Source organism: Bacillus sp. FSL K6-1006, from assembly GCF_038593175.1.
Classification (GTDB): Bacteria; Bacillota; Bacilli; order Bacillales; family Bacillaceae; genus Bacillus; species Bacillus safensis.
Genome location: NZ_CP151970.1, coordinates 343698 through 805070 on the forward strand (window position 1 = coordinate 343698; position 461373 = coordinate 805070).

Sequence of the window (461373 nt, forward strand, 5' to 3'; positions counted from 1 at the left end):
AATTGGTTGTCATCGAAAAGCTCTTTCCATTCTGATAACGAGCTTTCCCGCACATGAGAAGGGTCTCTCAGTCTATTTAAGTGATTAATAAATGAATCCTGTGCAGGGTTTTCAGGTGCATAATGATCGACGAGCAGAAATTGGCCGCCTTTTTTTAAGACTCGGCTGATTTCAGACATGGCTGCCGGAAGGTTTGGAAAGTGGTGAGCAGCAAATCGGCACGTCACTAAATCAAATGATTCATCAGAGAAGGGCAATGCTTCTGCGGCTGCCTGCTCAAAAGTAATGTGGTTCAGGCGGCGTTCTTCCGCAAGTGCTGCTGCAATCTCGATCATTTTTTTTGTGACATCAATGCCGACCCCTTTAGAGATAACGTCTGAAAAGGAAAAAACGGTATGTCCTGCCGCACAGCCAATATCAAGTAAATGCTCATGTCCCTTCGCATTTGCAGTTGTTTTCATCCATTCCAGCTCTTCTCCGGCCGCAAATATAGGTGAATCTCGATAGTTCTCGGCATTTTGTGAAAATTGGTTCTCGGTTTTAGCATATGGATTCATTTCTTTTCCCCCTTTGTGGTCTCTTTATCGTAGAATTCCTTCTGTTATTTGTCTAAGACATAAAAGATATGACATGGATAGTTAAAACCTATGAGGTGATGAAAGTGGATATACGAATGATGGAATATGTCATGGAAGTGTACCGGCAGCAAAGCTTTACAAAAGCAGCGGATCAACTTCATATTGCACAGCCTTCTTTAAGCCAGCAAATGAAGAAGCTGGAAGAGGAATTAGACACACCGCTATTTATTCGAAAGTATGGACAAGTAACGCCCACACCTCAAGGGAGACGATTCATTAAAAGGGCTGAGAATATTTTGAAGGAAAGAGATGATTTGCTGCGTGAAATGGGAGAGGCAGCTTATGAAATCGGGAAAGAGCTGAACATTGGAGCGCCAGCAGTGACTGGGGGCTATGTCTTGCCCGGTTTATTAAAAACTTTTTGTCAAACGTATCCTCATGTTCACGTTCAACTGATAGAAGAGTCTCCTCGTGAGCTCGAAAAACGTCTATTGGCTGGAAAACTGGATTTGGCTATTTTATCTATGCCTGTCGAGCATGAATCATTGAAAACGAAACAAATGCTGACAGAGCCGCTCCTTCTTGCAGTTCCGCAAGCTGCTCAGTCATGGTTATCAGAGGAATTGAACGAGATTATCAAGCAAGCAGGGCAAAAAGAGTCCGGTCACGAAATCGTTCCCTTTCAGCTTCTTGAAGGTACCCCATTTATTATGCTGAAAGAGGGATACGGTTTTCGGCAAGTGGTCATGGAGCTGTGCCGTCATCACGGTTTTCAGCCAAAAGCGGCTTTTGAAACAAGTCATATTCAAACAGCACAGGCATTGGTCAAAAACGAACTAGGGGTGACCGTTGTGCCGAAAATGGTGGCACAAGAGGATAGGAACGGGGTCATTTATTTACACATTGATTCATGCCCCACCCGCACACTTGTGTTTGCATATGTGGAAGAAAGGTATTTAACGAAAGCCGCTCAAGCCTTCATGGCCCTTTATCAGAATGAAGGGAAGGCTTAAACAAACGTTTAATTAAACGCAAAAAGCAGGGGAGCACCCTGCTTTAAGATTGGTGACAAAGGGCTAAAATGATCTTGATTTTAGCCCTTTGTCTTCTTTTCAGCGTGATAGAAAACCTTTGAAGTCTAGGAAGGGCGAGCACCGGAGCGGAGCGAATTTGACATTCGTGAGCACCGGAGCGCAGACCTGACACCGAATGCGAGGGTTTGTCTACACGCTGAAAGCAGGGGAGCACCCTGCTTTTTAATATAAATCCAGACGCTGATCCGTCATAACCGGAATTTGCTGTCTGACTTCATCCACTAGCTGAAGATCAATTTCCGCATAATAAATATCTTCGTCATCGTTTGTTTCAAGCAGGATACGACCGAGTGGATCAATTACCATAGAGTGTCCAGGGAATTCCGTGTCTCTGCTTGTGCCTGTTCTGTTAACAGCAATCATAAATGACTGGTTTTCAATCGCTCTTGCGATGAGCAGGCTGCGCCAATGGTCCACTCTTGCTGACGGCCATTGTGCCGTATTGACGAGCACCTTCGCTCCTTTGTTCACAAGTGTTCTGGAAAGCTGCGGGAAGCGGAGATCATAGCAAATCATCGCACCAATCGTTACACCTTCACCATAGTCAAATAAACCAAGCTGATCACCAGCGGTTAAATAGTTATGCTCATCCATTAAGCGGAATAAATGAATTTTATCATAATCTAACAAAAGCTCCCCTTGGCGGTTAAAGACATACATCGTGTTGGTGATATTTTCATCTTCTGTCCGCTTATTTAATACACTGCCTGCGATGAGATACACTTGATGCTTGCGGGCAAAGGAGGAAAAGAGCTGTTTTGTGCGTTCACCGTTTACATCCGCAAGCTGATCGGCTTGTTCAAGGGCGTAGCCGGTATTCCACATTTCGGGTAAAATGATCAAATCAGGCTGCTCGCGAACCGCTTCTTCTAAAAACACTGCTGCTTTTTTAAAATTCACTTCTGGTTCTCCAATTTGTACGTCCATTTGGACAAGGGCGATTTTCATACGAGTTCCTCCTTTATTTGCTATATGTCATGTGAAAATCATGAATGTATGTAATGGTTTATTTTAGTCTTCAAGGTCAGTTTCTTTATCATAAAGGTTTCCATCATCTTTGCCAATAGAAATGTCAGAAGGTTTTGTTAAATGGCTTTCTCACTCAAGAAATCGGTGTTATGATACATATAATGAATAAAACAAAGGGGGATACTCGGATATGCAATTGTACGATTTACCACTTGAAGAGCTAAAAAAATATAAACCAAAGAAAACAGCACGCCCTGATTTCTCAGATTTTTGGAAGAAATCACTCGAAGAACTGCGCCAAGTGGAGGCAAAGCCAATACTTGAACCTTATGACTATCCAGTGAAAGGCGTCAAGGTGTACCACCTGACGTATCAAAGCTTTGGACATTCTAAAATTGAAGGCTTTTATGCTGTACCTGATCAAACTGGCCCGCATCCAGCGCTCGTTCGTTTTCATGGCTATAATGCCAGCTATGACGGCGGCATTCACGACATCGTCAACTGGGCGCTCCACGGCTATGCCACATTTGGTATGCTCGTCCGCGGTCAAGGCGGCAGTGAAGATCAGACAGTGACACCAGGCGGTCACGCTTTGGGGTGGATGACAAAAGGCATTTTATCAAAAGAGACCTACTATTATCGCGGTGTTTATTTAGATGCGGTTCGTGCACTCGAAGTCATTCAGTCTTTCCCGGAAGTGGATGAACACCGGATCGGCGTGATTGGTGGGAGCCAGGGAGGCGCATTAGCGGTTGCAGCTGCAGCCCTTTCAAACATTCCGAAGGTCGTCGTGGCAGATTATCCTTACTTATCAAACTTCGAGCGTGCAGTGGACGTTGCATTGGAGCAGCCTTATTTAGAAATCAATTCATACTTTCGAAGAAACACTGATCCGAAAGTGGAGGAAAAGGCATTTGAGACATTAAGTTATTTTGATTTAATCAATTTAGCTGGATGGGTGAAACAGCCAACATTGATGGCGATCGGTCTGATTGACAAAATAACCCCGCCATCTACTGTGTTTGCGGCATACAACCATTTAGAAACAGATAAAGACCTTAAGGTATACCGCTATTTTGGACACGAGTTTATCCCGGCTTTTCAAACAGAGAAGCTCTCCTTCTTACAAAAGCATTTACTCAAATAAAAGAACAAAGAGGCCGCTCTAGGAGGGCCTCTTTTTTAATAACTCGTATTCTGTCTCGTTTTTTCATCAGGCACTAATGCTGTGATAATAAGGGCAAGAGCTGTGATGATATGAAGGATGAATCCAAGTATCTGAATCCAGGCGAGGCAGGATGTGATAATCCCAATGATGCTGCCAATCATTGGTCCTTGGTCTCGCTTCGATAAGACGAGTGTGATAATATGCAGAATAAGCATGACCATGAGCGGTGAATAGCCATTGCTAATAATAAATAGTCCTCCGATGACAGGGATGGCAAGACAGGCTTCAAAAATTCCGGTGATCCATTTCATGATGCGAGATATAGACATGAGATCCAACTCCTTTTTCATATATGTCTTATTCGTATTTTACCAAAACGTGAAGAAGTCATGCAGATTTCTATAGAAAGAGTTGATGGATGATGAGAGAGAGAATCAAGGAAGAGCTGAAAATCATCGAAGAAACGTATGACGTGAAAATTTGCCTCGCGGTCGAATCAGGCAGCAGAGCATGGGGATTCCCCTCGACTGATAGTGATTACGATGTTCGTTTTTTATATGTTCCTCGAAAAGAATGGTATTGGGCAATGGAAGAGCACCGAGATGTCATTGAACGCCCGATTGATGACGTGCTTGATATCAGCGGCTGGGAGCTTAGAAAGGCACTTCGCTTATTTAATAAATCGAATCCGTCCATCATGGAATGGCTGTCTTCTGACATCATCTATGCTGAATCCTTCTCTTTGGCAAAGCAGCTAAGAGAATTAAAGGATCGAGCGTTTTATCCCTCAGCATTGATGTATCATTACCTCAATATGGCGAAGCGGAATGAAAGCCGGCATTTACGAGGAGAGCAGGTGCGAATCAAGAAGTATTTCTATGTGCTTCGTCCGCTGCTTGCCTGTCAGTGGATTGAACGCTACCGGACGGTTCCGCCGATGGACTTTCATGAACTGCTCGAGGAACTAGTGGAGGAAGGTCCGCTTTTAGCGGAAATCCATGAGCTGCTCAAACGTAAAATGGACGGCGAAGAAATGGATGTAGAGAACCGCCTCGCTGATGTCCATCCATTTATCGACAAAGAGATCGCGCGATTTGATGAATTGGTGAAAAGCTACAATCAGCCGAAAGACAACCTGATGCAAGAATTAAATGAGCTGCTGCAGTCTACCCTTGATGAGGTGTGGGCGTAAGCAGGGAAGAGCCAGCCGGATCGCGGCAGGCTCTTTTTTATCTCTTATTGTGATAAAACCACAAAAAAAGTCAGAATTTTTGTCATCTTCAAATATTGTAGCGGACAGCTTATGAGCTTTACAATAAAGACATAGCTTACAAAGAGTGGGAGGTGCCCTTTATGGAGTCGGTCACAAGAAATTTCTTCTTGTTTTTGTCAAAGAGCAGTCTCTTGAACCATATTGCTCGTAATTGGGGAAGTGCTGTTGCATCTAAGAAAATCATCGGAGGGAAGGACTTTGAGAGTGCCATCCCTGTCATCAAACGATTAAATGACCAAGGAATGGCCGTGACAGTTGATCACCTTGGTGAGTTTGTCACAAAGGCAGAGATTGCAAATGAACGGACGACTGAGTGTATTCAAACCATTCAGCGGATTGCAGAGGCGGGACTCAATTCCCACGTGTCACTCAAAATGACATCACTTGGCCTGGATATTGACGACGACCTTGTGTATCGCAATATGAAACGTATTTTAGATACGGCAGAGAAGCACCGTATCATGGTGACAATCGATATGGAGGATGAACAGCGCTGTCAAAAAACGCTGGACATTTTTAAAGAGATGAAATCTCAATATGAGTATGTCAGTACGGTCTTGCAGGCGTATTTGTACAGAACAGAAAAGGATCTTGATGACCTAAATAAGCTGAAGCCATTTTTAAGACTTGTAAAGGGTGCCTATAAGGAATCTGCCGAAGTGGCGTATCCAAACAAAAAAGACGTCGATCAGAATTATCAAAAGCTGATCGAAAAGCAATTGCTCTCAGGAAACTATACAGCCATTGCGACACATGACGATCGAATGATTGAGTTCACGAAAAATATTGTGAAAAAACACAATATACAGACAAGTCAGTTCGAATTTCAAATGCTGTACGGCATGAGATCAGAAACGCAGCAGGCACTTGTGAAAGAAGGCTATCAAATGAGAGTCTATACTCCGTATGGACGAGAGTGGTATGGCTACTACATGAGACGTCTTGCAGAACGGCCGGCAAACATTGCCTTTGCTCTAAAAGGGATGACGAGAAAATAATTTGAAACGGGAGCGTGACAAACATGACAACACCTTACAAACATGAACCATTCACGGATTTTAGCCAGGAAGAAAACCGCAAAGCGTTTGAACAAGCATTAGCTAAAGTAACAGAATCACTTGGTCAAACCTATCCGCTCGTGATTAATGGAGAAAGAATCGAAACGAAAGACAAGATTGTTTCGATCAATCCAGCGAAAAAGGATGAAGTGGTTGGAACCGTATCAAAGGCGGGCAAGGAAGAGGCAGAACAAGCGGTTCAAGCAGCAGCGAAAGCATTCGAAACATGGCGCTACACGTCTCCAGAAGAAAGAGCTGGCGTATTATTCAGAGCTGCGGCAAGCATTCGCCGTAAAAAGCATGAGTATTCAGCCCTTCTTGTCAAAGAAGCAGGTAAGCCTTGGAATGAAGCGGATGCAGATACAGCAGAAGCGATTGACTTCCTAGAATATTATGCCCGTCAAATGCTGGAGCTGGCGAAAGGCAAACCAGTGAACAGCCGCGAAGGCGAACGCAATCAATATGTATACACACCAACTGGCGTGACGCTCGTGATTCCGCCGTGGAACTTCTTGTTTGCGATCATGGCAGGAACAACAGTAGCCCCAATCGTCACTGGGAATACAGTTGTTTTAAAACCAGCGAGTGCGACGCCTGTCATTGCAGCCCGTTTTGTGGAGGAGCTTGAGCAAGCCGGTCTTCCAAAGGGTGTTGTCAACTTTGTACCAGGAAGCGGAGCAGAGGTCGGGGATTACTTAGTAGATCATCCGAAAACAAGCCTGATTACATTCACTGGATCAAGAGAAGTAGGGACACGTATCTTTGAACGCGCGGCAAAAGTGCAGCCAGGCCAGCAGCATTTAAAACGTGTCATTGCTGAAATGGGCGGTAAGGATACAGTGGTTGTTGATGAGGATGCAGATGTTGAATTAGCGGCTAATGCCATTTTCACATCAGCCTTCGGGTTTTCAGGTCAGAAATGTTCAGCTGGATCTCGGGCTGTCGTTCACGAGAAGCTGTATGACCAAGTGGTTGAGCGAGTGAAGGAAATCACAGAAACGAAAACAACAGCCAATCCACTTTCTGCGGATGTTTACATGGGACCTGTCATTGATCAAGCGTCCTTTGACAAGATCACGGATTATATCGAGGTTGGCAAACAGGAAGGCCGCTTAGTCACTGGCGGAACGAGTGATGATTCGGAAGGATACTTTATCCACCCGACCATTTTTGCAGATCTTGAGCCAACTTCCCGTTTAATGCAAGAAGAAATTTTTGGACCAGTCTTGGCTTTCTCGAAAGTCTCTAGCTTTGATGAGGCACTTGAGGTAGCCAACAACACAGAATACGGTTTAACAGGTGCTGTCATTACGAATAATCGTGATCACATCAACCGTGCGAAGCAGGAGTTCCATGTAGGGAACCTTTACTTTAACCGTAACTGCACAGGTGCCATCGTTGGTTACCACCCATTCGGCGGCTTCAAAATGTCAGGAACGGATTCAAAAGCAGGCGGTCCAGATTACCTAGCTCTGCACATGCAGGCAAAAACGATTAGTGAAATGTTTTAATATGGAAAAAGCATGAACCTGCACTGATGGGTTCATGCTTTTTTTTGCCTGCCTGCGACTTGTTTCTATACAAATCTGACTGGAAAGAAGTATGATAAATGTATCACTTAATCAGGGAGCAATCGGGATGGAAGAGATATTAGAAAAGCTTCATACATTTTTTGATGTCGATAAATTAATTGCATTTATTAGCGGATATTTAAAAAAACCAGTCATTTTAGAAAGCACAGAGTGTCAGCTCCTTGCTTATAATTCTTACAGCATTCAGCAGTTTGACCCAGTCAATCAGCAAACGATTTTCTCCAAGGAATGTCCGGGATCTGTGGTCGATTGGTTAAAGAAAACAGGGGTAATTGAGCGGCTTCACAAGGAGTCAAAGCCTTTTTATGTGAGCGGCCATGACGAGCTCGGATTTAATCGGCGGGTGGCTGTGAGCGCCAAGCATAAACAAGAGGTAGTAGGCTTTATTTGGGTGCAGGACATTGAGGACTCCCTCTCTCAGGAGGAGCTGCAATTTTTACACGAAGCTTCCTTTCAGGTTGGAAAAGTGATTTATAAGAATAAGAAACAGCTTGAGAAAAAGGAAGGCAAGATTGAAGAGTTTTTCAAAAAGGTCATGGATGATCATTTTTATACAGAAGAAGAGCTGAAATGGGAGGCTGAGAACTTAAGCATTCCACTGCCAGCCGTATTTACCGTCATGGTCGTGCACGCTGCCGATAACAAAAGTGAGACGGCAGAAGATGTGAAGGATGTCATTCGAACGTATTTGCAGCTAGAGGATAAGGTGAATCACGTCTATTCGGTTCAAGCAGATATTGTCGTTATATTAGGCAGCCTGTCAGACCGGCACTCACCGAAAGCGACTGCGGCTGATGTCATCGCACATCTGCAATCAAAAACGCATGTACATCCTTCCCCTTTGTATATCGGGATGGGAAGAGAGTATCGTGATGTCATGAAAATGAGTACAAGTCGATTTGAAGCGATAGAGGTCGTCAAGGCAGTAAAAATTGTCGGAGGACAAGAACTGATTCCATATGATTATGAGAATTTAGGGGTCTTCCGGTTTTTAGATTCCATTTACAGCCATCAAAAAAAGAAAAACGACTTCAATCCAGATTTGTTACGCTTGAAGGAAAAAGACCGCGAGAGTCAAACCTCGTTTTTAAAAACGCTGGAAGTCTACTTATTGAATAACTGCAAACTAAAGCCAGCAGCGGAGCAGTTGTTTATTCATCAAAATACATTAAACTATCGAATGAAACAAATTTTTGACATGACCTCGATCGACTTAAGTCATTTTAGCCAGCGGTGTGAGTTATTTATTGAATTGATGCTGATGAAAAAAGATCAATAATGATGATGGAATCCGCAGGTGCACGGGATCACCTGCGGATTTTCATGTGACATGCGAAAATGGCATACAACGGATGCATTTCGTTGTATGATAGATAAAGATTTTATGAGAAAAGTGAAAGGGGGGCCACTTTTGGGATCAGTCACCTTAGCCATTTTGATTTTCATCATGACCCTCGTCCTTGTCATTTGGCAGCCAGGACGTGTCACCATAGGATGGTCAGCATGTGGAGGCGCCATTCTTGCACTTGCCTTTGGTGTCGTTCATCTGGGCGATGTGTGGGAAGTCACGCAAATTGTATGGAACGCTACCTTTGCCTTTATTGGCATTATTATCATATCGTTAATTTTAGATGAGATTGGCTTTTTTGAATGGGCTGCACTGCATATGGCAAAAGCCGCAAGAGGCAACGGTGTCCGCATGTTTATTTATTTAACATTGCTAGGCGCTGTTGTGGCTGCTTTTTTTGCCAACGATGGAGCGGCACTGATTTTGACCCCAATCGTTTTATCTGTGGTGAGAGCGTTGAAGCTGGATGAGCGCATGGTGCTTCCTTTTGTGATGGCAAGCGGCTTTATTGCAGATACAACTTCTTTGCCATTTGTCATTAGTAACCTGGTCAATATCGTATCAGCCGACTATTTTCATATTGGTTTTCTAGAATATACAGCGAATATGTTCGTGCCAAACCTTGTGTCGCTTGGAGCGAGCATGCTGGTTCTGTATGTGTTTTACCGAAAGCTTATTCCAAAAACCTACGATCTGTCTCAGGCAAAGGAACCGGCATCAGCTATTCGAGATATCCGTATGTTCCGTTTGTCTTGGTATGTGCTCGGCTGTCTGCTTGTTGGTTATTTTGCGGGGGAGCTGATCGGTATTCCAGTGTCCATCATCGTAGGCGGGATTGCCCTTGCTTTCTTGTGGCTGGCGAGAAGAAGTCCGCAAGTGGCGACAAAGCGAGTGATCAAAGAAGCGCCGTGGTCCATTGTGTTTTTCTCGATCGGCATGTATGTCGTCGTATATGGACTGAAAAATGTCGGTCTTACAGAAATATTGGCGGCATGGATCCAGCAAGGGGCTTCACATGGCTTGCTTGCAGGAACGATGTTTATGGGCGTGCTTGCCGCAGTGCTGTCCTCTGTGATGAACAATCTGCCGACCGTTTTAATTGATGCGATTGCGATTGGACATACAGATACAGCAGGTGTCATGAGAGACGGACTGATTTATGCCAATGTCATCGGCTCCAACCTTGGACCGAAAATGACCCCAATTGGCTCATTGGCGACATTGCTGTGGCTTCATGTCTTAAAGAAAAAAGGCGTCCATATCTCTTGGGGAGCGTACATGAAAGCCGGAATCATCCTGACCATTCCAACCTTGATTCTCACTTTACTCGGGTTATATGTATGGTTATGGCTCATTCATTAATTATCGTGTAGACAAACCCTCGCATTCGCCCGCAGGTCTGCGCTCCGGTGCTTAGGGCTGCAAAGGTTTTCTATCACGCTGAAAAAGAGCAGATCCATGAGATCTGCTCTTTTTTTGCTACAGATATTTCGCATAGCGTTTTTCTAAAAAGTCCTGAAGCAATGAGACGACACTGCAAATGCCCCAGTAAATGAGTGCGACCAAAATATACATGGTCATATAATCGAATTCTCGTCCGCCTACAATTTTTGCTTGCTGGAAGAGCTCTGGTACAGTAATCATTGCTGCCAGTGAGGAAGCTTTGATTAAATCGAGCATGACATTGGTCAATGGCGGCAGGGCGATGCGGACGGATTGGGGCAAAATGACACCACGCATCGTTTGCCAATAGCTGAGACCTAATGATTTAGCGGCTTCCACCTGTCCACTTGGAACAGAGGAGAGGGCTGCCCGGTTAATTTCTGCAATATAGGCAGCACTATTAAAGCTGAACCCAATAATGGCGGCAGTGACCGCTGTGAACTCTATGCCGATATAGGGGAACCCAAAATAGAGAATAAACAAAATCACAAGAATGGGCACGCCTCGCATGAATGAGATATACAGCCGTGCAGGCAGCCGAAGAATCCAAGAATTCGCCATTCTGGCAAGAGCGATAAAAAAGCCAAGAATGGTACCAAAAAACATGCTCACAAAGGAAATGAGCAGCGTCAGCCAGATGCCTTTCATAACAAACGGAAATGACGCCTTTGCCAGTGCAGGATTAAATATATATTCTAAATGAATATCTCCCACGATTGCGGCTCCTTATTTGGAAATGTCGACATCTTCGACATCAGCATCAATTTTCTTAGAGACGTCTGCATGATTAAAGAATTTCTCAGAAATCTTTTTCATTGTTCCGTCTTTTTTCATGTCGCCTAATACACGATTCAATTCTTTTTGAAGCTCTTTGTTGTCCTTCTTCATAACAAAACCTTGTTCATTCGGCATGTACTTCAAGTCAGGGTGAATCGTAATATTTAATTTAGGAAATGCAGCAAGAGCCAGTGTCTGCAAGTAATAATCATTTAGAATGACATCAGTACGGCCGTTTGCAACATCCTTTAAGTATTGCTCGTTTGTCGCATTATCATAAATGACTTCCTTTGCACCGTACTTACGAGCGACATCCATGTAAATCGTTGTGGCAGCCCCTGCTGCTTTCTTTCCTTTTAAATCTTTTAAAGTTTTAATGCCAGATAAATCATTTTTCCGTACGATAGCCGTTCCGTAGGAATATTTATAAGGGGTAGAAAAGGCAAACTTGTCTTTTCTGTCATCTGTGATGTCGATATCATTTGCAGCAGCATCCACTTGACCAGAATTAATGGCGCTCAGCATCCCATCATAGCCCATTTCTTTAAATTCCACTTTCACATCAAGACGTTTAAACGCTTCTTTGACGACTTCTACTTCATAGCCAGTTAATTGATCCTTGCCATTAGAAGTATCATGATAAGAAGTTGGATAAAGGGTGCCTGAAGTTGCAACCACGATTTTCCCTTTCTTTTTAATCTCATCCCACTTTGTGTCCCCGGATTGAGATGAGCCTGATTGACTGCAAGCAGACATGATAAGGATGAAAGCAGATACAACAAGCATGATCCATATAGGTTTTTTATGATAAAAACGACTCATTTAAGAATCCTCCTCTATTTTTTATACAAAACAAAACATAGCACGCTTTTTCTGTAAGGACAACGTTTTCAGAAGAAAAGTGAAAAAGTAAGAATATTATAAGCAATTTGCGTGTTGATATAATGTATAAAAAAGGAAAGTGAGCGCAAAATAAAGGCGAATAAAGGAGGGAACAACAATGATGAAAAAAATAAGTAGTTTGATCATCTTGTCGATGATGCTGTTATTTGGTTTTCATATAGAAACGGCTCATGGAGAAACACCTCAAATGGAAAAGCGCCCGGTGACACATCAAGTGAAATTAACAGCAGAACAACAAAAACAAATTGAAATCCTTGAGCAGCAAATTCTTTCTAAGCGAAAAGAAGTCATTGAGAAATATGTACAGTACGGCGTGTTAACAAAGGAACAAGGCACGCACATCACGAAACGAATGGATGAGCATTACACTCATTTGAAAAAGAACGGATTTGTTCCATTGCTGAAAAAACCACAGCACCATCGCCCATGATAATGATGAAACCGGCAGCGAAGTGCCGGTTTTTTATTGTTGATCAGAAGGTGAGACTTTCCCCATCTTGAGGGACAGAAATGGCTTGATCTGCATGATGCTCTTGAATGTAAGCCTCTAAAGCAGCTCTTGTTAACAAGCAATGATTCACAGCTTCAAGATGACAGACGACAATTTGAGCTTTTGGCTGAGAACGGTGAACGTCTAGAATCTCTTCCTTGGTCATTGTAATCGGATCGCCTTCTAAAAATTGAGCAGCCCCGCTATTGACCACAATGACGTCTGGCTTGCATGTATTCACAACCTCTTTCGGTTCATCACACCAAACGGTATCACCTGCAATATAAAGGGTAGGTTCATCAGGGTGAGAGAAAACAAAACCGCTCACCTGACCCATCCGCTTCGCCGTTTCTCCCGTCCCATGCTGTCCGCCTGTACGTTTAATATGAACGCCGCAAATGTCCATTTCATCTTCAATGCATGTGACATGCTGAAATCCAGCTTCTTCAACTTCTTTTCGATCCTTCTCCGATTGAGTATAAATTGGCCCATCTTGAGCTAATTTTCTTTTGGCCTCGTCGTCAAAGTGGTCCACATGTAAATGAGTGAGTAAGACAGCATCTGGGTGTAACAGACTGTCTAAATCTATATTTACAGGAAGCTCCACAATAGGATTGTTCAAATGTTGATTGGCTGTATGAGGGAACGGTGGATATGTTCCTTTTGCTGCTAAAAAGGGATCGATTAAAAAAGTTGAATGACCATAGTGAAGGTATAAAGTAGCATTGCGAATGAGTGTAATTTTCATAAAAAGGCCTCCTTTTTTTCTCATTAAGTTTACAGTATATTAAAAGAGTTCTATGTGACATAGGATCATGAAAGTCTTTCATCGGAAGGGCTTGATTTTTGAAAGAGGTGAGCCAATGCTAGACCAAACAGATATGAATATTTTAAAAGAACTATCAAAGAACAGCCGATTAACGATGAAAGCTCTAGGTGAAAAAGTTCATTTAACCGGCCAAGCTGTTGCAAATCGGGTGTTAAAGCTAGAAGAAGAAGGCGTGATTGAAGCATATACCATTTCAATTGATTGGCAGACACAAAAGACGATTCAAACCTTTTTGCAGCTGTATACCCGTAATCATCATCATGAACCACTTCTGTCGTTTCTTTATAAAAGGGAAGAAATCAAGAATTTGTACAAAATAAGTGGTGAAGGCTGTTATATGGCTGAAGGACATTTCTCCAGTCATGATGAACTTGATCAGTTTTTAACGGAGCTGACGAATTACGCAAATTACAAACTGTCTATTGCGGTTAAACGTCTCATTCATCAGTAATAGAAGAGACGCAGGAGGAAAAGGAACGATGCAAAAATTAATCGAAAATCAAGCTGAGCCGATGACAAAGGAAAGAATCAAAGCAGACTTGGTTCAACTTGGTGTGAAAAAGGGCATGATTTTATGTGTTCACTCATCTTTATCATCAATCGGCTGGGTAAACGGAGGCGCTGTAGCCGTCATACAAGCATTGATGGAAACCTTAACAGAAGAGGGGACACTGATTATGCCGGCACAAACGTTAGAGCTTTCTGATCCCGCCGATTGGATCGATCCGCCTGTTCCTTACTCATGGTGGAAATCGATCAAAGAAACAATGCCTGCATTTGACCCAGCTTACACGACGCCATCAGCAATGGGAAAGGTGGCAGAAACATTTTGGAAATACCCAGGTGTGGCGAGAAGCAATCATCCCAATTTTTCATTCACAGCCTGGGGGAAAAGAAAACATGAAATTCTGAAACACCATGCGCTTTCCTTTGGATTAGGAGAGCATTCGCCTCTTGGCCGCATGTATGATCTTCATGCTCAAGTGCTGCTGCTTGGTGCATCATTTGAGAGCATGACAGCTTTTCATCTAGCTGAATACCGAATTCCTCAGCAGGACCTCATGACAAGAGGAGCCCCTCTTTTAGAGAATGGATGGAGGGTATGGAAAGAGTACCAAGATATCATCACAAGAGAAGAACTATTTGAACAGATTGGCCGTGATTTTCTGCAATCAGGAGGCATCCATCAGCACAATCAAGTTGGACTTGCCAGTTCATATTTACTGCCCATGAGAGAATCGGTAGACTATGCGGAAAAGTGGCTTGATCTATACGATCAGTCGTAATCTACACTGTTTGGAAATTTACATAATAAACGTCTTGATCAGGCTGCTGTGAGGTGTAGCAGGTAAGCTGATAGTCTCCTTTTGGAATGGAGAAAGACAGCACTCTGGCCATGACGCTTGTGATATAAACTTGATCATTTGTAAGCGTAAAGGGAACTGTTATAGCTCTATCAACCGAGACTTGGGGCTCATCGCTATTTAATGTCACAATAATAGACGCCTTTCCATTATTGATTCCTTCAAAGGAAACTCCTTGATCTCCTGTTGCAAATCCTTGAAGAATGTCCTCATCTGTCCAATCAATAACAGGTGGTGTTTCGCTTCCGGTGTATACCGTGATTTGGTGGTAGGAGATAGATAGGGAATAGGCTTGATTTAAGTGATTCATATAAAAAACTCCTTTATTTAAGAATTTTTGTTGGAACGTGAATGGTTGAAAGAGTGATTCTTGAGGAGAATGTTAGGCAGCAAGACGATTGTCGCCGTCTTGCGCTATTTGTTGTGGGATCTAGATGTGAAATTGCGAGACCATTGTTTTTAAATCTCCTGCTAAATGGGCAAGCGCTTCTGATGAAGCTGTTACTTCTTCCATTGCAGCAAATTGCTCTTCTGTTAAACCGGCTACTTGCTGTGAATGTTCACTCGTTCGTTTCACGCCTTCTGTAATAGACGCAAAAGACTGTTTCGCATCGTTTGTATAAGCTGCGATTTTTTGTGATGCACTTGATAAATGTTTAATGCCATTCGCCATTTCTCTCATCGACTGCTGGATATCATGAAATGATTCCTCTGTATGAGAGATAAGTACAGCCCCTTGAGCCGCTTCCTCTCTTACTCGTTTGATGGCATTCGTCGAATGAGTCATCTCTTTTTGTATTTCAGAAATGAGATGGGAAATCATGTTTGATGATGCTTGAGATTCTTCTGCGAGCTTTCTCACTTCGTCTGCGACAACAGCAAATCCTTTTCCGTGCTCACCTGCCCGTGCTGCTTCAATTGCTGCATTAAGAGCTAGCAGGTTTGTCTGGCTGGCGATATCTGTAATGACTTTGGAAATATGATCGATTTCAGCTGAACGTGTTTCCAATGCTTGAATCGCTGTACCATTTTCTTCAATTGATTTGGCAATAGACGTCATTTGTGAATGAACTTCACCGATATTGTGTACACCTTTTTGGGCCACTTCTTGTGCGGAGTGACTTCTTGAAGCCATTTGTCCTGCATTTTCAGTGATGTTTGCCAGCTCGTTTGATACTTGAATCATTTTGTGCTCACTAGCTGTCATTTGAGCGGACTGTTCTTCTGAAGATTGTGCCACTTCTTGAATCGTATAGGTGATTTTTTCTGATGCTGCACTCGTTTCTTCTGCGCTAGCTGACAGCTGCTCAGAGGATGTGGCCACTAATTCAGACGTGTTCATGACATTTAGAATGGTTTGATTTAGTTTTTCACGCATCTTATTGAAATGGCCAGCCAGATCAGACAATTCATCACCAGCAGTATCCGTCACATTGATGGTTAAATCACCTTCGCCTGCACTCTTAATGGCAGAAGCCATATGCTTGAGACGTGCCTGAATCCGCTTAGTGAAAATAGAAATAATGATGACCGAAACGATCAGACTTAACAAAAGGACGATGACAAATTGTATATAGAATGACTGAAGCATTTGTGAAATCATGCTTTGATTGGCGCCAGTATAAAAAATACCAATTGTTTCGCCTGCTTCATTTTTGATCGGCATATAAGCCGTTTGATAGTCTTTCCCGGTAACATTTGCTGTGCCGTAATAGTTTTCCCCTTTATCTAAAACAGTGGTCTTCACTTCAGGAGAGACTTCTGTACCTACAGCTCGTTTCCCGTTTAACATGACATTCGTAGCAACGCGGGTATTTCCTTGAAAAATCGTGATGGTATCACCGGTATATTCGGCTAATTGGTCAACTAATGTGTCATGATCATTGATTTGCGTATTTCCTTTGAATAGCTTATCCTCTTTAATCTGCCACGAGCCTTCTACTTTTTCATTCAGGTAGGCGTAGCCTAGTTTTAAATCACCTTTTGCTTTTTCAGTTGCCATTTGCTTGATGTTTTCTGTCATCTCGCGATTCACCACATAACCAACAACTGCGGAAAAGATGATGAGGACACTTAAAAAGATCAGCAAAATTTTGGCACCGAGCCTCAGTTTTCCCTTTTTCTTCATGCTTTTTAACTCCTTTAGGTATAAGGTAGGGTATCCCTCCTTAAGGATTATCGGCATGAAAAAAGTGTTTAAAATACCTGCATGCAGTCATGTGAAAATTTTTTTAATATAGAAAAGGGAAAGGCTGCTAATCGATGATAAATTGGATTCTTGTGCCGTCTGGATCATCCGATAATTGATGACTTACCCACGAGCCTGCGCCTCTATTATCAGAAGGGCGTACATATTTGACAGAAGCTCCTGTGCCTCCTTCTTTGCACATCGCCATTGGCCATTCGTCACGATCATACCCGCGCTTTGTTGGAACGCCATGTAATGATCGATCCCTCTGCTCATCACTATGTTTACGGTCAATTGTACAAATGGACGAATGACCTTCATCAATGGCTTCTTCTATGTGCTTGGCTGTTTCGGGATAGCGGTCTGATGGAAAATGAATCGTTTTGTCATAAGATGAATTCGCTGTCTCTTGTTTCCCTTGCTCCAGCTGGATATAGCCTGTTGCTACACCAATAACAATCAATAAGAGCAAGAGAATCATTTTAAGAAGTTTCATAGATGCTGGCTCTCTTTCTTGTTTGCGTATTTTGTAAACAGAAGTATAGCAGAATTACTTACCAATTTCCCCTGGTTTTGAAAAAACGCCTTTTAAAATTCAAAAAACAGATTTTACAAGATTTCATGCTTTTCATTTTTGTAGAAATTCATAAAAATTTTAATTTTGTAGATCATAAAACGAATATGCTCATTCAAAATGGCTTTATCACTGCTTTTTGAGCTAATTTCAAGAATTTAACACACAGAAATTTCAAAAAAATAAAATTGACTAGACCGATCTGCTTTAATAATATGGAGTCAAATATCAAAAAATGTCGTAATTTATCAAAATATGATTCTAATTACATTGTAGGAGGGAAGTACAAATGGCGGATGTCTCATACCGGCTCGGAATAGACATAGGCGGAACATTTACTGATTTATCGTTGATAAATGAAGCAACAGGGGAGCTGACTGAACTCAAGACACCCACAGTGACTGATGACCCAGCCCAAGGAATTATCAATGGGTTAAATCTTCTAAAAAAAAGAGGTGTTGATTTATCCAACATTCAATACCTCGTTCACGGAATGACAATCGGTCTTAATACATTATTGCAGCGAAAAGGAGCAGATTTAGCCCTTTTTGTGACAGAAGGATTTCAAGATATATTGTCACTTCAACGTTTACGACTACCCATTCCTTATGACTTCAATTCTCGTTTGCCAGAACCATTGATACCTCGGAAGCATGTATATCCAATCTCTGAAAGGTTGATACACGATGGTACGATCAAAAAACCTCTCCATCTGCAGCAGTTAGATGATGCAGTCCAGCATGCTATATCTAAAAAGCTAGCAGGTATCGTCATTTCTTTTTTACATAGTTATCAAAACCCAGTTCATGAATTACAGGCAAAAGCCTATATCAATCATCATTATCCACAGTTAGAAGTCCTTACCTCATCTGAATTATGGCCTCAAATGAGGGAATACGAGCGTACAGTGATGTCTGTTGTTAATTTGTACATTCAACCAAAGGTGAAACAGTATTTGCAAACACTGAAAAGTCGTTTGAAGGAAGAAGGTGTACCAATTTCTCCATACATTACACAATCAAATGGTGGTTTAATGGATGCAGAAAGTGCGGCAACCTCGCCTGTGAAGACTCTCTTTTCTGGTCCGGCAGCCGGTGTCATCGGTGCGGCTAGAATTGCAGCATCATCTAGTGAACCCAACCTGATCACTTTTGATGTTGGGGGGACGAGTGCAGATATCTCGATTATTCAAAATGGAAAGCCTACAATGGCGCAATCGAATCAGCTTTCAGGCTTCCCAATTATTCTTCCATCTGTTGCGATGTATTCAATAGGAGCAGGAGGAGGTTCGGTAGCATGGATTGATCAGGGCGGACTTCTAAAAGCGGGGCCAGAATCAGTTGGCTCAAACCCGGGACCAGCTTCGTATGGAAAGGGAGAAAAAGCAGCTTTAACTGATGCGTTTCTCATATGCGGTTACCTCAACCAAGAACGTTTTGTCGGAGGACATTTACAATTACAGTTGTCTGCGGCGAAAAAGGCTTTTCAGCCAATTGCTGATCAGCTCAACAAAACGGTTGAAGAAGCGGCTGACCAGCTCATTCAAGTAGCCGTAGCCAATATGTACACAGAATTGAGCAATGTGATGGAGCAGCAAGGGTTTGACCCTAGAGATTTTAGTTTGCTGGCGTTTGGCGGAGCAGGGCCGGTTGTGGCGAATTTCCTTGCGAGAGAAATTCATGCGAAAAATGTGGTTGTTCCTCCAAGTCCGGGTACATTATGTGCGTTAGGTGCTCTGACTGCTGACTTTATTCATGATGCGGTGCTGTCGAAGAAAATATGCTTACAAGACTATTCGATCAACCAACTAAAACAAGATTATGAGAAGCTGTCGCGAAAAGCGACTGATTGGGTCAGCCAGCAAAACATTCAGCATATCAATCAAACATCCATTCTATTATTAGCAGACGCACGTTATCAGGGACAGGCATTTGAGATTGAACTGCCATTATCGATTGATTGGCTAAAGCAGGAACAAAATATCCACCAACTCATTGAAGCCTTTCACAAATTGCATCAGCGTCAATATGGTCATAGGGATGATCAGGCAAAAATCGAATTTACTCATTTACGCGTTCGAGTCATAGGCGAGACGCCTCCGCTGCCTTTTTCACCTGTTGATGAAAGCAGCGGACAGTCTTTGAAACCATATGAATATAGACGAATTTTTATTGAAGAAAAAGAATACGAAGCATCGGTTTATAACCGGGATACTCTGTCAGTAGGTTCTATTGTAAATGGGCCTGCCGTTATTGAGCAGGATGATACAACAACATTAATTTTGCCAAACTGGGCAGGCAGCATTGATCCATCAGGTAACTTAGTGATTTCAAAGGAGGCGGCTTTACATGAGAACTGACCCAGCAAAGCTTGAGATGATGCGCAGTTATTTTAATGCGATTGCATCAGGTATGGGGCATGTCATTGAACGGACGTCATTTACGACCTTCGTCAAAGAATCTGCTGACTTTGCGACAGCATTAGCCACGCCTTCTGGAGATTTCTTTGTTTATCCGAAGACAGTGGGTGTGACGATCTTTTTAGGGCTGAGTCTAAAAAAAGCGATTGAAGAAAGCGGGCCGATGCAGCCAGGAGACATTATCATCACTAATGATCCTTATACGACAGACGGTTTGGCGACTCACCTTCCAGATGTCCATATCATTAAGCCGATTTTTGTAGATGGTGAAATCGTAAGCTATGCTTGGTCTTTTGTTCATGTCAGTGATGTGGGTGGGCTTGTGCCTTCGAGTATTTCACCGACAGCAACGGATGTTCATCAAGAAGGATTAAGAATTCCGCCAGTGAAAATTTATGAAGGCGGGAAAGAGAATCAGGTCGTACGTACCTTTTTAAGAGCGAACAGCCGCGCTAGTCATCTAAATGATGGTGATATTAATGCGATGATTGCAGCAGTTAATACAGCAGATATTCGGTTAAAAGAAATGATTGGGAAATTTGGAAAATACGAAGTGAAACAAGGAATGATAGACTTGCTGAAGCAAGCCGAGGATCGTGCTGGAAAGGTCATTGAAGCTATACCGGATGGGACGAGTGAATTTGCTGATTATTTAGATGATGATATGATCTCAGACGTCCCTATTCGGTTGAAAATCAAGCTAACGATCAAAGGGAAACGGCTGACGCTCGATTTTTCTGAGTGTGATCCGCAAGTAAAAACAGCCTTTAACCTCGTTACCAATGGTCAGAAGCATTCCTTTCTTTATCAAGGATTGATTAATTACATCATTAGTAAGGATCCTTTTATACCGATTAATGGTGGAATAACGTATCCAATTGACGTGATCTCTCCTAAAGGAACGCTGGTGCATCCAGAATACCCGGCTTCTGTCGGGATTCGTCATTCGATTACGATGAGGCTGTACAATGTCGTGCTAGGCGCCATTGGTAAGCTGTTACCTGAAGCGGTGCCGGCAGCAGGTGCAGGTCAATCTGCCATTGTGGTTCTCTCAGTACCTGATGATCAAACGGGTGGCAGGAAAATGTCCGTTGTCGAACCATTAGGCGGAGGCGGCGGTGCTCAAAATGGTACTGATGGAGTGGACGGTATTGATCATTCGTCAGGCTTTTTGAAGAATACCCCAATTGAGAGTTTGGAACAGCATATTGATATTCATGTTCACCGATATGAACTTCTGCCGAATACAGGTGGAGCTGGTGAAAATCGAGGCGGACATGCGATTGGTTTGGAATTTGAAATGATGAAGCCTGAATCAATGGTGACAGCACGAGGAATGGAACGGATGAAGTTTCAGCCTTGGGGATTAATGGGCGGCCGAGCAGGATCGGTTGGTGAGGTCAAGCTGACCACGGCTAATGGTGAGAAACAAGACCAGTCCAAAATAGATGTTCTGCGACTTGAAAAAGGCGATATCGTTCAATTGATTTCACCAAGTGGAGGCGGCTGGGGGAATCCATTTGCCCGAAAGAAAGAAAAAGTCCTTCAGGAAGTGGAAGCAGGTCTATTAAGTGAAGAGAGAGCGCTGCAGCAATATGGTGTGAAAGTATATTTAGACCAAAATAAATGGAAGATTGATGAGGAGCAGACGAGCAGGGTGCGAGAAAAGGTTGATGTTTCTGCATCTACTGACGTGTGGGATTTCGGAGAACAAAGAGCAGCTTATGAGAAAGTATGGACGGACGAAGCCAGCAGTGAGCTGGCCGTTCAGCTTCGTTCCTATCCGGCTAACGAACGTACGCACTATAAACATGCAGTTCATCAACATTTCAGTCATAGAAATGAGCCGTTAACAAAGGAAGATATTACTCAAGCACTTTGTCAATTGAATGGACAAAAAGGGGGAAATAAATCATGAATAGAAGATTAATTGCTATTTTTGCAGGTATCCTATCAATCGTTGTACTGCTGGCCGCTTGTGGTGGAAATGGAAAGGATCAAGGCAAACAGCAGCAGACTGTGATTGTTGGCGTATATGGAGGCGATTGGGAAAAGAATATCAAACCAATCCTCGAAAAGTTTGAAAAAGATACAGGAATTAAAGTGCAAACCGTCTCTGGGGCGGATTCTGAATGGTTTACAAAATTAAAAGCGTCAAATGGAAAAAATCCACCATATGACTTACTAATCTTACAGCCCGATACGATTCAAAGAGGTATCGCAGCAAACGTTCTTGCGCCTATCGATGAAGATCAAGCGCCGAACGTCAAAAAACTTTACCGTTCTGTCCAAAAGAAGCTTACTGTGAATGGAAAACAATATGCAGCAGGCTTTAGTATGGGGCAGCTTGGAATTGCTTATAGAAAAGACCTCGTCAAGCAGGAACCAAACAGCTGGACTGACCTATGGAGCAGTCAGCTGAAAGGGAAGGTAGCCATTTCATCTCCGACTTATTCAGCCGGTTTGCAATTTTTCTCTGCACTTGTTCATGCGCAAGGGGGGACAGAATCAAATCCTAAGGATATTGATAAAGCATTTAAAAGTCTCGCGCAGTTAAAAGGTCATGTAGCTGCTTTTCCAGATAACCCAGGATCGATTCAAACTTTGTTAGAACGTGGGGATGTCGCGGCTGTTCCATATTGGGACGGGCGAGTATTTGCACTTGAAGAAGAAGGAATGGATATTGGTTTCTCATATCCGAAAGAAGGCGCTGTTGCAGCTGTTGCGAGCTGGGCTTTAACGAAGGGAAATCAGCACGAAGAAGCGGCGTACAAACTATTAAACTACTTGAGCGGAAAAGAAGCTCAGGAGGCATTCTCGGAAAAATCTTATTATGGCATGTCGAATTCTGATGTGAAATACAATGACAAGATTAAGGGGAAAGTGAAAGTTGGAGAAAATTATTACAGCAAGCTGACTTGGGTAGATTATGAAACAGCGACCTCTGAGCTTGGCAATTGGACAAATCGATGGAACGAAGTATTAGGCGGAGGAAAATAGGTGATCGCATGAGTGGAATTCATTTAGAACACATCAGTCAGCACTTCGGTGAGCAAATTGCTCTCAACGATGTCAGTCTTACGGTGAATGAGGGAGAGTTTTTCTCCCTTCTTGGTCCTAGCGGCTGCGGAAAATCAACGTTATTAAACATCATTGGCGGTTTTTTAGAACCAACAAAAGGTGTCGTCTATATTGGTGATCAGGATGTGACAGCTTTGCCGCCTTACCAAAGAAAAACAGGTATGGTCTTTCAAAGCTATGCACTTTTTCCGCATCTGACTGTATTTGATAATGTGGCGTACGGGCTAAAGGTTCAAAAGAAAAAGAAGGCGGAAATCAAAGAGAAGGTGATGGAAAGCTTGTCTCTTGTTCAATTAGAGGCATTTGCGAAACGGATGCCCCACCAATTAAGCGGTGGTCAGCAGCAGCGGGTAGCGATTGCAAGAGCGCTGGCGATTCAGCCGTCTGTTCTCCTTCTTGATGAACCGCTCAGCAACCTAGATGCCAAACTAAGAAAAAACATGCAGACAGAGCTGCGAAATATTCAAAGGAATGTCGGGATTACAACCATTCTTGTGACACATGATCAAGAGGAAGCCTTAAGCCTTTCTGATCGGGTTGGAATTTTAGGAGAGGGAAGAATTCAGCAGATTGGGACGCCTTTAGAGGTGTACCGCCAGCCAAACAATCGATTTGTAGCTGAATTCATCGGACAGGTGAACATCTTTGAGGCCGTGTACAATGCAGCTGATACGGCATTTACAGTTCCGCATGTAACCCATTCAAACGGTCAGCACCTTCAGCTGCAGGCTGCGGCACATCAAGAGAAGAGGGAAAAGCAACTGCTTATGCTGCGTCCTGAAAGAATCAGCATCTCTTCTGAGCGGGAGGAAGTAAAGCCGAACCATGTATCAGGCGTGCTGTCAGATGTGAGTTATATTGGGCATTCATTACGTTTGGTTGTGGGGCTTGATCATGGTGAAATTATTGTCCATGCTTCTGATGCGGCATTTCCCGAGCTGCCTGAAGTTGGAGAAACCGTCCATATCCATTGGCAGCCTGAAGATATCGTTTTCTTAGATTCGAAGGTGCATACGTGATGCGAATCAAGAAAAAGAATCAACGATTTCATTGGTTTATGCTGCTGCCAGCCTGTTTGTTTCTTGTAGTATTTTTACTAGCTCCTCTGGTGATGATGCTCGTTCTCAGTTTTCGCGATGTCGATTCGATGATGAATACATTACAAACGTATAGCTTTTCTCAATATATTCATGTGTTCACGACAGATGCATATGTAAAGGCGATTGGAAGTACTGTGTGGGTGGCTTTGCAGACAACGGTGATTTCTTTATTGATGGCATACCCCGCAGCATACGTGCTCGTCAAAGCACCTAATCCGCGTCTGCGGGCATTTTTCTATATCCTACTTGTGTCGCCGCTTTTGACAAGTGTTGTGATTCGGACATTTGCATGGATTGTTCTTCTTTCGCAAAATGGTCTGATCAATGGCATGTTACTAGATTTACATGTAATTGAGAAGCCGCTCTCGATGCTGTGGAATATGAATGCGGTCATTATTGCCTATGTCCAAGTCATGCTGCCATTTGCAGTACTGCCGATCGCAACAAGCTTAACCGATATGGATCGTCACTTAAGACCGGCTTCTATGAGTCTTGGAGCTGGCCGGATTCGAACCTTTTTTCATGTCACCTTACCACTGACCATTCCAGGCATGGTGACTGGCGCAATCATCGTCTTCTCACTGGCAGCAGGAAGTTATATCACCCCGCTGTTAGTCGGCGGACGGATGCAGCCGCTGCTGCCGCTGTCAATTTATCAGCAGGTCATGCAGGTGTATAATCTGCCTCTTGCTGCAGCTATGTCCTTTACATTATTGGTTTGTGTGCTTGTGGTAGTCAGTCTATTAAGCTATTTATTGAAGCGTTGGGAGGCGAGGATGCATGCGTAAAAAGTCAATAGGTGACCGCTTGCTTTCCATCCTGATTTGGACTGCTGGGTCATTGGTTTATCTTTTTTTAACCATACCTGTTCTTGTGATCGTCCTATCTGCTTTTAGTCCAAATGCCTTTCCTGAATTTCCACCGACTTCGTTCTCTGTTCGCTGGTTTCATGAGGTCGTGTCAAATCCAGAATGGATGGAATCTCTTCGGATCAGTGTGATTCTGCTGTTCATCGTGACGCCTCTCACGGTTCTTTTAGGGACAATGGCTTCGTATGCTTTAGCAAGGCTTTCCTTTAAGGGAAAGGAGGCTGTCCAAGCTTTCATTCTGTCACCTCTCATGATTCCTCAGGTGGTGTTAGGGATTGCGATGCTTTACTTGTTTACGGCTATGGGCTTTACAGGGTCTTTGTGGGCGCTCGTCATTGGTCACGTCATCATTGGTTTTCCCTATGTGGTTCGAACGGTAGGCGTGAGTGTTTCGAATTTAGATCCGCGGCTTGAGCTGGCTTCAATGAATCTTGGCGCAGGACCCATTCGCACGTTTTTTCGAGTCACATTGCCTTTGATTAAGCCGGGAATCATTGCAGGAGGGGTGTTTTCAGCTGTGACGTCATTTGGGGAAATATCGATCAGTTTGTTCGTTTCCTCTCCTCAAACCATTACAATCCCCGTCAGGACCTTTAATTACATTGAGCAGACCTTTGATCCGAGTGTCAATGCGATATCTGTCATATTTATTATCATTTCTATCATTGCGCTGCTCATTATTGAGAAAACGATTGGTCTGTCTAAGGTGATGTAAATATAATGAAGAAACAAGGAGTTGTCATTTGAAATGACAGCTCTTTTTTTGTTGTTTTTACAGTAAAAAAAATTCATTTTTTTAGGGAATATAGTTCTTAAGATTTAAGAATTTGCGGGGAACGCAAGGAGACCTCTATCCTACATTTTCGGTCATATTTTCAAAATTTAAGGGAAAATATGAAATTTTTGCGGTATTTAGTCGATTATTTTCGGTTGAACGCAACTATTATTAGTTATTTTCGGTAAATATCGTCAATTATCATGGGATCCCTTCGGTATGACGCATGAATCTTTACACCCATTTTTCGGTGAAAAAAACAATATTTTCATATAAAGTGGACGTAAATAGAAAATATCTAAAAGAAAAGAAGAAAAAGGCAAATCTATGGAAACATAGAGACGCAAAGCCATGTCCTAAGGTAAATGATTCTTTTTTTGCTAAGGTCGGCAGGCTACCGAATGAAAATGGGAGTCCCTCCGTTTTATTCGGGGTGGGCTCCTTTTCTGTTAAACCGTCTATTTTAATGAAATAGACTTGGTTCTTTTGATATAGAGGGTGCAGGGTGAAATTGGTGGAGAAAACATAGAAGAGGCGGAGGATGAGAATGAATACAGTTTATTACCCCTTAACACATGCGCAAAAGCGAGTATTCTACACGGAAAGATTTTATCCAGGTACAAGTATTTCTAATTTGGGTGGATTCGCCAGGTTGAGATCAGCATCTGGTCTCGATCCTTCTTTGGTCGTCGATGTGCTTCAAGCGTACATTCGACAAACTGACTCTCTTCGGCTGAGGCTCGTGTATCGAGATGAAGAGGAGGAGCCTGTTCAATATATCAAACCTTATGAAAAACAGCTGATTCGCATGGAAAAGGGCTGGAGTGAAGAGGAGGTAAGGGCTTGGGCAAACGAGCAGATTCGTGAGCCAATGCCATTGATTGACAGCCCCTTGATTGAATTTACGGTGTTTCAAATCAGTGATCAAGAGTGCTGGCTGTTCTGTAAAGCACATCATATTGTCGCGGATGGTATTTCCATCATTTTAATGGGAAATCGCATTATTGACTTATATCATGACATGCTGCAAGGAGTAGACATCTTGCCAGTTGAGGAGATTTCCTTCGTTGATCACATCATGAGTGAGCAGACCTATGAATCTTCTAAACGTTTTCAAAAAGACCAAGCTTTTTGGAATGAGCAATTTGCTCATATTCCAGACTTCGCATCGTTAAAACCGCATAAGGGATACGAGATGAGTTTACATGCGGAGCGATTTTCAGGGGATGTTCCAGATTCTTTAAAAGAGAAGCTTCGTGTCTTTTGTGAAGAGCAGAAAGTCAGCATGCTTTCAATGTTTATGTCCACTGTCTATATTTACTTACATCGTTTTAGCGGTATGGAAGATGTCGTTCTTGGAACCTTTATGGGCAACCGGACGAATGCCAAAGAAAAAAAGATGATTGGGATGTTTGTATCCACGATTCCAATGCGTGCATCTGTTCAAGGGTCGCAATCGTTTCTTGATTTCGTAAAGCAGGTCATGGCGGATCAAATGAAGATATTACGTCACCAAAAGTACCCTTACAATCTGCTCATGAATGATTTGCGGGAAAGAGAAGGGTTTACAGGACGCCTTTTTGATATTTCTTTAGAGTATCAGGTGATGCAGTGGCAGAAAAAAGAGAATCTGTCGTTCATTACTGAACCGATTTTTAGCGGGAGCGGAATGAATGATATTTCAATACATGTGAAAGACCGCTGGGATACTGATACATTGACCATTGATTTGGATTACCGTACAGATGTATTCACAGAAGAAGAAATGAGTAAGATGTTTGATCGATTCTTGATATTACTAGAAGCGGCCGTCTCTCAGCCTGATCAGCTGATCGGGACACTGCCTTTACTTTCAGCAGGAGAACAAAAGGAGCTGCTGCAATTATCTGAAGGAGAATCGTTTGAAAGGCCAGCAGCAAAACCGGTTCATCACCTGTTTGATGAGACAGCCAACAAATATGCAGACCGGACAGCCGTTGTAGCAGAAAATGGAACAATTACTTATGGAGAGCTGCAACAACAGGCAGAAAAGCTGGCTCGTTTTTTACAAATGAAAGGTATCTCACGTGATGTGCCTGTTGCTGTTTTGATGGAGCGGAAGACAGATGCCATGGTAGCAGTCTTCGGCATACTAAAGGCTGGCGGGGCATATGTACCAATTGATCCGGCATTACCTGAGGAGCGCATTCAATTTATTGTGGAGGATTCAGGTGCTTCTATTGTGTTAACAGATGAATCTTTCATTCAAGAGTACCCAGCCCTCTCGGAAAAATTAATCGTGCAGCAGCAAATATTATTAGATGGTGGACAGCTGCCTGAGCTCGTAGAACAGACGGCGCCGGAGGATTTAGCCTACATGATTTATACATCCGGTACGACTGGAAAGCCGAAGGGCGTCATGATTGAGCATCTTCAGCTACATCATTTGGTCCATGCTTTGCATCATGAGATGTATCAAGGGACGAATGAGCTACAAATGGCGCTTCTAGCCCCATTCCATTTCGATGCATCGGTCAAACAAATCTTTGCTGCCCTTTTATTTGGACATACGCTTCATATCATCCCGCGAGAAACGACGAGAAATGGCATGCAGCTAGCGGCTTATTACAGAAAACATCAAATTGAAGCGGCAGATGGAACACCGGCGCATGTGCAGCTTTTACTTGCTGCGGATTTGGACGGGCTGTCATTGATGCACATGCTGATTGGGGGAGAAGCGCTGCCTGCGAAAGCAGCACGTTCACTCATCGAAGCAGTTCGTATGAGTCAGCCTGATTTTACTCTGTGGAATGTGTATGGTCCAACTGAGACGTGTGTGGATGCGGCGGTGCATCGTCTAGCTCTCAGTGAGCTGAGCGAATCAACTGAACAGCGCTATGTGTCGATTGGAAAACCGCTTGGTCATCATCGTATTTATATTTTAAATGAACATGATCAATTACAGCTGCATGGGGCAGCTGGAGAACTGTGCATTGCCGGTATAGGTGTTGGGCGAGGCTATGTGAATCAGCCTGAATTGACGGAGAAGGTATTCACGGCAGACCCGTTTTCTCCGCATGAGCGGATGTATCGAACAGGGGATCTAGTCAGATGGCTTCCAGATGGCACGATTGATTATCTTGGCAGAATGGACGATCAAGTGAAAATAAGGGGTTACCGCATAGAAACAGGCGAGATAGAAGCGGTAATGGAGCAGGTAGATGGAGTTGATAAGGCTGTCGTGCTAGTGGTTGATGAAGCGGATGGGGAAAAGGCGTTAAGTGCTTACTATCAAGCTCGTCAAAAAGGTGTGTCTGTTGACATGCTGCAAGCGGCTATCAAACATCAGCTTCCAGCTTACATGATGCCGCTTTATTTCAAAGAACTCGATGCTTTTCCACTCACAGTCAGCGGCAAAGTCGACCGTCGTGCACTTGCTGCGTTAAAAGGTGATAGAGCGGTTCATGCTGTTTATACGGCACCTAGAAACGATATAGAAACGAAGCTTGTTCATTTGTGGGAAGACATTCTTGATCAAGAGAAGATCGGTGTATATGATTCTTTCTTCGATCGAGGCGGGCATTCGCTCAAAGCGATGACCGTACTTACACAGGTTCAGCGAGACTTGCAAGTGGAGGTGCCGCTGTCCGTTTTATTTGAACAGCAGACGATTGCTGCTTTGGCTGCTTATATTGAGCAGGCAGAAAAGTCTTCTGAAACGGTGATACCAAAAGCGCCGGCTGCTGATCATTATCCATTGTCGCCTCCACAGCAGCGCGTCTACATGGTGAGTCAATTGGAGCAAAGCACTGCATATCATATGCCTGCTGTTGTGAGGTTAAAAGGAACTCTGCAGCTCGAGAAGCTGACTGAAGCCTTTGACAGGATGATCTCACGTCACGATATGCTGCGTACTTCTTTTCATACGATAAAAGGTGTTCCTCGTCAGCGGATAGCATCATCAGTGTCCTTTCAAATAGAACAGCTGACAGGCGGTACGATGGAAGAAAACATGCAGCAATTTGTCAGACCTTTTGATCTTGAGTGTGCGCCGCTTCTTCGAATTGGTTTGCAGTCATTGCAAGATCAGGAGCATTTGCTCTTTTTCGATATGCATCATTTGATTTCAGATGGTCTTTCGATCGATTTAATGCTGCGTGAGCTGTCAGATGCTTACGAGGGCTTGGTTAAAGCACCATTGAAGCTTCAATATCAAGATTATGCTGTTTGGCAGCAGCACCAAGGCTTTCAAAAAGAAGAGGCATTTTGGCTGCAAGAATTTTCGGGCGATATTCCGGCTTTACAGCTGCTGACCGATTATCAGCGTCCAGCTGTCCAGTCTTTCGCAGGGGATCGTGTCATCAAAGAAATAGATGAAGTGTTAAAGAATCAATTACAGGAGCTTGCAGCAAACCATCACACGACACTGTATACGGTCTTGCTTTCTGCTTACTATACATTGCTTGCGAAATATACGGGTCAAAAGGAATTCGTGGTCGGAACACCGGCTTCAGGGCGTGTGCATACAGATTTGAATGACATGATCGGTATGTTTGTCCAGACACTTGCTTTGCGGTCGGAGGTAGATCCGAATGGAACCATGTCTCAGTTGATTGAGCAAGTAAAGGAAAAGACGATGCAGGCATTTGAGCATCAGCAATATCCATTTGAACGGCTGCTTGAAAAGCTGAATGTGCCAAGAGATTTTAGCCGTCATCCATTGTTTGACACCGTCTTTACACTCGCGCCGGATCATGGAGCAGCTCAGCATATTGGAGACATGCTGGTCGAGGTTGAAGAAACCAATTTCCATATTGCGAAATTTGATTTAACACTGCAAGCGATGGAGTCCGATCAAGGTTTATCCTTTGTACTTGATTACAGTACGGCTCTATTTAAACGAAGTACGGCAGAGCAGATGATGAAACATTATATTTATCTGCTGGAGCAGATGGTTCAAGCGCCGCAGGAAGCTATTCAATCCTATCGATTACTGTCTGAACAAGAAGCAGAAGCTCAGTTAAATAGGTGGAATCCGATACCTTCGCCTTATCCAGCAGAAGAAACCATTGTGACGCAGTTTGAAAAACAGGTGCAGCAGCATGGTCATCAGCCTGCATTGCAATGTGAAGATGTGGTTCTTTCTTATCAAGAGCTGAATGACCGAGTGAATCAGCTGGCTCATTATTTGCGTGAAAATGGTTTTGAAAAAGGGATGAAAGCGGCCTTATTCTTTGAACGATCCAATGAAATGGTGCTCTCTGTTCTGGCTGTGCTTAAGGCGGGCGGTGTCTATGTACCAATTGACCCCGATTTCCCTGATGAGCGCGTGAAGCACTTTTTAACAGACAGCGGTGCACAATTCTTACTGACACATCAAGTGCTGCGCCAACGTTCGGTGCTCACTGCATTTGAGGGAACCATCATAGAAACAGAAGATCAAGCGATTACTCAGCAGTCAGACAGCCCTATAGATGTTCATATTTCACCTGAGGACTTAGCGAATTTGACCTATACATCTGGTACAACCGGTAAGCCTAAAGGAAATATGGTGACACACCGGAACATTTTGAGAACGGTGAAGCAATCGAATTATCTCACCATTCTTCATGAAGACACGGTGATGAGCCTCTCAAACTATGTATTTGATGCCTTTATGTTTGATGTGTTTGGTGCATTATTAAACGGAGCGAAACTCATTGTTCTGCCAAAGGATCATATTTTAAACATGAATGAGCTTTCTGGAGCGATTGAGAAGGAAAAAGTCAGTATTTTAATGATCACGACAGCTCTTTTTCACTTACTCATCGATATGAAAAAAGACAGCCTGAAAAACGTAAGAAAAGTGCTGTTTGGCGGAGAACGTGCTTCTGTGCCTCATGTAGTGACTGCACTTGAGACAGTTGGGAAAGACAAGCTTGTTCATATGTACGGACCTTCTGAGAGCACAATTTTCACCACATATTATCCTGTGAATCATATTGAGAAGCAGGCGTTATCCATCCCAATCGGAAAGCCAGTGAGTCAAACGGCTGTTTATATTGTAGATGAGTTTGGACATGTTCAGCCGCCGGGCGTGGCGGGAGAGCTATGTGTCGCTGGTGATGGACTGGTGAAAGGATATTATAAGCAGCCAGAACTAACAAGCGAAAAGTTTGTCAACAATCCTTTCCGCCCTGAAGAAACCATGTATAAAACGGGCGATCTTGCACGCTGGCTGCCGAATGGAGATATTGAATTCATTGGACGGATCGATCATCAAGTGAAGATTCGCGGACAGCGTATCGAGCTTGGGGAAATTGAACACCAGCTGCTGCAGCATCCTCAGGTGAAGGAAGCTGTCGTCATTGCTGCTCCGAATGACACGTTATGTGCGTATTTCACAGCAGAAGGATCTGTCTCATTAACTGATTTGCGCGAGCAAGCAGGACGTGAACTGCCTGTATATATGATGCCGGCATTTTTCATGCCATTAGACGAGCTTCCTTTGACGAATAATGGCAAGGTCGATAGGCGGGCGCTGCCGGCACCTAATCTCAGTGAGCAGGGGGCAAATGAATACACCTCTCCTCAAACAGAAACAGAGCGTCTGCTGGCGAACATTTGGGAGGAAGTTCTTGAAGTGCCGCGAATCGGCAGGCACGATCATTTCTTTGAATGCGGGGGCCATTCGCTGCGCGGCATGAAAATGCTGAATAGGCTGTATGAAGAGATGCAGGTGGAGCTCTCTTTGAAGTCTTTATTTGAATCCCCGACATTAGAAGCGTTCGCCCTTGCAGTTGATCAAGCGGATCAAACGGAGATCAAGCGAGTAGAAGTTGCCAAAGAGGCGGCCTATTATCCAGTGACATCTGCTCAGAAAAGACTGTTTGTTTTGGAGAAAATGACTGATGCGGAGCAAAGCTATCATATGCCGGCTGCCTTAAAGCTAGAAGGCGCCTTTGATGAAAAACGATTTGAAAAGGCAATTGATCAGCTAGTCCAACGTCATGAAGCTTTCCGAACGAGCTTTGATTTTGTTGAGAATGAACCTGTTCAACGTATTGAAACAAATGTCTCTATAGACATTGAAAAAATTGAACAGAACGGCCGAGACATACAGGAATTAATGAATGACTTTATCAGGCCATTTGATGTAGAAAAAGCGCCTTTACTCAGAATAGGGCTAGTTTCCGTTTCCGTAAATGTCCATTATTTACTGATTGATATGCATCATATCATTTCAGATGGTGCGTCTGTTGGCATTTTAATTGAGGAGCTATCAGCCTTGTATCGGGGAGACAAACTAGAGGAATTACCTGTTCAATATAAGGATTATGCAGTTTGGTCAAAAAGTGAGGCATCTGCTGCGCAAAAAGCAGCTGAAGAGGCATTCTGGCTGGATCAATTAGAAGGGGAACTGCCTGTACTGGCACTGCCGGAAGACCTGCCAAGGCCAAAAGTGCAAACATTCGCAGGAGATCGTGTCTCATTTACAATCGAAGGTTCGCTTAAAGCGAAATTGGACGAACTCGTTAGAGCGCTCAACAGTACGACCTATACAGTCCTGCTTGCTAGCTACAGTATTCTTTTAAGCAAGCTTTCAAGACAAGAGGATATCATCATTGGTTCTCCGGTTGTTGGCAGAACCCATCCTGATATTCAATCTGTGATCGGCATGTTTGTGAACACGCTGGCACTTAGAACAAGACCAGCAGGACATCAGACAGCTGCTGAATTTGCGTCAAATGTTCATCAGCTTGTGTTAGAGGCAAACGAGCATCAGCTGTACCCATTTGAAGAATTGGTAGATCAGGTGCAAACGGTTCGAGATACAAGCCGCCATCCAATTTTTGACGTGGTATTCTCAATGGAAAATGCGGATATTCGTGATTTATCAATGGATGGGCTTCACATTGTTCCACAGCCATTCGAAGAGAAGATCGCCAAATTTGATTTGACCTTAACTGGAAACGAATCCGCAGATCAAATTGAGCTCGTGTTTGATTTTAATTGTTCTATCTTTCAAAAGACGTCAATTGAAAAGTGGAAAGAATATTTCCTTCATTTGCTGGAACAAATGGTGTCAGCACCAGATCAATCGTTAGATCAAATGCGATTATTGTCACCACAGCAGCAGCAAAAACAGCTGAACGAATGGTCAGGTCCTGTTCTAGACGTCCCGTCAGATCAAACCGTTCATGCCTTGATTGAGGCTAAGGCACAAGAAGCACCGCACCAAAAAGCAGTGGTCTTCTGCGGAACGAGCTGGACGTATGATGAGCTGAACCATCGGGCGAATACAGTCGCTTCAAGACTCATCGCAAACGGCACAAAACCAGGAGACCGCGTCGGCATTCTCACCCGTCCGTCCCTTGATATGACGGCAGCTGTTCTTGGCGTTCTCAAGGCAGGTGCGGCATTCGTTCCAATTGATGCAGACTATCCAGCGCAGCGTATTGCCTACATGCTGGAAGACTGCGGGGCAGAGGTACTTCTAATGCAAAAAGGACTTACTGCACCACCTTCCTTTACAGGTCATGTGTTGTTCATAGAAGATGCGGTAGAAGGAGAAGCTCACGAGATTCAGGTTCATATCAAACCAACGGATCTCGCTTATATGATTTACACGTCTGGGACGACAGGACAGCCGAAGGGTGTCATGGTTGAGCACCAGTCCCTTGTGAATCTTGCATTTTGGCACAATGATGCGTTCCAAGTGACGAAAGACGATCGAACTGCGAAATATGCCGGCTTTGGCTTTGACGCCTCCATTTGGGAGATGTTCCCGACGTGGATCGCCGGCGCAGAGCTGCACATTATCGACGAAGCGATTCGCCTTGATATGATCAAGCTCAATGCGTATTTCAATAAGGAAGACATCACCATTGCCTTCCTGCCGACCCAGCTATGCGAGCAGTTTATGTCAATGGACAACCATTCTCTGCGTTATTTACTAACAGGCGGAGATAAGCTGAAACAGGTAAAGCCAGTTTCATACAAACTAGTGAATAACTACGGTCCGACTGAAAATACAGTCGTAGCGACAAGCGGAGTCATCAATCCAGATCAAGGCACGATTCCGATTGGAACAGCCATTGCCAATACACGTTTCTACATCATGGGTTCTTTATACGACCTGTCGCCGCCAGGCGTACCCGGTGAGCTCGTCATTGCAGGAAAAGGGCTAGCTAGAGGCTACTGGAATCTTCCAGAGGAAACAGACAAACGATTTGTCCCAGATCCATTTTATCCAGGCGAGCGCATGTATCGCACAGGGGATTTAGTGAAATGGACAGAGGATGGCGAGCTGATCTATCTCGGCAGAATAGACCATCAGGTCAACATTCGGGGCTTCCGGATTGAACTGTCAGAAATTGAAGCGCAGCTCCTGACGCTGGATTCGGTCAAAGAAGCCGTCGTGACAACGGTCAAAGATGCGGGTGATCAGGACGCCCTTGCCGCTTACGTAATCACGAAGAACGATACAGATACAGAGAACTTAAAAGAAAGCCTAAAACGCACGTTACCAGAATACATGGTGCCATCATGGATCATAAAACTAGATCAATTTCCAATGACGGCCAATGGAAAAGTCGATCTCAAAGCATTGCCAGCACCTGATATCGAAGCGAACCAAACGGTATACGAAGCACCAAGAGATGAAGTGGAAACGCTGCTTTGCGGCATTTGGGAAGATGTCCTTGGCGTCAGCCAAGTCGGCATCCACGATCACTTCTTCTTCCTTGGCGGAGATTCGATTAAAGGCATCCAAATGGCAAGCAGACTCACGCAAGCAGGCTGGAAGCTCGATATGAAACTTCTATTCCAGTACCCAACGATTGCGGAGCTTCGCCCATATATTGAAGAAGCCGATCTTCTCACAGCCGACCAATCACCTGTCGAAGGAGAAGTCATTTTAACACCGATTCAACGCTGGTTCTTTGAACGAAACTTTACGAATCAGCACCATTGGAACCAATCGATGATGCTTCATGCGCCAAATGGTTTAAATGAGAAAAACGTTCAGCAAGTACTGGAACAGCTCATGATTCATCATGATGCCTTGCGAATGGTGTATCCGCTCGAAGAAGGGCGCGTCATCCAGCGTCATCGAGGAATCGAGGAAAATAATGTGGCAATTGATGTGGTGGAAGTAACAGGAGAGCTGTCGCAGCAAATCCAGCAGGTAGAAAAGCTGGCAAATGAAGTGCAGGCGAGTATATCGCTAGCAGACGGGCCTTTAGTGAGACCTGCCATTTTCCGAACGGATCAAGGGGATCATTTATTGCTGGCTGTACACCATCTTGTCATTGATGGTGTGTCATGGCGCATTTTCCTTGAAGATTTCATGGCTCTTTATGAACAGTCGAAGCGCGAGGAAACTCTTACCCTTCCTGAAAAAACACACTCCTTCCAAGAATATGCCCAGAAGCTGACTGAATACGCTGTGTCAGATGAGCTGCTATCGGAAAGAGATTATTGGAAAAAGGTGCTTGCGCATTCCGTTCCTCCACTTCAAAAGGATCATGTCACGGAGGATCAACGAATGCTTCATACACAGACCATTCGTTTTACATTGTCTGAAGAGGAAACACGCAGTCTGTTGACGGATGTACATGAAGCCTATCAAACAGAAATCAATGATATTTTGCTGACGGCATTAGGGTTGTCCATGAAAGAGTGGACAGGTGAAGACAGGCACTTTATTCATCTTGAAGGACACGGGAGAGAGGACATCCTCCCTGCGGTCAATGTATCACGGACCATCGGATGGTTTACTAGTATGTATCCTGTGTTATTGGATATGTCGCATGCAGACGATCTTTCTTATCAGATCAAGTATTTAAAAGAGGAACTCAGACACATTCCGAACAAGGGCATCGGCTATGGCGTTTTAAAATACTTAACACCTGACAAGATGAAGGACGATATCGATTTTCAAGTCACACCAGATATCAGCTTTAACTATCTTGGTCAGTTTGATGAACAGATCGGCGGCGGTGAATTGAGGCGTTCTCCATGGCATGCAGGACAATCGCTGAGCCCTGAATCTGAGAAACCTCATGCGCTGGATATTGTTGGTTTCGTAGAACAAGCAATGCTCCATGTGACGATTTCCTATCATCACCTTGAATTCGAAGAACGTACGATCGAACAGTTCAAGGAACTCTTAGAAAAGAATGTGAAGGCACTGATCTCACATTGTCTATCACAGGATGAGAGTCAGATCACACCTAGTGATGTGGGGGATGAGGATCTCACCATGGACGAACTTGAAAAGCTAATGGATCTATTTTAAGCAAAAATGAAGAGGTGGACTTATGAGCAAGCAGAAAATTCAAAAGGTATATCCTTTAACACCAATGCAAGAGGGCATGCTGTATCATGCCATGCTAGACCCTAATTCCTCCTCTTATTTCACACAGCTTGAGCTTGGAATAAGCGGAGATTTTGATCTCGATCTTTTTGAAAAGAGTCTCAATGAACTCGTACGGACATATGACATTCTGCGTACAGCCTTTGTCTATCAGCAATTACAAAAGCCTCGTCAGGTTGTACTGGCTGAACGTCATTTAAATGTGTATAGAGAAGATCTATCTCATCTGAATCATCAAGAGCAGAAAAAGGTATTGGATCAATATAAAAAGCAAGTGAGAAAGCAAGGATTTCACTTAACGAATGATCTGTTGTTGAAAGTCGCTGTTTTTCAATTAAATGAAACAAACTGGCACCTGATTTGGAGCAACCATCACATTATTATGGATGGTTGGTCCATGGGTGTGTTGATGAAAAAACTGTTTCATTACTATGAATCTTATCGGAACGGCCGAACGCCGGATCGCTCACAAGGTAAGCCTTATGCGGACTATATCCAGTGGCTTGGAAAGCAAAACAAACAAGAAGCGGAAGACTATTGGAAGGAGCGGCTGGATGGTGCTGTTCAGCACCAAGGGCTGCTGCAGCAAAAAGAAGCGAACGGACAATATGATCATCGGGAATGGACGTTTACATGGGACGCTCAAACGGTACAAGCCATTCAAGATGCGGCAAGACAATGCCAAGTGACAGCACCGAACCTTTTTCAGGCTGTCTGGTCCGTTCTTTTAGGCACCTATCATGCAGCAGATGATGTCACATTTGGAACAGTCGTATCAGGCAGACCTCCAAGTGTGTCTGGGATTGAGCGGATGGCAGGGCTGTTTATCAATACGATACCTGTTCGGGTGACATTGGATCAGGAGCAGACCTTTAAACAGCTGTTTCAAACGGTTCAGCAGCATGCATTGGAAGCGGAAAACTATGATTTTATGCCGCTTTATGACATTCAGCAGAAAACAGCTGCTGGAGGAAAGCTCTTTGATCATTTGGTTGGATTTGAAAACTATCCTTTAGATCAAGAGCTGTCTGGTGACACCATGTCTGCACGTCTCGGTTTTGCCATTGATGTAAAGGACGGATTTGAACAAACGAATTTCGATCTCAATGTCCTTGTCTATCCTGGTGAAACGTGGACATTGACATTCAAATACAATGCGATGGCTTTTGAAGAAAAGGTCATTGAAAACATATCCAAACATCTGAGCAACCTCATGAAGCAAATCATTCACAATCCTGACGTACGTCTTCATGAAGTGACATGTATTACAGAAGAAGAAAAGCAGCAAATTGAAGCATGGAACCAGACGGAGCGAGATTATCCGAAGCATCTGTCCATTCCTGAGCTGCTCGATGAACGTATCAAGGCGCAGCCTGACCATCCGGCATTAGTCGAAGGCGAGCGAACATTCACATACGAAGAGCTTGGACAGGAAATCCGTCGTTTAGCCAGCAGTCTTGTTAAAAAAGGCGTTCAGCCGGGGGATGCTGTGGCGGTATATATGAACCGGTCAGCAGATGCGGTGATCTCTATTTTGGCCATTTTACATGCAGGGGCTGCTTATGTACCGATTGATCCTGCTCAGCCTGAGGAGAGAATCCGTTGGATGCTTGAAGACAGCGGTGTATCCATTTTGCTCTATGCTGACAGCCAGCCGCCAGTTGATGAAAGCATCAAAGCTGTTTGTGTGACCGGCTTGTCTCATCACTCACAAGCGGAGTTATCAGTCGAGACGTCTCCATCTCAATTGGCATATATCATGTTCACATCGGGATCAACTGGACGGCCAAAAGGAGTTCAAATTGAGCATCAGCATATTGTGAGGTTAGCATGCTCTCAGGAAAAAATAGGCTTGAACACGTCGGATCGTATGGCGCATACAGGAGCTGTCAGCTTTGATGCGATTACACTTGAAATCTTCACTACGCTTCTGAATGGGGCGACGCTTTATCCTGTTGACCGTGATACTTTATTGGATATTCACCGGTTCGAACAATTTATCCAAACACATCAGATCACAGCGCTCTTTTTAACGACTGGTTTATTTAATCAGCTCGCTCAGCAGCGGCCGCAAATGTTCAAAGGGTTAAAAACATTATTCACCGGTGGTGATGTGATCAATGTAAAAAGTGCGGAGCTTGTGAAAAAGCAGCATCCGTCAATTACCTTGCTGAATGTCTATGGCCCAACTGAAAATACAACCATCTCCACCATTTACGAAGTAAGAGGAGATGAAGCGGGCCCGATCCCAATTGGTCAGCCGATCAATCATACGTCAGCTTATATTTTAGATGACTATCAAAGACTTCAGCCAATTGGAGCCCCAGGAGAGCTGTATGTGGGCGGGGATGGTGTTTCAAGAGGGTACATCAAACGTCCAGATTTGACTGATCAAGTATTCATGGCAGATCCTTTTAAGCCGTCAGGACGGATGTATCGAACGGGGGACTTGGCTAGATATGGTGCAGATGGTCAGATTGAATTCCTCGGCCGTGCCGATGATCAGGTGAAAATTCGTGGCTTCCGTATTGAGCTTGGTGAAATTGAATCAGTGCTTCACCAAGAAGCGGGGATAGATGAAGCAGTTGTACTTGTTCAGCAGCTTTCTTCAGATGAAAAGGAAATCATCGCTTACTTCACAGGGTCACTGACAGAAGAAGAGGTACGAGATGTATTCAATCAAAAACTGCCAGCTTATATGGTGCCGCACCATGTGATGAAGCTGGATACCTTTGCACTGACATCGAACGGGAAGGTAGATCGAAAAGCTTTACCTAAGCCTGACGAAGTGCATCGCGAGGAAATCAAAATCATTCTGCCTGAGACTGAGACAGAAAAGGCACTCGCTGACATTTGGGAGGAGCTTCTTGGGAAAACGGTTGGGGTAGACGAGCATTTCTTTATGGCTGGCGGGCACTCGCTTAAAGCGATGATGATGTCTGCAAAGGTTCAAGAAGTGCTTCAAAAGGAAGTGCCGATTCAAGTGATTTTCGAGAAGCCGACGATTCGCTCATTAGCGGCTTACATCGATCAGGATGGTCAAGAAGAAGCCGGACATCCTATTTTGCCAGCAGAGCAGGCGGACGAATATCCGGTATCACCAGCTCAGCGCCGTTTATATATTTTGCAGACACTTGAACCTGACAGCACGAATTATCATATTCCGATCGTCTTAACGCTTGAAGGAACACTCGAATATCAGCGGCTCAAATCAGCATTTAATCAGTTAATCCAAACACATGAAATCTTAAGAACGAGCTTTCATATGAACGGGGAAGACATTGTCCAAAGGGTGCATGAATGGACTGAATTTGACCTTCCTGTTCATCACATCAAGGAAGAAGAGGCGGAGGCATTTCTTACTGAACGTCAATTGCCATTTGATTTAACAGCAGCACCCCTTTTGCGAGCTCAGCTGCTGAAGGTCAGTGAGAACCGTCATCTTCTCGTCTTGGAAGCACATCATCTCATTACAGATGGCAGCTCCATGAAGACATTCATTCAAGATTTGGCGAAGGCCTACGATGGAGAAGCTCTTGCTGAACGAGTCCTTCATTATAAAGATTACGCTGTCTGGCAGCTAAGTGAAGAAGAAACGGAGAAACAGAAGGAGCATGAAGCGTATTGGCTGAAGCAATTTGAAGGAGATTTACCGGTTTTAGAGCTGCCAACTGATTATCCGCGTCCAGCGGAACGTGATTTTACTGGAGAACGATTCATGTTTGGCTGTGATCAAGCAACGACTCAGCGCATTCATGAACTGCTTCAGAAAACCGATACGACCATGTATATGTTCTTGTTATCTGCCTTTCAAGTGCTTCTTGCCTCCTATAGCGGGCAGGAAGATATCATTGTGGGTTCGCCTGTTGCTGGACGGACACACCCTGATATCCAGGACATGCCGGGGATGTTTATCAACACCATTGCGATGCGCGGAAAACCAGAACAAACCAAAACATTTTTACAGCTGCTTGAAGAAATAAAAGAAACAAGTGTTGACGCTTTTGCACATCAAAGCTATCCGCTCGAAGAGTTAATTGCACATCTTCCATTAGACCGTGATACAACTCGGAGCCCGCTTTTTAGCGTGTCATTTAACATGCAGAACATGGAGGTACCGGCGCTAAAGCTCGGCGATCTGCACATTTCGCCTTATGCCATTCAGCATCACTCGGTCAAATTTGATCTATCTTTAGAAGCATTTGAACGCGAGGGAGCATTAAAGCTGAGCTTTGACTATGCAGCGGCGTTATTTAAAGAAGAGACCGTCCGCCGGTTCGGAACTCACTTCCTGGCAATTATTCGTGAGGCGGTTCGTCATCCAGAGGAACAGATCGGCTTGCTCCATATACTAGATCAGCATGAACAAATAGAACGTTTGGAGAAAAAAGGCGAAGGGCAAACGAATCGTCATGAGCCATTCCATGTCCAATTTTCACGTCAGGCGAAGGAAACACCGGATGCTATCGCCGTCATGGATGATCAAAGAAAACTCACCTACCGCGAGCTTGAGGATATGTCATATGCACTTAGCTGTGAGCTTAAAAAACGAGGCGTCGAGAAGGAACAAACTGTGGCACTGATCCTTGACCGCTCTGTCTATGTCATCGTCTCCATGCTTGGTGTGATGAAAGCAGGAGGAGCGTTTGTTCCGATTGATCCGGCCTTTCCGGCTGAACGAATCCGCTACACATTAGAGGATTCAGGTGCACAAGTCATCGTGACAAATGAGTCTCTATCAGATTCCTATCAAAATCATAAGTCGATTCAAGTGGTGCAGGTTGAACAAGCAGTGCATCAAAGCCATCCACTAGAATTGCCGGAAGTGTCGGTTGATCAGCTCGCTTATGTCATTTACACATCTGGGACAACGGGGAAGCCGAAGGGTGTACAGCTCACGCATCGTAATCTATCACACTATGTCAGCTGGCTGATAAATGAGGTGACATTGCAGGAATGTGATCGGACGGCACTGCTTTCTTCTTATGCATATGATCTTGGTTACACAAGCACTTTCCCTGTTTTAAAAGCAGGGGGGACACTCTATGTTCCTCGTGAAGACGTGTATACAGACCCTGTACGTCTGATGCGGTTGATTGATGAACAAGAGCTGACTTATATCAAAATGACACCATCCTTATTTCATATGATGGCAGATTCTAAGGAACATTCATTTAATGCTTTACGCCTGGTGGTACTTGGAGGAGAACCAATGATCCCTGAGGATGTTGAAACATTTATGATGCAGCATCCATGCGTGGCAGTCATGAACCATTACGGTCCGACTGAGACAACCATTGGTACAGTGACCAAACTGATCACAACGCAAGAGCTGGACGCTTTGAAGGAACGATCTTTGATTGGACAGCCAATTGCTCACACAAGAGCGCTCGTATGCAATCAGCAGCATCGGCTTGTCCCTTATGGCGCGCCGGGAGAGCTTTATATATCTGGAGAAGGCGTGTCGAGAGGATATTTGAATCAGCTTGAATTAACAGCAGAACGTTTTCTTGAAAATCCATATGATCCTCAAGAGAGAATGTATCGCACAGGGGATTTGGTCAGACAGCATGCAAATGGAGATATTGAGTTTCTTGGACGAGTCGACGATCAAGTGAAAATCCGCGGCTATCGCATTGAGAAACAGGAAATTGAGCATGCCGCACGTGCTCTGGCATCTATTCAAGAAGTCTATGTCAAAGTCCTGCACCTGTCCCGTTTACCGGAGCTTGCACTCTATTACACAGCGCTTGAACACATTGGAACACTGACGTTTAGAGAAAATCTTGCGGAGACACTGCCGGATTATATGATTCCAACGTACTTTGTGAAAGTCGATCACATTCCACTCACCCAAAACGGAAAGGTGGATGCGAAGTCTCTGCCGCTTCCGCATGAGGTGCATATGAACCGTACGGCGCATGCGGCACCAGAAACGGAACTTGAGCAGATGCTGTGTGACATTTGGTCAGAAGTTCTTGGGGTTGAACAAATAGGTGTTCTTGACCATTTCTTTGAATTGGGAGGTCATTCCCTCAAGGGCATGGTGCTCATTTCGAAGGTGCAAGCGAAGCTGAACAAGCATGTGCCGCTCAAAGTCCTTTTTGAAAAGCCAACCATACGGGCAATGGCAGCCTACTTGGAAGAAACAGATTCTTCGGTGGTGACATCCATTCAGCCAGCGGAAAAGCAAGATTTCTATCCCGTCTCTTCTGCTCAAAAACGGATGTATGTCCTGCAGCAGCTGCATCCAGAAGCAGTCACTTATCATATGCCAGCCGTGTTAATGATGGAAGGTAGCCTTGATGTGAAGCAGCTGGAAGCAGCGCTTCAAGCCTTGATCGACAGACATGAATCACTCCGGACAGCCTTTGTAGAAATTGACGGCGTACCCGTTCAAAAAGTCTATCGCCAAGTGCCGTTTACATTAGAAGCTGTTGAAATAGAGGGCGATCAGGAGCAGTCTGTCGTCGAGTCATTCATTACACCATTCTCATTACATCAAGCACCATTAATGAGGGCAAAAGTGGCGAAACTTTCTGATGAGAAATATGTATTCATGATGGATATGCACCATATCATTGCAGATGGTGTCACACGCAGTCTGCTCATTCAAGAACTCGCAGAGCTGTATGAGAAAAAGACGTTACCGCCAGTTCAGCTGCATTACAAGGATTTTGCGGTATGGCAGCAGGAAGAAAAGCAGCAGGCGCTGCTTAAGAAACAGCGGCAGTATTGGCTGGAGCAATATGCACAGCCGCCGGAAGACTTAGCACTGCCCCTTGATTTTCCGCGTCCTCAAGTTCAGTCATTTGAAGGAGGGCGAGTCGATAGATGGTTGTCTGCTGAAAAGGTGCAGTCCATCAAAACGCTCATGGCGGAAAAAGGTGTGAGCTTGAACATGGTGATGCAAACGGCATTTGCCATTTTCCTTTCCAAGTTAACTGGGCAGACAGATATCGTCATAGGCGCAGTGACCGCAGGACGTACGCATGCTTCAATCGAGCGGGTTCCAGGCATGTTTGTCAATACACTGGCTCTTCGAAACGAAGTGCAGCCAGAAGAAACGACAGCGCAGCTGCTTGAAAAAATGAAAGATCGCAGCCTGTCAGCCTATGAACATCAAGAATTCCCGTTTGAGGAATTGGTGGCTCAGTTAGATCTTCCGAAAGACACGAGCCGCAATCCATTGTTTAGTGTCATGCTGACAACAGATGACCGTGACCTAACGTTACCGGATTTGAATGGACTCAAGCTGTCGCAAAAGCAGCAAGATACCGTTCATGCAAAATTTGATATAACGCTTGGTGTATTTGAAGAAAATGACCAAGTGGGCTTGCGCTTTGAGTATGCGGCGGCCCTGTTTAAAAAGAGCACCATTCAGCGCTGGAGCATGTATATTGAAAAAATCATAGACGATATGCTGGCTAAGCTGAATCAGCCAATTTCAGCGCTATCTCTCATAACTGAAGAAGAAAAACGAGAGCTGATCAATGAATGGTCAGGACCAGACCTCAACGTTCCGTTAGATCAAACCGTTCATACCTTGATTGAGGCTAAGGCACAAGAAGCACCGCACCAAAAAGCAGTGGTCTTCTGCGGAACGAGCTGGACGTATAAAGAGCTGAACAGCCGGGCGAATGTAGTCGCTTCAAGACTTATCGCAAACGGCACAAAACCAGGCGACCGCGTCGGCATTCTCACCCGCCCTTCTCTTGACATGACAGCCGCTGTCCTTGGCGTCCTCAAGGCAGGTGCGGCATTTGTTCCGATTGATGCAGATTATCCAGCGCAGCGCATTGCGTACATGCTGGAAGACTGCGGTGCAGAGGTACTTCTGATGCAAAAAGGGCTCACTGCACCATCTTCATTTACAGGTCATGTGTTGTTCATAGAAGATGCGGTAGAAGGAGAAGCTCACGAGATTCAGGTTCATATCAAACCAACGGATCTCGCTTATATGATTTACACCTCTGGGACGACGGGACAGCCGAAGGGTGTCATGGTTGAGCACCAGTCCCTTATGAATCTTGCATTTTGGCACAATGATGCGTTCCAAGTGACGAAAGACGATCGAACTGCGAAATATGCCGGCTTTGGCTTTGACGCCTCCATTTGGGAGATGTTCCCGACGTGGATCGCCGGCGCAGAGCTGCACATTATCGTCGAAGCGATTCGCCTCGATATGATCAAGCTCAATGCTTATTTCAATGAAAAAGGCATCACCATTGCCTTCCTGCCGACCCAGCTATGCGAGCAGTTTATGTCAATGGACAACCATTCTCTGCGTTATTTACTAACAGGCGGAGATAAGCTGAAACAGGTAAAGCCTGTTCCATACAAACTCGTGAATAACTATGGTCCGACTGAAAATACAGTCGTAGCGACAAGCGGAATGATCGATCCAGAAAAAGGCACGATTCCGATAGGAACAGCCATTGCCAATACACGTTTTTACATCATGGGTTCTTTATACGACCTGTCGCCGCCAGGCGTACCTGGTGAGCTCGTCATTGCAGGAAAAGGACTGGCAAGAGGCTACTGGAATCTTCCAGAGGAAACAGACAAACGATTTGTCCCAGATCCATTTTATCCAGGCGAGCGCATGTACCGCACAGGCGATTTAGTGAAATGGACAGAGGATGGTGAGCTGATCTATCTCGGCAGAATAGACCATCAGGTCAATATCCGCGGCTTCCGGATTGAACTGTCAGAAATTGAAGCGCAGCTCCTGACGCTGGATTCGGTCAAAGAAGCCGTCGTGACAACGGTCAAAGATGCGGGTGATCACGACGCCCTTGCCGCTTACGTAATCACGAAGAACGATACAGATACAGAGAACTTTAAAGAAAGCCTAAAACGCACGTTACCAGAATACATGGTGCCATCATGGATCATAAAACTAGATCAATTTCCAATGACGGCCAATGGAAAAGTCGATCTCAAAGCATTGCCAGCACCTGATATCGAAGCGAATCAAACGGTATACGAAGCACCAAGAGACGAAGTGGAAACCCTGCTTTGCGGCATTTGGGAAGATGTCCTTGGCGTCAGCCAAGTCGGCATCCACGATCACTTCTTCTTCCTTGGTGGAGATTCCATTAAAGGCATCCAAATGGCAAGCAGACTCACGCAAGCGGGCTGGAAGCTCGATATGAAACTTCTATTCCAGTACCCAACGATTGCGGAGCTGCGCCCATATATCGAGGAAGCCGATCTTCTCACAGCCGACCAATCACCTGTCGAAGGAGAAGTCATTTTAACACCGATTCAACGCTGGTTCTTTGAACGAGCATTCAGCGATCAGCACCATTGGAATCTCTCGATGATGCTTCATGCACCAAATGGATTTGACCTTTCCATTACAGAACAAGTCATGAAAAAACTGCTTTCACATCATGATGCACTGCGTATGGTATACAAGCAGGATCATGGCGGCATCCTGCAATACAACCAGCGGGAGCTCACGGAACCGCTGGAGATTATTTCTCATGATGTCTCAAAAGAGCACGACGTGAAAAAAGCTGTTTCCACATATGCCAATGAGTATCAGCGTCAGCTGAACCTCGAAACAGGTCCGTTAATGAAAGTGATTTGTTTCCATGCAGAAGATGGCGATCATTTACTCATCGTGACACACCATTTAGTCATTGACGGTGTCTCATGCCGGATTTTACTAGAGGACTTTATGTCTCTATATCAGCAGGCAGCTCAGGGACAAAAGCTTGTCCTGCCGCTGAAAACTCATTCCTTTAAAGAATGGGCAGAGGCCATTGAACGTTATGCACAGTCACAGCCTTTAAAAAGTCAGCAGGAGTATTGGGCAGAAATTGAAAGCAAACCATTAACCGCATTACCTGTTGATCATAAAGTGACAAAAAGAAAAGTTGCCGAAACCAAATCAGTTCAAATGCAGCTGACAGAAACAGAAACTGAGCGTCTTTTGACCGATATTCATCTGCCGTACACAACGGAAATGAACGATATTCTTTTATGTGCTCTCGGTCTTGCTGTTCAAGAGTGGACAGGTGAGTCCCATGTACATGTGCAGCTTGAAGGTCATGGTAGAGAGGATATTTTATCAGGGCTGGATGTCTCTCGCACAATTGGCTGGTTTACGAGTATGTATCCAGTTGTTCTTGAAGCGAAGCCGGATCAGACCATAGCTGATGCTATTAAAGGAACGAAAGAAATGCTGCGGCGTGTGCCAAATAAAGGAATCGGCTATGGGATCTTAAAATACATGACAGCCGCTGAACCGTCAGGGCAGCACGTACATCCTGAAATCAGCTTGAACTATCTTGGACAGATTGATCAGGAAGTGACGACAGAACTCTTTGGGCCGTCGACTTATGATATGGGACGACAAGCAAGCCCTGATTCGGAAGCTGTTTATAAGCTGAACCTTAGTGGTCTTGTTCAACAAAATCGATTCATTTTATCTTGTTCCTATTGTGCAAGTGAATATGAAGAACAGACGATACAGCAGTTCATGGCATTGTTGAAGGGGAAAATTCAATCCATCATCACTCATTGCTTAGCGCAGCAAGAACGGGAATTTACGCCAAGTGACTTCTCTGCGGCTGACCTTGAAATGGATGAAATGGACGACATTTTTGACATGCTTGAGGAGAAATTGACTTAACAACACGAGATGAATCATAAAAAAGGAAGGGAGGATGAAATAGATGAGTCAATTTAAAAGGGATCAAGTTCAAGACATGTATTATCTGTCACCGATGCAAGAAGGAATGCTGTTTCATACCCTCCATCATCAAGAAAAGGGCTTTTATGTAGAGCAAATGGATATGAACGTTAAGGGCACACTGCGTTATGACTTACTTGAGAAAAGCATGAATATCATCGTGGAGCGGTACGATATTTTTCGTACCGTGTTTCTCCACGAAAAAGTAAAGCGCCCTGTCCAAGTTGTACTAAAAGAACGTCCTTTTACACTTGATGTTGTGGACTTGCAAGATCTTTCTGAAGACGAACAGCTTGAACGTATAGATAAATTCAAACAACAGGATCAGCTGAGAGGATTTGACCTCTCGAAGGATTCTCTCATGCGGGCGTCTGTTTTCCAAACGGGCCCTGCCAGCTATCGCTGGATATGGAGCTATCATCATATCCTTCTGGATGGCTGGTGCTTTGGACTTGTGGTGCAGGAGTTATTTGCGATTTATCATGCACTTTTACATGACATCCCTTACAAGTTAGCGCCGGTCAAACCATATAAAGAATATATAAAGTGGCTGGAAAAACAAGATAAGCAAGCATCACTTCAATATTGGCAGCAATCATTAGCGGGGTTTGATGGACAATCGACCTTTAAAGAGCAGCGGAAACAGACGAATGAACATGAATTAGGCGAAATTGAATGGTCCATGAGCAAAGAAGAAACGGCCGCTTTATCAGAGTTAGCGCTGCAGCAAAATGCGACGTTAAGCAGTGCGCTTCAATCAGTCTGGTCGGTTCTGCTGAGCAGGTATCAGCGGTCAAATGATGTGCTGTTTGGAACAGTTGTGTCAGGACGTCCGGCAGATTTGGCTGGCGTTGACAGGATGGTTGGGTTGTTCATCAATGTCATCCCAAGAAGAATTCAGCTGACAGATCACATGACATTTCGTGCGCTCCTGTCAGAAACACAGCAGCAGTCTCTTGCAGCCGAGCCGCACCAATATATTCCGATTTATGATATTCAAGCAAAGACAGGTCAGCAGCAGCTCATTGATCATATTGTTGTGTTTGAAAATGTTCCAGCCGCAAAGAAGGACGAGCAAGAGGCACGGTTAGGGTTCACGGTGGAGGACATGAATGTCTATGAAAAATCAAACTATGATCTCAATCTGCTCGCATCGCCTGGAGAAGAATTACTATTGAAGCTTGCCTTTAACCAAAGAGCGTTTGATCCTCAATTTGTTCATAAGTTAAAGGAACAGCTCAGCCTATTGATCAATGAGGCGGTCAAGCATCCCGATCAATCGGTTCATACACTCCCACTCGTCACAAAACAGGAAAAACAGCTGATTCTTGAGGAATGGAATGCACCTGAGCTTGAGCATGACCAGCTGTATTTATCGAAATGGTTTGAGCATAATGTCCGCAAACAGCCAAATGCAGTGGCGCTATCAGCAGAAGAGCAGACGATGACATATGCCGAGCTGAATGAACAGGCCAATCGATTGGCAAGGCATTTGCAAAAAAATGGAGCCGAACATCAAACGGTCATCGCCATTTTAGCCGATCGAACGCCTGATCTCATTGTCAGTCTGCTTGCTGTTTTAAAAGCAGGCGCAGCCTATGTGCCAATCGATCCTGATTATCCAGAAAGCCGCATTCAATACATGCTTAAAGACAGCGGAGTAACGCATCTTCTGACTCACTCATCCTTTATTGGTCAGGCGAAGGGACTCGCGTTTGATGGCACGTATCTGTTTGCAGATGATCAGGAGATTTCACTAATGAGCTCAGAGAATCTGCCGCTGGAAGCAGGTTTACACGATACGGCATATATCATGTATACATCAGGCACAACAGGTCAGCCAAAAGGCATCATGACCACCCATTCCAATATTGCCCGGGTGGTCAAAAATACGAACTACTTAACCATTTCAGAAACAGATACACTGCTGTCGCTATCCAACAGCGTATTTGATGGCTTTACCTTTGATGTATATGGTGCGCTTTTAAACGGAGCAAAGCTTGTCCTGCCGAAAAAAGACACCATTTTAGATATGCACGAACTGACGGAGCTGATTAAAAGAGAAAGCATTTCTGTCATGTTTGTTCCAACTGCTTTATTTAATCTTCTTATTGATGAAGAAACTGATTGGATGCGCAGTGTGCGCAAGGTGCTGTTCGGAGGGGAACGTGCATCTGTACAGCATGTGAGAAAAGCCTTTGATGTCATGGGGAAAGGCAGACTAATCAATGTCTACGGCCCAACTGAATCAACGGTTTTCGCCACCTATTATCCTGTAGATGAAGCTCCGCCGATCGAAGCTTATTCTATTCCAATCGGAAAGCCGATTAACCAAACGGGTGCTTATATATTGAGCCAGCAAGGACAGCTTCAGCCGATTGGAATGGTCGGAGAACTTTGTCTCAGCGGCAAAGGACTTGCGAAGGGCTATTTGAACCGTCCTGATCTGACAAAAGAAGCCTTTATCACACATCCGTTTGCTGCGGGAGAAAGGCTGTATCGCACGGGTGATTTGGCTTATTTTCGAGCAGACGGTCTGATTGAGTATGCAGGCAGAGTGGACGATCAGGTGAAAATTCGCGGACACCGAATTGAGCTGACAGAAATTGAAGCCCACCTTCTCATGCATCCAGGCGTAAAGCAAGCTGCCCTTATAACGGATCAGCATGGCTCGTCGCAGCATACAAGACTGCTCGCCTATATGACGTGTGAGGATGAGTGGAAGGACAAAGTGGATGTGATCAAGTCAGGGCTGAAGGAGAAACTTCCGGCATACATGCAGCCTCATGAGCTGATCAGACTTGAGAAAATGCCGCTGACACCAAATGGAAAAGTTGATAAACGTCAGCTGCCAAAGCCAGAGGCGCCTCAAGGAAACCGCCATGTGAAGCTTCCGGCCAATGAGGTAGAACAAAAGCTGCTTGTCATGTGGCGTGAAGTGCTTGAACGAGATGATATCAGTACAGATGACCATTTCTTTGAGATTGGCGGACATTCTTTAAAAGCGATGTCGCTTTTATCAAAGGTGTCGAAGGAATTCGATGTTCAGGTGCCTATTCACTTGCTGTTTGAGACGCCGACAATTGAAGCCATCAGCCGTTATATTCAACAGCAGGATCATGAAGCTGCCGGCTATCTTGTATTCAATGAATCTCAAACTTCAACAGTCTTTGCTCTTCCGCCATTACCTGGCTATGGCTTTATCTATCAGGAAGCCGCCAAAACGCTTGATAGCGTTCGTTTGATTGCCTTTGACTTTATTGAAGCTGATCACCGCATGATGCAATACGTTCAGCATATTCAGCACCTTCAGCCTGAAGGGCCGCTGACTTTGATGGGCTACTCTGGCGGGTGCTATCTGGCCTTTGAGCTCGTTCAATCGCTTGAACAAGCAGGACGGACGGTGGAAAAGGTCATTATGATCGATTCCTATAAGAAAATTGGTGAAAGTGATTTAGAAGGACGATCCATTGATGACGATATCGCAGCGATTGTCCATCAATCGAAGCAAAGTGAACTTGCCCAAGAAGAGCTCGTTCAAGAAGCGCTTGCTCAAAAAACGCGGGCCTATTATGAAACATTTGTTAAGGGGGTGAATCAAGGAAAGATACAAGCAGATATTGATTTCATCCAATCAGAAGAGCAAATTGAGATTCCAGACTGGATGGATCATTGGGAAGAGGCGACGACCGGTGCTTATCGCTATTATCAAGGCTACGGTGAGCACGCTGACATGTTCAAAAACAAAGAATGTGCAGCCCAAAATGCCCAGCTGATCAAAAAAATAGTTAATCAAAAAAATAGAGAAGCCGTTTTGTAAACTTTAGATCAGGCAGGGGTGCATATTGGCAGCCCTGCCTGTCAAAAAAGGAAAGGAACTCATATGAAACCATCAATTATGAACGAATCAAATGTACATGAAACAATGGATACGATTTTACAAGATGTACAGAGAACCATTTTACAAACCAACGAAATCGAACGCTTCGCTGTTTTTTCTCGTGAAAAAACCATTCGACCGCGGCCATATCACCTCTCTCATTTATTTCTCGACAATCACATGGAGCAGGAGGCCGCAGCTGAATCGATACAGACGCAAACGGCTTCCCCTGCTTTAGCGGACATGCCGCCCGCCCTTTCCTATGGAGGGGATCTAGATGTTAACGCAGGAGCCCAAACCTTACAGGACGCCTTAACAGAGGCGGCAAAAACGACAAATGGTCTGACTTATATCGTCAATAGTGAGAATGAACTCACGCAATCCTACGCGCAGTTAAAGGAGGACGCTGAGCGGGTTCTGACAGGTTTGAGGGCATTAGGACTTGAACCGGGTGATCCTGTGTTCTTTCAGTTTTCATCCAATCATGCGATGGTAACAGCCTTTTGGGCGTGTGTGTTAGGCGGATTTGTTCCAACACTAGTGTCCGCTGCACCGACCTATCGGGAAATGAATGCCTCCGTGAAGAAACTTCATCATGCGTGGCACCTGCTGGAGCATCCGCTCATTTTAACAGATGACTCGCTGATTGATGAGGTGCAAGGCTTAGCTTTATTGTGGCATACAGACAAGTTACGTGTTGCAGCCGTTGAGCCGATGCTTTCTTTAGAAAGAGATATAGAAGCTTATCCCGCGTCACCGGATGATTCAGTCTTTTTTATCTTAACGTCTGGAAGTACAGGGATGCCCAAATGCGTAGAACATTCTCATCGAAGCGTGCTGGCGAATGTCAAAGGAACAGTGGCAGCCAATGGGTTTACACAAGAGGATGTGTCGTTAGACTGGATGCCTTTAGATCATATTGGCGGTATTGTGATGTTTCACCTAGTCAATGTGTACACGGGCTGTGAGCAGGTTCGGGCAAGAACAGATGATTTTATCGCTCAGCCGCTGCGCTGGCTTGACTGGATGGACCGCTACCGTGCAACGAAAACATGGGCGCCTAACTTCGCATTTGCGATGATCAATGATTATGAGAAAGACATTTCGTCAGGATCTTGGGATCTTTCTGCTATGACTTGTATGATCAATGGGGCAGAAGCGGTCGTACCGAAGACGATTCACCGATTTTTACACTTGCTGGCTCCGCACGGCTTAAAGGGAGACGTCATTAGACCGGCATTCGGCATGTCTGAAATCTCTTCAGCCGTTGTCTTCTCTTTTGCGATAGAGCGGGGAGATGAAAACAGCGGGGTTCTAACCTTTGAGGAAACATCACTCACAGAGCAGCTAAGACCAGCGGAGGCACGTGAGACAGGAACCGTCAGCTTTACAGAGCTGGGAAGACCGATTCCGGGTATCACGATTCGTATCGTGAATCATCAGCATGAGCTTCTTCCCGAAGATCATATTGGCAGTGTGCAAATTAAAGGGCCGACGACAATGAAGGGCTATTACAAGAATGACGAAGCGAATCAAGAAGTCTTTCAAACAGACGGCTGGTTTCACACGGGGGATTTAGGTTTTCTGCACGAAGGAAGGCTGACATTAACCGGAAGAGAAAAAGACATGATCATCATCAACGGGAAAAATTATCACAACTATGAAATAGAAGTCATTGCAGAGGAAGTACCCGGCGTCGAAACGAGCTTTGTAGCGGCCTGTTCCGCCCGGATGGAAGCATCTGCATCCGACGAGCTGATTCTCTTTTTTACACCGAAGCTGTATGAACCTTCTTATATCATGAGGGCAAGTCAGGATATTAAATCCCATATTGCGACAAAAATGGGGCTGTCTGCATCGCGCGTGATTCCTGTCCAGAAGCATGCCTTTCCGAAAACAAGCTCTGGAAAAATAGAAAGGGCACAGCTTAAGAAGCGATGGCAGGAAGGCGAATTTGATGAAATCATCAAGGAGCTGGACATTAGACTTGAAAATGAACACACCTTGCCTGATTGGAGTTTACAAAAGGAGTGGACACCTGCTCCGCTTCATGAAGCTGAAAAACAAACAGCAGGGAACATGGTGATCTTTGCAGACACATTAGGGCTGGCAGATCAATTAAAATCCCTTTCAAGCAATGAACAAACGTATATTACGGTTGAACCGGGTCAAGCATTCACACAACTCACACATACACACTTCATCATCCACCCGAATCGGCCGTCTGACTACGAACAACTCTTTGAGACACTCCGTTCGTATGGCGTTTCGGTGAAACAAATCATTCACCTTTGGAACTACACAACTCAAGAAGACACACTTCATGCAGCGTTGGCAAAAGAAGCACAGAAAACTGGCAGCATGAGTGCCTTATATGTAACAAAAGCGATCGCTGCCTATGAGGAGCCGGTAGAGATCACCTTTGTCTCTGCTCATGCGATGAACTTGCCGGAAGATCAAACACATGATGTGGAGAAAGCAACGACAGCAGGACTGATGACAGCTGTTCAGCATGAATGGCCGTTTATCAAGGTGCGATGCCTTGATTTTTCTCTGACAGAACCGGATGCTGACCGTTCTCATGCATCATCGATCATGACAGAGCTTACACATGACACAAGCCATCATATCGCTGCTTATCGCGAAGGTGTTCGTTATACTCCTCTTTTAACACCGCTTCATCTAGAAAAAGAACAAAGGGTGAAGAAACCGCCATTTGAATCTTCCGGGCTTTATGTGATGACAGGAGGGCTTGGCGGCATTGGACGAATGCTGAGTGAGCACCTGCTGACATCCTATCAAGCGCATCTTGTGCTGGTTGGAAGAAAGGCGCGAGAGGCTTTATCTGCGGAGCAGCATGACGTATTGATTTCACTTGAGAATCTAGCGGAAAAGCGCGGCGGCACAGTTCTTTATGAAAAAGTAGACATTACTGACGCAAAAGCCATTGAAACCCTGATCTCAAGAGAGGAGACGGCTTTAGGCAAAAGGCTGCATGGCGTTATTCATTTCGCTGGCATCATTCAAGAAGAGCTGCTTCGTGACATGACGTCTGTTTCATTACATGCGATGTACGAAGCGAAGGTATATGGCACGATTTCGCTTCATGAAGCAGCATCTAAACGGCACAATGTCTTATTCCTTTCCAGCTCGTCAGCTCGAACGTTAAAGGGCGGGATGACCGTTGGCGCTTATTGCGCAGCCAATGAGTTCGTTGAACAATTTGCTCATTATCAGAGGCTGACATCTACTGTAAAGCCGTATTGCTTTAGCTTTAGCATGTGGGATGAGACCGGAATGAGTGAAGGCTCAATGATCAAAGGCATGCTAAAAGAAAGAGGTTATCTCCCGATTCCAAAACGGGCGGGCATTCAAACAATGCTGGCATGCTTGATGACAGATGCTCCTCTCATTTATATCGGGCTGGATCGGTCGAAGCAGGAAATTCAAGAGATGATACAAGGGGAAATACAAACAGAGCAGGCCGTATATGTCTTTTTCAAAACCGATCAAACAAAGGCTTTTGAAGAAAGGCTGTATCAATCCATTTATACGTGTATACAGTCTCGTCTCTCTGGTGAATGTTCCGTCCATCTATATCCTGAAGAATACTGGAAAGAAACAGAGGATGGGATGCCGGACGAAGTGTATTTCAATAAATTAATAGAGGAAAGTGGACATGATTCAGAGGACAGAGCACCTCAAACTAAGACGGAGAAACTTTTGGCACATATTTGGTCCGAACTGCTTGATGTCTCAAACATCAGCTGTGGTGATCATTTCTTTTTACTCGGAGGTCATTCGCTCAAGGCAACGCAAATGCTGTCTGCTGTTAGACAGAAAACGGGATTTGACGTGCCGCTCGCTGTTCTTTTTGAGCATACGAGACTTGGAGAGTTAGCCGACTGGATTGATTCACATGCCAAAGCCGATGAAGCGATTCCGATACGGAAAATAGAAAAGGGTCAGGAGCTTCCGATGTCCTATGCTCAGCAAAGACAGTGGTTTCTCTATCAATTACAGCCTGATCTGCCATTATACAATAATACGATTTCCTTTCGGATGAATGGACCTTTAGATGTGAAGGTGCTTCAGCGCAGCCTGCAGCAAATGGTGCAAAGGCATGAATCACTCAGAACATCCTTTGCAATGAACGGCGATGAACCGGTACAGATCATACATGAGCATATGACTCTTCCAGCGCTTGAGGTTGTCGATATATCAGATCTTTCATCACAGGAAGAAAAAGAACAAAAAGCGGCTGAGTGGGCGAAAAAAGAAGCGGGCACACCTTTCCGCTTAGAGCATGATGCACTTTTTCGCGCGAAACTAATTCGGCTGTCAGACACAGATCATTTGCTGCTGATGTCCATTCACCACATCGTATCAGATGGCTGGTCGATTGGCATTGCCGCAAAGGAGCTGTCCGAGTGGTATACAGCGATGATCGAAGGGAGGGAGCCTGATCTCTCACCGCTGCCGATTCAATATGCAGATTACGCACTTTGGCAGAAGGAGTATTTGACGGGAGAAACGCTTCAGAAGCAGCTTTCCTATTGGAAGGAGCAATTTGCGGTACCTGTGGAAGAGTTGATGTTGCCGTATGACTACACGCGTCCGGCCGTTCAATCCTATAGGGGAAAAACGAAAAAATACCGCTTGTCGAAGCCGCTGTCTGACCAGTTGGCTGCTCTTTCTCAGAAAACAGACAGCACCCTTTATATGACATTACTTTCGGCTTTCTCTACTTTGCTGCATCGATTGTCTTCACAGGATGAGTTTGTCATTGGATCCGTCATTGCCGGGAGAAATCGGACGGAGATGGAGCAGCTCATCGGATTTTTCGTGAATACACTGGCACTTCGGATTGATCATAGCGGCAATCCAGCTTTCACAGAGCTATTAGAGCGAGTGAAGGAAACAACAATGGGCGCCTATGCGCATCAGGATGTGCCGTTTGAGATGGTGGTAGATGAGCTGAATATTGTACGTGAGGCTGGCAAGCAGCCGCTGTTTCAGGTCATGTTTGTTCTGCAAAACCTGCCCCTTGAAGCTTCTCCGATGGGTGAGGCGACATCCGTTTTAGCCATTGAAGATAATGATACGGCCAAATTCGATCTATCCCTGTTTGTTTTTGAAGGAGCGGAGGGTCTTCAAGTAAAACTGGAGTATGATGCAGACTTATTTTCTGACGACACGATGGAACGGTTCCTTCGTTACTACGAGCAGCTGCTTGCGTGTATTTGTGAAAATCCAGCACAGCCAATCAGACAAATGAATTACCTGCCAGAGAAAGAGAGGGATCAGCTGCTCTATGAATGGAGCGGCAACACAGAACAACCAGTAGGCCCGCTTCTCATCACAGAACGGTTTGAAGCGCAGGTGAAAAAGACACCTCATGCGATCGCCCTCGAATCTGGGGAAAAACAGTGGACGTATCAGGAGTTACAAGAGAAAGTCGATCGGCTTGCTGCTTATCTGCAGCAGCGAGGAGTGAAGCCGCATGAACCAGTAGGGCTTCTAATTGACAGGTCGCCTGAAATGATTTTTGGGGTGCTGGCGATTGTGAAAGCAGGCGGGGCCTACGTCCCAATTGATCCTGAATATCCAGATGCACGCATTGATTATATGCTGAGGGATACAGGTATTCAGTTGTTACTGACAAAAAATGAATGGCTGAAACAAGTCTCAATCAGTCAAACCGAGCTCATTTGTCTTGATCAGGGGTATGAAGAGTTTTTATCAGAGGCAGAACTCAAGTCTGCTGCTTTAAAACCTGATGGACTCGCTTATATCAATTACACATCAGGATCAACCGGTCAGCCAAAAGGAGTTTTAATTCCGCATCAAGCGGTCATCCGGCTTGTATGTGAAACAGATTATGTCACCCTTAATGAACAAACGCGTATTTTGCAAATCGCGAGCTTCTCCTTTGATGCCTTTACGTATGAAATATGGGGAGCCCTGCTCAACGGCGGAAGGCTGATACTGACCGATCGAAATACGATCTTATCAATGGATACACTGGCTGACACGCTGACATCTTACAAGATCACAACAGGATTTCTGACAGTACCGCTGTTTAACCGATTAACAGAGGAACATCCAGAAGCTTTATCTGGATTCGATGCCTTATTGGTCGGTGGTGATGCTTTGTCAGCTGCTCATATCCGTAAAGCGCTGCCGTATTTACCTGAAGGCCTATTAAACGGCTATGGACCAACTGAGAATACGACGTTCTCCTGTGTGCATCACATTCGGGCAGTGGATGAGGGGCAGACTTCGGTTCCTATCGGTCAGCCAATTGCGTATTCACAGGCCTATGTACTAGACGACCAGCTGCAGCCGGTTCCGCAAGGTGTCATTGGAGAGATCTACGTAGGCGGTACAGGGCTTGCACTCGGATACCTTGGAGATAAAGAAAAAACATCGCAATCATTTATCCCGCATCCTTTCCAAGAAGGAGCGCGTTTATATAAAACAGGCGATATGGGCCGCTGGCTGCCAAACGGCCTCATCGACTGCCTTGGAAGAATCGATCATCAAGTAAAAATTCGCGGACACCGCGTCGAATGCGGAGAAATTGAAGCCGCCATGCTGCGCTTTGAAGACATCATAGAATGTGCGGTCATTCCGCATCAGCATGAGAGTGGTCACAAGCGATTGATCGGTTATTTTGTCCAAAAGGGCAGCATGACCACGCAAGACATTCGTTATCAATTAAAAGAAATACTGCCAGATTATATGGTGCCAAGCCTATTAATAGAGCTGGAGGAACTCCCGCTCACGGCAAATGGCAAGGTAGACCAAAAACGTCTCCCGCCGCCAGAGTGGAGACAGGAAGAAGTGGACATACCGGCTGACAGGGCACTCAGTGAGGAAGAACGCTTACTGGAAAAAGTGTGGACTCAGCTGCTCGGTACGCCTTCGATTGGCGTACATGATAACTACTTTGAGCTTGGCGGGGATTCGATTATTGTCATACAAATGGTGGCGCGCTTAGCACAGGAAGGCTACGTCATTCAGCCGAGAGATGTATTTGAAAAACAGACGATTTCACAGCTGGCACTCGCTATGAAAAGGTCAGATGCTGCTGCGTCCTATGATCAATCGCCTGTCACAGGAGATGTTCGTCTGCTTCCAATCCAATCATGGTTCTTTGAGCAATCAATGACAAACCAAGATTATTGGAATTTATCAGCGCATATGGAATTCAAGCAATCTATACAGCTAAAGCAGCTGACACAGGTTCTCTCAAAAATTGTCGATCATCACGATATGCTGAGAGCGATGTATACAAAAACAGCAGATGGATCATGGATTCAAACCATTCGTGCGCCTGGCATCACCCCTTGTGTCACCTTCTTTGATTTGACGAGTGTTTCTCATGAGGAAGCGCTGGAACAAATCCGCATGGAGACCGCCGCTTGTCAAGAAACGTTGTCATTAGAGCGGGGAGAAGTAATCAAAGCCATTCTTTTTCACACAAGTGATGGTACGTCTGAACTCTTTATCGCTGCCCATCATCTTGTGATGGATGGAATCTCATGGCGCATCATACAGGAAGACCTATTAAATGGACTGAAGCAGCTTGCGGCAGGGCAGGAAATCGCGCTTGCAAAGAAAACTGCGTCCTATCAGCAGTGGGCAGATGCTCTTTATGAATACGCACAAACCGATCAATTAAAAGAGCAGGTTCCTTTTTGGCAAAAGATCACGAGCCAAGAGGAAGAGGGTTCTCCTTTTCAAACCCCTGCACTTTTCAATATAGAAGAACATGCAGAGATCCTGTCTATTCAATTGACGAAGAATCAAACAGATATTTTACTAAGGCAGGCATCACAAGCGTACCGAACAGAGGTAAACGATTTACTCTTATCAGGACTCACGCAAGCCGTTGGAAAGCCGCTGCTCATCACGTTAGAAGGGCACGGACGCGAGGATTTATTTGAACAGATGGATTTGTCACGAACAGTCGGATGGTTTACAAGCTCTTATCCTATTTTTATTCCTTTTATTCAAACCGATATTGAGAGACAAATCAAAGATGTCAAAGAAACCTTAAGAGCTGTGCCGCAAAAGGGAATCGGCTATGGCTTGCTTCAATACATGACAGCATCTCGTTTACTCAAAAAGGCAGCGCCGCAGATGAGCTTTAATTATCTTGGACAGTTAGATCAAATAGACGGTGAAGCATATCTTTATTTAGCAGATGAACGAAATGGACTTGTACATGATCCAAAAGCAGAAAGACAGCATTTGATCGATGTGTACGGATATGTTGTGAACGGTCAGCTTCAGATGAATTTTATGATCCATCGTGAACTGCTTCAGTATGAAGAGGTGCGCCTGTTACCTGAACGGTTCAAAGAAAAAATGGAGGATATTCTGACGCATTGTGTAGAGACAAAAGGCGGCTTTACGCCATCTGATTTTCCAATGGTTCAGCTGACGCAAAAGCAAATCGATGAGCTTCCAGATGGTGTAGTGGATGTGTATCCACTATCTCCAATGCAGCAAGGGATGCTGTTTCATGCATTATTAGATCAAGCGTCACAGGCGTATTTTGGTCAAGTGCATATGACACTCGAAGGCTTAACGGACGGCGCAGCCTATGAAAAGGCCTGGAATCTGCTAGTAGAGCGTCATTCGATTTTGCGGACAACATTTGCTTGGGAAGGGCTAAAGGAGCCTGTTCAGTTGATTCAATTAGAAGGAAGTATTCAGCTCACTCAGCACGATGTGCGCCACCTGAGTGAAACGGATCAGAAGGAAGCCATTCAGCAATATTTGCAAACAGATCGGTCAAAGGATTTCAAACTAGAAGATACGGATGAACCGCTGATTCGTATTGCTTTATTCCATCGTGATGAAAACACATGCACGTTTGTTTTTAGCTTTCATCATATTTTAATTGATGGCTGGAGCTTGTTCAGTTTTATTGAAGAATCCTTTTCTTTGTATCGCTCTCTTGTGGATGAACGGGAGATGGATCTTCCTGCTTTACGTCCATATAAAGATTTTATCGAGTGGCTGCAAAAGCAGGATCAAGAGAAGGCGCTAGAGTTCTGGAAAGGTTATATGTCAGGAGTAGAGGAGGCTACACCGCTTCCAGGAGACGGCGGGCATGCTTCGGATCAAGAAGCAGGTGTTGATCAGCTAAGTATCAAACTAACGCCCGAGATGCAGCAGAAACTCGAAGAGATGACAGGCACGCAGAAGGTGACAATGAGCACCCTGATTCAGACAGCATGGGGGCTGCTTTTGCATCTTCATTCAGGATCTGAGGATGTCGTGTTCGGAGTGACAGTATCAGGACGGCCGGCGGATTTACCACAGGTTGAAAGCATGACAGGGCTCTTTATAAACACATTGCCGCTCCGTTTGCCGATCACGCCAGAGTGGAGCATTTCCAAGCTGCTGGCACATACACAGGACACAGTTTTTCAGATGCGGGAATTCGAATATACCGTACTGCCGGATATTCAGCAGCTGACCCACATTCCGAATGGAGATTCATTGTTTAACAGCATTGTCGTGTTTGAAAACTATCCGATTGAATCTATTGAGCCATACGGCGTACGCATTTTAGACATTGCGAGTCATGAAGAAACGAACTATGACCTGACCCTTGTGGCAGTTCCGGGAGAGAGGCTGGAGCTGCGGGTCACATACCGCTTCAATCAATATACAGAAAAGCAAATACAATCGCTGATGCAGCAGCTGATCCACACACTTGAAGCCATGACAGAACAAATGGAGACACCCCTCTCTTCCTTCACGATCGTCACGAATGAAGAAAAAGAGCGGATGATCACCGATTGGGCGAAAAATGCACAAGTCAGCGTGCTGTACCCAGATCAAGAAGAGGTCTATTCAGGTGTGCATGATCCTTCCTGTGAAACGGAAATATATGTCCTGAGCGAAGCGCATCAGCTCATGCCGGTAGGATTTCCTGGAGATATTTTTATCGGTGCAAAGGACATCAAAGCACTTTGCGGGGAGCTTGCCGATTGGATGGAGACGCATAAAATTCCGCATCCATTCAAACATCAAACTGGTGAATACCTCTATCCGACAGGGGATGTCGGCGTTTGGACTGAAGAAAACAAGATTCAGATTTTGGATTGGATGTAGGAGGAGAAGAAACGATGTTAGTGAGTAGACGAAAAGGACATGCAGCAAATCATATCGTCAGAATCAACGGAAAACGAATGGATCTCAAAGCATTAGAGCAAGTCATGATGCTTCATTTTCCGCTAAAGGAATGTGCAATCATTCCGAAGAAAAATCAAGAAGGCAGTCTATCGCTTGTGCTATTTGCACAGGCGAAGGACCCTTCGCTGACAAGAGAGGATCTGAAGAAAGGTCCGCTTCATCCTCATGAAGTGCCAGCCGCTCTCGTCTTATTACCTTCTTTGCCAAAGACAGAAAGTGGAGCAGTCGACAAAGAGGCACTGCTTTCAATTGAAATCATAGATCAAGAGGAATTAAGAAAGATAGAAGAGCGCACCAAAGCTATAGATGGTGTAGAGGAAGCGGCTGCTTTCATTGAAAGTCAGCCAGAAAAACGAACGCCCTATCACTTAGATGATCTGTTTCCTGATCGACAGCGTACCCAAGGGAATGTACCGCTTTCGAAAAGTGAAGCGAGCGAAACAAAACCATCATCTGTCCATGAGAAGCCGCCCGCACTTGTGTATGGCGGAGATGTGATCAAAAAACCAGGCACACCTGTCACACTGACAGAGGTGCTGATTCGATCAGCCTTTATGTCACCAGACCGCGGGGTGACCTATATGAAAGAAGACGGGCGTACGTTGACCCAAACCTATCCTGAATTACTAACAAGCGCTGAACGGGTTCTGTCCGGTTTAAGGGCAGCAGGACTGACAAACGGCGATCAAGTGTTACTTCAATTGAAAGATCATCAAGATTTTATCACGGTATTCTGGGGCTGTATTCTCGGAGGAATCATTCCGACCCCGGTCTCTGTGCCTCCTGTTTATGATGAAATGAATCAAGGTGTGAATAAGCTGAAGGGCGTGTTTCAGCTGCAAAATGAACCTTTCATTATTACGAATGAAGCAAGTGCTGAGGACATTGCTGGGCTGCGTGAGACATTTGAAGCAAAGGTCATGCCTATCTTAACAATTGAAGCATTGCTGGCGTATGAACCAGATGAACAGCATTATGAGCCGGAGCCGGATGAGCCTGTGCTGCAGCTCCTGTCTTCAGGAAGTACGGGTGTTCCAAAGTGTATCCGTCATCATCATCAAAGCATTTTATCTAGAATTATGGCTTTTGAGCAGGTAAACGGCTTTACACATGAGGATGTGTCGCTTAACTGGATGCCGCTTGATCATGTTGGTGGAATTGTCATGTTTCATGTACATGACGTCTACCTTGGCTGCCAGCAGATTAGTCCATCCATCGATCAATTTATCGAGCGGCCGATGGTGTGGCTGGATTGGGTAGAAACATACGGTGTCACAAGAACATGGGCCCCAAACTTTGCTTTTGCCATGATGAATGAATATGAGGACGACATTCGTAAGGGGAGCTGGGACCTGTCTACTCTGACTTATATCATGAATGCAGCCGAAGCGGTTGTCCCGAAAGTCACGCAGCGCTTCATGCATATCATGAGTCAGCACGGATTAAGCCGTCATGCGATGGTACCTGCTTACGGCATGTCAGAAACATCCTCAGCCATTGTTCAGTCAAAGAAATTTATGCGGAACAGTGAACAGGATGGACAGCTGACGATCGATCAGACCTCGTTAACAAGTGAGATCGAATATGTGACGCACGATCATCCGAACAAGATGACGTTTACAGAAGTCGGCACGCCGATTCCTTCTGTATGGATTCGAATCGTAGATGAGCATCACGAAGTGCTGCCAGAAGATCAGGTTGGGCGCTTGCAAGTGAAGAGTCCAACAATTATGATGGGTTACTATCAAAATGAAGAAGCCAACCAAGAAGTTTTTGCGGAAAACGGCTGGTTTCACACAGGGGATTTAGGTTTTATTCATGAAGGGCGTCTCGTTCTGACAGGTCGAGAAAAAGACATCATTGTTATCAACGGCGCTAACTATTTGAATTACGAAATTGAAGCGGTTGTTGAAGAGGTGGACGGGGTTGAAGTCACCTTTGCCGCTGCGTACGGCATTTATAATCCCGAATCAAGCAATGACACGCTTGCCGTCTTTTTTGTCTCACAAAGGGATTCAATAGAGGAACAAATCACGATAATTCAACAGATGAGAGAGGCCATCATTCGAAAAATCGGAATAGAGCCTGATCACATCATTCCGGTGAAAAAAGACCAATTTCCAAAAACGGAGAGTGGGAAAATCCAGCGTGCCCAGTTAGGCGCAGCACTAAAAGATGGAGCATTCCGTGACATTGAACAGGCACTGGATCTTGCTTCTGAAAATGAACAAACACTCCCAGACTGGTTTTTCAAACGCATTTGGGCTAAGGAGCATATCGGTCCAACTCAGCCTTTTGCTGACCATGTTCTCGTTTTTGAGGATGAAAAAGGACTTTATCAATCGCTTTACGCACAATTTGAGCAAAAGAAACAGCCATATATTTCTGTGAGAAAAGGGCATGAATTTTTGCGTCTGTCCAAAGGGATGTACCAGATAAATCCGAGAATCAAGGGGGATTACGTCAGGCTCGTTGCCGCACTTGAAGCAGATGAACTAAAGACCGGGCGCATGCTCCATCTGTGGAATGTGTCAGACAAAGAAGACATCGTTGATCCTGTGCAGTTCAAAGAGCTGCATGCCAGCACGGGTCAATCCATTTTGTACTTGTATCAAGCATTGCGACAAGCAAATAAAGAGCCCATCCGTCTTGTCGTTGTGACAAAAGGCGGTCAATTTGTGAAGCCTGGAGACGATCTTCATGTGGAGAAAACGCCGCTTGTAGGCCTGCTAAAAACCATTCCGCAAGAATGGGAAGGAGCAGAGGTGTCTCATCTTGATATTGAAGCGGAGAATGTAGAACAGGATGCCAAGCATATTGCGGAAGAATTGTCTGCGATTCATATAAAAGCAGAGGTTTCTTACCGAAATGGGGACAGATTCGTACCAAAGCTGGAAAAAGTCAATATGATCGAAGCGCCTCAAACAGAAGGATTTTTAGAATATGAAGGTCTTTATTTATTGACTGGAGGACTTGGCGGAATTGGGTTTGAGCTGTCTAAGCAGATGCTCCAATTTGGCTTAAAGCTCGTATTGATTGGACGGACATCTCTGGAAGACAGCTTGGAAAAGAAAGAAGCCTTCTCGCAGCTAAAAGATGTTGGTGACGTCATTTATATCCAAGCAGATGTGACCAACTTACGTGACGTCGAACAGGCGATTTATCAAGCAGAAAAGCATTTTGGACAATCGATCCGGGGTGTGCTGCATTTGGCCGGTGCTGGTAATGTGTCTGAGCATTTTCAGCAGGCGGACAAGTATACACTGGCTCATACGTCAGAAGAGGATTTCACAAAAGAAATGTCAGGGAAAGCAGACGGGGCATGGGTCCTGCAGGAAGCCTTTAAGTATGATCCGACAGTACCGTTTGTCTTTTTTGGATCGGTCAATGGCTTTTTTGGCGGTACAACATTTGGGGCATACTCTGCGGCCAACAGCTTTTTAGATGGACTCGCGCACGCTCTCACCTTTCAAGAAGGAAGACGAGCAATCTCTTTGAACTTCAGTATGTGGGATAATCTCGGTTTGTCTAAGGGGCATACCGGAGCAGCTCTCACCGTTCGCAAGGGATTTCAATTGATTGGAAAGAAACAAGGTCTCCATTCATTATGTTTAGGTGTCCGGCTCAATGAAGCGCATCTATTTATTGGTCTGGACGGAGCAAACCCAGACATCGCCGGGTATCTTCAGCCAGCTCCAATACCGGTCTTTGAGAAAAAGCTTTTTTACACCGTTCAGCCTGGCAAAGAAGTGCATGTTGAAGAGATCACGAGCGCCGCAGCAGGCAAATGGGACATTCAGCAAGTACAGGAAATACCGAAAAAACAAGATGGCTTTATTGATCATGAAGCCCTCAAACTGAATCATCACAAAAATGGACAAAGTCTTGAAAAGCAATTACCAGAAACGAAGACAGAGCAGGTTCTTGCCGCCATATGGCAGGACATTTTAGATGTAGACCGCGTGTACAAAGAGGATCAATTCTTCGACCTTGGCGGACATTCACTAAAAGCGACTCAAACCATTTCCCGGATCAATCATGAATTTTCAATGAAGGCGCCTTTAAAAATATTATTTGAAAGCAAACATCTGGCACATCTGGCGCAAATGGTTGATGACATCAAAGGGGCGCCAGCCGTTCAGGAGGCTGAAATTCCAAAGCTTGAAAAGCAAACAAGCTATGAATTGTCTCATGCCCAGAAGCGTATTTGGTTCTTATCCACATTAGAAAAGAGCCATCATTACAATATATTAGGTGCTTGGAAGCTGACAGGACCATTACACATTCAAGCATTAACAAAAGCGATTGGTCTTTTAACAAAACGGCATGAAGCACTTCGGGCAGTATTTAAATCACTTGGCGGCAAGCCGGTTCAACTCATTCGTGAAGACCTTCCGCCATCTGTGACAGTGGCCAATTTCTCGTTATTTAATGAAAAAACAAGAGCGAGAAGACTCAAGCAGCTCATTCAGCAAGAGGCAGAACGTGTCTATGATTTAGAAAGAGGGCCTCTTGCGCAGTGGACGATAGTAGATATGGGCAAGGAGGAGTATTATCTCCTTTGCGCGCAGCACCACATCATTTCAGATGCATGGTCACTCAGCCTGCTCATTCAGGAATTAGAAGTGGCATATGACGCACTGCTTGCAGATGAAACGCCGCAGCTCCCAGCCTTAGAAATCGAATGGACAGACTATGTACATTGGGAGAATGAACAATTAAAGCATCATCAAAAAGACCAAACCTATTGGCTCAATACGTTACAAGGTGAACTTCCAGTGCTGGAGCTGCCGTTTGACCGTCCTCGTCCGCCGGTTCAAACATTTAACGGTGCTACAGAGCAAATTGTACTGGATGAACCGCTTATCCGACGCTTGCAGGCTTTGTCCAAAAAGCAGGGCACGACCTTGTTCATGACGATGCTGTCCGCGTACTACGTCCTGCTTCACAAGCTGTCCGGACAGACGGATATCATCATTGGATCGCCTATCGCGGGCCGGGATGCCAAGCAATCAGAGAAGCTTGTTGGGATGTTTGTGAATACACTTGCGCTGAGACAGGACGTCTCAACAGCAGAGACGTTCGCTGATCTCTTGGAAAACGTGAAAGAGATGACGTTAAAAGCCTTTGAACATCAGCATTATCCATTTGACAAGCTTGTCGATGACCTTTCGTTAGATCGAGATTTAAGCCGGTCACCTATTTTTCAGGCGGCTATGGGGTATGTCACCGATTCGCTCGATGTAAACCTTAAAGGGCTGACAAGTGAACATGTGATGGTCCATCATACAGTATCTAAATTTGATCTCACCCTTCATATATTTGAACAGGAAGAGCAGCTGTCGATTCATGTGGAATACAATACGGATTTATTTGATCAAGAGACCATTCATCGTTATATGAACTATTATCTCCATGTGCTAGATGGCATGACGGCACAGCCTGAGCGTACATTTGCTGATTATTGCTTAATGGACAAAGTGGAACAGGCGGCCATGATTCTAGGAAAAAATCAAACAGATACGCCATATCCAAAGCGGACGCTTCAAGAATTGTTTGAAGAACAGGTGAAGCGTGATCCTTATCGTATTGCCTTGTCCTATATGGATGAACACATGACGTATGAAGCCTTGGATAAGAAGGCGACAAAGCTTGCTGCTTACTTGCAGTCAAAAGGAATTGGACCAGGCTCCTTTGTACCGATGCTATTTGATCGCTCCTTTGACATGATTGTGTCGGTCCTAGGAATCGTCAAATCTGGTGCTGCGTATGTTCCGATGTCACCTGAATATCCAGATGCACGCATCCGTCTCATCGTTCGTGATACGCAGAGCGATGTGATCATCACCCAGTCTCATCTTGCAGATCGTCTAGTAGACTTTACAGGTACAAAGATTGACATGGACAAGCCAATACCAGAAACAAATGCAGTGTATCAAAGAGAAGCATCCATCATAGGTGAAGACCAGATCGCCTATGTCAATTACACATCAGGCTCAACAGGTACACCAAAAGGCGTGATGCTCCCTCATGCAGGAGTTATCCGCTTAGTGAGAGAAACAAACTATATCAAGCTCGGTCCAGATGACAAAATGCTACAGCTATCAAACTATGCTTTTGATGCCTTTACATTTGAATTATGGGGAATGCTGCTGAATGGCGGTCAGCTGATTCTGCTCCCAAAATATGCAGCACTGAATATGGAAGAATTAACGCAATTCATCAAAACGTATCAAGTGACAGCCAACTGTCTGCCAACCGCATTATTTAATCGACTGGTGGAGCACGATCCAAAAAGTGTGGCAGGCTACCGCACATTACTCGTTGGCGGGGAAGCCATGTCTAGTGAGCATGCACGAAAAGCATTGCCGCATATGGAAGGTGTGCTCGTCAATGCTTACGGTCCAACAGAAAACACGACCTTAGCCACAACACATCAAGTCACACACGTGCCAGCAGGCGCAAAATCGGTTCCAATTGGTGTGCCGGTGTCGAACTCAACTGTTGTCATACTAGACGAAGCGCTCAATCCAGTACCAGCAGGCGTCAAAGGAGAAATTTATATCGGCGGAACCGGCCTTGCGAAAGGCTACCTTCATGATCCAGAGCAGACAAAGGAGCGGTTTATTGACAATCCTTTTCCTGAACTAAAGGGAGACAAGCTGTATCGTTCAGGCGACCTTGGTACATGGCGGTCAGATGGCACCATTGAATATCTCGGCCGAAAAGATCACCTGGTGAAAATTAGAGGCTACCGAATTGAATGCGGAGAAATTGAGACAGCCCTGCTCAAGCATCCACAAGTCAAAGAATGTACAGTCATCGCCAAAACGTATGGCAGCTCAAAACGGCTGGCGGCCTACCTTGTGACAGATGGAGAAAATCCTGTCCCGGGCTGGAAAGCCTTTTTGCAGGAAAGCCTGCCAGGCTATATGATTCCAAGTTACTTTGTCGTACTGGATGAAATGCCGGTGACAACGAACGGAAAGGTTGATCAAAAAGCATTGCCAGAGCCAACAGAAACAATGTCCCTTTCCCATGATGACGACAAACCTGTCACCGAAACGCAGGAGCGGATTGTCGCCGCTTTCAAGGAAGTGCTTGGTGTGAAGCAAGTGGGTATGCATGATTCCTTCTTTGATCTGGGCGGCGATTCCATTATGAGTATTCAGGCTGTGGCCAAATTAAAAGAAAAAGGTGTTCGTGTTGATCCAAAATGGATTTTCATGCACCCGGCGCCTGCGCAATTAGCCGCACATTTGGACGCAGTGCCAGAAGCCGCTGAGAACGTCGAAAGGTCTCCGAAGGACTACGTGATCGAGCTGAAAAAAGGCGATCCAGCCGAACCGAGAATATTCTTTGCACCGCCTGCTGGTGGAACGGTGATGGGCTATATTGATGTTGCTAAGCTCATGACACATCAAGGCGCTGTGTACGCCTTGCAGTCTCCTGGCCTATATGAGGATGAAGAGCCGCAATTCCTCCATTATACGGAGCTTGTGACCCTTTTTATTGAAGCTATTGAGACGTTCTACCGTCCGGGCATTGACTATCTCGCAGGCCATTCAATGGGCGGGCATCTTGCCTACGGAATGAATCAGCGGCTCTGCCATGCAGGGAAAGCACCGAAAGGACTCATCATTTTAGATACGGTGCCAGTGCTAAGAGATGAGGCAGATCAAGCACTTCATGCCGATATGAACGAAGAAGAAGTGAAAATGCTCGCGCTTGTCCTTGGAATGGGGAATCTGGTCGGCATTCAGCCAGAAGCTTTACAAGGATTGACCTTCCAAGAAGTGAAGCAGAAAATTCTCAAAGAGGCAGAAAAGGATGAAGTTGTTCATCAATTCATGAATGATCAATATTTAGATAAATATTTGCAAATGCAAACGCATAATACGATCATGTCACAAGCCATTGAATTAGAAAAAGAACCATTCCCTGTGCCATTTTATATTGTCCAAAGCAGTGATCACGCAAGCGATTTCCAGAAGAAGTTCGAAGACTGGGAGGCTTATACGAAAGAGTCGTGCTCGTATTACCACATCAAAGGCGACCATGTCACCATGATGAAAAGACCGCAGGCAGATGAACTGGCACGGATTCTTCAAACGATTATAAAGGGGTAAAGACGTATGAATCAGTTATTGAAAACCTTTGAAAAAAAATCAGATCTCATTCAGCTTATTTGTTTTCCTTTTGCCGGCGGATATTCCGCCTCATACCGTCCGCTCTTTGAACAGCTAAAAGACGTGGCCGAAATCACAGCAGCAGAGCCCCCAGGGCACGGCACCAATCTCATGCCGCTTGAATCAAGCATTGACCGGCTGGCAGAGCTGTACAAAGAAGGACTCACGAACAAATTGAACCGCCCATTTATTCTGTTCGGACATTCAATGGGTGGGCTTGTGGTATACAGACTAACCCAGCTGCTAGAAAAGGAAGGAATTTATCCTGCAGCAGTGGTGATCTCAGCCATTCAGCCTCCGCAAACAAAACGGCAGATGCTGACGCATTTATCCAACGAAGCATTTGTACAGCATATTGCCGAAATGGGCGGGATTCCAAAGGAATTACTAGAGAACAAACCAATGATGGATTACTTTACACCGTCCTTACGTGCAGACTACCGGGCACTGGAAACCTTCCAGCACACAGATCAATCGATCATCGACACACCTGTTTATTTATTCAATGGGAAGCAAGATGAGAAATGCATGAAGGATGCCAGCGGCTGGCTAAAATGGGCAAAAACCATCGAGCGCACTAATTTCGATGGAGGCCACATGTATATCAACACACACCTTGAGCAATTTGCAGAAGAGATGAGACATGTCATTGAGCTTACAGCCAAGCAGCAATTGATCAACAATTAAGAAAAAACGACCCATCAATAGGGTCGTTTTTTACTGAGGAATCATACTTGAAAACGCTGATATGGCTAATGAAAATAAGAATAATAAAACGAAAGGAATGAAAAATTTATAGCTTCTATTTTCTTGATTTTTTACGTAAGAATAGCACCACACACTAAATGATACTATGACGAAAATATTGATGTTCCATAAAAATGGAAGTGTAATCGTTCGTTCAGCATTAGATACTTTTAGTAGGTATAAAATAATAACAATCAAGTTGCCTAGCAAAATGTAATAGTAAGCTAATATCCCTTTTTTAAAAATATTTTTATAGGAATCTTTTATTCCGAAAATGATAAAACTTAAAAAAATGACTAATGAAAAAAATAAAACCTCAACCATTGGCTTGAATATTTCTCCAATCACAGCAAGTGAAATACCTATCCACTTACTAACTTCAATTACATCTTGATTCCCATCAAGTTGTAGTTCCAGTAGGTTTTTGTTTATTTCATCCATTTTTATTATAGAAAGGATGAAAGCTATTATACCAGAAAGCATACATACTAATAAAATGTGTTTTTTCATAATAGCACCCTTTAACAATATCAAATTTTTATAAAATAAAATTCAATCATCGAAGCAATAAATAATAAGAAAACGCCGGTTATAAGCTGACTAGCATAGATTTTCCCTTTTGTTTTAAATGAAATTTTGTTTTTAGATATGATATATCCTATAATCTGTCTTGATATATCAAAAGAGACAAAATAAAAAAGGAACAAACCGACAATCTCCATCGGAGCGTGGAAAATAATATAGTATAATGCTATATCAATTCCATATATATAGGTATACGATATAAAAAATGCACCTAGGAAAAAACCATTTAGAAAAATAATCATGCTAGATAACAACCCTAAACTAACTATTCCAGATATTAATATTAGGAGTGACACAAAAAGGTTATTAAAAAAAATTTCTTGATAGCTATGAATCTCGATGTTGTTTTTAAATTCTATACTATCTATAAATGTTGAAGCAAAAATACTTAAACTAAAACCTCCTAAAAATAGTATGATAAAAACTGAAAAATTTTTAAGATAATTTTTCAAAAAATTTCTTTTCGAGTTGATCTTCATGAAAAGTCACTCCTGAAGATTTTTTTTCTGAGTGAATAATACTACCATTATCAATAAAAAGGATTTCATCACATAAGTCTGCAGCAAATTGAATGATATGTGTGGAGAGCAAAATGATTTTGTTGGCATCTCTGAAATTTCTTAAATGTTTTTTCATGTCAGCCATGTTTGTAGGATCAAGACCTGTAAATGGCTCATCTAATAAAATAATGTTTGGATGATGTAATATTGTTAAAATAAAAGACATTCTTTGTCTCATGCCTCTTGAAAGAGCAGAGGAACGGCGGTGAATTTGCTCTTCTAATCCATATTTGCTCAATAAATCCTTGATTTGTCCATTTTCTAAAGGTTCTTCTACAAGCATAGATTGATATTTTACAAGTTCAAAACAGGTTAAGTTTTCAAATAGAGTTGGATCGTCTTCCATATATCCGACAGAAGAAAAATTTTGCTTTTTATGATTTATTAATATTTGACCTTCATCAGGATTTATTAATCCAGCTACCATTTCTAAAATAGTCGTTTTTCCAGCACCATTTTTACCTAATAGTCCGATTATTCTACCCTCTTGGAAATGCATCTCAGGGATCATAACTTTAAAGTTAGACTCTTTGTATTCTTTAATTAGACCATGAATTGATAACATACAATCCCTCACTCAAATAATGTTTTAAATGATTTGTAGTTTTTATTGATTGTTCTATCCCAAAATTTAATCATTAAAAATAAAATGAGGAATGAACAAGCAGCCATAACAGAATTTGTTAAAATGAGATATACTGTGCTGTATGAGGAAATCACTGATAAAGCTAGAATGAAACCATAACAAATATTTAAAGTCAATTTACTAAGAGAACTTGGAACTTGATAAACAAATTCCCAATTAAAATAAGGAAATACAACAGTAGAACCGACAGTACAAATACTGACGAGAATGCAAGTGTTTATTAAAGTAATCATCACGTAAAAAGGCTGATCTAGTTTTAATACAAAACTTGAAAAAATGATATATAAAATACAAAAAAACAAGTGTAATATAATAGATAAAATAATCTTATTTTTAATTTTATTTTTCACTAAGTTAGGTAGATTCTGTTTCAAAGGAAGAATGGGGCCATCAATATCAAAAGAGACATATGGTTGTATGGCATTCGATATAATAATCATTGGAAAAATTACACTAAAAATAAATAAAAAATCATTTTCTATATTCAATGTTTCAAGTTGATTTGTATTAACACCATAAAGAATGAGACCAAATAACCCCCCAGATAATGTTAATATAAATAATAATACTGACCATTGAATAGGAGGATTTCTCAAGAGAAGTGTAATTTCATAAAACAAGATATGATTAAACTCTCTAGATGTTCTTTTTCGTTTTTCTTGTAATTCTTTTTGGGAATTAAAAATTGGTACATTACAAACATTTTTCTTCCAATTCATCAATAACAATAAACTAATGAATGTGAAGATTAAAATAAAATATATTGAATAACTAGATAAAGAATTTGTTAATAAATTGAATCTAAATACAGTGAATACCCATAGAGCAATGAGGCCTGTAGTTATATAACCAATGCTCGATGAAATTGAGAAAAACTTTGGATTAGAAAGTAGCAACAAGACGTGTAATCTAAGTAAGTAACCAAAAATAAAAGAAGTGGCGGCCAGAGCTGCTATTGTAAAAGATCCCTCGTACCCATTTATAATTAAATTTGCTAAGTAAGACCCTAAAATGAAAAATAATACACCCACAATAGTGCTGAAAAACTTACTCATATCTTTGCCGAAAATATATTGATCTAGATGAACTTTTAAAATAGCCATCTGTTTTTTATCAGAGGAGAAAAGTATTCTCATCAAACTCTTATCAATATTAACTGTAAACATAAATATAAACAGCGATAAATAAATTATTGATAAATCCTTAACGAAAAAAGGAGTTAATATACCTAGTAATAGTGGTGTTATTATGTATAAAAAAGCAAAAAATACAAAAATGAGAGCATTTTTTCGATGATGTCTTCTTAAATCATTGATTAACAAGATTTTTGTATATGTTAAATATTTATGCATTTACAACACTTCCATTTTAAAGGTGTATAGAGAAGGCTGTTACACCTTCTCTATTAAATCTTTTTTAGAAAGAAATAGCGTATTTCACTCCGTATTTTCTAGCATAACTAATGACCAGAGAAGCAATAGCACCAAGTCCAAAAGTACCTAAGACAGCAGCAACAGCACCCACTGTACCTGCAGCATTTAGAATTGCACTAACAGAAGTTATAGCCCAGCCAGGTATTTGAGGATAGTTTGCTACTAGATTTGCAAAAGGTGTAACTGGTTCAAGAGTCAATAAAATCATAGTTGTCAAAGTTAGAGTGAAAATAAGACTCAAGCCTACAATTGCAAAAAATCTATTTTTTAAACTCAATTCCATAATGAACACCCCCTCCCTTGCTTATATGCCCATATTATACAAAAAAAGGATATTTAATAAATGGGTTTTTTATACTGTATTTTATTTCTCTGTAACGAAAGATTTAGTAGTTAATATGATATTTAATTTGGACGAAAAAAGAAGCTTTTTAGGATTATACAAAACAATCAACAATTAATAAGACAATAAGAAAAGCGGCCCTCTTTAATGAGGCCGCTTTTACTTATGAATGCTGTTTCTTCACCACATTCCCGCCAATCACCAGCACCCCTCCGATGAGATGATACCAATCAATCGTTTCGTGTAAAATGAGAACCCCGGCGGCGACCGTGATAAACGCGGATAAATTGTTAAAGATGCTGACCTTTGCCGCTTCTAGCTGCGAGAGTGCATAGTTTGATAAATATGCGGTAAGAAGAGATGAAAGAATACCTAAAAAGAGCATCGACCATACAAAGGATGCTTCTGTAAATGGACTGAAAAACTCCGGCAATGACCCATTGATCGAATGCCGGGTAAGCGCGGCGGCATTGAAAAAGACAAAGCCAAAGAAGGTCATCACAAAGGTGAGTTCGATCACATGGAATCGTTTTGTAATCACTCTGGCAAACACACTATATGCACTGGATGACAGGGCTGAAAGTAAAATCAGCACATAGCCGATGAAGTGAGAATGCTTGACATCAATTCCCTTCATGACAAAGAGAAGCATCACCCCGCACACAGAAAGAAAGGTAAACAGCACTTGTATCCATGTCGCACGTTCCTTTAAAAACCAGGCTGCCAGCAGCATTGTCAGAATGGGAATCGTCGCTTGAATGATGCCAGCCTCTGAAGAAGATGTATACATCAATCCCCACACTTGAAAAGCAAAGAACAAAACAGGATAAAGCAAGGAAAACGGTACGATATAAATGAGATCACGCCATTGAATGGATATGCGATACTTTTTTCGTAGAAACGGATACAGCAATAGAGCGGCAGCAAAAGAAACGGTAAAGCGGTGTGCCAATAAATCGATTGGGTTTGCTGATTCTAATGCTATTTTGACAAACAAAAAGGAAAAACCAATGATAGAGGCGTATGCGATCGCAGCAGCATACGCTTTTTGTTTTGACATATTCACAACGTGACTCCTTACATGAGCATGCATGCTTCAAATGAATTGACCGGTTCTGTTCTTCTATCGTAATCGGATCATCTAACGTGTACAATAAGAGAACGTGATATCTGTACCGGTACAAGGAGGAAAAGGTGTGAGGAAATATGATCAGCTTGTCTTGAGCTTAAAAGAAAAAATGGATTCTGGTGAGTACAGTGCTGGGATGAAAATTCCATCCATTCGCCACTTAGCGGCTCAATATGCAGTGAGTAAAAGCACTGTCATCAAGGCGCTGGATACATTGGAGCGTGAACATCTGCTGTATTCTGTAGAAAGAAGCGGTTATTATGTCGTGAAAACGAAGCAGCGAGCAGACAAGCAGGACGGCACATGGATTGATTTTGCTTCATCTGCACCTGATCCCGTTGTGTTTCCATATGTCGATTTCCAGCACTGCATCAACCAAGCGATCGATTTATATCAAAATGACTTATTTATTTACGGCACAGCCAACGGCTTACCATCGCTGCTGCCAGTCATTTCAAAGCGATTAATGGATTATCAAGTGTTTGCTCATCCAGAACAGATCGTCATGACCTCTGGTATTCAGCTCGCTTTATCCATTTTAAGCACCATTCCTTTTCCGAATGGAAAACAAACCATACTAGTCGAACAGCCGGGTTATCACTTATATCTCCAATATTTAGAGAAAAATCAATTGCCTGTGCGCGGAATTCAGCGGACGGAAAAAGGGATCGATCTTATCGAATTAGAGCGTATCTTTCGAGAAGAGGAGATTCGTTTTTTCTATACGATGCCAAGATTTCAAAACCCGCTTGGAACGAGTTTATCAAAACGAGAAAAAAGAGCGATTGCAGCCCTTGCTGAGAAATATGATGTCTACATTGTTGAGGATGATTATATAGCAGATTTAGAATTCGACACAAAAAGAGACCCGATCTACTCGTACGATCAGGCTGGAAAGGTCATTTATTTGAAAAGCTTTTCTAAAATCATTTTTCCGGGGCTGCGAACAGGAGCGGTCGTCTTACCTGAAGAACTGATTCGGCCTTTTAGCGAACACAAACGGCTGATTGATATCGACAGCTCCATGCTGTCCCAGGCAGCCTTAGAAATATATTTAAAAAGCGGGATGTTTGAGCGGCATAGAGACAGGATGCGGGCGACCTATCGAAACCGCTCCAAGCAGCTCGTGGCAAGTTTAAAAAATGATCAGAGCGCTTATCAGCTGGGAGAACAGGAGCCGGCTACCCATACACATTTACGTGTCGACCGGTCGATTCCCATGAACCAGATTATTCAGCAGCTGAAAAAAACATCTGTTTCCATTCAGCCAATTGACCGTTATTACCTGTCGGCCTATCAAAAGGACCCCATTCTTCAGCTGAACATTTGGCAGGTGAAAGAAGAGCAGATCACACGCGGAGTCGATCTATTAAAGACGGTATTTCAGCAAAGCACGCGTTATTAAAGGCGGGACAGTACATCGCTGCAAGTGAGTCTCTCAACGCTTTCAGCCGCAGCAGGTTTTCGTGTGCATACCGCCATTTGGTAGGCAGGGTCAAGTGAGTATGTTTGAACAAAGCAAGGCGCTTCATGATCAGGTAATGTTAACGCAGCCTGTCCATCCTCTGACAGACGGGCTGTAAAGGACGAAAGCCCATAGGATAATCCTTTTCCAGTCAGCTTGATAAAGGCCTCCTTCATTGACCAAAGATGAAAGAAATAGGCTTCCTGCCGTTCTGCCGGCTGTGAGAGTAAATCCTGATATTCATCCGCTGAAAAAAATCGTTTGGCAATCGCCAGATCAATAGGCTTGATTTCCTCAATATCAATGCCCACAGGTGCATCATCTACTGCGCAAACGACCCAATCGCCAGAGTGAGAAAGATTAAAATGAAAAGAAGGAAGCTGCCGGACGATAGGCTTGCCATTGCCCTCTGTTTCAAAAACGATCTGGTCCATAGGCAGCTCGTACATATCATGGATCGTTTGACGAACCAGCACTTCACCTAACAAGGTCCTTCTTGCGTCGATCAAAAAACGAAAGCGTTCAGCGGCAGCACGCTTTTCAGCTGAAACAAAGGGTTTCAGACGATCTATTTGTTGTCGTGCATCAATTTCATCTAAGTGTTGTAATTGAATAGCAAATATCTTCATAACAAACCTCTAATTTTTTACATTGATTGTACCATTGGAGAGCGGCGTGCAAAAGGGTCCATTAACGATTTACGATGTGAACACCATTCGGATCAGTTGTATCAACTCCATCAACATCCGTCATGATCACGTCAAGCAGGGAAAGCCGTTCTCCTTTTTGCCAGTGAATGGGCTGATGCAAAGGTGATAGCAGCTGATCGACTTTAGGTGTCTGTGACAAATCAGGAACAGCAATTGTCATGGCTTGAAGCGTAGCGTTCCCGGTCTCAATGACATCTGTACGCCGCTGTAATTCAAGTCTTAAACGAAGAGGTGTTGAAAGGAACGTTCTTCGTTCTCCTTCTTGGACCGGCCAGTTGAGCTCTTTTGCCTGTGAAAGCAGCTCATCATATTAGCTTTCTTTGTCTGAGACAAGAAAGCCAATATGATCAAAAGGGACTTTTTTACTATAACCGAAAGTGATATTGATTTGTCCCTTTCTCATTTGGACGATGCGAAAGGTCGGCTGCTCGTTTTTTTCAACAAATGGTGTCCACTAATGATAGTGGAAAAGCTGTATGAGGTCTCATCCTAAATAATAGAATATTCTGTTTATTCATTTTAACACAAGAAAAGCCATTCTTTTTGTAGAATGGCTTGTTCTTATCGGATAAGCGTCTGGACAGGTTTCTCTGCTGTTTTTGTAATAAGCAGATGTAGGAGCCGTGTCGATTGCGGCAAGGAAAATCGAAGGACGAGACCTGTAAAAATAGCCGTCAGAATTGTGCCAACGCCAATCGGTCCACCGAGCATCCATGCAAATAAAAGCACTGTTAACTCAATGCCATTTCGCACCCACTGCACGTTCAATCCTGTTTTCGCTGAGATGAGCAGCATTAATGAATCCCTTGGCCCGGCGCCAAGATTCGCTGAGACATAAATGCCAACACCATACCCTGAAACCACAACGCCCGTAATAAACACATATAAAGCGGGTAAATACCCGTGTGGTGCAGGCAATACCGCATTAAAGAAATCTATAAACATACCAATCAGCACCATGTTCAGTAAAGCGCCGATCTTTGGAAATGATTTCGTAAAAATAGAAGTCAGTGTCACAATGAGTGCACCAATGATAATGGACCATTGTCCAATTGTGAGTCCAAAATGCTGAAACAGTCCGTAGTGGAAAGCGTCCCAAGGACCAATCCCAAGGATCTTCCCTTTCACTGTCAGCGATAGTCCAAAAGCTAATACGATCAATCCAACAAAATAAAAAAACCAACGTAAAAGATGTTCCCGCTTCAAAAGCATTCCCTTCTTTCTTAAACACTCGATTTCCATCGTAACATACTCTCACTCCCCTTTAAATGGCTTTGCTCAATTGTAATCGCTTACTTCAAAAAAAGAATTTTGTCGAATTGTAAGGGTCAGAACATCAAAACAGGCAGCAAGACTTTCGGATTGTTTTTTTTAGCAAAAGAAGCCATTAATTTCCTCATTTTAAGAAAAAAAGAAAATAATTCAATATATTTTTCCAAAAAAAATAATCTACAACCAATTAAAGAATAATTATCTCTAAATAGAAGAGATTGTATATAAATCATGTCATTAGACCTGTTTGGAGGAAAAGGGAAATGCGGAGGTATACGATAAAAAAGGTCATTTTATTGGAAAAAACATAGGTGAATCAAACATCGAGAAGTGTATGTTACTAAATGACTATTTTTGTCGAAAATAGTCATTTAGTCATGTTGAGGCATTTGAAATGTTACTGATATTCTTTACCAAAGTGTGGGAGGTGAACTGGTACATACCATTACGATATGAAGCGAGAAAAAGGGGAGGTCAAAGAATGAACTTATTAAAAAGAACGAGTCAATTATTTCTTATATTGGTGCTGATCGTTGGAAATCTATTAACGGTCTCACCAGCTGTTACGAAAGCCGCTGGGACGGTTGTTGTCAATAACACGGATTCTTATATTATTGGGAGTAGGCCACTGGTTCTTCAGCAGCTCGATGGAAATAATCCAACAAATGTAAAAGCTAGTGTAGAGGTGAAAGGAATCGATATGGGTGCAGTGAATGGTGTTGCTGTAAGTGATCGAGAAAATGTTGTGTATGCAACTGCAAATAGCACGACCCCTACTCTATATAAAATAAATGCGACATCAGGGCAAGCAGAGAGCGTAACCCAATTACCAGAAGGTGCTTCTAATGCCGTTGTGTATCAAGATAAATATATCTATTCTTATGCTTCTAATGGTGAGTATTTCCTTGGAACATACGATTTAGCTACGGGTCAAAAATCGTCTAAAAAAATTGTCGGATATGACATTGGGTCTGGCGTTGGCGGAGATCTTGTCGTTGATAAGGACGGCTATCTTTGGTTCGCATCAAATGGCAGTGGGGCCATTGCGCAAATGAACCCTGATACAGCAGAAGTCATTCGTGTCATTCCGATTAAAAATGCAGATGGTAAAACGATTGACGGAGGCGTTCGGGGGATTAGCTTTTTGCCCAATGGACAAATGCTATTACAGTCAGGATTAAATGACTCCATTGGCCATTCCACTCTTTTTACACTTGATGCGAAAACATTAAGTACAACATATATGGGCACTGTAGGTGATTCATTATCTTACGATTTAGCTTCGCGGGTTAAGCCAGAATTTGATCCATATCCTCCAGAGCTTGAATCGGAAAAATCAGTTGTTTTACAGAAAAAAGCAGAGGGCAACACAGATGAGAAGCATCCAGAAGTAGGCGACACGTTACTTTATACAATTAAAGCAAAAAATACCGTGCAATATGGTATTGTCAAAAATCTGATCATATCAGATAAGCTGCCAAGCAGCTTAACGTATGTTTCAGGGTCTCTTAAGGTGGATGGAACGAGCGTAACAGATGCAAAAGATCAAGACAAAGGTGATTATACAAACGGCACTGTTTCAGGTCAAATAGGTGACGTGAAAGATACCGATTGGCACACAGTGACATTTGAAGCGACGGTAGGCAAAGGTCAGGCAGGCAAAGATATTCAAAATACCGCGAATGTCAAAGGGGAAAACGCACCTCCGGATGAACCAACAACAAATATAGAAATTTACCCGCGTGACCCAAAGCTTGAATCAAAAAAATCAGCGGTCTTACAGAAAAAAGCAGAAGGTAACACAGATGAGAAGCATCCAGAAGTAGGCGACACATTACTGTATACCATTCAAGCCCGTAATGCGATTGAAGACAGCGTCATTGAAGATCTTGTGATTTCTGACAAGTTACCTCAAGGGTTATCATATGTACCAAATTCACTTCAGGTAGATGGAAATCCAGTCACAGATGTAAAAGATGATGACAACGGGGATATGACAGACGGAACTGTCACTGGGACGTTCGGTGAAGTGAAAGATGCGAAATGGCATACAGTGACGTTTGAAGTGTCGGTTGACAAAGGTCAGGCAGGCAAAGATATTCAAAATACAGCTAATGTCACAAGCGGCAACACACCGCCAGACGAGCCGACAACAAAAACAGAAATCTATCCGCGTAACCCAAAGCTGACTTCTGAAAAATCAGCAGTTTTACAGAAAAAAGCAGAAGGTAACAAAGATGAGAAACACCCAGAAGTAGGCGATACCCTGCTTTATACAATTAAAACAAAGAATACGATAGAAGACAGTCTCGTTGAAAACTTAGTGATCTCAGATGAACTGCCGGAAGGATTGGCATATGTACAGAATTCACTTCAGGTGAATGGAGATGCAGTCACAGACGCAAAGGATGACGATAACGGAGACTTTACAAACGGAACCATCTCAGGACAATTTGGCGACATTAAGGATACAGATTGGCATACCGTGACGTTTGAAGTGACGGTTGAAAAAGGACAATCAGGCAAAGACATTCAAAATACAGCCAATGTCACAGGCGGCAACACACCGCCAGATAAGCCGACAACAAAAACAGAAATCTATCCGCGTGATCCAAAGCTTGAATCAGAAAAATCAGCGGTTTTGCAGAAAAAAGCAGAAGGTAACAAAGATGAGAAACACCCAGAAGTAGGCGATACCCTGCTTTATACAATTAAAACAAAAAACACGGTAGAAGACAGTCTTGTTGAAAATCTAGTGATTTCAGATCAATTACCAAAAGGGTTGAAGTATGTCACCGGGTCCCTTCAAATTGATGGGGAATCTGTCACAGATGTGAAAGACGACGATAGCGGTGACTACACAGATGGAAAGGTTACAGGTTCTTTTGGTGATGTGAAGGACACGGACTGGCATACTGTGACGTTTGAAGTGACAGTTGAAAAGGGACAGGCTGGTCAAGACATTCAAAACACAGCTGAAGTAACTGGCGAAAACACGCCGCCAGATGATCCAACAACGAAAACAGAAATTTATCCTCGTGAACCAAAACTAGCATCAGAAAAGGCTGCAAGTATTCAGAAAAAGGCAGAAGGCAACAAAGATAAAAAGACACCACAGGTAGGCGATACCCTGCTTTATACGATCAAAACAAAGAATCTTGAAGAAGACAGCATCGTCAACAATCTCGTGATTTCTGATGAACTGCCAGAAGGTCTTCAATATGTCGAAGGTTCACTAAAAGTAGATGGTCAAGCCGTCACAGATGCAAAAGATGATGACAACGGAGACTACACAAAAGGTACAGTCACCGCTCAATTCGGCGATATCAAAGATACCGACTGGCATACAGTGACCTTTGAAGCGAAGATTGCTAAAGGCCAATCAGGTAAAAGCATTCAAAACACAGCCAAAGTAACAGGCGATAATACACCGCCAGACGAACCAACAACCGAAACAAACATTGATCCAAGAGATCCAAAGCTTGAATCAGAAAAAACATCAGAAATCTCTCAAAAAGCAGAAGGCAATACCGATGAAAAAGAAGTACAAGTAGGCGACACCCTTCTTTACACGATCAAAACAAAAAATAATGTAGAAGACAGTGTCATCAAAGACTTAGTGATCGCAGATAAACTGCCAGAAGGTCTTGAATATGTCGAAGGGTCGTTAAAAGTAGATGGACAAGCTGCCACAGATGCAAAAGATGACGATAACGGAGATTACACAAAAGGCACAGTCACCGCTCAATTCGGCGATATCAAAGATACCGACTGGCATACCGTGACCTTTGAAGCGAAGGCTGCCAAAGGATCTGAAGGGAAAACCATTCAAAATATCGGAGTCGTGAAGGGTGAGAATGTAGATGAGCCTGACAAACCTGAAAACTCAACGACAGTAGAACCACCAAATGTACCAGAAGTCCCAGCAAATCCAGATCAACCTTCTGAGCCACAACAGGATACACCTGGTCATCATCTTCCAAATACTGCAACAGCAATGTACAACCTTTTACTAGCAGGATTTGCCCTTGTATTAATAGGTGCATCCCTTATTGTATGGAAAAGAAGAAAAAGAAACGGATAATCGTCCATGGTTCAAAAAATCATCTCAACTCTATTGATTACAGCAGGTATTTGTCTTGTGATCATAGGATATATAAGAATCGTTGATGGACAAAGGCAAGTAGATCAATCTTTCCAGTCTGCACAAGCAGCTATTCAGCAAAAGGGGGAAACGGATTCCCCTTTTGTTCCAAAGGCTGGTGAAACCATTGGACTCTTACACATTCCAAAGTTAAACGCTGAGTTACCAATTGTAGAAGGAACAGAAGCAGAGGACTTGGCAAAGGGTGTTGGTCATTATCATGAGAGCAATTTACCAAATGAACAGGGACAAATCGTTTTATCTGGGCATCGTGATACTGTGTTTAGACGAACAGGAGAACTTGTGAAAGGGGATCAACTCGTCATTGAGCTTTCATACGGTCGGTTTACCTATGAAATTGAGAAAACAAAGATTGTAAAAAAAGATGATCAAAGTATTATTACACTACAACAGGAAAAGGAAGAACTTGTCCTGACAACATGCTATCCTTTTTCTTTCATTGGTCCTGCACCAAACAGATATATCATATATGGAAAGCGTGTTTAAGCACTGGATCAGCCTGCAACTTATCCTTTCACTAACCGATTAAAGTACTTCATTCCTTGATAAAGAGGGAATTGCCTATATCTAGAGATGCAGGAGGGGGGTCAATTTGTTAAATCAAGACTATGTAAGATATATAGATAACTTTGGAAGAATTGTTCTTCCGACAGATATAAGAAAACGGCTAAAAATTCTTCCGCAAGATTTTATGGAGATTTATCGAGAAGAAGACCAAATTGTGATGAAGCCATATTGGCAGGATAAACCTTGTATCGTCACAGGGGAAGTGACAAACTCCAATAAGGTGCTATCCGGCGGGGTGGTCATCAGTCCAGAGGGAGCGAGACTTCTCCTGCAGGATTTACTGGCGCTTCGCCTGCAAAAAGAGATATAAAAAAAGGCTGTCCTCACCACGTGAGAACAGCCTTTTTTCATCATACTGGATTCAAAATCCGGTTTAAGAATTGTTTTGTTCGTTCTTCCTTTGGTCGTTTGAAGATTTCCTCTGGAGGACCTTGTTCGACGATGATGCCGCCATCAATAAAAATCACTTCGTCTGCTACTTCTTGGGCAAACTTGATTTCATGTGTGACAACCGCCATGGTCCAGCCTTCCTTCGCTAGATCCTTCATGACCTTTAAGACTTCTCCGACTAGCTCAGGGTCAAGCGCAGAGGTAGGTTCATCAAAAAGCATGAGCTCTGGCTGAATGGCAAGTGCACGGGCAATCCCGACACGCTGCTTTTGACCGCCTGAGAGCTGGAATGGATACAGATCCTTTTTATCTTCCAGACCGACCTTTTGCAAGAGCTGAATGGCTTCTTTTCGAACCGTTTCCTTTGGACGGCGCTGCACTTGGACAGGGCCTTCCATCACATTTTCAAGCACTGTACGGTGAGGAAACAGGTGATAATCCTGAAACACCATTCCTGATTTCCGGCGTAGCTTCAGCAGATCAGCTGATTTATTTTTTTTCGAAAAATCAATCGAGAAATCATCGAAGGTAAAGGAGCCGCCATTTGGTATTTCAAGTGCATTTAAACAGCGAAGCATCGTTGTTTTTCCTGAACCAGATGGACCGAGGATGGCCACAACCTGCCCTTTGTTGATCGAAAAATCAATCGACTTTAAAATCTCATTTTCACCAAAGGATTTCTTTAAGCCTTTGACTGTTAGCATGTCGTTCCCTCCTTACCTTGCGACATATCGATCAAGTCGTTTTTCAATTTGATGCTGAACGAGCGATAGAATGAAGCAGAATACCCAATAGATGAGGGCTGCTTCCATATAAATAAACAAGATCTGATCCAAGTTCGCCGCAGCAATCTCCTGTGATTTACGGAACATCTCTGCCACGAGAATTTGGGAGGCAAGGGATGTATCCTTCACCAAACTAATGAATGAATTAGAAAGCGGTGGAATCGATACACGTACAGCCTGCGGTAAAATCACGCGGACGAGCGTTTTGCGATGTGTCATCCCAATGGAATAACCTGCTTCCCATTGTCCTTTTGGAACAGACAGGACGGATGCACGGATAATTTCCGACGCATACGCACCTACGTTTAAAGAAAAAGCAATAATGGCACTTGGATATGGATCCAGTGTGATATTAAATGTCGGAAAGAAATAGAAAATAATAAACAATTGCACAAAAAGCGGCGTTCCGCGAACGGCCGACACATAGATGGAGAAAATCCATCTGAGGGCTTTAATTTTAGACATTCTAGCAAGAGCTGTCACAAGCGCGATAAAAATACCAATAATAAAGGCAATGATGGCGAGGGGAATTGTATAATAAATCCCCTGCATCACCATTGGCCAAAAAGATTGCTGAAGAAGATCCCAAGGAATGACGACTCCTAGGATGTTATTTTGTAACATCTTCACCAAACCATTTCTTAGAAATCTTAGCGAGTGTACCGTCTTTTTTCATTTCTTTTAATGCGCCATTCACTTTGTCAACGACTTCGCCGCTGCCTTTTCTGAATGCGAAATACGTTTCTTGAGGATCTCCTGTTTCAAATGCAACTTTTAGGTTTTTGTTACCGCTTGTTTTCAAGTAATTCAATACAGCCAATTTGTCATTGAACGTCAGATCAGCACGTCCTTGCTGAATCAATTGAATGGATTGTGCAAGACCTTCAACGCCTTCAATCTTAGCGCCAGCATCTGTTGCTAGTTTATTGTAGTTACTTGTTAATGATTGTGCTGCTTTTTTGCCTTTCACATCAGATAGTTTCTTGATGTCGTTGTTATCTGATTTTGTCACAACAATAGCTTGAGATGTCGTATATTTATCAGAGAAATCGTATTGATTTTCACGTCCAGTTTTCCCAACTTGGTTCGCTACCACGTCAAAACGTTTTGCATTCAGTCCAGCAAACATACTGTCCCATTGTGTTTCTTTGAATTCAGGTTTTAAGTCAAGACGTTTTGCTACTTCTGTGATGACTTCTACATCATAGCCAGTTAATTTATCTGTCTTTTTGTCATGGAAGGTGAAAGGAGCATAAGTACCCTCTGTTCCGATGGTTAATACACCTTTATCCTGAATGGATTTCCATAGGTCTCCTGATTCCTTAGACCCAGATTGTTTATTCGCGTTGTCGCTTGCACCAGATCCACATGCCGTGATCAATGCAACACAAACGCCTAACATAATGGCAAAGAACATTTTTTTCATTTTATTCCCCACTTTTCTTGTTGGTATTTACAACATATGATCTTACAGAGAAGCAACCTAAAAGTAAAGCATTTGAAACTAGCTTGAGCGAATCTCACCAACTTTATGCCCTCAAACGGTCGAACGGACAAACGATAGAACTATACCCAAGTTAAAAGGTGAATAAAACCATACACAAGTTCAAGATGATTAAGATGATTTGATTGGTGGAACGTTAGATAAACGATTCGGGTAAAATATGCTATGATCATCCCAACGAAATTTTCCAATCGATTCAATTGACTTCTAAGAAACAAAAGGGAAGTGTGAACATTTGCATACATCGAAACAAAAACCTGTCATGATCTTAATACACGAAATATACGGAATAAATGATCATATGAAGAGTATGATCCATTATTTCGACAAAGCTGGATTTGAGGTTTATTGTCCTCATTTATTGGGACAGGCGAAGCACTTCCCTTATGTCAGTGAAAATGAGGCTTACGACTACTTTATGAATAAAGTTGGTTTTGATAAGCCGGTAAAGAGTGTACTGAATCTGGCAAAAGAGTTAAAGACGAAGAATGCCGCGATAGATATATTTCTGCTAGGTTTTAGTGTGGGGGCAACAATTGCCTGGCGATGCAGCCAAAATGATCAGCTGTTTAGAGGAGTTATTGGATTTTATGGTTCAAGGATCAGAGATGACGTCGATCTTGCGCCCGCCTGCAAAAGCTGTTATTTTTCCCGGAGATCGAAGCATCCTTTCATCCCAGGGAGATTGCGAGTGTTTTGGAGAAAAAGAAAAAGCTTTGCGTGACAATAGTAGAGGGAGAGCATGGATTCGCCAATCCTTATTCTGCGGCTTTTCACGCTGAATCTAAAAATCACTGCTTTCAAGAAATAGATGAATTTATCAAAGTGTGTTTGCTAAAAGCAGAATGACTTGTGACAAAAGTGATCATAAGAACTGTCTAAAATGAGACTCGAAAAGAATGAAACGAAACCAGTGTGCAACGATAAAGTTTCATGCTGGTTTTTTTGTGCAATATTTTAGATATATGGCATCCTATCAAATGGTTTGATCCACCACATAGTTGTGCGAACATTACTAAAATAAAGACTTTGAGACAGTGACCATAGAAGGAAGCATATTTATTATAAAAGATGTATAATTAGTAGGTTGTTTTGAAAATGGAATGAATCACATGGAGACATGTTTTGATAACAGAGCATCTTAGAAGAAGGAGGGCATCATTGTGGATGTTGGACAAAATCAGCCTGAACAATTGAAAAGGGCGATGACCTCCCGCCATTTATTTATGATTTCACTTGGCGGTGTCATTGGGACAGGCTTTTTCTTAGGAACGGGCTATACGATTGGACAAGCAGGACCGGTCGGAGCCGTTCTTTCATATATTGTGGGCGGATTGATCATGTATTTAACCATGCTGTGTCTTGGGGAGCTGTCTGTTGCACTTCCTGTGTCGGGGTCGTTTCATACGTATGCGACGAAATTTGTCAGCCCGGCAGCGGGTTTTGCTGTCGGCTGGATTTATTGGCTCGGCTGGGCAGCAACGGTTGCCCTTGAGTTCTTATCAGCAGGGCAGCTGATGAGGCGCTGGCTCCCGCAAGTGGATGTGTGGATTTGGTGTCTCGTATTCGGACTCTGTCTTTTCTTATTAAATGCCCGGTCAGCGAAAGCGTTCGGGGAGTCGGAATTTTTCTTTTCTACCATTAAGATTATTGCAATTTTACTCTTTATTGGCGTAGGCGGAGCGGCGATGTTTGGGTTTATTGATACAACGAGCGGTGAACCCGCCCCTTACTTCAGCCATTTTGTGAATGACGGGCTGTTTCCAAATGGCCTGCTTGCTGTTGTGGTTACGATGATCACAGTGAATTTTTCATTTCAAGGAACAGAGCTGATCGGGATTGCGGCAGGAGAAAGTGAAAACCCTGAGAAAACCGTTCCCCGTTCGATCCATCAGACCGTATGGCGTACACTTGTCTTTTTCGTCTTATCTATTTTTGTCTTAGCGGGTATGGTGCCTTGGAAGGAAGCTAGTGTGCTGCAAAGCCCATTTGTTACTGTGTTTGAGAGAACGGGCATTCCTTTTGCGGCAGACATCATGAACTTTGTCATTATCATTGCTTTATTATCTGTTGCGAACTCTGGCTTGTATGCATCAACAAGAATGCTGTATTCCTTATCGAAGGAAGGAATGGCAGGAAAAGCATTTAGACGCGTCAATCAGCGCGGTATTCCGATGAATGCCTTACTGCTCACCTTCCTATTTACAGGGATTTCGCTGTTATCCGGCTTCTTTGCAGAGAAAACGGTATTTGCCTGGATCGTGTCCATTGCCGGCATGAGTGCCCAGACAGGCTGGATCACGATTACATTATCACAGCTGCTTTTCCGTAGAAAATACTTGAAAGCAGGCGGAAAGCTGGAAAACTTAAAATTTAAAACGCCTCTTTATCCGGTGCTGCCGATCATTGCAATTACACTGAATACCATCGTATTGGTCAGTCTTGCCTTTGATCAAGAGCAGCGCATCGGGCTATATGTCGGTGTACCGCTTATGATCATTGGATATGTTGTCTATCACCGCTATGTGAAAAAGCATCAGGCACAAAGTGAGCCGCTGAAGCTGCAAATCCATGGAGATGACGAGATCCGGTTTTAAACCATCAAAAAGAAGCCAACCCAATCGGGAGGCTTCTTTTTTTAATTCAATGAACGCCTTTCATCGCTTTCTTAATCACTGGTGTCAGTAATAGCATCACACCGCATAAAACGATGGCAAGGAATCCGATGATACCGAAATAAACGGTTTCCGGCACTTTATCAAACAGTTTGACTACTTGCGCATTGATCGCCTGTGCCATCGCATTTGAAAGGAACCAAAGACTCATCGTTTGCGCTGAGAAGGCAGCAGGGGCCAGCTTTGTTGTCGCTGACAGTCCAACTGGTGATAAGCAGAGCTCCCCGATCACGACGAGGAAGAAGCTCAGAACGAGCCATAATGGGCTCACAAGTGTGTTTGGACCGGACATGTATGCAGGAATGATCATGATGATGAAGGATAACCCTGCAAACAAAAGACCGAGTGAGAACTTAATCGGGGTAGACGGCTGTTTCTTCCCAAGTCTGACCCATAACCAAGCAAACACTGGAGACAGCAGCACAATAAAGATTGGGTTCAATGATTGGAACCATGAAGACGCTAGTGTCATCCCAAGGAAATTCAAGTTTGTTCGTTGATCTGCATATGTCGCTAAAATGTTTGAGCCCTGTTCTTGAATCGCCCAGAACATCACGGCAGCAAGGAACAATGGAATATAAGCGAGAACCCTGGATTGTTCCACTGCGCTCGTCTTTTTACTGAAATACATGATAATGAAATAAACAATTGGAATGAGTACACCAAGGGCACTGACAAACCAAGTGAATAGATTAATTGTGAGTGCGCCTGTTTGAATGCCAATGACAGCAAAAATCGCAAGCAAAATCACAACTAATGAACCGTAAATTTTGAAGTTCTTACGTTCGGCAGCTGATAATGGATTGGTCACATACGTGCCGGCAAGACCAAGGTTCGGTTTTTTTGTGACCACAAATGTAATGAGTCCAACAAGCATCCCAACGGCAGCAAGTGAGAACCCGAGGTGGAAATTCACTTTTTGACCGAGTGTTCCGACAATTAATGGAGAGATAAAGCCACCCATATTGATCCCCATGTAGAAAATACTAAATCCAGAGTCCCTGCGCGGGTCTGTTTTTGTATACAGGTCGCCAACAATGTTTGAAACGTTTGGCTTGAGAAGACCTGTCCCGATAATAATCAGTCCCATACTAATAAAGAGCGCTGTTGCTCCGCTTGGCAAAGCCAAAATCACGTGGCCAAGCATAATGAAAACTCCGCCATAAAAGACCGTACTGGATGATCCAAATACCCGGTCGGCGAGCCATCCGCCAATCACTCCTGACATATAGACAAGCGCACCGTAGACAGACATGATCGAATTGGCTGTCGTCTGATCAAAGCCTAGACCGCCTTTTGTCACCTCTGTGTACATATAATAAATAAGCAGTGCACGCATGCCATAATAGGAGAAACGCTCCCAAAATTCAGTGAAAAACAGTGTGTAAAGTCCTTTAGGATGTCCAAAAAACCCTTTTTGAGGAACACTTTTAACAATTTTATCGTGGTCAATTGTAGACATGGCATAGATCCTTTCTTAAAAAAAGAGATATGAGAAAAATGATATTCTTGTATAGTTCTTGTGTCAATATAAAACTATTCTAAAACAGGAAAATGTTAGTTCAATAGGCGTAAAGACTCAAAAAAATGAAAAATTCATTGAAGTGAAAATTATCTGAAAGTTATTTCAAAAGAATTTATTTAAAATTTGAAGTAATGTACAAGCAAACCTTTTACACATGCATAGGATGACGAGAGAACATGTGTGAAAAGGAGTGATTTAGGTTGGGGGAATTGAATGAAGCTGATCTAAAAAAACCTGTTGTCAATGTACTAGATTTTGGCGTAATTGCTGATGGGAAAACGGATTGTACAGCTAAGATTAATGAATGTTTAGAATGGACAAAAGCACAGGGGTATTCCCATGTCTGGCTGCCGAGCGGCACGTATTTAATCGATGCGGTGTACAGAGGTGATTCATTTTTTCCTTTTCGAGGTGCGGGTATACGGGTGCCAAGTCATATATGCATTGAGATGGCGTCAGACGCTGTAATAAAGGTAAAACCAAATGATTCATGGGGGTATGCAGCCTTTTATATAGGAAAGGTTCAGCATGTGACCATCCGAGGCGGGCGTATTGAAGGGGATCGTCATGAGCATGTATACAAGCCGCTCCCCGCTGAACGAAAAACCCATGAATGGGGCTTTGGGATATGTATTGAAGGTGCCTCACATGTAGAGGTCAATCATGTCCAAATAAAAAATTGTACGGGAGACGGCATCATTGTCAGTCCCCACGGTTTGTTGACAGAGGGTGAACCATACTCGCCTGCTGCATCTATTGATATTTCTGGCTGCACCATCACAGATTCGAGACGAAACAACATTTCGATTACAGGCTGTGATGGGGTTATTGTGGAGGATTGTCTCTTGGAAAGAGCAGGAGTAAATGGGGTCGAGCCAAGAATGGGCATAGATATTGAAGGCTATGGAGAAAATGCCGTTAATATGGAGGAGCCTCTGAATATTCAGATTCGCAACAACATCGTCAGAGGAGGTGCTGCAAGCTCCATCTATAACTTTAACGGCTATGGTGTGATCATTGAAGGCAATCATACAGATAGCAGTATCTCCTATGGCTTCTCCACCGAAACGATCATTGCCAACAATTTGATTCGTGCAGTAGGAGGAGGTGTGACAAAAGCAGGGATTACGAGCTTAGGCGTCTCACTTGGCCAAACGGAAAACAATGTAATGATTATTGGCAATATGATTGAGGGGTTTGAAAAAGGAATTGATGTGAGAGGAGACAGCGTTCACATTACAGGCAATAAGATTAGTCTTTTTGAAGATGCGGCTGTGTCCGTTTATATGGCGAATCGTATTCTAATAGAAGGAAACCATATTGAATCAGGAACGAATACCGGAAAAAGAAGCGCCTCGCTGCGTATCTATCAATCGGATAGTGTCGTCTTTTCAAACAATACGGTCTACTCTGTTATCGATGCGGCCGTGGTGAGAGGAACGAATATCCTGATCCAGCACAATCAATTCAAAGAATTCAGCAGAGGAATCTGGGTGCAGGAAGGGGAAGCTGGGCTCAACGGCAACCACTTTATTCAAGAAGGACATCCAGAGCTTGGGTCTTCGTATACGATCAGTGTCACTGGAAATGCAAAGGCTTTCATTTGGCATAATCGCTTTAAGCACTATCAAAACTACGCTGTATACAGCAGCACGACGGGGGCATTAGAGATTAAAGATAATTCCTTTGAAGAAACATCCTTATATGTGGTGATGTATATTAAAAATGGTTCACCACAAATTGGAGATAACCGTTTCTATTTAAATCGATCGATTGGACAGCCGACGGCGATCTTTATTGACCAGGCCGCCTCAGCCCGTGTGCTGCGCAATAACATCATCAATATTTCTCCTCAAAAAGCAATTGCCGTCCGCACCGCCAATTCCACTCATTCTGTCATCGCTCACAACATGCTGGAGCGTAGTCAACTGGTGACACATACCACAGACAGGCTCATCGGAAATATTGAGATTGATACACCGTCATGAGTGTTTGAAATCCCTTATTTTGGAGGTTCAGAAGGCGGTTGACAATCCTGTAAAAAGGGCATATAGTAATAATTATTTTTCATTTTTCGCAACATTTGCCCTTTTTTTTATTAATAAAACCGATTAATTCAATCAGAAAAATGTATCTAAGGACTTCGGTTTGATACATGTAGGATATAGAAAGGATGAAGAACAAGTGTCACAGCCGAAAAGGAAGCTCAAGCTAGGCGTATTCATCGCAGGAACTGGACATCACGTTGCCTCTTGGAGACATCCGAATGCAGTACCAGACGCAGCCATGAATCTAGATTATTTTAAACAATTAGCGAAAAAGGCAGAGGAAGGAAAGCTGGATTTGCTCTTTTTAGCCGACAGTTTATCCATTAATCAAACCTCTCATCCGAACGTATTAACAAGATTTGAACCGCTCACGCTGCTTTCATCTATTGCTGAGTCTACTTCAACCATTGGTTTAGCAGCAACAGCTTCCACTACATACAGTGAGCCTTTCCATATTGCAAGGCAGTTTGCCTCCCTTGATCATTTATCAGGCGGAAGAGCGGCATGGAATGTGGTCACATCTTCTATTGAAGAAACAGCGAAAAATTTTAGCGGAGAAGAGCATTTAGCACACCATAAACGATATGAGCGGGCAGAAGAGTTCGTCGAGGTCGTCAAAGGTCTCTGGGATTCTTGGGAGGAAGACGCCCTTGTCAGAAACAAGGAAACGGGAGAATTCTTCGAATCTAGTAAGCTTCATGAGCTCCAGCACAAAGGTGAGTTCTTCTCAGTAAGAGGTCCTCTCAACGTATCACGCACGCCGCAAGGGCAGCCCGTGATCATTCAAGCAGGATCTTCTGAAGATGGCCAAAAGCTTGCAGCAAAAACAGCAGAGCTCATTTTCACTGCACAAAACGATCTCGATAAAGCGAAGGAATTTTATCAAAGCTTGAAGGGGAAAGTAGAGGCTGCTGGCCGTGCTAGAGAGGACGTCAGCATCATGCCGGGTATCTTTCCGATCATTGCTGATACAGAGGAAGAAGCCCAAGCGAAATATGAAGAATTACAGGAGCTGATTGTTCCTGAGATTGGACTGAGCATTCTGCAAAATTACTTAGGCGGGATTGATCTGTCTCAGTATCCTTTAGACGGACCGCTTCCAGAGATTGATCCGAGCACGTCAAATGCGGTGAAAAGCCGTTTTGATCTCGTGATGAATATGGCGAGAAAGGATAACCTGACCATTCGCCAGCTCTATCAATCGGTTGCCGGCTCACGCGGTCATAATATTTTCATTGGAACGCCGCAGCAGCTGGCAGATGTGATGGAAACATGGCTTCGTGAAGAAGCAGCAGACGGCTTTAATGTCATGCCGCCGCTCTTGCCAGAAGGGCTGGATGTGTTCGTAGACCGCGTCGTCCCAATCCTTCAGGAGCGAGGCTTATTCAAAACTGATTACACAGGACAAACCTTACGAGAAAATCTTGGATTAACAGAGCCAAAAAATCGCTACACGATATAAGGGTGAGGTGACTAACGTTGGGATACACGTTTCGTCTGGCAACAGAGGCAGATATAGAGGCGCTGCTTGAACTGACAACAAGAGCATACGAGCCAATTCGTGAGCTCGGCATCCAGTTCCAAGCAGCACATGCTGATTTCGCTCTCGTTCAGAAAAATGTACAAAAGAATCTTTGCTATGTGATGGAAGAAAACGGAGAGCTTCTATCCACCTTATCACTCCGTATGCCTTGGGGAGAGCAGCCAGGACCGTTCGGCGTCCCTCATATCTGGTGGTTTGCCTCAGAACCAGCCGCCAAAAAAGGCACAGGCTCAGCCTTGCTGGAATGGGTGGAAACCGAAGTGCTAAGGGATACACTGAAGGTGCCGTACGTGTCGCTCGGTACAGCTGATAAGCATCCATGGCTGATAGAGATGTATGAGCGTAAAGGCTATGTCAGAGCAGGAGAAAAAGATTTAGGCAAAGGTCATATCACGGTTTATTTCAAAAAACAATTAAGATCAGATATCACACAACCATAAGAGGAAGAAGGGTATACAAACATGAAAAACAAAAAGTGGCTAGTCGTTCTATTTGCAGCAATGCTGGCAGTTTTAGCAGCTTGCGGCGGCGGCAATCAGAGTGAAGGCAAAGACGAAAAAGTGTTAAAAGTAGGCGCTACAGGACAAAGCTATCCGTTTGCTTATAAAGACAATGGCAAGCTTGTCGGATTCGATGTTGAAGTAACAGAAGCCATTGCGAAAAAGCTTGGCTACAAACTAGACTGGCAGCTGAGTGAATTCAGCGGACTGATGGGACAGCTGACGTCTGGTAAGCTCGATACAGTGTCAAACCAAGTTGCCATCACAGACGAGCGTAAACAAACATTTAACTTTACAGATACGTACGCTTACGCAGGAACACAAATCATCGTGAAAAAAGACAACAACGACATCAAAGGTCTTGACGATTTAAAAGGAAAAACAGTGGCGGCGGTTCTTGGCTCTAACCATGCTAAAAACTTAGAGAGCAAAGACCCGGACAAGAAAATTAAGATTAAAACATATGAAACGCAAGACGGCGTATTAAATGAAGTGGCAAATGGCCGCGTAGATGCTTATGTCAACGGACGCAGTGTATTACTTGCTCAAATTGAAAAAACAGGTCTGCCGCTGAAAATCGTAGGCAACCCAATTGTATATGAAGAAGTAGGCTACCCATTTGCGAAAGATAAAAAGCATGACAAACTAAGAGAAGAATTTAACAAAGCCATCAAAGAATTAAGAGAAGACGGGACACTTAAGAAATTGTCTGAGAAATACTTCAAAGACGATGTCACAGTGCCAATTAAAAAATAACGACAGCGGCGGTGAAGAGCAGACATGAACAAAATTGATTGGCAGTATATGGTGACGGTGTTTCCGACATTGCTTCAATACTTGCCGATAACGATCTTCATGGCGATTGTGTCCATGGTATTTGCCATTATCATTGGTGTGGTATTCGCTCTCATTACGAAAAACCGGATACCTGTTTTATACCAATTTGCCAAGCTGTATATTTCTTTCTTCAGAGCGGTTCCAACCTTGGTTCAGCTCTTTCTCATTTATTTTGGTCTCCCGCAGCTATTCCCTGCGATGACCACAATGGATGCTTTAACAGCGGTCATTATCGGATTAAGTATTAAAAACTCGGCATACTTAGCAGAAATTTTCAGAGCGGCTCTGAACTCAGTGGATGAAGGGCAGCTTGAGGCATGCTTATCTGTCGGTATGACAAGGTGGCAGTCTTACGTTAGAATTATTTTCCCGCAGGCCATCAGAAATGCAATTCCAGCGACGGGGAATACCTTTATCGGTCTTTTAAAAGAAACATCTCTTGCCTTTACGATTGGTGTGGCAGAAATGTTTGCACAAGGGAAGATGATTGCATCGGCGAACTATAAATACTTTGAAACCTATTTAGCCGTAGGGATCGTGTATTGGGTGATGACGATCATTTATAGCTTCCTGCAGGACCTGTTTGAACGAAAAATCAGCAAGCCTTACCGGAATTAAGGAGGTGTGGACATGATCAAGCTCACCAATTTGAAGAAATCATTCGGCGACCTTGTCGTCTTAGACGGAATCAATCTCGACGTGAAAAAAGGGCAGGTTGTGGCCATTATCGGACCTTCTGGCTCCGGTAAATCCACCTTGCTGCGCTGTTTAAATTTATTAGAAACGCCTGATGAAGGCACGATTGAAATTGGCGATGCGAGGCTCGATGCGTCCAAATATTCACGTAAAGAAGCCCATCACCTGCGTCAACAAACGGCCATGGTGTTTCAAAACTATAATTTATTTAAAAACAAGACAGCACTGCAAAACATAACAGAATCATTGCTTGTGACGAAAAAAATGACGAAGCAGCAGGCGAATGAAATCGGGATGAAACTGCTGAAGCAGGTAGGGTTAGAGCAAAAGGCTGACAGCTATCCAGTCACGTTATCTGGCGGACAGCAGCAGCGAATTGGGATTGCCCGCGCGTTAGCGGTTGATCCACATGCGATTTTGCTGGATGAACCAACGTCTGCGCTTGACCCAGAGCTTGTTTCAGGTGTGCTTCAAGTCATTAAATCCATTGCGATCCAAGAAACAACGATGATCATCGTCACACATGAAATGGCGTTTGCAAGAGAAGTGGCAGACCATGTGATTTTCATGGCGGATGGTCATATTATCGAGCAGGGGACGCCAACTGAGCTATTTGATGAAACGAAGAATGAACGGACGAAACGATTTATCCAAAAAGAAGCAGCGGCTGAAGAAGCATAAGCTGCTTTTTATTCTTTAGAGGGGTGAGTGTCTAGTGAAATCAATAGGAAATGAAGATTTAAACAAACGTTTGATTCATATTCGCCGAGCGCTTCATGAGCATCCAGAGCTGGCGTTTGAAGAATATGAAACGACAAAGAAACTGCGCCGCTGGTTAGAAGAGGAAGGGATTACTGTGCTTGATATCCCGGCACTTCAAACAGGTGTTGTCTGTGAAATCAAGGGAGAACAAGAGGGACCGACGATTGCTCTGAGAGCCGATATTGATGCACTTCCGATTGAAGAAGCATCTGGCGAACCATTTTCTTCAAAGGTACCGGGTAAAATGCATGCATGCGGTCATGATTTCCATACAGCTTCTATTTTTGGTGCGGCTCTTTTATTAAAAGAGCGGAAACACGAGATCAAAGGAACGGTCCGTATTTTGTTCCAGCCGGCTGAGGAAGTTGCTCAAGGGGCGAAACACGTCATAGAGGCAGGCGTTTTAGATGGAGTCAATGCAATTTTCGGTATGCACAACAAACCTGACCTGCCAGTTGGCACGATTGGCATTAGAGAAAAAGCATTGATGGCGAGTGTGGACCGGTTTGAAATCGATATTAAAGGAACGGGTGGCCACGCCGGTATTCCAAATCACACGGTAGACCCCATTGCCATCAGCGGGCAGATCACAAGCGCCCTTCAGCAAATCGTCAGCCGCCGCATCAGCTCCTTGCATCATGCGGTTGTCAGTATCACACGCATCCAAGGCGGTACATCATGGAATGTCATACCCGACCGTGTTGAGATGGAAGGAACCGTTCGGACGTTTGAGCCTGAAGTAAGAGCGATGATTCCAGAGCTTATGAAACAAATCGTCAGCGGAATTGCAGAAGGATTTGGAGCAGAGGCTGAAGTGAGATGGCATCCTTATTTGCCTTCTGTCATGAATGATGAGCGTCTGACAAAGGTGGTTGAAGAAACGGCTGGCTCGCTTGACTTACATGCTGTGCAGGCAGAGCAGTCACCGGGCGGAGAAGATTTTGCTCTTTATCAAGAACGCATTCCAGGATTTTTTGTATGGATGGGGACTAGTGGTACGAGGGAGTGGCATCACCCTGCGTTTACATTAAATGAAGACGCACTTCCAGTTTCCGCTGGCTTCTTTGCTGAGCTTGCCGTTCGGGCATTGGAGTCTCGATCATGGAATTAACAAAACAACTGGCAGAAGCAGTGCTTTCTGCTGATCCGCTTCAAGATGAACGGGCCATTCAAATGGCGAGAAATGCACTGTTAGACGCTGCGGCATCAGCGCTTGCTGCGAAAGAGGATGAAGGGATTCAGAAGCTGATGCAGCTTGTTGAACAGGAAGGCGGAACCGCTCAGATTCCTGTCATTGGACAAGGAAAGAAGGTGAGCCGCCAATCCGCAGCGATGCTGAACGGCTACCTCATCCATGCCCTTGATTATGATGATGTGCACTCAGATGTGAGAGGACATCCAAGTGCGGTCATCATTCCGGCGCTGCTATCACAGCTGACAGACGGCAAAGGGTATGGCGAGCGGTTTTTAGCTGCCTATATCACTGGTGTTGAAGTGATGGCAAGACTTGGCGAATCCATCGGCAAGGCGCATTATGAGCGGGGCTGGCATAATACAGGAACACTCGGAGCCATTGCGGCAGTGTGTGCGATTGGCTATTTGAAGCAGGTCACACGAGAAGAACTGATGAAAGCAATCGGCTTTGCCGGAGCGCAATCAGCCGGAATGCGGAAGCAATTTGGCTCTGATATGAAACCATTACAAGCCGGCTTAGCTGCTAAAACAGCCGTTTGGTCTATGGACTTAGCTTGTTCAGGTTTTGGCGGGAATGACTCGGTTCTTGATGGCGTACTTGGTTTTTTTTCACTCTATGGAGACCTGGAACTTGCGGAAAGCCGTTTACTAGAGGGCTATGGTTCTACATGGCGTATCGTTTCACCGGGGCTGTGGTTCAAAGTATATCCATTCTGCTCAGCAGCCCACCATGCAGCAGATGCGATCCAATCTTTAACGAAAGAGCGGGCTTTCTTGCCGGAGCAGGTAAAACAGATCGATGTCATATTCCCGCCAGGCGGAGATGCAGCGCTTATTGAGCAGACACCTTTGACTGGAGAAGAAGGACGTTTCAGTGTCGAATACGTCATCGCACTGGCAGTGTTTGGACAGACGCTTACGCTGGATGCCTTTACGAAAAAAACCATTCCATCAGACATGCGGACATGGATGAAGCGGGTAAGCAGAGGATATGATCAAATGATTGTACCTCATTCCGATGCTGTTCCAAAAGGCCGCTTTACGATTGTGAAGCTCACCTTATCTGACGGCACCACCATCAGCAAACGTGTTGATGTTCCGCAGGGAGCACCCGGACACGCGCTATCGACAGATGATATCATGAAAAAATTAAACAGTGTGACAGACGATTCTCATGCCCAGCTTATGCGGCAGGCAGTAGAAGAGGGGAACGATTCTTCCTTTTTGCAGCTTTTGGTATGATCACGAATGAGGCTCATCCATCGGGATGAGCCTCAGCGTGTAGACAAACCCTCGCATTCGTTGTCAGTCCTGCGTGCCGGTGCTCACGAATGTTTCATTCGCTCCGCTCCGGTACTCGTCCATCGTAGACTGCAAAGGTTTTCTATCACGCTGAAAAGAAGACAAAGAGCTAAAATAGAGATCATTTTAGCTCTTTGTCAACAATCTGAGGCTCATCCATTGAGATGAGCCTTTCTTTATGGAGTCACAAAATCACAACTTATTCATTCTTGGTAAACGTCAATCCAATATGAGCAAGTGCCTGCGGTAAGTCTTTCCGGATGGTGATGTCTTTAAACGATATATTGGATTGAATCGCACTTAAAGCAAGGTCTTGCTTAATGCCCGTTAAAACTGCCGAAATTCCTAAAAGTCTCAGTGTTTGTGCATAGCTGACCAAATATTGAATGCTTTGTTCATTCAGGCTTTTTGTTCCCGATACATCAATGACCAAATGAGAGAGCGACAGCCTGTAGCTTTCCTGTAAAATGGTTTCCAAAATATGCTGAGCACGTGTCTCTTCGATATCACCAAGCAGAGGAAGCACGGCGACACCATCAACAACAGGTACGATCGGTACAGACAATTGCTTAATCTGCCGGTTAGCACGGTCTAGTTCGAGAACGTAGCTTAATAAAGAAGCCATCGTTTCAAACATATACACATGCTCTTCTGTGAACTGCTTCGGTCTCAAATCAAGTCCGCAAATCGTCCCGTAGTTCGTCCCATCTGTAAAATCAATGGGAACCCCAATAAACGAGCCGCTTTGAAGATGTTTCGTGACCTCTAAGTATTTAGAACGGTCATCCCTCGAAATGTCAGGGATCACAAGTGTATCCTGATGATCGACCGCCAGCTTGCAAAATGTTTTTTCATAAGGAAGTTCTTCTCCTTCTTCAAGAAGCTGCTCGTCATGATTTAGCACCTTTACAATCTGATTGGTGTTTTGATCATTTTTAGCAATAAACAGTGTATTCACATCAATGAATTGACTCATCATGTTTAAAATACTAGTAGAAGCATCATGAAAATTGCGAAACTGTTTTAATAGTTGTTGACGAGGCATTGTTTTAGGACTCCTTGTAGCTCCGAACATAGGCCGGAACGTATAATTGATGTGTCTCTATCATACAAAATCAAACAAGAAATAGATACACTTTAATGCGCAAAAACACTCTGATCGTCGAGATGAAAAAGACTGCCGATCCAAAGATCTGGCAGTCTGCTGATTAAAGAGAGACAGGGACAGTAGACATGGAGAAAAATTCCTCATACAAGGCTTGGACAGCTTCTTTTTCTTGCGCCGCTTTGACGCCAAACATCATGCTGACCTCTGAAGAGCCTTGATTGATCATTTCAATATTGACCTTCGCTTTTGACAGCGCCTTTGCCGCTCTTGCTGTTGTGCCAACATTATGACGCATCGCTTCTCCTACAACCATAATCAGCGAGAGATTTCGCTCTAAAACGACCTCATCTGCATCAAGCACGAGCTTCAAGCGGTCTAGCAGCTCCTCTTCAATATGCTGCTCCTCCAGCTGATCCTGCCGTAAAATAATGGTCATATCATCAATGCCAGAAGGAACATGCTCATACGTAAGCCCATACTCTTCTAGTGTTTGCAGCACCTTTCGTCCAAAACCGACTTCTCTGTTCATCAAATATTTACTAATGTAAATGCTGCAAAATCCATTGTCTGAGGCGATTCCAACAACAGGTCCATTTGTATGGTCCCGCTGATTTACGATTTTTGTCCCTTTTGCCGACGGGTTGTTGGTGTTTTTAATCTGAACTGGAATACCTGCACGGAAGGCAGGAATAAGTGCTTCATCATGGAACACAGAAAAACCAGCATAGGACAGCTCGCGCATTTCCCGGTATGTCAGCTCTGTAATCTCTTTCGGTTCATGAACAATCGTTGGATTGACGGCATAGACAGCATCGACATCTGTAAAGTTTTCATATACATCTGCCTTCAGGCCATTCGCCAAAATGGAGCCGGTAATATCGGAGCCGCTTCGCGAAAAGGTGACGATGTCTCCCGCTAGACTAAAGCCAAAAAAGCCAGGGAATATAATAATGCCAGAGCGCTCTCTTAATTTGTACAAATGATCATAAGACTCCGGCAGAACTTGCGCTTGGCCAGGCTCATCGCTCACAAACAAACCAGCTTCCTTTGGATTCACATAATGAGCTTCCACACCTTGGTGGCGGAAATAGGCGGCAATGAGCTTAGCGTTATTGTCTTCACCGCTTGCTTTAATGGCATCAAGATAGCACTCAGGGCGGGATGAATCAGCCTGTAATAATGTGTCTAGATCTTGCCTGATGGTATCGATAATGTCTTGACCTAATCCGAGTTCATCCGCTATTGAGGCATACCTCTCGATGACTGCTTCCTTTAAATCATGTGCTTCGCCTAAACGTAAATATTGTTCACCGCAGCTAATTAATAGATCGGTGACCTTCGTATCCGTTGAATGCCGTTTTCCTGGTGCGGAAACAACGACTGCTTTTCGAGCTGGATCTGCTGTTACAATGTCAAATACCTTTTGCAGCTGCTTGCCAGATGCAAGTGAACTGCCACCAAATTTAACGACCTTCAATGCATACATCTCCTATAGTAAAAATTTTCTCACAAATTGAATAGTTCCTATTATCAACTCTTTTCCTTAAATTATCAAGGTTTTTCTTTACTAGAAATACAAATGTGTTTTCGGAGAGGACGATATTGTATGAGTATATGAAAAAAGAGCCGGCCATATGCCGAGCTCTTTTTCTTATGAAGAAGACGAGGAGGAAGATAGTTCCTGCTTCATCACTTTATTCTCACGTTTTTTTTCCTTTAAGAAAAAGGAGAGGACGAGTCCAATGACCGCAATCAGACCAGAAATGAAGAATGACGTATTCATTCCATGAACGGCCGATTTTAATGGATTGGCCAATTCTGCATTTGCAGCAGAGGTGCTCATGATGGAAACAAGCACAGCCGTTCCAATGGAACCGCCTATTTGTCTCATCGTGTTATTCATCGCTGTCCCATGAGGGATCAAATGAGGCGGTAAAGAGTTAATACCTGCGGTTGTCAGCGGCATCATGATCATCCCAACCCCAATTAAGCGAAGCGTGTAGGCGACCGTAATGAGGGCGATTGATGAATCAAGGGTGAGCAGCATAAACGGCAGGGTGGTAACGGTGAGTATCGTAAAACCGCCTAATGCCAGCCCTTTTCCGCCGACTTTATCAAAAATCCGTCCAATAATCGGTGACAGGAGTCCCATGAAGAGAGCACCTGGCAGTAAGATAAGCCCTGTATCAAGTGCAGACAGCCCTCTGACATTCTGCGTATAAAGCGGCAGAATCGTCTCTGTCCCAATTAATAAAGCAAAGACAAGCATCCCAAGGAAGGTTGTTAAGCTAAAGATCGCAAATTTAAATACACCAAACTCAAGCATCGGTCTTGTTAAGTTCGACTGGCGCAGGATAAAGAAGAACAAGCTCACAGCGCCGACAATCAGCGAAATGAGAACAGTCGCACTCGTCCATCCATACGTGCCGACACTAGAAAATCCATAAAGCAGCCCGCCGAAACCGAACGATGACAAGATGACAGATAAGACATCAATACGTGTCTCTCTTTGCTGCGTCACATTTTTCATTAAGAAGAAAGCAAGAATGAGATCAATGATACCGATTGGCAGAACAATATAGAACAAGAACTTCCAGCTGAAGGAGTCAACAATCCAGCCGCCAAGTGTTGGCCCAAGTGCAGGTGCGAACGAAATGACAAGTCCGACCATGCCCATTGCCTGCCCGCGTTTTTCTTTCGGGAAAATGGTTAAAAAGATCGTTTGCATCAGCGGCATTAAAATCCCTGCACCGGCTGCCTGCACGATACGCGCAGCAAGTAACACCGGGAAATTTGTTGCAAATGAAGCAAGAATTGTACCGGCTGTAAAGATGCTAAGTGCCGTTAAAACTAAAGAACGGCTTGAAAATTTCTCAATGAGGAAAGCCGTAATGGGGATGAGAATCCCGTTTGTCAGCATAAAGGCTGTTGTAAGCCACTGTCCTTTGCTGACCTCAATATTGAAATCTTCCATGATATGCGGGATCGCTGGAATGAGAAGCGTTTGGTTTAAAATCGCAACGAATGCCCCAACGAGGAAAATCCCAACAATCACAGATCGATTATACGATGTAGTTGATTGGTTCATGTTATCCCTTCTTTATCTATAAAATGATGTTTTTGAGCTGTGACACGTTTTGTGATAAAACGCTGTTTTTGCCTAAATAATCGAGCAGTGAGCTGACTAAAAAGGTTCTCGGTTCATCCTTTGATAATTCTTGATTGAGCAGCTCATACGCAGAGAGGAGATCGTCTTTTTCTTCTCCGTTTGACAGTGCGTGAAGCTCTTGTTTGATCTTCGTTAAGTACGAGATGACAAGTTTTTCTTCATCATATCCGTCCTGTGAGGAAAACAAATAAGATTCCATCAGCTGATCTGTTAACACAGGCTCAATTGAGCAAGGTTTTTTCGATACACGGTCCATCACACCGATAATCATCTCGGCAGCATTTTCTAATTTGATGTTCTTGTGCTCAATCGCCAGCATTAAGATGAATTCTCTCATTAATCCATTGAGAACAATCACGAGATCCCAGACATAAGGAGCGACGGATTCACCATATGTGCTCAAAATAATGTCTCTGTGCCGCTGCATGATAATGGAGCGTGTCTCGCGTAAGTGTTTAATGACAATAGGCGAATGCTGAGAAAAAGCTTCAAAGGACAGCATGTTCAAAAATTTATGATTCTCTTTAAACTCTTCAAGCTCAAGCTTGATCTTCTTTGTGAATTTTTCCTTTTTGGACAGCGTCGTTTCTGAATGAATGATGCGGGAAATCTCTCTCATTTTGCGCTGATTGTATTTAATCAGTTCTAGTAGAAGAGCTTCCTTTGAATCAAACAGTTTATAAATAGACGCTTTTGATATTTTACAGGCATCGGCAATTGACTGCATGGAGACACTCATATAGCCTTTTTGAGAAAATAATTTCTTTGAAACCCGCAAAATCTCTTCTTGCTTTTCGTTCATCTTCATAAGTCCTTTCCGAATCGGCAAAACCATAGGGTCACAATGGAAACCGAGTGGTCACTTTTGCTATGATAACAAAACCAATGCCCTAAGACAAGAAAATGAACTTAAAAAAATACCCGTCTGCATGACAGGTATTTTATCCTTCCGCATGTGCGGTATATATTTTTGTTTTGCCGTGAAGTTCGATGACCAAAATGTCTTCTCTCTCTTTCACAGAGTAAATAGCGGTCCCTTTTTGCAGCCTAGAAGCTGTACCATGTTCAAAATTTTTGGCGGCTGTTTTCTGAATGACACCTACTTGCTGATGTTTTGTGACGTGTAAGGATGTCGTCCAATCTACATTTGTTTCATAGACCGTTCCTTCCCATTGAAATAAATCTGCCTGCTGATCCATAGCTAATAACTCTTCCGCACTAGGTGGTTTTGACTGAGAATATTGGACGGACTGGCAGGCGCAGAGGAAGATCGCGAGAATCATCATCAATAAACTAATCCATATATTATGTTTCAAAATGGTTTCCTTCCCTTCAGACAGTCTCATGAATAATGGACGTTAGTGAAGCCATATCGTTACTTGACTAGTCAGCTTCAGGTGAATGAGATTGTATGTTGGCACAAAATACGATACATTTATTGTATGACGAATCCAAACCATCCAAACAAAGAAGATATGAGACTGATTTCTGTGCTGCACGCATTGGCTGATCCAATCCGGTTAGAAATTGTCCGCTGCTTAGCAGAGGCAGGGGAGAGGACATGCGGCACGTATGAGATGAATATTGCCAAATCCACGCTTTCCCATCACTTCAAAGTGCTGAGGGAGGCAGGCGTCGTGAAAGTGAGAATTGACGGGAAGCACCGTTACTATTCTTTAAGAAAAGAAGACATCGAGACCGCTTTTCCTGGACTCATGTCATCGATTCTAGCTATAGATAAAAAGCGGTGGTAAGCCAGCTGTCTGTGAAGGGCAGCTGGCTGTTTTATTTCCCGAAAATGGCGTCATACAGCCGTTTCACTGCCGGCTGAATATCCTCTTGCTTCATATGTGAGAAGCCGAGGACGAGCGGAACAAAGCCTGGCTGATGCCCCGGCAATTGCTCATCAAGGGTAAAGCGATCCATTCCGTACATTTTCAGCTTTCTTTCTTTCGCTCGCTGTAAAATCTCATGCTGCGTTCGATTTGAGCGAAACTCTGCAATAAAATGAAGCCCGGCATTTTCCCCAATAATCCGCACATTGTCAGCAAAAACCGTATTGAGCTCTTCAATGAGCTGCTTCCGTTTTTCCTCATATAAACCATTCATTCGTTTAATATGCCGTTGATACGCCCCATCTTTTATAAAATGAAGAAGGGTGTATTGTGTAAAAAGATTAGCTGTTTGAATGAAAAAATGCTGTTCCTCCTTATAGCGTCTCAATAAATGCTGAGGCAGCACCATATAGCTTAGTCGCAAGCCGGGCAGCAATGATTTTGAAAAGGTGCCCATATAAATGACTTTGTCATATCGGTCAAGACTTTGCAGCGCCGGAATGCTGTCTGTGCCATATTTAAATTCACTGTCATAATCATCCTCAATGATATAACGATCTGGCTGATCGGCTGCCCAGTTTAACAGCTGAATGCGCCGGGAAATCGGCATAATCACCCCTGTTGGAAATTGATGTGAAGGGGTAATGATCAACACATTTGGCTGTTTCTTATGAATATCACTCATCCGCACACCTTTTTGGTCAATGCCAATCGTTTCAATTTGGTGATGATTGTTTTTCAGCATTTGATAGAGCCGGCGGTAGCCAGGGTTTTCTAACCCGTATATTTGATCAGGCGGAAGAATGCTTGATAACGAATGGATCAGTGACTGTGTGCCTGCACTTAAAATGAGCTGTTCTGGATAGCATTTGACCCCTCGTGCAAGTCCGATCAATCGGGCAATCGTTTCCCGCAGCTCATACACACCTTGTGGATGCGGAAGCTCACCGAAGGCATCTTGGTGGAGATGGATCGCCTTTTGTTCGCTTTTCAGCCAGCTTTTAAATGGAAAGTTCGCTGTATCGACGGAGATATGTGAAAAGGAATACCAGTCGTCTCGTGCAATCGGTTCTTCCTTTAAATCTACAGGAAGAGAAGAGGGTTTTAGCTGACCAGATTCATGAAACGTTTCTAGTGATTCCACGAAAAACCCTTTGCGTTCAACCGAATATAAATATCCCTCGGCAAGCAGCTGCTGATAGGCGCCATTCACTGAATTAACGCTGACGTTTAATGTATCGGCTAACTCTCGTTTGGACGGTAATTGATCATGCGGCTGAAGGTTGCGGTTTAAGATTTCCCCTTTAATTTTCGTATAAATTTGATGATAAATATATCCGTTTTGCCCTGTTTGATCTAGTTGAATTGTCAGCATCTCATCATTCCATCCTCTCTGATACCATGAAAAAAATGATATTGGTACTTTCTATCATACCAAAAAATATTCAGAATAATAAAAAAGGATATAAAGGGGATGGATGACAATGAGTCAAACGACAACAAACCGTTTTTCAACTGAAGAATGGCAGGGGAAAAGAGATCAATACGTCGCAAGAGGCGTGAGTAATGGCAACCGTCATCTTGCAGCGAAGGGGAAAGGAGCCGAGCTGTTCGATATTGATGGGAACCGATTTATCGATTTTGCAGGCGCCATTGGCACATTAAACGTAGGACATTCACATCCAAAGGTCGTGGAAGCGGTCAAAGCACAGGCAGAGAGCCTGATTCACCCAGGATTCAACGTGATGATGTACGAATCGTATATCGAATTGGCAGAGAAGCTGTGCCATCTCACACCAGGGGATCATGATAAGAAAGCCATTTTTCTTAATTCAGGTGCAGAAGCTGTTGAAAATGCGGTGAAAATTGCACGTAAATATACGAAAAGACAGGCCGTTGTGTCGTTCACAAGAGGTTTTCACGGCAGAACGAATATGACAATGAGCATGACGAGCAAGGTCAAGCCATATAAATTTGGCTTCGGGCCATTCGCATCTGAGGTGTACCAAGCACCGTACCCTTATTACTATCAAAAACCTGAAGGATTAAGCGATGCTGCTTACGACGAGTACATCATTGATCAATTCAATCAATTCTTCGTCGCAGCCGTTGCACCAGAAACCGTTGCTTGTGTGGTCATGGAACCAGTCCAAGGGGAGGGCGGATTCATTGTGCCATCGAAGCGCTTCGTTCAGCATGTCGCTTCCTTCTGTCAGCAGCACGGGATTGTCTTTGTTGCAGATGAAATCCAAACCGGTTTTGCAAGAACAGGGAAATACTTTGCGATTGAGCACTTTGATGTGGTACCGGACTTAATTACTGTGTCAAAATCTCTTGCAGCTGGCTTACCGCTGAGCGGAGTCGTTGGCAGAAAAGAAATGCTTGATGCGGCAGATCCAGGGGAGCTTGGGGGAACATATGCAGGAAGTCCGTTAGGCTGTGTAGCTGCACTGGCTGTCCTTGATATCATTGAAACAGAACAACTGAATCAACGATCTGAACATATTGGACAAGTCATTGAGGACAAAGCCAATGAATGGAGAACAGCGTATCCATTCATTGGGGAAGTCCGCCGGTTAGGGGCAATGGCGGCAATTGAAATTGTGGAAGATCAAACAACGCGTACACCAGATAAGAAAAGAGCCGCAGCGATTGCAGCATATGCAAATGAGCACGGGCTGCTTCTTTTAACGGCAGGGATTAATGGGAATGTCATTCGCTTCTTAACACCACTTGTCATCACAGATGAGCTGCTTCACGAAGGACTAGGGATCATAGAGGACGCCTTCAAAGCACGCTAAACAACAAAGGGGGATGGTTGTATGCAAAAACAACAAATGGCAAAAACCATGTCGCAGTCAGACGTACTGTTTTTGTCCATTGGTGCAATGCTTGGCTGGGGCTGGGTTGTACTTTCGGGAGATTGGATTTTAACAGCTGGATTTTTAGGCAGTGTGATTGCTTTCGTTATAGGCGGTATTCTCGTCATCTTTATCGGACTTACGTATGCTGAGCTTTCGTCTGCGATTCCAGAGACAGGCGGAGGGCTCGTTTTTGTCCAGCGGGCATTTGGGATGAAAGCAGCGTTCGTCTCAGCATGGGGCGTATTATTTGGTTATGTGTCTGTGATTACGTTTGAAGCTGTCGCTTTGCCGACCGTCATTGATTATGTGATTCCAACACAGCATGCTGGCTTCTTATGGAATATAGGGGGATGGGACGTTTATTTCACGTGGGTATTGATTGGATCTGGCGGTGCATTGTTTTTAACAGCGCTGAATTACATTGGGGCGAAGCCTGCTGCCATTTTTCAGTCCGTGTTCACAGTGGCGATTATTCTGACAGGTTTTCTCCTTTTAGGCGGCGCAACATTTAATGGAGATTTTGCAAACCTTGAGCCGATGTTTCAAGGCGGGGTTGGCGGTCTTATGGCGGTGTTAGTCATGATTCCCTTTTTATTCGTTGGGTTTGATGTCATTCCGCAAGTAGCGGCGGAGATTAACGCACCAAAAAAAATCATTGGGAGAATCTTGATTATTTCCATCGTGAGTGCGGTCATTTTTTATCTGCTTATTGTTTTTGGGGTAGCTGCTGGAATGTCAAAGGGACAGCTTGAAGCCTCTTCATTAGCAACAGCAGATGCGATGGTTCAGCTTCTCGGTCATCAAGCGTTTGGAACAGTGCTGGTTATTGGCGGTGTAGCAGGGATTGTGACGAGCTGGAATGCTTTTATTATCGGTGCAAGCCGTATTCTATATGCTATGGCGGAAAGAGGTATGATTTCCAAATGGTTTGCGTATATTCATCCAAAGTATAAAACACCGACAAATGCCATTTTATTTCTTGGAGCTTTAGCTTTTTTCGCTCCATTATTAGGGCGTCCTGCCCTCGTATGGATTGTCAATGCAGGCGGTGTCGGAATCATCGTCGGGTACTTAATAGTATCCATTGCCTTTATGAGACTTCGGAAAACAGAACCTGAGCTGGAGCGTCCATATCGCATAAAATATTGGCGGACGACAGGTGTTTTAGCTATCGGACTGAGTCTTCTTTTCCTTTCATTTTACTTTCCAGGAATGCCGGCCTCCTTATCTTGGCCAGCTGAATGGATATTGCTTTTAGGTTGGGTACTCATTGGGTATATACTATATGTAATGAATCCAAGAACGAAGGAGACGATAGAGCATGACAAACGAACTCAAAGTGTATAATCCTGCAACAGGAGAAGAAATTGCTTCAGTTGCTCAGCATACAAAAGAACAGATCGAAGACGCAATTTCCCGTTCACACAAAGCATTTAAATCATGGGCAAAAACGTCAGCGCATGAACGTGCCAATATCATTCGCAAGTGGTTTGATCTGATGATTGAGCATAAAGAAAGGCTTGCGAAAATCATCACAGAAGAAAACGGAAAGCCGTATCAAGAAGCATTAGGAGAAATCGTCTATGCGGCTGGTTATATTGAATGGTACGCAGAAGAAGCAAAGCGAATCTACGGCAGAACCATCCCGTCACATACGACGAACAAACGCCTTTTCGTCACAAAACAGCCAGTTGGTCCTGTTGCTGCCATTACTCCGTGGAATTTCCCTGCGGCGATGATTACGAGAAAGGCAGCTCCTGCGCTTGCAGCAGGCTGTACGTTTATTGTAAAACCTGCTGAAGACACACCGCTGACAGCTATAGAACTAGTAAAATTAGGTCATGAAGCCGGCATTCCAGAGGATGCACTGCAATGGGTTGTGGGAGATGGCAAAGAAGTGGGTGAAATCTTCACAGATAGTCCATTGATTCGAAAAATCACGTTTACAGGCTCAACGCCCGTCGGGAAGCACCTGATCAAAAACAGTGCCAGTACAGTCAAACACGTATCAATGGAGCTTGGCGGTCATGCTCCGCTCATCGTAGACAAGGATGCGAATCTTGAACTAGCTGTCAAACAAGCAGTGGCATCTAAGTTTCGGAACGCAGGGCAAACCTGTGTCTGTGCCAACCGCTTAATTGTGCATGAAGACATTCATGAAGCATTTGCGCAAAGATTCAGCAAAGAAGTAGAAAAGCTGAAAGTAGGAAATGGCTTTGAAGAAGGCACATCCATCGGTCCAATTATCAACAAGCGCGGCTTTGATAAAATTGTCGGTCAAATTCAAGATGCAGTGGATAAAGGGGCGAAAGTTCTTGTCGGCGGCGAAACGCATTTCGACGATGACAAATCATATTATTTTGTCCAGCCAACGGTTCTTACACATGTGGACCCTTCGATGAACATTATGCATGAAGAGACCTTTGGTCCAGTGGCACCTATTACGACATTCAAAACGTTAGACGAGGCAATTGAATTAGCCAACGATACACCTTTTGGCCTTGCAGCTTATTTCTTTACAGAAAATTATCGGAACGGACTCTACATTTCAGAACATCTCGATTATGGGATCATTGGCTGGAATGATGGCGGTCCATCGGCTGTCCAAGCACCTTTTGGCGGTATGAAAGAAAGCGGAATTGGGCGAGAAGGCGGCATCGAAGGAATCGAGCCTTATTTAGAAACAAAATATGTATCCATTGGTTTAGACGAATAAACGTGAAAAAGACTGTCAGAGGAATCTCGGCAGTCTTTTTTATGTTAAACAGCAGGCGGGAAAAGCTGATCCACCGTTTCTTTCGTTTCTTTCAGAATTTCATGTATGTAATCTGCAGATGCCTGCTCCATGCTGCTGAACAAAAGCCGTTCGACAGGCTGAACGCCAATAAAATTGAAGACTTCTGTATCAGTTGTCATGTGATGGGAGGAGGTGGAAATCTTATTGGAATTAAGAAAAGTCCTCGGTGCATCGTGGGTGTTGATAATGACACCTTTTTTGTGCCGAAGCAGATTTTCAATCTCTCCATCCTCACTGATCTGATAAGCAAAACCTTCAGAAAAGACGCGTTCTACATATCCTTTTAGCATAGCCGGCAAGCCTGTCCACCATATTGGAAAAATAAACGTCAGCACATCCGCTTGCTGAATCAGCGTCTGCTCTCTTTGAATGGCAATCGGGACATCACCGCATTTGATGGCAGCCTTTTCTGCAATGGTGAGCTCTGGCGAAAAACCTAGGGCATAGACATCACGAACAGTCACTTTATGACCATTGTTCAATAGAGTGCTCACAACAAGATCTAATAAGGTTTGATTTAAGCTTTGCTGGGGATGAGCAAATATGATTACATGGTTCATCTCATAGCCTCCTATGTGGTCATCTGTCTCATTATGTCACGCAGCTTTATCCTATTCAATCCTATATTGGTAATAACAAGTTGGGAAAATGGAAAATAATTGATCGTGATAAAAGTAAACAGTGCGATTTGTACATGTGTAAAGGAAGAAAAAGCGATCGTTTCTAAGAAAACGATCGCTCATACACTTTTATTTCTTTCTAAAAGCAAGTCCAAGTGCAATCAGTGCCACGACTAGAGCAGCAATGGACAGACCAAGGACAAGTGGTGAGGAAGAAGCAGTGGCTGTTTCAGAGGCCTTTTCTTCTTTTGGTTTTTCCTGGCCATGTGAATCCGTTACAGTATTAGATGCCACAATGTTTGTGATGGAATGAGGTTTATCAGCATCTTTATCGCCAGTCCATTCAACGACTGTTCCATCCTTATAATATTGATACGCATCCCAAGCAGCTTCACCTGCTTTTTCAGGGTTTTTCGCTACAAAAACGAATTGCTGGAATTGTCCAGCAAGCACACCTTTACCTGTTGCTTCCCAAGTCACTCTTGTTACCTTGCCATCTTTCTCTTCAGTTGATGTTTTCCAGCCAGGTACTGGCTCATATTGCTGGAATTCTACGCCTTTAGGAATTGTCACGACAACCTTAGTCGTCGGGCTGTCACTCTCAGAAGGAACCTTTAATGTATAGGTCTCCCAAGCATTTGTCGCAGATGTATCAGGCTTGACTGTTACGTGCGCACTCACAGGAATCGCCAATAAAAATGAAGCGAGAAGCATTGGTAATAAAGCTTTAACGTATTTTTTCATATGTGATAACTCCTTTTAGTTTCTTCTAATAAATGTGGTATCGATATTCTTAAAAGAACCAGTTAACGCATGGATTTCAATTTTCCATGTGCCTTTTTCATTTAATAAGAGATTTTCAGCAGAGAAATGACCATTTTTTAATCGTTTCAGCTGAAATTCACTCGGTGTCTCGTCACCGAATAAAGCCACCTTATGGATCTTGGCTGTTACAGATTGAATATCAGTGATCGTTTCGCCATTCTTCTTTGTAAATGCCACTTCGAATGAGTTTTTCCCCGGGGCATTCGGAGTAATGCTCAAGGACACAATATCACGATGCTCAACCTGATTTGCGCCAAAGAAGGGCTCTGGTGCAGGCGGAGGAGGGCTCGGAATATTGGTAAAGACAGCCGTTAATAACAAAATGGCGATCCCGATCATCCATTCAGCTCGTAAGGAAATGCTGCGTTTCTGCTTCTTTTCCCATCTCAGCATCAAGTAATGCATAAGCCCAAGAAGGCCCATGATGATAAATAAACCAAGCTTGATTAAAAAGGTGCGTCCGTATGCTGATTGGAAAAGAGCGTCAAACGATTGCAAAATAAAGATCGCATTCACAAATCCTGAAAACACAATGAGTCCAACGGAGAGCAGTGCCCAAGGATGAAATGCTGCTAGCGTACTCCGTATGAGCGGCTCATCTTCATTTGGCAGTTTCCTCATTAATAGAAGGACAATGGCTGTTAAACCACCGACCCAAATCGAAGCAGAGACGAGATGGATGAAATCAAGTGATGTTGTGAGTATTTTATTGTCTGTTGCGGCTGGATGTCCGATTTGTGCCTTCAGCCAAAGAAGCACTATGAAGAGAAGCAGTGGAAACAGCCAAACTCGAAAAGAAGAGAAATCCCCTTTTCTCACCGCCACAATCGTCCAGATGGTGAGAAGAACAAATGACGCCATAAGCATCATCCAAAGACTACCGCCAGAAGTGGACGCAATCGTTTCTTGTAAAAGCGAAGGCTGAAATGCCCCCCAAAAGGACACGTCTGCCGCTGATTTTGTCTGAATCGGCAGCTGGAACACAAGTGCTCCGCCCATCATGATCAATGACACGGTCAAAAGCCGCTTCATTCGTTTCTCCAATACAGGTGAAATCGTATTCTTAAACCAAAGCAGTCCAAACAAAATGGTCCCAAGGAATAAGCTGAATGACGTATAAAGAAAGGCTTTATCAATAGTTGAAGCCATATCTATGGATTCATCTGTTTGGCCTTGCTCTAATTGGTCAAAACCGCCATCCGCTTTTCCAATACTAAACGGAATCATGCCAGAGACAGAGTGTCCGTCCGCTGATACCGCATTCCACTGAATGGTGTAAATCCCTTTTGGTAAATTCTTTTTTAAAGCTGCTTCCATGATCTTTTGATCTTTAATGACCGTATCTCCTTTATCCACACGATCACCTTTTGCATTTAACACCTTAATGGCATGAAAGCCGCTTTCAATTCCTTCACTAAATGTGATCGAGACTGAAGGAGGCTGCTGATCCAGCTCTTCATTTGCTGCTGGGTTCGAGCTCACGACGTATGCGTGAGCGAATGCTTCCTTTGGAATGAAAAAAGCGAACATGACCATAAGAAGCAGAAGCCACTTACTATTTTTAAACAAGGTGAATAACCGCCTTTCTACCTATGAAAATGTCTCATGTATCAGAAAGAAAGCGGCAGTAAACTGTGAGTCACAGAAAAAACCGCTCTTCCTATTGTACCGCCCTCTTTAAAAGGTAAACGAAACAAACAGCAAGATGGTTCACTTTTTCTGTGTCATGTCTGCGCAGACATTTCTTAATTGAATAGGTTTGATCAATTATAAGCCTATTCGATTTAAGAAGAGGAAACAAGAAGAGACCATTTGAAAGTTGTGAAATTCCCATGAATTTTGTTTCAAAACAACGGCAGATCAACCTTTTCACCTCTTTTGTATTGGGATCTGAAGGTATTTTCACATCATTTTTCAATTTTGTCACACACTATGTGACAAAGTGACATTTAGTTTCAATTGAAGAGAAAGTGAAAGCGTTTTACGATAGGCATAAGGGCTTCACTGAATCTTGTTCTTATATCTTTTGACCTATAAAGCCCTAAATAAAGGGAGAGAAGAAAGGAGTTTTCATAGATGCAGGAAAAAAGCGGATTTCGAGTAAAAGTACAGCGCTTTGGAAGCTATTTAAGCGGTATGATCATGCCGAATATTGGAGCGTTTATCGCTTGGGGACTCATCACCGCATTATTCATTCCAAGTGGTTATTTTCCAAATGAACAATTAAATACACTTGTTGGTCCAATGATCAACTACTTGCTGCCGCTCTTAATCGGTTACACAGGCGGGAAGCTCGTATATGACCATCGAGGCGGGGTACTCGGTGCAACCGCTACGATTGGGGTTATTGTCGGTTCGGACATCCCAATGTTTTTAGGCGCAATGATCATGGGACCGCTTGGCGGTTATCTCATTAAGAAAATCGACCAGCTGTTTAAAGACCGAATCAAATCAGGTTTTGAAATGCTGATTAATAACTTTAGTGCAGGTATTCTAGGTGCCATTTTAGTCGCCATTGCTTTCTACGCCATCGGTCCAGTGGTATTAGGCCTGAATAAAGCCCTTGCGGCAGGTGTAGATATCATTGTCAATGCACATTTACTTCCGCTGGCAAGTATCTTCATTGAACCAGCGAAAGTATTGTTCTTAAACAATGCAATTAACCAAGGAATTTTAGGTCCATTAGGGGTGGAGCAAGCGGCGAAGACAGGCCAGTCCGTTCTGTTCTTGCTTGAAACAAACCCAGGACCAGGTCTAGGTGTTCTTCTAGCCTACATGTTCTTTGGGAGAGGGACTGCAAAGCAGTCTGCACCGGGTGCGATTGTCATTCAATTTTTAGGGGGAATCCATGAGATTTACTTCCCATACATCTTAATGAAGCCAAAGCTCATTTTGGCGGTTATTGCTGGGGGAGCAAGCGGCGTTCTGACCTTTACACTGTTAAATGCAGGCTTAAAGGCTGTGCCGTCACCAGGAAGTATTATCGCTCTTATGCTCATGTCACCAAAAGGCGGCCACCTTGCTGTTCTAGCAGGTGTTGTCGTGGCAGCTGTTGTATCGTTCCTTGTCGCTTCTGTCATTTTGAAAGCGTCTAAAGCAGTGGACGAAGACTTAACAGCAGCAACTGAAAAAATGCAAGACATGAAAGGCAAGAAAAGTGCAGCAGCAGCTGCTCTTACAGCACAAAAAGAAGGTGCTGAAGCAAGCGAGCAAGCAGCATCTCCAGATGAAATCAATCCAGATAACGTGAACAAAATCATCTTTGCCTGTGATGCAGGAATGGGCTCAAGTGCGATGGGTGCGTCCGTTTTAAAGAATAAAGTCAAAAAGGCAGAGCTAGATATTGATGTAACAAATACATCCATCAGCAACATCCCAGATGATGCCGATGTGGTCTTTACTCATAAAGATTTAACAGATAGAGCCAAGGCAAAACTGCCAGGAGCTGTCCATATCTCAGTTGATAATTTCTTAAACAGCCCGAAATACGATGAGCTGATTGAGAAATTGAAAAAATAACATGACGAAACGGGTTGAGTCCAATTTTTCCTAATTGAACTCCCCGTTTTGGTTGTTTTCTGATTTTCCATTCTAAAAAAGGTGTGTGATCTTTCATGAAACAAGTACTTTCAAAAGACAATATTTTTCTAAACGAACAAGCGGGCTCTAAAGAAGAAGCCATTAAAAAAGCAGGCGAAGTCTTAGTGGCAAACGGTTATGTCACAAGTGATTATGTGGACAAAATGTTTGAAAGAGAAAATATTTCTTCTACATTTATGGGCAACGGAATTGCCATTCCTCATGGAACAGAGGATGCGAAAGCGGCTGTCCTTCATTCAGGAATTTCCATTATCCAAATTCCAGATGGCGTTGAATATGGCGAGGGGAATATTGCCAAAGTTGTATTTGGTATCGCTGGTAAAAATAATGAGCATCTCGATATTCTTTCTCAAATTGCGATTGTCTGTTCAGAGGAAGAAAACGTAGAGCGTATCATTCATGCAAAGGATCAGGATGAACTGATCGCCATCTTTAACGAGGTGAACTAACATGAAGGCACTTCATTTTGGAGCAGGCAATATTGGCAGAGGATTTATCGGATCTTTGTTAAAAGCATCAGGCTTTGAGCTCGTTTTTACCGATGTAAATGAAGCGGTGATCAACGAGCTGAATGAAAAAAGAGAATACACAGTGGAACTCGCAGCTCCAGGGCAGCAGCAAGAAGTAGTCGGTCCTGTGTCCGCCATCAATTCCGCAAAAGATCCAGCTGCATTAACTGAGGCAGTTGCAACAGCTGACCTCATTACAACAGCTGTTGGACCAGCTGTTTTGAACATCATTGCTTCATCGATTGCTGAAGGTTTAAAACAGAAAAAGCCTGATCATATCATCAACATTGTGGCGTGTGAAAATATGATTGGCGGCAGCTCTCATTTAAAGGAAGCTGTTTTCTCTCATCTAACAGCTGATGAACAAGAAGCGCTGTCACACACAGTTGGTTTTCCAAACGCTGCGGTTGACCGCATTGTCCCCATTCAGCACCATGAGGACATTTTGAAAGTATCAGTCGAGCCATTTTTCGAGTGGGTCATTGATGAGACAGGCTTTATTGGAGACGTTCCTCAGATCGATGGAGCGACCTTTGTACAAGATTTAACGCCTTATATTGAGCGTAAGCTCTTTACTGTCAACACAGGACATGCACTAGCTGCTTATGTAGGGTACGAGAAAGGCGTTCAAACGATTAAAGAAGCTGTCGATACACCAGAGATTCGTCAAGTGGTCGAAGGTGCACTACACGAAACGGGCAGTTATTTAATCGACACCTATGGCTTTCAAAAAGAAGAACATGATGCGTATATTCAAAAAATCATCAAACGATTTGAAAATGCCTTTATCTCTGATGAAGTCACGCGCGTCGCACGTTCTCCGCTTAGAAAGCTTGGAGCAAATGACCGTTTAATCGGTCCAGCGAAAAAAATCAGACAGCCACAGTATTTAATTAAAGGCATTGTGGCAGCTTTGGCTTACGACTTTACTGAAGACGAAGAAGCTGTTCGTCTGCAGGCATTAAGAAAAGAAAAAGGCATTGAAGGTGTGCTGGAAGAGGTATGTGGACTCTCGCCAGCAGACGATCTTTATCAAGCCATTCTTAAAGAAGCAGCTCATTAATCAGAAAATCCCTTTCCATTGTGAGAAAGGGATTTTTTCTATGACTTTTTTAATACTTTTCCCTGCATGACGATATATAAAGTAAGGGGGAATTTGTACATGAAAAAGAAAGCGTTTGCGTCAAGAAGTGTCTTTTTTCAATTAATGTCTGCCATTATCGTGATCACGATTTTAACAGGTGGACTAGTTGGAACAACGGGTTATTTGTTAGCGAAACATGTCTTAATTGATGCAGGGAAAGCAGATTTAAAGCACATCGTCAGCGGAGCGATGGCCACACTTGAACAGTTGAATGACCGTGTGGAGAAAAAAGAACTGACGCTTGAGCAGGCGCAAGAACAAGCCCGGCTTTACTTGAGCGGGCCCAAAAATGACAACGGGAAGGGATACCAATCTCAAAAATCAGATTTTATCTATAAAAATAAAGGCTATCTGATCGCATATGGCTCTGACTATTCTACCCAGGTTCATCCGGTCAACGACATCGGCGTCATTCCAGATAACACGACCAATCGTCAAAAAATGGTCGCTGGCGCTAATGCAAAAGGTGAGGATGCACACTATGTGACCTATATGGATAAGGACGATGCAACCGGCGAAGAAAAAGAAAAGCTCGCCTATATGAGCCAGTTTACGCCGTGGAATTGGAATGTAGGTATCGCTGTCTTCCAGGACGAATTTTATAAAGAATTAGAGCAGATGAAGCTCTATATTATTCTCATTACGGCAGGTGTCGCCCTTCTGAGTCTAGGCGTCTTTTATTTAGCTGCTCGAGGAAAAGTCAGACTGCTGAAGCAAGTCACTGCTGCTTCAAAGGAAATTGCGGCGGGGAATATTGAACGCACGAACTTAAAGGAAACAACGGATGAAATCGGCCAGCTGGCAAAAGGCTTTAACCATATGTCAGGAGAGCTCAGAACACTGGTGAGCGGTTTACAGGAAACGAGCAGTCAGCTTGTTGAATCAGCGACAGATTTATCGGCGATATCTGAAGAAACCTCAGCCAGCAGTGAAGAAATTGGACGAGCCATCGGAGACATTTCGACTGGAACACTTCACCAAGCATCCGATCTTGAAGTAGCCAATCAACAAATGACCCAGTTTAATCAATCTATTGAGAATGTCAAAGAACAGAGTGATCAAATTAAACGGATTTCCGACCAATCAAGTCAATCATCACAGCAGGGTCAGCAAATCGTACAGCAATTAAAACAATCGAATGAACAATCGATTCAGGCATCTCAAGGCATTAGAGCAGGAATCGAGCACTTAACTACAAAAGTACAGGATATTTCTCAAATCACAGATACGATTGAAAGCATTTCAAATGAGACGAATTTACTGGCGCTGAATGCAAGTATTGAGGCAGCACGGGCGGGAGAGCATGGCAAAGGCTTCTCAGTTGTGGCGAGTGAAGTGCGGAATTTAGCTGAACAGACAAAACAATCAGCCGTTCAAATTCAGCAAATGATTCAAGGCATTAAAGAAGAAACGACGGCAACAGCCGGCATCATGTCGAGCACAATGGATCGTTTTGCCGAGCTGGATGAAGCGGTGCATGCAACAGAACATGAATTCAATGCCATCTCTACATTGATTTCACAAACCATCGTTGAAACAAACGCGATGGCAAAAGAGCTGAATACACTGCTGGAGCAAAACGACCTCATCACTAAAGCCATGCACGGCGCAGCACATGTTTCTCAAGAAAATGCTGCGGCGATCGAAGAAATCACTGCATCCACAGACGAACAAGTGACAGCCATCTCTAATGTGGCAAAAGCAGCAGAAAGACTTAATGAGCTTAGCATGCGATTGAATCAGGACATTGCGCGTTATCGTCTGTAAATCAAAGAGGACCGGATGATTTCCGGTCCTGTTGATTAAGAAGATTTTTTAATAATGATAAATGTTATAACAGAAGAGATTATGGAAATAACAGTGTAACAAACTACCCAAAATAAAAAAGAGAAGTTTCCTTCTGCTAAAGTAAACCAAAACACCAAACTTAAGACAAGAGAAACAAGAGGAGAAATCCATATGTTTCTAAAGATACGTGTACCTAATATTCCAATTAGAATCGACAATATTGGCAAGACGAAAATAATTAATAAAACAATAGATCCCACTAGGTTATCCCCCTTATTACTGAATTAATTCAAGTCGTCCCGTTTCCCAATCTTTTTTTGAGTGAATATCGATGGAATTAGTTAATGTTCCCTTCTTTAAATTATATATATCTACATGTCCTATCACATTTTGTTTTTTTTGAGTAGGATACTTGAAAAACGCATACATATTATCTTTAGAGTATTGAATGTTTTGGAGATATTGTTCTTCTTTTGTATCTTTCATAACAAAAGATTTTATTAACTTAAAATTTTTATCATAGATTAATACTTTGCCCTCAGAGGATGGGATAGCAATATTACCATCATGGAGTAATTCAATTTGTGTTGGAGAAAAAGATTTTTGATTAATTGTAATTTCTTTTTTTATTTTTAAATTAGACTTATTAATTAATAAAATTTTAGATTCTTCATTTTGGTTAACCGTATCGGTTAGGGCTAAAGCTATTGTATCAGAGTCTAACTCTTTAAATGCATCTTTTTCGTTACCTTCAATAAAATAAATCTGTTTATTTGGAATACGTTTATCCGAAATAATTTTATTGTTATTTGGATCAAGAACTTTTATGGATAAGTATTCATCGTCATAGTTGGAAAGTATATAAAATTTCCCATCTATTAACCTTGCAGAGTTGAGCATCCCCTTTAACTTTATATGTTGTTTTTTATCATCGTTGTTGTCTGTCCAATAAATAAATTCGCTCTCATACCCTTTATCTGTATAACCGATATTTATATCTTTAAAAACGTATGAGTTGCTAGCATTAATAAAGAAAGATCCTTCATCTTCTGTTGTTTTTGACATACTTTTTAAATTACCTTCTTTTAGTGAACCTGATTTTTTGTTTATGGTAAAATAATCATTACTTCGACTGCTATTAAAATAAATATTATCCTTGCTTTGTGTGCTGGATATAATACTATAACCAGAATTCAATAAACTATCTTTTATACTATTTCCTTTACTATCAAAGTAAATTATTTCAGTACCGGATTTTAATGTATTGGACAGAGAAATAATAAATGATGTATCCTTCATTTTGGTGAATTTTTTCTCTTTTGGGTTATTTTCTGAATTATTGGCTGTACAAGCTGATAAAATTAAAATAACAAATATACTTAAAAAGATACGTTTACTAAACATTTATAGACATCTCCTTAAAGACTAAAACAACCGTATAAGAAATACGATTGTTTTGAGTTAATTATTTTATTTGTTATGTTTAAAAATCTTAGTATTATTTGACTTTACAAGTTCCATTGGAGTGACAATAGTATCCCATTTGATATTATCAATATCTATGCCTTGATTCTTCCATGCTCTCCATGCAAGCTGTGAACAATAGAAACTTTTAGTAGTGTTTTTGTTTAAAAAATTCCAGTTATAAGGTTTTTTATTTGATGCTTGTTTTTCTGCATATTTAGCTGCTCCAATATATTTAGCGTTAGAAGAACCTTTAACCCATAAACCATAAACTTTTTTCTTCGTATTCCATGTATTCGGGTATTTTCTCACACCATCTTGCTTCTTTGGGCTATAACTTTTAGCCCAAGATTCTACAGTATTTGAGCTGTTTTGGGCTACAATTGCTGCATGTCCAACTCCTATTGAGGCGCTTCCAGAGTTAATTTCATAACTAACTAATACATCTCCCTTTGTGCCCATAGATTTTTTAGTAGACAAAGCAGATATTTTATTTTTCTCTACTTTATATTTAGGATAAAGTTTGTCAATTTGTCCTGAAGTTTCAAGCTGTTTGAACTCTTTTTGATCTTTTTTGTATAATTCGTCCCCTTTAGTTTCAGCGAATTTTCGATCATCTTTAGCGGTCTTAATTAATTCAGTAATTTCTTTATCGCTCATTCCTGATATTTTGTGTTGTTTTATTGCCTCTTTTTCTAAAGAATTTGATTCTGCAGCAAAAGATTGCTGAGAAAACCCAATACCAGTAATTAAAAGTGTAGAACATAAAACAGTTTTAAACGTTTGTTTATTTATCATACTAAAATCTCCCTTCAAATTTATAAGTAAAATATACAATAAAAAAACTGCCCTTTAAACCCATATTTTCAATTTTAAGGTTATTTTAAGGTTTATTTTTACTTATATATTTTGAAAGACTTTAAGTATGATTTACACATATTTGTGTAGAGTGCAAAGAAAGTGAGAAGCTTAGACAATAACAAAATTTCTTTTCATTCCACATTGGTAGTTAGTGCTAGTCTCATTTAGGAAGGTATCTATCGTTACTCTTGAATACATCACTTATTGTTACTATGAAAAGCACTGCAAATCACAATCATTGAGCAAACACCGGCGAAAAAAGCATGTTTTTTTCTCATTCTGGTTCACTCCCTTCAAAACCATTAGGAGACCGCATCACATATTTCAATGAAATGACCATCAGGATCAGACACATAAGCGACCGTTTGACCCCATGGTTTTTTTGCAGGTTCTTTGATGATCGAAATCCCTTTTTCCTTCATTGATGCAATCGTTTGCTCCACATCATCCACAACAAAGCCAATTTCAAACGTGTGAGACGCTTGATTTGCTTCAGGGACAGGCAATCCGAGTGCTTCTTTGACATCTTGGCGTGAATTAATCGATAACGTCACGTCTCCAGTGTCAAACTCAACATAGGATTCAACCCTCAATTTTATTGGGAAACCAAGTACTTGCTGATAGAAATGAATACTCGACTCCACATCGTTTACATATAAAATGGTATATTTCATTTTCATGTGAAAAACTCCTCTCTTCATATACGTGTCAAAAACGGAAAGGTTTCCCACTCATTGTACCATATAGGATATAAGGTGTATTTCGTGCCAAAAAAATCAAAATATTTAGCTCGATAGTCTTGAAAAACAAAAAGTGGTGACATATGATAAAATTGTAAAATTAGAAAAAATAGGGGGATCTTACATGTTGAAAAAAATCATGGTGGCTGTCTTGTCTTTAGGTCTTTTACTAAGCTTTACACAAGTCGACACCCACACAGCAGATGCAAAGACAGTGAAGTACAAAAACTGTAAAGCGCTGAACAAGGTATATAAAGGCGGCGTAGCAAAAAGCAAAAACACGAAAAACAAAGGCGGAAAAACAAAGTACAAGCCATATGTATCAAAAGCACTTTATCAAAAAAACATGAAGCTTGACCGCGACAAAGACGGCATTGCGTGTGAACGCTAAGCACATGTGAAAAGACCTGTAATAAGGTCTTTTTTCTATGGGATCAAACTCGTCCCTTTGTGCCAGCTTCCTCTTTATATTAAAATAAAGATAGTTTCAAAAATCGATACAAAGTGAGGTACTCAATTTGTCAACACAAGCTCATAAGAAAGACATCCGATTGATTGCCATTGATATGGATGGCACGCTGTTAAACAGTGAGCACATCATTCCAGAGGAAAATAAACAAGCCATTAAAGAAGCTGAAGCAAAAGGGGTCCATGTGGTCATTAGCACAGGGCGGACACTGATGACATGCCGAGAGCTGGTTGAGCCGCTCAAGTTATCGTCTTACCTCGTGACAGCAAACGGAAGTGAAATCTGGGATTCAAATTTTCAGCTGATCGAACGAGATCTGCTGCATCCTGATCACGTCCAAATGATGTGGGATTTAAAAAATAGGTACGAAACCGATTACTGGGCTTCGACTGTGGATAAGGTGTGGAGAGGTGAATTCCCTGAACGGATTCATGACCATGAATGGCTGAAATTTGGCTTTGATATTCATGATGATGACGTTCGTGAGGAAGTACTCAATACATTGAAAACAAATAAGCACCTAGAGATCACAAACTCAAGTCCAACGAATATCGAAGTGAATGCAGCCGGCATTAACAAAGCGGCAGCTCTTGCAAAAGTAGCAGAACGCATTGGCTGTACGATGGACAACGTCATGTCACTTGGCGACAGCCTCAATGATATGGCCATGATTCAAGAAGCCGGATTAGGCATTGCGATGGGAAATGCCCAGGAAGTGGTGAAAGAGGCGGCTGATTGGATTACGGCTCCTAACACAGAACACGGTGTTGCAAAAGCCATCCAACATTGGGTGCTGTCTAAATAAGGTGCACTTCATTACAAGAAAAAGTGAGAGGACTTTGCCTCTCGCTTTTTTTGTTTTCTCCTAGTTCGAATGTTATGTTTTCTGCCAATTTCATGTGCAGTCTATCCAAAGTTGGTATAATCAATATAAATTCGAATATTCGGACTTTATATTCCGTATTTCGGAACAACAAGGAGGGATTCTATGTATCAAGTGGATATCAACTGTGATTTGGGAGAAAGCTTTGGTCAATACACAATCGGTGCAGACGAACAAATCTTAGAATATGTCACCTCAGCCAACATTGCTTGCGGTTTTCATGCAGGAGATCCAACGGTCATGAGAAAGACAGTTAGAATGGCACTGGATAAAGGGGTTAAAATTGGTGCGCATCCGGGTTTGCAAGATTTGGCCGGCTTTGGCAGACGTCCAATGGCTATCTCCGCAGAGGAAGCCTATGATCTTGTCATCTATCAAATTGGCGCTCTATCAGCCTTTCTCAAGGCCGAGGGCGGCACGATGCAGCATGTCAAACCACACGGCGCCCTCTACAACATGGCAGCTGAAAATACTGAATTATCTGAATCAATTGCGCAGGCTGTGTATGATGTGGATCCAAACCTTGTGTTATTTGGTCTGTCAGGCAGTGAACTTGCGTTAGCAGGTGAACGAATAGGTCTGCAAGTGGCACATGAAGTGTTTTCTGATCGGACGTATCAAACAGATGGGACGCTGACATCCCGCCGCGAACCACATGCACTCATTGAAGAGGATGAACGGGCCGTCCAGCAGGTTGTTCGTATGGTGCGAGAAAGCAGGGTTCGTACAGTTCAAGGAGAAGATATCGAGCTCAAAGCAGATACGGTCTGCATTCACGGAGACGGCAGCCATGCGCTTCAATTTGCAAAAACCATTACAGCGAAGCTAAAAGAAGCCGGGATTCATCTCAAGGCCTTTCAATAAAAATCGTCATCAAAGGGGGAAACAGCATGAAAACAGAGAAAGTCAAACAAATGAAGGCACCAAAGGGGAATCGGTCTATGCTGATGGGCGCTGCCTTTTTAATGGCGACGTCCGCGATCGGACCGGGATTTTTAACACAAACAACCGTCTTCACACAGCAGCTTGCGGCTAGCTTTGGGTTTGTCATTTTGATCTCAATTTTATTAGATATTTTTGCACAAACAAATGTATGGCGCATCATTGCCGTTTCAGAAAAACGAGGTCAGGATATAGCGAATATGGTGCTCCCGGGTCTCGGGTATGTGCTGGCCTTTTTGATTGTCATTGGAGGACTTGCCTTTAACATCGGAAATATCGCTGGAGCTGGTCTCGGTTTTCAGGTGATCTTCGGTGTCGATCCGCGAATCGGCGCAGGGATCAGTGCTGTGATTGCCATTCTCATCTTTGTGATCAAAGAGGCTGGGAAAGCGATGGACCGTTTTACGCAGGCAGCAGGCTTTGTCATGATTGGCCTGATGCTGTACGTGGCGATTTCAACAGCGCCGCCAGTTGGAGAAGCAGCCGTGAGAACATTTGTCCCAGAGACGATTGATATTTTATCCATTGTGACACTTGTGGGCGGAACGGTAGGCGGCTATATCGTCTTTGCTGGCGGGCATCGCTTGCTGGATGCAGGTATTAAGGGGAAGGAAGCACTGCCGCAAGTGACGAAAAGCTCTATTTTCGGTGTGTTAATTACATCTGTCATGCGTGTGGCACTCTTTCTTGCCACATTAGGAGTTGTCTCAAAAGGCTTGCAGATAGATCCATCCAACCCGCCTGCCTCTGTTTTTCAATTAGCTTCAGGAAATATCGGATATAAAATGTTCGGGATTATTATGTGGGCTGCGGCGATTACATCCGTCATTGGAGCAGCATACACATCTGTTTCTTTCTTCAAAACCTTCTCACCAAAAATTGAGCAAAACCAGCGTGGTATCATCATTGGCTTTATTGCCCTCTCGACCCTTTGTTTTATTACGATCGGAAGACCAGTGAACATCTTGATATTAGTTGGAGCGATCAATGCATTGATTTTGCCGCTCGCCCTTGGCACATTACTCGTTGCGGCGTATAAGAAAGACATTGTCGGAGATTATCGGCATCCATTCTTTTTGACAGTGACTGGTGCATTTGTTGTGGTCATTATGGCGATGATGGGCGGCTATACCATCATTAATGAAATCCCGAAACTATGGAGTTGATTCAGATGAATACTTATCAAACATATGAGCCATCACAGATGAGAGAATTGATTCGCGAAAAAAAGATCACAGGACCAACGGCTGGCTTTGCAGAGGGGTTTGCTCAAGCCAATTTAATGATTGTCAAAAAGGAACTTGCCTTTGATTTTCTATTATTTTGTCAGCGGAATCCGGCTGCGTGTCCCTTGCTTGATGTACTGGACCCAGGTGATCCAGTGCCAAGACGGTCGGCGCCTCAAGCGGATATTCGTTCGGACTTTCCTAAGTACCGTATTTACCGAAAAGGGATTCTTGAAGAAGAGGTGACAGATATCACGGCTTATTGGGAGGATGATATGGTTGCCTTTCTCATTGGATGCAGTTTTACGTTTGAGCACGCGCTTATGCTAAATGACATTCCTGTCCGCCATATCGAAGACGGTCATAACGTACCCATGTATCAAACAAATATAGCTTGTGAAAAAGCAGGAGTCTTTCATGGCCCGATGGTGGTCAGCATGAGACCCATTCCGGCGCATCAAGTCACAAGAAGTGTTCAAGTGACATCTCGATTTCCATCAGTGCATGGGGGCCCGATCCATATAGGGGACCCAGCGATGATTGGCATTTCCGATGTAGATCAGCCTGACTTTGGAGAACCATCTGTGATCAAAGAAGGAGAAGTCCCGGTGTTTTGGGCATGTGGTGTGACGCCGCAAGCCATTGTCATGCATACAAAACCCGATATTGCGATTACTCATGCACCTGGGCATATGTTCATCACAGATCGAAGAGATCAAAAGCTCGGCGTACTGTAGAAAGAGAGGTGTTCTCAAGTGGCTTTTTCAACGATAAAAGATTCCATCACCTACCACCCGCTGGGAGATGCAGCGATCGTCATCCAAGCTGGAGCTGACATACGTGAGGAGATTCATGCACGTGTTGAGCAGCTGTTTGCATGTATTGAACAGCACCCATTTGAAGGATATGTAGAAGCGGTTCAAGCCTTTACAAACGTGACTGTTTTCTACGAGCCTTATACCGTTCATCAATCGGCCCAGCTTCAAACACATGACCTATCTCCATATGAATGGGTCAAAGGCTACATTGAACAACTTCTTGAAGACAAATGGCAGGAGGGAGTTCAGGTAAAGCGCCGCATCGTTGACATTCCAGTCTGTTACGGGGGAGCGCTGGGCCCTGATTTAGAAGAGGTTGCCCGTATCAATGGTTTAACGCCAGAGGAAGTCGTGCGTATTCACACTGCGGGCACGTACCTTGTCTATATGATTGGATTTGCCCCAGGGTTTCCGTTTTTAGGCGGGCTGTCTGAAAAGATCGCAGCACCACGCAGAGAAACACCAAGAATGTCCATTCCAAAAGGCTCTGTTGGTATTGCAGGAAAGCAGACAGGCGTTTATCCAATTTCTACACCCGGGGGCTGGCAGCTCATTGGACAAACCCCGCTGCCGCTTTTTCGCCCAGACGATGAAATTCCGAGTCTATTGAAAGCAGGGGACGAGGTCAGATTTGTCCAAATGTCTGAAAAGGAATTTTTCAGCATGAAGGAGGCAGAATGTTGAGTATTCATGTCATCAAGCCAGGGATGTACACAACCATTCAAGATAAAGGGCGTCAAGGCTATCAAAAGTATGGTGTCTTAACGAGCGGCGGCATGGACCCGCTCTCACTTAGAATCGCCAACATTCTCACCGGTAACCAAGAAAACGAAGCCGTGCTGGAAGTCACGTTGATGGGGCCGGGGCCTGTGCTCACATGTGAGAAGGATCAGCTCATTGCCGTCACTGGTGCTGATGTAGAGATTGATATTGATGGAGAGCGGGCACCGTTATGGAAGCCGCTTTTTGTCCGATCAGGAAGCACGATCACCTTTGGTCTTTGTAAGAGAGGCTGCCGCGTTTATCTTGCTGTGGCAGGTGGATTTGATGTGGCGCCAGTCATGCAGAGCAAAAGCACTTATGTCAGAGCAGGAATCGGTGGACTGAAAGGACGACCGCTTGAAAAAGGCGACATTCTGCCTGTTGGAGAGCCGTCTATCGTAGCAGATCATTTGTTTGATAGGCTGAAAAATAAAGTGAATCAGACGGGGTACGGCGCACCCGATTGGACAGTGAGTCATGATCATTTTTTGCCGCTGCGGAAATCGCCAGTGATTCGCGTGCTGGCAGGCAGGCATCTTTCTTTTTTTCAAGAAACATCTCAAACTGCTTTTTTTGAGCAGCCTTATCAGGTCACACCCCAATCAGATCGTATGGGCTGCCGGCTGAAGGGGGAGCCGGTTCATTTAAAAGAAAAGCTGGAATTGATCTCAGAAGCTGTCGCCTTTGGATCTATTCAAATTCCACCCGATGGCCAGCCGATTATTCTGCTGGCAGATCGGCAGACGACAGGCGGATACCCGCGTATTGGAGAAGTAGCAACTGTTGATCTGCCGCTTATTGCACAGGCGATGCCTGGGGCAAAGCTGTATTTTGAACAAATAGATCACCGGGATGCAGAGCAGGCGTTATTTAAGCAAGAAGCCGAACTGAGGGAGCTGGCCGCAAGAATCAAGCTGGAAGCATTCTCGTTTAGAAAAGGTGAAGAAGATGCAAAACACAAATAAAACGGTTGTGAAATCAATGGAGATTTTGCGGCTGTTTATCGCTCACGATCAATTAACATTAAATGAAATGATCGAGCTTTCCGGTATGCCGAAAACATCTGTTCATCGTATGGCGAGCTCTTTAGCTGATATGGGGCTGTTAGAAAAGCAAGAAACGGGTGTTTATCGATTAGGCTTGATGTTCCTTGAATACGGTCAGCTTGTGGCGGACCGCCTTGATATTCGAAGGATTGCAAGACCATTTATGGAAAGCTTACGGGATGAAGTAGGTGAAGCTGTACAGCTCATTGTTCGTGAGGGCGACGAAGCCATTTACGTGGAAAAGATTGAAGGTACGCAGCCTGTTCGTCTCTACACCGCCGTCGGCAGACGGTCCCCCCTATATGCGGGTGCCTGTGCGAGAAGTATTCTCTCCTTTTTGCCAGAGAGCGAGAGACTTGCCTATATTGACTCAATTGAGCTGGGGAAGATCGGAATTGGGACCATCACAGATAAAGAGGTTCTAAGAAACATGCTGGAAGAATCAAATGCACGGGGATATACGCTAAGCTATTCTGAGCTTGAAAACTATACAGCTGCGATTGGAGCCCCAATTTTCAATCATCTGGGGGAAGTGGTAGCAGGTATTAGCATTGCAGGATTTGAAGCAGGATATCAAAAAGAACGCTTACCTTACTTAATTAAACAGGTGAAAAAAGCCGCCAGTGATATTTCGAGGGAATTAGGATTTTCATCTGAACAAATAAAAAGCCAATGACCGTAAAGATCATTGGCTTTTTGCGTGCAGTTATTAGAAAGTTTTTCCTAAAGCTTTCGCACGTTCGATTGCATCTGCTTTAATTTGCTCTGCTTTCGCAGGCTCAGCATTGTGACCTTCAACGATAAGACCTTCGAAAGAAGGAATTCCGAAGAAGTTAGCGATTGTACCAAGGTAACGGTGACCTGCTTCAAGTTCAGCAGCAGGACCTTCAGAGTAGTATCCGCCACGTGCTTGGATGTGAAGAGCTTTTTTGTCTGTTAATAATCCAACAGGACCTTGCTCAGTGTATTTGAATGTTTTACCAGCTACAGCAACAGAGTCGATGTATGCTTTAAGAACTGGTGGGAATGAGAAGTTCCAAAGTGGTGAAACAAATACATATTTGTCAGCAGAAACGAATTGATCACTTAATTCGTTTAGACGAGCAACTTTCGCTTGCTCTTCAGCTGAAAGTGTATCGAAACCAGCGCCAGATTGAAGTTTGCCCCAGCCAGCGAATACATCTGCATCAATGTGAGGGATGTTTTCTTTGTACAAATCGATATGTACAACCTCGTCACTTGGATTTGCTTCCTTATAAGATTCGATAAATGCCTTAGCAGTAGCCATACTGTAAGAAACTGTTTCATCATGCGGATGTGCAGTGATGTATAAAACTTTTGCCATGTTCATTCAATCCTTTCTGTTTCGGTTATTTTTTTAGCGTATCCCAATGATACACTGAATATGTGGCATCTTTAATCATATTGGAATGCTATGAAAAAGATGTAACAAGCACAGTTACATGAAAACTGATATTTTCATTGTAATCACAATGTAGTTTGAAGTCAAGGTATAAAGTCTCGAAATCAAGATAAAAAGTTTGTAAATTTTTCTGGAACGCGTAAACACGCAGTTTTCAGCGCAAAAAGCTTACTCTTATTGAACAAAAAATCGTTCGATATCGCAAGTAAAGAGTTTGTAAAGGCACTGCATCTCAAAAAAGATGGATGCCCCTAAGTCATCTGCTACAAGCAACTGTTCTCCGAATTCGTATATATAAGAGAAGGCAGGAGAGAGTGAGGGATAAGAGTGGGACGATCCTATGTTGCGATTGGAGATTCCTTAACAGTTGGGGTGGGGGCACGTTTATTTGGCGGAGGATTTGTTCAGCGATTTTGGTGGATGCTTGAAAAAAAGACACATGCACCGGTCGAGCTGTCCGTATTTGCAAAATCAGGGTTAACGACTGATCAGATTTTACAGCTCTTCAAACGGTCAGAGGTGAGACGTGCAATTGCAGCTGCTGACATCATCACTATTACAGGCTGTGGAAATGACCTTGTTCAAGCTGTTCAGCAGTATGAAGAAGGTGAAGATGAAAAGAAACTGCTGCAAGCAGTCATACATTGTCAGGCGAATTTTAGCAAGATGATTCAAAAAATTGCTCAGATCAAAAAAGGGCAGCATCAGCCTTACTACGTATATTTCATGAATTTATATAATCCATTTCCGCAAATACCAATAGCCGGGCGGTGGCTTCAGCAATATAATCAACAACTTCGTTTGCTTGCTGCGAATCCGCATGTAGAAGTTGTGGATGTGTACCGGGCGTTTGAAGGGCATGAAAGAGCCTACTTATCGATTGATCAATTTCATCCGAATCCTAAGGGATATGAAGCAATGGCAGAAGCATTGTTTAAGGCATACTGTAAACAGCTGTAATCCGTGGGATTGCAGTTTTTTTCATCCTTTTCAATAAATGACGGTTTCGATATGATAAAAGAAACGAAGGCGAAAGAGGTGTGCAGGCATGGAGGAGATTAGTGCATATTTTCAAGAGATGACTGGAACGGCTTATGAAGTGGGAAAACAGCAGGCTGTCTGGCTTAAGGAGAACCCGCTGCTAAAGACACAATATATTCGGACAGAACCGGTAACACAACAGGCTGTGAAAGAAACGAAGCAGCTGATCCGTCCCTTTCTTCCTCAATTAGATGAAGAGTTTGCTGGTTTTTGTGATGAAATGCAATTAGATGAGCGTTATTTGACCTTTTTCTATTCATCTCATCTTCAGCCAGGCTGTTCCCACTGTGTGAGGCAGGGGAATATGGCGGCAGGTCAACAAACGGTCATGCTTCGTAACTATGATTTCTCCCCGATTTTTGATGATATGCGTCTTGTGACGACACATGTAAAAGGCTCGGCATATCATACAGGCTCGTCGCTGCTCTTGTTTGGCAGATCTGATGGGATGAATGAGTATGGTCTTGCTGTGACTTTCTCTGCTTGCGGTCCGCCGGTTGGCAATGAACCCGGTTTAAAACCCCCAGCAGTGGCTGGTTTGCAGGTGTATCATGTGATTCGCTCTGTTCTGGAATCCTGTCAAACGATCGAGGAAGCCATTCGCTCTATCCAGGAAATGCCCGTTGCCTCAAATGTTCATATCATGCTTGCCGATCGAAAAGGAGAGGCGGCTGTGATTGAAATCATTGATGGTCAAAAAAGGGTGAGAAGACCGGAGAGAGGTTATATTGCGGCAACAAATCATCCGGTAGCTGATCAAACAGCAAAAGGGATGACCAAACATCATTCTGTGGTCAGATACGATATGTTAATGGAAGCGTTAAAAGAACAACGATCAAGTGATTCTCTTGTGAAACTGTTCCAGACAGAATATCCTGATGGTCTGGCTGTGCACAATTATGAGGAGCTGTTTGGAACGATGCGAACCGTCATGTTCCATCCGGAAGAAGGCACAATCGATTATTGCTTTGGCTCTCCAGTATACAATCCGACTTATTCTTTAAAAGCGGGGGGTTCACTGCCTTTTCAAGAACAAAAGGTTCAATTTCATCAAAAGGATTATGGACCGTCATTTTGGAGAAGTGTCTGATGATCCCTTGTTTATATTTTGTCACAGCCGCTGTGCCAAATTCAGATCAACTTAAGATTGCAACGCTCGTTGAAAGCGTTTTATATTAAGGTGTGACAATAGACCTATTTATACAGAAGGAGGCATTTCATGTACATAACGGCACGAGAACAGAAAGTCATTAAATACATCATTCAGCAAAATCGTTATGTCACCATTCGTGAGATAGCCGATTCTGTTCAGGTGAGTACTAGAACGATTCATAGAGAACTAAAATCCATTAAACCAATTTTGAAAGATTATCATCTTTCATTAGATAAACAGCCGGGGAAAGGCTTGAAGGCAGTCGGCGAACAGGAGGATAAACAGCGGCTTCTTGCTCATATGTCAAATGAGGATCAAATCGAATATAGCTCAGATGAACGAAAGCTCTTAATTCTATGTGCGCTGCTTGAAGCGAAGGAACCGGTGAAATTATACACACTCGCAGCTGACTTGCAGGTAACAAATGCGACGATCAGCTATGATTTAGATGAACTGACGGAGTGGATTGCTCCATACGGTTTGCAGCTTATCCGCAAGCGCGGGTACGGCATTGAATTAAAAGGGCCGGAGGAAGCAAAACGAAAAATTGTCGGCAATCTCATTGTTGACCGGCTCGACATTCAATTGTTTTTAGAAACGATTGAAATGAATATCAAACATCGAACGAAAGCAACGGAAAAGGTGTTTGGCGTTGTCAGCAGAGGACAGCTGCTAAAGGTAGAAAGGCTGCTCTTTCATTTGAAAGATCGACTGTCACTCTCTTTATCTGATAGTGCCTATATTGCACTTGTTGTTCACTTAACCTATGCTATTGAACGTATTCAGCTTGGGGAAACCATTCGAATGGAAGAGGAAGAGCTGCTGGAATTAAAGCGGACGAAGGAATTTGAATCATCACTTCGAATGGCAAGAGCGCTTGAACGCATGTTTAATGTGGAGATCCCTGAAGCGGAGGTCGGATATATGACCATCCACCTTCGCAGCGCAAATCGCAGCTTTCAGACTGAATACCGTATTGATGAAATTGAGCTGGATATAGCGCTGAGAACGAAAAAGCTCATTGATTTTATTTCAAATAAAACCGGCTATCATCTCAATGAAAATGATTCATTGTATGAGGGGCTCGTGTCTCATCTTGAGCCTGCCATGAACCGTCTAAAGGAAAAGATGAGAATCTATAATCCGCTCACACAACAAATTAAAAAAGACTACTTTTTGCTGTTTATGGCGATTGAAGAAGGAGTCGAGCGTTTCTTTCCAGAGATTGAATTTCCAGAGGATGAAATTGCCTTTCTTGTGCTTCACTTTGGCTCAGTGCTTGAAATCAAAAAAGAAGAAACAAAAATTCATGCGCTGGTTGTTTGCTCAAGCGGGATTGGTTCATCTAAAATGCTCGCCTCCCGGTTGAAAAAAGAATTGCCGGAGATCGCCAAATTCGATCTATCCTCTTTGATGGAGCTAAAGGAAATCGATGCATCGAGCTATGACATGATTGTCTCGACCGTTCCAATCCCATATGAGCATATCGATTACATCATGGTCAGCCCCCTTTTAAACGAGGATGATGCTATGCGTGTGAAGGCTCATATTAAACGGAAGATTCCTTATATCATCGAGAAAAAAAGAATAAAAGAACCTCCCGAAGAATTGGTGCAAGAAACCGTTGATATGATGGCGGTGGCAGAGCAGGTGACGAATTATATGTTTGTGATTCGCAGCATCCTGTCCCATTTTACCATCGAAAAAAGAGAGACGATGCCGCAGCATGATGAAACCATTAGGCAGCTGCTTCGTCAGCTTGAAGAGGAAGGATTTATCATACATGCAGATGATGTGGCGGGCGGCCTTTTGGAACGTGAACAGCAAGGCGGCTTAGGCATACCTGGCACTGAATTTGCTCTTTACCATTTAAAGCATACATTCATCAAGGAACCAATCTTTCATATTTATGATCTTGATCAGACATACGAGGTTAAAAGCATGGATGGCGGGCAGCAGCAGATGTCACGAATGCTCATGATGCTGGCGCCGCAAGAGCTTGGCAAGGAAGGGTCAGAAATGTTTAGTCTGATCAGTTCATCCATCATTGAAAGTGAAGAAAGCATGGCGCTTTATGGACAAGGAACAAAGGAAAACATTGAACAGAAATTACATCAGCTTTTCTATCAATTTGTCAAAGAGGCAAAGTGGTAAGAAAAAGGCCGAGAGCTTATTCGCTTCTCGGCTTTTTTGCTGTGACACAGACAGCAAGGGTAGGGCGAATTTCTTCATACTCAATAGAAAATTCATCAAACCCTGCAAACTGCAAGTCATTTAATATGTTTTCACCCATCTCTTTTGTCCGATTGGCGTCAGCTCCTTTTTCTCTTGGCTGCATCACAATAACGAGTGTCCCGCCTGGTTTTAAGGTGTGATAAAGATTGAGTAAGCCCGTTTTTGGATCATCCCAAATCGTAAAATTGTTAACAGACAGTACTTTGTCATACTGCTCTCCGGGAAGACGTGTTTTCTCGATTTTGCCGACATACAGACGAACCTGTTTGTCTTTTGCCCGTTTGCTGACGCGGGACTGTGCTTGCTCCTGCATGGTGGAAGAAGCATCCAGCCCATCAATGTGAAGGTCTTGATAATGCTTGAGCATATGTTTGATACTGTAGCCGGGTCCATAGCCAATTTCCAGAATGTTTTCACCATCTGTCAAATCTAAGTGGCGGATGGCCCATTGATTCAATGCTTTATTTTCATTTGCCATAATGAGTCCAGCAATGCTTCCGAGCCAGCCTTTTGGTCTGCTAAAGGTTTTCGAAATAGACAGCATGTGAGAACGCTCCTTTTTGATGATCATGTAACCGATTTTTCCCCTCTTCAAACATGCTGATTTTCGGGAACACATCAGTACAGCTTCATGATGTTTGAGAGAAAAAATGAGGTGGTAATGAAAGGATACATCAACAAATCAAGGAGGAGCTTACACATGGATTTACGTGATTATTTAACAAATGGCATTCCGCGCCAAACGCAGGATCAGCAGCCAGGCAGTGAAAGAGAAATGAATCCAGCGCCGATCTTTGAGGATGAATCATATCAAGGTTCTGGCAAGCTAAAAGGAAAAGTGGCCCTGATTACAGGTGGAGATAGTGGAATTGGACGGGCAGTATCTGTTGCCTATGCAAAGGAAGGTGCACATGTTGCCATTGTGTATTTAAATGAACATGAGGATGCAGAGGATACGCAAAAACGTGTAGAACAAGAAGGCGTCAAATGCTTAACGATTGCAGGAGATGTCGGTGACGAAGCCTTCTGTGAGAAAGCAGTAGAAAAAACAGTTGAAGCCTTTGGTCAATTAGACATTTTAGTAAATAATGCGGCTGAACAGCATCCGCAAGAACGTATTCAAGATATTTCGAGTGAACAGCTTCACCAAACCTTTAGAACCAACTTCTATTCCTATTTCTATTTTACGAAAAAGGCATTGGATTATTTAAAACCGGGAAGCTCCATTATTAACACAACATCCATTAACCCATATAGAGGTAACCCAGTGCTGATTGATTATACGGCAACAAAAGGAGCCATTAACGGCTTTACGCGTTCTATGGCACAATCGCTTGTGAAAGATGGGATTCGAGTGAACGGTGTAGCGCCAGGTCCAATTTGGACGCCGCTCATTCCATCTACATTTGATGAAGACAGTGTGGAAAGCTTCGGAGCAGAAACTCCGATGGGAAGACCAGGACAGCCTGTTGAGCATGTCGGCTGCTTTGTACTGCTGGCTTCTGACGAATCGTCTTATATGACAGGACAGACACTTCATGTCAATGGCGGTTCCTTTATGAATACATGATCTACCGCGGCACCGCCCAGCTTTGATTGGGCGGTGTTTTTAGTATTTCTTGCGATTTTTCTGCACAGATATGACAGACCATACGATTATGCCTACAACAACTGCCGCAATGACAAGTGAGCTCAAATGAAACATCGTTTCATGATGCATGTTCAATTTCTCCCTTCATTGAACCTGTTTTTTATAGCATCAGCCAGAAGGTCTCTTTTTATGAAAAACACATTTCTTTGTTTAATGAATGGGCTGTCGTGGAAACCTACGTATACGGATGAAATTTTGAAGGAGTGAAACGATATGTCTCAAGGAGAATTAAAACAAAAGGTATTAAACCTGTTAGATGAACAAAAGGTGGGAACACTAGCGACTGTTGAACAGGATAAGCCGCATACCCGCTATATGACTTTTTTCCATGAAGGGCTGACGTTATATACACCAACGAGTAAAGAAACACATAAAGCAGAAGAAATTGAAAAAAACCCGAATGTTCATATTCTCATTGGATATTCAGGCGAAGGATTCGGTGATACGTATGCAGAGATTGCAGGCACCGCAGCATTAACCGACGATCCGGAACTGATTGACCGTCTTTGGTCTGATGAGATGGAGAAATGGTTTAAAGGAAAAGATGACCCAAATCTAGTGATCCTGAAGATTGACCCAGCCTCCATTCGTTATATGAATGAAGGAAGCCGTACACCAGCAGAATTATCACTTTAACACTTGCGCAAGCAGGGGGAATGTGTTATAGTTTGATATTAAGTGTTGAAATAAGCAAATAAATAAAGAAAGTAAACTTTCTTTTTTCTATGACATAATGAGAAGCAATAGAGCTTCTACTTGATAAGAACGAGACGCTGTCAAAGCGAACAAACTTATTCTTTTCCTTCTGCCACCGCCCCCCTATAAGAGCGGAAGAATGGAAAAAAGACGTTTTGATTTACAATTCACACTGGCACGGCTTCGGAGCCGTAAGGACGAATGAGAGGTAGGGCTTTCGTTGTCTTGTTATCCAGAACTTCCATGGCGTTTACTTTCAAACGTAGGTTCACTCGGAACACATATGACACACTGATATGATCGAATCTTAATTCATACACTCCGTAACGGAGATTAAACATTGATTATTTATTTGCATGAAAAGAGTAAGGAACAGGCTGCCATCTATTTGGCAGCCTTTTTCATTGGGTCAAACAATAGGAACCCGAAACCAATAAGCCCAAGAAAAGGGGAGATGAAGATACAAACCAATCGCATAGCGTCCGCCCCAAAAGGGTTTGACACTAACAGCAGGCCGATAAATGCACAAATAATCAGAGTGAATAAAGCGAGCTTCATGATCATTTACTTTGTCCTTTTTTCTGATACCGCCAAATCCGCTCAATAAAAAAGAACATGACCGCAAACAAAATAGAAAACATGAACATATCCAGCAGTGTCACGCCTCTATTTGGATGCACAAGACCAAACCAAATGAATTGAAGAACAAAAGAGATCGCAAAATAAAGAATAGATTGTTTCATCATTTTCCCCTTTTCACTTATTTTTTTGTCCCTTAAGCCACAACAGCCAAATGATGAAGGAAGCAATCACACATGAGAGCAAAGTGACAGGCGGCAAGGTGTGCCAGCTAGTCAGCCCCTTTACAAAACACATATAAAAAAAGAAAATGGAAATGGATACGAGTACCCATTGCTTGAACCAGCGAGGGACACGCAGCCAAGCCGCTAGAATGATTGATGATAGCTTATCCAATGAGATAACTCCTTTTTTGAATCTGATTGGATTTTATCGTAAACAACAAAGTTTGTAAAATATGGATTTCAGAGGCTTTGATGGTATTCTTCTAGCATGAAACATTTTCGCTGTACTGACGTATAAGTTTAAGGAACCTCATGAAAGGAAGCGATCAAGTGAAAAGAATACCAATCATCTTCCTCAGATATATTGTCTTCTTTATTCCAGCCATCATTCTCAGTGTCTTGGTGTGGAACCATTACCAAGATGATTTGTCAGATGGGAAAGTAACAGAGTATGACGTCAAAGGAATGTTTACATTTGATGAAGGAAAACGAGTGGTGAGTGCTGTATCAAAAGACCAGCAGCTCCATTTTGCAATGTATGATCCTCAATCAGGAAAAAGAATTAGTGAATGGACCACAGAAAGTGATACGTTTCATGAAATGCTACCATCCATTCAAGGAAACAATCTCTTACTGACTTTAAAAAATAAAGACGGGCAGCTGTTGATCGAGAAACTAACACCAAGCGGAGAAAAGAAAAAGCTCGTTCAAAATACCCTGCAGATTCCCTCATTTCTAAAAACGAATACATACCAATGGAATGGACGGCTCGTATTTACAGGAGAAATGGATGGTGCCGCTGCAGTCATCGGTGAGCTGAAGGATGGTCAGTTTCATGTGCACAATCTGAACGATCTAAAGCTTCCAGCAAGACCTATTTCTATCGATGTCGTCATGAATTCCTTTAGAGGGCAGACGCCAATTCCTATGTTTGAATTGGCTTTGAAAAATGACCAGAAGGCGTATGTCAGCGGAATCTCAAACGAGAAGCATCAGCTTGGGGTTTATGTCTCCAAAAACGCTGAACCGTTCAGTCTCATTGAAGATAAAGTGGAGCAGCAGCTGGAGAAAACAATCGGGACATCACAAAACTATGCAGTCGCTGTCGAATCTAACTATCCAAAAAGGGCAAGGAAAGTGAATGCAGAGGGAAGGCTTGGGGAAGTCGTTCCAACACCAAAGCCGATTTATCAAACCTTTATTTACCAGCTTAATGAAGAAGAAGTTCTTCTTGCAGGCTCTACAGCAAAGGACGAAGCAAAAGGCAAACTGACAGGTTATATTTATAACCACCGCACGAATAAGGCGGTGTCTGCCAGCAAGCTTTTGCAGTCGTTTTCATATGAATCTTTACAAAGAGAAGGGCTCTCTTTCAATAAAAATGTGAAGAGCGACTGGCTCTATTATTCATTCGAAAATCAATTAACGGGTGCATTTGAGACGAAAAGCAAAGAGCTAAAGGAATTTCCTTTGCAAAAGGTCATCTCAATTGAAAACGCTAGTCCGGCCCACCAAACGTCTGTTGATACCTTTACGCAATATGTTATGAAGGGCGGACCGCTCATTCTTAACTGGGCGATATGGATCTTGATCCCGCTATTATTATTTGTGCTAGCGATCTTCCTGCCGCCGATTTTGAGACTGGTGAGGAGAAACAAGATAAAGGACAGTGTCACATTAGAAGCCAATATTGTGTCTGTTAAAGAAACGGGCACCTACATTAACGAACAGCCAGTTGTCAGCATGCGGCTTCAATTTGAATATGAAGGGCAGCGCATAGAAAAGACGGTTAAAACGGTTGTATCCTACACCCAGATACCACAGCCGGGACAGCGTATTGTCATTCACTATGATCCAAAGAAGAAAAAAGCGATGCTCTTAAAAGAGGGTGACTTCTCGCAGCCAAGCGAGCCAAAGTTTATCAAAGGCGCTGTTTTAAGAAACATAGAATCATATGGAACTGTAGGACGAGGCACCGTCTTATCACTCACATTTGAATTAGATCAGAAAACGTATATCATTCCGATGATTCAAGCCGCCGGTTTTGAATTTAGAACAGGAGAAAAAGCCGATCTTGTCGATATCAACGGCCAGCTCAAAATGGCAGCCTATGGCCATGAAGTGCGGAATCGATCGGGGAAAGATGTGACGTTAACAGGAACGATTCAGCGTGTGAAGCAATATCCAGTGGCCATCCATGAACAAAAGCCTATTCAGCTTGATGTGTCGGTTTCAAACGGCGATGAGTCCATCACAAAAACGGTCAGCCAATTCATCCCTGATCATATGCAGGTCACAGCCGGCACTCAAATCACGATCCAGACAAAAAAAGAAGAGCTGGATAGAGAAATGGGTCTCATGCAAGAGAAACAAGGAAGTGCAAAAGTGACCAATGTTGAATTTGCTGGCGTCATCGGCAATCTGCCGTTAGCAATCATTCAGGTTGAGAGAAATGGCATGATGTATGAAGTGAAACAGCCAATCGATCCAATCACTAGCGTCTTGCCTGGTGATGAATTATGGGTGGCGTATCACGACATGACGCGTCAAGCAGCCATTGTGAAATATGCATCGATATAAAAAAGCGTTCCCCAGCGTGGAAAAAAAGGGCTAAAACGAATGTCGTTTTAGCCCTTTTTGATTAAGCTTTTGTATCATATTGGCGGAGCACCTTATCGTAGGCGAAGTTACCGAAAGGAATGAAAGCCGCAAAAAAACCAGCGATGGACCATTTCAAATGCCAGCGAACTTTAAAAGTCACATATGCCAAAACGAGCATATAGATGACAAACAATGCGCCATGAAGAGAGCCTACAATAGTGACTGCCATCGGAATATCCGCAAAATATTTTAGAGGCATGGCAATTAAAAGAAGGGTTAAAAGAGACATACCCTCAATAAAACCCGCCTGTCGAAGACGGCTAATACTTGTATGCATATACAAATCCTCCTGTATAAAAGCTAGTTTCTCATCTTCTAATATAAACGAAAGATCGTCTGGACATGCTAAAATCTACGAAAAATTCAAAATATGTTCATGGAATGCTTAAAAAATGGGAAAAGCCCTTTATTCTTTGTTTGTTTTAGAGAGTACTTGCTTTAAGTGCATAACATCATGTAATAAGTGCTCTGTCATTGCTTGAACCGCTTCTATGGAGCGGCGCTCTTTTATTTCAGAATAGATGGCTGTATGCTCTCTTTGAATGGTTTCAGCACGAGCCCCGCCGCTAAAATGGAAGATGCGGCAATAGTGAATGAGTGCATTCACGTGATTCAATTGTTTGGATAAGCGGTCATTGTGACTCGCCAACATGATTTTTTGGTGAAAGGCTTCATGTAACTGGACGATCTCTTTAGATGGCAGCTGCTGCTTGATCGCTTCGTCCGCCTGCGTGAGAACCTGCTCAATTTCATCCATTTCTCTTTGCGAGGCTTCCTTACAGGCAAGTTCAACAGCAAGTGTTTCTAAGGCCGCCCGAATTTGATAAAGCTCCTCAACATCTTTTTCTGTTAACGTATAGACGGAATAGCCTGAACGATGATCCGCGATTAAAAGCTCGTCTTTTTCTAACAGCCTCATCGCCTCTCTTACCGGTGATCGGCTTACACCAAATTGCTTGGCAAGCTGCGTTTCATTGATGCGCTCTCCTGGCTGAAACTGGCCATCAAATATCATTTGCTTCAGCTGTTCATAAAATTGCATGTGATACGGTGCTGCTCTTTCCATCTCGAATGAATTCATCCCATCATTTCCTCTTTTATTCATCATCTTTTGTCTCATGTTATCCAAGTTTTTCCCTCTAGGCAAGCCTGCATCGAAAAGTCAATATCGTACAATCCAAGAGAAAAAGGGTGTGCTACACTAATGATCAGTTCAGTGAAAAGAGGGATCGACATGAACACACAAGAGGAACGAACTGTACATTTTGATCAAGACTTGCAAATAGAGGCGTATCGCTTTCATGGCATCATGCAAAAGTTCCCGAATCATTTTCATACATATTATGTGATTGGATTTATTGAAGATGGTCAAAGACGTTTGATCTGTCAAAATCAAGAATACATCATTGAAAAGGGTGATATCCTTCTTTTCAATCCGTATGATAATCACGCATGTGAACAAATTGATCACAGGACACTCGATTATCGCTGCTTAAATATTGAAGCTGAGGTGCTGGAAAAAATCTTTCAGCACAAGCCGCATTTTAAAGCCCCTGTGTTTTCAAAAAGTGAACGAACAAAGCCGTTATATGATCTACATCAAATGATCACAGAAGAAGCGCCTGCTTTGAATAAACAGGAAACCTTCTATTTCTTGATGAAACAATTGATTGAAGCCTATGCTGATACCTCAGGGGAAAAAGTATCAGCCGCACATGCCAACGAACAAAAAGTCCAAGACGTACAGCAATATATCGAAACACACCTCACGGAAAATATCTCGTTAGATGACTTAGGTGAGCTTGTGTCCATGAACAAATATTCATTGCTGCGTGCTTTTACAAAGTTCAGAGGGATTACACCGTACCGTTATTTACAGACAGTCAGAGTGAACTATGCGAAGGAACTTCTCGCCCAAGGAGTGAAGCCTGTAGATGCGGCTGCTGCCGCTGGATTTTCTGATCAAAGTCATTTCAGTCATTTCTTTTCAGAATTTATTGGGCTCACGCCAGGGCAGTATCAGCAAATTTTTGTAAAGCAGATAACAGCTGATGAAAAATAAACAGCTGCTTGGTCATTTAGCGGCCATGTTCACCATTTTTTTATGGGGATCCACCTTTATCTCTACCAAAATATTATTAACGGCTTTTTCTCCAACAGAGATTTTATTTTTCCGTTTTTTTATAGGGTACTTGGCTCTGGTGATCATCTATCCAGTCACCATGAAGGTGCGAAATAAAAAGCATGAAGGGATGTTTGCGCTGGCAGGTTTATGCGGTGTGGTCTTATATTACTTTTTAGAAAATGTCGCACTTACTTATACGTTTGCTTCGAATGCAGGTGTCATCAGCTCCGTTGTCCCATTCTTCTCTTTTCTATTGTCTTATTTTTTATTAAAAGATGAGCCGCTGCACAGCCGGTTTTTCATAGGCTTTTTCATCGCAATGACGGGAATCGTGCTGATCAGCATGAATGGAATGACCACGTTTCAATTGAATCCACTCGGTGATGCGTTAGCTTTAACGGCTACCATCGTCTGGGCATTCTATTCCATTTTATCGAAGATGATCAACCAATATGGCTACCATATCATTCAGGTAACAAGGCGTGTCTTCTTTTACGGACTGCTATGGATGATTCCACTGATCTGGCATTTTAAAATTCGTTTAGACTGGGAACGGTTGACGAATCCATCGTTTGCCTTCCACTTGCTGTTTTTAGGCCTTTTCGCATCTGCGATTTGTTTTCTGACATGGAGCTTTTCTGTGAAAACGCTCGGTGTGGTGAAATCGAGTGTGTATATTTATGGAGTGCCCATTATTACGATGGTCATTTCAATGATCGTTCTTCACGAGAGATTGACCTTCATGTCTGCGCTTGGAACGGTACTGACCTTAGGAGGTTTGCTGCTTTCAGATAAAAAAAGTGCGGGAAGAAAGAAACAGAAGCCCCGTGTGCTGATGCAGGATAAAAAGGCGCTTTGATCAAAAAAGCGTCTTTTGTCCATTGTAAGAACAGACACTCTCTAGTAAACTCGAATTAAATGGTCGACGGTCGACCGATGACGAAGGGGGAAAAATCAATGAAGCATGTTTCAATTGCAGCAATTCCAGGAGACGGGGTTGGAAAGGAAGTTGTGCCTGAAGCCATCCGAGTTTTGAAAGCGATATCAGATGTGCATGGCGGGCTGTCTTTCACCTTTCAGGATTTTCCGTGGAGCTGTGAATATTATTTAGAGCATGGCGAAATGATGCCAAAGGATGGATTGGAACAACTGAAAGCCTTTGACAGCATTTTCTTAGGGGCAGTCGGAGATGCCAATTTAGTGCCGGATCATGTATCGCTTTGGGGATTGCTGATTAAAATTAGACGTGAATTTGAGCAGGTGATTAACGTTAGACCTGCAAAACAGCTGAGCGGTATTCGCTCCCCGCTTGCTCAGCCAAAGGATTTCGATCTTCTTGTTGTAAGAGAAAACGGTGAAGGCGAATATAGTGAAATCGGAGGCCGCATCTATCAAGGGGAAGATCAGCTTGCCATTCAAAATGCTGTTTTCTCCAGAAAAGGGACAGAGAGAGCCATGCGCTTTGCTTTTCAATTAGCAGAAAAAAGACGAAAGCATGTGACAAGTGCAACCAAATCGAATGGAATTGTTCATACAATGCCATTTTGGGATGAAGTGTTTCAAGACGTAGCAAAGGATTATCCAGAGGTGACAGCAGACTCGCAGCACATTGATGCGCTCTCAGCCTTCTTTGTGACAAGACCAGAGAAATTCGATGTGATTGTTGCCAGCAATTTATTTGGCGATATTTTAACTGATCTTGGGGCTGCGATTATGGGAAGTATTGGCGTGGCGCCTGCCGCCAACATCAATGTAAATGGCAAATATCCATCCATGTTTGAGCCTGTACACGGATCAGCCCCAGACATTGCAGGGAAAGGAATTGCCAACCCAATCGGTCAAATTTGGACCGCTAAACTCATGCTTGATCATTTCGGAGAGGAAGAACTAGGTACACACCTGCTCGAAATCATCGAGTCAGTCACAGCAGACGGCTTTTTAACGGCAGACATCGGCGGGGCTTATCAAACACAAGAAATCACAAACGAAATTATCACGCGTTTGAAGAAATAATCCGTCATTAGAACCGCATCTCCACGTCTGCTATAATAAAAGGATGGATAGAAGAAAGAGATGTGAAATCTAGTGTCAAAAACAGTTGTATTAGCAGAGAAACCTTCAGTAGGACGTGACTTAGCGCGTGTACTGAAGTGTCATAAAAAAGGAAATGGTTTTTTAGAAGGAGATCAATACATTGTCACGTGGGCCCTTGGCCATTTGGTCACACTGGCTGATCCAGAAGGCTACGGAAAAGAATTTCAATCCTGGCGTTTAGAGGATTTGCCGATCATTCCAGAGCCGCTCAAGCTTGTCGTCATGAAAAAGACAGGAAAACAATTCCAAGCAGTAAAAGCACAGCTTGCAAGAAAAGATGTAAAAGACATTGTCATCGCAACAGATGCTGGACGTGAAGGGGAGCTTGTCGCAAGATGGATTCTTGAAAAAGCGCATGTGAAAAAGCCGCTAAAACGACTATGGATCTCATCTGTTACGGACAAAGCCATTCAAGAAGGCTTCAAACGACTAAAAGACGGCAGAGAATATGATAATCTGTACCGCTCAGCGGTTGCACGTGCTGAGGCAGACTGGATTGTAGGGATCAACGCAACAAGAGCGCTGACGACCAAGTTCAATGCGCAGCTTTCCTGCGGACGGGTACAAACACCAACGATTGCCATGATCGCCAAACGAGAAGAAGACATTCAGCAATTCCAGCCGAAGCCGTTTTATGGAATGACTGCACAAGTAGATGGACTTACCTTGACGTGGCAGGATGCCAAAACAAAGCAAAACCGCACATTCCAAGAGAATGTCATAAAAGAGCGCTTGGCAGGCTGCAAAGGAAAACCAGCAGTGATCGATGCATTGAAAAAAACAGCGAAAAAAGCTTTTGCTCCAGGGCTGTACGACCTCACTGAATTGCAGCGTGATGCGCATAAACGCTACGGCTTCTCAGCGAAAGAAACATTATCTACGCTTCAACGGTTGTATGAGCAGCATAAGCTTGTAACATATCCGCGTACAGATTCACGATTTATTTCAGCGGATATCGTTCCTACATTAAAAGATCGATTAAAAGGAATGAATGTCAGACCGTACGCTCAGCATGTGAACCGCATTTTACAATCAGGCGTGAAAGCACACAAAGGCTTTGTCAACGATGCAAAAGTGTCAGATCACCATGCGATCATTCCAACCGAGGAAGAACTGTATCCTGGTGCATTAAGTGATAAAGAGCGTAAATTATATGATCTGATTGCCAAACGATTCCTTGCTGTACTCATGAATCCTTTTGAATACGAGGAAACAACGGTGATCGCCAAAATAGGCAGTGAAACATTCACAGCAAAAGGAAAAACTGTGCAATCAGCCGGCTGGAAAGCTGTGTACGATGAATCCTATGAAGACGAGGAATCAGCCGAAGCAGATCAGCATCTGCCGGTACTTTCCGAAGGGCAATCACTTGAAGTACGCCAGCTGAAAGAAACAAAAGGAGAAACGAAACCTCCTGCTCGTTTTAATGAAGCAACCCTGCTATCTGCTATGGAGAACCCAGCTGCATTTATGCAGAATCAGGAAAAGGATTTAGTGAAAACCCTTGGTGAAACAGGCGGACTAGGGACAGTGGCCACAAGAGCCGATATCATTGAAAAACTGTTTAACAGTTTCTTAATCGAGAAAAAGGGCAAAGACATTTTCATCACATCGAAAGGGAAGCAGCTGCTCTCCTTAGTGCCTGAAGACTTAAAGTCTCCTGCGTTAACAGCGGAATGGGAACAAAAGCTTTCTAAAATCGCAAAAGGACAGCTGAAGGCTTCTCAATTCATGAGTGAAATGAAGTCCTATGCAAAACAAGCCGTATCTGAAATCAAACAAACGAACCAAACCTTTAAGCATGACAATGTCACTGGCACCCATTGTCCGGACTGCGGAAAACTGATGCTGAAAGTAAACGGAAAACATGGCACAATGCTCGTGTGCCAAGACCGAGAATGCGGCCACCGTAAAAATGTGGCGAAGAAAACAAACGCACGCTGCCCGAACTGTCATAAAAAGCTCGAGCTGCGCGGAGAAGGCGATGGCAAAATCTTTGCTTGTGTGTGCGGCCATAGAGAAAAACTGTCTGTTTTCGAAAAACGCAAATCACAATCCGATCAAAAGAAAGCCAGTAAGCACGATGTGTCTAAATATATGAAGAAACAAAAGAAAGTGGAAGAACCAATCAATAACGCACTGGCTGAGCAATTAAAGAAATTAAAATTAGATCAATAGTATTATAAAAACCCATGCGGAAACGCATGGGTTTTCCAATGTAATCAAGCATATCGACATATTGTTTTTCTGAAAATGGGAATGTCTATGCGAAAAGACTCGTAATTTGGTATAAAATATTTATTTAAATTTAAACAGAAACAATCTATAATAAATCGTTGGAATGCTAAGAGAACGGGAGTTGAAAGGGGACACGAATGGATACACCCATACATCGCATAGGTATTGTTTTACTCATTGTCATTCTACTAGGTGGATGTACCTGGAAGCAGCAGACGGAATCAGCTTATCCAGTATCACCACAGCCAGTATTGCCTGGAGAATATTTTATTACTCATCACCTCATGACAGATCAAGGCTTGATCCGCACTTCATTTGCAGAGCAACACATCTACTTATCCGAATCGCTGGGGCTTTGGATGGATTATCTTGTTCGAAAAAAAGACCAAAATTCGTTTGACCAACAATTGGGTGTCCTGCAAGATGAATTTTTACTAGAAGATCATCTTCTCAGCTGGCAAACCGAATCTGATCAAAAAAGTAAAGCCAATGCCTTGGTTGATGATTTACGGGTAGTGGCGGCACTTCAAAAGGCAGATCGTTTATGGAAGAATGCAGCATATCAAACAACAGCAAAAGAAATCGCACAAGCGTTAAAAGACAAAAATATGTATAGAGGCATCTTGTCCGATTATTATGATGCATCAACAAATCGAACTTCACACACAATCACACTCTCATATTTAGACCCAAAAGCAATCAAAGAATTGGAATCCCTCAAAATATTCACGAAACAAATGACGAGTAACCAATTGGCCATTCTAAAACAAGCACCGAGAAAAAAAGGATTCTTTCCTAAATCCTATGACATAAAGAAAAAAGCCTATTCATTTGATCGAGAAATCAATATGATTGATCAACTCTATACGGCTCTACATGCCGATCGTGCAAAGGTGAATACGTCCGCGATCATGAAATGGCTTAAAACGACTTTTACAAAAGAAGGAAAATTGTACGGTAGATATAAACTGAGCACATTGCAGCCAGCAGTGACGTATGAATCGCCTTCTGTATATGCGCTGGTCATCTTGTATGCTCTTAAACAAAACGAACCGGAATTCGCAAAAGAGGTGTATGACCGCATGAAAGAATTACAAATTCAAGATCCTCTCAAGGATTATTATGGAGGGTACATGAACGAAAAAGACACACACTCATTTGACAATTTATTGCCTCTCATTGCAGAAAGGGAGCTTTTTAATGAATCGGTTATTCAGTAATACGTATCGTTTATATTATTCTCTGCTCCTCACGTTTGCAGGTCTTATTTTGTTTATGGGCTACCTTGGCGTACATGATGCAGAGAGCTTTTTGATGATCACACTGACTTTTGTCGTGTTAGGATGCGGGATTTTATTTGGCATCTTACCAGCATTAATTTTTACCTTGCTGATGTTGTTCTTTATAGGAAGTGCTATGTTCTTTACAGAGCTTGGCCACACAAACCCCTTCTTTACCAATCAAACATTGCAGGATGTGGTGATTTGGGGCGCAGCCCTCCTCTTTTTCGCGATTTCAGCAGGAAGCTTGCATGAGCGGATTAAGACGATGCGGCAAACCATTGAACAACAAAAGCAGGCGATGAAACAATTTGTGGCGATTGACTCGACCACTGGATTTGACAATGCAGAACGGATGAGGCTGGAATTGTCTGAGGAAATGAAACGGGCAGAACGCTACAAACAGCCATTCGTTTTTATCCTTCTTCACATTCATTATGCAGCAGAATTCAAATCGTTATATGGAGAAAAAGAAATGCAGCACCTATTTCAGCAATTAAGTAACAAGATTCGCGAAAGTGTCAGAGAAACCGATAAGAAATTTCGATTATCTGAAGAACGAATAGGCCTGCTGCTTACTCACACACCAGAAGAAAATGTCTCTGTCGTCCTTGAGAAGCTAAAGGATAAATTGAAAAAGCATGTGCTGTTAAACGGCCGTGAAGTCACCTTGACATTTCATGTCTGTCATTTAACAAGCAGTTCGGAGTATCGCACGCCAGAACAATTTTTAGAAGAACTAGAAAAAGAGATGATGATGAATGAACTTTAATTCTTTGATGAAATGCTGTTTGATGAATGCTCTCTTTTTGATTCTTTCGTTTCAATACATGGCTTCAGCCGACGCTCTTGCCAAGCCAGATACCCTGATCGTTTATTCAACAGAATCAGGAGAAACGACTCCAGCAGTGCATATGCTGGATCTACTCGCCGGACATTTTTCCAAACAGCCGACGATTGTATCTGATGAACATTTGGCTGAAAAGAAGATCAGCGAATTTCAGCAAGTCATCTATCTAGGGGAAATAAAGAGAACCTTACCAAAACAGACCATTCGTGTAATGAACAAAGCACAGAAGATCATAGCCATTGGATACAATGCGGAACAGCTGCGCCCATTTTCCGCTCTTACTTTTCACAAACAAGATCACACGAGTCAAATCAAATATACAGATGATAAAGCATACCGTCAGCTAGAGAAAAGGATCAGTGCGTTAACGGTTCAAGGGGCAGACTTGCAAAGGGAATTTCTTTTGAAAAAACATAAAGCTGATCTTCCATTTGTGATTCAAACAAAGGAAGGTGCCGCCTATATTGGAATCCTAAATGTCGTGCAGCACAGCGAGCTTCTTGCAGAAGTGCTAGAAAAACGCCTTCCTTCTTCTAATCAGCTGACCACAAAATACTTAAGGCTTGGGAACATCAGTCCTGTCACTGACGAAAAGAAGCTGCTTGAGCTTGGACAATACGTATCCACTCAGCATATTCCGTTTCTATTAGCGGTAACCCCTGTTTGGGTGGATCGAACAACAGGCGATGAAGTGACACTGAGTGACCGCCCGAAGCTTGTAAAAGTGTTAAAACAATTGCAAAGCGATGGAGCCAGCATCATTCTCCATGGATTTAGCCGTACGTATCGCACGGAGGATTCTGGTCAGGACTTTGAGTTCTGGGATGCAAAGAATGATCAGTCCATTACGTCAAATGACCCTAAAAAAGCTGAGAAGAAGCAAAGTGAAAGCCATTTTTCGAATGAAAAAGACTTCCATGCTTATACGAAATCGAATCAGCAGCAAGAAACCATCTATACAGAAGAAAAACTGACAAAAGGCATTGAGTTTCTTGCGCAGCAAGGTCTCTATCCACTGGCATTCGAGGTGCCGCATGATGCCATATCTCAACAAGGCTACGAAGTGATATCAAGGCATGTGTCCAGTCTGTTTGGACAGGTGCAGCTGTCGGATCATACTTGGAAAACAGCCGGTGCTCCGCCGCTCGTGACGAAACCCGACATGCTTCATGGCATGACTTTATATCCTCAGCAATCAGTAGAGCCAGCGTCTGACGAAGAAGGTTCAAATATTTTAACAGAACAAAAGATTCAATCCATCCAGCATCTTCAATCAGCCGCAATCGGGCTGTCCTATGATGTGGAATCCGGAATAACTGGATTGCAGAATCTGATGACGCAGATGGATGCAATTCCTTCTAGTGAATGGCTGGATTTAAAGAAAACAAAACAGACAGTCCAAACACCACATGTACAGATCAAAACATCAGGGGATGGACATATTCATGTAGAACAATCCAATAGAGCGGAAACCACAACAGTTAAACGAAGCGGCATGGAAAATATGCTGCGAATTCTCACCGTCGTGGTGATGCTGTTTATTGCGGCATTTGCTTTTTACACATTGTATTTAAGACTGACAATGAAAAAACGTATTTTTAAGGAGAGAAAATTAGGTGGCTGATGTCTTATTTTATCTTTCATTAATACTGATTTGGATCATGCTCCTATACCACATGTTTCTCATGCAGGGCGGCTTTCAGCACTACCTGACCTACGAAAAAGTGCTGCCTGAATGGACGAAACAAGGGAAAGAACTGCCGACCGTCAGCATTCTGATTCCTGCTCATAATGAAGAAGTTGTCATTCGGCAAACGCTAAAAGCAATGGTCCAGCTATCCTATCCTAAACATCTCCTTGAAATCATTGTGATTAATGACAATTCCTCCGATGGCACAGGGGACATCGTGCAGTCATTCAGTGAGCAATATGATCATGTCCATATGATTGAAACGAAACCGCCATTTGCAGGAAAGGGAAAATCAACTGCACTGAATGAAGGCTTAAAGGCTTCAACAGGAGAAGTCATCTGCGTATACGATGCAGATAACATGCCTGAACAAAAGGCCGTCTATCATTTGGTTCTTGGTTTATTGAATGACCCAAAGGCAGGCGCTGTTGTCGGGAAATTCAGGGTCATCAATGCAGCCAAAAATCTGCTGACCAAATTTATTAATATTGAGACCATCTGCTTTCAATGGATGGCGCAAGGCGGAAGATGGAAGTGGTTTGGCATTGCGACAATACCGGGCACCAACTTCGCCATCCGCCGGCACATTTTAGAAGAGCTTGGCGGCTGGGATGTTCATGCGTTGGCTGAAGACACCGAATTAACGATCCGTGTCTATAACCTTGGCTATGTCATTCGATTTTTCCCAGCTGCGATTACATGGGAACAAGAGCCTGAGACATGGAAGGTCTGGTGGCGGCAAAGAACGCGCTGGGCTCGAGGCAATCAATATGTTGTCCTCAAATTTTTAAAGCAGTTTATGAAGCTGAAACGAAAACGAATGATTTTTGATTTGTTTTATTTCTTCTTTACGTATTTCTTATTTTTCTTCGGTGTCCTGCTCTCAAATGGCATCTTTATCGTGAACCTATTTGTTGACCTTCACTTATCTGTAGGGGCTGTTGCACTGATCCTGTGGGGATTGGCCTTCTTCCTCTTTCTAACAGAAGTGATGATTACACTAAGTATTGAGAAAACAGAGCTCACCAAACAAAATATACTCATTGTGGCGCTCATGTACTTCACTTATTCTCAAGTATGGATTGCGCTAGTCGTGTACTCCTTATGTGTAGAGGCAAAGAGCCGTTTATTCAAACAAGAAGTGAAATGGTACAAAACTGAGCGTTACGATCAACAACAAAAGAAAAGCGGGTGACAAATTGAAATCGGTAAAATGGATGATTTTTATATTGATGATATCCCTTGCCATTCAGCTTTTTTTCATGGCGGGTCAAGCAATGGCGCAATCAAATCGAGTACAAGTGAAAGATGACTGGATTCGCTCATCTAAAGGAAGTCAAACGGAAACGCAAGCATTATCAGAAGATGTAGTAACCTTGTATGGACAAGAAGACCGCACTGAATTTTCCTATCAAATAGAGAGAGGAAAAGTTGAGTCTAGCACCCTTACATTAAATATAGAGGCTTCACCATTACTTATTTCGCCATCTTCGTTCACAGTCATGATTGATGGAGAGATTGAAAAGACCATTCCCGTATCAGGGAAAAATCAAAAGAAATCAATTCAAATCAAATTGAACAAAGCGCAATTGAAAAAAGGTTCTCATCAAATTCAGCTCACATTTTATGGCGTGTTAAAAGAAGGTGTGTGTATCAACCAAGAGACACCTGCCAATTGGCTGAAAGTATATCCTGAAAGTGAGCTGGATTTCAAAGGAACTCAAACGAAAGACGTGACGTTAGACAGCTTCCCTTCATTTTTCATTCAAACAGGTGATCAGAAAGAACAAACAGATATTGTGATTCCAAATTCACCGGAAGCAGCTGAATTAGAAGCGGCTATGAAAGTATACCGGACGTTGAAAAACAAAGACCGCCAAGCAGACCTCAAACTCGTCCAAGAAAAGGACCTCAAACAAATCGCTCATCCAACCATTGCTGTGGGAGCAAAAGGAAACTGGGATGGACGAGTGAAATCGATCGAGCAAGCTGCAAAGATGAAAACAGCAAGCGATCAGCTCACGTTAGCGGTGAGAACCTTGACAGGAAAGAAAAAAGAACAGCCCATTTTATTTGTCACTGCTAAGCAGCCAAAAACAATTGCTGAAAAAATCAATGTCCTGACTCAACCAGAACTGACAGGTCAGCTCACTGGGACAGATTTACTCCTTCAAAAGGTTACTGTTAAAACATCAAAACCATCTCATCAAATTCGTTTAAAAGATTTTGGTGGTGATGATGTCACGGTTGGAACCAAAAAGACGGCATCTGATCATTACTATTATCCAAAGGCATTGATCGCTCATCAAAAATCAGGAGCTAAACTAAATCTATCATTTAAAAAATCTGATACAGCGAACAAAGCGGAACGCTTAACAGTCATGATCAATAACGAACCGCACGACGTACCGTTAACAAAACTAGGAAACAAAGATGAGAATGGATTCTATCATGTGTCAATTCCAGTAGATTCACAAGTACTCCAAAAGAACGAATATATTGATTTGCAATTTGTTACTACAGGCTTTAAAAACATGGAAGCCTGCAGACATACGGATGAAGAAGGCTGGATTTACATTGATAAGAACAGCTCTCTTCAAATACCAGAAGGTACGACTAGTGATACACCGGATTTAGCCGCATGGCCGCTTCCTTTCACCTCAAAAACGCAGCAAGGAAAAACATTGATCATCATGCCAGATCAAATCAAGCAAGAAACGATCAATCAAATGGCGATGCTGACAGAATCATTTAGTCAGCCGGAAGCTGCCCAATATCATTTGATCAAAGCTTCAAATGTGACAAATGATCAATTGAAAGATCACTCTCTCATTTTCATCGGGGGCATTCAAACGTTCTCTTTTTTAAAAGAAAAGGCAGACGATCTCATCGTTCCAGTGAAAAAGGATCAGTATGATGTATCCTCCTTTGGCATGATCAATGAAACGACTGCTCGTATTGTATGGACGCAGCCATCTGTATGGAATAAAGAACAGACAATGACCGTCTTTTCCGGAATGAATGCAGCTGACGCTGATCTTTCACATGAAGTGATTCATTTCCTGCAAACAAATACGGAAACGGCAACAGTTGCAATCGAGAGCAAAAACAAAGACATGTTCTCTAATCATCAAACGGTCAGCAGCACAACAAATGATCTCCCAAAAGATGAAAAGCAAGGCATCAATGATTCTTGGATTTACTTTGCATGTATCGCTGCACTGATTATTTTTGTGGTCGTGATGATTATTTATTTCGTGCGAAAAAACCGCAAAAAGACTGATTGATAAACGATCAAAAGACCTTGAAAAAATGTCTTTACTTTGGTGTTAAACGGGAGTATGATCTCTTTTATAAAAGACCAATCGCTGAATCATTTCGATGAGCGGGGGAACCATTGGTGGTGCAGGACACCACGTGGGGTGAATCCTTTTTAGGTAGGGCAAAGTCTCATGCGCCCGAATCCGTCAGCTAACCTCGTAAGCGTTAAAGAGAGCAAAGACCAACCTGTGATCTAAACAATAGACGCAGGGGCATTCTATTGCCTCTGTGTCTTTTTGGCGATCCATCTTTTGTAACTTAAATCGTTTGACACTAAAGGAGCGGGCATCACATGTACAGTTTGATGAAGCGTATTTTAATTGGGAAACCATTAAAATCACAGGCAGCAGGAGAACAAAAACTATCAAAAATCAAAGCGTTGGCATTATTGTCATCAGACGCATTGTCATCCGTTGCATACGGTACAGAACAAATCTTGATAGTTCTTTCAGTCGTTAGTGCAGCAGCATTTTGGTACTCACTCCCGATTGCAGGTTGTGTATTAATTCTTTTAATGGCGTTAATTCTATCTTACCGCCAGATTATTTATGCTTATCCAGAAGGCGGCGGAGCCTATGTCGTCTCTAGCAGAAACTTAGGTGAAAAACCAGGACTGGTCGCAGGCGGATCATTGCTTGTAGATTATATTTTGACTGTAGCAGTGAGCATATCAGCGGGTACCGATGCCGTCACATCGGCTTTTCCGGCACTATATCCATATCATGTGCTGATTTCAATTGTATTGGTCATCTTGATCATGGTGCTTAACCTTCGTGGTTTGACAGAATCAGCATCTATTTTGGCTTATCCCGTGTACTTGTTTGTCATATCACTCCTAATATTAATTGGAGTCGGCGGTTTTAAATTATTAACAGGAGGCGTTCCTCCAGCGCCTGAGCATACAGCGATAGGCACGCATGTACCTGGCATTACATTGTTTCTTTTATTAAAAGCATTTTCGTCTGGCTGTTCTGCACTGACTGGGGTAGAAGCCATTTCAAATACCATTCCATCCTTTAAAAAACCAGCTGCACAAAATGCAGCGAGAACATTATTGATGATGGGTGGATTACTAGCCGTATTATTTGTTGGCGTGACATTGCTTGCGTTTGGTTTTGGCATCTCACCAAAGCCAGAAGAAACGGTTGTATCACAAATTGCATCAGATACATTTGGACGTACATTTTTCTATTATGTCATTCAAGCTGTCACAGCTTTAATCTTGATATTAGCGGCAAACACAGGTTTTTCCGCCTTTCCTTTATTGGCGGTCAACTTAGCAAAGGATAAATATATGCCGCGCATGTTTACAGTAAGAGGGGATCGACTTGGTTATTCTAATGGCATTATCTTTTTAGGTGTAGCTTCCATGCTGCTCATTTGGTTGTTTGATGGGAAAACGGAACACCTCATCCCGCTATATGCTGTCGGTGTATTTATTCCATTTACCTTGTCGCAGACCGGTATGTGTGTGAAGTGGATTCGTGAAAAACCGCAGGGCTGGAAAACGAAAATGCCTATCAATATAGTCGGAGCACTGATTTCTTTCACCGTTCTCATGATTCTCATTTTGACCAAGTTCCATCTTGTATGGCCAGTATTTGTTTTCATGCCTATTGTGCTATTGATCTTTCATTCCATTAAAAAGCATTATCTGTCTGTTGGAGAACAACTGCGTTTAATGAATGAAACAGAGCCTGTTGAGATTAAAGGAAATGTGGTCATCGTGCCAATTGCCGGTGTAACACGTGTCGTCGAGCAATCTGTTCAATATGCAAAATCCTTATCAGATCAAGTCATAGCAGTTCATGTATCCTTTGATAAAGAAAAAGATAAGAAAATTGAAGCGGATTGGGAAAAACTGAACAGCGGTGTGCGGCTTGTGATATTGCATTCGTCTTATCGAAGTCTTATTCATCCGCTTGATAAATTTCTTGAAACGGTTGAGGCAAAAGCAAATGCGCATCAATATAAAGTGATGGTGCTCGTGCCTCAATTTATCCCGAAAAAAAGATGGCATACGATCTTGCATAACCAATCTGCCTTTTTATTAAGGTTCCGTCTATTATGGAAACGGGATATTGTGGTCGCCACCCTTCCATATCATTTTAAAAAGTAGCAGCAAGTTGAAACGTTTGATCAAAAGGGTGCGGTGGTATGGAGTAAGAAAAAAGGAGTTTTCTCACATGCCGCAAAGAACCGCAGGAAAAGAAGTAACAGCGCTACTGGAAGAGTGGGGCGTAAAACATATTTATGGAATGCCCGGCGACAGCATAAACGAATTGATTGAAGAGCTTAGGCATGAATCAAGCCAAATACAATTTATACAAACGAGACATGAAGAAGTGGCGGCACTCTCAGCGGCGGCTGATGCCAAACTAACAGGTAAGCTCGGTGTCTGCTTATCCATCGCTGGACCGGGTGCTGTCCACTTATTAAATGGACTATACGATGCAAAAGCAGATGGCGCACCCGTTTTAGCAATTGCAGGGCAGGTTGCGTCGAATGAAGTAGGAAGAGACACATTCCAAGAAATCAAATTAGAGCGGATGTTTGACGACGTCGCTGTCTTTAATCAGCAGGTACAAACAGCAGAAGCTCTGCCTGATTTATTGAATCAAGCCATTAAAGCAGCTTATACCCATAAAGGGGTGGCTGTTCTCACCGTATCAGATGACTTATTTTCTCAAAAAATTAAGCGTAAGCCAGTTTATACATCTCCTCTTTATGTTGAGGGAGAGGTACGGCCAAAGAAAGATCAACTGCTAAAGGCAGCACAGCTAATTAACAATGCGAAGAAGCCGGTCATCTTAGCAGGTAAAGGATTACGAAATGCAAAAGAAGAGCTTCTTTCATTTGCAGAAAAGGCTGCTGCACCTATCGTCATCACACTTCCTGCAAAAGGGGTTGTGCCAGACAGGCATCCATACTTTTTAGGAAACCTAGGTCAAATTGGAACGAAGCCAGCTTATGAAGCAATGGAAGAGTGTGACCTCTTAATTATGCTTGGAACTTCTTTTCCATATAGAGACTACTTACCAGAGGACACACCTGCCATTCAACTGGATATTAAACCAGATCAAATCGGTAAAAGATATCCAGTAGACGTAGGAATCGTGAGTGACAGCAAGAGTGGTTTGCAGGAACTGACCTCCTACATTGAATATAAAGAGCAGCGTGGTTTCCTTGAAGCTTGTACAGAGCATATGATGAAATGGCGGGAAGAAATGGATAAGGAAAAATCCGTTGCCACATCACCGCTTAAACCGCAGCAAGTCATTGCTAGACTAGAAGAAGCAGTTGAAGACGACGCCATTCTTTCTGTTGATGTAGGGAATGTGACCGTATGGATGGCACGCCATTTTGAAATGAAACAGCAGGATTTCATCATCTCCAGCTGGCTTGCCACAATGGGCTGTGGTTTGCCTGGAGCGATCTCTGCTAAGTTAAATGAACCGAATCGTCAAGCGGTTGCTGTCTGCGGCGATGGTGGCTTCACAATGGTCATGCAAGACTTTGTGACAGCGGTAAAATATAAACTGCCGATCGTTGTTGTGATCTTAAACAACAACAACCTTGGAATGATCGAATATGAACAACAGGTAAAAGGAAACATCAATTATGGTATAGAGCTGGAAGATATTGATTTTGCTAAGTTCGCAGAAGCATGCGGCGGCAAAGGAATCTCCGTGTCATCACATGAAGAACTAGCTCCAGCTTTTAGTGCAGCCCTTCAATCAGATAAACCCGTCATTATTGATGTTGCTGTCACCAATGAACCGCCGTTACCTGGGAAAATTACGTACACACAAGCAGCTGGTTTTAGTAAATACTTACTGAAAAAATTCTTCGAAAAAGGCGAGCTGGATATCCCTCCACTCAAGAAAAGTTTAAAACGCTTTTTCTAAACAAAATGTAGTCGGTCCTCTCAAAAGAGGACTGACTTTTTTTAATGAAAGGAAAAAACATTTCAATTATCACTTGTTTTATTTCCTCTAAAAATATATGGAAATTATTTTTGTAACTTAAAGCCTATTTTTCCAATTCGCTGAGAAAGGTAAAATAGACTTTATGATCAATAATGGGGGGAGTGACTTCTTCTGGGCAAGATACTTGATGCAAAAGCACTAACAAGTGCCATGGACACAAGGGCAAAACACTATCAAGAACTCCGCGAACAAATGGTAGATTTAAAAAAGGCATTACAAGGTGTTGCCAACCTCGGTGATGATTTCACTGGGAAAGGAGCCGATAATATTAAAAGTTTCTATAAAGAGCTCGCTGGAAATGTAGACATGTTTATCAGCTTCATTGATAAGCAAAAAGCCTTTCATGAAGGTGTTTCTGGGACACTGGATGATACGAGCTTTGGCGGCGATACCTTTATAGAGGAACACTTTTTAGACAACGCAGTACATATGGGCATCAAAAACGCCAAAAGCATTGTAAAGGATCAAAAAAAGGCACTCAAAACGATTTTTCAAGACATTGATGACCTCATTTCCCTAGAGGTATTTGATAGCCAAACCTTTGATGAAAAAATAGAAGATGCGGAAGATGAACGAAAAAAGACGGTCAAAGAACTGAGAGAGCTTGATCAAAATTTAAAAGATGAATATGCTTTGTCAGAGACGGAACAGCAAGCTGCAATGGCATTGTACGCTGAAATGATGAATGCGACAAATGACGGAAAAGCGATTTCGCCTATGAATTTTGACAAGAAAGCGTATCAAAATAGCGACATCTACAAGGCAAAGAGCGATATTGAGAAGCAAACTTCTGAATATCTGAAAATCAAAAAAGAACAAGAAGAAGCCCGCAAGATCGCAAAGGAACAAGAAGCCCTCGCCAACCGCCCTTGGTATGAAAAAGCCCTCGATTATGGTGGAAACATCGTGAATGAACTGACTGGCGTGAACGATGCAAAACGTGCCGCAACAGGCGTTGATCCAATCACAGGCGAGGAACTCACCGCAGGCCAGCGAGTCGCGGCAGGCGGCATGGCAGCCGCAGGCTACATCCCAATCGTCGGCTGGGCAGGCCGCATTTTCAAAGGCGGAAAGGCCGTCTATAAAACAACTCAAGCCACATCAGCCGCAGTCAGGGCAGTCGATATCTACAAGACATCGCAAAAATCCTTTGACGCCCTGAAAACATCGCAAAAAGGCTTATATGGTCTCACCGCCACCAACGGTTTCAGCGAAGCGATCACAGGCCGAGACATGTTTGGAAACAAGATCTCAAAAGAACAGCAGGAAGCAAGTATGAACGCGGCTCTGGGGATGCTTTTGCCGTTTGGGGCGAAAGGGTTTCATGGTAAGATGGGAGTTAAGAGTGCTGTTAAAAATGGAGATAATGGTACAGTGTGGAGAAATATAAAAATTACTCAACCACATTATGAAGGTACAAAAATCCCAAAATCATTTGAATTAGCAACATCAGATGGGAAGTTTTGGGTGCATCCGAATGGAACGAAACATATGGTTGAGTATATAACAAGAGATGCAACTACACATGGTATGCCGATAAATAGCCAAACTTTATTGTCGAGTTTCCAAAGCTCTGTTAACAATGCTGCTAAGCAAGGAATTAAATACGAAGAAATTATGAAGATAGGAAATTGGGAATTAATATTTAGTAAACCCCGCGGAGACGGATTACTACCTGTAATAAAGCATGCTGTGTATATGCCTTAGAAGGAGACATGATGATGTTAAAAGTAACAGAATACAAAGACAGTCAGTCTATAAATATTGAATATGATCTTTATACACCGATTAATATAGAATTTGGTAGTTGGAATATATCAAAAGAGCCAACGATATATTGGAGAACTGGAGATTTTAAGAAATCTTTAATTGAAATAGGTATAGGGAAATATACAGGCAGCCTTCGTTCAATTACACTAACATTAAGTGAAAATGTACACAAAATGGAAAATTTTAAATTGGATAACAAAAATATAAATGTGATTAAAGGAGTACCAAATTTTCAAGTAGAAGAACATAATGATAAGACCTATATAGATGAGAAAGGTAAATTAGACGTATATATAGGGTTAGATAAGGTTTTAATTTTATTTTCAGAAAATGATACAGTGTCTGTTTTACAAAACGATACAGTAGGATTTGCTTTGGACAAAGATGAGGTAGTATGTGGCATTATCATAAGTGGTGTGTTAGAACATGAAAAGAAAACATTAGAAGATGCATTGAATTAGAGAATTATGAAATACAAAAAACCTTGATGGCTAAAAACCTTTCGAGGTTTTTGTGTTTCAGGGGAAAAGTGGGTTTAAAACCTTATGCTATTGATTCTGGTGATACAGTAAATAGCATTAGTTAAGATCAATGACAGAACATTTTTCGAAGTGAATCCTTTTTGAAACAGACGCAAATTTAGAATGCGAAAAGAAAGTGTTAGGAATGATTTCTTGAGCAGTGGGTAAGGAGATTTCATTTTAGTTAACCTAGATTTTCATTTTGCTGAAAGTTAGAAAACTGAAAGGGTTTTTATATGTTAAATGATATATTGTCAAAGAAGATAGTTCTAGAAAGTGGTACTGAGTTTGAAAAATCTCTAGAGTATGGGGGACCCTACGAACTAGCAATTGTGGAATATACTTCAGGAGGGGAAGAACAACTCTTTACTGGACTAGCGTATGATATGTACGAAAACGGACATCTTGAAAGTTATTTCTATGTAGAGAAAGGTATTAAACAGGGGAAGTATGTGGAATTTTATCCAAATGGCTTTGTGAAAAAAATAGGGTATATGAGGAAGAACGCTGTGGATGGATATCAAGTCGAGTTTTTTGAGAATGGAAATAAAAAATATGAATGTGAGTGTATTGCTGGTCGAGAGATGACTTATATAAAATATGATAAAGAAGGTAATGTGAAAGAACTTAAGGCAGAACCTAGTGAATCAGATCTCATTTATGCTGAAAAGTTCAATGGTTGATCAATGTTCAAATGAATTTTTAGTTAAAGAAGTTTAAAATGAGAAGAAAAGAGATAAAAACATTTCAAATCGTAAAGGAGCTAAAACCATGCTATGGATTTTCACACAAAACCAGCAAAGTTTCGTTCATGTCCACGAAGTCACTGTAGCCGGCAAAAAGATTGAAGGGATGATCGCAGGAAGCGATACTTGGGTGAAGACGCTCGGTAAGTATGACTCAAACGATCGTGCAGCAGAGGTCCTTCAAGACATTGTGAAAACGATTGAAGCCAATCAAGATGCGACTGTGACTTACAGAATGCCAAATCAATAAAAAGAAACCACCTTTCCATTGCGAAAAGGTGGTTTTTGTTTATGATGGTGTTTTTGTAAAGGCTAAAAATAAAGGAATGCCTGTGCCGACAAGGGTTGTGGCAAATAGGAACATACCGCAAATGAATAGAAAATGGCTGGCTGAAAAGACAAGTGCCAGAATGAGAAAAACGATGCTGAGTCCTGCCATGCTATATGATGGGACAAAGCGGCGTTTGTAGGTGGCTTTCTTTGTTAAGAATGAGAAGAAAATGCCAAATAATAAAGGGACAATCCATAAGTAAAATAAAATAATAAGAGACATACTTCATACCTCGATTTTTCCTTCTATTTTATCAGATGCTGATCGCAACCGATACTACAAAGCTTCACTTTGTAAAATAATTCATGCAATCGACACAATTACGTGGGCTGATTCATAGAATGCGTTTTTTCTTTCATATATTCAGGCTGTAAAAGGGCGTATACACAATGATCCGTAAAGCGGTCGCCCAGCCATTCACATTGTCTCAAAATGCCTTCAAGCGAAAAGGATAAACGCTCTGCGATGCGTCTGCTCTTCAGGTTATCGACAGCAGCCCTGATTTCAATGCGGTGCAGTCCACAATCTTCAAATAAATAATGAATGACTGCTTTGCACGCTCTTGTCATGATGCCTTTTCCTTGATAGCCTTCTCCGAGCCAATAGCCAATTGAAACAGTCCTGTCGATCCAATGAATTTGGTGGGTGCCGATGATCCCGACAAGCTCTCCATGTGACCAGATGCCCGCTTGAAAACCGTTGTTCTGCAAGGCTTGCTGCATTGCACCTTGAATGAACGCCATGCTGTCTTCCTCTGTTTTCGTTGAATCCACCCAAAGCATCCATTCACGTAAATGCTCTCTTGACCGCTGGATGAGCAAATATAGACTTCTTGCGTCTCTTGGCTCAAGCAGCCGCATAGCTATCTCTTGATCCTGATAAAAAAACATGTGCCCACATCCTCTCAGGGGAATTTTACCATAACCATATGAAAAGAAAAAGACAGCATCACTACTGTCTTTTACATAAACGTATCCACAATTAAAAAGAGATTGAGTGCGACAACAAGAGCTGCTATCACCCAAGATATTCCTGTTACCCAGCGGGCATTCGTTAATTCGCCCATAATTCGTTTTTTACTTGTAAATAAGATGAGCGGAATTAAAGCAAAGGCAATACCAAAGGATAAGACCACCTGGCTCATCACAAGTGCAGATGTCGGATTCACCCCAGATGCAATGATCACAATAGGGGGAATCATAGTAATCAGCCGGCGGACATACAGCGGAATCCGGTATTGAATAAAACCCTGCATAATGATATCGCCTGACAATGTACCGACAGAAGAGCTTGATAGTCCGGCTACAAGCAGTCCTACACCAAATAAGATAGCTGATACAGGACCTGCGAGTGTGCTAAAATGCTGGAACGCAACATCCAGATCTTCAACAAAGAGACCATTTTTATAAAATAAAGCGGCTGCCACAATCAACATACTGGCATTGATGGCTCCAGCGACTAGCATCGCAATAAGGATATCTAAAAACTCAAAGCGGAAAATCTGTTTTTTCTCCTTTTCCGTTCTGCCGACGACTCTCCTTTGGGTTAATGCTGAATGTAAATAGATCGCGTGCGGCATCACAGTGGCACCTAAAATTCCAGCTGCAAGCAGTACACTATCTGCGCCATCAAATTTTGGAATGAAAAGCCCGCCTGCGACACTTGCCATATCAGGCTTGGCGACAAAGGTTTGCACAGCAAAAGCGATCACGACAACGAACAGCATGCCGGTGATGCCGGCTTCTAATGCGCGATATCCCCGTCTTTGCAATTCTAAAATCGCAAATGATCCGATAGCTGCAATAATGGATGCTTCAAGCAGCGGGATCCGAAAAAGCAAGTATAAACCAAGTGCAGCCCCGATAAACTCGGCTAAATCTGTGGCAATAATGACGAGTTCGCCCTGAATCCATAAACCGATGGAGACGGGTTTTGGAAACTCTTCACGTGCGATTTCAGGTAAGTTTTTACCTGTCGCTATTCCAAGCTTTGCGGACAAGGATTGGATGAGCAAAGCCATGAGATTTGATATGAGAATGACCCATAAAAGGAGATATCCATATTTAGAGCCAGCCGCAATGTTGGTGGCAAAATTTCCTGGGTCAATATAAGCAATGGCAGCGATAAAAGCAGGGCCTAGAAAAGGAAGAAGCCTTCTAAATCCTTTGACCTTACCTTCAAGTGCACGCTCAGCTGCCGCTGACATGTGTGCCTGTGCCTCGATGTATTTGTTTGTCATATGTCATCACCTAGATTCTACAAAGTTTTGCTTGGGCACAAAAAGTTTCCTTGATGCAATTTTTAATCATCATATGCCCATATTCATGAAAAGTCAACTATCTGAACTAATAGGTTTGTTTATCATATGTAAGTGAAAAAAATAGATACCTTGTCAACGAGCAACATAAAAAACACCGCCTCTTAGACGGTGTCCCTACTGCTTCCTCTGTTATTTGTTTTTTAAGATACCCTTGATCCCACACTGCGGAAGATCAGGCTTAAAATAATGACAAAGATCGCTGCTCCTAAGATTGCTGGAATGATCGCAAAGCCTGCCAGACTAGGACCCCACGTTCCAAGTAATCCATGACCAATCCAAGCGCCTACAAACCCGGCAATCATTGAACCGATCCATCCTCCTGGTACACTGCCCCCAGCGAGTGCACTCCCAATGAGACCGATGACAATCGCCACAACTAATGAAATTAGAAATCCTAACATGTTGACCACTCCTCTTTTGTTTGTTTATTAAGCAATAACCGTTTTGAAAAAAATTAAAACCTTTCGGAACCGCTTCAATGTTCTATACGTATGATGGACAAGGATTGTGTATAATAACAGACAAATACTTCAGCGACATCTAAGGAGGCATATGCATGGAGGAAAGAGAGTGGCTAAAAGCACAATTAAAGGAGATTGAAAAATGGGAGAAAGACCAGCAAAAGGTATGGTTTTGGGAGAAACTCAGCCGCCTTCCATTTCAAATGCTGGACAAGCTGACGCCTGCTTTTATTCAGGAAAAAATCGGTGTGCTGCTAGATGAAATGGGTCATTACATTCAGTCTGGCGGTGCCTATTTGACGTCGGAAAAAGGCATCATTCGTCAATTTCAAAAGAAGTGTGAGGGCGAATCCATCCAGCGTATAGAGGATATTGGAAAGGCCCCAATCGAATTGATGGATGCCATTAGTGAACATATGGGGAAAAACAGAACGAATCTCGCGACGGTACAAGGTGCGACAACTGGTGTCGGCGGAATGTTTACGCTAGCTGCTGATATTCCTGCGGTACTGGGCCTCTCTCTGAAAACATTGCAGGATATTGCCGTCACCTATGGCTATGATCCTAAAAACAAAGAGGAGCGGGTCTTCATCATTAAATGCTTGCAGCTGAACTCTGCGGATGTCGTTGGAAAGAAATCGATTCTAAAAGAGCTGAAAAGCTATCATGCATCCGAAGGGAAGCATGAAAACATGATTTCTCAAATCCAAGGGTGGCGTGAGGTCGTCTATAATTACCGGGATTCGTTCGGCTGGAAGAAACTGTTTCAGCTTGTGCCCATTGCTGGGATTTTGTTTGGTGCCGTTTCGAACCGCTCACAATTAAAAGGAATTGCCGAAACAGGCATGATGCAATACCGAAAACGAAGAATTTTAACAAGATTAGAAGAGCTCACGCAGCAAGAACAGAGTGAATCCGGCGCATAAAAAAATCCCTTATCAAAGGGATTTTTTTATTTGCTCTCATCCTCTTCCTGAAAAGCATGAATAGGTGAGTGTTCATAACGTGCACGCAGTTCGCGGATCTGTTTGATGAGGGTGGATCCGATCGTTTTTTCGGCTTCATCATACAAAGGATCAAGGGCTTTCATCCATTTTTGTCTTTCTGCTGGCGTCAATTCATGAATGGCAATCGGTGATTCACGTTTAATGTCCTCCAGCTGATCTTTGTTCATCTGTTCTGCATGCTTTTCATTCCAAGCCGTTGTTTCTTCCATGGCTTCAAGTAAAATTCGTTTCGTTTCGGGTGTCTGGCGGTCAAAGAAGGATTGATCTGTTAAGACCACATAGCCTAAATACCCGTGATTGCTGATCGTCATATAGTCTTGTATATGATAGAATTTTTTTGAATAAATATTTGAAATGGTATTTTCTTCACCGTCTACTTTTTTGGTTTCTAATAGCTGAAACGTTGAATTAAATGATTCCTGATAGGGCTTTGCGCCAAGGAGTTTGAATTGTTTTTCAATCATGTCGCTTTGCATAATGCGGAGAGACTGGTTTTTTAAATCAGCCGGCTGTTTGATGGGCCCTTTATTAGAGGTAATTTGCTTAAAGCCATTTGTCCAATAAGCCATTCCCTTTAATCCATCTTTTTGCAGCGTGCCAAACAACCTTTGTCCAATTGCACCGTGCAGGCCTTCTTGAACCGCGCTGTAATTTGAAAAAGCAAAGGGAAGATCAAGTGCCAGCCACTCAGGAGACAGCATGCCGAGCTTCGAGGTAGACGGAGCGATAAATTGAACTTGATTCTCTTTGAGTGCATTAATTTCTTCAATATCAGAATAAAGGCTTCCGTTGGAGAAAATTTGAATGCTGATCTTTCCATCGGATTTTTCGTGCACGAGCTCAGCAAATTTCTTTGCGGCAAGTCCTTTGGGTGTATTGTCTGCCACGACATGGCTGAATTTGAACACAAGCTGGTCCTTCAGTCCTGTCTGTTCATCATCAAAGGTTGTCGCTGATTTTGGCATCATATGATAAAAACCAAAGTATAAAGCGGTTACAAAACCGATCATGAGCAAAAGTGTATAAGCGAGTAAATTCTTCATGCGTCAGATCCCCCTTATGTCAAGCATACTTGACAGAGGAAGAATTCGTAAAGATACAGGTGAAAAAATGATGAGAAATCGATTGAAATTACAACAATTATCTATTAGATGGAAGCTTACCATCCTCACATATTTCGTTGTCATTTTCGCCCTTTTAATCGGAGGAATTGTCCTTGTTGGGGGAATTCAGCAAACAGAGGAACGGGAGCTTCGAAAAAGACTCATGAACACGGCGAGAACTGTGGCTGAAATGAATGAGGTGAAGCAGGCGTTAGCTGATCAGACAAAGGAACGTGATCGATTACAGCATGCGATCGAAGAGATTCGGATTATTCAAGACGCTGACTACATTGTTGTGATGGATATGGATCATGTGAGATTAACGCATCCAGTGAAAACGAGGATTGGCCAGCGCTCAGAAGGAACTGATGAAGAGCCGGCTTTTGCAGAGCATATTTATTTCTCAGAAGCAGAGGGAGAGCTTGGAACAGCCATCAGAGCTTTTTATCCAGTCAAGGATGATCAATTTAATCAAACAGGGGTTGTGCTTGTAGGAAGAACTCTGCCAAGTATGGCAGATATATTAGGAGAAATGAAGCGCGATATCCTCATGATCCTCCTCTTGACGCTCAGCTTTGGGCTTGTGGGTTCATTTTTACTCGCCCGTCATATTAAACAGCAAATGTTTAAGCTGGAGCCGCATGAGATTGTCAGAATGCTAGAGGAACGCACTGCAACCTTTCACTCTATTAATGAAGGGGTTATCGCCATTGATAATCAGCACATGATTACCATTTTTAATGAGAAGGCGAAGCAGATTTTTGGCGTGACGGGTGATGTCGTGGGCCGGAATATTTGGGATGTGCTGTCTGATACAAGACTTCCTGAAATTATCGATCGCGCAGAACCCGTCTACAATGAAGAAATTCATATGAGCGGAAAGCGGATCATGAGCAGCCGGATTCCGATTGTGATGAAAAAGAAGATCATCGGAGCAGTTGCCATTTTTCAGGACCGGACGGAAGCGGCAAAATTGGCGGAGGAGCTCACAGGGGTTAAGAACTTTGTGGACGGTTTGCGGGTGCAAAACCATGAGCATATGAATAAGCTTCATACGATTGCCGGTCTGATTCAGCTGGGTAAAGCCGATCAGGCGCTCGATCTGGCCTTTCAAACGACAGAGGAGCAGGAACATGTGACGGACTTTCTTCACCGCGTCATAGAGCATGATGCTGTCTCAGGGTTATTGATGAGCAAAATCAGAAGGGGCAAGGAGCTTGGCATCATGGTCGAAGTAGATGAACATAGCTGTCTGCGTGATTTCCCTGAACGGCTTGATCAGCATGATATGACGAAGCTGCTCGGAAATCTCATTGAGAACGCCTTTGCTTCGTATGATACTGTAGAAAGAGACACAAAAGTCATTTCCATTAGTATCGATCAAACGGAGGATGTCCTCGCGATTTTAATTGAAGACAATGGCTCCGGGATCGAAGAAGAAATGATTCCTTCTATTTTCGATAAAGGCTTCACACATGGCAAAGAGGGCGGAACAGGCTATGGCCTGTATATTGTAAAAACGATTATCGACAAAGGGATGGGAAGTGTAGAGGTCACATCAAGCATCGGCATTGGTACCACCTTCTCAATCGAATTCCCAATGACCATAGAGGAGAGAGACAGATGACTCAGATTAAGGTGCTGTTAATTGAAGATGACCCGATGGTGCAAGAAGTGAATAAAGAGTTCATTATGAGTGTTCCTGGCTTTCAAGTAGCAGCTGTCGCTGGAAATGGGGAGCAGGGCATCCAGCTGATCAAAGAGATTCGTCCAGACCTCGTGGTACTTGATGTATATATGCCAAAAAAGGATGGCGTCAAAACGCTGCAAGACATCAGAAAACAGAAGATGAAAGTGGATGTGATTGTCATTTCAGCAGCGAAGGACAAAGAGACCATCGGCATCATGCTTCAAAATGGTGCGCGGGATTATATTATTAAACCATTCAAATTTGAACGAATGAAAGAATCACTTGAAAGCTATAAGGCGTTTAAATCAAAAATCCAAACCGCAGCAGAATTTTCTCAGGAGATGCTCGATGATATCATACGAAAGCCTGCTGTTAAGCAGGAAGATACTTGGCTTCCTAAAGGGCTGAATGTGCATACGATGAACGAAATTAAAGCTTATATGGGCTTGCAGGAAGGCGCCCAGTCTGCAGAGGAAGTTGCTAATGCACTTGGCATAGCCCGTGTCACGGCACGCCGGTATTTAGACTTCCTCGTCAAAGAAGGCGAGCTGAAATTAGATATGCAATATGGGGGGATTGGACGGCCTGTGAATAAATATATCGTACATTCTGACTAAGAGACCAAAAAGACCAAAATGTACGATATGTCCATAAGCTTCACAGCCTTTGGTGAAATCGCTATCATTTATCTACAGATAACAGTTAAGCGTTTACATCAAAGGGTGAGGGAGTTGATTTTTTATGAAAAGGCTTTTGAAGAACCTGACATTTCAGGTGATTGCAGCTGTCATCATCGGGATCATTGTCGGGATGGTTTGGCCAAACGTCGGAAAAGAAATGAAGCCGCTTGGTGACACCTTTATCAATGCCGTTAAAATGGTCATTGCACCAATTATTTTCTTAACCATTGTTCTTGGTATTGCCAAGATGGGGGATATGAAAAAGGTTGGAAAAGTTGGGGGAAAAGCATTTATTTATTTTGAAGTCGTCACGACACTTGCTCTGGTCATCGGTCTTTTTGTTGTGAATATCATGAAGCCAGGTGCAGGTCTTGACTATAGCAAGCTTGAAAAAGGGGATGTCTCACAATATACCCAAAATGGCGGACAGGGTATCGACTGGATGGAATTTGTTACACACATCGTGCCATCTAACATGGTTGATGCTTTCGCAAAGGGTGATATTTTACAGGTCTTATTCTTCTCTATTTTATTCGGTGTTGCGCTCGCTGCTCTTGGCGAGAAGGGGAAAGGCATCATCGAATGGCTTGATAAGCTGTCACTTGTTTTCTTTAAAATCATTGGATATATCATGCGTGCTGCGCCGCTCGGTGCGTTTGGGGCAATGGCTTATACGATCGGACACTTTGGTTTAGCATCAATTAGACCGCTGGCAAGTCTGATGCTCTCCGTTTATATGACGATGTTCCTGTTCATCTTCGTTGTGCTGAACATCATTTGTAAAATGTATGGCTTCAGCCTGCTAGGTTATTTAAGGTTTATCAAGGATGAAATTTTGATTGTTCTTGGCACAAGTTCTTCAGAATCCGTGCTGCCAAGAATGATGGATAAAATGGAACGCTACGGGTGCTCTAAGTCTGTTGTTGGTCTTGTCATTCCAACAGGTTATTCCTTTAACCTAGACGGAACTTCAATCTATTTATCAATGGCCGTCGTCTTCTTGGCACAAGTGTTTGGTGTAGACTTGTCGATCGGTCAGCAGATCACTATTATCCTTGTTCTGATGCTTACATCAAAGGGAGCAGCTGGGGTGACAGGAAGCGGATTTATCGTGCTTGCATCTACTCTTGCGGCACTACAGGTCATTCCGTTAGAGGGTCTAGCACTGCTGCTTGGGGTTGACCGCTTCATGAGTGAAGGAAGAGCGATTACAAACCTCATTGGAAATGGAATTGCAACAATTGTTGTCGCGAAGAGTGAAGGTGAATTTGACGAAGCGAAGAGCAAAACAGCACTTCAGGAAATGCGGAATATGAAGCAGGCTGTTTAGTATAAAAACAACCAAAAACCGAAACCTTATGTTCTACATGGGTTCGGTTTTTTTGTGTAAAAAAGAAAAAACAATAAAATTAATACAAATCGTAAGACCTCTTTGACCTTTTATTATATAATTTACAGAAAGATCCGATATAATGTATATCAGATACGATGAAAAATAGACTTTAGTCCTGGCAGGTGTGTAACGTAATGACGGCATTTTTAAAATTGTTCGAAAAACCCGGTGTTAAGCGGTTTTCAGTATTTGTAGTATTAGCCACAGCATTATATCTATTAAGAGGAATGATGAATTTAATTCTTTTGACCTTCATTTTCACCTTTTTGATGAATCGGTTGGAAGAGGTCATTAGAGGCTTTTTAAATCGCTTCCTGAAAATAGGACAGAAATCGGTCATTACCATTTTGTATATTCTTCTGGCTGGCGGATTGACATTTGGCGGATTCGTTTTTGTGCCAATCATCGCCAAACAGGTAGAGCAGCTATTTCATTTAGGAAAGAAAATTGCAGATCATCCACAAGATTTACCCTTCTTTGACGTCATCACGAACGTATTCGGAGATTTCAAAATATCAGCTTTCTTTGAGAAAGGGTTTAATTTCCTCTATACATACATAACCGATTTCAGCACATTCAGTATCCAGGTCATTATGTCCTTAATATTAAGCATGTTCTTCCTGTTCGAAAAAGAACGCCTCATTCAATTCATGAACAAGTTCAAAACGAGTAAAATCTCCGTGTTCTATCATGAAATTGCCTTCTTTGGACGTAAATTTTCCCGAACGTTTGGAAAAGTACTTGAAGCTCAGTTTATTATTGCAACCGTTAATTGTGTGCTAACGACCATCGCGTTAGGCATTATGGGTTTCCCGCAGTTATTTGGATTAGCGGTCATGGTCTTTTTGCTAGGCTTAATCCCAGTAGCGGGTGTAGTGATCTCTCTTATTCCACTCAGCATCATTGCGTATACACTCGGAGGCGGAATGTATGTCCTGTATATTGTGCTGGTGATTGTCATTATCCATGCCATTGAAGCATACTTCTTGAATCCGAAGCTCATGTCAGCTAAAACAGAGCTCCCTATTTTCTTCACGTTTATTGTGCTGATCTTCTCTGAACACTATATTGGCATTTGGGGACTTATTATCGGTATCCCAATCTTTGTGTTTATTTTAGATATTCTTGAAGTGACAAATAGGGAAGAAAGTAATTAAAAAGTTCATATGAACCTGTTTACAATTTTCTAAAAATAAGGTATAAATGGTATGAAAATATCATATTACCACACGCTTAATCCTTCTAAAGGAATGGGGGACCCAAATTTTTGGGGTGAATTTTTCTTATCTGAGAAAAAAGGACATCTCTTCGTCCTAACCCGTCAGCTAACCTCATCAGCGTGAAGAGAGTAGACAGTGGTACATGTATGGACACGCAGGCCCACGAGAAGACTCTCTCGTGGGCTTTTTGACGAGGAAGGGGAGATTTTATTGAAGCTGGCGACGAAAATTATTATTGCCTTGTTTGTAGGTGCAATCACAGGATTGCTGCTCAACCTTTTTGCTCCAGATGTATTCAAAGTGTTAGACCCTTATTTATTTACACCTCTAGGTCAAATCTTCTTAAACCTGATTAAAATGCTGGTTGTGCCCATTGTATTCTTTTCGATCACGCTCGGTGTAGCAGGCCTTGGTGATCCGAAGAAGCTAGGCAGAATCGGCGCAAAAACCATTACTTATTTCCTGCTCACTACAACTTTTGCCATCATCATTGGCATCTCATTAGCCTTATTGATCAAGCCGGGAGCCTTCGGCAATTTTGATACAAAAGCGGCTGATTATTCCGCAGAGGAAGCCCCATCAATGGCAGACACACTACTCAACATCATTCCAACCAATCCAGTCCAATCGTTAGTTGAAGGAGACATGCTTCAAATTATCGTCTTCTGTGTATTTTTAGGTCTTGGCATAGCCATGCTTGGTAAAAAAACGGAAGGCTTGCTGAAACTGTTTGAACAAGGAAATGAATTAATGATGTATCTTGTCGGTGTTGTGATGAAATTTGCACCGTACGGGACATTCGGTTTGATTGCAACGGCAATCGGCAGTCAGGGGCTGGATGCCATGAAAGCGATGGGACTTTACTTCTCGGTCGTGTTAATTGCGCTTATCCTGCATTTCTTCCTGACATATGGATCAACCATTGCTATCTTAGCTAAACGAAATCCAATGGCATTCTTTAAGGGATTTTCCCCAGCGATGGTTGTTGCATTTAGTACATCAAGCAGTAACGCAGTGCTGCCGGTATCAATGGAAACAGCGCAAAAGCGTTTAAAGGTGCCAGAGCCGATTTCAAGCTTTGTGCAGCCGCTGGGTGCAACCATTAATATGGATGGCACAGCCATTATGCAAGGTGTTGCGACCATTTTTATCGCTCAAGTGTATGGGGTTGAACTGACGCTTGTTCAAATGCTGACGGTTGTCTTAACAGCTGTTTTAGCAAGTATCGGTACAGCAGGTGTCCCAGGGGTAGGGCTCATCATGCTGGCCATGGTGTTAAATTCCGTGAATCTTCCTGTTGAGGGAATAGCGCTGATCCTTGGCATAGACCGCTTATTAGATATGGCAAGAACCGTAGTTAATATTACAGGTGACGCAGCATGTGCGGTGATTGTTTCTGAAACTGAAAAGAAGCACGAAAAAGAAGCGCCGACACCTAACTTATCACTGTAATAAGCAAGAAGGGCTGACTGGATCAGTCCTTTTTTTCATGGATTGATTTGTCTCGCGTGATATACTTTTTACAGGATGAGCGGTCATAACTGCCGCCACAGGCTTTACATCAGAAGGAGGAACCACTTTGCAGTCTGCTGTTTTAAAAGTAGAGAAAGTCGATAAACTAATTGGCCGGAAAATGATCTTGCAGGATATTTCTATAGACATTGGGCAAGGAGAAATTGTCGGATTACTTGGTCCCAATGGGTCTGGAAAAACAACTTTGATTCGATTGATCGTTGGCTTGATGAAAAAAAACAATGGCAACATCATGATCAATGGATATTCACAAGATGACGATTTTCTTAAAGCGATGTCATCTGTTGGTGCGATCATAGAAAACCCAGAATTTTATTCGTATTTAACAGGCTTTGAAAACCTTGAAATGTATGCAGCGATGCACGATGGCGTGACGGAGGAACGCATTCAGGAAGTGGTGGAAAGAGTTCGTCTGGAGGATGCCATTCATCAGAAGGTCAAGACGTATTCACTAGGGATGAAACAAAGGCTTGGGATTGCACAAGCTATTTTGCATCGGCCGAGCCTGCTCATTTTAGACGAACCGACAAATGGACTGGACCCTGCAGGAATGAAGGAATTCCGGGAGCACTTACAAATGCTTGTAAAGGAAGAAGGAACCTCGGTGTTATTTGCGACGCATTTATTGCATGAGGTAGAGGAGCTATGTGACCGCATGATTATCATTCAAAAGGGACAGATCAAAGCTAGTACTCATCTCCGGGATATGGAGGGGAAAGAGCAGGTGCTGATGAATGTTCAGCCAGTAGAAAAGGCCGTCTCATGGCTTGACGCACACGACTATACATATGAACGAAATGGAGCGCGTGTACTGCTTCAACTGAACAAAGAACGTGTGCCAGAGCTGAACAAACAGCTTGTGCTGGCGGGGTTTGATGTACTTGAATTGATGCCTCAAAAGCAGTCAATTGAAGAGGCATTTATGAAATGGACGGAAGGCGGGACGACAGATGCTTAACCTCATCAAGAATGAGCATAAGAAAATCATGAAGAAAAAGATCACACTCATTGCTCTTTTATTGATCGTTGTATTTCAACTGGCCATGGCTCTAACCTTAAAACGAGTCATATCAAGCTTTGGTGGACAAGACACAGTCGCGAACTATTTTGCTTATTCCACGAACGTCGTGTTTATTTTGCAGGTGCTTGCTGTTGTTATTGGCGCGACCTTGATCTCAACAGAGTTTCAGAAAAGGACGATCAAGTTTCTATTGATCCGGCCAAAAACAAGACTGCACATTTTTCTGTCAAAATACATCACACTTGTGCTGACAGTCATTTATTTGTTTGTTTTTTATTATGTTTTGGCTTTTCTATTTGGTCTTATTTTCTTCGGTACTGATTTTGATGAAAGAACAGGGCAATTATTTCAGCATACGTTTGCCGTCATTGGATCTCAGTGGGTGGAAGTGATCATGATGGCAAGCTTTGCTTTTATGTGTTCCAGTTTGTTTAGAAACAGTCTTGTTGCCCTTGTGACCTCGTTTTTTGTTTTATATGCGGCGAAATCACTTGTGCCGATCATGTCTCTCTTAGAAAATCAGTGGGGGAAAATCCTCCTTTTCGCGAATACGGACTTTACTCAGTACAGCTTTCAAGGACCGCCGCCTTTTCATGGGATGAGCATTTTGTTTTCTCTATTTATAGTAGGGGCGCATTTTGTTTTCTTTATTGGATCGGCTTGGATTCTTTTTTGGAAACGTGATGTAAATGTGTAAAAATTGTGTCAAATAACAAGAAAAATTCGTGACATCTTTGTGAAAACGAGTCTGTATTTCACGATAACCTGCTGATTTTGTCTTATAATAAGAAAGAGTCATGGAGGTGGCACTATCGTGAAAAATTTCATTACGGCTTTACCAATTTTGCTGCTGCTGTCGTTTTCGTTTGTGTCTTTTGCCTTCCAATTTGATCATCTTGTTTATTTCAGACTAGCGCTGGGGATTTTTTCGTTAGCGGGTCTTTTCTTTCTGTATACACTTAAAAGAAATATGAAATGGTTCATGGTCTATTTATATGCGAGCTGGATCGTTCTTGCTGCCGTCACGACATTTGAGGAACCAGTCTTTTCTCAATTTTTCTTCGGTGGTTTAACGATGACAATGGGTTATCTCACATATATGCTCATTTATTTAGGTATGAAGCAGGACCGTGTAGCGAAATCACATTAAAACAAAAGCCGATAAAATCGAATAACAGATTTTATCGGCTTTTTTATTTTGTTGAAGCAGACAAAAGAGCAGTCAGTGATGACTGCTCCTCTCATAGTTATGATTCACGCCCAGCAGCTGCAAGCTGCTTCTGGTGTTTTTTGTCGATGGTTTCGTAAATACTTTCCATCATTTGAGGATCGCGCATGATGGCCTTTTTGTTCTCTTCAATCAATTGCTGGTAGGTTTTAATTTTCTTCTTAGACATGTGACTCATCGCTCCTTAATAAGAATGGACGTCTATAGGATTTCACATAGATGAAATTGATAATCATTTTCAATTAGCAATTCCATTATACAAAGACAAATGTCAGAAGTAAAGATTCAATTCAGAAAATTCACGTAACCGACATATTCCAAGCTGGTTCGACGCTGCATTCTTTCCCAGGAAATAATGTTGTCGTGACTTGTCGTAAGTGAAACATCAATTTGAAACGTTTTGGCTGTGCAGCTCGTCTTATGAAGAGATTTAAAAAGAAAAAAGACATCAGCAAGAGTTTGCTGATGTCCTTCGTTTCATCAATTAAGAAACGTGCTCTTGAAGAAATTCTGTCACTTCTTCAGGCGATTTTGCATTTGCACTGTGTAAATGACCTGTTTTTTCACCATTTTTGAAAATTAACAGGCTTGGAATGCCCATTACCTGATACGTTTCAGCTAATTCAGGGAAATCATCTTTATTTATTTCAAACCATTCATGGTGAGCATAAGCTTCTAGGATGTCTGGAATGAACATGTCCATTCTTGTACAGTCAGGACACCATGTTGCAAAGAATTTAACGATGACTTCTTTGTCTGATTGAATCATTTCATTGAATTGTTCAGTACTTGTGATTTTTTTCAATTTGTCACAACTCCTTTTCATTGTCATTTTAATATAAAATAAAGGCGAATGACATACAAATGCTCGGGAGGCGCTTACAACCTTTACAAATCATTTCAATTACGTAACAACAAAAATTAATTAGAGCATTTTTGCTTGAAAGTGATAAGATAGTAAAGATGAATTTTAGTGGGGGGAGTATCCATTGAAAATAAGTTTAGGATTGATTTACGGCGGAAAGTCAGCCGAACATAATGTATCACTGCAAACAGCCCTTGCAGTTACAAAAGCACTTAACACTGAGAAGTTCGATATACATCCAATTTATATTACAGAAGAGGGTGAATGGTTAAGAGGAGAAAAACTCACTGAACCAGTATCAAACGTCAAAATGCTTCAATTTGAACAGAACGCAAAGACGTTTTTACCAACTTCTTTAAATGAAAGCATGTTTCCACAGCCTGCATCGGCTGATGAGAAAATTGATGTTGTCTTCCCGTTGCTGCACGGACCAAATGGAGAAGATGGCACAATGCAAGGATTACTTGAACTGTTAAATATCCCGTATGTCGGCAACGGCGTTCTCGCGTCTGCCGCGGGTATGGATAAAGTCATGATGAAAGATGTTTTTGCACAAGCAGGACTTGCACAAGCAAAGCACCTTTCTTTCAATAAAAAAGACTACGAGAAAGCGACACCAGACAGCTTAGAACAGGTGGAAAAAGTACTGGGCTATCCATGCTTTGTGAAACCTGCCAACATGGGATCAAGTGTTGGAATTAGCAAATGCCGCAGCAAAGAAGAACTGCAGACTGCATTTGACCTCGCTTTCCAATATGATCGTCGTGTGGTCGTAGAAGAAGGCGTCGTTGGAAGAGAAATCGAGATTGGTGTATTAGGCAATGATGAGCCGAAATGCTCTGTCGTTGGTGAGATTGCGCCTAAAACAGATTTTTATGATTACAAAGCAAAATATGAAGACGGCGATACAGATTTGATCATTCCGGCGAGTGTGTCAGAGGATGAATATAAGACGATTCATGACATGGCAATTAAGGCATTTAAAGCCCTCGATGGATCTGGTCTCGTACGTGCAGACTTCTTCCTTACAGAAAAAGGTGAAGTGTTGATCAATGAAGTGAATACAATGCCTGGATTCACACCATTTAGTATGTTCCCATTACTTTGGAAGCACACTGGTGTAGAGTATCCAGAGTTAATTGAAAAGCTGGTGTCACTTGCAATTGAACGCCATCAAGAAAAACAAACCATTAAAACAACTTTTTAATGTGAGCAGCAAGCAGACACTATCCTTAGGTAGTGTCTCTTTTCCTTCAAACGTGAAATGAGAAAGAGAGGCGAAAAATCATGATCAAACGTACAGTGAAACAAATCGCCCAAATGGCTGGTGGAACCCTATCTAATCAAGCTTTTGGCGAAGAACAGATTCACGGAGTGACAACAGATACACGAAAAGTATCAAACGGCGCCCTGTTTATCCCGCTTATCGGAGAACATTTTAATGGTCACACATTTGCTTCGAAAGCAGTGGAGCTTGGAGCATCAGCTGTTCTTTGGAATCAAAAAGAAGCCAATCCGCCAGAAGGCGTTCCGGTAATTCTTGTAGAGGATACACTAGCTGCCCTTCAACAGCTGGCGAAATCATACTTAAAAGAAGAAAACCCTCGTGTTGTCGGTATTACAGGAAGTAATGGGAAAACCACAACGAAAGATATGATTCATTCCGTCTTGCAAACAGCGTATCGAGTTCATAAAACAAACGGTAACTTTAATAATCATATCGGTCTTCCGCTCACCATTCTTGCAATGCCAGAAGGAACCGATATTGCGGTTTTGGAGATGGGCATGAGTGCAAAAGGCGAAATCGAATTTTTATCAGATCTGGCTGAGCCTGATGCGGCAGTCATCACAAATATCGGGGAATCACATATGCAAGATTTAGGATCAAGAGAAGCCATTGCTGATGCAAAATGTGAGATCGTAAAAGGATTAAAAGAAGACGGCATCTTTTATTACTTAGGTGATGAGCCTTTGCTTCGCGAAAGAGCAAGTTCACTTTCTCAGCGTGTGAAAACCTTTGGAGAAGCAGAGGACTGTGATATCAAGGTAACGCACATCAACCAGCTTGCAGAAGGAACAGAATTTCAGGTCGAAGGGTATGCCCAAGGTTTTCTCATTCCTGTATTAGGGAAACATAATGTGAAGAATGCACTTGCTGCTATTGCTATAGGCCAGCATTTTGGGCTGAATGAAAGACAAATTGCCCAAGGACTGATGCAAACGAAGTTGACGGGGATGCGTCTTGAGCTGATTAAAACAGACAAAGGAATCACTGTCATCAATGATGCATATAATGCAAGTCCTACTTCTATGAAAGCAGCCATTGATCTTGTGGGAGATATGGACGGCTTCGCCAATCGTATTCTTGTACTTGGAGATATGCTCGAAATGGGCAGCGAAGAAGAAACGTATCATTATGAATTAGGCCGTTACATCAAGCCAGAATTTATTGATCATGTCATGACGTATGGCCGTCTAGGTGCATTCATTGCTGAAGGAGCGAAAAAATCATTCGGGGCTGAGCACGTCTTCTCCTTTATGGACAAAGAGGACCTGAAGAAAAAACTAGCTGAAGTGGCAGGGCCTGACGATGTTGTGCTTGTCAAAGCCTCACGCGGTATGAAATTGGAAGAAGTCATTACTGCACTATAAAAGTGAGAAGGTGACAGAATGATTGGCTGTTTATGTATCCACGGTTTTACTGGTGCCCCTTATGAAGTAGAACCGCTGGCGCAATATTTAAAACAGGCGGCAGATTGGAATGTGCAGTCTGTTACGCTTCCGGGGCATGGAGAGGAGCTTCAGTTAAAAGGCATTCTTTATCAAGAATGGATAGCGACAGCTGAACTCGAACTTCTATCCCTTTATCGAACTTGTGACACCATGTATTTGATCGGCTTTTCTATGGGCGGAATGATTGCTTCTTATTTAGCAGCGAAGTACCCAGTTGCCCGTCTCGTCCTATTAAGTGCTGCGGCTAAATATGTGAACCCAAAACAAATGATGCAAGACACAAGGCAGATGGTAAAGGAGTCCCTGTCTGGGTTAATTGATACAAACCCTTTGTATGATCGATATCGTCATAAGCTCACAAGCACGCCGCTGTCAGCTGCGATAGAATTTATGAAGCTGGTAAAGCAAACGAAGAATTCGCTTGAGAAGCTTCATCTGCCTGTGTTAATTGTTCAAGGTGAAAGCGACGGAATTGTGCCCGCTTCAAGTGCAGAATTTATTTATCATAAAGTCCCGTCTCGCCAGAAAGAAATGTTTTATTTGCCCGATTGTAAACATCATGTTTGTCATGAGCCATGTGCCCAGCAATTGTTTGAGAAAGTAGAACATTTTTTAAAAAAAGCAATTTAATCTATAGAAAAGCTAAAATGTGGCTAAACTAATATAAATTGAATCCCACTTGTTAAAATTTGCATCATTTTTGTCGAATGAGTGACAGGCATATGGTACAATAGGAAAGAAAAGGTGGTTGATTCGGTTGTTTCAATATGACGGAAAAACCTTTGTCCCGCAGTCTAATTCGAGTAACGGAGAAGTATCAGCAGGAACCATATTTCAATATCGTCAGGACGGGAATATATTAACGGGCACATATCAAGGCGGCAGTATTATATCTGGCGTACTTGTAGGAACTGTGAATGAGGATGGAACACTTCATTTTAGATATCACCATGTAAGCAAGGACGGCAGCATGAGAAGCGGGACTTGCAATTCCACTCCAAAGCAGCTGGATAACGGAAAAATTCAACTGTTTGAAAAGTGGAAATGGATGGACGGAGATCAAAGTGAAGGTGAATCTGTCATTGTAGAACAGTAGATATATCCATTTCTGTCTTGTTGAAAAACAAATAGGGTAATGGTAAGATATAAGGTAGGGTAATTCGGGCTTTGTATATAATGGACCTGTCCTTTCGGAAAAGGGCAGTTTTTAATGATCATTCACGAGATTACTGAAACAGCAATTAGAAGGAGTTTGAATAATTTGACTATAACGTTTCAAGATTTTCAATTAAGCGAAAGTCTCATGAAAGCTATTAACCGCATGGGATTTGAAGAAGCAACACCGATTCAAGCGGAAACAATTCCTCTCGGTCTTCAGAATAAAGATGTCATTGGACAAGCACAAACAGGTACAGGAAAAACTGCAGCATTTGGTATTCCTCTTGTAGAAAAAATTGACCCAGCTTCTCCAAACATCCAAGCGATTATCATTGCGCCAACAAGAGAATTAGCGATTCAAGTATCTGAAGAGCTATATAAAATCGGCCAAGACAAGCGTGCGCGCGTACTTCCGATTTACGGTGGACAAGATATCGGCCGCCAAATCCGTTCGCTCAAGAAAAATCCTCATATCATCGTAGGGACTCCAGGACGTTTACTCGATCACATTAACCGTCGTACAATGCGTCTTCAAAATGTTGAAACAGTTGTGCTTGATGAAGCAGACGAAATGTTAAACATGGGTTTCATTGAAGACATTGAATCGATCCTTTCAAATGTACCAAGTGAACACCAAACACTTTTATTCTCTGCGACAATGCCTGCACCAATTAAGCGCATTGCAGAGCGTTTTATGACAAACCCAGAACACGTAAAAGTAAAAGCGAAAGAAATGACAGTCTCTAACATCCAACAGTTCTACTTGGATATTCACGAGCGTAAAAAGTTTGATACATTGACTCGTCTTCTTGACATTCAATCACCTGAGCTTTCAATTGTCTTCGGCCGTACGAAACGCCGTGTTGACGAATTGACTGAAGCACTTAACCTTAGAGGTTATACAGCTGAAGGAATTCATGGTGACCTGACTCAAGCAAAACGTATGGTTGCGCTTCGTAAATTCAAAGAAGGTTCAATCGATGTGCTTGTAGCAACAGACGTTGCAGCACGTGGACTTGATATCTCAGGCGTCACACACGTGTATAACTTTGACGTACCGCAAGATCCAGAAAGCTACGTTCACCGTATTGGACGTACTGGACGTGCTGGACGTACAGGTATGGCGATGACATTCATCACACCACGTGAAAAAGATATGCTTCGTGCGATTGAGCAAACGACTAAACGTAAAATGGATCGTATGAAAGAACCAACACTAGATGAGGCAATCGAAGGACAACAGCAAGTAACCATTGATCGTCTGCGTACAATCATCAGTGAAAACAACTTGAACTTCTACATGACAGCTGCTGCTGAATTGCTGGAAGATCATGATTCTGTGACAGTGGTTGCGGCTGCCATCAAAATGATGACAAAAGAGCCGGATGCAACGCCTGTTCGTTTGACAGATGAAGCACCAATGATTTCAAAACGCAATCGTAACAACCGCAGCTCTTCTAAACGTAGAGACGGTGGCGGCGGAGGCGGCTATCGCGGGAAAGGCCGTTCATCTTACGGTGATAAAAAGCGTTCTTCAAATGACCGCAATCGTTCTTCTAACGATCGTCGTCAAAAGAAATCTTATAACAACTAACATACAAGAGCGAATCCTTTGCAGGGTTCGCTTTTTTTAACAGGCTGAAATTGAAACTTTTTAGGCTTTGTTACGTAATATATTGATAGAAAAGTAAGAGAATGGGGGAAGAATGTGAGAAAACAGCCGCAACGTCAAATTAGTTTAAATGGTTTAAAGGTATGGCGTCTTCAAAATGGAATTATCTCATTGATTTTCTTACTCATCATCATTGGGGTATTTGTTGCCAGCTACTATTTTCAATGGCCATATTGGATTGGAGCGATCCTTTCTGGTTTATGGGTCTTACAGGTCATTTTTGGCATTTGGCTCATACCAAAAATCCGCCACCACATCTGGCGCTACGAAGTATTCGAAAATGAAATTGAAATACAGCATGGACTCATTCGCGTCACACGTGTAATTGTGCCAATGGTTCGTGTTCAGCATGTTGATACATCTCAAGGACCGCTTTTAAGGCGCTACCGTTTGGCCTCTGTTCAAATTTCGACTGCTGCCACAGTTCATGATATACCGGCGCTAGAATTAGAAGAGGCAGATGAGCTTCGTGATTACATATCTCGTTTAGCAAGGGTGACGGAAGATGATGTCTGAACCAAAACGTGTACACCCCATTTCGATGTTCATTGATTTTATATCAGATGCTGTATCCATGATCAAAAACTTCATTATCCCTTTTTTCGTGCTGATTTTTGTGAACTCGAATTCGAGCATTCGCTTTTATGCATTTATCATTCTTGGTGTGCTTCTTTTATGGAAAGCCGTTTTTACCATTTTAGAATGGAGACGATTCACTTACCGGATGGAAGACGATGAATTTCGTGTGGAATCGGGTGTGATTACGAAAAAGAAAAAATATATCTCGTTAGAACGAATTCAAACGGTCAATACAAGTGAAGGTATTTTCCAGCGGATTTTCGGTTTAGTGCGGGTTCAAATCGAAACGGCAGGCGGAACGGATGGTCCAGAAGTGAGCCTGACCGCGATTACAAAAGCAGAAGCGGAACAATTAAAGCAGTCGATTTTCAACCGGAAGAAAAGCTTGCAGGAAGAAGAAATGACGGATGAAGCAGGTGATCTGAATGGCCATTTGACTGCGCAAAAACCTATGCAGGAAGAAATCAATGTCTCCTATCGTATGGGTGTGCCAGAATTGCTTTTGGCTGCGACCACTTCAAGCGGTATCGGTGTCATTATCTCAGGGTGTCTCGCCATCTACACGCAAATAGATGAAATTCTCCCTTTGGACGGGTTCTTCAAGCAGTTCTCTTTTTTAAGCCATGCGAGCATTGAAATCTATGCGATTTTGATATTTCTTGCCGTATTGATCGCATGGATCTTGAGTGTTGGGGTAACAGCACTTCAGTATGCGAATTTTGCTGCAAAACGAAAAGGGAATGACATCATCATTACAAGAGGGCTCATCGAGAGACATCAAATGACCATTCCACTTGCGAGAATTCAAGCAGTGAAAATCAAAGAGAATATGATCCGTGAGCCTTTTGGTTTTGCGACGGTGATGCTTGTTAGTGCGGGAGGTTCGATCACAGAGAAAGAAACCTCTTCCGTCTTATTTCCGCTCATTCGGAAGAAAAAAATAAATGAATTGCTGTCACAATTCACCGATCATTATCATGTAGCACCAGAAACAGAGCTGAAAAAAGTGCCAAAACGTTCGCTCAAGCGCTACCTGATCTCATATGGCTTTGTGCCGTTACTTGTAGGTATCATCCTGTCGGTACGCTTTCCGCCATGGGGATATTTGGGACTCATTCCGTTACCGCTTGCTCTATTCTTTGGCTATTTAGCTTATAAACAATCAGGATATACAATCAAAGATTCATTGATTCAAATGACATCAAGAGGCATTGGCAAGACCACTGGCATTGTCTTGAGAAAACGAATGCAAAACTATACGATGACGCAATCTTTTTTCCAAAAGAAAGGTCGGGTCGCCAGTATTCACACCTTTGTGAAATCCTCTGCGCTGCTTGATTCCTTTGGTGTGCATCACCTTGAGGAAGAAGATGCGGCACGTGTATTTGATTGGTATTCGTATGAAAAAAATCAATCGTCTTAAACGAAAAATGTCGATCAGCTCCTGCTTGAGGAGTGATCGACATTTTTTATGAGATTAATAGCGTCTTTTTTTCGAATGGAAAAGCAGCGTAATCGGTGCTAGAATCATACCGCCGATCAATCCAAATAAGTGAGCCATGATATTGATGTTCGAATTGACGAACGTCATGATGACAGAAACAGCAAGAATCGTTAAAATCACTTGTGAATTCCCGCGGTCCATCATGTGCGGTTTAAACAGGACAAGGTATAGATAAACCCCAAACAAACCGAAGATCGCACCAGAAGCGCCAACATGTACATACTCTAAAGGCTCCACCCAATAGGTTCCGAGATTGCCAATGAATCCTGCACCGAGATAAATGATTAGAAATCGAACCTTCCCAAGCAAATGTTCAAGCGCTGGAGCGAACAAGAAAAGGGACATGGAATTGAATAAAATATGCGTGAGACTTCCGTGCAGAAAAATAGGTGTGACGAGACGCCACCATTCCCCAGCTGCTACACCATAATTGAAACCGACGAGATGATCCTGACCAAGCTGTATAATAGGGATAGGAACCGCAAATATAAGCCACAGGCCGATTTGTAAAGCAAGGATCGCTGTTACGATTGGATACGATCTAATAAATTGTTGAAAGCTCTCCGTTCGAATAAACATAACAAACCCCTTTTGACTAGATAATGGTAAGTTTATAGTAACACGTTTATGAAGCGAACACTCAAATTAGTACGAGTATCATAGGAGGTACCTCATGATCAAAGGAATAGGCATTGATATTGTAGAGATCGACCGTCTTTCGCGGGTGCTCAGCAGACAGCCCCGTTTACCGGAACGAATTTTGACTTTAAGTGAACAGGACGTCTTTCTTACACTCAGTGAAAAAAGACAGCTGGAATTTTTGGCAGGACGCTTTGCGGCAAAGGAAGCCTTCGCTAAAGCATACGGAACGGGAATCGGTCAGCATTTAAGCTTTCATGACATAGACATTCAAAAAGACGATAAGGGGAAACCCTTCATCAAAAGCGAGAAAGCAGAGGGCGATCAGGTCCATGTGTCGATAACCCATACAAAGGAATATGCTGCTGCACAAGTTTTAATTGAAAGGTTGTCAAGCTAGTCTGCATATTGTTTGTCCCCCCTTCATATATTGGGTAGTGCGATAAGGAAGGGCGAGTTGCTAACAGGCTTTGATGGTTCGCGGTACGCAGTTAACTCTTGAGGCGTACTGTTAAAGTCAAACAAGCGGTTTCTTCCTTTTAACACAATTAACGAAGGGGTTGAAAAGGGTGAGAAAAAGCTTTGTTTTGCTTGTAACGGGAATCCTTTTTGTACTGATTCTCTCCGCATGCGGTCAAAAATCTCAGAAGGATATCGTTGGAGATTTAAACAAAAAGGCAGAGGAAATGACATCATACAAAGCCAAAGCAAAAATGACCATTGAGACAGGAAATGACCCGCAGGAGTACCAGGTAGAAATTTGGTACAAAAAGCCGGAGCTTTACCGTGTCTATTTAGAAAATCCGAAAAAGGATCAGAGTCAAGTCATTTTAAGAAATGGCAATGGTGTGTTTGTGCTGACACCTTCATTGAACAAGAGCTTCCGTTTCCATAGTGATTGGCCGAATAATAGCAGTCAGGTCTATTTATTCGAATCACTTGTGAAGGACATTAAAAATGACAGTGCAGCTCAGTTCAAAGCGAAAGAGTCAAAGTATGTGTTCGAAACGAAGACCAATTATCAGCACAACCAAATGCTGCCTACCCAAGAGATTACCTTTCATAAGAAAACAATGGCGCCTGCCAGTGTAAAAGTGCTGGATAGCGACAAAAAGCCAATGGTGAAAGTGGAATTCTCTCACTTTGAATTCAATAAATCCTTTGACAAAGATGCATTTGATGAGAAGAAAAACATGACACTCTCTCAAATGGATGTTGCCACAAGTGCAGACCCATCTGACAGCTTTGCGGTGAAAACACCAGTTGATATGCCAGAAGGCGTGAAGAAGATGGAAGAGAAAGAAATGACGACAGATGCTGGGAAGCGTTATGTGATTACGTACGGCGGCAAGAAATCCTTCACACTCATTCAGGAAAAAGCGCGAGTAGCTGAAGCATCTACGCCTGTCACGATGAACGGTGAGCCGGTCGATCTTGGTATGACAGTAGGGGTTCTGACAGATCAATCCCTCTCATGGACATCTGACGGAGTTGACTACTTAATTTCCTCAAGTGATCTATCGAAAGAAGAGCTTTTGATGGTTGCAAAGAGTGTAGAAGGCCAGTCAGCTAAATAAATGAGATTCTCAGGCGGAAAGCCTTGATAAATGAAGCATCAGCCCTGTGCAAGGGCTGATTTTCTTTGATTTGTTTCACATTATTCTTGATTTTTAGTATCATATGAAGGGATTGAATCATTCAATAGGGAAGTGTGACTGATGGACACAAATGCCTTTTATAGAGACACATGGGCAGAAATTAATTTAACCGCAATCAAGCACAATGTTTCACATATGAAAGATCATATTGGTCAAAATGTTCAATTGATGGCTGTTGTGAAAGCCAATGCATATGGACATGGAGATATAGAAGTAGCAAGAGCTGCACTCGAAGCAGGAGCAGACTTGTTAGCTGTCGCCTTTTTAGATGAGGCCATTTCTTTAAGAAATCAAGGCATTAAAGCACCAATTCTTGTACTCGGCGCAGTACCGCCGGAGTATGTCAAAACCGCTGTTCGATACAATGTGATCATGACCGCTTACTCCATAGAGTGGCTGAGGCAAGTCGCCCATATGGTGAAAGGGCAGATGGGACAACCCATTCGTTTTCATTTGAAAATAGACAGCGGAATGAACCGTTTAGGTGTGAAAACGTTGGAGCAAGTCAGCGAAGTAAAGAAGCTTGTCAGCGAGCATGCTTATTTACAGCTGGAAGGTGTATTTACTCACTTTGCGACCGCGGATGAAAAGGATGAGAACTATTTTGATCGGCAGGTCGACACCTTTCAAACCCTGCTTCAGCCGCTTCATACGGAGAAGCTGCTCGTTCATTGTGCCAATAGTGCAGCGGGTTTAAGGTTTAAAGAAGTGTTGTTTAATATGGTTCGTTTCGGCATCAGTATGTACGGGCTGTCACCATCAGAGGAAATCAAAGATGAACTTCCTTTCAAGCTGGAAGAAGCCATGTCTCTTCATACAAAGCTCGCCCATGTGAAGCTCATTCAAAAGGGTGAGAGTGTCAGCTATGGGGCGACGTATACCGCCAATCAAGATACATGGATCGGTACGGTACCAGTCGGCTATGCAGACGGGTGGATCCGGAAGCTGGCAGGCACGGAAGTACTTGTTGGCGGAAAGCGCCGGAAGATTGCCGGAAGGGTATGTATGGATCAATTCATGGTTGAACTGAAAGAGAATTTTTCAGCAGGGGAGCCAGTCGTTTTGATTGGTGGACAAGGTGAAGAAATGGTATCAGTCGATGAAATTGCAAAAAGGCTTGAAACCATTAACTATGAAGTCACTTGCTCCATTGGCCACCGCGTCCCAAGAGTATATATAGAGGACGGCAAAAGGGTGCATGTGCGGAATCCGCTGCTTCAAGGCGGGTCAAGCTTTTTCTAAGCAGCTTTCACAGGAACGATCGTCAAACTGACATCGTTCCTTTTTATTCTACAAAGAAGGGGTAAACATTCTCCCTTTTTTAGAGATTTTGGAAATACCGTATGATTTTCGGAAAAAAGCGTATAATGTGAAAGAGGAACTCCATTATCATCTTTGATTTACGGGTGAACAGCCGCTTCATGTTCTAATAAGAAATCATGAAAAAACAGCTTTGCTTGCGCATTGAATAATGGTATGATTAGTCTTGGAATGGATCGAAACGGTATCCGTAAGTTTTGTGGAGGTGTATGTTTTTTGTCTGAATCCAGCGCAACAAACGAAATGAAGATTCGACTACCGGAGGCTTTGATGTCTGAAATCGAACGAGTAGCAGAGCAGGATAAGGTAACAAGAAATGAATTGATCTACCGAGCGACAAAAACGTATATTCGTGAACGTAATATTCGACAAAATCGTGAATCGATGAGACGCGGCTACATGGAGATGGCGAAAATTAATCTGAATATCTCTTCAGAGGCACAATACGCAGAATTTGAGGCTGAGAATACAGTTGAGCGATTAGTCAGCGGGGGTTAAACATTTGATTGTTAAACGCGGTGATGTTTACTTTGCTGATTTATCTCCTGTTGTTGGCTCCGAGCAGGGCGGGGTTCGCCCAGTATTGGTGATTCAAAATGACATTGGAAATCGCTTCAGCCCGACTGCTATCGTTGCAGCCATAACAGCCCAAATACAAAAAGCGAAATTACCGACTCACGTCGAAATTGATGCAAAGCGCTACGGCTTTGAACGAGATTCTGTCATTCTCTTGGAGCAGATTCGTACAATCGATAAACAAAGATTGACAGATAAAATCACACATCTTGATGATGAGATGATGGAGAAGGTTGATGAAGCCTTACAAGTTAGTTTGGCTCTTATTGATTTTTAATATGGTGATACTTGGTTGCTCTGTTGGGAGCAACTTTTTTTGTGTTCAATTTTTATTAACGTTATAATGAAGAAAGACTAAAAGAAGTGCTGTTTATGTACGTAGGGGGTAAAACATGTCGAATCATATCGTGTTAGCTTTTGCAAGAGAGCATCGAGAGGAATTACAAAAAGAGTGGACGGACATTTTTAGACGACTCGGAGAAAAAGAAACGGACATGATGCTGAACGACAATATGTATGAAACCATCTGTTCGGAATATGTTCAATTAATCATTACATCTCTTTCAGAAGGGTATGCTGAAGATTTTGAAGAAAAAGTGCAAACTTTTGCTTTAAAAATTGTTCAAATGGGTATATCACTTAAGTTACTGGCAAATGGTCTAACAGAAATCCGTTCACATTTATATCACAAAATGAACGATGACAAAGATACAACAGAAGAAAGTCATGACCTCATCTGGCAAATTGATCGATTCATCACACCTATTCATAACGAGATCTTAAACCAGTATTCCATCTCATGGGAGAAAACAGTCAACCTTCAAAAAATCGCGCTGCAGGAACTTTCTGCCCCGCTGATCCCAGTATTTGAGCACATTACCGTCATGCCGCTTGTTGGAACAATTGACACAGAACGTGCCAAAAAAATTATGGAGAATCTGCTCAACGGTGTCGTCAAACATCGCTCACAAGTCGTCTTAATTGATATTACGGGTGTACCTGTCGTTGACACAATGGTAGCGCATCATATCATTCAAGCATCAGAGGCTGTGAGATTAGTAGGTGCGAAGTGCTTGCTTGTCGGTATTCGTCCAGAAATAGCCCAAACCATTGTGAACCTTGGAATTGATTTATCTCAAGTTACAACAAAGAATACCCTTCAAAAAGGAATTCAAACTGCTTTGGAAATGACAAATCGAAAAATTGTTTCATTGGAGGGATAACCCAGTGAGAAATCACCCGAAGATTCCAATCTTAAAACTATATAACTGTCTTCTGATTTCGATACAGTGGGAGCTTGATGATCAAACAGCTCTCCACTTTCAAGAAGACTTGCTGAATAAAATTCATGAAACAGGAGCAAACGGTGTTGTCATTGACCTCACATCCGTTGACATGATTGATTCCTTTATTGCAAAGGTATTAGGTGATGTGATCACGATGTCCAAGCTCATGGGGGCGAAAGTTGTATTAACAGGAATACAGCCGGCAGTCGCTGTGACGCTGATTGAACTTGGAATATCGCTTGAAGAAATTCAGACAGCACTAGATCTTGAACAAGGGCTTGAGACACTGAAGCGGGAATTGGGGGAATAGATATGAAAGACCAATCCTGTGTAAGAATATTGACGGAATGGGACATAGTCGCAGCAAGACAATTGGGGCGCAATGTTGCAAAAGAACTTGGATTTGGAACAGTTGACCAAGCAAGAATTACGACGGCCATTTCAGAATTAGCTCGAAACATCTATTTATACGCTGGTAAAGGTCAGATTTGTATAGAAGAAGTGATGGAGCGCGGAAAGCGTGGACTCAAAGTCATCGCAGCAGATGAGGGGCCGGGTATCATGGATATACGTAAAGTAATGGAAGACGGATTTTCAACATCAGGCGGACTCGGAGCAGGTCTTCCGGGCGTCAGACGGCTGATGGATGAATTTAAATTAGATTCTGCACCAGAACAAGGAACGGAGATACAAGCTGTTAAGTGGCTTCGCTAGGAGGGAAACCATGGATTTTAAGGAGGTAATGGAGCAGCGGTACCATCAGCTGCTCAGTCGTTATATCAGTGATTTAACTGAAACATCGCTTTATCAAGCTCAAAAATTTAGCCGTAAAACCATTGAGCATCAAATACCTCCTGAAGAAATAGTGAGTGTTCACCGAAAAGTGATTCAGGAGCTTTACCCTGATTTGCCGGAAGATGTTTTTCATTCACTAGACTTCTTAATTGAAGTCATGATTGGGTACGGACTTGCCTACCAAGAACATTTAACACTCAGAGGCATCCAGCAAGAAATAAAATCTGAAATTGAAATTGCTGCAAATGTTCAGCAAACCCTTCTGGAAACGAAAATTCCAGAAGGAGATACCTTTGATATTGGTGCAATTAGTGTACCGGCAAAACAGATGAGTGGAGATTATTACCACTTTGTAACAGATCACGATACAATCAATATCGCGATCGCAGATGTCATTGGAAAGGGAATCCCGGCTGCGCTCTGTATGTCGATGATTAAATATGCGATGGATTCCTTGCCAGAGTCAGGGAGCGGCCCAACAAAGGTGCTGAAAACCCTGAATCGTGTTGTCGAGCAAAACGTAGACCCAAGTATGTTTATCACGATGTTCTATGGCAGCTATAATAAAGAAACGCATGAGTTTAAATACGCATCGGCTGGTCATGAGCCGGGCTTTTTCTATTGCAAAAAAGAGAACACATTTTACGATTTAGACGCAAAAGGGCTTGTCCTTGGGATCGCACCAGAATTTGACTACAGACAGTACGAGAAGCATTTGGATGCAGGAGACATGGTGATCTTATTCTCTGATGGGGTCACAGAATCCAAGTCAGAGGATGGTTTCTTAGAGAGGGAGGACATCAAAACACTCATATCAGAGCACCTATCCTACTCAGCTCAAGAAATGGTGGATGCCATCTACGCCAGCTTACTCAAACTGCAGGATTTTCAGCTGCACGATGACTTTACTTTACTTGTTCTCAAAAGAAAGGTTTAGAAAGTGAACATGCGGGTATATAAAACTTTAGGAAACAAGAATTTCGAGGTGAATGCATAATGAATATGTCTGTAAAAGAGCATCAAATAGATCAAAAAACGAAAATCAGTGTCAGCGGTGAAATTGATGTGTACTCCGCTCCTGAGCTAAGAGAAACGCTCATGCCTAAAGCTGAGGCGGGAGAGCATCTTGAAATCTGTCTAAAGGATGTTACGTATATGGATAGTACAGGTTTAGGTGTATTCGTTGGGCTGTTTAAAGCGGCTCAAAAAGCAGGTGGCACATTAAAGCTTGAGAACTTGTCAGAACGGCTTGTAAGGTTGTTTGAAATCACTGGATTAAAGGACATCATTGACATTTCTGCAAAGTCAGAGGGTGGGGTACAATGAACGAATCAGTAGATCTAATCGAGATGAAAATACCGGCAAAACCAGAATATGTAGGCATCATTCGCTTGACTCTGTCAGGCGTAGCGAGCCGGATGGGCTATGCCTATGAAGAGATTGAGGACTTAAAAATTGCCGTCAGTGAGGCCTGTACAAATGCAGTTCAGCATGCCTACAAAGGTGAAGACGGCGAAGATGGAGAGGTGGCTGTTCGCTTTCTTGTTTACGAGGATCGTCTAGAAATCATTGTCGCTGACAAAGGCGGTAGCTTTGACTTTAAGCAAAAACAGGAAGACCTCGGACCGTACACATCTGCTCATACGGTGGATCAATTGGCAGAAGGAGGTCTTGGTTTATACTTAATGCAAACATTGATGGATGAAGTCGAGGTGCAAGCAAACTCCGGAGTTACCGTGGCGATGACAAAGTTTTTAAACAGGGAGCGAGTTGACCATGACACAACCATCCAAAACTATGAAACTAACTAAAGATGAAGTAGACCGCCTCATCCAAAGCTATCAAACCAATCAAGACGAGCAGGCGCAGCTCACGCTGGTCGAATGTTATACAAACTTGGTTGATATGCTGGCGAAAAAATATTCTAAAGGAAAAAGCTTTCATGAGGACCTTAGACAAGTTGGAATGATAGGTTTACTTGGCGCTATTAAACGATACGACCCGCTCGTCGGTAAATCATTTGAAGCCTTTGCTATTCCAACCATCATCGGGGAAATCAAACGCTTTTTACGAGATAAGACATGGAGTGTCCATGTACCAAGGCGGATTAAAGAGCTTGGACCAAGAATCAAAATGGCAGTTGATCATTTGACAACAGAGACACAGAAATCACCTAAAGTCCAAGAAATTGCAGAATACTTAGATGTAACAGAAGAAGAAGTACTTGAAACCATGGAGATGGGCAAAAGCTATCAAGCGCTGTCTGTTGACCAAGGCGTAGAGGCTGATTCTGAAGGAAGTACTGTGACGATTTTAGACGTTGTCGGCTCACAGGAAGAGGGCTACGAACGTGTGAATCAAAAAATGATGCTTGAGAGTGTGCTTCATGTGCTGTCGGATAGAGAAAAAGAGATTATCAATCTGACTTACTTGCAAAATAAGAGTCAGAAAGAGACAGGCGATTTACTTGGCATATCTCAAATGCATGTATCGAGACTTCAGCGGAAGGCAGTGAAAAAACTGCGAGATGCATTATCAGAAGATGCGTCTATGGAGCTAGGGTAATGAAACAGATTGAACAGCATGAGCATGTAAACGCCATTATCTATCAATCGAATAAAGAAGGAAAAGCATGCTGCGGGGACAGTTTTTTTATTAAAGCAGATGATGAAGAACTAATTTGTGCTGTAGCAGACGGATTGGGCAGCGGCCAGTACGCCAATGAATCATCTTCTTTAGTCAGCGAAATTGTCGAAGAATATGGACATGAGGATGTGGCGGCCCTCATCGACAGATGCAATCAGGCTATGAAAAATAAACGCGGGGCCACTGTGGCCATATTAAAGGTGAATTTTTCCCAGCAGCAATTTACCTATTGTTCGGTTGGTAATATTCGGTTTATCTTGAATGCACCTTCTGGCGACTATATTTATCCACTTCCGACATCAGGATACTTATCAGGGAAACCTAGAAAATATAAAACTTACACCTATTCCTACGAAAAAGGATCGATATTCATTATGTATTCAGACGGACTGAATGTGCCAAACATGCGCATGTGTTTAAAGCATGGACATTCAGTTGAAGACATCGCCAAACAGCTTGAAACATACACACAAGACAAAAAGGACGATCTCACCTATGTACTTGGTCAGCTCACGTAAAATAGCTGACCTTTTTTCTGTTTTGCCGGTTTTTTTGATACACTAAAAGAGAAGACACAGTGAGAGGATGCAAAGTATGAAGACATCTGACTTTTTATTGAAACAAATTGCGACAGAATTAAAGCTTTCAACAAAACAAATTGAAAGTGTGATCAAGCTTTTAGAGGATGGCAACACCGTCCCGTTTATTGCCCGTTATCGGAAAGAGCAGACAGGCTCACTGGATGAGGTGCAAATTCAAACCATTTCAGAGCGCTATACATATATCCAAAATGTCACGAACCGAAAAGAAGAAGTCATTCGCTTAATTGCTGAACAAGACAAACTGACCGATGAATTAAAACAGAAAATTGAACAAGCTCATAAACTGCAAGAGGTCGAAGATTTATACCGGCCATTCAAACAAAAGCGCAAAACAAAGGCGAATGTAGCCAAAGCAAAAGGGCTGGAGCCGCTGGCGGAATATTTACTCACGCTGCCAAGCGATCAGATCGAGAAGAAAGCAGCTGCTTTTATTAACGAAGAAAAAGAAGTGGCAAATGTAGAAGAGGCACTTGAGGGTGCGCAGCACATCATTGCTGAACAGCTTGCAGATGATCCTGATATGCGAAAATGGATTCGCAGTGAAACGTACCAAAAGGGTAGTCTGGTCACATCAGGAAAAGACGTCGAAAGCGATGAGAAAAACGTCTATGAAATGTATTACGATTATCAAGAGCCAATCAAAAAGATTGTCCCGCACCGTATACTAGCGGTCAACCGCGGGGAGAAAGAGGGCATTTTAAAGGCAGCCATCGAACCACCTGCTGAAAATATTCGCTTCTATCTCGACAAACAAGTTCTAAAAGGCAAACAGACGACGGCGAGACCGTTTATTGAAGCGGCAATCGATGATGCGTATAAACGCCTCATTCAGCCTTCCATCGAGCGAGAAATACGAAAAGAGCTGACAGAAAAAGCAGAGGAACAAGCGATTCATATTTTTGCTGAAAACTTAAGAAAACTGCTGCTTCAGCCGCCGATGAAAGGGAAACGTGTACTTGGAGTCGACCCCGCATTTCGGACAGGCTGCAAATTAGCCGTCGTGGATGATACAGGCAAAGTCCATCATATTGGCGTCATTTACCCGCATCCGCCTGTGCAGAAAAAAGCGGAAGCGAAACAAAAAGTGAAAGAGATCATTCAATCATCAAACATTGAAGTCATTGCGATTGGAAACGGAACAGCCTCAAGAGAGACAGAACAATTCATTGCAGACTTGATTCAAGAGCTGGATCAGCCGGTGTCCTATTTGATCGTGAATGAAGCAGGAGCAAGTGTATACTCCGCATCTGCACTTGCGCGAGAAGAGTTTCCAGATTTGCAAGTCGAAGAACGAAGCGCCATCTCAATCGCTAGAAGATTACAAGATCCTTTAGCAGAGCTCGTGAAAATTGATCCGAAGTCTGTCGGTGTGGGCCAATACCAGCATGATGTCAGCCAGAAGCAATTAAACAGCTCGTTAACCTTTGTGGTAGAAACAGTCGTCAACCAAGTTGGTGTAAACGTCAATACCGCCTCACAGGCGCTGCTGCAATATGTATCAGGCCTTTCAAAAGCCGTCGCAGGGAATATCATCAAGCGCCGCGAAGAGATTGGGAGATTCACAAGCAGAAAAGAATTGAAGGATATCCCAAGGCTCGGTGCTAAGACATATGAGCAGTGTATCGGTTTCCTTCGCATTACAGATGGACAAGACCCGCTTGATCGTACAGGTATTCACCCTGAGAGCTATAAAGAAACAAAACAGTTTTTACGCATGATCAACATGACGCCAGACGATCTTGGCACAGAGCAGTTAAAAGAGAAAATTGCTGAAGTGAAACTGGACGAAGCAGCCCAGCAGCTGGACATTGGGACAATTACACTTCAAGATATCATTGATCAGCTGACAAGACCTGAGCGTGATCCACGGGATGAAGTGCCAAAACCGCTGCTCAAAACAGATGTGTTGAAATTGGAAGACTTGAAGCAAGGAATGGAGCTGCAAGGAACGGTGAGAAACGTTGTGGACTTCGGTGCATTTGTTGATATTGGTGTAAAGCAGGATGGGCTTGTGCATATTTCCAAGCTAAGCAATCGTTTTGTGAAGCATCCGCTTGACGTTGTATCAGTTGGTGACATTGTGACCGTATGGGTGGACTCCGTTGACCAGACGAAAGGCCGTGTTGCCCTCTCCATGCTGAAACCAGAGTAACAAAAAAACGAGGCGCACCTTAGGATGGGGTGTGCCTTGATGTGACTGAATGTTTTTTTCTATAGAAGTACCAGCATTGATTCAGCAATTTGATTTGATAATGATTTTTCTCATAAAATGCCTTCTGCATCTGATTTTTCAGCCAGTTGGGCATCGCCCATTCCTCCTTTGATCGAAACAGTGGATGTACCTTCAATGTATGCATAGGGGAAATTGTCCCGTTCGAGGTTTTTATAGAAAGGAACGATCTTGATTGAACGAGAGAGAGTTACAGCAGTTAACAGAGCACATTTCCCAGCAGTTCTTTGGCAAGGCATTCCGCCATCAGGCTGTTTTTAATGACCGTCTAAAAACGACAGGCGGACGATATTTACTTGGTACACACAACATCGAACTGAACCGCCGATACCTAGAGGAGCATGGACGAGAAGAATTAATCGGAATCATCAAGCATGAGCTGTGTCATTATCATCTGCACCTTGAGGGAAAGGGCTATCAGCATCGTGACCGTGATTTTAAAGCGTTATTAAAACAAGTAGGAGCCCCGCGTTTTTGTACACCGCTAAAAACCGTACAAAATAAGCGCCGTGCGGAGAAACGCCATGAATATATTTGCACAGGATGCGGCCGGTCTTTTATAAGGAAAAGACGGTTTGATACCTCTCGTTATGTATGCGGCGTCTGCAAAGGGAAATTAAAGTGGCTGCGAACAACCGATTCATTGTGACAAGCATTCCTCTATGGGGATGCTTTTTTTGTTTCTATAGATGTGTGGACATATTGAGACAAAAAGAGACGCATGTCTCATTTTGTCTCTTTTTTCATCGGTATGATTCGTTCAAAACCTAAGTGTTCATGCGTCGTCATGTTGGCACGATTTTTGCTTGTATAGAAGTGCAAGCAAAAAAGATAGGAGGTTTTATCAAATGGAAATGGCATTGACTAAAGAAAAAGCCGTATGGATGTATCAAAAAATGCAGGAAATCCGCCAATTTGAAGACCGGGTGCACACCCTTTTTACAAAAGGAATTTTGCCGGGGTTTGTCCATCTTTATGCTGGCGAAGAAGCTGTTGCCGTAGGAGTCTGTGCTCATCTGAATGAAAAAGACAGTATTACAAGTACACACCGGGGCCACGGCCACTGTATAGCGAAGGGCTGTGATCTAAAAGGAATGATGGCAGAAATCTATGGGAAAGCAACAGGTCTCTGTAAAGGCAAAGGCGGCTCCATGCACATTGCAGATTTTGATAAAGGAATGCTCGGTGCTAACGGAATTGTTGGAGGGGGCTTTCCTCTTGCGTGCGGGGCAGCCCTCACAGCTAAATATAAAAAGACAGAAAATGTAAGCGTTTGCTTTTTTGGGGATGGTGCAAACAATCAAGGGACTTTCCACGAAGGAATCAATCTCGCGGCCATCTGGAAACTGCCCGTCATTTTCATTGCAGAAAACAATGGGTACGGGGAGGCGACACCATTTTCTTATGCTTCAAGCTGCAAATCAATCGTAGATCGAGCCGCCGGTTATGACATTCCTGGGATTCAAGTAGATGGAAAAGATGTGATGGCCGTTTATCAAGCCGCAGAGCAAGCAATTGAACGAGCAAAAAATGGAGAAGGTCCGACATTGATAGAATGCATGACATATCGAAATTATGGCCATTTCGAAGGAGACGCCCAGCGTTATAAAACCAATCAAGAAAAAGCAGAACACCAAGAAGAGAGAGATGCGATCGCTCTTTTTAAAAATGAATTGATCAAGCAGCAGCTGCTGACGAATGGGGAGCTATCAAATATTGAAGCGGCTGTAGCAGAAGCGATAGATGAAGCCGTTACATTCAGTGAAGAAAGTGAATATCCAGATCAGACCGAATTATTGACCGACGTATATGTTTCGTATCAATAAATCAAAGGGGGAGAGGAAAATGACAAGAGAAATCAGCATGTCTAGTGCATTAAATGAAGCGATTAAACTTGCCATGAGAAGAGACGAGGATGTCATTTTAATGGGGGAAGATGTTGCTGGAGGTGCTCATGTCGATCACTTACAGGATGATGAAGCATGGGGCGGTGTGCTTGGTGTAACGAAAGGAATCGTTCAGGAGTTTGGACGTGAGCGAGTTCTTGACACACCGATTAGTGAAGCTGGCTATGTAGGTGCGGCCATGGCAGCAGCTTCCACAGGTTTAAGGCCAATTGCAGAACTCATGTTTAATGATTTTATCGGCACCTGTCTGGACCAAGTGCTGAATCAAGGAGCAAAATTCCGATACATGTTTGGCGGAAAAGCAGAGGTACCGATCACGATCAGAACGACACATGGGGCGGGTTTTAGAGCAGCTGCCCAGCATTCACAAAGCTTGTATGCGCTATTTACAAGTATCCCTGGATTGAAAGTAGTGGTGCCTTCTTCTCCATACGATGCTAAAGGATTGCTGCTGGCAGCCATCGAGGATCAGGACCCTGTCATCTTTTTTGAAGATAAAACGCTTTACAATATCACAGGAGATGTTCCAGAGCGATACTACACGCTGCCGCTTGGTAAAGCAGAGGTGAAAAGAGAAGGCTCAGATGTGACCATTTTTGCAGTAGGCAAACAAGTTCATACAGCACTCGAAGCGGCCGAGCAATTAACTGCACGTGGAATTGAAGCAGAGGTGATTGATCCAAGAAGCTTGTCACCGCTCGATGAAGAGGCCATTCTAACTTCAGTAGAAAAAACAAATCGGCTTGTCATTGTAGATGAAGCAAATCCGAGGTGCGGAATTGCCGCAGATATTTCTTCTCTGGTTGCGGATAAAGGATTCGATTTACTTGACGCTCCAATCAAAAAAGTGACGGCTCCTCATACACCGGTTCCGTTTTCACCACCGCTTGAAGATATCTATTTGCCGACACCTGATAAGGTTGTGAACACCGTATTAGAGATGGTTGGAAAGAGTCATGACAAGATCTTGAACTAAAGAAAGGAGAGAGGGAGATGGCTGTCGAGGTTGTGATGCCGAAATTGGGCATGTCAATGAAAGAAGGAACGGTATCTGTCTGGAATAAAGAGGTCGGTGAAACCGTAAATAAAGGGGAAAGCATTGCAAGCATCAACTCTGAAAAAATTGAAATGGAGATCGAGTCACCTGCAGAAGGAACCATATTGGATATAAAAGTGCCTGAGGGAGAAGGTGTACCGCCTGGCACGGTCATCTGCTATATCGGTGAAGGAAATGAACAGGTCGAGGAAAAGAAAGAAAAAGACCTGCCGCCAAAACAAAAGAAAGAGAGAAAGAAAATCTCCCCTGTGGCACGTAAGATTGCTCAAAGCGCTAATCTGGATATTCATACTTTAGTGGGAACAGGGCCAGATGGGAGAATCACGAAAGCGGATGTGCTTCGGGCACTTCCTGATGAAAAAGAAAAACAACACAATGAACCAACAAAGTATCAGCCAGTCAGCATGATGCGGAAAACCATTGCCTCGCGAATGATGGAAAGCCTGCAAACAAGTGCACAATTAACAATAACGATGAAAGCGGATGTGACAAAGCTGACAGCATTACAGTCTGAGTTGAACGAAACAGCCGCAGCACGACACGATATGAAATTAACCCTGACCGATTTTGTAGCCAAAGCAGTGGTTCTTTCCCTGCTAGAGCATCCTGCAATGAACAGTCAATATCAACATGATAGAGTCGAAACTTTTGAGTATGTTCATCTTGGAATCGCTGCTGCTTTAGATCACGGTCTGGCAGTGCCTGTTATTCGGCATGCGGAAAAACTTTCACTTATTGAGCTGGCGAAGAGTATCAAATCGTATGGCAAAAAAGCACGTGAAGGCAAACTTCTTCACGATGAAATTGAAGGTTCTACCTTTACAATCACTAACCTAGGCGCCTATGGTGTGGAACATTTTACACCGATTTTAAATCCGCCGGAAGCAGGTATTCTTGGCGTTGGCAAAGCGGATCACATGCCTGTTTATCATGGGAATGAATTATGTAAAGGGACGATCCTGCCACTCAGTCTGACCTTTGATCACCGCGTGATGGACGGGGCGCCGGCATCCGAATTTTTATCAACTGTCAAAGCATATTTAGAAAAACCAGTATCCATTCTTTTATAGGAAGAAGGTGAAATGACCATGACGCTTGTTATTATAGGAGGCGGGCCAGCAGGATATGTGGCGGCAATAACAGCCGCCCGTTTTGGCAGAGAGGTTGTATTAATCGACCAAGGCCTGTTAGGAGGTACCTGCCTGAATGAAGGCTGTATTCCAACGAAAGCACTTTTGCAAAGCGCCGATACGTACGAGCATGTGAAATCAGCTGGACATTTTGGAATTGAGCTTTCAGAAAAGGAGCCTGTTATTCATTGGGATGCCGTTCAAAAGCGGAAGCGGTCAGTCGTCAAGCAGCTGACTGATGGCGTTCGTTATTTGATGAATAAAAACAAAATCAGCGTGTTAAATGGGAAAGCATCATTTCTTTCAGCTCATGAGCTATTGATAGAAAGTGAAGGGAAATCTGAAATCATTCAAGCCAAACAATTCATTATTGCTACGGGATCAGAACCTGCTGCTTTACCTTTCGCCCCATTTGATAGAGAGTGGATCATTGATAGTAAGGATGCCATGACGCTCCCTTCAATACCAGATTCGCTTTGTATCATTGGTGGAGGGGTGATCGGCTGTGAGTTTGCAAGCATCTTTAGCAGAATGGGATCAAAGGTTGTCATGGTGGAACAGGCAGCACACATTTTACCTGAAGAAGATCACGATACAGCTAACTGTCTTTACGATCAGCTTCAAAAAGCAGGTGTAGAGATTTTGACATCAGCAGCAGTCAAACAGCTTGATGCAAGCTCAAAAAAAGTGGTCGTTGAGAAGGTTCAGGGGGAGCGCTGTGACATCCAGTCTGATCATTGTTTAGTCGCCATTGGCAGAAAGCCGAGGCTGGAAGAGCTGAATCTTGAGCAGATCGGCATTGAATTTGACAGGAACGGCATCTGCGTGAATGAGCATATGCAAACCAATCTCCCGCATATCTATGCGTGCGGTGATGTGACAGGCGGCGTTCAGCTTGCTCATGCTGCTTTTCATGAAGGAACGATTGCGGCATCACATGCATCAGGGGAAGATGTAAAGGTCAATGAACACGTGATTCCAAGGTGCATCTACACGTCTCCAGAAATCGCTAGTGTCGGTTTAAATGAAGAGAATGCTAGAAAACAATATGGGGAGATTCGGATAGGGAAATTTGCATTCTCTGCAAATGGAAAAGCACTAATTTTAAATCAGCCAGCTGGTCAAGTAAAGGTCATTGTCGAACCGCAATATCAAGAAATTTTAGGTGTATCCATCATCGGACCGAATGCCACAGAACTGATTGGACAAGCGGCGGTGATGATGCATACAGAGTTGACAGCTGATACATTAGAGCAGTTTATTGCGGCACATCCGACACTCTCTGAGGCGATACACGAAGCCTTGCTGCAAACAAATGGACGAGCGGTGCACTGCTGATAGAGAAACCTTCTATCCGATTGACTTCCTGGGTCAGCCAATAATTGAAAGCGCTTTTATAATTATCTATAATGGATAAAAAGCCCCCAGAGGAGAGGATGGAATGAATCCGACGCCTTGTTATTTAAATACTTGGAAACGTTTTGTTCATGAAGGTTTGCTTGATAGATCTCGTCTGGATAAGAGAGTGATGGAGTCATGGCACAGATGTAAACAGGCAAATGTGAACCCGTATTTAGATAAAGGACAGTCGTTTTTAGAAAAGGAATTATTCAGTGTTCAAAAAAAGAAGTACTCACTCTTTCTAAATGCCGCTCTTCCTTACTTAAATAAAATCAGTCAGCAATTAAAAGAATCTGACATGATGGCTTTACTCATCGATGCAGATGGTTATGTGCTAAGTCTGACAGGAAGCCAAAGGACGCTGGTCGAAGCGAAAAAAATAAATTTTATGGAGGGCGCGCGCTGGACCGAAGCCGATGTGGGGACGAACGCTATTGGAACGGCACTGGTCATTGGGGAAGCTGTAGCGATCAACGGAACTGAGCATTTTTCAGTCGCTTCCCACCATTGGAGTTGTTCAGCGGCCCCTATTCGTGATGCAGACGGCACGATCATAGGAGTCATTGATATCTCCTGTATGGCGGATCAAAGGCATCCTTTTATGCTTGGAATGGCTTCAACAGTTGCATATGCCATAGAGAGAGAAATTCAGGTCCAGCAAAAAAGAAAAGAGATGGAGCTGATCAGTCATTGTCTCCAGCAGGTAGAAGCGGACGAGCCGTATGTTGTCTGTAATGAGAAAAAGCAGATTGTTTTGGCAAGTAAGCCGATTAGAGACCGATTTTCAGACTGGTATGGAATGGATGTTGAGCTGCTCACGGGTGATACATTTGTTACACGGGACAAGCAGATCATTCAGTCAGAACAGGACGGAAAGCTGCTTGGGATGTCTTTTTCGCTTGAAGAAGCAGCAAAGAGCAATATAACCGTTTCTTTTGCTCAATTTCCCGGGGAATCTGGAACAAGTACGGTATTTCAACAGACGCTCAGCAAAATAAAACGAGCAGCACAAACAGATGCAAATGTCTATATTTGGGGAGAAACAGGTACAGGGAAAGAACTGGCCGCTCGAGCGATTCACTTAGCTAGTGAAAGACATGAAGGACCGTTTATTGCCGTTAATTGTGGAGCCATACCTGAAAGCCTGTTAGAAAGCGAACTATTTGGTTATGCTGAAGGGGCTTTTACAGGGGCAAAACGTCATGGAGCAAAGGGGAAGTTTGAACAGGCGCAAAAAGGAACGCTCTTTTTAGACGAAATTGGAGAAATCCCTTATGCGATGCAAGTGGCGCTTCTTAGGGTCATTGAAGAAAGGAAAGTCGTACCGCTCGGCGGGACACACGAAATCCCTTTGGATATTAGAATCATTACAGCGACACACCGGAATATGAATGAACTGTTGAAGGAAGATAAAATACGAGAAGATTTGTATTACCGTCTTCATGTCTATCCAATCAACATCCCGCCGCTTAGGGAAAGAAAAGAAGACATTGTTGATTTATATCGTTACTACCAAAAGAAACACCAATGGAATGCAGCATTTCCTGAATCATTTTTTCGTAAGCTTGAAGCGTACCATTGGCCAGGAAACATACGAGAGCTTTTTAATCTGTTTGAACATATAAGGGTACTGTTTCCTAAAGGAGGATGGATTGGTGAATCGCAATATGCGGCGGTATTAGAGGCGATGGATCAGAAAAAGCAGAAGCTGCATCTACCAGAGTATACCGAGAATCCAAAAGAACTCACGCTTAGGGAACGCATTCAAAAGCAAACAGTGATAGACGCACTTCACAAAACGAAGGGCCATGTGTCAGAAGCAGCGAGGTCAGCAGGCGTGCCAAGAAGCACCTTTTACAAGTGGATGCGGAAGTATAAGCTGTCATGAACCCATAAAGAGCGCAGCAGCAAGGAGGCCTTGGTCTTTCAATTAGAGGTCGGGGTCTTTCTGTCATGTCTAAACAGAAAACAAAAAGGAAGGAAGAAAGGCTTGACTGTTATATTAGTATATGTTAAATTATAAAAGCCGTCGCTAATGAGACAGGAATGAAACACTTAAAAATTCTTGACACATTTTTCTGGCATAGATATAATGAAACATGTCTTATTATTCCGCAGTAGCTCAGTGGTAGAGCTATCGGCTGTTAACCGATCGGTCGTAGGTTCGAGTCCTACCTGCGGAGCCATAATGGAGAAGTACTCAAGTGGCTGAAGAGGCGCCCCTGCTAAGGGTGTAGGTCGCGCGAGCGGCGCGAGGGTTCAAATCCCTCCTTCTCCGCCATTATTGTATGGCCCGTTGGTCAAGCGGTTAAGACACCGCCCTTTCACGGCGGTAACACGGGTTCGAATCCCGTACGGGTCATGTTTTGTTTTTTGATTCGTTGGGCTATAGCCAAGCGGTAAGGCAACGGACTTTGACTCCGTCATGCGTTGGTTCGAATCCAGCTAGCCCAGCCATTTTTTATATATGTTTTTCTGCATAGCAGATGAGCCATTAGCTCAGTTGGTAGAGCATCTGACTTTTAATCAGAGGGTCGAAGGTTCGAGTCCTTCATGGCTCACCATTGTCACGCGGGTGTGGCGGAATTGGCAGACGCGCTAGACTTAGGATCTAGTGTCTTTATGACGTGGGGGTTCAAGTCCCTTCACCCGCATTGTTTTTCCAAACAGTGCACTTATGAATATATGAGCACATCATACACGCGGTCGTGGCGGAATGGCAGACGCGCTAGGTTGAGGGCCTAGTGGGTGAATAACCCGTGGAGGTTCAAGTCCTCTCGGCCGCATCAATGATACCAAGGGTTTTGAGTCCCTTGGTATTTTTTTATGCTTATTTTTAAATGATCTACTGCCCACAAACTGCCCACTTACCTAAAGTAAGTTATCTAATTTATCAGCCATTTCCTTCTGTTTGTTTGGATATAGGTGTCCATAAACATCAATTGTTGTTTTTACAGAACCATGCCCTAAACGCTCTTTAATTGTTATGTAATCTTCTCCTTGGTGTATTAATAGTGCAACATGTGAATGTCTAAAATCATGTAAACGTATAGGAGTAAGATCGCTGTCCTTGCAAAAGTATTTAATCTTCCGACTGAAAATATCTTTTCTTGAAGGTGTATCTTTATATTGAAAGATATAGGTATCATTTGAATGTCTAATATCTAAATCATTAAACAACTCTTCTTGTGCTTCTCTCCAATGCTCTAGTAGATTTAGCAATTTTTTATTGATACTAACTCTCCGAATCGAATTTTTGGTTTTTGGTGTAGTGACAACAAACTGACCATCAAGCCAGGTGCACGATTTATGCACATCTATTTCTAATAAGATTTTGTCAATATCTTTCCATTGCAGGGCGAGCATCTCACCACATCTTAGTCCAGTTAAAAAAGCAACGGTATAAAAGGTTTTAAACAAAATACCAAAATGAGTCCATGACCTCTGGAAATGTGTTTAATCAACTAGGAGAATCTTTTATTGCTGTGGTCGCTTCTATTGTCATTGGGATACCTTTTCTAGCATTAGCGTTCTTTAACTTCTTGCTTCAAATTATCGCTTTAGTCATTGTCTTCTTTGTGCCATTTGCTTTCATATTAGCGTATGTTCCTCAATTAGCTTATTCGGGATTTGTTACGCTTGGACGCTTGGGGAGTGTTTATCTACTAAAAGCAATGTTAGGAGTTATCGTTCTGTTTGTGTACGTAACTTGCTTTATCGTTGACAAGTTAATTCCTCCAAACGGTTTCGGAATGTATCTCTTAAATGTTGCTGTCCTTGCTTCTATCTTGTGGATTGGTTTTCACAAAAGGGATGCCATTATCAAGTTTGTGACTGCTGGAAAAGTTGTTTCAGTTGATAATAATATGATGGAAAACATGAGACAAAACGTTGTTCAGCCTGCTTGGGAAAATGCGAAGAAAATAGGAAGCACATTGGGTAACGGAGGCGGTGTATTTACTGACTTTGCAAAGAATTTCAGGGGAAGAAAAGATGGTTCGAATGCTGATGGCGTAACTGGTACTTCAATTGGAAGTGGCGGCGATTCGCCGAGTGGGACTGCTATGGGATATGATAATACTTATGCCACTTCAAGAACTCCGCAAAAAGAGACGGCTAATGGAATTGCTAGTCATAACAGCCGAAACTTAAAACGAAATCCTCAAACTCTATCGAAAGAACAAGAAAAGCAAAAACAAAAAAATGCCTTTGCGAATGCAAAAGAAAATAAGCACCAATCTCATTTAGACAGATTGAGAAGAGACGGAATAAATTCTCCTATGTTGAAAGACGCTTTGAATGAAGGAAATGAGGATTTATCCAAACGAGCACCTATCTTGCAGGATAAAAAGGATGAATCGGCACGAACAGATCAAAAAGAATATGTTGATCAGCTTCTTAAACAGCCTGATAATCAGCAACAAACTGACGATGCATCATTACAACATGAAGAAGAAACTACTTTTAATCGTGCGCCTGTCTTACAAGAGAATGAAAAAGATACAGAGCGCACTGATCAGAAAGCATATGTTTATGAAGAACAAAATCAGAATCCTGAAACAGATCAGCAACAAGATTTTGAAGTCCAGAAAGATGATTCTGTTTCAAAGAGTGAGCCTATAGCACAAGAGAAAACAGCAGACATTAAACGTTCAGACCAAAAAGTTATGATAAATCAATCTGAACCGCAGTATGGATTTGAAAGCCCTCAACCTGCAAAAGTAGAGAATCAGCCTATTGCCAATAACGAACGTAAAATCAGACCATCTGAACCCGCAAAAGTCCATTCAGATGGTATTCGTGTTGAGGATAAACAGGTTATTGCTCCTGCTGAAAGTAAGGCTGTATCAAGAGAAAAACAGCCTTCATCACAAACCATTAAACGGACTGAACAAAGCGTTAATACATTTGAGCAAGTGTCTTTAAATGATATTGGAAGGCGTACCTCGTTAAAATTAGAAGATCGACTGAGAAGGGATGAAAGAACAAGATGATAAGTAAAAAGGTAGTTCTTCCTGTGGTGTTCTCGGCTCCTTTTATCTTCTTTTTTGTTTTATCTATAGTAGTGGTTATGACGATTTCAAGAGAAAATCAAGTCGGAGACGATTTTATAGGCGGCGGGGATGGCGAATATGAAACGGTTGGCATTGCACCGGAAGTCGAACGATTTAGGGCTGTATTTGAAAAGTATGCCCGTCAGGAAGTTGTTTTTGACCAAGTGAATATTATTATGGCGCTCACCATGCAAGAAAGTGGTGGGCGTTCTTTAGATATTATGCAAAGTTCTGAGAGTATTGGTTTACCTCCAAACTCCATAACTGATCCAGAATATTCGATTGAAGTCGGCATTAAACATTTTAAGAAGGTTTTTAAACAGGCTGGCGGTGATGTTCGTTTAACCTTACAGGCATACAACTTCGGTTCTGGATTTATAGACTATGTGAAAAAGAATGGCGGGAAATACACAAAGAAATTGGCACTCGATTTCAGCCGACTTCAAGCTTTCAAAATGGGATGGAAAAGTTATGGTGACCCAAGTTATGTTGACCATGTCATGAGGTATAAAAAGGCACTGATAAAAATGTAAAACCTGTGAATGGCTCTATGGATTTCTATGAAACGGTCATGAAAGAAGCTTTGAAGTATGAAGGGCAACCATATGCCTGGGGTGGTTCAAACCCGAAAACTGGATTTGATTGTTCGGGCCTTGTGCAGTGGTCTTTTGCGAAAGCTGGAATCACTCTTCCTAGAACAGCACAAGAACAACATGGGGCAACAAAGAAAATAAGTGAAAAAGAAGCAACTGCGGGTGACTTGGTGTTCTTTGGTGGCACATATGAAGGAAAAGCCATTACTCACGTCGGCATCTATGTAGGCAATGGCAGAATGTTTAATTCAAATGACAGTGGAATCGAATATTCTGATCTGAAATCAGGTTATTGGAGAGATCACCTTGTATCTTTTGGACGAATTAAATAACTAGGAGTGGAAATATGAAAACACATATTGCATGGGCTTCAGCTTGTTTATTATTGATATTGCTGACCGGATTTTTTACGAATGGACAGCAAACGTATAAGATTGAAAAGTTAAAGGATAATAATGAGGTTCTGAAAGAAAAAGTCAAGGAATTGAACCATATAGAATCAACAAGCAGTGCTTCGGAAAACAAGGCATTTTTCGAAGCGTTTTATAATTACTCCGATATAGATAAGCGATATGAAACAGTTAAGCAGCATACAACCGAAAAAGGGTTTGATTATGCATTCCCTTCTCGATCTGATCAAAAGCACACAGTCAGCGTGCAAAGTGAATTACTTTCACTAGAGAGTTATTCAAAACCGTTGGATGAATCCCATGAATTGTTTTTAAACGTTGTTGAAATCGCCACAACTGCGAATTCAGTTACTACGAATCAAGTGTTGATTGTTCAAACGACTATGAAAAAAGAGAAAGATGGTTGGTTAGTTGATAATGTGCAGGTCAAGGGAAATGGATAAAAGGTGGAAAAGATCAAATTGTTTGTTTATACTAAATATTGAAAAAGGAGGTAATGTTTATTTTGAAAAACCTTTTTATTTTCCTTAGTTTGATGATGATGTTCGTTTTAACTGCATGCGGTGGCAACAAGTATGATGATGCGATTGATGATGTAATTAGCCAATACAAAGAAGAAAGAGAAGTAAATAATCCAAATTACGAAATAACAAGAGATAATGCCTTGGTTAAAGTTTTTGATGGTGGTAAATATATTCAAGTTGCTTTCTATACGCCTAAAGATTCTAATGATGAATTATCTTCGTTTTCTTACTATGAAAAGCAAGGTGATGAATATACAAGGCTAGAAGGCATGTCAAGAACTGGCGAAAATGACCGTCTTGGTTTATCAAAGAAAACACCAGACTATGAAGAATCAAAAGGTAAAGAAACTAAGTTGGAAAACTAAACTTTATATTAATTCAGGCTGTGAGAAAATCTCAACAGCCTTTTATAATTGTTTAGGAGCAAGTGGATTGATAGTATGGACAAATGGTATCTAAAAAAGGAAAGAGTTTTAAGCCTTTTCTTTTTATCTATTATGTATATGAGCAAATTTTCTGTGCCTTTCAACTTCTATTTCTGGGTTATGTTTAATTTAACCAAGCACTTTTTAAAAGCTTTGAGCCAGATGTAATTTCATCAAAGTTGAGATGAGCGAAACCTAACTTTATCATTGGTTTATCAGGCATATTATTAACGAAATGAATGGAAGTGGGATATACTTTCACTCCGTACTGCAAAGCACGCTGAATTAATTTCTCTTCTGGACAATTCAGGTGAACTCTCACTAATATATATAATCCGGACTGCTCGCCGATGATTGTCACATGATCCCCAAACTGCTGCTTTATATTTGTAATTAAGTGTTGCATTTTGCGTCTATATACAATGCGCATACGTTTAATATGGCGAGTCCATTCACCAGCCTTCATAAATTCAGACATGGTTAGCTGATTAAGCAAAGAAGCAGTGTTTTCGAAATGAAGAAACCGTTTTTTATACTTATGCAAAATGGGCTGCGGCAAAACCATATAACTTATACGGATGCCGGGAAGAAAGGATTTTGAGAAATTCCCTAAATAGATTACTCGTTCTGATTGAATGGATGCAAGGGCGGGAAACGGCTGTTGCGTATAACGGAACTCACTGTCATAATCATCTTCAATAATATATCCCTCTCTATTATACGCCCAATTGATCAGTGTTTGACGATGCTTAATGGTCATGCTTACGCCGTAAGGGCTATGATGGGAAGGAGTCACATAGATTAATTTCTCTTTCAGTGCATTTAATTGAGAAAAGTCAGCTCCACTTTCATAAACAGGAAGCGTTTCTAAATGAATTCCATGAAATTGAAAAGCTTCCCTGGCACCTTCATACCCCGGATTTTCAACTATAATTCCGTCAAATTCCTCTTTTAGAATGTAGCAAAGATATATTAGCATTTGTTGCGTACCACTGCCGATAATAATAGAGTTAGCATCTGTTTTTACCCCACGTGATTCCAAGAGATAAGTGGCAATTTGCTCACGGAGGTTCATTTCTCCGAATGGTTCACTGTACAGATAGCTTTTCTCTAATGACAAAACCTGATTGTATAATTTTCTCCATATTTTCAGCGGGAAATGCTTTTGATCGACGGCTCCGGCGCGAAAATCAATCAGTATCGATTGTGACGTTTCTGTTTTATCAGCTCGAACATCATCATTTTCTTGTCTTAAAAGGGGTTCTACTTCATTTGCAAAATACCCTTTGCGTGATTCACCGCGAATGTATCCCTCTGCTAAAAGGAGATCGTAGGCCATTAGCGTTGTATTGCGACTTACCTGCAGGGAATTGGCCAGTTCTCGAATGGATGGCAGCTGCTCATTTACTTTTATATTTCCATGCTCGATTAATGCCTTAAATTGCTCGTAAATTTGTTTGTATTTGGGAGTGTCGCTTTTGAAAGCGAAAATCATGCTTTTCATTCGTTTTTCTCCTCTGACATGTGTATTTAAGTAAAACTGTACCTTTTAAAATGTCAGTTGTTATTTTATCCTAAAAGTACTTTGTCAATCCATTGAAAATAAAGACATATGGTTAGTTTATGAAGAATATTCACTTGGAGGGATTTCTAAAATGAAAAATCTAAATGTTGCTATTCCTACACCTTTTAATGAGGATGAAAGTCTATTCTTAGAAGGATTTGATCCTATTGTGGAACATTTAAAAAATAACGGTATCAATTCATTACTAATATGCGGTACTACTGGTGAACAACATTCTCTGAGCATAGATGAACGTATTCAGATCATTGAGTATTTCAGTCAGCGAAAATTCGATGATATCGAACTTATGTTTGGTGTTTCAGCTACGAGAACAAGTGATGCCATAAAACTAATTGAAAAAATTGAGAAAACTCATATTCATTCAATATTAATTGGTTTTCCGCCTTATATAAGACCTACACAAAAGCAAGCTATTTATTATGTTGACGAACTTCTTAGTCATACATCTAAAGAGGTTGCGCTTTATAATAACCCTACCAGGACTGGTTTTAATTTGAGTGAGAAAGCACTTAATGATTTACTAAGCCGACATTCAAATATAAGGGGACTTAAAGAAGGGGGCGATGTTCATCGGCATAAACAAACAGACTTCCCTAATAATTTTATTATATTTGCAGCTGGAGATGTAAACCTTCCAGAAATGATTAAAAATGGATGCAATGGTCTATCAAGCTTGGTTGGAAATGTTTATCCTGATGAGATCAAAGTAATTTTCAATGACTTATTAGAAAATAAACATGTAGATTTAAATAGATTAAACGAACTTATAAATGAAGTTATAAACGATCACACTCTTATTAATATAAAAACTCACTATAAAAATATTGGTTTAAAAATAGGAGATTGTCGATCACCGATCATAAAAATGTAAGATGGCGCCTTAGTTCGTTATAGAAAGGACTAACTTTGAGAAAGTGGAAGGAAATTTAAGGCTGTCGAGAAAAAACTCGACAGCATACCCTATATTGTACGATTTTTATCTTTACCTAAATTTAATGAGGTACTAGAAGGGTTTGTTAATATGCGGTCTAAAACTTTTTTAGTAAATGTCATAAAGTAATTAAGTATTAACCCTGCTAAACAAACGGTCAATAAAGTCCCTATACCAATTGGTCCATTCAAAATTATTGCCATTATCAAGAATATTAGGTAAATGAGTGTTCTTGCAAAAAATAGATTTGTTCTGGTTAATTCTTGTATGATTAAAGTTAATCGATCAATTGGAATTGGCGCAAAATTGGTGTGTAAATATGTTGCAGTTCCTATTCCTATTACAACTAGCCCGATTCCGAAACAAACAACTTTGCTATACCATTGTTCAGGTGTTATTAAATCCTGCAATAAAAAAAGCCACATATCAATACCAATACCTGTTATAAATGCTGTTAACATCCCCAAAATCTCTGGTCTTTGTCTCTTTAAAATTGAATTGAAACAAATCAGTATTAAGGCTAATATAATTTCCCAACTTCCCACAGTAAGTCCCACATTTGTGGACAGTCCAACCAATAGAGCATCAAAAGGTGAAGTGCCAAGGCTTGATTGAATCGTGAAAGAAATGCCGAGGGTTAAGATTAAAATTCCTAATATATAAAACAAATATTTCATTGTACTCAGCCTTTTTTTATTATTTTTTGTTGTATTTACAACAAAGTTAGTTTATATTCAATATATGTCATTTATATTGTATTTGCAACAAAAATAAGTTCTAAGGGGGTAATGATGAAGGAAATTCTTCGTGAAATTGGAATGATTGCAAGGGCGTTAGATTCTATAAGTAATATCGAATTTAAAGAACATGACCTTACCAAAGGGCAGTATTTGTATCTTGTACGAATATGTGAAAACCCAGGAATCATCCAAGAAAAGCTAGTTGAAATGATCAAAGTAGACAGAACGACAGCGTCTCGTGCGATTAAAAAACTTGAAATGAACTGTTTTATTGAAAAGAAAGATGATGAACATAACAAAAAAATAAAAAAACTCTTTCTAACTGAGAAGGGGAAAAATGTATTTCTATTTATAAAAAGTGAAAATGAGCATTCAAATCATGTTGCTTTAGCGGGATTTTCTGAAAAAGAAGCAGAGTCTATTTTCAATTTTCTTCAAAGAATAAGAAAAAATATAGAAAAAGATTGGGAATATGTTAAGAAGGGAAACAAAAGAAGTTATTTATAAAGAAGGAGCTTTATAAAAGTGAACATTCTAATAAAAAAGTGCAATCATGAAGATTTAAACATACTTCAAGACATAAGTATTGAAACGTTCAACGACACATTTAAAGATCAGAATTCACCTGAAAATATGAAAGCCTATTTAGAAAAAGCTTTTAACTCTAAACAACTTGAATTGGAGTTATCCAATTCTTGGTCACAATTCTATTTTGTTTTTTTAGATAATGAAGTAGCTGGATATTTAAAGGTCAATACAAATGATGCTCAGTCGGAAGAGATGGGTGATGAATCACTTGAAATCGAAAGGATTTATATAAAGAAGAAATTCCAAAAACATGGTCTGGGTAAACATCTGTTTAATAAAGCTATGGATATTGCACTGGAATGTAATAAAAAGAAAATTTGGCTAGGTGTATGGGAAAAAAATGAAAATGCCATTGCTTTTTATGAAAAGGTGGGATTTATTAAAACAGGAGCGCACTCATTTTATATGGGCGATGAAGAACAAACTGACTTCATCATGATCAAGACACTCATATAAATTTTTACAAGGGGGATGGATAGTTATGTATATTCCGAAATACTATAAGGTAACAAATATTAATGAGATTTGGGACTTTGTTAAAGAAAACTCTTTTGGCACAATTGTGACAACAAGAAAAGGGAAACCCATTGCTACTCATTTACCATTGCAGCTAGTGCAAGAAGGAGATACTTACTTTATAACGGGGCATATCGCTTATGGGAATCCTCAATGGAGAACATTTGAAACCAGTGAAGATGTACTGGTGATGTTTCAGGGACCACACGCTTATATCTCTTCTTCTTGGTATAAACAGGAAAATGTGCCAACATGGAATTATCAAGCTGTACATGTATATGGTACAGCTAGCATTTTAAACGAAGAAGAGTTAAAACAAGACTTAACATCGTTGCTACAAAAATATGAAAAACATCGTGAAAATCCGGTTTTATGGGATAGGCTTTCTCCTCAATTATTAGGACAAGAATTGAAAGGTATTGTTGGTTTTAAGATTAGAGTACAAGAAATTCAAGCTGCCAATAAATTAAGTCAAAATCGTAATGAAGAGGACTATCAGAACATCATAAATAAACTCTATGAAGAAAAGGATATAAATTCTCAACAAATGGCGCAACTGATGGAGAGCAAGTTCAAAAAGGAAAATTAAATGCTATTTTTATAATTTAAGATTTTTCTTTCCTAGAATAAGTTTTGTCAATGAAAACAATTAAATTGTAGAGGGGATTTTCAGTATGCTTCAAGAAGTAGCAGGTATTAGAATTCCAGATACTCAATTGGCGAAAGATGCAGCAGATATTTTACGCGAGCATGGGGACAATTTATTGTGGAATCACTCAAATCGTGTATTTTTATTTGGTGCAGTTAACGGAAGAAAAACAAAGCAGCATTATGATTTAGAATTGCTATATGTTAGTGCATTATTCCATGATTTAGGCTTAACAAAAAAATTCAGCAGTCCCGATTTAAGATTTGAGGTAGACGGTGCAAATGCAGCCAGAAGCTTTTTGCAACAGTACCAAATACCGGATGAATCAATTCGTCTTGTTTGGGATGCTATTGCGTTGCATACTACACCTGGCGTTGCAGAACATAAAGAGTCTGAAGTGGCATTACTCTTTTCAGGTGTTGGTTTGGATGTAATGGGAGATGGATTTGAACAATTCCCCGCCGATTATCGTGAAGAAATTATAAAAGCATTCCCACGCAGTAATTTTAAGAGAGACATTATTCCAGCATTTTATGAGGGCTTTAAACATAAGCCTGAGACTACTTTCGGCAATATGAAGGAAGATGTTGTTAAACATTTTAGACCAGACTATAAAAATAAAAATTTCTGTGATTGTATTTTGCATTCACCTTGGACTGAATAGAGAGATAAAAGTAAAGAAATAAAGTTAGAGGAGTAAACCATGTGTTTACTTCTCTTTTTTGTGTGTCTATGAAAGGATCGACGGGAGGTTGGCGTCAAGTCGCAAAAGTATTGCTGTGACCGCAAAAAAACCGCAAAGGGGTAGATATAATGTACCTTTTTGTAATTCACCTTTGTAAAATAAAGGATGTTCTGACATAATACAATTAATTTAAATATTCGCACAATTTATGTAAGGATGGGGGAATTTTCTTGCGGGGTGTTTTCTTAGATAAAGATAAAATTCCGTACGACATAGTCACAAAAAAGTTAAATGATTGGTATACATCAATAAAAGATGATCAAGTTGAGCAGGCAGAGATTATAAAAATAGAAGTAGAGAAAGAATTGCTAAACATGGAAGAGAACCAAGATGCCTTGTTATATTATCAGCTATTAGAGTTTAGGCACGAGATAATGCTGAGTTATATGAAATCTAAGAAAATAGAAGATCTCAATATTGCTTATGAAACTATAAAAGAAATTGAGAAACAAGGGCAATTAACTGGCATGTTGGAATATTATTTTTACTTTTTTAAGGGTATGTATGAGTTTAGGCGAAAAGAATTAACTTCGGCGATAAGTGCCTATCGAATAGCTGAATCAAAGTTGTCGGAAGTTGAGGACGAAATAGAAAAAGCAGAGTTTTTTTCAAAGTGTCCTATGTATATTATTATATGAAACAAACATATTTCTCCATGAATTATGCAAATCGTGCACTCAAAATATTTAGAGAGTATGAAGAGTATGCGGTCCAAACTGTGCGTTGTCAATTTATTGTAGCAGGAAACCTGATCGATTCTTTAGAATATGAAAGAGCCTTGGAACAATTTTTAAATTCTTTGGAAATTGCCAAGGAAAGTAACATAAAGCATTTAATTGCAATGTCACACATGAATATTGGGATTTGTTATGATGAATTGAAAGAATATAAAAAGGCTTCACAACATTTAATTTTGGCTTTGGAAATTTTCGAAAAATCAAAACATAGTTTCTTAACAAAGACTTTATTCACTTTAACCTATGTTGAAGCAAAACAACAAAATTATGATGTTGCTTTGACATACTTTAGGAAAGGGCGATCTATTGCTGATAAAAGTGATGATAAGGAATACTCGGCGAAATTCAAAATATTAGAGGGATTATTTTTTTCAGATGGCGAGACTCAGTTAATAAAGAATGCATTTTCATATCTGGCTTCGAGAAAAATGTTTGCTGATGTTGAGAATTTCTCAATAGAAGTTGCTGATTATTTTCATGAACAAGGAAATTTAAAGCTCTCTAATGAATATTATCGTATGAGTATTGAAGCAAGACGAAAAATTAAAAAAGGGGAGATTATTAATGAAAATCAGCCGGATTCTATTGGCAGTAGTGATTTTAAGTAGTGTTTTTTCAATAACTTATTTTCAAGGTGATCATAGTACAGAAGTCAAAGTGGCTGCAGATAGGGTAGGGGCGTAGATCAAAGCAAGAGTGGGAACAATATCAAAGAGATATGGAATACTTTTATTACGAGAGGGCAATGAGTGACATCTAGTGATGAGATGTAGAGTTCCGTTGGTCTCTAATAGGTGCCCAATTTGTGCCCAGAATTCATGAAAAATGATGAAAATAGGTGTAAATAAAATAAACAGATGCTTAGAATAAAAGCTTTTGTAACCCATGATATGTTTTTACTAGGTTGAGGGCCTAGTGGGTGAATAACCCGTGGAGGTTCAAGTCCTCTCGGCCGCATCTAAGAAACCAAAGGTTGTAGACCTTTGGTTTTTTTTTATCCTCTAAAGTATAGTTGCCAGTCATGATGCGGTTGTTGTCCATAAGAACATCATGAATAAATTCTTTTATTCAGCTTCTAGCTTCCTTTCATTTTTTATATTGTTAAATAAAGGTTTCGATGAGATAATTTGATAAAATGGAATTAAGTTGCATAAGGTCAACTTCAAAAAATTTATAAGCTCATGACCAATTCATGATTATCCAGAAAATACAGCGATTTGTGTCAACATAAAAATTGGTTGACTAAATTAGCCTGTCCCTATAAAACTATTCAATATGAAAAAGGAGTTATAGCATGATAAAAAGGTTTTCTCTAGTTTTACTTACTCTAATGATGTCTATAGTTGTTATGCTAGTGGCTGCCCAAAATTCCCCTGGAGATAATGTCATTTCATTTGATCAGCCTCGCATCTTAATAATATCAATTGGAATAGTGGTTTTTTTATTCATTCCTCCGTTGGTGATGTCTTTTTTCAGTAACTTGATTGTGAGAACTATATCTGGTGTATACCAATGTTTTATTGTTCTCTCTTTTCTGGTACTAATTCCAATAGGATTTTTTATTCCAGATGGCTTTTTGACAATTGTTGTTTCTATCGCAGGAACTTTAGTCAGCGTAGCTAGTCTTATAGTAACTTTAATAATAGATAGGAATAAAAATGTTGAATATTAGCTGAAATAGAAATGACATCAATTTTCTAAGAGTACAGTAATGTTTTCGTTATTACCACTTTATGAACTTGTTTATTCCTTTCGAGATTGAACGTCCATTTTGTAGAAAAAATTATCTTAAAGTCAGAGAAGAACAAAATTATGTGGGATCGTTGATTTTGTTCTTTTAAATCCTAAATTGCAATTATTTCCGATTCATGTTACAATAAGAATAATTATTTTTGTTCGGCGTAAAGGATAGCATGAAGAAAGACTTTTCGTCTTGAGGATACTTTGGGCAAGGATAGTATAATACATTGTGTGGTATACGCACGAGGAGGCAACAAACATGGAACAAGGTACAGTAAAATGGTTTAACGCAGAAAAAGGTTTTGGATTTATCGAACGTGAAGAAGGCGACGATGTATTCGTACATTTCTCAGCTATCCAAGGTGACGGATTCAAATCTTTAGACGAAGGTCAAAAAGTAACATTTGACGTAGAGCAAGGTTCTCGTGGAGCTCAAGCTGCTAACGTTCAAAAAACTGCTTAATCTTCATCCTTTTAAAACAGGTTCTCTGTAGAGAGCCTGTTTTTTTATGCTTTCACGCATTTTTTCAATAAAAAACCCTACTCAGCGTACAAGTAGGGAGGTGTTACAAGGTAATCGTAAAAAAATTCATGCTTCAAAGGTTTATCAACAGTATAGCATATTGGATTTACAATATGCGGAATTTGCCTAAATAAATTCTTTTTTTCTTTAATAAATTGAAGGATGGACATGTTCGTAGAGAACTTGTATTCAAAAATGGTGAGTGTGGAAGAGGTTCTTAACAGAAACTTTTGATTTGTTTTTCTGTAATTCCTTTGATGACTTCTAATTCACTTAGCAAAAATTCATGGGCATCATCCAGCATTTTCTTTTCACTTGCATTGAGTGCTTTCTCTTTCTTCATACGCATCAGATCACGCACAACTTCAGCACCTTCTTGGATGTTACCCGTTTTTATTTTGTTTGTGTTAATTGTATGCCGTTCTTTCCATGTCAGTAATTGATCTGATTTGCCATGCTGGAAAATGTGCATTACATTCTTTAAAGCCAGTATATCTGTAACAGGTCTAATACGTGAACCTGACATTTTCCGTGTTGGAATCATTACTTTCATATGACTGATTGACATTTTAATCACATAATACTGTTGTTTTTCATCAGAGAATTCTTTTTCTTCTATGGCTTCAATTATACCTGCTCCGTGCATTGGATAAACAATGTTATCACCAATTTGAAACATATCATCCACCTCCATATAATGTATCTACTTTAAGGGTACCACACTTAGAGGTTAAATAATCAAATTTTTAATAATAACATGTTTATTTATTTGTTGTCAATAAATTTTGTTCTAAAAAAGGGGGTTATTTTGTGGGAATTTTGGATGTGATTTTTTTCATTTGAACATATCCTCCTCGCTATAAGAAAAACAGGAGATATCCACAATAACAGCTCGGGTGCCAGCCTTTATATCCGTATCAAGTCATTGAAACGTAAACAGCTGTTTATGAGGAAATCATGTTAAAAAAAGACCAGCCATTGAGCTAGTCTTTCAAAAAAGAATCCGATCATAATGTCGAAATATCAATCACAAACCGGTAACGAACATCACTTTTCAGCACCCGTTCATACGCTTCATCAACTTGATTAGCGTTGATCACTTCAATTTGTGGCGCAATGTTATGAGCAGCTGCGAAATCGAGCATTTCTTGTGTTTCTTGGATGCCGCCAACGAGTGAACCAGCTATGCTGCGGCGGCCGGAAATTAATGAAAAGACGTGGAATTGATCCGGCTTAGGCGGTGCACCGACGTTCACCAAGGTTCCATCTACACGGAGTAAGGACAAATAGGCATCCACGTTAATGTTGGCAGAGACCGTATTGAGAATAAGGTCGTACTGACCGGCTAGTGTCTGAAACGTATCAGGATCACTTGTAGCAAAATAGTCTTTTGCACCAAATGATAGGGCCTCTTCTTTTTTATTCAAAGAGCGGCTCAATACCGTCACTTCAGCGCCTAGAGCACTCGCGAATTGAATAGCAACATGGCCGAGCCCGCCCATTCCGACGATCGCAACCTTTTTGCCAGGGCCTGCCTTCCAGTGCTTTAATGGTGAATAAGTTGTAATGCCAGCACAGAGAAGAGGGCTTGCGGCATCAAGGGGCAGTTGATCAGGAATGCTGACGACAAATCGTTCAGTCACGACAATTTTTTGACTGTAGCCGCCATAAGTCGGCTCCCCGTCATAGTCACGGCTGTTATACGTTTGGACGACCCCTTTTGTGCAATACTGCTCGTCTCCATTTTGACAATATTCACAGGTGCCGCAGGAATCCACAAAGCAGCCAACGCCTACACGGTCTCCGATCTGAAACTTCGTCACATCATCCCCTACAGCTGTAACGACCCCAGTGATCTCATGACCTGGAACCATCGGGAAAATGCCGCCGCCCCATTCATCAAAAGCGCTGTGGATATCTGAATGACAGATCCCGCTAAATTGAATATCAATTAAAATATCATGTGGACGAAGCGCTCTTCTTTCAATGGTCGTCCGTTCAAAATTCGCTTTTGCATGTGATACACTTAAAACGTTTGATTGGTGCGTCTGACACATTCTTGATCATCCTTTCAAAAATAAGATTCGATTCTTTCCTCTATACTGTACGTCTTAAAGTGAACTATAAGTCAACAGAAAACCTTCTGTAATAATAAATCCAGGCTGTTACAACATTCTTGATATCAAGAATTGAGCCAAAAGCATCTTGCTTTCTTTTTCAAAATGGAGATGATGAGGAAAGGGAGATCGGAAGGTAAGAGAAAGAAGGAGGGCACAATGAAAATAGCACAAGCAGCAAAACAGCTTGATTTATCCACTGCGACACTTAGATATTACGAAAATATTGGTTTGATTAGGGAAATCAAACGTGATGATCATGGGATTCGTGATTATACAGAGGATGATCTTCAATGGATTGAATTTATCAAGTGTATGAGAAATGCAGGGCTCTCGATTGATGCGCTTAGAGAATATACAGCCTTATTTTTTGAGGATGATGATCATACGTTATCTTCGCGAAAAAACATTTTGGTCAATGAACGAGAAAGACTCGTCCAAAAACAAAAGGAAATCGAAGAGACCATTAAACGATTGGATTTCAAAATAGAAAGTTATGAAGATATTATCCACAATCATGAGAAAAAACTCGCTCATCAGCTGAAAACTCATTCTAATTAAACGAAGAAAAACCTGTGACTTGTCACAGGTTTTTTGATAGAGTTATCTTTTTGTGTAACGCACCCAGTTATAATGTGCGTGGAGTGGGGTAACACCGTTGTAGGAGCCGAGCCATTCATCGACACCTGCACCATTCCACAGGTTCATCATAATTTTCCCTGGTGTTTGAGGAATTTGAGTGGTGGCGGTATGTTTTAATTGTCCATCGACATACCATTTGATAGAGTTTGGCTGCCAGTCAAATGCATACGTGTGATAAGAGTTCGCTGCATCGAAACCAAGGTTGACGATCTTTTCATGATTTCCTACACCATTGGTATAGTAGTTAAACTGTACCTTTGTCGTATCTTTTCCTAGAAATTCAATGTCAATCTCATCCCAAGGCGTGCCATCAGTCGGTCCCGTATAAGTGAAGAAAGAAGAGACGATCCCCACATTTTTGGCTGGCTTCATGTTGACTTCATATAGCCCATAGCCGTACGTTTGAACGGAGCGGTTTTCTCCGCAGTCAAATTTATTATAGGCGGGACTTGTGAGCGATAAACGCATTTCACCTGATGAGGTCATCGACACGTTATTTGCACGCCACGTACAGTTAAACATGTTTCCATTCGAGTATCCATCGGCTTTTTGCCATAACCCCGTATTATAGTTGTTAAAAGGTTCATAAAACGATCCACCCGTTTGTGCCGAGGCACCCGCTGTAAATGTGGACAAACTCAAGACTAATCCAGTGACAAGCAGCATCAACATTCGTTTCATACGGTACATATTCGCATTCTCCTCTCCTTTTATGGAAGCGCTTTCTTTATTGATCATACATGATTCTTTCAAAAGGGAAAATCCGTCTAAATAATGATAAACAGTGTGCATTATTTAATAGAATTGAAAGAAGGATCATAAGTAAAAAATAATGATTGACATTGCGGACAGTTGTCCGTAAGATAATATCGGGACAATTGTCCTAAGAAAAACCTAAAGTGTTTTGATTTAACACATAGAGATAAGTGTCATGTGGATGAAGGTAAAGAAGGTGAGCATGGTGGAAAAGGATATTGGGGAGGAAATTGAAGAGATTGCTTTCTCCTTGTTTCAAGAATTTGGTGTAGAAAATGTCAGTATGCATAAAATTGCGAAAACAGCTGGTGTTGGGCAGGGTACTCTTTACCGCCGCTACGCCAATAAAAGTGATTTGTGCCTTTCTATCCTTGGGGAGAGATTTGAACAGCTGATACCAGCTTTGCATCTTTACTTGAGCAAAATAAGTGATCAGCCGGTCCGTGAACGTTTGCGCTACGTTCTTGAAGAAATTCATCTCATCGTCGGTCACCATCTAGACTGGATTCGGATGCTCACAATTTCTGGGAATTTAGAGCAGACAAGTAAAGTGTATGAGAGTCATTACAGTCAATCACTTAGACAAATCATTCGTGATTTGCTTGAAGAAGCGAGAGAAAAGGGTGAAGCGAACATACAGGATATAGAACTGACAACGTTATGTATGTCCTCTCCAATGACGCCTGAGCTCATGTTTTATATACATGAATCCGGCTATTCAATCGAAAGAATCGCTCAATTTGCTGCAGAAAAACAGATTTTATCCGTCTTTCAATAGACATGAAAGTGGCTCATTTCTGACCACCCTGACTTCCTAAGGTTCATCTAAATTGAAAAAGAAAAGGAGCCAACTTAATATGAACAAACAGAAAGCAGCAGCTTCTGACATTCGAACGCTGCCCATAATTATTTCTTTTATCACGGCTGGATTTATTGGCCTGTTCAGTGAAACGGCATTAAACATGGCGCTGAGAAGTTTAACGTTAGACTTTGGAATTGAAGCGACGACTGCTCAGTGGCTGACAACAGGATATTTATTAACACTTGGTATTCTCGTACCGATTTCAGGACTCATTCTTCAATGGTTTACGACAAGACAGCTTTTCATTACATCGCTTGTCTTTTCGATCATCGGAACATTTATTGCGGCGGTTGCGCCGGTCTTTAGTATTTTAATGGTAGCACGTGTCGTGCAGGCAGTCGGTACAGCATTGCTTCTGCCATTGATGTTTAATACGATTTTGGTCATCATCCCGCCTCATAAACGAGGCAGATCGATGGGGATTATTGGTCTTGTGATCATGTTTGCACCAGCAGTCGGTCCAACCGTCTCCGGTCTTATTCTGAAATCGCTGACGTGGCATTGGATTTTCTGGATTTCACTTCCTTTATTAATGGCTGCACTCGTATTTGGTTATATCTTTATGCAAAATATTACAGAACCAACAAGACCGAAAATCGACATCTTATCAATTGTGCTTTCAACCATTGGTTTCGGCGGAATTGTGTATGGCTTTAGCAGTGCCGGTGAAGGCGGCGGCTGGAGCAGTATGCATGTCATCGTTGCAATTGTAGTTGGTGTCATAGGAATCCTTGTGTTCTCTTTAAGACAGTTGAACATGAAAGAACCAATGCTGAACTTAAGCCCGTTTAAATATCCGATGTTTGTCATTGGGTTGCTTCTAATTTTAGTGTGTATGATGGTGATGCTGTCTGCTATGATGATTTTGCCATTGTATCTGCAAACATCCTTGGCGCTTTCTACATTTACAGCAGGTTTAATGCTGTTGCCAGGTGGAATTATCAACGGACTCCTATCTCCAATCATGGGTGGTCTATTTGATAAGTTTGGTCCAAAATGGCTTGTCATTCCAGGTCTTGTCATTGTCGCAGCGACGATGTTTGGCTTTACGAATCTAAGTGTGAATACGTCGATTGGATTCATTGTCACCCTTCATATTACATTAATGATCGGAATCGCGATGATCATGATGCCTGCTCAAACAAATGGATTGAATCAGCTGCCGCCAGAGCTATATCCGCATGGTACAGCGATTATGAATACATTGCAGCAAGTGTCAGGAGCCATTGGTACAGCGGTCGGTATCTCGATCCTTTCTTCAGGCGCCCGCAGCTTTATGGAAAATGTGTCTGATCCCGCAAATCCGGTGAATCAGCTGCTCGCCTTTACAAATGGCGTCCAGCATGCATTTATCTTTGCAGTAATCATGACCATCGTTGGTTTAATTATTGCTTTCTTCATTAAACGAGTGAAGGTAGAACAGCAAGTATCATAAGAGAAATCAAAAGCACTGAGGACATAGCGCCGCAGTGCTTTTTTATTTGCTCAATGCTTGTTTCAAAGAGAGGGAAAAAGGGGAGATAGGTAAAAAGTGAACCAATATAAGTTGCTGTTGATTCGGTAGGAGGAAAAGAGGAAAAGGAAACGAATGAGTAACTAAGAAATGAATAAGATAGGAGTCTGAGATCATGAACTTAGAAGAACAAATCAAAATCGCTGCTTCATTACGCCAGCCATCTGAAGGTTCATTAGCGAGTCAATCGGAACTAAAGCCAGTAAATCCTCCTGAAGTGAACAAAATGGAATATGACATTCCAACAAGTGCTGGCGAAACAAAGGTGTGGGTATTTAAGCCAGTGAACACACAAAAACAGCTGCTTCCTGTTTTTGTGAATTTACATGGCGGCGGATTTATCATGGGCAGTGCTGAAATGGATAATCCCTGGTGTCCAGTCATTGCAGACCGGGCGCAATGTATCGTCGTCAATGTCGAGTATCAGCTTGCACCCGAGCACCCTTTCCCAGCCGCTCTTCATGAATGCTACGATGTACTGAAGTGGCTGTATGAACATCCTGAGGAGCTTCAAATCGATCGGAATGCATTAGCCATTGGCGGACATAGCGCAGGAGGAAATTTGGCAACGGCTGCTTGTCTATTGAATATTCAAAGAGGAAATACACTCCCAATTGCCTATCAAGTGCTTGATTATCCGCCGCTTGATCTAGCCACTGATCCAGCACAAAAGCCAGCGTTTGAAGAAGCGATCCCAGTTGAATTGGCGAGACTCTTTAATTCCTTCTATCTGCAAGGTCAAGATCCGCACAATCCGCTCGTTTCTCCGGTTTTTGCAGATCGTTCATCCTTAGCACAAATGCCTCCAGCTCTCGTCATCACAGCTGAAAGAGATTCGCTAGCTCAAGAAGCCGAACAATATGCGAAGAAGTTAAAAGAAGCAGGGGTAGATGTCACGTACAGACAGTTTAAAGGAGTTCCTCACGGCTTCACACACGCCGGAGATTTAGCCATAGCTGAAGAGGCTTGGCATTTGATGGGGGATCAACTAAAGAAAGCGTTTGAATAAGAAAAGTAGAGTGATTCAAAAGCACAGGAGACAATGGGCCTGTGCTTTTATTACTGTTTCTGAAAAAGAAAAGTGAATGTAAAAAGGGTCAGATATTTTTCCTCGTTGTCGATATAATAGGAAGAATAGATGATCTCTCAAAAGGAGCTAATGAAATGAAAAAAGAACAGCTACAGGCATTTTGTCTTTCTTTAAAAGGAGTCACCCATGATTATCAGCCAGAATGGCAGGCAGATCGTTATCATATTGGCGGTAAGATGTTTGCTATGATGGGCGGAGATGCGAATCGAAAGCCTGTCATCACGTTAAAATGTGACCCTCAACGTGCTGAAGAACTAAGAGAGGCGCATGAGGGGATAATTCCGGGCTATTATATGAATAAGACTCATTGGAATTCCATTTACCTTGATGCAGACATTCCATCCTCATTTGTAGAGGAGTTAATCGAACATTCCTATCAATTAGTTTTTCAAAAATTAACAAAAAAATCTCAACATGATATCCTCCTAAATGATTCAAAAGGAAATGACTGAGGAGCTGTCCTAAGTTAGACATGCTGCCCTTTGACTCTCTTCAAAATTGACTTGAGCGAAACGCTGTCGTTATAATTTAACCAGTTAGAAGACGCGAATAGGGGGATATAAAATGAGTTATACAGTCATTACAGGAGCAAGCTCAGGTATTGGATATGAGGCGGCTCTCGCCTTTGCAGCACGAGGGAAAAATCTTATATTAGCTGCACGGCGGCTTGATAAACTCCAAGAATTGAAGAAGAAGATTCATGATCAATATCCCGATATCAAAGTAGTCATACAGTCAGTCGATTTAACAAACATAGAGCAAGTGTATTCATTTTATGAATCATTGTCAGATTATGAGCTGGATACGTTCATTAATAATGCAGGGTTTGGTCACTTTGGCTCTATAGGAGAACAAGATTTAAGTAAAATAAGGGATATGCTTCATCTGAATATCGAAGCATTAACGATTCTATCCACCTTATTTGTTCGTGATTATGAGCAAGTAGAGGGAGCGCAGCTCATTAACATTTCTTCACGAGCCGGTTATACAGTCGTCGGCAATGCCGTCACCTATTCAGCCACGAAGTTTTACGTGAGTGCCTTTACAGAAGGACTGGCACTAGAGTTGAAAGGAAAAGGAGCCAAATTACAGGCGAAAATATTAGCACCTTCCGCGACAGAATCAGAATTTGCAAAGCGTTCATTGGATGTAGACGAATTTGAATATGAAGGCAATTTCAAGAAATATCATACATCAAAAGAAATAGCAGCTTGTCTGCTTGAGCTTTATGACAGTGAAAAAACAGTCGGTATTGTGGACGGAAAGACATTCGAATTTGAATTAAAAGATCCGATCTTTTCACATGCTGGTACAAGTATGAAATAACGATTCCCATCACTGAGGTAGATTTCCTCAGTGATTTTTTTTATGGCATGATTGACTGTGTGTACAAGCATAGGAGGGGATCTGGTGACGTATGTAACAAGTGGAGAGGTATGTCAGCTACCCTTACCAGATTAACAGTGATCACTGCACTGAAAGATGTCTGCTGGGTCAAGCGTATTTGGATCACTGAAAACGCCTAATAAAAACAACCTACACATTAAATGCTTTTTTGCTGTAGTAAAGACATATATTAAAATATGAAAACCACTCAGAATAAAACCTGAGTGGTCTTTGTCCATTTAAATGTCATTAAAATCTAATCCAAGATTCTTTTTCATTTGAATCTCTAAGTAATCTCTTTTTAAAAATTTTCCGTTTCGAAATTCTGGAGAAAAGATTTGAGGATTGAACAATTCTAGTCCGTTTTCAATCCAATGTTTTCTCCAAATGATATGGGATTTTTCAACAATTTCTTGGTCTGTTAACCCTTCATGATCAAATTCAACACAATCAAAATCATCTACTCCGAACTCAAAACCGCAACATGGACAAATCTCGTTACTACCTGCAAAATCGGAATAGTAAGGTCTTTCTTCTAATTCATTATAGCCACAAATTAAACAAACGTTTTTATTCATTTCTACTGGTCCTTCCAATAATTAATTCCTCTTTTAGGCTTGAAAAAAGTGATAATGACATCTTTATCTTTTTGTTTCTCTACAGATAAAAATTCATTTGTTTTTTTATTATATTTATAATAACGGTGTTTACCATTAAATTTTTTCTTGCTTTTCTTTTCTAAAATATTGTTGCTCTTACTTGCTCCTAATAGTTTGCGTGCTTTATTTAAATACTCAGATTTGGTAATGTTACCAAATTCTTTTTTGTGTTTCTTATAATGATAGTCTAGTCGTGACATACTCACTTTTTTGACTGCGTTTGAAGTAGTGGTTTTCTTACCATGTTTTTTAACAGCATTTTTAACAGCAGTTTTACCAAACTTCTTTATTGCTTGGTTAATTCCAACACGAGCAATATAGATTGCTACGACTACTAAAGGATACCATGATGCTTGAATTTGTGAGTCACTTACTGTGTACTCCTCGCCAGTTTCAATATCCACTAATAAGAGATGAGGGTCGCTTTTTTCAGCAACATCAATATCTGCTATTTCAAAATTATATTTTACAGTCTCTTTTGTGTCTTCATCAACAATTTCAGCCTCAACCATTGGTAATTGTTCTGATTCTTGAGATAAAATCACTTTACTGTTGATCAATAAATTTTCGTTTTCAACACTTACTTCAAGTTCCTGTTCATTATTCGTGTTTTTTATGACCTCTGTACTATGCAATTCTCCCGTGTTTTGTAGAGTGTTAATAGCATTTGAATTAATTTCGTCATGTTCATTTGAATTCATAGTCGCATTAGAAATGCTAGGTCCAATAATTGAAAATATCATTACTAAACATATTACTTTAATAATATTCTTAAACATCATATACTCCTAATTCTTATTTAATAATAGGCCATAACCATAGGTTGAATCTCGTTCGTCATTATTCAGCGTTTGAGTTTTCTGTTTTAATCTGTGAAGAATATCTTTAAAAGGTAGCGAAAAGTCATCTGGTATTAGCTTGGAAATATACCCTGTAGCATTTGCTGTAGCAAAAGAAGTACCGCTTAAAACTTTAACTTCAGCCAATTTTTTTATTTTCACTGTTTCTACATCTACACCAAGAGAAACAAAGTCGATTTTTCCTTTAGCTGCAAATTTATATATCTTATTTTTAGAATCAACAGCAGAAATAGAAATCACGTTATTATAACGAGCAGGATAATCACTTTTTAAACCAAATTTATTACCTGCAGCAGCTATAATTAAAATATTATGACTAACGACTTCGTCAATCTTTTTTTTAAGTTTTACATTATTCTCAGAAAGACCAAAACTCATATTGATGAGATTCACTTTGTTTTCAATACACCAATCTAATGCTTTGATTAAAGTTTCTACACTTGTGTTTCCATTCTCGTCTAAAATATTTCCATCATAAAAATCTATGTTCTCATTGTTTTTATTAATAATTTCAGCAATAGCAGAACCATGTCCGAAAGAATCCATCACTGTCTGTTTATTATCAAAGCGCTTTATAACAGAAACATCAACATGATTTACGTCAATACCGCTATCTATGACTGCTATTTTAATGTTGTGATCACTTTTAGGTATGTAAATGAAAACAATTGTGAATATGATGAACAAGAAAAGAAAAATAAACTTTATTTTCATATTACCTCCTTTATAGTATATTCTACTCACGTAATTAACTTTTTCCATATATAAATAATTTTGTTAAGGTAAATTTAGGGTTAATTAGTTTATTTTTATAATTTTGTTTATATTTTAAAGTAACTCATTAAAAATATAAAGATTATTCCCAGCATTTGGTTCTATATCTTTTGCCTCATGCCGATGAATGAAGGTATGGTATAAAGTAAAGCCTATAGAAAGAGATTTAGCCATGAAATCCATCAAATGAGGAAAAGAGATGATCCAATGAACATGACAAAATGGTTAGGTGCTGTCCTTCTTTCTGTTTTATTACTGGTGACAGCAGCCTGTGCGAACACGGGCACTCAAGAGAATAGTCAAAATGAAAAAGAGAACGTATCGAGTGAAACAAAAGAGAAAAACAAGGTCGTTGAAACAGGGAATAAGTCCTTATCAAATATTAAGGTATTAGCCACAGGCGGGACGATTGCTGGCAGTTCAGACAGTGATACAGATACGACGGGCTATAAATCTGGTTCACTCGGCATTGATAAAGTCATTGCTTCCGTTCCACAGCTGAAGGATATTGCAAATGTCACGGGTGAGCAGGTTGCGAATGTCGGCAGTGAAAATGTTGATAACGCTCTTCTTTTAAAATTAGCCAAGCGAGTGAATGAACTATTAAAAGATGATCAAGTTGATGGCATTGTCATCACGCATGGAACAGATACACTTGAAGAAACAGCTTACTTTTTACATCTGGTTGTTAAAAGTGATAAGCCTGTGGTGGTCGTTGGCTCAATGAGACCAGCATCGGCAATCAGTGCGGATGGTCCGCTTAACTTGTATCATGCGGTGAAAATTGCATCAGCCAAAGAAGCAAAGGGCAAAGGGGTCATGGTCACATTAAATGACCGAATTGCATCAGCTCGATTTGTTACAAAAACAAACACGACCACAACCGATGCCTTCAAGTCACTTGAGCAAGGATACATCGGAGAAGTTACTGGTGAAGTGGTGTCCTTTTATAACGAACCGACAAGAAAACATACGACTGAAAGTGAATTTGATGTATCAAAGATAAAAGAATTGCCGCAAGTTGATATTTTATACGGCTATCAAAATGATCAAAAATATATGTATGATGCCGCAGTCAAAGCAGGTGCGAAAGGAATTGTCGTGGCTGCAGCAGGAAATGGAACGATGTCTACAGAAGCCATCAAAGGGGCAACAGATGCAGTGAAAAAAGATGTGGTTGTTGTGAGATCAAGCCGTACGGGGAATGGAATTGTCACCCGCGAAAAAACGGATGATGAACATCACTTTGTGTCCTCTGATTCATTAAACCCGCAAAAAGCACGTATTCTGCTCATGCTGGCACTGACGAAGACAAAAGATCCAGTTAAAGTGCAAAGGTATTATGAACAGTATTAATGAAGAAAAAGACCCAAGTCATATTGGGTCTTTTTTTATGCATGTTTCTGATGTTCAGCACGTTCCTTTAAAGAGAGTAAAATATCTCGCCAAATATCGTCTATATCAGTAAGAAAGTGCCCCGCTTGATCTATATAATGGGTTTTGACGTTTGGAATCTCCTGAGCTATTTTTTCTATTTCTACAAATGGAGCCATTGTATCTTCTTTTCCATGCCATACATCAACAGGGATTTGAATATCTTTCATATCGAATGCCCATGGTTTTGAGAGTAAAATGGGTTCACGAATACATTCATCCACTGATTGACGAGTCGCTTCGTGTAAATGTGTCATCATCATCTCTAACTGCTCATCGGTTTGAAGGAATTGCCGATCCCATGGATGTAAATGCTTGTTCCCGTTTTTGGCCAGTTTTTTAAATTTCTCTGGTTTGTTCTCAATCATTTTTTTCTGGGAACGGTAGCTTGCTTTCAATAGCCAAGGAAACTTCTTACTAAGGAAAAAGGCTAATTTATTTTCTTTTAGCATACTTTTCGGCGGTTTTCCGCCTTGAAAAGGGGTTGTACTTGAGATCAGAGCGGCTGAAAGGACGCGATCCGGCAATTGATAGGCACAACCAGCTGCGAATGCGCCGCCTCCAGATACACCCATCACTGAAAAATGTTGAATGCCAAGATCATCTGCCACTTCCAGCACGTCTTTTGCCCAGTCTAAAATTGTGCGGTCAGGTAGAGGGGTGGATAAACCGAATCCAGGTCGATCCAAACAGATGAGACGAATGCCGAGCTCTTGAGAGATTGGATCATCATTTAAAAACATCACTCTTGATCCAGGTGTTCCATGAAAAAAGAATACTGGAAACCCTTCAAGATCACCGTATTGAGTCAAACCGATGTGACGGCCATCTTGTAAATGAATGCTTTGCATATTTTCACCTCCTTAATAGTTTAGATAACTTAAATGTCAGTGAGAGAAACACCGTATTAAGGCGCTTCTTTTGCAATCTGATAGATTTTTTCGTATAGAGATAGTAATGTTTTTAAATCTTCTTTTGGAAGCTTTGCATAATATTTTTGAATAAGGTGCAATTGAATGTCTTCCGTATTCTTGTGGTAGTCATGGCCCTTTTGAGCAAAGTCAACAATGATTTCTCTTCGGTTATGTGGATTAATTTCTCGTTTGACATAGCCGAGCTGCTCAAGCTTTGATACAAGCTGGCTAGCTGCGCTGGCAGAAATCGAAAAGTAATCAGCTAATTCATTGATTGTTCTCGTTTTCGTGCGCAGCAGCTCAAGTGTCAGCTCTTGTTTGGCTGATAAATCTGCATACTCATGTTTTAAAAATCGTTGATACTCTTCTACATAAATTGAGCCTAGAGCATTCGAGTATTCAATGATCTTTTTACCGTAATGAATGATTTCCTCATCCAATGACATCACCTCTCTTCTATTATAGGCAATCTTTATATTTAAGTGAAGTTAAATATAAAGAAAAGTTAAATGAATGACGGATATATTTGAAAGGAGATCACCGGTATATCCACTTTTTCATCAAAAAGGGACATAGTATACTTCCCATGACCCCTGCACATTCATAAAATGTGGTTGGTTTGAATTTGAACACGTAGTACGCCAAAGCAGCCATGAAAAGGTCGCAGAAGAAAAATACATATAAGTCCTTTTTGGTGATAGCGCAAATGACTGTTCTGTTTGTTTTCACATGAATCACTCCTTATGAAGTCGATGACCTTTTCATTGTATTATAAGGAAAATCCATTTATAATTAAAAATAAACCAACTGGTCGGTTTTATTTAGTCTGCATGAAGAAATGCAGGGTAGAAAGGGATTGTGACACATGACAAGTACACAAAGCGGGGCTGGAAAGAGTGAGAAGACGAAGCAAAAAATCGTCACCGCTTCTCGTGATTTATTTGCGAAAAAAGGTTATTCAGAAACATCCGTGCGTGATATTTTAGAGGCTGCTGAGGTGAGTAAAGGCAATCTCTATCATCATTTCAAAGGAAAAGAGTTTTTGTTTCTTCATATTATGGAAGAGGATCATCGTTTGATGATGGAAACGTGGCAAGAGGAGAAGAAAACACTGAACCGAGCTATCGACAAGCTTGCCGGGTTTGCAGAACTGCTCAGTCAAATGGGCATTAACTACCCATTAATGAGAGCGAGTGAGGAATTTTGTGCCAGTGCCTTTACATCAGACGAAGTCATGGAACGGCTGAACAAGATTGATGTCGATTTTGATGATGTGATGAGAGATATCTTACTTGAAGGAAACAAAGATGGCAGCTGGTCAATCCAGCATGTGGAGTCAAAAGTGAAAATATTACTTTCCGTTTTTTATGGATTAGACGTGTTATATAAAAATGACACCATCGAGCAGAAGAAAGAGTTACAAAAAGAGGCGATCTCATTGTTTATTCACGGAATCAACCATCATGAGTAACAAGTGAGTCAGTAAAGGGGAAACAAACATCATGCAAAAACCGATTCGTGAGCAAAAAGCAGTACTCGTTATTTTATTAAGTAATATATTTATTGCGTTTTTAGGCATCGGTCTCATTATTCCTGTCATGCCGCTATTCATGAATGTCATGCATCTAACAGGAAGTACAATGGGATACCTTGTGGCGGCGTTTGCCGTTGCTCAGCTCATCGCATCACCTATTGCAGGTAGATGGGTAGACCGCTACGGAAGAAAGATTATGATTGTGTCTGGGCTGTTTCTATTCGCATTATCAGAACTCGTTTTTGGTCTTGGTACACACGTGTATGTTCTGTATGTTGCAAGGCTTCTAGGCGGTATTAGTGCGGCATTTATTATGCCGGCTGTCACTGCGTATGTCGCAGATATTACGACCGTTCAAGAAAGATCAAAGGCGATGGGTTATGTCTCTGCGGCCATTAGTACCGGTTTTATCATTGGCCCGGGAATTGGCGGGTTTATTGCAGAATACGGCGTACGCCTGCCATTCTTCTTTGCGGCAGGGATTGCGTTTATTGCCGTTATTTCGTCTATGTTTATGCTGAAGGAGCCTTTAACAAAAGAAGAGCGAGCGAAGCAAATGAATGAAGTGAAAGAATCGACTTTCTTTAAAGATTTGAAAAAATCAATTCATCCAAGCTACCTCATCGCCTTTATCATTGTGTTTGTCCTCGCATTTGGACTATCTGCATATGAAACAGTCTTTAGCTTGTTCACAAATCATAAGTTTGGATTTGGTCCAAAAGATATTGCCGTGATCATTACCGTCAGCTCGATTGTGGCTGTCATCATACAAGTACTTGTGTTTGGTAAACTGGTAAATGCCCTAGGAGAAAAAAGAGTCATTCAGCTATGTCTGATTATCGGGGCTGTCCTTGCTTTCGTTTCAACTGTTGTTTCAGGCTTTTTGGTTGTTCTGATTGTCACATGTGTCATTTTCCTTGCGTTTGATTTATTACGTCCAGCATTAACGACCTTCTTATCTAAAATCGCTGGCAACCAGCAAGGATTTGTCGCAGGAATGAACTCCACCTACACAAGCCTAGGTACGATTTTCGGGCCGGCACTTGGCGGCATCTTATTTGACCAAAATATTCACTTCCCATTTCTATTCGCAGGTGTTGTCTTATTTCTTGGATTAGGCTTAACCCTGATTTGGAAGGGAAAAGTGTCAGAAGAGGCAGCGGCAGAATAATGTCATGCAGAAGTAAGAGACCTTTTAACTAAGGTCTCTTTTTTTAATTGCGTTATTGATGCAGAAGAATTCCTTTTGCTGAAAAGAGACCTGAATGTCAGCAGCTTTTTCTTTATAATGGAAGGAAAGGAGGAGAAATCGTGCATCTCTTAGAACGGCAAAAGACACCATCAATGAAAAAAGGAATTCGGCAGATTGATCCGGCATATCCAGTGTTTGTAGATGCGGTCATGGATGGTTTTATTCAAGGAAATCTTTATGTAGATAATGAAGCGCATCCGCTTGTTTATTTTCTCGAAGCTTCATGCGGCATTTATTATGTAGCAGGAAGGAATGAAGCGGAGCTGTTACGCTGCTCAGCCTTTATTGTGGATGTGTACGAAAGGCAGAAAAGACAAAACGGCCGATTTACCATATTTTCAGCAAATCCATTAACAGATGCGATGATGAAAAAATGTCTTGGGTCACATCTGAATGAAATGGAAAGACATGCGTACGTTTATTCACAGGCATATTCTCATGCCACTCAGCCTCATCAAGGCTATAGAGTAGAGCGGACAAATGAGCAGGTGATGACTGCAAGCAGGACTTTTCCTCCCAGCTATTACGAAGCCTATTGGGGAGAAACAGCTCGTTTTCTATCAAAGGGAATCGGGATTGCCATTTTAGATGGAGAGAACGTGGTAAGTGAATGTGTCTCTATTTTTTCAAGTAAGGATCGTGCGGAGATAGATATTTGGACAGATGAAACATATCGAGGAAAAGGTTTGGCACTGCTGGCAGCTCAGCATATGATCAGCATCTGTCTTGAAAAAAAGAGGACACTGCATTGGGATTGCGATGTCCATCACCTAGCTTCAATCAAACTAGCAGAGAAGTTAGGCTTTCAGAGGCTCAAAACCTATCGATTGTTTTATGGTTCAAGATGAGAAGGTTTTGAGATACCAAGCATCCATTGCAGAATGCTCAGAGCCTTCAAGCGGTTCTGAAAGAAGAGAAAAGCCATACCGCTGATAAAGGCCTATAGCCGCTGTTAATTCCCGGCGCGTCTCTAAATAACACGTTTCATAGTATGTAGAGGCATATTCCAGCGCCGTATCCATCAGTTTTTTGCCCGCACCTTTTCCTTGTGCTTTTGGACTTAAATAAAGTTTTTGTAATTCACATACTCCATTTGTAAATGGAGCAATCCCTATACCGCCCACAATCTCACCCTGCTCTTCAGCAATCCAATAGGCTGCATGAGTCAATGATTGATAGTATTCGAAAAGCTGGTCAAGTTGGGGGTCAGTGTAGGCTGTTCCTTCAATCGCTAGATTCGCTGATTCTAGTGAGCTGCGGATGATCGCTGCGATATACGGGTTGTCTTTTTGCTCAATGGGTCTAATGTTCATTTGAAGTACCTCCATTGTTATGGGTTAGGAGTTGATATCACATGTTCTGGCTGCAAACCGCCTTTTTTACAATCGTTGTCTTGTGTCTCTCATGGTGGGCAGGGAAAAGACGCCGGCAGCGCCATGCGGGGTTCATTGTCCCTATATGCTTGATTTTATTTGGTTTGGTTTTATTGATTGTCAGTTTTTTTATTGGCAGATGGGAAGGCATGGCGCTAAGTCTAGCGAGTGTCTCTATTGTTCTATCTTCCATTATTTGTTTAATCATCGTCATTGGGATTCAATTTTTTAAAAAAGACGACTTTTCTTAAACAGGAGCATCTGTATTCATCATGTGGTTATATTCTTCACGAAGGATGCCCATGATGATGACATCTGAGTATGTACCGTTGAAATAGAGCGCTTGGCGTCTTTTTCCTTCATATTGAAATCCGGCTTTCTCATAGCTTCGAAAGGCCCTTGGATTGTGGGAAAAGACTTCAAGCTCAAGACGGTTGAGTTCTAATGTGTCAAAGGCAAATGCTTGAACCATCCGAACCGCTTCAGTGCCATAGCCCTTTTGAAAATGCTCCGGCCCGTGAAGCGCAATGCGGAAGCTTGCCGTATGATTGATTGGATCAATGTCCACAATCGCCGCATCCCCAATCATCTCTTTCGTGTCTAGCAGACAAATAGCGAAATCTCGTCTGCTGTCATCTTGCAAAAAGCGGGTATAGGCGGAGCGGATTTCTTCTAGTGTGAACGTTTTGCGTGTGCCAGTCATATAAAGTGTCTCTGCATGCTGGCATCCTCTTTGAATACCAGGATAATCTTGCTCTTCAATCGGTCTCAAAAATATACGAGTCATGACGGATCACCCTCCTCTATATATCGAGAGATTTCAATTAAATTCAGATCAGGATCACGGATATAAACAGATTCAATTGGACCTAATGTGCCGGTGCGTCTGACCGGCCCCTCTTCAATGGGGACCACTTGCTTCCGGAGGTGCAGCAGCAAACTGTCCATGTCTAAATCGGTGATAAAGCACAAATCATGAGATCCAGGAAGAGGATGAGCCGCTTTTGGCTCAAATTCATGACCAGCTTCATGAAGGTTGATTTTCTGTAAACCAAAACGAAGCGCTTTACGGCCTTCACCAAAAGTTTCTTCCTTCATCCCTAATACGTTTGTATAAAAGCGAATGGTGTCCTCCATATGTTGTACAGTCAACACGATATGATCAAGTCGTCGTATCATCAGTCTCTCCTCCAAGTATGATCATTGATTGAACTGCCTCTATTATATCATCACCTGACGAGGATACCTTATTTAATCACGGTTTTATAGCTCCAGCTTTCCAAGGACATTTCCTTTCCGCGCAGTACCCTTTCATCAAACTCCATCCAGCCATTTTTCCGGTAGAAATGACGATTGGCCTCGTTGTGTGTCATCAGTGTGAACAGTCCGCCGCCTTGCCGGGCGATAAAGGGAAAAAGGCATTGCCTTAACATGCGGCTTCCGAGTTTTTTCCCTTGCTCGTCTTTTGCCACGACAAGTGCTTCTAAATACCAGTAAGGCTGCTTTAAGGAAGAACATGCTTTTTTCGCCTCCTTTAATACACGGAACACTTGCTGAATCGCCGATATACCGCCAGTGAAGAGCAGCTTTAACCCACCTGACAGCACATAATCCATGACGCCTGGTTCAGGAAGACGCGGATGCTTTAAAAGGGCAGCAGTCACAATTTTTTCGTTCTCAACCCCGACCAAACAGATTTGATGCTGAAAATACACCTTTGTATTGACCAAATGCAACTGACGAGCGAAAGCAGACCGGTTTTTGACCTTTTCACATAATAGGTCAAAAAATGAATAGTCCTGAAACGAATCATCTAACAACTCTGCCACTTGAGGTAGTTCATCCTCTCTAGCAAGTCTGAAATGAAACATATGATGGTCCTCCTTTACTGAACACATATAGATTATTGAACATGTGTTGATTATAATAAGAAGTAAACCAATCGAACATCGGCAATGGATAAAATCCTGTTCATAAATAGACATTTGGCGCCTGATTGTTCAGCAATGGAGGGGATGTCATGAAGGATAGACGAACAATCAAAACAAAAAGAGCCATTCGGGAAAGCTTTCTTGAGCTGTTAAAGGAAAAGGAAGTGCAGCAGATCACGGTATCAGAGCTATCAAGGAAAGCGGATTTAGGCAGGGGAACCTTTTATTTGCACTATCAAGATGTGTTTGATTTATATGAACAGCTTGAGAAAGAACTATTCGATCAGCTCGGGGGATTATATGATGAAACCTTTCCAAGTCAGGACCCTCTTGATATGCTTTCCTTTTTAAACAAAACGACGGAGTACTTGAAAGAGAATCAATCTATGTTGACGTTATTTGTAAAACCAAATGGCCCAACCACCAATCAATTCAAAGCCTTTTTCAAAGAAAAAATCATGAAAGAGTGGCAGCATGATCAGCGGCCGATTACAGAAAATGAACAAATCGAAGCCTCTTTTGTCGTGTCTGGTGTCGTGGGTGTACTCGAGGAATGGATTCACGAAGAAATGACCATTGATGCCGGCAAGCTCGCGCATAAATTATACGAGCTTCTCGTCAAGGTGGAACAGGAATCGTAAAAAGGGAGAAAGTTATGTAGCCTTTGTCTTTCCTTTTTGATAAAATAGAATATATGTTCTTATTTGAAGTAAGGGAGTGGTGGGTTTGAGTGAGAAAAGGAAGCTGCTTTTTTATGGGGCGATGAGTATCGATGGATATTTAGCGAGAGAGGATCACCGCCTCGATTGGCTGATAGGGACAGAGGGCGAAGAAGAAACGAGCTATGACACCTTTTATGCGTCAGTCGATACGCTGATCATGGGGCGCAATACATATGAACAAGTGCTTCAGCTGTCACCAGATGGGTTTCCTTATGAAGGAAAGACTTGTTATATCATGTCACGTACGTTACAAGACAGTTTGGAAGGAACGCATATCATTCGCGAAGATATCTTATCATTTGTCAAAAAATTAAAGAATGAAACAGGCCGGCATATTTGGATTGTCGGCGGCGGGGGACTGCTTCAATCTTTCATACAAGCAAGATTGGTTGATGAGCTTTTTCTTCAAATCGTACCTGTCATGATTGGAAGAGGAATTCCTCTATTTTCACCGGCGGATCTGGAATCTAGGTTTTCATTACAGGGAGTACATCAATATAAACAAATTGCTGAAATGCATTTTATCTTAAAAGAAGAGGATCACTGAACCAAGGTGGTCTTTTTTTTTATGAAATAAACTCGTTGACAAGAAAATATCCTAGTGTTAGGATAAATTTATCCTAGTTTTAGGATTTCTTGAAAAAGGAGTAGTTGCCATGGTGCAGCATGATCATGAATTAGATTTAAGGCTATTCCGCGTGTGGATGAAAGCCTATCAAGCCCTTTTTACAAATATCCAAAAAGACATTGAACGTTATGATATCGGATTTGAAAACTTTCAAATCCTAGAATTGCTCTACAGTAAAGGGCCTCAGCCTGTTCAAAAAATTAGCGACATCCTGTCAATCCCAAGTGGAAGCATGACATATGTCGTGAACAAACTAGAAAAACAAGAACTGGTGAAAAGGCAATGTGCGCCTTCAGATAAGCGGGTCTTTCATGTACGGCTGACGGAAAAAGGGAAGCAATTGTTTGACGACATTTTCCCTAAACACACAGAGGTCATTTCACAAAATCTAGCCTTTATTGAAAAAGAAGAAAAAGAGCAGCTCATTGAATTACTGAAAAAAATCGGTTTAGGTGCAAAACAACTTCGCGAAAAGGGGAAACAAGATGACACTCAGCTTTGATACGTTGGTACGTGAAAGACGATCCGCATCAAATTTTTTGCAAAATATCTCGATTTCGAGAGAAGAGCTTAACAGCATATTTGAAGAGGTCAAGCTGGCACCATCCGCTTTTAACTTACAGCACACTCAATATGTTGTCGTCCAAACAGAAGAGCTGAAAGAACAAGTAAGAGAAGCAGCATTTGGACAATATAAAGTGCACTCTGCTTCAGCAGCGATCATCGTACTCGGAGATCCAAATGCTTATGAGCACGCAGGGAACATATATGAAGGCCTAAAAATGCTAGGCATTATCAATGCGCAGCAATATGAAGAAATGGTCAGAGAGACCGTGAGCTTTTATGAGCAGAGAGGAGCAGATTTCCAGAAGGAAGAGGCAATCCGCAATGCTTCATTATCTGCCATGCTGTTTATGCTTGCCGCTAAAAATAAAGGCTGGGATACTTGCCCGATGATCGGTTTTGATCCCGAAACAATGAAAAAGGTATTAAACATTCAATCAGATTTGGTTCCTGTGTTAATGATTACACTCGGAAAAGAAAAAGTAGAGAGCAGACAAGCGAGAGGCTATAGAAAGCCAGTTTCTGAATTTGTGACATATTTATAAGATAGGGGGTTCCCATCATGGAACTAGGAATTAGTACATTTGTTGAAACAACACCCGATTTTCAAACAGGAAAAACAGTCAGTCACGCACAGCGTATTCGAGAAGTAGTAGAAGAAATTATTTTAGCAGATCAAGTCGGTCTCGATGTATTTGGCGTAGGTGAGCATCACCGTGAGGATTTCGCCGCATCGAATCCAGCTGTCGTCTTAGCGGCTGCAGCCACACAAACAAAAAATATTCGTCTGACAAGTGCAGTGACAGTCCTTTCATCAGCAGATCCTGTTCGTGTCTTTCAGGATTTTGCAACGCTGGATGGACTATCAAACGGACGTGCAGAAATTATGGCAGGCCGTGGTTCATTTATTGAATCATTTCCGCTCTTTGGCTATGACCTGGATGACTATGAAGAATTATTTGAAGAAAAGCTTGATTTGCTGCTCAAATTACAGCAGTCAGAGCGTGTCACATGGAGCGGAAAGCACCGCCCGTCCATTCAGGATGTTGGCGTGTATCCAAGACCTGTTCAAGATCCGCTTCCAATCTGGATCGGCAGTGGAGGAAACCGTGAATCCGTCGTACGTGCTGGATTACTAGGGTTACCGCTTGTACTTGCAATCATTGGCGGAAGTCCTAGACAGTTCGCACCGCTCGTTCAGCTGTACAAGCAAGCGGCAGTGCACGCTGGACATGACCCTGAGAAATTAACTGTAGCATCACATTCTCATGGATTTGTTGCGGCAGAAACAGACCTGGCAGCAGATCAATTCTTCCCATCTACACAGCATGTGATGAACACATTAGCGAGAGAGCGCGGCTGGGGACCTTATACTCGTTCTACGTTTGATGCAGCCAGAACTTTAGAAGGCGCGCTGTATGTAGGAGATCCAGATACCGTGGCAGAGAAAGTCATTCACCTTAGAAAAAATGTAGGCATCACACGTTTTATGCTTCATGTACCGGTGGGTTCAATGCCGCATGATCAAGTGCTAAAAGCCATTGAGCTATTTGGAAAAGAAGTGGCTCCTAAAGTAAGAGAAGAGGTTGCCCGCTGGGAAGCAGAGCAAAAATAAATAAAAAGGCCGATCAAGAGAATAGGCTTGATCGGCTTTTTCTTATGCTTAAGGATCAATGACACATGGTTTCACTGTAGGACATGAGGCGGCAGAAGCAAATGGTGTGGTCGTCAAAGTGAAGAGGAAAACAAGTTGAAAACAGATGAGCCATTTTTTCATGAAATCACCTCCGTTCACAATTGTTTCACTAGATTGAGATGAGGATAAAAGCATAGAAGTATGTAACACGCTCTATCCAGCATAAGACAATGATATCATAATTTTCAAAAGAATGAAAAAATAAACTTACAAAAGTTCTAAATTATGGTATAGTTTATACGTTCAACAAAAAAAGGGAGGGATTTTTTTATGAAAAAGGTCATGTCTTCTGTTTTGGTTGGAGCAATTGTCTTAACGGGTGCTGGGGTCACAACTGCTCCAGTGGAAGCAAAGGAGCAAACAAACAGTGAAATAACGGCTCAGGCCAGTCGAACTGTTTCAGTAACAAGAACATATACGACATCAAACATCCCAGAAAGTATTGTATATGCAGAGGATGGCTGGGTGGGGATTTTAAAACAAACCTCTATTAAAGAATTAGGATTAGGAAAATATAGTGTCACATTTACTGGAACAGTGGTACGCGATCCAGGATTTAATTAAATAAAACGCAAAGCTGACAGGTGGACAAGCCTGTCAGCTTTTTTCATGAGGATAATAAAGAATCATTTGCATTCGGACCATTTGTTCCCCGGTTTGTTGATACGTGTGCGTCCGGTCCGCTTTAAAACGAATAGAGTCTCCGGCGTTTAAGGTGTATTGTTCATCACCAATGGATAAATCAAGGACTCCCTCAAAAACAGTGATCAATTCCTCTGTTCCCCCAATGTGTTCACTCGCACGAAGCGACCCGCCTCGATCAATTTCCACTCGGTACATTTCAAATTTCCCCCGGTCATCAAAAGGAAAAGTCGTGTACACACGATATCGTCCGTCGTCCTCAGTTAAAACCTGTGCATCTTCCTTGCGTACTACCTTGATTTCAGGCTGCGGTGAGTGAATGAGCTCACTAAAAGATACTTTTAATCCGTTGGCGATTTTCCACAAAGTCGTGATGGTAGGGGTCGATTCTCCTCTTTCAATTTGTCCAATCATCGTCTTGCTGACACCAGTTAATTCTGCCATCTTTTCGAGGCTCAATTTTTTTTGATCTCTAAGAAGCCTCACATTTTTAGAAATAATCGATTGTACGTCTTCCATGAAAAAAGCTCCTTTCTCTATTTACTTTATAAAGACCGAACATTACAATAAAACGTAATATACGCCATAAAGTAATTAAAGTCTAAATAACGTATAAGGGGGGCGGCATTTTGATTGTATCCATGTTGATCTATGCTTTTGTTAGCAGCTTTACCCCAGGGCCCAACAACATCATGGCCATGGTCTTTACGAATAAATATGGGGTCAAGCAAACATTTCGATTTTGTTTAGGTGTGGGTATCGGATTTCTTGTTATTTTGTGTTTGAGCTGTTTCTTTAATATTATTCTTTATCAAGTGATGCCGAAAATAGGCTGGGTCATGGCGTTCATCGGAGCTGCATACATGATTTATTTAGCGGTCAAAATCATGAAAAGTAAAGGCGGGGATGACGAAACACTTGATCGCTACAATCATTTTATCCCTGGTATGATGCTGCAATTTATCAACCCAAAAGCGATCTTGTATGGATTGACTGTGATTTCAACATTTGTTTTGCCATATGGACAATCTAATATGCAGTATGTCATATGGACGCTGATTCTCGCACTCATTGGCTTTCTCGGTACATTCAGCTGGAGCTTATTTGGCTCTTTGTATAAGCGTTTTTTGACTGCTTACGAAAAACCGTTCCAGTATGTGATGGGGCTGCTTCTGATATACAGTGCGATTTCAATGATATGGGGGTATGTGATGTAAGTAGTCAGGAGCTTGGCCGCTGTCTGCCCATCACAACAGTATCATAATATAATCCGTCACTCAGCCGTTTATCGTTTTTTAATACGCCTTCAATCAAAAAGCCGTGGTTCTCATACAACCGAATGGCTTTTTTGTTCGTTTCCAGCACTTGAAGTGACATCTTCTGAATACCCTGCTGATCTGCCCAGTCGATTGAAGCGGCTAAAAGCTCTTTCCCGATGTGATAGCCCCAAGCATCTTTCTGGATGGCGACGCCAAATGTCACTTTGTGAGCAGATCGCTTGAGTGAATGGCCCTCGCATCTTGAAAAACCGACAATTTTTCCTTCAATAGCAGCGACCAAAAATAAATGCTGGCTTTGTTTAGTATCCTCTTGAATCAAAGCCTCAAATGCTTTTTCATCAAGAAAGGCTTCACCTGGTTCACGGTCTAAATATTCTGTTTCACCATCGATTTTCAGTCTGAGAGCTGATAACTGCTTGGCATCAGCCGCTGAAGCGGACCGAATATGATAGGTCAACCCACGAACTGTGAATATCTTTTTAGAGATGATCATTAATGAGAACACCCACCCTTCTTTCCAGTATGTCTATCATACCTGAAACGTGTACATCGCACACTCAGATGTTTTGTATCTTTCAAAAAGGCTAAATGAATAGTATCAAACGTGGAGGTGGAACAAATGAGTAAAGAAAAAGGACATATGGATAAAGCGAAAGGAAAAACAAATCAAGTCAAAGGTCAAGTCAAAGAAAAGCTTGGTGAAGCAGCCGATCATCAAAACTTGAAAGCAGAAGGGAAAAAGGATCAAGCAAAAGGAAAGCTTCAAGATAAAAAAGGGGATGTCAAAAATAAGCTGAACGAGTAGAACCGAAACTAGTAGGTTGCTTCATGTATTCCTCATCACATGTCTTTCATCAAAAAAATGAATAGATGTGTGAAAAGAATTGATTATACGTTCTCACGATCATCATATAGACTTGATATAGAAGACGTGATCAAGGGAGATGGATGAAATGGAGCACGTGTGGGAGAAAGTCGACGAGTATATCACAGACAAGTTGATCCCTAAAGATAATGTATTGGAGCAAGCCCTTACTCATAATAAGCAAGCGGGTCTGCCAGAAATTGATGTGTCGCCAGCCCAAGGGAAAATGCTTTATTTACTAGCAAAAACGAAGAATGCAAAGCGCATTTTAGAAATCGGGACACTCGGTGGATACAGTACTATTTGGCTGGCGCGTGCTCTCGAGGAGGATGGGGAACTCATCACATTAGAGGCTGTCAGCCATCATGTACAGATCGCACAGCAAAACATCAGCAGAGCGGGCTTATCGGAACGGGTGAGCATTTTGGAAGGAAAGGCATTAGATACGTTATCTCAGTTAAAAGAGAAGGCTGCGCTTCCATTCGATTTCATTTTCATTGATGCAGATAAACCGAACAATCCGAAATATCTGAAGTGGGCGTTAGATTTCTCGAAAAAGGGAACAGTGATTATTGCAGACAATGTCGTCAGAAATGGTGCAGTCCTTCATAACTCTGATGAGGATGAACGAGTACAAGGAACTCGTGAATTTTTCGATTTACTCAAACAAGAGCCGAGAATAGAGGCAACAGCGATTCAAACTGTTGGGGAAAAAGGTTATGATGGATTTGTATACGGAATCGTCAAATGAAACAAAGCTTAACCACATGTGGTTAAGCTTTTTCTTTTAGAAAAACCATCTAGCAGTGCCCATCAGCATGACGCCGACAAGAACAGTAAGTGACAAGCTTTTGGTCCAAACAGCAATGAGTATAGTAGGAGTCAAGACAGCAAGATACATCCAGTGGATAGTGACGCCTGTGCCTGTTGTTGTATGGATGAAGAGATGCTCTGCAATCAAAGCTGCAAAGATACAAATAGGAATAAACGATAACCATTTCAGCACCACTTCAGGCAGCTGAATACTCCGTACAAATATAAAGGGTACGACTCTCGGAATGACGGTGACGATCATACAACCAACAATGAGCCATAACATAAAGCTGCTGATCATTTATCTGTCACCACCCCAATGGTTGCGACAAGTACAGTAGCTATGAGAACAGCCACATGTGATGGAACAAAATGAAGCAGAACAAACATGGCAACGACCATATACAACACAAGCGACAGGCGATGAGTTAACTTATTTTTGGGTACTGTCTGTAACGAAAGGACTAACAGTGCGGCAAACATCGCTGATAAAGCAAAATCAAGACCAAGCGCTTCAGGATTTGAAATCCAGTGTCCAAAAATGCCGCCAAGTATGCAGGCTGCAATCCAGCATAAATACGCTGTTATGTTCAGTCCGTGCATCCACCTGTTATTCAGCTTTCCTTGCTGCGCTAATTTATTCATCGCTACACCGAAGGATTCATCAGTCAGCAAAAGACCGAACCCAATATTTTGTTTCACAGAGTAGCGTGTAAAATGAGGAGCAAGCGTCAGGCTGAGCAATAAATGACGCAGATTCACAATAAATGTGGTGAAAATAATAGCAGAAAGGGGACTCCCTGTCACAAGCAGTGCACAGATAATAAACTGTGAAGCACCTGCGTAAATAAAAATCGATAAAAGCGCAATGTCCCATATACTTAACTGTGCGCTAATTCCAACAATTCCGAAGGCAAACCCAATACTCATATAACCGAGCAGGGTTGGCACACAATCTTTTATTCCCTCAAGAAACGGTTCATGTTCCGTGCTGGGAATGTGTTTCCTCGCTTCAATATCCAACGTCCTCTACTCCTTTTCTCCGTGGCCACCTATAGTTTTACTTACTATATGAAAACGAATTCAGCATGTCAATACCCGTTTATCTTCTATTATATGAAGAAAAATAGTGACAAAAAAGGATTGAAGTCAACCAGAATTTGTTATAAAGTAGTCTGAAAATAAAAACAAATGAGGTGACGACAATGCTATGGAAGCCTTTATTTGAACATGATGTACCAAACACCCTCCGTCCATAACGGAGAGTGATCTCCGTTTGTGGATATGGCGATCAATATATCCAGTAACGGAGGGGAAAAGATGAAGGAAAAATATATAGGCGCCCTTTACCTAGCAATCGCTGCAAGTATTTGGGGCGGCATGTACGTTGTTGTCAAAGTAACAGTAGCGGTGGTTCCGCCGCTTGAGCTTGTATGGATGAGATATGCTGTAGCAGGAATCGTGCTGGTGTGCACCATTTGGCGCTTGGGCTATTCCTTTCGATTAGATAAAAAAGATATCCCGCTTGTTGTCATGATCGGATTGATCGGAAATTTCCTATCAATTGTGACCCAAGAAATCGGCACCATGTATACGTCGGCACAAATGGGGGCTGTGATCACATCTGCAACCCCTGCTTTTATGGTGCTGTTTGCGTTCTTTCTATTAAAAGAAGCCATGACTGTTCGAAAGTGCGCATCCATCCTGCTTGCGACAGCAGGTGTATGGCTCATGATTGGACCAGTTGCAGTACAGACAGATGAATTTGTTGGTGGTCTTTCATTGGTCTTCGCTGCTTTAACCTGGGCGCTGATGTCTGTTTTGCTGAAACGAGTTCCAGGAAAATACCCTCAAGTCGTGACGACCACATATGCGATCATCATTGCATTCATTGTCTTAACACCACCTGCTTTATTTCGTTTACCTCATCTAGATGTGGAGCAGATGGCCAGGCCGGAGATTTGGGGCGGTATTCTTTATCTAGGCATCATCTCAACAGCTCTAGCATTCTTTTTGTGGAATAGAGGGCTTCAATTGATGGATGCCTCGAGCGGAGGTCTGTTCTTCTTCTTTCAACCGATCGTAGGGGCAGCTCTCGGCTGGCTGCTTTTAGGTGAAGAGATGGGGATACGCTCATTCATTGGGATTCTATGTATCTTTGCAGGAGTCTATACTGTACTGCGTCAAAAGGAATAAAAGAAGATGTCCCTTCTAACAGGGGCATCTTCTTTATAAATGAGAGAGGGTAGGGAAGCACAATGATACAATTTCCGTATTTGCAAAAAGGACAAACAATTGGCGTTACAGCACCTTCGTCAGGTGTACAGCCATCTTTGCATGACATGTTTCAGCTTTCATGTGAACGAATGAAACATAGAGGCTATGATGTTATATGTGGAGAGACGGTCTGGCATCAGGAAAAGGCAAAATCTGCCCCTGCGATAGAACGAGCAAACGAACTTCAGTACATGATGACATGTGAGGAGATTGACCACATCATCCCGCCATGGGGAGGACAGCTGCTTATGGAAGTGTTAGAGCACCTCGATTTCTCATCCATGCAAAAAAAGTGGATTCTAGGATACTCAGATACGAGTGCACTCCTGCTGGCGTTGACATTAAAAACAGGCATTGCTACAGCGCATGGGCCGAACCTAGTAGATCTTCAGGGAGAAGAGCTTGATCAAACGACTGTCATGTGGGAAGAGGTGCTTTCAACAAAAGGGGAAATGGCCATAAGCCAGTTTTCTTCACCTATGTATCAAAAGGAATGGAAGCGTGACGATCCGATTAAACATGTCTTTCATTTAACAGAATCTACTGCATGGCATACGGTTGATCAACAAGAAAAGATGGTAAAGGGAAGACTGCTGGGTGGCTGCATTGATGTCATACGTCATTTAGCAGGGACACCTTATGGGGACGTCAAAACTTTTCAGAAAACATTCATAAACGATGAACCAATTCTCTGGTATTTCGAAAACTGCGAATTAAATGCTGCAAGCGTGAAGAGATCGCTTGTGCAATTAAAACTAGCAGGGTGGTTTGATCACTGTTCAGGTATGATGTTTGGGCGAAGTGCAGTAGATGTGCCTGTTGAAGGGTATCAGTATCAGGATATATATGAAGAATTACAAAAGGAACTACAAATCCCCATTTTTTACGATATAGATTGTGGGCATGTCCCGCCGCAAATGACGCTGATTAATGGGGCATATGCAGAAGTACAGCTGCAACCTCAAGGAAAAGCTGTACTAAAGCAAACATTTTTAGCATAAAAAAGGAAAGGGCGAACCCTTTCCTTCATATAACATTACATCCCTTTTGTTTCTTCACCAGCTTTAGGAACTTCCCACGCTGACTCACGGAATACTTTTTCCCATTTAGATACGACAATACATGCTACGGCATGCCCTGGAACATTCACGCCTGTTCGTGCCATATCCATAATTCGGTCAACACCGGCAATGATGGCAACGCCTTCTGCTGGAAGACCTACTGCATGAGCGGTTGCCAAAAGAACAACGAGTGAACCGGATGGCACAGCTGCAATCCCTTTACTCGTTAACACAAGAACCAGCATCATCAAAAGCTGCTGTGACAGACTCATGTCTACACCAAACGCTTGTGCAAGGAATACACAGGCAACCGATAAATATAAACTTGATCCATCGCAATTGAGAGAAAGACCAGATGGAATCACGAAGGAAACGATTCTTTTTGGACACCCGTATTTCTCCATTCGTTCCATCAATTGAGGAAGGACAGTTTCAGTGCTCGTAGTAGAGAAGGCAACAAGGAACAAATCCCAAATCATTTTTAATACTTCGAAGTAGTTAAAACGGAAGATCAGTGCGACCAGAGGGAATAAAGCAAAGAGAATAATGAATAATCCTAAAAATACAGTCCCGACAAGCTTCATCATTGGGATTAATAAAACAATGCCATATTGGCCGACAGAAGCAGCCATTAATGCAAGAACCCCAATAGGTGCTGTCACCATCACCATCTGTGTGAGCTTAAACATGATTTGTGCCACTGATTCAAAGAAGGTGAGAACAGGAGCAGAAGCTTTACCGATGCCGCTTGCCGCTACACCAAATAAGATGGCGAAGAAAATGACAGCAAGTAAATCATTCTGAGCCATAACATCGACGATATTGGTTGGAATGATATCTAATACCATTTGTTTAAAGTCAACGACCTTCTCAGTATAACCATCTAATTCCCCAATATCTTTCTTAGCTAATTTAGAGAAATCGAGGCCAACCCCAGGCTTTAGCCCGTTTGCCAATAATAATCCGATCCCAAGAACGATGGTTGTGATGACCTCAAACCAAATGATCGTCTTTAATCCAAGACTGCCCATTTTCTTCATGCCGCCGCTGCCGGCTGCACCAATAACAATGGTAGAGAAAACGATTGGAACAACGATCATTTTAATCAGCCTGATGAATCCATCTCCAATTGGCCTGAGTGCCATTCCGAAGTCAGGGAAGAAATGGCCGATAAGAGCTCCTATCACCAAAGCGATCATGATTTGAAAAGCGATAAACTTTTTCATCATCTCCTACCTCCTTTAAATGTCTGGAAAAGTATTAAGAATTTTCCAATAAATAAAAATTCTATGTGGCCATGTTTTGTCCTCCTTTGTATTTAGAAAGATTTTATTTAAGAATCATTGGAATTATGAAGAAAGAGAAGAAAATAGGGCTATTACATGTCTATTGATCTAAGAAAAAATCAATTTTAAAAAACATGAAACTTTTTTAGAAAAATGTATTGACCCTTTTATGTGATTCATGGTATATTTTTATTCGTCGCTGATGACGTATTTGAAACGCAGACGTTCACACACATGCGGCAAACAAATTTTAAAAAGATGTTGACTTAAGAAAAACGATATGTTAAGATAATTAAGTCGCCTGATTAAGCGCCCGTAGCTCAATTGGATAGAGCGTTTGACTACGGATCAAAAGGTTAGGGGTTCGACTCCTCTCGGGCGCGCCAATACAAACCACGCGGGTGTAGTTTAGTGGTAAAACCTCAGCCTTCCAAGCTGATGTCGTGAGTTCGATTCTCATCACCCGCTCCATTTTGAACATGATCTTTGAAAACTAAACAAGACAAAACGTACCTGTTAATTCGAGTTTTTATTAAAAAAATCCTATGATACTTCATAGGTAGTCAGTCAAACTGGCGAGGCAGGAAATGATCACATGCTAAGTTCGCTACATCGTGTAGCAACGCATGTGTGATATGCATCCTGCATACCTCGGAGAGTTTGATCCTGGCTCAGGACGAACGCTGGCGGCGTGCCTAATACATGCAAGTCGAGCGGACAGAAGGGAGCTTGCTCCCGGATGTTAGCGGCGGACGGGTGAGTAACACGTGGGTAACCTGCCTGTAAGACTGGGATAACTCCGGGAAACCGGAGCTAATACCGGATAGTTCCTTGAACCGCATGGTTCAAGGATGAAAGACGGTTTCGGCTGTCACTTACAGATGGACCCGCGGCGCATTAGCTAGTTGGTGGGGTAATGGCTCACCAAGGCGACGATGCGTAGCCGACCTGAGAGGGTGATCGGCCACACTGGGACTGAGACACGGCCCAGACTCCTACGGGAGGCAGCAGTAGGGAATCTTCCGCAATGGACGAAAGTCTGACGGAGCAACGCCGCGTGAGTGATGAAGGTTTTCGGATCGTAAAGCTCTGTTGTTAGGGAAGAACAAGTGCGAGAGTAACTGCTCGCACCTTGACGGTACCTAACCAGAAAGCCACGGCTAACTACGTGCCAGCAGCCGCGGTAATACGTAGGTGGCAAGCGTTGTCCGGAATTATTGGGCGTAAAGGGCTCGCAGGCGGTTTCTTAAGTCTGATGTGAAAGCCCCCGGCTCAACCGGGGAGGGTCATTGGAAACTGGGAAACTTGAGTGCAGAAGAGGAGAGTGGAATTCCACGTGTAGCGGTGAAATGCGTAGAGATGTGGAGGAACACCAGTGGCGAAGGCGACTCTCTGGTCTGTAACTGACGCTGAGGAGCGAAAGCGTGGGGAGCGAACAGGATTAGATACCCTGGTAGTCCACGCCGTAAACGATGAGTGCTAAGTGTTAGGGGGTTTCCGCCCCTTAGTGCTGCAGCTAACGCATTAAGCACTCCGCCTGGGGAGTACGGTCGCAAGACTGAAACTCAAAGGAATTGACGGGGGCCCGCACAAGCGGTGGAGCATGTGGTTTAATTCGAAGCAACGCGAAGAACCTTACCAGGTCTTGACATCCTCTGACAACCCTAGAGATAGGGCTTTCCCTTCGGGGACAGAGTGACAGGTGGTGCATGGTTGTCGTCAGCTCGTGTCGTGAGATGTTGGGTTAAGTCCCGCAACGAGCGCAACCCTTGATCTTAGTTGCCAGCATTCAGTTGGGCACTCTAAGGTGACTGCCGGTGACAAACCGGAGGAAGGTGGGGATGACGTCAAATCATCATGCCCCTTATGACCTGGGCTACACACGTGCTACAATGGACAGAACAAAGGGCTGCAAGACCGCAAGGTTTAGCCAATCCCATAAATCTGTTCTCAGTTCGGATCGCAGTCTGCAACTCGACTGCGTGAAGCTGGAATCGCTAGTAATCGCGGATCAGCATGCCGCGGTGAATACGTTCCCGGGCCTTGTACACACCGCCCGTCACACCACGAGAGTTTGCAACACCCGAAGTCGGTGAGGTAACCTTTATGGAGCCAGCCGCCGAAGGTGGGGCAGATGATTGGGGTGAAGTCGTAACAAGGTAGCCGTATCGGAAGGTGCGGCTGGATCACCTCCTTTCTAAGGATATATGGAGCAGCGTACGTTTTCGTCTTGTTTAGTTTTGAAGGATCATTCCTTCAAAACATGTCTCTAGCGAGACAGGATTGTTCTTTGAAAACTAGATAACAATAAGTAATACATTCACATTGAATGCAATGCAAAGTTCATCACACATAGTGATTCTTTCTAAAGTAAGAAATGGTTAAGTTAGAAAGGGCGCACGGTGGATGCCTTGGCACTAGGAGCCGATGAAGGACGGGACGAACACCGATATGCTTCGGGGAGCTGTAAGCAAGCTTTGATCCGGAGATTTCCGAATGGGGAAACCCACTGCTCGTAATGGAGTAGTATCCATACTTGAATACATAGAGTATGAGAAGGCATACCCGGGGAACTGAAACATCTAAGTACCCGGAGGAAGAGAAAGCAAATGCGATTCCCTGAGTAGCGGCGAGCGAAACGGGAACAGCCCAAACCAAGAGGCTTGCCTCTTGGGGTTGTAGGACACTCTATACGGAGTTACAAAGGAATGATATAAGCGAAGAGGTCTGGAAAGGCCCGCCAAAGAAGGTAACAGCCCTGTAACTGAAATGTTGTTCTCTCCAGAGTGGATCCTGAGTACGGCGGAACACGTGAAATTCCGTCGGAATCCGGGAGGACCATCTCCCAAGGCTAAATACTCCCTAGTGACCGATAGTGAACCAGTACCGTGAGGGAAAGGTGAAAAGCACCCCGGAAGGGGAGTGAAATAGATCCTGAAACCGTGTGCCTACAAGTAGTCAGAGCCCGTTAACGGGTGATGGCGTGCCTTTTGTAGAATGAACCGGCGAGTTACGATCCCGTGCAAGGTTAAGCAGAAGATGCGGAGCCGCAGCGAAAGCGAGTCTGAATAGGGCGCATGAGTACGTGGTCGTAGACCCGAAACCAGGTGATCTACCCATGTCCAGGGTGAAGTTCAGGTAACACTGAATGGAGGCCCGAACCCACGCACGTTGAAAAGTGCGGGGATGAGGTGTGGGTAGGGGTGAAATGCCAATCGAACCTGGAGATAGCTGGTTCTCTCCGAAATAGCTTTAGGGCTAGCCTCAAGGTAAGAGTCTCGGAGGTAGAGCACTGATTGGACTAGGGGCCCCTACCGGGTTACCGAATTCAGTCAAACTCCGAATGCCGATGACTTATCCTTGGGAGTCAGACTGCGAGTGATAAGATCCGTAGTCGAAAGGGAAACAGCCCAGACCGCCAGCTAAGGTCCCAAAGTATACGTTAAGTGGAAAAGGATGTGGAGTTGCTTAGACAACCAGGATGTTGGCTTAGAAGCAGCCACCATTTAAAGAGTGCGTAATAGCTCACTGGTCGAGTGACTCTGCGCCGAAAATGTACCGGGGCTAAACGTATCACCGAAGCTGCGGACTGTTCTTACGAACAGTGGTAGGAGAGCGTTCTAAGGGCTGTGAAGCCAGACCGGAAGGACTGGTGGAGCGCTTAGAAGTGAGAATGCCGGTATGAGTAGCGAAAGACGGGTGAGAATCCCGTCCACCGAATGCCTAAGGTTTCCTGAGGAAGGCTCGTCCGCTCAGGGTTAGTCGGGACCTAAGCCGAGGCCGAAAGGCGTAGGCGATGGACAACAGGTTGATATTCCTGTACCACCTCCTCACCATTTGAGCAATGGGGGGACGCAGGAGGATAGGGTAAGCGCGGTATTGGATATCCGCGTCCAAGCAGTTAGGCTGGGAAATAGGCAAATCCGTTTCCCGTAAAGGCTGAGCTGTGATGGCGAGCGAAATTTAGTAGCGAAGTTCCTGATTCCACACTGCCAAGAAAAGCCTCTAGCGAGGTGAGAGGTGCCCGTACCGCAAACCGACACAGGTAGGCGAGGAGAGAATCCTAAGGTGATCGAGAGAACTCTCGTTAAGGAACTCGGCAAAATGACCCCGTAACTTCGGGAGAAGGGGTGCTTCTTAGGGTGTTAAAGCCCCGAGAAGCCGCAGTGAATAGGCCCAGGCGACTGTTTAGCAAAAACACAGGTCTCTGCGAAGCCGTAAGGCGAAGTATAGGGGCTGACGCCTGCCCGGTGCTGGAAGGTTAAGAGGAGCGCTTAGCGTAAGCGAAGGTGCGAATTGAAGCCCCAGTAAACGGCGGCCGTAACTATAACGGTCCTAAGGTAGCGAAATTCCTTGTCGGGTAAGTTCCGACCCGCACGAAAGGCGCAACGATCTGGGCACTGTCTCAACGAGAGACTCGGTGAAATTATAGTACCTGTGAAGATGCAGGTTACCCGCGACAGGACGGAAAGACCCCGTGGAGCTTTACTGCAGCCTGATATTGAATGTTGGTACAGCTTGTACAGGATAGGTAGGAGCCTTGGAAACCGGAGCGCTAGCTTCGGTGGAGGCATCGGTGGGATACTACCCTGGCTGTATTGACCTTCTAACCCGCTGCCCTTATCGGGCAGGGAGACAGTGTCAGGTGGGCAGTTTGACTGGGGCGGTCGCCTCCTAAAATGTAACGGAGGCGCCCAAAGGTTCCCTCAGAATGGTTGGAAATCATTCGCAGAGTGTAAAGGCACAAGGGAGCTTGACTGCGAGACCTACAAGTCGAGCAGGGACGAAAGTCGGGCTTAGTGATCCGGTGGTTCCGCATGGAAGGGCCATCGCTCAACGGATAAAAGCTACCCCGGGGATAACAGGCTTATCTCCCCCAAGAGTCCACATCGACGGGGAGGTTTGGCACCTCGATGTCGGCTCATCGCATCCTGGGGCTGTAGTCGGTCCCAAGGGTTGGGCTGTTCGCCCATTAAAGCGGTACGCGAGCTGGGTTCAGAACGTCGTGAGACAGTTCGGTCCCTATCCGTCGCGGGCGCAGGAAATTTGAGAGGAGCTGTCCTTAGTACGAGAGGACCGGGATGGACGCACCGCTGGTGTACCAGTTGTTCTGCCAAGGGCATCGCTGGGTAGCTATGTGCGGACGGGATAAGTGCTGAAAGCATCTAAGCATGAAGCCCCCCTCAAGATGAGATTTCCCATTCCGCAAGGAAGTAAGATCCCTGAAAGATGATCAGGTTGATAGGTCTGAGGTGGAAGCGTGGTGACACGTGGAGCTGACAGATACTAATAGATCGAGGACTTAACCTATATTCTAATGTGAAGTTTGAACATTGTTATCTAGTTTTGAGAGAACATTCTCTCCATCAGGTTTGGTGGCGATAGCGAAGAGGTCACACCCGTTCCCATACCGAACACGGAAGTTAAGCTCTTCAGCGCCGATGGTAGTTGGGGGTTTCCCCCTGTGAGAGTAGGACGCCGCCAAGCTTGTTATCTTTATATCATCGCGGGGTGGAGCAGTTCGGTAGCTCGTCGGGCTCATAACCCGAAGGTCGCAGGTTCAAATCCTGCCCCCGCAACCAAAATGGTCCGGTAGTTCAGTTGGTTAGAATGCCTGCCTGTCACGCAGGAGGTCGCGGGTTCGAGTCCCGTCCGGACCGCCATTTTTATGACTTGTAAACGAAAACGTATAGTTTCGTTTTTTTTTATGTCTTTTTCTTTCTACAAGTGCCCAAGTTGCAATGAAATGATTTGTGTTTGGCTACACTATAAGAAAGAATAGATAGATTACCTCAACTCAGCCTGGTTTTTTCACACCAGGCTTTCTTTATATCATTTTTAGTTGGAACTGAGACTTATATTCGCTACACTAATACTAACTGTGTTTGACCTCATGTCTACTTAACCAATTGATTGCAAGAAGGGGCTGTCTTTTTATGGATGAATTTGATCTTATTCGCCGAATCACACCAAAAGATACATATCAGCGCTCTTTGATCATGGGCATCGGTGATGATGCAAGTGTTTATCAACCTCATTCACATTGTGAAGAGGTCGTTTGTGTTGATACAATGGTGGAGCATGTTCATTTTCGTTTTGACTTTTCCACACCATTTGAAGTTGGCTTTAAGGCAGTGGCAGTCAATGTCAGTGATATCGCTGCAATGGGAGGGACCCCAAAGTATTATCTTGTTTCAATTGCGATCCCGCCTCATGGTGATGAGACAATCGTCACGGAACTTTACGAGGGAATGAAAGCGTTGGCTGACTCTTATCATATGGATTTGATTGGTGGAGATACAGTGGCCACCCGCAGTGACTTTGTCATTACCGTGACGGTGATTGGTGAGGTTTCAAAGGGAAAAGCTTGTTATCGTCACAGTGCTCAGACTGGAGACGTTGTCTTTGTCACAGGTGAACTCGGTTCATCAGCTGCTGGGTTATCAATCTTAATGAACAAAGCAGCCCCTTCTAAGGCGGTCGATGCTGATTTTTTTCTTAAGCGTCATAAAATGCCTCAGCCTCATATTGCTGCTGGACACATTTGTTCAAGTTTCCCGCGGGTCACCTTGAATGATGTGAGTGATGGATTAGCGAGTGAGTTGAATGAGATAGCCGAAGCGAGCTGTGTGATGATCGAGATAGAAGCTGATAAGCTTCCAATTCATCCAGATTTACAGGTGCTGCGCAAAGACTGGCTTGAATGGGTGTTATTTGGAGGAGAAGACTTTGTTTTAACTGGTACGATACCAGAATCTGATTGGGAAAGCTTTGAATCGCAATGTCAAAAAGAAGGCATTCAGATCACACGTATTGGACAAGTCAAAGATGATCAAGCAGCCAGTGTTATGTTAAAAGACAATGATCAACAAGCAATGTTAATGAAAAAAGGATATAATCATTTTAAGAAATGAGGTGACATCAACTGTGAAATTAACATGGACGACAAAAGGTGCGGATGAGACGAAACGAATTGCCGCTGCTTTGGCCAAATTTGTGATGCCAGGCGATGTATTGACATTAGAAGGAGATTTAGGCGCAGGCAAAACCACTTTTTCAAAAGGTTTTGCGGAAGGCTTAGGAATTACCCGTATCGTCAACAGCCCCACCTTTACAATTATTAAAGAATATACTGATGGCAGACTGCCACTTTATCATATGGACGTGTATCGCATGGAAGATGCAGATGAAGAGATCGGACTCGAAGAATATTTTGAGGGTGAAGGTATATGCTTGGTTGAATGGGCACATCTTATTGAGCCTCAATTGCCTTCTTCCTATTTAAAAATAGAAATGCTGAGAACAGAACGTGAAGAAGAACGGCATCTCACGTTTGATGCAAAAGGGGAGCGTTATGAGACCCTTTGTAAGGAGATGAAAGAATTTGACCATACTGGCCATTGATACATCAAACCATACACTAGGAATTGCTCTTGTAAGAGATTTCACTGTGATTGGCGAGAGCATTACGTATTTAAAAAAGAACCATTCCGCCCGAGCGATGCCTACTGTTGAAGCATTGATGAAAGAATGTGGTGTATCACCAAGCGAACTAAGCAAAATCGTTGTAGCAAAAGGACCTGGTTCTTACACTGGCGTCAGAATCGGTGTTACCATCGCAAAAACACTTGCGTGGACGCTGTCTATCCCGATATCAGCTGTTTCGAGTTTAGAAACACTTGCGGCAAATGGCCAATATTTTGATGGATATATCTCACCTCTATTTGATGCGAGAAGAGGCCAAGTTTATACCGGACTATATATGTTTGAAAAAGGTAAGATCAAAGAAGTCGAACCAGATCAAAATATCCTGCTCACGGATTGGCTTCATGAACTGAAGCAGACAGGAAAGCCTGTTCTATTTCTTGGACAAGATGTGCATCTTCATGAAGAGAGCATTCGCTCCATTTTAGGAGAAACGGCTGTACTGGCAGAGGGGACATTTCATAACCCAAGACCTGCAGTGCTTGCATTTTTAGGCGCAGATCGTCCTGCTGAAGATGTCCATCAGCTTGTTCCTAACTATATTCGTTTGGCAGAAGCGGAAGTGAAATGGCTTGAAGGACAAAAATAATCTTAACCTAGCAGAGATTCGACAAATGACAGTAGCAGACATTCCAGAGGTGTATACGATTGAAGTGCATTCGTTTACAGCACCCTGGAAAAAGGAATCGTTTGTGTATGAGATTCTCCATAACCAATACAGCCATTATTTCCTCATTGAAGAAGATAAGAAGCCTGTTGGGTATTGCGGGGTCTGGATTGTCATGGACGATGCACAAATTACGAACATTGCCATTCTCCCTGAGCATAGAGGAAAAGGCTACGGGGAAGCATTGCTTCGACATGTCATGGAATTTTGCAAAGAAAAAAAGACAGATCATCTTTCTTTAGAGGTGCGGGTTTCGAATACACCAGCACAATCCCTCTATGAAAAGCTCGGTTTCAGACCAGCTTCAATTCGAAAGAATTATTATACGGATAATGGAGAAGATGCATTAGTCATGTGGGTGAATATAAATGAGTGAACAAACAGATCGATTCATATTAGGTATAGAAACAAGCTGCGATGAAACAGCTGCGTCCATTGTCAAAAATGGAAAGGAAATCGTGGCAAATGTGGTGGCCTCGCAAATAGACAGTCATAAACGATTTGGCGGTGTTGTACCCGAAATTGCTTCAAGGCATCACGTGGAGCAGATCACCATCGTATTAGAAGAAGTGATGGCACAGGCGGGTATGAGCTTTAAGGATTTAGATGCGATTGCTGTCACAGAAGGACCTGGCCTCGTCGGTGCTCTGCTGATTGGTGTCAATGCAGCAAAGGCACTGAGCTTTGCCCATCAAATTCCTCTTGTAGGTGTTCATCATATTGCAGGGCATATTTATGCAAACCAGCTTGTTGATGAATTGGAGTTTCCGTGTTTAGCTCTTGTTGTCTCTGGCGGACATACTGAGCTTGTTTTAATGAAGAAGCACGGATCTTTTGAGGTCATCGGAGAAACATTAGATGATGCAGCTGGAGAAGCGTACGATAAAGTGGCCCGGACGATGGGTCTCCCGTATCCAGGCGGACCTCACATTGATCGGTTAGCGCATGAAGGGGAGCCGACAATTAAGCTTCCTCGTGCATGGCTTGAAGAAGGGTCCTATCACTTTAGCTTCAGTGGTTTAAAATCAGCTGTGATCAACACCTTACACAATGCGTCACAAAAGGGTGAAACGATTGCCCCAGAGAATTTGGCCGCAAGTTTTCAAGCAAGCGTCATTGAGGTGCTTGTTGGGAAAACATTGAAAGCAGCAGAAGCCTATGGTGTGAAGCAAGTTGTTCTAGCTGGAGGAGTCGCTGCTAATAAAGGACTAAGAGAAGCTTTAACCTCAGCATTTACGAAGCTGCCAGACGTGAAGGTCATTATTCCGCCATTATCTCTTTGTACAGACAATGCAGCCATGATCGCTGCTGCTGGAACCGTTGCATTTGAAAAAGGAATCAGAGGCGATATGACGATGAATGGCCAGCCAGGGTTATCACTAGTCTCATATGAATGAAAACTCCTGTGGATTACAGGGGTTTTTTATTTTCTATGAAAGCGATTTATTCACATGCAAACGTTATATATCCACAATTGTTAGAAAATTTTGTTTTAAAATGAAGAGGTTGTGTATAAATATGATCTTTTTTGTGGATATGTGATTAAAACTCTGTGGATAAAGTGGATAAGTCCAAAGTATTTAAGAATAATCAAGAAGTTATTGTGGGTATCATTGTGGATAATAAATTTTCATTGAAAGAAAAAAGAGTACCCTTAGGGCACTCTTTAAGCTTCTGACAGCTCTTCCCACTCCACAAAAAGTGATTCCAGCTCTTGATTGAGCGTATCATTTTCTGTTTGAATGTCTTGGACCTTCTCGTGATCTTGAAAAATTTCAGGATCACATAGAAGTTTTTCATTTTCACTGAGCTTTTCTTCAATGACAGCAATACGTTCTTCAATTTCTTCGATTCTGCGCTGCTTTTGTCTTTCTTTCTTTTTCAGCTCTTTTTCTTCCGCATAAGAAAGCTTTGCCTTTTCTGCTTGCTGTGCAGCTTGTATTTTAAGCGGTTCATTTTCTTGAAGTGCCTCCAGCTCTAGTTGTTCATTTTTCTTTTCAAGATAGTAATCATAATCACCGAGATATTCTCTTGTTTCTGTAGGCGAAAGCTCAAATACTTTCGTGGCGAGACGATTGATAAAATAACGATCATGCGAGACAAATAAGATGGTTCCTGGATAATCAATTAGTGCATTCTCTAAAATTTCCTTACTATCTAAGTCCAGATGGTTTGTAGGCTCATCGAGAATAAGAAAGTTGGCTTTTTGGAGCATCAGCTTTGCTAGTGCAAGGCGTGCTTTTTCTCCACCGCTTAATGCATGGACAGGCTTTAAAACCTCATCACCGGAAAATAGGAAGTTTCCTAAACATGTCCGAATTTCTTTTTCATTCATATGAGGATAATCATCCCAAAGCTCATTGAGCACTTTTTTCGAGGATGTCAGTTTGGCTTGCTCTTGGTCATAGTAGCCGATCGTGACATGAGATCCAAAAGTGATCTCGCCTTTTACTGGTGTTAATGTGTTTGTTAACGTTTTTAAAAGGGTTGATTTCCCGATCCCGTTAGGACCAATGAGTGCCACACTATCCTCTCGTTTAATCTGAAAAGAAAGAGAGGATAGGAGCGGTGTTTTTTCCTCATAACGAATATCGAGATCATGCACCTTCAGCACATCATTGCCGCTTTGTCTCGTAATATCAAAATGAAAGTTTGCGGATTTTTCGTCTCCTAAAGGCTTATCTAAACGATCCATCCGTTCGAGCTGCTTGCGTCTGCTTTGAGCGCGCTTTGTGGTCGAGGCTCTTGCCAGGTTGCGATCCACGAAATCCTGAAGCTTTGAGATCTCTTCTTGCTGCTTTTCGTAGAGTTTCATATCACGCTCTAGCTGCTCTGCTTTCAGCTCAAGATACTTACTATAGTTTCCTGCAAACTTTTTCATCGAAGTTCTTGAGACTTCATAGACGTGGTTTACGACTTTGTCTAAGAAATAGCGGTCATGGGACACGATGAGAATGGCACCTGTATAATTTTGCAAATACTGCTCCAGCCATGATAAGGTATCAATATCTAAATGGTTGGTCGGCTCATCCAGAATTAAGAGTTCTGGTTTCATTAATAAGAGCTTTCCAAGCGCTAGACGGGTTTTCTGACCGCCGCTTAAGGATTGGACGGTTGTCTCATCTTCGAAATGACTAAAGCCGAGTCCATGAAGAATGGAGCGGACATCTGCTTCATATTGATAGCCGCCTTGATCTTTAAATTCCTGCTGCAGCCTGTCATAGGTTTTCATCAAGGCATCCAGCTCAGAACCTGTGGAAGAAGCCATTTTCTCCTCAATGGTTCTCATTTCTTGTTCCATCTCTTTTAAATGATCAAAAACCGATAATAATTCGTCTTTTAACGTACGTGTAGACGTTACATCGGTATGCTGTGCTAAATAGCCGATCGATAGGTCTTTTGGTTTGATGATCTCACCTTGCTCGTAAGACATTTGACCGGCAATGATTTTCAAAAGCGTAGATTTGCCTGCGCCGTTACGACCTACAATGGCAATGCGATCCCTTGCTTTGACTTCCAATTTTATATTCGTTAAAACGGTATCAGCGCCAAACGATTTGGACAGCTGATTCACTTGTAGAATCATCATGTAACTTCACCTCTGCTATAATATGTTAAGTGTAGCTTATCAGCAGTAAACCGGCAAATGTTACATACAATCGCCATATTCAAATGAAAGACAGATAGGAAAAAATAGTGTATCATTTGAGTGAGGGAGCGTTGAAAGATGAGTCAATTTAGCCACTTTAACGAACAGGGAAGAGCAAAGATGGTCGACATTAGTGACAAATCGTCTACAGTGAGGACCGCCGTTGCTGTTTCAAGTGTTCGTATGATAAAAGAAGTGTTTCATAAAATAGAGCAGCGTGAAATTGGAAAAGGAGATGTGCTGTCTGTTGCACAGGTTGCTGGCATCATGGCAGCAAAGCAAACATCTGCCATCATTCCAATGTGTCATCCGCTTGCACTAAAAGGCGTGGATATCTCCTTTCATTGGGAGGAAGACGGAAATGCGCACATCCTGAACATACAAGTACAGGTAAAAACAAAAGGAAGTACGGGTGTAGAGATGGAAGCGCTCACTTCTGCTTCAGTATGTGCACTGACCGTTTACGACATGTGCAAAGCGATTGATAAAGGCATGATCATCGGTCCTACCTATCTAATTGAAAAGACAGGTGGGAAAAACGGTGATTTTCACAGAGCATCTGATATTTAAGTTGGAGGACCTTATATGAATATAGATCAGTCAAAAATTCCACAAGCGACAGCCAAACGTTTGCCGCTATACTACCGTTTTTTAAAAAATCTGCATGCATCAGGAAAACAAAGGGTGTCATCAGCAGAGCTTAGTGATGCAGTCAAAGTGGATTCTGCCACCATTCGCCGAGATTTTTCGTACTTTGGTGCACTTGGGAAGAAAGGGTATGGCTATAATGTCGATTATCTCTTGACCTTCTTCAGAAAGACCCTTGACCAAGATGAAATGACCAATGTCATGCTCATCGGTGTCGGGAATTTAGGGACTGCTTTTTTACACTATAATTTCATAAAAAATAATAATACAAAAATTTCAATGGCTTTTGACGTCAATGAGAGTAAAATAGGAAGTGAGATAGGCGGCGTGCCTGTCTATGATTTGGATAAGCTTGAAGAGCATGTTCAAGAGGTAGGAGATATCCCTGTTGCGATTTTGACAGTACCTGCCGTAGCAGCTCAATCCATTACAGATCGTTTGATTGCCCTTGGCATCAAAGGAATCCTTAACTTTACGCCGGCTCGATTGAATGTGCCGGAACACATTCGAATTCATCATATAGATTTGGCGGTTGAACTTCAGTCTCTTGTGTATTTCTTAAAGCATTACTCTGTTACGCAGGAGGACTGACGAAAAGGGGTAAAGGGGGTGGAGCAAATGGGTCCGATCGGTCCTGGGAGTTTGATTCTGATTGCGATTGTAGCGCTCATTATTTTTGGGCCGAAAAAGCTTCCTGAATTAGGAAGAGCAGCAGGAGATACACTACGTGAATTCAAAAATGCCACAAAAGGCTTAGCTGATGATCAGGAAGAAAAAAAGAAAAAAGAAGATCAGTAGAATAGGATGAGCTTCATGAATGTCAAAGATATGCCGCTTATGGAGCATATTGTGGAACTGCGAAAACGCTTAGTGATCATTGCGATGTTTTTTGTCGCCTTTATGGTGGCTGGTTTTTTTCTCGCGAAGCCGGTCATTGTGTATTTACAAAATACCGATGAAGCGGCAACACTCACGCTGAACGCATTTAAGCTTACAGATCCACTGTACGTGTTTATGCAGTTCGCATTTGTCATTGCTTTGGTTTTGACGTGTCCCGTTATTTTATATCAGCTGTGGGCGTTTGTGAGTCCTGGCTTATATGAAAAAGAAAGAAAGGTGACACTTGCTTACATTCCGATTGCACTGCTTTTATTTTTGAGCGGTGTGGCTTTCTCTTATTTTATTTTGTTTCCGTTTGTCGTCGACTTTATGATGCGAATGTCGAATGATTTAAATGTAGAGCAAGTCATTGGGATTCATGAGTATTTTACATTTCTGATGCAGTTAACACTTCCATTTGGCTTTTTGTTTCAGATGCCCGTCGTGTTGATGTTTCTCACAAGACTTGGTATCATCACACCGATGTTTTTATCAAAAATACGGAAGTATGCCTATTTTGTCCTCCTTGTCATTGCCGCACTTATTACACCGCCAGAGCTTGTTTCTCACCTCATGGTCACCTTGCCAATGCTCGTTTTATATGAAGTGAGCATTATCATTTCAAGAGTGACCTACCGCAAAATGCAGCAAACAGAGGAGAAAGAAAAACATTATGTTTCATAAAAAAGCATCATGATCCAATGAGGATCACGATGCTTTTTCTATTGTATAAGAAATTGATTGATCGCGTGAAAGAGGTGCTCATAATAGGCGGGCACATGCGGGACAAAATCATGAACACTCACTTCGATGCTTTCCTCACGTCGTTCTTCGTTTGCATCAACTTGAAAGCCCTCGATTCGAATTCTTTCACATGTCCCTGTTAAACAGCTGCTGCGCATCAAGCAGCTTTGCTCTGTAGAGACCAGCGACTTCTTCTTTCTGTAGATGAACTTCCATGTGCTCAACTTGATTCATATAAAGGTACACATGGCAGAACTCACGATCGATGAACGAAGGCATATGGATTTCATCCTGTATGACACCTGCAAAGGTGAGGTTCTCAAAAGGGATGGAAAGACCAAGTTCTTCTTCTACCTCTCTTAAGCCACCAGAAGGCTGTTCATCTGCGAGAAGATGGCCCGCTGCGGTGATATCAAACAGAGAAGGAAAATCCTTTTTTGCGGGACTTCTTAGCTGAAAATAGAGATATACGGTGTTATGCTCTTTTTTAAGAAGCCAGAAATGAAATGTTTCATGCCAATGGCCTTGGGCGTGGACAACTGAACGAGCGGCAGCTCCAATTGTTTCATGCTGATCATTGAATATACGAAGTTTTTCATGTTCCATGAAGATACATCCTCCATAAAAAAACCATTTTCCAACAGTGGAAAATGGTTTTTCATTTATTTTTGCTGTTGTTTTTTGAGTTTGACAGAGAAGGCAAACATTTTAAGCGCGATATTGATATTATAGGCCGCAAACACCATCAGCAAAATACTGTAAAATGACCACATGTCACCTGGGTTTTGAATGGCCATATAGGTGAAAGCGACACCTACGGCAAAATAAATGATGCCCCATACGACTGGGTTTCTCATGAGAAAAAGCCTCCAATAATCATTTGCATGGTTTGAGATTGTTCTTCAATCATTTTTTTCACTGGCTCAATCTGCACAAGAACGACAAGTGAATTCATCAGCATGTGAGCGCCGATTGGAACAATGATTCGTTTTGTTTTCGCATATAAAAAGGCAAAGGTAAAGCCCATTGCGGTATAGAGCAAGATATGGGGAAAATCATAGTGTACAGCAGCAAAAACCACTGAACTGGCAAGTGCTCCAATGAAAAAATTCGTTTTTTCATAAATCACACCAAAGATGATTTTACGGAAAATGATTTCCTCTAAGATTGGACCAATCAGGGCGATGACGATCACAAGCCAAGGAACGGCATCCATAATGGATAAAATGGTTTGCGTATTTTCTGACTCACGGCCAATGCCGAATGCATATTGTTCAATCGCCCCCGCAATTGATTGTGCAAAGAGGGAAAGAAAGAAACCGCCAATGATCCATGCGATAGCAGAACCGATTGAAACTGGCGCTTCATTTCGCAGTGAAGCTTTTGGGACGGTTCGAAGGAGGAGCAGAATAATGATCAATCCGATACAAAAACTGATGATTGTCCACGTTCCTGATAATTTTGAAAGCTCTGTTTGAGTCATCGGTGATTGAATGAATCCCAGCCACTTCATAATGAGCACATAAGGAAACGCAGAAACCTGCACCAATATATACGTTAAGATGATGTACCAATATTGTTTTTTCAAGTAACGAAAACCCCTTTACTAAAAGAACTAGATTTATTGTAACACAAGTCTCCTTTTTCGATGAAAAGGAAAGAATCTGAGATCAAAAAAGATCGTGAAAGCGTAAAAATTTTTAAAGGTTTTTACTTGAAATTGCAGAAGACATTCTTTATTATAATAAATGTGTTAGCACTCTCTGGTGATGAGTGCTAAAAAAGACTACATATAAAAATTGAGGAGGTTGTTTCTTATGTTAAAGCCATTAGGCGATCGCGTAATCATTGAACTCGTTGAATCTGAGGAAAAAACCGCTAGCGGTATTGTTTTACCGGATTCTGCAAAAGAAAAACCGCAAGAAGGTAAAATTGTTGCAGCAGGTTCAGGGCGTGTACTTGAAAGTGGTGAGCGCGTTGCGTTAGAAGTAAGCACAGGCGACCGCATTATCTTCTCAAAATATGCAGGCACTGAAGTGAAATATGAAGGCAAAGAATATTTAATCCTTCGTGAGAGCGACATTTTAGCCGTTATTGGCTAATCACATAAAAAAATTGAGATAAATTTTTAAAAAGACTGAGGAGGTTTCGTTATTATGGCAAAAGATATTAAGTTCAGTGAAGAAGCACGTCGCGCGATGTTACGCGGTGTAGATGCACTTGCAGATGCTGTAAAAGTAACTTTAGGACCTAAAGGACGTAACGTGGTTCTTGAGAAAAAATTCGGTTCTCCACTTATCACAAATGATGGTGTAACGATTGCAAAAGAAATCGAATTAGAAGATGCATTTGAAAACATGGGTGCAAAACTTGTGGCTGAAGTTGCAAGCAAAACAAACGACGTAGCTGGTGACGGTACTACGACTGCAACAGTTCTAGCTCAAGCGATGATCCGTGAAGGTCTGAAAAACGTAACAGCTGGTGCAAACCCTGTTGGCGTGCGTAAAGGGATCGAAGAAGCAGTGAAAGTAGCACTTGAAGGCTTGCACGAGATTTCTAAACCAATCGAAGGCAAAGAATCAATTGCTCAAGTTGCGGCTATTTCTGCAGCAGATGAAGAAGTCGGCAGCCTAATCGCAGAAGCTATGGAACGTGTAGGTAACGACGGAGTTATCACAATTGAAGAATCTAAAGGATTCACAACTGAGCTTGAAGTGGTTGAAGGTATGCAATTTGACCGCGGATATGCTTCACCATACATGGTGACGGATTCTGATAAGATGGAAGCGGTTCTTGAAAATCCTTACATCTTAATTACGGATAAAAAGATCACAAACATTCAAGAAATCCTTCCTGTACTTGAGCAAGTTGTACAACAAGGAAAACCATTATTGCTCATTGCTGAAGATGTAGAAGGCGAAGCACTTGCAACTCTTGTTGTGAACAAACTTCGTGGTACATTCAACGCAGTGGCAGTAAAAGCACCTGGATTCGGTGATCGTCGTAAAGCAATGCTTGAAGACATCTCTGTTCTAACTGGCGGAGAATTAATCACAGAAGACCTAGGACTTGACCTGAAATCAACTGAAATCGGTCAGCTTGGCCGCGCGTCTAAAGTTGTTGTGACAAAAGAAAACACAACAATCGTAGAGGGCTCAGGAGATTCTGCTCAAATTGCAGCACGTGTGAACCAAATCCGTGCTCAAGTAGAAGAAACAACTTCTGAATTCGATAAAGAAAAATTACAAGAACGTCTTGCAAAACTAGCTGGCGGCGTCGCTGTCATCAAAGTTGGTGCTGCTACTGAAACAGAACTAAAAGAGCGTAAACTACGCATCGAGGATGCACTGAACTCAACTCGCGCAGCAGTTGAAGAAGGTATCGTATCCGGTGGTGGTACAGCACTTGTGAATGTATACAACAAAGTCGCTTCAATCGAAGCTGATGGTGACGTTCAAACAGGTGTGAACATCGTTCTACGTTCTCTTGAAGAGCCAATTCGTCAAATCGCTCACAACGCAGGTCTTGAAGGATCTGTTATCGTTGAGCGCTTGAAAAACGAAGAAATTGGCGTAGGCTTCAACGCAGCAACAAACGAATGGGTAAACATGATCGAAAAAGGAATCGTTGACCCAACAAAAGTAACTCGCTCTGCACTTCAAAACGCAGCTTCTGTAGCAGCAATGCTTCTAACAACTGAAGCAGTCGTTGCTGACAAACCAGAAGAAGGCGGCTCAGGCGGCGGAATGCCAGATATGGGCGGCATGGGTGGAATGGGCGGAATGATGTAACACCCTCGAAAACCCCTTGAAATATAGGGGTTTTTGTTATGTCTTCATGAATTTGATCACATGCAATAAAAAGTATCAGGGCTGCTGAATTGAAACCTTTTCTGCTTTTCAATCGTTAAAATAAGAGTAAGTGATTTCATGGGTTTTTACCCGATACGGTATTTTAAAAAGAAAAGCGGTGATCATATGGGCTTCACTACATGGGTAGCGATTATTGTTGCACTGGCCGTCGTGTTTGGAGTGTTTGGATCAAAGAAGCGTGATAAATAAAAAACCCACTTCCAATTGGAGGGTGGGTTTTTTATTGCAAATACAACATTAATTGGTTATACTGATTTTAGTTGTTTGTTGTAAATGCAACAAAAGGAGACGAGGTACATGAAAGAGATTTTGCGGGAGATCGGCGTGATTGCTCGTGCGCTTGATTCCATAAGTAATATTGAATTTAAAGAATACGATTTAACGAAGGGGCAGTATTTGTATCTTGTGCGTATTTGTGAGGAGCCTGGTATCATTCAGGAAAAGCTGGCGGAAATGATTAAGGTGGATCGAACTACGGCGGCTCGGGCTATCAAAAAGCTAGAACTGCATGGGTTTATTGAGAAAAAAGATGATCGTGTGAATAAAAAAATCAAAAAGCTGTTTCCAACTGAAAAAGGGAAAACGGTCTACCCAATGATCAAACGAGAACATGATTATTCGAATCAAGTGGCGCTCAGTGGGTTTTCTGAGGAAGAAGCGGAACAGATTTATGAGTATCTTCTAAGGGTGCGAAAGAATATAGAAAAGGACTGGGAAGATGTGAAAAAAGGGATAAAGAGAAGCTACTAATTAATAAGGAGGGACGACTTTATGACCGTCAATTTCATTCGGTGCAATGTACAACATGTAAAGGAGCTTCAGAAAATAGGGATCAATACGTTTAAAGAAACCTTTCTGGATCAAAACAAAGTGGAACATATCGAAGCTTACGTGAAGACAGCTTTTCACCTAAACCAGCTGTTAAAGGAATTACAGCACCCTTCTTCACAGTTTTATTTTGTTCAAGTGAATGGGGAAGTAGCTGGTTATTTGAAGATCAATATGAATGATGCCCAATCAGAAGAGATGGGCGATGACGCGTTAGAGATTGAAAGAATTTATATTAAGCAATCCTTTCAAAAGCAAGGATTAGGCAAATATTTAATCGATCAAGCCATTGAAATTGCGAAAAATCATCATAAACGGGATGTTTGGCTTGGGGTGTGGGAGCACAATAGAGCGGCCATCGCTTTCTATCAAAAGCATGGGTTTGTTCAAACAGGGGTGCACGCCTTTCTCATGGGGGACGAAGAGCAAATGGATTTCATTATGACCAAAACATTGAGCTGATCAAAAAGGGGGAAGGGTACATGCATGTTCCATCATTTTTTCAAGTGAAAGATATGGAGAAAATCAAATCATTTATTCAATCTCATTCATTTGCAACAGTTGTGACGACATCGAATGGAAAGCCCATTGCGACACATATTCCGTTGAGTTTTCATCAAGTTGACGATTCGTATGTGATCTCAGGGCATATGGCGATTGGGAATCCTCAGTGGAAAACGTTTGAAGAGAGCGAGAAGACGCTCGTCATCTTTCAAGGGCCGCATGCCTACATATCCTCTTCATGGTATGAAAAAGAAGCAGTACCAACATGGAATTACCAGGCTGTTCATGGTTATGGAAAGGCGGAACTGCTTGAAAAATCGGAACTGGTTAAGGAATTAACCACAATGCTGGAGACATACGAAACTCGCAGGGAACAGCCGGTGTTATGGGATACGTTGTCTGAGGAACTGTTAGAGAAGCAAATGAAAGGCATTGTAGGTTTTAAAATCATCATTGATGAAGTTCAGGCTGCTTTCAAATTAAGCCAAAATCGCCACGAAAGGGATTATGACCGCATCATTGAAAAGCTGGAGGCAGAGGGTGAAGTGGAAATGGCTGAGGCGATGAAAAGAGAGTTCCGTGTAAGAGGCTTCTCGAAAGATCAGTTATTCTTATGAAGCGCTAAAAATGAATGAGAACGTTACTTAAACACTTTCTTCTAGGAAAGTGTTTTTTTGTGATGATAAATAAAAAAGCCCTCATCATTCAAGGGCTTTAATGAAACAAATTATTTTACTTTAACTGTGAAGGTTACATCTTTACTATTCATGTAATCGTCAGTTGTGACATTTCCAAATTTCAGCTTTAATTCTTTGATATTTTTAATGTTGATCTCTTTGCCCTCAGGAGCTAAGAATTGAATAACACCATCTTGTTTAACGCCACCTTCAACTTCGCCACCAATATCACCATCAGTCATAAACATATTGGCATCTAATTGCATGCTTCCAGCTACAACTTTACCTTGATCTGGATAGAAGTTTAGAACTTTATCTGTCGTATTTTCGATATTCATCCCAACATTGATTCTATCCTTCATAATTTTAATCTCGCCAAGGTTTACTTTCATTCCTTGAGCAGTTGTTTTGTGTTTGCTCGCATTTATTTTCTTTGAACCATCGTCTTTTTTGTTTTTTGATTGTGTTTTTGTGCTTGTAGACTCTTTTTCTTTAGATGCACCTGTAGACACATCTTCTGTTGAGCCGCAAGCAGCCAGTGTAAATGTTAGCCCTAAAGCTAAAAATAAAGCATAGAATTTCTTCAAAATGAAAATCCCCTTTTGTTTAATTTATATAAGCGTCCTGTGCTTATATATTGATCATGACTATTATAATAGGATAAAAGTACTTGTAAATCAACAAAAAATGATAAAAATAGAAAATAATTGTTTTGGAGTGTTTTTTATAAACCAGTTAGCTTAAAATTACATAAAATCCACTTCTTGTGACTTAAAACGAACTTGAATTTCCTTATAATAGAATTATTATAAGGGATTGGGAGTGATTGAGATGGAAGGTTCGTCAATCAAGACGGTTAATAGAGAGGATCAACATGAATTCTTGTTTCTGAATATATCTTCAAATACAGTTGGGGCTCTTTCAAAGGAATCTGCTGAGAGGATTCTAAGTGAGAGGGATACCGATGAAATACACCAATTGATGTATGTTCCTATTGAAATTCATGAAGACCTCAAATGGCTGATTCATTCTTTGCATAAAGCCATCATGGATGAAAAAGATGTACGTGTCGTTCTTGAATTGGCTGATCTACTCTATTTCTTTGTTGTCCCTGCTTACAAAGAAGAATTGATGAGCCAAGAAGATTTGTCACACATGGTGAATGATATATTATTTATGTTGGATCTTTGGACAGATGAAAACATAATAGAGTTAGTTGATGCCATTCAATATGAATTACAAAGAGTAGAGAGAAAAGGCTTGTAGAGCAATCTCTACAAGCTTTATTCTCTATTTTTATGCAGTTGTGTTATTGACGACAGGCTCTTTTCTAAACACGCCCATGCAGCCTGCAATGATGATTAATACAGCTGGAAGGATGAAGAACATAGAAATAGAAATAATGCCGCCTACAGCAGATACTAATAATAAAATTCCACCAAGCTTTGCTTTTTTCTTTACAATGACAGATGAGACAATGGCAAGAATAGAGAAAAGCATTGCTGCCCAGCCTAATCCTGTAATTTCACTCGTGCCTGAATCGCTAAATGCTGCATCGATTCCTCCGAAAGCAAGAGCGAACATTGCGCCGAAAAATCCAAAAATACCTCCAATTAAACCTAAAACAAATTCAGTTGTTCTTTTCATGATACTTTCCTCCGATATGTAAATAAGAATTATTGGTACTTAAGAACCAACACAATCTTACTAATCGGCATTCTTTTCATAAAGTTAATAGTTTTGTTAAAAAAAACAAGAAAATCCATAAAGGATTTTCTTGTCCAATTATTGGGCTCTCTCCCAAGTGATTTTTGTTTCATTTGTTTTTTTCGTTCCCTTTGCCAGCACCTTGCCGTTTTCTTGTTTCACGGTGATGTTTAGGTCATAAAAGGAATAGAGGGCGCCGAGGCTGTCATTTTCAGGTTTATGCAGATTGTTTTCTTTTTCAGTTGATGCTCCAATGGCCAGCGTTTTTGCAAAGTTTAAACCGATGACTTCAGCGTAATCACTATTGGTATCAGAGGAAGCCGTTACGTTTAAAGAAATGATTTTTTTCTTTTGATCAACGGTGATGTCAGTGTCTTTGATGAGCTTAGACTGCTCCATCACTTCTTTCGTTTCCTTTTGAATGCGTTCATTAATCGTTGGAAGTGCTTTAGATTCTGGTTTTTGTTCTTTTGTCGTATTTGAGCAAGCTGCTAGAATGGAGAGACTTGCAACTAGACTCATGAAAACAAGTAGACTTTTTTTCACGTTCGTTCTCCTTTTTTCGTCGAATGTTGTATGTTTATGTTACCACGAATCTTTGTTTTGATTAAAAGAGAAGTGTTGATAAGCTGTGAACAATAAAAAGCACCCAATGGAGGGTGCTTTTTTCTTATTGTGCTGAAAGGCTTGTACTTAATGGGATAGAAGAAATGACGGTGAATTTAGGAGCTGCGGCACCAGATTCTAAATTTTTACGTAAAAGTGACGATTTGATTGACCCGTCCCAATTTTTATAGACACTTCCTGATGTATTTGCACGAAGCTGTACATTCGAAAAGCTTGCTTGTGAATAGCTGTTTGTTCCATTATCCTGTACGCCATGTACCATTTTGACAACATCAAGGTTTTTCAGACGGCTAGGGTTGTAAACAGGCTGCTTATAGCGCAGTTTCCCATTGACATATAGTGACACCGTACCATCACCATTGTTGATGAGCTTTAAGTTGACACGTGCGCCATCTTTAATGCTTGTATCGTATTCGCTGTTCCAGTATTTACTGCCGCCTTGTGAGCCGCTGCCTAGAAAAACTTTATAGCCAGAAGACGTTTTTGAAATACCGCTCTCTACTACAGCAGAGCCGAGACCGAGATACCAGTCCGCATAGCCGTTTTTAATGGTGGCTGTTTTCGGAAGGACAATATCAGCAGAGATACCTGACCATTTGGCTTCATCTGTTTGCGTCACAATGGCGCCGTGACGAGGACTAGCCGCTGAGGCAGGAAGACTTGAAAACATCAAAACGAAGGCCAAACTTACAATCAAAACGGTGAAACACTTTTTCATGAAAATTCCCCCTTAAATTTGATTCACTTTTATTATATAAAATGAAAGAGGGGGGCTGCTTACCATGTTCTGACTGTTTATGGTAGTATTTATGAACTTTATCGGTCATAAAGTGGTCAACTTGTATTTGAATTGTAATGTGTCTGTAAAATAACTGGGTTCATCTTCATGTATAATGAGTGCAGAAACCAAAAACGGAGGATTTCTTAATGAATAAAAAGCTTATCACGACAATCGTAACAGTAGCTAGTTTATTTTTAGCATTCAGTTTCTCACATGGAGCAAGTGCAAAAAAAGTAAGCGGCAATATTACTTGGTATAATGGTGTCGGCAAAAAAGGCGCAGATGGAAAAAAACTCGGTCATTGGGATGCAGCAACTAAAATGGGCTTTGACGTACCGAAAAAAGGTACAAAACTAAGAGTGACAACAAAAGCGAAACCACATAAAGTGATTACAGTATATAAATATGATGTAGGCAGAATGCCAAATGCTGTACTAGACGTAAGTCCAAAAGCATTCAAAGCACTTGGGTATAAAACAAGTAAAGGTGTCGTAAAAGGGCATTACACTTATTAATACATAGGCATGCAAAGAAGCGGGAAAAGTTCATTTTCTGGCTTCTTTTCTTGTAGAGAGGGTCTGAAAGGCAATGAAAAAATCAACATGGTGGATCATCACAGTCATTGGCGTCGCAGTGATTGCGGCAGTTATTTTCTTCATGATGAAGCCTGGGCAAGAGGCGAAACATACAGGGAAAGTCAAAACAAATCAAGATGCAAAAGACGAATTGCTCGTTTCATTTACAGATCAAAAGTTAAACAATACTTATTACTTGCATGATCGGGCGCTTCATACGGAGAAACTGACAGCATATCCTTCGATTGCTTATGATTCTACGAAACAGGTTTTATATTACACGTATACGGATGAAGACACGCAAAAGGTGAGTATTCGGGAATTAAATGTGAAATCTGAAGAAGAAAAAACACTGTTTACGAGTGATGATTCTATCGACAGTATGAGGCTGTCTGGTGACGGAAAGAAGTTATTTCTAAGGTATAACAAGGATTCTGGAGAGCAATTTTATGTCGCATCTTTTGATTTGAAAACACACAAAATGAAAGAGCTGTATCCGGAAAAAAGCAAGGATGATACGGTGAGTTCTTTTGCATATGATCCGACTTCGAATGATTTGGCGATCCAGCATTATTCTTTAAAAGAAGATTATCAAAAAACCGATGAAGCAAATGAAAAGGGCAGAGATCCTGAACCAACAACCATGAAAATCACCCTTCAAACAGGTGAGAAGGGGAAACGCATTGCACGTATCTCACAAACGATCAATGATATTTCATTTTCTCCAGATCATAAGAAATTGATTTATACAGAAGTAAAGGTTCGTAAAGAAAAAGAAATATCCTCGATTAAGTTGCTTGATGTAGAAACTGGAAAAACGACGACACTCGTTAAAAACAGCCAGGATGTTCATATTTTAAGTGCTGCACAGCCGCAATTTTCTACTGACGGGTCGTCTGTTTATTTCTTAGGTGTTGCAAAAAACGCAGAAGAATTAAAGGATGACACCGGACGAAAGGCGAAGGTAAGAACGATTTTTGAATACAATATGAAGAAGAAAACGGTGGAAGCCGCTTGGGAGAAGGATGGCGGAATCGTTAACAATTTCACTGTCAATCGATAAAGGAAACGTTCAGTTACTTATATAACTGGACGTTTTTTTATTTTGTCACTTGAAATGCTGGAGAAATGGTGGATTTATAGATGGAAAATCAATTTTTAAGCAGTGATACGAGGGCTATTTTCATATTTTGCTTATGTGACAGAGGAAAAGAAAAAGAGTAATATGAGTGAACATAAAAAAACGAGAGGACTGATGACATCTCGTTTTCTCTGTTTTATTTGTTTTCATCTAATAAGTTTTGAAAGATAAACAGGGCATTAATGGAGTGAGGGAAACCAGCAACCTTTGTACAGTGTTTAATAATCTCCATAATCTCTATAACAGAAAGTCCGATATGTAATGCTTGTTCAAAATGAGTCTTTAAGTCTTCATCACAATTGCCTTTTGTGATGAGGGAAGATAATGTGCTGATGGCCTTTTGTTTTTCATCTAATATGAAGTGATTGAATTCTTTTTGTTCACTGAGTTCAATGGTTAGTTGTTCAATGTTTGACCGAATGCTCTCGTTCTCATGGATTGAAAGCTTCTCTCTGTTACCTGCCGCTGTTTCTTGTTTGACCTGGCAAGTCTCTTTTTCTTCATTCAAATTGAACTCCTCCGTTTTTTATCGCAATTTTCCATTTGTTCGTTCATTATGGCTTATGTGCCTTTTGATAGATGTAATGGGTATATAGTAGTATTATCGGTTTGCTGCGTCAACTTTTTAAGTATGGAACGCTCTTCAAAGGAATGATTCATGCGATTTATTTTTCCATTTTGAAATGGATCATAAAAGGGCTAATGAATGGATGTCCGTTAGCCCCTTTGTAATCAGCAGTTTCATAAGTTCTACGCATTTAGTGGAAGAGTGGTTTCATTTTTACTGAATGATATCCATCGGCCTCATCATGTCATAATCTTCATGTTCTAAAATATGACAATGCCACACATATCGGCCGCTGTATGGAACAAATCGAGCAACGATCCGAATGACTTCACCTGCATGCGCCTGAATGGTGTCCTTGTAGCCTTGTTCATGTAAAGGAGGCGCTTCGTTTGGTCCTGTATACACGATTTCTCCTGTCGATTGATAGACTTCTGTATCAAATGGCCTTCTGTCTAAAACCCTAAATTGAACAAGATGCAAATGAATAGGGTGTGTCCCTCTGGTTGGATTGACGATAGACCAAACCTCTAGACTGCCAAGACGAGGATTTTCTGTGACAGGGTCATTCCAAAATTGGTTATCGAGCAATAGGATAGGGCGGCCGTATTTATCCTGCGTGCCGGTAAGTGTGAGTGTACGCTCTCTATCAGCTCGACTTGGCCGAAGCGGTGGCAGCGGTTTGAAAATCGGACGTAAGGTTTTAGGTACTCTCCCTTTTAGTGGACGTGTGACTTTGAATTGCATAATGTTCGCATCTGTTTCAGGATTCACATCCTGTCCGCAGCCGGCTGTATTTTTGAGAGTGATCGTTTTGTTTTCGTAAGCTGAAAAGTCGATGATGACATCGAAACGTTCAGCAGGCGCGATGCTAAAGGATTGATGGCGAACGGGTCTTGGCAAAAAGCCCCCATCGGAACCAATTTGCAGGATTGTAGCGTCGTTATCTAGATGTAGCTCGTAAGTTCTAGTATTGGACGCATTTAAAATACGAAAACGGTATTTTCGCGGCTCTACTTCTAAATATGGCCATACTTTTCCATTGACTAAGATCGTTTCTCCACAAAAAAAGGGCACGATGGATGGGTCTGGAATGTCACTGTCCTCTGGCGTGTCGTTTGGTCTGCTAGGATAAAACAGTGAGCCATCCTCCTGAAACGTACGGTCCATAATCATTAAAGGAATGTCATAGTCATCTTTCGGAAGCTCTAAAGACTTTTCAAATGGATCTGAGATCAAATAAAACCCAGCTAAACCGGCGTACACATTTAGTCGTGTCAGTGCCATTGCATGATCGTGATACCACAATGTGCAGGCTTGCTGATGATTTGGATAGACGTAAGTCTCTCTTTCAAAAAAAGGACCGGTTGCTTCAAAGTCCCGTGAAAACCAGGCCTCTGGGTAGCCGTCACTGCTTGCTGGTGTGACGCCGCCATGCAGATGAACGACTGTTTTCACCTCTGGTTCATCGTGATGACCGGAGTGGATGGTGTGATCGACAGGCAGAAAATGTTTCAATGGCAATTTGTTCATCCATTTCACTTTGACCTTTTCATTTCGATTGGCTTTAATGGTTGGACCAGGCAAGCTGCCATTATAGGTCCATAGCTTGGTTGGGGGCAGGTCTCTATGAACTTTTAAGAATACCTCCTCCATAGCAATTTCATAATACGTTTGTCTTGGGTTCTTTTTGACGGGCTTCGCGACTTCTGGAATTGGAAGCTCGTCAACAAATTTTTCTAGGTTCATGTTGACTAATCCTCACTTAAATTCAATTTGATACAGTATAAGTGCGGACATCCAAATAGGTGAATAAAATAAAAAAACCCGCTTTTCAGCGGGAGAAATTACGGGTGTTTATTTTCAAGCGCCGCATTTGCAGGCACTTTTTTATTCGGTTTAAAGATGAAATAAGCAGCCAGTACACCAAAGGTAATGATACTCGTCAAAATGAGCTGTGGCCGCATAGATTCGATAAACAGCATCGATGCCAAGATGGCGCAAATGACCAAAATGGTAAAGTACGTGAGGTATGGGAACAGCCACATTTTGATTTTGAGCTGTTCTGGATTTTCTTTTTCGATTTTGCGTCGCATTCTTAATTGAGAAACGGCAATGACCAAGTAGACAAGAAGAGCAATGGCGCCAGATGCATTGACTAAGAACAAAAAGATGGTTTCAGGATAAAAGTAGTTCATCATGACGGCAATGTAGGAAAAGAAGGTACCTGCGACTGTAGCCGCTACAGGAACACCACGTTTGCTGATTTTCATAAAACGTTTCGGTGCTTCGCCTCTTTCTGCTAATGAATAAAGCATTCTGGACGTTGTGTACAACCCGGAGTTTAAACAAGATAGAACAGCTGTTAAGACAATGACGTTCATGACTTGAGCGGCTGATGGAACACCAATGTATTCTAATACCGCAACGAACGGGCTTGTTAAAATACTTGCGGAATTCCAAGGAAGCAAGGTGACAACGACAGCAATTGATCCGACATAGAATACGATAATACGCCATACAACAGAGCGGGTGGCTGTCGTCACAGATTTGACTGGGTCTGCTGATTCACCGGCCGCTATGGCCACAATTTCCGTTCCCATGAAGGAAAAGATGACGACGACAATTCCGAGTAACACAGAGCTGAATCCATTTGGAAGAAAACCGCCGTTCCCTGTTAGATTGGCAAGACCTGAAGTATGATGACCGCCAAAACCAAAGATAAATGCAAAACCAATGAGTAGAAAGAGAATGATGCTGACGACTTTAATTAATGAAAACCAATACTCAAATTCGCCAAAAGATTTAACAGAAAAGATATTTGTTAATGTTAAGAGGATTGTGAGGATAAGACTTGTGAGCCATACAGGTGCATCTCCATACCAATATTGAATAATGGCAGCACCGGCAATGGCTTCGATGGCGATGACGATCACCCAGAAGAACCAGTAAAGCCAGCCGATTGTAAACCCGGCCCATGGACCGATGGCATCGCTCGCATATTGTGAGAAAGAACCGCTTGTCGGATAGGCACATGCCATTTCTCCAAGCATTCTCATAATAAAGATCACCAGAAGTCCGGCAAAAGAATAGGAAAGAATGGATCCAGGCCCTGCAGAATGAATGACAGCGCCGCTACCAACAAATAGCCCTGCCCCAATGACCCCAGCAATGGAGATCATCGAAATATGTCTTGTTTTAAGGTTTTTTTGAAGACCGTTTGTCATGTTGGACATTTCTTTACCTCCAAACATTTCTCATGAATAGAGAATTTGTTTTTAGAATATTTTAAATTTTATCATACTGAATTGTCATTCAGCATTGGACAGGTTATCAAACTGACATTTCAAACCTCTTAACATGATGTTAAAAAGTAGAAAGGATTTGAGAGATTATGTTCCCTCTTTTCCCTCTGTTTATTTTTAAAATAGCATAAATAAGGAAGGAGGGAAGTTGTGTCCCAAAATAAAATTATTCTGATAATTTATCCAAGAAGAGTGATTTGACGATATGTCTATTTCGAAGAGAAATGGAAAAAGGTTGATAGGAGTAGGTCTTGAGGTCATTTGACCTTGTAAAAATAAGTTTGCTTAGGTCAACACATTTCTATTTATCCTATTTTGCTGACATAAGCGAATCATGTTGCTGTAGACCCACACGGGCTTTGCTTTGTAAGATAAATAATAGAAAAGTGATGTGTGAGGAGGCGCGGTTCAGCATGGAGCGCTATAACGAATTAAGACAAGGTGAAACAGGTGCTTGGGTCAGCATCATTGCCTATGTGATCTTATCTGCGGTCAAACTCATTATTGGGTATGTGTTTCATTCAGAGGCTCTTTCAGCAGATGGATTGAATAACACGACGGATATTATTGCATCCCTTGCTGTGTTGATCGGGCTGCGTATTTCTCAAAAGCCGCCTGATGAAGATCATCCGTATGGTCATTTTAGAGCGGAAAATATTGCGTCTCTTGTAGCTTCCTTTATCATGATGCTTGTTGGGCTTCAGGTTTTGCTGAGTGCAGGCAAGTCGCTCTTCTCATCTGAGCATCAAACGCCGGATATGATCGCGGCTTGGACAGCAGCAGGAAGTGCTGTTGTGATGTACGGTGTGTATATCTATAATCGCAATCTGTCCAAACGGATCAATAGCCAGGCTCTTCATGCGGCAGCTGCTGATAATAAATCAGATGCGTATGTAAGTATTGGCACATTTGTAGGAATTATGGCTTCTCAATTTCAGCTGGCATGGATTGATACGCTTGCAGCGTTTGTCATTGGCTTAATTATTTGTAAAACTGCGTGGGAGATTTTCAGAGATGCCTCTCATTCGTTAACAGACGGTTTTCATATAAAAGATATGTCTAAATATAAAGAGACCATTGAAGCAACACCAGGAGTGGGCGATTTAAAGGATATAAAAGCGCGTTATCTTGGAAGTACAGTCCATGTGGATGTAGTGGTTGAGGTCGAGCCTAACTTGAACATAGCAGAAAGCCATGATATTGCAGATGAAATTGAACGTAGAATGAAGCAGGAGCATGATATTTTACATTCTCATGTTCATATGGAGCCAGCAAGTGAGCCGAAAGAAGAGAAGAAGTCTTTTCCATCGTGAGAAGGCTTCTTTTTTATATGTGCTGATGTTATATGCAAATGCGCGTTGTATGGTAAAGTTAGACTATATGAAATTTGACAGAAACGTGATAGGAGGATCAGGATGGCATTTGATGAACCGATGCATTCAGATTTACAAAAAATCGTAGATAACATCAATAAAGTCATGGTTGGGAAAAAAGATATTGCGATATTAAGCCTTGTTGCGATTTTGGCGAAGGGGCATGTGCTGCTAGAGGATGTGCCTGGTGTAGGGAAGACGATGATGGTTCGTGCTTTGGCAAAATCCATTGGCTGTGAGTTTAAGAGAATCCAATTCACTCCTGACCTTTTGCCTTCAGATGTAACAGGCGTGTCGATTTACAATAAAAAGACAAATGAATTTGAATTTAGGCAAGGGCCGATCATGGGGCAGATTATTTTGGCTGATGAGATCAACCGGACCTCTCCTAAAACACAATCAGCATTGCTTGAAGCGATGGAGGAAGGCAGTGTCACAGTGGACGGAGAAACGATGCTACTTGCGGATCCTTTTTTCGTCATGGCGACGCAAAATCCAGTGGAATATGAAGGGACTTATCCGCTGCCAGAAGCGCAAATGGACCGGTTTTTATTCAAGCTGCAGATGGGATATCCGACCATGCTCGAGGAGCTGGAGGTGCTCAACTTGCAGGAGAAAGAATCCCCGATTGATACGCTCCAAGCTGTCATGACAAAGGATCATATCCATGCGTTGCAGCAGGCTGTTCAGACCATTCATGTGGATGCATCCATTAAAGAATATATTGTTGAAATTGCTCAAGCGACGCGTAAACATCCATCTATTTATCTAGGTGTGAGTCCAAGGGGATCGATCGCCTTGATGAAAGCGGCACAGGCGTATGCGCTTTTGAATCAGCGCGATTATGTGATTCCTGATGATGTACAGTATTTGGCGCCTTATACATTACCGCATCGTATGATTTTGACATCAGAAGCGACATATGAAGGGAAGAAGGCGGAGACACTGCTGCGGCAAATGCTTGAGCAAATTGGCGTGCCAGTTCAAAAGTCGATGACTCAATGAAGTCACGTCATCGTGTAGCAATTTCATTATGGTTAAGGGTGATGATGCTCATCATTCTCACTGCGGCAGCCTTTTGTTATGCCATGTTTCAGGGAGGGTTTGTGAGCTGGTTCCTTTTTTATGCATTTTTACCATATGCTTTGTATGCATTGCTGTTTGCACTTGTTCCGCTGCGCGCGACAGCCAAGAGGACAATACAGCAAACACGCTTAAAGGCGGGAGATGTGCTGTCTGTTGACCTTGAAATCAAGCGGACACATCCATTTCCGTACGTTTACGTCATGATAGAGGATGCTCCGCCAGACACCTTTCACTTAAAGGAACAGATTGAAATGAAGCAAATGCTTTTCCCTTGGTTTCGGAAAACTTGGCGATTTTCCTATCAATTGAATGATGTCATACGGGGAGAGCATCATTTGACAGCGGTTCGAATTAAAACGGGTGATATGTTTGGGTTTGTTGAGAAAGAAATCATCATTCCGTTAGAGAAGAAGCTGCTTGTCTACCCCAAAGTGCTGGATATCCCGGTGGAGCCTGCTGAGTCAGTGAATGAAAATGGAAGCAAAGCGGTTCACTCTTGGTTAAATGAACCGACCCATGTGACAACAGGCGTAAGGGAATACCAGCAAGGAGACCGTTTTGCTTGGGTGGACTGGAAGACGACGGCCAGAAGAGGCCAGCTGATGACGAAGGAATTTGAACAGAATCAATCAAAGGACCTTGTCGTGTTTGCTGATTTTACCGATCAAACTGTTTTTGAAACAGTCGTCTCTATTACAGCATCTGTTCTTCAAACGGCTGTGAAAAAAGGCGTGCCGTCAGGTCTTGTCCCTCTAGGAGATCAGCATGCCTTTCGAGTCGATCAAGGAGAACTTCATTTACAGAACATGCTTTATTATTTAACAAGGGTGCAGCATCAGCCTTCCCGCGCACTAGAATATAAACCGTTAGCAGCGAGTGAGTACCAGCACTCAGGAAAATATGTCGTCACGGGTCAGCTGCAGGAGGAGCTTGCGGCAAGTCTTTTTGGAAATCGAAACAGAAAGAACATCACCGTGCTTTTAGTGAAGAAAGCCGTTGACCATTTGACGACAAAAGAAAAACAGCTTGTAGACCGGCTCAAGGCCTCTGGAATACGCACCACCCTTTTATTTGAAGACCGGCTGCACGAAAGAACTGTGAGGTGACAAACATTTATGCTGCATACGCATCTGCGGCAAAGCCGTTTTGAATTGTTCATCTATTATGCTGTAGCTTTTCTGCTACTATGGGAGTGGCTTCGTCCACTTCAGGATTTTACAGAGACGAGCCATACGTCTTATTTCATCATTTTTATCGGGCTTACGTGTTTGTTTACGTTCTTTCGTCTGAAGTGGTATGTGACGTTTCCTATTTGTGCTGGACTGATTTTGCTCGCCTTATATTTGATCTTTTATCAATCAGCGCCAGGTTATCCGGCTGCTTTGTTTGCTGATATCAAGGATAATATCACGTTAATGAGCATGGGCATGTGGAGTGACATGTATCCGTCTTTCCGCACATTGTTGTTTTATATTTTGCTGTGGCTGCTTGTCTATTTGCTTCATTATTGGGTGGTCTATCAGCAGCGTATCTTTTTCTTTTTACTGATGACGATTGTGTATGTCACGATTCTTGATACGTTTACGCCATATGATGCGACCTTTGCGATCGTTCGTATTATGGTATTTGGATTTTGTTTGCTTGGATTGCTGTATTTTGATCGACTGCGTTCGGCTGAGGGCGTTCGGGTGTCACAGAAAGCGCGCCTAAAGTGGTTTTTGCCCATGCTGGTGCTTGTCCTTCTATCAGCGTCACTCGGCGCTTCTTTGCCAAAGTCTGATCCGAAATGGCCTGATCCTGTCCCGTTTTTTAAGGCAGTGACGAATCAAGATGGGACAGCCGGGCAGAATAAAGTGGGATATAGTGCAGATGATTCGGCGCTTGGCGGACCATTTAGTGAGGACCGCACACCTGTCTTTAAATGGAGCGGAAAGGAGCCGTCTTACTTTCGTGTAGAAACAAAAAGTATTTACACAGGAAAGGGCTGGGAGGATGCTTCAAATGATACGAAGTCTACTCGGTTAAAGGACGACACTGTGCCGAATCGGTGGTTTACTGAGCGAGTGAAAACAGAGGTACATGAAACGAGAGTCGATATGGAATCGAACTATCGATTTAATCATGCCGTCTATCCGATTGGTACGATTACGCTGACACCAATGGAAAATATTCCGCTGCAAATCATGGGCAAAACGGAGAAAATTGTCCCGTCTATGCAAAACCCACCTAAAAATTTAGGGAACTATCAAGTCAGCTTTTTATCCCCTACATTTATCCTGGAGGATTTACAGAGAATCAAAGTACCGACAAAGAAGCAGGTGAATCAGCAGGTAGGCCGTGAATACTTGCAGCTTCCATCCTCACTCCCAGAGCGTGTGAAAACTTTGGCAAACAGCTTAACGGAAACGAAGGACAATATGTATGATAAAGCCAAAGCAATCGAGGATTATTTAGGATCTGCGAAGTTTTCATATGAAACGCAGAATGTCGCTGTGCCTGGTCGTAATGAAGATTATGTGGATCAATTTTTATTTGATACGATGATCGGCTATTGTGATAATTTTTCAACCTCTATGATTGTAATGCTTCGTTCGATCGGAATTCCGGCGAGATGGGTAAAAGGGTATACGTCTGGCCAGTTATATGAAACACAAATGGATGGAAACAATGTGTATGAAGTGACCAATAACAATGCGCATTCATGGGTAGAGGTTTATTTTCCAAACAGAGGCTGGGTCACCTTTGAACCGACAAAAGGATTTACAAACCCAGAGACATTTACGAATGAAGCTGTTTCAAGCGATCAAACGGATGATCAAAAAGAAGAAGAAGATCAGTCTAGTTCTGATGCAAGTGAAGATCAGCAGCAAGACCAGCCGAAGCAGCAGGAGGCAGAGCAGCCTGCACAACCAAAGGAACAAACAGCGCAGGCAAAGCCAAATATGGTGCATGTTGGTTGGGTTATAGGTTATGCGGCAGGAGCTATTTTCCTGCTTGGTTTCATCAGCTGGATGCTTTATCGATTCAGAACAAGATGGCTGCCATTCTTTATTGTAAGAAAGGTGAAACGTCTGCCAGAGGATGAAGCATTCTTCTATGCGTATGCAGCTCTATTAAAGCAGCTAGGGCGCAGAGGAATCGAGAAAAAGCCAGGTATGACGCTAAGAGAATTCGCTTCGTTGATTGATGAGAAGAATGGAGACCATCATATGTCAGAGCTGACGCAGCTTTATGAACGTGCGCTCTACCGGCGAGAGGATGCGTCGGCGCTTTGGCAGCAATCGGCAAAGTTATGGGAAAATTTAATAAACAGGAGATAGTCTTGACCGCGTACCTTCCTGTTGTTAGAATAGGTGAATATTAAAACCTTCTAAAATACATGAAATTGAAGCGTTCGGATGTGAGTCTGGGCGCTTCAAAAGCGTGATTCACACTGAGAGCAGGTTTTCTCCTCTCATTTTTTCTGTGCGTTTATAAAAAACTATATTGGACATAGAGGTGACACCATGACAAATTTAGTAAATGAAATGATTTTGGTTCTCGATTTCGGCAGTCAGTACAATCAGCTGATCACACGCCGTATTCGTGAATTTGGTGTGTACAGTGAGCTTCATCCGCACACTTTAACTGCTGAAGAAATTAAAGAAATGGCACCTAAAGGAATCATCCTTTCTGGTGGACCAAACAGTGTTTATGATGAAGGATCTTTCCGCTGTGATGAAAAGATCTTTGATCTAGACATTCCGGTTCTAGGCATTTGCTACGGCATGCAGCTCATGACTCACTATTTAGGCGGGAAAGTAGAAGCGGCCAGCCAGCGTGAATATGGAAAAGCAGATATCCATATTAACGGAACACCTGCTTTATTCAAAGACCTTCCGACTGATCAAGTCGTTTGGATGAGCCATGGTGACCTCGTTGTTGAAGTACCAGAAGGCTTTACAGTCGATGCAACAAGTGCACATTGTCCAAACTCAGCCATGAGCTTAGCTGAGAAGAATTTCTATGGCGTTCAATTCCATCCAGAGGTTCGTCACTCTGAGTACGGAAATGACCTATTGAAAAACTTTGTCTTCGGCGTGTGTGATTGTGATGGCAAATGGTCAATGGAGAACTTCATTGAAATCGAAATGCAGAAAATCCGTGAAACAGTAGGCGACAAGCAAGTATTGTGCGCACTAAGCGGCGGTGTGGATTCATCTGTTGTGGCGGTATTGATCCACAAAGCCATCGGCGATCAGCTGACATGTATTTTCGTTGACCACGGTCTTCTTCGCAAAGGCGAAGCAGAAGGGGTTATGAAAACATTTAGCGAAGGTTTCAACATGAACGTGATTAAAGTAGATGCGAAAGATCGTTTCTTAAACAAGCTAAAAGGTGTGTCTGATCCTGAGCAAAAACGTAAAATCATCGGTAACGAATTCATCTATGTATTCGATGACGAAGCGGACAAGCTAAAAGGAATCGACTACTTAGCACAAGGAACACTTTACACAGACATCATTGAGAGCGGAACAGCAACGGCGCAAACAATCAAATCTCACCACAACGTAGGCGGTCTTCCAGAAGACATGCAGTTCGAATTGATTGAGCCACTCAATACACTATTCAAGGATGAAGTTCGTGCCCTAGGTTCAGAGCTTGGCATTCCTGATGACATTGTCTGGAGACAGCCATTCCCAGGTCCAGGACTAGGTATCCGTGTACTAGGTGAAATTTCTGAAGAAAAACTAGAAATCGTCCGTGAATCGGATGCGATTCTACGCGAAGAAATTGCCAACTTCGGCCTTGAGCGCGACATCTGGCAATACTTCACGGTTCTCCCAGACATCCGCAGCGTAGGTGTTATGGGTGACGCAAGAACATACGACTACACAATCGGCATCCGTGCTGTTACATCTATTGATGGTATGACGAGTGACTGGGCAAGAATCCCTTGGGACGTGCTAGAAAAGATCTCAACTCGTATCGTCAATGAAGTGAAGCATATTAACCGCGTGGTGTATGATATTACGAGTAAGCCGCCTGCTACGATAGAGTGGGAATAAATGTAAAAGAGCTAAAAACCTTTGTGTATCAAGGGTTTCTAGCTCTTTTTTATTTTTAACTGCACTTTTCCCTTCCATTTTAATGTGTTAATGAATCATTCCATCCCTTACACACATCAATCCATTGTGAATAACCGGAGTGTTTTTCTAATTGTTTTATTGTGAGTTCAATAGCACTGTTACTGCTCCCGCAGGCTGGATAGACTGTCTCAAAACGTTTGAGTGAAATATCTAAATAAACAGAAACGCCATTCTTTATAGCAAAAGGACATACTCCGCCAATTTCATGACCGACCAAGTCAACGACCTCATGAGGAGAAAGCATTTTAGCTTTTGTTTTAAAATATTCCTTGAATTTTTTGTTATCAACTTTTGCATCGCCAGAGGTCACAATTAAAATAGCTTGTCCCTTTACTAGAAAGGATAGTGTTTTTGCGATTCTTTCAGGTTCGCAGCCCAATGCAGAAGCAGCCAAGTCTACAGTTGCACTAGATACTGAAAATTCTTGAATTCGAGTATCCATATCATATTGTTTAAAATAATCTTTTACTTGTTTGATTGACATGATGATTTCTCCTTTTTATTTGTATTGATTGATGTTTGCTAGACTTTATTATTTAAACGATATTGATGTGGTGTTACGTGATACTTTTTCTTAAATAAACGAATGAAATGCTCTACATTTTGATAACCAACGGCTGCCGCAATATGATCTACTTGTGAATTGCTGCCAGTGAGCATTTCGCAGGCTTTTTCCAATCTTATTTCTTGTCGAATCTCACGAAATGATTTGCCAAGCTTACGAGATATATATTTTGACAGGTAAGACTGTGAAAGGTTAAATTCCTCTGCCATCTCCTGGATTGTTATATGCTCACAACATTGCTGAATATATTGGAGCATTTGAATAATACGTATTTCACGATATTGTTTGACCTGATTTACGTTCATATGACTTGGTTTGAACCTTAATAAAAGACATAATAATATCTCAAACAAATTATTCATAATCAACTGGTAACTAGGAAACCGATTATAATTTTCTGTAAATAGTTGAAGAGAGCAGTCTAGCAAATGTTTATCCAAGTGACTATGGAAAATAAGAATATTTTTATTTTCTTTTATATACAATGCATTCAAAAAGAATTCTGAAATGACATTATTTCCTTTTAACATTTTAAAAAACACTTTTTGAAAAGTACTCTTACGGATCATGATTTGCATGGCGATTGTATTCTCCATTACAATTGGCTTGTGTAGGGTGTCAGGTGGAATAAAGGCAATATCTCCTGATTTTAAAGTCATTTTTTTGTCTTCCACTTCTACATACATCTCATTTTCCAGAACATAGATCATTTCAAAGAAATCATGGATAGCCGGCAATTGAGGCATAAAACGGCTATACTTTCTCACTTCGATATCTTTCTCCTGACCTAACCACATGGTATCTTCCTTTTCAAATTCGTTTTGCCCTTTTTGTAAAAACTCTTCTATATATATTTGCTTATGCATTAAATTGTGTTTATCATAATCCTTCAAAAATAATTGCAATGATTGATTGTCATGCTTTTTCTGTTGGTATTGTTGATAAAAGATTTCTTGCTCGTTATATTCTCTTAAATATTGCATCACTTCATGTTTTTCAAGTTTATCTTTTTCCATCTACATCCAAACCTCTAGTTTATTTACTGCAACTACCAGGGCCTTCACTGTTGCTTCTATAATATCCTTATCAATTCCAGCACCCCAATGCATTTTTCCTTGATATGAAATGCCAATCTGTGCACAGGCTTGTGCTTGGGAATCCTTTCCTAAAGAATTCTGTTCATAGACTTCCAAAACATATTCGAGATGAAAATATGCTTTTAACGCATTACTGATTGCATCTAAACTTCCAGTGCCAGTTCCTTGTATTTTAATTTGTTGATCATCTCTCAGCAAAGTTAAGGTAACTTCCTGCTTCTCTCCTTTATGAAATTGATAAACAAGCAGCTGGAAATGAGGGTGATAATCAACATACTGTTCTTTAAAAACATGATATATTTCTTCGACAGACAATTCCTTACTTGTCTGATCAGATACTTTCTTCGCTTCATAACCCATGGCTTCATTCATTTGATAAGGAAGTTGAATGCCATAGTTTGTTTCTAGGATATAACCTATGCCGCCTTTTCCAGACTGGCTGTTGATTCGAATCACATCCGTTTGATAATTCCTCCCCAAGTCAGCGGGATCTACTGGGATATACGGAACGTCCCATTTATCAACTTTATTTTCTTTTCTATATTTCATACCTTTAGATATCGCATCTTGATGTGAACCAGAGAATGCGGTGAAAACCATCTCCCCAGAATAGGGCTGCCTCTCAGGAACAGTGATTTTTGTTAGTTTTTCATATTTTTTACGAATCGCTTCTAGGTTATTGAAATTCAATTTTGGATCATAACCTTGTGAATACATATTCATCGCCAAGGTAATCAAGTCAACGTTCCCTGTACGTTCACCGATACCAAATAATGTACCTTCGATTCTTTCTGCGCCAGCTAGAACACCAAATTCTGCATCACTCACCCCAGAGCCGCGGTCATTATGAGGATGAACAGATAATGTCACACTGTCTCGGTAAGGCAGATTTTTGTGTATATACTCAATCTGACTTGCAAAGATATGAGGCATTGAATATTCAACTGTTGTCGGAATATTGATGATTGCTTTATGAGTTGGTGTCGGTTTCCAAATATCTAAAACACTATTACAAATATCTAACGCATAATCAACTTCTGTTCCTGGAAAGCTTTCAGGACTATATTGAAAATAAATATCACTATTTGTTTTTTCGGCAAGTTCTTTTACTAAAATAGCTCCATCAATGGCAATTTGTTTAATTTCATCTTTTGTTTTCTTAAATACCTGTCTGCGCTGCGCTTCTGAAGTCGAATTATATAAATGAACAATCGCTTTCGGTACCCCCTTAATGGCTTCGAAGGTTCGGCGGATAATATGCTCTCTCGCTTGTGTGATCACCATAATCGTGACATCGTCTGGAATCATTTGATGATCAATCAGTGTCCGTAATAGCCTAAATTCCGTATCAGAAGCAGCTGGAAATGCGATCTCAATTTCTTTAAAACCTATCTCTACTAATAACTGAAACATTTCCAATTTTTCTTCTAAGTTCATAGGAATAGGTAATGCTTGATTACCATCCCGCAAGTCCACACTGCACCATATCGGAGCACTTTCTAGTGTTTCTTTCTTCACCCAATCATACGTAAGGTTCGGTGGCAAAAAGTATTTCTTTTCGTATTTTTTGTGGTTAAACATGATCGATTCCTCCTAGAAAATAGAATATAAAAAAAGCCTTTCATCCCCAAGATTTAACTTGGAGACGAAAGACTTCTTCTTACGCGGTACCACCCCTGTTTCATGATAAATAAACATTATCATGCCCTTATTCGGATACAGATTGTTTGATCTGATATCCTTCCCATATAACGGTGGGGGGCCGACCTTAACTACATCAATACTTTTAATTTCACTAAGGCAACTCTAAGGTGAGTTCCCTGCCATTTTGTTGTTGCTTCTCATCAACCAGCAACTTTCTGAAAACATTTCGGCAAGTACTATTCCTTATCATCGCATTCTCATTTTTCTGATTTTTTCTATTATACCAAGTATACAAAAAAGAGATAGTGATAGGGATATCTTTTTTAATTGATTTTTTTTGTCCTATGGGTGCATATCTTCATTTTTAATCCTCTTCACCAAATAAAAATCCAAGGCCCCAAATAAAGGTGAGTGAATTCATAGCGATCAATAAAATCGCACCAATTTTTTTCATGGCAATGAACCTCCTCTTAAATTTAGTCTGCTAGCCTTCAAAATTTAAATTCACTGGTTCATCCTCTAAATGATCCACAGTATTTTGTTCTGTGACTGGCACACTTTCATCTACCGTTTTAAAACTAAGTTCGTCCATCCAAATGTGACCTTGACCATGTAGTAATATGCCAAACGCAATGACTTCACTTTTGACTGGAGCATCCAATACTACACTAAAATGATTCCAGCCGTTTGTTCCTGTAATTGGACGGTTCATCATATTGTCAAACGCAAGAACTTCACCTGAAGAATGGTCAATCCTCATCCATAAACCAGCTGAACCTTTCACATCTTCGCTTTTGACAAAAGCGGAAAATTGAAGACGTTCTCCTCGGTAACGATCAGACTTAATTTGCTGCATCAATGTCGCGAAACCTCGAGCTTTTTCATCTTTTGATTTTAAATAAGCGGAGTTAGTACCACTGTGAACAATTCTGTTATCCAAACCTGTTTCATAGTCAGATGGGGTGTCCCCCGTCATAATCCAGCCAGTAGGTGTGTTCTGATGATCAGCCATAATTGTTTCCTCCTCATTAATCACATTCCTTAATAATCTCCGATAACGTGCGGGTGACATGTCATATATTTTCTTAAAGGCTCTAGTGAAGGATTCCTGTGAACCAAAACGATACTGCAATGCGATGTCAATCGCCCGTTGGTCCGTATGAATTAAATCCTTCGCCGCTTGGGTCATTCGACGTTCCCGTATATAGTCAACAACTGACTTCTTAATCACTTTTTTGAACATACGGTGAAAGTGAAACCTAGAATAACCAGCGTGTTTCGCTAGAGTTTGAAGCGGTAAATCATCTTTCAGATGTTGTTCAATATAATTTAATGTTTCTTGAATCGTTTTCTCATGTTCTTGATAGGACAACCGAGCACCTCCTTGCCTTACGAGTTTAGTATAGCGGAAATGCTTCTTAGGAAACTTGACTTTTTGTGCTATGTTGTAATATCAGAGGGAGAATTTCCTAACCTAGGTTTAGAGATTGGTATTCATGACGACATCGTCTAGAGACATCCAAACTCAGATCCAGGACTAGGTATCCGTGTACTAGGTGAAATTTCAGAAGAAAAACTAGAAATCGTCCGTGAATAAGATTTAATTCTAATGAATGAATTTCCAAATTCGGTCTTGAACGCAACAGCTGGTAATAATTCACGATTGCCTCAGACATCCGTAGCGTAGATTTCGTGGGTAAATCAGGGACATATGACTACAAGATCGATATCTTCCTGTTACATTTATTGATGGTTTGAAAAAAATTCATTGGGGCGTGTTTGTGAAAGTTTTACCTCGTATCGTGAATGAAGTGGAAGCATATTAACCATGGGAGGGGAATAAGAAATAGAAAGCCTATAATTCTTATTTAAATAGATTATAGGCTCTTTTTCTTTTAAAAAAGGCAGTTAGTAAAAATTTAAAAAACTGCCTATACAACCAACTCAGGCATATATGAATTAACTCTATGTACTTTATTATTTTTTGTTGATGTGTAAAATGAATATCTCTGTGTATAATGTTTTCCTTGAATATCGTAAAAAGTAATATCAAATTCCCATTTCAATGATTCTGAAGGTATTATTTCCATTTTATTTCTATCTATAGCAGTCAAATATAAACAAAATTCACTGTGATTATCAACACGTAAAACATCTGTATCAATAGGTTCACTGACTCCTAAAATGTCATAATCATCTTTATGCTTTCGTTGAAAGGCTGTAACTGTACCAATGTGTATATTATTAGGTTTACTATCTTCCTCTAAAATTTTCACATGACAAGAAAAAGCAATACCAGCACCTTGATTTATTATTTTGAAAGGAATAAAGATGTTATCATTGTTTTCTCTTTTCATTTCACCTTCAAATCTATGTATCTGATATTTTGGGATGAGAGATAGGTATGGTAAATGCTTCAAACGCTCAGCTTCTTTATTATTCGCCAATTGTTCCTGGTATTTTTCCTCGTCTTTTTTTAAACTTTCTATATGAAGTTTATGCTGATGTTCCAGTGACCTTATATTTATTTTATTTGTAAAATAAAGAGTTATCCAACATATACCAATAGATACTAGAGGTGGTACTACGATTTTAAAAATTTCTAACATGAAGATACCTTTTTCATTTTGATATTGATGGTTTTCAGGATATTAATGAATGTTTGTGCTTCAAACTTTTTAAACCAGTCTTCTACCCACATGTCGCTTGTTTCTCCTCTTTCTCATAGAATTTTATTCATAATCCCTCTTCAAAATCGCATACATAAACACATCATCAAATCCATTCTGACCAAGCTCATACTCCCGCAATAAACCCTCTCTTACAAAATCAAAGTTCTCCAATAATTGAACAGAGGACATATTTGCTGGATCAATGATTGCTTCAATCCGGTTCAGGTTCATCACCTGAAATCCATATCGTAACACCGCAGCAATAGCTTCGCTCATGATGCCTTTTCTCCAATGATCGTGGTGTAATTCATAGCCAATTTCGGTGCGGAGGTGCTGTTTTTCTAAATTGAGAAATCCGCAGCTGCCGATGATGGCTGGATTGTCTTTTAGAGAAATGCCCCAGCGGATGCCTGTTTGTTCATTGAAGATGTCGTCATACCACTTGATTTCTCCTTTTGTGTCTTCAATCGTTTCATGAGCATCGATTCCCATGTAGCGGCACACGGTTTCATTGGATAAATAGATATGCATATCCTCAGCGTCTTCGGTCGTCGCTTGTTTTAAGATTAGTCTTTCGGTATGTATTGTTGGGAATGTTTGTGGAAAGTTGATTTTGTTCATTTGGTTATCCTCCATGAGATATCTTTTGTTCTGTACATGCCTTACAATAAAAAACCCCTTCATTCCTCAGCCAAGCCTTCACCTCTGTCATTCCTTTTCTTTTTGGATAGACCAGCTTGACGTACACTTCTTCGTTTCCTTCTATCTTTTTCTGACAGCTAGCACATGCGGGTTCTTCAAATAGAAACAATCGACGTACATATTTCTTCCATTATATCAAATGTTCGACATAATCTTTGCGGCTCGTTCTTCACTTTCTCTATTTTTATCCGACATATGCTAAGTAAAAGAAATTTCCATTTGTTGAAACCGTTTGAGAGAAAGCTTGCTCTAACAGGTGTAGGAGGTGTGAATGAGATGAAGCAAGTGCGTCTAATTAAAAAAGCACAAAAAGGGAATGTCCCGGCATTTGAGAAATTAATGCTGATGTATCAAGAGCGTTTATATAAAACGGCTTTTCTCTACACAAGAAATAAAGAGGATTCGTTAGATGCTGTTCAAGAAACGGTCATTAAAGCGTTTAAGCATCTATCAGGATTAAAAGAACCGGCGTATTTTTCTAGCTGGCTGACGCGGATTTTGATTCATACGATTTTTGCGATGAAGAAAAAGCAGCAAGATGTTGTTCCGTTTGAACAGCATCATGAGAGCGTTGAGCGACATGATTTTTTAGAAGACAAGCTCGATTTAAAACATGCACTTGAAGTGTTAGATGAGCAATATCAGCTCGTGATTCAGCTATTTTATTTTCAAGATTATTCAATTTCGATGATTTCTGAGCAGATGGGTGTGCCTGAAGGAACGGTTAAAACTCATTTGTATCGAGCAAGAAAGTTATTAAAGCAAACATTGGAGAAGGAGGAGAGTGTCGATGGAACGAAAAGAAATGAAAAAGCTTTATGATGAGATTGATGTACCAACAGTTGAAGTGACCTCTGCGATTCGCCAAGCCATTGGGGATGTGAAAGCGGAACAGAAAAGACATTGGTTCAATTGGAACTGGAGAACGCCAATATACTCTGCCATTGTTCTCATCGTCCTTTACTTTTCATCAGGTTTCCTTTTTCCTTCTCTTAATACAGCGATGGCACGTGTCCCGATTATTGGGCAATTTTATATGATGTTTCACGATAAAGTAGGAATGGCTCTTTTTCAGAGTGATTTGGTGAAACATGTCAATGAGGGGGCTGAATCAAGAGGAATTACTGTGAAAGTAAACAGTGTATACTATGATGCCGGGCGTCTTGTTTATACGTTTACTGTCGATCATTTGAATACAAAGGAAGATTCTGTACCATTCATCGTCAGCAACTTAGATCATATAAATGAAAATTTCCGACCGAGTTACGACAATCAGGAATTGAAAAAATTAAAGGATGGCCGATATGTTGGACAAATGGAAGTCTATACAAATGGACAGACAATTAAGCAAGGTCAAAAAGCCCCACTCGTCATTTCAAAAATTGGAGATATTGTAGGGAATTGGCGTTTTGAATTACCTGTGGTCAAGCAAAAAACCACCTTACTAGCGGGACAAAAAGACGTGTTTATTTTAAATGGACGTTATCAAATAAGAAATGTAAAGGTAGAAAATGGAGTGAATGGCTCTGCTATTCAATATGCCATTGATTACAATGGTTTTGCCAAAGATGATAAAGTTAGTATACATGGGATGAAAGATAATTTAGGAAATGAGTATGAGCTTGAGATTGGAACTGTTTTAAGGAAAAAACAACTGACTTCTGATAAAAATAGAAAAGAACATTTGACGATTTTGAATCAGCCGATCAATCCAAAGGCGACCGAATTGACATTTGACACATCTGTGGATATCGAACGAGAATACAGCCACATCATTCCTCTCAAGACAAAGCTGCCTGTTCAGTTCAAAACAAAACACCATGGCATCGGAATCAAAATCAATAAGATAAAGCAAAAAGACCGTTCTGTGATTGTTGATTATCAATTTACTGGAGTAGATCGAAAAGAATTAGATCAGGATGTGATGGAGAATATAGGTGAATTCATTGGATTAGGCGATGTTGAAAAGATGAAATCATGGCCCGATCCACAAGCAGACTATGAAAACGGATATTACTTGAAGGGGAACAATGCGAAGGTAACCAATTTGAAGTCAGCTTCGATGCAATCCACCTTTGAATTTGATAATAAGGAGTTAGAGACTTTATCATTAAACCATTTTTCATTTAAGGATTATGGGCTTTATCTTAATTTGTCAGATTTGAATCTGTTGGCACCGCAAAAAGAAATAACGGTAACCATTCCAGTCAAAAAAGAAACTTCAAAAGCTAGTCAATAAATAAGAGAGCGAACATGATTACACATGTTCGCTTTTTGTCTGTTGTTCCACCAGTCGATGACGATTGAACGAATACCGAATCAACATCAACGCCACAAAACTAGCTAATCCACCAATCCAACTTAAATTCGTTACATTTGTATACTGAATAATCACGCCGCCCATAGACGATCCGAGCATCATGCCGATGTTCATAATCGCTGTATTAAAGCTCAGCACGGTTTCTGATGCTTGGGGTTTAAGGGAGATCAGATAGTATTGCTTCGCTGGTGTTGTTGTCCATGTGGCGATGCCCCAAATGGCGAGTGTGATCAAGACGCTAATTGTAGAGAATTGCGTAAAGAATAAGGCAAAGAGAGCGAACATCTGGATCATAATGCTGATCGAGATGGTTCGGTTTGGTCCCCATTGATCAACGGCGAAGCCGCCAAAGCGTGAGCCAATAAAAGCAGAAATTCCTAAGACGAGCAAGGCCATGCTTGTCATTTCAAGTGAAAAGCCGGCGGTCTGTCGCAATAAAGGAGAGATATAAGCAAAGACCATCGTGTAGCCTAAAATCCAAAAGGCCGTCGTGGCTAAGCCGCTGATCACTCTGCGGTCTTGAAGAATGTGTAATTGCTGCTTCAATGGCAGATGTGAATGTCCCTCTATGCGTGGCAGCAATTGATAAAGAAGCAAGAAGAGACAAGCAGTACCTAGTGCAATGATGAGAAAAATATAGTGCCAATCCACATAGCCCGATAAAAATGTTCCAATCGGCACACCAAGTACGAGTGAAACGGTGAATCCAGTGATGACAGTCGCCATTGCACTTCCCTTTTTTTCTGGCGGGGCGATCTGCGCTGCATAATTCGTGGCGACGACAATATATAAGCCGCCGCTCATGGCCATGATGACGCGAGAGAGCAGGAGCAGCACAAAATGATGGCTGAAAAAGGCGAGCATATTGCCTAAAATAAACACAAAAATAGCTGATAACAAAACCTTTTTTCGGTTCAGCTTCGACGTTGCCATGACTAAAAAGAGAGCGCCTACTGCATAAAAAAGAGAATAGACAGTGATGAGCTGTCCGGCAGCAGGAATGGAGATGTGTAAATCAACAGCAATGATATCTAGAATGCCGGACACGACGAATTCTGACGTGCCTGTGACAAATGAACCGACAGCTAAAAGAATAATCAATAGCTGATGAGAGGTGTTTTTCATTTTGAACCCTTCCTTCATGTTGATACGTTGTCTTTAGTTTAAATTCCGTGCTAACATAAGTAAAATTGATGTTTTTCATGAAGGAGATGAGTAAATACTCATGAGCTTTGTTCGCTTTGATATTATTGCAAAAGTTGTGGAGCTTGGCAGTTTTACAGCAGCAGCTGAAGCATTAAATATGACGCAGTCAGCTGTCAGTCATGCAGTGGCGAATGTAGAGTCAGAGTGGGGCGTGTCTTTATTCATTCGCGACCGAAAAAAGGGCATTATGCTGACGGACATTGGTCAGACCCTTCTCCCGCATATTAGAGAAGTGTTAAATAGAGTCGAGAAGATCCAGCAAGAAATTGCATTAACGAAAAATATTGAAACAGGCTTGATTCGTATCGGCACATTTGCCAGTGCCTCTGCTTGTTTATTGCCTAAGCTGCTTGTGAGCTATCAGAAAAAACATCCAAAAATCGAATTTAAATTCTATGAGGGAACGTATGAAGAAATATTGGAGTGGCTGGATTCTGGCATCATTGATGTTGGATTTGTTGTAAAAGGCCATGCGGATGAAGCCTTTGATTTACTGCCACTTATCAAAGATGAGATGGTGGTCGCCTATCACCCAAATCATCGATATGAACAGCAGCCCATTGTAGATATAACAGATTTGGCAGATGAACCATTTATTATGCCGACTGGCATGTATCAATCACATGTAGAGGATATTTTTTCGGAGGCGCAAATGAAGCCTTCTGTTTTATTTGAAGTACATGATTGTACGACCATTGCCCGTATGGTCGGAGAAGGACTTGGTGTCACGATAGGTCCGGAGTTATTTTTAAAAACGCAGCAGCTTGTACACATACGTCAGTTGAATGTCTCTCATCATCGTGAGGTTGCGCTCGCTTGTCCGTCTCTCTCTCAAGCTTCACCGGCAGTGAAAGAGTTTTTCCATGTAGCCGAAGCGGTTTTTGCAAAAGAGAAGGATTTGGGGAAGGGTGTATAAAGAACTAGATGTGATTTTCCAAATTCGTGTAATAAGACGAATGAAGCGGACATTTCTTTGAAAAATGTTCGCTTTTCGTATTGTGTTTTAAAAATGAAGTTGGTACAATAGACACAGAAATCAAATAGATAGAAGTCGTATAATCGCGGGGATATGGCCCGCAAGTTTCTACCAAGCTACCGTAAATGGCTTGACTACGTCAATTCACACTCGTTTGATATAAATCATGCATTGTTCTTGTTTTATGTCACAGTCTGAATTCACATATGTAGTCAAGCGTCCCAAAACTGTTGGGGCGTTTTTTATTTGACTTGTGAATGGGACAGACTAAAGCAAAAGGACATGAAGGGAGTCAGTTGGCTTGAAACAGTTTTTTCAGTTTGATGAGTTAGGTACGAATTACCGCAGAGAAATCATCGGTGGTTTAACCACATTTTTGTCGATGGCTTATATTCTGTTTGTCAATCCGATCACACTTGCATTAGTGTCGGTACCGGATTTTCCAGATAAATTACGTATTGATCAGGGAGCAGTCTTTACAGCGACGGCGTTAGCTTCTGCTGCAGGGTGTATTCTGATGGGATTGATCGCCAGGTATCCGATTGCGATAGCACCCGGTATGGGTCTGAATGCGTTCTTCGCTTTTTCGGTTGTGCTTGGTATGGGCATCAAATGGGAAGCAGCACTTTCAGGTGTGTTTGTTTCAGGATTGATTTTCGTTGCTCTTTCTTTAACAGGTTTCCGTGAAAAAATCATCAATGCCATTCCGGCTGAGCTGAAGCTGGCAGTTGGTGCAGGTATTGGTTTGTTCATTACGTTTGTCGGTCTGCAAGGCTCTGGCATTATCGCCAATAATGATAATACGCTCGTTTCGATTGGGAACATTCATAGTGGTCCTGTCCTGTTAACGGTGTTTGGTATCGTTGTGACGGTTATTTTAATGGTTCTTCGAGTGAATGCAGGTGTCTTCATTGGAATGCTTGTGACAGCTATTGCTGGGATGATCTTTGGTCTTGTGCCAGTACCATCTCAAATTGTGGGAAGTATTCCAAGCTTGTCCCCAACCTTTGGTCAAGCCTTGATTCACTTGCCAGAAATTTTCTCGATTCAAATGCTTGTCGTGATTTTAACGTTCCTATTCGTTGGGTTCTTTGATACAGCTGGTACACTTGTGGCTGTGGCAACGCAGGCTGGTTTAATGAAAAATAATGAGCTGCCTCGTGCAGGAAGAGCACTCTTGGCGGATTCTTCTTCTATTGTTGTAGGTTCTGTTCTTGGTACATCTACAACAACATCTTATGTTGAATCAAGCTCAGGTGTAGCTGCTGGTGCGCGTTCTGGTTTTGCAGCGGTCGTCACAGGTATTTTCTTCTTGCTTGCAATGTTCTTCTCACCGCTTTTATCCATCGTTACATCGAATGTGACAGCACCTGCTTTGATCATTGTCGGTGCACTGATGGTCGCTCCGCTGGCGAAGATTGCATGGGATCGTTTTGAAATTGCGGTACCAGCGTTCTTAACGATGATTATGATGCCACTGACATACAGTATTGCAACAGGGATTGCGGTTGGCTTTATTTTCTACCCAATCACCATGATCTTTAAAGGGAAAGCGAAAGAAGTGCATCCAATTATGTACGGGTTGTTTGTCATCTTTATTCTATATTTTGCTTTCTTAAATCATTAATTGAACATCCGAAACAGCAGCTCATAGAAGCTGCTGTTTTTTTGTTAAAAAAATCAAAACATAGTTGACTTATAGGAATTATGTGTTTATGATAAAAAGACATAATTCGCTGATTGGATCACCAAAGGCGCTTTGATTTCCTTTTTTAATAGAGGGTTTCAGGGTGCCTTTTTTTCTTGCAGACATTTAAAAGGGGAGGAGATGTCTTTTGTCACGCTGGCTTAGACAGGTGATTGAACGAAAAAAGCAGGTGCTGATTCAAAAGCTCCTTTTATGGGGGCATGAAGAAAAACAGGAAGCGCTCATGCATTATACGATTCATGAGCTGGAAAATGAGGTTCTCTATTTAAAAGAGCGAAAACAAAAATAGGGGGATGAGCGATGGATGAACAAAAGCTGAATTACATTTTATCTGCTTTAAAAGGGATTGACTATGGATCAGTGGTCATCACCATTCATAATGGACATATTACACAGGTCGATACGACCAAAAAGACTCGGTTCCCCGCTCATCAGGAGAATCTCCGGGTCCAGCAAGGAAATCGGAGTCACTATCGTTCTTGACGGATTTCAACATGGTAAAAAGCTGATGGAGGCCGTCAGCTTTTTTGTTTTGTCTTATTTAAAACCTCTGCTGCCTTTTATCCGTCTATTCGTATGAACGTCGAGGAATCTTGACTGAATAGAGAGACTCCGCTACTTTAAGAGGAGTCATCCGAACAGATCATTTACTTGAGCCTGTAAGGATTGGATAGGAGTTGATATGAGATGTTAGAGAAAGATCAAGATCAGGGGACATCTGAAAAGAAAAATGAAGAGTCATCAATAGATCAAGAAACAAGGCAATCCCGCCTCAGCCGAAGCGCTGCAAAACGTGGAAGAACCTCAAAGTCAGCGGATGATGGGCGTTCAGCTATCCAGCGTATACTGCAAGGTGCAGGAGGCGCGTTTAAGCGTTACGGTTCATATGGACTGGCGATGTTAAAATCACCGAGCCGGGCCATCAATCAAGCGGAAACATTGCGTATGAAGTACGCCTGGATCTCGATTGTGTTATTCAGCGTGTTTTTTGCTTTAGGAAACTATGTTCAATTAAAGGCGTCAAAGACCCGTTTATTAGGCTTTGGCATTCATTATTCTTTTGGCGACGCCTTTTTGAAGGTAGCGGTCTTTACACTTATTTTGTTGACATTAATGATGCTTACCGTCTGGCTGCTCGGAAAGTACATGCTAAAAGGAAACATATCACTGAAAGAAGTGATCATGAAGTTTGGTGCTGCGCTTGTGCCGGTTTTGGTTTTATCCATCCTTTGGCTTGTATTTGCCATGCTGAATATTCCATATGTGACCGTCATATTATCCGTGATGATGTTTGTCGGTCTTCAGTTGATTGCGGTCGTGCTCTTTCGCTCGATTCAGTCGGAGCGTGATGCCGAACGAGGAGATTTGATGTATGCGGGCTGGGTCTTTTTATTGGTTGAGCTTGTCATTATTGCGCTGCTCTGGGGCATAGTCGGGGAGTATTTGATTCCATCACTTGTTCCTGTTCGATTTGGATAAAACACACTGAAAACCTCCTTTTTTGAAAAAGGGGGTTTTCATGTTGAGAAGAGAAAAAAACGGGTAAACTCTTGGTAACAAACACCATCCTTGTTGTCGAAAGATATATGTGTTTTGATCGCGTAAATTTGATTGTATCAAGGTATGTTCTCTAGTAGAATATGGGGTGCTTTATTTGATTTTTTAGTGCAGGGGGTTCGAATCGTGCTTCAACAACTTTTATCCAATGCGTTCACCATGGTTTTAATCATTTTAGTGATTAATATTGTTTATGTTTCTTTTTCCACCATGCGTTTAATTTTAACAATGAAAGGCAGACGGTACGCAGCTGCTTTTGCGGGTACGATCGAAATGCTCATTTATGTCATTGGATTAAGTATCGTTCTAGATAACTTAGATCAAATACAAAATGTCATTGCGTATGCCCTAGGTTATGGAATGGGGATCATTGTCGGGATGAAAATTGAAGAGAAGCTGGCACTTGGCTACACAACTGTTAACGTGATCACAAAAGAATTGGATGTCGATCTCCCAAGACAATTGAGAGAAAAAGGATATGGTGTCACCAGCTGGGTAGCAGGCGGTCTTGAAGGAGACCGGACAGCATTGCAAATTTTAACACCGAGGAAATATGAACTGCAATTATATGAAACGATTAAGACGCTGGATTCAAAGGCGTTTATTATTTCATATGAGCCCAAATCGATTCACGGCGGCTTCTGGGTGAAGGCTGTGAAGAAAAGGAGAATTAAAGAATGACCGCAAAACCAAAGAAGAAAAAATTCTATGTGGAAGACAACATGACGATTGATCAAGTGTTGTCCCAGATGGCAGCGGAAGGCTACTCGCCTGTCCGTCGAATGGAGGAACCGATTTTTCAAGAAAAGAAGGAAAATGGGTCGATTCAGATCATTCCGATTGGGAAAAAAATCGTATTTGAAGGAAAAATAGTCTAAATCCGAACATTAAAACGACGACTTCATAGATTGTTCGATAAATCCGTTGACATCATGAACATCCGTTGTTAAGATAAACATGAAATCAAAACACGAGCCTCATATAATCTTGGGAATATGGCCCATAAGTTTCTACCCAGTTACCGTAAATGACTGGACTATGCAGGATAGTGAACAAAACTGACATGGCAATTCAAAAGCGAACAGCGCTTACCATGGCCCGGTTTGTGTTGCTTCCTAACAATGCAATACAGACCGGGTCTTTTTGTTCGGCGTTTGACAAGCTGCTTAGGTTTGGGAAGCGTGTCAAACGATACAAAATCGAATAACAGCTTAAAGGTGGGGACAAAATGAAGCCGCTTGTAGGTGTCATCATGGGAAGTACATCTGATTGGGAAACAATGAAAAATGCGTGCGACATCTTAGAGGAATTAAACATTCCGTATGAAAAACAGGTGATATCCGCACACCGGACACCTGACTTGATGTTTGAATATGCGACTGAAGCAAGAGGTAAAGGACTAAAGGTCATCATTGCCGGTGCTGGAGGCGCAGCACATTTACCGGGGATGGTCGCAGCAAAAACGACACTGCCGGTCATTGGTGTGCCTGTACAATCAAAAGCACTAAACGGGCTGGATTCCTTATTATCCATCGTTCAAATGCCAGGCGGTGTACCAGTTGCTACAGTAGCAATTGGCAAAGCAGGTGCAACAAATGCAGGCCTTCTTGCCGCACAAATGATTTCAGCATTTGATGAAAAGGTCGCAGCTCGTCTTGAAGAAAGAAGAGAGCAGACAAAACAGACTGTACTAGAAAGCAGTGATCAGCTTGGCTAAGCAGACCATTTTTCCAAACGCAACCATCGGGATCATTGGCGGCGGACAGCTTGGCAGATACATGGCTGTCAGCGCAAAGCAAATGGGGTTCCGGGCAGCAGTTCTAGATCCAGTCGCACAATCTCCTTGCGGACAGGTTGCCGATAAAGAAATCACAGCCGCATATAGTGATCTTGAAGCGATTCGAAAGCTGGCAGAAATCAGCGATGTGGTGACTTATGAGTTTGAAAATATTGATTATGATGCACTCAATCAGCTGAAGGAAGAAGCCTATTTACCACAAGGAAGCGACCTTCTTCTTCTAACTCAAAATCGTGAGACCGAGAAAAAAGGAATTGTAGACGCAGGCTGTGAAGTAGCGCCTTACCGCATCATTCATGATGAAAAAGAGCTGGAAGATGCAGTGGACGTGCTCGGTTTGCCAGCCGTGCTGAAAACATGCAGAGGCGGCTACGACGGAAAAGGACAGTACGTCATGAAAGAAAAAGGACAGCTTCAGGAAGCAGCTGCACTGCTTACACATGGAACTTGTATTTTAGAAAGCTGGGTTCCATTCCAAATGGAGCTATCAGTGATCGTTACTCGTTCTGTTCATGGAGAGATTGCAGTATTCCCAGTCGCTGAGAACATTCATAAGCATAATATTTTGTTCCAAAGCATTGTGCCTGCAAGGGTAGAGAACCGCATTCAGGAGAAGGCGAAAGAACTGGCAACAACACTGGCTGAAAAGCTGGGGCTGGTTGGTACTCTTGCTGTAGAACTGTTCCTGACAAATGACGGAAAGCTGCTCGTCAATGAACTGGCACCGCGCCCGCATAATTCTGGTCATTATACGCTTGATTTATGTGAGACAAGTCAGTTTGAACAGCATGTCCGCGCTATATGTGGTTTGCCGCTTGGCGGTACAGCCCTTTTATCAGAGGGAATGATGGTGAATTTATTAGGCGATGAAGTGGACATTCCAAAAGAGCATCCTGAGCTTCTCAATGAAGCGAAGCTTTATCTATATGGAAAGCATGAAGTAAAAGCCGGCCGCAAGATGGGGCATATGACGTTTATGAAACAGCTCGATGATGAGTGGATGACAAACATCACAAAGATATGGACTGAAAGAGATGGAGGAAACGGGAAATGATCGAACGTTACGCACGACCAGAAATGTCAGCAATCTGGACAGAGGAGAACAAATTTAATGCATGGCTTGAAGTAGAGATTCTCGCTTGTGAAGCTTGGGCAGAGCTTGGCGTCATTCCGAAAGAAGACGTTGTGACCATGCGCAAGAATGCAAGCTTTGATATTGGACGTATTTTAGAGATTGAACAGGACACGCGCCACGACGTGGTTGCCTTTACGCGTGCTGTATCTGAATCTCTAGGAGAAGAAAGAAAGTGGGTTCATTACGGGTTAACATCGACAGACGTAGTGGATACGGCGCTTTCATATCTATTAAAACAGGCGAACGATATCCTGCTCAAGGACATTGAGAGATTTGTTGACATACTAAAAGAAAAAGCAAAAGAGCACAAATATACCGTCATGATGGGCCGTACACACGGTGTACATGCTGAACCGACAACATTTGGCCTGAAGCTTGGTCTTTGGTACGAGGAAATGAAGCGTAACCTAGAACGTTTTAAACAAGCAAAAGCTGGTATTGAATACGGCAAAATCTCTGGAGCTGTTGGCACATATGCGAACATCGACCCGTTTGTTGAGCAATATGTATGTGAGAAACTTGGCATCAAAGCTGCACCAATTTCAACCCAAACCTTGCAGCGTGACCGCCATGCAGATTACATGGCTACTCTAGCTTTAGTCGCAACGAGCATTGAGAAATTTGCTGTTGAAATTCGTGGTCTTCAAAAGAGTGAAACACGTGAAGTAGAAGAGTTCTTTGCAAAAGGACAAAAAGGATCATCAGCGATGCCGCATAAGCGTAACCCAATCGGCTCTGAAAATATGACGGGAATTGCCCGCGTGATTCGTGGATATATGCTGACAGCTTATGAAAATGTACCGCTTTGGCATGAGCGTGACATTTCTCATTCATCTGCTGAGCGCATCATTTTACCAGATGCAACGATTGCACTGAACTATATGCTCAACCGTTTCTCAAACATCGTGAAAAACTTAACGGTTTTCCCTGAAAACATGAAGCGCAACATGGACCGCACACTTGGCTTAATTTACTCACAGCGCGTTCTTCTTGCATTAATCGATACAGGCATGGCACGTGAAGAGGCATATGACACGGTTCAGCCAAAGGCAATGGAAGCGTGGGAGAAACAAGTGCCGTTCCGTTCATTAGTAGAAGCAGAAGAAAAAATCACGTCACGCTTAACACCTGAACAAATCGCTGACTGCTTCGATTACAACTATCATTTGAAAAATGTCGATATGATTTTCGAACGTCTAGGTCTTGCGTAAGAAATGGGCCGCCTGCTTGCCAGGCGCCCAATCCTGAAAATTGCCAACATTCAAATTAGGAGGCCAACCTGAATGACTGTGAAACAAGAACTTCTCTACGAAGGCAAAGCGAAAAAAATCTATCAGACCGATGACGAGCATATTTTATATGTCGAATATAAAGACTCAGCTACAGCATTTAACGGCGAAAAGAAAGCCGAAATCGAAGGTAAAGGCAGACTGAACAACGAAATTTCGAGCTTAATCTTTCAAATGCTGCATGAGAAAGGGATCAACAATCACTTTGTGAAACGTCTTTCTGAAACAGAGCAGCTCATTCAAAAGGTGCAGATTGTTCCGCTTGAAGTGGTTGTACGTAATGTAGTGGCAGGCAGTATGTCAAAACGCCTCGGCATTCCAGAGGGAACAAAACTGGACACACCTTTGATTGAGTTCTACTACAAAGATGATGCACTCGGTGATCCGCTCATTACAGAAGATCATATCCGCATTTTAGATGCAGCGACACCAGAGCAGGTCGAGGAAATGAAAACAATCACAAGACAAGTGAATGAAGAGTTAAAGCAAATTTTCTCAGACTGCCATGTGAATTTAATTGATTTCAAGCTTGAATTCGGAATAGATCACGAGAATCGTATTTTGCTAGCTGATGAGATTTCACCTGATACGTGCAGGCTTTGGGACAAAGATACAAACGAAAAGCTTGATAAAGACGTGTTCAGACGAAACCTGGGCGGCTTAACGAATGCATACGAAGAAATTTTCAAAAGACTTGGAGGCCATAAACATGTATAAAGTGAAAATTTTTGTCAGCTTAAAAGAGAGCGTTCTTGATCCACAAGGAAGTGCGGTGCAGCACGCTTTGCACAGCATGTCTTATCAGGAAGTAAAGGATGTCCGTATTGGGAAATACATGGAGCTTGTCATTGAAAAATCAGATCGTGATTTAGACACAGTCGTCAAAGAAATGTGCGAAAAATTACTTGCCAACACGGTGATTGAAGATTACCGCTATGAGGTGGAGGAGGTTGTCGCACAGTGAAGTTTGCAGTGATCGTCTTGCCTGGCTCTAACTGTGATATCGATATGTACCATGCGATTCAAGATGAGCTAGGTGAACAAGTTGAATATGTATGGCACGACGAAACGAGTCTTGACGGATTTGACGGTGTACTCGTACCAGGCGGTTTCTCTTATGGGGATTACTTAAGATGTGGTGCGATCGCCCGCTTCTCAAACATCATGCCGGCGGTGAAAAAAGCAGCTGAGGAAGGGAAACCTGTTCTTGGTGTTTGTAACGGGTTCCAAATTCTTCAGGAGCTTGGCATTCTTCCGGGTGCGATGAGACGAAATAAAGACTTGAAATTTATCTGTCGTCCAGTTGAACTCATTGTAGAAAACAACGAAACGCCATTTACAAGCGGTTATCAAAAAGGCGAATCCATTAAGATTCCTGTAGCGCACGGTGAAGGCAATTTCTACTGTGATGAAGACACTCTAGCGAAGCTCATTGAACGCGGCCAAATCGCTTTCACTTATGGAGACGATATTAACGGCAGTGTGAATCGTATTGCAGGTGTAACGAATGAAGAGGGCAATGTACTCGGCATGATGCCGCACCCTGAGCGCGCGGTTGATTCATTACTAGGCAGCGCAGACGGACTTAAATTGTTTCAATCTATCGTGAAAAATTGGAGGGACACTCATGTCACTACTGCTTGAACCAAGTCACAAGCAAATTAAAGAAGAGAAATTGTATCAGCAAATGGGATTGAGTGATGAAGAATTCGCTTTAATCGAATCCATTATTGGCAGGCTGCCAAACTACACAGAAACGGGCATTTTTTCTGTCATGTGGTCAGAGCATTGCAGTTATAAAAACTCAAAGCCTGTTTTAAGCAAATTCCCGACAAAAGGAGAGCACGTCCTTCAAGGTCCTGGGGAAGGCGCTGGAATCGTTGATATTGGAGACAACCAAGCGGTTGTATTTAAAATCGAATCACATAACCATCCATCTGCAATTGAACCGTATCAAGGAGCGGCGACAGGTGTCGGCGGAATTATCCGTGATGTATTCTCCATGGGTGCGCGTCCAATTGCTGTATTAAACTCTCTTCGTTTTGGTGAACTGACTTCACCGCGCGTGAAGTACTTGTTTGAAGAAGTAGTGGCAGGGATCGCAGGCTATGGAAACTGTATCGGAATTCCAACAGTCGGCGGAGAGGTTCATTTCGATCAAAGCTATGAAGGCAACCCGCTCGTAAATGCGATGTGTGTTGGATTAATCAACCATGAGGACATCAAAAAAGGGCAGGCAAAAGGTGTCGGCAACACGGTCATGTACGTTGGTGCCAAAACGGGACGTGACGGGATTCACGGTGCAACATTTGCATCTGAGGAATTTTCTGATGAATCAGAAGAAAAACGCTCAGCTGTTCAAGTCGGTGATCCGTTCATGGAAAAACTGCTGCTTGAAGCGTGCCTTGAAGTCATCAAAAACGATGCACTCGTTGGAATTCAGGATATGGGAGCGGCTGGCTTAACAAGCTCAAGTGCTGAAATGGCGAGTAAAGCAGGTTCTGGTATCGAGATGAATCTAGATCTCATACCGCAGCGTGAAACAGGCATGTCCGCATACGAAATGATGCTGTCTGAATCTCAAGAAAGAATGCTTTTGGTCATTGAAAAAGGCCGTGAACAAGAAATCATTGATATTTTTGAAAAATACGATCTTGAAGCGGTATCAGTCGGTCATGTGACAGACGATAAAATGCTTCGTTTACTTCATCAAGGTGAAGTGGTATGTGAGCTTCCTGTTGATGCACTTGCAGAAGAAGCGCCGGTTTATCACAAGCCGTCAAGTGAGCCTGCATACTATCGTGAGTTTTTAGAAACAAAAGTTGAAGCACCTGCTATCGCAGATGCAGCCGACACGTTAAAGCAGCTCCTTCAGCAGCCGACAATTGCAAGTAAAGAATGGGTTTATGATCAATATGACTACATGGTTCGGACAAATACAGTCGTTGCACCAGGCTCCGATGCGGGCGTTTTAAGAATTCGCGGAACGAAAAAAGCCCTTGCGATGACAACCGATTGTAACGCACGTTATCTTTACCTTGATCCAGAAGTCGGCGGGAAAATCGCAGTGGCAGAAGCAGCACGCAACATTGTGTGCTCAGGCGCTCGTCCGCTTGCAGTAACAGATAACCTGAACTTCGGTAACCCAGAGAAACCAGAAATTTTCTGGCAAATAGAAAAATCTGCTGACGGTATTAGCGAAGCATGCCGCAAGCTAAGCACACCAGTTATCGGTGGTAACGTCTCTTTATATAACGAATCAAATGGAACAGCGATTTACCCAACACCAGTCATTGGAATGGTTGGTTTGGTCGAAGACACAGCTCATATTACGACGCAGTCGTTCCAGCAGGCTGGCGATGTGATTTTCATCATAGGTGAGACGAAGGAAGAATTTGCAGGCAGTGAGCTTCAAAAGATGACAGAAGGCCGTATTTACGGAAAAGCACCGGAAATTGATTTGGATGTAGAGCTCACGCGTCAGGAAGCCCTTCTTGCTGCGATTCAAAACGGACTTGTTCAATCAGCACACGATGTGTCTGAAGGCGGTCTTGGTGTTGCACTTGCTGAAAGTACATTTGGAACAGATGGTCTTGGCGCTCATATCCAAATTGATTTAAACAGCGAAGCTTCATTATTCAGTGAAACTCAGTCACGTTTTGTCGTCACAGTGAAACCAGAGCACCGCGAAGCATTTGCTGCGGCTGTCAAAGATGCGAAAGAAGTTGGAACGGTCACAAATGATGGTGTATTCACTGTCAAAAATCAAGAAGGACAACAATGGATTCATGCAGCGGTCAACGAGCTTGAACGCGCATGGAAAGGAGCGATCCCATGCTTGCTGAAATCAGAGGCTTAAACGAAGAGTGTGGCGTCTTTGGGGTTTGGGGACACGAAGAAGCCCCGCAAATCACATATTACGGATTGCATAGTCTTCAGCACCGCGGACAAGAGGGTGCGGGAATCATTGCAACAGATGGTGAAAACCTGACGGCACATAAAGGCCTTGGACTGATTACGGAAGTCTTTCAAAACGGTGAGCTAAAGGATCTGAAAGGCAAAGGAGCGATCGGACACGTTCGGTATGCGACAGCAGGCGGAGGCGGCTTTGAAAATGTGCAGCCCCTCTTCTTCCGCTCGCAAAACAACGGCAGTCTTGCCCTTGCTCATAATGGGAACTTAGTGAATGCAACGCAATTAAAGCAGCAGCTAGAGAACCAGGGGAGTATATTCCAAACATCTTCTGACACTGAAGTGCTCGCTCATTTAATTAAGCGCAGCGGCTATGTTGAATTGAAAGAGCAGATCAAAAATGCCCTGTCCATGCTTAAAGGCGCATATGCTTTCTTAATTATGACGGAAACAGAAATGATTGTGGCACTTGATCCGAACGGCTTACGTCCGCTTTCACTTGGTATGCTTGGGGACGCGTATGTGGTTGCTTCTGAAACATGTGCATTTGATGTTGTCGGTGCCACGTATTTACGAGATGTGGAGCCTGGCGAAATGCTGATCATTAATGATGAAGGCCTGAAATCTGAACGCTTCTCCATGAACATTAACCGCAGCATGTGCAGCATGGAATACATTTATTTCTCAAGACCTGACAGCAATATCAACGGCATCAACGTGCATAGTGCGAGAAAGAACCTTGGCAAAAAGCTTGCCGAGGAAGCGCATGTCGAAGCAGATGTCGTGACAGGTGTACCAGATTCGAGTATTTCTGCAGCAATTGGATATGCCGAAGCAACAGGTATTCCATATGAGCTCGGTTTGATTAAAAACCGTTATGTCGGCCGGACGTTTATTCAGCCGTCTCAAGCATTGCGTGAGCAGGGCGTGCGCATGAAGCTGTCTGCTGTGCGCGGGGTCGTCGAAGGAAAACGTGTCGTGATGGTGGATGATTCCATCGTACGCGGAACTACGAGCCGCCGCATTGTGACGATGCTAAGAGAAGCGGGTGCGACGGAAGTCCATGTGCGCATTAGTTCACCGCCAATCGCACATCCATGTTTTTATGGAATTGATACGTCCACACATGAAGAGCTGATTGCTTCTTCTCATTCAGTGGAAGAAATTAGACAGGAAATCGGTGCAGACTCCATTGCATTTTTATCTGTAGACGGTTTAATGGACGGGATTGGCAGGAAGTATGATGATCCGCAGCGCGGTCAATGTTTAGCATGCTTTACTGGGAAATACCCGACTGAAATTTATGAAGATACTGTTCTTCCGCATGTGAAGGAAACAGCACTGACGAAATAATCGAATAAAGGAGCAGCAGTCAAGATGATTTGATATGCTGCTCTTTCATTCTGCTGAAAATAAATGGAAGAGAAGCAGCTAAAAGGAGTGAATGGGATGTCAGAAGCATATAAAAACGCCGGTGTCGACATCGAAGCAGGATACGAAGCCGTCAAACGAATGAAAACACACGTAGAACGTACAAAAAGAGCAGGCGTCATGGGTGCTCTAGGCGGATTTGGCGGTATGTTTGATTTATCTGAGCTGCCATACAAAAAGCCCGTTCTTGTCTCAGGAACAGATGGTGTCGGAACAAAATTAAAGCTTGCCTTTTTAATGGATCAACACGATACGATCGGTGTTGATGCCGTGGCAATGTGTGTGAACGATGTGCTGGCACAAGGGGCAGAGCCGCTCTTTTTCTTAGATTACTTAGCAGTTGGTAAAGCAGATCCGATAAAAATTGAATCAATCGTCAAAGGTGTGGCTGACGGCTGTGAGCAGTCTGGTTCAGCGCTTGTCGGCGGAGAAACAGCAGAAATGCCGGGTCTTTACACAGAAGATGAATATGATATTGCTGGTTTTTCAGTAGGCGTCGTTGAAAAGGATGAAATCGTGACAGGAGAGAGCATTAAAGAGGGGCACTTGCTTATTGGACTCAGCTCAAGCGGAATTCATAGCAATGGGTACTCCCTCGTTCGTAAAGTATTGCTGGAAGACGCTGGTCTGGATCTGCATCAAACGTATGAACCCTTTACAAGACCGCTTGGAGAAGAGCTGCTTGAACCGACCAAAATTTATGTGAAGCCTGTTCTCAAACAAGTAAAAGCCGGCAAGATTGACGGCATGGCACATGTGACAGGCGGCGGCTTTATTGAAAATTTACCGCGTATGCTGCCTGAAGGGCTTGGCGTTGAGATTGATAACGGCTCATGGCCAGTACCGCCAATTTTCTCCTTTATTCAAGAAAAAGGACAGTTAAAGGCAGAAGAAATGTTCAACGTGTTTAATATGGGCATTGGCTTTGTCTTAGCGGTAAAAGAAGATGACCTTGTCGAAGTGATCAGAGGACTTGAAGAAGACGGAGAGAAAGCCTTTCTCATCGGTCGTGTTCAAAAAGGAGAAGGTGTCACATTCGGCGGTGGAAGCCTCTCATGAAGAAGTTTGCGATCTTCGCCTCTGGAAGCGGGACGAATTTTCAAGCCATTATGGATACATTAAAAAAAGAACAGTGGCAGGCAGAGGCCGCCATTGTGATTTGTGATAAACCAGGTGCAAAGGTGCTGGAGCGTGCTGAGAAAGAGGGCATTCCCTCCTTTGCATTTACCCCGAAGGCTTTTCCGAATAAAGCCGCTTTTGAACAAACAATCATTGAACAGCTTAGGCTGCATGAAGTGGAATGGATTTTCCTTGCTGGGTATATGAGACTGATTGGTCCGACATTACTTGAAGCATTCAGAGGGAAAATTGTCAATATCCACCCATCCTTGCTGCCAGCCTTCCCAGGACTGGATGCCATTGGACAAGCCTATCAAGCAGGCGTCAAAGTGGCAGGAATCACTGTCCATTTTGTCGACGAAGGTATGGATACCGGCCCGATTATTGACCAAGCCGCGATTTATATCGAACAAGGGGAAGAGCTTGAATCGATTGAAAAAAGAATGCATGAACTAGAACACACACTATATCCAAAAGTGATCAAATCACTTTTAGAATTATCTTAATGAGGTGACGAAGGCATGACGATCAAACGCGCATTAATCAGTGTTTCCGATAAAACGAATCTTGTACCTTTTGTGAAAGAATTAACAGAACTTGGCGTTGAAGTGATTTCAACTGGAGGTACACATAAGCTTCTTCAAGAGAACGGCATTGATGTCATTGGAATTTCAGAAGTCACTGGATTCCCTGAAATCATGGACGGACGACTCAAAACACTTCACCCGAACATTCATGGCGGACTTTTAGCAGTGAGAGAAAACGATGAGCATATGGCACAGATTGAGAAGCATGGCATTCAGCCGATTGATCTTGTTGTCGTGAATCTCTATCCATTCAAAGAGACGATATCAAAAGACGATGTGACGTATGAAGAAGCGATTGAAAACATTGATATTGGCGGACCGGGAATGCTTCGTGCAGCATCAAAAAACCACCAAGACGTAACCGTGATTGTCGATCCTCGTGACTATGATACAGTCATTCAGCAAATCAAAGACGGCGGCGTGTCACTAGAGAAAAAGCGTGAGCTCGCTGCCAAGGTATTCCGTCATACGGCTGCATACGATGCTCTGATTGCGGATTACTTAACAAACTTTGTGGGCGAAACAGAGCCAGAACAGTTCACTGTCACGTTTGAGAAAAAACAATCCCTTCGTTATGGAGAAAACCCGCACCAAGCGGCGACTTTCTATGAAAATGCTCTTCCAGCCAAAGGTTCTTTGGCTACTGCAAAGCAATTACATGGAAAAGAACTTTCCTACAACAATATCAAAGATGCAGATGCCGCTCTCCAAATTGTACGTGAATTCACGGAGCCGGCAGCTGTCGCTGTGAAGCATATGAACCCGTGCGGCGTTGGCACAGGAGAAACGATTGCAGAAGCATTTGACCGAGCATTCAAGGCAGATGAAACTTCTATTTTTGGCGGCATTGTGGCACTTAACCGTGAAGTAGACAAACAAACAGCTGACGTGCTGCATACGATTTTCTTAGAAATTGTCATCGCCCCATCGTTCAGCCAAGAAGCGCTTGACGTGTTAACGGCGAAAAAGAACCTTCGTCTATTAACATTAGATGTAGAAGCGGATCTCGGGAAAAAAGAAAAGCAGCTGACAAGTGTCCATGGCGGACTGCTTGTTCAGGATATTGACACGTACGGCTTAGAGGAAGCAACCATCTCTATTCCAACGAAAAGAGAACCAACAGAAGACGAATGGAAAGACTTAAAGCTAGCTTGGAAAGTCGTCAAGCATGTGAAATCAAATGCTATTGTCCTTGCGAAAGATCAAATGACAGCAGGGATCGGTGCTGGTCAAATGAACCGTGTGGGCTCAGCTAACATTGCCATTGAGCAAGCAGGTGAAAAGGCAAAAGGAAGCGCACTAGGCTCTGATGCATTCTTCCCAATGGGCGATACAGTGGAAGCTGCTGCAAAGGCAGGCGTCACAGCGATCATTCAGCCAGGCGGATCTATTCGTGATGAAGAATCGATTCAAAAGGCAGATGAATACGGCATCGCCATGGTCTTCACTGGCGTTAGACATTTCAAACATTAAGGGGATGACAGTGTGAACGTACTAATTATCGGCAGAGGCGGAAGAGAGCATACCATCGCATGGAAAGTGAATCAAAGTGAACTTGTCAGCCAAGTATTTGTCGCACCCGGCAATGATGGAATGACAGATGCTGCGAAGCTTGTACCAATCGACGAAGGCGATCATGAGTCATTAATTCGTTTTGCAAAAGAAAACGAAATCGGCTTAACCATTGTCGGTCCAGAGGTTCCTTTAATCGCAGGTGTCGTTGATGCATTTGAAGAAGCAGGTCTAAAGGTATTTGGACCGAATGCAAAAGCTGCGGTCATTGAAGGCTCAAAGGAATTTGCAAAAGATTTAATGAAGAATTACGATATCCCGACGGCTGCTTACGCTGCCTTTACCTCGTTTGAAGAAGCAAAGGCATATGTGGAAGAAAAGGGTGCGCCGATTGTTATTAAAGCAGACGGGCTTGCCGCAGGAAAAGGCGTCACAGTGGCCATGACGCTGGAAGAGGCGGTCGATTGTCTGCATGATTTCTTAGAGGATGAAAAGTTTGGCGATGCAAGTGCATCTGTTGTCATCGAAGAATTTTTAACAGGCGAAGAATTTTCACTCATGGCTTTTGTCAACGGAGAAAAGGTGTACCCGATGGTGATTGCGCAGGATCACAAACGGGCCTTTGAAGATGACAAAGGGCCGAATACCGGCGGGATGGGCGCTTATTCACCAGTTCCGCAAATTTCAGATGAAGTCGTCCAAAAAGCGGTGGAAGATGTCGTCAAACCGGCAGCTCGCGCGATGGTGCAGGAAGGGCGTCCATTTACAGGCATTTTATATGCGGGCTTAATGCTGACACCAGAAGGCTCAAAGGTGATTGAATTCAATGCACGCTTTGGCGACCCTGAAACGCAGGTGGTTCTCCCTCGTCTTGAATCAGATCTAGTCCAAGTATTCCTCGATATTCTTGATGGAAAAGATGTGGACTTACAGTGGAAAGACACTGCAGCTGTTAGTGTGGTTCTTGCATCAGAAGGATACCCAGAAGACTATGCAAAAGGGACGCCGATCGGTGCCTTGCAAACGACCGTCTCTGATGTCGTGACCTTCCACGCAGGAACAAAAAAAGAAAACGATCAATTCGTCACAAATGGCGGCCGTGTAGCGAATGTGACCGCATTTGACGACACATTTGAAGCGGCAAGATCAAGAGTGTATGAAGCGGTTGAAGAAATCATACAGCCAGGTCTATTTTATCGCCGTGACATCGGTGCCCGTGCGCTGAAGGCTGCAGGGAAGAACGTTTAATCAAAACACCTTTCTATCTGACGAGATGGAAAGGTGTTTTTTGTTCATGAGAAGGGATGATGATTGAATATGAAGAAGTAGTATGGGATGACGAGTTTATGAGGAGGCAGCATGGTCATTCAAGGAATCATTCTATTTGCAATTGTGTTACTTATTTTATTTATACTGTTCTCCAATCTCATCATGTATGAAGCAAGAAAGCAAAACAAAGCCAAAAAAGGCTCAGCCATTAGGTATATGATCATGTCGATTTTTTCTGGTATCGTCATTGTTTCATTTTCCATTTGGATTTTTTTTATTAGCTGATTTATAAGAGAGGATGAGTATATGGTGCAATTGAAGGAACTTGCAAACGAGCGTTTTTCTGCCTCGATCTGTATTGATTCATTTAATGAGCGCATCCGTTTGGATGACTACAGCGGCAGGGTGAGGGATGTGATTCAGTCGGTTCTTCAGGAAGCGGCAGACTGCAAGGCTTCTAAGGTCATTGTGAAAGTCAGGCGTGAGCATATGCCTCTTTTTTTAGAAAAAGGCTTTCGGCTTGAAGGCGTGTTTTCTCATTATTTCCTTGGAAGTGATGCGTACGGCATGTCGCTCTTTCTGACGGAGGATCGGATGAACAGCCCGTATTGGCTGAAGGAAGATGAAATTGTTGCGTCTATTCAGAAAAAGCCTCTCAAAAAAGACCAAGGCACGTGGCAGGATGAGTATGTGATGAGGAAAGCCGATCCGAAGGATATTCACAAGCTGGCAAAGCTCTATGATACCGTTTTTGAAACGTATCCTACGCCAATGAATGAGCCAGATTACATCCAAAAGGTGATGGAGGAAGGGACGGTCTTTTATGTCGTTGAACATGACGGGAACATTGTGAGTGCGGCATCCGCTGAAATCAATGCGCCGTATGGTCATGCGGAATTAACAGATTGTGCGACCCTTCCATCATACAGAAAACTAGGATTCATGCATCATTTGATTCTAGCACTCGAAAAAGAACTTCAATCCATGCACATCTATGTCTTTTATTCTCTCGCACGTGCACTGTCCTATGGAATGAACCAAGTGTTTTATCAGCTCGGCTATACGTATACCGGGCGTTTCCAAAACAACTGCTATATTTTTGACAAAATTGAAGATATGAATCTATGGGTGAAAACGCCGAATGAATCATGAAATGGTTCTCATCTGATCAAGCAGACCAGATAGGCGGTACGCCATGATACTGAGCTGCAGCTTCATCCGGTCATCCGTGGATTTGAGGCTGCAGCCTGTTCTCGTTTCAATTTGTTTTAAGCGATAGCTTAATGTATGCCTGTGAATAAACAATTCCCCCGCAGATTTTTGAATATTTTCATTGTGTGCCAAATACACTTCGAGTGTATGGATCAGGTCAGCCCCCTGTTTTTTCGTATAAAGCAAGGGACTTAACAGCTCCACGTAAAAGTCATGCAAATTCATACCCGCTTCATTCATTTCAAGCAGCATCCCGTATAAGCCGAGCTTCTGATAATGAATGATGCATTCGTCTGTCTTTAAAAGTGGAAGAAGCCTTGCTGCATACTGTGCTTCCTTCGCGCTTTTTGCAAAGAGACCGATTTGGTCATAGGCTCTCCCGATGCCAATCACAATCGGATGGACGGGAAAAAAATAAGACCAAGTGCTCCGGCACTCCTCTGCTGCACGATACCACTCCGCTTCTTGAAATGCTTTTTTTCCTGCTGGCGTAAGAACAAAAATGGAATCGAGCCTTGTTTTAAGTAAAAAAGGAATATGTCTGCGTTCAAATATCGACGTGAGCAATTGAGACAGGCGCTGCATCATTTGGTGATCGAGCTGTGTGTGCTGATGCTGAAATTGAAAGTAGATGACCACCTGCTCATCGCTCATATCGTATTGCAGCTTTGTTGCCTGTTCGACCACATAGCTTTCTTCTGTGTATTGCTGCTGCAAAATATCATCTAACAAATGACCTTGCATTTGGTTTTCTGTATCTTGAATGGCTTTTTGCTTCAGCCATTCAATCGCATACACCGCCCCGGCATGCTCGATGGCAATCGCGTCGAGATGATGCCACGCATCCTTTTTCTTTAAAGATACAATAAATCCGAAAATATCGCCCATCGCAATCACTGGACATGCAGCGAGGACAAACGCACCGCACGTGTCATAAACGAGCCGTCCTTTCTCCTCAGCCTGCTTGAGAAGAGGCGTCGTTTCGATTGGTTCATGATCTGTCAGAAAGCCAAAAGCAGGAGCGTACGTCACTTCATCTTTTATGAGATGAGCTGCTGTTTGATGTAAAAAAACATCAAGCACGACGATGTTTGCCGAAGTGAGATGTGCCAGCTCATCTGTAATTTGTGTGACATTTTTATTGCTGACATTTAAATGGGTCAGTCTTTGGTGAATGGCTGAAGAATATTTAAGCTGATGGAGCTGGCTGCTGACGATTTGCTCTAGGACGGCTTTTGTAATGTCTGAGAAGTTGACATGTGAAGGAATCTCGATGAGTGGAATGCCGCTGTTTTTGGCAGCTTCGATCAGTGATGCCGGAATTTCTGTTAAGTATACGCCTTTATAAATCGCAATGGCTGATAGACGTTGAGATTGAATCAGCTCCTCAAGCCGGGTGCGCCTTTCCTGATTGTCTGCAAGCCCAAAGCCGGTTGTGACGAGCAGTTCCCCTTCTGAAAGCCTTGAAGTATCTTCGATAATTTCCACGATGGTCACCCACTGAATGAGACGGTCCAGTCCATTTTCCCCAGCAAGCAGCTTTGTTTCCTTCATGATATCGAGCGAGAGTGCATCTTTGACGAGAATCGCCATAGACTCATGACCTCCTTTTGAACACTCTTATACATGATGTATAAAAAATACGTGTGAAATTCGGGCATGTGGCGAATGGAGGATGACTGCCCTCTTGATTAAGCTAATCTTATAACAAGTATACAAAATTTTCTTGCGATTCATGAAAAAAGAAAGATGCAGCTGCTGACGAGAGAGGGAGGAATGACAAAGTGGAGACCCGGGATTACTTAATCAAACCGATGTTGAATCAGCATTATCCTGTGGCTGTGAAAGGAGAGGGGATTTATTTATATGATCGGGACGGGAAAAAATATTTAGACGGCTCATCAGGTGCTGTCACGGCGAGTATTGGACATGGCATACGAGACATCATTGATGCCATGACAGAGCAAGCGGAAAAGGTGAGCTTTACGTACAGATCACAATTCACAAATGAACCAGCAGAAGAACTTGCCTATGAATTGAGTACGCTCTGCCCAGGGAACCTGAACTGGTCTTTTTTTGTCGGAAGCGGATCAGAGGCAACAGAGACCGCCATGAAAATTGCCATTCAGCATTGGCAGGAGCAGGGGAAGGCTGAGAAGAATCACATCATTTCAAGATGGATGAGTTATCACGGCATCACACTCGGTGCGCTGTCGATGTCAGGTCATATTGCAAGGAGAGAGCGCTTTGAACCACTGCTCGAAAAACACCCGGTGCTGTCTCCGCCATACAGCTACCGTTCGTGGCTGCCAAAGGAAGAAAGCAAGCAGGTCGAATGGTATGTACAGGAATTTAAAACTGTCATTCAGCGTATAGGAAAAGAGAGGATTGCGGCTTTTATTGCAGAGCCGATTGTTGGAGCAGCGGGCGCGGCGCTTGTTCCGCCAGATGGATATTTTGCGGCGATGAAGCGAGTTTGTGAGGAAAACGATATTTTAATGATTGCAGATGAAGTCATGACAGGCTTTGGACGAACTGGGAAAATGTTTGCCATGGAACATTGGGGCGTCGTACCAGATATTATGGTACTCGGAAAAGGCATGAGCGCCGGCTATTCACCAATTGCGGCAGCTGTCTCAGCGGATCATGTGATTGCACCGATTCTCAGCGGTTCGGGCTCTGTGATGGCAGGCCACACTTATAGCGGCAATCCGCTTTCAGCAGCCGTCTCACTGGCTGTCATTCGATACATGAAAAAACACCAGCTTTCAGAACGGGCTGATCTGTCTGGCCGATATTTAATGAATGCTTTAAAGGATTTGCAAACAAAACATTCCATCATAGGGGATGTGAGAGGAAAGGGACTGCTCATTGGCATTGAGTTTGTCGCAGACCGATTATCGAAAACACCATTTCCTGCCCATGCTCAAATGACGCATTTAGTTGTGGAGACGGCCAAGCAAAATGGTTTGCTTGTTTACCCAGCAAGCGCTGGAGAGGATGGTGTGGGAGGTGCAGCGGTCATGATCGCACCGCCGCTTTCCATTACGCAGCAGGAGATGGATGAACTGATTCATTTATTCGGGCAGACAATGACGCAGGTCGAGCAAGAAGTCATCAATCGAGGGTTTTTCCCATCTGCCATGTAGGGAGGAAAGATGATGAACAAAACAGCGAACTTTGATCAAGTCATCACGCATTTTAGAGACGGAATGACCATCATGTTTGGCGGCTTTGGCGGTGTGGGGTCCCCGCCATCATTGATCGATGCCATTTTAGAAGCCAATATCAAAGACCTGACATTGATCGGAAACGATGCAGGCTTCCCGCAAATCGGTGTTGGCAGGCTGATCACAGAAGGAAGAGTGAAGAAAATCATTGCCTCTCATATTGGCTCAAATCCAATTGCCGGGCAGAAAATGCAGGCAGGTACACTAGACGTTCTTTTTTACCCGCAGGGCATCCTGGCAGAAAAGATCAGGGCAGGCGGGATGGGTTTAGCGGGCATTGTGACAGATGTCGGCATGGATAGCCTCAATCTTGATGAGAAACAATTGGTTCAGCTGGATGGAAAGAAGTATATTCTTGAGCCTGCACTGACTGCAGATATCGCGATTGTGAATGCCCTCAAAGCAGATGAAGCAGGCAATCTGATTTTTGATAAAAGTGCACGGAATACAAACCCGATTGTGGCGATGGCAGGAGATTGGACCATTGCGGAAGTAGAAGAGATTGTGCCTGTGGGCGGGCTTCATCCAGAGGAAATCGTCACACCAGGCGTATTTGTGAACCAGATCGTGCAATCAAAAGGAGTGAACTGGACATGGGCATGGGAGACATCGATTTAAGACACCGCATAGCCAAACGCGCGGCACAGGAAATTGAAGATGGCATGATTGTGAATCTTGGGATCGGCATCCCGACCCTTGCAGCTGAGTACATCCCAGCACATTACGAGGTGTGGCTGCATGCAGAAAACGGCATTATGGGAGCAGGCGGTTCACCAGTACAAGGGGAAGAAGATCCGAATTTGTGCAATGCCGGCGGTTTTCCCATTACGTTAACAAAAGGCGGCTCATATATGGACAGCACAACCGCTTTTGGCATCATTCGCAAAGGGATGCTGGATATGACCATTTTAGGTGCACTTGAAGTCAGCAGTCATGGGGATCTTGCCAATTGGATTGTGCCAGGGAAACGAGTGCCGGGTATGGGTGGAGCCATTGAACTTGCGCAAAAAGCGAAAAAGGTGGTGGTCGTGATGAGCCACCTTGATAAACACGGACAATCTAAGATAAAAGCAGCCTGCACGCTGCCCTTAACTGCTAAGTCTTGTGTGGACCTGATTATTACGGATATGGCAGTCATTGAGGTCAAGTCACAGCTGCTCATTTTGCGTGAAGTCATGCCGCCGTATCAGCCGGAAGATGTCATGAGGGCGACAGAGGCGCCGCTCATTTTAGCGCCTGATGTCAAATCTGTTGTGTAGAAAGGATGACCGACTTGCAGCCAACCACACGTATCAGAAACTGGATGAAAGAGCATAAGGAGGAAGCCGTAACGCTTCTTCAGCAAATGGTGCAATGTGACAGCACACAAGGAAATGAGCAAGAAGTACAGCAAATCGTAGCAAATAAACTTTCTGCCATTGGCTTTGATGTTGACATGTGGGACATTGGCGGAGATGACTTGCTGAACCATCCGTATTTTTATTCCCCGAGGCGTTCCTTTAAAGGAAGTCCCAATGTCGCCGGACGATTGAAAGGTAAAGGAGGCGGCAAATCTATTTTATTAAATGGGCATGTGGATGTTGTCCCGGCAGGAGATCACAAACAATGGACATATCCGCCCTACAGCGGGCATATCATAAACGGGAGACTTTATGGACGCGGGGCAACAGATATGAAAGGTGGAAACGTTTCTTTACTCTTTGCACTTGAAGCACTGCATGCACTTCAGATTCCGCTGAAGGGAGATGTCGTGTTTCATAGTGTTGTCGAAGAAGAGAGCGGCGGTGCAGGCACCCTTGCAGCCATACTAAGAGGATATACCGCAGATGCAGCCATCATTCCAGAGCCAAGTTATATGAAAATCTTTCCGATTCAGCAGGGATCTAAATGGTTCAGACTGCATATTAAAGGAAGGGCTGCTCATGGCGGAACAAGATATCACGGCGTTTCTGCTATTGAAAAGAGCACGATTGTCCTTTCACATATAGCGGCACTTGAAGAAGAAAGAAATCAGCGAATCACCGAGCCGCTGTTTCAGCATATCCCAATCCCGATCCCAATCAATATCGGGAAAATTCAAGGCGGTGATTGGCCATCCTCTGTAGCAGACCTTGTCACAATGGAAGGCAGGCTCGGGGTGATGCCCGGTGAAACGGTAGAACAGGCAGAGAAGGAATTAGAAAATTGGATGGCAGGACTCGGAGAAAAAGATGAATGGTTCCAAGAGCATCCTGTTGAGGTCGAATGGTTTGGTGCAAGATGGCTTCCGGGTTCAATCGATACAGATCATCCGCTTTTAGGTTTATTGAAGGAACAATATGAAGCGGTCATGAAGCAGCCGCCGAAAATCGAAGCCGCCCCTTGGGGAACTGACGGCGGATTACTGTCACAAGCTGCAGGTATTCCGATCATCGTGTTTGGACCGGGAACAACGGAGCTTGCCCATTTTCCGAATGAATCCATTGACATTGAGCATGTGATTGAAGCAGCTGAAATTATTGCAGGGACAATGGTCGAATGGTGTGAAGCAGCGGAATGAGATGAAAATGATCACAAAAAAAGAAGGCTGCCTTACTCAGCCTTCTCTTTATGTGTGTCCTGCTGCTCACACATATATGTCACTGGACAAAAACGAAGAATGCCAGATCCCAGTTTCATACCGCCAAACATGATGCTAAAAAGCAGCATTTTACTCCATGGTTTTCTAGCATATAAGGATCCAGCCACAGTACATATTGTCATTCCGCAGGCAATTCTAATGAGCGCTTCCATTAAGCCGAGATTAGGTTTCATTGAAGGTGAATCTCCTTTTTTAAATTATTTTAAGTGTGATTTCAAGAAATTGTAACGTTTCATTAATGCGTAACGTAGTTCGTTATGTTACGATAGGGCTAATACAAATGAAGGAGAGTATGTGAATGTCCGAACGTACTTTTAATTGGAGAAACAATGACATCCGCACACAAATCGATGTAGTCGACTCAAAAATAGTTCCAACACTCCTTTTAACGAATGGACTCGTGCTTAACCCGTTTTTGAAGCAATGGGTGAAGGCAAATATTTGGATACATGATGATCGAATTGTTTATGTCGGAGCAGAGCTTCCTCAAAATAAATCAGCTAAACGTGTGATTGATTGTGAAGGGAAATACATTGTGCCTGGGTATATAGAGCCTCACGCGCATCCGTTCCATATTTATAATCCCCAATCACTTGCAGAATATGTGTCTCAATTTGGCACAACAACGATGGTCAGCGATAACTTATTTCTTCTTTTGCAAAGCAATGAAAAGAAAGCGCTTTCCACCCTATGTGAATTAAAAAAGCAGCCATTTCAGTATTTCTGGTGGTCCAGATACGATCTTCAAACGGAAGTCAGATATGAAGATGAGATGCTGCCAGTCAACTACCGGAAGGAATGGATTGATCATCCTGACGTCCTCCAAGGCGGCGAATTAACAAGCTGGCCAAGATTGATGGACGGTGATGATCTCATTTTATATTGCATGCAAGAAACAAAGAAGCAGAGAAAACGAATTGAAGGGCATTTCCCTGGAGCTTCTGAGAAAACGCTAACAAAAATGAAGCTGTTTGGCGCGGACAGTGATCATGAAGCGATGAATGCCGACGATGTGTTAAAACGCTTGTCCCTTGGCTATCATGTTTCATTGCGGCATTCTTCCATCCGCCCAGATTTAGTGAACATTTTAAGAGAACTGCATGAGCGTGACTTTAGACACTATGATCACTTTTTCTATACAACAGATGGTGCTGCCCCTCACTTTTATGAGGAAGGCATGATTAACCGTTTGATTTCGATTGCCCTTGAAGAAGGCGTGCCGATCATTGATGCGTATAATATGGCGACATTTAACATTGCAAAATACTATCAAATTGATGATTTACTAGGCGTTGTTGGCCCAGGCCGGCTGGCTTCTTTGAATATTTTAGATGATCCAATGAACCCAAATCCTGAAACGGTCATATCTAAAGGGGTTATCCTCAAATTAGATGGCGAGAACCAGCATCAATTCCAAGAAACAAAATGGGAAAATGGAGGGCTTCTTCCATTAGATTTAAGCTACGACCTCACGATGAGTGATTTGCAATTCTCTATGCCGCTAGGTGTGAAGATGAGAAATGCTGTCATCATGGAGCCTTATACAGTGGAAATTGATAACTCAATCAACCAGCTGTCATGTGACCATGATCAAAGCTTCTTTAGCCTGATTGACCGAAAAGGCGAGTGGCGTGTGAATACGATGCTAAAAGGGTTCGCAAATAAAGTGCAGGGCTTTGTCAGCTCTTTTTCGCTCACGGGTGACATTTTAGTGATCGGGAAAAATAAAGAAGATATGATGCTGGCACATAAGCGGATGAAAGAAATTGGCGGGGGAATCGTACTCACAGAGAACGGGAAAATTTTGCACGAAATCCCGCTGCAATTATCAGGCTGTGCATCTGCTGAACCGTTTGAGACTGTTCTTCAGCAGGAACAAACATTACGCGAGCTACTCATTGAGCGCGGCTATCCATTTGACTGCCCAATTGATACACTTGTCTTTTTCCAAAGTACACATTTGCCGTATATTCGAGTGACACCAAGAGGAATATTTGATGTCATGAAAAAAACTGTACTCTTTCCGTCTATAATGCGTTAAAATATAACAGAGTGGAGCTGTATCATCTTTGCCGCATTTCTGACTGCTGTTATAGGGCAGAAGTGAGCCATGGTTCTCTTCACTGCCATGTAAGTGATCATGATCTTATGTGGAACTGTTGACAAAGCAGAGGGCTTTGACATGACGAATGAAGTACTCTAATTGTAAAATGAATTTGCCGGTTACGCTGACCGGCCAACATATTTTGAATAACCCGAGCAAGGCGGGGCGCATATTTGTGGTCTCGCCGAGCTTTCCGTAAAGCCTGTATATGAGGGCAGAAGACCTAACCAAGCAGAAGTCATCTTTATACCGGAAGCAAACAAGTTTGTCAGATTGTCATACAAGGAAAATGACAGAACTTGTCGAATTTGTTTACGATAAAGAAGCTTCGGCTTACGAAAGAACCTGACGGCATTTTCAGCGTAGAACCAAACCTGTCATGATCTGTTCAAAGCTCATTGCTGAGGTTTTAAAAAAATTAGTCAGGAAAGATACCGCTTTCTTAGAAGAAGATCGTGCGAAGCGGTGTGGCAATAGTAAAGGAGAAGATGTATTAAGATGCAAATTGATAAATTAAGGGGCAAAAGCTTAGATCAGTTATTCAACTCCATCTTATCCCTTAAAGACCTGGAAGAATGTTATCGATTCTTTGATGATTTATGTACCATCAATGAAATCCAATCTTTATCACAGCGTCTTGAAGTAGCGCGTATGCTTCGTGAGGGAAACACGTATCATAAAATTGAGACGGAAACAGGTGCAAGCACTGCAACCATCTCACGTGTCAAACGCTGCTTGAACTATGGCAACGATGCCTATACGATGGCACTTGACCGCGTAGCAGAACAGCAGGAAAATAACGAAACAAAATAAAGCAGCTTTCACTGTAAACAATCCTTTTTAAGAAAAATGGACTTGTTTGCAGTTTTTTTATGAAAAGGCGGGCAGGGGCTGATAAAGTGTCCCTGTTTTTTTACTTTAGCTCGCCCATCAACCATCTTTCTCCTTCATAGGAGATGCCGTCTTCACTAGAGATGATTTTCTTAAATCCTACTGTTTTCATGTCCTTTGAAACAGATAAACCCCATTCCCTTTGAAAGTCTCTTTCTGCGGGAAGAGGCAGCCATTTCTGCTCGTCATCATGTCTATTGAAAAAGTTTTGAAAATAGGAATCTCCTTTAAACACAATGATTTGTGAACCCCAAAGTCCAGGGGTATCTACTGCAACTACTAACCGATATGTTTCACCGTCATTTGGCTTTATATCAATGAGATGTTCAGCTCTATTTAATAGGGTTTGAATGTATAATCGCTAAAGCTTTTTCGGTGTTTTGCTTGAGGAAATAAAATCATAAGCAGCTGGTAGAGGCAGATGCCAATAGCCATGTTTGATATCTGCCGGGAACTTCTGTGTATTTGCCTCAATTCTTGGATCATTTGATCAGTTTTCCGTTTCCTTCCGCGAACCTTTTTCTCACGCATGCTCTATTCTCCATTTCAGTCACATTATTTAAGTTCTTTATACGCGATTGAGCGAAAATGTCAATAAAAAAAGGCGCGTTTCCGCACCTTTTCGAGCTAGACAGATGGCTGTGTGCCTGAGAACATCGGCACTTCGCTTGTCTCGCCATTCTCTTGTCTAAAAATAATATGTTTTTCATTAAAATGAATAGGCGATTCTAGACCCGCAGCTGCGGATAAATTAAACAAACCTTCTCTAAGAGACAGGATATAATTGCACACTCGGTATTTTTTTTCTTCAATCGATAAACCCTTTTGCAGCTTTGGATCAGTCGTGGCGACCCCGACCGGGCATTTATTCGTGTGGCAGACTTGGGCGCGAATGCATCCGACTGAAAACATGAGACCTCTGGCAATATTCACAAAGTCAGCTCCCATTGAAAGGGCGATCGCAATTTTATCAGGCGAGAGAAGCTTGCCAGAAGCAAAGAGCTTCACCTGATGTCTGACACCGTATTCTTTCAATATTTGATGAACCATTGGGAGCGCCGTGAAAATCGGCAGCCCTGCGGAATCCGCCAATTCATGAAAGGACGCCCCTGTACCGCCTTCTCCGCCATCCACTGTAATGAAATCAGGGTGTTTCCCGCTTTTTTTCATATAGCTGGCGAGCTCTTCAATATTTTCTTTATGTCCGACAACAAGTTTGATTCCAACTGGCTTTCCGCCTATACTCCGCAGCTGTTCAATGAAATCAAACATGTCAGGAATGGAGTGGAACATCTCAAAGCGGTTTGGGCTGTCAATGGATTGGTGAGGCGGCAATTTACGGATATTCGCTATTTCTTCCGTCACCTTTTCGCCGTCAATATGACCGCCGCGTGTTTTTGCTCCTTGTGCCAGCTTGAGTTCAAAGGCTTTGACTTCCTCGTGTTCGCTTTTTTTCTTGAATTCTTCAAAGGAAAATGCGCCATCCTCTGTTCTAACCCCAAATAAACCAGGCCCAATCTGGCAAATGATATCTGCGCCGCCTTTGAGGTGATAAGGAGAAAGCCCGCCTTCACCTGTGTTCATCCACGTCCCGCCGGCCATTTTTAATCCTGAGGATAGAGCTGTAATCGCCCTGTCGCCTAAGGAGCCGTAGCTCATGGCAGATTGACCGATCAGTCCTTTCACATGGAAAGGCTTTTGACATGTGTGTTCGCCAATGACTTGTACATCCTTTTGATGGAGAAAGTAAGGATTTGCTTCGACTTCTTTGACATGTTCACTTCTTCTCAGTAAATTGTCTTGATCAATCTGATACACTTTCGTTTTGATTTTTTCAGATTGATCGATGCGAAGTTCATTTCGCTGCTTTGGAAACAGGACGTTTCGAATATAATAGCCTGGCTTGTCAAAATCACGTTTTGATCCAAAGCCCATCGTCCGGCTTTTGTACTTCCCAGACATGACCGCCTGCTCGTATTCTCTTCTTGAGAAGGGCAGCTCCTCTCGGTCATTCAGAAACAGATATTGGCGAAGCTCAGGTCCTATTTTTTCAAAGATAAACCGCAGCTTTCCAATGACCGGATAATTTCGCAGAACTGAATGTTCTTCTTGTTTTTCATCCCTCATCCAAATCCAGATCAATAGAATGATTGGGATGATCAAACAAATGACTAGCAATGCGCTGATGACAATTAAAGTTGTTGTCACGAAGATCCCCTCTTTTCTCTTTCATTGCTGTTGTTATTCCACTTTTTAATGAAAGAGAAACCACATCAGCATATTGTGACGTTTAGAAATGAAAAGGCGGGGTAACTTACAAATAAGATCATAAGGGGAGGGAACATACATGAATAAGCGTCCAAATGCGTATGTACTTGCAGGATTAGGGGTTGGAGGAGCTGTGTTATTAGCGGTAAAAAATAAACAGCATCTGAAAAAATGGGCAAGCATGTTCCGGTCAGATGAAAAGGTTCCTGAAAAAGCCGGCCACCCAGATCCATTAGATATCCAAGACAACAAGATGGTCGACGAAGGGGCCATGACATCCGTCCATTACTTTAATGAAGCGAGACAATAGTTTGAAAAAACCGTTTTGAAAGATCAAAACGGTTTTTTCTTGTTTATCATTTGACGTTATATCGAATTGGATCGACAATAGTAAAACCGATCAGCTCATTGTGATCAGGTGTTGAGAATTGGAATTCAACGCCTGACAGTTGATAGGTTGAGAGAATTTCCTGATCCGTCAAACGTAAAGAAAGCTCATCCTCATAAACCGGTGTGTTCCGCAGTACTTTGGATTCTTCTGAAAATAACTCCAAGCCAGCCACTCGGCCCTCTTGGTCGATATCTACATTGACACATTCATTGACATCTAATTCAATGGTTTTTTTGATTTTCATATGCTTCGCTTGCGGGGTGATATAGATGTATCCGATGTCTATATTTTGTTCATATGTAATCGTTCTTTTCAACTGAGTCACCTCTGCTTAATAGTTGGTTTTTAAATCTATAGTAAAATATCCCTTTATTGTATAATAGCATGTGACAAAGTGCCAAAATAACAACCTCTTTCAGCTCCTCTTCTAGTGGATTTTTTATCTATTCTCCAGCAATTTTATGTAAAGTCACGATCACCCATTTTCAAAAGAATGAAACTTTTAGCTAAAGGAGGTTACCCATTTTTTGCGGCCTTTGATTTTGTTATAATATTTAAATGGAATGAAACGAATGGAGGAACGTTTTTCATGTATGATGTTACCGAGTGGAAGCATGTCTTTAAACTCGATCCAAATAAAGAAATTTCCGATGAACAGCTAGAAGCGATTTGCGAATCTGGGACGGATGCCATATTGATTGGCGGAAGTGATCATGTGACAGAGGACAACGTGCTTCAATTGATGTCAAAGGTCCGCCGGTTTCTAGTGCCATGTGTGCTCGAAATCTCCACACATGAGATGATTGTGCCTGGCTTTGATCTGTATTTCATCCCGACCGTTTTAAACAGCTCTCACCCTGACTGGATTGTTGGGCTGCACAAGGACGCAATGAAGGAATTCGGTGATTTGATGTCAATGGAAGAGATTGTGCCTGAAGGCTATGTGATCTTAAATGAAGATTGTAAAGCGGCCAAGCTTACAGAGGCAAATACAGCGCTGGATATTGATGACGTCAGGGCATATGCAAGAGTGGCAGAGCATTTGATGAAGCTGCCCATTTTTTATCTGGAATACAGCGGAACGCTTGGAGACATAGAGCTTGTCAAAGAAACAAAAGCAGTGCTTGATGAAACAGTTCTTTTTTATGGCGGCGGCATCCAGAACGCTAAGCAGGCAAAAGACTTCTCGCAGCATGCAGACGTTGTGGTTGTAGGAAACGTCATTTATGACAATTTCAAAGAAGCTCTAAAGACAGTCGAAGCAGTCAAAAAGTCATCATAGTCAAATAAGACGAAACGGGTTAAAATAGAACATAAGTTCGAATTGGCGGTGAATGGAATGAATGAAATATCGAATCATCTATTAGAAGGGCTGAATGACGCGCAGAAAGAAGCAGTCAAAGCAACAGACGGTCCTTTATTGTTGATGGCAGGAGCAGGAAGCGGGAAGACACGGGTGCTCACACATCGAATTGCCTACTTAATGGCAGAAAAGCATGTGGCGCCGTGGAACATTTTAGCGATTACATTTACAAATAAAGCAGCACGTGAAATGCGTGAACGTGTCCAGGCAATTTTAGGGCCTGGCGCAGATGACATCTGGATCTCTACGTTTCACAGCATGTGTGTCCGTATTTTAAGACGCGATATTGACCGTATTGGTGTGAATCGCAACTTCTCTATTTTAGACACATCTGATCAGCTTTCAGTTATTAAAAACATTTTAAAAGAACGGAATATCGATCCTAAAAAGTTTGACCCGCGCAGCATTTTAGGTTCCATCAGCAGTGCAAAAAACGAACTCATTGACGCAGAGGAATACGCCAAAACAGCGGGTGATTTCTATGATCAAGTGGTCAGCGATGTCTATACAGATTATCAAAAGCGTTTACTCAAAAACCAATCACTCGACTTTGATGATTTAATTATGATGACAATTCGTCTGTTTGAGCGCATTCCTGAAGTATTAGAGCACTATCAGCGGAAATTCCAATACATTCATGTGGATGAGTATCAGGATACGAACAGAGCACAGTACATGCTTGTGAAACTGCTCGCGCAGCGCTTTCAAAATATATGTGTTGTCGGTGACTCGGATCAGTCTATTTATCGCTGGCGCGGAGCGGATATTACAAACATTCTCTCCTTTGAAAAAGATTATCCATCCAGTGAAGTGATTCTGCTTGAGCAAAATTACAGATCGACGAAACGCATTTTGCATGCCGCAAATACGGTCATTCAAAACAATGCAAACCGGAAGCCGAAAAATCTTTGGACAGAAAATGATGAAGGAGCGAAGATTGCCTATTATCGTGCAGATAATGAATTTGGTGAAGGACAATTTGTCGCAGGAAAGATTCGTCAGCTTCATCAGAGCGGAAAGCGCAAATTATCCGATTTTGCGATCCTTTACCGGACAAATGCTCAGTCTCGTGTCATAGAGGAAACGTTAATGAAAGCCAACATTCAGTACAATATTGTCGGCGGCACGAAGTTCTATGACAGAAAAGAGATCAAAGACATTTTGGCATACTTACGCCTAGTGGCAAACCCAGATGACGATATTAGTTTTGCACGAATTGTCAACGTACCAAAGCGCGGAATCGGTGCGACATCTGTTGATAAAATTGCAGCATATGCGGAGATGAATGACCTGTCTATGTTTGAAGCACTTGGTCAGGTGGATTTCATTGGACTGAGTGCACGGGCAGCCAATGCGCTTGATGAGTTCAAACAGCTCATTGATCAAATGACGAACATGCAGGACTATTTATCTGTCACTGAATTAACAGAAGAAATTCTAGAGAAAACAGGCTATCGTGAAGCGCTGAAGCTCGAAAAAACGATTGAAGCACAAAGCCGCTTAGAAAATATTGACGAGTTTTTATCCGTCACTAAGAATTTTGAAGAACAAAATGAGGACAAGTCACTTGTGACCTTCCTGACAGATCTCGCCCTCGTCGCAGACATTGATAAGCTGGATGAGAATGAAGAAGAAGATCAGGATGCCGTCATCTTAATGACACTTCACGCCGCAAAAGGTCTAGAATTCCCTGTTGTTTTCTTAATGGGAATGGAGGAGGGTGTCTTCCCGCACAGCCGTTCATTAATGGAAGATGCAGAGATGGAAGAAGAGCGCCGCCTCGCTTATGTAGGCATCACACGGGCTGAAGAAGAGCTTTATTTATCAAGTGCAAAAATGAGAACACTTTTCGGCCGGACAAACATGAACCTTGAATCAAGATTCATTCGAGAAATACCAGCCGATTTATTGGACAACCTAAATGAGAAAAAAGAAACAAAAACACCGTTTGGTCAAACAAGAGAAAGACCGCAAAGACGGGGACCTGTCTCACGTCCGCAAACACAAACGATTCAAAACACAGGCGGCGGCAGTATTGGCTGGGCTGTGGGCGATAAAGCGGCCCATAAAAAATGGGGCGTTGGTACGGTTGTGAGTGTGAAAGGCAGCGGAGACAGCACAGAGCTTGATATTGCGTTCCCAAGCCCTACAGGCATTAAGCGTCTTCTCGCAGCATTTGCACCAATCGAGAAGCAATAAACTGATAGGACAAAACGGATGAATTGAAAGGAAGAAGCAGATGGATAAAGAAGCAGCGAAACGCCGGATCGAGGAACTGCACCAGATTTTGAATCAATACAACTACGAATATCATACACTTGATCGTCCAAGTGTTCCTGACGCTGAATATGATGCGCGGATGCGTGAGCTGATCTCTCTGGAGGAAGAACACCCTGACTTAAAAGCAGCGGATTCTCCTTCACAAAGAGTAGGCGGCGCTGTTTTAGACGCCTTCCAAAAAGTGCGTCACGGCACACCGATGCTCAGCCTTGGGAATGCGTTTAATGAACAGGACCTTCTTGATTTTGACCGCCGGGTTCGTCAAGCAGTCGGTGACGATATCGCATACAATGTCGAGCTGAAAATTGATGGACTCGCTGTTTCTCTCCGTTATGAAAATGGCGTGTTTGTCCGAGGAGCGACACGCGGAGATGGAACAACTGGGGAGGATATTACTGAAAACCTCAAAACGATTCGTTCCATCCCGCTAAAAATCAAACGCCCTCTGTCGATTGAAGTGAGAGGCGAGGCATTTATGCCAAAACCTTCTTTTGAAGCATTAAATGAAAAAAGAATACAAAACGAAGAAGAGCCGTTTGCAAACCCGCGTAATGCGGCTGCAGGTTCACTTCGTCAGCTAGATACGAAAATTGCAGCGAAACGAAACCTTGATATATTCGTCTACAGTATAGCGGAGCTTGATGAAATTGGTGTTGAAACGCAAAGCGCAGGACTTGATCTTCTCGACGAACTTGGCTTTAAAACAAACAAAGAAAGACGGATGTGCCAAACGATCGAAGAAGTCATCGACCTCATTGAAACAGTAAAAGTAAAGCGTGCCGATTTTTCATATGAAATCGATGGAATTGTCATTAAAGTCGATTCATTGGCTCAGCAGGAAGAACTCGGCTTTACAGCAAAAAGCCCGCGCTGGGCGGTTGCGTACAAGTTTCCGGCTGAAGAGGTCGTAACGAAGCTGCTTGATATTGAACTAAGTGTCGGGCGAACAGGCGTGATTACACCAACAGCGATTCTTGAGCCTGTCAAAGTAGCAGGGACGACAGTGCAGCGTGCATCGCTTCATAATGAAGATTTGATCAAAGAAAAGGATATTCGCTTGTTTGATCAGGTGATTGTGAAAAAAGCCGGCGATATTATTCCTGAAGTGGCAGGTGTCCTTGTCGATCAGCGTACAGGCGAAGAAAAGCCGTTTCACATGCCAACTGAATGTCCAGAGTGTCATAGTGAGCTGGTGCGAATCGAAGGAGAAGTGGCCTTACGATGCATCAATCCAGAATGTCCTGCCCAAATACGTGAGGGTCTCATTCACTTCGTTTCCCGTAATGCAATGAATATTGATGGGCTTGGCGAGCGGGTCATTACACAGCTCTTCAAGGAACAGCTCGTTTCTCGTGTGTCAGACCTTTACCGATTAACAAAAGAAGAGCTGATTCAGCTTGAACGAATGGGCGAAAAATCTGTCGACAATTTACTGCGTTCGATTGAGCAGTCGAAAGAAAACTCTCTTGAGCGTTTACTATTTGGACTCGGCATTCGATTTATTGGTTCAAAGGCGGCTAAGACCTTGGCGATGCATTTCGAAAACATCGATCAATTAAAGCAAGCAACGAAAGAACAATTACTTGAAGTCGACGAAATTGGTGAAAAAATGGCTGATGCCGTCGTCACGTACTTTGAGAAAGAAGAAATACTCGATCTGCTGAACGAACTAAAAGAGCTTGGAGTCAATATGACCTATACAGGGCCAAAGCCGGTAAAAGCAGAAGAAAGTGATTCCTATTTTGCAGGAAAAACCATTGTGCTGACAGGAAAGTTAGAAGAAATGGCTCGAAACGATGCAAAAGCAGCGATCGAAGCATTAGGCGGCAAGCTGGCAGGCAGTGTGAGTAAAAAAACAGATCTAGTCATTGCCGGAGAAGCAGCGGGGAGTAAGCTGACAAAGGCAGAAGAACTCAATATTGAAATTTGGGACGAAGCTAAAATGCTCGAGGAGCTAAAGAAATAAGAGGAGTGTTTTCTATTGAAAAAGTTGTTATTGCTGCTGACAATGCTCACACTGGTATTGTCAGCGTGTGCACCTTTTGGGGGAAAGGAAGAGGAAGAGGTCACACAAAAAACGGATGAAACGAAGGAAACAAAGGAAACAGCCATCATCCCGATGTACAATATCTCAGATTCCTATTACAAAATGGTGCTGCCGTTTAAACAAGGAGCTGCGAGAGGTTTAACAGCGGAGCGTCTCAACACACGCTTGGACATTGATGAATTTGAAACAGGACTCATGCGCCTCGCAACAGAGTCATTTAATACAAACGACTATCTTTTCCAAGAAGGACAGCATTTAGATGAGGACACCGTTCTCAGCTGGCTGGCACGCAAAAAAACAGGCAGTGATCTGAAAAAGGCAGAAAAAGAAGATAAAGACTTTAAGAATCTAGGCTTAAATCCTGCTCTTCCAAACTCAGGTTCAACAAAGTCTAAAAATGAAAATAGTCCTATCTACTTAGCTTCGATGCTAGAGCATAATTACTTAATTCGAAAAGACAAAAACAGCTTACAGCTTGGCGGAGTTGTCATTGGTCTTGCACTGAACTCTGTTTATTATTACCGTGAAAAGATCGGTGACCCGCAGCAAGAGGTGACCATCGATTCATCGAAAAATTCAAAGAAACTTTTGGCAGAGGGTGAAAAAATCGCTGAACAAGTGGTCAAGCGCATTCGTCAAATGGACGGACTGCAAAAAGTGCCTGTCATGATTGCCCTTTATAAGCAAGCACCAAAATCATCTATCGTTCCAGGTAACTTTATCGCCAAAACGGATGTGAAAGCAGGCTCTGCTGATATCGGAAATTGGGATACGCTCAATGAGGAGAATGTATTCTTCCCTTCAGATAATGCGAAAAGCAGCTACAAAGATGATTCAGAGCGATTTGACCGCTTCAAGACAAAGGTCGAAGACTACTTCCCGAATTACACTGGTGTTGTAGGAAAAGGCTTTTACAAAAACGGCAACCTGCAAAAAATGAAAATCGAAATTCCAATGCAGTTCTATGGAAAAACGGAAGTTGTAGCCTTCACACAATATTTAACGGGTGAAGTCATGGATTATTACAAGAGTACCAATATTGAAATCAACATTACATCTTCTGATCAACAAGAAGCCCTGATCACGAAAAATGCTGAAGACAAAGAACCGACTGTTCATATATATGACTAAATAAGAGGGATTTCCAAACTCTTGTCAAAATATTAGTAGAAACCAAGAAGAAAGGCAGGTATGTTGATGCTCGTATAATGCTGATTACCGTCAAGAACATTTAAAAAGACGATAAAGGAGAATCAGCATGCATAAAGAAGTAAAAGCACGATACGATGAACAGAAAGTCTTAAAGAAAGCGGCTCACTTGTATAAATTTCAGCTTGACCAAGTCACATTTCTAGCCGATGCAGAAAATTATGTGTATGAATATAAGGCAATGAATGGGGAGAATTATATATTAAAAATCACCCATACCATTCGTCGTTCACCCACATATATTTTAGGAGAAATGGACTGGATTCGATTCCTGTCTCATCATGGAATTTCCGTAGCAAAGCCGATTTCATCAGCAAGAGGAAAAGACGTTGAAACCATTCCTGATCAAGCCGGAGGCGCATTTTTACTCCGTGTGTATGAAAAAGCACCGGGGAGAAAAGTGAATGAAGGAGATTGGAATGGGGAGCTGTTTGAAGCGTTAGGGTCCTATACAGGACGAATGCATCAAATAACAAAACGATATCAAGTAAAAGACCCTCTTTATAAGCGTCAAGAGTGGTATGAAGAGGAGCAATTAAAGCTTGATCAATATATTCCGTCTGATCAAACGATTGTTTTGCGAAGAAAAGATGAACTGATGCAAAAGCTTCACCAGCTCCGAATTTCGAAGGATGTGTATGGGCTGGTGCATTCCGATTTGCATCACGGGAACTTTCATTATCATCAAGGAGAGATTATCGCATTTGATTTTGATGATATTGGATATCACTGGTTTATCAATGATATTAGTATTTTGCTATACAATGTTCTTTGGTATCCAGTGATTCCATATGATGATAAAGCTGAATTTACGGCAGAATTTATGAGTCATTTTCTAAAAGGCTATCGACAGGAGAATGAGCTTGATGACGCGTGGCTGGCAACAATCCCTGATTTTCTCATGCTGCGTCATATGCTTATTTATGGGCTTTTACATCAAGCATTTGATCTCCAAACAATGACTTCTGACCAAAAAGCCATGCTGTCATGTTTTCGAAAGGAAATTGAGCAAAAAACACCAATTACTCCTTTTGACTTTCAACAGCTGGCCCGATAAAAGAAACCCCTTGCTGTGTCAAACAGCAAGGGGTTTTTTATGACTACACCGTATCACACTTCACGCCAACGACGCCTTCTAGATCTTTAATATCAAAGTACACATCGGTTGTATAGCGGTCTTTATGCACTCGTACACGTACTTCCATGATCGGATAGTCCTTTTCTTTTAAATCATCAATTCGTACAGAATGAATGCGGATATTGAGGGCTTTCATTTCTTTTAAAATATCGGTCATGCGGTTTCGGTCAGAAAGAGACATTCTGATGCGGATTTCTTTTTCCTGCAGGCGAATCGGTCCGATCCGCTGGAAGAGCCATGGCAGGAATTCGACACTAATGAGAATAAAGAAAAGACTGAGGAAGGCTTCTTTATAAAACCCTGCACCTGTTGCAACCCCAAGTCCTGCTGCTCCCCATATCATCGCAGAAGTCGTGAGTCCTGAGATGACATCATTGCTTTTTCGAAGAATCACACCTGCTCCAATAAAACCAACACCAGATATAATTTGCGCCGGTAACCTGAGTGGGTCCATTTGAAGCTTAGAGACTCGAGGGAAATTGTAGGCTGCATCAATGCTGATGATGGTTAAGACGCAGGAGCTGACAGCAATGACAATACACGTTTTTAAGCCGAGGGGCTTTTTCTTCAGCTCTCGTTCAAGCCCGATAATCAGACCGATTAAGGTGGCCACGGCTAATTTTAAGACTGTATCCCATTCAATTGTCCAAAACATGCGTATCGCTCCTTTCACTTCATGTACGTTTCACAACATGTATATGATCTTCTCACAGCCCATATGGCTGCACAACTCTTATTTTATTCAGTTTCTGAAGAAAGAAAAGCTTTTTATTTTATTTAAAAAGAGAGTCATCCGCATAGGGCAGATGACTCTTCAATTCTTTATTTTGTTTCTTCTTCAAGATGATCTTCCATTTTGTGAAATAGCTGTTTTGATGCTTTTGACGGCTTACTTGTCAATAAGCTCACAATAATAGCAGCTAATCCACTAAGGGTAAAGCCTGGAATCATTTCATAAATACCTGTGGCATGGTTGAGGCCTGTTGTAATCCATGTCAGAACCACAACTGCACCAACGATCATTCCAACTAGGGCACCGTGATGATTCATTCGTTTCCAGTATAGGCAAAGCAAGATGACTGGACCAAATGAAGAACCAAATCCTGCCCACGCATAACCGACAAGGTCAAGAATGGTGTCACTTGGGTTAAGTGAAAGGCAGAGAGCAATCACAGCGACAACGAGTACAGACATCCGGCCGATCATGACGAGCTCTTTGTCTGATGCTGTTTTTCTAAAGAACGTTCTGTATAGATCTTCTGTCATGGCACTTGCTGTGACAAGCAGCTGAGACGAAATTGAACTCATAATCGCAGCTAAAATGGCAGAAAGTAAAAATCCAGTGATATATGGATGGAACAATACTTTAGAAAAAACGATAAAGATGGTTTCAGGATCAGCAAGATTCATACCCGTTTCATGAACATAGGCAACACCCACTAAACCGACAGACAGTGATCCAATCACTGAAATAATCATCCAGCTCATTCCAATTTGGCGTGCTGGTTTTAAATCTTTAACAGACGTAATGGCCATAAAGCGCACGATAATATGCGGCTGTCCAAAGTAACCTAGTCCCCAGGCAAGGAAGGAAATAATGCCAATGACGCTCGTTCCTCTAAAAATATCAAGCAATTTAGGGTCAATCTGTTGAATATCTTGGAATGTAGCAACAGGTCCGCCTAATTGTGTAAAGGCAACGATCGGCACGAGCACTAATGCTAAAAACATGATAGCTCCTTGGACAAAGTCCGTTAAGCTCACTGCCAAAAATCCGCCGAACAATGTATACAAAATGACAATACTTGACGTCAAAATCAGTCCAAACATGTAGTGAGCACCGAATGCTGACTCAAATAAACGTCCGCCTGATACCATCCCAGACGATGTATACAGCGTAAAGAAAATTAAAATGATGACGGCTGAAACAGCTTTTAATAAAGCAGATGATCCTTTGAATCGTTTATCAAAGAAATCAGGAATCGTAATCGCATCATCCGCAATCTCTGTATAAGAACGTAAACGAGGTGCAAGAATGAGGTAGTTCAAGTAAGCACCAACGATTAAACCAATCGCAAGCCAGGCTGTCGATAAACCTGTTTTATACATCTCACCTGGCACACCCATCAGCATCCATCCGCTCATGTCCGCAGCACCTGCTGAAAGGGCTGTAACGAATGGGCCAAGCCCGCGTCCGCCAAGCATATAATCATTTAAATCATGTGTTTTCCTGAATGCATACCAGCCAATGGCAAGCATCCCGATAAAATAAATAGATAAGGAAATTGTAACTTCAATACTCATTTTGTGTTCTCACCTTTTTCGTATTAATTTGACATCACCTCAATCAAAATATACAGAAGAGCGATGGCAGCTTTTTTGCTTGACTGTCCCGCTCACTGCTATGGTTACTTAACCTAACAGAGTATTCCCAAGTGATCAACCTGCCTAAACCTCTACATTTTGAAGAAAAAATGGACAGATCGGTGATAAGAACCAGTATGTAAGCGATCACAAAAATAAACAAAAGTAAAAATTTTCTGAAAAATAAAAAGACCTGATGAATATTTCATTTATTGGTTTGATAAGAAGACGTTTTCAAGAAAACGAACCTTTCACCGCACCTTCGTAAAGTTGCTTTAGAACAGTAAAATTTGATATGATAAAGTGTATATGACTTATGATCATGACCACGAGTACGCATCATTTTTGGAGGTGAACCTGCATGTCAAGAATTTCAATAGAAGAAGTCAAGCACGTTGCCCATTTAGCAAGGCTTGCGATTACAGAAGAAGAAGCTGAGATGTTTACAGAACAGCTTGATAGCATCATTTCATTTGCAGAGCAGTTAAACGAGGTAGATACGGAAAACGTTGAACCTACTACACACGTATTAAAAATGAAAAACGTCATGAGAGAAGATGTTCCGAATAAAGGTCTTTCCATTGAGGCAGTCGTCAAAAACGCGCCTGATCATAAAGACGGTTATATTCGTGTGCCATCAATTTTGGACTAAAGGAGGCCCGAGACATGTCACTGTTTGATCACAAAATTTCTGAATTAAAAGAGCTTTTACATAAAAAGGAACTGTCTGTTTCTGATTTAGTGGACGAGTCTTATAAACGAATCAATGAAGTAGACGGGAAAGTACAAGCATTCCTTGCACTGGACGAAGAAAAAGCACGTGCGTATGCAAAGGAATTGGACGAGGCAGTTGGTGAAAAGGACGAGCTTGGCCTATTGTTCGGTATGCCGATCGGTGTGAAAGATAACATTGTTACAAAGGATTTGCGTACAACAGCTTCAAGTAAAATCCTGCAAAACTTTGATCCGATTTATGATGCAACCGTTGTGAACCGCTTAAGAGACGCAGAAGCAGTCACAATCGGTAAATTAAATATGGACGAATTCGCAATGGGATCTTCTACGGAGAACTCAGGCTACAAAGCGACGAAAAACCCATGGAATTTAAACACCGTTCCAGGCGGATCAAGCGGTGGATCAGCAGCTTCTGTTGCAGCAGGTGAAGTACCGTTCTCACTTGGTTCAGATACTGGCGGTTCTATTCGTCAGCCGGCATCTTTCTGCGGGGTTGTCGGTCTTAAGCCGACATATGGCCGTGTATCCAGATACGGATTAATCGCATTTGCTTCATCATTAGACCAAATTGGTCCGATTACACGTAATGTAGAGGATAACGCATATGTTCTTCAAGCAATTGCAGGTGTCGATCAAATGGACGCAACAAGCGCAAATATCGATGTCCCAGATTTTCTTTCTTCATTAACTGGCGACATCAAAGGCTTGAAAATTGCTGTGCCGAAAGAATACCTTGGCGAAGGTGTTGGCGAGGAAGCAAAAGAATCTGTTCTTCAAGCGTTAAAAGTATTAGAAGGACTTGGTGCTTCGTGGGAAGAAGTGTCTCTTCCGCATTCTAAATACGCGCTTGCGACTTACTACTTACTGTCTTCTTCAGAAGCATCTGCAAACCTTGCACGTTTTGACGGCATCCGCTATGGCTACCGTACAGATAATGCAGACAACCTGATTGATTTATACAAAAATACTCGTTCTGAAGGCTTCGGAGACGAAGTGAAGCGCCGCATCATGCTTGGTACATTCGCGCTAAGCTCAGGATATTACGATGCGTACTATAAAAAAGCGCAAAAAGTCCGTACATTGATCAAAAAAGACTTTGAAGATGTTTTCGAAAAGTATGATGTCATTGTAGGACCAACAACGCCGACTCCTGCATTTAACATTGGTGAAAAGACAAGCGACCCGCTAACCATGTATGCAAACGATATTTTAACGATCCCTGTTAACCTTGCAGGTGTTCCAGGAATCAGTGTGCCTTGTGGGTTTGCAAATGGCCTTCCGTTAGGACTGCAAATCATCGGCAAGCACTTTGACGAAGGAACAGTGTACCGCGTGGCTCACGCTTTTGAGCAAGCAACAGATCATCATAAAGCAAAACCTGAACTGTAAGGGGTGAATCAGAATGAACTTTGAAACGGTAATTGGACTTGAAGTCCACGTAGAGCTAAAAACACAATCGAAAATTTTCTCAAGCTCGCCGACACCTTTTGGTGCAGCTGCCAACACGCAAACAAGTGTCATCGACCTTGGATATCCTGGCGTACTGCCTGTACTGAACAAAGAAGCGGTGAACTTTGCGATGAAAGCGGCCATGGCGCTGAACTGTGAAATCGCAACAGATACAAAATTTGACCGTAAAAACTACTTCTATCCTGATAACCCAAAGGCGTATCAAATTTCTCAATTTGATAAACCGATCGGTGAAAACGGCTGGATTGAAATTGAAGTAGAAGGCAAAACAAAACGAATCGGTATTACGCGTCTCCATTTGGAAGAGGATGCAGGGAAACTGACGCACACAGGCGACGGTTACTCACTCGTCGATTTCAACCGTCAAGGCACACCGCTTGTTGAAATCGTATCTGAGCCAGACATTCGCACGCCAGAAGAAGCGTATGCTTACTTAGAAAAATTAAAATCCATTATTCAATATACAGGCGTTTCTGACTGTAAGATGGAAGAAGGCTCACTTCGCTGTGATGCCAATATTTCTCTTCGCCCAATCGGCCGTGAAGAGTTTGGTACAAAGACAGAGCTCAAAAACTTGAACTCATTCGCTTTTGTACAAAAAGGCCTTGAATTCGAAGAGAAGCGTCAAGAGCAAGTATTGCTTTCTGGCGGCTTGATCGAACAGGAAACCCGCCGTTATGACGAAGCGTCTAAAAAGACGATCCTGATGCGTGTCAAAGAGGGATCTGATGATTACCGCTACTTCCCAGAACCGGATTTGGTGGAACTGTACATTGATGACGAGTGGAAAGAACGTGTAAGAGCATCGATCCCAGAGCTTCCAGACGAGCGCCGCAAACGCTATATCGATGAGCTTGGACTCCCTGCATACGATGCAATGGTACTCACGCTGACGAAAGAAATGTCTGATTTCTTTGAAGCGACCATTTCAGAAGGTGCAGAAGCGAAGCAAGCATCGAACTGGCTCATGGGTGAAGTATCTGCTTACTTAAACTCTGCTCAAAAAGAGCTGGACGATACAAAGCTAACGCCGCAAGGACTTGCTGGCATGATCAAGCTTATTGAAAAAGGAACAATTTCCTCTAAGATTGCGAAAAAGGTATTCAAAGAGCTCATTGAAAATGGAGGAGATGCAGAAACAATCGTCAAAGAAAAAGGACTTGTCCAAATTTCTGACGAAGGTGCACTGCTCAAACTTGTCACAGAAGCACTTGATAACAACCCGCAATCCATTGAAGACTTTAAAAATGGTAAAGACCGCGCGATTGGTTTCTTAGTCGGACAAATCATGAAAGCATCGAAGGGCCAAGCTAACCCGCCGATGGTGAACAAGATTCTCCTTGAAGAAATCAAAAAACGCTAAATCGCAAAAAACCGCCTGATGAAACAGGCGGTTTTTTTGCTTGAATTGACAGGGTCTTAACATAGATTCAGACCACCGCCGTATATCAATTTAGAGAATCTTTTCTTATAATGAAGCATAAGCGAAAGTGCACATTCGAAGGGGGAAAGGTGAGCTAAATCGAAAAACAGCACGTCATGTTACTGAAGAAACAGCTTCAATTGCTCCACTGCTCTTAGAACAGCAGGCTCCTCACACTTTTCTAAATTCGTCAGCATTCCTTGGATGACTGGCTTACGAGGTTCAGCTTTTGCCAGCTCTTCTTCAATCACTTCAATGGATACAACGGTATCATCTGAAAGCAGATGCTCAAGCTTTAACAAGCGAAGCTCCTCTTGAAGGGAAGCAGCACTCGGCGCTTCATCATCCCAAATGCTTTGCTTCAAAATCGGCTTCGTCTGAGAACGAAGCAAGCCGTGAACCAGATCATCAAACCGTTCGAGTATAAAGGATGAGAGCTCATCAAATGATAATTTCATTTGATCCTGTAAAAGCAGAACCTGCACATATGATTGGATAATTCCTTGAATCATGACTGACAGGTCAGTTATATACGGTTCGATTTCCTGTCCATAAGTGGTCAAGATGGAAATTTGAATTTCATCGTTCATTTGCTTTTTCACAGTTTTTGAATACTTTTTAATCTGCTGGTTTTCCGGAATAATGTTCTCGCTGAGGATCAGAATGATAAAATCCTTGTTCTCAGCAAAATGCTGAAACTGTTCAGCGATTTGTTTCTGAAAGATCTCTCTCGGCGCGAGATGCTGATTCTCTTTTCGAATCATTTCGATAGTTTGCATCGAAGTGTCGATATAATATTCAAACGCTCGGTTGAAAAGCTGTTCTTTTGATTTGAAATGTAAATAAAATGCGCCTTTTGATATTCCGCATTCATCTGCAATTTCCTGAATGGTCGTAGAAGAAAAACCCTTTTTCGCAAACAATTGGATGCTTGCTTTAATGATTTTTTCTTTTTTTTCGTTCATGAAATAAGGCCCCTTCAGCTTTAGAATGTTACGTCAAACGCAAGTGAAATGGTTGACGGCATTGTATATCACCGTTTATTATGATATAGAATGACCAGTCAGTCAATACATAAAGGAAAATGGAGGATATAATGAATTCGATCATCAATTTTGTATTAAAGAATAAGTTCGCTGTATGGCTCATGACGATTATCGTAACAGTTGCTGGTCTATATGCCGGATTGAATATGAAACAAGAATCAATCCCTAATATCAACACGCCAGTCATTACGGTTTCTACAATGTACCCTGGCGCAACGCCGGACGAAGTATCAGATAAGGTGACAGATCCAATTGAAAAATCGATTCAAAACCTCAATGGGGTCAGCGTGGTCACTTCTAATTCATTTGAAAATGCATCATCCATTCAAATCGAGTACGATTACAACAAAGACATGGATGAAGCAAAAAAGGAAATTGAAGATGCGATTAGCAATATCGATTTCCCTGAAAATGCAGAAAAACCTAAAATCGCACGCTTTAGTATTAATGCGATTCCAATCCTAGCTCTTAGTGTCTCTGGTGATAAAGAATCATTACAAGACCTTACACAAAAAGTAGAAAATGATCTCGTTCCTTCACTTCAAGGATTAGACGGTGTCTCTTCTGTCGAAACTTCAGGACAGCAAATCAAAGAAGTAGAATTTTCGTTTAAACAAAAGAAATTGAAAGAATACGGTCTAGATGAAGATACCGTCCAAAACATGATCAAAGGCTCTGATGTGAATGTACCATTAGGTCTATACACATTTGGCAACAAACAAAAATCAGTTGTCGTGGACGGCAATATTTTAAGCGTCAAAGATTTGAAAAACATGCGTATTCCAGTCACACCAAGTGCAGGCGGCGGTGCGGGAAGCGCTGGAGCTGGAGCACCTTCTAACGGCTCAGAAAACCCAGGTGCGCAAGGTGCGGAGCAGCAGGCTGGAAGTGCAAGTCAGCAGCAAGCAGCAGCTCAGCAGCAAGCAGGTGCAGCAAGCAGTCAATCTGTAGAACTGCCGACGATCAAGCTATCTGAGATAGCAGATATTAAAGTCGTAAAAGATGCAGAATCGATCTCTAGAACGAACGGAAAAGACAGTATCGGTCTGCAAATTGTTAAAGGTTCTGATGCCAACACAGTGAGTGTAGCAGAAGAAGTGACAAAAGAGCTTGAGGAATTTAAAAAAGACAACAAAGGCATCAAAGTAAGTACCACATATGATCAAGCAGGACCGATTAAAGAGTCTGTCAGCACAATGCTGAACAAGGCGATCATCGGAGCAATCTTTGCGATCATTATCATTATGTTGTTCCTTCGAGATATCAAATCAACATTAATTTCGGTCATTTCCATTCCGTTATCTCTGTTGATTGCTGTTTTATTATTAAATCAGCTGGATATTACATTAAATATCATGACACTTGGTGCCATGACCGTCGCCATTGGGCGTGTTGTCGATGACTCGATAGTGGTCATAGAAAACATCTATCGACGAATGGCATTAAAGGATGAACCATTAAAAGGCAAGGCACTCGTCAGAGAAGCCACAAAAGAAATGTTTATCCCGATTATGTCTTCGACCATTGTGACTATTGCAGTATTCTTACCGCTAGCATTAGTAGGTGGAATGATTGGTGAACTATTCATCCCATTTGCCCTAACGATTGTGTTTGCGTTACTTGCTTCACTGCTTGTCGCCATTACAATTGTTCCAATGATGGCACACAGTCTATTTAAAAAGAATCTCTACGGCACAGCGAAAAAAGTAAAAGAACATAAACCAAGCAAGCTTGCTGGCGGTTATAGACGTGTACTTAATTGGACACTCAACCATAAATGGATCACATCAGGAATTGCCATTCTTATGCTTGTCGGAAGCTTATTCTTAGCACCACTTGTCGGTGTCAGCTTCTTACCACAGGAAGCAGAGAAAACGGCCATGGTGACATACACGCCAGAGCCTGGACAAACGAGAGAGCAAGCAATTGATGAAACGAAAAAAGCTGAAGATTATTTGATGAAACGTGATCATGTCAATACAGTTCAGTATTCACTAGGCTCTTCAAATGCCATGACAGCAAGTGTTGGCGGTAACTCTAACGGTGCATTATTCTTCGTACAATATGATGATGACACGCCAAACTTTGATAAAGAAAAAGATCGCGTGGTCAAAGCTCTGCAAGATAAAGCATCTAAAGGGGAATGGAAATCACAAGACTTCTCATCTGCTGGTGCAAGCAATACGGTGACGTACTATGTGTACGGGGATAAAGCAAGTGATATTGAAGGCACAGTAAAAGATGTTGAGAACATCTTAAAAGATGAGAAAAACCTGAAAAATGTCAGCACAAGCTTATCTGAGAAATACGACGAATATACGTTTAATGCAGATCAAGAAAAACTAGCGAAACTAGGTCTAACTGCTTCACAAATCGCTCAAGCGATTGCACCTCAAAATAGTGAAACAACACTGACGAAAGTCACAGAGGACGGCAAAGAACTTGATGTGAAGCTTCAAACGGAAAAAGATGAATATAAGAGCAAAAAAGATTTAGAAAATAAAAAGGTCACCACACCAACAGGGCAAGAAGTCCGAATTGGTGATGTCGTCAAAGTAAAAGATGGGACGACAGCAAATACGGTGACAAAACGTGATGGGAAAATCTACGCAGAAGTGTCTGGTGACATGACAACAGACGACGTCTCAAGTGTAACGCAGGATGTTCAGAAAAAAGTCGACAAGCTTGATCTAAAATCTGGCGTAACGATTGACACAGGCGGCGTAAGTGCGGATATTGAGGAATCCTTTACACAGCTTGGCCTTGCAATGCTTGCAGCGATTGCCATTGTGTATCTCGTTCTCGTCATCACATTTGGCGGAGGACTTGCACCATTTGCGATTCTCTTCTCACTGCCATTTACGATTATTGGCGCACTGCTTGGATTGTTTATAGCAAAAGAAACCATCAGCTTAAATGCCATGATTGGATTGCTCATGCTGATCGGTATCGTTGTAACAAATGCCATTGTCTTGATTGACCGCGTGATTCATAAAGAAAAAGAAGGTCTCTCAACAAGAGAAGCATTACTTGAAGCTGGAACAACAAGATTACGCCCGATCTTAATGACGGCACTTGCGACGATCGGTGCACTGCTGCCACTCGCATTAGGATTTGAAGGCGGAAGCCAGATCGTATCAAAAGGACTTGGCGTAACCGTAATTGGCGGTTTAACAAGTTCTACACTTCTCACATTGGTCATCGTCCCAATCGTGTATGAAATGTTAAGCAAGTTTAGACGTAAGAAAAAGTACGCAGAAGAAGAATAAGAGGAAGCCCCGCTCATTGGCGGGGCTTTCAGCGTGTAAACAAACCCTCGCATTCTTTGTCAGGACTGCGTGCCGGTGCTCACGAATATTAAATTCGCTCCGCTTCGGTACTCGTCCTTCCTAGACTGCAAAGGTTTTCTATCACGCTGAAAAGAAGACAAAGGGCTAAAATAAAGATCATTTCAGCCCTTTGTCAATTATTTGAAAGCCCCGTGTATTGGCGGGGCTTTTTTTATTTTGAAATCTGACAAACAGCTTTTCTCATAAGCTCTTCAAATGCGTGGAAAAAGGCATCACGATCGACATGGTCAATCACTTGAATTGATTTTCCATCTGGATGCTCTTCGGTGCGTCCTTGCTTTGGCGTCTCGGTATAAACGATCGCATTAACTTCTTTCGAACGGGTAAATGATGTAGATGCAAGAGTAATCGTTGTCAGCACATCCCATAAGTAATACGTCGAGTTCGTTTCATGATGAATGAGCGGCGGGCAAAAGGCGTAGCACTGACCGATAAAATCTATTCCAATATGAGAACGAAGAGAAGCCCAGCGCTGACGTACATCAAGTGTAAGCGGGACTTGATTTGTACTTTCAAGTGCGACCATTTCAATAGGGAAAGGTTCCTGAAAGACAGTGCTCACAGCATAAGGGTCCCAAAATGCATTCCATTCTGCTGTCCCGTCATGCTCGGGTTCTTCAACATTGCCTTTTTCAAGGAACGTGCCGCCCATCCACACCAATTTCTCAATTTTATTAGAGATCGAAGGATCTTCTTCTAAAGCGCGTGCAAGATCTGTGAGCGGACCAGTAAAGAGCAGGGTGACAGGTTCTTTTGCCTTCTTAACCGTTTCAATCAGATGAAGGTGTGCTGGCAGCTTGGACACTTTTGTATCAACAGTGCCTTTTTCATTTAAAATTGGCAGAGCATCTACATAAAAAGCATGCATCCGCCACTCCTTCGGAAACGGATTGACGCCTCTAGAAGTTGAAGCAGCAACTTCAATTTCATAAGGGCTGAATCGATCAATGATTTTTTGAGATGCACTGAGAGCAGGCTCTAAATAACAATCAGCAGGAATCACAGACATTCCGATGACTTTCAGATGTTCCATTTGAAGGAGAAGAAATAAAGAGACGAGGTCATCAACACCGCCGTCATGATTAAAATAGACAGGCTTTTTCATCGCATATCATCCTTTACAGCGTTTTCTTTTATCTTATCAGAATGCTTTCTTGCTGCGGGAAATGTGGTAGGAGATTTCACATATTAGGTGGTTGTTTTGTTGCCATTTTTAAATCTCATAGTATAATTAAAGGTTGTTAGTGGTGAAAATAGATTGCATAATGAATATAGGATGATGATGAATGAAACGTGCTCGAATTATATACAATCCGACATCTGGGCGTGAACTCTTCAAGAAGAATTTACCGCAGGTTTTGCAAAAATTTGAACAAGCTGGCTATGAAACTTCTTGTCATGCGACGACATGTGCAGGAGATGCCACGCAAGCAGCAGAAAAAGCCGCACAGAGAGATTTTGATTTAATTGTAGCAGCAGGTGGAGACGGCACGATCAATGAAGTCGTCAACGGACTAGCACCGCTTGAAAAAAGACCAAAACTAGGAATTATTCCAGTTGGAACAACAAATGACTTCGCAAGAGCACTTGGAATTCCACGAGAAGGTGTTTTGAAAGCGACAGATGCCATTATTGAGGGTGTAGCGAAGCCGCTTGATATCGGTAAAGTCAATGGCCATTATTTTATTAATATTGCTGGCGGCGGCCGGTTAACAGAGCTCACCTATGAGGTGCCTAGTAAACTGAAGACCATGCTTGGACAGCTTGCTTATTATTTAAAAGGCATGGAGATGCTTCCTTCTATCCGTCCGACAGAAGTCGAAATTGAATATGACGGCAAATTGTTTCATGGAGAAATCATGCTGTTTCTTGTTTCACTCACAAACTCAGTAGGCGGCTTTGAAAAACTAGCGCCAGATTCCATTTTAGATGATGGGATGTTTGACCTGATTATTCTAAAGAAGGTCAATCTAGCAGAAGCCATTCGAGTGGTCAGCCTTGCACTCAGAGGCGAGCATATTCATGATAACAATGTCATCTACGCAAAAGCGAATCGCGTGAAGGTAGATGTAAAAGATAAAATGCAATTGAATTTAGATGGTGAATACGGCGGCATGCTGCCAGGTGAATTTGAAAACCTGTATCGCCATATTGAATTTATTGTGCCAAAAGCAACAGCTGAAAAAATAGGGTGAAGACTGAACTTGGTTCCTTATGGCGGCCAAGTTTTTCTTTGCAAATGAGGTGATAAAATTGGTGAAAATGAAACCGCCTGTTGAAAAGAATGAATACTACAATGTAACCTTCGAAGACTTAACGCATGAAGGTGCAGGTGTAGCAAAAATTGAAGGGTTCCCTGTCTTTGTACCGAATGCCCTTCCCGAGGAACAAGGGAAAATCAAAGTCACACGAGTTAAAAAAGGATTTGCTTTTGGACGACTCATGGAACTGACAAAGGAAAGTCAGCACAGGCAAGATGCGCCATGTCCCATTTACAAGCAGTGCGGCGGCTGTCAAATTCAGCATATGAGCTATGAAGGCCAGCTGCTATTTAAACAGAAACAAGTAAAGGACGTTTTAGAGCGGATCGCCAAGCTTGATATGAGCCGTGTAAAAGTTCATCCTGTACTCGGCATGGAAGATCCTTGGAATTACAGAAACAAAGCACAAGTTCCAATTGGTGAACGCGAAGGCGGACTTGTTGCAGGATTTTATCAGCAGCGTACCCATGAAATCATTGATATGGAAAAATGTTTAATTCAACAATCAGAAAACGACGAAGTGGTACAGGCAGTAAAAGACATATGCAATGCGTTTGGCATCAAAGCATATAACGAAGAGCGGCACAAAGGCTGGCTGCGTCATGTGATGGTTCGCTACGGTATGGCAACAGGTGAAATGATGGTTGTGTTTGTTACTAGAACGGCTGACTTTCCGCAAAAGCAGCAGGTGATTGAGCAGATTATAGCACGCTTCCCACACGTTCGGTCAATTGTACAAAACGTGAATTCAAAGAAAACAAATGTCATTTTCGGAGACGAAACAACCGTTTTATGGGGCGAAGAATACATTTATGACACGATTGGCGACATCAAATTTGCCATTTCAGCCCGCTCATTTTATCAAGTGAACCCAGCTCAAACAAAGGTGCTTTACGACAAAGCGCTTGAATATGCAGAGCTACAAGGCGAAGAAACCGTGATTGATGCATACTGCGGAATCGGGACGATCTCTTTATTTCTCGCAAAAAAGGCAGGCAGAGTATATGGGGTTGAAATTGTCCCAGAAGCGATTGAAGATGCAAAACGCAACGCTGCCTTAAACGGAATCAATAATGTTGAATTCGCAGTCGGCGAAGCAGAAACCGTCATCCCAAACTGGTACAAAGAAGGCATCAAAGCAGACACCCTCGTCGTCGATCCGCCAAGAAAAGGCTGTGACGAAGCACTGCTTGACACCATTTTAAAGATGAAACCAAACCGAGTTGTTTATGTTTCCTGTAATCCTGGGACGCTTGCTCGTGATTTGAGAATTCTTGAAGATGGCGGGTATGTGACAGAGGAAGTGCAGCCTGTGGATATGTTTCCGCATACCAACCATGTAGAATGTGTAGCAAGTCTTGTGATTAATCAGTAATGTATTGTGACATCCCGATTCTGTGAAAAACATCGATATCGGGATGTTTTTATTTTTGTATGTTCAATCGGCCTAAAAAATGATATTTGGAAGTGGAATTAATATTTTTATCCCGCAATTCATCACCAAATGTCCTTTTTTGCAATTTTGCACGGTTCATATTAAAGTATATAATGATAAAAATTGCTGAAAGAATTTACAGAAGGACATGCCCTTTAGGCGCTATGTCATGAGAGGAATTGGATGAAAGATGAGTAAAAATTTCTGGCGTGATTTACCGCGGCCATTTTTTATATTAGCACCAATGGAAGAAGTGACAGATGTTGTGTTTCGTCATGTTGTGAGTGAGGCGGCGAGACCGGATGTGTTTTTTACAGAGTTTACGAACAGTGAGAGCTATTGCCACCCTGATGGTATTCAAAGTGTGAAGGGGCGTTTAACGTTTACAGAGGATGAGCAGCCGATTGTTGCTCATATTTGGGGAGACAAGCCTGAGAACTTTAGACAGATGAGCATTGGAATGGCGGAGTTAGGATTTCAGGGACTTGATATTAATATGGGCTGTCCTGTCCCAAATGTTACGCAAAACGGGAAGGGCAGCGGCTTGATTCTTCGCCCAGACGTTGCCGCAGAGCTGATTCAAGCGGCAAAAGCAGGGGGATTACCTGTCAGCGTCAAAACAAGACTTGGTTTTACTGAAGTCGATGAATGGCGCGGGTGGCTTAGACACATTTTGGAGCAAGACATTGTGAATTTATCGATCCACCTTCGCACAAGAAAGGAAATGAGCCAGGTGGATGCGCATTGGGAGCTCATTCCTGAGATCAAAAAACTTCGTGATGAAGTAGCACCTGATACTCTTTTGACAATCAATGGTGATATTCCTGATCGTCAAACAGGCTTAAAGCTCGCTGAACAGTATGGAGTGGACGGTGTGATGATTGGACGAGGGATTTTCCATAACCCATTTGCTTTTGAAAAAGAGCCGAAGGAGCATACAAGTGATGAACTGCTCGGTCTTTTAAGATTACATCTTGATCTCCATGATCAATACTCATCACTAGGTTTGCGTCCATTCAAGGCACTGCACCGCTTCTTTAAGATTTATGTGAAAGGATTCTGGGGAGCGAGTTTCTTGAGAAATCAATTAATGAACACATCATCAACAGATGAAGTGCGTGCAATGCTGGATGAATTTGAAGCGAGAAATCAAGAACAATCATGACCAACAAGAGGAGGGGGAACCCTTCTCTTTTTTTATAAATAGGACTATTAAACTAGTTATTATAAATGGTAAAATGAGATAGAAATAACAATTGGAGGTATTTTGTTTGAAACCATTTTGGGATAGAGAAAGCGAAGAAACATTTAAGAAAATCAATGAGAAAGGCATTGCAAAAGCGGAAAAGAAGCTAGGCGTCATCCTGCCGGATACATATAAGCAACTGATTCTCGAACAAAATGGCGGGTATACATTGCATAATGCTTTTCCAACGGATCAGCCGAATGGATGGGCAGAGGATCATGTGTCATTTGATCATTTAAGAGGAATTGCCAAAGATGAAGGTATTATGGATAGTGATTATTTAATAGAAGAATGGGAATTGCCTGAGGGACTTGTGCTCATTTGTGGGGATGGTCATACGTGGATTGCATTGGATTATAGAGAAACGAAGGAAGATCCACCGATTCACTACTTTGATCTAGAAGATGAGACGGATTTCAAATTAGCGGATTCGTTTGATGAACTGATTGCTGGGCATTATACCGCTGAATAGGAAAAGGCAGCCGCAAATAGATATATTTCATTAAAACCGTTGTTATACAGTATTTTTTGAGAGAGACAAAAGAGTCTCTCTTTTTTTGCGAAGCAACATTGAATCTCTCTCCAAAACTGTATCTGTTATGTTTAAGTCTTATTATTCAATTGGTTCGATTTCCACTCACTAAATTTCCTGACGATAATATCTGCCACAATGTAAAATGGCAGAAAACTGGAGTTGTCTACTTTGTTATATAAGAGAAACGGGGTGCTGCTTACATAGATGTTAAACATGGCATTTTGTGCAAGGAGGTTATTCCTTAAAGTGGTCATGCTGATAAATTTGATATGTCTTGTTTTCACCAATTGAATGATTTCATCTAAATTCTTCGATTCACCCGATAAAGAAATGATAAATAAAAGGTCATCCTCACCAAATTCAATGATTCCATCTGTTAAGTCTCGCTTGCTTCGTAATACTTGAGATTTTTTATGCAGTGACCATAGCTGCCTCTGTACATCATTGGCCAAATCGAGCTGTGCAGTTCCTGTACCATAAATATAAATATACGGTGCACGATCAATCAGTTGATTTAATTGATGAAAGTCCAGCTGCTCCATATATTTTCTTGTCTGCTGGATATCTTGATCGAGCAGCTTCATTAAATCCTGTGTTGTCTCTTCAGTGAAAGCATTTAATTTCACATAAGACTTTAAGTCACTGTAGCCGTCGAACCCTATTTTTTTGGCAAGCCGATGGATGGATGAGATGGAAGTATGAGCAAAACGGGCAAGGTCCTGAATTTTCATTGTCTTCATTTCTTCAAGATGATCATGGATTGTTTTAATAATGTGCAGGTCATTCTTATTTAAGTCTTCGAAGTATTCATTTACCAGCTTGTCGAGTATCATGCGATGTGCCCTCCAACATGAAAATATTTTCTTCCTGTGAAAATATAATCTAATGTTACAACTTGATTTCTAAATACGTCAAACCTATTGGTTTTTGTAAGCGCTACCTTTACAGTGGTGTTATGGATCAAGCAAAGGGGTTATGCTTATGAATGCAATCAAGCGGTTTGGCAGTGCTATGGTAGTTCCTGTACTTTTATTCGCGTTTTTTGGTATTGTTGTCGGCCTCGCGACTTTATGTAAGAATCCAGCGATTATGGGGGAAATGGCTGCAGAAGGTACGATGTGGTACAAGGTTTGGTCACTGATTGAAAGCGGGGGATGGACGATTTTCAATCATATGGAATTAGCCTTTGTGATTGGATTGCCCATCTCACTTGCAAAAAAAGCGCAAGCACGTGCGACGCTCGCAGCTTTGATGATTTATCTCGTATTTAACAATTATATTCATGGTATTTTGACACTTTGGCCGTCTACTTTTGGCGTTGATTTATCGCAAGGTGTCGAGAACGTAGCGGGAGTAAAAGAAATTGCGGGTATACCTACGCTGGATACAAGTATCATTGGTGCGGTGATGATATCTGGAATCGTCATTTGGATTCATAATCGTTTTTATGATCAAAAGCTGCCTGAGATGCTCGGGATTTTTCAGGGGCTTGTATTTGTTGTCATCATCGGATTCTTTGTGATGATTCCTATTGCTTTTATCGTTGCTTTTGTATGGCCCTATGTTCAGCAGGGGATTCAATCTCTCCAAGGGTTCATGGCACAGTCTGGTTATATTGGTGTCTGGCTGTTTCATTTCTTGGAAAGGGTGTTAATTCCAACAGGACTTCACCATTTTATTTATACACCTTTTGAGTTTGGTCCAGCGGCTGTAAATGGGGGGTTAAAACCATATTGGATTGCTCACTTAAATGAATTTGCGTCCTCAACTTCTGATTTGAAGGATCTTTATCCATACGGATTTTTATTGCATGGGAATATTAAGATGTTCGGCTGTTTAGGGATAGCTCTAGCCATGTATTTTTCTACACCGAAAGAAAACAGAAAAAAGGTTTTGGCATTGGTATTACCCGCCACATTGACAGCCATATTTGCCGGAATTACAGAACCGCTTGAATTTACGTTTCTATTTCTCGCGCCTTATTTATTTGTGATACATGCACTTCTTGGAGCGACCATGGTGACAATCATGAATATGTTTGGTGTTGTCGGAATGATGGGTTCCGGGCTTATCGAGATAGCTGCATTGAACTGGATTCCTCTCTCTTCAAATCATGGAGGGATTTATCTGATCCAAGCGATGATTGGACTTCTCTTTACAGCAGTGTATTTTGTCATCTTTAGATGGATGATTGTGAAATTTGATATTCCATTACCAGGACGAAAACACGAGGAGGAGACGAGGCTATATACAAAACAGGATTATGAGAATGCTCATAAAAAAGGTCATGACCGAAAGGAAGCGCCCGTTTATGCGTCTGAGTATGAAGAGAAAGCCGTTTATTTCTTAGAAGGCCTCGGCGGTAAAGAAAACATTAAAGATGTGACAAACTGTGCCACGCGTCTGCGAATTACAGTGATTGACCCTAGCTTGGTGAAAGATAGAGACTACTTTACAAAAAATAAACTGGCACACGGCATGGCGAAAAGTGGTCAAAGCATTCAAATCATTGTTGGCTTAAGTGTACCGCAAGTAAGAGAGTCCTTTGAGACAAAACTTTCATTAGATTGAAAAAGGAGCTGGATATGATGAAAAAATTTAATATTACCATCGCTGGAGGCGGAAGTACATTTACACCGGGAATCATTTTGATGCTGTTAGACTATCTAGAGGAGTTCCCGATTCATACAATTAAACTCTATGATAATGATGAAGCTAGACAAAAGACGATTGCAGATGCATGTGAGATTATGTTAAAAGAACGAGCACCAGAAGTACGATTACTGGCAAGCACGGACCCAGAAGAAGCCTTTACTCAAGTCGATTTTGTAATGGCACATATTCGTGTCGGCAAATATGCAATGCGTGAATTAGATGAGAAAATTCCATTGAAGCATGGAGTCGTCGGACAGGAAACATGCGGTCCAGGCGGAATAGCTTACGGGATGCGGTCCATTCCAGGTGTATTAGAACTTGTCGATTATATGGAAAAATACTCACCTGAAGCTTGGATGTTAAACTATTCGAACCCTGCAGCGATAGTAGCAGAGGCAACACGTAAGCTAAGGCCGAATGCCAAGATTTTAAACATATGTGATATGCCAATTGGTATCGAAGAATTAATTGCAAAAAATTTAGGCTTATCTTCGCGGAAAGAACTAGAAGTCGATTACTATGGTTTAAATCATTTTGGCTGGTGGACAGATATTCGAGATAAAGCTGGAAATAGCTTAATGCCTGAGGTAATTAAGCATGTAAGCCAGCATGGTTATGCAACAGATGGAACATCTGAATTAGAACAGCAGAAGAGCTGGAACAGCACATTAAAAAAGGCCAAAGATATTCAAGCACTTGATCCAAAAACGGTACCGAATACGTATTTGAAATACTATCTATTTCCAGATGAAGAAGTGGCACATTCAAATATTGAGTTCACGCGTGCCAATGAAGTGATGGAGGGGCGGGAAGCTTTTGTTTTTAGTGAATGTCAGGCCATCATTGATAAAGGAACTGCAAAGGAAACAAAGCTGACCATTGATGAGCACGCTTCCTATATCGTTGATTTGGCACGAGCCATTGCTTTTAATAAAAAGGAACGGATGCTGATGATCGTAGAGAACAATGGCGCTATTAGGAACTTTGATCCAACAGCCATGGTTGAAATTCCTTGTATCGTTGGCAGCAGCGGTCCAGAAAAATTAGTAGTTGGAGAGATTCCTAGATTTCAAAAAAGTCTCATGGAGCAGCAAGTTGGCGTAGAAAAATTAGTAGTAGAAGCATTTGAAGAAGGATCCTATCAAAAACTATGGCAGGCCATCACATTATCGAAAACGGTGCCAAGTGCTAAAGTAGCAAAAGATATTTTAGACGACTTAATTGTGGCAAATCAAGCATTTTGGCCAGAGTTAACATAACACGAGAATAAGCAATATGGGCGTCACAGCGCTCATATTGCTTATTTGTTTTTTTAACCGATGTATTGTAATGGAGAGGAAAAGGCCCCCTTACTCCGCACTCTCCTCAACCTCACGGCTATCCTCTGTTTCACCAATATAAATAGGGCCGTTTGCGTGGTCGATTCGGATTGGCCATTCGTATGGAATTTGAAGACGTCTAGCAATGGCTCTCCAGAATTTTGTGGAATCCAATTCGAATTCTTGGAAGTCTTTTAATAAGTCTTTGTAAGACGAGCCATCAAATTGAATGAACATATCTTGAAGGCGCATGAACGCGACGTGTCTCACTTCAAGTGCTGCTGCGGCTTCCATTTCTTCTTCTGTTGCTTCTCCGATGATTGTACCTGCCGGCGGAAGCATGTCGTATACGTTAAATTCTTCTTCTTCTTCGTGTGCTGCATTGTGCTGCTGATCTGACATTTTTCTTCACTCCTTCTCGTTCTCAATCAAAACTTTATTCCGTGCTTACTTCTATTATCGGAAGGAAATGTGAAATGTGGAATGAAAAGTGGAGCAGATTCACAACTCTTGCTTTTTTCTCTTGAATCATCTATGATCATTTACAGATATAAAAGGTCTATAATAGATAGAAAGGAGTTTCCTCATGAAATATTCTAAAGCAACCAACTATGCGCTGCATACGATGGTGTTTTTAACTCTTGCGCCAAAGGGTAAAGCGATTGGCGTTGAGCCTCTTGCTAAGATACAAGACCTTTCACCAACCTATCTATCCAAAATTTTAACAAAGCTTGTGAAGGCGGGACTGATTGAATCAACACCTGGTGCAAAGGGAGGGTACACCCTTATCAAACGAAAGGAAGACATTTCATTTTTAGATGTCATTCAGGCTGTAGAAGGGCAAACGAATTTATTTCGCTGCTCTTTAGAGCATGACTCCTTCATGCCTCATGATGGCTGTTTGATTGAACAAGTTATGCAGGATGTTGAAACGAAAATGCAGGAGACATTAAGTCAAAAACGGTTAATTGATATTGCGAACCAACTTGAGCAAACAGAAAAAAATCCATTTTTCAACGTGTGATTTTTTTGAACTGATTATAGATATTAAGAGTCTTTAAAATCTTTAATAAAAAAGGAGAGATTGATATGTTATTAGATTGTGCCATTATCGGAGGCGGGCCAGCCGGATTAAGTGCAGCACTTGTTGTAGGAAGAGGCAGAAAGCAGGTCATTGTATTTGATGATGAGCTGCCAAGAAATCGAGTGACGCAGGAATCACATGGATTTATTACAAATGATGGAATGACACCGTTTGAAATCAGACAAGCGGGAGAGGCAGATCTTCAAAAATACCCTCATATCCAAATCAAACGAAGTCGAATTGTTGATATACAAAAGAAAGAGGAAAGCTTTACGTTACTGACACACGAGGGGGATGCATTCGAAGCGAAAAAAATCATTTTGGCAACTGGATTGCAGGATATACTGCCAGAGATCGAAGGAATTCATGATGTGTACGGAAAAACATTGTTTAGTTGTCCTTTCTGTGATGGATGGGAATTAAAGGAGAAAGCACTTGCCCTCATTGCAGAGAATCAGCGAGCCTTGCACATGGCTAAACTTCTTTCCAATTGGACAAAGGATTTGATCGTGTTTACGAATGGGCACATGTTAGCTGAAGAAGACAAGACGCTTCTGACGGCACATTCTATTCAAGTCATTGATGTGCCAATTGTGTCGATTGATCATGACAATGGGCAGCTGCGCTCTCTACAGCTTGCGAATGGGGAGATAGTGAATAGGGAAGGCGGTTTTGTCGCAAGTGAATTCAAGCAGTCAGCCCCATTTGCCGAAAAGCTTGGCTGTCAAATGACGAAGAATGCGGGTATTGAAACAGATATTCTTGGACGTACAACCGTCAGTGGTGTCTTTGCATGTGGTGATAATTTAGGCGGTCCTGCTCAGTTAGTTCTCGCAGCAGCAGCTGGAAGCCAGGCAGGAATGGGCGTCATTCATGAACTTGTGCAAGAAGAATTTCAAGAAAAAACATCTCTATGAAAAGAGATGTTCAGCGATGAACGGTTTTCCGTTTTGCTAAGACGTGAGATGTCCATTCAAAAAGTGCGTAGATGACAAAGAAGATCAGGATCCAGCTGCTGACATCGACCCATACATTGGTGATCTGAATGATGTTCGCTTGATCAAGTCCAGCCTGTATCCACATGGTGATCAGTGCTGTAAGGAACACTTGTAAAAACCATTTTTTCAATTGGCCACACCTCCATCTCTTTCTATCATATAAGAAATGACAGTTCATTTCCAATTGTTTTCCTATATGTTTCAACGGTAAAATGAAAAATAAAACGAGTGAAAGGAAAGCAAATGAGTGGTCAAACAAATATGTTTCTAAAAAGTCATTTTCCTCATCTTATCCTCACGCCGCCGCTTTTTTATGAGTGGCCTATCGGGCTTCGGTTTGAATTGGCAGATTGGTCATTAGGAAAAGAATCGATTGTATTAGAAAAAGCGGGGGATCGTGCTTTAGAGATTGTGAAATATGCTTTTGATCCAGAAGACGAGATGCTGCTTGTAACGGATGTGTATACAGAACATGAACATGAATTAACGAAGCGTCAGCTCTTGGTTTATCAAAAATATGTCAATCGGAAAATGCGTTACCGATTGCGTCATGAGCTTTTGACCTATGTACGTCCAGAAATAGAAGATTCACTGACAATAGAGAGATTTACACTCAAATGCCAGCTGCAAGACATTCGATTGCGTCCGCTTCTCCATGCGATCTGCCAGGAAGACTTCTATGCACCGAATCAAATCTTGAAGGGGAAGCATGGTTATGAAATTTACCTAATGAATCTCTCGAAAAAAATGATATTTCACTTATATGATGATCGAGGCTGTGATCTCATTGCGGCAGATCCAGAGCGTTTAAGACCAGTCTATGAAGGCTTACAGCACTGGCTATTAGACTATGATCGCCCTCAGATGGACCGCGTGTTTGCAGCGAAATAAGAAAAACCGCACTTTCGACAAGTGCGGCTTCTTTTTATGCTTCTACTTTATTGAAGAACTGCGGCAAATATTCTTTGTGTGCTTCTAGCATTTCATCTAGGATGCTTTTTGCAATGGCATCTGATGGGACAAGCGGGTTGATGGTCATTGCGACAAGAGCTGTGTTGTAATCGCCTGTCACGGCTGCTTCAGCAGCTACACGTTCAAAGGATTTAATTTGAGAAATGAGTCCTTTGACAGCGACTGGCATTTCACCAACAGCGATTGGTTTAGGACCGTCTTTTGTGATAACGCAGTTGAGTTCAATTGCAGAATCATTTGGAATGTCACTGATGGCGCCATTGTTAATCGTGTTCACAGGCTGAATGTCATGCTTGTCGTTATAAATGGATGCAATTAAGTTACAAGCCGCATCACTGTAGTAGGCACCGCCTCGTTTTTCAAGCTGTGGCGGCTTGATGTCGAGATCAGGGTCTTTGTAAAGCTCGAACAAATCATTTTCTAATGCGCGAACGACCTCAGCACGAGTTCCTTCATTTGCTGCTGCTTTCTTTTCCTCAGCCAGCATATCACTTGTTTTGTAGTAGTAGCGGTGATACGGACAAGGAATGACGCCAAGCCCTTTTAAGAAATCAGCATCCCACGGAATCGCTTGAATGTTGTTCATCGACATGCTGGAGTTTGGATCAGCCATGTCTTCAATGACTTGATCCATGATGCTTTTGCCGTCTAAGAATACATTGAGTCCAAAGACCATATGGTTTAATCCAGCAAAGCTGACTTCGACTCTGCTTGCATCGACACCAAGCCCTTTGGCGATTCCCATGCGAATGCCGATCGGCACGTTACATAAACCAACGACTTTGCGATGGTTTGAATAACGAAGAACGGCTTCAGTGACCATACCAGCTGGATTTGTGAAATTCACAAGCCATGCATTCGGGCAAAGCTCTTCAATATCTTTGACAATATCAAGAATGACAGGAATGGTGCGAAGTCCTTTGAATAGACCTCCTGGACCATTTGTTTCTTGACCAATGACATCATATTTTAAAGGAATGCGTTCATCCTTCATACGTGCTTCAAGAAGTCCGACACGGAATTGTGTTGTGACAAAATCAGCATCTACAAGTGCTTTCCTGCGATCTAATGTTAAATGAACCTCGATTGGGAGCCCTGCTTTTTTGACCATGCGTTTTGCAAGATTTCCGACGATCTCAAGCTTTTCTTTTCCCGCTTCAATATCAACGAGCCAAAGCTCACTAATCGGAAATTCATCGTATCGTTTAATAAATCCTTCTACAAGCTCTGGTGTATAGCTTGATCCTCCACCAATTGTGACAACCTTTAATCCTTTTGCCATGTTCTGCACCTCCGAATAATGTAACGCGCAATGTTATAATAGAGAAAAGTCTTTTTTATTGTGTACATCAATAGCTTATCGTGAGAGCATCGCGTGCGTAAATGACTTCAGCGTCTTTAGGCAAGGGTGCCCTATTTAGAGATTTGTTACATAAAAGAAACACATTGTGACATGTTGTTGGAGAAAGGGGAAGTCAGATGTTTTCAAGTGAGGTCATTTCCAGCTTTAATGAACTAGAAAGCGCTTTATACCGATATATCATGGAAAACACTGAAAAGGTCGTGTACATGAGAATTCGAGACCTTGCAGATGCTGCACATATTTCCACCTCGTCTGTCCTTCGCTTTTGCCGAAAAGTAAATTGTGATGGCTTTTCAGAGTTTAAAGTGAAGCTCAAAATGTATTTAGAATCAGAGCAGACACCTTCTTTAAAAAGCACACAGCACTTTCTATATGAATTTATTGAACGAACATTGAAGGGAGACTTTGAGGGGAAAATTAAGGAGGCAGCGAAGCTCATTGCTAAGGCAAAAAATGTGCTGTTTATTGGGACTGGCAGTTCTGGCATTTTGGCGCAGTATGGGGCGAGGTACTTTTCAAGTCTTGAGAAATTTTCATTTTACATCAACGATCCGTTTTTCCCGATGAATATGCAGTATTTAGACAATAGTGTTACCATTGTGCTGTCTGTATCAGGGGAGAATAGTATTACAATTGATCATATTTCGAAGTTAAAAAGAGAAGGCAGCACAATCATTAGTATTACGAATAACCAGCACTGCACGATTTCGCGCATTTCAGATTTAAATATTGCCTACTACGTCACAGATGAACGGGTCCACAGAGCCAATATCACCACACAGACGCCAGTTGTGTATATTTTAGAAGCCATGGCCCGTGACATGTTTGCGATGTTAAAAGAAAAGTAAAAGAGCCGCTGCATACATCAGCTGCTCTCTTTTTTCTGCTTCATAAAAGCAAGGATGGCAATGCCGGAACAGACGAGCACAAACAGACCGCCTAGCAAATACACAGACCTCGCCCCGTATACATCTGCAATCAATCCAACAAAGAAAATAGACAAACCGACCGATACTGAAGAAAGGACGTAGTGAGCCGAATACACCTTTGATAAATCACGTACTGGCGTTTCCGTTTGAAGAATGGTTTGCTGCGAAACATCTCGGATTTGATAAGCAGGCCCCATCAAAATACAAAGCAGCAAAGCAAGCCACGGGAGGCTGTTCAGTGAATAGACAATGGTCAGCACTGCATAAATGAATGAACCAGCTGCCATAAAGAGGAGAAGCTGTTTTTGGATAAACTGACTCATCCATGCAGCTAAGAGCCCGCCTATGATGGCACCTGTATAATAAGCGGCATTGATAAATCCCCACCATTCCTCACCTTGCTTTAAATCATGGGTGACAAAGGCAAGCGTAATTGCTCCGATCCACACAGCACCCGCAATATTTTCACAAACATCCATAAATGTCAGGGTGCGCACCGTTTTATTTCTCCAAATGATCGTCCATCCATCTTTGAAGCTGTTCATCTTATTTGCCTTTCGAACCGTCTCTTCTTGCTTGAGAAGAGGAAAGACAGGGATGAATAATAGATAAGACAACACAATCATGACACAAGTGATCCACATTAAATAAAATGGCCCGATCCATAGGACGAGCATTCCAGTGAACGAATAGCCGGCGATTTGAATCATTTGATGTAAAATGGAGGCTGTACTGTTTGCTTTCACAAGCTGATTTGCTTTCACAAGCATCGGCATGATGGCCTGCATTAAAGGACTGATGAACCCGCCTGTGAGGGAAATCAAAATAAGCGCACTAAACAACCAGACCATGTGCTGCTGAAACAAATGAAATTGGGCTGTAAACACGATGAGCATCCCAAGACGTAAAAGCGGGACCCATTTTAATAGGCGGCCAGCTTGAAAGTAATCGGTTAAAACAGGAGAGAAGAGCCCAGCCAATAGCTGGCATATTGTTCTAATCAGCGGAAATACAGCCGCATAGGCAACAGATTGTGTATCTTGATAAATGACAAACGTGATCGTCATCACAAATAAAATATCACTCAGCATGAGAAGGCTTTTACTGCTTGTATAACACCAAAACTTGTTTCCCATATCAAACCGGCTCCTTTTCAAAAACAAGTTTAGTATAGCATGGTGATGAAGGGTCCATAGGCTTTCCATTGAAAAATACATCTTAAGGATGAGAAGATTGTGATAAGCTAAATGAAGGACATTGTAAGGAAAGGGGTTCAATCGATTGAAAAAATTACCGGCTCATGACTTTTTGGACAAACACGAGATCCCATATGAGATCAAAACATTTTCTGCCGAAACAGAGAAGGGAGCAGCAAATGTAGCGGCAGCTCTTGGTTTTCGTGAAAGACAAATGATTAAAACATTGATTTTTGAAACAGGAGAAGGAGAGCAGCTGCTTGTGATGGTTGGCGCTGACCAGCATATTAAGTCAGGGAAACTAAAGAAAGCCGCCGGCTCCCGTAATATTAAAATGGCTTCACCGGAGAAGGTTCTTGAAGTGACGGGCTATCGAATTGGCTCGATTCCGCCGTTTTGCTGGCAGCCAGAAGGATTCCGCACCATTATTGAGGCTTCGTTATTAGAAGAGGAGATATTAGGTGTTGGGGCAGGCGAATGGGGAAATGAAATCCTCATCACACCAGAACAATTAGTGAAAGCCTCAAAAGCTGTACCGTTTGACATCGTGCAGCCAGCCGAATAGAAAAAAAGTGCCTGTTTCAGAAGCAGGCACTTTTTTAATTGGCAGCAGGCGTAGTAAATGGACCGATACCTTTCATTTGCAGGAAGGCATCCACGGTTCTATTTTCTTCAAGATCATTCGCCCGTTTGCACACAACAACCGGTCTGACGATCTCAATGCCTTCAATGTACACGCGCCCAATTTCTTGCCGCTTGAGACTGCCATGAACCGCATCACGGGGAACAAGTGTGATGCCATATCCAGCTTTGATCATTTGAATCGCTTCATGAACACCGCTGAATTGTAAATCAACGGTTGGTTTTTTGATCCCTTTCGAGGTAAATAATGAAAAGAGCTTATCTCTTGTGGAACTGCCTTCTTCACGCATCAAAAAAGGCTCCTGACTCAGGCGCTCTAGCGGGACAGTTTTTCCGTTCAACGGATGGTCTGCCGGCACAATAAAATCATAGCTTAAATTCGTTAAATGAGAGGTGAGAATCTCCTCATGGTGCAGATCCTCGATCACAGCGATGGCCACATCTGATTCATATTGAAGCAGGCTCTCTAAAACTTGAGCGGAGTTTCCGCTTTTTAATTCAATTTCTGTCTGTGGTGAAGATGTTTTAAAGGCAGCAAGCCAATCTGGCAGTAAAAAGTTAAGTGGTACATAGGTAGAAGCGATGCGGAGCCGCCCCTTTTTTCCGTTTTGTAAAAGTGTGATCTGATATTCTACTTCTTTTTCAGCCTCGAACACTTGCCGGGCATAAGGGTATAGAATTTTCCCCATTTCCGTAAGTGTAATGCCTCTGCCATTTCGTTTAAAAAGACGGAAACCGATCTCATTTTCAATGCTTCTAAGCTGAGCCGTCACAGCAGGCTGTGTCAATGACAGTACGTCTGCTGTTTGTGTAACGCTTTTTGTCTCTGCGACCTTTGCAAAAATCCGAAGGGCATGTAAATTCAACTTTGCACCACCTATCAATTATTTTGATGGTTTAATCAAAAACATTCATTAGATTTATTATAAGGCATCGCTTATTGTAAAGATAGCGAAGGGGGAAGGGAAATGGATCATCGTCGAAAGCAAGTGGTGTCAATATCGCTTATCACAGCATTTGCACTGATTGGGGATTCAATGCTTTATATTGTTCTTCCGATTTATTGGAAAGAGATTGGTTTATCGTCTATTTGGGAGGTCGGGCTGCTGCTGTCCATTAACCGATTCATCCGCATCCCGCTAACGCCTGTCGTTTGGTGGCTCTATCGGTTTGTCCCAATGAAGACTGGTGTATTGATCGCTATTTTGATTGCTTCAGTGACCACGATGCTATATGGTGTGAGTGGTTTTTGGCTGCTGCTGATCTGCCGCTGCGCTTGGGGGCTGGCATGGACGTTATTGCGTATGAGTGGAATGAGATTAATTGCTGAGATGGAGGAAAGCTCTCAAGGGCATTATACGGGCATTTATAATGGACTTTACCGGCTTGGCAGTTTATTCGGCATGTTATTTGGCGGAATATTCGCCAGCCTGATGGGCTTCCAGTCCATGACGTTAGTTTTTGGTTTACTCACATTACTAGGGGTCATTTTTTATGTCTCTTTGGATGAGATTGAAAAGGGAGAAGAGGGGCAGGTGTATCAAGTCATCAAACAGAGGTGGCTTGCACGGGATGTTGTAAAAGTATTAATGACAGGTATGCTGATCGCACTTGTGATACAAGGGTTATTCGCATCAACACTCAGTCATGTCATTGAAGCAAGGATCGGTCATGGTGAATTTGCTCTGTTCGGCTTTGTTATCGGAGCTTCGGCTTTAAGCGGAATCATTCAAGCGCTCAGATGGGGATGGGAACCATTTGTCGCACCGAAAACAGGCAGATGGTTTGATCGTCTTGTGATGAAGGAACGAACGCTTTGCTGGATGTTTCTTTCATTTGGAGGTCTCAGTTTTCTAGCGGTCATGCTGAAGGTAAGCGGCTGGTTTCTTGTGATGCTGCTTTTGATCCAGCTCCTCTCAACAATCTTAACGACATTAACGGACACGCTTGCTTTTCAAAAAGCGTCTGCTCAAACAGATAAAAACCGCTTCCTCGCAAGCTATTCCTTTGTTCAAGATATGGGAGCGGCTTTAGGACCCTTGTGCGGGTATACGATGATTCAGTTTTTTGGATCAAGCAGCGTCTTTTGGCTGATGCTCATCATAAGCTTATTGCTTGTCAGCATGTGGGCAAGAGGCAGGGAGCTGCATGTTTCTTCTGATCCAGCGTAATAAATCAAGCGTTATACAAAAAACTGCCTCATGCGCTGAATGCAAGAGGCAGTCATGTTTTTTTATTCTAGATCTGAATCATAGGCTTTTTGCGTCAGCTGGCTGACCACCTCTTTTAACCCATTTGGTTTATGAAACTCAACAGGTGTGCTTCCCTTTTCGAAGACGATTTGATCTGCTTCAACGAGCACGACATATCGATTGTTGAGCTTTGCAATATGGATTGATTGGCCAAAGTCTGCTAGAAGACCTTTGATTTCCGTTTCGCCTAGACGCATTTTCATTGTGATATCAGGGGTTTGTTCAACAATATGGGAGGCCGCTTGTGTGATCTGTTCTGTATCGAGTGTTTCTCTAATTTCTCGCTTTTCACTCGCTTCCCATATTTCAAGATCCTCTTCAAACTGCTTTAATTCTTCACTTTCATCCTGTAATGTTTCAAAAACCTGTTCCTGTACCATATTCATGACCTGTGATTTCATGATTTCAGGCATGGATTCACCGTATTCGACGAATTTCAAAAAGTCCTCAAAATAACGAGCGTGTGAAGATTGATGAATTTTCACTTCAGCTTCCTCAGTCATGCCCTCTTCTGGCATAAACGGGTATTGAATTGATTTCATGTTTTTTGTCGTAATGGCCATTTCGACTTTTCTAATCAAGGTAGATGTATCAGCGATAGAAGCCACTTTCTGTTCGAAATCGCATTTCATAATAAAGACAAAGGAATCATCGAAATACTTTTTTGGAACAGCAGAAGCAACTAAAAAAACGCCGCCTCTGACAGCACTTGTATCTAAATATGTGCGAACAAACTGTTCACTGCATTCATTAAACAATTCTTTTGTATCTGCAAATCTCGTTTGATGAAATAGGTTGTAGTTGGGATTTGAATCGAGCTCATGACCGGGTTCTACAATAAATCGGCCAATTTTGGTCGGTACTTGTTCAGATTTAGGGTGTCTGTCCACTTTTCGTTTGACGATTTTTTTCAGCTCACCGTCTAAAAAGTCCTTCAGCTCACTTTGTTCAAATTCTTCTTGATCTAGTGTTTGATAATGTTTAAACCGTTTATTTGCTTGTTCATCTTTGCCTTCGATTTCCACGACAAAGAATGAGAGAAAACGTATCGTAAAATCCATTGATAGGTCACCACTTTTTCTTCTTCGGATATGTTGAGTATAGAAAAAGGAGTGAAAATCGTCAACGAATGGAGAAATATCGTGTCATTATTTCCCGAGAAATGTTTATTGAAAAACACTTGATAATAATTATCATTCTTGATAGAATGATAAAAGAAAAGAAGGAACCTGCCAGTTCCTTCATCTCAGAGAAAAATAGATTATTTTGTTTCAAATGTTTCGCAATCAGTTTCAGTATTACGAGTCACTTCAGTCATCGTGTTTTTACCAATTTTAATGGTAGAAGCGGTACAGCTGTTTTCAGCCCAAAAACGGCAAGAGTTCACTTCACAAAGAACGTTTTGTGCCATGGGAATTCACCTCCGTGATTCATATTGAGAATGAAGCAAGCTGCCACTTGAATTCATTCAATCTAGTAGTCTCTTTGTAGAAAGAGGCTGTTTGTGCTGATTATGCACATGTTTATCATACCATCTACCCTGAAAATATACAATTTAAACTTTGGAAGAGCGAGAATATGAATCTCGCTCTTTTTTTATTTGTAAAAATAGTTAAATGCTAGGTGGCACACTCTCTCATTTCGACATATGAATAGAGTAGATTCAAAACCTGATGTCGGACAAAGTATGAGGGTACATGTACTGATTTTCCGCATAAAGATAGGGTTTTAATCAAAAATCTTCATAGAGAGATGAGGGGAGAAGATGAAAGCAGTCATTCTCTGCGGAGGAAAGGGAACGAGAATGAGTGAGGTCACACAAGCGCTTCCTAAACCACTTGCTATGATCGGAGACCGGCCTATTCTATGGCATATTATGAAAATCTATCAGTATTACGGTGTAGACGAATTTATCCTATTGCTTGGATATAAAGGAGAGAAGATCAAAGAGTACTTTCTGAACTACGACTGGCAGCATCACAGCATGCAGCTCGATATGGCGACAGGAGAAATGAAGCTTTTAGGTAAATCGGAAAACTGGAAAATCACCTTTTTAGATACAGGTGAAAATACGATGACAGGCGGACGTTTAAAGCAGGCACAGGATTACATTGGTGATGAGACCTTTATGATGACGTATGGTGATGGACTGGCTAATATCAATATGTTTCATTTGCTGAAACGTCATCAGGATCTTGGAGCAGCTGCGACTGTCACAGGCATTGAAAAGAAGTCCCAGTACGGGACACTGAAGGTGTATAACGGGATGGCACAATCCTTCTCTGAGAAGACAGACAGTATCGGGATGATCAATGGAGGATTTTTTGTGTTGTCTTCAAAGGTATTTGATTATTTGACAGACGATGATCAATGCGTGTTTGAAGCAGAGCCTCTTCAAAACCTGGCGGATGATGGAGAGCTTGCCGTTTATGAGCATCACGGATTTTGGACAGCAATTGATACGTATAAAAACCTGAAGGAAATCAACGACATGTGGACAGATGGAAAACAACCATGGAAGGTTTGGTGACAGCATGAGCGGATTTTGGAATGGAAAGAACGTATTTGTAACTGGATGTACAGGGCTGTTAGGGAGCTATCTCGTTAAGGAATTGATTGATCAAGGGGCAAACGTGACTGGACTTGTGCGTGATCAGGTGCCTAGGTCGAATTTATATCAAGGCAGTCAATTTGAAAAAATGAATGTGGTGCAAGGCGCATTAGAGGATATGCAGACGATTGAACGTGCGTTAGGAGAATATGAAATTGACACCGTCTTCCATTTGGCTGCCCAAGCCATTGTTGGGGTCGCGAATAGACATCCTGTTTCTACATTTGAAGCGAATATCTTAGGGACATGGAATGTGCTGGAGGCTTGCAGAAGACAGCCGCTCATCAAACGAGTTATCGTGGCATCAAGTGACAAAGCATACGGTGATCAAGAGCAGCTTCCATATGATGAAGACATGCCGTTAAACGGGAAACATCCGTATGATGTCTCAAAGAGCTGTGCAGATCTCATTTCTCATACGTACTACAACACATACGGTCTTCCAGTTTGTATTACACGCTGCGGTAATTTATATGGAGGCGGGGATTTGAATTTCAACAGAATCATTCCGCAAACCATTCAGCTTGTGTTAGAAGGAAAGGCGCCGGAAATTAGAAGTGACGGGACATTTATTCGTGATTACTTCTACATTGAAGATGCAGTGAAGGCTTATTTGCTGCTAGCTGAGAAGATGGAGGAAAAAGGGCTGGCGGGAGAAGCCTTTAACTTTAGTAACGAGATTCAACTGACAGTGCTAGAGCTTGTGGATAAGATTTTAAAGGCAATGGGAAGTGAACTGAAGCCTCGTATTTTGAATCAAGGAACACATGAAATTAAGCATCAATATTTGTCAGCAGAGAAAGCGAGAAAGCTGCTTGATTGGAAGCCTGATTACTCCATTGATGAAGGCTTAGAGAAGACGATTGAATGGTACCGCGAATTCTTTCAAAAATAGAGGTGTAAATAGATGAACAGCATATATTGTACGGTTCTTTCAAGTGGAAGACTTTATCAAGCTATTGCGTTTTTCTTATCGTTGAAGCAAGTAGAAGATGATGCTGTCATCAAGACGTTATGTATGGATGATGCTGCATTTGATTTGCTTCATCAAATGAATTTTCCGCATGTGGATCTTGTTCATGTACGGGAGCTCGAAACACCAGAGCTGCTGGAGAAAAAAGAGGAACGGGATGCATCCGAATATTGCTGGACCTTAAAGCCGATTTGGATTGAGTGGTTATTTGAACAGGAGCAGGCAGAGAGCGTGACCTATCTTGATGCGGATTTGTTCTTTTATGAGAGCCCTCAGGTGATTTTTCAACATCAGCCGAATGCTTCTGTTTTAATTTCGAGAGGGGATATTGTCATTCCAAGCTTTGATGCAGAGGAAGTGAAGATGCTTCAGAAGCTTTTAGGACGCTATAACTCAGGCTTTCTGCATTTTAAAGGAGATGAAGCCGGACGAAAATGCCTCAGCTGGTGGAAAGAAGAATGCTTAAAAGAATGTAAAAATGCACCGGGAGAAGGCAAGTTTGGCGATCAAGGATATCTAGATCATATGCCGAGACTGTTTGACAAAGTAGAAGATATTGAGACAAAAGGCGTGAATATTGGTCATTGGAACTATGGGCAGCATTCTTATCGGGAGGAGAATGGACGTATTCTTCTGGAGGATGGGCACCCGCTCATTTGCTATCATTACAGCGGCTTTCGGATTGTGAGCAAGGATGAGATGCAGCAAATTCATGAAAAAGGACGAAATGACCTGCCTTTTTTTCAAGAAGCCTATCGGCAAGTGCTTCGCCACGTGATTGAATCTGTGGAGCAGGTCGATCCGCTGTTTAACGGCTATGCCAAACGGGAGGAGGATGACGCATGAATGAAAAGCCAAAGGTAAGCGTCATTATTCCAAGCTATAATGCCAAAGAGCGTTTAGAGGGAAGCCTTTTTTCTTTAACGCTTCAGGAAACAGATATTCCATTTGAAGTCATTGTTGCTGATAATGGCTCAACGGATGGCACGATGGAAATGCTTGAGAATATTGAGGTGAACTTCCCGTTTAAAAAAGTGCGCATTCCTGTCAATCAAGGGATTGCAAAGGGACGTAATCATGCCATTCGCGAGGCGGAGGGGGATCTGCTCATTTTTCATGACAGTGATATGCTGGCAGAACCGAGATTTATTCAAAAGCATGCAGAGGCTCATGCTGACAGGGAGAATCTTGTCATTTGCGGTGTGTGCTGGAAGCGGATTTATCGCTATTTTTACACAGCTTTTGATAAGGATCATATGAAGCGGTTGAAAAAGCAAGGACTGTATAAACGGAAAATGGAGGACAAAACGCCTCTTTTATCATTGGAAGAAGTCGAAAATGGTGCATTTCTAGAGAAAAGCTTCGATTTGCAGTCTGAGTTTATTGATATTCTGAAAGATATTTTGGAAACGTACCACTATGATTTAGGTTCTTATGAGCTGCCATGGCGCTTTTTTATTACAAATAACTCCTCTGTTAAACGTAAGCATGTCATGGCACTAGGGATGTTTGATGAAAATATCGTTCGGTACGGATTTGAGGATTATGATTTAGGAATTCGACTGAATCAGCTTGGTCTCTCCTTTGAATTGCGAGAGGATATTATGAGTGTGCATCAAGAGCATCCAAGTAATTTAACGTCATTTGATGACATCAAATACAACATTTTGTATATGTGTGAGAAGTATAACAATATTGATTCCATTGATGTCCATTTGGCTTTCTCTGGTCCGTTTTCTCACACTGTGACAAATGATATTGTGAAAGAAGTTCGGCAGCTGCGTGAGAATCCAGCATTTGATGACCTGTTATCCTATTTTTTAGAGCTGCTTCATTTGATCACAGAGCGGAATGTAGGCATCAAGCGGGATAAAAAAGATATGCTGACAGCCAAGCATTTTCCTTTGAAAAAGCTGGCAGAAGCGGCGCAGCTTGCACGTGAGGAGTATGGCTGCATGGTGCTTGTAGAAGCCATTCAAGGGCTGACGAAAGAGCTGTTGCGCGTTGATTTGTTCCAAGTGGATGTGTTGTAAATGGCGTCTTATCACTTTACAACCATTGTGTCGAATACCCATGTTTTTAAGCTTTTGGCGCTGATTCATTCGCTTGAACAAAACGCTCATGCCTTTAAGCTGTCCGTTTTATGTGCAGACCCTTTGGCTTTTAATGTATTAAAGGAGTTCCCTCACCCGCATGTTCAATATGAACAGCTTGAGGACATTGAAGATGATACGCTGCGAAAGGCAAAAGAAGATCGAACGTTTCATGAGTATTGCTGGACGTTAAAGCCTGCTTTTCTGCTCAAAATTCTTGAGTCCTCAGATGCGGATTATCTTGCCCATCTGGATACGGATTTGTATTTTTATCATGATCCGGAGGCGATTTTTGCAGAGAATCCAAGCGCTCATTTATTTTTGACGGATCATATGAATTCCAAGCGGTTCTATCATTTTTATGAGTTGTCTGGACGCTTTAATACTGGGTTTGTAGGGTGCCGCAACACAGATGTTGCCATACAGGCAGTCACGCAATGGAAAGAAAATTGTCTTGCCCATTGTACAGTAGAAATGGATACAGAAAAAAAGACGTACGGAGATCAGCGGTATGTGGAAAGATGGGTTGATGATTTTGAAGGGGTTCATATCGTTGCATCTAAAGGAGCCAATGCGGCGATTTGGAACATTGAAAACTACAAGCTTTCAGTTGTAAAAGGAGATATGTATCTCGACGAATGTCCACTCTTGTTCTATCATTTTTCTGCCTTTACGATCATTGACGAGAATACCTTTAACCTTAATTGGTATTACTATATGAAAGAACAGAAGCTTGTGGATCATTTGTATATTCCATATGCCGACTTGGTTCATCAAAAGATTAAGCAGGTGCAAAAGGTATTTCCAGAATTTAAGCAAGGATTTATTGCGAAGAAGCATGTGCCTGACACGCATTTTTATGAGAGATGAAAAACCGCTCATTGATTGAGCGGTTTTCTTTTTATGATTCATTCCATTTAGAAATGGTTTGGTCGCTAGGAAGTAGGAAGGCTAGGATGCCTAATATCGGTAAAAAGGCAACACCGATCATGGTAGGCGTTAAGCCGAAGGCATCAATGAATGAGCCGAGGGCAACCGATCCGATTGCACCCATACCAAACGCAAGCCCAACAGTTAAACCAGACATTGTGCCAATTTTCCCGGGAAATAGTTCTTGGGCATAAACCACGGTAACAGAGAAGCTTGATGTCAAAATGAGCCCAATCAGCCCGAGTAAAACATAAGCAAAAACGGGTCCGGCAAATGGCAGCAGCAGGGCAAGCGGGAAGGATGCCAATAAGGAAACTAAAATCACGTTTTTCTTGCCAAAGCGGTCTGCAAGCGGACCGCCTAAAAATGTCCCAATTGCACCTAGAATGAGAAATAAGAAGATATAAGTCTGTGATTCTTTAATCGTCAAACCGTATTGTTCAATCGCATAAAATGCATAGAAATTCGAAATGGCATTTCCATACCAAGAGCGGGCAAAGATGAGAAAGACGATAATGCCAAGTGCAATGAGTGCTGATTTACGATGAATATCAGATCTAGCCGCTTTTGCAGGTGTTTTTTTCGCTTGGGCCCGAATGGTTTGAAGTCTACCTGCGTACCATCTTGAAATATAAAGAAGGAAACCAACCGCAATCATTCCAACAATCGTAAACCAAGCCACGCCTGTCTGACCGAGCGGGACGAGCATTAATGCAGCGATAAGCGGGGCAAAGGCTTGACCTGTATTCCCGCCTACTTGATAGATGGACTGGGCAAGTCCTCGTCTTGGACCAGCTGCCATGTTGGCAACACGGGAGCCCTCTGGATGGAAGATCGCAGAGCCGAGTCCGATAAAGACAACGCAAAGCAGAATGGTGGCAAAGGACGGAGCAAACGCGAGTCCGAATATACCGACAGCACTTGAAAATAAAGCAATCGGAAGTGCATAAGGCATCGGCCGTTTATCTGTGTACCACCCAATAGCAGGCTGCATCACGGAGGAGACCATATTTAATGTAAAGGCAATCAGCCCTAATTGTGTAAAGGTCAGCCCCATTGATCGTTCCAAAATAGGGAACATCGCAGGAATAACGGCTTGCAATGTGTCGTTCAGCATATGACAAATACCAATAATCAATAAGATGGGATAAACCGTTGAGCCGGTAACAGAATGTTGGGGTTTATCCTTTGTACGAGCAGCAATGGCCAATGAGACTTCCTCCCTTCATTTATCTGTTTTCTGTTTTTTGCATTCTTCTCATTTTATTCATAAGGTGAACTATAAAACAATAGCAAATTGTCATGATTTAGAAAAAAAGAGACACAAGCATTTGATTGAGCTTGTGTCTCTAAAGAGTTATTTGTAAAAAGAAGCGATCACAGGCTTCATTTTTTGAACGACGAGTCCACTGCCGCCGCGGTTTTTCACCCCTTCGATCATGCCGACGAGGACGTAATCTTCTTTTTTAGGATTAAACGCAAGTAAAAATCCATTTTCGGTGCCGTCTGTTGCACCCTGTTTGCTTTTTAACTCTGCCGTTCCCGTTTTAGCGGCAATATCCGCTCCTTCGATTTGTAAGGAGTGGGCTGTTCCGTTTGGACTGGTCACGACCTTAGTCAATGCATCTTTCACTGTGTTTGCCGAGCCTTCTTTGATGATTTGTTTTGGTGAAGCTGTTTTTTCATCTTGAATCACTCGAGGATAGACAAGCTTGCCTCCTGTAGCAAATGGAGAATAGGCATGTACTTGTTCAATCGGTGACATGAGTAATTCGCCTTGCCCATACGCCGAGTCAGCCAGTAAGATATCCGATTGAATGCCATCGTTCGATACTTGTGCAGGCTTCATTGTAAATGGCATGTGTAAGTCTTCGCCAAATCCAAATGTTTTCACTTTTTTCTCGTAGGTGTCTTTGCCTATTTCGAGTGCTTCCTGTCCAAAATAAATATTGTCTGAGTACACAAGGGCATCGACCATATTTACTTTTTCTTTATCGTGAACCCGTGTGATGCGATAATTTCCCCAAGATTGATCCTTTTGCCATTTCAGTCCGTGAATGGTGCGCACTTTGTCAGGCTTTGTGACACCTGTTTCCAGCCCAATGGCGGCTGTAATGGTTTTGAATGTGGACCCTGGTGCATACCGGCTCGCATATCGAGCTTGGAATGGAAGGTCTGGATTTTCACTGTATGCCTGATATTGCTTAGGTGTAATCCCGTTTGTCATGAGATTGACATCGTAGGAAGGGGTGCTGACAAGTGCTAATAGATCACCTGATGATGGATTCATGATCGTGACGGCCCCTTTTTCACCTTTCAGCTGATCATAGGCTTTTTTCTGTAAAGAAGCATCAATCGTCAGCTTCACTGTTTTTCCATCTTTTCGAGCTGATTTTTGCAATGTTTCTTCAATGCCTGTTTCATCATGGACGATGAGAATGCTTCCGCCATCTTGTCCGCGTAAGTTTTTGTCAAATGTGAATTCAAGGCCGGTTTTGCCGATGATTTGATCCGCCTTTAATGCTGGATTTCTTTTGATATCATCCGCATTTGCTTTTCCTACATATCCGGTGAGATGAGCGGCGGCTTTGTTATATGGGTAGTAGCGCATTTCCTTTGATTGATAGGTAACGCCATTGACGTCCTTTGGAATTGGCTTTTGTTTTAACATCGATTTGAGCGGGACAAACGTGTCGTCTGTGACCCATGCTTGTTTCAGCTGATTGTTGATTAGTTCTTCCTCTATATCAAAAGCTTGGCTGATTTTTTTGATATTGCGTTCTTTTTCTTCTCCTGTTCCGAGCTTGCCCGGGATGATGCCAAGTGCGTTTCCACCAGTTGTTTCAGCCAGCGTACGTCCTTTGCGGTCGACAATGTTTCCGCGGACAGCAGGGTCTGATTTGACCTTGATGGTATCTCCTTTTTCCATTTGCGGGAAGATGAGATTTGGTTTCCAGTCCACTTTCCACTTGTCATCTTCTTCGGAGAGAATGCCCTTGTAAGACAGCTTATGCAGCTTGCCAAGAGACGTTTTCATCGTTACATCATAGGAAAATTGATACCCATTTCCTTTGTCCTGTTTTTCAACGTTGAGCTTTGATATGTTCAGATCATAAGCTCCAATGCCGTTGAAAATATTGTCGTATTTTTCGGCTAGTTGTTTTTTTGAAAAGTCATTGGCTTTCAAAGATGCACTTGTCACCTCATCTGCCAGCTTCGTAAAGTCTTTCTTCTCCATATGTTTCGTAAAGCTTTGAGCGGCTTTTAAAGCCTCTTTTTCTTTTGAGAAAAGAGTATCTTTTAAGAAAAAGAAAGCAGCAGCAACTACGATGATGCTAAGAAGAGGGATGATGACTTTTTTCTGTTTCCAAAATGATTTTTTTTGACCCGTATACAATGAAAACACCTCAATTTTTGATTAGATCCTCTATATTTTACAGTGATTGGTCGTGATTTGTATAGTTTCTCATAGAAACCTAGCTAAATAGATAAGAAAAACGACCTGTGATTTATCGTTTAGGATACCCAATTTTATTAATAATATCTAAGTCCTCTATTGAAGAAAAAGGTGAAATCATTTATGGTACAGACCTAGCCCTGTATTACTCACAGTAAAAGACAAATTTAAAATTCTTAAAAGATACGTAGCTAGATATCAGAAGATAATCCTTACAGCCAATTCTTAATTTACATTTATGGCGGGTGTAAGCCAATTAGAACGTGATATTATCCAATGCTTAAGGTCTGCTTGAGATACCATGATGCAGTAAAGCTTTATAAAGAGGAAAATAAAATTGTAAATCAAATGTGTGAAATGACAAATCTGTGTAAAGCTTCAATTAGAAAGATATCGGAAAGAAATTGATGAGTTATACCAAAAATCACAAGTATATCATCGGAAATAAAACTCATATAAAGGTGGAATTATATGCCTAAAGTAGACAATTTGTTATCCATTTTATGGATGCTTCGTTCGGATAAAAAAATAACTGCAAAACAAATTTCAGAAAAGTTAGAGATGAATATAAGAACTGTGTATCGTTATATTGATACACTTTCAACGAGTGGTGTACCTATTATTTCAGAACCAGGACATAACGGTGGATATAGTTTATTGAACAATTTTATAGAGGCCCCTCTATTTTTTGATTTTGAGGAGATGACTTCACTATTTCACGCTGCTGTTTTTGCAGAAGAAGCCGGATATTATGGAGATGAAGCGCTAAAAAGGGCCATTTCAAAACTTAGTAAACACTCAAATCAAGAGCAAGAAACAAAGGTAAACCAACATATAACTAGTCTTGAAGTAATAAGTCGAACCCCTTCAATCTCTTTGGAACCTTCTTTAAAGAAGTTGGAAAAGGCCATAGCAGACGCATACACGGTGAAACTTCTTTACAATAAAAGTGGAGAAAAGCAATTACATCATAGGTGTGTCGATCCATACAGAATAATCTATTGGAATAATAAGTGGTATGTGATTGGATTTTGTCATCTTAGGAATGATATGCGTAGTTTTAGAGTAGATCGAATTGAAAGTCTAATGCTGACAGTAAATCATTTTGACCAGAAAGAAAATTTTTCAGCACGTGACTTTTTTATAAACAGTCTCCTACCAACTTTAGAAGATAAGGAAGAGATTATTTCTTTGGTGATTCATGGGGATAAAAATGTATTGGCTGATATTTGCCAACATTGGTTTTTAGGACATTATTTACAAGAACGGACTTCAGATCAAGCAGTTTTTCTTCTTCCAAAAGATATGATACATACATATGTACCTTATTTACTTTTACCTTATAATAAATCTATTAAAGTTGTTGAGCCAATTAGTCTTAAGAAAAGAGTTATTGAAGTTTTGTCGGATTTAATAAAATTTTACCAAGTATGATAACTTCCCTGACGTTAACTGTCAGGGAAGTTATTTTATAATAGCTATATCAATTGTGAATGGAAGGTGATTGGATGCAAACAAAAAAAGTTTATCTATATGTATTTGATACGATGTCTGACTGGGAATATGGATATTTAATCGCTGAACTAAACTCAGGTAGATATTTCAAAAAAGATTTAGCACCTTTAAGAGTAATTACAGTAGGAGTTAATAAAGAAATAAAGACTACTATGGGAGGTTTGAGCATAAAACCAGATATTTCCCTTGAAGAATGTAATCTTGAGAGCAAAGATCTTTTGATTTTACCAGGAGGGACGACTTGGGGTGAAAAAATTCACCAACCTATCTTGGGAAGAATTGGTCAAGCTTTAGAGCGTGGCACAATTGTTGCTGCAATTTGTGGTGCAACTGACGGGCTCGCGAATATGGGATACTTAAATACTAGAAGGCATACAAGTAATAACTTAGAATATACTAAAATGGTTTGTCATAACTATAAAGGAGAGAAGTTCTATGAGTTGGCACCTGCGGTATCTGATGCGAATTTAGTTACTGCATCAGGAATAGCTCCTTTAGAATTTGCAATGGAAGTGCTGAAAAAAATAGAAGTATTTGCACCAGATGCCTTACATTCTTGGTATAACCTGAATAAGACACATCAATCTGAATATTTCTTCCGATTGATGAATTCAATAAATAAATGAAGTAACGGAAAAAGCTCAATTTCACTACTTTGATTTGTAGAGAAGTGGAGCTTTTTATTTTGGACCTGTCTTATCGTTTGTGATACTGCCCCGATTGTACTAAAAAGCCGAGCGCCTTAAGAAGATGAAGGCTTTGATCGAATCGAGACAACCGGTGTTTTTGTTTCTTTTGGCTTCGGTGTTTGTGTGGATTTTTTGATGCATGTGTCCTTTGGCGTGTAATAGGTTGCCCCAATATTGAGCCTGCCTTGAAGCTGGTCAATAGAAAGCTCCCCAAATTCTAAATGGTAGTCAATTTTGTCCACTCGCAGGGATTCGATATGGATGTGTGTATCCTCTGAGACAGGAGCAGCTGGTGCAGACATTTTTTGCTCAAGAGCGGCGAGTCTTTTTTCTAGCTCAATGACAGATGGGGATGGATTGGATTCAATTTTTTTAAAGAGTGATTGAATGAAATGTTTCAAGTAGACCACAACCTTTTCTTCCGCCTTACTCTAGTCTATGGAAAAGCTGCCCCGTATATACTTATAGAGATGACAAGAAAGGGGAGAAGCATATGCTGCCTACTCAGATTCACATTGCCCATATGAAAACGAATTCGATTGGCACAGGATCATCTATGACGTTTGGCTCGACGTTTGTTCGCAATCATTGCAGTACGATCAAACGAAACAATGGCTTTGGGGAACAGAATGCTGATGGCGTGATCACGATCCTGCCAATTGAAACAATTGATGATCGTGATCAAATAGACGCAGTGAGTATCAATATTCGTCATCTATGATGATAGCCGTCGCTTTTCCTTCATCCTTTTGCAGGCGGATGTAAAGTACACCGTCTTTAAAGGCAGCATTCATTTGACCAAGAATCATTTCTGGAAGGCGGATTTTCTTTTCAAACGGACCATACTTCCCTTGCTTTTGGCGAAAGTCCTGTTCGTTAAAAAAGGAAAAACGCTGTCCTTTCACAACCAAATATTCACCATATGATAACACCTGAACATCTTCCTTTCGGTAGCCAGGCAAATAAATTAAATATTGAATTTCTGCATGGGTTTCCACCATGTCGATTGGAGGAAACGACGCATCTGAACCCCGCTGATCCTGCTGTGTGAATGTAAATGGAGATGGACCGTTTGCCATAAAGGGGGATCTTTGCTCATCATCGAAGATCATTTTCCAAAAATCATCTCCATGCATTTGCTGGGCAATATCCATCCACTGCTTCATTTTTTCGAAGTCCATGTGAAGACCTCCCGTTAACATACTTGATGGGTGCTTGCATATACCTATAAAAAGGAGGTTTATCTGTGGTTCAACCAACTCCGTATATCAATATTAATATTTTCATGTTAAAAATTAATTCCTTTGAAAATGCGTCGGCGGTGAATGTCGGACAAAATTTGTTAGCAGAGTGGCAAAACTCAGATAAAAAAAATCAGGGTTACGGACAGAATTTTGGAGATGCCAGCGGTTTTGTCGGTACAAAAAGCCATGTAGATGATCGAGATCAAGTGGACTCACCTGCCTCTTTTTCACCAGCAGCTAAACCCATTCAAAGGAAGTGACGTGTGATGTTATTCTCACCCTCAGTCGTCAATGTCGGTGCTTTTAAAATCAATGCAATGGATCGGGGTGCATCACTGACGCTAGGACCTTATCAGCAGATTGATTATTTTCTCTCAATGAAAATGAACCAAGGTTTTGGTGAGGACAATGGAGATTGTTCACCGCTTGTCATTCCGATTTCAAGCGTGCTAGATCCAGATATGGTGGACTCAAATTCAGTCAAAAACAGCGTGATTTAAGCAAAAAAAGAGACCGGGAATCCCCGTGTCTCTTTTCTAATGTGTTTCATTGAGATGGCTTTTTCGTCTTGCATAGGTGAAATAGACAACAACACCGATGGCGATCCAGATGAGGAAGGCTCTCCATGTGACCCAAGAAAGTGTTGTCGCAAGTGTGATACAAATGATCGCGCTGATAATTGGAAGCACAGGCACGAATGGCACTTTAAACGCTGCTTTAACATTCGGGTGTTTTTTTCGCAATATGATGACCGCAATGGAAATCACCGTAAAGGCTGCAAGTGTTCCGATACTGACTAAATTCGCAAGCGTCGATAAATTCACAAAACCTACGATACATGCTGCGACTGCCCCTGTCAGCCAAGTGTTGGCAACAGGTGTTTGTGATTTTGGATGAACCTTTGAGAAAACCTTTGGCATAAGTCCATCGCGGCTCATCGCAAAGGTTAAGCGAACCTGTGCATAGACCAAGGCAATGAGTACCGTTGTAATCCCAATAATGGCACCGGCTGATATGATACCCGCCACACTATTCAGACCGACCACTTGAAGAGCAAATGCGACAGGATCACTGACATTCAGTTTCGTATAGTGAACCATGCCTGTTAAGACAAAGGAAACCCCGATGTATAAAATGGTACATACACCGAGCGCTCCCATAATCCCAATCGGCATTGCCTTTTGCGGATTTTTGACCTCTTCCGATGCATTGGCGATTGCATCAAATCCGAGGTAAGCAAAAAAGACTGTTGCTGCGCCTGCGATCACGCCCTCAAATCCCATTGGCATAAACGGTGTCCAGTTTTCAGGTTTGACGTAAGCAAAGCCTGAAATGATAAAGAGAAGGACGATGGCAATTTTGATCAGCACAATAATGTTATTCAGCTTTGTGCTTTCTTTGACGCCTCTTGAGACGATAAAGGTGATGAGCAAAATAATGAGTGCGCCTGGAAGGTTAAAGACGGCCCCGTCAGCGGCTCCAGGTGCAGCTGATAAAGCCTTCGGTATGTGCAGGCCAAATCCGCTGAGCAGTGATTGAAAATAGGACGACCATCCACTTGCTACAGCAGAGAGCGCAATGACATATTCAAGCATGAGATCCCAGCCCATTAAAAAGGCGAGAAATTCTCCAAGTGTTGCGTAGGAATACGTATAAACGCTTCCTGACACAGGAATGGAAGAGGAGAATTCAGCGTAGCAAAAAGCAGCAAGGGCGCATGCAATCGCAGCCAAAATAAAAGATATAATAATCGCAGGTCCCGCATCATTTGCCGCAGCAACCCCCGTAATGACAAAGATTCCAGTCCCGACCACACAGCCAATGCCAAGCAAGATTAAATCAAACGTATTTAACGAACGGCTGAGCCGCTTTGTTTGACTTTCAAGCATGAGCTGGTCGAGAGATTTTTTTCTAAATAAAGAACTCATGTTGACCTCCTAATGGATAAATCTTTTCGTAAGACGAATGTTAGTATATGCGCAAATGACAATTTAGTCAATTGGTTGAAAAACGCTTTAAATCACTAAAGTGTTAAACGTCACAACCGAATAAGTGTATAAAAAGAGACATCCGCCGTGAGATCGAAGGCGGATGTGGTGTCAGACGATCTATGTCTGATCAGCAAATATTTTTTCATTGTACAGCACACTTGGATGAGTCGGATGATGGGCGGAGGAGGCATGGTGATGTATTTTGGCTTGCTCCAGGTCACCGAGCTGATAATAACAGTAGCAAAGCTGAAGGTGAGGATACCACGTTTTATATTGTGTAAGTGTGAAGGCTGTTTCGTTTTCAGGAGCCTTCAGCGCCTGCTCATACCAAAAGATGGCTGCCTGATGTTTATTTTGTATTTTTAGATGATCCCCGATCCGGCAGCAAAATTCTGGCCGGGGCTGATCATATAAGAAGGATCGTAATAAGGAGGATAAGGCCGCTTCCTCAAAGCCTGCCGCATAATAGCAGTCCGCTAAATATTGGCATGTGCGAATTTCATCCTCAATCCAGCACTGTTTTGTGTTTAAAAATTCATGATAAAAACGAATCGCTCTGACATGCTGCCCATTGTCTCTTAATTCATTGGCAAAATAAAAGAGATCACGGGGCGTCATGTCCTCTCCTTTTGCCAGCATGTCTTCATAAATTCGCAAGTTGCGCCCAGGCTCACCAGCAGTTGTTTTCTTGCGTTTTTGATGTGTGACGGCGATATCTGCTGGAAAGATGTTTCCATACACTTGAAGAAACTCATGAACGGCCCCGTACCACTGAAAGTTTAAGGAACGCTTCACAAGGCGATTTCTTCTATATTTGAAATTGACTTGACCGCTTTCATCGAAGCCCACATGATAAAACATCGAAACGGCATCCACTGAGGGATCAAGTGTCTGCTTGAGTTGAAGCAGTTTTTGGCGGTCTTCTTCAAGCAGAACATCGTCAGCATCGAGCCATAAAATATACTCTTTCGCTGCATGTGAGAAAGCAAAGTTACGTGCTTTTGCAAAATGCTGCACCCATTCAAAATCCAGCACCTTTGCTGAAAAGGAATGAGCGATCTCTTTTGTTTGATCTGTTGATCCCGTATCAACGATGATTATCTCATCGACAATGTCTTGAACAGAAGAAAGGCATTCCGCCAGCACTTCCTCTTCATTTTTCACAATCATACATAAGCTAATGGTTATCATCTTTAGATCACCTCTTCATAGTGTATCGAGCATCAAAAGGAAACATTCTTTTCAGCAGCGGGTTTTTTAAAACTAGTTTTCTGCTACTGGCTGATTTAAAATAAAGGAAGAATCTATGTAAGGGCTGATAAAATGAGTTTATTGAATGTTGAAGGATTATATAAAACCTATGGCGAGAAAACGCTGTTTGATCATATTTCGTTTCATATAGAACCGAAGGAACGCATCGGATTGATTGGACCAAATGGTACAGGGAAGTCAACACTTCTAAAGGTCATCGCGGGACTTGAATCGTTTGAGGAAGGTGACATCACGAAAGCAGGGACACTTGATATCGAATTTCTTGAGCAAGATCCTGAAATGACCGGAAATGAAACGATTCTTGACTACATTTTTTCTGGAACGGCACCAATGATTCAAACGATGAAGGCGTATGAACAGGCACTCGCTGATTTAGAGCATGACCCGCAAAATGAGGCAAAACAAGAGGCGCTGATGCGCATGCAAAATCGAATGGATCAGGAAGATGCTTGGGATGCGAACCTTTCAGCTAAAACGATTTTGACAAAGCTTGGCGTGAAAGATGTGAGCCGCTCTGTACATGCATTGTCAGGCGGACAGAAAAAACGTGTCGCCATTGCTAAAAATTTAATTCAGCCTGCAGGTTTGCTGATTTTAGATGAGCCAACCAACCACCTTGATAATGCCACCATTGAATGGCTTGAAGGATACTTAAGCCAATATAGCGGTGCTGTCATTCTCGTGACGCACGATCGTTATTTCTTAAACCGGGTGGTCAATCGGATTTATGAGTTAAATCAAGGGCAGCTTTATACGTATAAAGGAAATTATGAAGTCTTTTTAGAAAAAAGAGCGGAGCGGGAAGCAGAGGCTCAGGTGAAAGAAACGAAGCGTCAAAACTTGCTTAGACGAGAGCTTGCATGGCTGAGACGAGGAGCAAAAGCAAGAACGACAAAGCAGAAAGCACGTATCGGCAGAGTCGAAGAGCTGAAAGATCAAAAAGGACCTGATGCGAAGGGAGAGCTTGATTTTGCCATCGGCTCGCACCGCTTGGGGAAACAAGTGATAGAGGCAGAAGACTTATCAATTTCATTTGCTGGCCAGACCCTTGTGGAGCGGTTTACAGATTTAGTCGTGCCGGGTGATCGTATCGGATTCATCGGACCGAATGGAGTCGGCAAAACCACTCTGCTGAACTGTCTAGCGGGTAAGATTGAATCGACCTCAGGACAATTGACCATTGGACAAACCGTTCGTATTGGCTATTACACGCAGGATCACAAGGAAATGAATGCTGAGCTGACCATCATTGAGTATATCAAGGAAACAGCTGAAATCGTCAAGACGTCTGATGGCGTTATTGTCACAGCAGAGCAGATGCTGGAGAGGTTCCTTTTTCCAAGATCGATGCAGCGGACGTATATTCGTAAGCTGTCAGGGGGAGAACGCCGCAGATTGTATTTATTGAAGGTCTTAATGGAAGAGCCGAATGTTCTCTTTTTAGATGAGCCGACGAACGACCTTGATACAGAGACCCTCAGTATTTTAGAGGATTATTTAGAGCAGTTCCCTGGCGTCGTCATCACCGTGTCCCATGATCGTTATTTCTTAGACCGAGTGGTTCACCGTCTGCTTGTCTTTGAAGGAAATGGGCGCATTTCACACTTCCAAGGTGCTTACAGCGATTATATGGAACAGGAAAAAGAGCAGAAGCGGACAGAGACAAAGCCTGCTGAGAAACAAGTAGAAGCCGCACCTAAAAAGAGAAAAAAACTTTCTTATAAAGATCAGCTTGAATGGGACGGGATTGAAGACCGGATACAGGCATTAGAGGAAAAACATCAGCAACTCGAAACCAGCATTGTAGAAGCAGGAAGTGATTTTGGAAAAATTCAAGAGCTGATGGACGAACAAAAAGCCGTTGTGGAAGAACTAGAACAAGCAATGGACCGCTGGACAGAATTGTCGCTTATGATTGAGGAATTGAATGAATAAAGATGTGGAAATAAAAAACCTGTAGAATCGCTCTACAGGTTTTTTTGATAGGAGCATTTGGCATACGCATCATGCTGGTGAATGGATTCCTCATTACGGCACTCGATTTGAAAGCTTTTAATCCATGGCTGCTCATATAATTCGATGGCAATTAATCTTGTGATATCTTCTACAAAGCGCGGATTTTCATAAGCCTCTTCCGTCACTTTCTTTTCATCAGGTCTTTTGAGCACGGGATAAAGCGGTGCGCTCGCATTGGACTCGATGATATGTAAAAGAGCGGCCTTGATATCGTCAGGATGCGATGCTTGTTCAAATAACCCTACTTGAATGGAAACAGATCCGCGCTGATTATGTGCACCATATTCACTGATTTCTTTGGAACAAGGACATAATGTCGTGACCTGTGCATCGCAGCCAACGTGACAGGTCCATCCGTCCTTTTCATGAAAATGGACGTCATATTGGACAGTCGCATGCATCAAGCCTGACTGACCGGTGACTGGGCTCTGTTTTTCCATGTACCATGGAAAGGCAACTTGAATGGAAGCAGAGGGCTGATCCATTTTCCGGGCGAGCGCTGCCGTCCATTCTTTTAGGGCATTCACATTAAGCGGCTTGCTGCTCTCATAAAACGAGTGCAGCTGTTCAGTGAGACGGCTCATATGAATGCCTTTTTGATGAGCTGGCAGGGATGTACTCAGTGTAAACTCAGCTGTAGTTGTCTGGCGTTGTGGTGCTGTTTTAGATACGATATGCACCGGATAGGACATGCGGCAGATCCCGACTTGTTCAAGATGAAAATAAAAGTTTTGCTCTGTTTTTTGAATGTCCGTCATGTCCTCTTTTTGCCAAGGCTTTGTGCCAAGACTTGGCGGTACAGATCCGAATAGCTGATGCCGTTCTTCTTTAGATGGAAATGAGCGCATATAGTACCTCCTTTAAATCGTAATTATTCCTATTTATTTTGCGATAAAACACGAAGGAAATCAAGGGTTAAAACTTTGACGTTTACGTTAAGGTTATAAAGGTGTATAATAAAACATGAATTGATGAGCAGGAGGCACTGGTGATGGAATGGATGAAAATTGATCAAGTGGCGAAAAGAAGCGGACTGACAAAACGGACGATTCGTTTCTATGAAGAGATTGGTTTATTATCAGCACCAAAGCGGACAGAGGGCGGAGTCAGACTTTACTCAGAGGACGACATGGAAGAGCTAGAGAAAGTGATGCAGGCAAAAGAGGTACTCGGCTTTTCTTTACAGGAGCTTCAATCGTTTATGGAAATCGGAAAGCAGCTAGAACTGAATAAAGAAGGCTACTTGCTGTCGCTTGATCCGAAGGAACGATTAGAGAAGCTGTTAGATATTGAGGCGCAGCTGACTGTGCAGCATCAATTGATTTCAAAAAAGCTTGAAACCATTCAATCCTTTAAAAAGGATCTTGAAGCGATGAAAGAAAGAGCGGCTCATGCAATTGAGCAATTACAAAAATAAACACCTCTGCGTGTTTATTTTATTTTGTCAACATTTGAAGGAAAGGTTCTGATGGAATGAAGGAAGAAGAAGTGTTGAAACAGCGTACAAGTCTGCTTAGGCAGCCAAAAGCCGTTTGGGCTGTTGCCTTTGCATGTGTGATTTCGTTTATGGGAATAGGACTCGTTGACCCGATCCTGCCAGCCATTGCATCACAATTACATGCATCTCCAAGCCAGGTCTCTCTTTTATTTACTAGCTACTTACTTGTGACCGGCTTTGTGATGTTTTTTACCGGTTTTATTTCTAGCCGGATTGGTGCGAAATGGACGTTATTAGTAGGACTCATTTTTATTATTGTTTTTTCTGCTTTAGGAGGTACTTCTTCAACGATTAATGAGTTAATTGGCTTTAGAGGCGGATGGGGCATTGGGAATGCTTTATTTATTTCAACTGCACTCTCTGTCATTGTCGGTGTGTCTGTTGGGGGAAGTGCGAAGGCCATTATTTTATACGAGGCAGCACTAGGTCTTGGGATATCGGTTGGACCGCTGCTTGGCGGTGAGCTTGGAACAATTTCTTGGCGCGGGCCTTTCTTTGGCGTTGCCGTGTTAATGCTTATTGCTCTTTTAGCGATTACCTTTATGCTTCCACCTATACAAAAGCCTCAAAAAAAGGTGAAATTATTCGAAGCTGTCGGAGCATTAAAATATAAAGGACTTTTAACGATGGCATCTGCCGCTTTCTTATACAATTTTGGTTTCTTTGTGCTTTTAGCGTATTCTCCATTTGTGCTCCATCTTGATGAGCATGGACTTGGTTATGTCTTTTTTGGTTGGGGACTATTTTTGGCTGTGACCTCCGTCTTCTCCGCGCCGGTCATTCATCGCAAACTTGGGACATTGACCTCTCTTGTGGTTCTGTTTGCTTCGTTTGCTGTGATTTTATTCGGCATTGGAATATGGACGTCTCATGTTGTGGTCGTGATCTGCGGAATTGTCATTGCTGGGGGAATTCTCGGTATGATCAATACGGTGCTCACGACAGCTGTGATGGGGTCAGCACCGGTTGAACGTTCAATTGCTTCATCCTCTTACAGCGCTGTACGGTTTATTGGAGGCGCGATCGCTCCTTGGATTGCCGGAGTTCTCGCTGAATCCTATACAGCAAGTACACCTTACTATGTCGGGGCTGGTGTTGTTCTTCTAGGCATGATTATTCTGCTCCTTGGACGTAAGCATTTGGTGAATATCCAAGCAGGTCATTAATTAGAAAAAAGTTCAGCGTGTAGACAAACCCTCGCATTCGGTGTCAGTTCCTGTGCGCCGATGCTCACGAATGTCAAATTCGCTCCGCAAAGGTAGCCGTCCTTCCTAGACTGCAAAGGTTTTCTATCACGCTGAAAGAAGACAAAGGGCTAAAATAAAGATCATTTTAGCCCTTTGTCACAATCATCTAAGCCTTATATCTTTTGAAGATATAAGGCTTTTTTGTCGTTATAATACTTTTGTCGTCCAAGATTCGCAATTCCATGTTTCAGTTGCCACATCTTGATAAAATTCAGGCTCGTGAGAAATCAATAAGACGCTGCCTTTATATTCTTTTAAGGCGCGTTTTAGTTCTTCTTTTGCATCGACATCTAAATGGTTTGTCGGCTCATCGAGAACAAGTAAGTTGGTTTCTTCGTTGATCAGCTTACAAAGACGGACCTTTGCTTTTTCTCCTCCGCTTAATACAGACACACGGCTTTCAATATGTTTTGTCGTTAATCCGCATTTTGCAAGAGCGGCTCTGACTTCATATTGCGTGTAAGAAGGGAAGGTGCTCCATACTTCTTCAATACAAGTATTGCTGTTTTGCTCTTTTACTTCTTGCTCAAAGTAGCCAATATGCAAGAATTCTCCACGTTCCACCTCACCAGAAATAGGTGTGATTTCCCCAAGAAGACTTCGGAGCAGCGTCGTTTTTCCGATACCGTTAGCACCGTACAGCGCAATTTTTTGCCCGCGTTCCATTTTCAAATTCAATGGGCGGGAGAGCGGTTCATCATAACCAATGACCAAATCTTTCGTTTCAAAAATCAGTTTCCCAGACGTACGTGCCGGTTTAAAGTGGAATTCTGGTTTTGGCTTTTCTGCTGCCAGTTCAATCATATCCATCTTATCCAATTTCTTTTGACGGGACATCGCCATATTTCTTGTGCTGACACGTGCTTTGTTTCTTGCGACAAAATCCTTTAGTTCAGCCACTTCCTGCTGCTGTCTTTTATAGGCTGCTTCGAGCTGCTGCTTTTTGACTTCGTACACTTGTTTAAATTGGTCGTAATCACCAACATAGCGCGTGAGCTCTTGATTTTCAACATGATAAATCAAGTTAATAACACTGTTTAAAAACGGAATATCATGTGAAATGAGGATAAACGCATTTTCATATTCCTGTAAATAACGCTTCAGCCATTCAATATGCTGCTCATCCAAATAGTTGGTCGGCTCATCGAGAAGGAGAATTTCTGGCTTCTCTAACAGCAATTTTGCTAGCAGGACCTTCGTACGCTGACCGCCGCTGAGCTCCGTCACATCACGGTCCAGTCCAAGATCCGTTAACCCAAGACCTCTTGCAATCTCCTCGACCTTAGAATCAATGATATAGAAATCATTGTTTGTCAGTGCGTCCTGAATGACGCCAACTTCCTCTAACAGCTTTTCCAGCTCATCAGGATCGGCTTCACCCATTTTGCCATAAATGTCATTCATTGCGGCTTCCATGGAGAATAAATAATGGAATGCATCCTGAAGGACTTCACGGATCGTTCTGCCCTTTTCTAGCACGGTATGCTGATCAAGGTAGCCGACACGGACATTTTTCGCCCATTCGACTTTTCCTGCATCTGGCTCCAGCTTGCCAGTAATAATATTCATAAACGTTGACTTTCCTTCACCGTTGGCGCCGATTAAGCCGACATGCTCGCCTTTTAATAAACGGAAGGACACTTCGTGGAAAATGGCTCTGTCGCCAAAGCCATGACTTAAATCTTTAACAGATAATATCATTTTTTACACCTCAAATAGATTCAAAACGGCTAGTGCCTCTCATGATTATATCGAACTGTCCGGCTCGATAAAAGCATCAAAAGAAAAATTGCGTTTCAAAGCTGATTTTGAGATACTAAAGGATAGATTGAATGAGGATAAAGGAGATCGACATGACGGAAAATTGGGCATTTTTGAAAGAAGCAAAGCCATTTATTCAGGAAAATTTTCAAGCGGCTGGCTTCGAAAAACCAACAGCTATACAAGAAAAAACAGCAGAGTGGATTACGGAGAAGCGTGATGTGATCGCAGAATCGCCAACTGGGACGGGGAAGACACTTGCGTATGTACTGCCGCTTTTAAATAAAATTGATGTCAATATCAAGCATCCGCAAGTCTTAATCTTGGCACCTTCAAGAGAGCTTGTGATGCAAATCTTTGATGTCGTGCAAGAGTTCAAACAAGGATCAGACATCAAAGCGGTTTCCTTGATTGGTGGAGCGAACATCAAGAAGCAGCAAGAAAAACTAAAGAAACATCCGAACATCGTTGTGGCGACACCGGGCCGAGTACAAGAATTAATCAAAATCAAGAAACTGAAAATGCATGAAGTCAAAACGATTGTATTAGACGAAGCAGATCAGCTTCTTGTGCCAGAGCATATGAAAACGATCCAAGGGATCATTAAGTCCACATTAAAAGAAAGACAAATCCTTTGTTTTTCTGCAACGTTGAAAGAAGAAACCGTTCAGCTGATCAAAGAAATGACATCTGAACCAGAAGTATTGAAAATTGCTAGAAGCGAGGAAGAAGCGCAGAAAGTGGGTCACTATTATCTGTTATGTGATCAGCGTGACAAAGTGAAACTGCTGCAAAAGCTATCACGGCTTGAGGACATGCAGGCGCTCGTTTTTGTGCGTGACATTACGAACTTAAGCATTTATGCAGAGAAATTAGCGTACCATCATGTCGACCTTGGTGTCCTTCATAGTGAAGCAAAAAAAGCTGAACGTGCTGTGATCTTGAAATCATTTGAACAGCGTGAATTCCCGCTCCTCCTTGCAACAGATATTGCAGCAAGAGGAATCGATATTGATGATCTGCCATATGTGATTCATGCAGATATGCCAAATGAAGAGGGCTACATCCACCGTTCAGGCAGAACCGGACGAGCAGGAAAAGAAGGCGCAGTCATCAGCCTTGTCACACCTCAAGAGCAATCAATGCTGAAAAAAATGGCGAAAAAGCTGAATCTTTCGCTTGAAGAAATTGTGTATAAGCAAGGTAGAATTTTTTCTATATAAAAAAATACAGGAAAAAACGATTACTTAAGATCCAATGATCTCGGGATCGTTTTTTTTTTTTTTTTTGGTTAAAAATAATTTTTTTGGAATATATATTGATATGTAGAAAAAAATGTATTAATCTATAAATGTATAAAATATAGGAGGTAGGAAAATTGAAAAAACATTTTAAAAAAATAACTGCACTTGTGGTAATTGGATTTGTTACTATTTTTAGTTTTGCTCATCTAGGAGAAGCAAGTAGCCAAAGGTTTGTTATAGGAGGAAAAAACGATATAGTAAGAGCAGAAGTAAAAGGACCAGTAAAATATAAGCTTAAAAATAAAGCTACAAAGATTTATTCAAATGCTAGAATATATAATAAAATCACAGGGAATTACAGTAATAGCGTACACCGTTATAGTGTGGCTGTTCAGAAAAAGAATTTTATTGGTTTCGGTAAGAAATACATTGCTGAAAACTTTAAAACCCCTAATAAAAGTACAAAATCAATTGGCAAGGTTCAAGAAGGAAATTATAGAGTTATTGTAACGAAACATACTCAAACAAAAGATGGAGTTGGCCTAAATGGGTCTGGAGAAATTAGACAGTAATTTCTAAAGAAGTGAGTATATTAGGCATAACAATAGAAGCATGGGTTCGCCTCAATTTATTGATTGAGGAGATCTCTCGCTTCTTTTCATTTGTATGTATAATTTATTAGCTTAATAACAAGAAGCTCAATTTATAAACTAGTTATATATTCATACTTTAAATGTAAGAGATTACATTTAAAGTATGAATGTGATAAGGTATGAATGATTGTTTTTATACTATAACTAATATAGTATTTCATTGACATGATGTTATTTATTCGAGGTGCATAGAATGATATTCAAGCTAGCTTTTAAAGCAATTTTATCGAGAAAATGGTTTTCAGCGTCGGTAATCATTTTAATGACATTATCTATGTTTATAATAACCTTCGGTGAGGCAGAAGCAAATAAATTAATTGAAAAGTTGGAAAGGAATACAACTAATAAGTATGGAGCCTTTCATGCAGTGGTCAATGGTATTAATCAAAATGAAGAAGATTATATAAAATCTCAAAAGAGTATTAAGCATTACGGTATTATAAAAAACATGGGCTATACAAATTCTTTTAACAATACTAAATTGCCTGCAACTTTCGGTACCATGGATTTTCAGGCTAAAGAAATGGGCCATATAATAATTGAAAAGGGAAGATATCCAGAAAGGAATAACGAAGTAACTATTGAATCATATCTACAAGAGGCGTTTAATGGAAATGCAATTGGAGAAAAAGTTAAAATAAAAATAAACAACTCAGAAAAATACTATAAAATAGTAGGCGTTATAAAAAATTACTCCTCAAATTGGACAACTCCAAATAACTATAAAATAGGAAAAACAAGCTATCCTAATGTTATATTTAACAATAATTTAATGAATAAAACGCAGCTTAACACTAGTGCACTGATAGAGCTAAATGAATATCATGACTTTGATGAAGCAGTTAAGGTTATAAATGATCTTTTTGATAAGTCAGAAAATGTGTATCTGAATACTAAATTTTTTGAGGAAGAATTTATTTTTAAACAATCCATCCCTACTTTGCGACTTTCCTTTATTATAATTTCATTATTTATAATTTTAATTAGTTTAATTTATACGAAGAGTGTTCATTTTAGGAAGCAAGAGAATGAAATTGAAGAAATATTTAAATCATATGGCTTTAACAAAAAAAAGATTATATTTTATTTATTAAGCCAAGCTATTCTATTAACAGGTTTTGGTGCTATTATATTCTTTTTGACAAATATTTTTATTAATGGTTTTTTTCAAGTCGATTTTTTAGGTATCTTATCTTGGTTAATAATATTATTCTGTGTTGATATTATTTATATTATGAAACAATCTACTTCTTTCTTCAATAGGATATATGGTGGTAAAGAAAGTGTCAATATTCCAAAGAAGTTTGTAGAAAATAATACATTTTCCTGGAAAGGAAATTTAATAATTATTGTTATTGTGTCGATTTTTATACCGGTATATTATATTTCGAACCTAATAGTAGAAGAAAACACTCCTAAAAAACTTAAAAATGAGCCGGACTTTAGTCTTTTTGCAAAACAAACAGTAGCATATGATTTAGTTAACAATTACGTTATTGAAGATCAAAAAGCAAACACGTTTAAATTTAGAGATGTTGAAAAGTTAGAGAAGGATGATACCATAAATTATATAGAAAAGGTTCCTTATACAATTGGAACTTCTCTATCTGTAAATGAGAGAAATCTATCTCGATATTTAAAAAGTTGGGTTAGTAATATGAGTGAAAAAGATGATACATATCAAACACCTATTGACCTCGAAAATAAAATAAAAAAATTACCGATAAAAAAGAAGCTGACGCAAATACCTAATGTGAACTACTATGTTTTAAATAAAAAAGAGTGGACTAGTTTAACAAGTAAATATAAGTTGAAAAATAAGTATCAAAGTGACTCCATTCTTATGTTCTTCCCTTCAATTAATGGAATGAAAGAGGACAAAATTAAATATGGAGATAGTATAAAGTTAGAGAGAATAGATTTAGATGAAAAAAACGAAATTAAATATAAAGATTGGGATTTGAAAGTTGGAAAAGTTATTAATAAAAGTTATACTTTAAACTTTAATGGTATACATATAGAGAACAGTGGTTTGTCTATTGCTATACCGGAAAGGCTAGTGAAAAAGGAAAAGATATTCGAAGGTTATTTAGAATTATACATTTATCTAAAAGAAAAAGTAAGTGCCAAAGCATATGAAAAGACACAATTATCTATTAAGAAAATGTATGATAATAATCAGGAGAGTAACCACGAAAATAAACATGAACAAATTGAAAAACAACTTTCACTACTAAGTTTTATTAATAAACTGAGTAACATTCTAATTTTCAGTATTATTATTAATCTAGTTATCGTGTTAATGACTAAATTGAATTTCAAATTAAGAGAAAAACAACAATTCAATTCTGTGAATAAACCATCATCGTTGAAACCACCTAATTGGACATTATGGGGTGTATTTAAAGAATTATTTATATGTTTCATGTATTCTTTTTTTATAGGTTTGCTCTTTATATATCTGATTGAAGTGAATTATAGTTCAGATTTGCTGCTTTCTACAAAAATATCCTTTTTGTTGAAAAGTTATGCCATTGTCAGCGCAATTCTAGTTGGTTTAGCTTTTCTTTTATTTATTCAAGATAAGAAATCCAAAAAAAATACCGGTTGTTAATAAATGTATATGGAATAAAAAAAGACCCCGCCAAATGGCAGGGTCCTTTTTGTTATGAAATTTTGACAAGCTGTTTTCCGACATTTTCTCCTTTGAATAGTCCAAGGAATGCGTCAGGAATGTTGTCAAAGCCTTCTATGATTGTTTCTTTATATGTGAGTTTGTCTTCTTTTACCCATTGTGCGAGATCCTTCGCTGCCTCTTCAAAACGGTCTGAATAGTTGGCAACGATGAAGCCTTGCATCAATGCGCTTGTTTTGATGAGTTTTGTTTGCACACGCGGTCCGATGTCCTCGCTTGCGCTAATATTATAAGAAGAAATGGCGCCGCACACTGGAATGCGTGCAAAACGGTTTAAATGATTCATCACCGCATCTGAAATCTCGCCGCCTACATTGTCAAAATACACATCAACGCCGTTAGGGCAGGCTTTTGCAATGGCATCATCTAAATCATTTGTTGTTTTATAATTAATCGTTTCATCAAAGCCCAATTCTTTTAAATAAGCGAGTTTATCGTCAGATCCGGCAATTCCCACGACGTGTGCGCCTTTGATCTTAGCGATTTGTCCCACAACAGAACCAACGGCACCTGCTGCTCCAGAAATGACAACCGTCTCGCCTTCTTTTGGCTGGCCAATCGCAAGCAGGCCGAAGTAAGCGGTTTGCCCTGGCATGCCCAAAATCCCTAAATAATAGGACAATGGCGCAATGGACGGATCAATTTTAGTCAGAGATTCAGCTTTGGCAGTGGAGTATTCTTGCCATCCAAGGAATCCAAGGACAAAATCACCTTTTTCAAATTGAGGCGATTTCGACTCAATGACTTCTCCGACAACACCGCCCTGAATCACTTCATTTAGCTTGAACGGAGGTGTATAGGATTTTGTATCCTGCATTCGCCCTCTCATATAAGGATCTACAGAAACATATTTCGTTTGAATCAAGACCTCCCCATCTTGCGGCACAGGTATATCGACTGTTTCAAAATGAAAAACATCTTTTGTAGGTAATCCTTTAGGACGTTTAGCTAATTGAATTTGCTTTTGTTGACTCATGTCAAATCCTCCCTTTCACTTACAGCCTAGATTTACATTAACATGATGCTTCTTTTCGTTCAAAACATACGGTCTTTTCAAAACACATACAAAAAAGCAGCCGCCATCTTGTCGAAGGGGACTACTTTTTCTGAAAAGATACAGAGAGGAGCGGCGGGAGACAGCCAAACAGCTGATACACATCCGCATCACGTTCTTTTAACAAATATTCGTTTGCATTTTGCATGGAGGCTTTCATCATATCGCGCGTCACAAAAGGAAAAAGGATATTCAAGTATGAGGACAACATGTCTTGTGGATCTTGTTCAATTGACTCAATATCTCCAATGTTAATAATGATGGAAAAGAGATAATCAATTGAGATGCGAAAGTGCTGTTCGGCAAACAATGTAAGCGGCTTTGTATTTGCTTCTTCAGGATTCCACTTTTGAAAAAGCTGTTTCACCAAATCACTGACAACCCAAGCATTAAACTGCTGCTCCGCTGAAAAGTAATACATCAGCTCTCCCTCATTTCTAGCCTCCAGTATAAGAATTGTACAACAAATCAACAGGATTGAACATAATAATTCAGAAAATTTAGTCATTTTTACAGGATTTTTGTCAAAAATAAGTCGATAGACATGGTACGTCTTTCAAGAAAATTGGATGTGCTCGTGGAAGGTTTAATGTCAAAAGTGACGGGTAAAAGATTCGTAAGACGTTAAAGGAGGAATATAAAATGAAACCTGTTGTAAGAGAGTATTCAAATGATGAAACACTTCAAAAAGATGTAGAGCAATTAAAGGCACTCGGTGTTGCAAGAGAGGACATTTATGTTCTGTCCCATGACGATGATCGAACAGAGCGTATTGCAAATAATGCAGATGCCAATACGATTGGCTCAAGAGAAGTTGGACTCAAACATGCGGTTGGGAACATCTTTAGTAAAAAGGGTGATGAGCTCCGCAATAAAATTCATGAAATTGGTTTCTCAAAAGAAGAAGCTGAGACATTTGAAGAACATTTAGACGAAGGGAAAGTCCTTCTCTTTGTCACAGATCATGAAAAAGTGAAAAACTGGGCGTAAACGCCAACCGAAAAAGCCTCTTACTTTTGTAAGGGGCTTTTTTTCATGCTTCCATGTCTGAAAGAGAGACATATATCTTTTTTACGATAATAAGTAAATACAGAAGTATGGAATAAATAGTAAACTCTCTAATTGAAAATGCCGTTATACCAATGAAAATCATGGAGAATCAAAAAAAATAGTCGAAATATCACAAAAAACCATTCGGGAAATAATCATTGTATCTTTCTATTTTGATTTAAAATTAAATAAAAACTTGTGTAATTTAGTAGATAAATTTCTTAGTTCTATTGGTTTAAGTTGTATTTTTGTGTAGAAATAAGTGTTTTAAGGTCAAAAAACCACGAAAAATACCTGTATTTTCAATTAGAAATTCATTTTAATGTTTAGGAAATAATTTGTTGACAAAATAAACTAAAAACAATATATTTGGCTTAATCCAGTAATTATGGAATTAGTTGTTAAATTTCTGGCGGGTTTATTCCAAGCATAATCTAGAAAGGAGGTGGCAAGAACAAAGGCGTAAGCGCCTCTTAGATACAAAAATGTCTACTAGAACAGAACAAATCGTCGTTTACTTGAAGAAAAAATGATCGCCATTCTAAACAGTAGATTCATCTTTCTACTAAAAGCATAGTGTAAGAGATTGAAAAAGACGTTAAGTCCTTATAAAAAAGAGAAAGCGGTTTCAATAAGAAATGTGAGTTGATCGAACGGTAAAGGAGGTGAACTCATATGAAAAAAAGAGAGAACAAGCTGAGGCGGTGCGGCCTTCGAACGGCTGCATATGAGGATGAATGCTGAAAAAGAAGAGTAAACATGTGGGGTGCTTCTCTTCTTTTTCAGAAAAACAGATTTTCCTAAAAAATCCATCTTTCATTTTAACATAAGGTTTTTGGCTTGAAAACCACCTTTGCCCGAAAAGAAGATTGTGAATTGAAGGAGGTTTCATGATGAAAAAGGCTTTGTACCATGAAGACAGTGGATTGTATTTAGAAAAGATGCGCATGGCATTCCAAGAGCATTATGAGCAAAGAACAGATATGTGGTCTACTGATCCATCCTTAACAGACGCAGCAGTGATGTCATTAAAGGCATGGCGTTCAAGGGAAAAGAATGCACTTGCTTCTGTGCTGGATATCGGGTGCGGCAACGGCCGTGCACTAGAACATTTAAGCGGGCTTTCCGGATATGTCGGTATCGACCTGTATGAGCATGAGGAGTGGGAAGGGTTACAGAAAAGAGAAACAGTTCCTGTCCATTTTGTTCATCAAGATTTTATGTCATGGTCCATGGATCAGGGACGCGGGATGCAGTTTGATTTAATTTTAGATCATGGCTGCTTTCATCATCAACATCCTGATGATCATGAACGTTATTTAAAACAGGTCTCTTCTTTACTTCATGAAGGCGGTGTCTTTTCACTTGTTGTCTGGGGAGAACAGTGGAAAACAGGATTAATCGGAGAAGATGGCCGTTTCCATTTTTCATTTTCAGATTCTCAGCTTTGCGAAAAAATTTGTACATCAGGTCTTGAGCTTGTATCCATATCACCGTTACAAGCGAAGGCCGGAATCAGCCAGCATCATGTCATTGCCGTCAAAATCTAGTACAAAGGTGAGTGATTCAAAGCTAGCAGAGGTGTTCATGGGAAGAAAGAGCGTCTATCAATCAAGGGCGTTTGCTGCTCTGACAGAAAATAAAGCATATGAACCAAGATTTCTGCTCCTTTGTACTGGAAAAGGACAAGGTCTAAAGCGATGAGAGACACTGCACATCCATTTCTTTCTGCGGGAGCACACAAGCTGAGGGAGTGCGTACACATATTCATCACTCCATCACTGCGCTATGGGAGTCGATTTGGGTGCAGTGATGAATAGGGGGGAGACAAATGAACAAGTTTGTAGATGAATTACAATCAATGATTCATCATTTTACCTTTCAAGAAAAACACTATTTGCTCGTGGGGCCTGTGAATCTGCCAATTTCCATTCAACATGAAGAAGTGCCATTTAAGTGGTATGCCTTTGCGCCTGTTGAACGGGATACAAAACCAACGATCGAATCTATTGTCCAAATGAGTACCGCGCAGCAAACCTTTTCCTCTTGTCTCTTATTTGGCGACTTTGAAAATGAACGGCCGCCGCTTGTGCGAATCCATAGTGTCTGCCAAACAGGGGATGTGTTTGGGTCACTGAAATGTGATTGTGGTCCACAGCTTGCATTATCGCTGAAGAAAATCACCGATTACGGAAAAGGCATGCTTGTGTATATGGCCAATCAAGAAGGTCGGTCTATTGGGCTCATGGCAAAAGCGTTGACGTATAAATTACAGGAGATGCAGCTGGATACTTTTGAAGCCAACCGCCTGATCGGCTGCGGGGATGATGATCGGCATTACGAGGAAGCAGCAGCCGTTTTGCACTATTTAAACAAAGGGAAACCATTGCATTTACTAACAAACAATCCAGATAAAGTCGATTCTATTGCAGCTTACGGTCTTCCTGTTTTGCGGTTTGATCATACGGTCGAAGCCTCTCTCTACAATGAAGCCTATTTAAAGGCAAAAGCAGCCTCAGGGCATATGGTCGATGAGAAGAAATTAATTAATCAATAGACGAGTTTATTGAAAGAAGGCGGGAGAAAAGCGTGAAACCTGATATCAATTGGATTCAAATCCCAAGCGGCTATGCAACGATTGGAAGTAATGAAGAAGATATGAAAAAGGCAGCAGAATTCTGGAAGGACAAGCTGCTCAATCCAACCTACGGCCGTGAGAAAAAATTTCAAAAGTGGCTGTACAAAGAATTTCCATCCTATCAGCCGTATATCAACGAATTTTTTATCTCAGATACGGTCGTCAGCAATGAATTGTATCAAAGCTATTGTGATGAAACAGGCCAGACATACCCAGAGAGTTTAACGAACGAAGAGCTTGGCGGGGGAAAAGATCATCCAGCTTGGGGCATGGACATTGAGGAAGCCTTCTCGTTCTGTCAGTGGCTGAGCGGGAAACTTGGGATTGATGTTTCGATTCCTACTGAAGAAGAATGGGAGTATGCTGCCCGGGGAAACACGAGAAATCAATACCCGTGGGGAGATGAGTTTGATCCTTCTTACTGCAATACGCACGAATCAAATATTGAAAAAACGACCCCTGTCCGTCATTACGAAAAGGGCCGATCCTTATTTGGTCTTTATGATATGGGGGGCAACGTCGAGGAATGGGTCAATACCAAATATCACGTATATGAAGGCGGCATCGAGGTCGTCGATGATTTAACGGAAACACTCGGAAATGATTACTACATTTTAAAGGGCGGCTCCTTCGCAAGAGGCGGAGATTTATGCAGAGTCGCAAGAAGACACGGGAAGCACCCAGATCCCGTTTTTCGATTTACTGGTTTTCGTTTAGTGACTCGTCAAAAACAACATATAAAGGTGGGAGTGTAAAACCATGCATAGAGGACCAATTACATCTGTTTTATCAACTCAGCACGACCAAATTGTTTACACTGGCGGCTATGACCGCTGTATTTATCAGTGGAACCGGGCGACGGGAGAAGGGACGTTTATTGGCAGTCACGAGCATATCATTAATTCTATATCTCTTTCTGAAAACGGAAAGTATTTAGCGAGTGCATCGTCAGACTATACGATTCAATTGTATGATACAGGCACAAATACCCGAATCCGCACGTTGTTTGGTCATGCAGATGATGTAGAAGCCGTCGCTTTTGCGAAGCAGGATACTTTGCTTGTATCCGTGTCCAGAGATAGAAGATGCTTAGTCTGGGATATCGAAACGGGCGCTATTTTAAGAGAATTCCATGGCCATAGCAAAGATGTATTAGCTGTATGGATACATGGTGATAAAGCTTATACAACAGGTGATGATGGATATGTCCTTGTATGGCTGTATGAAACCGGAGAAATTGTAGGGGAAATCGGCCCGTTTGATTATGAGCTCGATACGATCAGCGGCAGCAATCAAAAAGAAGTATTCGCACTTGGCAGAGATGATGGCACCGTTATTATTTACGATGCAGCTACTTTACAGGAGAAGAAAATCATCAAAGCCCATTTACAGGGCGTCAAGCGCGTGAATTTTTCTCCAAGCGGCAATTACTTGCTGACAGCAGGCTACGACCATTTAATTAAGCTGTGGAATTATGAAACAGGTGATTTAGTCGATACACTGCTGCCTCATAAATATCAGTGGGAGCGCTCACTTGTCTGGACAGAGGATGAGAAGTCAATACTAGGAGCCAGCTTTGGAAAAACATATTGTGAATGGTCGATCGAAAAGGGCAAAGTCATATCAGATGAGATCGAAATGGCGACACCATCTATCAATGATATTGCGCTGACTGATGCGGGTGATATCATTACCGCATCCGATGATGGAAAATTCAGAAAAAATGGGATTGAAATTGCCAAATCGACGGGCGTTTTAACAAATGGAGTAGCTGTTGCACGGGATGGAAGCTATTATGCGTGGGGAGACCATGCAAGTCAGGTGCATATTGTTCATGAGTCATTACAGCAAATGGTTTCGTTTGATCTTAACACAGGTCCGGTCAACAGCGTGTATTTCCACGAGGAGGATCGTCAATTTTATATTGGAACTTACGGCGGTTATGTACATGTCATTTCGACAGAACACTTAAAGGAAATCGGCCGTTCCAAAGCACACGATTGTGCAGTTAAAGCATTAAAGGTAGAAGGAGATCTTATCATCACAGCAGCAGTTGAAGGAACCATTTGTCTTTTAGATAAAAAGAGTTTGTCCTTAAAAGCGGAGTACATTGGTGCGACAGAGCTGTTAAATGATGTCTTTATTGATAGTAAACGAGACCGTATCGCCATTGTCAGCCGCGACAAGAATGTGAGATTGTTTGATTTGCATACAGGAAGAATTTTAGGCCAGCATAACGAACACCAGTATTCGATTAAATCGGTCACAGTCACAGACTCAGGCTATATTGTAAGCGGTGATTATTGGGGCTATATCGTTGTGTGGAATCCAGAGCTGGATGTCAACACCGGCCCAATTAGAATTGCCCAAAATGGGATTAGTGCCATCAGACAATTAGGCAATGATGTATATGCAAGCTCATATGACGGCGGGATTTATCACGTTCGAGAAGATGGAACGCATACCGAAGTACTACGCTTATTTGAACAATTTCCGAAAGAAGTAATCTCTCATTAAGAAAAAGAATGTAAGCGGGGGATTCTCATGATAAGTGTTTGCAAGGAACATATGAAAAAAGGTCTGTCTGTACTCAATTGTCCGCATGTGCTCCTCATTAATAAATATGAATGTCGCAAATGCTGTTTTTGTAAACAACGAGCATCTTATAAACTTTTTTATTCCTTGCCTTACTATGATCGATCTGAAAAGAAACGGATGGAAAAAATATAGCACATGAGAATAGAACTCCTTCATTTCCTGAAGGAGTTCTTTCCCTTGAAAGAGAGGAAAGGAGATTTACATGAAAGACGATGTTTTTTATATGAAGCTAGCGATTGCCAACGCAAAGGCCATGAAAGGACAAACCTCGCCAAATCCGCTTGTCGGAGCAGTGGTAGTCAATAAAGGTGAGATCGTTGGAATTGGTGCTCACATGAAGGCGGGCGAACCGCATGCTGAAATTCTTGCGCTGCAAATGGCAGGAGAAAAGGCGAAGGGAGCTCATCTATATGTGACGCTCGAACCTTGTTCGCATCATGGAAAAACAGGTCCTTGCTCAGAAGCCATTATAAAGAGCGGGGTGAAACGTGTGGTCATTGCCACTGGGGACCCAAATCCACTTGTAGCAGGTAAAGGGGTCACGATGTTGAAACAAGCAGGGATAGAAGTAGAAGAAGGGGTATGTAAGCGGGAAGCGGACAGCTTAAATCTTCCTTTTTTTCATTCGATACAATCAGACCTTCCGTATGTCATATTAAAAACAGCCATTTCATTAGACGGGAAAATTGCAACAGCTCATCAAGAAAGCAAATGGATTACAGGGACAGAAGCGAGGAATGAAGTGCAGCAATTACGTCAAGAAGCAGATGCTGTGATAACAGGCGTCGAAACCATTATTCAAGATGATGCAGGTCTTATTGTGAAAGATTCAATCGTGACACAGCCTATTCGTGTCATTTTAGATTCCACCTTAAGGATTCCGCTTCATGCGAAATGTTTAAATGATCATATGGCAGAAACCATCATTTGTACCTCAAACAAGTACGATCAAAAAAAATACCATCAACTGGTGCAAAAAGGACATCAAGTATTTGTCACAAGCGGAGAAAATCGGACAGATCTTCATGCGGTGTTACGTATGCTGAAAAGGCGCTCTGTGATGTCGGTGCTTGTAGAGGCGGGAGGCAGTGTGAGCGCATCCTTTTTAGAAGCGTCCCTTGTGAACGAAGTCATTATTTATATGGCACCATTATTAATTGGAGGGAAAGATGCACCTACTTTCTTTGAAGGAGAAGGTACGAAAACATTAAAAGAAGCCATCCGGCCGGTAGATATGGATTATAGTATGGTAGGAAAAGATTTAAAAATGACGATGAGACTTTAATGAAAGAAAGACCTTGTGCAAGAAAGTGCAAGGTCTTTTGATTATTTTAAAAAATAAAAGTGTACATACACCATTCCCAGTCATGATGAATACGATGGATGGGGGTGATTCCATGAAAAAATGTAGGCAATGTGGTAAGACATATCCAACTCATTCGACAGACCACTACCAAAAAGGAAGCTGGTATGATGCGTACAAGGACGATGGCTGGGAATGTGATAGTTGTAAGAAAGGGATATCAGAAAAGCCAAGGAAACCAGTGAAAAATCCTTGCTGCGGAAAAGATCCTTGTGTTTGTGTGATTCAAGGTCCGCCAGGCGGGAGAGGAAGAAGAGGCCCAGCCGGTCCGGCGGGTGCAGCGGGTCCGGCAGGCCCAGCAGGTCCAGCAGGTCCAGCAGGTCCAATCGGTCCAACGGGCGTAGGTTTAACAGGCATCTTGGCATTTGATCCAGCAGTAGCACCAACCTTCCCAGTAGGTCAAGTGGTGACATACGATGGCAGTACGTACGTGGTCAATTCAGCACCGCCATTAGGTACGCCGGATACGTCGGCGGATTATACATTATTAGCTGCAGCGGGGGAAACAGGTACAGGGCCAACAGGTGTCACAGGAGATCCAGGTCCAACTGGAGCCACAGGCGCCACCGGCGTGGGTTTAACGGGAGTCGTACCGTATGATGCTGCAGCAGCGCCAGGATACCCATTTGGGCAAGTGGTGACATATGAAGGTGGAACATATCTTGTGAACACAGCATCACCAACAGGTACACCAGATACATCACCAGATTATACGTTATTAGCAGCCGCAGGCGCGACTGGCGTTACAGGCGCTACCGGTACGGGTGCAACTGGAGCAACGGGGGAAATTGGTCCAACCGGAGTTACTGGCGTCACGGGAGCAACGGGGGAAATTGGTCCAACCGGAGTTACTGGCGTCACGGGAGCAACGGGGGAAATTGGCCCAACTGGAGCCACCGGTGTCACAGGTGCAACTGGGGTAACTGGTGATACGGGCGCAACAGGTGCAACAGGTGCAACAGGGATCACAGGAGCGACGGGAATCGGCTTAGCCGGCGTCACGGCGTTTGATCCAGCGGCAGCCCCAACGTATCCAGTAGGTCAAGTGGTCACGTATGAAGGTGGAACCTATATCGTGAACACAGCACCGCCAACAGGAACACCAGATACGTCACCAGATTATACGTTATTAGCAGCCGCAGGCGCGACTGGCGTTACAGGTGCAACCGGTACAGGAGCGACGGGAGTAACAGGCGTTACAGGAGCAACGGGGGAAATTGGTCCAACCGGAGTTACTGGCGTCACGGGAGCAACGGGGGAAATTGGTCCAACCGGAGCCACCGGCGTCACGGGAGCAACAGGAGAAATTGGCCCAACCGGAGTCACTGGCGTCACGGGAGCAACGGGGGAAATTGGTCCAACCGGAGTTACTGGCGTTACAGGAGCAACGGGGGAAATTGGTCCAACCGGAGCCACCGGTGTCACAGGTGCAACTGGGGTAACTGGTGATACGGGCGCAACAGGTGCAACCGGGATCACAGGAGCGACGGGAGTAGGCTTAGCCGGTGTCACGGCGTTTGATCCAGCGGCAGCCCCAACGTATCCAGTAGGTCAAGTGGTCACGTATGAAGGTGGAACCTATATCGTGAACACAGCACCGCCAACAGGCACACCAGATACGTCACCAGATTATACGTTATTAGCTGCCGCAGGCGCGACTGGCGTTACAGGTGCAACCGGTACAGGAGCGACGGGAGTTACAGGAGTGACTGGAGCGACCGGTGCAACTGGAATAACCGGAGCTACGGGAGAAACAGGGGTTACCGGAGCAACCGGTGCAACTGGAATAACCGGAGCCACGGGAGAAACAGGGGTTACCGGAGCTACGGGAGCTACGGGAGCAACAGGAGTGACCGGTGTAACGGGTATTACAGGTTTAACTGGAGCAACGGGTGTAACCGGTGCAACAGGCGCCACCGGAGTCACAGGTACAGGAGCAACCGGCGCTACAGGCCCAACAGGAGTGACAGGATCGAGTGCGATCATTCCGTTTGCATCAGGTACACCTGCTGTCCTGACAACAATTGCAGGCGGTCTTGTTGGAACATCCAGCTTGATCGGATTTGGTAACTCAGCGACAGGTGTCAGTATTTTAGGCGGAGTAATTGATTTAACAGGCGCTGCAGGCACTTTACTCAACATGGCGTTCTCAGTTCCGAGAGCTGGGACGATCACGTCATTTGCAGGCTATTTCAGCACAACAGCAGCTCTTTCTTTAGTCGGCACGAGTATTACCGTAACGGCTAGTCTATTCGCTTCACCGACACCAAATAACAGTTTCACTCAAGTAGCGAGTGTCACATTAGCACCAGCTTTAACCGGTGTTTTAACGCTGGGTGCGATTGCAAACGGTATTGCGACTGGTCTAAATGTACCAGTCACACCGGAAACACGATTGCTTGTTGTATTCTCCGCATCAGCTACAGGTCTATCCTTAGTGAATACTGTAGCAGGCTATGCGAGTGCTGGTTTATCGATCACGTAATAGGCATACAGGGACGACTCGATTTTGAGTCGTCTTTTTTGTTTGAAAGAATTTTCTCTTAACTTAGTCAGAAAAAATGATATCATTTTCATAGAGTCTATTCGGGTGAATCTACTGAATTAGGGGTTGTAGCGGTGAGGATGGGCAAAAGGAAAGTCACTTTACAAACGAAAATTTTGGGGTTAATTATCGGGCTTTTGCTTGTTGTCATTGCGTTATTAACCATTTGTTTTGGTTTTCTGCAGACATCAGAAAGGCAGGGACAAGCTGAACAGCTGGCGGTGCAGACCGCTAGAACAATATCATATATGCCGCCCATTAAAGCATCGGTGGCTCTATCAGCGTCCCAAAATGAAGAACAGGCAGTGCTTGAGCAAATGAAGGAGCAAGTAAGAGCACATGCCATCTTCATTACCAATCGAAAAGGAAAGGTCCTTGTTCATACGAATCATGAGGACGTAGGAAAGACCATCAGTGTATCGGAAGGAAGAAGTACTCTCTTATTTGGAGGAACTTCCATATCAACTGATGATTCTAATGGTGAAACCGTTGTCAGAGGCAGTGCACCCATTATGAAAGAAACAGAAGGGCATGAAGAAATTATCGGCACAGTCACCGTCGAATTTTTAAAAAAAGAAATCGATCAAGCGACAGCTCATCAGCTATTGAAGCTTAGCTATATTGCCCTTCTTGTGCTCTTGCCGGGCATATTCGGTGCGATTTTTTTAACGAAGAGTATTCGCAAAGATACATTAGGGCTTGAGCCGCATGAAATAGCTTCGTTGTATCGAGAAAGAGAAGCGATGCTGCTCGCTATAAAAGAAGGGATCATTGCGTTTGACCAGAAAGGCGCGATTACGATGATGAATACATCCGCTGAGCACATGCTGCGCGTCTCATCAGAGCTGCCCCTTCATATTGATCAAGTCTTGCCAAATGCCAAACTTCTTCTCTATTTAAAGTCAGAGACGATTGAACCTAACATCGAAACCGTCGTCAATGATAAAACCTATGTCTTAAATGTGAAAAAAGTAATGCAGGAGAATCGAGTATTCGGAGGGATTGTGAGCTTCAGGGAGAAAACAGAGCTGACGAAGCTGCTGGATACATTAACAGAGGTCAGTCAATATTCAGAAGACCTGAGGGCACAAACGCACGAATTCTCAAATAAGCTGTACGCCATCTTAGGCCTGCTTGAGCTGAAGCAAGTCGATGAAGCCATCGACTTAATTAAAGAAGAATATCATCTGCAAAACCGTCAGCACGATTTACTCATGAAGCAGATTCGTTCTCCTAAAATACAAGCCATCTTACTTGGCAAGTTAGGGAAAGCATCTGAGAAAAAAGTCCATTTCCACATTGATGAAAATAGCTCACTAGAGCCGCTCCCAGCTCATTTAAGCCTATCTCACTTTATCACCATCATTGGCAATCTCGTAGATAATGCTTTTGAAGCTGTATTAAATAAGGAGAAGCGCGAGGTAGACCTATTCATCACAGATATTGGGTTTGATATTATCATAGAAGTGTCAGATTCAGGTGATGGAGTGAATGAAGAGGAGCTGTCACAGATTTTCACAAGAGGCCATTCGTCAAAGGGAGAAGGACGAGGCTATGGGCTTGCAAATGTGAAAGAAGTGTTGGACGAGCTTGGGGGCTGGATTGAAGTTGCGAACCAAAAAGAAGGCGGTGCCATCTTCACTGTATACATACCGAAAGGCACAAAGGGGGAATAGATGGTGATTAAGGTACTCATTGCGGAGGATGATTTTCGAATCGCTGCCATTCATGAATCTTATATACAAAAGATAGAAGGATTTAAGGTCGCTGGAAAGGCAAAGAGTGCAAAGGATATGTGGGAGGCGCTCCAGAGGGAACAAGTGGATCTCATCTTGCTTGATGTCTATATGCCTGATGAGCTCGGCACAAACCTGCTGCCGCTTTTAAGAGAACGCTATCCTGAAGTAGATGTGATCATTATCACGGCTGCAACGGAAACGACGCTTTTAAGAGATGCGCTTCATTACGGAGTGGTTCATTATTTAATCAAACCGGTGACCGCACAAAAGTTTGCACAAGTTTTAACCGAATACAAAGAGAAGAAAGACATCATCAATTCAAAAGATGAAGTCAATCAAACGATGATCGATCTGTTTTTTGGGCAGATGCAGGAAGAGCCAAAACAAAGGGATGACAGAGATCTTCCTACAGGCATCAATTCACTGACCTTGGACAAAGTGAAAACATTGATGGCATCCGAGATTAGCGGAATTACAGCAGAAGAACTCGGGGAAAAGATGGGCGCATCACGTACAACGGCGAGACGGTACGTAGAGTATCTCGTGACAACAGGGGAATGCCGGGCAGAGCTTGCATACGGAATCATTGGCAGACCTGAACGTAAATATTACCCTGCCAAACAAGCGGAGTCATAAAAGATGAAAAAAGGAATACTTTTTGTGATCGTGCTCTGCCTTTGTATGACGCTTACCTTTAATGAAAAAAAGGCCGGTGATTCTTTCCTGCAGCAAAGCTCCTTATATATTGTGGTGTCGGGTGTACCAGAGGGGGGATTTGACCAAACGGCTCAGGTGATGAAATCAGTGCTTGAACAAGAGAAGCTGGTGAACCGGCCTGTTAACATTCTTTATCAAAGAGGCGGAACGGTGGATAAAGGATGGACATACATGATGGAGCGAGAAGCCAACTATATCAGTTTAAATTCAAGCTTATTGTTAAGCCGTAATTTGCTTGGCAGCAGTAACGTGACGATGAATGATGTGACACCGCTGGCAATTCTTGCAGAAGAGTGGCAGGTCGTCGCAGTCCCAGTGGATTCTCCTTTTTCAAATGGGAAGGAGCTGTTACACGCACTTAAGAAAAAACCAGATTCCTTAAAAATTGGGTTTGCCCCTGATTTTGGAAATGATGATCAAATCTCATTCGCCCGGGCAGCAGAAATGGCAGGAATTGATCCATATCGCATTCAATTTTTGAAATTTGACAGTGCAGATGATCTATTTCAGGCGCTCATCGACCATGAGGTGGATGCAGCAACGACTACCATTACAGAGGTTCGTCATGATTATGAAAAAAAGAGGCTGAAGCTCGTAGCGACGACAACCAGCCAGCGCTTAGATGGATTTGAAGATGTGCCGACGTGGAAAGAGCAGGGCATTCCGCTCATCTTTTCCCATTGGCGCGGTGTGATGGGCCCAAAACAAATGAGTCAGCATGAGGTTCGTGAATGGGATCAGCTTCTTCAAAAAATGACGAAAACGAAGTCCTGGAAAAAGCGATTAAAGCAAAAGGGCTGGACAAGTCGTTATATGAACAGCAAAGAGGCAAAGGTCTTTATGGAAGATCAATTAAGGCAATATGAGCAATTGATACAAGGAGAACAAGCGGTCGAGTGAGACCGCTTCCAGCGTGTAGACAAACCCTTGCATTCGGTATCAGTTCTGTGTGCTGGTGCTCACGAATCTCATATTCGCTCCGCTCCAGTACTCATCCTTCCTAGACTGCAAAGGTTTTCTATCACACTGAAAAGAAGACAAAGGGCTTAAATAAACCCTTTGTTTTTTTCATGGTATTAAAAAGCCCAATGTTTGAACAAAATGAACAAAAAGCATTTATCGACCGAAAAAGAATTAAAATTCATAATATTTACTTCAATTCTCACCTCAGATATGATGACAAAAAGGGTTGGAAATGGGATACCAACACATTAATGAAAGCGTATACAACATAAGGGGTGAACAATATGTTAGCAATCTTAGGATTTCTTATGATGATTGTATTTATGGTTTTGATTATGACGAAACGTATGTCTGTTTTAACGGCATTGGTGTTAACACCAATTGCATTTGCTCTTATTGCAGGTTTTCATTTTACTGAAATTTCAGACATGATTGTCAAAGGTGTGCAGCAAGTCGCACCAACAGCAGTCATGATCATGTTTGCGATTTTGTACTTTGGCATTATGATTGATGCGGGTTTATTTGACCCAATGGTGGCGAAAATTTTAAAAATCGTTAAAGGCGATCCATTAAAAATCGTTGTCGGAACAGCTGTCTTGACGATGCTTGTTGCACTTGATGGTGATGGAACGACAACGTATATGATTACAACAACAGCGATGCTTCCACTATTTACGCTGCTTGGCATCCGTCCAATTATTTTAGCGGGTATTGCCGGGGTCGGCATGGGAATTATGAATACAATTCCATGGGGAGGAGCTACACCTAGAGCGGCGAGTGCACTTGGCGTCGATCCTTCACTTTTATTTGGACCAATGATTCCAGTCATTGGTGCAGGGGTTCTCAGTATGATTATTGTTGCTTATTTTCTTGGAAAAGCCGAGAGAAAACGCCTTGGTGTGATTGAACTTGACCAGCCGATTCATGCAAATGAAATGGCAGCGGCACTGCAAGATGACATCAAACGGCCGAAGCTTTGGTGGTTTAACCTGGCGCTGACTTTGTTATTGGTGCTGCTGCTTGTATCAGGTAAAGTCAGCTTAACTGTTCTATTTGTTCTTGCTTTCTGTGTGGCGATTATCGTGAACTATCCGAACTTGGACCAGCAGCGTGAGCGAATTGCGGCTCACTCAACAAACGTTTTAGCCATTGCTTCGATGATTTTTGCGGCAGGTGTTTTTACAGGTATTCTAACTGGAACGAAAATGGTCGATGAAATGGCGATTTCGATTGTATCTGCAATTCCAGAGCAGCTGGGCGGCTTTATTCCAGTCATTGTCGCATTAACAAGCGGAATCTTTACTTTCTTTATGCCGAATGATGCATACTTTTACGGCGTACTGCCGATCCTATCAGAAACAGCGGCAGCATATGGTGTCGATAAAATTGAGATTGCCAGAGCCTCTATTATTGGTCAGCCGATTCATATGTTAAGTCCACTTGTTCCATCGACTCATTTACTGGTTGGACTTGTTGGCGTATCATTGGATCAGCATCAGAAATTTGGGATGAAATGGGCTGTGCTGGCAGTCGTCGCTATGACCGTCATGGCGGTTCTCATTGGGGCCATTTCCATCTGGTAAATAAAAAAGTGTCTGCTGCGGGCAGGCACTTTTTTTAGGTCATATTGCCGACCAGGCTCCATTCATTTGCCCTAGACAAAGATCAGCCTGTTCCTCCAAAAGATTTATTTTTGAAAAATACTGACACTTTTGCTGTTTTTTTCTTTATAATGCAAATCAACGAAGGGAGAGGATAGCATGTCCAAACGAAAAGGCACGATTCTTTTTGCTGCTGCATGCCTCTTAGCAGGCAGTTTGTCGATGGTGAGCCCAGCTTCAGCTCATGCAGAAACCCCTTATTATGGAAAGAGTTATGAACAGCCAGCTTCAGTGAAAAAGCTATACCCTGAGCCTGACGAGACGTTTGATACCCCTGCCTTTCAGAAAAAAGGAGAAGCATTTACGACCCAAGAAGAGCTTCAAGCTTTCTTACGAGACATTGTCCGCAAAAGCCCTTACGCCACGCAGAAACAGATTGGAACATCCATTGAAGGCAGATCCATTCCGGCTCTGTACTTTACAAAGGATCGCTCCATCACGCCACTTTCAAAAAAGCCAACCATCTGGCTCCAAGCACAAATACACGGAAATGAACCAGCCTCCGGTGAATCTGCTCTCGTCATTGCAAAACGATTAGCAGGTGAAGAAGGAGAGCGTATACTCAATCATGTCAATATCATCATTGTCCCAAGAATCAATCCTGATGGTTCTTATGCGTTTGACCGCAGACTGGCAAACGGATTAGACGGAAACCGTGATCATATGACATTAGAATCTCCAGAACTGACAGCCCTGCATCAAGAATTTAATCGGTATGCGCCAGAAGTGGTCATTGATGCCCATGAATACGATGTGGGTCAAAAGCAGTTTGAAAATATCGGTTCATCAGGCGCTCTCAAATATCATGATTTGCTTATTCTTTCAGGGAAGAATCTAAATATTCCAGAAAGCATCCGGCTGACATCAAATGAGTTGTATGTAAACGGAGTTCGTGAAACGCTGACAAATAAAGGGTTTTCTAACGATTTGTATTATACAAACACAAGAGGAAAGGATGGAAAGATCGACATCTATGAAGGTGGAACGGATGCGCGAATTGGCCGTAATGCCCTTGCACTTTCGCCAGCCCTGTCATTTCTTGTAGAAAGCAGAGGGATTGGGATTGGAAGAGAGGATTTTGCCCGCCGCGTCGCTGCCCAAGTAGCCACCCATGAAAAAATCATTGAAACTACAGTGAAACATGCCAAACAGGTGAAGCAGCAAATGGTGACGGAGCGGCTGAAGCTGGTCAAAAAAGGACTGCTGCCAAATGATGATGATCAGGTAGTCATTCAAGACGATTTCAAAGCATCTGTCAATGACTCGCTGGAAATGGTTGATATTGAGAAGGGACAAACGACTCAAGTTCCTGTACGCTTTCACAGTGCGAGCGATGCTGTTCCCATCTTAACAAGAGAACGGCCGACAGCTTATCTCATTCTTCCGGGGCATGAAGGAGTAGAAAGGAAACTCAGAACATTAGGATTAAAAAGTGTCACATTGCCGGCTGGCATGAAAGTGCCGGTACAAGCCTATCAGGTGACAAAGCGAGAGGAAAAGAGCAAAACAGATATTCAGCTTGAAACAAAACTCGTTGACAAGAAACGCCAGCTGCCAAAAGGAACAAAGGTATATGTCACGGCACAGCCGCAAACCAATTTGCTCTCACTTGCCCTTGAACCAGAATCAAAGGACAGCTATATGTCATCAGGGTTTATTGCTTCAAAAGCAGGTGATGAACTGCCAGTCTATCGTTTCATGCTTCCAAAAAAGACGTTAGGCATTCAATAAAAAGGACTAAAATGATAGCCCTTTATCAAATGTAAAAGCGGCACTAGGCGTGCCGCTTTTTTTATTTTCGTCCAGCTCTTATTTCATCTGTCATGCCTTCATATGGTGCTTCTGCGATAATGGTTTCGTCATTCACACCTGCATGATGGATATACGTAATGTCCGCAAATTCTGGGACAACATATTTCGGATAGGTTTCGTATTTTTCACGAGATTCTTTCATGAGATCGATGTAGTCATTTTGATAGCAAACTGTGATATCTGGACGTTCATGCACCCATTTAGGGAAGAAGATGACGCCATGCATGCGTTTTTCCTCAGGCATAAAGTTCAGAGAGACGTCTGTCCCAGTTGGTTCTGTCCAAGAGACTTTGTATACGCCTTTTGTCAGCTTCACAATATTTACTTCTTGATCACGGACCCAGCGTCCTCCAACCATTCCGCTATGAATGCGGTAATCAATGGTGTGATCGTTTTTAATGTAAATCTCATATTCCCAGCCATTTTCATACGTATAAATCATATGAAGTCCAACGAATTGATCCATGTTTATTCCTTCTTTCATTAGAATGATGTTTTTTCAAACATGTTGTGATTTACATATTTATTTTAAAGTCTATGGTATACTATTGTCAAAGAATAAGCGTTGGAGGCACATCATGAGAGTACTAAAATATGCCATTCTTGGCTTGCTGGATCAGCATGAGCTGACGGGATACGATATCACGAAACATTTTAAGGATTCCCTTGGACAGTTTTGGAGTGCGAAGCACAGTCAGATTTACCCTGAGCTGAAGCGTCTTACAGAGGAAGGATTTATTGAATTTGATATTCACATACAAGGAAAAAAGCTGGAGAAGAAGGTCTATCAAATTACAGCGGCAGGAAAAGAAGAATTGCGTCAGTGGTTAAAAACAAAGGATCCGATTCCGGAAACAACAAAGGATGAATTCATGCTCAAAACCTTTTTCATCTCCTCCATGGACAAAAAAGAAGCGGCTGACCTGTTTGCCTATCAACTGTTAGAGCGCACCAAGAAAGTAGATGTGCTGGAACAGAAGCTGCACGCTTTGACAGAGGAAGACCCTTCTGCTGAATCGCTGCATTCAGCGCAATTTGGGCATTACTTAGTGCTCACAAGGGCAATTGAAAGAGAAAAAGGCTATGTCCGCTGGCTCCAAAAGACCCTTAAACGTATTGATTCATCTATGGTCTAAGGACAATGGTCGGATGATATGATAAAAAATGGTTTGAAACGAGTGAATTTATCAATAGAAACCGCTACAATGGATATATTCGTATTAAAGTGAGGCGAGTATGTTTGAGTAATCAAGAAGCGTTGTGGAATGAAGCAGAAGCTTTTATTTCTGTATGCTATGAAGAATTAAACAAGTCAAATGAAGAGAAAGCAGCACGTCTGCATGAAATAAAAAAAGAAATTGAGTCTGAAGGAATTTATACGCATACACTAGAGGAATTAGCTCACGGGGCGAAAATGGCATGGCGCAACAGTAACCGCTGCATTGGCCGTTTGTTTTGGTCGACCCTGCAAGTGCATGACTGCCGGCATGTAAAGACAGAGGATGAGGTGAAGGAGGCGCTCTTTCATCATATTGAGTATGCGACAAATGGCGGGAAAATCAAACCGTCCATTACGATTTTTCCCCCAGAGAAAAACAGACAGAAGGAAGTCGTCATTTATAATCATCAGCTCGTTCGTTATGCAGGCTATGAGTCGGAATATGGCATCATCGGCGACGAGGCATCTCTTGAATTAACAAAATTATGTCAAGCCTATGGCTGGGAAGGAGAAGGCACACATTTTGATATTTTGCCTCTCATGTTTCAGCTAAAAGGTCAGCCGCCTGTTCTGTATGAGCTTCCGAAAGAAATCGTCCAAGAGGTAGAGATCACCCATCCTGAATATGATGGATTCCGTGATTTGGGACTAAAATGGTATGCGGTTCCGATTATTGCTGATATGAAATTAGAGATTGGCGGTATTCATTACAATGCTGCACCGTTTAATGGCTGGTATATGGGCACAGAAATTGGCGCACGCAACCTAGCGGATGAAAACCGCTACAATATGCTGAAAAAAGTCGCTTCTCTTTTAGGACTGGACACAACCAAGAATGCGTCCCTTTGGAAGGATAAAGCCATTGTCGAATTGAATGTGGCGGTTCTCCATTCTTATCGTGAAGCAGGGGTGACCATTGTTGATCACCATACAGCAGCACATCAATTCAAGCAGTTTGAAAAGCAGGAAGAAAAGGCTGACCGCAAGCTGACTGGGGACTGGACATGGCTGATTCCGCCAGTATCACCAGCTGCTACCCACATATTCCACAAGCATTACGACAATACCATTGTGAAACCAAACTATTTTTATCAGGAAAAGCCCTATCACGGGACAGAAAAAGCCTAGCGAGAGCTAGGTTTTTTTATTATCTTATTCGAAAATCCTGATAATGAGCCAGCTCAGTGAGCGGCTCCATTTGCATGTCGGTGACTTTTGAAAAAGGACTTCCTTTCCGGACAGTCTCTAAGAAATCAATCACTTTCTGCTGCTCACCCTCTACCTTTAACTCGACATGACCTTCATCTGTGTTGCGTACCCAGCCTTTCATTCCACGATTGACAGCTTCTCCCTGAACAAAATAACGAAAGCCGACTCCTTGCACACGTCCTTTTACAATGGCGTGATAATGAATCATGGTCATCTCTCCTTTTTTCACATCGTACCATAGCCTGCATCTGATCTTCACGCCTCGACTATGATTTGATTGTCAAACGATGTAAAATAAAGGCCAGTAGACAACCAAAGGAGATGGCCATCGTGGGACAAAAGAGATACGGCATAGAAGGAATCCAAGTGGGACAACCTATCATTACATATGCGAATGGAAAAGAAATCAAAACAGCCATCAACAAAAGGCGCATTCATGAGCCTGTGTATTTAAGTCAGGTCAATTTTGAAGGAGATGGTCAGGGGGATTTGGTTCATCATGGGGGTTATGATAAAGCCGTCTGCGTCTTTCCGTATGATCATTATGCTCACTTTGAACAATTTTTAGGGGTGCCATTACAGGAAGCTGCCTTTGGCGAGAATATAACAGTACGCCAGCTAGTCGAAACGAATGTGCATATTGGCGATGTGTTTCAGCTTGGAGATGCATTTGTTGAGGTGAGCCAGCCAAGACAGCCTTGTGTGAAATTATCTCTTAAGCATGGCAACATGAAGCTTGTAAAGGAAGTGCAAAAAACAGGGTATACAGGCTTTTATTTACGTGTATTGAAAGAAGGCATGGTGCCGCCTGATGCATCGCTAGTATTAGTAGAAAAAGCGTCCCATCACATTACGGTCCATGAGGTCAATGAAGTCAAATATCGTCAAACAAGTCCAGAGAGACTGAAAGCCGTTCTTGAAGTAGATGCCTTAGCAGATGTGGTCAGGAAGTCTTTAGAAAAACGAATTCAGCACATTTAAAAAAAGCCGTACATCAGCTTAAGATGTGCGGCTTTTCTAAGCTTATGAGCTGCGTTTCTTTTGCTCAAGAAGATTTGCAAGGAAATATGTTTTTAAGCTTTGAAGCTTTCTTCCTTCATGCTTGGTCACACCAAGCTTCTTTAATTCTTCGACATACCAGCCTTTGCTACCATAATGCATGATAGAAAACTCCTTTCAATTGAAACTGCCTGCATTGTAACATCTCAAAAAAGGAGGTGAAAAGCGTGCAGGTGTCAAGAAATGAAAACTGATTCTATCTGCCTATGATCCATGTATATGCTGGAAATATTGATTTATGAATTTGGCGGGTTGAGGGTAACGAGGATCATGCCGACCGTCATAATCATGATGATAACACCAAGATAGGTCATCATGGATTGTTTTTTCTTAATCCCTACAACCGTTAAGATAATACTTTCGATGAAAAAGATAACACCTATGATGATGAACCACATATCAAATAAGACCCCTTTCGCATATCTTTGCCTATTTTACCACAGGCTTTTTTGTTTAGTCGTGACAGATTCGTGAAACGGGCATGAAAAAATCCCCACCTGTGAAGGAGGGGATACAGCGTGTAGACAAACCCTCGCATTCGTTGTCAGGTCTGCGCTTCGGTGCTCACGAATGTCAAATTCGCTCTGCTCCGCTGCTCGTCCTTCCTAGACTGCAAAGGTTTTTTATCACGCTGAAAAGAAGACAAAGGGCTAAAATCAACATCATTTTAGCCCTTTGTCAACAATCTGAATCCCCACCTGTGAAGGAGGGGATAGCTGGCTTACAGCTTTGTTAAAATAATCGGTTCGTCTTTAGTAATCACAATCGTATGTTCAATCTGTGCCACTAGACTTTTATCTGGTGTTTTAAATGTCCAGCCATCATCAGCCTGATAAATCGATTCAGCATTTGTTGAAATGAAAGGTTCAAAGGCAATGACTGTGCCATTTTTAAACAAAGCATTATCGAATGGATCATAGTAGTTCAAAATATGGTTGGGTGCTTCATGCAGATTCTTCCCAATGCCGTGTCCTGTTAGGTTTTTAATGACAGTAAATCCTTGTTCTTTCGCTGTATTGTAGACCGCACGGCCAATTTGGTTTTGTCTTTTACCGGCTTTTGCATGCTTTAATCCTTCAAGGAACGCATCCTCCGCACACTTACATAATGCTTCAAGACGAGCATCACCTGTTCCTAAAACGAATGAAATACCTGTATCGGAATAATATCCGTCAAGCTCTGCTGAGATATCAATGTTCACGAGGTCGCCCTCTTGTAAAATGGTTTTTTCACTAGGGATACCGTGTGCAACTTCATCGTTTACGCTGATACAAGTGGTACCAGGAAAGTCATATTCCTTTTCAGGTGCTGAATTGGCACCGTGCTCTTCTAATATTTTTTTCCCAATCAAATCTAATTCTTTTGTAGACATGCCTGGTTTCGCTTGGCTTTTCATTTCTTCTCTTGCCAAAGCGACAATTCGGCCGACTTTTTTTAAGGCTTCTAACTCATGATCATGTTTGACAATCACTGTTCATTCCCGCTTTCTATATCTTCATTCTATTCAATAGCTTACCACATTTTACGCAAAAAGAGTAAAGAGCGGAATTCAAATGGATGTGGACAAATTGGTATAGATAACTAGACGTGCATATGATATATTTTTTATGAACATCATGAATGATTTTGGTCATGATGATGACAAAGGGGGGAAATCAGATGGTGTTTCAGTTTTTTCAAAAGCTAGGAAAATCATTTATGCTTCCAATCGCTGTACTTCCAGCAGCAGGGATTATTTTGGCCATTGGGCGGGAGGATGTATTCAATATCCCGTTTATTCATGCGGCAGGGAATGCAATTTTTGCGAACTTGGCTTTAATTTTTGCAATGGGTGTAGCGATTGGTATTTCAAAGGATGGGAACGGGGCAGCGGCATTATCAGGAGCGATCTCTTATTTTATTTTGTCAGCCGGTACAACGTCGATTAACTCAACCAACAATATGGGGGTATTGGGCGGTATTTTATGCGGGCTTTTGGCAGGTTATGTTTACAATAAATTTAAGGATACGAAACTGCCGGAATACTTAGGTTTCTTTAGCGGAAGGCGGCTTGTGCCTATTATGACCGCACTTTTCACCATTCTATTAGCAGCCGTTTTCGGATATGTATGGCCGCCGATTCAAAGTGTGATCAATGATTTAGGGGAATGGATTTTAAGTCTTGGGGCAACAGGTGCAGGGCTGTTTGGTTTCTTTAACCGATTGCTCATTCCATTAGGACTTCACCATGTCTTGAATAACTTATTTTGGTTTCAATTCGGGGAATTCAGCGGGGCAACAGGGGATTTAGCGCGATTCTTTAAAGGAGATCCAAGCGCGGGTGTCTTTATGACCGGATTCTTCCCAGTGATGATGTTTGGTCTGCCAGCGGCATGTCTAGCCATGGTTGTGACTGCAAAGCCTGAGAAGCGAAAAGCAACAGCTGGACTGATGATTGGTATGGCACTTACATCATTTATAACAGGGATCACTGAACCAATTGAATTTTCTTTTATGTTTTTATCTCCACTTTTATATGGTGTCCATGCTATTTTGACGGGGCTTTCGCTTTTTATTGTAAACACTCTTGGGATTCATAGCGGCTTTGCCTTTTCAGCAGGTGCGATTGATTACGTCTTAAGCTTCGGAATTGCGCAAAAACCGATCTTGCTTCTTGTAGTAGGAATCATTTATGGCGTCGTGTACTTTGTCGTTTTCTATTTCCTCATTAAACTATTAAAGCTGAAAACACCAGGCAGGGAAGATGATGACATGGAAGATATCGCAGCGGATGATACGGTGACGGCAGGAGGAGCGAGTATGCTCGTAGAGGGACTTGGCGGCAAAGACAATATCACCACGATTGATCATTGTGCCACACGTCTTCGCTTAACAGTAGAGGATACAAATTTATTAAATGAAGGTACATTGAAGAAGGCAGGTGCCAAAGGGGTCCTGACTTCTGGAAAAACAACCGTACAAATCATCATTGGAACGAATGTAGAATTTGTCGCAGATGATCTCCGTAAGGAAGTCGATCGAGATTAAAAAAAACGTTCAGCCAGGTCAAATGGGCTGAACGTTTTTTTGTTTACGCTGTTCGATCACCAGTACAATGCTGATGACAACAAGTAAAAACCACGAACTGATTTTACCAAGATGGACGAGAGACCAAGCATGCTGCTGATTTGGATATTGCCATGCGCCTAAAAAGGTCGTGACATTTTCGGCCACCCAAATAAAAAAGCCAATCAGGAGAAATGAAACAACAAGCGGCATTCGAAAGGAAGATGGACCAACCTGAAACGAAACCGACGTTTTCCGAAACACAACAACAAGCAGACATGTCAGCCACCACCTGACATCATAGAGCCAGTGATGCGTAAAGAAATTGAGATAAATGCACAAACTGATGCCAATTGAAAGAAATGGATGAGGCCAGTCGGTCACTTTTACATGAAGTCGTGAAAGTGCCTGATAAATATAACTAGCCACACTCGCATACATAAAGCCGCTATAAAGTGGAACCCCAAATATTTTTGTATAAGCTTCTTCAGGGTAGGACCAAGAGCCCATATGTACTTTATACACTTCTAAACAGATTCCTATGAGATGAAATAGACAAATGACCTTTAGCTCCGCCCAAGTCTCCAGCCGCAGCGTCAGCATCAGGATCTGAGCTGCGATGCAAAGCAGTAGAATGAAATCATACCGGTGAAGAAAAGGAATAGTCACCGTCTTTGATAGGGCAAGCGCCGCAAAGATCATGACGGGGAATAGACATGAGATGGCCTGTAAATAAGCAAAATGAAATAGTGTTTTCATACAAAATTAAACCCCTTTTTACTGTCTGAAATGACTTAGACGGTTTTAGCAAGGGAAAAGTTTACCTCAACTAGATATTCATGAACAATTTGTGAATATATATGTGAAAAAGATCACAAATAACATTTCGAATAGTATAATAAGATCATAAAGAAAATGTGAAATATTTCACATAATTTAAAAGGAGGCATCATCATGTTTACAAAATTCTTACAAACGAATGTATGGGCAGCCGTTATCCTTTTGGCAGCAAGACTTTATATCGGATGGACTTGGCTGACATCTGGTATTGGAAAACTAACAGGTGGATTTGATGCGTCAGGCTATTTGCAATTTGCAATATCTGAACCTGTCGTCAAAGATGGTCATCTAGTGTATCCGTTCTATGTATGGTTTTTAGAAAATGTCGCTTTGCCAAATGCCGGACTATTCAGTGCCATGGTCATGTGGGGAGAAATCTTAGTAGGCCTAGGATTAATTGTTGGATTGTTTACAACAACGGCAGCCTTTTTTGGAAGCGTGATGAATGTCTCTTTCTTACTAGCTGGAACTGTCTCTGTGAACCCGCTGCTTCTGCTCATAGCCATCATTATCATGGCAGCGAAAGGGAATGCAGGCAAATTTGGACTTGATTATGTCGCAGGTCCAGTCCTCAAAAGAACAATGAAAAGAAAGCCGCAGTTAGAAGTGGCATCATAATAAAGAAAAGCATCCTGAGCACAAGCTCAGGATGCTTTTTTATTTAAGAATCGGCTTTAATGAGGTTGATATGCAGGACGGTGAGCTCATGCTGACTCATATCTGGATCATGGCCTACGATAAATTCGAGTTCATAATCACCGGTTCGATACACATATTTTTTCTCTTTTGTCTGAGGAATGGTACTCACTGAATCCGCTGGTCCAAGCTGTTTCTTTAGTAACGAAGGGGTCATACCGCCGATATTTGTTTCTTTTTCTACATTTGTACCGAAATAACGGATTTCATCAATTTTGCCTTTCGCATCATAGTGAAAAGCAAATCCAGGATTCCCCATTTCAGCATGATACAAATCAAAGCTGCTTTGACCTGTTTCTGGATATGGATGTCCGAGCTGATGATGAACGTCTTTTTTTGTTTGAACGCCTATTTTCAGTCCCTTCGCATAGTAGGGCATTTGTCCTTTATGTGCCAGCTTATAAATGCTGTTAAGCGCGGCTTTTGGACCTTGAGGAACGGATTGCTCTGCTGCTGGTTTAATCATGGCGTGTGCTGAGACCGCAGGGCTGAAACCGAATAGGGCCGATGAAGCAAGTGAGGCAGTTACGACAAAAGCTGCTGTTTTCTTCATGATAAATCCCTCCTTCTTCTCCTATACCCGGGGCCATCATGATCAAACGTGAAAAGAACCAGCTGATCAAGGATCGGCTGGTTCTTAGCATGAGAACGTTATTTTGAAGAAGAGTTGGATTCATCTTTGGCGGAAGAGGAATCCTTTTCATCCTGTACTTTCTTTGTATAGTCATAATCGTTGCGGTCAATCGGTGTAAAGCCTTTAGGCTTGTAGAAACGGAGTAAATCTTCGGTGACAATCTTATCAGATGTCTCCAGCATCTTTTTCACCGTTTCATTTTCTTGCGATGCCTTGTCAGTTGGCTCGATTTTCTCGCCTGTTTTGTTGCTGTAATAGTTATTGCCTACTTTCGTGTAGTCCTTAGACACGAAGTCACCGTTTCTAAATGGCACAAGCTCTTTAAAGTTCTTCGATAAGATATCAGAACCAGACATTAAATAGTTCTTCGTATCATCGCCAAGCAGGTGCAGAAGAGTTGGTGCGACATCGACTTCACCAGAGTATTTATGAATCTGTCCGCCTTTTACGCCAGGAACATGGATAAAGAGCGGCACACGCATGAGCTGCGCATTTTCATAATCTCCAATTTTTTGCCCTGTCACTTTTTCCATCGCTTCATTATGGTTTTCAGAAATACCGTAATGATCTCCGTACATAATAACGACGGTATTGTCATAGAGACCTGACTTTTTCAAATCGTTGAAGAACTGTTCAATCGCTTCATCTAAATAATGAGCCGATTGGAAGTAGTTATCGACGACAGAGTCACCGAAATCACCAGGCTCGAAATCAGTATCACCTTCATCCATTCCAAATGGGAAATGGTTCGATAAGGTAATGAATTTCGAATAAAACGGCTGCTTCATGTTTTTAAGAATTGGCATCGATTCTTTGAAGAACGGTTTGTCTTTCAGTCCATAGTTCTTCGTATCCTGCTCGTTCATATCGTAGTACTCAGAATCGTAAAATCTGTCATATCCAAAGGATTTAAACATTTCATTACGGTTCCAGAAGGTTTTCGTATTTCCATGGAATTCTGCTGACGTATATTGATCCTTCTTCAAAATACCAGGAAGTGCTTGATATGTGTTTTGCGCCTTGTTAATAAAAACAGAGCCCTGTGATAATGGGAATAACCCAGTATCCATCATAAATTCAGCATCAGACGTTTTTCCCTGTCCTGTTTGATGGAAGAAGTTATCAAAGTAAAACGTTTTATTGTCGTGTGCCAATGAATTAAGGAATGGCGTTACTTCTTTTCCATTGACCTTATAATCAATGACAAAGTTTTGCAGAGATTCAAGAGAAATTGTAATGACGTTCATGCCTTTCGCTTTCCCGTAATAAGCAGGGTTAGGATCAGCGCTGTTCGCTTTTAAATAGTTCTCTACATCTGTCACGTCATTTGAATTTGCCAGAGCACGCTGGCTGTTTGATTTTACATTTTGAATGGCATCAAACACAGTAAAGTTATAAGCGCCTAAATATTTAACTAAATAATTGCGGTCGAACGATCTTGATAAAAGCTCTGGACGATCGATCTCTGCAGCCACTAAGTTTAAAACAAAGATCACAACAGAGGACACAAGGACGAGTCTAAACGATTTTGACTTTTGAACAAGTACAGTGGCTGTACTTGTTTGCTGCTGCCTTTTCATGCGGACTGCAAGTACGATCAAAATGATTGTATCAATAAAGTAAAACACATCAGTCCAACGCATGAGTGAAAATGCACTATCACCTAATTGTCCGCCATTCGTTCCTGCCTGCATCACTGTAGGCAGCGTGATAAAGTCATTGAAGAATCGATAGTACACGATGTTTGCGTATAGTAAAAAAGACATGAAAAAGTGAATCACAATGATAGCGGCAGGCTGCCATTTTTTCTTGAACAATAAAGCAAAGCCAAGAAAGAACAAGCTGGAGCTAATAGGATTCACGAAAAGCAAAATATGCTGAAGCACATTTGATATACCAAGTTTAAATTCGATTAAATACGCTGAGTACGTTTTGAGCCATAGTAAGACGGCTGCAATCAGAAAGAAGCCGAGACCTCTTTTTTGAATAAATGTTTTCATATAAACACTCCTTTTCTCCGTTAAACGGAAGAGGCGGAACGAAAGAAAACGAACCATTAGAATATACCACGAAATGCACAAATAGAAAAGTCATAACCAGTGAAGAGCCTTTGGAAGCCTGTCCGAGCAATAAAAGGAGAGAAAATGAAAATATTCGCCCATCGAAAAACTTTTTATGAAAATCGACCTATTATTGACAGAAAATTCAGTAATTTTCCATTGCTATATCAATAAAACAGGTAAAAAGACACAAGTCTAAAGAATTAATTTGATTTCTACAATGGTCATTTAGAGAGTATTTCCATTGTTTCTTAATGTTTATGCAGGTTAAGCAAAAAAAATGAGCCATGGAATGGAACAAAGTGATGGATAAAAATTCCTCTCATACAATATATCAATATATTTTTGTGTTTCACGAAAATAATGGTTTTCATGTGTTTTTTAAGGGTTTTATTTATTTTAATAAGTGAACAAATTATCTAAATATACTTAAGTGAACATATTGAGACTATAAACTTCTGAATTGGGGTCGATATAGACAGTGACAGGAAATCTTCCATTGAAAGGATTGATAGTATATGACTGTACGAGCAGAGAACCTCGTTCAGAACTGGTTTCCGAGTGAGGACGGAAATGCAGGAGAGCGTAAAGAACTCATCAAGTTGATGGAGCAGATCATTTCAGGGGTCGATGACCTGAAAGATCCCAACCGTGCACACCTTAAAGGTGAAAAGAATCGTGGGGAGGACTTTTACAAAAAGCTCACTGAAACAAGTCAAATTCCGATGAACGGCCAGCAAGCGGAACTTGTGAATGAAGAATTACTGAAGCTTTTACATAACCATCCATACCACACCAAGTATTTCTTCACGAACATTTTGCCAATGGCAAGTACACCAGGAATTTTAGGCATGCTGACAGCTATGCTGGTAAACGGAAACAACCTATGGGATGTTTATGGACCAGCAGGTGCGGAAGCTGAGGTCAGAGTGGTCTCAATGATGTCTAAGCTCATCGGATATGATCCAAATGTGAGCGGGGGATACACAACATGGGGAGGTCAAGGAGCGATTTTTTCAGGACTTCGTTTAGCGATCGCAAAAGCTGCGCCGGAGTCACTGCGAAAAGGAGTTCCGCAAAATCTTTATGCGTTTTGTTCTGATGCTGCACATTACAGCCTATTTAAGTCAATGGAAGCAACAGGACTTGGCACAAACAACTTAATCAGAATTAAGACGAATAAAGATCATTCAATGGATATGGAAGATTTGCGTTGTCAAATGGAACGTGTTGCACAGGGTGGCGGGATTCCCGTTTATATTGTTGCAACAACTGGAACAACAGATGCCATTGCAATTGATGATGTAAAAGGGGTACGTGAAACAGCAGAAGCCATTGCTGAGGAGTATGGTCTAAAGGTGCCGCATATTCATGCAGATTCGGCGCTGGGTGGATTCTTTGCTTTCTTTAATGAGTATGATGTATCGGAAAACCCGCTGCAATTCTCAGACGGTGTTCTTCGTATGCTAAAAGAAATCAAAGCGAAATTCCAGCATCTGTCTCTTGCAGACTCGATGTGCTTTGATTTTCAAAAGCTTGGCCAAACACCTTACACATCCAGTTTATTCCTAGTGAAAAACGCTGGTGACTTAAAGCGTTTGGACCTGGAAGAACAGGAGACACCATATGTTGGCCATAGAGGCTACGGGGAATACCATACGGGTTATACACTGGAATGCTCAAGAATGGGAAGCTCGATCAGTATGCTGAGTGTGCTGTTAACGTTTGGGATTGAAGGCTATCAGCGCTTGCTCGGTCAATTCTTAGAAGTGAACCTTGCCTTCAGAGAAGCACTTAGTCGGGAAATTCCGCAAGCAGAAGTCGTGAATGAGGACAACGTCGGAATGGCTACATTATTTAGAATTTACCTAGACGGCTCACCGCGTTTTCAAGAAGAGATTTCTGGCGAAGCGACTTCAATCGAAATTGAGCGGAACAATGAATTGAACAAAATGCTGTTTGAAAAGCTTGGAGAGAAAAGAGATGAGATGTTCTTTGGCGATACAACGAAGTTTTTACTTGTCAACTCGAAAGAAGGCCAAGAATTCTATCTAAGTGTTAGTAAGTTTTTTGTCATCTCACCTTATACGTTACCAGAGCATATCCCTCATATCGTATCTTATTTAAAAGATGTGATTGCATCTGTTTGTGGACAATTTGAAAATGTACATGCTTAAATCAAATCTGAGAGTGGAGATGTAGGAAAAAATGGCGAAACAAAGGAAATTTGGAGGATACACGATATCCTCTAAAATCATGTCAGTCGTTACCGTAACATTACTCGCAACCGTTGCATTATTCGTTCTAACCTTTTATCTAGTGAGCCAGGATTTATCATCCCAGTTATTAAAGCAATTTGATTATCGATTAACAACAGATATTGATACTGCCAAAAAAGAAATCGATAACATCGATGGAAACGTGCTCAGCATTAGCGGGAAGGATGACCCCATTTATGCCGAGATTAAAACGAAATTCACAGAGCTTCAAAAAGATCATACGCTTGAGAACTTATACGTGTTATCTAATAAAGGCGGTAAAGAAAGAATTATCGTATTAACTGGAGAAGACAATGATTTTGACCAGGATTATGCATTCTCAGATGAGATGAAACAAGCTCTTTCTGAAGATAAAATGGTCAAAAGTGATATTTACAAAGATTCATTTGGTACACATAAATCAGTCTTTTTGCCAATCAAGGATTCAGGCGGTGAGCTGACAGGGATTTTAGGCATTGATTTAGATGCGTCTGTCGTGCCTCAAACAACGCAGAAGCTGACGATCTATATCACAGTGGCATCTGCCATTGTGCTCATCGGTGGATTACTCTTCTCATACTTTATGGGAAGAAGAATTGCGAAACCAGCACGTTCATTGATGGAATCAGCGAACCGAATTGCTGACGGTGATTTAACTGGTGTGGTAGAGGTTGAAAGTAAAGACGAGATCGGCCAGCTTGCCGCATCCTTCCAAAAGATGCAGGGGCGGATCAAAGAGCTCATTTCGAAAATCTCACACTCATCTAGTGAAGTGTCGAAAATGTCTTCACAGCTTCGTACGGTGACGAACGAATCGAGTCAAAGTGCGCAGCAAGTATCAGAAGCCATGACGAATATGAGTGAAGGAATCAATGATTCTGTCGCAAATATTACGGATTGTACGACATCCGTTGCTGAGATCGATACGCAAATCGAAGGTGTCACAAAAGAAGTTGATGAAATGAAATCTGTTTCATCTAACGTACAAGAGCAGTCAGAATCTGGTCAAAAATTAGTGAACCATGTGCTTGATCATCTGAATATGCTACATGACAAGATGACCAACTCAAAGCAGGCAGCAGAAGAATTACAATCTCATTCAACGGAGATTGAAAGTGTCATCTCGATTATTACAGACATTTCAGCACAAACGAATCTGCTTGCACTGAATGCTTCCATTGAAGCGGCACGTGTTGGAGAAGAAGGAAAAGGCTTTGCTGTTGTGGCAGATGAGGTGCGCAAGTTAGCTGAGCAATCAGCGGATGCGGCTAAAACCGTTTCAGACCTTGTCATCGGTACACAGGAAAACAGTCAGCGCGTTCTTGAAAGCGTAGAGGAAAGCAGTAAAGCAGTGGAAGAAGGACGTGAGCAAATGGAAGGCACGTCACAAAACTTCGCTTTGATTTACGACGGTGTGTCCCAGTTTTCAAGAAGAACGAACAATTTGCTTGCTTCTATTAAGCAAGTTGAGAAAGCATATCAAACGATTTCTACATCGATTGAGCAAATTTCTGTTGTATCGGAAGAACATGCAGCCAGCTCTCAAGAAGTAGCGGCAGCAACAGAACAGCAAAGTGCTGGTATGCAGCAAATTTCAAGTGCGATTGAACAGCTCTCTGATATGTCGGATGACTTAGCACAAATGGTCTCAACCTTCAAAGTCGACAATAAATAACGAGAAAGGGCTAAAATATTTTAGCCCTTTTTCTCTTTTCAGCGAAGAAGGGACGAGCACCTGAGCGCAGGATAGACACCGAATGCGAGGGGTTGTCTAGATGCTGAAGCTGGCTCTTGTGAGAGAGCCAGCTTTTTTGCTATGCTTAATCAAATACTTGCGGCGAAAGGAGAAACGCTATGGATTTTGCGCAGAGATTATCAGAAGAACGGATCAAAAAAGCGATGGATAACGGGGCTTTTGAAGGATTATCTGGCTTTGGGAAGCCTCTGCCAAAAGATGATGCTGCTCATGTACCAGAAGAACTTAGAATGGGCTACCGCATCATGAAAAATGCCGGATTTGCTGGGGAAGAAACAGCGCTGAAAAAAGAACTCATGACTGTCAAAGAGCTGCTTCGCTCCAGTATAGACGGAGAGGAGAGAAAAAAGCTGTCTCTCATATGTGAAGAAAAACAAAAACGTCTGGATGAACTTACATCTAAGCGCCAAACTTTTGCCCGTCCAGCTTCCTCCTTTTATAAAAATAAGGTCTACGAGAAATTAACGGAGCATAAAAAAAGATGATGACACGCTGCCTCTCCCTGAGCACATTGAGGGGGCTTTTTTTTATGTAAGCGCTACATTTTGTTGTTGACTACATGTATATATAAATATAAAATAAGAATCAAACATGTATATACAAGTTTTTTGGTTCTTTTTTCTTATATAAAAAAACGATCTCGGAGGGGATAGTATGGCTGATTATCAGGCAGCAGCAGATCAGATTGTGAAAGCCATCGGCGGCAAAGAAAATATTGATCAAGCGACACATTGTGTGACAAGGCTGCGCTTTGTGCTGAAAGATGAAGGTAAGGTGGATGAGAAAGCACTTGAACAAATTGAAGAAGTGAAGGGATCTTTCTCAGCGAACGGTCAATACCAAGTGGTGATCGGTCAAGGGGTCGTCAATCGAGTATATGCCGAAATGGTGAAACAGACGGGGATTGGGGAAGCCACAAAAGAGGACGTGAAGCGTGCCTCTGATCAGAAATTGAATCCATTGCAGCGTGCTGTGAAAACGCTTGCGGATATCTTTATACCGATTCTTCCTGCCATCGTCACAGCCGGTTTATTAATGGGAATTAATAATATTTTAACAGCTCCTGATATTTTCTTTGATCAAAAATCGATTGTGGATGTGTATCCGGCATGGGCTGATTTAGCGAATATGATCAACTTAATTGCAGGCACTGCCTTCACCTTCCTGCCAGCATTAATTGGCTGGTCAGCTGTGAAGCGGTTTGGGGGGAATCCGCTTTTAGGAATGGTCCTTGGGCTAATGCTCGTACATCCAGACTTGTTAAACGCATGGGGCTATGGAGCGGCTGAGAAGACCGGTGACATTCCTGTTTGGAACTTGTTTGGACTTGAAGTGCAGAAGGTAGGCTATCAAGGACAGGTTCTTCCGATACTCGTTGCCTCTTATTTACTTGCAAAGCTCGAATTATTTATTACAAAACGGACACCTGAAAGTATTCAGCTTTTAGTTGTTGCACCGATTACGTTATTAGTCATTGGATTTTTATCATTTATCGTCATTGGACCTGTTACCTTTGCAATCGGTAATGTTTTAACATCTGGACTTGTAGCTGTATTCCAGCAATTCGCAGCACTTGGCGGTCTATTATATGGCGGACTGTATGCAGCATTAGTCATTACAGGAATGCACCATACGTTCCTCGCTGTGGATATTCAATTGATTAACTCAAAGCTGCACGGCACGTTCCTATGGCCAATGCTTGCACTGTCCAATATCGCACAAGGATCAGCTGCACTGGCAATGATGTTTGTCTTAAAAGATGAAAAGCAAAAAGGACTTTCGCTGACATCAAGTATTTCTGCTTATTTAGGAATTACCGAACCGGCGATGTTTGGGGTCAACCTGCGTTATCGATTCCCATTTATTTTTGCACTGATCAGCTCAGGATTAGCCGGTATGTTTATCGCCTCTCAAGGGGTGCTGGCAAGCTCAGTTGGTGTTGGAGGCATTCCAGGAATTTTCTCCATTATCCCGAAATATTGGGGGGCATTTGCAATTGGAATGGTGATTGTACTCATCCTCCCATTCATCGGTACTCTTTTATATGCAAAACTAAAAAAGAAGAAGGATTTTTCAGAAGAACTTAACTAGTGGTGGTGAAGGAAATTGAATCAGCAATCAAATGAACCGTGGTGGAAAAAAGCGGTGGTCTATCAAATTTATCCGAAGAGCTTTTTAGATACAACGGGCTCTGGTACAGGGGATATCAATGGCGTGACGAAAAAGCTTGATTACATCAAAGAGCTTGGGGCGGATTGTATTTGGCTCACGCCAATGTATGAGTCCCCGCAGCATGACAACGGCTATGATATTAGTAATTATACAAAAATCCATGACATGTACGGCACAATGACAGATTTTGAACGCATGCTGAAGGAAGCGCATGAGAGAGGAATACGGGTCATCATGGATCTAGCCGTTAACCATACATCCATTTTCCATGAGTGGTTTCAAGCCTCGCGTGAGTCAAAGGATAACCCTTACCGAGATTATTATATTTGGAAGGAGCCAAAAGCGGACGGATCTCCTCCGAACGATTGGCAGTCGAAATTTGGCGGCCCAGCCTGGGAACTAGACGAAATAACAGGAGATTATTATCTCCATTTATATGATGTCACTCAGGCGGATCTCAATTGGGAGAAGGATGAGGTGCGCAGGAAAGTATATGACATCATGCACTTTTGGTTTGAAAAAGGAATTGATGGGTTCAGGCTGGATGTCATCAACAACATCTCAAAGGATCAGCGCTTCTTAGATGATGCCGGACAATCTGTGCAAGGCGACGGCCGCATGTACTATACGGACGGGCCGAGAATTCATGAATTTCTGCATGAAATGAACCAGGAGGTTTTTTCGAAATACGATAGCATGACAGTTGGAGAAATGTCTTCAACGAATATCGCAGACTGCATTCGGTATACAAGACCTGATCGGCAGGAGCTGGATATGACGTTTAACTTCCATCATTTAAAGGTGGATTATCCAAACGGTGAAAAGTGGGCGATCGCACCATTTGATTTTCAAGAATTAAAGTCGATTCTGTCTGAATGGCAGACGAAAATGCATGAGGGCGGCGGCTGGAATGCGCTGTTCTGGTGCAATCATGATCAGCCGCGTATCGTCTCAAGGTATGGCGATGATGACACGTATCATCAGCAATCAGCGAAGATGCTGGCGACCACGATTCATCTGATGCAGGGGACTCCTTATATTTATCAAGGTGAGGAAATTGGCATGAAGAATCCTCGCTTTGAGGACATTTCGTCTTACCGTGATATCGAATCACTCAATATGTACGAAGTCATGCTTGAAAAGGGAAAATCAAAGGAAGAAGCACTCGCCATTTTACAGGTCAAGTCAAGAGATAATGCGAGAACTCCAATGCAGTGGACCTCAGAGAAGAATGCAGGCTTCTCAACAGGAACGCCTTGGATTGAGCCAGCCGATAACGACATTTCGGTCGAAGCTGCGTTAAAAGACCGGACGTCCATTTTCTATCATTACCAAGCCCTTTGCAGACTGCGTAAAGAACTTGATGTGATCACATCTGGCAGCTTCTCCTTACTTTTAGCAGAAGATCCAAAGATTTTTGCTTATGTTAGAGAAAGCAAGAATGAGAAGCTCCTCGTGATCAACCACTTTTATGCAGGGGAGGCGGACTTTACGCTTCCTGATGAGCTTGTGCAGGCTGTAGATGAGATGGAGGGGCAAGTCCTGTTATCCAATTATGAGGATGTGCCGGCACATATCAAGGGATTTACGTTGCGCCCATATGAGTCAATCGTTTATCATTTAACCAAACGCTAGAAAATGGGGCGGAGGGAAAATGAAAGAGAATAAGTTTCGAGTGATTTATGATCAGCTCGCAAGACGAATTGAGCAAGGTGAATGGCAGGATAAAGGCATCCTTCCATCAGAGCATGAACTTTCTATCATGTACGACACGTCCCGGGAGACGGTGAGAAAGGCATTAAATATTCTTGTGCAAAATGGCTATATTCAAAAAATCCGCGGGAAAGGCTCTGTACTGCTGAATCGGGAGAAAATGCAGTTTCCTGTATCAGGTCTTGTCAGCTTTAAAGAGCTTTCCCAAACGCTTGGCCGAAAGACGGTCACAACAGTTCATGAATTTGGTTTAATCAAACCGGATCAGTATATTCAGTCTCAGCTGAAAATTGATGAACAGACAGACGTCTGGAAAGTCATTCGATCTCGCAATATTAGCGGGGAAGAGGTGATTTTAGACAAGGACTACTTTTTGCAAAAGCATGTCGAAGTATTGTCTAAAGACATATGCGAAGGATCAATCTACGAGTATATTGAGGGAGAACTCGGTGTATCGATCAGCTATGCTCAAAAAGAATTTGTGGTAGAGCCATGTACAGAAGAGGACGCCAAGTACCTTGATTTGAAGGGATTTGACCATGTCGTTGTGGTAAAGAATTATGTGTTCTTAGAGGATACGAGTCTATTTCAATACACAGAAAGCCGTCACCGATTAGACCGCTTCAGATTCGTCGATTTTGCTAGAAGAGAAAAAATGGACAGAGCCTAGGCTCTGTCCTTTTCAGGTTTTGGAGAAGCGGGGATATACACAACGACAAAATCTTGATTTACAGGAGGAAAAATGATTAGACTGAATCGACCACTAAAATTACGGGATTTAGAAATTTTTAGCGTGATGAAAGATCATCGAATATTATGTTACGTCATCATTGAAGATACGCGAAAACCGTTTACGGCAGAAGATCGAAAACTAGATCCATTATGTTATATGGATGAAGAAGATATACAAGCGTATTTGAATGTTTTTCATATTTCCATTATCAATGATGAAAAATTAAGTGAAGAAAATTTAACTCTTGTTCAATCGTATTTTGCTGAATTTGTAAATAATACGAATGTAACGAATTTTATTACGAGAGATTATGTTCAAGAGGATTTATATGCCGTCGATGATGAAGATGACATCACATTCTTCAATAGAATGCTGCGTCATATAGGATCAGATGAGGTGAAACAATTTGATAAACGCAATTGGATTTATTTATCCCAAGATTGAGATGAGAAAAGACAGAGCATAGGCTCTGTCCTTTTCTTTTAGGATGATACATTTTTTCTTGTACGCTTGCGCTGGTAGTAATATAGGATACCGCCTGAGGCAAGCATGAGTACGCCAATCAATACAGCTGTATACATCATTGTTGCTGTATTCGGGAGTGTGCCGCCTGGGAGTCCGGTTCCATCTTGGTTTGGATCTGTACCTGTACCTCCGCCTGGCGCTGATGTACCGCCGTCTCCGCCAGTTTGATCTGGCGTTGTTCCAGCTGCCCCGCTTTGGTTGAGTACGGTATATTCGCTGAAGTGTTCAGTTTGACCTGATACGACACCATTTTCGAACGATCCGTTACTTGTTTTTGCATAACGGTTTTTCTTGCGGTCTACATAATATACACCAGGTTTCTTCGCCTTTTGAGGCTCATCTAATGTAAAGGATAGTGTGACAGGATCTTTAAAGGTAGAAACCTTTTTCTGATCTTGTTTGATTTGGAAATCATACGTATCCGTTAATGCATTTTTCACCTTATCCGTCTTTGTCATCCATATATCTGCGCTTTTCTCGGACAAGTTAGAGAGCGGTAATGCGAGTCCCACTTTGTCATGATAGATGGTGACGTTTGGATCTTGCTCTCTTTTCTTCAGCTCGGCTACCTGCGCTTTTGATAGAGACAATTGAACGTTTTTCGCTTCGCTCGCTTTGTCTAAATAGAGCAATGCTTTGTTTGTATGCTGCACATACGTTTGGAATTTCTCATCATCTTGAATGTCATAGGTGCCTTTTCCTTTCGCACGCGGAAGGAACACTTCTTTCACCCTGTGATCGATGACAGGAGAAATATGCCCGCCGTCTGCTTGTTCAATTTGCTCTTTGAAGATTTCATAGTCAACATAGCCTAAGTCTTCGCCGTGAGAGGCTTCTGTAAAGACACTGTAGCCATCTCCGCCTGTGCCGACAAATGCGTTTGTCGCCACGCGGTATGTTTTCTTATCATCAATGTCTGTTAGTTTGCCGTTTTCGTCTTTCAGTTTGACATCAATGAGTCTGCTGCCAGCTGGTTTACTCAGTGTAAACGTATATTCAATGCCGGCTACATGAGGGAATGCGCCGCCGCCTTCCTCAATGCCTGAAAGCCCTTGTTCGAGTGCTTTCTTAATTTGGCTGCCTTTTAAATCTGCGACATAGAGTGTGTTTCCGAATGGCATGACCGTTAAAATATCACCTAAAGTGATATCTCCTTTTTCAATGCTGCCTCGAATTCCGCCGCCGTTTGTGATGGCAAGATCAGCACCAGCAGATTCTTGTGCTTTTTTCAGCATGCCGTCAGCAATAAAGTTTCCAAGGTTCGTTTCCTTCGCACGGACATGCTCGCGTTGTCCATCTAAGAGGACATCAGCAGACCCGACTTTTTCCGTTTTTAAATCTTGAATATCTGCCTTGTACTGATCGAGGATCGCTTTTGCATCAGCATCTTCTTTGACAGAGTCATCGATGGTGATGAGATCAAAAGAAGATTCCTTTGGCTGTACGACTCCTTTTTGATTAAAGGCCACGTCTACTTTTCCTAAAAATTGTCCGTAGTCTTTTACCTGTGCGACAATCGTTGGTTCTTTCTTATTGACAACCTTTAATTTTTCAACAAGGGTGTGCGTGTGACCGCCAATGATTAAATCAATACCATCTACTTTTTGAGCAAGCTCAAGGTCACGGTTATAGCCAATGTGTGTTAAAGCAATGATTTTGTTGATTTTTTCTTCTGTTTGAATCGTGTTAACTGTTTCTTTTGCTTTCTTATATGCATCCTTGAATTGAATGTTGGGACCGCTGCTGGATGTAATGGCCGTGTCTTCAGTGGTTAAGCCGAATACAGCCACCTTTTCACCGTTTACATCAAGCAGGATGTATGGGTATATCCCAGCTTCTTTTTTCTCACCAGCTTTAAATGTCGCTGGCTTTTTCACTAAGCCGCTCAATTGTTTTTCCTTAGAGACATCAACGTTTGATGACACAATCGGGAATGCAGGCTTTTCAAATTGATGACGGTTTTTCGCATCTACATCTGAAGCATCACCCGTCAGGAATTGACGAAGAACAGAAGGGCCTTTGTCAAATTCATGATTACCAAATGTCATGGCATCATATTTCATTAAGTTCATTAGTTTTAGGTCGGCAAGTCCTTGCCATTTTGTGAAATATAGGTCACCAGAGAAGACGTCTCCAGCATCTAATAAAATGTTGTTTTTGCTTTCGGCTCGAACTTCTTTAATCTTTGTTGCACGTCTTGCCGCATCATCAAGGTGGGCATGTGTATCGTTTGTATGCATCACCGTTAAATTCCAGTTGTCTGATGCAGGCGGTTCTGTTGTGCCATCCTCTTTAAAGGCTAGCTTGTACACGCCAAGACCATCTGTGCTGGCGTTACGAACAAAGTCTACGCTGCTTGATTTTTCAGCAAACGGCTTAGCCATAAGAGAAGATTCGAATGTGACTGTTGCGCCTTTGATTGGTGCAATGGACCAGTTTTGATCCGCACTTGGGTTGATGGTTTTTTGTTCGATAATATAATCCATCAGTACTTGGCGGTTCTCATCAGCTGAGGCAAGCACCACTTTATCTTGCGTCAGATGCGGGAAGCCTCCGCCGCCAGAAGCTCGATAGTTGTTCGTTACGACTAAAAATTCTTGATTGTCAGAGACTGGTTTCCCGTTGTAGTACAGGTTTTTGATGCGGTTTGCATTCGCATTAACAAGAGTGCCTGTTGTGCTGTACTTAGCAGGCTGCGTCACATCGACTTGATAGGTGATACCATCGATCACATCAAAGTTATACGAGCGGTATTCTTCGTTTAAAATAGGCTGTTCATTTGAATCGTTTGGTTTGATTTGATTAAACTGTCCGGCAGACATCTCGAGCCAGTCTTTGACTTCACTGCCTCTCAGTTTGACAATCTGCACGGTGTTATCGTAAAGGTAGAGATCGCCGATATTTTTAATCGCTAAATCACCTTTTGCGATATTCGTATAATAATTCACACCGTTTCGACCGCCGGCTTTAAACGGGGCGCCTGCAGATAAAATCGGTAAGTTTTTGTACGCGGTATCCTTCATTTTTTCTTGTGCATACCATTTTTGTGCATCTGTCACAATTTGAATAGAAGGGTCATCCATCACTTGAGCAAAAAAGCTGTTAATGTCTGCTTCTGTTTTACCGACAGGTTTTCTCACATAATCAAGTGTGTTTTGATGAGTTGTTTGAATGGCATCTTTCACAGTGCTGTTTTGAGAAGTGACTCCTGCAACAGATTCAATCTTTCCTGTTCCGTCTGTGACCTTCCATTTGCTGCCGTCAGGCTCTAATGTTAAATCAATGACTCCGAGGTAGCTTCCCCAGTTTTTTGACATGACGACTGGAATGCCGTTGATCGTTCCTTTTGAGACATCGAATTTGTCGACGCCGCTATATTCAGCGCTTGGGAATGTGCCGTGCTGGTGGCCGGACACGATCGCATCGATGCCTTTTGTTTTCGTGGCAAGATCAAAGATCATATTTTCTGACCCTTTAGGCGAAGCGGTTTTTTCAATTCCTGTATGGGCAAGAGCGATGATGATATCTGCCCCTTTTTCCTTCATTTCAGGAATGGTTTCATTGGCAGATTCGACGATATCCTGCACTTGAACTTGTCCATCTAAATGTTTCTTATCCCACGTCATAATTTGCGGTGGAACGAATCCTATGTAACCGACTTTTACAGTTTGTGAAGCTCCGTTTGCATCTTTAAAGGTTTTATCTTGGATCACATAAGGCGTAAAACGGTGTTCTCCATTTAACTTTTTGACGTTCGCATTGACAATCGGGAAGTTAGCGCCGGCAATGGTACCATCAAGAAATGATAATCCGTAGTTAAATTCATGATTGCCAAGTGTTCCTGCATCGTACTTTAGTTTGTTGAGTGTATGAATAATGGGGTGAACCTTTGTTTGATTAATGATGCGGTCTTTCTCATTTTTGTAAACGTATTCTCCAAGAGGGGTTCCTTGAATCAGGTCTCCGTTATCAACAAGGAGTGTATTAGGATTTTGTGAACGGTGCTTTTCTATCAGCTCGGCTGTTTTTGCCAAACCAAATTCATTTGTTTCTTTGTCGCTGTAATAATCGTAATTCATCATGTTGGCATGTACATCCGTTGTGGCTAAGATGCTGACTTTTACGGCATCGCCGTTTTCTATTGCTGCATGAGTAGGTACTGCTGGGAGAATGAGACTAATCATCATAATGGAAGTGAGCAGAATAGACAGGTTTTTCCTTCGTTTAGACCTATGTGCTTGCTTCTTCACCTGATCTCCGCCTTTCTAATTTTTTTGACCACAATACCTATTGTAGAAATGTTTCGTTAACTTTTGTAGTTATTTTTTGCAGATTATTGTAAAGATAACATAAATCATACGAATTACCTTGTTGAGGGAATATAAATAAGTCTAAATGCTTATTTTCATCATAAGGGGTTTTCTGATCGGGATAGGATGTTTGATTTCAATGTACCCGGGTATAGTGTGTAATGTAACGATAATCAAGCAGGAGGGTTTCTACATGGGTAAGAAAATTGCAGTTGTATTAACAGATTACTTTGAGGATGTTGAATTCACCGAGCCTGCAAAAGCCTTTAAAGATGCAGGCCATGAGGTCACAGTGATTGAAAACGAAAAAGGAAAAACAGTGAAAGGGAAGCAAGGAGAAGCAGAAGTGAGAGTGGACGCGTCCATTGATAACGTGAAGCCTGAAGACTTCGATGCACTTCTGATTCCTGGCGGGTTCTCACCAGACATTCTGCGTGCAGATGATCGCTATGTCCAATTTACAAGAGCATTTATGGACGAGAAAAAACCAGTATTTGCGATCTGTCACGGACCGCAATTGCTCATTACAGCGAAGTCGCTGGAAGGCAGAGGCGCGACTGGCTATACATCCATTCAAGTAGATATGGAAAACGCAGGCGCAAAATTCAAAGATGAAGAAGTTGTCGTTTGTCAGGATCAGCTTGTGACAAGCCGTACACCTGATGACATTCCAGCATTTAACCGTGAATCATTAAAACTGCTCGCAAAATAAGCAGTTTTGACAGGATAAACAAAGCCAGCACCTTGCGGGGTGCTGGCTTTTTCTGCGCATGGATGGAAGAAAACGGCGTAAACCGCAATCCAGTTTCCTTTGCACGATTATTTTCTTAAGTTTTTTAGCTCGCTTGCGATGGCTTGCATTTCACTTGGGCTGAATGAAGATTTTTTCATCACCATTTGGTGTAGAAATTCAATATCTTCGTACTTGTCTGGACTGAAGTCCTCGGCTTTGATGACTCCAATGTTCAGCATATTTAACTTTTGCGAAATGTCTTCAATCAGCTGATTGACTTCAGCCGCTTTTTGCTCTGACAAGGGCGGCACGTCCTTTCCTGCATATGTGTTGAATAATATGTCTATTTTAACAGAAATGCAAAAGAATAAAAGGGCTATTAAGACGACACCGAGATGTTTTTCTCCTTTTTCTCCTGCTTGATCTTATCAATGATTCGTTTAGATTCAAACACGACAACCCCAGATAAACCGATGAGGCCGATTAAGTTAGGAACAGCCATCAGTCCGTTTAGCATATCAGCCACGCCCCAGACGAAATCATTCTTAAACACGGCACCGAAAAAGACAGCAATAACAAACACAACACGATAATACATCACATATGAATCTTTCGCCAAATATGTAAAGCATTTTTCGCCATAATAGGACCAGCCAATAATGGTGGAATAGGCGAATAAAAGTAAGCCGATTGCAACAATGATTGAGCCGATTGGACCAAGGAAATGAGCAAAGGATAACGAGGTGAGTGCATCACTTTTTTCTGTGACGTACATATCGGCCATGACAATTGTGATCCCTGTAATGGAACAAACAATCATCGTATCAATAAAGACTTGCGTCATTGACACAAGCGCTTGACGAGCAGGCATATCTGTTTTGGCAGCAGCTGCAGCGATTGGTGCAGAACCAAGACCCGCTTCATTGGAAAATACTCCTCTCGCCACACCCCAGCGGATTACGGTACCGATTGCACCGCCTGCAACGGCTTGACCTGTAAATGCATCCGTAAAAATGAGCCCGACGGCACTTGGGACAAGATCCGCATTCATGACAAGAATGATCAGTCCGCAAATGACGTAGAATAAAGCCATGACCGGTACAAAAATAGCCGTCACACGGCCAATGCTTTTAATCCCGCCTAAAATCACGAGGGCAGTAAAGGCCGTAATAATAATGCCGGTGATCCATGTTGGAATTTGAAAGGTTGAATTCATGACACCAGAAATCGAATTTGACTGCACGAGATTCCCAATCCCAAAGGCAGCCGTAGCGCCAAAAATAGCAAACAGCACCCCTAGCCATTTTTGCTTCAAGCCATGCTCCAAATAGTACATCGGCCCGCCGGACATTTCCCCTTTTTCATTTTTGACACGGTATTTCACTGCGAGAACAGCTTCAGCATATTTTGTCGCCATTCCAAAGAACGCTGCAAACCACATCCAAAACACAGCGCCTGGTCCGCCGGCAATGACAGCAGAGGCGACCCCTACAATATTTCCCGTTCCAACCGTTGCAGCAAGGGCTGTCATTAATGCTTGGAAGTGAGAAATATCACCTTCTGATGTCTTATCTTGCTTTGAAAATGCCAGCTTAAGCGAATAGGGGAGCAGCCTAATTTGAATGAAGAGCACGCGAAAGGTAAGGTAAATCCCTGTCCCCACGATCAAAAACAAAAGCGGCGGTCCCCATAATACATCATTGATACTGCTGACAATCTGTTCTACCCATCCCATATGTATCCCCCTTTATTTGTTTATTTCTCCTAAAGTGTCACCTTTTTTTGTATAATGTGTCAATGCCGATGGGAGTTTTTCTTGCAAAGTTTTCAAAAGAAAAAGGGCTTGATATGATAGAGAAAAGGTTTCCGAAAGCAGTTCTTAGGGAAAAGATAGGAGGAGAATGAAGAATGATTCATGTATTATTCGTATGTCTTGGCAATATTTGCAGATCACCGATGGCAGAGGCCATGTTTAGAAAACGAGTAGAAGATGAGGGGCTAAGCGAGCACTTTGTCATTGATTCAGCAGGCATTGGCGGCTGGCATCAAGGCAGCCCTCCGCATGAAGGAACACGAAAGCTGCTTGATGAAAAAGGGATCAGCTATGAAGGAATGTCCGCAAGACAAATCATAGATGAGGACATCACAGCATACGACTATATCATTGCGATGGATGCTGAAAATGTTGGGGCACTTCGCAGTATAGCCGGCTATGGGAAACATCACTTTATTGGCCGTCTTCTTGACTTTGTTGAAGACGAGATCGAGATGATGTGCCAGACCCTTATTACACTGGAAACTTTGAGGAAGTACATGATTTAATTGAAAAAGGAATTGATCGTTTTTTGACGTATGTAAAAAAAGAGAAACACCTTTAACTGAAAGGAGATCAGACGAGATGGAAGAAAAAAATCAAATCATGCTTCGAGGAGCTGTGATAGGAGCAGCTTGCGGCGCACTGCTGACATTATTTCATCGGCCAACGAGAATCGCGCTCAAAGACAAATGGGATGACTGTCAGGAAAAGCTGGCGGAATACCGTCAGGAGCCAGCCAGAATTTCTGCTTGCATGAAAGAAAAAATGGAAGAAACGAAGCAGCTGATGCGAACAGTCTCAGATGATTTGTCATTTTTAAATGAACAAGTCAATCAGTTAAAGGAAACAACCCCAAAAGTATTAGAGATTATTGAAGAAACAAAGGATCACTTTCGATCGAAATAGAAAGATTGGTCATTGGAGATGAGGCGTATGGGTTTTATTAAAGCGTTAATTGAACGCTTTTTGCTGCATGAAGGACCGGCAAAATCTGCTGAGCTTGCTTACTTCTTTTTGCTTTCATTATTTCCGTTTCTCATCTTCGTGCTGACGCTCGTTGGATATTTGCCGCTGACGTCGAAGGATGTCCTAAGCGTCATCTCTGGTTATGCGCCAGAAGGAGCGCTTTCGATGATTGAATCCATTGCCGAAGAGACACTGAACAGCCGTAACGGCGGATTGCTGTCATTCGGGATTATTGCCGCCCTTTGGTCTGCATCTAACGGGATTAATGCCGTCGTCAGAGCATTTAACCATGCTTACGAAGTTGAGGAAAATCGTTCCTTCATTCTCGTACGTTTGACATCCATCATCTTAACGATAGCGATGGTTCTTACGATTATTTTTGCCTTAATGCTGCCTGTCTTTGGAAAAGAACTTGGCTTATTTCTCGCTGAATTAGTCGGGCAGTCAGATGCCTTTCTCACCATTTGGACGGCCATGAGGTGGATCATTAGCCCGCTGATTTTATTGATTGTGTTTACAGCCTTGTACTATTTCGCCCCAAACATTAGATTGAAATTGAAATTTGTTCTGCCAGGCGCTATTTTTGCCTCGATTGGATGGATTTTGGTGAGCATGCTGTTCTCATTTTACGTAGGCGAGTTTGCTAATTACAGTGCGATGTACGGAAGTATTGGGGGAATCATTATTTTAATGATCTGGTTTTATTTAACCGGCATCATGATCATTCTTGGCGGCGAGCTCAATGCGCTTTTACATAAGCGTAAAATCGTACCAGGCAAGGTGTGAAGAAATCCGGGCATCCTAAAGAAGAACGAACATGTTCAATCTTGATGGATGGGGGAATCACATATGTCCAAACAATCGAAAAAAGGCGGAAGCAACACGAAACAAAACAAAGGCCATCAGCCAAAGCACAAAACAAGCGGCAGTGCAAACGGGCAAAATGGTTATCATTAAATGAAAAAAACTCCTCTGCGGTGCAGGGGAGTTTTTTATTTCGACAATCGTATATATCGCTTAAGAATAAAAGCTGTATCAGGTTTTGACTGGTAATGAGGATCATGCTGAAACCCTGCGTTTATCGCTACACGTTCACTTCTGACATGGCCAATAGGGCAAAAAATTTCAAATCCATCGACTTTAGGAGCAAAGGTTTCTGTCATAGCTTTGACGATGGCTGTCACAATGCCCTGTCCCTGCGCGTCTTCATCAATCCAATAACCGATATTGCCTAATTGTTGATCAAATGTCAGACGGAACACACCGATTAATTGCTCGTTCAGCTGAATGCCAGCTTCCAACCCTTTTTGTTCATCGTAAGTGGTTTGAGTTGATTGAATAAACGTTTTGACCGCTTCTATGCTTTTGCAGTGATGAACCCAAGGCAGCCACTCCCCTAAATGGGCCTTATTCTTTTGAATAAGGCTAAATAGTGAGTCCGCATCATCTAATTGTAGAGATGCCAAAGTCAATTCATTTGTGATGTGATATGTAAACAACGATTGATCCCCCATTTTAGTGACTTTCCAGCACTGCCTGCGTTCTCCCAAATCGAACGCAGCAAAACACAAATAATATCACGATGCTGACAAGGTAAAGCAAATTCATTCCTTCAAACGTTTGCACAAAGAATCCTCCGAGTACCGGCCCGAGAATACTGCCTGCACTAAACGCCATCCCGCACATTAAATTCCCGGCGGGAAGAAGATGCTTTGGCAATAAGTCGGTCATAAAACTGATGCCAAGCGAGAAGGTAGAGCCTACAGCCATTCCAGCGATAAAGAAACAGATGGCCACAGCCAAAACGGATTGAATGAAAATCCCTGCCAAAAGGAAAAAGAATGATCCAGCGAGTGTCACACATAAAATGATGCGGCGCCTGCCAAACCGGTCACTAAGCATCCCAAGAGGAAGCTGAAAGACAATGCTCCCAATGGCAAACGCAGGTAAAATAAACGCAACTGCATCTACTGTCACACCGCTCCTGAGTGCATACACAGGGAAGTTACTATTAAGCGTCGTTTCTAAAAAGCCGTAGCAAAATGGCATCATAAAGGCGACCCAGCCAAATTGAAAGGCCTTTTTAAAGCGCTTCAAACTGTTTGTCTGCTCTGACGTTTGCACTTCGCCTGTATCTGGATATGTATTTTTTAAAACAAACACAAGCAGCCAAATACATAAACTAACGGCACCAGAAACAATAAAAGGCAAAGCTGGATTGATCTCAATGAGCGGCGTTAAAAAAGGGCCGGCGGCAAAACCGAGTCCAAATGATAATCCATACAATGAAATATTTCGTCCGCGATTTCTTGATGATGAAGCATAGGTCACCCACGTCTGTGTAGAGAAATGCAGCATATGGTCACCAATCCCGATCATGAGCCGGAGGAAGAACCAGACGACATAAGATTCAAAAAACACAAAGCTAAACAAGCTTAAAAAGACAGCAGCGCCTCCAATGACGATTAACGGCTTAAATCCAAACCGGCGAAGCGGTGCTTCCATAAAAGGAGACGCAAGCAGCACACCGAGATATAAGCCTGTGGCATGCAGGCCGTTTAACGTAGGAGAAGTACCGGCATGTTCAAAGATAATGGAAATGACAGGAAGTAATGCACCCTGTGAAAAACCAGATACGGATACCAGTAAAATTAAAATCATAAAGTGAATTCTCGACATAAGATGCTCCTTACAAGTTCATGATTTCATCGTACAATGGAACCAGAGGGGTTTCAATAGAAAGGTGGAAAAGGAATGAAGCTGACATACGAAAAGGATCATTGGATCGCACTTATTGAGGACAGGCAGCTGCCTATTTCAGGAACAGAAGAACTGGGGTACCGCCCATCTCAATTGCTCACCTCAGCCATTGCAGGCTGCTTTGGAGAAATGCTCATTCATGTATGCCGTAAAAAGCGAATATCCTATGAAGGGATGAAGATCACATCTGAAACGACAAGGGCAGGAGCTGTAAACAAAATTTCCTGCATTCATTTACATATCTTATTTGAAGACATCAATACATCTGATGAACAAATCGATAAAATGATCACCCTTGCATTGAGGCACTGCTCTATGGTGCAGTCCGTGAAAGAGAGTATTGATATCACTTTCTCACACGCGCGAATCTAAAATGTATACGATGACGGCACTCACGAAAGAATAACAGTCAGACATATGTAAAGGAGAATGGCTGTATGAATCGTTTATTTCTTGTGATTGTCGCAATCGGTGTTCCGCTATCGGTGATTGGCAGTTTTCTTCATTTCCCGCAGGTCATCATGTTTACCGTTTATTGTATCGCCATTATTGGTCTTGCTAGTTTTATGGGAAGAGCCACAGAAAGTCTTGCCATCATTGCGGGACCTAGAATTGGCGGACTTTTAAACGCCACATTCGGAAATGCAGTGGAATTAATCATATCGTTTTTTGCCTTGAAGCAAGGACTGACGGCCATCGTACTTGCTTCATTAACTGGATCAGTCATCGGAAATTTACTGCTTGTGGCGGGGCTGTCTTTTTTTGTTGGCGGATTAAAATATAAGCGCCAAGTGTTCAATGTCCATGATGCAAGGCACAATTCAGGCTTGCTCATGTTTGCCATCATTGTAGCGTTTGTCATTCCAGAAGTGTTTTCGATGGAGATGGCAGAGAATAAGCAGTTTGTTTTAAGCATTGGGATCAGCATTGTGATGATTTTGCTTTATGTCGCGGCGCTCTATTTCAAACTGGTCAGCCACCGCGGAGTCTATGTTGCTAAGCAGGACAGTATGCAAGGTGAAGCGGAGACGGAAGAAGAAACACCTGAATGGTCTGGAAAGTTTGCCACTGTCATTTTGCTGCTTTCGACGATCGCAGTTGCGTACATTTCAGAGCGTCTTGTTCATACTTTTGATACGGTAGGAGAACAGTTTGGCTGGAGTGAGCTGTTTATCGGTGTCATTATTGTGGCCATCGTCGGCAACGCCGCAGAACATGCCTCAGCTGTCATCATGGCGTATAAAAACAAAATGGATGTAGCAGTGGAAATTGCCTTTGGCTCCACACTTCAGGTTGCCATGATGGTCGCGCCAATCCTAGTCATCAGCTCGCTATTTTTTGATAAGCAGATGCCGCTCATTTTCTCCTTGCCTGAGCTCATTGCGATGGCATCCTCTGTGCTGCTCACGGTGATTTTATCAAATGATGGGGATACAAACTGGTTTGAAGGCGCCACATTACTCGCTGCCTATTTTATTATGGCGATTGGATTTTTCCTTTTATAATCTTTTGTGGATAAGGGACGTCTTTGCGGAAAATACTATGGAAAAATGAATGAGAAAGAGTGATGATATGAAAAAGATGCTCCGCATCATGTTTGTTGTTCTCTTATCCTTAAGTTTTCTATACAGCTTTTCAGCGGAGGCGGCAAAGCCATTTAAAGTACCATCCTCTGTCGCCAGTATCTCCAAGGAGAATACGTATCCAAACGCGTCACAGGATCAGCCGCTGCTCCAGCCGAGCGAGCTGACGGCTGAATTGTTCAAAACAACAAGTGTACCGATTGAGAATACTCATTTGATTAAAATGCTGAATGAATCCAGCATTTCAGGGACGCCATTAGCTGTTGGATACCGTGCGACCATTTTCCTCGGGAGATGGGCGCTGAGCTACGATTCAAACGAAACGGTCGCCAACTGGGAATACAAAAAAGTGAATACGAACCACATTGATAACAGAGGCGGCAATAAAACAGCCATTGGAAAATACGTTCAAAAGCAGCAAGTGAAAGTAAGCGGCGGGCTCACAGCAAAAGTGCCGAACCCAGAAGATGTGAAAACATTGATGATGCAAAAAGCGATTCAAAAAACAAAGCTGCCCCTCGCTTTTGACACCGTGATTGGTGCAGGAACAAAACGAGATCAGTCATACCACGTCTCTCCGAAAAAAGCAGCATCGCTTCATGCCTATGCACCAGCGATTAACGAAAAAGGTAAGGTCACATACGGAGAAGTGTACCTTGTGCTAAAAGGAAATAAACGAAAACTCGTCGTAAAAAACGTGACCTCACAAGGAATCGGCGCTTGGATTCCTGTTCAGGATCACTTGACGTTTGGGTTTCAAGGGATGAATTAAAACAGTCATCTCCTCTTATCAAAAGAGGAGATGACTGTTTTTTTCTAAGAGGTTTTCTCTTTTTTTCTTTTTAGTTCATTCTTGTAAAAGTCAAAGGCGTTATATAAATACCAAATGATAAAAAGAAAGAAGATAACTTTAGTCAATATCGGTAAGTTGTTGAAAATAAGACATAGGCCAAAATAAGGGATGATCATAAATCCATAATAAGAAAACCACCATGTTTTAAAGATGAAACTCATCTCCTTGAAAATTGTAGACATTAACATCTTTATACATATATTACATTTTTTTGAGAAAAAAAGCCATAGTAGAAGTTGAATGAACTCAACGACTACTATGGCTTAAATTTTTTATTCCCCTAAATCCACATTATGATAAACCTGCTGCACGTCTTCAAGCTCTTCTAATACATCGATCAGCTTTTCAAATTGTGCTTTCGATTCATCGTCTAATGTCACTTCGTTTTGCGGAAGCATTGTGATTTCAGCGACAGTGAATTCTTCTACGCCGGCTTGTTTGAATGCTTCTTGTACTTGATGGAATTGATCTGGTTCAGCGTACACAATCACCGTTTCATCTTCTTCCATGATGTCACGTACATCAACGTCTGCTTCCATTAATAGCTCAAGCGTTTCTTCTTCGCTTTTCCCTTCGACACCGATGACAGCTGTTTCGTCAAACATGTAGGCAACAGAGCCGCTTACGCCCATGTTTCCACCGTTTTTCCCAAATGCTGCTCGAACATCTGAAGCTGTCCGGTTTACGTTATTGGTGAGGGCGTCAACGATCACCATTGATCCGTTTGGACCAAATCCTTCGTAGCGCAGCTCATCGAAGTTCTCTTCCGCACCGCCTTTGGCTTTTTCAATGGCACGGTCCACAATATGTTTTGGGACACTATATGTTTTTGCACGTTCTAGGACAAAACGAAGTGCTTGGTTTGATTCTGGGTTTGGCTCACCTTGTTTGGCAGCCACATAGATTTCACGCCCGAATTTTGCGTAAATACGACTTGTACTGGCATCCTTTGATGCTTTCTTTTCTTTAATGTTGTTCCACTTACGACCCATCTTATTCACTCTCTTTCACTTAGAAAATACACAGTATGAGGGTCCCCATGCTGCATGAAATCATTCTGCTATCTATTATACATGAATCAGTCAAGAGGATAGAAGTTAGAGGGGCTGAAATGAAGAGAATTGTTAGCGAATGTTCAAGTGTTCCATGTTTCTCACAAGCCCGAGTCAGCCCGGCAACTTGTATATAAAAAAATAACCCCATCATAAATGAGGTTATTTTGCAGGCTGAGGATAAGCGAGATCCTCAAGCAATTTGACATCATGCTGATGAAGTTGTTTGATCATTTCTTTTCGCACAGCGAGGGCGGCGTCGAAGTATTTTTCGTCTTCGACCATTCCCTTTACTGTGATTTCAATCCCGCGATTCAGCTTATTCAGACCCATAATTCCATGAACTTGAAAGGGTTCAATGGCGTTTTGAAATTCGTCTTTTTTAAGAAAATCATGATGCATTTGATTTAAATTGTCACATGCTGTTTCAAGTGCTTGAAAGGCGATATCTGGGTTTTGATTCGCGCTAATTAACACAGATTCCGTAATCCGCATGTAGTGCATGTTATAGTTTTGGATTTGACGGATATCTCCGTTAGAAATGGTTAACAGCTTGCCGCTCCATTCTCTAATTTGCAATGAGCGGAGACCAATCTCTTCAATGGTTCCATTAAAGAGGTTATTCACCGTCACATAATCCCCTTTATGAATCTGGCGTTCATAGATGAGGAAAACGCCTGCTAAAATATCACGAATCAGCGTCTGGGCGCCAAAACCGATGACGATCCCAGCAACACCAGCACCCGCAAGAATTTTCCCAAAGTCATGAAAGAACAGAGAAATGACATAGAGCACAAAGCAAATCGAAGCGGTGTATTGCGTGACCGATTTGACTAAGCTCTCGATCGTTTTCTTCTTCTTGTCCTCTATAAACTCAGTTCGTTTAAAGAAAATTTGAAGGGCTTTGTTAATCATAAAGACAGCAAGCCAAAGAATGAGTCCAACAAGGAGAATTTCAATGTATTTGTTTTTGACCACTGTCAGAAATGTATCGTCCATCTATCGGTTACCCCCTGGCTGTACGAGAAGTAAAATCAACATCTTGATAATAGCTGTTTTTCACTAAAACATTCGGACCGAGGCACTGCACGCTTGGGCAATGACAATTCAGTTCTTTTGCTAATTTTGTGTTCATCCAGCGTGTATAGGCTGATTGCAATGTATCAGTTGCAATATTTCCAAGCGGCGGTGTATCGCCAAAGTCTGTCACAATAATATTCCCATCAAAAATATTCACATTCAACCTTGAGCGTCCATCAGGGTCATTTCGTACCGTGACATTTTTCTCCTGGCGCAATCGGTTGAGGAGACGCTGGTCTTCTTCATCTGCACTGCATGAATAAAACGGCAGGGTGCCAAACAGCATCCAGGTGTTTTGATCACGAATATCAAGCAGCTGATGAATCGCATCCCGCATTTGCGGAAGCGTCAATGATTCAAGGGCGCTGGCGAAATCACTTGGGTACATCGGGTGAACTTCGTGGCGCTGGCATTTCATTTCCTCGACGATTTGCCGGTGGATGTGTTCGATATATGGAAGCGTACGCTTATTCAGCATGGTTTCAGCGGATACGGTTACGCCCGCTTTGACAAGTGCCTGACTATTTTCAATCATGCGGTTAAATAATTTCTCGCGCTGCTCAAAGGTTGGTTTTCGATCCATCATGGCAAAACCGACTGTTGCAAACTCTTCGACAGTGCCCCAGTTATGTGAAATGTGAAGGACATCTAAGTATGGAATAATTTCTTCATACCGCGCCAAATCAAGGGTTAAATTTGAATTGATCTGTGTACGGACGCCGCGTTCATGGGCATACTTTAATAAAGGGACGACATATTCCCGTACAGATTTAAGAGAAAGCATGGGTTCTCCGCCTGTAATACTAAGTGAGCGCAGAAGCGGAACTTCATCTAAACGGCGAAGTAACAAATCAATCGGCAGCGCATTCGGATCCTTAGGCTGTAAGGTATAGCCGACCGCACAATGCTCGCATCTCATGTTACACAGCGTTGTTGTCGTAAATTCAATATTTGTCAGCTTCATTTCTCCGTAATCCTGCACATCGAGATAGGCTTCCCAGGGGTCGTATGCAGGTGTAATCGGACGAAGTGCTGTTTTTTGGTTCATGGTATCTATCTCCTTTTCATTCGGGCAAACGTAGACCCGCCAACAGTTAATTTTAAGCCTCATCACGGTTATACGCAAGGGGGACACAATTGATTTGCAAGGGAAAAAAAGATAAGCTATAAACAAATGCTAAAGGGAGTGTATCGATGGGTAAGGCAGCAGACAGCAAAGAGCAGCAGGTTGATTATTTAAAGAACCGATTAGATATGTTTATGAATGTGATTGATTCATTAGATCCCGAATCAACAGACGTTGAGGATATAGACAGACTGATCCAGATGATTGATGACCTGGAAGCGAAATATGAACGGTTTAAAAACGATTGGAAGGAAGAATAGCTCGCGCGATGCGGGCTTTTTTCTTTAAATTGGCAGGTGAATCGGTGTATGAGTCTCGGTCTTATTCTGCACAATAGAAGAAAAACCGGGAAGTGACGTAAATGAAAAAATACATGCTGATCTGTTTATGTGCGCTTTTTGTTTCCATGCCTCTCTCAAAAGCGGAAGCCGTGTCTAATAAGCCCATCCACTGGGGATTTGCGAAAAGTAAAGAGCACAGGCCGCCAGATGCGGGCAAAGAATTAACGGCACTGTTAAAAAAGTATGATGCGTTCTATTTAGGCAACACGAAAAAGAAAGAGATTTATTTTACCTTCGACAATGGCTATGAAAATGGGTACACGCCCAAGATCTTAGACGTGCTGAAAAAACATCAAGTACCAGGAACCTTTTTTGTGACAGGTCACTTTGTAAAGGACCAGCCTGGGCTTGTCAAACGTATGGCAGAAGAAGGTCATATCATTGGCAACCATTCCTATCATCATCCAGATTTAACAACAAAGAGCACGAAAGAAATCAAAGAAGAACTGGACCGTGTCAATGAAGCTGTGTACAAAATCACAGGAAAACAAGATAACCTCTATCTTCGTCCGCCGCGCGGTGTGTTCAGTGAACGGGTATTAAAAGAAACAAAACAGCTCGGCTACCAAACCGTTTTCTGGTCAGTGGCGTTTGTGGACTGGCATATCCATCATCAAAAAGGAAAACAGTATGCTTACGATCAAATGATGAAGCAGGCGCACCCAGGAGCCATTTACTTACTTCATACCGTCTCAAGAGACAATGCAGAAGCGCTGGATGATGCCATCACCGCTCTGAAAAAACAAGGATATTCTTTTAAAAGTCTAGACGATCTCATGCTTGAAAAAGTATGGCATTTGCCACAGCTATAGAAAGAAGCCTGCAGAAGACCTGCAGGCTTTTTGATTTTTCCTCTCTAATTTTACGCTGAAACTAAAGAGAGTGATGAGGTGAAAAAAGAGTCAAACACTATTTAAAAATCCTAAACCACCCTTTATGTTTAAACCACAAAAGCATCCCTGAGACGAGGAGACCCATAAAAATCAGCACGCCAAAATAGCCGTATTTCCAGTGTAATTCTGGCATGTTGTCAAAGTTCATTCCGTACACCCCAACAATAAAGGTCAGTGGAATAAAAATGGTCGACACAATGGTCAATGTCATCATGATCGCATTCATCCGGTTGGAATTCAGCGTCTGATAGCTGTCTCGCAAATCGGCTGTCATATCACGGTTTGACTCAACGATCTCGGTTAACTTCAAAAGATGATCATAAATATCATTAAAATAAGCATGGCGGTTTGGATCGCTTTTCATCATATTTGTGTTCACAATACGATATAAAAGGTCCCTCATCGGGATAATCGTTCTTCGCAGTTTGAGCAAATCGGATCGAATACCAAATACTTCGTTCATCAGCGTGCCATACGTTTTATGCCCTTCTTCATCCTCAATTTCATTCAGCCTGTCTTCAATTTGATAAATAATAGGGAAATAATCATCAACAAGCTCATCAATCAGCATGTAGGCAATATGCTCAGGTCCGCTGTTTCTCGCTTTATCAGAGCCTTTGAGCTTTCGAATCACACGTTCAACGTACGGCGCTTCTTTCAAATGAAAGGTCACGATATAGTTTTCACCAACAAACAGATCGACTTCCTCAGAACGAAGCGTTTTTTGATTAAGGGCATGCAGCACGAAAAACAAATATCCTTCATAAAAATCAAGCTTGGGCCGCTGTAAATAATGAAAACAATCTTCAATCGCGAGTGGATGGAAATGAAAATATTCCTTTAAAAGCGCTGCTTCCTTTTCCGTTGGCGCATGAAAATCAATCCAATACCAGGCGATATCGGGGCTTGAAAGCTGCTGCAATGTTGCATGTTCAATCAAGTCGCCGTTTTTTGTCACTGCAAGTTTTCTCAGCATGTGCACCCCTCCAGACTTGCATTATATCATGAAGCAGCGCCGGTGAACTTATACGTTTTCTTCATAAAAAAAGCCGATCTCATTTTTGAGATCGGTTCAATGTGCGTGTATGATTGATGGATAAAACCGAGAATTAAGGGCGACGGAAGTTGACGAAACCACCATTACGGTCGAACCAGCCTCTAAATGCCCAGTTGATGTAGCCGCCGTCACCTTTGTTTGTGAAAGATCCATTTTCAAATACCCAGACTCCGTACGTAATACTTCCGTATTTCACAGTAGCAAACGTTTTGACGCCGTTGAAACGAGTCTCATAACCTTGGCTTAAGTTAAATACCATGACATTGTATTTTGCGCCGGCAGCATAGAAAGCAGACTCCATTAATCCTTTGACAAAGCCTTCACGGTTTGTGTTAGCATTTGCAGCATTGATTAATGCATTTGCAATACCAAGTACATCAAAGTTAATATTAACGTTTCCTGCAGTTGTAGATGCCTTACCTTCAGCAGCTTTGTTTAAGACAGTTTGCTGAAGTGTAGTAGAAACAGGTGCTGAAGTTTTTGGCTCAGCAGCGTCAGCGAATACTGGCAGTGTCGAAGAAACAGCAGTGGCAAGGGCAACAGAAAGAATTGTTTTTTTCATTGGTCGGATCTCCTTTGTTTTTAAATTTTGGGTCTTCTTTTTTGTAAAATGTGAAACTAAGTGAAGCCGGTCATCAATGAGGTAAATATGTTCCTGCAAGATAAAACAAATGATTGCCTAATCCGCTAATTTCTTTGTTCACCTCCTTGATATGTCATAATTATACAAATATTTTTTGAATGGAGGATATCACCCAGAGGTTCTATTTCTAATTTAAGGAAAATGAGCCTAAAATGTTGAAGGATGCTGTCGAATTTTAGCTGAATTCGACTAAAAACTTTCATCTATCCAAAAGGAGAATGACCACAAATAAGGAAGATATAACTGATAAATTCTTGTACTCTTTATGTTTAAAAGTATTCAATCTAGAGAATCATTCATGCAAAATGAAACAATCACATCTGCGTATGTTTGCAGAAAGGAAGAGGACATGTATGTGGGAAAAACAGCTTGCGGTAGAGCCGCCGTATCATTTCGATCAAGTGCTTAGACGCTTATCAAGTGATCCATTAAAAGCAGTCGATTTGAGTCAAAGAGAAATCAAAGTGCCGATCAGATTAGAGCAAAAACCGTACGTGGTCATCGTTCAAGCTACTGGAACAAAGGATGCGCCTATGTTCCGGGTGCGATCAAACGGCCCAGAGGAACCCCTTCTTTCTGAGGTGAAACGGATATTTGGCATGGAGCATCAATTACACATGATTCAAGACCATTTTTCTCAAACCAATCTAGCGCCCATTTTTGAGCAGCATATTGGAACGCCGCTCATGCTGGATTTTCATTTATATCATTGTTTAATGAAATGCATCATTCATCAGCAGCTTAATCTTTCGTTTGCTTACGAGCTCACGAAACGATTTGTCCATACGTACGGCGAGCAAATAGAAGGTGTATGGTTTGATCCTTTACCAGAAACCATTGCCTCTCTTGAAACAGATGATTTGAGAAAGCTTCAATTTAGTCAGCGAAAAGCAGAATATGTCATCGATGTATCGAAACGAATTGTGAGCGGCTCACTTTGTTTAGAGGAATTACACGATTTATCTGATCTGGAGGTAGAAGAGCGTCTGCTTCCGATTAGAGGGATTGGCCCTTGGACGGTTCAAAATGTGCTCATGAATGGGCTTGGAAGACCAAATCTTTTTCCGATGGCAGATATCGGCATTCAAAACGCAATGAAACGTCATTTTAACCTGCCTGAAAAACCGACAAAAGATGAAATGGCAGCGCTAAGCAAGGAATGGACCCCATATTTAAGCTACGCTTCTTTATATTTATGGAGAAGCATTGAGACAGATAAATAAATGAAAGGCATTTTCTCTCTTTGTCTAAGACGTGGTATACTAATGAGATGGAATAAAATGAAGACAACCTATTAAGGGTTCAAATAGAACGGAGAGAATAAAGTGAAAGAAAAACAGCAAGGTGCCCTTTTGCAAAAGGGACAGCAGTTCCCGCTTACCATTAAACGCCTTGGCATTAATGGTGAAGGGGTCGGTTATTTTAAAAAGCAAGTGGTCTTTGTCCCAGGCGCGCTTCCAGGTGAGGAAGTGGTAGTTGAAGCAACGAATGTCCAAGCAAAATATGCAGAAGGCACAGTCAGAAAAGTGCGAAAGCGTTCCGAGTATCGAGTCAAACCGCCATGCCCAGTATACGAGCAGTGCGGCGGCTGTCAGCTTCAGCATTTGGCGTATGAGCAGCAGCTAAATGAAAAGCGTGATATTGTCATTCAATCAATGGAGCGTCATACAAAGCTATCGGTTGAAAAGCTTGATATTCGGCCAACGATCGGCATGGAAGATCCGTGGCACTACCGAAACAAAAGTCAGTTCCAAGTAGGACGTTCTCATAGCGGAGACATCATTGCAGGACTTTATGGACTAAATTCCCATAAGCTTGTACCGATCAAGGAATGTATCGTGCAGCATCCAAAAACGAACAAAACAACAGGCGTTGTCCGCAAAATTTTAGAGAAATTCGGCGTATCGGTCTACAATGAACGGACAAGAAAAGGCGACGTACGCTCGATTGTCGTGCGTGTCGGTTTTGAAACAGGGGAAGTGCAGGTCGTTCTTGTCACATCAAAACCTGAATTTCCAAAGAAAAAAGAAATAGCCGAAGCCATTCAAAAACGTCTGCCTGAAGTGACGTCCATTATGCACAATATTAATGGTGAAAAAACGTCGGTCATCTTCGGCCATAAAACATCTCACCTAGCTGGCAATATGGTCATTCAAGAATTTTTAGGAGACGTCTCATTTGAATTGAGTGCACGTGCTTTCTTCCAATTGAATCCGAAGCAGACGCTAAAGCTTTACGATGAAGCGAAAAAAGCGGCCAAACTGACAGGCAAAGAAAAGGTTGTCGATGCGTATTGCGGTGTTGGGACCATTGGGATGTGGCTCTCAGATGGCGCCAAAGAAGTACGAGGAATGGATGTCATCAAAGAATCGATTGATGATGCCAAGAAAAATGCCAAAAAACACGGCATGAAAAACGCGACCTATGTAACAGGAACAGCTGAACATTGGCTGCCAAAATGGGTCAAAGAAGGCTTCCGCCCTGACGTCATCGTCGTCGACCCGCCAAGAACAGGCTGCGAGCGCACCTTCTTAGACACCGTCAAACAAGTCAAACCAAAACGCTTTGTCTACGTCTCTTGCAACCCATCCACACTAGCAAAAGACCTTGAATACATGTCAAAAGACTATAAGATCGAATACATGCAGCCAGTTGATATGTTTCCGCATACGGCGCATGTTGAGTGCTGTGCGTTGCTCGAATTAATTGACTAATCCTAAGTTAAGCGTGTTTTTTAACATACGTTTTATTAGGGTGTGTCTTAGGAATCGCTAATTTAATATTTGCTGAAACATAAAAAGCAGACGGTTCAGAAGTGCGATAATCCACTTCTAATTGGCCGTCTGCTTTTACTGTTATTTTATGAATGAAGCGAGCTAAAATTGTTGGAGTTAGCTCTGTGAGTGGTTGTTTAGGGTTTAATTGATTTAGGATATATGCTTTCAAATTAGCAACATCTACTTGCATATTACTTTCCTCATATTGCAACAAATTTAGTTTTCAACTAGTTTCTCTATTTCAGGATTTAAAATAACTACAAGACCGTCATAATTTTCTTAGTTAATTTTGTCAACTAACAACAAATCGAGTGCTTTTTGTTTCTTAGTACGGAGACTAGCAAGCTGTTTTTGTAATTTTTCATGATTATTCACTGGTTTTGAGTTTAACTTTTTTAGATTGTTGCACTGAAAGAAGCATAAAGATTTTTATGTTGGAGGGGGGAATGTTAGGGAGCCCAATATTGGTGACCATCATTAGAAGTCTGGATTTGGAAATTATAAAATACAGGGTGGACAGTATTCTATACATCTTCGGGAGGAATCGATATGATTAGTGGTGTGCCAGTTGTTGGTCGGATTATTAGAAAAGATATTTGAATTAAGTTGTGTTAGAAAAATAATTAAAAACCAAGCTGAATCAAATTGTGTAACTAATTAGGAAACTAGGTTTTTTTGTTATTATTTGAAATTTTTATATTATTTAGTTTTAATGCTGTATAATTGAATATAAGAACTTTTATGATTATTTTACTATAATAGTGAGGTTGTTTAAATGATTGAACTTGATTTTACTCGTATTCGGTCTTTTGATGGTAGTAAAGACGGGGGCTTTGAAGAGTTAGTTTGTCAAATAGCCCATTTAAATAAACCAAATCAAGGGAAGAATTTCATCCGAAAAGATGGTGCTGGTGGAGATGGCGGTGTTGAATGTTATTGGATCCTGGAAGATGGTTCAGAGCATGCTTGGCAAGCAAAATATTTTACTGACAGGCTCGAAGGTAGTCAATGGAGTCAAATAGATGGTTCAGTTAGAACAGCGATTGATAAACATCCTAGATTAACTAAATATTATGTAAGTGTGCCAAAGGATTTAAACGATAGTCGAAAAACTGGTCGTGGTGGGAAGCAAGTTGTATCTTCCTTAGATAAATGGAATCAATATGTTCAAAGCTGGACGGAATTAGCCAAAGATAAGGGAATGAACGTAGAGTTTGAATATTGGGGTCGTCACGAATTAAGTATGATGCTACAAAGGGACGAAAGTAATTATATTGGTAGAACATTATACTGGTTTAATGAGCCAGTATTGAGTATGGGAACTTTTACGGAATTAGCTAATAAATCGAAAATTTCTTTAGGTGAGCGATTTTCAGAGGAATATCATATTGATTTACCTATTCAGAAAAAAGTAGAGGGATTAGGTATATCTCCTGAATGGAAAGAAGCAATTAATAATCAAAAAAAGATTCTGTTCGATTTGATCCATAGGATAGACCAGTTAGATCGCTTTGAAAATAAAACTTTGAATAAAGGACCAAACTGGACTGTTTTCAAAGAGAATGCAACTAAATTTAAAGAATCGTATTTAGAAATTTTAATTACTAAATACGATGAACTTAGGATTACAAATATTAGGGGTGGATTTGAAGGTTTAAGAGGCTTAGCTGCTGATTTCAATAATTTTATTTGGGATAATATCAATGATAAGAACGAAGGATGGAAAGATATTAGGTATCAATTTAGAGGAGTTATTGAGGCACTAGATAGTATAGAGACTTTTATATTTAGTATTGCTACGGAAGCATATGAAACAAAAAGTGTAGTCATATTAGGAGATGCTGGAATAGGGAAATCACATTTATTATGTGATATAGCACAAAAGCGTATAGCTGAAGATTTACCTACTGTCTTTCTATTAGGTCAAAGGTATTCTGGAGGTAATCCACTTAATATTATAGCTGAAGAACTTGATTTGAGGGGCGTAAGTTTTAAACAGTTACTAGGGGCTTTGGATGCAGCTGGAGAAGCAAAGAAAACTAGAACATTAATTATTATTGATGCCTTAAATGAAGGTAATAATCGTTTTGATTGGCAAAATCAACTAATGTCATTTATAGCTGAATTAAAAAATTATCCTCATATCGCTTTACTTATAAGCTGTAGATCAACTTATAAGGATTTCATATTACCTGAAGATATTAAAGGGAACATAGTGGAGATTTTTCATACAGGGTTTAAAGGATTTGAACACCGAGCAGCTATGAAGTATTTGTCGAAACAAGGTATAGACAAACCTTCTGTACCACTACTATCTCCAGAATTCAGTAACCCATTGTTTTTAAAAACATGCTGTAAAGCAATAAAATCAAAAGGGTTGACTTCTTTCCCTAAAGGTCTTGAAGGCCAGACTGCAATCTTTAATTTTTATTTGGAAAGTATTGAAAATGTTGTTAAACGTAGAAAAAAATATATGGGGAATAGAAATGTTTCTAGTAGAATTTTATCAAAATTGATCGAACTAATATACCCAGATAATTTATTTGGAATTGAAATAAATTTAGCAGCGGACGTTTTTAGAGAAGTGGATCCTAAACCTAACTTTGATGATGATTTAATCGATATACTCATTTCAGAAGGTTTACTAGCATTAGATATGATAACTGATAGTAATGGAAATGCAATTGAAGTTGTTAGGTTTACATACGAAAGATTTAGTGATTATTTCATTGCAGAAAACATTATTGATAATCTGAATGCAGAAAATCTTGAAGCGGAGTTTGGAACTCATGGGAAGTTAGAAGAAATAATAAAGAACCCATATAAGTATTCAGGGATTATTGAAGCATTAGGCATAGTTTTCCCAGAAAGATTCAATCTAGAGTTTGTTGATTTTGTTTCTGAAGAAAGTACACATTATAATTCGATTTTTGATAAATCGTTTACGAATGTTCTTTTATTACGTAGCAAAGACTCTATTAATGATAGGACAGTTGCATTATTAAATAAAATTTCTAGTTACGGTTTTTTCAATGAGTCGCTAGATAAGATATTAGCTTTATCTACAGAACCTAATCATCCATTAAATGCAGAATTTTTACATGGAAATTTAAAAAGAAGAAAATTGACGGAAAGAGACCGCTTATGGTCAACGCATATAGCAGTAAGTGATTATGAGGAAGATGAAGAACAACCTGAATCTGTAACTCGAACTTTAATTGATTGGGCATTGTATGCGGATTTAAACGATGTAGAAGACGAGCGAATAAGATTATTGAGTTACACACTTTTATGGATGACAACGACTTCAAATAGAAAAGTAAGGGATCAAGCTACTAAATCATTAGTTCGAATTTTAAGTTATCGTCCATATATCATTAATGAGTTGCTACCGAAGTTTAATGATATAGACGATTTATATTTAAAAGAAAGATTGTATGCAGTTAGTTATGGTGTAGTCTGCAATATTAATGATTTAGATGAAGTAAGAGAAATTGCAGAGAAGGTTTATGAGTTGCAATTTACCCATAAGAAACCAGAACCACATCTTCTTTTAAGGGATTATGCTCGAGGGATAATGGAATACGCTTTATATAAAAACTTAATCGCTGAAGAAATGAGCAGAAATTTTAGACCGCCGTATATTAGTGAATGGCCAATTGAAAATCCTACTAAATCAGACATTAAAGATTTAGATGAAGATGAATATTCTTCGATTAAAAGTTCTCTTATGGGATTCCCAGGGGATTTTGGTAACTATACTATGTCCTGCGTACATAACTGGTCAGCAACATCACTAACGGAAAGTCGTCCTAAAACATCATATGAATTACATTTAGAATTTGCTGAAAAAGTACCTAGTGAGTTAAGAGAAGAGTACTTAAAAGAAATCAATCAAAGAATTAAATCATATGGTCAGCCCGTTACAGTTAATATTATAGACGATGTTTTAAATGATTCAGAATATGACCTTGAGGAGTTATTTAAAGAGGTTGATGAAATGCCTAGGGAAATTTCAGTTGTTACTAAAAATATAGATAGTCCAAGTGATAATTGGGATTCTTTAAAGAAACGTATCAATGATGCATTGTCAGAAGAGGTTAAAGAATATTTTAGGTGGCTAACAGGTTTAGGCGTTAATGATAGAGTAGCAATTTTTTGTAGAAAATGGGCGCAAAGATGGGTATGCAAAAAAGCATATGAGTTTGGTTGGACCTCAAAAATGTTTGGTGATTTTGAAAGAAGACACAGTAATACTTACGGTAGGGAAGGTTCAAAAATTGAACGGATTGGTAAGAAATATCAATGGATTGCATTTTATGAACTTTTAGCTAGAATGGCAGACAATTTATTTTGGGCTAACAAATATGAAGATGAAACAGAATATGAAGGGCCATGGCAGCTTTGGGAACGCGACATTGATCCTACTATATGGCTGAGAGCTACAAATGATTCAAATTGGGATGAGTTTGGAAAGGTTTGGTGGTCACCATATACACCGATTTTTAGTGTCAATGAATCGGATGATTGGGTGTTCGATGAAGACACACTTCCTGATTTCAAGAATTTATTGATAGTAACTGATAGTAAAGGTGAAAAGTGGCGTAACTTGAGTGGCTTTAGAAAATGGGCGAATAAAACGATTGATGGTAAATCTAAAGAAGAGTTGTGGTATAGAATTAATACATGCGTTGTACCAAAAAATGATGTAGATAATGTACTTGAAAAAATGAAGGATAAAGCTTTATTTGCCCCTTCTACTTTTGCGCCACGAGGTTCCTCACACCAAGGTTTTTTACGAGAATATCCATGGCATCCTTACTATAAGGATTTTGATGTTTGGCGTAATGGTGAAGATTCTCGAACTTTAAATATTCAACATTTAGTACCAGTTAACGAATATGAATGGGAAACAGGTGAAAGAGATAAATCCATTGACCAATATATTTCTCTCTATTTACCTAATCAACAATTAATTAAAGACTTTAATTTAAAGTGGTCATTAGGGAATTTTAGTACATGGGAGAATTCCGACGGCGAGATAATCTTTATGGATCCAAGTGAATTAGAAAAAGGACCATCGGCAGCTCTGGTTAAATCAGATCATTTTGAAAAATGGTTAGAAGAGAATGACTTACAGTTGACTTGGTTTATCGGCGGAGAAAAGCAAATTTTCAATGATGTAGGAAGTGTTTCAAAAAGATTAGAGTTCAACTATATAATTTCTATGGAAAAGGAAAATTTCATGGAAATAAATTGGAAAGATAACTATAGTTTTAAAAATTAATTAATTTATGGCATCAGTGGAAGAACAGTATTATTATCCACTGATGTAGTTATTTAGAAGGGATAGGGTTTGCCATCAGGAAGTTTTAAATTTAAGACTTCATGAAAAATTTGTTTATGCCAAACTAAATTCGATCCGATTTTGAAGTTTGAATTTATTCTTTCTCAGTTATTTGTTAGTCGACCAAATATTTTTTTGTGTTCAGAGAAAGCATGAAGTTCATCAATTTTTAGGAAATGAATCTAACAAATCATATTCATAAAATATAAAGTACAAAAGTTTAATGTAAAAGGTCGAGTATTATTTAAAGGAAACCAACATGAGGTTTACAAGCTGCCCAATAATAAGTCTTTTACTTAGCAAGGTGTACAATATTTATCCGGAGGTGAGACTTATTAAAATTTACATAACAAATTTTAATGAGGCAAGAAATAAAGAGGGTTTTCATTTAGTACGATGCTGACAAATGCAAGAGAGAAAAGAAGTGCCTTTCTAAGAAGTATAAAGACAAAATAGTGAACATAACCTCTTCGCAACGATGTGACAGAGGTGTTTTTATATTTGAGAATCGTCTTATAAATTCCTTGACGCTTTATTCACAGCTGGTATCAGCTTATTATTTAATATGACACATAAACGTTGACGAGCAAGATGATTAATACCGTGCATGTGGAGGCAATTGTATCGATGGTACGAGTGTAAAAAGTGAAATGAATAAAAATGGGTCGTGATTTGAATACTGGCTTCTAGTTTGTACGATCATCACGGACTTTTTATTAACTTATTCAGAGAGGTCGATCAAAGAATTTTTAATTCATGGAAAGGTGGAGGATGAGATTGAGTCAATTTAAAATCTTAACAAACTATATCCCTATGCTTCAAGTCGATGATATTGGTGAATGGGTAATAGATAAAGAAAATGATGGAACAGCAGAACACCCGATTCAGACGCCCTTTGTGAATTATTCCGAAACGGTCCGTCGTTTTATCGAGGATGTCTATACCTTTGCAGAACAACGTCAAGAAATGGAGCTTACCCGCTACAGTGAGATCCTCAAAGAAAATGGCATTGAGGGTGGAACGAACGATATGGAGAATGTGGACACCTCAAATGTAAATGCGCAGTGTGTACTGGCTCTCATCATGGGGGTTCTGAGAGCTGAACGATTTTGCGATGGTGTCATACTCGATTTCTTTACAAACGGAGCTATTGTCAAGTGGCTTGAAAGATTGGAACGTTTGGAGAATGATTGAACAAATTTAAACGATGATGTGATGATGGCGTGCGCTCAATTTTTATCAAATAACTTTCGGAAAATGAATTGAAAAAATTTCGTTTCAGGCACTATTTGAAAATAGTGCTTTTTTTGTTTGAATCGACATGTTTAAAATTCTTCTATTGACTTTCCCCTTTACTGAAAGGTTTATACTTTGATCAGATCAACAAATCGGAGGAGATGCAGGATGTTCAAAATCGGTGATTTTTCTATGTTAAGTAAAGTCCCTGTCAAAACCTTAAGGTATTATGACCAAATCGATTTATTAAAGCCTAAGCAGATCGATCAAGATTCTGGATACCGGTATTATTCAGCTGAGCAGCTGCTTGAGGTCAATCGAATTTTTCTGTACAAGGAATTAGGTTTTACGTTAAAGCAAATGGGACAGCTTCTTCGTGAAGATATTTCTGTCGAGCAGATTCAGGGTATGTTTCTCTTGAAAGAGAGTGAGATTCAGCAATTGATCGAGAAAGAACAACAGAAATTAGCGCGTATTAAGGAGCGGATGCACCTCATCAAACGAGAGGGGTGTGTTGAAAAAGAACAAGAGGTCATCATCAAATCGGTTGAAAGCAAACACATCATGTCTTTTCAATCCCATGGAACTGTTGACGAAATCCCTTCCTTCTTTCAAACGTTTCATCATTTGTTACATCCGCAAGAATTGAACTCTGAGCCACAAATCGTGCTGTGGAGGGAATCAATTGCTCAAGAAAGTGAGTTCGAATTTGAGGTGGGGTATTCCGCAAAAGCGTTAAGGGGCTCTCTGCCTAAAGGCATCACGATGCGTACGTTACCGGCTGAAGAAACCATGGCGACGCTCTTATTTCATTCAGATTCTCCATTCGCACAAACTGCTTGTGTTGACCTGGCGACATGGATCGAACATAACGGATACCGCGTGAAAGAAGATCAGCCGGGCCGAGAGATTTATTACCCGTTGGCTGAAAATGGAGAAGGAAGACTCATTGAAATTCAAATTCCTATAAAAAATGAAGTCAAATCGTAAACATTGCCCAAAGGAGAAACGTCACGATGAAAAATAAAGCCGTTGTCTATTTACTTGCTTTAGCAGCCTTTTTAATCGGAACAATCGAATATATCATTACAGGAATTATTCAAATGGTCGCAGATGATTTACAGGTCACGACATCAGCTGCTGGTTTATTGGTCACATCACTAGCACTTTCCGCAGCAATTGCCGCGCCGATTGTCATTGCACTGACCATCAATATCGACCGCAGAAAAATATTATCATGGATGCTGATCATTTTTACTTTAAGTAATATCATCACAAGTGTCAGCCATTCGTTTGAAATGGTGCTAATGACAAGGGTTTTACAAGGAATTAGTGGAGGGACGGCCATTGTGGTGGCAATGGCAGTGGCTACTCGTCTTGTCGAACGAGAAAAAAGAGGAACAGCGATTGGCATCATTTTAATGGGATTAAGCAGCTCCTTAGTTTTAGGTGTGCCAATCGGGACGTTTCTAAGCAGCATGATTGGATGGAAAGCATTATTTGCAGCCATTGGATTGATCACGCTCATTCCGCTGATTGTTGTGTATAGGCGCATCCCTTCTATGAAAGAACAAGAAACGGTGACGCTAGGTATGCAGTTATCGATATTAAAGGATAAGAGAATTTTGCTGGCAGTGACAGTGACGCTGTTCTATGTAGGAGGATACTCCACCTTATTTACCTATTTAACGCCCTTCCTGCAAGAATCAGCTAACCTTAGCATCACAGAAATCAGTGGCATTTTGTTACTAGCGGGAATATGCAGCTTTTTGGGCTCCAGTCTTGGAGGGGTTGCAGCAGATAAAAAAGGCCCAACATTCACAATTTTCTCCGGAATTATTCTACAAATCATCATGCTTATGCTGCTGGCATTTGTGACAGGGAAACTCGTGGTCATGGTGGTGGTGATCATGATATGGATGATTGCTACATGGAGCACATCGCCAGCTCAGCAGCTGTATCTCGTCACACTTGTACCCAAATCTCCTGATATCGCATTAAGTGTCAATACATCATTTATTCAATTCGGATTTGCTTTAGGCTCGGGGTTAGGAGGGCTTGTATTGAGCAGGACATCTATATTGCACCTAAGCTGGATCAGCGCTGGAACGGTTCTTCTTGCTTTACTCATGACTATCTTGATGGTGGCGTTTGACCGAATCTCTCAGCAGAAGAGTTTGAAGGTGATGGAGCAAGGTAGATAACATGATCGATTCACTAGTGAACATACAAATTTAGTATTGTATTGTGGGAACTGCTTATTTCGGGTAGTTCCTTGGCCCATTTCGTGGGCTTTTTTTATAAAAATTCTTATCTCTGCAGTTCTGCTTTATTACTTCTGTAAATACCTGATCTCCTTGTCATACTTTTGAATGAAATTGACTCAATAGAATTGACGTAAGAACCATGAATAGGTGAAGATGAAATAAACTGTAAGATAAAGGGAGACGGATGATGATACATATCATATTTGGGGCGGCAGCTGCCGGTAGTTTAAAACAAGCAGTACGTGAAATGAAGCAAGATCAAATAGATGATATCATCGCTTTTGATGATATTTATTCGATTGGACCACTTCTACATTTACACGAACATAAAGGACAAGCGAACCGTATAGAGTGGCTGCGTAACGTGATGTCAAATGAATTTGGCTATTTTGACGACATGGTCAACGATCAGCACAGAATGCTTCAGCAAATAAAAGAAATAAAAGCAGGCAGTCGTATTCTCATCTGGACAGGCAGTAATGCCCATGAGCAAATTGGCTTGCGATATGCCGTCTATTTATTAAAAGAAAAAAGGGTTGAATTGTCTGTAATCAATATAACGACAGCATTTGATCAGCTGTTCAATACAAATACAAGAAGAATGGATATTCGACATTCCGGGGAAATTGCATCTGAAAAATTTAAAATTTTGTACGAGAGTAAAGAGCATATTCACACAGTGACAAAAGAAGAAAGAGAAAGATTACAAAACGAATGGCTTTCACTTGCTAAAGAAAATCATACGCTGCGGATATGGAAAAAAGGACAAACGATCAGCGTACCAGAAGATGAATTTGATGCTTATTTAGTGAAAATGGCTAAGCGGCTTCATCAGTCCGCGCCAGAAGAAGAGTACATCGTAACTCCACGTCTAATAGGAGAAGTCATTGGTCATTTAGATCAGTATACCGGCGATGATTTTATTGAATATCGACTCAAGACATTAATTGATCAAGGGATTTTTGACATGAAAGGAAAACGAACTTCCATGCGTTATTACTCGTTTAAACTGACAGAGTTCGGTCAGAACTTCAAAAAATGGGTATGCTGTCGAGAGTTTGTGGATCATCCTTTTGTGAAAATTGAAGGAGATTACGGTAGTGAACCTTTTCAATGCGGGCATTGTCAATGTCATTTAGAAAGAGATGATGTACCAGTAAGCGATACCCTTTTCTCAAAGATTTGGAATTGGAATGTACAGTATGGTCGCTGGTTTGACGAAGAAACCGATGATTTGCTGCCAAATGGCGTAGATATGGAAAGGAAGTTCAATCAAGAAGGAGAGCGTATCACGAAAGAAGTGAAACGTGAATTATCTCCTGCGTATCAAATTGAATACAGCCCAAGTGAAATGACGAGATATTTTATTTAAAACAATAGAATTAATTAAGTAAATGTAGGTTTTCTAAGAATTAGACATTCGTTGAACTGATGGGAAATGAATGTTTAATTCTTATTTTTTATTTATGAAAGAATTTAAGATTCGCAGAAAAACGGAATCTGCAATGGAAAGGGAAAATATTGAAACATTTTTTCGGTAAAATCGTAATAAAGATAGAGCGTTCAACAGAAACATTTAAAACGGAGAGGAGTATTACATGGAACAAGCTGCACTGAAAAAAATGAGGACTAAACAAGTAGTTACCTCTAATTTGCTATTTGGCATGATGATCTTGATTTTTTTGTTTTGATTCAAAAAGTTGAGATTCAATTTACATATTTCTTTCTTTGTTTAGGAATCTTCATGCTCCTTCAAGGCATTTACGGCTTGATCAAAAAAGGATCAACAAAGTCTATCATTCCCATATTTGAGCAGGTAGCCATTTATGAAAAAGAGAAATTGGGAAAAGAGTGGGAGAAAGAACAAAGAGTGGAAAATATTTGGAAATTGATATTGAGCGGGCTTATGTTCTTCCAATCATTTAGTTTTCAAACGTTACAAGATCCATTCTTTCATATAGAACCTAAGTTTCTCATTTTCTTATTTGTTATGGCTCTAGCCCTTATCAATATAAGTA

403 protein-coding genes, 11 tRNA genes, 3 rRNA genes, 8 pseudogenes, 5 riboswitches and 1 other annotated feature (2 of these 431 running past the window's edge) are annotated in these 461373 nt (G+C 42.1%); of the genes and pseudogenes, 290 read left to right on the forward strand and 135 right to left on the reverse strand.

All coding sequences use genetic code 11. From position 1 onward, the window contains the following. A protein-coding gene (locus NSS65_RS01840; RefSeq protein ID WP_326134934.1) for a class I SAM-dependent methyltransferase crosses the window boundary here: on the reverse strand, positions 1 to 557 show its 5' portion. The gene continues 217 nt to the left of window position 1, outside the view; only the first 557 of its 774 coding nucleotides appear in the window; it begins with the start codon at positions 555 to 557; its stop codon lies beyond the left edge, outside the window. 116 nt (positions 558 to 673) lie between these two features. Here NSS65_RS01840 and NSS65_RS01845 point away from each other — a divergent pair, with 116 nt between their 5' ends. After that, positions 674 to 1591, forward strand: coding sequence for a LysR substrate-binding domain-containing protein (locus NSS65_RS01845; RefSeq protein WP_326134935.1), 918 nt, complete (start codon positions 674 to 676; stop codon positions 1589 to 1591). Positions 1592 to 1834: 243 nt separating this feature from the next. On the opposite strand, the gene NSS65_RS01850 is transcribed toward NSS65_RS01845, so the two are convergent. After that, entirely contained in the window at positions 1835 to 2620 is a 786-nt protein-coding gene (locus NSS65_RS01850) for a carbon-nitrogen family hydrolase (protein ID WP_326134936.1), read from the reverse strand. Positions 2621 to 2831: 211 nt separating this feature from the next. Between NSS65_RS01850 and NSS65_RS01855 the strand changes: the two genes are divergently transcribed. Beyond that, positions 2832 to 3788, forward strand: coding sequence for an acetylxylan esterase (locus NSS65_RS01855; RefSeq protein ID WP_326134937.1), 957 nt, complete (start codon positions 2832 to 2834; stop codon positions 3786 to 3788). Positions 3789 to 3823: 35 nt separating this feature from the next. Here the strand turns inward: NSS65_RS01855 and NSS65_RS01860 are convergent, their stop codons facing one another. Next, the gene (locus tag NSS65_RS01860) at positions 3824 to 4138 is read right to left on the reverse strand and encodes a hypothetical protein (protein WP_342467338.1); all 315 of its coding nucleotides are present in this window, start codon (positions 4136 to 4138) and stop codon (positions 3824 to 3826) included. Between the two features lie 92 nt (positions 4139 to 4230). Between NSS65_RS01860 and NSS65_RS01865 the strand changes: the two genes are divergently transcribed. The 5 genes from NSS65_RS01865 (at position 4231) to NSS65_RS01885 (ending at position 10442) form a co-directional block, all read left to right on the forward strand. Beyond that, positions 4231 to 5001 (forward strand): nucleotidyltransferase domain-containing protein, encoded by a 771-nt coding sequence (locus NSS65_RS01865; protein WP_326134938.1) that lies wholly within the window; start codon positions 4231 to 4233, stop codon positions 4999 to 5001. A gap of 161 nt (positions 5002 to 5162) precedes the next feature. Further along, complete coding sequence (locus NSS65_RS01870; protein ID WP_101677031.1) at positions 5163 to 6080, forward strand: proline dehydrogenase; 918 nt, start codon at positions 5163 to 5165, stop codon at positions 6078 to 6080. Between the two features lie 23 nt (positions 6081 to 6103). Next, positions 6104 to 7651 (forward strand): L-glutamate gamma-semialdehyde dehydrogenase, encoded by a 1548-nt coding sequence (gene pruA / locus NSS65_RS01875; protein WP_024424316.1) that lies wholly within the window; start codon positions 6104 to 6106, stop codon positions 7649 to 7651. A gap of 127 nt (positions 7652 to 7778) precedes the next feature. Next, on the forward strand, positions 7779 to 9011 hold the full coding sequence (locus NSS65_RS01880) for a helix-turn-helix domain-containing protein (protein WP_217008881.1): 1233 nt from the start codon (positions 7779 to 7781) through the stop codon (positions 9009 to 9011). A 132-nt stretch (positions 9012 to 9143) separates the two neighbouring features. Continuing rightward, a complete protein-coding gene (locus NSS65_RS01885; protein ID WP_034283290.1) occupies positions 9144 to 10442 on the forward strand; it encodes an arsenic transporter in 1299 nt (432 codons plus the stop codon). Positions 10443 to 10559: 117 nt separating this feature from the next. On the opposite strand, the gene NSS65_RS01890 is transcribed toward NSS65_RS01885, so the two are convergent. Both NSS65_RS01890 and NSS65_RS01895 read right to left on the reverse strand, forming a co-directional pair. Then, positions 10560 to 11237 carry an amino acid ABC transporter permease gene (locus tag NSS65_RS01890; RefSeq protein WP_034283291.1) on the reverse strand — a complete coding sequence of 226 codons (678 nt, stop codon included), beginning with the start codon at positions 11235 to 11237 and terminating at the stop codon, positions 10560 to 10562. 12 nt (positions 11238 to 11249) lie between these two features. Continuing rightward, positions 11250 to 12122, reverse strand: a complete 873-nt coding sequence (locus tag NSS65_RS01895) for a transporter substrate-binding domain-containing protein (RefSeq protein ID WP_034283294.1) — start codon at positions 12120 to 12122, stop codon at positions 11250 to 11252. A gap of 181 nt (positions 12123 to 12303) precedes the next feature. On the opposite strand from NSS65_RS01895, the gene NSS65_RS01900 reads away from it, so the two are divergent. Further along, positions 12304 to 12633: a YckD family protein gene (locus tag NSS65_RS01900; protein WP_024424311.1), complete on the forward strand. Its 330-nt coding sequence runs from the start codon at positions 12304 to 12306 to the stop codon at positions 12631 to 12633. Between the two features lie 43 nt (positions 12634 to 12676). On the opposite strand, the gene NSS65_RS01905 is transcribed toward NSS65_RS01900, so the two are convergent. Continuing rightward, positions 12677 to 13441, reverse strand: a complete 765-nt coding sequence (locus NSS65_RS01905) for an MBL fold metallo-hydrolase (protein WP_034283296.1) — start codon at positions 13439 to 13441, stop codon at positions 12677 to 12679. Positions 13442 to 13556: 115 nt separating this feature from the next. Here NSS65_RS01905 and NSS65_RS01910 point away from each other — a divergent pair, with 115 nt between their 5' ends. Together NSS65_RS01910 and NSS65_RS01915 are read left to right on the forward strand one after the other, a co-directional pair. Continuing rightward, the gene (locus tag NSS65_RS01910) at positions 13557 to 13973 is read left to right on the forward strand and encodes an Lrp/AsnC family transcriptional regulator (protein ID WP_180951418.1); all 417 of its coding nucleotides are present in this window, start codon (positions 13557 to 13559) and stop codon (positions 13971 to 13973) included. 28 nt (positions 13974 to 14001) lie between these two features. Then, entirely contained in the window at positions 14002 to 14808 is an 807-nt protein-coding gene (locus tag NSS65_RS01915) for an AAC(3) family N-acetyltransferase (RefSeq protein WP_326134940.1), read from the forward strand. A gap of 1 nt (position 14809) precedes the next feature. Here NSS65_RS01915 and NSS65_RS01920 read toward each other — a convergent pair whose 3' ends face one another. From NSS65_RS01920 to NSS65_RS01930, 3 genes are all read right to left on the reverse strand, one after another. After that, positions 14810 to 15196 carry a competence protein ComJ gene (locus tag NSS65_RS01920; RefSeq protein ID WP_034283302.1) on the reverse strand — a complete coding sequence of 129 codons (387 nt, stop codon included), beginning with the start codon at positions 15194 to 15196 and terminating at the stop codon, positions 14810 to 14812. Positions 15197 to 15316: 120 nt separating this feature from the next. Then, positions 15317 to 17014 (reverse strand): methyl-accepting chemotaxis protein, encoded by a 1698-nt coding sequence (locus NSS65_RS01925; protein WP_326134942.1) that lies wholly within the window; start codon positions 17012 to 17014, stop codon positions 15317 to 15319. A gap of 127 nt (positions 17015 to 17141) precedes the next feature. After that, entirely contained in the window at positions 17142 to 17570 is a 429-nt protein-coding gene (locus NSS65_RS01930) for a NucA/NucB deoxyribonuclease domain-containing protein (protein WP_024424305.1), read from the reverse strand. A 367-nt stretch (positions 17571 to 17937) separates the two neighbouring features. Between NSS65_RS01930 and NSS65_RS01935 the strand changes: the two genes are divergently transcribed. The 12 genes from NSS65_RS01935 to NSS65_RS01990 all read left to right on the forward strand — a co-directional run bounded on the left by NSS65_RS01935 (position 17938) and on the right by NSS65_RS01990 (position 70909). After that, on the forward strand, positions 17938 to 20007 hold the full coding sequence (locus NSS65_RS01935) for a hydantoinase/oxoprolinase family protein (RefSeq protein ID WP_342467339.1): 2070 nt from the start codon (positions 17938 to 17940) through the stop codon (positions 20005 to 20007). Next, entirely contained in the window at positions 19997 to 21985 is a 1989-nt protein-coding gene (locus NSS65_RS01940; RefSeq protein ID WP_070326676.1) for a hydantoinase B/oxoprolinase family protein, read from the forward strand. The genes NSS65_RS01935 and NSS65_RS01940 overlap by 11 nt, the downstream gene beginning before the upstream one ends. After that, entirely contained in the window at positions 21982 to 23067 is a 1086-nt protein-coding gene (locus tag NSS65_RS01945; protein WP_070326677.1) for an ABC transporter substrate-binding protein, read from the forward strand. Before NSS65_RS01940 ends, NSS65_RS01945 begins: the two co-directional genes overlap by 4 nt. 8 nt (positions 23068 to 23075) lie before the next feature. Continuing rightward, a complete protein-coding gene (locus NSS65_RS01950) occupies positions 23076 to 24167 on the forward strand; it encodes an ABC transporter ATP-binding protein (protein WP_326134943.1) in 1092 nt (363 codons plus the stop codon). Beyond that, a complete protein-coding gene (locus NSS65_RS01955; RefSeq protein ID WP_111927545.1) occupies positions 24167 to 25036 on the forward strand; it encodes an ABC transporter permease in 870 nt (289 codons plus the stop codon). The genes NSS65_RS01950 and NSS65_RS01955 overlap by 1 nt, the downstream gene beginning before the upstream one ends. Further along, positions 25029 to 25832, forward strand: a complete 804-nt coding sequence (locus tag NSS65_RS01960) for an ABC transporter permease (RefSeq protein ID WP_024424298.1) — start codon at positions 25029 to 25031, stop codon at positions 25830 to 25832. Before NSS65_RS01955 ends, NSS65_RS01960 begins: the two co-directional genes overlap by 8 nt. A gap of 368 nt (positions 25833 to 26200) precedes the next feature. Then, positions 26201 to 26294: riboswitch (cyclic di-GMP riboswitch) on the forward strand. Positions 26295 to 26439: 145 nt separating this feature from the next. Continuing rightward, positions 26440 to 37152: a non-ribosomal peptide synthetase gene (locus tag NSS65_RS01965; RefSeq protein ID WP_326134944.1), complete on the forward strand. Its 10713-nt coding sequence runs from the start codon at positions 26440 to 26442 to the stop codon at positions 37150 to 37152. A 22-nt stretch (positions 37153 to 37174) separates the two neighbouring features. Beyond that, positions 37175 to 47875: an amino acid adenylation domain-containing protein gene (locus NSS65_RS01970; RefSeq protein WP_340992721.1), complete on the forward strand. Its 10701-nt coding sequence runs from the start codon at positions 37175 to 37177 to the stop codon at positions 47873 to 47875. Between the two features lie 43 nt (positions 47876 to 47918). Next, positions 47919 to 51755, forward strand: a complete 3837-nt coding sequence (locus NSS65_RS01975; protein ID WP_340891511.1) for an amino acid adenylation domain-containing protein — start codon at positions 47919 to 47921, stop codon at positions 51753 to 51755. Between the two features lie 63 nt (positions 51756 to 51818). Beyond that, the gene (locus tag NSS65_RS01980; RefSeq protein WP_342467340.1) at positions 51819 to 61952 is read left to right on the forward strand and encodes an amino acid adenylation domain-containing protein; all 10134 of its coding nucleotides are present in this window, start codon (positions 51819 to 51821) and stop codon (positions 61950 to 61952) included. Between the two features lie 14 nt (positions 61953 to 61966). Continuing rightward, the gene (locus tag NSS65_RS01985; RefSeq protein ID WP_342467341.1) at positions 61967 to 70162 is read left to right on the forward strand and encodes an amino acid adenylation domain-containing protein; all 8196 of its coding nucleotides are present in this window, start codon (positions 61967 to 61969) and stop codon (positions 70160 to 70162) included. Between the two features lie 6 nt (positions 70163 to 70168). After that, positions 70169 to 70909, forward strand: a complete 741-nt coding sequence (locus NSS65_RS01990) for an alpha/beta fold hydrolase (protein ID WP_061110383.1) — start codon at positions 70169 to 70171, stop codon at positions 70907 to 70909. A 30-nt stretch (positions 70910 to 70939) separates the two neighbouring features. On the opposite strand, the gene NSS65_RS01995 is transcribed toward NSS65_RS01990, so the two are convergent. From NSS65_RS01995 to NSS65_RS02020, 6 genes are all read right to left on the reverse strand, one after another. Beyond that, positions 70940 to 71479 (reverse strand): hypothetical protein, encoded by a 540-nt coding sequence (locus NSS65_RS01995; RefSeq protein WP_041116633.1) that lies wholly within the window; start codon positions 71477 to 71479, stop codon positions 70940 to 70942. A gap of 20 nt (positions 71480 to 71499) precedes the next feature. After that, positions 71500 to 72033, reverse strand: a complete 534-nt coding sequence (locus NSS65_RS02000; RefSeq protein ID WP_342467342.1) for a stage II sporulation protein M — start codon at positions 72031 to 72033, stop codon at positions 71500 to 71502. Then, positions 71990 to 72679 (reverse strand): ABC transporter ATP-binding protein, encoded by a 690-nt coding sequence (locus NSS65_RS02005; RefSeq protein WP_065215327.1) that lies wholly within the window; start codon positions 72677 to 72679, stop codon positions 71990 to 71992. The genes NSS65_RS02000 and NSS65_RS02005 overlap by 44 nt, the downstream gene beginning before the upstream one ends. 8 nt (positions 72680 to 72687) lie before the next feature. Continuing rightward, complete coding sequence (locus NSS65_RS02010) at positions 72688 to 74112, reverse strand: hypothetical protein (protein ID WP_342467343.1); 1425 nt, start codon at positions 74110 to 74112, stop codon at positions 72688 to 72690. Between the two features lie 64 nt (positions 74113 to 74176). Then, positions 74177 to 74476: a hypothetical protein gene (locus tag NSS65_RS02015; RefSeq protein ID WP_024427284.1), complete on the reverse strand. Its 300-nt coding sequence runs from the start codon at positions 74474 to 74476 to the stop codon at positions 74177 to 74179. A gap of 223 nt (positions 74477 to 74699) precedes the next feature. Next, positions 74700 to 75602 (reverse strand): DMT family transporter, encoded by a 903-nt coding sequence (locus NSS65_RS02020; protein ID WP_342467344.1) that lies wholly within the window; start codon positions 75600 to 75602, stop codon positions 74700 to 74702. A gap of 130 nt (positions 75603 to 75732) precedes the next feature. On the opposite strand from NSS65_RS02020, the gene NSS65_RS02025 reads away from it, so the two are divergent. Continuing rightward, a complete protein-coding gene (locus tag NSS65_RS02025) occupies positions 75733 to 77070 on the forward strand; it encodes a PLP-dependent aminotransferase family protein (protein WP_342467345.1) in 1338 nt (445 codons plus the stop codon). Here NSS65_RS02025 and NSS65_RS02030 read toward each other — a convergent pair. The 3 genes from NSS65_RS02030 to NSS65_RS02040 form a co-directional block, all read right to left on the reverse strand. Continuing rightward, a complete protein-coding gene (locus NSS65_RS02030; RefSeq protein WP_326254393.1) occupies positions 77067 to 77759 on the reverse strand; it encodes a 4'-phosphopantetheinyl transferase superfamily protein in 693 nt (230 codons plus the stop codon). The genes NSS65_RS02025 and NSS65_RS02030 overlap by 4 nt on opposite strands. Positions 77760 to 77820: 61 nt before the next feature. Next, a complete protein-coding gene (locus NSS65_RS02035; RefSeq protein WP_326254394.1) occupies positions 77821 to 78000 on the reverse strand; it encodes a hypothetical protein in 180 nt (59 codons plus the stop codon). Positions 78001 to 78401: 401 nt separating this feature from the next. Further along, positions 78402 to 79046 (reverse strand): YitT family protein, encoded by a 645-nt coding sequence (locus NSS65_RS02040; RefSeq protein WP_326254396.1) that lies wholly within the window; start codon positions 79044 to 79046, stop codon positions 78402 to 78404. 547 nt (positions 79047 to 79593) lie between these two features. On the opposite strand from NSS65_RS02040, the gene NSS65_RS02045 reads away from it, so the two are divergent. The 3 genes from NSS65_RS02045 (at position 79594) to NSS65_RS02055 (ending at position 84154) form a co-directional block, all read left to right on the forward strand. Beyond that, on the forward strand, positions 79594 to 83196 hold the full coding sequence (locus NSS65_RS02045) for an isopeptide-forming domain-containing fimbrial protein (protein WP_326254397.1): 3603 nt from the start codon (positions 79594 to 79596) through the stop codon (positions 83194 to 83196). 6 nt (positions 83197 to 83202) lie between these two features. Next, positions 83203 to 83763, forward strand: coding sequence for a class D sortase (locus NSS65_RS02050; protein WP_034283766.1), 561 nt, complete (start codon positions 83203 to 83205; stop codon positions 83761 to 83763). Between the two features lie 106 nt (positions 83764 to 83869). Then, positions 83870 to 84154, forward strand: coding sequence for an AbrB/MazE/SpoVT family DNA-binding domain-containing protein (locus NSS65_RS02055; RefSeq protein WP_034283768.1), 285 nt, complete (start codon positions 83870 to 83872; stop codon positions 84152 to 84154). 40 nt (positions 84155 to 84194) lie between these two features. On the opposite strand, the gene NSS65_RS02060 is transcribed toward NSS65_RS02055, so the two are convergent. The 3 genes from NSS65_RS02060 to tcyA are packed head-to-tail and all read right to left on the reverse strand — an operon-like array spanning position 84195 to position 86445. Beyond that, entirely contained in the window at positions 84195 to 84938 is a 744-nt protein-coding gene (locus NSS65_RS02060; protein WP_326254398.1) for an amino acid ABC transporter ATP-binding protein, read from the reverse strand. 12 nt (positions 84939 to 84950) lie between these two features. Further along, complete coding sequence (locus NSS65_RS02065; RefSeq protein ID WP_024424286.1) at positions 84951 to 85643, reverse strand: amino acid ABC transporter permease; 693 nt, start codon at positions 85641 to 85643, stop codon at positions 84951 to 84953. Further along, on the reverse strand, positions 85630 to 86445 hold the full coding sequence (gene tcyA, locus NSS65_RS02070; protein WP_142946756.1) for a cystine ABC transporter substrate-binding lipoprotein TcyA: 816 nt from the start codon (positions 86443 to 86445) through the stop codon (positions 85630 to 85632). The genes NSS65_RS02065 and tcyA overlap by 14 nt, the downstream gene beginning before the upstream one ends. A 313-nt stretch (positions 86446 to 86758) precedes the next feature. On the opposite strand from tcyA, the gene NSS65_RS02075 reads away from it, so the two are divergent. Next, entirely contained in the window at positions 86759 to 87247 is a 489-nt protein-coding gene (locus NSS65_RS02075; protein WP_326254400.1) for a dienelactone hydrolase family protein, read from the forward strand. 481 nt (positions 87248 to 87728) lie between these two features. Continuing rightward, complete coding sequence (locus NSS65_RS02080; protein WP_061110673.1) at positions 87729 to 89120, forward strand: amino acid permease; 1392 nt, start codon at positions 87729 to 87731, stop codon at positions 89118 to 89120. A 46-nt stretch (positions 89121 to 89166) separates the two neighbouring features. Here NSS65_RS02080 and NSS65_RS02085 read toward each other — a convergent pair whose 3' ends face one another. Beyond that, positions 89167 to 90660 (reverse strand): peptide MFS transporter, encoded by a 1494-nt coding sequence (locus NSS65_RS02085; protein WP_065215321.1) that lies wholly within the window; start codon positions 90658 to 90660, stop codon positions 89167 to 89169. Between the two features lie 263 nt (positions 90661 to 90923). Between NSS65_RS02085 and NSS65_RS02090 the strand changes: the two genes are divergently transcribed. The 8 genes from NSS65_RS02090 (at position 90924) to NSS65_RS02125 (ending at position 99545) form a co-directional block, all read left to right on the forward strand. After that, the gene (locus NSS65_RS02090) at positions 90924 to 92711 is read left to right on the forward strand and encodes a right-handed parallel beta-helix repeat-containing protein (protein WP_326136059.1); all 1788 of its coding nucleotides are present in this window, start codon (positions 90924 to 90926) and stop codon (positions 92709 to 92711) included. 196 nt (positions 92712 to 92907) lie between these two features. Further along, positions 92908 to 94233, forward strand: coding sequence for an LLM class flavin-dependent oxidoreductase (locus NSS65_RS02095; RefSeq protein WP_065215319.1), 1326 nt, complete (start codon positions 92908 to 92910; stop codon positions 94231 to 94233). 17 nt (positions 94234 to 94250) lie between these two features. Next, complete coding sequence (locus NSS65_RS02100) at positions 94251 to 94754, forward strand: GNAT family N-acetyltransferase (protein WP_024427303.1); 504 nt, start codon at positions 94251 to 94253, stop codon at positions 94752 to 94754. Between the two features lie 21 nt (positions 94755 to 94775). Continuing rightward, on the forward strand, positions 94776 to 95570 hold the full coding sequence (locus NSS65_RS02105) for an amino acid ABC transporter substrate-binding protein (RefSeq protein WP_061110643.1): 795 nt from the start codon (positions 94776 to 94778) through the stop codon (positions 95568 to 95570). A 24-nt stretch (positions 95571 to 95594) separates the two neighbouring features. After that, the gene (locus NSS65_RS02110) at positions 95595 to 96269 is read left to right on the forward strand and encodes an amino acid ABC transporter permease (protein WP_342467346.1); all 675 of its coding nucleotides are present in this window, start codon (positions 95595 to 95597) and stop codon (positions 96267 to 96269) included. A 12-nt stretch (positions 96270 to 96281) separates the two neighbouring features. Then, positions 96282 to 97028, forward strand: a complete 747-nt coding sequence (locus NSS65_RS02115; RefSeq protein WP_025093644.1) for an amino acid ABC transporter ATP-binding protein — start codon at positions 96282 to 96284, stop codon at positions 97026 to 97028. A gap of 34 nt (positions 97029 to 97062) precedes the next feature. Beyond that, positions 97063 to 98220 (forward strand): amidohydrolase, encoded by a 1158-nt coding sequence (locus tag NSS65_RS02120; protein ID WP_144496813.1) that lies wholly within the window; start codon positions 97063 to 97065, stop codon positions 98218 to 98220. Beyond that, positions 98211 to 99545 (forward strand): MmgE/PrpD family protein, encoded by a 1335-nt coding sequence (locus NSS65_RS02125; protein ID WP_342467347.1) that lies wholly within the window; start codon positions 98211 to 98213, stop codon positions 99543 to 99545. The genes NSS65_RS02120 and NSS65_RS02125 overlap by 10 nt, the downstream gene beginning before the upstream one ends. 259 nt (positions 99546 to 99804) lie before the next feature. Here the strand turns inward: NSS65_RS02125 and NSS65_RS02130 are convergent, their stop codons facing one another. The 5 genes from NSS65_RS02130 to NSS65_RS02150 form a co-directional block, all read right to left on the reverse strand. Beyond that, positions 99805 to 100650: a GAF domain-containing protein gene (locus NSS65_RS02130; RefSeq protein ID WP_034283782.1), complete on the reverse strand. Its 846-nt coding sequence runs from the start codon at positions 100648 to 100650 to the stop codon at positions 99805 to 99807. Positions 100651 to 100813: 163 nt separating this feature from the next. Next, positions 100814 to 102190 carry an aspartate kinase gene (locus tag NSS65_RS02135; RefSeq protein WP_034283784.1) on the reverse strand — a complete coding sequence of 459 codons (1377 nt, stop codon included), beginning with the start codon at positions 102188 to 102190 and terminating at the stop codon, positions 100814 to 100816. Positions 102191 to 102364: 174 nt separating this feature from the next. Continuing rightward, entirely contained in the window at positions 102365 to 103801 is a 1437-nt protein-coding gene (locus NSS65_RS02140) for an MDR family MFS transporter (RefSeq protein ID WP_046313897.1), read from the reverse strand. Between the two features lie 16 nt (positions 103802 to 103817). Then, complete coding sequence (locus NSS65_RS02145; protein WP_231293950.1) at positions 103818 to 104684, reverse strand: TetR/AcrR family transcriptional regulator; 867 nt, start codon at positions 104682 to 104684, stop codon at positions 103818 to 103820. Between the two features lie 139 nt (positions 104685 to 104823). Then, positions 104824 to 105198, reverse strand: a complete 375-nt coding sequence (locus tag NSS65_RS02150; protein WP_120208387.1) for a hypothetical protein — start codon at positions 105196 to 105198, stop codon at positions 104824 to 104826. A gap of 126 nt (positions 105199 to 105324) precedes the next feature. On the opposite strand from NSS65_RS02150, the gene NSS65_RS02155 reads away from it, so the two are divergent. Beyond that, the gene (locus tag NSS65_RS02155; protein WP_034283858.1) at positions 105325 to 105636 is read left to right on the forward strand and encodes a metalloregulator ArsR/SmtB family transcription factor; all 312 of its coding nucleotides are present in this window, start codon (positions 105325 to 105327) and stop codon (positions 105634 to 105636) included. Positions 105637 to 105667: 31 nt separating this feature from the next. Here the strand turns inward: NSS65_RS02155 and NSS65_RS02160 are convergent, their stop codons facing one another. After that, positions 105668 to 107092 carry a PLP-dependent aminotransferase family protein gene (locus NSS65_RS02160; protein ID WP_065215312.1) on the reverse strand — a complete coding sequence of 475 codons (1425 nt, stop codon included), beginning with the start codon at positions 107090 to 107092 and terminating at the stop codon, positions 105668 to 105670. A gap of 109 nt (positions 107093 to 107201) precedes the next feature. Between NSS65_RS02160 and gabT the strand changes: the two genes are divergently transcribed. From gabT to NSS65_RS02175, 3 genes are read left to right on the forward strand one after another with little or no spacing between them, the layout of a single operon-like run. Next, the gene (gene gabT, locus NSS65_RS02165; RefSeq protein WP_065215311.1) at positions 107202 to 108518 is read left to right on the forward strand and encodes a 4-aminobutyrate--2-oxoglutarate transaminase; all 1317 of its coding nucleotides are present in this window, start codon (positions 107202 to 107204) and stop codon (positions 108516 to 108518) included. A gap of 21 nt (positions 108519 to 108539) precedes the next feature. Then, on the forward strand, positions 108540 to 109928 hold the full coding sequence (locus NSS65_RS02170; RefSeq protein WP_034283791.1) for an APC family permease: 1389 nt from the start codon (positions 108540 to 108542) through the stop codon (positions 109926 to 109928). Next, entirely contained in the window at positions 109903 to 111297 is a 1395-nt protein-coding gene (locus tag NSS65_RS02175; protein ID WP_065215310.1) for an NAD-dependent succinate-semialdehyde dehydrogenase, read from the forward strand. Before NSS65_RS02170 ends, NSS65_RS02175 begins: the two co-directional genes overlap by 26 nt. 44 nt (positions 111298 to 111341) lie before the next feature. Here NSS65_RS02175 and NSS65_RS02180 read toward each other — a convergent pair whose 3' ends face one another. From NSS65_RS02180 to NSS65_RS02190, 3 genes are all read right to left on the reverse strand, one after another. Continuing rightward, complete coding sequence (locus tag NSS65_RS02180; protein ID WP_034283793.1) at positions 111342 to 111938, reverse strand: NAD(P)H-dependent oxidoreductase; 597 nt, start codon at positions 111936 to 111938, stop codon at positions 111342 to 111344. Positions 111939 to 112127: 189 nt separating this feature from the next. Further along, positions 112128 to 112742 carry a DUF1775 domain-containing protein gene (locus NSS65_RS02185; protein ID WP_041106532.1) on the reverse strand — a complete coding sequence of 205 codons (615 nt, stop codon included), beginning with the start codon at positions 112740 to 112742 and terminating at the stop codon, positions 112128 to 112130. 15 nt (positions 112743 to 112757) lie between these two features. Further along, positions 112758 to 114392: a copper resistance CopC/CopD family protein gene (locus tag NSS65_RS02190; protein WP_342467349.1), complete on the reverse strand. Its 1635-nt coding sequence runs from the start codon at positions 114390 to 114392 to the stop codon at positions 112758 to 112760. Positions 114393 to 114899: 507 nt separating this feature from the next. On the opposite strand from NSS65_RS02190, the gene NSS65_RS02195 reads away from it, so the two are divergent. The 4 genes from NSS65_RS02195 (at position 114900) to NSS65_RS02210 (ending at position 119843) form a co-directional block, all read left to right on the forward strand. Beyond that, positions 114900 to 116342, forward strand: a complete 1443-nt coding sequence (locus NSS65_RS02195; protein WP_034283798.1) for a PTS mannitol transporter subunit IICB — start codon at positions 114900 to 114902, stop codon at positions 116340 to 116342. 95 nt (positions 116343 to 116437) lie between these two features. After that, positions 116438 to 116872: a PTS sugar transporter subunit IIA gene (locus NSS65_RS02200; protein ID WP_012008933.1), complete on the forward strand. Its 435-nt coding sequence runs from the start codon at positions 116438 to 116440 to the stop codon at positions 116870 to 116872. Position 116873: 1 nt separating this feature from the next. Further along, positions 116874 to 117995: a mannitol-1-phosphate 5-dehydrogenase gene (locus NSS65_RS02205; protein ID WP_264316037.1), complete on the forward strand. Its 1122-nt coding sequence runs from the start codon at positions 116874 to 116876 to the stop codon at positions 117993 to 117995. 99 nt (positions 117996 to 118094) lie between these two features. Then, a complete protein-coding gene (locus NSS65_RS02210) occupies positions 118095 to 119843 on the forward strand; it encodes a methyl-accepting chemotaxis protein (RefSeq protein WP_264316038.1) in 1749 nt (582 codons plus the stop codon). Between the two features lie 35 nt (positions 119844 to 119878). Here the strand turns inward: NSS65_RS02210 and NSS65_RS02215 are convergent, their stop codons facing one another. From NSS65_RS02215 to NSS65_RS02230, 4 genes are all read right to left on the reverse strand, one after another. Further along, on the reverse strand, positions 119879 to 120124 hold the full coding sequence (locus NSS65_RS02215) for a DUF2651 family protein (protein WP_080701244.1): 246 nt from the start codon (positions 120122 to 120124) through the stop codon (positions 119879 to 119881). Positions 120125 to 120140: 16 nt separating this feature from the next. Further along, positions 120141 to 121268 carry a hypothetical protein gene (locus NSS65_RS02220; RefSeq protein ID WP_034283802.1) on the reverse strand — a complete coding sequence of 376 codons (1128 nt, stop codon included), beginning with the start codon at positions 121266 to 121268 and terminating at the stop codon, positions 120141 to 120143. A 66-nt stretch (positions 121269 to 121334) separates the two neighbouring features. After that, the gene (locus NSS65_RS02225) at positions 121335 to 122126 is read right to left on the reverse strand and encodes a septation ring formation regulator EzrA (RefSeq protein ID WP_034283804.1); all 792 of its coding nucleotides are present in this window, start codon (positions 122124 to 122126) and stop codon (positions 121335 to 121337) included. A 365-nt stretch (positions 122127 to 122491) separates the two neighbouring features. Further along, positions 122492 to 122869, reverse strand: coding sequence for a VOC family protein (locus NSS65_RS02230; protein WP_342467350.1), 378 nt, complete (start codon positions 122867 to 122869; stop codon positions 122492 to 122494). Positions 122870 to 123053: 184 nt separating this feature from the next. On the opposite strand from NSS65_RS02230, the gene NSS65_RS02235 reads away from it, so the two are divergent. The 8 genes from NSS65_RS02235 to NSS65_RS02270 all read left to right on the forward strand — a co-directional run bounded on the left by NSS65_RS02235 (position 123054) and on the right by NSS65_RS02270 (position 129751). Further along, positions 123054 to 123320 carry an excalibur calcium-binding domain-containing protein gene (locus NSS65_RS02235; RefSeq protein WP_080943500.1) on the forward strand — a complete coding sequence of 89 codons (267 nt, stop codon included), beginning with the start codon at positions 123054 to 123056 and terminating at the stop codon, positions 123318 to 123320. Between the two features lie 127 nt (positions 123321 to 123447). Next, a complete protein-coding gene (locus tag NSS65_RS02240) occupies positions 123448 to 124203 on the forward strand; it encodes a Cof-type HAD-IIB family hydrolase (protein WP_024425552.1) in 756 nt (251 codons plus the stop codon). A 183-nt stretch (positions 124204 to 124386) separates the two neighbouring features. Next, positions 124387 to 125145: a 5-oxoprolinase subunit PxpA gene (locus NSS65_RS02245; protein ID WP_046313918.1), complete on the forward strand. Its 759-nt coding sequence runs from the start codon at positions 124387 to 124389 to the stop codon at positions 125143 to 125145. A 26-nt stretch (positions 125146 to 125171) separates the two neighbouring features. Next, positions 125172 to 126389, forward strand: coding sequence for an NRAMP family divalent metal transporter (locus tag NSS65_RS02250; protein WP_034283809.1), 1218 nt, complete (start codon positions 125172 to 125174; stop codon positions 126387 to 126389). 5 nt (positions 126390 to 126394) lie between these two features. After that, positions 126395 to 127186 carry a putative hydro-lyase gene (locus NSS65_RS02255; protein WP_326134955.1) on the forward strand — a complete coding sequence of 264 codons (792 nt, stop codon included), beginning with the start codon at positions 126395 to 126397 and terminating at the stop codon, positions 127184 to 127186. An 18-nt stretch (positions 127187 to 127204) separates the two neighbouring features. Continuing rightward, positions 127205 to 127951 (forward strand): 5-oxoprolinase subunit PxpB, encoded by a 747-nt coding sequence (pxpB, locus tag NSS65_RS02260; RefSeq protein WP_046313919.1) that lies wholly within the window; start codon positions 127205 to 127207, stop codon positions 127949 to 127951. Then, the gene (locus NSS65_RS02265) at positions 127948 to 128994 is read left to right on the forward strand and encodes a biotin-dependent carboxyltransferase family protein (protein ID WP_098677283.1); all 1047 of its coding nucleotides are present in this window, start codon (positions 127948 to 127950) and stop codon (positions 128992 to 128994) included. The genes pxpB and NSS65_RS02265 overlap by 4 nt, the downstream gene beginning before the upstream one ends. Next, complete coding sequence (locus NSS65_RS02270; protein ID WP_041116704.1) at positions 128978 to 129751, forward strand: IclR family transcriptional regulator; 774 nt, start codon at positions 128978 to 128980, stop codon at positions 129749 to 129751. Before NSS65_RS02265 ends, NSS65_RS02270 begins: the two co-directional genes overlap by 17 nt. 33 nt (positions 129752 to 129784) lie before the next feature. Here NSS65_RS02270 and NSS65_RS02275 read toward each other — a convergent pair whose 3' ends face one another. Continuing rightward, positions 129785 to 130420 carry an FMN-dependent NADH-azoreductase gene (locus tag NSS65_RS02275; RefSeq protein WP_024425558.1) on the reverse strand — a complete coding sequence of 212 codons (636 nt, stop codon included), beginning with the start codon at positions 130418 to 130420 and terminating at the stop codon, positions 129785 to 129787. Positions 130421 to 130825: 405 nt separating this feature from the next. Between NSS65_RS02275 and NSS65_RS02280 the strand changes: the two genes are divergently transcribed. The 3 genes from NSS65_RS02280 (at position 130826) to NSS65_RS02290 (ending at position 134846) form a co-directional block, all read left to right on the forward strand. Then, complete coding sequence (locus NSS65_RS02280) at positions 130826 to 131458, forward strand: GDSL-type esterase/lipase family protein (protein WP_098677282.1); 633 nt, start codon at positions 130826 to 130828, stop codon at positions 131456 to 131458. A gap of 88 nt (positions 131459 to 131546) precedes the next feature. Then, positions 131547 to 132629, forward strand: coding sequence for a C45 family peptidase (locus NSS65_RS02285; RefSeq protein WP_081123996.1), 1083 nt, complete (start codon positions 131547 to 131549; stop codon positions 132627 to 132629). Between the two features lie 129 nt (positions 132630 to 132758). Continuing rightward, the gene (locus NSS65_RS02290; protein ID WP_214755621.1) at positions 132759 to 134846 is read left to right on the forward strand and encodes a transcription antiterminator; all 2088 of its coding nucleotides are present in this window, start codon (positions 132759 to 132761) and stop codon (positions 134844 to 134846) included. A gap of 16 nt (positions 134847 to 134862) precedes the next feature. On the opposite strand, the gene NSS65_RS02295 is transcribed toward NSS65_RS02290, so the two are convergent. Next, on the reverse strand, positions 134863 to 135471 hold the full coding sequence (locus NSS65_RS02295) for a class I SAM-dependent methyltransferase (RefSeq protein ID WP_034283827.1): 609 nt from the start codon (positions 135469 to 135471) through the stop codon (positions 134863 to 134865). A gap of 156 nt (positions 135472 to 135627) precedes the next feature. Here NSS65_RS02295 and NSS65_RS02300 point away from each other — a divergent pair, with 156 nt between their 5' ends. After that, complete coding sequence (locus tag NSS65_RS02300) at positions 135628 to 136497, forward strand: SDR family oxidoreductase (RefSeq protein ID WP_034283829.1); 870 nt, start codon at positions 135628 to 135630, stop codon at positions 136495 to 136497. A 294-nt stretch (positions 136498 to 136791) separates the two neighbouring features. Further along, a complete protein-coding gene (locus NSS65_RS02305; protein ID WP_046313929.1) occupies positions 136792 to 137214 on the forward strand; it encodes a pyridoxamine 5'-phosphate oxidase family protein in 423 nt (140 codons plus the stop codon). 620 nt (positions 137215 to 137834) lie between these two features. Here NSS65_RS02305 and NSS65_RS02310 read toward each other — a convergent pair. Continuing rightward, positions 137835 to 138017, reverse strand: a complete 183-nt coding sequence (locus NSS65_RS02310) for a hypothetical protein (RefSeq protein ID WP_041116717.1) — start codon at positions 138015 to 138017, stop codon at positions 137835 to 137837. Between the two features lie 13 nt (positions 138018 to 138030). Beyond that, entirely contained in the window at positions 138031 to 138249 is a 219-nt protein-coding gene (locus tag NSS65_RS02315) for a hypothetical protein (protein WP_081123999.1), read from the reverse strand. A gap of 158 nt (positions 138250 to 138407) precedes the next feature. On the opposite strand from NSS65_RS02315, the gene NSS65_RS02320 reads away from it, so the two are divergent. Then, a complete protein-coding gene (locus NSS65_RS02320) occupies positions 138408 to 140657 on the forward strand; it encodes a hypothetical protein (RefSeq protein ID WP_342467351.1) in 2250 nt (749 codons plus the stop codon). A 61-nt stretch (positions 140658 to 140718) separates the two neighbouring features. On the opposite strand, the gene NSS65_RS02325 is transcribed toward NSS65_RS02320, so the two are convergent. Together NSS65_RS02325 and NSS65_RS02330 are read right to left on the reverse strand one after the other, a co-directional pair. Next, on the reverse strand, positions 140719 to 141015 hold the full coding sequence (locus NSS65_RS02325) for a DUF3817 domain-containing protein (protein ID WP_034664017.1): 297 nt from the start codon (positions 141013 to 141015) through the stop codon (positions 140719 to 140721). Positions 141016 to 141144: 129 nt separating this feature from the next. Further along, positions 141145 to 141819, reverse strand: a complete 675-nt coding sequence (locus NSS65_RS02330) for a GntR family transcriptional regulator (protein WP_342467352.1) — start codon at positions 141817 to 141819, stop codon at positions 141145 to 141147. Positions 141820 to 141972: 153 nt separating this feature from the next. On the opposite strand from NSS65_RS02330, the gene NSS65_RS02335 reads away from it, so the two are divergent. From NSS65_RS02335 to NSS65_RS02405, 15 genes are all read left to right on the forward strand, one after another. Next, positions 141973 to 142800: an AraC family transcriptional regulator gene (locus tag NSS65_RS02335; RefSeq protein ID WP_326133465.1), complete on the forward strand. Its 828-nt coding sequence runs from the start codon at positions 141973 to 141975 to the stop codon at positions 142798 to 142800. After that, entirely contained in the window at positions 142790 to 143722 is a 933-nt protein-coding gene (locus tag NSS65_RS02340; RefSeq protein ID WP_111927516.1) for a DMT family transporter, read from the forward strand. The genes NSS65_RS02335 and NSS65_RS02340 overlap by 11 nt, the downstream gene beginning before the upstream one ends. Before the next feature lie 98 nt (positions 143723 to 143820). Then, the gene (locus tag NSS65_RS02345) at positions 143821 to 144876 is read left to right on the forward strand and encodes a tartrate dehydrogenase (protein WP_024427347.1); all 1056 of its coding nucleotides are present in this window, start codon (positions 143821 to 143823) and stop codon (positions 144874 to 144876) included. Between the two features lie 72 nt (positions 144877 to 144948). Then, entirely contained in the window at positions 144949 to 147135 is a 2187-nt protein-coding gene (locus NSS65_RS02350; RefSeq protein ID WP_342467353.1) for a DNA topoisomerase III, read from the forward strand. Between the two features lie 197 nt (positions 147136 to 147332). Continuing rightward, the gene (locus tag NSS65_RS02355; RefSeq protein WP_342467354.1) at positions 147333 to 148415 is read left to right on the forward strand and encodes a glycosyl hydrolase family 8; all 1083 of its coding nucleotides are present in this window, start codon (positions 147333 to 147335) and stop codon (positions 148413 to 148415) included. Continuing rightward, positions 148396 to 149247 (forward strand): diguanylate cyclase, encoded by an 852-nt coding sequence (locus NSS65_RS02360; protein ID WP_111927511.1) that lies wholly within the window; start codon positions 148396 to 148398, stop codon positions 149245 to 149247. The genes NSS65_RS02355 and NSS65_RS02360 overlap by 20 nt, the downstream gene beginning before the upstream one ends. Continuing rightward, positions 149237 to 150949 carry a DUF2334 domain-containing protein gene (locus NSS65_RS02365; protein WP_342467355.1) on the forward strand — a complete coding sequence of 571 codons (1713 nt, stop codon included), beginning with the start codon at positions 149237 to 149239 and terminating at the stop codon, positions 150947 to 150949. The genes NSS65_RS02360 and NSS65_RS02365 overlap by 11 nt, the downstream gene beginning before the upstream one ends. Then, a complete protein-coding gene (locus tag NSS65_RS02370; RefSeq protein WP_024427352.1) occupies positions 150942 to 152210 on the forward strand; it encodes a glycosyltransferase in 1269 nt (422 codons plus the stop codon). Before NSS65_RS02365 ends, NSS65_RS02370 begins: the two co-directional genes overlap by 8 nt. A 4-nt stretch (positions 152211 to 152214) precedes the next feature. Beyond that, positions 152215 to 154302 (forward strand): cellulose biosynthesis cyclic di-GMP-binding regulatory protein BcsB, encoded by a 2088-nt coding sequence (locus tag NSS65_RS02375; RefSeq protein ID WP_342467356.1) that lies wholly within the window; start codon positions 152215 to 152217, stop codon positions 154300 to 154302. A 69-nt stretch (positions 154303 to 154371) separates the two neighbouring features. Next, positions 154372 to 154516: riboswitch (cyclic di-AMP (ydaO/yuaA leader) on the forward strand. 112 nt (positions 154517 to 154628) lie between these two features. Further along, positions 154629 to 156455: an APC family permease gene (locus tag NSS65_RS02380; RefSeq protein ID WP_034283853.1), complete on the forward strand. Its 1827-nt coding sequence runs from the start codon at positions 154629 to 154631 to the stop codon at positions 156453 to 156455. Positions 156456 to 156522: 67 nt separating this feature from the next. Further along, entirely contained in the window at positions 156523 to 158244 is a 1722-nt protein-coding gene (locus tag NSS65_RS02385) for a pyruvate oxidase (protein ID WP_034283856.1), read from the forward strand. A gap of 192 nt (positions 158245 to 158436) precedes the next feature. Continuing rightward, positions 158437 to 160032, forward strand: a complete 1596-nt coding sequence (locus tag NSS65_RS02390) for a T7SS effector LXG polymorphic toxin (protein WP_264316110.1) — start codon at positions 158437 to 158439, stop codon at positions 160030 to 160032. A 14-nt stretch (positions 160033 to 160046) separates the two neighbouring features. Next, positions 160047 to 160556, forward strand: a complete 510-nt coding sequence (locus NSS65_RS02395) for a hypothetical protein (protein ID WP_144496850.1) — start codon at positions 160047 to 160049, stop codon at positions 160554 to 160556. A 296-nt stretch (positions 160557 to 160852) separates the two neighbouring features. Then, positions 160853 to 161299, forward strand: a complete 447-nt coding sequence (locus tag NSS65_RS02400; RefSeq protein ID WP_144496849.1) for a hypothetical protein — start codon at positions 160853 to 160855, stop codon at positions 161297 to 161299. Between the two features lie 88 nt (positions 161300 to 161387). Next, a complete protein-coding gene (locus tag NSS65_RS02405; protein WP_034283982.1) occupies positions 161388 to 161612 on the forward strand; it encodes a hypothetical protein in 225 nt (74 codons plus the stop codon). A 39-nt stretch (positions 161613 to 161651) separates the two neighbouring features. Here the strand turns inward: NSS65_RS02405 and NSS65_RS02410 are convergent, their stop codons facing one another. The 4 genes from NSS65_RS02410 to NSS65_RS02425 all read right to left on the reverse strand — a co-directional run bounded on the left by NSS65_RS02410 (position 161652) and on the right by NSS65_RS02425 (position 164414). After that, positions 161652 to 161915: a hypothetical protein gene (locus NSS65_RS02410; protein ID WP_008346966.1), complete on the reverse strand. Its 264-nt coding sequence runs from the start codon at positions 161913 to 161915 to the stop codon at positions 161652 to 161654. A 98-nt stretch (positions 161916 to 162013) separates the two neighbouring features. Further along, the gene (locus tag NSS65_RS02415) at positions 162014 to 162583 is read right to left on the reverse strand and encodes a GNAT family protein (RefSeq protein ID WP_034283978.1); all 570 of its coding nucleotides are present in this window, start codon (positions 162581 to 162583) and stop codon (positions 162014 to 162016) included. A 71-nt stretch (positions 162584 to 162654) separates the two neighbouring features. Continuing rightward, positions 162655 to 163932: an Nramp family divalent metal transporter gene (locus tag NSS65_RS02420; RefSeq protein WP_034283976.1), complete on the reverse strand. Its 1278-nt coding sequence runs from the start codon at positions 163930 to 163932 to the stop codon at positions 162655 to 162657. A gap of 221 nt (positions 163933 to 164153) precedes the next feature. After that, positions 164154 to 164414 (reverse strand): GlsB/YeaQ/YmgE family stress response membrane protein, encoded by a 261-nt coding sequence (locus NSS65_RS02425; RefSeq protein WP_024427360.1) that lies wholly within the window; start codon positions 164412 to 164414, stop codon positions 164154 to 164156. A 155-nt stretch (positions 164415 to 164569) separates the two neighbouring features. On the opposite strand from NSS65_RS02425, the gene NSS65_RS02430 reads away from it, so the two are divergent. Further along, complete coding sequence (locus NSS65_RS02430) at positions 164570 to 165400, forward strand: EcsC family protein (protein WP_144496848.1); 831 nt, start codon at positions 164570 to 164572, stop codon at positions 165398 to 165400. Positions 165401 to 165426: 26 nt separating this feature from the next. Here NSS65_RS02430 and NSS65_RS02435 read toward each other — a convergent pair whose 3' ends face one another. After that, entirely contained in the window at positions 165427 to 166524 is a 1098-nt protein-coding gene (locus NSS65_RS02435; RefSeq protein ID WP_041116739.1) for a DctP family TRAP transporter solute-binding subunit, read from the reverse strand. An 82-nt stretch (positions 166525 to 166606) separates the two neighbouring features. On the opposite strand from NSS65_RS02435, the gene NSS65_RS02440 reads away from it, so the two are divergent. From NSS65_RS02440 to NSS65_RS02475, 8 genes are all read left to right on the forward strand, one after another. Then, entirely contained in the window at positions 166607 to 168211 is a 1605-nt protein-coding gene (locus tag NSS65_RS02440; RefSeq protein WP_169737561.1) for a sensor histidine kinase, read from the forward strand. Further along, on the forward strand, positions 168208 to 168891 hold the full coding sequence (locus NSS65_RS02445; RefSeq protein ID WP_034283970.1) for a response regulator: 684 nt from the start codon (positions 168208 to 168210) through the stop codon (positions 168889 to 168891). Before NSS65_RS02440 ends, NSS65_RS02445 begins: the two co-directional genes overlap by 4 nt. A 124-nt stretch (positions 168892 to 169015) precedes the next feature. Beyond that, positions 169016 to 170284 carry a C4-dicarboxylate transporter DctP gene (gene dctP / locus NSS65_RS02450; RefSeq protein ID WP_034283967.1) on the forward strand — a complete coding sequence of 423 codons (1269 nt, stop codon included), beginning with the start codon at positions 169016 to 169018 and terminating at the stop codon, positions 170282 to 170284. 197 nt (positions 170285 to 170481) lie between these two features. Beyond that, positions 170482 to 171504: an AI-2E family transporter gene (locus tag NSS65_RS02455; RefSeq protein WP_024425375.1), complete on the forward strand. Its 1023-nt coding sequence runs from the start codon at positions 170482 to 170484 to the stop codon at positions 171502 to 171504. Between the two features lie 63 nt (positions 171505 to 171567). Beyond that, positions 171568 to 171701, forward strand: a riboswitch (cyclic di-AMP (ydaO/yuaA leader). Between the two features lie 76 nt (positions 171702 to 171777). Beyond that, positions 171778 to 173019 carry a dicarboxylate/amino acid:cation symporter gene (locus NSS65_RS02460; RefSeq protein WP_034283966.1) on the forward strand — a complete coding sequence of 414 codons (1242 nt, stop codon included), beginning with the start codon at positions 171778 to 171780 and terminating at the stop codon, positions 173017 to 173019. A 127-nt stretch (positions 173020 to 173146) separates the two neighbouring features. Further along, complete coding sequence (locus tag NSS65_RS02465) at positions 173147 to 174058, forward strand: ABC transporter ATP-binding protein (RefSeq protein ID WP_034283965.1); 912 nt, start codon at positions 173147 to 173149, stop codon at positions 174056 to 174058. Continuing rightward, positions 174051 to 174818, forward strand: a complete 768-nt coding sequence (locus NSS65_RS02470) for an ABC transporter permease (protein WP_041116743.1) — start codon at positions 174051 to 174053, stop codon at positions 174816 to 174818. Before NSS65_RS02465 ends, NSS65_RS02470 begins: the two co-directional genes overlap by 8 nt. Before the next feature lie 117 nt (positions 174819 to 174935). After that, positions 174936 to 175271: a hypothetical protein gene (locus NSS65_RS02475; RefSeq protein WP_017366657.1), complete on the forward strand. Its 336-nt coding sequence runs from the start codon at positions 174936 to 174938 to the stop codon at positions 175269 to 175271. A 97-nt stretch (positions 175272 to 175368) separates the two neighbouring features. Here the strand turns inward: NSS65_RS02475 and fbpB are convergent, their stop codons facing one another. Continuing rightward, on the reverse strand, positions 175369 to 175518 hold the full coding sequence (fbpB, locus tag NSS65_RS02480) for a Fur-regulated basic protein FbpB (RefSeq protein WP_065215285.1): 150 nt from the start codon (positions 175516 to 175518) through the stop codon (positions 175369 to 175371). A 315-nt stretch (positions 175519 to 175833) separates the two neighbouring features. After that, the gene (locus tag NSS65_RS02485) at positions 175834 to 176154 is read right to left on the reverse strand and encodes a thioredoxin family protein (RefSeq protein WP_034283964.1); all 321 of its coding nucleotides are present in this window, start codon (positions 176152 to 176154) and stop codon (positions 175834 to 175836) included. Positions 176155 to 176338: 184 nt separating this feature from the next. Here NSS65_RS02485 and NSS65_RS02490 point away from each other — a divergent pair, with 184 nt between their 5' ends. The 7 genes from NSS65_RS02490 to NSS65_RS02520 all read left to right on the forward strand — a co-directional run bounded on the left by NSS65_RS02490 (position 176339) and on the right by NSS65_RS02520 (position 183779). Further along, on the forward strand, positions 176339 to 177421 hold the full coding sequence (locus NSS65_RS02490; protein WP_041107469.1) for a D-alanine--D-alanine ligase: 1083 nt from the start codon (positions 176339 to 176341) through the stop codon (positions 177419 to 177421). Positions 177422 to 177501: 80 nt separating this feature from the next. Then, the gene (gene murF, locus NSS65_RS02495) at positions 177502 to 178866 is read left to right on the forward strand and encodes a UDP-N-acetylmuramoyl-tripeptide--D-alanyl-D-alanine ligase (protein WP_070326711.1); all 1365 of its coding nucleotides are present in this window, start codon (positions 177502 to 177504) and stop codon (positions 178864 to 178866) included. Positions 178867 to 178884: 18 nt separating this feature from the next. Next, positions 178885 to 179577, forward strand: a complete 693-nt coding sequence (locus NSS65_RS02500) for an alpha/beta fold hydrolase (RefSeq protein WP_061110634.1) — start codon at positions 178885 to 178887, stop codon at positions 179575 to 179577. A 127-nt stretch (positions 179578 to 179704) separates the two neighbouring features. Next, positions 179705 to 180043, forward strand: coding sequence for a glutamate synthase (locus NSS65_RS02505; RefSeq protein WP_034283957.1), 339 nt, complete (start codon positions 179705 to 179707; stop codon positions 180041 to 180043). Positions 180044 to 180208: 165 nt separating this feature from the next. After that, the gene (locus NSS65_RS02510; protein ID WP_061110633.1) at positions 180209 to 181699 is read left to right on the forward strand and encodes a DEAD/DEAH box helicase; all 1491 of its coding nucleotides are present in this window, start codon (positions 180209 to 180211) and stop codon (positions 181697 to 181699) included. A 114-nt stretch (positions 181700 to 181813) separates the two neighbouring features. After that, positions 181814 to 182293 (forward strand): PH domain-containing protein, encoded by a 480-nt coding sequence (locus tag NSS65_RS02515; protein WP_024425383.1) that lies wholly within the window; start codon positions 181814 to 181816, stop codon positions 182291 to 182293. Then, on the forward strand, positions 182283 to 183779 hold the full coding sequence (locus NSS65_RS02520; protein ID WP_046313966.1) for a PH domain-containing protein: 1497 nt from the start codon (positions 182283 to 182285) through the stop codon (positions 183777 to 183779). Before NSS65_RS02515 ends, NSS65_RS02520 begins: the two co-directional genes overlap by 11 nt. A 54-nt stretch (positions 183780 to 183833) precedes the next feature. Here NSS65_RS02520 and NSS65_RS02525 read toward each other — a convergent pair whose 3' ends face one another. Then, positions 183834 to 184439, reverse strand: coding sequence for a rhomboid family intramembrane serine protease (locus NSS65_RS02525; RefSeq protein WP_041116754.1), 606 nt, complete (start codon positions 184437 to 184439; stop codon positions 183834 to 183836). A gap of 94 nt (positions 184440 to 184533) precedes the next feature. Between NSS65_RS02525 and acpS the strand changes: the two genes are divergently transcribed. From acpS to NSS65_RS02595, 14 genes are all read left to right on the forward strand, one after another. Next, positions 184534 to 184899: a holo-ACP synthase gene (gene acpS, locus NSS65_RS02530; protein ID WP_041116756.1), complete on the forward strand. Its 366-nt coding sequence runs from the start codon at positions 184534 to 184536 to the stop codon at positions 184897 to 184899. A gap of 160 nt (positions 184900 to 185059) precedes the next feature. Further along, a complete protein-coding gene (locus NSS65_RS02535) occupies positions 185060 to 186076 on the forward strand; it encodes an outer membrane lipoprotein-sorting protein (protein ID WP_098677666.1) in 1017 nt (338 codons plus the stop codon). 141 nt (positions 186077 to 186217) lie between these two features. Next, positions 186218 to 187399 (forward strand): alanine racemase, encoded by a 1182-nt coding sequence (alr, locus tag NSS65_RS02540; RefSeq protein ID WP_111927705.1) that lies wholly within the window; start codon positions 186218 to 186220, stop codon positions 187397 to 187399. Positions 187400 to 187693: 294 nt separating this feature from the next. After that, positions 187694 to 187975: a hypothetical protein gene (locus NSS65_RS02545; RefSeq protein ID WP_003214273.1), complete on the forward strand. Its 282-nt coding sequence runs from the start codon at positions 187694 to 187696 to the stop codon at positions 187973 to 187975. A 4-nt stretch (positions 187976 to 187979) separates the two neighbouring features. Then, a complete protein-coding gene (ndoA, locus tag NSS65_RS02550; protein WP_024425388.1) occupies positions 187980 to 188330 on the forward strand; it encodes a type II toxin-antitoxin system endoribonuclease NdoA in 351 nt (116 codons plus the stop codon). Positions 188331 to 188445: 115 nt separating this feature from the next. Next, positions 188446 to 189276 (forward strand): RsbT co-antagonist protein RsbRA, encoded by an 831-nt coding sequence (locus NSS65_RS02555; RefSeq protein WP_034283948.1) that lies wholly within the window; start codon positions 188446 to 188448, stop codon positions 189274 to 189276. 4 nt (positions 189277 to 189280) lie between these two features. Further along, complete coding sequence (rsbS, locus tag NSS65_RS02560; protein WP_003214235.1) at positions 189281 to 189649, forward strand: RsbT antagonist protein RsbS; 369 nt, start codon at positions 189281 to 189283, stop codon at positions 189647 to 189649. 2 nt (positions 189650 to 189651) lie between these two features. Next, positions 189652 to 190053, forward strand: coding sequence for an anti-sigma regulatory factor (locus tag NSS65_RS02565; RefSeq protein WP_024427376.1), 402 nt, complete (start codon positions 189652 to 189654; stop codon positions 190051 to 190053). Positions 190054 to 190063: 10 nt separating this feature from the next. Next, positions 190064 to 191071, forward strand: coding sequence for a PP2C family protein-serine/threonine phosphatase (locus NSS65_RS02570; RefSeq protein WP_024427377.1), 1008 nt, complete (start codon positions 190064 to 190066; stop codon positions 191069 to 191071). 59 nt (positions 191072 to 191130) lie between these two features. Continuing rightward, a complete protein-coding gene (locus NSS65_RS02575; protein ID WP_024425392.1) occupies positions 191131 to 191460 on the forward strand; it encodes an anti-sigma factor antagonist in 330 nt (109 codons plus the stop codon). Continuing rightward, the gene (gene rsbW / locus NSS65_RS02580) at positions 191457 to 191945 is read left to right on the forward strand and encodes an anti-sigma B factor RsbW (protein ID WP_024425393.1); all 489 of its coding nucleotides are present in this window, start codon (positions 191457 to 191459) and stop codon (positions 191943 to 191945) included. Before NSS65_RS02575 ends, rsbW begins: the two co-directional genes overlap by 4 nt. After that, the gene (sigB, locus tag NSS65_RS02585; protein ID WP_024427378.1) at positions 191911 to 192699 is read left to right on the forward strand and encodes an RNA polymerase sigma factor SigB; all 789 of its coding nucleotides are present in this window, start codon (positions 191911 to 191913) and stop codon (positions 192697 to 192699) included. Before rsbW ends, sigB begins: the two co-directional genes overlap by 35 nt. Then, positions 192699 to 193298 carry a PP2C family serine/threonine-protein phosphatase gene (locus NSS65_RS02590; RefSeq protein ID WP_024427379.1) on the forward strand — a complete coding sequence of 200 codons (600 nt, stop codon included), beginning with the start codon at positions 192699 to 192701 and terminating at the stop codon, positions 193296 to 193298. Before sigB ends, NSS65_RS02590 begins: the two co-directional genes overlap by 1 nt. 76 nt (positions 193299 to 193374) lie before the next feature. After that, positions 193375 to 195534 (forward strand): Tex family protein, encoded by a 2160-nt coding sequence (locus NSS65_RS02595; RefSeq protein WP_326134977.1) that lies wholly within the window; start codon positions 193375 to 193377, stop codon positions 195532 to 195534. A gap of 19 nt (positions 195535 to 195553) precedes the next feature. Here the strand turns inward: NSS65_RS02595 and cmpA are convergent, their stop codons facing one another. After that, complete coding sequence (gene cmpA / locus NSS65_RS02600; RefSeq protein WP_008346893.1) at positions 195554 to 195688, reverse strand: cortex morphogenetic protein CmpA; 135 nt, start codon at positions 195686 to 195688, stop codon at positions 195554 to 195556. A 99-nt stretch (positions 195689 to 195787) separates the two neighbouring features. Here cmpA and NSS65_RS02605 point away from each other — a divergent pair, with 99 nt between their 5' ends. The 13 genes from NSS65_RS02605 (at position 195788) to NSS65_RS02665 (ending at position 203893) form a co-directional block, all read left to right on the forward strand. Continuing rightward, positions 195788 to 196261: a SprT family protein gene (locus NSS65_RS02605; protein WP_076840776.1), complete on the forward strand. Its 474-nt coding sequence runs from the start codon at positions 195788 to 195790 to the stop codon at positions 196259 to 196261. Positions 196262 to 196460: 199 nt separating this feature from the next. Further along, complete coding sequence (locus tag NSS65_RS02610) at positions 196461 to 197438, forward strand: thiamine pyrophosphate-dependent dehydrogenase E1 component subunit alpha (protein WP_034622611.1); 978 nt, start codon at positions 196461 to 196463, stop codon at positions 197436 to 197438. 19 nt (positions 197439 to 197457) lie between these two features. Further along, positions 197458 to 198495, forward strand: a complete 1038-nt coding sequence (locus NSS65_RS02615) for an alpha-ketoacid dehydrogenase subunit beta (RefSeq protein WP_326134981.1) — start codon at positions 197458 to 197460, stop codon at positions 198493 to 198495. A 17-nt stretch (positions 198496 to 198512) separates the two neighbouring features. After that, positions 198513 to 199646, forward strand: a complete 1134-nt coding sequence (locus tag NSS65_RS02620; protein WP_326134983.1) for a dihydrolipoamide acetyltransferase family protein — start codon at positions 198513 to 198515, stop codon at positions 199644 to 199646. Between the two features lie 18 nt (positions 199647 to 199664). Further along, a complete protein-coding gene (lpdA, locus tag NSS65_RS02625) occupies positions 199665 to 201044 on the forward strand; it encodes a dihydrolipoyl dehydrogenase (protein WP_326134985.1) in 1380 nt (459 codons plus the stop codon). 103 nt (positions 201045 to 201147) lie between these two features. Further along, the gene (locus NSS65_RS02630; RefSeq protein ID WP_326134986.1) at positions 201148 to 202995 is read left to right on the forward strand and encodes a sigma-54-dependent Fis family transcriptional regulator; all 1848 of its coding nucleotides are present in this window, start codon (positions 201148 to 201150) and stop codon (positions 202993 to 202995) included. 223 nt (positions 202996 to 203218) lie between these two features. Further along, positions 203219 to 203293: transfer RNA gene (locus NSS65_RS02635), tRNA-Asn, on the forward strand. 4 nt (positions 203294 to 203297) lie between these two features. Beyond that, positions 203298 to 203388: transfer RNA gene (locus NSS65_RS02640), tRNA-Ser, on the forward strand. Positions 203389 to 203397: 9 nt separating this feature from the next. Then, positions 203398 to 203469: transfer RNA gene (locus NSS65_RS02645), tRNA-Glu, on the forward strand. Between the two features lie 20 nt (positions 203470 to 203489). Then, positions 203490 to 203564, forward strand: a tRNA-Gln gene (locus NSS65_RS02650). A 31-nt stretch (positions 203565 to 203595) separates the two neighbouring features. Next, positions 203596 to 203671, forward strand: a tRNA-Lys gene (locus NSS65_RS02655). Positions 203672 to 203678: 7 nt separating this feature from the next. Continuing rightward, positions 203679 to 203761: transfer RNA gene (locus NSS65_RS02660), tRNA-Leu, on the forward strand. 48 nt (positions 203762 to 203809) lie between these two features. Further along, positions 203810 to 203893, forward strand: a tRNA-Leu gene (locus NSS65_RS02665). 85 nt (positions 203894 to 203978) lie between these two features. On the opposite strand, the pseudogene NSS65_RS02670 reads toward NSS65_RS02665, so the two are convergent. Continuing rightward, positions 203979 to 204530: pseudogene (locus NSS65_RS02670) on the reverse strand (site-specific integrase); the annotation flags it as partial. Between NSS65_RS02670 and NSS65_RS02675 the strand changes: the two are divergent. The 4 genes and pseudogenes from NSS65_RS02675 to NSS65_RS02690 all read left to right on the forward strand — a co-directional run. Next, positions 204530 to 206101 (forward strand): annotated as a pseudogene (locus tag NSS65_RS02675) (hypothetical protein); the annotation flags it as partial. The pseudogenes NSS65_RS02670 and NSS65_RS02675 overlap by 1 nt on opposite strands. Further along, positions 206098 to 207086 (forward strand): annotated as a pseudogene (locus NSS65_RS02680) (bifunctional lytic transglycosylase/C40 family peptidase). The pseudogenes NSS65_RS02675 and NSS65_RS02680, both read left to right, overlap by 4 nt. 14 nt (positions 207087 to 207100) lie before the next feature. Next, positions 207101 to 207607, forward strand: coding sequence for a hypothetical protein (locus NSS65_RS02685; protein WP_326134987.1), 507 nt, complete (start codon positions 207101 to 207103; stop codon positions 207605 to 207607). A 53-nt stretch (positions 207608 to 207660) separates the two neighbouring features. Beyond that, the gene (locus NSS65_RS02690) at positions 207661 to 208053 is read left to right on the forward strand and encodes a cystatin-like fold lipoprotein (protein WP_326134988.1); all 393 of its coding nucleotides are present in this window, start codon (positions 207661 to 207663) and stop codon (positions 208051 to 208053) included. Between the two features lie 184 nt (positions 208054 to 208237). On the opposite strand, the gene NSS65_RS02695 is transcribed toward NSS65_RS02690, so the two are convergent. After that, on the reverse strand, positions 208238 to 209617 hold the full coding sequence (locus NSS65_RS02695; RefSeq protein ID WP_326134989.1) for a PLP-dependent aminotransferase family protein: 1380 nt from the start codon (positions 209615 to 209617) through the stop codon (positions 208238 to 208240). A gap of 151 nt (positions 209618 to 209768) precedes the next feature. Between NSS65_RS02695 and NSS65_RS02700 the strand changes: the two genes are divergently transcribed. After that, positions 209769 to 210569, forward strand: coding sequence for a dihydrodipicolinate synthase family protein (locus tag NSS65_RS02700; RefSeq protein ID WP_326134990.1), 801 nt, complete (start codon positions 209769 to 209771; stop codon positions 210567 to 210569). 89 nt (positions 210570 to 210658) lie between these two features. On the opposite strand, the gene NSS65_RS02705 is transcribed toward NSS65_RS02700, so the two are convergent. Beyond that, positions 210659 to 211306, reverse strand: coding sequence for a YitT family protein (locus tag NSS65_RS02705; RefSeq protein WP_326134991.1), 648 nt, complete (start codon positions 211304 to 211306; stop codon positions 210659 to 210661). A gap of 114 nt (positions 211307 to 211420) precedes the next feature. Between NSS65_RS02705 and NSS65_RS02710 the strand changes: the two genes are divergently transcribed. From NSS65_RS02710 to NSS65_RS02745, 8 genes and pseudogenes are all read left to right on the forward strand, one after another. Next, a complete protein-coding gene (locus NSS65_RS02710; RefSeq protein WP_326134992.1) occupies positions 211421 to 211876 on the forward strand; it encodes a MarR family transcriptional regulator in 456 nt (151 codons plus the stop codon). Between the two features lie 18 nt (positions 211877 to 211894). Next, positions 211895 to 212413 carry a GNAT family N-acetyltransferase gene (locus tag NSS65_RS02715; RefSeq protein WP_326134993.1) on the forward strand — a complete coding sequence of 173 codons (519 nt, stop codon included), beginning with the start codon at positions 211895 to 211897 and terminating at the stop codon, positions 212411 to 212413. A 25-nt stretch (positions 212414 to 212438) separates the two neighbouring features. Beyond that, positions 212439 to 213062, forward strand: coding sequence for an FMN-binding negative transcriptional regulator (locus tag NSS65_RS02720; RefSeq protein ID WP_342467357.1), 624 nt, complete (start codon positions 212439 to 212441; stop codon positions 213060 to 213062). 85 nt (positions 213063 to 213147) lie between these two features. After that, complete coding sequence (locus NSS65_RS02725) at positions 213148 to 213786, forward strand: HD domain-containing protein (protein WP_326134994.1); 639 nt, start codon at positions 213148 to 213150, stop codon at positions 213784 to 213786. Between the two features lie 251 nt (positions 213787 to 214037). Then, positions 214038 to 215212 (forward strand): annotated as a pseudogene (rapI, locus tag NSS65_RS02730) (response regulator aspartate phosphatase RapI). After that, positions 215169 to 215288, forward strand: coding sequence for a phosphatase (locus tag NSS65_RS02735; RefSeq protein WP_326134995.1), 120 nt, complete (start codon positions 215169 to 215171; stop codon positions 215286 to 215288). Before rapI ends, NSS65_RS02735 begins: the two are co-directional and overlap by 44 nt. 610 nt (positions 215289 to 215898) lie before the next feature. Continuing rightward, positions 215899 to 216276: a hypothetical protein gene (locus NSS65_RS02740; protein ID WP_034284113.1), complete on the forward strand. Its 378-nt coding sequence runs from the start codon at positions 215899 to 215901 to the stop codon at positions 216274 to 216276. Positions 216277 to 216603: 327 nt separating this feature from the next. Beyond that, entirely contained in the window at positions 216604 to 216807 is a 204-nt protein-coding gene (locus NSS65_RS02745) for a cold-shock protein (RefSeq protein WP_003214229.1), read from the forward strand. Between the two features lie 277 nt (positions 216808 to 217084). On the opposite strand, the gene NSS65_RS02750 is transcribed toward NSS65_RS02745, so the two are convergent. Both NSS65_RS02750 and NSS65_RS02755 read right to left on the reverse strand, forming a co-directional pair. Further along, positions 217085 to 217546, reverse strand: coding sequence for a CarD family transcriptional regulator (locus NSS65_RS02750; RefSeq protein WP_098677662.1), 462 nt, complete (start codon positions 217544 to 217546; stop codon positions 217085 to 217087). 328 nt (positions 217547 to 217874) lie between these two features. Further along, a complete protein-coding gene (locus NSS65_RS02755; protein WP_176967297.1) occupies positions 217875 to 218924 on the reverse strand; it encodes an NAD(P)-dependent alcohol dehydrogenase in 1050 nt (349 codons plus the stop codon). Between the two features lie 219 nt (positions 218925 to 219143). Here NSS65_RS02755 and NSS65_RS02760 point away from each other — a divergent pair, with 219 nt between their 5' ends. Further along, entirely contained in the window at positions 219144 to 219545 is a 402-nt protein-coding gene (locus NSS65_RS02760) for a MerR family transcriptional regulator (RefSeq protein ID WP_008346757.1), read from the forward strand. Between the two features lie 42 nt (positions 219546 to 219587). On the opposite strand, the gene NSS65_RS02765 is transcribed toward NSS65_RS02760, so the two are convergent. Next, on the reverse strand, positions 219588 to 220316 hold the full coding sequence (locus tag NSS65_RS02765) for a glycoside hydrolase family 16 protein (RefSeq protein ID WP_025093569.1): 729 nt from the start codon (positions 220314 to 220316) through the stop codon (positions 219588 to 219590). Between the two features lie 271 nt (positions 220317 to 220587). Here NSS65_RS02765 and NSS65_RS02770 point away from each other — a divergent pair, with 271 nt between their 5' ends. The 5 genes from NSS65_RS02770 (at position 220588) to NSS65_RS02790 (ending at position 225173) form a co-directional block, all read left to right on the forward strand. Continuing rightward, a complete protein-coding gene (locus NSS65_RS02770; RefSeq protein ID WP_025093568.1) occupies positions 220588 to 221160 on the forward strand; it encodes a TetR/AcrR family transcriptional regulator in 573 nt (190 codons plus the stop codon). 79 nt (positions 221161 to 221239) lie between these two features. Further along, on the forward strand, positions 221240 to 222679 hold the full coding sequence (locus NSS65_RS02775) for a DHA2 family efflux MFS transporter permease subunit (protein WP_065215272.1): 1440 nt from the start codon (positions 221240 to 221242) through the stop codon (positions 222677 to 222679). 193 nt (positions 222680 to 222872) lie between these two features. After that, positions 222873 to 223766 (forward strand): alpha/beta hydrolase, encoded by an 894-nt coding sequence (locus NSS65_RS02780; RefSeq protein WP_065215271.1) that lies wholly within the window; start codon positions 222873 to 222875, stop codon positions 223764 to 223766. Between the two features lie 155 nt (positions 223767 to 223921). Then, positions 223922 to 224299: an MmcQ/YjbR family DNA-binding protein gene (locus tag NSS65_RS02785; protein ID WP_065215336.1), complete on the forward strand. Its 378-nt coding sequence runs from the start codon at positions 223922 to 223924 to the stop codon at positions 224297 to 224299. Between the two features lie 112 nt (positions 224300 to 224411). Further along, on the forward strand, positions 224412 to 225173 hold the full coding sequence (locus tag NSS65_RS02790; protein ID WP_326134996.1) for an SDR family NAD(P)-dependent oxidoreductase: 762 nt from the start codon (positions 224412 to 224414) through the stop codon (positions 225171 to 225173). 299 nt (positions 225174 to 225472) lie between these two features. On the opposite strand, the gene NSS65_RS02795 is transcribed toward NSS65_RS02790, so the two are convergent. Genes NSS65_RS02795 through NSS65_RS02805 form a run of 3 tightly spaced genes read right to left on the reverse strand, consistent with a single transcriptional unit; the run spans position 225473 to position 227466 of the window. Then, on the reverse strand, positions 225473 to 225829 hold the full coding sequence (locus tag NSS65_RS02795) for a hypothetical protein (RefSeq protein WP_326134997.1): 357 nt from the start codon (positions 225827 to 225829) through the stop codon (positions 225473 to 225475). After that, on the reverse strand, positions 225814 to 226671 hold the full coding sequence (locus tag NSS65_RS02800; protein WP_051627377.1) for an SAR2788 family putative toxin: 858 nt from the start codon (positions 226669 to 226671) through the stop codon (positions 225814 to 225816). Before NSS65_RS02800 ends, NSS65_RS02795 begins: the two co-directional genes overlap by 16 nt. A 9-nt stretch (positions 226672 to 226680) precedes the next feature. After that, positions 226681 to 227466 (reverse strand): S8 family serine peptidase, encoded by a 786-nt coding sequence (locus tag NSS65_RS02805; RefSeq protein WP_051627376.1) that lies wholly within the window; start codon positions 227464 to 227466, stop codon positions 226681 to 226683. 267 nt (positions 227467 to 227733) lie between these two features. Between NSS65_RS02805 and NSS65_RS02810 the strand changes: the two genes are divergently transcribed. After that, entirely contained in the window at positions 227734 to 228882 is a 1149-nt protein-coding gene (locus tag NSS65_RS02810) for a type II asparaginase (protein ID WP_034284104.1), read from the forward strand. Positions 228883 to 228917: 35 nt separating this feature from the next. On the opposite strand, the gene NSS65_RS02815 is transcribed toward NSS65_RS02810, so the two are convergent. After that, on the reverse strand, positions 228918 to 229811 hold the full coding sequence (locus NSS65_RS02815; protein ID WP_034284103.1) for an alpha/beta hydrolase: 894 nt from the start codon (positions 229809 to 229811) through the stop codon (positions 228918 to 228920). A gap of 56 nt (positions 229812 to 229867) precedes the next feature. Then, positions 229868 to 230320: a helix-turn-helix domain-containing protein gene (locus tag NSS65_RS02820; RefSeq protein ID WP_034284102.1), complete on the reverse strand. Its 453-nt coding sequence runs from the start codon at positions 230318 to 230320 to the stop codon at positions 229868 to 229870. A gap of 419 nt (positions 230321 to 230739) precedes the next feature. Here NSS65_RS02820 and NSS65_RS02825 point away from each other — a divergent pair, with 419 nt between their 5' ends. The 3 genes from NSS65_RS02825 (at position 230740) to NSS65_RS02835 (ending at position 233508) form a co-directional block, all read left to right on the forward strand. Continuing rightward, positions 230740 to 231345 carry a TetR/AcrR family transcriptional regulator gene (locus NSS65_RS02825; protein WP_034284099.1) on the forward strand — a complete coding sequence of 202 codons (606 nt, stop codon included), beginning with the start codon at positions 230740 to 230742 and terminating at the stop codon, positions 231343 to 231345. Between the two features lie 31 nt (positions 231346 to 231376). Further along, entirely contained in the window at positions 231377 to 232579 is a 1203-nt protein-coding gene (locus NSS65_RS02830) for a tetracycline resistance MFS efflux pump (RefSeq protein WP_034284096.1), read from the forward strand. 140 nt (positions 232580 to 232719) lie between these two features. Continuing rightward, on the forward strand, positions 232720 to 233508 hold the full coding sequence (locus tag NSS65_RS02835) for a GNAT family N-acetyltransferase (RefSeq protein WP_176967291.1): 789 nt from the start codon (positions 232720 to 232722) through the stop codon (positions 233506 to 233508). Here NSS65_RS02835 and NSS65_RS02840 read toward each other — a convergent pair. Then, positions 233500 to 233973, reverse strand: a complete 474-nt coding sequence (locus tag NSS65_RS02840) for a GNAT family N-acetyltransferase (RefSeq protein ID WP_034284091.1) — start codon at positions 233971 to 233973, stop codon at positions 233500 to 233502. The two genes, NSS65_RS02835 and NSS65_RS02840, sit on opposite strands and share 9 nt — an antisense overlap. A 41-nt stretch (positions 233974 to 234014) precedes the next feature. Between NSS65_RS02840 and NSS65_RS02845 the strand changes: the two genes are divergently transcribed. Further along, positions 234015 to 234284, forward strand: coding sequence for a YesK-like family protein (locus NSS65_RS02845; protein WP_061110617.1), 270 nt, complete (start codon positions 234015 to 234017; stop codon positions 234282 to 234284). On the opposite strand, the gene NSS65_RS02850 is transcribed toward NSS65_RS02845, so the two are convergent. The 3 genes from NSS65_RS02850 to NSS65_RS02860 all read right to left on the reverse strand — a co-directional run bounded on the left by NSS65_RS02850 (position 234281) and on the right by NSS65_RS02860 (position 235904). Next, positions 234281 to 234820, reverse strand: a complete 540-nt coding sequence (locus tag NSS65_RS02850) for a GNAT family protein (protein WP_034284087.1) — start codon at positions 234818 to 234820, stop codon at positions 234281 to 234283. The two genes, NSS65_RS02845 and NSS65_RS02850, sit on opposite strands and share 4 nt — an antisense overlap. Beyond that, entirely contained in the window at positions 234817 to 235212 is a 396-nt protein-coding gene (locus tag NSS65_RS02855) for a VOC family protein (protein ID WP_024425420.1), read from the reverse strand. The genes NSS65_RS02850 and NSS65_RS02855 overlap by 4 nt, the downstream gene beginning before the upstream one ends. Before the next feature lie 68 nt (positions 235213 to 235280). Beyond that, entirely contained in the window at positions 235281 to 235904 is a 624-nt protein-coding gene (locus tag NSS65_RS02860; RefSeq protein ID WP_034284085.1) for a GNAT family N-acetyltransferase, read from the reverse strand. Positions 235905 to 236053: 149 nt separating this feature from the next. Between NSS65_RS02860 and NSS65_RS02865 the strand changes: the two genes are divergently transcribed. The 6 genes from NSS65_RS02865 to NSS65_RS02890 all read left to right on the forward strand — a co-directional run bounded on the left by NSS65_RS02865 (position 236054) and on the right by NSS65_RS02890 (position 240138). After that, positions 236054 to 236605, forward strand: coding sequence for a TetR/AcrR family transcriptional regulator (locus NSS65_RS02865; RefSeq protein WP_034284083.1), 552 nt, complete (start codon positions 236054 to 236056; stop codon positions 236603 to 236605). Positions 236606 to 236690: 85 nt separating this feature from the next. Continuing rightward, positions 236691 to 237233 (forward strand): dihydrofolate reductase family protein, encoded by a 543-nt coding sequence (locus NSS65_RS02870; RefSeq protein WP_034284082.1) that lies wholly within the window; start codon positions 236691 to 236693, stop codon positions 237231 to 237233. A 109-nt stretch (positions 237234 to 237342) separates the two neighbouring features. Next, complete coding sequence (locus NSS65_RS02875; RefSeq protein ID WP_041116800.1) at positions 237343 to 237816, forward strand: MarR family transcriptional regulator; 474 nt, start codon at positions 237343 to 237345, stop codon at positions 237814 to 237816. Continuing rightward, positions 237800 to 238423: a nitroreductase family protein gene (locus NSS65_RS02880; protein ID WP_326134998.1), complete on the forward strand. Its 624-nt coding sequence runs from the start codon at positions 237800 to 237802 to the stop codon at positions 238421 to 238423. Before NSS65_RS02875 ends, NSS65_RS02880 begins: the two co-directional genes overlap by 17 nt. A 17-nt stretch (positions 238424 to 238440) precedes the next feature. Next, positions 238441 to 239493 carry an LLM class flavin-dependent oxidoreductase gene (locus NSS65_RS02885; RefSeq protein WP_024425426.1) on the forward strand — a complete coding sequence of 351 codons (1053 nt, stop codon included), beginning with the start codon at positions 238441 to 238443 and terminating at the stop codon, positions 239491 to 239493. A 351-nt stretch (positions 239494 to 239844) separates the two neighbouring features. Beyond that, positions 239845 to 240138 (forward strand): hypothetical protein, encoded by a 294-nt coding sequence (locus NSS65_RS02890; RefSeq protein ID WP_003214005.1) that lies wholly within the window; start codon positions 239845 to 239847, stop codon positions 240136 to 240138. Positions 240139 to 240171: 33 nt separating this feature from the next. Here the strand turns inward: NSS65_RS02890 and NSS65_RS02895 are convergent, their stop codons facing one another. Next, positions 240172 to 240735, reverse strand: a complete 564-nt coding sequence (locus NSS65_RS02895; protein WP_041116806.1) for an XRE family transcriptional regulator — start codon at positions 240733 to 240735, stop codon at positions 240172 to 240174. A gap of 110 nt (positions 240736 to 240845) precedes the next feature. Between NSS65_RS02895 and NSS65_RS02900 the strand changes: the two genes are divergently transcribed. Next, positions 240846 to 241433 carry a LysE family transporter gene (locus tag NSS65_RS02900; protein WP_075622433.1) on the forward strand — a complete coding sequence of 196 codons (588 nt, stop codon included), beginning with the start codon at positions 240846 to 240848 and terminating at the stop codon, positions 241431 to 241433. Positions 241434 to 241437: 4 nt separating this feature from the next. Here NSS65_RS02900 and NSS65_RS02905 read toward each other — a convergent pair whose 3' ends face one another. Continuing rightward, positions 241438 to 241989, reverse strand: coding sequence for a GNAT family N-acetyltransferase (locus NSS65_RS02905; RefSeq protein ID WP_041116810.1), 552 nt, complete (start codon positions 241987 to 241989; stop codon positions 241438 to 241440). A 126-nt stretch (positions 241990 to 242115) separates the two neighbouring features. Here NSS65_RS02905 and NSS65_RS02910 point away from each other — a divergent pair, with 126 nt between their 5' ends. Then, positions 242116 to 242301, forward strand: a complete 186-nt coding sequence (locus NSS65_RS02910; protein WP_034284069.1) for a CsbD family protein — start codon at positions 242116 to 242118, stop codon at positions 242299 to 242301. A gap of 148 nt (positions 242302 to 242449) precedes the next feature. Next, entirely contained in the window at positions 242450 to 243112 is a 663-nt protein-coding gene (locus NSS65_RS02915; protein ID WP_041116812.1) for an O-methyltransferase, read from the forward strand. Positions 243113 to 243148: 36 nt separating this feature from the next. On the opposite strand, the gene NSS65_RS02920 is transcribed toward NSS65_RS02915, so the two are convergent. Both NSS65_RS02920 and NSS65_RS02925 read right to left on the reverse strand, forming a co-directional pair. Beyond that, positions 243149 to 243475: an AzlD domain-containing protein gene (locus tag NSS65_RS02920; protein WP_041116814.1), complete on the reverse strand. Its 327-nt coding sequence runs from the start codon at positions 243473 to 243475 to the stop codon at positions 243149 to 243151. Further along, positions 243472 to 244197 carry an AzlC family ABC transporter permease gene (locus NSS65_RS02925; RefSeq protein ID WP_041116816.1) on the reverse strand — a complete coding sequence of 242 codons (726 nt, stop codon included), beginning with the start codon at positions 244195 to 244197 and terminating at the stop codon, positions 243472 to 243474. The genes NSS65_RS02920 and NSS65_RS02925 overlap by 4 nt, the downstream gene beginning before the upstream one ends. Positions 244198 to 244494: 297 nt before the next feature. Between NSS65_RS02925 and NSS65_RS02930 the strand changes: the two genes are divergently transcribed. Both NSS65_RS02930 and NSS65_RS02935 read left to right on the forward strand, forming a co-directional pair. Continuing rightward, positions 244495 to 245370, forward strand: coding sequence for a DMT family transporter (locus NSS65_RS02930; protein WP_326134999.1), 876 nt, complete (start codon positions 244495 to 244497; stop codon positions 245368 to 245370). A gap of 62 nt (positions 245371 to 245432) precedes the next feature. Then, complete coding sequence (locus NSS65_RS02935) at positions 245433 to 246452, forward strand: S66 peptidase family protein (protein WP_111927681.1); 1020 nt, start codon at positions 245433 to 245435, stop codon at positions 246450 to 246452. 35 nt (positions 246453 to 246487) lie between these two features. Here the strand turns inward: NSS65_RS02935 and gltP are convergent, their stop codons facing one another. After that, entirely contained in the window at positions 246488 to 247738 is a 1251-nt protein-coding gene (gltP, locus tag NSS65_RS02940; RefSeq protein ID WP_024425437.1) for a glutamate-aspartate/proton symporter GltP, read from the reverse strand. Positions 247739 to 248107: 369 nt separating this feature from the next. On the opposite strand from gltP, the gene NSS65_RS02945 reads away from it, so the two are divergent. The 12 genes from NSS65_RS02945 to tsaD all read left to right on the forward strand — a co-directional run bounded on the left by NSS65_RS02945 (position 248108) and on the right by tsaD (position 257347). Further along, positions 248108 to 248184 (forward strand) — tRNA-Arg (locus NSS65_RS02945). Between the two features lie 11 nt (positions 248185 to 248195). After that, positions 248196 to 248269 (forward strand) — tRNA-Gly (locus NSS65_RS02950). Positions 248270 to 248446: 177 nt separating this feature from the next. After that, a 16S ribosomal RNA gene (locus NSS65_RS02955) occupies positions 248447 to 249995 on the forward strand. A 182-nt stretch (positions 249996 to 250177) separates the two neighbouring features. Next, a 23S ribosomal RNA gene (locus NSS65_RS02960) occupies positions 250178 to 253108 on the forward strand. A 61-nt stretch (positions 253109 to 253169) separates the two neighbouring features. Beyond that, positions 253170 to 253285 (forward strand): 5S ribosomal RNA (rrf, locus tag NSS65_RS02965). The 16S, 23S and 5S rRNA genes sit together here with 4 tRNA genes alongside, the layout of an rRNA operon. Before the next feature lie 18 nt (positions 253286 to 253303). Then, positions 253304 to 253380: transfer RNA gene (locus tag NSS65_RS02970), tRNA-Met, on the forward strand. A 4-nt stretch (positions 253381 to 253384) separates the two neighbouring features. Further along, positions 253385 to 253461 (forward strand) — tRNA-Asp (locus NSS65_RS02975). 273 nt (positions 253462 to 253734) lie between these two features. Then, positions 253735 to 254712 carry a thiamine-phosphate kinase gene (gene thiL / locus NSS65_RS02980; RefSeq protein ID WP_326135351.1) on the forward strand — a complete coding sequence of 326 codons (978 nt, stop codon included), beginning with the start codon at positions 253735 to 253737 and terminating at the stop codon, positions 254710 to 254712. A 13-nt stretch (positions 254713 to 254725) separates the two neighbouring features. Further along, a complete protein-coding gene (tsaE, locus tag NSS65_RS02985) occupies positions 254726 to 255202 on the forward strand; it encodes a tRNA (adenosine(37)-N6)-threonylcarbamoyltransferase complex ATPase subunit type 1 TsaE (protein WP_326135352.1) in 477 nt (158 codons plus the stop codon). Then, on the forward strand, positions 255183 to 255872 hold the full coding sequence (gene tsaB / locus NSS65_RS02990; protein WP_326135354.1) for a tRNA (adenosine(37)-N6)-threonylcarbamoyltransferase complex dimerization subunit type 1 TsaB: 690 nt from the start codon (positions 255183 to 255185) through the stop codon (positions 255870 to 255872). The genes tsaE and tsaB overlap by 20 nt, the downstream gene beginning before the upstream one ends. A gap of 25 nt (positions 255873 to 255897) precedes the next feature. After that, positions 255898 to 256326 carry a ribosomal protein S18-alanine N-acetyltransferase gene (rimI, locus tag NSS65_RS02995; protein ID WP_034283048.1) on the forward strand — a complete coding sequence of 143 codons (429 nt, stop codon included), beginning with the start codon at positions 255898 to 255900 and terminating at the stop codon, positions 256324 to 256326. Beyond that, positions 256319 to 257347, forward strand: a complete 1029-nt coding sequence (tsaD, locus tag NSS65_RS03000) for a tRNA (adenosine(37)-N6)-threonylcarbamoyltransferase complex transferase subunit TsaD (protein WP_061110552.1) — start codon at positions 256319 to 256321, stop codon at positions 257345 to 257347. The genes rimI and tsaD overlap by 8 nt, the downstream gene beginning before the upstream one ends. 269 nt (positions 257348 to 257616) lie before the next feature. On the opposite strand, the gene NSS65_RS03005 is transcribed toward tsaD, so the two are convergent. Then, entirely contained in the window at positions 257617 to 259539 is a 1923-nt protein-coding gene (locus tag NSS65_RS03005) for an ABC-F family ATP-binding cassette domain-containing protein (RefSeq protein ID WP_214755459.1), read from the reverse strand. A gap of 138 nt (positions 259540 to 259677) precedes the next feature. Between NSS65_RS03005 and moaC the strand changes: the two genes are divergently transcribed. From moaC to tatC, 4 genes are read left to right on the forward strand one after another with little or no spacing between them, the layout of a single operon-like run. Next, entirely contained in the window at positions 259678 to 260169 is a 492-nt protein-coding gene (moaC, locus tag NSS65_RS03010; protein WP_214755458.1) for a cyclic pyranopterin monophosphate synthase MoaC, read from the forward strand. A gap of 15 nt (positions 260170 to 260184) precedes the next feature. Further along, a complete protein-coding gene (locus NSS65_RS03015; protein WP_008355687.1) occupies positions 260185 to 260838 on the forward strand; it encodes a redox-sensing transcriptional repressor Rex in 654 nt (217 codons plus the stop codon). A 27-nt stretch (positions 260839 to 260865) separates the two neighbouring features. Beyond that, positions 260866 to 261045, forward strand: coding sequence for a twin-arginine translocase TatA/TatE family subunit (locus NSS65_RS03020; RefSeq protein ID WP_008355689.1), 180 nt, complete (start codon positions 260866 to 260868; stop codon positions 261043 to 261045). A gap of 6 nt (positions 261046 to 261051) precedes the next feature. Then, complete coding sequence (tatC, locus tag NSS65_RS03025) at positions 261052 to 261810, forward strand: twin-arginine translocase subunit TatC (protein WP_098676753.1); 759 nt, start codon at positions 261052 to 261054, stop codon at positions 261808 to 261810. A 186-nt stretch (positions 261811 to 261996) separates the two neighbouring features. Here the strand turns inward: tatC and NSS65_RS03030 are convergent, their stop codons facing one another. The 3 genes from NSS65_RS03030 to NSS65_RS03040 are packed head-to-tail and all read right to left on the reverse strand — an operon-like array spanning position 261997 to position 263458. Beyond that, entirely contained in the window at positions 261997 to 262476 is a 480-nt protein-coding gene (locus tag NSS65_RS03030) for an NUDIX domain-containing protein (protein ID WP_251027202.1), read from the reverse strand. A gap of 56 nt (positions 262477 to 262532) precedes the next feature. Continuing rightward, positions 262533 to 262727, reverse strand: a complete 195-nt coding sequence (locus NSS65_RS03035; RefSeq protein ID WP_003213897.1) for a YdiK family protein — start codon at positions 262725 to 262727, stop codon at positions 262533 to 262535. Further along, positions 262724 to 263458 carry a CPBP family intramembrane glutamic endopeptidase gene (locus NSS65_RS03040; protein WP_326135356.1) on the reverse strand — a complete coding sequence of 245 codons (735 nt, stop codon included), beginning with the start codon at positions 263456 to 263458 and terminating at the stop codon, positions 262724 to 262726. The genes NSS65_RS03035 and NSS65_RS03040 overlap by 4 nt, the downstream gene beginning before the upstream one ends. A 229-nt stretch (positions 263459 to 263687) precedes the next feature. Between NSS65_RS03040 and groES the strand changes: the two genes are divergently transcribed. From groES to NSS65_RS03070, 6 genes are all read left to right on the forward strand, one after another. Next, the gene (groES, locus tag NSS65_RS03045; protein WP_024426730.1) at positions 263688 to 263972 is read left to right on the forward strand and encodes a co-chaperone GroES; all 285 of its coding nucleotides are present in this window, start codon (positions 263688 to 263690) and stop codon (positions 263970 to 263972) included. A 54-nt stretch (positions 263973 to 264026) separates the two neighbouring features. Then, the gene (gene groL / locus NSS65_RS03050) at positions 264027 to 265661 is read left to right on the forward strand and encodes a chaperonin GroEL (RefSeq protein WP_024424467.1); all 1635 of its coding nucleotides are present in this window, start codon (positions 264027 to 264029) and stop codon (positions 265659 to 265661) included. A 138-nt stretch (positions 265662 to 265799) separates the two neighbouring features. Next, positions 265800 to 265931: a hypothetical protein gene (locus NSS65_RS03055; RefSeq protein ID WP_255290936.1), complete on the forward strand. Its 132-nt coding sequence runs from the start codon at positions 265800 to 265802 to the stop codon at positions 265929 to 265931. A 108-nt stretch (positions 265932 to 266039) separates the two neighbouring features. After that, positions 266040 to 266492, forward strand: a complete 453-nt coding sequence (locus NSS65_RS03060; RefSeq protein ID WP_024426729.1) for a MarR family transcriptional regulator — start codon at positions 266040 to 266042, stop codon at positions 266490 to 266492. A 21-nt stretch (positions 266493 to 266513) separates the two neighbouring features. Beyond that, positions 266514 to 267032 (forward strand): GNAT family N-acetyltransferase, encoded by a 519-nt coding sequence (locus tag NSS65_RS03065; RefSeq protein WP_024426728.1) that lies wholly within the window; start codon positions 266514 to 266516, stop codon positions 267030 to 267032. Positions 267033 to 267052: 20 nt separating this feature from the next. Continuing rightward, positions 267053 to 267691, forward strand: coding sequence for an FMN-binding negative transcriptional regulator (locus tag NSS65_RS03070; protein ID WP_024426727.1), 639 nt, complete (start codon positions 267053 to 267055; stop codon positions 267689 to 267691). 110 nt (positions 267692 to 267801) lie between these two features. Here NSS65_RS03070 and NSS65_RS03075 read toward each other — a convergent pair whose 3' ends face one another. Further along, the gene (locus NSS65_RS03075; RefSeq protein ID WP_024426726.1) at positions 267802 to 268338 is read right to left on the reverse strand and encodes a hypothetical protein; all 537 of its coding nucleotides are present in this window, start codon (positions 268336 to 268338) and stop codon (positions 267802 to 267804) included. Between the two features lie 235 nt (positions 268339 to 268573). On the opposite strand from NSS65_RS03075, the gene NSS65_RS03080 reads away from it, so the two are divergent. Next, entirely contained in the window at positions 268574 to 269017 is a 444-nt protein-coding gene (locus NSS65_RS03080) for a hypothetical protein (protein ID WP_139142212.1), read from the forward strand. Positions 269018 to 269047: 30 nt separating this feature from the next. Here NSS65_RS03080 and NSS65_RS03085 read toward each other — a convergent pair whose 3' ends face one another. The 3 genes from NSS65_RS03085 to NSS65_RS03095 all read right to left on the reverse strand — a co-directional run bounded on the left by NSS65_RS03085 (position 269048) and on the right by NSS65_RS03095 (position 270803). Then, complete coding sequence (locus NSS65_RS03085) at positions 269048 to 269398, reverse strand: DUF4064 domain-containing protein (protein WP_025092751.1); 351 nt, start codon at positions 269396 to 269398, stop codon at positions 269048 to 269050. Between the two features lie 138 nt (positions 269399 to 269536). Next, positions 269537 to 270004: a hypothetical protein gene (locus tag NSS65_RS03090; protein WP_024426723.1), complete on the reverse strand. Its 468-nt coding sequence runs from the start codon at positions 270002 to 270004 to the stop codon at positions 269537 to 269539. 124 nt (positions 270005 to 270128) lie between these two features. Next, on the reverse strand, positions 270129 to 270803 hold the full coding sequence (locus NSS65_RS03095) for a hypothetical protein (protein ID WP_024424477.1): 675 nt from the start codon (positions 270801 to 270803) through the stop codon (positions 270129 to 270131). 209 nt (positions 270804 to 271012) lie between these two features. On the opposite strand from NSS65_RS03095, the gene NSS65_RS03100 reads away from it, so the two are divergent. Both NSS65_RS03100 and NSS65_RS03105 read left to right on the forward strand, forming a co-directional pair. Further along, a complete protein-coding gene (locus tag NSS65_RS03100) occupies positions 271013 to 271381 on the forward strand; it encodes an RlpA-like double-psi beta-barrel domain-containing protein (protein WP_024424478.1) in 369 nt (122 codons plus the stop codon). Positions 271382 to 271454: 73 nt separating this feature from the next. Beyond that, positions 271455 to 272504 carry a hypothetical protein gene (locus NSS65_RS03105; protein ID WP_098676704.1) on the forward strand — a complete coding sequence of 350 codons (1050 nt, stop codon included), beginning with the start codon at positions 271455 to 271457 and terminating at the stop codon, positions 272502 to 272504. Between the two features lie 214 nt (positions 272505 to 272718). Here NSS65_RS03105 and NSS65_RS03110 read toward each other — a convergent pair whose 3' ends face one another. The 3 genes from NSS65_RS03110 to gabP form a co-directional block, all read right to left on the reverse strand. After that, on the reverse strand, positions 272719 to 273090 hold the full coding sequence (locus NSS65_RS03110; protein ID WP_095407866.1) for a carboxymuconolactone decarboxylase family protein: 372 nt from the start codon (positions 273088 to 273090) through the stop codon (positions 272719 to 272721). Positions 273091 to 273363: 273 nt separating this feature from the next. Then, positions 273364 to 274896, reverse strand: coding sequence for a multicopper oxidase family protein (locus NSS65_RS03115; RefSeq protein WP_101676658.1), 1533 nt, complete (start codon positions 274894 to 274896; stop codon positions 273364 to 273366). Positions 274897 to 274994: 98 nt separating this feature from the next. Continuing rightward, the gene (gene gabP / locus NSS65_RS03120; protein WP_024424482.1) at positions 274995 to 276383 is read right to left on the reverse strand and encodes a GABA permease; all 1389 of its coding nucleotides are present in this window, start codon (positions 276381 to 276383) and stop codon (positions 274995 to 274997) included. Positions 276384 to 276865: 482 nt separating this feature from the next. Between gabP and NSS65_RS03125 the strand changes: the two genes are divergently transcribed. The 5 genes from NSS65_RS03125 to guaA all read left to right on the forward strand — a co-directional run bounded on the left by NSS65_RS03125 (position 276866) and on the right by guaA (position 283959). After that, positions 276866 to 277765 carry a cation diffusion facilitator family transporter gene (locus NSS65_RS03125; protein ID WP_034282879.1) on the forward strand — a complete coding sequence of 300 codons (900 nt, stop codon included), beginning with the start codon at positions 276866 to 276868 and terminating at the stop codon, positions 277763 to 277765. A 102-nt stretch (positions 277766 to 277867) separates the two neighbouring features. Then, positions 277868 to 278830 (forward strand): MoxR family ATPase, encoded by a 963-nt coding sequence (locus tag NSS65_RS03130; RefSeq protein WP_061110547.1) that lies wholly within the window; start codon positions 277868 to 277870, stop codon positions 278828 to 278830. Continuing rightward, the gene (locus tag NSS65_RS03135) at positions 278827 to 280017 is read left to right on the forward strand and encodes a DUF58 domain-containing protein (RefSeq protein WP_061110546.1); all 1191 of its coding nucleotides are present in this window, start codon (positions 278827 to 278829) and stop codon (positions 280015 to 280017) included. The genes NSS65_RS03130 and NSS65_RS03135 overlap by 4 nt, the downstream gene beginning before the upstream one ends. A 9-nt stretch (positions 280018 to 280026) precedes the next feature. Further along, positions 280027 to 282231, forward strand: coding sequence for a transglutaminase domain-containing protein (locus NSS65_RS03140; RefSeq protein WP_101676660.1), 2205 nt, complete (start codon positions 280027 to 280029; stop codon positions 282229 to 282231). A gap of 186 nt (positions 282232 to 282417) precedes the next feature. Next, positions 282418 to 283959, forward strand: a complete 1542-nt coding sequence (guaA, locus tag NSS65_RS03145) for a glutamine-hydrolyzing GMP synthase (protein ID WP_024424487.1) — start codon at positions 282418 to 282420, stop codon at positions 283957 to 283959. Positions 283960 to 284038: 79 nt separating this feature from the next. Here guaA and NSS65_RS03150 read toward each other — a convergent pair whose 3' ends face one another. The 7 genes from NSS65_RS03150 to NSS65_RS03180 form a co-directional block, all read right to left on the reverse strand. After that, positions 284039 to 284524: a YbaK/EbsC family protein gene (locus tag NSS65_RS03150; protein WP_041116046.1), complete on the reverse strand. Its 486-nt coding sequence runs from the start codon at positions 284522 to 284524 to the stop codon at positions 284039 to 284041. A 38-nt stretch (positions 284525 to 284562) separates the two neighbouring features. After that, positions 284563 to 285621 (reverse strand): AraC family transcriptional regulator, encoded by a 1059-nt coding sequence (locus tag NSS65_RS03155; RefSeq protein ID WP_061110543.1) that lies wholly within the window; start codon positions 285619 to 285621, stop codon positions 284563 to 284565. After that, complete coding sequence (locus tag NSS65_RS03160; protein WP_254001587.1) at positions 285622 to 287283, reverse strand: 2-isopropylmalate synthase; 1662 nt, start codon at positions 287281 to 287283, stop codon at positions 285622 to 285624. A gap of 57 nt (positions 287284 to 287340) precedes the next feature. Then, positions 287341 to 287605, reverse strand: a binding site (T-box leader). 225 nt (positions 287606 to 287830) lie between these two features. Continuing rightward, positions 287831 to 288718 carry a helix-turn-helix domain-containing protein gene (locus NSS65_RS03165; RefSeq protein WP_326135358.1) on the reverse strand — a complete coding sequence of 296 codons (888 nt, stop codon included), beginning with the start codon at positions 288716 to 288718 and terminating at the stop codon, positions 287831 to 287833. Positions 288719 to 289277: 559 nt separating this feature from the next. After that, on the reverse strand, positions 289278 to 289955 hold the full coding sequence (locus tag NSS65_RS03170) for a hypothetical protein (RefSeq protein ID WP_046314161.1): 678 nt from the start codon (positions 289953 to 289955) through the stop codon (positions 289278 to 289280). 123 nt (positions 289956 to 290078) lie between these two features. Continuing rightward, entirely contained in the window at positions 290079 to 290639 is a 561-nt protein-coding gene (locus NSS65_RS03175) for a GNAT family protein (RefSeq protein ID WP_061110540.1), read from the reverse strand. 4 nt (positions 290640 to 290643) lie between these two features. Further along, positions 290644 to 290829 (reverse strand): hypothetical protein, encoded by a 186-nt coding sequence (locus NSS65_RS03180; RefSeq protein ID WP_061110539.1) that lies wholly within the window; start codon positions 290827 to 290829, stop codon positions 290644 to 290646. Between the two features lie 167 nt (positions 290830 to 290996). Between NSS65_RS03180 and NSS65_RS03185 the strand changes: the two genes are divergently transcribed. Beyond that, the gene (locus tag NSS65_RS03185) at positions 290997 to 291542 is read left to right on the forward strand and encodes a sigma-70 family RNA polymerase sigma factor (RefSeq protein WP_061110538.1); all 546 of its coding nucleotides are present in this window, start codon (positions 290997 to 290999) and stop codon (positions 291540 to 291542) included. Continuing rightward, complete coding sequence (locus tag NSS65_RS03190) at positions 291511 to 292959, forward strand: DUF4179 domain-containing protein (RefSeq protein WP_326135359.1); 1449 nt, start codon at positions 291511 to 291513, stop codon at positions 292957 to 292959. Before NSS65_RS03185 ends, NSS65_RS03190 begins: the two co-directional genes overlap by 32 nt. A gap of 18 nt (positions 292960 to 292977) precedes the next feature. Here the strand turns inward: NSS65_RS03190 and NSS65_RS03195 are convergent, their stop codons facing one another. Next, the gene (locus NSS65_RS03195) at positions 292978 to 294165 is read right to left on the reverse strand and encodes an MFS transporter (protein ID WP_326135360.1); all 1188 of its coding nucleotides are present in this window, start codon (positions 294163 to 294165) and stop codon (positions 292978 to 292980) included. A gap of 100 nt (positions 294166 to 294265) precedes the next feature. On the opposite strand from NSS65_RS03195, the gene NSS65_RS03200 reads away from it, so the two are divergent. From NSS65_RS03200 to ablB, 21 genes are all read left to right on the forward strand, one after another. Further along, positions 294266 to 295162, forward strand: coding sequence for a LysR family transcriptional regulator (locus NSS65_RS03200; RefSeq protein WP_326135361.1), 897 nt, complete (start codon positions 294266 to 294268; stop codon positions 295160 to 295162). A 115-nt stretch (positions 295163 to 295277) separates the two neighbouring features. After that, positions 295278 to 295379: riboswitch (purine riboswitch) on the forward strand. Between the two features lie 144 nt (positions 295380 to 295523). Further along, positions 295524 to 296849: an NCS2 family permease gene (locus NSS65_RS03205; RefSeq protein ID WP_034282847.1), complete on the forward strand. Its 1326-nt coding sequence runs from the start codon at positions 295524 to 295526 to the stop codon at positions 296847 to 296849. A gap of 208 nt (positions 296850 to 297057) precedes the next feature. After that, positions 297058 to 297219, forward strand: a complete 162-nt coding sequence (locus tag NSS65_RS03210) for a hypothetical protein (protein ID WP_166644707.1) — start codon at positions 297058 to 297060, stop codon at positions 297217 to 297219. Positions 297220 to 297230: 11 nt separating this feature from the next. Then, on the forward strand, positions 297231 to 297413 hold the full coding sequence (locus tag NSS65_RS03215; protein WP_101676666.1) for a YezD family protein: 183 nt from the start codon (positions 297231 to 297233) through the stop codon (positions 297411 to 297413). A 204-nt stretch (positions 297414 to 297617) separates the two neighbouring features. After that, positions 297618 to 298409 carry a hypothetical protein gene (locus NSS65_RS03220; RefSeq protein WP_061110534.1) on the forward strand — a complete coding sequence of 264 codons (792 nt, stop codon included), beginning with the start codon at positions 297618 to 297620 and terminating at the stop codon, positions 298407 to 298409. 204 nt (positions 298410 to 298613) lie between these two features. Beyond that, entirely contained in the window at positions 298614 to 299168 is a 555-nt protein-coding gene (locus tag NSS65_RS03225; RefSeq protein ID WP_024424505.1) for a DUF2179 domain-containing protein, read from the forward strand. Then, on the forward strand, positions 299165 to 299365 hold the full coding sequence (locus tag NSS65_RS03230; protein ID WP_012009137.1) for an NETI motif-containing protein: 201 nt from the start codon (positions 299165 to 299167) through the stop codon (positions 299363 to 299365). Before NSS65_RS03225 ends, NSS65_RS03230 begins: the two co-directional genes overlap by 4 nt. Positions 299366 to 299444: 79 nt before the next feature. Next, positions 299445 to 299546: riboswitch (purine riboswitch) on the forward strand. Between the two features lie 169 nt (positions 299547 to 299715). Continuing rightward, positions 299716 to 300204 (forward strand): 5-(carboxyamino)imidazole ribonucleotide mutase, encoded by a 489-nt coding sequence (gene purE / locus NSS65_RS03235; RefSeq protein WP_326135362.1) that lies wholly within the window; start codon positions 299716 to 299718, stop codon positions 300202 to 300204. Then, entirely contained in the window at positions 300197 to 301339 is a 1143-nt protein-coding gene (gene purK, locus NSS65_RS03240; RefSeq protein WP_280806486.1) for a 5-(carboxyamino)imidazole ribonucleotide synthase, read from the forward strand. The genes purE and purK overlap by 8 nt, the downstream gene beginning before the upstream one ends. Continuing rightward, entirely contained in the window at positions 301336 to 302631 is a 1296-nt protein-coding gene (gene purB, locus NSS65_RS03245; protein ID WP_024426701.1) for an adenylosuccinate lyase, read from the forward strand. Before purK ends, purB begins: the two co-directional genes overlap by 4 nt. Before the next feature lie 72 nt (positions 302632 to 302703). Continuing rightward, positions 302704 to 303426 (forward strand): phosphoribosylaminoimidazolesuccinocarboxamide synthase, encoded by a 723-nt coding sequence (gene purC, locus NSS65_RS03250; RefSeq protein WP_024426700.1) that lies wholly within the window; start codon positions 302704 to 302706, stop codon positions 303424 to 303426. Further along, positions 303419 to 303673 (forward strand): phosphoribosylformylglycinamidine synthase subunit PurS, encoded by a 255-nt coding sequence (gene purS, locus NSS65_RS03255; RefSeq protein ID WP_003214349.1) that lies wholly within the window; start codon positions 303419 to 303421, stop codon positions 303671 to 303673. The genes purC and purS overlap by 8 nt, the downstream gene beginning before the upstream one ends. Beyond that, positions 303670 to 304353 carry a phosphoribosylformylglycinamidine synthase subunit PurQ gene (gene purQ / locus NSS65_RS03260; RefSeq protein WP_034282840.1) on the forward strand — a complete coding sequence of 228 codons (684 nt, stop codon included), beginning with the start codon at positions 303670 to 303672 and terminating at the stop codon, positions 304351 to 304353. Before purS ends, purQ begins: the two co-directional genes overlap by 4 nt. Then, a complete protein-coding gene (gene purL, locus NSS65_RS03265; RefSeq protein WP_034282838.1) occupies positions 304337 to 306568 on the forward strand; it encodes a phosphoribosylformylglycinamidine synthase subunit PurL in 2232 nt (743 codons plus the stop codon). Before purQ ends, purL begins: the two co-directional genes overlap by 17 nt. Then, entirely contained in the window at positions 306544 to 307974 is a 1431-nt protein-coding gene (gene purF / locus NSS65_RS03270) for an amidophosphoribosyltransferase (RefSeq protein WP_024424615.1), read from the forward strand. The genes purL and purF overlap by 25 nt, the downstream gene beginning before the upstream one ends. A 96-nt stretch (positions 307975 to 308070) precedes the next feature. After that, positions 308071 to 309111: a phosphoribosylformylglycinamidine cyclo-ligase gene (gene purM / locus NSS65_RS03275; RefSeq protein WP_024424511.1), complete on the forward strand. Its 1041-nt coding sequence runs from the start codon at positions 308071 to 308073 to the stop codon at positions 309109 to 309111. Beyond that, positions 309108 to 309677, forward strand: a complete 570-nt coding sequence (gene purN / locus NSS65_RS03280; RefSeq protein ID WP_024424512.1) for a phosphoribosylglycinamide formyltransferase — start codon at positions 309108 to 309110, stop codon at positions 309675 to 309677. Before purM ends, purN begins: the two co-directional genes overlap by 4 nt. 15 nt (positions 309678 to 309692) lie before the next feature. Beyond that, positions 309693 to 311231, forward strand: a complete 1539-nt coding sequence (gene purH / locus NSS65_RS03285) for a bifunctional phosphoribosylaminoimidazolecarboxamide formyltransferase/IMP cyclohydrolase (protein WP_268480820.1) — start codon at positions 309693 to 309695, stop codon at positions 311229 to 311231. Between the two features lie 12 nt (positions 311232 to 311243). Further along, entirely contained in the window at positions 311244 to 312518 is a 1275-nt protein-coding gene (purD, locus tag NSS65_RS03290; protein WP_046314136.1) for a phosphoribosylamine--glycine ligase, read from the forward strand. 111 nt (positions 312519 to 312629) lie between these two features. Beyond that, entirely contained in the window at positions 312630 to 312824 is a 195-nt protein-coding gene (locus tag NSS65_RS03295; RefSeq protein ID WP_024424515.1) for a hypothetical protein, read from the forward strand. 21 nt (positions 312825 to 312845) lie between these two features. After that, positions 312846 to 313691 (forward strand): putative beta-lysine N-acetyltransferase, encoded by an 846-nt coding sequence (ablB, locus tag NSS65_RS03300; protein ID WP_268480819.1) that lies wholly within the window; start codon positions 312846 to 312848, stop codon positions 313689 to 313691. On the opposite strand, the gene NSS65_RS03305 is transcribed toward ablB, so the two are convergent. Then, positions 313686 to 315344, reverse strand: coding sequence for a PucR family transcriptional regulator (locus tag NSS65_RS03305; RefSeq protein ID WP_024426694.1), 1659 nt, complete (start codon positions 315342 to 315344; stop codon positions 313686 to 313688). The two genes, ablB and NSS65_RS03305, sit on opposite strands and share 6 nt — an antisense overlap. Before the next feature lie 191 nt (positions 315345 to 315535). Here NSS65_RS03305 and NSS65_RS03310 point away from each other — a divergent pair, with 191 nt between their 5' ends. The 4 genes from NSS65_RS03310 to NSS65_RS03325 are packed head-to-tail and all read left to right on the forward strand — an operon-like array spanning position 315536 to position 319520. Continuing rightward, positions 315536 to 316900 (forward strand): aspartate aminotransferase family protein, encoded by a 1365-nt coding sequence (locus tag NSS65_RS03310; RefSeq protein WP_024426693.1) that lies wholly within the window; start codon positions 315536 to 315538, stop codon positions 316898 to 316900. Positions 316901 to 316912: 12 nt separating this feature from the next. Next, positions 316913 to 317599, forward strand: coding sequence for a CoA transferase subunit A (locus tag NSS65_RS03315; RefSeq protein WP_034282829.1), 687 nt, complete (start codon positions 316913 to 316915; stop codon positions 317597 to 317599). Further along, positions 317575 to 318240 (forward strand): 3-oxoacid CoA-transferase subunit B, encoded by a 666-nt coding sequence (locus NSS65_RS03320; RefSeq protein ID WP_024426691.1) that lies wholly within the window; start codon positions 317575 to 317577, stop codon positions 318238 to 318240. Before NSS65_RS03315 ends, NSS65_RS03320 begins: the two co-directional genes overlap by 25 nt. A gap of 14 nt (positions 318241 to 318254) precedes the next feature. Beyond that, entirely contained in the window at positions 318255 to 319520 is a 1266-nt protein-coding gene (locus tag NSS65_RS03325) for a peptidase (protein WP_268480818.1), read from the forward strand. A 32-nt stretch (positions 319521 to 319552) separates the two neighbouring features. Here NSS65_RS03325 and NSS65_RS03330 read toward each other — a convergent pair whose 3' ends face one another. Continuing rightward, complete coding sequence (locus NSS65_RS03330) at positions 319553 to 319774, reverse strand: DUF2892 domain-containing protein (RefSeq protein WP_024426689.1); 222 nt, start codon at positions 319772 to 319774, stop codon at positions 319553 to 319555. 125 nt (positions 319775 to 319899) lie between these two features. On the opposite strand from NSS65_RS03330, the gene NSS65_RS03335 reads away from it, so the two are divergent. Next, complete coding sequence (locus tag NSS65_RS03335; protein ID WP_252050220.1) at positions 319900 to 321642, forward strand: adenine deaminase C-terminal domain-containing protein; 1743 nt, start codon at positions 319900 to 319902, stop codon at positions 321640 to 321642. 561 nt (positions 321643 to 322203) lie between these two features. Next, positions 322204 to 322518 (forward strand): YerC/YecD family TrpR-related protein, encoded by a 315-nt coding sequence (locus NSS65_RS03340; RefSeq protein WP_024424524.1) that lies wholly within the window; start codon positions 322204 to 322206, stop codon positions 322516 to 322518. Between the two features lie 100 nt (positions 322519 to 322618). On the opposite strand, the pseudogene NSS65_RS03345 reads toward NSS65_RS03340, so the two are convergent. Beyond that, positions 322619 to 323127: pseudogene (locus tag NSS65_RS03345) on the reverse strand (DUF3916 domain-containing protein). Positions 323128 to 323223: 96 nt separating this feature from the next. After that, positions 323224 to 324804 (reverse strand): FMN-binding glutamate synthase family protein, encoded by a 1581-nt coding sequence (locus tag NSS65_RS03350; protein ID WP_326135363.1) that lies wholly within the window; start codon positions 324802 to 324804, stop codon positions 323224 to 323226. Between the two features lie 139 nt (positions 324805 to 324943). Here NSS65_RS03350 and NSS65_RS03355 point away from each other — a divergent pair, with 139 nt between their 5' ends. Next, entirely contained in the window at positions 324944 to 325174 is a 231-nt protein-coding gene (locus tag NSS65_RS03355; protein ID WP_039176971.1) for a hypothetical protein, read from the forward strand. A gap of 46 nt (positions 325175 to 325220) precedes the next feature. Here the strand turns inward: NSS65_RS03355 and NSS65_RS03360 are convergent, their stop codons facing one another. After that, positions 325221 to 325580, reverse strand: a complete 360-nt coding sequence (locus tag NSS65_RS03360) for a DUF2283 domain-containing protein (RefSeq protein WP_326135364.1) — start codon at positions 325578 to 325580, stop codon at positions 325221 to 325223. A gap of 264 nt (positions 325581 to 325844) precedes the next feature. Between NSS65_RS03360 and NSS65_RS03365 the strand changes: the two genes are divergently transcribed. The 5 genes from NSS65_RS03365 to NSS65_RS03385 all read left to right on the forward strand — a co-directional run bounded on the left by NSS65_RS03365 (position 325845) and on the right by NSS65_RS03385 (position 333211). Further along, positions 325845 to 326537 carry a heptaprenylglyceryl phosphate synthase gene (locus tag NSS65_RS03365; RefSeq protein ID WP_041108669.1) on the forward strand — a complete coding sequence of 231 codons (693 nt, stop codon included), beginning with the start codon at positions 325845 to 325847 and terminating at the stop codon, positions 326535 to 326537. A gap of 57 nt (positions 326538 to 326594) precedes the next feature. Then, entirely contained in the window at positions 326595 to 328817 is a 2223-nt protein-coding gene (gene pcrA / locus NSS65_RS03370) for a DNA helicase PcrA (RefSeq protein ID WP_024426683.1), read from the forward strand. Between the two features lie 40 nt (positions 328818 to 328857). Next, positions 328858 to 330864 carry an NAD-dependent DNA ligase LigA gene (gene ligA / locus NSS65_RS03375; protein ID WP_070326817.1) on the forward strand — a complete coding sequence of 669 codons (2007 nt, stop codon included), beginning with the start codon at positions 328858 to 328860 and terminating at the stop codon, positions 330862 to 330864. 42 nt (positions 330865 to 330906) lie between these two features. Then, the gene (locus NSS65_RS03380) at positions 330907 to 332076 is read left to right on the forward strand and encodes a CamS family sex pheromone protein (protein WP_231122822.1); all 1170 of its coding nucleotides are present in this window, start codon (positions 330907 to 330909) and stop codon (positions 332074 to 332076) included. Positions 332077 to 332203: 127 nt separating this feature from the next. Beyond that, entirely contained in the window at positions 332204 to 333211 is a 1008-nt protein-coding gene (locus NSS65_RS03385) for a phosphotransferase (RefSeq protein WP_326135365.1), read from the forward strand. A 43-nt stretch (positions 333212 to 333254) separates the two neighbouring features. Here NSS65_RS03385 and NSS65_RS03390 read toward each other — a convergent pair whose 3' ends face one another. Together NSS65_RS03390 and putP are read right to left on the reverse strand one after the other, a co-directional pair. Then, entirely contained in the window at positions 333255 to 333953 is a 699-nt protein-coding gene (locus NSS65_RS03390) for an MgtC/SapB family protein (protein ID WP_169510856.1), read from the reverse strand. A 161-nt stretch (positions 333954 to 334114) separates the two neighbouring features. Next, positions 334115 to 335596, reverse strand: coding sequence for a sodium/proline symporter PutP (putP, locus tag NSS65_RS03395; protein WP_326135366.1), 1482 nt, complete (start codon positions 335594 to 335596; stop codon positions 334115 to 334117). Positions 335597 to 336017: 421 nt separating this feature from the next. On the opposite strand from putP, the gene gatC reads away from it, so the two are divergent. From gatC to gatB, 3 genes are read left to right on the forward strand one after another with little or no spacing between them, the layout of a single operon-like run. Beyond that, on the forward strand, positions 336018 to 336308 hold the full coding sequence (gene gatC, locus NSS65_RS03400; protein WP_024424549.1) for an Asp-tRNA(Asn)/Glu-tRNA(Gln) amidotransferase subunit GatC: 291 nt from the start codon (positions 336018 to 336020) through the stop codon (positions 336306 to 336308). A 14-nt stretch (positions 336309 to 336322) separates the two neighbouring features. Further along, entirely contained in the window at positions 336323 to 337780 is a 1458-nt protein-coding gene (gene gatA / locus NSS65_RS03405) for an Asp-tRNA(Asn)/Glu-tRNA(Gln) amidotransferase subunit GatA (protein ID WP_326135367.1), read from the forward strand. 13 nt (positions 337781 to 337793) lie between these two features. Beyond that, entirely contained in the window at positions 337794 to 339224 is a 1431-nt protein-coding gene (gatB, locus tag NSS65_RS03410; protein WP_024424551.1) for an Asp-tRNA(Asn)/Glu-tRNA(Gln) amidotransferase subunit GatB, read from the forward strand. 179 nt (positions 339225 to 339403) lie between these two features. On the opposite strand, the gene NSS65_RS03415 is transcribed toward gatB, so the two are convergent. Next, positions 339404 to 340249: a TetR/AcrR family transcriptional regulator gene (locus tag NSS65_RS03415; RefSeq protein WP_034282806.1), complete on the reverse strand. Its 846-nt coding sequence runs from the start codon at positions 340247 to 340249 to the stop codon at positions 339404 to 339406. A 131-nt stretch (positions 340250 to 340380) separates the two neighbouring features. On the opposite strand from NSS65_RS03415, the gene NSS65_RS03420 reads away from it, so the two are divergent. Beyond that, positions 340381 to 343599: an efflux RND transporter permease subunit gene (locus NSS65_RS03420; RefSeq protein ID WP_326135369.1), complete on the forward strand. Its 3219-nt coding sequence runs from the start codon at positions 340381 to 340383 to the stop codon at positions 343597 to 343599. A 232-nt stretch (positions 343600 to 343831) separates the two neighbouring features. On the opposite strand, the gene NSS65_RS03425 is transcribed toward NSS65_RS03420, so the two are convergent. After that, positions 343832 to 344785 (reverse strand): nucleoside hydrolase, encoded by a 954-nt coding sequence (locus NSS65_RS03425; RefSeq protein WP_061110519.1) that lies wholly within the window; start codon positions 344783 to 344785, stop codon positions 343832 to 343834. Between the two features lie 181 nt (positions 344786 to 344966). Here NSS65_RS03425 and NSS65_RS03430 point away from each other — a divergent pair, with 181 nt between their 5' ends. The 4 genes and pseudogenes from NSS65_RS03430 to NSS65_RS03445 form a co-directional block, all read left to right on the forward strand. Continuing rightward, positions 344967 to 345875, forward strand: coding sequence for a diacylglycerol kinase (locus NSS65_RS03430; protein WP_024424554.1), 909 nt, complete (start codon positions 344967 to 344969; stop codon positions 345873 to 345875). Positions 345876 to 345936: 61 nt separating this feature from the next. Continuing rightward, positions 345937 to 347316, forward strand: a complete 1380-nt coding sequence (gene rlmD / locus NSS65_RS03435) for a 23S rRNA (uracil(1939)-C(5))-methyltransferase RlmD (protein ID WP_065215094.1) — start codon at positions 345937 to 345939, stop codon at positions 347314 to 347316. Positions 347317 to 347566: 250 nt separating this feature from the next. Then, a complete protein-coding gene (locus NSS65_RS03440) occupies positions 347567 to 348541 on the forward strand; it encodes a tRNA-dihydrouridine synthase (RefSeq protein WP_065215095.1) in 975 nt (324 codons plus the stop codon). 106 nt (positions 348542 to 348647) lie between these two features. Then, positions 348648 to 349091 (forward strand): annotated as a pseudogene (locus NSS65_RS03445) (SMI1/KNR4 family protein); the annotation flags it as partial. Positions 349092 to 349225: 134 nt separating this feature from the next. Here NSS65_RS03445 and NSS65_RS03450 read toward each other — a convergent pair. Continuing rightward, positions 349226 to 349990, reverse strand: a complete 765-nt coding sequence (locus tag NSS65_RS03450) for a MurR/RpiR family transcriptional regulator (protein WP_254001599.1) — start codon at positions 349988 to 349990, stop codon at positions 349226 to 349228. 148 nt (positions 349991 to 350138) lie between these two features. Between NSS65_RS03450 and NSS65_RS03455 the strand changes: the two genes are divergently transcribed. Further along, a complete protein-coding gene (locus NSS65_RS03455) occupies positions 350139 to 351728 on the forward strand; it encodes an alpha-glucoside-specific PTS transporter subunit IIBC (protein WP_101676678.1) in 1590 nt (529 codons plus the stop codon). Positions 351729 to 351745: 17 nt separating this feature from the next. Then, a complete protein-coding gene (locus tag NSS65_RS03460; RefSeq protein ID WP_046314088.1) occupies positions 351746 to 353071 on the forward strand; it encodes a 6-phospho-alpha-glucosidase in 1326 nt (441 codons plus the stop codon). A gap of 90 nt (positions 353072 to 353161) precedes the next feature. Here the strand turns inward: NSS65_RS03460 and NSS65_RS03465 are convergent, their stop codons facing one another. Further along, a complete protein-coding gene (locus tag NSS65_RS03465) occupies positions 353162 to 353533 on the reverse strand; it encodes a hypothetical protein (RefSeq protein ID WP_046314086.1) in 372 nt (123 codons plus the stop codon). 184 nt (positions 353534 to 353717) lie between these two features. Between NSS65_RS03465 and NSS65_RS03470 the strand changes: the two genes are divergently transcribed. Beyond that, positions 353718 to 354155, forward strand: a complete 438-nt coding sequence (locus NSS65_RS03470) for an Rrf2 family transcriptional regulator (protein ID WP_061110512.1) — start codon at positions 353718 to 353720, stop codon at positions 354153 to 354155. A 65-nt stretch (positions 354156 to 354220) separates the two neighbouring features. Then, positions 354221 to 355132 (forward strand): NAD(P)/FAD-dependent oxidoreductase, encoded by a 912-nt coding sequence (locus tag NSS65_RS03475; protein WP_101676681.1) that lies wholly within the window; start codon positions 354221 to 354223, stop codon positions 355130 to 355132. Between the two features lie 10 nt (positions 355133 to 355142). On the opposite strand, the gene NSS65_RS03480 is transcribed toward NSS65_RS03475, so the two are convergent. Beyond that, positions 355143 to 355343: a hypothetical protein gene (locus NSS65_RS03480; protein ID WP_326135373.1), complete on the reverse strand. Its 201-nt coding sequence runs from the start codon at positions 355341 to 355343 to the stop codon at positions 355143 to 355145. Positions 355344 to 355456: 113 nt separating this feature from the next. Here NSS65_RS03480 and NSS65_RS03485 point away from each other — a divergent pair, with 113 nt between their 5' ends. Beyond that, on the forward strand, positions 355457 to 356104 hold the full coding sequence (locus NSS65_RS03485; protein ID WP_326135376.1) for a DUF3885 domain-containing protein: 648 nt from the start codon (positions 355457 to 355459) through the stop codon (positions 356102 to 356104). 34 nt (positions 356105 to 356138) lie between these two features. Here the strand turns inward: NSS65_RS03485 and NSS65_RS03490 are convergent, their stop codons facing one another. Beyond that, the gene (locus NSS65_RS03490) at positions 356139 to 357467 is read right to left on the reverse strand and encodes a 6-phospho-beta-glucosidase (protein WP_326135378.1); all 1329 of its coding nucleotides are present in this window, start codon (positions 357465 to 357467) and stop codon (positions 356139 to 356141) included. 197 nt (positions 357468 to 357664) lie between these two features. Between NSS65_RS03490 and NSS65_RS03495 the strand changes: the two genes are divergently transcribed. Then, positions 357665 to 358396: a MurR/RpiR family transcriptional regulator gene (locus tag NSS65_RS03495; protein WP_326135381.1), complete on the forward strand. Its 732-nt coding sequence runs from the start codon at positions 357665 to 357667 to the stop codon at positions 358394 to 358396. A gap of 17 nt (positions 358397 to 358413) precedes the next feature. On the opposite strand, the gene NSS65_RS03500 is transcribed toward NSS65_RS03495, so the two are convergent. Continuing rightward, positions 358414 to 359613, reverse strand: coding sequence for an MFS transporter (locus tag NSS65_RS03500; protein ID WP_046314073.1), 1200 nt, complete (start codon positions 359611 to 359613; stop codon positions 358414 to 358416). A gap of 145 nt (positions 359614 to 359758) precedes the next feature. Here NSS65_RS03500 and NSS65_RS03505 point away from each other — a divergent pair, with 145 nt between their 5' ends. Further along, positions 359759 to 360238, forward strand: coding sequence for a YbaK/EbsC family protein (locus tag NSS65_RS03505; RefSeq protein WP_034282772.1), 480 nt, complete (start codon positions 359759 to 359761; stop codon positions 360236 to 360238). A gap of 34 nt (positions 360239 to 360272) precedes the next feature. Here the strand turns inward: NSS65_RS03505 and NSS65_RS03510 are convergent, their stop codons facing one another. Then, positions 360273 to 361181 (reverse strand): LysR family transcriptional regulator, encoded by a 909-nt coding sequence (locus tag NSS65_RS03510; protein ID WP_046314071.1) that lies wholly within the window; start codon positions 361179 to 361181, stop codon positions 360273 to 360275. A gap of 102 nt (positions 361182 to 361283) precedes the next feature. Here NSS65_RS03510 and NSS65_RS03515 point away from each other — a divergent pair, with 102 nt between their 5' ends. Further along, positions 361284 to 362486, forward strand: a complete 1203-nt coding sequence (locus NSS65_RS03515) for an MFS transporter (protein WP_046314069.1) — start codon at positions 361284 to 361286, stop codon at positions 362484 to 362486. 62 nt (positions 362487 to 362548) lie between these two features. Here NSS65_RS03515 and NSS65_RS03520 read toward each other — a convergent pair whose 3' ends face one another. Both NSS65_RS03520 and NSS65_RS03525 read right to left on the reverse strand, forming a co-directional pair. After that, positions 362549 to 363628 (reverse strand): DUF3900 domain-containing protein, encoded by a 1080-nt coding sequence (locus tag NSS65_RS03520; protein WP_046314067.1) that lies wholly within the window; start codon positions 363626 to 363628, stop codon positions 362549 to 362551. Positions 363629 to 363828: 200 nt separating this feature from the next. After that, positions 363829 to 363978 (reverse strand): DUF1540 domain-containing protein, encoded by a 150-nt coding sequence (locus tag NSS65_RS03525; protein ID WP_072367870.1) that lies wholly within the window; start codon positions 363976 to 363978, stop codon positions 363829 to 363831. A 354-nt stretch (positions 363979 to 364332) separates the two neighbouring features. On the opposite strand from NSS65_RS03525, the gene rfbF reads away from it, so the two are divergent. The 5 genes from rfbF to NSS65_RS03550 are packed head-to-tail and all read left to right on the forward strand — an operon-like array spanning position 364333 to position 369114. Further along, on the forward strand, positions 364333 to 365097 hold the full coding sequence (gene rfbF, locus NSS65_RS03530) for a glucose-1-phosphate cytidylyltransferase (protein WP_034282763.1): 765 nt from the start codon (positions 364333 to 364335) through the stop codon (positions 365095 to 365097). A gap of 4 nt (positions 365098 to 365101) precedes the next feature. Then, the gene (locus NSS65_RS03535; RefSeq protein ID WP_025092661.1) at positions 365102 to 366073 is read left to right on the forward strand and encodes a GDP-mannose 4,6-dehydratase; all 972 of its coding nucleotides are present in this window, start codon (positions 365102 to 365104) and stop codon (positions 366071 to 366073) included. Between the two features lie 12 nt (positions 366074 to 366085). Further along, positions 366086 to 366997 carry a putative nucleotide-diphospho-sugar transferase gene (locus NSS65_RS03540; RefSeq protein ID WP_024426658.1) on the forward strand — a complete coding sequence of 304 codons (912 nt, stop codon included), beginning with the start codon at positions 366086 to 366088 and terminating at the stop codon, positions 366995 to 366997. Further along, positions 366994 to 368184 carry a glycosyltransferase family 2 protein gene (locus NSS65_RS03545; protein ID WP_326135387.1) on the forward strand — a complete coding sequence of 397 codons (1191 nt, stop codon included), beginning with the start codon at positions 366994 to 366996 and terminating at the stop codon, positions 368182 to 368184. Before NSS65_RS03540 ends, NSS65_RS03545 begins: the two co-directional genes overlap by 4 nt. After that, positions 368185 to 369114, forward strand: a complete 930-nt coding sequence (locus NSS65_RS03550; protein ID WP_065215104.1) for a putative nucleotide-diphospho-sugar transferase — start codon at positions 368185 to 368187, stop codon at positions 369112 to 369114. A gap of 31 nt (positions 369115 to 369145) precedes the next feature. Here the strand turns inward: NSS65_RS03550 and NSS65_RS03555 are convergent, their stop codons facing one another. After that, positions 369146 to 370384 (reverse strand): MFS transporter, encoded by a 1239-nt coding sequence (locus NSS65_RS03555; protein WP_326135390.1) that lies wholly within the window; start codon positions 370382 to 370384, stop codon positions 369146 to 369148. A 147-nt stretch (positions 370385 to 370531) separates the two neighbouring features. Further along, a complete protein-coding gene (locus NSS65_RS03560; protein WP_081124075.1) occupies positions 370532 to 372571 on the reverse strand; it encodes a penicillin-binding transpeptidase domain-containing protein in 2040 nt (679 codons plus the stop codon). A gap of 218 nt (positions 372572 to 372789) precedes the next feature. Here NSS65_RS03560 and NSS65_RS03565 point away from each other — a divergent pair. From NSS65_RS03565 to NSS65_RS03575, 3 genes and pseudogenes are all read left to right on the forward strand, one after another. Next, positions 372790 to 373039: pseudogene (locus tag NSS65_RS03565) on the forward strand (recombinase family protein); the annotation flags it as partial. Between the two features lie 63 nt (positions 373040 to 373102). Continuing rightward, entirely contained in the window at positions 373103 to 374065 is a 963-nt protein-coding gene (locus NSS65_RS03570) for a YafY family protein (RefSeq protein ID WP_326135392.1), read from the forward strand. 74 nt (positions 374066 to 374139) lie between these two features. Continuing rightward, the gene (locus NSS65_RS03575) at positions 374140 to 374772 is read left to right on the forward strand and encodes a type 1 glutamine amidotransferase family protein (protein ID WP_326135394.1); all 633 of its coding nucleotides are present in this window, start codon (positions 374140 to 374142) and stop codon (positions 374770 to 374772) included. A 116-nt stretch (positions 374773 to 374888) separates the two neighbouring features. Here the strand turns inward: NSS65_RS03575 and NSS65_RS03580 are convergent, their stop codons facing one another. Continuing rightward, entirely contained in the window at positions 374889 to 375236 is a 348-nt protein-coding gene (locus tag NSS65_RS03580) for a hypothetical protein (RefSeq protein ID WP_046314051.1), read from the reverse strand. 92 nt (positions 375237 to 375328) lie between these two features. On the opposite strand from NSS65_RS03580, the gene NSS65_RS03585 reads away from it, so the two are divergent. Continuing rightward, positions 375329 to 375556: a hypothetical protein gene (locus tag NSS65_RS03585; RefSeq protein WP_039177063.1), complete on the forward strand. Its 228-nt coding sequence runs from the start codon at positions 375329 to 375331 to the stop codon at positions 375554 to 375556. Here the strand turns inward: NSS65_RS03585 and NSS65_RS03590 are convergent. Next, positions 375537 to 376016 (reverse strand): Hsp20/alpha crystallin family protein, encoded by a 480-nt coding sequence (locus NSS65_RS03590; RefSeq protein ID WP_024424582.1) that lies wholly within the window; start codon positions 376014 to 376016, stop codon positions 375537 to 375539. The genes NSS65_RS03585 and NSS65_RS03590 overlap by 20 nt on opposite strands. A 65-nt stretch (positions 376017 to 376081) precedes the next feature. Here NSS65_RS03590 and NSS65_RS03595 point away from each other — a divergent pair, with 65 nt between their 5' ends. Together NSS65_RS03595 and NSS65_RS03600 are read left to right on the forward strand one after the other, a co-directional pair. Next, positions 376082 to 376339: a hypothetical protein gene (locus NSS65_RS03595; RefSeq protein ID WP_003213975.1), complete on the forward strand. Its 258-nt coding sequence runs from the start codon at positions 376082 to 376084 to the stop codon at positions 376337 to 376339. 6 nt (positions 376340 to 376345) lie between these two features. Beyond that, positions 376346 to 376579: a hypothetical protein gene (locus NSS65_RS03600; RefSeq protein ID WP_034282744.1), complete on the forward strand. Its 234-nt coding sequence runs from the start codon at positions 376346 to 376348 to the stop codon at positions 376577 to 376579. Positions 376580 to 376615: 36 nt separating this feature from the next. Here NSS65_RS03600 and NSS65_RS03605 read toward each other — a convergent pair whose 3' ends face one another. Together NSS65_RS03605 and NSS65_RS03610 are read right to left on the reverse strand one after the other, a co-directional pair. After that, positions 376616 to 378007, reverse strand: coding sequence for an amino acid permease (locus NSS65_RS03605; RefSeq protein WP_024426650.1), 1392 nt, complete (start codon positions 378005 to 378007; stop codon positions 376616 to 376618). Positions 378008 to 378187: 180 nt separating this feature from the next. Continuing rightward, positions 378188 to 379261, reverse strand: a complete 1074-nt coding sequence (locus NSS65_RS03610; protein ID WP_024426649.1) for a glycosyltransferase family 2 protein — start codon at positions 379259 to 379261, stop codon at positions 378188 to 378190. A 132-nt stretch (positions 379262 to 379393) separates the two neighbouring features. Here NSS65_RS03610 and NSS65_RS03615 point away from each other — a divergent pair, with 132 nt between their 5' ends. Continuing rightward, positions 379394 to 381277: an ABC-F family ATP-binding cassette domain-containing protein gene (locus NSS65_RS03615; protein WP_326135397.1), complete on the forward strand. Its 1884-nt coding sequence runs from the start codon at positions 379394 to 379396 to the stop codon at positions 381275 to 381277. Positions 381278 to 381309: 32 nt separating this feature from the next. Here NSS65_RS03615 and folE2 read toward each other — a convergent pair whose 3' ends face one another. Beyond that, a complete protein-coding gene (gene folE2, locus NSS65_RS03620; RefSeq protein WP_041116146.1) occupies positions 381310 to 382206 on the reverse strand; it encodes a GTP cyclohydrolase FolE2 in 897 nt (298 codons plus the stop codon). A gap of 143 nt (positions 382207 to 382349) precedes the next feature. On the opposite strand from folE2, the gene NSS65_RS03625 reads away from it, so the two are divergent. After that, entirely contained in the window at positions 382350 to 382775 is a 426-nt protein-coding gene (locus tag NSS65_RS03625) for a MerR family transcriptional regulator (protein WP_024424586.1), read from the forward strand. Between the two features lie 56 nt (positions 382776 to 382831). Then, a complete protein-coding gene (locus NSS65_RS03630) occupies positions 382832 to 384022 on the forward strand; it encodes an MFS transporter (protein WP_070326791.1) in 1191 nt (396 codons plus the stop codon). Between the two features lie 228 nt (positions 384023 to 384250). Here NSS65_RS03630 and NSS65_RS03635 read toward each other — a convergent pair whose 3' ends face one another. Beyond that, the gene (locus NSS65_RS03635; RefSeq protein WP_024426645.1) at positions 384251 to 385804 is read right to left on the reverse strand and encodes an ABC-F family ATP-binding cassette domain-containing protein; all 1554 of its coding nucleotides are present in this window, start codon (positions 385802 to 385804) and stop codon (positions 384251 to 384253) included. Positions 385805 to 385956: 152 nt separating this feature from the next. On the opposite strand from NSS65_RS03635, the gene NSS65_RS03640 reads away from it, so the two are divergent. The 3 genes from NSS65_RS03640 to NSS65_RS03650 all read left to right on the forward strand — a co-directional run bounded on the left by NSS65_RS03640 (position 385957) and on the right by NSS65_RS03650 (position 390375). Further along, positions 385957 to 387087, forward strand: coding sequence for a DEAD/DEAH box helicase (locus tag NSS65_RS03640; RefSeq protein WP_044335035.1), 1131 nt, complete (start codon positions 385957 to 385959; stop codon positions 387085 to 387087). Between the two features lie 155 nt (positions 387088 to 387242). Further along, a complete protein-coding gene (locus NSS65_RS03645) occupies positions 387243 to 387680 on the forward strand; it encodes a hypothetical protein (protein WP_039177079.1) in 438 nt (145 codons plus the stop codon). A 274-nt stretch (positions 387681 to 387954) separates the two neighbouring features. Beyond that, positions 387955 to 390375, forward strand: a complete 2421-nt coding sequence (locus NSS65_RS03650; protein ID WP_065215112.1) for an ABC transporter permease — start codon at positions 387955 to 387957, stop codon at positions 390373 to 390375. A 52-nt stretch (positions 390376 to 390427) separates the two neighbouring features. Here NSS65_RS03650 and NSS65_RS03655 read toward each other — a convergent pair whose 3' ends face one another. Both NSS65_RS03655 and NSS65_RS03660 read right to left on the reverse strand, forming a co-directional pair. After that, the gene (locus tag NSS65_RS03655) at positions 390428 to 391432 is read right to left on the reverse strand and encodes an NADP-dependent oxidoreductase (protein ID WP_098676667.1); all 1005 of its coding nucleotides are present in this window, start codon (positions 391430 to 391432) and stop codon (positions 390428 to 390430) included. Positions 391433 to 391553: 121 nt separating this feature from the next. Next, positions 391554 to 391931: a YfmB family protein gene (locus NSS65_RS03660; protein WP_041108602.1), complete on the reverse strand. Its 378-nt coding sequence runs from the start codon at positions 391929 to 391931 to the stop codon at positions 391554 to 391556. A 221-nt stretch (positions 391932 to 392152) separates the two neighbouring features. Between NSS65_RS03660 and NSS65_RS03665 the strand changes: the two genes are divergently transcribed. From NSS65_RS03665 to NSS65_RS03720, 12 genes are all read left to right on the forward strand, one after another. Further along, positions 392153 to 392500 carry a general stress protein gene (locus tag NSS65_RS03665; RefSeq protein WP_034282732.1) on the forward strand — a complete coding sequence of 116 codons (348 nt, stop codon included), beginning with the start codon at positions 392153 to 392155 and terminating at the stop codon, positions 392498 to 392500. A 953-nt stretch (positions 392501 to 393453) separates the two neighbouring features. Next, entirely contained in the window at positions 393454 to 394110 is a 657-nt protein-coding gene (locus tag NSS65_RS03670; protein WP_070326789.1) for a methyltransferase domain-containing protein, read from the forward strand. Positions 394111 to 394391: 281 nt separating this feature from the next. Beyond that, complete coding sequence (locus NSS65_RS03675; RefSeq protein WP_034282729.1) at positions 394392 to 395117, forward strand: GTP cyclohydrolase II; 726 nt, start codon at positions 394392 to 394394, stop codon at positions 395115 to 395117. A 32-nt stretch (positions 395118 to 395149) separates the two neighbouring features. Then, entirely contained in the window at positions 395150 to 395953 is an 804-nt protein-coding gene (locus NSS65_RS03680) for an SUMF1/EgtB/PvdO family nonheme iron enzyme (protein WP_034282727.1), read from the forward strand. 4 nt (positions 395954 to 395957) lie between these two features. Next, positions 395958 to 397715, forward strand: coding sequence for a WD40 repeat domain-containing protein (locus tag NSS65_RS03685; protein ID WP_327825658.1), 1758 nt, complete (start codon positions 395958 to 395960; stop codon positions 397713 to 397715). A gap of 283 nt (positions 397716 to 397998) precedes the next feature. Then, the gene (ribD, locus tag NSS65_RS03690; RefSeq protein ID WP_034282725.1) at positions 397999 to 399081 is read left to right on the forward strand and encodes a bifunctional diaminohydroxyphosphoribosylaminopyrimidine deaminase/5-amino-6-(5-phosphoribosylamino)uracil reductase RibD; all 1083 of its coding nucleotides are present in this window, start codon (positions 397999 to 398001) and stop codon (positions 399079 to 399081) included. Between the two features lie 112 nt (positions 399082 to 399193). Then, positions 399194 to 401644 (forward strand): exosporium glycoprotein BclB-related protein, encoded by a 2451-nt coding sequence (locus NSS65_RS03695; protein WP_342467358.1) that lies wholly within the window; start codon positions 399194 to 399196, stop codon positions 401642 to 401644. 140 nt (positions 401645 to 401784) lie between these two features. Next, positions 401785 to 403380: a sensor histidine kinase gene (locus NSS65_RS03700; RefSeq protein WP_061110555.1), complete on the forward strand. Its 1596-nt coding sequence runs from the start codon at positions 401785 to 401787 to the stop codon at positions 403378 to 403380. A 3-nt stretch (positions 403381 to 403383) separates the two neighbouring features. Then, positions 403384 to 404079: a response regulator gene (locus NSS65_RS03705; protein WP_046314340.1), complete on the forward strand. Its 696-nt coding sequence runs from the start codon at positions 403384 to 403386 to the stop codon at positions 404077 to 404079. Positions 404080 to 404082: 3 nt separating this feature from the next. Next, positions 404083 to 405060: a tripartite tricarboxylate transporter substrate-binding protein gene (locus NSS65_RS03710; protein WP_046314227.1), complete on the forward strand. Its 978-nt coding sequence runs from the start codon at positions 404083 to 404085 to the stop codon at positions 405058 to 405060. Between the two features lie 347 nt (positions 405061 to 405407). Next, positions 405408 to 406706 (forward strand): citrate:proton symporter, encoded by a 1299-nt coding sequence (locus NSS65_RS03715; RefSeq protein ID WP_034283666.1) that lies wholly within the window; start codon positions 405408 to 405410, stop codon positions 406704 to 406706. Positions 406707 to 406883: 177 nt separating this feature from the next. Further along, positions 406884 to 408515, forward strand: coding sequence for a M14 family metallocarboxypeptidase (locus NSS65_RS03720; protein WP_326135409.1), 1632 nt, complete (start codon positions 406884 to 406886; stop codon positions 408513 to 408515). 61 nt (positions 408516 to 408576) lie between these two features. Here the strand turns inward: NSS65_RS03720 and NSS65_RS03725 are convergent, their stop codons facing one another. Beyond that, on the reverse strand, positions 408577 to 409062 hold the full coding sequence (locus tag NSS65_RS03725) for a phenolic acid decarboxylase (RefSeq protein ID WP_008341777.1): 486 nt from the start codon (positions 409060 to 409062) through the stop codon (positions 408577 to 408579). Between the two features lie 112 nt (positions 409063 to 409174). Here NSS65_RS03725 and NSS65_RS03730 point away from each other — a divergent pair, with 112 nt between their 5' ends. Further along, positions 409175 to 409732 carry a PadR family transcriptional regulator gene (locus tag NSS65_RS03730; RefSeq protein ID WP_034283668.1) on the forward strand — a complete coding sequence of 186 codons (558 nt, stop codon included), beginning with the start codon at positions 409175 to 409177 and terminating at the stop codon, positions 409730 to 409732. A gap of 104 nt (positions 409733 to 409836) precedes the next feature. Then, positions 409837 to 410943: a nitric oxide synthase oxygenase gene (locus NSS65_RS03735; protein ID WP_101676693.1), complete on the forward strand. Its 1107-nt coding sequence runs from the start codon at positions 409837 to 409839 to the stop codon at positions 410941 to 410943. 19 nt (positions 410944 to 410962) lie between these two features. Here the strand turns inward: NSS65_RS03735 and NSS65_RS03740 are convergent, their stop codons facing one another. Further along, positions 410963 to 411232 carry an acylphosphatase gene (locus NSS65_RS03740; protein WP_034283670.1) on the reverse strand — a complete coding sequence of 90 codons (270 nt, stop codon included), beginning with the start codon at positions 411230 to 411232 and terminating at the stop codon, positions 410963 to 410965. A gap of 122 nt (positions 411233 to 411354) precedes the next feature. Between NSS65_RS03740 and NSS65_RS03745 the strand changes: the two genes are divergently transcribed. Beyond that, entirely contained in the window at positions 411355 to 412005 is a 651-nt protein-coding gene (locus NSS65_RS03745) for an MOSC domain-containing protein (RefSeq protein WP_034623126.1), read from the forward strand. A 42-nt stretch (positions 412006 to 412047) separates the two neighbouring features. Here NSS65_RS03745 and NSS65_RS03750 read toward each other — a convergent pair whose 3' ends face one another. From NSS65_RS03750 to map, 3 genes are all read right to left on the reverse strand, one after another. Then, on the reverse strand, positions 412048 to 412185 hold the full coding sequence (locus NSS65_RS03750) for a YflJ family protein (protein ID WP_064497716.1): 138 nt from the start codon (positions 412183 to 412185) through the stop codon (positions 412048 to 412050). 134 nt (positions 412186 to 412319) lie between these two features. Continuing rightward, complete coding sequence (locus NSS65_RS03755) at positions 412320 to 412481, reverse strand: hypothetical protein (protein ID WP_087976421.1); 162 nt, start codon at positions 412479 to 412481, stop codon at positions 412320 to 412322. A gap of 323 nt (positions 412482 to 412804) precedes the next feature. Next, positions 412805 to 413554, reverse strand: a complete 750-nt coding sequence (gene map / locus NSS65_RS03760; RefSeq protein WP_024424611.1) for a type I methionyl aminopeptidase — start codon at positions 413552 to 413554, stop codon at positions 412805 to 412807. 188 nt (positions 413555 to 413742) lie between these two features. Here map and nagE point away from each other — a divergent pair, with 188 nt between their 5' ends. Then, entirely contained in the window at positions 413743 to 415110 is a 1368-nt protein-coding gene (gene nagE, locus NSS65_RS03765; protein ID WP_034283672.1) for an N-acetylglucosamine-specific PTS transporter subunit IIBC, read from the forward strand. Between the two features lie 18 nt (positions 415111 to 415128). On the opposite strand, the gene NSS65_RS03770 is transcribed toward nagE, so the two are convergent. Then, positions 415129 to 415887: a DUF817 domain-containing protein gene (locus NSS65_RS03770; RefSeq protein WP_111927620.1), complete on the reverse strand. Its 759-nt coding sequence runs from the start codon at positions 415885 to 415887 to the stop codon at positions 415129 to 415131. Positions 415888 to 416082: 195 nt separating this feature from the next. On the opposite strand from NSS65_RS03770, the gene NSS65_RS03775 reads away from it, so the two are divergent. Beyond that, positions 416083 to 416586 carry a DoxX family protein gene (locus NSS65_RS03775; RefSeq protein WP_034283676.1) on the forward strand — a complete coding sequence of 168 codons (504 nt, stop codon included), beginning with the start codon at positions 416083 to 416085 and terminating at the stop codon, positions 416584 to 416586. A 43-nt stretch (positions 416587 to 416629) separates the two neighbouring features. Here the strand turns inward: NSS65_RS03775 and NSS65_RS03780 are convergent, their stop codons facing one another. Together NSS65_RS03780 and NSS65_RS03785 are read right to left on the reverse strand one after the other, a co-directional pair. Then, positions 416630 to 417217 (reverse strand): YjgB family protein, encoded by a 588-nt coding sequence (locus tag NSS65_RS03780; protein ID WP_034283677.1) that lies wholly within the window; start codon positions 417215 to 417217, stop codon positions 416630 to 416632. Between the two features lie 98 nt (positions 417218 to 417315). After that, a complete protein-coding gene (locus NSS65_RS03785; protein WP_065215120.1) occupies positions 417316 to 419298 on the reverse strand; it encodes an LTA synthase family protein in 1983 nt (660 codons plus the stop codon). 578 nt (positions 419299 to 419876) lie between these two features. Here NSS65_RS03785 and NSS65_RS03790 point away from each other — a divergent pair. The 7 genes from NSS65_RS03790 to NSS65_RS03820 all read left to right on the forward strand — a co-directional run bounded on the left by NSS65_RS03790 (position 419877) and on the right by NSS65_RS03820 (position 428434). After that, positions 419877 to 421535, forward strand: coding sequence for a pyridoxal-dependent decarboxylase (locus NSS65_RS03790; RefSeq protein WP_041116175.1), 1659 nt, complete (start codon positions 419877 to 419879; stop codon positions 421533 to 421535). 31 nt (positions 421536 to 421566) lie between these two features. Beyond that, the gene (locus NSS65_RS03795) at positions 421567 to 423291 is read left to right on the forward strand and encodes a methyl-accepting chemotaxis protein (RefSeq protein ID WP_041116177.1); all 1725 of its coding nucleotides are present in this window, start codon (positions 421567 to 421569) and stop codon (positions 423289 to 423291) included. A gap of 179 nt (positions 423292 to 423470) precedes the next feature. Continuing rightward, positions 423471 to 423857 carry a DUF1992 domain-containing protein gene (locus tag NSS65_RS03800; RefSeq protein ID WP_041116179.1) on the forward strand — a complete coding sequence of 129 codons (387 nt, stop codon included), beginning with the start codon at positions 423471 to 423473 and terminating at the stop codon, positions 423855 to 423857. A gap of 169 nt (positions 423858 to 424026) precedes the next feature. Further along, positions 424027 to 425463: a PTS system trehalose-specific EIIBC component gene (treP, locus tag NSS65_RS03805; protein ID WP_046314249.1), complete on the forward strand. Its 1437-nt coding sequence runs from the start codon at positions 424027 to 424029 to the stop codon at positions 425461 to 425463. A gap of 15 nt (positions 425464 to 425478) precedes the next feature. Continuing rightward, positions 425479 to 427179 carry an alpha,alpha-phosphotrehalase gene (gene treC / locus NSS65_RS03810; RefSeq protein ID WP_144496701.1) on the forward strand — a complete coding sequence of 567 codons (1701 nt, stop codon included), beginning with the start codon at positions 425479 to 425481 and terminating at the stop codon, positions 427177 to 427179. 19 nt (positions 427180 to 427198) lie between these two features. After that, positions 427199 to 427927, forward strand: a complete 729-nt coding sequence (gene treR, locus NSS65_RS03815; RefSeq protein ID WP_034283687.1) for a trehalose operon repressor — start codon at positions 427199 to 427201, stop codon at positions 427925 to 427927. A 72-nt stretch (positions 427928 to 427999) separates the two neighbouring features. Then, positions 428000 to 428434, forward strand: coding sequence for a terpene synthase (locus NSS65_RS03820; RefSeq protein WP_144496700.1), 435 nt, complete (start codon positions 428000 to 428002; stop codon positions 428432 to 428434). 38 nt (positions 428435 to 428472) lie between these two features. Here the strand turns inward: NSS65_RS03820 and NSS65_RS03825 are convergent, their stop codons facing one another. After that, positions 428473 to 432765, reverse strand: coding sequence for a multifunctional 2',3'-cyclic-nucleotide 2'-phosphodiesterase/3'-nucleotidase/5'-nucleotidase (locus tag NSS65_RS03825; protein WP_144496699.1), 4293 nt, complete (start codon positions 432763 to 432765; stop codon positions 428473 to 428475). A 253-nt stretch (positions 432766 to 433018) separates the two neighbouring features. Here NSS65_RS03825 and NSS65_RS03830 point away from each other — a divergent pair, with 253 nt between their 5' ends. Further along, a complete protein-coding gene (locus tag NSS65_RS03830) occupies positions 433019 to 433537 on the forward strand; it encodes a type 1 glutamine amidotransferase domain-containing protein (protein ID WP_070326778.1) in 519 nt (172 codons plus the stop codon). Between the two features lie 107 nt (positions 433538 to 433644). Here NSS65_RS03830 and NSS65_RS03835 read toward each other — a convergent pair whose 3' ends face one another. Together NSS65_RS03835 and NSS65_RS03840 are read right to left on the reverse strand one after the other, a co-directional pair. Then, positions 433645 to 433860: a DUF1128 domain-containing protein gene (locus tag NSS65_RS03835; protein ID WP_003214000.1), complete on the reverse strand. Its 216-nt coding sequence runs from the start codon at positions 433858 to 433860 to the stop codon at positions 433645 to 433647. Positions 433861 to 433937: 77 nt separating this feature from the next. Next, positions 433938 to 435293: a sodium:alanine symporter family protein gene (locus NSS65_RS03840; RefSeq protein ID WP_034283694.1), complete on the reverse strand. Its 1356-nt coding sequence runs from the start codon at positions 435291 to 435293 to the stop codon at positions 433938 to 433940. 173 nt (positions 435294 to 435466) lie between these two features. Here NSS65_RS03840 and NSS65_RS03845 point away from each other — a divergent pair. The 3 genes and pseudogenes from NSS65_RS03845 to NSS65_RS03855 all read left to right on the forward strand — a co-directional run bounded on the left by NSS65_RS03845 (position 435467) and on the right by NSS65_RS03855 (position 437126). Continuing rightward, positions 435467 to 435936, forward strand: a pseudogene (locus NSS65_RS03845) (low molecular weight protein-tyrosine-phosphatase). A 20-nt stretch (positions 435937 to 435956) separates the two neighbouring features. Next, on the forward strand, positions 435957 to 436280 hold the full coding sequence (locus tag NSS65_RS03850) for a YtxH domain-containing protein (protein ID WP_041106306.1): 324 nt from the start codon (positions 435957 to 435959) through the stop codon (positions 436278 to 436280). Between the two features lie 27 nt (positions 436281 to 436307). After that, positions 436308 to 437126, forward strand: a complete 819-nt coding sequence (locus NSS65_RS03855; RefSeq protein ID WP_024425272.1) for a YhjD/YihY/BrkB family envelope integrity protein — start codon at positions 436308 to 436310, stop codon at positions 437124 to 437126. A 206-nt stretch (positions 437127 to 437332) separates the two neighbouring features. Here the strand turns inward: NSS65_RS03855 and NSS65_RS03860 are convergent, their stop codons facing one another. Together NSS65_RS03860 and NSS65_RS03865 are read right to left on the reverse strand one after the other, a co-directional pair. Continuing rightward, positions 437333 to 437839 carry a GNAT family N-acetyltransferase gene (locus NSS65_RS03860; RefSeq protein WP_070326777.1) on the reverse strand — a complete coding sequence of 169 codons (507 nt, stop codon included), beginning with the start codon at positions 437837 to 437839 and terminating at the stop codon, positions 437333 to 437335. 16 nt (positions 437840 to 437855) lie between these two features. Beyond that, complete coding sequence (locus NSS65_RS03865) at positions 437856 to 439019, reverse strand: MFS transporter (protein ID WP_046314260.1); 1164 nt, start codon at positions 439017 to 439019, stop codon at positions 437856 to 437858. A gap of 75 nt (positions 439020 to 439094) precedes the next feature. Between NSS65_RS03865 and NSS65_RS03870 the strand changes: the two genes are divergently transcribed. From NSS65_RS03870 to NSS65_RS03880, 3 genes are all read left to right on the forward strand, one after another. After that, on the forward strand, positions 439095 to 439472 hold the full coding sequence (locus tag NSS65_RS03870) for an OsmC family protein (protein WP_326135416.1): 378 nt from the start codon (positions 439095 to 439097) through the stop codon (positions 439470 to 439472). Positions 439473 to 439537: 65 nt separating this feature from the next. Next, positions 439538 to 440605, forward strand: coding sequence for a calcium/proton exchanger (gene cax, locus NSS65_RS03875; RefSeq protein ID WP_034283700.1), 1068 nt, complete (start codon positions 439538 to 439540; stop codon positions 440603 to 440605). Between the two features lie 88 nt (positions 440606 to 440693). Further along, positions 440694 to 441455, forward strand: coding sequence for a YfkD famly protein (locus NSS65_RS03880; protein ID WP_227001727.1), 762 nt, complete (start codon positions 440694 to 440696; stop codon positions 441453 to 441455). A gap of 353 nt (positions 441456 to 441808) precedes the next feature. Here the strand turns inward: NSS65_RS03880 and NSS65_RS03885 are convergent, their stop codons facing one another. From NSS65_RS03885 to yfkAB, 3 genes are all read right to left on the reverse strand, one after another. Next, positions 441809 to 442528 carry a YebC/PmpR family DNA-binding transcriptional regulator gene (locus NSS65_RS03885; protein WP_024425262.1) on the reverse strand — a complete coding sequence of 240 codons (720 nt, stop codon included), beginning with the start codon at positions 442526 to 442528 and terminating at the stop codon, positions 441809 to 441811. Positions 442529 to 442750: 222 nt separating this feature from the next. Beyond that, positions 442751 to 443587 carry a mechanosensitive ion channel domain-containing protein gene (locus tag NSS65_RS03890; RefSeq protein ID WP_024425846.1) on the reverse strand — a complete coding sequence of 279 codons (837 nt, stop codon included), beginning with the start codon at positions 443585 to 443587 and terminating at the stop codon, positions 442751 to 442753. A gap of 7 nt (positions 443588 to 443594) precedes the next feature. Next, positions 443595 to 444716: a radical SAM/CxCxxxxC motif protein YfkAB gene (gene yfkAB, locus NSS65_RS03895; RefSeq protein ID WP_251232623.1), complete on the reverse strand. Its 1122-nt coding sequence runs from the start codon at positions 444714 to 444716 to the stop codon at positions 443595 to 443597. A 146-nt stretch (positions 444717 to 444862) separates the two neighbouring features. Here yfkAB and NSS65_RS03900 point away from each other — a divergent pair, with 146 nt between their 5' ends. Next, a complete protein-coding gene (locus NSS65_RS03900; RefSeq protein WP_012009274.1) occupies positions 444863 to 445054 on the forward strand; it encodes an SE1561 family protein in 192 nt (63 codons plus the stop codon). 101 nt (positions 445055 to 445155) lie between these two features. Further along, a complete protein-coding gene (gene pdaA / locus NSS65_RS03905) occupies positions 445156 to 445947 on the forward strand; it encodes a delta-lactam-biosynthetic de-N-acetylase (RefSeq protein WP_251232621.1) in 792 nt (263 codons plus the stop codon). Between the two features lie 97 nt (positions 445948 to 446044). Here pdaA and corA read toward each other — a convergent pair whose 3' ends face one another. After that, the gene (gene corA / locus NSS65_RS03910) at positions 446045 to 447004 is read right to left on the reverse strand and encodes a magnesium/cobalt transporter CorA (protein WP_034283707.1); all 960 of its coding nucleotides are present in this window, start codon (positions 447002 to 447004) and stop codon (positions 446045 to 446047) included. 133 nt (positions 447005 to 447137) lie between these two features. After that, positions 447138 to 447647 (reverse strand): hypothetical protein, encoded by a 510-nt coding sequence (locus NSS65_RS03915; RefSeq protein WP_024425256.1) that lies wholly within the window; start codon positions 447645 to 447647, stop codon positions 447138 to 447140. Between the two features lie 434 nt (positions 447648 to 448081). Here NSS65_RS03915 and NSS65_RS03920 point away from each other — a divergent pair, with 434 nt between their 5' ends. Both NSS65_RS03920 and rlmD (NSS65_RS03925) read left to right on the forward strand, forming a co-directional pair. Continuing rightward, a complete protein-coding gene (locus NSS65_RS03920; RefSeq protein WP_034283708.1) occupies positions 448082 to 448951 on the forward strand; it encodes a DNA-3-methyladenine glycosylase in 870 nt (289 codons plus the stop codon). Positions 448952 to 449053: 102 nt separating this feature from the next. Beyond that, positions 449054 to 450442: a 23S rRNA (uracil(1939)-C(5))-methyltransferase RlmD gene (gene rlmD, locus NSS65_RS03925; RefSeq protein ID WP_251232620.1), complete on the forward strand. Its 1389-nt coding sequence runs from the start codon at positions 449054 to 449056 to the stop codon at positions 450440 to 450442. Positions 450443 to 450449: 7 nt separating this feature from the next. On the opposite strand, the gene NSS65_RS03930 is transcribed toward rlmD (NSS65_RS03925), so the two are convergent. Then, on the reverse strand, positions 450450 to 450695 hold the full coding sequence (locus NSS65_RS03930; RefSeq protein WP_061110572.1) for a hypothetical protein: 246 nt from the start codon (positions 450693 to 450695) through the stop codon (positions 450450 to 450452). Positions 450696 to 451280: 585 nt separating this feature from the next. Here NSS65_RS03930 and NSS65_RS03935 point away from each other — a divergent pair. The 6 genes from NSS65_RS03935 to NSS65_RS03960 all read left to right on the forward strand — a co-directional run. Then, a complete protein-coding gene (locus NSS65_RS03935) occupies positions 451281 to 455792 on the forward strand; it encodes an NACHT domain-containing protein (RefSeq protein WP_061110573.1) in 4512 nt (1503 codons plus the stop codon). 837 nt (positions 455793 to 456629) lie between these two features. Then, positions 456630 to 457046, forward strand: a complete 417-nt coding sequence (locus tag NSS65_RS03940; RefSeq protein ID WP_326135418.1) for a DUF6508 domain-containing protein — start codon at positions 456630 to 456632, stop codon at positions 457044 to 457046. A gap of 210 nt (positions 457047 to 457256) precedes the next feature. Then, positions 457257 to 458078, forward strand: a complete 822-nt coding sequence (locus NSS65_RS03945) for a MerR family transcriptional regulator (protein WP_326135419.1) — start codon at positions 457257 to 457259, stop codon at positions 458076 to 458078. A gap of 26 nt (positions 458079 to 458104) precedes the next feature. Next, positions 458105 to 459292: an MFS transporter gene (locus tag NSS65_RS03950; RefSeq protein WP_326135420.1), complete on the forward strand. Its 1188-nt coding sequence runs from the start codon at positions 458105 to 458107 to the stop codon at positions 459290 to 459292. Between the two features lie 250 nt (positions 459293 to 459542). Further along, positions 459543 to 460727 (forward strand): DUF1835 domain-containing protein, encoded by a 1185-nt coding sequence (locus tag NSS65_RS03955; RefSeq protein ID WP_326135421.1) that lies wholly within the window; start codon positions 459543 to 459545, stop codon positions 460725 to 460727. 315 nt (positions 460728 to 461042) lie between these two features. Beyond that, a protein-coding gene (locus NSS65_RS03960; protein ID WP_342467359.1) for a hypothetical protein crosses the window boundary here: on the forward strand, positions 461043 to 461373 show its 5' portion. It continues 146 nt past the right edge of the window; 331 of the gene's 477 nt are visible here — the first part of the coding sequence; its start codon is at positions 461043 to 461045; its stop codon lies off the right edge, out of view.

What these genes read in the sequence shown, in the direction of transcription:
- NSS65_RS01845 (WP_326134935.1), top strand. Translation starts at nt 674, where the DNA reads ATGATGGAATATGTCATGGAAGTGTACCGGCAGCAAAGCTTTACAAAA.
- NSS65_RS01850 (WP_326134936.1), bottom strand. Translation starts at nt 2,620, where the DNA reads ATGAAAATCGCCCTTGTCCAAATGGACGTACAAATTGGAGAACCAGAA.
- NSS65_RS01855 (WP_326134937.1), top strand. Translation starts at nt 2,832, where the DNA reads ATGCAATTGTACGATTTACCACTTGAAGAGCTAAAAAAATATAAACCA.
- NSS65_RS01860 (WP_342467338.1), bottom strand. Translation starts at nt 4,138, where the DNA reads ATGTCTATATCTCGCATCATGAAATGGATCACCGGAATTTTTGAAGCC.
- NSS65_RS01865 (WP_326134938.1), top strand. Translation starts at nt 4,231, where the DNA reads ATGAGAGAGAGAATCAAGGAAGAGCTGAAAATCATCGAAGAAACGTAT.
- NSS65_RS01870 (WP_101677031.1), top strand. Translation starts at nt 5,163, where the DNA reads ATGGAGTCGGTCACAAGAAATTTCTTCTTGTTTTTGTCAAAGAGCAGT.
- pruA (WP_024424316.1), top strand. Translation starts at nt 6,104, where the DNA reads ATGACAACACCTTACAAACATGAACCATTCACGGATTTTAGCCAGGAA.
- NSS65_RS01880 (WP_217008881.1), top strand. Translation starts at nt 7,779, where the DNA reads ATGGAAGAGATATTAGAAAAGCTTCATACATTTTTTGATGTCGATAAA.
- NSS65_RS01895 (WP_034283294.1), bottom strand. Translation starts at nt 12,122, where the DNA reads ATGAGTCGTTTTTATCATAAAAAACCTATATGGATCATGCTTGTTGTA.
- NSS65_RS01900 (WP_024424311.1), top strand. Translation starts at nt 12,304, where the DNA reads ATGAAAAAAATAAGTAGTTTGATCATCTTGTCGATGATGCTGTTATTT.
- NSS65_RS01905 (WP_034283296.1), bottom strand. Translation starts at nt 13,441, where the DNA reads ATGAAAATTACACTCATTCGCAATGCTACTTTATACCTTCACTATGGT.
- NSS65_RS01910 (WP_180951418.1), top strand. Translation starts at nt 13,557, where the DNA reads ATGCTAGACCAAACAGATATGAATATTTTAAAAGAACTATCAAAGAAC.
- NSS65_RS01915 (WP_326134940.1), top strand. Translation starts at nt 14,002, where the DNA reads ATGCAAAAATTAATCGAAAATCAAGCTGAGCCGATGACAAAGGAAAGA.
- NSS65_RS01920 (WP_034283302.1), bottom strand. Translation starts at nt 15,196, where the DNA reads ATGAATCACTTAAATCAAGCCTATTCCCTATCTATCTCCTACCACCAA.
- NSS65_RS01925 (WP_326134942.1), bottom strand. Translation starts at nt 17,014, where the DNA reads ATGAAGAAAAAGGGAAAACTGAGGCTCGGTGCCAAAATTTTGCTGATC.
- NSS65_RS01930 (WP_024424305.1), bottom strand. Translation starts at nt 17,570, where the DNA reads ATGAAACTTCTTAAAATGATTCTCTTGCTCTTATTGATTGTTATTGGT.
- NSS65_RS01935 (WP_342467339.1), top strand. Translation starts at nt 17,938, where the DNA reads ATGGCGGATGTCTCATACCGGCTCGGAATAGACATAGGCGGAACATTT.
- NSS65_RS01940 (WP_070326676.1), top strand. Translation starts at nt 19,997, where the DNA reads ATGAGAACTGACCCAGCAAAGCTTGAGATGATGCGCAGTTATTTTAAT.
- NSS65_RS01945 (WP_070326677.1), top strand. Translation starts at nt 21,982, where the DNA reads ATGAATAGAAGATTAATTGCTATTTTTGCAGGTATCCTATCAATCGTT.
- NSS65_RS01950 (WP_326134943.1), top strand. Translation starts at nt 23,076, where the DNA reads ATGAGTGGAATTCATTTAGAACACATCAGTCAGCACTTCGGTGAGCAA.
- NSS65_RS01955 (WP_111927545.1), top strand. Translation starts at nt 24,167, where the DNA reads ATGCGAATCAAGAAAAAGAATCAACGATTTCATTGGTTTATGCTGCTG.
- NSS65_RS01960 (WP_024424298.1), top strand. Translation starts at nt 25,029, where the DNA reads ATGCGTAAAAAGTCAATAGGTGACCGCTTGCTTTCCATCCTGATTTGG.
- NSS65_RS01965 (WP_326134944.1), top strand. Translation starts at nt 26,440, where the DNA reads ATGAATACAGTTTATTACCCCTTAACACATGCGCAAAAGCGAGTATTC.
- NSS65_RS01970 (WP_340992721.1), top strand. Translation starts at nt 37,175, where the DNA reads ATGAGCAAGCAGAAAATTCAAAAGGTATATCCTTTAACACCAATGCAA.
- NSS65_RS01975 (WP_340891511.1), top strand. Translation starts at nt 47,919, where the DNA reads ATGAGTCAATTTAAAAGGGATCAAGTTCAAGACATGTATTATCTGTCA.
- NSS65_RS01980 (WP_342467340.1), top strand. Translation starts at nt 51,819, where the DNA reads ATGAAACCATCAATTATGAACGAATCAAATGTACATGAAACAATGGAT.
- NSS65_RS01985 (WP_342467341.1), top strand. Translation starts at nt 61,967, where the DNA reads ATGTTAGTGAGTAGACGAAAAGGACATGCAGCAAATCATATCGTCAGA.
- NSS65_RS01990 (WP_061110383.1), top strand. Translation starts at nt 70,169, where the DNA reads ATGAATCAGTTATTGAAAACCTTTGAAAAAAAATCAGATCTCATTCAG.
- NSS65_RS01995 (WP_041116633.1), bottom strand. Translation starts at nt 71,479, where the DNA reads ATGAAAAAACACATTTTATTAGTATGTATGCTTTCTGGTATAATAGCT.
- NSS65_RS02000 (WP_342467342.1), bottom strand. Translation starts at nt 72,033, where the DNA reads ATGAAGATCAACTCGAAAAGAAATTTTTTGAAAAATTATCTTAAAAAT.
- NSS65_RS02005 (WP_065215327.1), bottom strand. Translation starts at nt 72,679, where the DNA reads ATGTTATCAATTCATGGTCTAATTAAAGAATACAAAGAGTCTAACTTT.
- NSS65_RS02010 (WP_342467343.1), bottom strand. Translation starts at nt 74,112, where the DNA reads ATGCATAAATATTTAACATATACAAAAATCTTGTTAATCAATGATTTA.
- NSS65_RS02015 (WP_024427284.1), bottom strand. Translation starts at nt 74,476, where the DNA reads ATGGAATTGAGTTTAAAAAATAGATTTTTTGCAATTGTAGGCTTGAGT.
- NSS65_RS02030 (WP_326254393.1), bottom strand. Translation starts at nt 77,759, where the DNA reads ATGAAGATATTTGCTATTCAATTACAACACTTAGATGAAATTGATGCA.
- NSS65_RS02035 (WP_326254394.1), bottom strand. Translation starts at nt 78,000, where the DNA reads ATGACAATTGCTGTTCCTGATTTGTCACAGACACCTAAAGTCGATCAG.
- NSS65_RS02045 (WP_326254397.1), top strand. Translation starts at nt 79,594, where the DNA reads ATGAACTTATTAAAAAGAACGAGTCAATTATTTCTTATATTGGTGCTG.
- NSS65_RS02050 (WP_034283766.1), top strand. Translation starts at nt 83,203, where the DNA reads ATGGTTCAAAAAATCATCTCAACTCTATTGATTACAGCAGGTATTTGT.
- NSS65_RS02060 (WP_326254398.1), bottom strand. Translation starts at nt 84,938, where the DNA reads ATGCTAACAGTCAAAGGCTTAAAGAAATCCTTTGGTGAAAATGAGATT.
- NSS65_RS02065 (WP_024424286.1), bottom strand. Translation starts at nt 85,643, where the DNA reads ATGTTACAAAATAACATCCTAGGAGTCGTCATTCCTTGGGATCTTCTT.
- tcyA (WP_142946756.1), bottom strand. Translation starts at nt 86,445, where the DNA reads ATGAAAAAAATGTTCTTTGCCATTATGTTAGGCGTTTGTGTTGCATTG.
- NSS65_RS02080 (WP_061110673.1), top strand. Translation starts at nt 87,729, where the DNA reads ATGACCTCCCGCCATTTATTTATGATTTCACTTGGCGGTGTCATTGGG.
- NSS65_RS02085 (WP_065215321.1), bottom strand. Translation starts at nt 90,660, where the DNA reads ATGTCTACAATTGACCACGATAAAATTGTTAAAAGTGTTCCTCAAAAA.
- NSS65_RS02105 (WP_061110643.1), top strand. Translation starts at nt 94,776, where the DNA reads ATGAAAAACAAAAAGTGGCTAGTCGTTCTATTTGCAGCAATGCTGGCA.
- NSS65_RS02110 (WP_342467346.1), top strand. Translation starts at nt 95,595, where the DNA reads ATGAACAAAATTGATTGGCAGTATATGGTGACGGTGTTTCCGACATTG.
- NSS65_RS02115 (WP_025093644.1), top strand. Translation starts at nt 96,282, where the DNA reads ATGATCAAGCTCACCAATTTGAAGAAATCATTCGGCGACCTTGTCGTC.
- NSS65_RS02125 (WP_342467347.1), top strand. Translation starts at nt 98,211, where the DNA reads ATGGAATTAACAAAACAACTGGCAGAAGCAGTGCTTTCTGCTGATCCG.
- NSS65_RS02130 (WP_034283782.1), bottom strand. Translation starts at nt 100,650, where the DNA reads ATGCCTCGTCAACAACTATTAAAACAGTTTCGCAATTTTCATGATGCT.
- NSS65_RS02140 (WP_046313897.1), bottom strand. Translation starts at nt 103,801, where the DNA reads ATGAACCAATCAACTACATCGTATAATCGATCTGTGATTGTTGGGATT.
- NSS65_RS02145 (WP_231293950.1), bottom strand. Translation starts at nt 104,684, where the DNA reads ATGAACGAAAAGCAAGAAGAGATTTTGCGGGTTTCAAAGAAATTATTT.
- NSS65_RS02155 (WP_034283858.1), top strand. Translation starts at nt 105,325, where the DNA reads ATGACGAATCCAAACCATCCAAACAAAGAAGATATGAGACTGATTTCT.
- NSS65_RS02160 (WP_065215312.1), bottom strand. Translation starts at nt 107,092, where the DNA reads ATGCTGACAATTCAACTAGATCAAACAGGGCAAAACGGATATATTTAT.
- gabT (WP_065215311.1), top strand. Translation starts at nt 107,202, where the DNA reads ATGAGTCAAACGACAACAAACCGTTTTTCAACTGAAGAATGGCAGGGG.
- NSS65_RS02170 (WP_034283791.1), top strand. Translation starts at nt 108,540, where the DNA reads ATGCAAAAACAACAAATGGCAAAAACCATGTCGCAGTCAGACGTACTG.
- NSS65_RS02175 (WP_065215310.1), top strand. Translation starts at nt 109,903, where the DNA reads ATGACAAACGAACTCAAAGTGTATAATCCTGCAACAGGAGAAGAAATT.
- NSS65_RS02180 (WP_034283793.1), bottom strand. Translation starts at nt 111,938, where the DNA reads ATGAACCATGTAATCATATTTGCTCATCCCCAGCAAAGCTTAAATCAA.
- NSS65_RS02185 (WP_041106532.1), bottom strand. Translation starts at nt 112,742, where the DNA reads ATGAAAAAATACGTTAAAGCTTTATTACCAATGCTTCTCGCTTCATTT.
- NSS65_RS02195 (WP_034283798.1), top strand. Translation starts at nt 114,900, where the DNA reads ATGCAGGAAAAAAGCGGATTTCGAGTAAAAGTACAGCGCTTTGGAAGC.
- NSS65_RS02200 (WP_012008933.1), top strand. Translation starts at nt 116,438, where the DNA reads ATGAAACAAGTACTTTCAAAAGACAATATTTTTCTAAACGAACAAGCG.
- NSS65_RS02205 (WP_264316037.1), top strand. Translation starts at nt 116,874, where the DNA reads ATGAAGGCACTTCATTTTGGAGCAGGCAATATTGGCAGAGGATTTATC.
- NSS65_RS02210 (WP_264316038.1), top strand. Translation starts at nt 118,095, where the DNA reads ATGAAAAAGAAAGCGTTTGCGTCAAGAAGTGTCTTTTTTCAATTAATG.
- NSS65_RS02220 (WP_034283802.1), bottom strand. Translation starts at nt 121,268, where the DNA reads ATGTTTAGTAAACGTATCTTTTTAAGTATATTTGTTATTTTAATTTTA.
- NSS65_RS02225 (WP_034283804.1), bottom strand. Translation starts at nt 122,126, where the DNA reads ATGATAAATAAACAAACGTTTAAAACTGTTTTATGTTCTACACTTTTA.
- NSS65_RS02230 (WP_342467350.1), bottom strand. Translation starts at nt 122,869, where the DNA reads ATGAAAATGAAATATACCATTTTATATGTAAACGATGTGGAGTCGAGT.
- NSS65_RS02235 (WP_080943500.1), top strand. Translation starts at nt 123,054, where the DNA reads ATGTTGAAAAAAATCATGGTGGCTGTCTTGTCTTTAGGTCTTTTACTA.
- NSS65_RS02245 (WP_046313918.1), top strand. Translation starts at nt 124,387, where the DNA reads ATGTATCAAGTGGATATCAACTGTGATTTGGGAGAAAGCTTTGGTCAA.
- NSS65_RS02250 (WP_034283809.1), top strand. Translation starts at nt 125,172, where the DNA reads ATGAAAACAGAGAAAGTCAAACAAATGAAGGCACCAAAGGGGAATCGG.
- NSS65_RS02255 (WP_326134955.1), top strand. Translation starts at nt 126,395, where the DNA reads ATGAATACTTATCAAACATATGAGCCATCACAGATGAGAGAATTGATT.
- NSS65_RS02270 (WP_041116704.1), top strand. Translation starts at nt 128,978, where the DNA reads ATGCAAAACACAAATAAAACGGTTGTGAAATCAATGGAGATTTTGCGG.
- NSS65_RS02275 (WP_024425558.1), bottom strand. Translation starts at nt 130,420, where the DNA reads ATGGCAAAAGTTTTATACATCACTGCACATCCGCATGATGAAACAGTT.
- NSS65_RS02285 (WP_081123996.1), top strand. Translation starts at nt 131,547, where the DNA reads ATGGAGGAGATTAGTGCATATTTTCAAGAGATGACTGGAACGGCTTAT.
- NSS65_RS02290 (WP_214755621.1), top strand. Translation starts at nt 132,759, where the DNA reads ATGTACATAACGGCACGAGAACAGAAAGTCATTAAATACATCATTCAG.
- NSS65_RS02295 (WP_034283827.1), bottom strand. Translation starts at nt 135,471, where the DNA reads ATGCTGTCTATTTCGAAAACCTTTAGCAGACCAAAAGGCTGGCTCGGA.
- NSS65_RS02300 (WP_034283829.1), top strand. Translation starts at nt 135,628, where the DNA reads ATGGATTTACGTGATTATTTAACAAATGGCATTCCGCGCCAAACGCAG.
- NSS65_RS02305 (WP_046313929.1), top strand. Translation starts at nt 136,792, where the DNA reads ATGTCTCAAGGAGAATTAAAACAAAAGGTATTAAACCTGTTAGATGAA.
- NSS65_RS02310 (WP_041116717.1), bottom strand. Translation starts at nt 138,017, where the DNA reads ATGAAACAATCTATTCTTTATTTTGCGATCTCTTTTGTTCTTCAATTC.
- NSS65_RS02325 (WP_034664017.1), bottom strand. Translation starts at nt 141,015, where the DNA reads ATGCATACAAGTATTAGCCGTCTTCGACAGGCGGGTTTTATTGAGGGT.
- NSS65_RS02330 (WP_342467352.1), bottom strand. Translation starts at nt 141,819, where the DNA reads ATGAATTCATTCGAGATGGAAAGAGCAGCACCGTATCACATGCAATTT.
- NSS65_RS02335 (WP_326133465.1), top strand. Translation starts at nt 141,973, where the DNA reads ATGAACACACAAGAGGAACGAACTGTACATTTTGATCAAGACTTGCAA.
- NSS65_RS02340 (WP_111927516.1), top strand. Translation starts at nt 142,790, where the DNA reads ATGAAAAATAAACAGCTGCTTGGTCATTTAGCGGCCATGTTCACCATT.
- NSS65_RS02345 (WP_024427347.1), top strand. Translation starts at nt 143,821, where the DNA reads ATGAAGCATGTTTCAATTGCAGCAATTCCAGGAGACGGGGTTGGAAAG.
- NSS65_RS02355 (WP_342467354.1), top strand. Translation starts at nt 147,333, where the DNA reads ATGGATACACCCATACATCGCATAGGTATTGTTTTACTCATTGTCATT.
- NSS65_RS02360 (WP_111927511.1), top strand. Translation starts at nt 148,396, where the DNA reads ATGAATCGGTTATTCAGTAATACGTATCGTTTATATTATTCTCTGCTC.
- NSS65_RS02365 (WP_342467355.1), top strand. Translation starts at nt 149,237, where the DNA reads ATGAACTTTAATTCTTTGATGAAATGCTGTTTGATGAATGCTCTCTTT.
- NSS65_RS02380 (WP_034283853.1), top strand. Translation starts at nt 154,629, where the DNA reads ATGTACAGTTTGATGAAGCGTATTTTAATTGGGAAACCATTAAAATCA.
- NSS65_RS02385 (WP_034283856.1), top strand. Translation starts at nt 156,523, where the DNA reads ATGCCGCAAAGAACCGCAGGAAAAGAAGTAACAGCGCTACTGGAAGAG.
- NSS65_RS02395 (WP_144496850.1), top strand. Translation starts at nt 160,047, where the DNA reads ATGTTAAAAGTAACAGAATACAAAGACAGTCAGTCTATAAATATTGAA.
- NSS65_RS02400 (WP_144496849.1), top strand. Translation starts at nt 160,853, where the DNA reads ATGTTAAATGATATATTGTCAAAGAAGATAGTTCTAGAAAGTGGTACT.
- NSS65_RS02405 (WP_034283982.1), top strand. Translation starts at nt 161,388, where the DNA reads ATGCTATGGATTTTCACACAAAACCAGCAAAGTTTCGTTCATGTCCAC.
- NSS65_RS02410 (WP_008346966.1), bottom strand. Translation starts at nt 161,915, where the DNA reads ATGTCTCTTATTATTTTATTTTACTTATGGATTGTCCCTTTATTATTT.
- NSS65_RS02415 (WP_034283978.1), bottom strand. Translation starts at nt 162,583, where the DNA reads ATGTTTTTTTATCAGGATCAAGAGATAGCTATGCGGCTGCTTGAGCCA.
- NSS65_RS02420 (WP_034283976.1), bottom strand. Translation starts at nt 163,932, where the DNA reads ATGACAAACAAATACATCGAGGCACAGGCACACATGTCAGCGGCAGCT.
- NSS65_RS02425 (WP_024427360.1), bottom strand. Translation starts at nt 164,414, where the DNA reads ATGTTAGGATTTCTAATTTCATTAGTTGTGGCGATTGTCATCGGTCTC.
- NSS65_RS02430 (WP_144496848.1), top strand. Translation starts at nt 164,570, where the DNA reads ATGGAGGAAAGAGAGTGGCTAAAAGCACAATTAAAGGAGATTGAAAAA.
- NSS65_RS02435 (WP_041116739.1), bottom strand. Translation starts at nt 166,524, where the DNA reads ATGAAGAATTTACTCGCTTATACACTTTTGCTCATGATCGGTTTTGTA.
- NSS65_RS02445 (WP_034283970.1), top strand. Translation starts at nt 168,208, where the DNA reads ATGACTCAGATTAAGGTGCTGTTAATTGAAGATGACCCGATGGTGCAA.
- dctP (WP_034283967.1), top strand. Translation starts at nt 169,016, where the DNA reads ATGAAAAGGCTTTTGAAGAACCTGACATTTCAGGTGATTGCAGCTGTC.
- NSS65_RS02455 (WP_024425375.1), top strand. Translation starts at nt 170,482, where the DNA reads ATGACGGCATTTTTAAAATTGTTCGAAAAACCCGGTGTTAAGCGGTTT.
- NSS65_RS02470 (WP_041116743.1), top strand. Translation starts at nt 174,051, where the DNA reads ATGCTTAACCTCATCAAGAATGAGCATAAGAAAATCATGAAGAAAAAG.
- fbpB (WP_065215285.1), bottom strand. Translation starts at nt 175,518, where the DNA reads ATGTCTAAGAAGAAAATTAAAACCTACCAGCAATTGATTGAAGAGAAC.
- murF (WP_070326711.1), top strand. Translation starts at nt 177,502, where the DNA reads ATGATCAAACGTACAGTGAAACAAATCGCCCAAATGGCTGGTGGAACC.
- NSS65_RS02500 (WP_061110634.1), top strand. Translation starts at nt 178,885, where the DNA reads ATGATTGGCTGTTTATGTATCCACGGTTTTACTGGTGCCCCTTATGAA.
- NSS65_RS02520 (WP_046313966.1), top strand. Translation starts at nt 182,283, where the DNA reads ATGATGTCTGAACCAAAACGTGTACACCCCATTTCGATGTTCATTGAT.
- NSS65_RS02525 (WP_041116754.1), bottom strand. Translation starts at nt 184,439, where the DNA reads ATGTTTATTCGAACGGAGAGCTTTCAACAATTTATTAGATCGTATCCA.
- acpS (WP_041116756.1), top strand. Translation starts at nt 184,534, where the DNA reads ATGATCAAAGGAATAGGCATTGATATTGTAGAGATCGACCGTCTTTCG.
- alr (WP_111927705.1), top strand. Translation starts at nt 186,218, where the DNA reads ATGGACACAAATGCCTTTTATAGAGACACATGGGCAGAAATTAATTTA.
- NSS65_RS02555 (WP_034283948.1), top strand. Translation starts at nt 188,446, where the DNA reads ATGTCGAATCATATCGTGTTAGCTTTTGCAAGAGAGCATCGAGAGGAA.
- NSS65_RS02565 (WP_024427376.1), top strand. Translation starts at nt 189,652, where the DNA reads ATGAAAGACCAATCCTGTGTAAGAATATTGACGGAATGGGACATAGTC.
- NSS65_RS02570 (WP_024427377.1), top strand. Translation starts at nt 190,064, where the DNA reads ATGGATTTTAAGGAGGTAATGGAGCAGCGGTACCATCAGCTGCTCAGT.
- NSS65_RS02575 (WP_024425392.1), top strand. Translation starts at nt 191,131, where the DNA reads ATGAATATGTCTGTAAAAGAGCATCAAATAGATCAAAAAACGAAAATC.
- rsbW (WP_024425393.1), top strand. Translation starts at nt 191,457, where the DNA reads ATGAACGAATCAGTAGATCTAATCGAGATGAAAATACCGGCAAAACCA.
- sigB (WP_024427378.1), top strand. Translation starts at nt 191,911, where the DNA reads ATGACACAACCATCCAAAACTATGAAACTAACTAAAGATGAAGTAGAC.
- NSS65_RS02590 (WP_024427379.1), top strand. Translation starts at nt 192,699, where the DNA reads ATGAAACAGATTGAACAGCATGAGCATGTAAACGCCATTATCTATCAA.
- NSS65_RS02595 (WP_326134977.1), top strand. Translation starts at nt 193,375, where the DNA reads ATGAAGACATCTGACTTTTTATTGAAACAAATTGCGACAGAATTAAAG.
- cmpA (WP_008346893.1), bottom strand. Translation starts at nt 195,688, where the DNA reads ATGCCCAACTGGCTGAAAAATCAGATGCAGAAGGCATTTTATGAGAAA.
- NSS65_RS02610 (WP_034622611.1), top strand. Translation starts at nt 196,461, where the DNA reads ATGGAAATGGCATTGACTAAAGAAAAAGCCGTATGGATGTATCAAAAA.
- NSS65_RS02615 (WP_326134981.1), top strand. Translation starts at nt 197,458, where the DNA reads ATGACAAGAGAAATCAGCATGTCTAGTGCATTAAATGAAGCGATTAAA.
- NSS65_RS02620 (WP_326134983.1), top strand. Translation starts at nt 198,513, where the DNA reads ATGGCTGTCGAGGTTGTGATGCCGAAATTGGGCATGTCAATGAAAGAA.
- lpdA (WP_326134985.1), top strand. Translation starts at nt 199,665, where the DNA reads ATGACGCTTGTTATTATAGGAGGCGGGCCAGCAGGATATGTGGCGGCA.
- NSS65_RS02630 (WP_326134986.1), top strand. Translation starts at nt 201,148, where the DNA reads ATGAATCCGACGCCTTGTTATTTAAATACTTGGAAACGTTTTGTTCAT.
- NSS65_RS02685 (WP_326134987.1), top strand. Translation starts at nt 207,101, where the DNA reads ATGAAAACACATATTGCATGGGCTTCAGCTTGTTTATTATTGATATTG.
- NSS65_RS02690 (WP_326134988.1), top strand. Translation starts at nt 207,661, where the DNA reads ATGTTTATTTTGAAAAACCTTTTTATTTTCCTTAGTTTGATGATGATG.
- NSS65_RS02695 (WP_326134989.1), bottom strand. Translation starts at nt 209,617, where the DNA reads ATGAAAAGCATGATTTTCGCTTTCAAAAGCGACACTCCCAAATACAAA.
- NSS65_RS02700 (WP_326134990.1), top strand. Translation starts at nt 209,769, where the DNA reads ATGAAAAATCTAAATGTTGCTATTCCTACACCTTTTAATGAGGATGAA.
- NSS65_RS02705 (WP_326134991.1), bottom strand. Translation starts at nt 211,306, where the DNA reads ATGAAATATTTGTTTTATATATTAGGAATTTTAATCTTAACCCTCGGC.
- NSS65_RS02710 (WP_326134992.1), top strand. Translation starts at nt 211,421, where the DNA reads ATGAAGGAAATTCTTCGTGAAATTGGAATGATTGCAAGGGCGTTAGAT.
- NSS65_RS02720 (WP_342467357.1), top strand. Translation starts at nt 212,439, where the DNA reads ATGTATATTCCGAAATACTATAAGGTAACAAATATTAATGAGATTTGG.
- NSS65_RS02725 (WP_326134994.1), top strand. Translation starts at nt 213,148, where the DNA reads ATGCTTCAAGAAGTAGCAGGTATTAGAATTCCAGATACTCAATTGGCG.
- NSS65_RS02735 (WP_326134995.1), top strand. Translation starts at nt 215,169, where the DNA reads ATGAAAATCAGCCGGATTCTATTGGCAGTAGTGATTTTAAGTAGTGTT.
- NSS65_RS02740 (WP_034284113.1), top strand. Translation starts at nt 215,899, where the DNA reads ATGATAAAAAGGTTTTCTCTAGTTTTACTTACTCTAATGATGTCTATA.
- NSS65_RS02745 (WP_003214229.1), top strand. Translation starts at nt 216,604, where the DNA reads ATGGAACAAGGTACAGTAAAATGGTTTAACGCAGAAAAAGGTTTTGGA.
- NSS65_RS02750 (WP_098677662.1), bottom strand. Translation starts at nt 217,546, where the DNA reads ATGTTTCAAATTGGTGATAACATTGTTTATCCAATGCACGGAGCAGGT.
- NSS65_RS02755 (WP_176967297.1), bottom strand. Translation starts at nt 218,924, where the DNA reads ATGTGTCAGACGCACCAATCAAACGTTTTAAGTGTATCACATGCAAAA.
- NSS65_RS02760 (WP_008346757.1), top strand. Translation starts at nt 219,144, where the DNA reads ATGAAAATAGCACAAGCAGCAAAACAGCTTGATTTATCCACTGCGACA.
- NSS65_RS02765 (WP_025093569.1), bottom strand. Translation starts at nt 220,316, where the DNA reads ATGTACCGTATGAAACGAATGTTGATGCTGCTTGTCACTGGATTAGTC.
- NSS65_RS02775 (WP_065215272.1), top strand. Translation starts at nt 221,240, where the DNA reads ATGAACAAACAGAAAGCAGCAGCTTCTGACATTCGAACGCTGCCCATA.
- NSS65_RS02780 (WP_065215271.1), top strand. Translation starts at nt 222,873, where the DNA reads ATGAACTTAGAAGAACAAATCAAAATCGCTGCTTCATTACGCCAGCCA.
- NSS65_RS02785 (WP_065215336.1), top strand. Translation starts at nt 223,922, where the DNA reads ATGAAAAAAGAACAGCTACAGGCATTTTGTCTTTCTTTAAAAGGAGTC.
- NSS65_RS02790 (WP_326134996.1), top strand. Translation starts at nt 224,412, where the DNA reads ATGAGTTATACAGTCATTACAGGAGCAAGCTCAGGTATTGGATATGAG.
- NSS65_RS02800 (WP_051627377.1), bottom strand. Translation starts at nt 226,671, where the DNA reads ATGTTTAAGAATATTATTAAAGTAATATGTTTAGTAATGATATTTTCA.
- NSS65_RS02805 (WP_051627376.1), bottom strand. Translation starts at nt 227,466, where the DNA reads ATGAAAATAAAGTTTATTTTTCTTTTCTTGTTCATCATATTCACAATT.
- NSS65_RS02810 (WP_034284104.1), top strand. Translation starts at nt 227,734, where the DNA reads ATGAACATGACAAAATGGTTAGGTGCTGTCCTTCTTTCTGTTTTATTA.
- NSS65_RS02815 (WP_034284103.1), bottom strand. Translation starts at nt 229,811, where the DNA reads ATGCAAAGCATTCATTTACAAGATGGCCGTCACATCGGTTTGACTCAA.
- NSS65_RS02820 (WP_034284102.1), bottom strand. Translation starts at nt 230,320, where the DNA reads ATGTCATTGGATGAGGAAATCATTCATTACGGTAAAAAGATCATTGAA.
- NSS65_RS02825 (WP_034284099.1), top strand. Translation starts at nt 230,740, where the DNA reads ATGACAAGTACACAAAGCGGGGCTGGAAAGAGTGAGAAGACGAAGCAA.
- NSS65_RS02830 (WP_034284096.1), top strand. Translation starts at nt 231,377, where the DNA reads ATGCAAAAACCGATTCGTGAGCAAAAAGCAGTACTCGTTATTTTATTA.
- NSS65_RS02840 (WP_034284091.1), bottom strand. Translation starts at nt 233,973, where the DNA reads ATGAACATTAGACCCATTGAGCAAAAAGACAACCCGTATATCGCAGCG.
- NSS65_RS02845 (WP_061110617.1), top strand. Translation starts at nt 234,015, where the DNA reads ATGTTCTGGCTGCAAACCGCCTTTTTTACAATCGTTGTCTTGTGTCTC.
- NSS65_RS02850 (WP_034284087.1), bottom strand. Translation starts at nt 234,820, where the DNA reads ATGACTCGTATATTTTTGAGACCGATTGAAGAGCAAGATTATCCTGGT.
- NSS65_RS02855 (WP_024425420.1), bottom strand. Translation starts at nt 235,212, where the DNA reads ATGATACGACGACTTGATCATATCGTGTTGACTGTACAACATATGGAG.
- NSS65_RS02860 (WP_034284085.1), bottom strand. Translation starts at nt 235,904, where the DNA reads ATGTTTCATTTCAGACTTGCTAGAGAGGATGAACTACCTCAAGTGGCA.
- NSS65_RS02865 (WP_034284083.1), top strand. Translation starts at nt 236,054, where the DNA reads ATGAAGGATAGACGAACAATCAAAACAAAAAGAGCCATTCGGGAAAGC.
- NSS65_RS02875 (WP_041116800.1), top strand. Translation starts at nt 237,343, where the DNA reads ATGGTGCAGCATGATCATGAATTAGATTTAAGGCTATTCCGCGTGTGG.
- NSS65_RS02880 (WP_326134998.1), top strand. Translation starts at nt 237,800, where the DNA reads ATGACACTCAGCTTTGATACGTTGGTACGTGAAAGACGATCCGCATCA.
- NSS65_RS02885 (WP_024425426.1), top strand. Translation starts at nt 238,441, where the DNA reads ATGGAACTAGGAATTAGTACATTTGTTGAAACAACACCCGATTTTCAA.
- NSS65_RS02890 (WP_003214005.1), top strand. Translation starts at nt 239,845, where the DNA reads ATGAAAAAGGTCATGTCTTCTGTTTTGGTTGGAGCAATTGTCTTAACG.
- NSS65_RS02895 (WP_041116806.1), bottom strand. Translation starts at nt 240,735, where the DNA reads ATGGAAGACGTACAATCGATTATTTCTAAAAATGTGAGGCTTCTTAGA.
- NSS65_RS02905 (WP_041116810.1), bottom strand. Translation starts at nt 241,989, where the DNA reads ATGATCATCTCTAAAAAGATATTCACAGTTCGTGGGTTGACCTATCAT.
- NSS65_RS02910 (WP_034284069.1), top strand. Translation starts at nt 242,116, where the DNA reads ATGAGTAAAGAAAAAGGACATATGGATAAAGCGAAAGGAAAAACAAAT.
- NSS65_RS02915 (WP_041116812.1), top strand. Translation starts at nt 242,450, where the DNA reads ATGGAGCACGTGTGGGAGAAAGTCGACGAGTATATCACAGACAAGTTG.
- NSS65_RS02920 (WP_041116814.1), bottom strand. Translation starts at nt 243,475, where the DNA reads ATGATCAGCAGCTTTATGTTATGGCTCATTGTTGGTTGTATGATCGTC.
- NSS65_RS02930 (WP_326134999.1), top strand. Translation starts at nt 244,495, where the DNA reads ATGAAGGAAAAATATATAGGCGCCCTTTACCTAGCAATCGCTGCAAGT.
- NSS65_RS02935 (WP_111927681.1), top strand. Translation starts at nt 245,433, where the DNA reads ATGATACAATTTCCGTATTTGCAAAAAGGACAAACAATTGGCGTTACA.
- gltP (WP_024425437.1), bottom strand. Translation starts at nt 247,738, where the DNA reads ATGAAAAAGTTTATCGCTTTTCAAATCATGATCGCTTTGGTGATAGGA.
- thiL (WP_326135351.1), top strand. Translation starts at nt 253,735, where the DNA reads ATGGATGAATTTGATCTTATTCGCCGAATCACACCAAAAGATACATAT.
- rimI (WP_034283048.1), top strand. Translation starts at nt 255,898, where the DNA reads ATGACAGTAGCAGACATTCCAGAGGTGTATACGATTGAAGTGCATTCG.
- tsaD (WP_061110552.1), top strand. Translation starts at nt 256,319, where the DNA reads ATGAGTGAACAAACAGATCGATTCATATTAGGTATAGAAACAAGCTGC.
- NSS65_RS03005 (WP_214755459.1), bottom strand. Translation starts at nt 259,539, where the DNA reads ATGATGATTCTACAAGTGAATCAGCTGTCCAAATCGTTTGGCGCTGAT.
- moaC (WP_214755458.1), top strand. Translation starts at nt 259,678, where the DNA reads ATGAGTCAATTTAGCCACTTTAACGAACAGGGAAGAGCAAAGATGGTC.
- NSS65_RS03015 (WP_008355687.1), top strand. Translation starts at nt 260,185, where the DNA reads ATGAATATAGATCAGTCAAAAATTCCACAAGCGACAGCCAAACGTTTG.
- NSS65_RS03020 (WP_008355689.1), top strand. Translation starts at nt 260,866, where the DNA reads ATGGGTCCGATCGGTCCTGGGAGTTTGATTCTGATTGCGATTGTAGCG.
- tatC (WP_098676753.1), top strand. Translation starts at nt 261,052, where the DNA reads ATGAGCTTCATGAATGTCAAAGATATGCCGCTTATGGAGCATATTGTG.
- NSS65_RS03030 (WP_251027202.1), bottom strand. Translation starts at nt 262,476, where the DNA reads ATGGAACATGAAAAACTTCGTATATTCAATGATCAGCATGAAACAATT.
- NSS65_RS03035 (WP_003213897.1), bottom strand. Translation starts at nt 262,727, where the DNA reads ATGAGAAACCCAGTCGTATGGGGCATCATTTATTTTGCCGTAGGTGTC.
- groES (WP_024426730.1), top strand. Translation starts at nt 263,688, where the DNA reads ATGTTAAAGCCATTAGGCGATCGCGTAATCATTGAACTCGTTGAATCT.
- groL (WP_024424467.1), top strand. Translation starts at nt 264,027, where the DNA reads ATGGCAAAAGATATTAAGTTCAGTGAAGAAGCACGTCGCGCGATGTTA.
- NSS65_RS03055 (WP_255290936.1), top strand. Translation starts at nt 265,800, where the DNA reads ATGGGTTTTTACCCGATACGGTATTTTAAAAAGAAAAGCGGTGATCAT.
- NSS65_RS03060 (WP_024426729.1), top strand. Translation starts at nt 266,040, where the DNA reads ATGAAAGAGATTTTGCGGGAGATCGGCGTGATTGCTCGTGCGCTTGAT.
- NSS65_RS03065 (WP_024426728.1), top strand. Translation starts at nt 266,514, where the DNA reads ATGACCGTCAATTTCATTCGGTGCAATGTACAACATGTAAAGGAGCTT.
- NSS65_RS03070 (WP_024426727.1), top strand. Translation starts at nt 267,053, where the DNA reads ATGCATGTTCCATCATTTTTTCAAGTGAAAGATATGGAGAAAATCAAA.
- NSS65_RS03085 (WP_025092751.1), bottom strand. Translation starts at nt 269,398, where the DNA reads ATGAAAAGAACAACTGAATTTGTTTTAGGTTTAATTGGAGGTATTTTT.
- NSS65_RS03095 (WP_024424477.1), bottom strand. Translation starts at nt 270,803, where the DNA reads ATGAAAAAGTGTTTCACCGTTTTGATTGTAAGTTTGGCCTTCGTTTTG.
- NSS65_RS03100 (WP_024424478.1), top strand. Translation starts at nt 271,013, where the DNA reads ATGAATAAAAAGCTTATCACGACAATCGTAACAGTAGCTAGTTTATTT.
- NSS65_RS03105 (WP_098676704.1), top strand. Translation starts at nt 271,455, where the DNA reads ATGAAAAAATCAACATGGTGGATCATCACAGTCATTGGCGTCGCAGTG.
- NSS65_RS03115 (WP_101676658.1), bottom strand. Translation starts at nt 274,896, where the DNA reads ATGAACCTAGAAAAATTTGTTGACGAGCTTCCAATTCCAGAAGTCGCG.
- gabP (WP_024424482.1), bottom strand. Translation starts at nt 276,383, where the DNA reads ATGTCCAACATGACAAACGGTCTTCAAAAAAACCTTAAAACAAGACAT.
- NSS65_RS03125 (WP_034282879.1), top strand. Translation starts at nt 276,866, where the DNA reads ATGGAGCGCTATAACGAATTAAGACAAGGTGAAACAGGTGCTTGGGTC.
- NSS65_RS03130 (WP_061110547.1), top strand. Translation starts at nt 277,868, where the DNA reads ATGGCATTTGATGAACCGATGCATTCAGATTTACAAAAAATCGTAGAT.
- NSS65_RS03135 (WP_061110546.1), top strand. Translation starts at nt 278,827, where the DNA reads ATGAAGTCACGTCATCGTGTAGCAATTTCATTATGGTTAAGGGTGATG.
- NSS65_RS03140 (WP_101676660.1), top strand. Translation starts at nt 280,027, where the DNA reads ATGCTGCATACGCATCTGCGGCAAAGCCGTTTTGAATTGTTCATCTAT.
- guaA (WP_024424487.1), top strand. Translation starts at nt 282,418, where the DNA reads ATGACAAATTTAGTAAATGAAATGATTTTGGTTCTCGATTTCGGCAGT.
- NSS65_RS03150 (WP_041116046.1), bottom strand. Translation starts at nt 284,524, where the DNA reads ATGTCAATCAAACAAGTAAAAGATTATTTTAAACAATATGATATGGAT.
- NSS65_RS03155 (WP_061110543.1), bottom strand. Translation starts at nt 285,621, where the DNA reads ATGGAAAAAGATAAACTTGAAAAACATGAAGTGATGCAATATTTAAGA.
- NSS65_RS03160 (WP_254001587.1), bottom strand. Translation starts at nt 287,283, where the DNA reads ATGTTTAACCACAAAAAATACGAAAAGAAATACTTTTTGCCACCGAAC.
- NSS65_RS03170 (WP_046314161.1), bottom strand. Translation starts at nt 289,955, where the DNA reads ATGTTAGAAATTTTTAAAATCGTAGTACCACCTCTAGTATCTATTGGT.
- NSS65_RS03175 (WP_061110540.1), bottom strand. Translation starts at nt 290,639, where the DNA reads ATGAACAAAATCAACTTTCCACAAACATTCCCAACAATACATACCGAA.
- NSS65_RS03185 (WP_061110538.1), top strand. Translation starts at nt 290,997, where the DNA reads ATGAAGCAAGTGCGTCTAATTAAAAAAGCACAAAAAGGGAATGTCCCG.
- NSS65_RS03190 (WP_326135359.1), top strand. Translation starts at nt 291,511, where the DNA reads ATGGAACGAAAAGAAATGAAAAAGCTTTATGATGAGATTGATGTACCA.
- NSS65_RS03195 (WP_326135360.1), bottom strand. Translation starts at nt 294,165, where the DNA reads ATGAAAAACACCTCTCATCAGCTATTGATTATTCTTTTAGCTGTCGGT.
- NSS65_RS03200 (WP_326135361.1), top strand. Translation starts at nt 294,266, where the DNA reads ATGAGCTTTGTTCGCTTTGATATTATTGCAAAAGTTGTGGAGCTTGGC.
- NSS65_RS03215 (WP_101676666.1), top strand. Translation starts at nt 297,231, where the DNA reads ATGGATGAACAAAAGCTGAATTACATTTTATCTGCTTTAAAAGGGATT.
- NSS65_RS03220 (WP_061110534.1), top strand. Translation starts at nt 297,618, where the DNA reads ATGTTAGAGAAAGATCAAGATCAGGGGACATCTGAAAAGAAAAATGAA.
- NSS65_RS03230 (WP_012009137.1), top strand. Translation starts at nt 299,165, where the DNA reads ATGACCGCAAAACCAAAGAAGAAAAAATTCTATGTGGAAGACAACATG.
- purE (WP_326135362.1), top strand. Translation starts at nt 299,716, where the DNA reads ATGAAGCCGCTTGTAGGTGTCATCATGGGAAGTACATCTGATTGGGAA.
- purB (WP_024426701.1), top strand. Translation starts at nt 301,336, where the DNA reads ATGATCGAACGTTACGCACGACCAGAAATGTCAGCAATCTGGACAGAG.
- purC (WP_024426700.1), top strand. Translation starts at nt 302,704, where the DNA reads ATGACTGTGAAACAAGAACTTCTCTACGAAGGCAAAGCGAAAAAAATC.
- purS (WP_003214349.1), top strand. Translation starts at nt 303,419, where the DNA reads ATGTATAAAGTGAAAATTTTTGTCAGCTTAAAAGAGAGCGTTCTTGAT.
- purL (WP_034282838.1), top strand. Translation starts at nt 304,337, where the DNA reads ATGTCACTACTGCTTGAACCAAGTCACAAGCAAATTAAAGAAGAGAAA.
- purF (WP_024424615.1), top strand. Translation starts at nt 306,544, where the DNA reads ATGCTTGCTGAAATCAGAGGCTTAAACGAAGAGTGTGGCGTCTTTGGG.
- purM (WP_024424511.1), top strand. Translation starts at nt 308,071, where the DNA reads ATGTCAGAAGCATATAAAAACGCCGGTGTCGACATCGAAGCAGGATAC.
- purN (WP_024424512.1), top strand. Translation starts at nt 309,108, where the DNA reads ATGAAGAAGTTTGCGATCTTCGCCTCTGGAAGCGGGACGAATTTTCAA.
- purH (WP_268480820.1), top strand. Translation starts at nt 309,693, where the DNA reads ATGACGATCAAACGCGCATTAATCAGTGTTTCCGATAAAACGAATCTT.
- NSS65_RS03295 (WP_024424515.1), top strand. Translation starts at nt 312,630, where the DNA reads ATGGTCATTCAAGGAATCATTCTATTTGCAATTGTGTTACTTATTTTA.
- ablB (WP_268480819.1), top strand. Translation starts at nt 312,846, where the DNA reads ATGGTGCAATTGAAGGAACTTGCAAACGAGCGTTTTTCTGCCTCGATC.
- NSS65_RS03305 (WP_024426694.1), bottom strand. Translation starts at nt 315,344, where the DNA reads ATGGCGATTCTCGTCAAAGATGCACTCTCGCTCGATATCATGAAGGAA.
- NSS65_RS03315 (WP_034282829.1), top strand. Translation starts at nt 316,913, where the DNA reads ATGAACAAAACAGCGAACTTTGATCAAGTCATCACGCATTTTAGAGAC.
- NSS65_RS03320 (WP_024426691.1), top strand. Translation starts at nt 317,575, where the DNA reads ATGGGCATGGGAGACATCGATTTAAGACACCGCATAGCCAAACGCGCG.
- NSS65_RS03330 (WP_024426689.1), bottom strand. Translation starts at nt 319,774, where the DNA reads ATGAAACCTAATCTCGGCTTAATGGAAGCGCTCATTAGAATTGCCTGC.
- NSS65_RS03335 (WP_252050220.1), top strand. Translation starts at nt 319,900, where the DNA reads ATGTCCGAACGTACTTTTAATTGGAGAAACAATGACATCCGCACACAA.
- NSS65_RS03340 (WP_024424524.1), top strand. Translation starts at nt 322,204, where the DNA reads ATGCAAATTGATAAATTAAGGGGCAAAAGCTTAGATCAGTTATTCAAC.
- NSS65_RS03355 (WP_039176971.1), top strand. Translation starts at nt 324,944, where the DNA reads ATGAATAAGCGTCCAAATGCGTATGTACTTGCAGGATTAGGGGTTGGA.
- NSS65_RS03365 (WP_041108669.1), top strand. Translation starts at nt 325,845, where the DNA reads ATGTATGATGTTACCGAGTGGAAGCATGTCTTTAAACTCGATCCAAAT.
- pcrA (WP_024426683.1), top strand. Translation starts at nt 326,595, where the DNA reads ATGAATGAAATATCGAATCATCTATTAGAAGGGCTGAATGACGCGCAG.
- ligA (WP_070326817.1), top strand. Translation starts at nt 328,858, where the DNA reads ATGGATAAAGAAGCAGCGAAACGCCGGATCGAGGAACTGCACCAGATT.
- NSS65_RS03380 (WP_231122822.1), top strand. Translation starts at nt 330,907, where the DNA reads ATGCTCACACTGGTATTGTCAGCGTGTGCACCTTTTGGGGGAAAGGAA.
- NSS65_RS03385 (WP_326135365.1), top strand. Translation starts at nt 332,204, where the DNA reads ATGCATAAAGAAGTAAAAGCACGATACGATGAACAGAAAGTCTTAAAG.
- putP (WP_326135366.1), bottom strand. Translation starts at nt 335,596, where the DNA reads ATGAGTATTGAAGTTACAATTTCCTTATCTATTTATTTTATCGGGATG.
- gatC (WP_024424549.1), top strand. Translation starts at nt 336,018, where the DNA reads ATGTCAAGAATTTCAATAGAAGAAGTCAAGCACGTTGCCCATTTAGCA.
- gatA (WP_326135367.1), top strand. Translation starts at nt 336,323, where the DNA reads ATGTCACTGTTTGATCACAAAATTTCTGAATTAAAAGAGCTTTTACAT.
- gatB (WP_024424551.1), top strand. Translation starts at nt 337,794, where the DNA reads ATGAACTTTGAAACGGTAATTGGACTTGAAGTCCACGTAGAGCTAAAA.
- NSS65_RS03415 (WP_034282806.1), bottom strand. Translation starts at nt 340,249, where the DNA reads ATGAACGAAAAAAAAGAAAAAATCATTAAAGCAAGCATCCAATTGTTT.
- NSS65_RS03420 (WP_326135369.1), top strand. Translation starts at nt 340,381, where the DNA reads ATGAATTCGATCATCAATTTTGTATTAAAGAATAAGTTCGCTGTATGG.
- NSS65_RS03425 (WP_061110519.1), bottom strand. Translation starts at nt 344,785, where the DNA reads ATGAAAAAGCCTGTCTATTTTAATCATGACGGCGGTGTTGATGACCTC.
- NSS65_RS03430 (WP_024424554.1), top strand. Translation starts at nt 344,967, where the DNA reads ATGAAACGTGCTCGAATTATATACAATCCGACATCTGGGCGTGAACTC.
- NSS65_RS03440 (WP_065215095.1), top strand. Translation starts at nt 347,567, where the DNA reads ATGAGTAAAAATTTCTGGCGTGATTTACCGCGGCCATTTTTTATATTA.
- NSS65_RS03450 (WP_254001599.1), bottom strand. Translation starts at nt 349,990, where the DNA reads ATGATACTCGACAAGCTGGTAAATGAATACTTCGAAGACTTAAATAAG.
- NSS65_RS03455 (WP_101676678.1), top strand. Translation starts at nt 350,139, where the DNA reads ATGAATGCAATCAAGCGGTTTGGCAGTGCTATGGTAGTTCCTGTACTT.
- NSS65_RS03460 (WP_046314088.1), top strand. Translation starts at nt 351,746, where the DNA reads ATGAAAAAATTTAATATTACCATCGCTGGAGGCGGAAGTACATTTACA.
- NSS65_RS03465 (WP_046314086.1), bottom strand. Translation starts at nt 353,533, where the DNA reads ATGTCAGATCAGCAGCACAATGCAGCACACGAAGAAGAAGAAGAATTT.
- NSS65_RS03470 (WP_061110512.1), top strand. Translation starts at nt 353,718, where the DNA reads ATGAAATATTCTAAAGCAACCAACTATGCGCTGCATACGATGGTGTTT.
- NSS65_RS03475 (WP_101676681.1), top strand. Translation starts at nt 354,221, where the DNA reads ATGTTATTAGATTGTGCCATTATCGGAGGCGGGCCAGCCGGATTAAGT.
- NSS65_RS03485 (WP_326135376.1), top strand. Translation starts at nt 355,457, where the DNA reads ATGAGTGGTCAAACAAATATGTTTCTAAAAAGTCATTTTCCTCATCTT.
- NSS65_RS03490 (WP_326135378.1), bottom strand. Translation starts at nt 357,467, where the DNA reads ATGGCAAAAGGATTAAAGGTTGTCACAATTGGTGGAGGATCAAGCTAT.
- NSS65_RS03495 (WP_326135381.1), top strand. Translation starts at nt 357,665, where the DNA reads ATGTTTTCAAGTGAGGTCATTTCCAGCTTTAATGAACTAGAAAGCGCT.
- NSS65_RS03500 (WP_046314073.1), bottom strand. Translation starts at nt 359,613, where the DNA reads ATGGGAAACAAGTTTTGGTGTTATACAAGCAGTAAAAGCCTTCTCATG.
- NSS65_RS03515 (WP_046314069.1), top strand. Translation starts at nt 361,284, where the DNA reads ATGGATCATCGTCGAAAGCAAGTGGTGTCAATATCGCTTATCACAGCA.
- NSS65_RS03520 (WP_046314067.1), bottom strand. Translation starts at nt 363,628, where the DNA reads ATGGATTTTACGATACGTTTTCTCTCATTCTTTGTCGTGGAAATCGAA.
- NSS65_RS03525 (WP_072367870.1), bottom strand. Translation starts at nt 363,978, where the DNA reads ATGGCACAAAACGTTCTTTGTGAAGTGAACTCTTGCCGTTTTTGGGCT.
- rfbF (WP_034282763.1), top strand. Translation starts at nt 364,333, where the DNA reads ATGAAAGCAGTCATTCTCTGCGGAGGAAAGGGAACGAGAATGAGTGAG.
- NSS65_RS03535 (WP_025092661.1), top strand. Translation starts at nt 365,102, where the DNA reads ATGAGCGGATTTTGGAATGGAAAGAACGTATTTGTAACTGGATGTACA.
- NSS65_RS03540 (WP_024426658.1), top strand. Translation starts at nt 366,086, where the DNA reads ATGAACAGCATATATTGTACGGTTCTTTCAAGTGGAAGACTTTATCAA.
- NSS65_RS03545 (WP_326135387.1), top strand. Translation starts at nt 366,994, where the DNA reads ATGAATGAAAAGCCAAAGGTAAGCGTCATTATTCCAAGCTATAATGCC.
- NSS65_RS03550 (WP_065215104.1), top strand. Translation starts at nt 368,185, where the DNA reads ATGGCGTCTTATCACTTTACAACCATTGTGTCGAATACCCATGTTTTT.
- NSS65_RS03570 (WP_326135392.1), top strand. Translation starts at nt 373,103, where the DNA reads ATGCCTAAAGTAGACAATTTGTTATCCATTTTATGGATGCTTCGTTCG.
- NSS65_RS03575 (WP_326135394.1), top strand. Translation starts at nt 374,140, where the DNA reads ATGCAAACAAAAAAAGTTTATCTATATGTATTTGATACGATGTCTGAC.
- NSS65_RS03585 (WP_039177063.1), top strand. Translation starts at nt 375,329, where the DNA reads ATGCTGCCTACTCAGATTCACATTGCCCATATGAAAACGAATTCGATT.
- NSS65_RS03590 (WP_024424582.1), bottom strand. Translation starts at nt 376,016, where the DNA reads ATGGACTTCGAAAAAATGAAGCAGTGGATGGATATTGCCCAGCAAATG.
- NSS65_RS03600 (WP_034282744.1), top strand. Translation starts at nt 376,346, where the DNA reads ATGTTATTCTCACCCTCAGTCGTCAATGTCGGTGCTTTTAAAATCAAT.
- NSS65_RS03605 (WP_024426650.1), bottom strand. Translation starts at nt 378,007, where the DNA reads ATGAGTTCTTTATTTAGAAAAAAATCTCTCGACCAGCTCATGCTTGAA.
- NSS65_RS03610 (WP_024426649.1), bottom strand. Translation starts at nt 379,261, where the DNA reads ATGATAACCATTAGCTTATGTATGATTGTGAAAAATGAAGAGGAAGTG.
- NSS65_RS03615 (WP_326135397.1), top strand. Translation starts at nt 379,394, where the DNA reads ATGAGTTTATTGAATGTTGAAGGATTATATAAAACCTATGGCGAGAAA.
- folE2 (WP_041116146.1), bottom strand. Translation starts at nt 382,206, where the DNA reads ATGCGCTCATTTCCATCTAAAGAAGAACGGCATCAGCTATTCGGATCT.
- NSS65_RS03625 (WP_024424586.1), top strand. Translation starts at nt 382,350, where the DNA reads ATGGAATGGATGAAAATTGATCAAGTGGCGAAAAGAAGCGGACTGACA.
- NSS65_RS03630 (WP_070326791.1), top strand. Translation starts at nt 382,832, where the DNA reads ATGAAGGAAGAAGAAGTGTTGAAACAGCGTACAAGTCTGCTTAGGCAG.
- NSS65_RS03635 (WP_024426645.1), bottom strand. Translation starts at nt 385,804, where the DNA reads ATGATATTATCTGTTAAAGATTTAAGTCATGGCTTTGGCGACAGAGCC.
- NSS65_RS03640 (WP_044335035.1), top strand. Translation starts at nt 385,957, where the DNA reads ATGACGGAAAATTGGGCATTTTTGAAAGAAGCAAAGCCATTTATTCAG.
- NSS65_RS03650 (WP_065215112.1), top strand. Translation starts at nt 387,955, where the DNA reads ATGATATTCAAGCTAGCTTTTAAAGCAATTTTATCGAGAAAATGGTTT.
- NSS65_RS03655 (WP_098676667.1), bottom strand. Translation starts at nt 391,432, where the DNA reads ATGAGTCAACAAAAGCAAATTCAATTAGCTAAACGTCCTAAAGGATTA.
- NSS65_RS03660 (WP_041108602.1), bottom strand. Translation starts at nt 391,931, where the DNA reads ATGTATTACTTTTCAGCGGAGCAGCAGTTTAATGCTTGGGTTGTCAGT.
- NSS65_RS03665 (WP_034282732.1), top strand. Translation starts at nt 392,153, where the DNA reads ATGAAACCTGTTGTAAGAGAGTATTCAAATGATGAAACACTTCAAAAA.
- NSS65_RS03670 (WP_070326789.1), top strand. Translation starts at nt 393,454, where the DNA reads ATGAAAAAGGCTTTGTACCATGAAGACAGTGGATTGTATTTAGAAAAG.
- NSS65_RS03675 (WP_034282729.1), top strand. Translation starts at nt 394,392, where the DNA reads ATGAACAAGTTTGTAGATGAATTACAATCAATGATTCATCATTTTACC.
- NSS65_RS03685 (WP_327825658.1), top strand. Translation starts at nt 395,958, where the DNA reads ATGCATAGAGGACCAATTACATCTGTTTTATCAACTCAGCACGACCAA.
- ribD (WP_034282725.1), top strand. Translation starts at nt 397,999, where the DNA reads ATGAAAGACGATGTTTTTTATATGAAGCTAGCGATTGCCAACGCAAAG.
- NSS65_RS03695 (WP_342467358.1), top strand. Translation starts at nt 399,194, where the DNA reads ATGAAAAAATGTAGGCAATGTGGTAAGACATATCCAACTCATTCGACA.
- NSS65_RS03700 (WP_061110555.1), top strand. Translation starts at nt 401,785, where the DNA reads ATGGGCAAAAGGAAAGTCACTTTACAAACGAAAATTTTGGGGTTAATT.
- NSS65_RS03710 (WP_046314227.1), top strand. Translation starts at nt 404,083, where the DNA reads ATGAAAAAAGGAATACTTTTTGTGATCGTGCTCTGCCTTTGTATGACG.
- NSS65_RS03715 (WP_034283666.1), top strand. Translation starts at nt 405,408, where the DNA reads ATGTTAGCAATCTTAGGATTTCTTATGATGATTGTATTTATGGTTTTG.
- NSS65_RS03720 (WP_326135409.1), top strand. Translation starts at nt 406,884, where the DNA reads ATGTCCAAACGAAAAGGCACGATTCTTTTTGCTGCTGCATGCCTCTTA.
- NSS65_RS03725 (WP_008341777.1), bottom strand. Translation starts at nt 409,062, where the DNA reads ATGGATCAATTCGTTGGACTTCATATGATTTATACGTATGAAAATGGC.
- NSS65_RS03730 (WP_034283668.1), top strand. Translation starts at nt 409,175, where the DNA reads ATGAGAGTACTAAAATATGCCATTCTTGGCTTGCTGGATCAGCATGAG.
- NSS65_RS03740 (WP_034283670.1), bottom strand. Translation starts at nt 411,232, where the DNA reads ATGATTCATTATCACGCCATTGTAAAAGGACGTGTGCAAGGAGTCGGC.
- NSS65_RS03750 (WP_064497716.1), bottom strand. Translation starts at nt 412,185, where the DNA reads ATGCATTATGGTAGCAAAGGCTGGTATGTCGAAGAATTAAAGAAGCTT.
- NSS65_RS03755 (WP_087976421.1), bottom strand. Translation starts at nt 412,481, where the DNA reads ATGTGGTTCATCATCATAGGTGTTATCTTTTTCATCGAAAGTATTATC.
- nagE (WP_034283672.1), top strand. Translation starts at nt 413,743, where the DNA reads ATGGTGTTTCAGTTTTTTCAAAAGCTAGGAAAATCATTTATGCTTCCA.
- NSS65_RS03770 (WP_111927620.1), bottom strand. Translation starts at nt 415,887, where the DNA reads ATGAAAACACTATTTCATTTTGCTTATTTACAGGCCATCTCATGTCTA.
- NSS65_RS03775 (WP_034283676.1), top strand. Translation starts at nt 416,083, where the DNA reads ATGTTTACAAAATTCTTACAAACGAATGTATGGGCAGCCGTTATCCTT.
- NSS65_RS03780 (WP_034283677.1), bottom strand. Translation starts at nt 417,217, where the DNA reads ATGAAGAAAACAGCAGCTTTTGTCGTAACTGCCTCACTTGCTTCATCG.
- NSS65_RS03785 (WP_065215120.1), bottom strand. Translation starts at nt 419,298, where the DNA reads ATGAAAACATTTATTCAAAAAAGAGGTCTCGGCTTCTTTCTGATTGCA.
- NSS65_RS03790 (WP_041116175.1), top strand. Translation starts at nt 419,877, where the DNA reads ATGACTGTACGAGCAGAGAACCTCGTTCAGAACTGGTTTCCGAGTGAG.
- NSS65_RS03795 (WP_041116177.1), top strand. Translation starts at nt 421,567, where the DNA reads ATGGCGAAACAAAGGAAATTTGGAGGATACACGATATCCTCTAAAATC.
- NSS65_RS03800 (WP_041116179.1), top strand. Translation starts at nt 423,471, where the DNA reads ATGGATTTTGCGCAGAGATTATCAGAAGAACGGATCAAAAAAGCGATG.
- treP (WP_046314249.1), top strand. Translation starts at nt 424,027, where the DNA reads ATGGCTGATTATCAGGCAGCAGCAGATCAGATTGTGAAAGCCATCGGC.
- treR (WP_034283687.1), top strand. Translation starts at nt 427,199, where the DNA reads ATGAAAGAGAATAAGTTTCGAGTGATTTATGATCAGCTCGCAAGACGA.
- NSS65_RS03820 (WP_144496700.1), top strand. Translation starts at nt 428,000, where the DNA reads ATGATTAGACTGAATCGACCACTAAAATTACGGGATTTAGAAATTTTT.
- NSS65_RS03830 (WP_070326778.1), top strand. Translation starts at nt 433,019, where the DNA reads ATGGGTAAGAAAATTGCAGTTGTATTAACAGATTACTTTGAGGATGTT.
- NSS65_RS03840 (WP_034283694.1), bottom strand. Translation starts at nt 435,293, where the DNA reads ATGGGATGGGTAGAACAGATTGTCAGCAGTATCAATGATGTATTATGG.
- NSS65_RS03850 (WP_041106306.1), top strand. Translation starts at nt 435,957, where the DNA reads ATGGAAGAAAAAAATCAAATCATGCTTCGAGGAGCTGTGATAGGAGCA.
- NSS65_RS03855 (WP_024425272.1), top strand. Translation starts at nt 436,308, where the DNA reads ATGGGTTTTATTAAAGCGTTAATTGAACGCTTTTTGCTGCATGAAGGA.
- NSS65_RS03865 (WP_046314260.1), bottom strand. Translation starts at nt 439,019, where the DNA reads ATGTCGAGAATTCACTTTATGATTTTAATTTTACTGGTATCCGTATCT.
- NSS65_RS03870 (WP_326135416.1), top strand. Translation starts at nt 439,095, where the DNA reads ATGAAGCTGACATACGAAAAGGATCATTGGATCGCACTTATTGAGGAC.
- cax (WP_034283700.1), top strand. Translation starts at nt 439,538, where the DNA reads ATGAATCGTTTATTTCTTGTGATTGTCGCAATCGGTGTTCCGCTATCG.
- NSS65_RS03880 (WP_227001727.1), top strand. Translation starts at nt 440,694, where the DNA reads ATGTTTGTTGTTCTCTTATCCTTAAGTTTTCTATACAGCTTTTCAGCG.
- NSS65_RS03885 (WP_024425262.1), bottom strand. Translation starts at nt 442,528, where the DNA reads ATGGGTCGTAAGTGGAACAACATTAAAGAAAAGAAAGCATCAAAGGAT.
- NSS65_RS03890 (WP_024425846.1), bottom strand. Translation starts at nt 443,587, where the DNA reads ATGGACGATACATTTCTGACAGTGGTCAAAAACAAATACATTGAAATT.
- yfkAB (WP_251232623.1), bottom strand. Translation starts at nt 444,716, where the DNA reads ATGAACCAAAAAACAGCACTTCGTCCGATTACACCTGCATACGACCCC.
- NSS65_RS03900 (WP_012009274.1), top strand. Translation starts at nt 444,863, where the DNA reads ATGGGTAAGGCAGCAGACAGCAAAGAGCAGCAGGTTGATTATTTAAAG.
- pdaA (WP_251232621.1), top strand. Translation starts at nt 445,156, where the DNA reads ATGAAAAAATACATGCTGATCTGTTTATGTGCGCTTTTTGTTTCCATG.
- corA (WP_034283707.1), bottom strand. Translation starts at nt 447,004, where the DNA reads ATGCTGAGAAAACTTGCAGTGACAAAAAACGGCGACTTGATTGAACAT.
- NSS65_RS03915 (WP_024425256.1), bottom strand. Translation starts at nt 447,647, where the DNA reads ATGAAAAAAACAATTCTTTCTGTTGCCCTTGCCACTGCTGTTTCTTCG.
- NSS65_RS03920 (WP_034283708.1), top strand. Translation starts at nt 448,082, where the DNA reads ATGTGGGAAAAACAGCTTGCGGTAGAGCCGCCGTATCATTTCGATCAA.
- NSS65_RS03930 (WP_061110572.1), bottom strand. Translation starts at nt 450,695, where the DNA reads ATGCAAGTAGATGTTGCTAATTTGAAAGCATATATCCTAAATCAATTA.
- NSS65_RS03935 (WP_061110573.1), top strand. Translation starts at nt 451,281, where the DNA reads ATGATTGAACTTGATTTTACTCGTATTCGGTCTTTTGATGGTAGTAAA.
- NSS65_RS03945 (WP_326135419.1), top strand. Translation starts at nt 457,257, where the DNA reads ATGTTCAAAATCGGTGATTTTTCTATGTTAAGTAAAGTCCCTGTCAAA.
- NSS65_RS03950 (WP_326135420.1), top strand. Translation starts at nt 458,105, where the DNA reads ATGAAAAATAAAGCCGTTGTCTATTTACTTGCTTTAGCAGCCTTTTTA.
- NSS65_RS03955 (WP_326135421.1), top strand. Translation starts at nt 459,543, where the DNA reads ATGATACATATCATATTTGGGGCGGCAGCTGCCGGTAGTTTAAAACAA.